This is a genomic window from Paenibacillus sp. PK3_47 (assembly GCF_023520895.1).
In the GTDB taxonomy this organism is placed as follows: domain Bacteria; phylum Bacillota; class Bacilli; order Paenibacillales; family Paenibacillaceae; genus Paenibacillus_AQ.
The window spans coordinates 3,170,297-3,631,669 of the sequence record NZ_CP026029.1; the positions used below are offsets into that span (position 1 = coordinate 3,170,297).

The 461,373-nt window shown below is 50.9% G+C and carries 400 protein-coding genes, 16 tRNA genes, 6 rRNA genes, 2 pseudogenes and 7 riboswitches (2 of these 431 only partly in view); of the genes and pseudogenes, 327 read left to right on the top strand and 97 right to left on the bottom strand.

Annotated elements, in window-relative coordinates; all coding sequences use genetic code 11:
• The 4 genes from C2I18_RS14080 to C2I18_RS14095 all read left to right on the top strand — a co-directional run.
• Positions 1–548 carry the 3' portion of a cache domain-containing sensor histidine kinase gene (locus C2I18_RS14080; RefSeq protein WP_249901762.1) on the top strand. The gene continues 1,351 nt to the left of window position 1, outside the view, so only the last 548 of its 1,899 coding nucleotides appear in the window; its start codon lies off the left edge, out of view; its stop codon occupies positions 546–548.
• Positions 545–2,128 carry a response regulator gene (locus C2I18_RS14085; RefSeq protein ID WP_249901763.1) on the top strand — a complete coding sequence of 528 codons (1,584 nt, stop codon included), beginning with the start codon at positions 545–547 and terminating at the stop codon, positions 2,126–2,128. The genes C2I18_RS14080 and C2I18_RS14085 overlap by 4 nt, the downstream gene beginning before the upstream one ends.
• A gap of 63 nt (positions 2,129–2,191) precedes the next feature.
• Positions 2,192–2,995 (top strand): AAC(3) family N-acetyltransferase, encoded by an 804-nt coding sequence (locus tag C2I18_RS14090; RefSeq protein ID WP_249901764.1) that lies wholly within the window; start codon positions 2,192–2,194, stop codon positions 2,993–2,995.
• Between the two features lie 45 nt (positions 2,996–3,040).
• Positions 3,041–3,676, top strand: a complete 636-nt coding sequence (locus C2I18_RS14095) for a histidine phosphatase family protein (RefSeq protein ID WP_249901765.1) — start codon at positions 3,041–3,043, stop codon at positions 3,674–3,676.
• Positions 3,677–3,772: 96 nt separating this feature from the next.
• Here the strand turns inward: C2I18_RS14095 and C2I18_RS14100 are convergent, their stop codons facing one another.
• The 4 genes from C2I18_RS14100 to serS form a co-directional block, all read right to left on the bottom strand.
• Positions 3,773–5,041 carry an MFS transporter gene (locus C2I18_RS14100; protein ID WP_249901766.1) on the bottom strand — a complete coding sequence of 423 codons (1,269 nt, stop codon included), beginning with the start codon at positions 5,039–5,041 and terminating at the stop codon, positions 3,773–3,775.
• 332 nt (positions 5,042–5,373) lie between these two features.
• Positions 5,374–6,279 carry an ArsR/SmtB family transcription factor gene (locus C2I18_RS14105; protein WP_249901767.1) on the bottom strand — a complete coding sequence of 302 codons (906 nt, stop codon included), beginning with the start codon at positions 6,277–6,279 and terminating at the stop codon, positions 5,374–5,376.
• 909 nt (positions 6,280–7,188) lie between these two features.
• The gene (locus tag C2I18_RS14110; protein WP_249901768.1) at positions 7,189–14,307 is read right to left on the bottom strand and encodes a 5'-nucleotidase C-terminal domain-containing protein; all 7,119 of its coding nucleotides are present in this window, start codon (positions 14,305–14,307) and stop codon (positions 7,189–7,191) included.
• Positions 14,308–14,653: 346 nt separating this feature from the next.
• Positions 14,654–15,931, bottom strand: coding sequence for a serine--tRNA ligase (gene serS, locus C2I18_RS14115; protein ID WP_249901769.1), 1,278 nt, complete (start codon positions 15,929–15,931; stop codon positions 14,654–14,656).
• 403 nt (positions 15,932–16,334) lie between these two features.
• Here serS and ssuE point away from each other — a divergent pair, with 403 nt between their 5' ends.
• Positions 16,335–16,889 (top strand): NADPH-dependent FMN reductase, encoded by a 555-nt coding sequence (gene ssuE, locus C2I18_RS14120; protein ID WP_249901770.1) that lies wholly within the window; start codon positions 16,335–16,337, stop codon positions 16,887–16,889.
• A 455-nt stretch (positions 16,890–17,344) separates the two neighbouring features.
• Here the strand turns inward: ssuE and C2I18_RS14125 are convergent, their stop codons facing one another.
• The 4 genes from C2I18_RS14125 to C2I18_RS14140 all read right to left on the bottom strand — a co-directional run bounded on the left by C2I18_RS14125 (position 17,345) and on the right by C2I18_RS14140 (position 23,633).
• Positions 17,345–18,376, bottom strand: a complete 1,032-nt coding sequence (locus tag C2I18_RS14125) for a ribonucleotide-diphosphate reductase subunit beta (RefSeq protein ID WP_249901771.1) — start codon at positions 18,374–18,376, stop codon at positions 17,345–17,347.
• A 236-nt stretch (positions 18,377–18,612) separates the two neighbouring features.
• On the bottom strand, positions 18,613–20,946 hold the full coding sequence (locus tag C2I18_RS14130; RefSeq protein ID WP_249901772.1) for a ribonucleoside-diphosphate reductase subunit alpha: 2,334 nt from the start codon (positions 20,944–20,946) through the stop codon (positions 18,613–18,615).
• A 189-nt stretch (positions 20,947–21,135) separates the two neighbouring features.
• Positions 21,136–21,651: an anaerobic ribonucleoside-triphosphate reductase activating protein gene (gene nrdG, locus C2I18_RS14135; RefSeq protein ID WP_249901773.1), complete on the bottom strand. Its 516-nt coding sequence runs from the start codon at positions 21,649–21,651 to the stop codon at positions 21,136–21,138.
• Positions 21,648–23,633: an anaerobic ribonucleoside triphosphate reductase gene (locus C2I18_RS14140; RefSeq protein ID WP_249901774.1), complete on the bottom strand. Its 1,986-nt coding sequence runs from the start codon at positions 23,631–23,633 to the stop codon at positions 21,648–21,650. The genes nrdG and C2I18_RS14140 overlap by 4 nt, the downstream gene beginning before the upstream one ends.
• Before the next feature lie 284 nt (positions 23,634–23,917).
• Positions 23,918–24,147, bottom strand: a riboswitch (cobalamin riboswitch).
• 337 nt (positions 24,148–24,484) lie between these two features.
• On the opposite strand from C2I18_RS14140, the gene C2I18_RS14145 reads away from it, so the two are divergent.
• Positions 24,485–24,793 carry an MTH1187 family thiamine-binding protein gene (locus tag C2I18_RS14145; protein WP_249902124.1) on the top strand — a complete coding sequence of 103 codons (309 nt, stop codon included), beginning with the start codon at positions 24,485–24,487 and terminating at the stop codon, positions 24,791–24,793.
• An 82-nt stretch (positions 24,794–24,875) separates the two neighbouring features.
• Positions 24,876–24,947: transfer RNA gene (locus C2I18_RS14150), tRNA-Thr, on the top strand.
• A gap of 93 nt (positions 24,948–25,040) precedes the next feature.
• On the opposite strand, the gene C2I18_RS14155 is transcribed toward C2I18_RS14150, so the two are convergent.
• The 3 genes from C2I18_RS14155 to C2I18_RS29625 all read right to left on the bottom strand — a co-directional run bounded on the left by C2I18_RS14155 (position 25,041) and on the right by C2I18_RS29625 (position 27,899).
• Complete coding sequence (locus tag C2I18_RS14155; RefSeq protein ID WP_249901775.1) at positions 25,041–26,225, bottom strand: tyrosine-type recombinase/integrase; 1,185 nt, start codon at positions 26,223–26,225, stop codon at positions 25,041–25,043.
• Positions 26,226–26,249: 24 nt separating this feature from the next.
• Positions 26,250–27,107, bottom strand: a complete 858-nt coding sequence (locus tag C2I18_RS14160) for an ImmA/IrrE family metallo-endopeptidase (RefSeq protein ID WP_249901776.1) — start codon at positions 27,105–27,107, stop codon at positions 26,250–26,252.
• Between the two features lie 444 nt (positions 27,108–27,551).
• Positions 27,552–27,899 carry a helix-turn-helix domain-containing protein gene (locus C2I18_RS29625; RefSeq protein ID WP_275100986.1) on the bottom strand — a complete coding sequence of 116 codons (348 nt, stop codon included), beginning with the start codon at positions 27,897–27,899 and terminating at the stop codon, positions 27,552–27,554.
• A gap of 162 nt (positions 27,900–28,061) precedes the next feature.
• Here C2I18_RS29625 and C2I18_RS14170 point away from each other — a divergent pair, with 162 nt between their 5' ends.
• From C2I18_RS14170 to C2I18_RS14310, 29 genes are all read left to right on the top strand, one after another.
• Positions 28,062–28,313, top strand: coding sequence for a helix-turn-helix domain-containing protein (locus tag C2I18_RS14170; protein ID WP_249901777.1), 252 nt, complete (start codon positions 28,062–28,064; stop codon positions 28,311–28,313).
• Between the two features lie 198 nt (positions 28,314–28,511).
• The gene (locus C2I18_RS14175; protein WP_249901778.1) at positions 28,512–28,727 is read left to right on the top strand and encodes an E2F family transcription factor; all 216 of its coding nucleotides are present in this window, start codon (positions 28,512–28,514) and stop codon (positions 28,725–28,727) included.
• A gap of 128 nt (positions 28,728–28,855) precedes the next feature.
• Entirely contained in the window at positions 28,856–29,371 is a 516-nt protein-coding gene (locus C2I18_RS14180; protein ID WP_249901779.1) for an XRE family transcriptional regulator, read from the top strand.
• 9 nt (positions 29,372–29,380) lie between these two features.
• Positions 29,381–29,653, top strand: a complete 273-nt coding sequence (locus tag C2I18_RS14185) for a hypothetical protein (RefSeq protein WP_249901780.1) — start codon at positions 29,381–29,383, stop codon at positions 29,651–29,653.
• Positions 29,650–29,919 (top strand): hypothetical protein, encoded by a 270-nt coding sequence (locus C2I18_RS14190; protein ID WP_249901781.1) that lies wholly within the window; start codon positions 29,650–29,652, stop codon positions 29,917–29,919. The genes C2I18_RS14185 and C2I18_RS14190 overlap by 4 nt, the downstream gene beginning before the upstream one ends.
• Positions 29,920–29,923: 4 nt before the next feature.
• On the top strand, positions 29,924–30,178 hold the full coding sequence (locus C2I18_RS14195) for an AbrB/MazE/SpoVT family DNA-binding domain-containing protein (RefSeq protein WP_249901782.1): 255 nt from the start codon (positions 29,924–29,926) through the stop codon (positions 30,176–30,178).
• Positions 30,179–30,296: 118 nt separating this feature from the next.
• Positions 30,297–30,548 carry a hypothetical protein gene (locus tag C2I18_RS14200; protein ID WP_249901783.1) on the top strand — a complete coding sequence of 84 codons (252 nt, stop codon included), beginning with the start codon at positions 30,297–30,299 and terminating at the stop codon, positions 30,546–30,548.
• Positions 30,549–30,653: 105 nt separating this feature from the next.
• Positions 30,654–30,884 (top strand): hypothetical protein, encoded by a 231-nt coding sequence (locus C2I18_RS14205; RefSeq protein ID WP_249901784.1) that lies wholly within the window; start codon positions 30,654–30,656, stop codon positions 30,882–30,884.
• Positions 30,881–32,866 carry a hypothetical protein gene (locus C2I18_RS14210; protein WP_249901785.1) on the top strand — a complete coding sequence of 662 codons (1,986 nt, stop codon included), beginning with the start codon at positions 30,881–30,883 and terminating at the stop codon, positions 32,864–32,866. Before C2I18_RS14205 ends, C2I18_RS14210 begins: the two co-directional genes overlap by 4 nt.
• Before the next feature lie 3 nt (positions 32,867–32,869).
• A complete protein-coding gene (locus C2I18_RS14215; protein ID WP_249901786.1) occupies positions 32,870–33,751 on the top strand; it encodes a recombinase RecT in 882 nt (293 codons plus the stop codon).
• Positions 33,751–34,458, top strand: a complete 708-nt coding sequence (locus C2I18_RS14220; protein WP_249901787.1) for an MBL fold metallo-hydrolase — start codon at positions 33,751–33,753, stop codon at positions 34,456–34,458. The genes C2I18_RS14215 and C2I18_RS14220 overlap by 1 nt, the downstream gene beginning before the upstream one ends.
• A gap of 26 nt (positions 34,459–34,484) precedes the next feature.
• Positions 34,485–34,649, top strand: coding sequence for a hypothetical protein (locus C2I18_RS14225; RefSeq protein ID WP_249901788.1), 165 nt, complete (start codon positions 34,485–34,487; stop codon positions 34,647–34,649).
• Between the two features lie 182 nt (positions 34,650–34,831).
• Positions 34,832–35,128, top strand: a complete 297-nt coding sequence (locus tag C2I18_RS14230; RefSeq protein ID WP_249901789.1) for a hypothetical protein — start codon at positions 34,832–34,834, stop codon at positions 35,126–35,128.
• Between the two features lie 31 nt (positions 35,129–35,159).
• A complete protein-coding gene (locus C2I18_RS14235; protein WP_249901790.1) occupies positions 35,160–36,116 on the top strand; it encodes a hypothetical protein in 957 nt (318 codons plus the stop codon).
• Positions 36,076–36,414 (top strand): hypothetical protein, encoded by a 339-nt coding sequence (locus tag C2I18_RS14240; protein WP_249901791.1) that lies wholly within the window; start codon positions 36,076–36,078, stop codon positions 36,412–36,414. The genes C2I18_RS14235 and C2I18_RS14240 overlap by 41 nt, the downstream gene beginning before the upstream one ends.
• Positions 36,389–37,795, top strand: coding sequence for a replicative DNA helicase (dnaB, locus tag C2I18_RS14245; RefSeq protein WP_249901792.1), 1,407 nt, complete (start codon positions 36,389–36,391; stop codon positions 37,793–37,795). The genes C2I18_RS14240 and dnaB overlap by 26 nt, the downstream gene beginning before the upstream one ends.
• A 14-nt stretch (positions 37,796–37,809) precedes the next feature.
• Positions 37,810–37,974, top strand: coding sequence for a DUF6906 family protein (locus C2I18_RS14250; protein WP_249901793.1), 165 nt, complete (start codon positions 37,810–37,812; stop codon positions 37,972–37,974).
• Positions 37,975–37,976: 2 nt separating this feature from the next.
• Positions 37,977–38,174: a hypothetical protein gene (locus tag C2I18_RS14255; protein ID WP_249901794.1), complete on the top strand. Its 198-nt coding sequence runs from the start codon at positions 37,977–37,979 to the stop codon at positions 38,172–38,174.
• A gap of 137 nt (positions 38,175–38,311) precedes the next feature.
• Complete coding sequence (locus tag C2I18_RS14260) at positions 38,312–38,725, top strand: RusA family crossover junction endodeoxyribonuclease (protein WP_249901795.1); 414 nt, start codon at positions 38,312–38,314, stop codon at positions 38,723–38,725.
• 22 nt (positions 38,726–38,747) lie between these two features.
• On the top strand, positions 38,748–39,587 hold the full coding sequence (locus tag C2I18_RS14265; RefSeq protein ID WP_249901796.1) for a hypothetical protein: 840 nt from the start codon (positions 38,748–38,750) through the stop codon (positions 39,585–39,587).
• Between the two features lie 29 nt (positions 39,588–39,616).
• Positions 39,617–40,048, top strand: a complete 432-nt coding sequence (locus tag C2I18_RS14270) for a DUF5348 domain-containing protein (protein WP_249901797.1) — start codon at positions 39,617–39,619, stop codon at positions 40,046–40,048.
• Positions 40,049–40,171: 123 nt separating this feature from the next.
• Complete coding sequence (locus tag C2I18_RS14275; protein ID WP_342760345.1) at positions 40,172–40,930, top strand: DNA adenine methylase; 759 nt, start codon at positions 40,172–40,174, stop codon at positions 40,928–40,930.
• A gap of 14 nt (positions 40,931–40,944) precedes the next feature.
• Positions 40,945–41,265, top strand: coding sequence for a LexA family protein (locus C2I18_RS14280; RefSeq protein ID WP_249901799.1), 321 nt, complete (start codon positions 40,945–40,947; stop codon positions 41,263–41,265).
• A gap of 84 nt (positions 41,266–41,349) precedes the next feature.
• Positions 41,350–41,823, top strand: coding sequence for an ArpU family phage packaging/lysis transcriptional regulator (locus C2I18_RS14285; RefSeq protein ID WP_249901800.1), 474 nt, complete (start codon positions 41,350–41,352; stop codon positions 41,821–41,823).
• A gap of 93 nt (positions 41,824–41,916) precedes the next feature.
• Positions 41,917–42,447, top strand: a complete 531-nt coding sequence (locus C2I18_RS14290) for an ATP-binding protein (RefSeq protein ID WP_249901801.1) — start codon at positions 41,917–41,919, stop codon at positions 42,445–42,447.
• Positions 42,448–42,488: 41 nt separating this feature from the next.
• Positions 42,489–43,535, top strand: a complete 1,047-nt coding sequence (locus tag C2I18_RS14295) for a GNAT family N-acetyltransferase (protein ID WP_249901802.1) — start codon at positions 42,489–42,491, stop codon at positions 43,533–43,535.
• Positions 43,513–43,935, top strand: coding sequence for an ASCH domain-containing protein (locus tag C2I18_RS14300; protein WP_249901803.1), 423 nt, complete (start codon positions 43,513–43,515; stop codon positions 43,933–43,935). Before C2I18_RS14295 ends, C2I18_RS14300 begins: the two co-directional genes overlap by 23 nt.
• 275 nt (positions 43,936–44,210) lie before the next feature.
• The gene (locus tag C2I18_RS14305) at positions 44,211–44,954 is read left to right on the top strand and encodes an NPCBM/NEW2 domain-containing protein (RefSeq protein WP_249901804.1); all 744 of its coding nucleotides are present in this window, start codon (positions 44,211–44,213) and stop codon (positions 44,952–44,954) included.
• Between the two features lie 12 nt (positions 44,955–44,966).
• Positions 44,967–45,578 carry a restriction endonuclease gene (locus tag C2I18_RS14310; RefSeq protein WP_249901805.1) on the top strand — a complete coding sequence of 204 codons (612 nt, stop codon included), beginning with the start codon at positions 44,967–44,969 and terminating at the stop codon, positions 45,576–45,578.
• An 88-nt stretch (positions 45,579–45,666) separates the two neighbouring features.
• Here C2I18_RS14310 and C2I18_RS14315 read toward each other — a convergent pair whose 3' ends face one another.
• The gene (locus C2I18_RS14315; RefSeq protein WP_249901806.1) at positions 45,667–45,897 is read right to left on the bottom strand and encodes a hypothetical protein; all 231 of its coding nucleotides are present in this window, start codon (positions 45,895–45,897) and stop codon (positions 45,667–45,669) included.
• A gap of 135 nt (positions 45,898–46,032) precedes the next feature.
• On the opposite strand from C2I18_RS14315, the gene C2I18_RS14320 reads away from it, so the two are divergent.
• The 4 genes from C2I18_RS14320 (at position 46,033) to C2I18_RS14335 (ending at position 48,800) form a co-directional block, all read left to right on the top strand.
• A complete protein-coding gene (locus tag C2I18_RS14320; RefSeq protein ID WP_249901807.1) occupies positions 46,033–46,383 on the top strand; it encodes a hypothetical protein in 351 nt (116 codons plus the stop codon).
• Between the two features lie 248 nt (positions 46,384–46,631).
• Positions 46,632–47,162, top strand: a complete 531-nt coding sequence (locus C2I18_RS14325; RefSeq protein ID WP_249901808.1) for a hypothetical protein — start codon at positions 46,632–46,634, stop codon at positions 47,160–47,162.
• A gap of 34 nt (positions 47,163–47,196) precedes the next feature.
• Positions 47,197–48,459 (top strand): site-specific DNA-methyltransferase, encoded by a 1,263-nt coding sequence (locus tag C2I18_RS14330; protein ID WP_249901809.1) that lies wholly within the window; start codon positions 47,197–47,199, stop codon positions 48,457–48,459.
• Between the two features lie 131 nt (positions 48,460–48,590).
• Positions 48,591–48,800 carry a hypothetical protein gene (locus C2I18_RS14335; protein WP_249901810.1) on the top strand — a complete coding sequence of 70 codons (210 nt, stop codon included), beginning with the start codon at positions 48,591–48,593 and terminating at the stop codon, positions 48,798–48,800.
• Here C2I18_RS14335 and C2I18_RS14340 read toward each other — a convergent pair.
• The gene (locus tag C2I18_RS14340) at positions 48,797–49,357 is read right to left on the bottom strand and encodes a hypothetical protein (RefSeq protein WP_249901811.1); all 561 of its coding nucleotides are present in this window, start codon (positions 49,355–49,357) and stop codon (positions 48,797–48,799) included. The genes C2I18_RS14335 and C2I18_RS14340 overlap by 4 nt on opposite strands.
• A gap of 93 nt (positions 49,358–49,450) precedes the next feature.
• Between C2I18_RS14340 and terS the strand changes: the two genes are divergently transcribed.
• Genes terS through C2I18_RS14360 form a run of 4 tightly spaced genes read left to right on the top strand, consistent with a single transcriptional unit; the run spans position 49,451 to position 53,964 of the window.
• Complete coding sequence (gene terS, locus C2I18_RS14345) at positions 49,451–50,356, top strand: phage terminase small subunit (RefSeq protein WP_249901812.1); 906 nt, start codon at positions 49,451–49,453, stop codon at positions 50,354–50,356.
• Positions 50,343–51,659, top strand: coding sequence for a PBSX family phage terminase large subunit (locus C2I18_RS14350; RefSeq protein ID WP_249901813.1), 1,317 nt, complete (start codon positions 50,343–50,345; stop codon positions 51,657–51,659). Before terS ends, C2I18_RS14350 begins: the two co-directional genes overlap by 14 nt.
• A 3-nt stretch (positions 51,660–51,662) precedes the next feature.
• Positions 51,663–53,141, top strand: a complete 1,479-nt coding sequence (locus tag C2I18_RS14355; RefSeq protein ID WP_249901814.1) for a phage portal protein — start codon at positions 51,663–51,665, stop codon at positions 53,139–53,141.
• Complete coding sequence (locus tag C2I18_RS14360) at positions 53,134–53,964, top strand: phage minor head protein (RefSeq protein WP_249901815.1); 831 nt, start codon at positions 53,134–53,136, stop codon at positions 53,962–53,964. The genes C2I18_RS14355 and C2I18_RS14360 overlap by 8 nt, the downstream gene beginning before the upstream one ends.
• Here C2I18_RS14360 and C2I18_RS14365 read toward each other — a convergent pair whose 3' ends face one another.
• Complete coding sequence (locus C2I18_RS14365) at positions 53,965–54,192, bottom strand: hypothetical protein (RefSeq protein ID WP_249901816.1); 228 nt, start codon at positions 54,190–54,192, stop codon at positions 53,965–53,967.
• An 87-nt stretch (positions 54,193–54,279) separates the two neighbouring features.
• Between C2I18_RS14365 and C2I18_RS14370 the strand changes: the two genes are divergently transcribed.
• From C2I18_RS14370 to C2I18_RS14505, 30 genes are all read left to right on the top strand, one after another.
• Complete coding sequence (locus C2I18_RS14370; protein ID WP_249901817.1) at positions 54,280–55,515, top strand: XkdF-like putative serine protease domain-containing protein; 1,236 nt, start codon at positions 54,280–54,282, stop codon at positions 55,513–55,515.
• A 20-nt stretch (positions 55,516–55,535) separates the two neighbouring features.
• Positions 55,536–56,483, top strand: coding sequence for a major capsid protein (locus tag C2I18_RS14375; RefSeq protein ID WP_249901818.1), 948 nt, complete (start codon positions 55,536–55,538; stop codon positions 56,481–56,483).
• 8 nt (positions 56,484–56,491) lie between these two features.
• Positions 56,492–56,788: a Rho termination factor N-terminal domain-containing protein gene (locus C2I18_RS14380; protein WP_249901819.1), complete on the top strand. Its 297-nt coding sequence runs from the start codon at positions 56,492–56,494 to the stop codon at positions 56,786–56,788.
• The gene (locus C2I18_RS14385) at positions 56,766–57,152 is read left to right on the top strand and encodes a hypothetical protein (protein WP_249901820.1); all 387 of its coding nucleotides are present in this window, start codon (positions 56,766–56,768) and stop codon (positions 57,150–57,152) included. Before C2I18_RS14380 ends, C2I18_RS14385 begins: the two co-directional genes overlap by 23 nt.
• The gene (locus C2I18_RS14390) at positions 57,149–57,475 is read left to right on the top strand and encodes a hypothetical protein (RefSeq protein WP_249901821.1); all 327 of its coding nucleotides are present in this window, start codon (positions 57,149–57,151) and stop codon (positions 57,473–57,475) included. The genes C2I18_RS14385 and C2I18_RS14390 overlap by 4 nt, the downstream gene beginning before the upstream one ends.
• On the top strand, positions 57,468–57,986 hold the full coding sequence (locus C2I18_RS14395; RefSeq protein ID WP_249902125.1) for an HK97 gp10 family phage protein: 519 nt from the start codon (positions 57,468–57,470) through the stop codon (positions 57,984–57,986). The genes C2I18_RS14390 and C2I18_RS14395 overlap by 8 nt, the downstream gene beginning before the upstream one ends.
• Positions 57,983–58,477 carry a hypothetical protein gene (locus tag C2I18_RS14400; RefSeq protein ID WP_249901822.1) on the top strand — a complete coding sequence of 165 codons (495 nt, stop codon included), beginning with the start codon at positions 57,983–57,985 and terminating at the stop codon, positions 58,475–58,477. The genes C2I18_RS14395 and C2I18_RS14400 overlap by 4 nt, the downstream gene beginning before the upstream one ends.
• Entirely contained in the window at positions 58,474–58,722 is a 249-nt protein-coding gene (locus tag C2I18_RS14405; RefSeq protein ID WP_249901823.1) for a hypothetical protein, read from the top strand. Before C2I18_RS14400 ends, C2I18_RS14405 begins: the two co-directional genes overlap by 4 nt.
• Complete coding sequence (locus tag C2I18_RS14410) at positions 58,703–60,055, top strand: phage tail sheath subtilisin-like domain-containing protein (protein ID WP_249901824.1); 1,353 nt, start codon at positions 58,703–58,705, stop codon at positions 60,053–60,055. Before C2I18_RS14405 ends, C2I18_RS14410 begins: the two co-directional genes overlap by 20 nt.
• A 3-nt stretch (positions 60,056–60,058) precedes the next feature.
• A complete protein-coding gene (locus tag C2I18_RS14415) occupies positions 60,059–60,502 on the top strand; it encodes a phage tail tube protein (RefSeq protein ID WP_249901825.1) in 444 nt (147 codons plus the stop codon).
• A gap of 62 nt (positions 60,503–60,564) precedes the next feature.
• Complete coding sequence (locus C2I18_RS14420) at positions 60,565–60,975, top strand: hypothetical protein (RefSeq protein ID WP_249901826.1); 411 nt, start codon at positions 60,565–60,567, stop codon at positions 60,973–60,975.
• Between the two features lie 11 nt (positions 60,976–60,986).
• Positions 60,987–61,115 carry a hypothetical protein gene (locus C2I18_RS29630; protein ID WP_275100987.1) on the top strand — a complete coding sequence of 43 codons (129 nt, stop codon included), beginning with the start codon at positions 60,987–60,989 and terminating at the stop codon, positions 61,113–61,115.
• A gap of 156 nt (positions 61,116–61,271) precedes the next feature.
• Positions 61,272–65,312 (top strand): lysozyme family protein, encoded by a 4,041-nt coding sequence (locus C2I18_RS14425; protein ID WP_249901827.1) that lies wholly within the window; start codon positions 61,272–61,274, stop codon positions 65,310–65,312.
• A gap of 12 nt (positions 65,313–65,324) precedes the next feature.
• Positions 65,325–65,939 (top strand): hypothetical protein, encoded by a 615-nt coding sequence (locus C2I18_RS14430; protein ID WP_249901828.1) that lies wholly within the window; start codon positions 65,325–65,327, stop codon positions 65,937–65,939.
• 12 nt (positions 65,940–65,951) lie between these two features.
• Entirely contained in the window at positions 65,952–66,932 is a 981-nt protein-coding gene (locus C2I18_RS14435; RefSeq protein WP_249901829.1) for an XkdQ/YqbQ family protein, read from the top strand.
• Between the two features lie 2 nt (positions 66,933–66,934).
• The gene (locus C2I18_RS14440) at positions 66,935–67,276 is read left to right on the top strand and encodes a hypothetical protein (protein WP_249901830.1); all 342 of its coding nucleotides are present in this window, start codon (positions 66,935–66,937) and stop codon (positions 67,274–67,276) included.
• On the top strand, positions 67,266–67,706 hold the full coding sequence (locus tag C2I18_RS14445; RefSeq protein WP_249901831.1) for a DUF2634 domain-containing protein: 441 nt from the start codon (positions 67,266–67,268) through the stop codon (positions 67,704–67,706). The genes C2I18_RS14440 and C2I18_RS14445 overlap by 11 nt, the downstream gene beginning before the upstream one ends.
• Entirely contained in the window at positions 67,703–68,533 is an 831-nt protein-coding gene (locus C2I18_RS14450; RefSeq protein ID WP_249901832.1) for a baseplate J/gp47 family protein, read from the top strand. The genes C2I18_RS14445 and C2I18_RS14450 overlap by 4 nt, the downstream gene beginning before the upstream one ends.
• On the top strand, positions 68,530–69,069 hold the full coding sequence (locus tag C2I18_RS14455; RefSeq protein WP_249901833.1) for a YmfQ family protein: 540 nt from the start codon (positions 68,530–68,532) through the stop codon (positions 69,067–69,069). Before C2I18_RS14450 ends, C2I18_RS14455 begins: the two co-directional genes overlap by 4 nt.
• A 4-nt stretch (positions 69,070–69,073) precedes the next feature.
• The gene (locus C2I18_RS14460; RefSeq protein ID WP_249901834.1) at positions 69,074–69,397 is read left to right on the top strand and encodes a hypothetical protein; all 324 of its coding nucleotides are present in this window, start codon (positions 69,074–69,076) and stop codon (positions 69,395–69,397) included.
• A complete protein-coding gene (locus tag C2I18_RS14465) occupies positions 69,387–73,973 on the top strand; it encodes a hypothetical protein (protein ID WP_249901835.1) in 4,587 nt (1,528 codons plus the stop codon). Before C2I18_RS14460 ends, C2I18_RS14465 begins: the two co-directional genes overlap by 11 nt.
• A 50-nt stretch (positions 73,974–74,023) precedes the next feature.
• Positions 74,024–74,584, top strand: a complete 561-nt coding sequence (locus C2I18_RS14470; protein WP_249901836.1) for a hypothetical protein — start codon at positions 74,024–74,026, stop codon at positions 74,582–74,584.
• Entirely contained in the window at positions 74,577–74,681 is a 105-nt protein-coding gene (locus C2I18_RS29720; RefSeq protein ID WP_342760346.1) for a CD1375 family protein, read from the top strand. Before C2I18_RS14470 ends, C2I18_RS29720 begins: the two co-directional genes overlap by 8 nt.
• Before the next feature lie 183 nt (positions 74,682–74,864).
• Positions 74,865–75,281 carry a phage holin family protein gene (locus tag C2I18_RS14475; RefSeq protein WP_249901837.1) on the top strand — a complete coding sequence of 139 codons (417 nt, stop codon included), beginning with the start codon at positions 74,865–74,867 and terminating at the stop codon, positions 75,279–75,281.
• Positions 75,282–75,293: 12 nt separating this feature from the next.
• Positions 75,294–76,214 carry a peptidoglycan recognition protein family protein gene (locus C2I18_RS14480; protein WP_249901838.1) on the top strand — a complete coding sequence of 307 codons (921 nt, stop codon included), beginning with the start codon at positions 75,294–75,296 and terminating at the stop codon, positions 76,212–76,214.
• An 813-nt stretch (positions 76,215–77,027) separates the two neighbouring features.
• Complete coding sequence (locus tag C2I18_RS14485; protein ID WP_249901839.1) at positions 77,028–77,549, top strand: NUDIX hydrolase; 522 nt, start codon at positions 77,028–77,030, stop codon at positions 77,547–77,549.
• 61 nt (positions 77,550–77,610) lie between these two features.
• Entirely contained in the window at positions 77,611–80,106 is a 2,496-nt protein-coding gene (locus tag C2I18_RS14490) for a type I restriction enzyme HsdR N-terminal domain-containing protein (protein ID WP_249901840.1), read from the top strand.
• Between the two features lie 358 nt (positions 80,107–80,464).
• On the top strand, positions 80,465–80,722 hold the full coding sequence (locus C2I18_RS14495; protein ID WP_249901841.1) for a hypothetical protein: 258 nt from the start codon (positions 80,465–80,467) through the stop codon (positions 80,720–80,722).
• Between the two features lie 13 nt (positions 80,723–80,735).
• A complete protein-coding gene (locus tag C2I18_RS14500) occupies positions 80,736–80,948 on the top strand; it encodes a hypothetical protein (RefSeq protein WP_249901842.1) in 213 nt (70 codons plus the stop codon).
• Positions 80,945–81,154, top strand: coding sequence for a hypothetical protein (locus C2I18_RS14505; RefSeq protein WP_249901843.1), 210 nt, complete (start codon positions 80,945–80,947; stop codon positions 81,152–81,154). Before C2I18_RS14500 ends, C2I18_RS14505 begins: the two co-directional genes overlap by 4 nt.
• A 61-nt stretch (positions 81,155–81,215) precedes the next feature.
• On the opposite strand, the gene C2I18_RS14510 is transcribed toward C2I18_RS14505, so the two are convergent.
• Positions 81,216–81,557, bottom strand: a complete 342-nt coding sequence (locus tag C2I18_RS14510) for an Imm8 family immunity protein (RefSeq protein ID WP_249901844.1) — start codon at positions 81,555–81,557, stop codon at positions 81,216–81,218.
• Positions 81,558–81,614: 57 nt separating this feature from the next.
• A complete protein-coding gene (locus tag C2I18_RS14515) occupies positions 81,615–82,067 on the bottom strand; it encodes a hypothetical protein (protein WP_249901845.1) in 453 nt (150 codons plus the stop codon).
• Between the two features lie 789 nt (positions 82,068–82,856).
• On the opposite strand from C2I18_RS14515, the gene C2I18_RS14525 reads away from it, so the two are divergent.
• Complete coding sequence (locus tag C2I18_RS14525; RefSeq protein ID WP_249901847.1) at positions 82,857–83,345, top strand: YhjD family protein; 489 nt, start codon at positions 82,857–82,859, stop codon at positions 83,343–83,345.
• Between the two features lie 59 nt (positions 83,346–83,404).
• Here the strand turns inward: C2I18_RS14525 and C2I18_RS14530 are convergent, their stop codons facing one another.
• Positions 83,405–83,689 (bottom strand): helix-turn-helix domain-containing protein, encoded by a 285-nt coding sequence (locus C2I18_RS14530; RefSeq protein ID WP_342760347.1) that lies wholly within the window; start codon positions 83,687–83,689, stop codon positions 83,405–83,407.
• A 69-nt stretch (positions 83,690–83,758) separates the two neighbouring features.
• On the opposite strand from C2I18_RS14530, the gene C2I18_RS29635 reads away from it, so the two are divergent.
• The 14 genes from C2I18_RS29635 to C2I18_RS14595 all read left to right on the top strand — a co-directional run bounded on the left by C2I18_RS29635 (position 83,759) and on the right by C2I18_RS14595 (position 99,101).
• Positions 83,759–83,890, top strand: a complete 132-nt coding sequence (locus tag C2I18_RS29635; RefSeq protein WP_275100988.1) for a hypothetical protein — start codon at positions 83,759–83,761, stop codon at positions 83,888–83,890.
• A 105-nt stretch (positions 83,891–83,995) separates the two neighbouring features.
• Positions 83,996–84,160 carry a hypothetical protein gene (locus C2I18_RS14535; protein WP_249901848.1) on the top strand — a complete coding sequence of 55 codons (165 nt, stop codon included), beginning with the start codon at positions 83,996–83,998 and terminating at the stop codon, positions 84,158–84,160.
• 513 nt (positions 84,161–84,673) lie between these two features.
• Positions 84,674–84,738, top strand: a tRNA-Thr gene (locus tag C2I18_RS14540).
• Between the two features lie 1,016 nt (positions 84,739–85,754).
• A riboswitch (cyclic di-GMP riboswitch) is annotated at positions 85,755–85,843 on the top strand.
• A 106-nt stretch (positions 85,844–85,949) separates the two neighbouring features.
• Complete coding sequence (locus C2I18_RS14545) at positions 85,950–87,755, top strand: choice-of-anchor A family protein (RefSeq protein WP_249901849.1); 1,806 nt, start codon at positions 85,950–85,952, stop codon at positions 87,753–87,755.
• 236 nt (positions 87,756–87,991) lie between these two features.
• The gene (locus tag C2I18_RS14550) at positions 87,992–88,966 is read left to right on the top strand and encodes an alpha/beta hydrolase (protein WP_249901850.1); all 975 of its coding nucleotides are present in this window, start codon (positions 87,992–87,994) and stop codon (positions 88,964–88,966) included.
• A 524-nt stretch (positions 88,967–89,490) separates the two neighbouring features.
• The gene (locus C2I18_RS14555) at positions 89,491–91,023 is read left to right on the top strand and encodes an HD-GYP domain-containing protein (protein ID WP_249901851.1); all 1,533 of its coding nucleotides are present in this window, start codon (positions 89,491–89,493) and stop codon (positions 91,021–91,023) included.
• 197 nt (positions 91,024–91,220) lie between these two features.
• Positions 91,221–91,604 carry a NusG domain II-containing protein gene (locus tag C2I18_RS14560; RefSeq protein WP_249901852.1) on the top strand — a complete coding sequence of 128 codons (384 nt, stop codon included), beginning with the start codon at positions 91,221–91,223 and terminating at the stop codon, positions 91,602–91,604.
• Positions 91,588–92,151 carry a Gx transporter family protein gene (locus tag C2I18_RS14565; RefSeq protein ID WP_249901853.1) on the top strand — a complete coding sequence of 188 codons (564 nt, stop codon included), beginning with the start codon at positions 91,588–91,590 and terminating at the stop codon, positions 92,149–92,151. Before C2I18_RS14560 ends, C2I18_RS14565 begins: the two co-directional genes overlap by 17 nt.
• Before the next feature lie 10 nt (positions 92,152–92,161).
• A complete protein-coding gene (locus C2I18_RS14570; protein ID WP_342760348.1) occupies positions 92,162–93,037 on the top strand; it encodes an ATP-binding cassette domain-containing protein in 876 nt (291 codons plus the stop codon).
• Positions 93,013–93,906, top strand: coding sequence for an energy-coupling factor transporter ATPase (locus C2I18_RS14575; protein ID WP_249901854.1), 894 nt, complete (start codon positions 93,013–93,015; stop codon positions 93,904–93,906). Before C2I18_RS14570 ends, C2I18_RS14575 begins: the two co-directional genes overlap by 25 nt.
• Complete coding sequence (locus C2I18_RS14580) at positions 93,899–94,690, top strand: energy-coupling factor transporter transmembrane component T family protein (RefSeq protein ID WP_249901855.1); 792 nt, start codon at positions 93,899–93,901, stop codon at positions 94,688–94,690. The genes C2I18_RS14575 and C2I18_RS14580 overlap by 8 nt, the downstream gene beginning before the upstream one ends.
• A gap of 83 nt (positions 94,691–94,773) precedes the next feature.
• Positions 94,774–96,699 carry a peptidase U32 family protein gene (locus C2I18_RS14585; protein WP_249901856.1) on the top strand — a complete coding sequence of 642 codons (1,926 nt, stop codon included), beginning with the start codon at positions 94,774–94,776 and terminating at the stop codon, positions 96,697–96,699.
• A gap of 143 nt (positions 96,700–96,842) precedes the next feature.
• Positions 96,843–98,120, top strand: a complete 1,278-nt coding sequence (locus tag C2I18_RS14590; RefSeq protein ID WP_249901857.1) for an aspartate aminotransferase family protein — start codon at positions 96,843–96,845, stop codon at positions 98,118–98,120.
• A 96-nt stretch (positions 98,121–98,216) separates the two neighbouring features.
• Positions 98,217–99,101: a UbiA-like polyprenyltransferase gene (locus C2I18_RS14595; protein WP_249901858.1), complete on the top strand. Its 885-nt coding sequence runs from the start codon at positions 98,217–98,219 to the stop codon at positions 99,099–99,101.
• A gap of 1,021 nt (positions 99,102–100,122) precedes the next feature.
• Here C2I18_RS14595 and C2I18_RS14600 read toward each other — a convergent pair.
• From C2I18_RS14600 to C2I18_RS14615, 4 genes are all read right to left on the bottom strand, one after another.
• On the bottom strand, positions 100,123–101,103 hold the full coding sequence (locus tag C2I18_RS14600) for a polyprenyl synthetase family protein (RefSeq protein ID WP_249901859.1): 981 nt from the start codon (positions 101,101–101,103) through the stop codon (positions 100,123–100,125).
• Between the two features lie 15 nt (positions 101,104–101,118).
• Positions 101,119–101,568 (bottom strand): hypothetical protein, encoded by a 450-nt coding sequence (locus tag C2I18_RS14605; protein WP_249901860.1) that lies wholly within the window; start codon positions 101,566–101,568, stop codon positions 101,119–101,121.
• 219 nt (positions 101,569–101,787) lie between these two features.
• Positions 101,788–103,668: an FAD-dependent oxidoreductase gene (locus C2I18_RS14610; protein ID WP_249901861.1), complete on the bottom strand. Its 1,881-nt coding sequence runs from the start codon at positions 103,666–103,668 to the stop codon at positions 101,788–101,790.
• A 49-nt stretch (positions 103,669–103,717) separates the two neighbouring features.
• Positions 103,718–104,629, bottom strand: a complete 912-nt coding sequence (locus tag C2I18_RS14615) for an FMN-binding protein (RefSeq protein WP_249901862.1) — start codon at positions 104,627–104,629, stop codon at positions 103,718–103,720.
• A 551-nt stretch (positions 104,630–105,180) separates the two neighbouring features.
• Between C2I18_RS14615 and C2I18_RS14620 the strand changes: the two genes are divergently transcribed.
• The 7 genes from C2I18_RS14620 to ltrA (C2I18_RS14650) all read left to right on the top strand — a co-directional run bounded on the left by C2I18_RS14620 (position 105,181) and on the right by ltrA (C2I18_RS14650) (position 111,782).
• Complete coding sequence (locus C2I18_RS14620) at positions 105,181–105,384, top strand: CsbD family protein (RefSeq protein WP_249901863.1); 204 nt, start codon at positions 105,181–105,183, stop codon at positions 105,382–105,384.
• Positions 105,385–105,451: 67 nt separating this feature from the next.
• Entirely contained in the window at positions 105,452–105,652 is a 201-nt protein-coding gene (locus C2I18_RS14625; protein WP_249901864.1) for a hypothetical protein, read from the top strand.
• Between the two features lie 188 nt (positions 105,653–105,840).
• A complete protein-coding gene (locus C2I18_RS14630) occupies positions 105,841–107,238 on the top strand; it encodes an ATP-binding protein (protein WP_249901865.1) in 1,398 nt (465 codons plus the stop codon).
• Between the two features lie 119 nt (positions 107,239–107,357).
• On the top strand, positions 107,358–108,629 hold the full coding sequence (locus C2I18_RS14635; protein ID WP_342760349.1) for an MFS transporter: 1,272 nt from the start codon (positions 107,358–107,360) through the stop codon (positions 108,627–108,629).
• A gap of 142 nt (positions 108,630–108,771) precedes the next feature.
• A complete protein-coding gene (locus C2I18_RS14640; protein WP_249901866.1) occupies positions 108,772–109,434 on the top strand; it encodes an NAD(P)H-binding protein in 663 nt (220 codons plus the stop codon).
• Positions 109,435–109,538: 104 nt separating this feature from the next.
• Positions 109,539–109,919: a RidA family protein gene (locus C2I18_RS14645; RefSeq protein WP_249901867.1), complete on the top strand. Its 381-nt coding sequence runs from the start codon at positions 109,539–109,541 to the stop codon at positions 109,917–109,919.
• 471 nt (positions 109,920–110,390) lie between these two features.
• Complete coding sequence (gene ltrA, locus C2I18_RS14650; protein WP_249901868.1) at positions 110,391–111,782, top strand: group II intron reverse transcriptase/maturase; 1,392 nt, start codon at positions 110,391–110,393, stop codon at positions 111,780–111,782.
• A gap of 93 nt (positions 111,783–111,875) precedes the next feature.
• Here ltrA (C2I18_RS14650) and C2I18_RS14655 read toward each other — a convergent pair whose 3' ends face one another.
• Positions 111,876–112,637 (bottom strand): tryptophan-rich sensory protein, encoded by a 762-nt coding sequence (locus C2I18_RS14655; RefSeq protein ID WP_249901869.1) that lies wholly within the window; start codon positions 112,635–112,637, stop codon positions 111,876–111,878.
• 189 nt (positions 112,638–112,826) lie between these two features.
• On the opposite strand from C2I18_RS14655, the gene C2I18_RS14660 reads away from it, so the two are divergent.
• The 3 genes from C2I18_RS14660 (at position 112,827) to C2I18_RS14670 (ending at position 119,482) form a co-directional block, all read left to right on the top strand.
• Complete coding sequence (locus C2I18_RS14660) at positions 112,827–115,274, top strand: glycoside hydrolase family 31 protein (protein ID WP_249901870.1); 2,448 nt, start codon at positions 112,827–112,829, stop codon at positions 115,272–115,274.
• Positions 115,275–115,619: 345 nt separating this feature from the next.
• Entirely contained in the window at positions 115,620–118,709 is a 3,090-nt protein-coding gene (locus tag C2I18_RS14665; protein ID WP_249901871.1) for a DEAD/DEAH box helicase, read from the top strand.
• Between the two features lie 32 nt (positions 118,710–118,741).
• Positions 118,742–119,482, top strand: coding sequence for a hypothetical protein (locus tag C2I18_RS14670; protein ID WP_249901872.1), 741 nt, complete (start codon positions 118,742–118,744; stop codon positions 119,480–119,482).
• Positions 119,483–119,537: 55 nt separating this feature from the next.
• Here C2I18_RS14670 and C2I18_RS14675 read toward each other — a convergent pair whose 3' ends face one another.
• A complete protein-coding gene (locus tag C2I18_RS14675) occupies positions 119,538–120,296 on the bottom strand; it encodes a GTP pyrophosphokinase (protein ID WP_249901873.1) in 759 nt (252 codons plus the stop codon).
• Between the two features lie 185 nt (positions 120,297–120,481).
• A complete protein-coding gene (locus C2I18_RS14680) occupies positions 120,482–120,856 on the bottom strand; it encodes a hypothetical protein (RefSeq protein ID WP_249901874.1) in 375 nt (124 codons plus the stop codon).
• Positions 120,857–121,030: 174 nt separating this feature from the next.
• Here C2I18_RS14680 and C2I18_RS14685 point away from each other — a divergent pair, with 174 nt between their 5' ends.
• From C2I18_RS14685 to C2I18_RS14700, 4 genes are read left to right on the top strand one after another with little or no spacing between them, the layout of a single operon-like run.
• Positions 121,031–121,813, top strand: a complete 783-nt coding sequence (locus C2I18_RS14685) for a zinc ribbon domain-containing protein (RefSeq protein WP_249901875.1) — start codon at positions 121,031–121,033, stop codon at positions 121,811–121,813.
• Between the two features lie 35 nt (positions 121,814–121,848).
• Positions 121,849–122,706 carry a TrmB family transcriptional regulator gene (locus C2I18_RS14690; protein WP_249901876.1) on the top strand — a complete coding sequence of 286 codons (858 nt, stop codon included), beginning with the start codon at positions 121,849–121,851 and terminating at the stop codon, positions 122,704–122,706.
• 39 nt (positions 122,707–122,745) lie between these two features.
• Positions 122,746–123,051, top strand: a complete 306-nt coding sequence (locus tag C2I18_RS14695) for a hypothetical protein (RefSeq protein WP_249901877.1) — start codon at positions 122,746–122,748, stop codon at positions 123,049–123,051.
• 49 nt (positions 123,052–123,100) lie between these two features.
• Positions 123,101–123,676 (top strand): xanthine phosphoribosyltransferase, encoded by a 576-nt coding sequence (locus C2I18_RS14700; protein WP_249901878.1) that lies wholly within the window; start codon positions 123,101–123,103, stop codon positions 123,674–123,676.
• 1,583 nt (positions 123,677–125,259) lie between these two features.
• Here C2I18_RS14700 and C2I18_RS14705 read toward each other — a convergent pair.
• The 3 genes from C2I18_RS14705 to C2I18_RS14715 all read right to left on the bottom strand — a co-directional run bounded on the left by C2I18_RS14705 (position 125,260) and on the right by C2I18_RS14715 (position 127,999).
• The gene (locus C2I18_RS14705; RefSeq protein ID WP_249901879.1) at positions 125,260–126,210 is read right to left on the bottom strand and encodes a diacylglycerol/lipid kinase family protein; all 951 of its coding nucleotides are present in this window, start codon (positions 126,208–126,210) and stop codon (positions 125,260–125,262) included.
• A 256-nt stretch (positions 126,211–126,466) separates the two neighbouring features.
• Positions 126,467–126,805, bottom strand: coding sequence for a DUF4870 domain-containing protein (locus tag C2I18_RS14710; protein WP_249901880.1), 339 nt, complete (start codon positions 126,803–126,805; stop codon positions 126,467–126,469).
• Positions 126,806–126,979: 174 nt separating this feature from the next.
• Complete coding sequence (locus C2I18_RS14715; RefSeq protein ID WP_249901881.1) at positions 126,980–127,999, bottom strand: serine hydrolase domain-containing protein; 1,020 nt, start codon at positions 127,997–127,999, stop codon at positions 126,980–126,982.
• A gap of 477 nt (positions 128,000–128,476) precedes the next feature.
• Between C2I18_RS14715 and C2I18_RS14720 the strand changes: the two genes are divergently transcribed.
• The 17 genes from C2I18_RS14720 (at position 128,477) to ltrA (C2I18_RS14800) (ending at position 142,921) form a co-directional block, all read left to right on the top strand.
• Positions 128,477–128,665 carry a hypothetical protein gene (locus C2I18_RS14720; RefSeq protein ID WP_019913840.1) on the top strand — a complete coding sequence of 63 codons (189 nt, stop codon included), beginning with the start codon at positions 128,477–128,479 and terminating at the stop codon, positions 128,663–128,665.
• A gap of 400 nt (positions 128,666–129,065) precedes the next feature.
• Positions 129,066–130,115, top strand: a complete 1,050-nt coding sequence (coxB, locus tag C2I18_RS14725; protein ID WP_249901882.1) for a cytochrome c oxidase subunit II — start codon at positions 129,066–129,068, stop codon at positions 130,113–130,115.
• Positions 130,116–130,242: 127 nt separating this feature from the next.
• Positions 130,243–132,081 (top strand): cytochrome c oxidase subunit I, encoded by a 1,839-nt coding sequence (gene ctaD / locus C2I18_RS14730; RefSeq protein ID WP_249902129.1) that lies wholly within the window; start codon positions 130,243–130,245, stop codon positions 132,079–132,081.
• A 5-nt stretch (positions 132,082–132,086) separates the two neighbouring features.
• A complete protein-coding gene (locus C2I18_RS14735; protein ID WP_249901883.1) occupies positions 132,087–132,713 on the top strand; it encodes a cytochrome (ubi)quinol oxidase subunit III in 627 nt (208 codons plus the stop codon).
• Between the two features lie 4 nt (positions 132,714–132,717).
• Positions 132,718–133,041, top strand: a complete 324-nt coding sequence (locus C2I18_RS14740) for a cytochrome C oxidase subunit IV family protein (protein WP_249901884.1) — start codon at positions 132,718–132,720, stop codon at positions 133,039–133,041.
• Between the two features lie 90 nt (positions 133,042–133,131).
• Positions 133,132–134,052, top strand: coding sequence for a cytochrome c oxidase assembly factor CtaG (gene ctaG, locus C2I18_RS14745; RefSeq protein ID WP_249901885.1), 921 nt, complete (start codon positions 133,132–133,134; stop codon positions 134,050–134,052).
• A 25-nt stretch (positions 134,053–134,077) separates the two neighbouring features.
• Positions 134,078–134,542, top strand: a complete 465-nt coding sequence (locus C2I18_RS14750) for a DUF420 domain-containing protein (protein ID WP_249901886.1) — start codon at positions 134,078–134,080, stop codon at positions 134,540–134,542.
• A 233-nt stretch (positions 134,543–134,775) separates the two neighbouring features.
• On the top strand, positions 134,776–135,507 hold the full coding sequence (locus tag C2I18_RS14755) for a hypothetical protein (protein ID WP_249901887.1): 732 nt from the start codon (positions 134,776–134,778) through the stop codon (positions 135,505–135,507).
• 17 nt (positions 135,508–135,524) lie between these two features.
• Positions 135,525–135,920: a GntR family transcriptional regulator gene (locus C2I18_RS14760; RefSeq protein ID WP_249901888.1), complete on the top strand. Its 396-nt coding sequence runs from the start codon at positions 135,525–135,527 to the stop codon at positions 135,918–135,920.
• Positions 135,921–135,936: 16 nt separating this feature from the next.
• Positions 135,937–136,866, top strand: a complete 930-nt coding sequence (locus C2I18_RS14765) for an ABC transporter ATP-binding protein (RefSeq protein ID WP_249901889.1) — start codon at positions 135,937–135,939, stop codon at positions 136,864–136,866.
• A gap of 3 nt (positions 136,867–136,869) precedes the next feature.
• On the top strand, positions 136,870–137,772 hold the full coding sequence (locus C2I18_RS14770) for an ABC transporter ATP-binding protein (RefSeq protein WP_249901890.1): 903 nt from the start codon (positions 136,870–136,872) through the stop codon (positions 137,770–137,772).
• On the top strand, positions 137,765–139,051 hold the full coding sequence (locus C2I18_RS14775) for an ABC transporter permease (RefSeq protein WP_249901891.1): 1,287 nt from the start codon (positions 137,765–137,767) through the stop codon (positions 139,049–139,051). The genes C2I18_RS14770 and C2I18_RS14775 overlap by 8 nt, the downstream gene beginning before the upstream one ends.
• Positions 139,052–139,083: 32 nt before the next feature.
• Entirely contained in the window at positions 139,084–139,278 is a 195-nt protein-coding gene (locus tag C2I18_RS14780; RefSeq protein WP_249901892.1) for a hypothetical protein, read from the top strand.
• A 63-nt stretch (positions 139,279–139,341) separates the two neighbouring features.
• A complete protein-coding gene (locus tag C2I18_RS14785; RefSeq protein WP_249901893.1) occupies positions 139,342–140,571 on the top strand; it encodes a TraB/GumN family protein in 1,230 nt (409 codons plus the stop codon).
• Positions 140,572–140,602: 31 nt separating this feature from the next.
• A complete protein-coding gene (locus C2I18_RS14790) occupies positions 140,603–140,770 on the top strand; it encodes a glycine zipper domain-containing protein (RefSeq protein WP_249901894.1) in 168 nt (55 codons plus the stop codon).
• A 24-nt stretch (positions 140,771–140,794) separates the two neighbouring features.
• Positions 140,795–141,067, top strand: a complete 273-nt coding sequence (locus tag C2I18_RS14795) for a hypothetical protein (RefSeq protein WP_249901895.1) — start codon at positions 140,795–140,797, stop codon at positions 141,065–141,067.
• Positions 141,068–141,529: 462 nt separating this feature from the next.
• A complete protein-coding gene (ltrA, locus tag C2I18_RS14800; RefSeq protein WP_249901896.1) occupies positions 141,530–142,921 on the top strand; it encodes a group II intron reverse transcriptase/maturase in 1,392 nt (463 codons plus the stop codon).
• A 103-nt stretch (positions 142,922–143,024) separates the two neighbouring features.
• On the opposite strand, the gene C2I18_RS14805 is transcribed toward ltrA (C2I18_RS14800), so the two are convergent.
• Positions 143,025–144,035 (bottom strand): bifunctional glycosyltransferase family 2/GtrA family protein, encoded by a 1,011-nt coding sequence (locus tag C2I18_RS14805; protein WP_249901897.1) that lies wholly within the window; start codon positions 144,033–144,035, stop codon positions 143,025–143,027.
• Between the two features lie 3 nt (positions 144,036–144,038).
• Entirely contained in the window at positions 144,039–145,019 is a 981-nt protein-coding gene (locus C2I18_RS14810) for a phosphodiester glycosidase family protein (protein WP_249901898.1), read from the bottom strand.
• A 181-nt stretch (positions 145,020–145,200) separates the two neighbouring features.
• On the opposite strand from C2I18_RS14810, the gene C2I18_RS14815 reads away from it, so the two are divergent.
• The gene (locus tag C2I18_RS14815) at positions 145,201–145,389 is read left to right on the top strand and encodes a hypothetical protein (protein WP_249901899.1); all 189 of its coding nucleotides are present in this window, start codon (positions 145,201–145,203) and stop codon (positions 145,387–145,389) included.
• Between the two features lie 104 nt (positions 145,390–145,493).
• Positions 145,494–145,684: riboswitch (cyclic di-AMP (ydaO/yuaA leader) on the top strand.
• A gap of 108 nt (positions 145,685–145,792) precedes the next feature.
• The gene (locus C2I18_RS14820; protein WP_249901900.1) at positions 145,793–146,209 is read left to right on the top strand and encodes a hypothetical protein; all 417 of its coding nucleotides are present in this window, start codon (positions 145,793–145,795) and stop codon (positions 146,207–146,209) included.
• Positions 146,210–146,330: 121 nt separating this feature from the next.
• On the opposite strand, the gene C2I18_RS14825 is transcribed toward C2I18_RS14820, so the two are convergent.
• Together C2I18_RS14825 and ytxJ are read right to left on the bottom strand one after the other, a co-directional pair.
• On the bottom strand, positions 146,331–146,573 hold the full coding sequence (locus C2I18_RS14825) for a glutaredoxin family protein (RefSeq protein ID WP_249901901.1): 243 nt from the start codon (positions 146,571–146,573) through the stop codon (positions 146,331–146,333).
• Positions 146,570–146,896, bottom strand: a complete 327-nt coding sequence (ytxJ, locus tag C2I18_RS14830) for a bacillithiol system redox-active protein YtxJ (RefSeq protein WP_249901902.1) — start codon at positions 146,894–146,896, stop codon at positions 146,570–146,572. The genes C2I18_RS14825 and ytxJ overlap by 4 nt, the downstream gene beginning before the upstream one ends.
• Positions 146,897–147,116: 220 nt before the next feature.
• On the opposite strand from ytxJ, the gene C2I18_RS14835 reads away from it, so the two are divergent.
• Positions 147,117–147,848 (top strand): SDR family NAD(P)-dependent oxidoreductase, encoded by a 732-nt coding sequence (locus tag C2I18_RS14835; RefSeq protein ID WP_249901903.1) that lies wholly within the window; start codon positions 147,117–147,119, stop codon positions 147,846–147,848.
• 33 nt (positions 147,849–147,881) lie between these two features.
• Positions 147,882–148,517, top strand: coding sequence for a ThuA domain-containing protein (locus tag C2I18_RS14840; protein ID WP_249901904.1), 636 nt, complete (start codon positions 147,882–147,884; stop codon positions 148,515–148,517).
• Between the two features lie 119 nt (positions 148,518–148,636).
• Here C2I18_RS14840 and C2I18_RS14845 read toward each other — a convergent pair whose 3' ends face one another.
• Positions 148,637–149,539 (bottom strand): CHAD domain-containing protein, encoded by a 903-nt coding sequence (locus C2I18_RS14845; protein ID WP_249901905.1) that lies wholly within the window; start codon positions 149,537–149,539, stop codon positions 148,637–148,639.
• Positions 149,540–149,725: 186 nt separating this feature from the next.
• Here C2I18_RS14845 and C2I18_RS14850 point away from each other — a divergent pair, with 186 nt between their 5' ends.
• Together C2I18_RS14850 and C2I18_RS14855 are read left to right on the top strand one after the other, a co-directional pair.
• Positions 149,726–150,790 (top strand): lipoate--protein ligase family protein, encoded by a 1,065-nt coding sequence (locus tag C2I18_RS14850; RefSeq protein ID WP_249901906.1) that lies wholly within the window; start codon positions 149,726–149,728, stop codon positions 150,788–150,790.
• 24 nt (positions 150,791–150,814) lie between these two features.
• Complete coding sequence (locus tag C2I18_RS14855) at positions 150,815–151,102, top strand: hypothetical protein (RefSeq protein ID WP_249901907.1); 288 nt, start codon at positions 150,815–150,817, stop codon at positions 151,100–151,102.
• A gap of 792 nt (positions 151,103–151,894) precedes the next feature.
• On the opposite strand, the gene C2I18_RS14860 is transcribed toward C2I18_RS14855, so the two are convergent.
• The gene (locus C2I18_RS14860) at positions 151,895–152,674 is read right to left on the bottom strand and encodes a carbon-nitrogen family hydrolase (protein ID WP_249901908.1); all 780 of its coding nucleotides are present in this window, start codon (positions 152,672–152,674) and stop codon (positions 151,895–151,897) included.
• 514 nt (positions 152,675–153,188) lie between these two features.
• On the opposite strand from C2I18_RS14860, the gene C2I18_RS14865 reads away from it, so the two are divergent.
• From C2I18_RS14865 to C2I18_RS14900, 8 genes are all read left to right on the top strand, one after another.
• Positions 153,189–153,617 (top strand): MarR family winged helix-turn-helix transcriptional regulator, encoded by a 429-nt coding sequence (locus C2I18_RS14865; protein WP_249901909.1) that lies wholly within the window; start codon positions 153,189–153,191, stop codon positions 153,615–153,617.
• Positions 153,618–153,654: 37 nt separating this feature from the next.
• Positions 153,655–154,290, top strand: coding sequence for a nitroreductase family protein (locus tag C2I18_RS14870; RefSeq protein WP_249901910.1), 636 nt, complete (start codon positions 153,655–153,657; stop codon positions 154,288–154,290).
• Positions 154,291–154,314: 24 nt separating this feature from the next.
• Positions 154,315–154,611: a putative quinol monooxygenase gene (locus C2I18_RS14875; RefSeq protein WP_249901911.1), complete on the top strand. Its 297-nt coding sequence runs from the start codon at positions 154,315–154,317 to the stop codon at positions 154,609–154,611.
• 207 nt (positions 154,612–154,818) lie between these two features.
• Positions 154,819–156,000 (top strand): pyridoxal phosphate-dependent aminotransferase, encoded by a 1,182-nt coding sequence (locus tag C2I18_RS14880; protein WP_249901912.1) that lies wholly within the window; start codon positions 154,819–154,821, stop codon positions 155,998–156,000.
• Positions 156,001–156,051: 51 nt separating this feature from the next.
• Positions 156,052–156,429 (top strand): hypothetical protein, encoded by a 378-nt coding sequence (locus tag C2I18_RS14885; RefSeq protein ID WP_249901913.1) that lies wholly within the window; start codon positions 156,052–156,054, stop codon positions 156,427–156,429.
• A gap of 123 nt (positions 156,430–156,552) precedes the next feature.
• On the top strand, positions 156,553–156,879 hold the full coding sequence (locus C2I18_RS14890; protein ID WP_249901914.1) for an ArsR/SmtB family transcription factor: 327 nt from the start codon (positions 156,553–156,555) through the stop codon (positions 156,877–156,879).
• A gap of 104 nt (positions 156,880–156,983) precedes the next feature.
• Positions 156,984–158,753 carry a SulP family inorganic anion transporter gene (locus tag C2I18_RS14895; protein ID WP_249902130.1) on the top strand — a complete coding sequence of 590 codons (1,770 nt, stop codon included), beginning with the start codon at positions 156,984–156,986 and terminating at the stop codon, positions 158,751–158,753.
• A 160-nt stretch (positions 158,754–158,913) separates the two neighbouring features.
• A complete protein-coding gene (locus C2I18_RS14900; protein ID WP_249901915.1) occupies positions 158,914–159,621 on the top strand; it encodes a DUF1361 domain-containing protein in 708 nt (235 codons plus the stop codon).
• On the opposite strand, the gene C2I18_RS14905 is transcribed toward C2I18_RS14900, so the two are convergent.
• The gene (locus C2I18_RS14905) at positions 159,597–159,935 is read right to left on the bottom strand and encodes an MGMT family protein (protein ID WP_249901916.1); all 339 of its coding nucleotides are present in this window, start codon (positions 159,933–159,935) and stop codon (positions 159,597–159,599) included. The genes C2I18_RS14900 and C2I18_RS14905 overlap by 25 nt on opposite strands.
• A gap of 99 nt (positions 159,936–160,034) precedes the next feature.
• Between C2I18_RS14905 and C2I18_RS14910 the strand changes: the two are divergent.
• The 11 genes and pseudogenes from C2I18_RS14910 to C2I18_RS14960 all read left to right on the top strand — a co-directional run bounded on the left by C2I18_RS14910 (position 160,035) and on the right by C2I18_RS14960 (position 170,820).
• A pseudogene (locus C2I18_RS14910) lies at positions 160,035–160,360 on the top strand (DUF2569 family protein).
• 191 nt (positions 160,361–160,551) lie between these two features.
• A complete protein-coding gene (locus tag C2I18_RS14915) occupies positions 160,552–162,102 on the top strand; it encodes a spore germination protein (protein ID WP_249901918.1) in 1,551 nt (516 codons plus the stop codon).
• On the top strand, positions 162,099–163,253 hold the full coding sequence (locus C2I18_RS14920; protein ID WP_249901919.1) for a Ger(x)C family spore germination protein: 1,155 nt from the start codon (positions 162,099–162,101) through the stop codon (positions 163,251–163,253). Before C2I18_RS14915 ends, C2I18_RS14920 begins: the two co-directional genes overlap by 4 nt.
• A gap of 1 nt (position 163,254) precedes the next feature.
• Positions 163,255–163,458: a hypothetical protein gene (locus C2I18_RS14925; protein ID WP_249901920.1), complete on the top strand. Its 204-nt coding sequence runs from the start codon at positions 163,255–163,257 to the stop codon at positions 163,456–163,458.
• Positions 163,459–163,486: 28 nt separating this feature from the next.
• Positions 163,487–164,599 (top strand): GerAB/ArcD/ProY family transporter, encoded by a 1,113-nt coding sequence (locus C2I18_RS14930; protein WP_249901921.1) that lies wholly within the window; start codon positions 163,487–163,489, stop codon positions 164,597–164,599.
• Positions 164,600–164,612: 13 nt separating this feature from the next.
• Complete coding sequence (locus C2I18_RS14935; RefSeq protein WP_249901922.1) at positions 164,613–165,155, top strand: DJ-1/PfpI family protein; 543 nt, start codon at positions 164,613–164,615, stop codon at positions 165,153–165,155.
• Between the two features lie 27 nt (positions 165,156–165,182).
• Positions 165,183–165,806 carry a hypothetical protein gene (locus C2I18_RS14940; protein WP_249901923.1) on the top strand — a complete coding sequence of 208 codons (624 nt, stop codon included), beginning with the start codon at positions 165,183–165,185 and terminating at the stop codon, positions 165,804–165,806.
• A 59-nt stretch (positions 165,807–165,865) separates the two neighbouring features.
• A complete protein-coding gene (locus tag C2I18_RS14945) occupies positions 165,866–166,162 on the top strand; it encodes an antibiotic biosynthesis monooxygenase family protein (RefSeq protein ID WP_249901924.1) in 297 nt (98 codons plus the stop codon).
• Between the two features lie 15 nt (positions 166,163–166,177).
• Positions 166,178–166,993 (top strand): phosphotransferase family protein, encoded by an 816-nt coding sequence (locus C2I18_RS14950; RefSeq protein ID WP_249901925.1) that lies wholly within the window; start codon positions 166,178–166,180, stop codon positions 166,991–166,993.
• Between the two features lie 590 nt (positions 166,994–167,583).
• On the top strand, positions 167,584–169,740 hold the full coding sequence (locus C2I18_RS14955) for a glycosyltransferase family 39 protein (protein WP_249901926.1): 2,157 nt from the start codon (positions 167,584–167,586) through the stop codon (positions 169,738–169,740).
• 96 nt (positions 169,741–169,836) lie between these two features.
• Positions 169,837–170,820, top strand: a complete 984-nt coding sequence (locus tag C2I18_RS14960; RefSeq protein ID WP_249901927.1) for a glycosyltransferase family 2 protein — start codon at positions 169,837–169,839, stop codon at positions 170,818–170,820.
• Positions 170,821–171,229: 409 nt separating this feature from the next.
• Here the strand turns inward: C2I18_RS14960 and C2I18_RS14965 are convergent, their stop codons facing one another.
• The 3 genes from C2I18_RS14965 to C2I18_RS14975 all read right to left on the bottom strand — a co-directional run bounded on the left by C2I18_RS14965 (position 171,230) and on the right by C2I18_RS14975 (position 174,160).
• Positions 171,230–171,796: an FAD-dependent oxidoreductase gene (locus C2I18_RS14965; protein WP_249901928.1), complete on the bottom strand. Its 567-nt coding sequence runs from the start codon at positions 171,794–171,796 to the stop codon at positions 171,230–171,232.
• A 121-nt stretch (positions 171,797–171,917) separates the two neighbouring features.
• Positions 171,918–173,477, bottom strand: coding sequence for a sensor histidine kinase (locus C2I18_RS14970; RefSeq protein WP_249901929.1), 1,560 nt, complete (start codon positions 173,475–173,477; stop codon positions 171,918–171,920).
• Positions 173,474–174,160 (bottom strand): response regulator transcription factor, encoded by a 687-nt coding sequence (locus tag C2I18_RS14975; RefSeq protein ID WP_249901930.1) that lies wholly within the window; start codon positions 174,158–174,160, stop codon positions 173,474–173,476. Before C2I18_RS14975 ends, C2I18_RS14970 begins: the two co-directional genes overlap by 4 nt.
• A gap of 477 nt (positions 174,161–174,637) precedes the next feature.
• On the opposite strand from C2I18_RS14975, the gene C2I18_RS14980 reads away from it, so the two are divergent.
• The 3 genes from C2I18_RS14980 (at position 174,638) to C2I18_RS14990 (ending at position 179,465) form a co-directional block, all read left to right on the top strand.
• Positions 174,638–175,801 (top strand): glucose-1-phosphate adenylyltransferase, encoded by a 1,164-nt coding sequence (locus C2I18_RS14980; RefSeq protein ID WP_249901931.1) that lies wholly within the window; start codon positions 174,638–174,640, stop codon positions 175,799–175,801.
• 20 nt (positions 175,802–175,821) lie between these two features.
• Entirely contained in the window at positions 175,822–176,925 is a 1,104-nt protein-coding gene (glgD, locus tag C2I18_RS14985; RefSeq protein WP_249901932.1) for a glucose-1-phosphate adenylyltransferase subunit GlgD, read from the top strand.
• 107 nt (positions 176,926–177,032) lie between these two features.
• Positions 177,033–179,465, top strand: coding sequence for a glycogen/starch/alpha-glucan phosphorylase (locus C2I18_RS14990; RefSeq protein WP_249901933.1), 2,433 nt, complete (start codon positions 177,033–177,035; stop codon positions 179,463–179,465).
• A gap of 118 nt (positions 179,466–179,583) precedes the next feature.
• On the opposite strand, the gene C2I18_RS14995 is transcribed toward C2I18_RS14990, so the two are convergent.
• Entirely contained in the window at positions 179,584–180,063 is a 480-nt protein-coding gene (locus tag C2I18_RS14995; RefSeq protein WP_249901934.1) for a GAF domain-containing protein, read from the bottom strand.
• A gap of 217 nt (positions 180,064–180,280) precedes the next feature.
• On the opposite strand from C2I18_RS14995, the gene C2I18_RS15000 reads away from it, so the two are divergent.
• The 3 genes from C2I18_RS15000 (at position 180,281) to C2I18_RS15010 (ending at position 182,865) form a co-directional block, all read left to right on the top strand.
• On the top strand, positions 180,281–180,574 hold the full coding sequence (locus C2I18_RS15000; RefSeq protein WP_249901935.1) for a hypothetical protein: 294 nt from the start codon (positions 180,281–180,283) through the stop codon (positions 180,572–180,574).
• A gap of 216 nt (positions 180,575–180,790) precedes the next feature.
• On the top strand, positions 180,791–181,339 hold the full coding sequence (locus tag C2I18_RS15005) for a GNAT family N-acetyltransferase (RefSeq protein WP_249901936.1): 549 nt from the start codon (positions 180,791–180,793) through the stop codon (positions 181,337–181,339).
• A 17-nt stretch (positions 181,340–181,356) separates the two neighbouring features.
• Positions 181,357–182,865 (top strand): MDR family MFS transporter, encoded by a 1,509-nt coding sequence (locus C2I18_RS15010; RefSeq protein ID WP_481857910.1) that lies wholly within the window; start codon positions 181,357–181,359, stop codon positions 182,863–182,865.
• Between the two features lie 150 nt (positions 182,866–183,015).
• On the opposite strand, the gene C2I18_RS15015 is transcribed toward C2I18_RS15010, so the two are convergent.
• Entirely contained in the window at positions 183,016–183,483 is a 468-nt protein-coding gene (locus C2I18_RS15015) for a MarR family winged helix-turn-helix transcriptional regulator (RefSeq protein ID WP_249901937.1), read from the bottom strand.
• 370 nt (positions 183,484–183,853) lie between these two features.
• On the opposite strand from C2I18_RS15015, the gene C2I18_RS15020 reads away from it, so the two are divergent.
• The 3 genes from C2I18_RS15020 to C2I18_RS15030 all read left to right on the top strand — a co-directional run bounded on the left by C2I18_RS15020 (position 183,854) and on the right by C2I18_RS15030 (position 187,243).
• Positions 183,854–185,167, top strand: a complete 1,314-nt coding sequence (locus C2I18_RS15020; RefSeq protein ID WP_249901938.1) for an MFS transporter — start codon at positions 183,854–183,856, stop codon at positions 185,165–185,167.
• 79 nt (positions 185,168–185,246) lie between these two features.
• Positions 185,247–185,954 carry an ABC transporter ATP-binding protein gene (locus C2I18_RS15025; RefSeq protein WP_249901939.1) on the top strand — a complete coding sequence of 236 codons (708 nt, stop codon included), beginning with the start codon at positions 185,247–185,249 and terminating at the stop codon, positions 185,952–185,954.
• The gene (locus tag C2I18_RS15030) at positions 185,933–187,243 is read left to right on the top strand and encodes an ABC transporter permease (protein WP_249901940.1); all 1,311 of its coding nucleotides are present in this window, start codon (positions 185,933–185,935) and stop codon (positions 187,241–187,243) included. The genes C2I18_RS15025 and C2I18_RS15030 overlap by 22 nt, the downstream gene beginning before the upstream one ends.
• A 493-nt stretch (positions 187,244–187,736) precedes the next feature.
• On the opposite strand, the gene C2I18_RS15035 is transcribed toward C2I18_RS15030, so the two are convergent.
• Positions 187,737–188,999, bottom strand: coding sequence for a BaiN/RdsA family NAD(P)/FAD-dependent oxidoreductase (locus C2I18_RS15035; RefSeq protein WP_249901941.1), 1,263 nt, complete (start codon positions 188,997–188,999; stop codon positions 187,737–187,739).
• Between the two features lie 260 nt (positions 189,000–189,259).
• Here C2I18_RS15035 and C2I18_RS15040 point away from each other — a divergent pair, with 260 nt between their 5' ends.
• The 3 genes from C2I18_RS15040 (at position 189,260) to nadE (ending at position 192,439) form a co-directional block, all read left to right on the top strand.
• A complete protein-coding gene (locus tag C2I18_RS15040; protein ID WP_249901942.1) occupies positions 189,260–190,918 on the top strand; it encodes a two-component system sensor histidine kinase NtrB in 1,659 nt (552 codons plus the stop codon).
• Positions 190,919–191,058: 140 nt separating this feature from the next.
• Positions 191,059–191,493 (top strand): BrxA/BrxB family bacilliredoxin, encoded by a 435-nt coding sequence (locus tag C2I18_RS15045; RefSeq protein ID WP_249901943.1) that lies wholly within the window; start codon positions 191,059–191,061, stop codon positions 191,491–191,493.
• A 136-nt stretch (positions 191,494–191,629) separates the two neighbouring features.
• Positions 191,630–192,439, top strand: a complete 810-nt coding sequence (nadE, locus tag C2I18_RS15050; protein ID WP_249901944.1) for an ammonia-dependent NAD(+) synthetase — start codon at positions 191,630–191,632, stop codon at positions 192,437–192,439.
• 97 nt (positions 192,440–192,536) lie between these two features.
• On the opposite strand, the gene C2I18_RS15055 is transcribed toward nadE, so the two are convergent.
• Positions 192,537–193,355: an alpha/beta hydrolase family protein gene (locus C2I18_RS15055; protein ID WP_249901945.1), complete on the bottom strand. Its 819-nt coding sequence runs from the start codon at positions 193,353–193,355 to the stop codon at positions 192,537–192,539.
• A 289-nt stretch (positions 193,356–193,644) separates the two neighbouring features.
• Here C2I18_RS15055 and acpS point away from each other — a divergent pair, with 289 nt between their 5' ends.
• The gene (gene acpS, locus C2I18_RS15060) at positions 193,645–194,040 is read left to right on the top strand and encodes a holo-ACP synthase (RefSeq protein WP_249902132.1); all 396 of its coding nucleotides are present in this window, start codon (positions 193,645–193,647) and stop codon (positions 194,038–194,040) included.
• Between the two features lie 22 nt (positions 194,041–194,062).
• A complete protein-coding gene (gene mutY, locus C2I18_RS15065; RefSeq protein ID WP_249901946.1) occupies positions 194,063–195,382 on the top strand; it encodes an A/G-specific adenine glycosylase in 1,320 nt (439 codons plus the stop codon).
• Positions 195,383–195,491: 109 nt separating this feature from the next.
• Here mutY and C2I18_RS15070 read toward each other — a convergent pair whose 3' ends face one another.
• A complete protein-coding gene (locus C2I18_RS15070) occupies positions 195,492–196,100 on the bottom strand; it encodes a superoxide dismutase (RefSeq protein WP_249901947.1) in 609 nt (202 codons plus the stop codon).
• 639 nt (positions 196,101–196,739) lie between these two features.
• On the opposite strand from C2I18_RS15070, the gene C2I18_RS15075 reads away from it, so the two are divergent.
• From C2I18_RS15075 to folE, 5 genes and pseudogenes are all read left to right on the top strand, one after another.
• Positions 196,740–197,159 carry a GNAT family N-acetyltransferase gene (locus tag C2I18_RS15075; protein ID WP_249901948.1) on the top strand — a complete coding sequence of 140 codons (420 nt, stop codon included), beginning with the start codon at positions 196,740–196,742 and terminating at the stop codon, positions 197,157–197,159.
• 183 nt (positions 197,160–197,342) lie between these two features.
• Positions 197,343–197,960: a signal peptidase I gene (lepB, locus tag C2I18_RS15080; RefSeq protein WP_249901949.1), complete on the top strand. Its 618-nt coding sequence runs from the start codon at positions 197,343–197,345 to the stop codon at positions 197,958–197,960.
• A 33-nt stretch (positions 197,961–197,993) separates the two neighbouring features.
• A pseudogene (gene queG / locus C2I18_RS15085) lies at positions 197,994–199,792 on the top strand (tRNA epoxyqueuosine(34) reductase QueG).
• A 101-nt stretch (positions 199,793–199,893) separates the two neighbouring features.
• Positions 199,894–200,148, top strand: coding sequence for a YneF family protein (locus C2I18_RS15095; protein WP_249901951.1), 255 nt, complete (start codon positions 199,894–199,896; stop codon positions 200,146–200,148).
• A 49-nt stretch (positions 200,149–200,197) separates the two neighbouring features.
• Positions 200,198–200,791, top strand: coding sequence for a GTP cyclohydrolase I FolE (gene folE, locus C2I18_RS15100; protein WP_249901952.1), 594 nt, complete (start codon positions 200,198–200,200; stop codon positions 200,789–200,791).
• Positions 200,792–201,776: 985 nt separating this feature from the next.
• On the opposite strand, the gene C2I18_RS15105 is transcribed toward folE, so the two are convergent.
• A complete protein-coding gene (locus C2I18_RS15105; protein WP_249901953.1) occupies positions 201,777–202,964 on the bottom strand; it encodes a Fe-Mn family superoxide dismutase in 1,188 nt (395 codons plus the stop codon).
• Between the two features lie 202 nt (positions 202,965–203,166).
• Complete coding sequence (locus tag C2I18_RS15110; protein ID WP_249901954.1) at positions 203,167–204,210, bottom strand: alpha/beta hydrolase; 1,044 nt, start codon at positions 204,208–204,210, stop codon at positions 203,167–203,169.
• A 298-nt stretch (positions 204,211–204,508) separates the two neighbouring features.
• On the opposite strand from C2I18_RS15110, the gene C2I18_RS15115 reads away from it, so the two are divergent.
• Together C2I18_RS15115 and C2I18_RS29640 are read left to right on the top strand one after the other, a co-directional pair.
• The gene (locus tag C2I18_RS15115) at positions 204,509–205,252 is read left to right on the top strand and encodes an IclR family transcriptional regulator (RefSeq protein WP_249901955.1); all 744 of its coding nucleotides are present in this window, start codon (positions 204,509–204,511) and stop codon (positions 205,250–205,252) included.
• A 177-nt stretch (positions 205,253–205,429) separates the two neighbouring features.
• Entirely contained in the window at positions 205,430–207,265 is a 1,836-nt protein-coding gene (locus C2I18_RS29640) for a response regulator transcription factor (protein ID WP_275100989.1), read from the top strand.
• Between the two features lie 105 nt (positions 207,266–207,370).
• Here the strand turns inward: C2I18_RS29640 and acnA are convergent, their stop codons facing one another.
• Positions 207,371–210,115, bottom strand: a complete 2,745-nt coding sequence (acnA, locus tag C2I18_RS15125) for an aconitate hydratase AcnA (protein WP_249901956.1) — start codon at positions 210,113–210,115, stop codon at positions 207,371–207,373.
• 243 nt (positions 210,116–210,358) lie between these two features.
• Between acnA and C2I18_RS15130 the strand changes: the two genes are divergently transcribed.
• The 8 genes from C2I18_RS15130 (at position 210,359) to def (ending at position 217,269) form a co-directional block, all read left to right on the top strand.
• The gene (locus C2I18_RS15130) at positions 210,359–211,387 is read left to right on the top strand and encodes an amidase domain-containing protein (protein ID WP_249901957.1); all 1,029 of its coding nucleotides are present in this window, start codon (positions 210,359–210,361) and stop codon (positions 211,385–211,387) included.
• A gap of 19 nt (positions 211,388–211,406) precedes the next feature.
• Positions 211,407–212,498 (top strand): D-alanine--D-alanine ligase, encoded by a 1,092-nt coding sequence (locus C2I18_RS15135; protein WP_249901958.1) that lies wholly within the window; start codon positions 211,407–211,409, stop codon positions 212,496–212,498.
• A 50-nt stretch (positions 212,499–212,548) separates the two neighbouring features.
• Complete coding sequence (locus tag C2I18_RS15140; protein ID WP_249901959.1) at positions 212,549–212,866, top strand: hypothetical protein; 318 nt, start codon at positions 212,549–212,551, stop codon at positions 212,864–212,866.
• Positions 212,863–213,870: a UV DNA damage repair endonuclease UvsE gene (gene uvsE / locus C2I18_RS15145; protein WP_249901960.1), complete on the top strand. Its 1,008-nt coding sequence runs from the start codon at positions 212,863–212,865 to the stop codon at positions 213,868–213,870. The genes C2I18_RS15140 and uvsE overlap by 4 nt, the downstream gene beginning before the upstream one ends.
• A 153-nt stretch (positions 213,871–214,023) precedes the next feature.
• The gene (locus C2I18_RS15150; RefSeq protein WP_249901961.1) at positions 214,024–214,902 is read left to right on the top strand and encodes an inositol monophosphatase family protein; all 879 of its coding nucleotides are present in this window, start codon (positions 214,024–214,026) and stop codon (positions 214,900–214,902) included.
• A gap of 27 nt (positions 214,903–214,929) precedes the next feature.
• Positions 214,930–215,211 (top strand): hypothetical protein, encoded by a 282-nt coding sequence (locus tag C2I18_RS15155; RefSeq protein ID WP_249901962.1) that lies wholly within the window; start codon positions 214,930–214,932, stop codon positions 215,209–215,211.
• Between the two features lie 108 nt (positions 215,212–215,319).
• The gene (locus tag C2I18_RS15160) at positions 215,320–216,606 is read left to right on the top strand and encodes an SGNH/GDSL hydrolase family protein (RefSeq protein ID WP_249901963.1); all 1,287 of its coding nucleotides are present in this window, start codon (positions 215,320–215,322) and stop codon (positions 216,604–216,606) included.
• A 51-nt stretch (positions 216,607–216,657) separates the two neighbouring features.
• The gene (gene def, locus C2I18_RS15165; protein ID WP_249901964.1) at positions 216,658–217,269 is read left to right on the top strand and encodes a peptide deformylase; all 612 of its coding nucleotides are present in this window, start codon (positions 216,658–216,660) and stop codon (positions 217,267–217,269) included.
• A 369-nt stretch (positions 217,270–217,638) separates the two neighbouring features.
• Here def and C2I18_RS15170 read toward each other — a convergent pair whose 3' ends face one another.
• Together C2I18_RS15170 and C2I18_RS15175 are read right to left on the bottom strand one after the other, a co-directional pair.
• On the bottom strand, positions 217,639–218,955 hold the full coding sequence (locus C2I18_RS15170) for a glutamate-1-semialdehyde 2,1-aminomutase (RefSeq protein ID WP_249901965.1): 1,317 nt from the start codon (positions 218,953–218,955) through the stop codon (positions 217,639–217,641).
• 134 nt (positions 218,956–219,089) lie between these two features.
• Positions 219,090–220,142: an LCP family protein gene (locus C2I18_RS15175; RefSeq protein WP_249901966.1), complete on the bottom strand. Its 1,053-nt coding sequence runs from the start codon at positions 220,140–220,142 to the stop codon at positions 219,090–219,092.
• Positions 220,143–220,266: 124 nt separating this feature from the next.
• Here C2I18_RS15175 and bcp point away from each other — a divergent pair, with 124 nt between their 5' ends.
• From bcp to C2I18_RS15195, 4 genes are all read left to right on the top strand, one after another.
• A complete protein-coding gene (bcp, locus tag C2I18_RS15180; RefSeq protein WP_249901967.1) occupies positions 220,267–220,731 on the top strand; it encodes a thioredoxin-dependent thiol peroxidase in 465 nt (154 codons plus the stop codon).
• A 119-nt stretch (positions 220,732–220,850) separates the two neighbouring features.
• The gene (locus C2I18_RS15185; protein WP_249901968.1) at positions 220,851–225,140 is read left to right on the top strand and encodes a 2-hydroxyacyl-CoA dehydratase; all 4,290 of its coding nucleotides are present in this window, start codon (positions 220,851–220,853) and stop codon (positions 225,138–225,140) included.
• A 189-nt stretch (positions 225,141–225,329) separates the two neighbouring features.
• On the top strand, positions 225,330–225,788 hold the full coding sequence (locus C2I18_RS15190) for a MarR family winged helix-turn-helix transcriptional regulator (RefSeq protein ID WP_249901969.1): 459 nt from the start codon (positions 225,330–225,332) through the stop codon (positions 225,786–225,788).
• The gene (locus tag C2I18_RS15195) at positions 225,785–227,314 is read left to right on the top strand and encodes a DHA2 family efflux MFS transporter permease subunit (protein ID WP_249901970.1); all 1,530 of its coding nucleotides are present in this window, start codon (positions 225,785–225,787) and stop codon (positions 227,312–227,314) included. Before C2I18_RS15190 ends, C2I18_RS15195 begins: the two co-directional genes overlap by 4 nt.
• 158 nt (positions 227,315–227,472) lie before the next feature.
• Here C2I18_RS15195 and C2I18_RS15200 read toward each other — a convergent pair whose 3' ends face one another.
• On the bottom strand, positions 227,473–228,405 hold the full coding sequence (locus tag C2I18_RS15200) for a helix-turn-helix transcriptional regulator (protein WP_249901971.1): 933 nt from the start codon (positions 228,403–228,405) through the stop codon (positions 227,473–227,475).
• A 155-nt stretch (positions 228,406–228,560) separates the two neighbouring features.
• Between C2I18_RS15200 and C2I18_RS15205 the strand changes: the two genes are divergently transcribed.
• Complete coding sequence (locus C2I18_RS15205; protein ID WP_249901972.1) at positions 228,561–229,841, top strand: MFS transporter; 1,281 nt, start codon at positions 228,561–228,563, stop codon at positions 229,839–229,841.
• A gap of 88 nt (positions 229,842–229,929) precedes the next feature.
• Here C2I18_RS15205 and C2I18_RS15210 read toward each other — a convergent pair whose 3' ends face one another.
• The gene (locus tag C2I18_RS15210) at positions 229,930–230,595 is read right to left on the bottom strand and encodes a DedA family protein (RefSeq protein WP_249901973.1); all 666 of its coding nucleotides are present in this window, start codon (positions 230,593–230,595) and stop codon (positions 229,930–229,932) included.
• A gap of 164 nt (positions 230,596–230,759) precedes the next feature.
• On the opposite strand from C2I18_RS15210, the gene C2I18_RS15215 reads away from it, so the two are divergent.
• The 15 genes from C2I18_RS15215 (at position 230,760) to C2I18_RS15285 (ending at position 255,988) form a co-directional block, all read left to right on the top strand.
• The gene (locus C2I18_RS15215; RefSeq protein WP_249901974.1) at positions 230,760–232,139 is read left to right on the top strand and encodes a polysaccharide deacetylase family protein; all 1,380 of its coding nucleotides are present in this window, start codon (positions 230,760–230,762) and stop codon (positions 232,137–232,139) included.
• Between the two features lie 161 nt (positions 232,140–232,300).
• Positions 232,301–233,689: a DUF58 domain-containing protein gene (locus C2I18_RS15220; protein ID WP_249901975.1), complete on the top strand. Its 1,389-nt coding sequence runs from the start codon at positions 232,301–232,303 to the stop codon at positions 233,687–233,689.
• Positions 233,658–236,006, top strand: a complete 2,349-nt coding sequence (locus C2I18_RS15225; RefSeq protein ID WP_249896628.1) for a DUF4129 domain-containing transglutaminase family protein — start codon at positions 233,658–233,660, stop codon at positions 236,004–236,006. The genes C2I18_RS15220 and C2I18_RS15225 overlap by 32 nt, the downstream gene beginning before the upstream one ends.
• Positions 236,007–236,124: 118 nt before the next feature.
• A complete protein-coding gene (guaA, locus tag C2I18_RS15230; protein ID WP_249896629.1) occupies positions 236,125–237,663 on the top strand; it encodes a glutamine-hydrolyzing GMP synthase in 1,539 nt (512 codons plus the stop codon).
• Positions 237,664–238,318: 655 nt separating this feature from the next.
• Positions 238,319–238,418, top strand: a riboswitch (purine riboswitch).
• 129 nt (positions 238,419–238,547) lie between these two features.
• Entirely contained in the window at positions 238,548–239,948 is a 1,401-nt protein-coding gene (locus C2I18_RS15235) for an NCS2 family permease (RefSeq protein WP_249896630.1), read from the top strand.
• Positions 239,949–240,179: 231 nt separating this feature from the next.
• Positions 240,180–242,099 carry a glycosyltransferase family 39 protein gene (locus C2I18_RS15240; RefSeq protein ID WP_249896631.1) on the top strand — a complete coding sequence of 640 codons (1,920 nt, stop codon included), beginning with the start codon at positions 240,180–240,182 and terminating at the stop codon, positions 242,097–242,099.
• A complete protein-coding gene (locus C2I18_RS15245) occupies positions 242,096–245,914 on the top strand; it encodes a glycosyltransferase family 39 protein (protein ID WP_249896632.1) in 3,819 nt (1,272 codons plus the stop codon). Before C2I18_RS15240 ends, C2I18_RS15245 begins: the two co-directional genes overlap by 4 nt.
• A 76-nt stretch (positions 245,915–245,990) precedes the next feature.
• A complete protein-coding gene (locus C2I18_RS15250; RefSeq protein WP_249902134.1) occupies positions 245,991–246,944 on the top strand; it encodes a glycosyltransferase family 2 protein in 954 nt (317 codons plus the stop codon).
• The gene (locus C2I18_RS15255) at positions 246,931–247,335 is read left to right on the top strand and encodes a GtrA family protein (RefSeq protein ID WP_249896633.1); all 405 of its coding nucleotides are present in this window, start codon (positions 246,931–246,933) and stop codon (positions 247,333–247,335) included. Before C2I18_RS15250 ends, C2I18_RS15255 begins: the two co-directional genes overlap by 14 nt.
• A 49-nt stretch (positions 247,336–247,384) precedes the next feature.
• A complete protein-coding gene (locus C2I18_RS15260) occupies positions 247,385–248,050 on the top strand; it encodes a class D sortase (protein ID WP_481857807.1) in 666 nt (221 codons plus the stop codon).
• Positions 248,051–248,172: 122 nt separating this feature from the next.
• Positions 248,173–248,253, top strand: a riboswitch (cyclic di-GMP riboswitch).
• A gap of 75 nt (positions 248,254–248,328) precedes the next feature.
• Positions 248,329–248,409, top strand: a riboswitch (cyclic di-GMP riboswitch).
• Between the two features lie 14 nt (positions 248,410–248,423).
• On the top strand, positions 248,424–249,233 hold the full coding sequence (locus tag C2I18_RS15265; protein ID WP_249896635.1) for a transglutaminase-like domain-containing protein: 810 nt from the start codon (positions 248,424–248,426) through the stop codon (positions 249,231–249,233).
• A gap of 364 nt (positions 249,234–249,597) precedes the next feature.
• Positions 249,598–251,155, top strand: a 16S ribosomal RNA gene (locus C2I18_RS15270).
• A gap of 400 nt (positions 251,156–251,555) precedes the next feature.
• A 23S ribosomal RNA gene (locus C2I18_RS15275) occupies positions 251,556–254,482 on the top strand.
• A 147-nt stretch (positions 254,483–254,629) separates the two neighbouring features.
• Positions 254,630–254,746, top strand: a 5S ribosomal RNA gene (rrf, locus tag C2I18_RS15280).
• The 16S, 23S and 5S rRNA genes sit together here, the layout of an rRNA operon.
• A gap of 489 nt (positions 254,747–255,235) precedes the next feature.
• Complete coding sequence (locus C2I18_RS15285; protein ID WP_249896636.1) at positions 255,236–255,988, top strand: acyl-[acyl-carrier-protein] thioesterase; 753 nt, start codon at positions 255,236–255,238, stop codon at positions 255,986–255,988.
• A 140-nt stretch (positions 255,989–256,128) separates the two neighbouring features.
• On the opposite strand, the gene C2I18_RS15290 is transcribed toward C2I18_RS15285, so the two are convergent.
• Complete coding sequence (locus tag C2I18_RS15290; RefSeq protein ID WP_249896637.1) at positions 256,129–256,995, bottom strand: AraC family transcriptional regulator; 867 nt, start codon at positions 256,993–256,995, stop codon at positions 256,129–256,131.
• Between the two features lie 24 nt (positions 256,996–257,019).
• A complete protein-coding gene (tsaA, locus tag C2I18_RS15295; RefSeq protein ID WP_249896638.1) occupies positions 257,020–257,463 on the bottom strand; it encodes a tRNA (N6-threonylcarbamoyladenosine(37)-N6)-methyltransferase TrmO in 444 nt (147 codons plus the stop codon).
• 126 nt (positions 257,464–257,589) lie between these two features.
• On the opposite strand from tsaA, the gene C2I18_RS15300 reads away from it, so the two are divergent.
• The 20 genes from C2I18_RS15300 to ilvA all read left to right on the top strand — a co-directional run bounded on the left by C2I18_RS15300 (position 257,590) and on the right by ilvA (position 283,862).
• Positions 257,590–259,728 (top strand): DNA topoisomerase III, encoded by a 2,139-nt coding sequence (locus C2I18_RS15300; RefSeq protein WP_249896639.1) that lies wholly within the window; start codon positions 257,590–257,592, stop codon positions 259,726–259,728.
• 262 nt (positions 259,729–259,990) lie between these two features.
• Positions 259,991–261,214 (top strand): MFS transporter, encoded by a 1,224-nt coding sequence (locus C2I18_RS15305; RefSeq protein WP_249896640.1) that lies wholly within the window; start codon positions 259,991–259,993, stop codon positions 261,212–261,214.
• Between the two features lie 102 nt (positions 261,215–261,316).
• Positions 261,317–261,580, top strand: a complete 264-nt coding sequence (locus C2I18_RS15310; protein ID WP_249896641.1) for a DUF1294 domain-containing protein — start codon at positions 261,317–261,319, stop codon at positions 261,578–261,580.
• Between the two features lie 60 nt (positions 261,581–261,640).
• The gene (locus tag C2I18_RS15315; protein ID WP_249896642.1) at positions 261,641–262,075 is read left to right on the top strand and encodes a universal stress protein; all 435 of its coding nucleotides are present in this window, start codon (positions 261,641–261,643) and stop codon (positions 262,073–262,075) included.
• A 212-nt stretch (positions 262,076–262,287) separates the two neighbouring features.
• Positions 262,288–262,389: riboswitch (purine riboswitch) on the top strand.
• A 248-nt stretch (positions 262,390–262,637) separates the two neighbouring features.
• Positions 262,638–263,123, top strand: a complete 486-nt coding sequence (gene purE / locus C2I18_RS15320) for a 5-(carboxyamino)imidazole ribonucleotide mutase (RefSeq protein ID WP_249896643.1) — start codon at positions 262,638–262,640, stop codon at positions 263,121–263,123.
• Entirely contained in the window at positions 263,120–264,472 is a 1,353-nt protein-coding gene (gene purK / locus C2I18_RS15325) for a 5-(carboxyamino)imidazole ribonucleotide synthase (protein WP_249896644.1), read from the top strand. Before purE ends, purK begins: the two co-directional genes overlap by 4 nt.
• A 6-nt stretch (positions 264,473–264,478) precedes the next feature.
• Positions 264,479–265,774 (top strand): adenylosuccinate lyase, encoded by a 1,296-nt coding sequence (purB, locus tag C2I18_RS15330; protein ID WP_249896645.1) that lies wholly within the window; start codon positions 264,479–264,481, stop codon positions 265,772–265,774.
• Between the two features lie 378 nt (positions 265,775–266,152).
• Positions 266,153–267,043: a phosphoribosylaminoimidazolesuccinocarboxamide synthase gene (locus C2I18_RS15335; protein WP_249896646.1), complete on the top strand. Its 891-nt coding sequence runs from the start codon at positions 266,153–266,155 to the stop codon at positions 267,041–267,043.
• 268 nt (positions 267,044–267,311) lie between these two features.
• The gene (gene purS / locus C2I18_RS15340) at positions 267,312–267,557 is read left to right on the top strand and encodes a phosphoribosylformylglycinamidine synthase subunit PurS (RefSeq protein ID WP_249896647.1); all 246 of its coding nucleotides are present in this window, start codon (positions 267,312–267,314) and stop codon (positions 267,555–267,557) included.
• 5 nt (positions 267,558–267,562) lie between these two features.
• Entirely contained in the window at positions 267,563–268,252 is a 690-nt protein-coding gene (gene purQ, locus C2I18_RS15345) for a phosphoribosylformylglycinamidine synthase subunit PurQ (protein WP_249896648.1), read from the top strand.
• Positions 268,230–270,476 carry a phosphoribosylformylglycinamidine synthase subunit PurL gene (gene purL / locus C2I18_RS15350; protein ID WP_249896649.1) on the top strand — a complete coding sequence of 749 codons (2,247 nt, stop codon included), beginning with the start codon at positions 268,230–268,232 and terminating at the stop codon, positions 270,474–270,476. The genes purQ and purL overlap by 23 nt, the downstream gene beginning before the upstream one ends.
• A complete protein-coding gene (gene purF / locus C2I18_RS15355; RefSeq protein ID WP_249896650.1) occupies positions 270,461–271,957 on the top strand; it encodes an amidophosphoribosyltransferase in 1,497 nt (498 codons plus the stop codon). Before purL ends, purF begins: the two co-directional genes overlap by 16 nt.
• 694 nt (positions 271,958–272,651) lie before the next feature.
• The gene (gene purM / locus C2I18_RS15360; protein ID WP_249896651.1) at positions 272,652–273,692 is read left to right on the top strand and encodes a phosphoribosylformylglycinamidine cyclo-ligase; all 1,041 of its coding nucleotides are present in this window, start codon (positions 272,652–272,654) and stop codon (positions 273,690–273,692) included.
• Complete coding sequence (gene purN, locus C2I18_RS15365; protein ID WP_249896652.1) at positions 273,692–274,306, top strand: phosphoribosylglycinamide formyltransferase; 615 nt, start codon at positions 273,692–273,694, stop codon at positions 274,304–274,306. The genes purM and purN overlap by 1 nt, the downstream gene beginning before the upstream one ends.
• Positions 274,307–275,219: 913 nt before the next feature.
• Positions 275,220–276,767, top strand: coding sequence for a bifunctional phosphoribosylaminoimidazolecarboxamide formyltransferase/IMP cyclohydrolase (purH, locus tag C2I18_RS15370; RefSeq protein WP_249896653.1), 1,548 nt, complete (start codon positions 275,220–275,222; stop codon positions 276,765–276,767).
• A gap of 21 nt (positions 276,768–276,788) precedes the next feature.
• Positions 276,789–278,054 carry a phosphoribosylamine--glycine ligase gene (purD, locus tag C2I18_RS15375; RefSeq protein ID WP_249896654.1) on the top strand — a complete coding sequence of 422 codons (1,266 nt, stop codon included), beginning with the start codon at positions 276,789–276,791 and terminating at the stop codon, positions 278,052–278,054.
• A 218-nt stretch (positions 278,055–278,272) separates the two neighbouring features.
• Positions 278,273–279,577: an SEC-C domain-containing protein gene (locus C2I18_RS15380; RefSeq protein ID WP_249896655.1), complete on the top strand. Its 1,305-nt coding sequence runs from the start codon at positions 278,273–278,275 to the stop codon at positions 279,575–279,577.
• Between the two features lie 123 nt (positions 279,578–279,700).
• A complete protein-coding gene (locus C2I18_RS15385) occupies positions 279,701–279,943 on the top strand; it encodes an aspartyl-phosphate phosphatase Spo0E family protein (protein ID WP_249896656.1) in 243 nt (80 codons plus the stop codon).
• A gap of 348 nt (positions 279,944–280,291) precedes the next feature.
• Entirely contained in the window at positions 280,292–282,448 is a 2,157-nt protein-coding gene (locus tag C2I18_RS15390; protein ID WP_249896657.1) for a methyl-accepting chemotaxis protein, read from the top strand.
• A gap of 151 nt (positions 282,449–282,599) precedes the next feature.
• Positions 282,600–283,862, top strand: coding sequence for a threonine ammonia-lyase IlvA (gene ilvA / locus C2I18_RS15395; protein ID WP_249896658.1), 1,263 nt, complete (start codon positions 282,600–282,602; stop codon positions 283,860–283,862).
• Positions 283,863–283,944: 82 nt separating this feature from the next.
• On the opposite strand, the gene C2I18_RS15400 is transcribed toward ilvA, so the two are convergent.
• Together C2I18_RS15400 and C2I18_RS15405 are read right to left on the bottom strand one after the other, a co-directional pair.
• Positions 283,945–284,856, bottom strand: coding sequence for a PI-PLC domain-containing protein (locus C2I18_RS15400; protein WP_249896659.1), 912 nt, complete (start codon positions 284,854–284,856; stop codon positions 283,945–283,947).
• Between the two features lie 45 nt (positions 284,857–284,901).
• Entirely contained in the window at positions 284,902–285,549 is a 648-nt protein-coding gene (locus C2I18_RS15405; protein ID WP_249896660.1) for a DUF1129 family protein, read from the bottom strand.
• 265 nt (positions 285,550–285,814) lie between these two features.
• Between C2I18_RS15405 and C2I18_RS15410 the strand changes: the two genes are divergently transcribed.
• The 14 genes from C2I18_RS15410 to corA all read left to right on the top strand — a co-directional run bounded on the left by C2I18_RS15410 (position 285,815) and on the right by corA (position 300,637).
• On the top strand, positions 285,815–286,012 hold the full coding sequence (locus C2I18_RS15410) for a hypothetical protein (RefSeq protein WP_249896661.1): 198 nt from the start codon (positions 285,815–285,817) through the stop codon (positions 286,010–286,012).
• Positions 286,013–286,332: 320 nt separating this feature from the next.
• The gene (locus C2I18_RS15415; RefSeq protein ID WP_249896662.1) at positions 286,333–287,163 is read left to right on the top strand and encodes an alpha/beta hydrolase family protein; all 831 of its coding nucleotides are present in this window, start codon (positions 286,333–286,335) and stop codon (positions 287,161–287,163) included.
• An 895-nt stretch (positions 287,164–288,058) separates the two neighbouring features.
• Positions 288,059–288,835, top strand: coding sequence for a DODA-type extradiol aromatic ring-opening family dioxygenase (locus C2I18_RS15420; protein ID WP_249896663.1), 777 nt, complete (start codon positions 288,059–288,061; stop codon positions 288,833–288,835).
• A 91-nt stretch (positions 288,836–288,926) separates the two neighbouring features.
• On the top strand, positions 288,927–289,289 hold the full coding sequence (locus C2I18_RS15425) for a hypothetical protein (RefSeq protein ID WP_249896664.1): 363 nt from the start codon (positions 288,927–288,929) through the stop codon (positions 289,287–289,289).
• 112 nt (positions 289,290–289,401) lie between these two features.
• Entirely contained in the window at positions 289,402–290,502 is a 1,101-nt protein-coding gene (locus C2I18_RS15430) for a DUF3048 domain-containing protein (RefSeq protein WP_249896665.1), read from the top strand.
• A gap of 203 nt (positions 290,503–290,705) precedes the next feature.
• On the top strand, positions 290,706–291,323 hold the full coding sequence (locus tag C2I18_RS15435; RefSeq protein WP_249896666.1) for a DUF47 domain-containing protein: 618 nt from the start codon (positions 290,706–290,708) through the stop codon (positions 291,321–291,323).
• Positions 291,324–291,337: 14 nt separating this feature from the next.
• On the top strand, positions 291,338–292,327 hold the full coding sequence (locus C2I18_RS15440; protein WP_249896667.1) for an inorganic phosphate transporter: 990 nt from the start codon (positions 291,338–291,340) through the stop codon (positions 292,325–292,327).
• 562 nt (positions 292,328–292,889) lie between these two features.
• A complete protein-coding gene (locus C2I18_RS15445; RefSeq protein WP_249896668.1) occupies positions 292,890–293,618 on the top strand; it encodes an amino acid ABC transporter ATP-binding protein in 729 nt (242 codons plus the stop codon).
• Positions 293,619–293,656: 38 nt separating this feature from the next.
• A complete protein-coding gene (locus C2I18_RS15450) occupies positions 293,657–294,520 on the top strand; it encodes a glutamate ABC transporter substrate-binding protein (protein WP_249902135.1) in 864 nt (287 codons plus the stop codon).
• A 722-nt stretch (positions 294,521–295,242) separates the two neighbouring features.
• A complete protein-coding gene (locus C2I18_RS15455; RefSeq protein ID WP_481857942.1) occupies positions 295,243–295,896 on the top strand; it encodes an amino acid ABC transporter permease in 654 nt (217 codons plus the stop codon).
• Between the two features lie 658 nt (positions 295,897–296,554).
• Positions 296,555–297,205, top strand: a complete 651-nt coding sequence (locus C2I18_RS15460; RefSeq protein ID WP_249896670.1) for an amino acid ABC transporter permease — start codon at positions 296,555–296,557, stop codon at positions 297,203–297,205.
• A gap of 84 nt (positions 297,206–297,289) precedes the next feature.
• Positions 297,290–298,579 carry an ATP-binding protein gene (locus tag C2I18_RS15465; protein WP_249896671.1) on the top strand — a complete coding sequence of 430 codons (1,290 nt, stop codon included), beginning with the start codon at positions 297,290–297,292 and terminating at the stop codon, positions 298,577–298,579.
• A gap of 3 nt (positions 298,580–298,582) precedes the next feature.
• On the top strand, positions 298,583–299,485 hold the full coding sequence (locus C2I18_RS15470) for a response regulator (RefSeq protein ID WP_249896672.1): 903 nt from the start codon (positions 298,583–298,585) through the stop codon (positions 299,483–299,485).
• A 192-nt stretch (positions 299,486–299,677) separates the two neighbouring features.
• Entirely contained in the window at positions 299,678–300,637 is a 960-nt protein-coding gene (corA, locus tag C2I18_RS15475) for a magnesium/cobalt transporter CorA (protein ID WP_249896673.1), read from the top strand.
• Positions 300,638–300,677: 40 nt separating this feature from the next.
• Here corA and C2I18_RS15480 read toward each other — a convergent pair whose 3' ends face one another.
• Positions 300,678–301,232: a tyrosine protein kinase gene (locus tag C2I18_RS15480; RefSeq protein WP_249896674.1), complete on the bottom strand. Its 555-nt coding sequence runs from the start codon at positions 301,230–301,232 to the stop codon at positions 300,678–300,680.
• Positions 301,233–301,658: 426 nt separating this feature from the next.
• Here C2I18_RS15480 and C2I18_RS15485 point away from each other — a divergent pair, with 426 nt between their 5' ends.
• The 6 genes from C2I18_RS15485 (at position 301,659) to C2I18_RS15510 (ending at position 306,629) form a co-directional block, all read left to right on the top strand.
• Positions 301,659–301,949, top strand: a complete 291-nt coding sequence (locus C2I18_RS15485; RefSeq protein WP_039869680.1) for a YerC/YecD family TrpR-related protein — start codon at positions 301,659–301,661, stop codon at positions 301,947–301,949.
• 3 nt (positions 301,950–301,952) lie between these two features.
• A complete protein-coding gene (locus C2I18_RS15490) occupies positions 301,953–302,723 on the top strand; it encodes a sirohydrochlorin chelatase (RefSeq protein WP_249896675.1) in 771 nt (256 codons plus the stop codon).
• Between the two features lie 280 nt (positions 302,724–303,003).
• Positions 303,004–303,894, top strand: coding sequence for a diacylglycerol kinase (locus tag C2I18_RS15495; protein ID WP_249896676.1), 891 nt, complete (start codon positions 303,004–303,006; stop codon positions 303,892–303,894).
• A gap of 143 nt (positions 303,895–304,037) precedes the next feature.
• Positions 304,038–305,546 (top strand): 23S rRNA (uracil(1939)-C(5))-methyltransferase RlmD, encoded by a 1,509-nt coding sequence (gene rlmD, locus C2I18_RS15500; RefSeq protein ID WP_249896677.1) that lies wholly within the window; start codon positions 304,038–304,040, stop codon positions 305,544–305,546.
• A 417-nt stretch (positions 305,547–305,963) separates the two neighbouring features.
• A complete protein-coding gene (locus C2I18_RS15505) occupies positions 305,964–306,251 on the top strand; it encodes a hypothetical protein (RefSeq protein ID WP_249896678.1) in 288 nt (95 codons plus the stop codon).
• Positions 306,252–306,323: 72 nt separating this feature from the next.
• Positions 306,324–306,629: a YtxH domain-containing protein gene (locus C2I18_RS15510; RefSeq protein ID WP_249896679.1), complete on the top strand. Its 306-nt coding sequence runs from the start codon at positions 306,324–306,326 to the stop codon at positions 306,627–306,629.
• Between the two features lie 299 nt (positions 306,630–306,928).
• Here C2I18_RS15510 and C2I18_RS15515 read toward each other — a convergent pair whose 3' ends face one another.
• Positions 306,929–313,771 (bottom strand): cadherin-like beta sandwich domain-containing protein, encoded by a 6,843-nt coding sequence (locus C2I18_RS15515; protein ID WP_249896680.1) that lies wholly within the window; start codon positions 313,769–313,771, stop codon positions 306,929–306,931.
• 701 nt (positions 313,772–314,472) lie between these two features.
• Between C2I18_RS15515 and C2I18_RS15520 the strand changes: the two genes are divergently transcribed.
• Entirely contained in the window at positions 314,473–314,871 is a 399-nt protein-coding gene (locus C2I18_RS15520; RefSeq protein WP_249896681.1) for a GyrI-like domain-containing protein, read from the top strand.
• A 147-nt stretch (positions 314,872–315,018) separates the two neighbouring features.
• Here the strand turns inward: C2I18_RS15520 and C2I18_RS15525 are convergent, their stop codons facing one another.
• Both C2I18_RS15525 and C2I18_RS15530 read right to left on the bottom strand, forming a co-directional pair.
• On the bottom strand, positions 315,019–316,077 hold the full coding sequence (locus tag C2I18_RS15525) for a hypothetical protein (protein WP_249896682.1): 1,059 nt from the start codon (positions 316,075–316,077) through the stop codon (positions 315,019–315,021).
• On the bottom strand, positions 316,078–317,916 hold the full coding sequence (locus tag C2I18_RS15530; protein WP_249896683.1) for an HSP90 family protein: 1,839 nt from the start codon (positions 317,914–317,916) through the stop codon (positions 316,078–316,080).
• A gap of 468 nt (positions 317,917–318,384) precedes the next feature.
• On the opposite strand from C2I18_RS15530, the gene C2I18_RS15535 reads away from it, so the two are divergent.
• Positions 318,385–320,208 (top strand): sensor histidine kinase, encoded by a 1,824-nt coding sequence (locus C2I18_RS15535; protein ID WP_249896684.1) that lies wholly within the window; start codon positions 318,385–318,387, stop codon positions 320,206–320,208.
• The gene (locus C2I18_RS15540) at positions 320,189–320,791 is read left to right on the top strand and encodes a response regulator transcription factor (protein WP_249896685.1); all 603 of its coding nucleotides are present in this window, start codon (positions 320,189–320,191) and stop codon (positions 320,789–320,791) included. Before C2I18_RS15535 ends, C2I18_RS15540 begins: the two co-directional genes overlap by 20 nt.
• Before the next feature lie 376 nt (positions 320,792–321,167).
• Here the strand turns inward: C2I18_RS15540 and C2I18_RS15545 are convergent, their stop codons facing one another.
• From C2I18_RS15545 to C2I18_RS15555, 3 genes are all read right to left on the bottom strand, one after another.
• Positions 321,168–321,944: an ABC transporter permease gene (locus tag C2I18_RS15545; protein ID WP_249896686.1), complete on the bottom strand. Its 777-nt coding sequence runs from the start codon at positions 321,942–321,944 to the stop codon at positions 321,168–321,170.
• On the bottom strand, positions 321,941–322,834 hold the full coding sequence (locus tag C2I18_RS15550; protein ID WP_249896687.1) for an ATP-binding cassette domain-containing protein: 894 nt from the start codon (positions 322,832–322,834) through the stop codon (positions 321,941–321,943). Before C2I18_RS15550 ends, C2I18_RS15545 begins: the two co-directional genes overlap by 4 nt.
• A gap of 93 nt (positions 322,835–322,927) precedes the next feature.
• Positions 322,928–323,461, bottom strand: coding sequence for an NAD(P)H-dependent oxidoreductase (locus C2I18_RS15555; RefSeq protein WP_249896688.1), 534 nt, complete (start codon positions 323,459–323,461; stop codon positions 322,928–322,930).
• A 180-nt stretch (positions 323,462–323,641) separates the two neighbouring features.
• On the opposite strand from C2I18_RS15555, the gene C2I18_RS15560 reads away from it, so the two are divergent.
• The 5 genes from C2I18_RS15560 (at position 323,642) to C2I18_RS15580 (ending at position 327,937) form a co-directional block, all read left to right on the top strand.
• Entirely contained in the window at positions 323,642–324,001 is a 360-nt protein-coding gene (locus C2I18_RS15560; RefSeq protein WP_249896689.1) for a winged helix-turn-helix transcriptional regulator, read from the top strand.
• 202 nt (positions 324,002–324,203) lie between these two features.
• Positions 324,204–325,127 (top strand): ABC transporter ATP-binding protein, encoded by a 924-nt coding sequence (locus C2I18_RS15565; protein ID WP_249896690.1) that lies wholly within the window; start codon positions 324,204–324,206, stop codon positions 325,125–325,127.
• Positions 325,124–326,059, top strand: a complete 936-nt coding sequence (locus tag C2I18_RS15570) for an ABC transporter permease (RefSeq protein ID WP_249896691.1) — start codon at positions 325,124–325,126, stop codon at positions 326,057–326,059. The genes C2I18_RS15565 and C2I18_RS15570 overlap by 4 nt, the downstream gene beginning before the upstream one ends.
• Before the next feature lie 70 nt (positions 326,060–326,129).
• Positions 326,130–326,846 carry a response regulator transcription factor gene (locus tag C2I18_RS15575; RefSeq protein WP_249896692.1) on the top strand — a complete coding sequence of 239 codons (717 nt, stop codon included), beginning with the start codon at positions 326,130–326,132 and terminating at the stop codon, positions 326,844–326,846.
• Entirely contained in the window at positions 326,843–327,937 is a 1,095-nt protein-coding gene (locus C2I18_RS15580; RefSeq protein WP_249896693.1) for a sensor histidine kinase, read from the top strand. Before C2I18_RS15575 ends, C2I18_RS15580 begins: the two co-directional genes overlap by 4 nt.
• A 49-nt stretch (positions 327,938–327,986) precedes the next feature.
• On the opposite strand, the gene C2I18_RS15585 is transcribed toward C2I18_RS15580, so the two are convergent.
• Positions 327,987–329,264: a C45 family autoproteolytic acyltransferase/hydrolase gene (locus C2I18_RS15585; protein WP_249896694.1), complete on the bottom strand. Its 1,278-nt coding sequence runs from the start codon at positions 329,262–329,264 to the stop codon at positions 327,987–327,989.
• A 144-nt stretch (positions 329,265–329,408) separates the two neighbouring features.
• Between C2I18_RS15585 and C2I18_RS15590 the strand changes: the two genes are divergently transcribed.
• Positions 329,409–330,404: a tRNA dihydrouridine synthase gene (locus tag C2I18_RS15590; RefSeq protein WP_249896695.1), complete on the top strand. Its 996-nt coding sequence runs from the start codon at positions 329,409–329,411 to the stop codon at positions 330,402–330,404.
• Here C2I18_RS15590 and arr read toward each other — a convergent pair.
• Positions 330,395–330,814: an NAD(+)--rifampin ADP-ribosyltransferase gene (gene arr / locus C2I18_RS15595; protein ID WP_249896696.1), complete on the bottom strand. Its 420-nt coding sequence runs from the start codon at positions 330,812–330,814 to the stop codon at positions 330,395–330,397. The genes C2I18_RS15590 and arr overlap by 10 nt on opposite strands.
• Positions 330,815–331,096: 282 nt before the next feature.
• On the opposite strand from arr, the gene C2I18_RS15600 reads away from it, so the two are divergent.
• The 8 genes from C2I18_RS15600 to C2I18_RS15635 all read left to right on the top strand — a co-directional run bounded on the left by C2I18_RS15600 (position 331,097) and on the right by C2I18_RS15635 (position 337,751).
• A complete protein-coding gene (locus tag C2I18_RS15600; RefSeq protein ID WP_249896697.1) occupies positions 331,097–332,410 on the top strand; it encodes a hypothetical protein in 1,314 nt (437 codons plus the stop codon).
• A 27-nt stretch (positions 332,411–332,437) separates the two neighbouring features.
• Entirely contained in the window at positions 332,438–333,007 is a 570-nt protein-coding gene (locus C2I18_RS15605) for an SF0329 family protein (protein WP_249896698.1), read from the top strand.
• A 191-nt stretch (positions 333,008–333,198) separates the two neighbouring features.
• Positions 333,199–334,221 carry a carbohydrate-binding protein gene (locus C2I18_RS15610; RefSeq protein WP_249896699.1) on the top strand — a complete coding sequence of 341 codons (1,023 nt, stop codon included), beginning with the start codon at positions 333,199–333,201 and terminating at the stop codon, positions 334,219–334,221.
• An 85-nt stretch (positions 334,222–334,306) separates the two neighbouring features.
• Positions 334,307–335,269 carry a helix-turn-helix transcriptional regulator gene (locus C2I18_RS15615; protein WP_249902136.1) on the top strand — a complete coding sequence of 321 codons (963 nt, stop codon included), beginning with the start codon at positions 334,307–334,309 and terminating at the stop codon, positions 335,267–335,269.
• Between the two features lie 81 nt (positions 335,270–335,350).
• Positions 335,351–335,968, top strand: coding sequence for a type 1 glutamine amidotransferase family protein (locus C2I18_RS15620; RefSeq protein WP_249896700.1), 618 nt, complete (start codon positions 335,351–335,353; stop codon positions 335,966–335,968).
• A 138-nt stretch (positions 335,969–336,106) separates the two neighbouring features.
• Positions 336,107–336,664 carry a PadR family transcriptional regulator gene (locus C2I18_RS15625; RefSeq protein WP_249896701.1) on the top strand — a complete coding sequence of 186 codons (558 nt, stop codon included), beginning with the start codon at positions 336,107–336,109 and terminating at the stop codon, positions 336,662–336,664.
• Positions 336,657–337,376 (top strand): CPBP family intramembrane glutamic endopeptidase, encoded by a 720-nt coding sequence (locus C2I18_RS15630; RefSeq protein WP_249896702.1) that lies wholly within the window; start codon positions 336,657–336,659, stop codon positions 337,374–337,376. The genes C2I18_RS15625 and C2I18_RS15630 overlap by 8 nt, the downstream gene beginning before the upstream one ends.
• Positions 337,377–337,442: 66 nt before the next feature.
• A complete protein-coding gene (locus C2I18_RS15635) occupies positions 337,443–337,751 on the top strand; it encodes a hypothetical protein (protein ID WP_249896703.1) in 309 nt (102 codons plus the stop codon).
• Between the two features lie 758 nt (positions 337,752–338,509).
• On the opposite strand, the gene C2I18_RS15640 is transcribed toward C2I18_RS15635, so the two are convergent.
• Complete coding sequence (locus C2I18_RS15640; protein WP_249896704.1) at positions 338,510–338,731, bottom strand: hypothetical protein; 222 nt, start codon at positions 338,729–338,731, stop codon at positions 338,510–338,512.
• Positions 338,683–339,033 carry a sigma factor-like helix-turn-helix DNA-binding protein gene (locus C2I18_RS15645; protein WP_342760303.1) on the bottom strand — a complete coding sequence of 117 codons (351 nt, stop codon included), beginning with the start codon at positions 339,031–339,033 and terminating at the stop codon, positions 338,683–338,685. Before C2I18_RS15645 ends, C2I18_RS15640 begins: the two co-directional genes overlap by 49 nt.
• 513 nt (positions 339,034–339,546) lie before the next feature.
• Here C2I18_RS15645 and C2I18_RS15650 point away from each other — a divergent pair.
• The 11 genes from C2I18_RS15650 (at position 339,547) to C2I18_RS15700 (ending at position 356,110) form a co-directional block, all read left to right on the top strand.
• A complete protein-coding gene (locus tag C2I18_RS15650) occupies positions 339,547–340,218 on the top strand; it encodes a phosphodiester glycosidase family protein (protein WP_249896706.1) in 672 nt (223 codons plus the stop codon).
• 194 nt (positions 340,219–340,412) lie between these two features.
• The gene (locus tag C2I18_RS15655) at positions 340,413–340,904 is read left to right on the top strand and encodes a hypothetical protein (protein WP_249896707.1); all 492 of its coding nucleotides are present in this window, start codon (positions 340,413–340,415) and stop codon (positions 340,902–340,904) included.
• 186 nt (positions 340,905–341,090) lie between these two features.
• Entirely contained in the window at positions 341,091–341,420 is a 330-nt protein-coding gene (locus tag C2I18_RS15660; RefSeq protein WP_249896708.1) for a nucleotide pyrophosphohydrolase, read from the top strand.
• A gap of 19 nt (positions 341,421–341,439) precedes the next feature.
• Positions 341,440–342,678 (top strand): DNA/RNA helicase domain-containing protein, encoded by a 1,239-nt coding sequence (locus tag C2I18_RS15665; protein ID WP_249896709.1) that lies wholly within the window; start codon positions 341,440–341,442, stop codon positions 342,676–342,678.
• A gap of 131 nt (positions 342,679–342,809) precedes the next feature.
• Positions 342,810–344,090 (top strand): hypothetical protein, encoded by a 1,281-nt coding sequence (locus C2I18_RS15670; RefSeq protein ID WP_249896710.1) that lies wholly within the window; start codon positions 342,810–342,812, stop codon positions 344,088–344,090.
• A gap of 1,284 nt (positions 344,091–345,374) precedes the next feature.
• Positions 345,375–347,612: an MrcB family domain-containing protein gene (locus tag C2I18_RS15675; protein ID WP_249896711.1), complete on the top strand. Its 2,238-nt coding sequence runs from the start codon at positions 345,375–345,377 to the stop codon at positions 347,610–347,612.
• Positions 347,584–349,998 (top strand): restriction endonuclease-like protein, encoded by a 2,415-nt coding sequence (locus C2I18_RS15680; RefSeq protein WP_249896712.1) that lies wholly within the window; start codon positions 347,584–347,586, stop codon positions 349,996–349,998. The genes C2I18_RS15675 and C2I18_RS15680 overlap by 29 nt, the downstream gene beginning before the upstream one ends.
• A gap of 398 nt (positions 349,999–350,396) precedes the next feature.
• Positions 350,397–351,317, top strand: coding sequence for a copper amine oxidase N-terminal domain-containing protein (locus C2I18_RS15685; RefSeq protein WP_249896713.1), 921 nt, complete (start codon positions 350,397–350,399; stop codon positions 351,315–351,317).
• Positions 351,318–351,329: 12 nt separating this feature from the next.
• Entirely contained in the window at positions 351,330–352,130 is an 801-nt protein-coding gene (locus C2I18_RS15690) for a hypothetical protein (protein WP_249896714.1), read from the top strand.
• 130 nt (positions 352,131–352,260) lie between these two features.
• The gene (locus C2I18_RS15695) at positions 352,261–355,341 is read left to right on the top strand and encodes an EAL domain-containing protein (protein ID WP_249896715.1); all 3,081 of its coding nucleotides are present in this window, start codon (positions 352,261–352,263) and stop codon (positions 355,339–355,341) included.
• Positions 355,342–355,366: 25 nt separating this feature from the next.
• Positions 355,367–356,110 (top strand): riboflavin biosynthesis intermediates N-glycosidase, encoded by a 744-nt coding sequence (locus tag C2I18_RS15700; RefSeq protein WP_249896716.1) that lies wholly within the window; start codon positions 355,367–355,369, stop codon positions 356,108–356,110.
• 218 nt (positions 356,111–356,328) lie between these two features.
• Here C2I18_RS15700 and C2I18_RS29725 read toward each other — a convergent pair whose 3' ends face one another.
• On the bottom strand, positions 356,329–356,412 hold the full coding sequence (locus C2I18_RS29725) for a putative holin-like toxin (RefSeq protein WP_219214875.1): 84 nt from the start codon (positions 356,410–356,412) through the stop codon (positions 356,329–356,331).
• 276 nt (positions 356,413–356,688) lie between these two features.
• Here C2I18_RS29725 and C2I18_RS15710 point away from each other — a divergent pair, with 276 nt between their 5' ends.
• Positions 356,689–357,846 carry a cobalamin-independent methionine synthase II family protein gene (locus C2I18_RS15710; RefSeq protein ID WP_249896717.1) on the top strand — a complete coding sequence of 386 codons (1,158 nt, stop codon included), beginning with the start codon at positions 356,689–356,691 and terminating at the stop codon, positions 357,844–357,846.
• A 483-nt stretch (positions 357,847–358,329) separates the two neighbouring features.
• Here C2I18_RS15710 and C2I18_RS15715 read toward each other — a convergent pair whose 3' ends face one another.
• Positions 358,330–358,659: an antibiotic biosynthesis monooxygenase family protein gene (locus C2I18_RS15715; RefSeq protein WP_249896718.1), complete on the bottom strand. Its 330-nt coding sequence runs from the start codon at positions 358,657–358,659 to the stop codon at positions 358,330–358,332.
• A gap of 170 nt (positions 358,660–358,829) precedes the next feature.
• Here C2I18_RS15715 and C2I18_RS15720 point away from each other — a divergent pair, with 170 nt between their 5' ends.
• A complete protein-coding gene (locus tag C2I18_RS15720) occupies positions 358,830–360,092 on the top strand; it encodes a carbohydrate-binding domain-containing protein (RefSeq protein WP_249896719.1) in 1,263 nt (420 codons plus the stop codon).
• Between the two features lie 65 nt (positions 360,093–360,157).
• Here C2I18_RS15720 and C2I18_RS15725 read toward each other — a convergent pair whose 3' ends face one another.
• Genes C2I18_RS15725 through C2I18_RS15735 form a run of 3 tightly spaced genes read right to left on the bottom strand, consistent with a single transcriptional unit; the run spans position 360,158 to position 363,616 of the window.
• The gene (locus tag C2I18_RS15725) at positions 360,158–361,417 is read right to left on the bottom strand and encodes a hypothetical protein (RefSeq protein ID WP_249896720.1); all 1,260 of its coding nucleotides are present in this window, start codon (positions 361,415–361,417) and stop codon (positions 360,158–360,160) included.
• The gene (locus tag C2I18_RS15730; protein ID WP_249896721.1) at positions 361,414–362,958 is read right to left on the bottom strand and encodes a hypothetical protein; all 1,545 of its coding nucleotides are present in this window, start codon (positions 362,956–362,958) and stop codon (positions 361,414–361,416) included. Before C2I18_RS15730 ends, C2I18_RS15725 begins: the two co-directional genes overlap by 4 nt.
• 58 nt (positions 362,959–363,016) lie before the next feature.
• Positions 363,017–363,616 (bottom strand): DUF4304 domain-containing protein, encoded by a 600-nt coding sequence (locus C2I18_RS15735; RefSeq protein ID WP_249896722.1) that lies wholly within the window; start codon positions 363,614–363,616, stop codon positions 363,017–363,019.
• Positions 363,617–363,726: 110 nt separating this feature from the next.
• Here C2I18_RS15735 and C2I18_RS15740 point away from each other — a divergent pair, with 110 nt between their 5' ends.
• The 6 genes from C2I18_RS15740 to C2I18_RS15765 all read left to right on the top strand — a co-directional run bounded on the left by C2I18_RS15740 (position 363,727) and on the right by C2I18_RS15765 (position 372,733).
• A complete protein-coding gene (locus C2I18_RS15740) occupies positions 363,727–364,461 on the top strand; it encodes a hypothetical protein (RefSeq protein WP_249896723.1) in 735 nt (244 codons plus the stop codon).
• A 239-nt stretch (positions 364,462–364,700) separates the two neighbouring features.
• Entirely contained in the window at positions 364,701–365,867 is a 1,167-nt protein-coding gene (locus C2I18_RS15745) for a DUF4317 domain-containing protein (RefSeq protein WP_249896724.1), read from the top strand.
• Positions 365,868–366,073: 206 nt separating this feature from the next.
• Positions 366,074–367,375 (top strand): DUF2399 domain-containing protein, encoded by a 1,302-nt coding sequence (locus C2I18_RS15750; RefSeq protein WP_249896725.1) that lies wholly within the window; start codon positions 366,074–366,076, stop codon positions 367,373–367,375.
• Entirely contained in the window at positions 367,351–368,820 is a 1,470-nt protein-coding gene (locus C2I18_RS15755) for a hypothetical protein (RefSeq protein WP_249896726.1), read from the top strand. The genes C2I18_RS15750 and C2I18_RS15755 overlap by 25 nt, the downstream gene beginning before the upstream one ends.
• Positions 368,813–369,490 carry a hypothetical protein gene (locus C2I18_RS15760; protein ID WP_249896727.1) on the top strand — a complete coding sequence of 226 codons (678 nt, stop codon included), beginning with the start codon at positions 368,813–368,815 and terminating at the stop codon, positions 369,488–369,490. Before C2I18_RS15755 ends, C2I18_RS15760 begins: the two co-directional genes overlap by 8 nt.
• 3 nt (positions 369,491–369,493) lie before the next feature.
• Positions 369,494–372,733 (top strand): AAA family ATPase, encoded by a 3,240-nt coding sequence (locus tag C2I18_RS15765; protein WP_249896728.1) that lies wholly within the window; start codon positions 369,494–369,496, stop codon positions 372,731–372,733.
• Positions 372,734–372,979: 246 nt separating this feature from the next.
• Here C2I18_RS15765 and C2I18_RS29825 read toward each other — a convergent pair whose 3' ends face one another.
• From C2I18_RS29825 to C2I18_RS15780, 5 genes are all read right to left on the bottom strand, one after another.
• A complete protein-coding gene (locus C2I18_RS29825) occupies positions 372,980–373,063 on the bottom strand; it encodes a putative holin-like toxin (RefSeq protein ID WP_367272796.1) in 84 nt (27 codons plus the stop codon).
• A 165-nt stretch (positions 373,064–373,228) separates the two neighbouring features.
• Positions 373,229–373,483 carry an IS3 family transposase gene (locus C2I18_RS29830; protein WP_481857808.1) on the bottom strand — a complete coding sequence of 85 codons (255 nt, stop codon included), beginning with the start codon at positions 373,481–373,483 and terminating at the stop codon, positions 373,229–373,231.
• A gap of 47 nt (positions 373,484–373,530) precedes the next feature.
• Positions 373,531–373,674: a hypothetical protein gene (locus C2I18_RS15770; RefSeq protein WP_249896729.1), complete on the bottom strand. Its 144-nt coding sequence runs from the start codon at positions 373,672–373,674 to the stop codon at positions 373,531–373,533.
• A gap of 304 nt (positions 373,675–373,978) precedes the next feature.
• On the bottom strand, positions 373,979–374,158 hold the full coding sequence (locus C2I18_RS15775; protein ID WP_249896730.1) for a hypothetical protein: 180 nt from the start codon (positions 374,156–374,158) through the stop codon (positions 373,979–373,981).
• A 35-nt stretch (positions 374,159–374,193) separates the two neighbouring features.
• Positions 374,194–375,135: a helix-turn-helix domain-containing protein gene (locus C2I18_RS15780; protein WP_249896731.1), complete on the bottom strand. Its 942-nt coding sequence runs from the start codon at positions 375,133–375,135 to the stop codon at positions 374,194–374,196.
• 180 nt (positions 375,136–375,315) lie between these two features.
• Between C2I18_RS15780 and C2I18_RS15785 the strand changes: the two genes are divergently transcribed.
• The 4 genes from C2I18_RS15785 to C2I18_RS15800 all read left to right on the top strand — a co-directional run bounded on the left by C2I18_RS15785 (position 375,316) and on the right by C2I18_RS15800 (position 382,861).
• Complete coding sequence (locus C2I18_RS15785; protein WP_249896732.1) at positions 375,316–376,335, top strand: glycoside hydrolase family 88/105 protein; 1,020 nt, start codon at positions 375,316–375,318, stop codon at positions 376,333–376,335.
• A 12-nt stretch (positions 376,336–376,347) separates the two neighbouring features.
• Positions 376,348–378,507, top strand: a complete 2,160-nt coding sequence (gene gnpA / locus C2I18_RS15790; RefSeq protein WP_249896733.1) for a 1,3-beta-galactosyl-N-acetylhexosamine phosphorylase — start codon at positions 376,348–376,350, stop codon at positions 378,505–378,507.
• Between the two features lie 180 nt (positions 378,508–378,687).
• Positions 378,688–379,455: a peroxide stress protein YaaA gene (gene yaaA, locus C2I18_RS15795; protein WP_249896734.1), complete on the top strand. Its 768-nt coding sequence runs from the start codon at positions 378,688–378,690 to the stop codon at positions 379,453–379,455.
• A 40-nt stretch (positions 379,456–379,495) separates the two neighbouring features.
• Entirely contained in the window at positions 379,496–382,861 is a 3,366-nt protein-coding gene (locus C2I18_RS15800) for a HEAT repeat domain-containing protein (RefSeq protein ID WP_249896735.1), read from the top strand.
• An 89-nt stretch (positions 382,862–382,950) separates the two neighbouring features.
• Here the strand turns inward: C2I18_RS15800 and C2I18_RS15805 are convergent, their stop codons facing one another.
• The gene (locus tag C2I18_RS15805) at positions 382,951–383,355 is read right to left on the bottom strand and encodes a hypothetical protein (protein ID WP_249896736.1); all 405 of its coding nucleotides are present in this window, start codon (positions 383,353–383,355) and stop codon (positions 382,951–382,953) included.
• Positions 383,356–383,547: 192 nt separating this feature from the next.
• Here C2I18_RS15805 and rarD point away from each other — a divergent pair, with 192 nt between their 5' ends.
• Positions 383,548–384,426, top strand: a complete 879-nt coding sequence (gene rarD, locus C2I18_RS15810) for an EamA family transporter RarD (protein ID WP_249896737.1) — start codon at positions 383,548–383,550, stop codon at positions 384,424–384,426.
• Positions 384,427–385,479: 1,053 nt separating this feature from the next.
• On the opposite strand, the gene C2I18_RS15815 is transcribed toward rarD, so the two are convergent.
• A complete protein-coding gene (locus tag C2I18_RS15815) occupies positions 385,480–386,544 on the bottom strand; it encodes an acyltransferase family protein (protein WP_249896738.1) in 1,065 nt (354 codons plus the stop codon).
• Between the two features lie 422 nt (positions 386,545–386,966).
• Here C2I18_RS15815 and C2I18_RS15820 point away from each other — a divergent pair, with 422 nt between their 5' ends.
• Together C2I18_RS15820 and C2I18_RS15825 are read left to right on the top strand one after the other, a co-directional pair.
• Positions 386,967–388,517 carry a glycosyltransferase family 39 protein gene (locus C2I18_RS15820; protein WP_249896739.1) on the top strand — a complete coding sequence of 517 codons (1,551 nt, stop codon included), beginning with the start codon at positions 386,967–386,969 and terminating at the stop codon, positions 388,515–388,517.
• A complete protein-coding gene (locus C2I18_RS15825) occupies positions 388,504–388,746 on the top strand; it encodes a hypothetical protein (RefSeq protein ID WP_249896740.1) in 243 nt (80 codons plus the stop codon). Before C2I18_RS15820 ends, C2I18_RS15825 begins: the two co-directional genes overlap by 14 nt.
• Here the strand turns inward: C2I18_RS15825 and C2I18_RS15830 are convergent.
• The 4 genes from C2I18_RS15830 to C2I18_RS15845 all read right to left on the bottom strand — a co-directional run bounded on the left by C2I18_RS15830 (position 388,743) and on the right by C2I18_RS15845 (position 394,828).
• Positions 388,743–389,726 (bottom strand): DUF4003 family protein, encoded by a 984-nt coding sequence (locus C2I18_RS15830; protein WP_249896741.1) that lies wholly within the window; start codon positions 389,724–389,726, stop codon positions 388,743–388,745. The two genes, C2I18_RS15825 and C2I18_RS15830, sit on opposite strands and share 4 nt — an antisense overlap.
• A 111-nt stretch (positions 389,727–389,837) precedes the next feature.
• Positions 389,838–391,613, bottom strand: a complete 1,776-nt coding sequence (locus tag C2I18_RS15835) for an ABC transporter ATP-binding protein (protein WP_249896742.1) — start codon at positions 391,611–391,613, stop codon at positions 389,838–389,840.
• A complete protein-coding gene (locus tag C2I18_RS15840) occupies positions 391,600–393,375 on the bottom strand; it encodes an ABC transporter ATP-binding protein (RefSeq protein WP_249896743.1) in 1,776 nt (591 codons plus the stop codon). The genes C2I18_RS15835 and C2I18_RS15840 overlap by 14 nt, the downstream gene beginning before the upstream one ends.
• A 928-nt stretch (positions 393,376–394,303) precedes the next feature.
• On the bottom strand, positions 394,304–394,828 hold the full coding sequence (locus C2I18_RS15845; RefSeq protein WP_249896744.1) for a ClbS/DfsB family four-helix bundle protein: 525 nt from the start codon (positions 394,826–394,828) through the stop codon (positions 394,304–394,306).
• 547 nt (positions 394,829–395,375) lie between these two features.
• Here C2I18_RS15845 and C2I18_RS15850 point away from each other — a divergent pair.
• Both C2I18_RS15850 and C2I18_RS15855 read left to right on the top strand, forming a co-directional pair.
• Positions 395,376–396,608, top strand: coding sequence for a nitrate/nitrite transporter (locus C2I18_RS15850; protein ID WP_249896745.1), 1,233 nt, complete (start codon positions 395,376–395,378; stop codon positions 396,606–396,608).
• Positions 396,609–396,646: 38 nt separating this feature from the next.
• Positions 396,647–400,855 (top strand): bifunctional nitrate reductase/sulfite reductase flavoprotein subunit alpha, encoded by a 4,209-nt coding sequence (locus tag C2I18_RS15855; protein WP_249896746.1) that lies wholly within the window; start codon positions 396,647–396,649, stop codon positions 400,853–400,855.
• A gap of 71 nt (positions 400,856–400,926) precedes the next feature.
• On the opposite strand, the gene C2I18_RS15860 is transcribed toward C2I18_RS15855, so the two are convergent.
• Entirely contained in the window at positions 400,927–401,547 is a 621-nt protein-coding gene (locus tag C2I18_RS15860) for a hypothetical protein (protein ID WP_249896747.1), read from the bottom strand.
• 199 nt (positions 401,548–401,746) lie between these two features.
• Here C2I18_RS15860 and C2I18_RS15865 point away from each other — a divergent pair, with 199 nt between their 5' ends.
• Both C2I18_RS15865 and C2I18_RS15870 read left to right on the top strand, forming a co-directional pair.
• Positions 401,747–402,448, top strand: coding sequence for an ABC transporter ATP-binding protein (locus C2I18_RS15865; RefSeq protein ID WP_249896748.1), 702 nt, complete (start codon positions 401,747–401,749; stop codon positions 402,446–402,448).
• A 13-nt stretch (positions 402,449–402,461) separates the two neighbouring features.
• Complete coding sequence (locus C2I18_RS15870) at positions 402,462–405,113, top strand: ABC transporter permease (RefSeq protein ID WP_249896749.1); 2,652 nt, start codon at positions 402,462–402,464, stop codon at positions 405,111–405,113.
• Positions 405,114–405,170: 57 nt separating this feature from the next.
• Here the strand turns inward: C2I18_RS15870 and C2I18_RS15875 are convergent, their stop codons facing one another.
• Positions 405,171–405,617 carry a GNAT family N-acetyltransferase gene (locus tag C2I18_RS15875; RefSeq protein WP_249896750.1) on the bottom strand — a complete coding sequence of 149 codons (447 nt, stop codon included), beginning with the start codon at positions 405,615–405,617 and terminating at the stop codon, positions 405,171–405,173.
• 237 nt (positions 405,618–405,854) lie between these two features.
• Here C2I18_RS15875 and C2I18_RS15880 point away from each other — a divergent pair, with 237 nt between their 5' ends.
• The 5 genes from C2I18_RS15880 (at position 405,855) to C2I18_RS15900 (ending at position 410,149) form a co-directional block, all read left to right on the top strand.
• Positions 405,855–406,751: an SDR family oxidoreductase gene (locus C2I18_RS15880; RefSeq protein WP_249896751.1), complete on the top strand. Its 897-nt coding sequence runs from the start codon at positions 405,855–405,857 to the stop codon at positions 406,749–406,751.
• Between the two features lie 449 nt (positions 406,752–407,200).
• Positions 407,201–407,785: a hypothetical protein gene (locus C2I18_RS15885; RefSeq protein WP_249896752.1), complete on the top strand. Its 585-nt coding sequence runs from the start codon at positions 407,201–407,203 to the stop codon at positions 407,783–407,785.
• A gap of 162 nt (positions 407,786–407,947) precedes the next feature.
• Positions 407,948–408,883, top strand: coding sequence for an AraC family transcriptional regulator (locus C2I18_RS15890; protein WP_249896753.1), 936 nt, complete (start codon positions 407,948–407,950; stop codon positions 408,881–408,883).
• Positions 408,880–409,449, top strand: a complete 570-nt coding sequence (locus tag C2I18_RS15895) for a GNAT family N-acetyltransferase (RefSeq protein ID WP_249896754.1) — start codon at positions 408,880–408,882, stop codon at positions 409,447–409,449. Before C2I18_RS15890 ends, C2I18_RS15895 begins: the two co-directional genes overlap by 4 nt.
• Positions 409,450–409,495: 46 nt before the next feature.
• Positions 409,496–410,149, top strand: coding sequence for a M48 family metallopeptidase (locus C2I18_RS15900; protein WP_249896755.1), 654 nt, complete (start codon positions 409,496–409,498; stop codon positions 410,147–410,149).
• On the opposite strand, the gene C2I18_RS15905 is transcribed toward C2I18_RS15900, so the two are convergent.
• Positions 410,146–410,715: a GNAT family N-acetyltransferase gene (locus tag C2I18_RS15905; protein ID WP_249896756.1), complete on the bottom strand. Its 570-nt coding sequence runs from the start codon at positions 410,713–410,715 to the stop codon at positions 410,146–410,148. The two genes, C2I18_RS15900 and C2I18_RS15905, sit on opposite strands and share 4 nt — an antisense overlap.
• Positions 410,716–411,018: 303 nt before the next feature.
• Here C2I18_RS15905 and C2I18_RS15910 point away from each other — a divergent pair, with 303 nt between their 5' ends.
• From C2I18_RS15910 to C2I18_RS15935, 6 genes are all read left to right on the top strand, one after another.
• Positions 411,019–412,947 carry an asparagine synthase-related protein gene (locus C2I18_RS15910; protein ID WP_249896757.1) on the top strand — a complete coding sequence of 643 codons (1,929 nt, stop codon included), beginning with the start codon at positions 411,019–411,021 and terminating at the stop codon, positions 412,945–412,947.
• Positions 412,948–412,977: 30 nt separating this feature from the next.
• Entirely contained in the window at positions 412,978–413,103 is a 126-nt protein-coding gene (locus tag C2I18_RS15915) for a paeninodin family lasso peptide (RefSeq protein WP_249896758.1), read from the top strand.
• A gap of 120 nt (positions 413,104–413,223) precedes the next feature.
• Positions 413,224–414,156, top strand: a complete 933-nt coding sequence (locus C2I18_RS15920) for a phosphoenolpyruvate carboxykinase (ATP) (RefSeq protein ID WP_249896759.1) — start codon at positions 413,224–413,226, stop codon at positions 414,154–414,156.
• Between the two features lie 3 nt (positions 414,157–414,159).
• Positions 414,160–414,456: a lasso peptide biosynthesis PqqD family chaperone gene (locus tag C2I18_RS15925; RefSeq protein WP_249896760.1), complete on the top strand. Its 297-nt coding sequence runs from the start codon at positions 414,160–414,162 to the stop codon at positions 414,454–414,456.
• A complete protein-coding gene (locus tag C2I18_RS15930; RefSeq protein ID WP_249896761.1) occupies positions 414,453–414,911 on the top strand; it encodes a lasso peptide biosynthesis B2 protein in 459 nt (152 codons plus the stop codon). Before C2I18_RS15925 ends, C2I18_RS15930 begins: the two co-directional genes overlap by 4 nt.
• 13 nt (positions 414,912–414,924) lie before the next feature.
• Entirely contained in the window at positions 414,925–416,724 is a 1,800-nt protein-coding gene (locus tag C2I18_RS15935) for an ABC transporter ATP-binding protein (protein ID WP_249896762.1), read from the top strand.
• A 425-nt stretch (positions 416,725–417,149) separates the two neighbouring features.
• On the opposite strand, the gene C2I18_RS15940 is transcribed toward C2I18_RS15935, so the two are convergent.
• Positions 417,150–418,337, bottom strand: coding sequence for a nucleotidyltransferase domain-containing protein (locus C2I18_RS15940; protein ID WP_249896763.1), 1,188 nt, complete (start codon positions 418,335–418,337; stop codon positions 417,150–417,152).
• A gap of 255 nt (positions 418,338–418,592) precedes the next feature.
• Here C2I18_RS15940 and C2I18_RS15945 point away from each other — a divergent pair, with 255 nt between their 5' ends.
• The 5 genes from C2I18_RS15945 to ltrA (C2I18_RS15965) all read left to right on the top strand — a co-directional run bounded on the left by C2I18_RS15945 (position 418,593) and on the right by ltrA (C2I18_RS15965) (position 423,815).
• Positions 418,593–419,825 (top strand): MFS transporter, encoded by a 1,233-nt coding sequence (locus C2I18_RS15945; RefSeq protein WP_249896764.1) that lies wholly within the window; start codon positions 418,593–418,595, stop codon positions 419,823–419,825.
• 29 nt (positions 419,826–419,854) lie between these two features.
• Positions 419,855–420,754 (top strand): aminoglycoside phosphotransferase family protein, encoded by a 900-nt coding sequence (locus C2I18_RS15950; protein ID WP_249896765.1) that lies wholly within the window; start codon positions 419,855–419,857, stop codon positions 420,752–420,754.
• A gap of 87 nt (positions 420,755–420,841) precedes the next feature.
• The gene (locus C2I18_RS15955) at positions 420,842–421,282 is read left to right on the top strand and encodes a HEAT repeat domain-containing protein (RefSeq protein WP_249896766.1); all 441 of its coding nucleotides are present in this window, start codon (positions 420,842–420,844) and stop codon (positions 421,280–421,282) included.
• Positions 421,283–421,360: 78 nt separating this feature from the next.
• Positions 421,361–421,954: a hypothetical protein gene (locus tag C2I18_RS15960; RefSeq protein ID WP_249896767.1), complete on the top strand. Its 594-nt coding sequence runs from the start codon at positions 421,361–421,363 to the stop codon at positions 421,952–421,954.
• 469 nt (positions 421,955–422,423) lie between these two features.
• Complete coding sequence (gene ltrA / locus C2I18_RS15965; RefSeq protein ID WP_249896768.1) at positions 422,424–423,815, top strand: group II intron reverse transcriptase/maturase; 1,392 nt, start codon at positions 422,424–422,426, stop codon at positions 423,813–423,815.
• Between the two features lie 92 nt (positions 423,816–423,907).
• On the opposite strand, the gene C2I18_RS15970 is transcribed toward ltrA (C2I18_RS15965), so the two are convergent.
• Complete coding sequence (locus C2I18_RS15970; protein WP_249902137.1) at positions 423,908–425,449, bottom strand: acetate--CoA ligase; 1,542 nt, start codon at positions 425,447–425,449, stop codon at positions 423,908–423,910.
• 372 nt (positions 425,450–425,821) lie between these two features.
• Here C2I18_RS15970 and C2I18_RS15975 point away from each other — a divergent pair, with 372 nt between their 5' ends.
• Positions 425,822–426,343 carry a GNAT family N-acetyltransferase gene (locus tag C2I18_RS15975; RefSeq protein ID WP_249896769.1) on the top strand — a complete coding sequence of 174 codons (522 nt, stop codon included), beginning with the start codon at positions 425,822–425,824 and terminating at the stop codon, positions 426,341–426,343.
• A gap of 155 nt (positions 426,344–426,498) precedes the next feature.
• The gene (locus tag C2I18_RS15980; protein ID WP_249896770.1) at positions 426,499–427,215 is read left to right on the top strand and encodes a copper amine oxidase N-terminal domain-containing protein; all 717 of its coding nucleotides are present in this window, start codon (positions 426,499–426,501) and stop codon (positions 427,213–427,215) included.
• Between the two features lie 116 nt (positions 427,216–427,331).
• On the opposite strand, the gene C2I18_RS15985 is transcribed toward C2I18_RS15980, so the two are convergent.
• Positions 427,332–427,457 carry a DUF4023 family protein gene (locus C2I18_RS15985; protein WP_249896771.1) on the bottom strand — a complete coding sequence of 42 codons (126 nt, stop codon included), beginning with the start codon at positions 427,455–427,457 and terminating at the stop codon, positions 427,332–427,334.
• A gap of 475 nt (positions 427,458–427,932) precedes the next feature.
• Between C2I18_RS15985 and C2I18_RS15990 the strand changes: the two genes are divergently transcribed.
• The 17 genes from C2I18_RS15990 (at position 427,933) to C2I18_RS16070 (ending at position 434,427) form a co-directional block, all read left to right on the top strand.
• Positions 427,933–429,490, top strand: a 16S ribosomal RNA gene (locus tag C2I18_RS15990).
• Positions 429,491–429,858: 368 nt separating this feature from the next.
• Positions 429,859–432,786: ribosomal RNA gene (locus C2I18_RS15995) — 23S ribosomal RNA — on the top strand.
• Positions 432,787–432,911: 125 nt separating this feature from the next.
• A 5S ribosomal RNA gene (rrf, locus tag C2I18_RS16000) occupies positions 432,912–433,028 on the top strand.
• Between the two features lie 62 nt (positions 433,029–433,090).
• Positions 433,091–433,167, top strand: a tRNA-Ile gene (locus C2I18_RS16005).
• A 3-nt stretch (positions 433,168–433,170) separates the two neighbouring features.
• A tRNA-Asn gene (locus C2I18_RS16010) sits at positions 433,171–433,246 on the top strand.
• A 3-nt stretch (positions 433,247–433,249) separates the two neighbouring features.
• Positions 433,250–433,339: transfer RNA gene (locus tag C2I18_RS16015), tRNA-Ser, on the top strand.
• A 92-nt stretch (positions 433,340–433,431) separates the two neighbouring features.
• Positions 433,432–433,503, top strand: a tRNA-Glu gene (locus C2I18_RS16020).
• Between the two features lie 6 nt (positions 433,504–433,509).
• Positions 433,510–433,585, top strand: a tRNA-Val gene (locus tag C2I18_RS16025).
• 32 nt (positions 433,586–433,617) lie between these two features.
• Positions 433,618–433,691: transfer RNA gene (locus tag C2I18_RS16030), tRNA-Met, on the top strand.
• 15 nt (positions 433,692–433,706) lie between these two features.
• Positions 433,707–433,784: transfer RNA gene (locus tag C2I18_RS16035), tRNA-Asp, on the top strand.
• A 20-nt stretch (positions 433,785–433,804) separates the two neighbouring features.
• A tRNA-Gln gene (locus C2I18_RS16040) sits at positions 433,805–433,879 on the top strand.
• Between the two features lie 9 nt (positions 433,880–433,888).
• Positions 433,889–433,964, top strand: a tRNA-Lys gene (locus tag C2I18_RS16045).
• An 18-nt stretch (positions 433,965–433,982) separates the two neighbouring features.
• A tRNA-Leu gene (locus tag C2I18_RS16050) sits at positions 433,983–434,066 on the top strand.
• Between the two features lie 7 nt (positions 434,067–434,073).
• Positions 434,074–434,148 (top strand) — tRNA-Gly (locus C2I18_RS16055).
• A gap of 10 nt (positions 434,149–434,158) precedes the next feature.
• Positions 434,159–434,235 (top strand) — tRNA-Arg (locus tag C2I18_RS16060).
• 35 nt (positions 434,236–434,270) lie between these two features.
• Positions 434,271–434,344: transfer RNA gene (locus C2I18_RS16065), tRNA-Pro, on the top strand.
• 12 nt (positions 434,345–434,356) lie between these two features.
• Positions 434,357–434,427, top strand: a tRNA-Gly gene (locus C2I18_RS16070).
• A 731-nt stretch (positions 434,428–435,158) separates the two neighbouring features.
• Here C2I18_RS16070 and katA read toward each other — a convergent pair.
• Both katA and glgP read right to left on the bottom strand, forming a co-directional pair.
• Entirely contained in the window at positions 435,159–436,616 is a 1,458-nt protein-coding gene (katA, locus tag C2I18_RS16075; RefSeq protein ID WP_249896772.1) for a catalase KatA, read from the bottom strand.
• 341 nt (positions 436,617–436,957) lie between these two features.
• The gene (gene glgP, locus C2I18_RS16080) at positions 436,958–438,574 is read right to left on the bottom strand and encodes an alpha-glucan family phosphorylase (protein WP_249896773.1); all 1,617 of its coding nucleotides are present in this window, start codon (positions 438,572–438,574) and stop codon (positions 436,958–436,960) included.
• A 346-nt stretch (positions 438,575–438,920) separates the two neighbouring features.
• On the opposite strand from glgP, the gene C2I18_RS16085 reads away from it, so the two are divergent.
• The 8 genes from C2I18_RS16085 (at position 438,921) to C2I18_RS16120 (ending at position 445,439) form a co-directional block, all read left to right on the top strand.
• On the top strand, positions 438,921–439,889 hold the full coding sequence (locus tag C2I18_RS16085) for a copper amine oxidase N-terminal domain-containing protein (RefSeq protein ID WP_249896774.1): 969 nt from the start codon (positions 438,921–438,923) through the stop codon (positions 439,887–439,889).
• Positions 439,890–440,061: 172 nt separating this feature from the next.
• A complete protein-coding gene (rbsK, locus tag C2I18_RS16090) occupies positions 440,062–440,955 on the top strand; it encodes a ribokinase (protein ID WP_249896775.1) in 894 nt (297 codons plus the stop codon).
• Between the two features lie 25 nt (positions 440,956–440,980).
• On the top strand, positions 440,981–441,745 hold the full coding sequence (gene aroD / locus C2I18_RS16095) for a type I 3-dehydroquinate dehydratase (RefSeq protein WP_249896776.1): 765 nt from the start codon (positions 440,981–440,983) through the stop codon (positions 441,743–441,745).
• A 39-nt stretch (positions 441,746–441,784) separates the two neighbouring features.
• The gene (locus C2I18_RS16100; RefSeq protein WP_481857943.1) at positions 441,785–441,895 is read left to right on the top strand and encodes a type I 3-dehydroquinate dehydratase; all 111 of its coding nucleotides are present in this window, start codon (positions 441,785–441,787) and stop codon (positions 441,893–441,895) included.
• Between the two features lie 162 nt (positions 441,896–442,057).
• On the top strand, positions 442,058–442,756 hold the full coding sequence (locus C2I18_RS16105) for a response regulator transcription factor (RefSeq protein ID WP_249896777.1): 699 nt from the start codon (positions 442,058–442,060) through the stop codon (positions 442,754–442,756).
• On the top strand, positions 442,753–444,111 hold the full coding sequence (locus C2I18_RS16110; RefSeq protein WP_249896778.1) for a sensor histidine kinase: 1,359 nt from the start codon (positions 442,753–442,755) through the stop codon (positions 444,109–444,111). The genes C2I18_RS16105 and C2I18_RS16110 overlap by 4 nt, the downstream gene beginning before the upstream one ends.
• A 2-nt stretch (positions 444,112–444,113) precedes the next feature.
• Positions 444,114–444,725, top strand: coding sequence for a PepSY domain-containing protein (locus tag C2I18_RS16115; protein ID WP_249896779.1), 612 nt, complete (start codon positions 444,114–444,116; stop codon positions 444,723–444,725).
• A gap of 111 nt (positions 444,726–444,836) precedes the next feature.
• Complete coding sequence (locus C2I18_RS16120; protein ID WP_249896780.1) at positions 444,837–445,439, top strand: PepSY domain-containing protein; 603 nt, start codon at positions 444,837–444,839, stop codon at positions 445,437–445,439.
• Positions 445,440–445,533: 94 nt separating this feature from the next.
• Here C2I18_RS16120 and C2I18_RS16125 read toward each other — a convergent pair whose 3' ends face one another.
• Complete coding sequence (locus tag C2I18_RS16125) at positions 445,534–446,298, bottom strand: MerR family transcriptional regulator (RefSeq protein WP_249896781.1); 765 nt, start codon at positions 446,296–446,298, stop codon at positions 445,534–445,536.
• A 243-nt stretch (positions 446,299–446,541) separates the two neighbouring features.
• On the bottom strand, positions 446,542–447,294 hold the full coding sequence (locus C2I18_RS16130; protein ID WP_249896782.1) for a 3'-5' exonuclease: 753 nt from the start codon (positions 447,292–447,294) through the stop codon (positions 446,542–446,544).
• A 237-nt stretch (positions 447,295–447,531) separates the two neighbouring features.
• On the opposite strand from C2I18_RS16130, the gene C2I18_RS16135 reads away from it, so the two are divergent.
• Complete coding sequence (locus C2I18_RS16135) at positions 447,532–447,951, top strand: hypothetical protein (RefSeq protein ID WP_249896783.1); 420 nt, start codon at positions 447,532–447,534, stop codon at positions 447,949–447,951.
• A gap of 723 nt (positions 447,952–448,674) precedes the next feature.
• Here C2I18_RS16135 and C2I18_RS16140 read toward each other — a convergent pair.
• The 6 genes from C2I18_RS16140 to C2I18_RS16165 form a co-directional block, all read right to left on the bottom strand.
• Entirely contained in the window at positions 448,675–449,427 is a 753-nt protein-coding gene (locus C2I18_RS16140; protein ID WP_249896784.1) for a spermidine synthase, read from the bottom strand.
• Positions 449,428–449,440: 13 nt separating this feature from the next.
• The gene (locus C2I18_RS16145; protein WP_249902138.1) at positions 449,441–450,928 is read right to left on the bottom strand and encodes a response regulator; all 1,488 of its coding nucleotides are present in this window, start codon (positions 450,926–450,928) and stop codon (positions 449,441–449,443) included.
• A gap of 36 nt (positions 450,929–450,964) precedes the next feature.
• The gene (locus C2I18_RS16150; protein WP_249896785.1) at positions 450,965–452,770 is read right to left on the bottom strand and encodes a cache domain-containing sensor histidine kinase; all 1,806 of its coding nucleotides are present in this window, start codon (positions 452,768–452,770) and stop codon (positions 450,965–450,967) included.
• A gap of 28 nt (positions 452,771–452,798) precedes the next feature.
• A complete protein-coding gene (locus tag C2I18_RS16155) occupies positions 452,799–453,632 on the bottom strand; it encodes a carbohydrate ABC transporter permease (RefSeq protein WP_249896786.1) in 834 nt (277 codons plus the stop codon).
• Positions 453,633–453,634: 2 nt separating this feature from the next.
• Positions 453,635–454,528, bottom strand: a complete 894-nt coding sequence (locus tag C2I18_RS16160; RefSeq protein ID WP_249896787.1) for a carbohydrate ABC transporter permease — start codon at positions 454,526–454,528, stop codon at positions 453,635–453,637.
• 122 nt (positions 454,529–454,650) lie between these two features.
• The gene (locus C2I18_RS16165; RefSeq protein WP_249896788.1) at positions 454,651–456,003 is read right to left on the bottom strand and encodes an ABC transporter substrate-binding protein; all 1,353 of its coding nucleotides are present in this window, start codon (positions 456,001–456,003) and stop codon (positions 454,651–454,653) included.
• Positions 456,004–456,335: 332 nt separating this feature from the next.
• On the opposite strand from C2I18_RS16165, the gene C2I18_RS16170 reads away from it, so the two are divergent.
• Complete coding sequence (locus C2I18_RS16170) at positions 456,336–458,876, top strand: glycoside hydrolase family 2 protein (protein WP_249896789.1); 2,541 nt, start codon at positions 456,336–456,338, stop codon at positions 458,874–458,876.
• A gap of 34 nt (positions 458,877–458,910) precedes the next feature.
• Here C2I18_RS16170 and C2I18_RS16175 read toward each other — a convergent pair whose 3' ends face one another.
• On the bottom strand, positions 458,911–459,534 hold the full coding sequence (locus tag C2I18_RS16175) for a hypothetical protein (protein ID WP_249896790.1): 624 nt from the start codon (positions 459,532–459,534) through the stop codon (positions 458,911–458,913).
• 111 nt (positions 459,535–459,645) lie between these two features.
• On the opposite strand from C2I18_RS16175, the gene C2I18_RS16180 reads away from it, so the two are divergent.
• Positions 459,646–461,373: the 5' portion of an alpha-galactosidase gene (locus C2I18_RS16180; RefSeq protein ID WP_249896791.1), read on the top strand. 429 nt of this gene lie beyond the right edge of the window; the window shows 1,728 of its 2,157 coding nt (coding positions 1–1,728); its start codon is at positions 459,646–459,648; its stop codon lies off the right edge, out of view.

Genomic DNA, 461,373 nt, shown 5'->3' on the forward strand with positions numbered 1-461,373 from the left:
ACAACTTCAAATGGTCAGGCGAATATGTGAAGCTGCGCGATGAAATCCGCCATATCCAGAACTATATTGAAGTCATGAACATCCGTTTCGATCATATCATTGGGCTGGAGCTGAATATCGAGAACGCCTACCTGGAACTGGAGGTGCTGAAAATGTCGCTGCAGCCCATCGTGGAGAACAGTGTAAAGCATGCCTGGAGCGCAGACCGTGAAGAACGGGCCGACCGGCTCATCCGGATCGATGTATATGAAGCAGAAGGGGACATCTTTATTGCGCTGCGCGACAATGGGTACGGGCTGACCCCGGAGCGTCTCAAGACACTGCATGAGGCCATCTATGCCAAAGAGGAGGAGTCTGCGGCAGAGGCTTCCGGGTCCGGTACCGGCGGCTTTAAGAGCGGCGGTATCGGCCTGAGGAATGTACATCAGCGTCTGCAGCTGTTTTACGGCGAGGCGTACGGGCTGGAAGTGCACAGTGAAGCAGGCCAATGGACAACTGTGCTGATCACGCTGCCGAAAGTTCTTTTGATGGGGGATAAACGGGCATGAAGAATCTGCTGATTGTAGACGATGAAAGAATGATCCGACAGGGGCTTAAGGCCATGATTGAGCGTGAATACCCGTCCCGGTACAATATTGCTCTGGCAAGCAACGGTGCGGAAGCCCTGGAGCTGTTCAGGCAGGAACGCAGGGATATTATTATTACGGACATCCGGATGCCGGTGATGGACGGTATGGCACTGCTGGAGAATCTTTCAAAGGAGTCGCTGCCCGGCGAGGGGCCTGCTGTGGTGATTCTGAGCGGCTTTGACGATTTTGAATATGCCAAAAATGCCATCCGCCACCGGGTGAAGGATTACCTGCTGAAGCCGATCCGCCGTGAGGAGCTGTTCGACATCCTGGAACGGATCAACGAAGAGTGGAAATCCAGAGAGAGCAGCGCCCGCAGGCTGGCTCAGGAGCAGGCCGGCTACCGCAGAGAATTGCGTGCAGCCCGGCTGGGCGGCCTGCTGATGCAGGAGGATGTCGAGCCGTCGCAGGAGCAGCTGGAAGAGCTGCACAAACTGGAACGGCCCTTTAGTGTAGGTGTACTCAATTATTATTATAACGACGGCACGCGCATGAAGCCTGGAGAGGTACAGGGTCTGATCGAAAGGCTGACCGGGCCCTTGGAACAGAAGTTTATGGAGATTTTGACGGATTGGGAAGGGAAGCTGGTGCTGGTTGCCGGCGGTAAGGAAAGCTTTCTGGAGCTTACGAAGCAGGCAGCCGCAAAGGATCTGAAGGGCCTGACCGCCGGGATCGGAAGAAGCACCGGGAATCCGGAGGATTTCCGCAGCAGCTATAAGGAAGCCTGCCGGGCGCTGCAGTATACCTTTCTGTCGCCCCAGGCAAATTTTGTGGACTATGAAAGTATCCGGGAAGGCAGGCTCAGCTTTGCTTCTCCCGAGAAGGAGCTGCATAAGCTGCTCAATATGCTGGGCACAGACCGCGAGAAGGAAATGAAGGCGCTGCTCGGCGTTATTTTTCAGACAGAGCATTTATCCGAGCTGGATTTGTCTTATCTGGAGAGTGTGGGCCGGAGCATTAATGAGCGGGTGCTTGATGAAATATTCCGTGTCCACGGGGAAGCTTCGGTAGAAGTGCTGAAATTGTACCGCACAGTCGGCAATCTGTATAATTTCCGCCATTTCCATGACTATTACCGGGCACTGGAGCATTTGCTCATCAGTGTGAACGATTATATTATAGGGTTAAGATCAGCCCATACCGAGCATGCGGACATGAGAAAAGCGCTGGACTATATCGAGGTAAATTATGCCCGTCCGCTGAATATGGCGATGGTAAGCAATCATGTCTCTCTTAACTATTCGTATTTCAGTGAGGCTTTTAAGGCATATACCGGCGAAAGCTTTGTCCTGTATCTCAAAAAGGTCCGCATCCGGCATGCCAAAACTCTGCTGGCAGAGAACCTTATCAAGCTGGGCGAAGTTTCCGAAGCCGTCGGCTTTGAGAACAGCAAACAGTTTACCCGCGTGTTCAAGGAGCTGGAGGGGATTTCTCCGGGCGAATACCGGGCGAAGCGCTTAATGGAGCAGGGATCCGGGCGGACCGGGGAGGACTCCTAGCAGCGGGGACGACGTATTTTGCTCAGGGAATGTGGTCTGTAACTATTGTGGAGGGTTTAGTATATGGAAGTATTGAAAGGGAATTTAATCACCATAGAGACGCTGGCAGCAGATTTCCTCAGGCTGGGTGTAAAGGAAGGGATGACTGTGCTGCTGCATTCCTCCTTCAAATCATTGGGGCAATTCGTAGTCGGCGGTCCCGCAGCGGTCATTCTGGCCCTGGAACAGGTGCTGGGAGAAGAGGGGACACTCGTGATGCCGACACAATCAGCGGATCTGTCCGATCCGGCGGGCTGGAGTAATCCTCCCGTGCCTGAGGAGTGGTGGCAGACGATCCGTGAGCAGACACCGGCTTATGATCCGGACATGACCCTGCTCCGGGGAATGGGCATCATTCCCGATACCTTCCGCAAGCAGAAGGGCGTCAAACGCAGCGGCCATCCGATCGACTCCTTTGCCGCCTGGGGCAGGCACCGGGATGAAATCATTGACGGCCACAGCCTGGACTATCCCTTTGGCGAAGCTTCACCGCTGGCCCGGATCTATGAACTGAACGGCAGTGTATTACTGCTGGGCGTAGATCATCTCAGCAACACATCCCTTCATCTCTCGGAGCACAGGGCGGATTATGCCGGAAAGCAGGAGATCACTTCCGGAGCGCCCATGATGGTGGACGGTGTCAGACAATGGGTGGAATTCAAAGATTACAACTGGAACTGTGATGATTTTGCCCAGCTTGCTGCGGATTTTCAGCAGAACACCGGACAAATTACATACGGCACTATAGCGGCAGCAGCTGCCCAGCTTATTCCGCAGCGGGAAATTGTCGATTATGGGACAGAGTGGCTGAAGCGGAACCGGAAGTAGTTAACGGATATTATGTTGGGGATCTATTAGGAAGGGGAGACGGGTGTGACAACAACGGTGTATCTTACACGGCACGGACAGACGGAATGGAATGTCCAGCACAGGATGCAGGGACATCAGGACTCGGCACTGACGCCTCTGGGTGTGCAGCAGGCACAGTGGCTGAACCGTGGATTGCAGGGGGAGGAGCTGGATGCCATCTACTCCAGCTCCAGTCCGCGGACGCTGAGGACGGCGGAGATTGTCCGCGGGGAACGGAACGTTCCCATAATTCCTTGCGATGAATTCAAAGAGATCTGCATGGGGGTCTGGGAAGGCTGCGATTCGGCGGAAATTGAGCAGAATGACGCGCAGCAGCATCATTATTTCTGGAAAGATCCCGGTAAGTTCCGCGTAGAGGGCAGCGAGTCCTTCGCAGAAGTCCAGGAACGGGCACTGGGCAGGCTCCGGGAAATAATAGAGCAGCACGAAGGGCAAACCGTACTCATTGTAACCCATACTGTGGTGATCAAAGTGCTTATGGCTTATTTTGAGCAGCGGGCCATGGATAAGCTGTGGGATCTGCCCTATATTTATCCGACCTGCCTGTGCAGGATTGATATTACAGACGGGGTGCCGGAGATTATACTGCATGGAGATACCAGTCATTATGAGGTCACTGAAGCCGGGATGGAGTCCTGAAAGTTTCGGTTTTTAACTTGCGGGCTAAAGAATACAATGCAGCAGACAGGCGGTGTCCGGTTAACGGGCATCGCCTGTCTGCATGATCGGAGGACGTTAAGGTCTGGATACAGAAGGCATAACCGGTCCGCTGCTCTGCAGCGTCCGGGCTTCGAGCACAGAGAGATCGCCGTCGAGCGCCTTCAGCCCGGGGAGGAGCAGTGCGAGTCCGGCGCATAACACCGGCAGCAGGCCTGCAGCCACGAACAGGGCCGGCACACCATAGAGCTCGGCCACGGCCCCGCCGGCAAATGCGCCAAAAGGCTGCAGGCTGCCGCCGATCAGAAAACGGATCGAGTTGACTCTCCCCTGCAGATTGCCGGGAACCAGCCGCCCGTGCAGGGAGGAGCTTAAGGAACCGAAGAAGGGGCCCAGCACTCCGGTTACAAACACAGCGAACAGGGCAAAGTGGAAGCTCGGGATCAGCCCCCACAGCGCTGTAGCCGTACCAATACCTGCAAGGCTGCCCAGCATAATCAGCCGCCGGCGCTTCATTTCACCGAGCAGAGAGATCACACCGAGTCCGCCTAAAGTGCCGAGTGCCGAGACAGTAGTCAGCGTGCCCATAGCCGCCGCGTCGCGGTGAAGTACCTCACGGACGTATGGCACCATCATGGTCCAGACTGCAATAGAGCTGAGGTTGCTGACCGCAGCCATGCCCATAATGGTAAGCATAGCCGGAAACTGCCTGTAGAAGGTAAAGCCTTCGGCAATTTCGCGCAAGTAAGCAGAGAGAGAGAAAGTGCCAGAGGCAGCCGCCGGCCGCGGCAGCTTAGGCAGATACAGCAGGGTCACAATGGCTGCCGTGTAGCAGATGGCATTTATGGCCAGCGCCGGCAGTGCACCGCTGGCGGCGGTCATGACGCCGGCGAGGGCCGGGCCGAGCAGGGCGGCTGCGCTCTTGCAGCCGTCGATGACGGCGAAGGCGCGCACCAGCTTGTGATTGCCGGTGATGCCGGGAATCACGGCCATTGCTGTGGGCAGGAACAGTGCCGCACAGGCTCCGCTGAGGCTGGCAGCAGCGAATAGATGCCACAGCTGCAGCTCTCCGGCGAGGCCCATGCCAAGCGGCAGGGCGATGGCGAGCAGGCGGATGGCCGCCAGGAAGGCCATGAAGCGCACACGCGGCAGCCGGTCTGACAGCGGTGAGCCGAGCAGCCGCAGCACCAGCTCCGGAATGCCGGCGCTTAGTGCCAGCGCGCCCATCGCCAGCTTGGAGCCGGTCAGCTCATAGACCAGCCACTCCATGGCCAGCAGTCCGAAGGCGTCCCCGAAAGCACTTAAAGAGATGGTGGACAGCAGTCCGTAATAACTGCGCTTTTGCATGATTTTCACTCCATTCATAGACATCTCTTCCCGGGTTGGCCCTGGATCAGGGTTAGGGAGAGAGGGGCACGGCGGATCATAAGGGACCGGAAGGGCTAAAACGAGATCAGGGACTAATGCGAGCATAGCTGGTGCAAATCAAGAGAGTTAGTGCGGCATCAGGAGGGGTGGCGTGAGATCAGGGCAGTTCATTTGAGGTCAGGCGAGCTGACCTACCCAACAGTAGAGTTACAACCAAATTGGGCAGCTCGCGCCATCACACCGTTTCACGCCATTACGCCAGCTCATGCTATCACGCTGGTTCACACCACCACACCAGCCTAAAGGTTTTCTTAGCTCTTTAGATAGGTTGCTATGCGTTCAGGCAGAACGGTCAGCGCCTCCGGGCGCAAACTGTACGAGCTGCTTTTGCCGTTGGTATGCACAATGACCAGACCTGCTGCCCGAAGCGCGATCAGATGATAATGGATGGTGCTTTTAGAAAGGCCCACGCCCTTGACGATTTCGGTGAAATTCAGCTGGCTTCCGGCAAGCAGGCGCAGAATGAACAGCCGCGTTTCATCCGACAGAGCCCGGGTAAGCCGCATCAGTGCGGGGGCAGGACGGCCCTCTTCTGGCGGAATAGCGTCGCAGGAGTAGGTAGTGAATACAAATTCCTCATACAGCGAGGAGGTCACTAAAGGACGGGAGTGATATTGCGGAATAAGAATGGCCTGCTTCAAGCCCTCCACAGGATATAACCGCATACCCTCTGTAGCCTGCTCATATACCTCCATGTCATTGCTTCCATCGAGTTGAGCCCGTCTGGAATCTGCCTCCTGCTGCAGCCCTGTCAAAATCCGGGGATCAATTCCGCTGAAATAACCGGCATTCCATTCACGGATAATTTCCGAGGCTGAGCTGCGCAGGTCGCTGAGATTTGAGGGGACAGACTGCCCGAAGCGTCCGGCAATCTCATACAGCTCCCCTGGAGACAGGGCGTCGAACCAGTTCAGGAATCCGTCCACAGAACGCTCTCCGGGACAGCTCCAGATATAAGGCGATAAGCTGAAGTCACCGGTCATCGTCATAATCTCCCGCATTTTCTGCAGCAGCCTGGGAGCGAACTGTTCCTGAACCTCCCGCACCCAGAGCTTTCCGGCGTCCATAGCGTTATGGTTTTGTTTCCACAGGAATGCGTTCAGACTGGTGATACATTCATACATTGGCGCAAAATCCACTTCAACCTTGTAACTCATCTGATTCCTCGATTCTGTTTTAGTTGGGTATCTCTAATTTGAAGTGATAGTCAAAACGGTTGTGTATTGTTATTTGTTCTATAAATGTAGAACTATTTATTGGTTTTATAATAAACGAATTAATTAGGATTGGCAATAGGAGGAAGAAAAATGTACAGGTGCCGTGGACGGATTAGGCTTGGACAGTACATAGAGTGAAGGCAGCGGTCTAAAGAACGTAAAGTGTAAAGCGTAAAGCGTGGACGGTGGGACATTTGAAGTTGGACAGTAACAGTAGAACGTAGAGTGTGGACCGAAGAATGTAGAGCGAAGACCGTGAAGTGCAAACCGTAGAATGTTGACTGTGAAGCATGGACTGCGGAACGTAGGACGTGGTGCGTGGATATAGAACGTCGAGTGCAAACTGTAGAATGTAGACCGCTGACCGTGAAGTACAAACCGTAGAATGTAGACTGTGAGTATGGATTATAGACGTGGAGCGTGGACTATAGAAACGTGGAACCTAGAGCGTAGAACATAGACCGCAGACCGCAGATCCAGCAGTGCATTTTTCTAACGGACCGAGGATCCCTTATTTACACCAAAATCGCCATGATGAACGGCTAACGGACTTCAGTTCCGTTATGTAGAGCAATTTTTCCTTAAAAGGCATGATCCTGCGGTAATAAGGGAACTACGGTCCGTTAGCTTGAAAAGAGGAGCAAACGCGAGGAAATAACGCCCCTACGGTCCGTTAGCGTATGAGCAGCAGGTTCAGGAAGTTTTTCAGCTATGTCTCCCGGGATACAGTTAGTCTCCACGGATACGGAATAATAAAAAAGCGGAGATCCCGCTGGACGCTGACCGCGTCCAGGGAATCTCCGCTATTTGGTGCTGCTGTGCAGCAGTTACAACGCTTGATGCTGATGGTTAGTTGATGAACTCCAGGAATTTCAGTGTCTTCTCCAGCATAGTTACAGCTTCCGCCCGTGTAGCATTATTCTGTGGTGCGAAGGAGCCGTCCGGTCTGCCTTGGATGATCAGTTCAGCGGCAATTTCCTGTACTGCTGCCTGTGACCAGGCCGGGATCTTCGCAGCATCGCTGAACTTGGCCAGCGCAGCCGGACCGGCAGTCAGGGTTGTGCCGGTATACTTGATGGCTTTGGACAGGATCACTGCCATCTCCTGGCGGGTGATTGGGCTGTTAGGTTTGAAGGTGCCGTCTGTATAACCTGTAATCAGGCCCGCAGCGGCTGCTGTCTGTACGGCATCAGCGTACCATGCGCTTGTGCTGACATCACTGAATGAGGTTCCGCCGCTTACTGTCGCAAGTCCCAGTGAACGTGTGATCAGTGCAGCGAACTCAGCACGGGAGACCATCTTCGATGGTGAGAACTCGGTGCTGCTCGTTCCTGTGATGATCAGTTTGGAGGCCAGAAGATCAATGGCTGCTTTTGCCCAATGTCCAGCGGTATCTCCGAATGTCTTGGAAGACTGGACAACCGTGTAATAGCTGTTGCTGTTTCTAGTGACGCTGACTTCGGTGGTTCCATCGGCCTTGGCCGTGAATACGGAAGGCACGAAGGAAATGGTGCCGGTAGCCGGATCAAAGGATACGGCTGTTGCATTCTGCGGATTCAGCACGGATGGAGCCGTGAGCGTACGCTTCACATAAGTGCTGCCGAAGTTATTCAGCGGCACACTGTTATTACCGGCTTGCGCTGTAATGCCAAATTCAATGACCGGAGCTGCCAATGTAACGGAACCGGCTTGTGCAGTCAGGGCCTGGTTCACGCTGTTGAGCGTATCCGGATCTGCCTTAAGGATTGAGACTGTAATTGTAAAATCACTTGTTCCAAGCTGTGCAGCCAGTGCAGTTCCATTTACGATACCGAGCGGAAGGGAATAAGACGCTCCATCCGTAGTGAACGTAAGAACTGTCGCAGGATTAGCTGCAGCCTGCTGGATCAGTACGCTGGCTGGAAGCACAGCCTGTGTTCCGCCTGCTGAGGAAACCAGCGGGATGACCAGTTCGCTGCTGCCCGCCGGCAGAGCGGCGAACTGTGCTGTCAGAGACTCAGCAGTAAGTGTTGTTACCTGCGGTGAAGCAGAAGGTGCAGGTGTTGCTGTTGCAGAAGGTGCAGGTGTTGATGGCGTTCCGCCATTTCCGCCTCCACCACCCGGAGGATTAGTTGGTGCCGGTGCTGCACCTTTCAGATCCGTAATCCGGCCTTCTGTACCTATATTCACCGTTCCGACTTGTCCCAGATAATCTGTAAACACTTCATAATCCGGCAGGTACAGCTCATAATAACGTCCGTCTGCCTTAGCTGCAGCCAGCGCGCGGTAGAAATCTCCGCCGCCTGCCATGAAGGAGTTCGTAGACAGGATATAGTAAGCATCCAGGTCAATCGGCACATAGCTGCCGTCAGCCTGCTTAATGTCTACTGAAACGATACGCTCTCCTTCCTCCTCCAGCAGATTCGAGGTAGGATTGATCTTTTCCGCCTGCTTCGTGGAGTCATAGGTGTATCTCATACCCGATACCTGGGCAAATCTGCCCTGATCGCCTTCCAATCCACTTACGCTGTTTTCAAGGGAAGAAATGATTTCTTTTCCCGTCACCTTCAGGGCTACCAGACTGTTGGAGAACGGCATAACCGTCAGCACTTCACCGAGTGTAATTTCGCCCTGATCGATGCCGGCGCGGATGCCGCCGCCGTTCTGGATGGAGACAAAGCCTTTAATGGCAGCCAGCTCGCCAGCAGGGAGAAGCTTGCTTACGAGTTCGGTTGCCTTGGTGTTAATACCATCGGCAATGAGATTACCCAGGTTAGTTTCTTCTTTGCGGACCACGCGGGTCATCTTGCCGTCAATCATCCGCTCATAGACCAGTGGAACCTCAGTATTGCCAACAACAGTCTGACGGATTTCCTTCAGCTGGTCGTCATATTTGACCAGCATTTGCTTCGCTGTAGCATCTTCTGCAAATTTGGTTGTATCGATCAGCTTTCCGTTGTACGTAGTGATGACACCTTCATCGTCGAAATTAACATCCAGTTCGCCGAGGTATGTGCCGTATTCACCGGTTTGTACAATCAGTGTCGGCTCGCTGTCCGCGTTAAGGATCACAGGAGCGTCCAGCTTGGTGTGGGAATGTCCGCCGACGATCACGTCAATGCCCGCAACCTCTACAGCCAGTTTTTGGTCAACGCTGTAGCCCAGATGGGACAGGGCAACAATTTTGTTAACGCCCAGTGCCTGCAGGGATTTCACAGTGTTTTCGGCACTGGTCTTGTAATTCTTAAAGCTGATGTTATCGCCAGGTGAAGAAAGGCCCACGGTATCTTCAGTGGTAAGAGCGAGAATGCCAATTTTCTCTCCGTACACTTCTTTAATGACGGATGGATAAATATGACCGTCCTCTACTGGAGTCTCCGAAGTGGAGCCGCCAACGCCGTTCACAAAAATCTCTTTCAGCTCATTATCCTTAGTCGTAAAGTCAATATTCGAGCTGATGAACGGGAAGTTCGCCTGATCGATGAAGGTTCTCAGCGCAGGCAGACCCCTATCAAACTCGTGATTACCAAAGGTCATGGCGTCATATCCGATGTAGTTCATGAATTCCAGATCGGCAAGGCCATTAAATTGGGTGAAATACAGGGTTCCGGAGAACACGTCCCCGGCATCCACCAGGATGGAATTCTCCGTACGCTCCTGCTTGATCGCAGTCATCCGTTTAACAACAGTTTCCAGATGGCTATGCGTGTCATTGGTATGCAAGATGCGCAGGGAGAAGTCCTCATCCGGTGCTGCACCTTTCAAATCCGTAATGCGGCCTTCGAGTCCAACCTTAACCGGCTTGTGTTTAGTCAGATAGGACAGAAGAACCTCAAAATCCGGAAGTCCCAGCTCGTAATAACGTCCGTCAGCCTTGGCTCCAGCAAGAGCACGGTAAAAGTCACCGCCACCAGCCATAAAGGAGTTCGTAGACAGGATGTAGTAAGCGTTCCGGTCAATTGGCGAATAAGACCCGTTTGCCTGCAGGATCTCAACAGATACGATGCGTTCGCCTGTTTGTGTTACCTTACCGGTTACGGAATCAACAATTTCCGGTTTTTTAGTAGAATCAAAGGTGTATTTCATCCCGGAAACCTGAGCAAACCGCCCTTGGTCGGAGCTTAGTCCACTAACGGCATTTTCCAGTGAGGAAATGATTTCTGCACCCGTTACTTTGAGTGCAACCAGGCTGTTGCCGAATGGAAGAGTAGTCAGAACTTCACCCATAGTGATGTCGCCCGTGTCGATGGCTGCGCGAATTCCGCCACCATTCTGAATGGCTACAACGCCTTTAATGGAAGCGAGGTCGCTTTCCGATACAAAGTTAGGCATTAACTCTCTAACCTTTTCTGCAATACTGTCGGCAATCAAGTTTCCGATCGGAGTTTCTTCCTGTCGTACAACGCGAACGGACTTACCGTCGATGATGCGGTTAGTGTAGAGATCAACTTCTGTTGAGCCTACAACTTCGCTGCGGACAGCAGCCAATTCAGCATCATATGGAGCAAGCAGCTTCTTAGCCTCAGCATCCTCTCCGAACAGGTTAACATCAAGCAGCTTACCGTTATAACTCAGAATTTCGCCGTCTTTGTCGAAGGTTACGTCGAGTTCACCCAGAAATTGGCTGTATTCGCCTGTCTGAACAATCAGAACGCTTTTACCGGTTCCTGCATTAACAACCGGAGCCGGAGGATTGTCTATTTTCGTATGCGAGTGTCCGCCGACAATAATATCAATCCCCGGAACAGCTTTGGCCAGCTCCTGGTCAACGGTGTAACCTAGGTGGGTAACCGCGATGATCTTATTGATACCTTGAGCTTCAAGCATTGCTACGGTATTCTTTGCACTTTCCACATGGTCTTTGAAGCTGATTTTGTCTCCGGGAGAAGCCAGTCCCACGGTATCCTCGGTTGTTAAGCCGAAAATGCCGATTTTCTCACCGTAGACGTCTTTGATGACAGCCGGATAAATGTTGCCGTCCTTGGCTGTACTCTTTGTGTCGTCCGTTTCAATGGTCCCGATAGAATTGTGGAACAGCTCAGCAAGCTCGCTTTTTTTCGTCGTAAAGTCAATATTCGAGCTGGCAAAAGGGAATTTTGCAGCCGTTACGAAGTTTTTCAGTACTTCCGGCTGGTCTTTGTTCAGGTCAAATTCGTGATTACCAAAGGTCATGGCGTCATAACCGATGTTATTCATGAATTCGATGTCAGCCTGCCCCTTGAATTGGGTGAAATACAGGGTTCCAGAGAAAACATCCCCGGCATCCAGCAGCACCGTGTTACCTGTCCGTTCACTGCTGATTGCGGACGTGCGCTTCGTTACATTTTCAAGATGGCTGTGTGTATCATTGGTGTGCAGTACACGCAGGTTGAAGTTGTCTGTTCCGAAGTCAATTTGCGTCAGCAGCGGATCATGGTCGCTTACGCGGCCTTCTTCCTCCTGGAAGTCGGCATTAATATGCACAATATCCAGCTTGGACCGGCTTGCCAGTCTGTTATTAACCAGCATGTGATCCAGGGTCTGAGAATTACCCTCGTAGATGTAAGAGTAACGTTCACCTAAAGGCAAAGTATCGATCAGGTTAGTCAATGCACTGCCTTTCAGGGTTTTCAGTGTGTTGGAGAACTGGAAGTCATTCAGGTCGCCAAGCACAACAATGTTAGCTTCAGGGTTTTTGGCCAGTACATCGGAAACAAAGCCGTTCACAACTGCAGCGATTTCCGCCCGCTGGGCTTCACTTCCTTTAACCGGAGGCTGCACGCTGCCGTATAGACCTGTATCTCCTGTCTTTGAATTGAAATGATTGGCAATCACCAGCACTTTCTCATTATTAAAAATAAATTCGGCCGCAAGCGGCTTACGGGAGTTGCTGAACGCAGGGTTAGCTGGATCGATCCGACCCGGGTTCATAGTGAGTCCACCAGCTTCGGTATAACCAGTAGCTGTTGTTGCATCACCTTTGGTCGCGGCCGGAGGCAGGGAGACCCGTGCGGTATTGTAAATAAATCCTGCACGGATATTGGCTCCCGGTGCGCCGCCGTCCATATTATTAACAGGTGCTATGTCGGTATAGGCGTAGGTCGGTCCGCCTTCCTGTTTGATCGCCTCAATGAGTGCGTTATAGCTCTCGCTGGCATCAACGACTCCAGTGTTGTCGGCGCCATCATTATCCTGAATTTCCAACAGGCCGACGATATCCGGAGTTTGCAGATTGCCTACAATCGCTTTGGCCACATTGGTGATTTTTGTGGAGGAGTTTTTCTTTGAGAAATTCTCCACATTAAAAGAGGCGACAGTCAATTTGTCTTCTCCTGCGATCAATGCAGTGGTTTCGCGTTCAATGGATGTTCCGGCACTTACTGCGGGCAAGTCTCCGTCCGGACGCACTTTGAAGTTGCCGTAATCATATCCTAGGATACCTGTGATATTGCCGCTGAATACTTGTCCTGTTTTGACAGGGTTGGCAGGTTTCTTGGCAATCAGAATACGCTGTGGATTATAATCAGCTCCAGTAAGAACCAGGCCGCCTGCCGGCGAGCTGACTTCTGTTGTGCTGGCGCCGTTGTTAACAGTAACCGGGATTTCGTAATCATAAGGCCCGATAATCTGCGGGTTATTAAGCTGGACACGCATACCTTCAAGACTCTCGTAGAAGTCTAGCGAATATTTTGAAGGGTCAAGCTCTTTCGTCAAACCGCCGGAAATGGCAGCCGTGGGGATTGTCCGCCCGCCTGTGCCGAGAATTGTAGCTGCCGGAAGTGCGTTTCCGGAAGAAATAATAGCAGCCTGAGATGCTGCAATTTCTGTGGTCAGGAGATCAGAAGCGTCTTCATAGCCGCTCTCTTTATATTCCTTAACAAGTCCGTCCACAAGCACGGAATCGCCAACCTTTACAGTATTACCGGGGAGATATACCATAATGGCTTCAGAAGTCCTTACATCGTTGTCGGGGGTAGCGGTTTGAATATAAAATGTGCTGCCGCTCTTATAAGTTACAATCCCCTTAACGCCTTGTACCAGCTGCCCCGCATAAGGCGAGGATTGGTATGTACCCTGGATTTGGGGAATTGAGAGTCCGCTAAGTGCTTCCTCGGTCGTATAGCTGAACTGGGAAATATCACTGTCAGCTTTTCCTTCTTCTTTGGACAAGGCTTTTATAAGAACACTGTCATCTTGTAAAAGAATCGGGGTGCTGTACAAGGTGTAATCAGCTATGGCTGTAGGGCTGCCGTTTGCATATACACTATAGTATACGCTTGCAGTTACACTGCTGGTGGACAGGGAAAGTGAAGTGCCCTTGCCTACAAGCTGCCCGCTTGCAATAGAAGCTGTAACAGCAGGAGCCTTGGCATTGTCTACAGCGGAAGTACGCGGGTCCGGTGCTTGTACAATAAAGTCAGCAGCGTTGGTATCGGTATCTAATCCGCGGTTTCCTTGTGGCAGTAGGAGAGATTCCTTACGTACGGCTGCACTGCTGTTAGTCAGAGCTTTGGTACCACCGCTTCCTGGTGGACCTTCATATTCGTTGGTTTCACCGTAGCCGACAAGATCGATCCGGTTTCCGTCTTTATCAAGCAGATCAACCTTGCCTTCCGCACCGCCCAATGTCAGTGTGCCAACCATATTCGGGGTAGGTAAATCATCGGTTCCGCCGGCTCCTGCAGATTGCTGAATCAGATAGTAGCCTTTTGCAGGAATGATCCCTGACAGTGTAGTCCCTGAATTGTTGAAAGTACTTGTCTTGGCTGCGTACCTGACCTTCCATCCAGTCAAATCGATAGCTGCATCAGTAGGATTGTAGAGCTCGATGAAATCATTTTTGTACTTGGCTCCGGAGTTTCCTCCGCCGCCATACACCTGGGAGATCACGGGAGCGCTGTTATCCTGGGCCGCAGAAGCGGTTTGCGGGGCGGGTAAGGCGATTCCGCTAACCAGCAAAAATGAGAGTGCTGCCGAGCCCCATTGCTTTCGCCTGGACGAAATGTTCATTTGTTCGAATCTTCTCCTCTCGGTTAAGAAAATATCAACCTACTGCCAGTCTAGCATTCATTTGTTAAATGATAGGTTGTCTATCATTAATATATATTAAACGGTGGTTGAATAACATAGATTTTTTGGTAGTTTTGTTTAAGTGCATAAAAATCAATGATTTATTTCTCAAAACATGCATGATAATACGTATATTCACTGAAAAACTTGATTTATATTTAATATTTATAAACTATTAAATGTTAAGTATATGTTATATCTATGTAAAAAGATCATTAAAAAATCCCCTGGCTTGCATAGGGCCAGGGGATTTAGTCTCCGAGTATCCGCACAAAATGATCTTTCGTCAACGATTAAGGTATTGCTTGCCGCCTAAATAAGGCCTTAGCGCAGCCGGTATATAAACCGACCCGTCCTCCTGCTGATGATTCTCCAGCAGCGGGATCAAAATCCGGGGAGTGGCTACCGCAGTGTTGTTCAGCGTATGGCAGTACTTCAGGCGGCCGTCTTCATCCCGGTAGCGGATGCCTGAACGCCGGGCCTGAAAGTCATGCAGATTCGAAGCCGAGTGTGTCTCGCCGTAGGCTCCTCTGCTGGGCATCCAGGTCTCAATGTCATACTGCTTATGCGTCTTCAGCGCCATATCTCCGCTGCATACGGCAACTACGCGGTAAGGCAGCTCCAGCAGCTGAAGGATGTGTTCCGCGTTGGCCAGAATCTCCTGGAGCATCCGCTCCGAGGTATCCGGGTCATTTTTACATAGTACCACCTGTTCAATCTTCGAAAATTGATGGACCCTGTACAGGCCGCGGACGTCGCGTCCTGCCGAGCCTACTTCACGGCGGAAGCAGGTCGACATTCCGGCAAGCCTCATAGGCTCACCAAGATCAACAATTTCATCACTGTATAATGATACAAGCGAAACTTCCGAGGTTCCGGCCAGCCAGCGGTTGTCTCCGCCCAGCTCATAAGTCTGATCCTTGCCGCCGGGGAAGAATCCGGTCCGTTCCAGTGCCTCCGGCCGGACAATGACCGGCACATCCATCGCGGTAAAGCCGCGCTCTGCCAGCACATCCAGTGCCAGGCGCTGCACGGCAAGGTGCAGCAGGAGGCCGTTCCCTTTAAGAACGTAACTGCGCGAACCGCCGGCTTTGACTCCGCGCGGAATGTCGATGATATCGTGGAGCTCGCCGAGTTCCACATGATCGCGCGGCGTAAAGCTGAATTCCGGCGGATTTCCATGCTGCCGCAGCTCCACGTTCTCACTGTCATCGGCGCCGATTGGCGTATCGGCCGACACCGGATTTGGCGCAAGCAGCAGCAGGTCGCTGCAGCGCTGTTCGGCTGCGGTTAGCGCAGCTTCCAACGTACCCAGCAGGCGGTTGATTTCCCGCACCTGTTCTTTCGCCCGCTCCCCCGCAGCAGTATCGCCCTGGCGCAGCCGCTGCTCTACCTCTTTGGTCAGCGCGTTCCGTTCCGCCCGGTGCTGCTCCGTCTCCCGCAGCAGGCTCCGGCGTTTGTCATCACACTCCAGCAGCTCATCCAGCGGAAAATCCACCTTTTTCCATATCACCGTATTTCTCACGAGCTCTTCATTTTCCCTGATCCAGTTCATGTCCAGCATGCCGCATTCGCTCCTTTTGTCTGAAAAAATACAAAAAACGCCCTCATCCATGGGACGAGGAGCGTCAGCTCGCGGTGCCACCCAGGTTGACCAAACTCCGGTAGGTCTTACTTGCACGGAATCTGATCCTCTTTGGTCTTCGCGGTAACGGGCGAAACCCGGTAAACTTAGGAAGCAACGGAATTGCTCCGGTCGCAGACGCCTCACGGTTGGATGCCGGTCATTGGCCTGATCGGGATGTGATATTGCCGTTTATTATAGCGCAGAGGACTGGGGTCTGCAAGGGCTTTTAGCGTTTGACAAAATTCCTTGCGCTCTGATAGGATTATTACTAATTTGAAGTAATGGGGCCGGGATAACCGGATATTTTATTATAAATTGAAGAGAAAGAAGAGGTGCGAGCATGGCGAAAATAGTTGTGATTAACGGAACACCCTCCCTGGTCTCACGGATCAATGCGGTGATTGAGTATGCAGAGGCTGATTTGCGCGGACGCGGATTTGAGGTGGAGCGGATCAATGTAGCCGAGCTCCCGGCAGAGGATCTGATTCATACCAAATTTGAAAGCGAACATATCGTCAAAGCCAATGGCCTGGTTGCTGAAGCGGATGCGGTTATCGTCGTCAGCCCGGTGTACAAAGCTTCCTATACAGGTGTGCTGAAAACCTTCCTGGATCTGATTCCGCAAAAAGGCCTGGCCGGCAAAATTGCCCTCCCGCTCTTTATGGGCGGCAGTCTGGCGCATCTGCTCTCCATCGATTATGCGCTGAAGCCGGTGCTGTCCGTGCTGGGCGCACGCCATATTCTCGGCGGTGTATATGCGGTCGATTCCCAGGCTGTGCGCAATGACCAGGGTGTCGTTGAACTGGCAGAGGAGCTCAAGCTGCGTCTGAACAGCGTGCTGGAGGAGCTGGCGGAAGAAACAGCGCATAAAGCCGGACGCAAGGCAGGAGAGTAACTGATGCCCCGGTAACTGCTTACGAGTCAAAAACAGACCCCGACCTCCACAGGCAGTGGAGATTGGGGTCTTTAGTTTGTTAACCATACCAGCCAGCTGAACCCGGGGTGAAGGTGCAGCTTGTGCCGATAACCCTAAGTGGAAATTTTCCAGCTTATTCTTAGGCAAATACGGATATTACAAATCTAGTTGGAAAAACTCCACTTCATTTTACTGAATAAGTCTCGAAAGGCCTTTATCCGCTCAAATAGCTGGAGAATTTCCAACTAAAGCTCATAAATCATGAAAAAGGATAGAAATAGGTTGAGGAAATCCAACTAGGGCCCCTGCAGCATTCGCAGCCGAAGCTAACTTTGCCACAACTCCCTAGAGTTTCCAGAGACACGATGTTAAACCGGACACTTCAATCCACATGCATGCAATAGTCCGTCACTCACCCGTCCAGTAAGGTCCCATCACAAATCGTCAAAACCGTTATCGTCGCCCACTTTACCGTAGTTCCGGGATTTTGCTTCAAAAAAGTCCGTTTTCGTCGCATTCAGCGCCTCGTCGGAGAAAGGCTTGATCCAAGGCATGCAGTTCACGTCTACGCCGCTGTAGGCTTTGTCCAGGCCCATCAGGGTCAGGCGTTTGTTGGCGATATATTTGATGTAGTCACCGAGTTCGTTCAGGTCAATGCCCCGTACATCCGTCAGCGTGTAGTGGGCCCAGTTCGTCTCCAGCTCGACAGCGCGGTCGATGGTACGGTACACATAATCCATATTTTCCGGCGTGTTCAGTTCAGGGAAGTCGATCAGCAGCTGCTTGAATACCTCGGCAAAAAAATAGCAGTGCTGATTCTCGTCACGCTGAATGTAGGAGATCATCTGGCTGGTCGCCATCATTTTCTGGTCACGGGCCAGATTGTAGAAGAAGGCAAAGGTACTGTAAAAGAAGATCCCCTCCAGAATCAGATCAGCCACCAGTGCGCGGAAAAAAGTATGCTTCGACGGCTCGTCACGGAATTCCTGATAAATGTCCGAGATGAACTGGTTGCGCTCCAGCAGCACCGGATCATGCTTCCAATATTCAAAGATCTCCTTCTGCTCACGGTCAGACACGATTGAAGAGAGGACGTAGGAATAGGACTGGTTGTGCACAACCTCCTGCTGCCCGATAATCGCCGAAATTGCCTCCAGGGAGGAGTCGGTAAAATAACGCTTCACGTCGCCGACGAACATCGTCTGCATGGAGTCCAGCACGGCCAGCAGGGCGATGTTAATCTTGAACACCCGCTGTTCCTCCGCTTCAAGCAGCGGAAACTGCTGGGCATCCTTGGACATTGGGATTTCATCGGCGATCCAGTGGTTCAGCAGCAGCACCTTGTACAGCTTGTACATATGCGGCATGCGGATGTCGTTCCAGTTCAGAATGCCCGAGCATTCCCCGTCAATGATGCGTGTCGATTTATTCGGCGCTTCCGTATTAAAAATCTTTTGCAGTTGCATTTTTGCTTCCCTCCTGATTTTGCTTGAGCTAACTGGTGAATGGCCACTTTAAAGGCCGGCGCTGAGGCACGGAAAGGAAGTTTGGAACTGGAGGAGCGTAGCGATCGCCTTTATACTCAGGTTTCAACCGTGAGAACGGTATAATTCAAGAAATCTGAGTATAACAGGCGACCGGAAGTCCAAACATTCCTTGCAGTGACGTTATAGCGCAGGTATTGAAAGTGAAAATGAAAGACTTAGCTCGCGCAAGATTCACACTCTTCTATGGTCAGCGCCCGGCTCCGCACATAATACGTCGATTTAAGCCCGCCTTTCCAGGCGTTCAGGTGCAGCTCGAGGAATTCAGTGGCTTTGATGTCGGGACGCACGTACAGGTTGAAGCTCTGGCCCTGGTCGACGTGGCGCTGGCGGGCGGAGGCCATGCGGATGGACCAGTTCTGATCAATCAGGAACGCCGTCTTGTAATACCAGATCGTCTTGTCCGACAGATCCGGTGCAGGGTTCGCGATCTTGTAGGTTGTTTTCTCCTCGTAAGAGAGCAACTCATACAGCGGATCAATGCTGGCAGTAGAGCCGGCGATGATCGATGTGGAGCCGTTCGGGGCAATCGCGAACATCCAGGCATTGCGCACGCCGTCCGCGGCCACTTCCTGCTGAAGCTGGCGCCACTGCTCTGCAGTCACGAATTTGCCCTCCTGCTCACCGCTGGTATAACCGCGTGAAGTAAAGTAAGCTCCGGACTCCCAGTCAGATCCGGCAAACTTCGGATAACGGCCCTTTTCACGGGCCAGCTCCAGGCTGGAGCGCACCAGCAGGTAGTTGATGTGCTCATACAGGTTATTGTTGTATTCTACAGCCTCCTCGGACTCCCAACGGATTCCCTCCAGTGCCAGCAGATGATGCAGGCCGAAGGTGCCGAGGCCCACTGCGCGGTATTGGCTGTTCGTGTACTGCGCCTGCAGCACTTCAATATTGTTAATGTCAATGACGTTGTCCAGCATCCGGACCTGAATCGGTATCAGTCTTTCCAGCACTCCCGCAGGAACCGCGCGGGCAAGGTGGATGGAATTCAGGTTGCAGACGACGAAATCACCGGGGATCTTGGAAATGACAATCCGGGTTTGTCCGTCTTTGGTTACCAGTTCTTCCTGCTCGACTACCGTAGCCGACTGGTTCTGCATAATTTCTGTGCACAGGTTGGAGGAGAAGACCATGCCTGCATGACGGTTCGGATTGGCCCGGTTCACGGTATCGCGGTAGAACATATACGGTGTGCCGGTCTCCAGCTGGGACTTCATAATCCGTTTCATAATGTCGATTGCCGCAACTGTGATACGGGACAGGTCCGGATTGGCGACGGCTTCAGCATATTTTTCCCGGAAGGTACCCTGGCCAAATTTTTCATCATAGAAATCCTCAAGCCCGAGCGGCCGGCCGTTCTCATCCTTCCAGCCCATCACCTTCTTAACTTCATGCGGACAGAACAGATTCCAGTGACCGCGCGCTTCAACAGCCTCCATGAACAGATCGGGCAGGCAGACGCCGTGGAAAACATCATGCGCACGCATCCGCTCGTCACCATTGTTCAGCTTCAGGTCAAGAAAGGCGAGGATGTCCTTATGGAATACGTCGAGATAGACGGCGACAGCGCCTTTGCGGGTGCCGAGCTGGTCCACGCTGACAGCGGTATTGTTCAGCTGGCGGATCCAGGGGATCACGCCGGAGCTCGTATTCTTGTGGCCGCGGATATCGGAGCCGCGGGCCCGGACCTTGCCGAGGTAGACGCCGATGCCGCCGCCCATTTTGCTGAGCCGGGCTACATCCGTGTTGGAGTCGAAAATCCCCTCCAGCGAGTCATCCACCGTATCGATGAAGCAGCTGGAGAGCTGTCCGGCCACTTTTTTACCGGCGTTGGACATGGTTGGTGTTGCGGCGGTCATGTAGATGTTGCTCATGGCCCAGTAGGCTTCCTTCACAAGCTCCATCCGTTTCTCTTCCGGCTCCTGGTGCATCAGGTACATGGCGATAACCATATAACGTTCCTGCGGCAGCTCCATGACACGGCCGTCAAAATCATGGGCCAGATAACGGTCAGACAGGGTAAGCAGGCCGATATAATCGAACAGCAGGTCACGCGTGTAATCAATGGTGCCCCCAAGCTCGGCAATTTGTTCTTTGGTGTAGTGGGTCAGCAGCTCTTCGCGGTAGATGCCTTTTTTGACAAGCTCGGCAATGAGCGGATAGAGCTCGCCGTAAGGCTCGTCCGGATAGGCCTTGTAGCGGCGGTTAACGGCAGCTTTTTTGTAGAGGGAGGTCAAAAGGGAACGTGCGGCAGCAAACTTCCAGTCCGGCTCTTCTTTGGATACGAGCTCAAGGGCGCTCATCGTGAACGCGCTGCTGATCTCTTCACCGCTGACCTCGCTGCGGCGCAGCTTGGAGTTCACACCGCGCAGGAGGCTGTCTTTGCTCAAGTGCTCCAGGCCATTCAGGATACGGTCGGCATAAACAGACAGGCGGATTTCATCAAAAGCTAACTGGCGGTTTTCGGGCTTCACTACAAGTTCTGGCATAATACATTCATCCTTTCGACTTTAGAGATAATTGTGAATATCAAAATTTGAAGTATATGGGCACAGAAAGCAGCTAAGAAAAGGGCTTAGCGTGCTTTTGTAATTACCGTTATTCAATTATGCAGAGGCTGCCCTTGCCTGTGAGGGGAGGTGCAGCCTACTTCAACTGTTCATAAGTTACAATTATCACTACAGCACCGCAGGCTGCCAATGGATGATCTCCGTACCTGCTAGACTGGCCGGAATATCAATGATACGCTGGTTGCTGCTGCCGCGGTAGGGGAGGGTGGTGTCTTTGAGCTCTTCCACAAAACGTCCGTCAATAACGACCTGGCACAAGTTCAGCAGATTCCACTCCGGCGAGCCCGGATGGGCTGTAAGCTCTTCATAGGTGTATCCCGTGTAGATCCAGACCGGGAAGTCCGGCAGTACACTTCGCAGCTCATGAATGAAGCCCGCCGCCTCTTCCGCTGAGAAAAAAGGGTCACCGCCAGCCAGCGTAAGCCCGTCCAGCAGCGGATTGGCTGCCAGCTCGGCTATAATCTCATGCTGCCGCTCCAGCGTGAAAACCTCACCGTAATTGAAATTCCAGGTTTTCGGATTAAAGCATCCCGGGCAGCGGTGGCGGCACCCGCTCAGGAAGAGGACGGCCCGCATGCCCTCGCCCTCATTGATCGATTCCGGATAGTAGCCGCATATATTCATAGATGCTTGACGCGGTCCCGTACTTCGGCCTGCTTGGCCGCGTTGAAGCGGGTCTGGTAATCGCCGGTCAAATACCCGGTCACCCGGCGCAGACGGCGGATATGGGTATCGTGCTCATGGGCGCCGCAGGAAGGGCAGTGGGTGCCGATGACCCCTTCGTAGCCGCAGCCGGAGCAGCGGTCAATCGGATGATTGATGCTGAAATAGCTGATTTGCTGTTCAAGCGCATATTTGATGATCTTAACAAAAGCCGCCGGGTTGCTGCGGGCGTTGCCGTTAAGCTCAACATAAGAGATGGCGCCGGCGTTGCAGTGCTCATGGAACGGCGCTTCAAGACTGATTTTTTTGGCTGCACCCAGCTCATAATAGACCGGAATGTGGAACGAGTTCGTATAGTACTCGCGGTCGGTTACGCCCGGGATGGAGCCCAGCACCTTGCGGTCTACTTTGGTGAATTTGCCTGACAGCCCTTCAGCAGGCGTGGCAAACAGCGTAATATTGAGATCCAGCTCTTCGCTCTTGCGGTCGCAGTACTCGCGCATGTGGCGGACAATGGCAAGCGCCTTGGCATGAACCTCTGCATCTTCGCCGTGATGTTTGCCGTACATGGCCTTCATGCATTCTGCGATGCCGATGAAGCCGATCGACAGGCTGCCGTGCTTCAGCAGATCGCCGACGCTCTCCTCAGGAGCCAGCATTTCGCCGCCTTCCCAGACCCCTTCACGCATCATGAAATCGGAAGCCTTGGCCTTCTGGGCGGCCTGGATGCGGAAGCGGTGCAGCAGTCCCTCCAGGGCGATATCCATATAGTGATTAAGGTCCTCATAGAAGCCTTTTTCGTCTGCAGTAAGGCGCCGGCCTGTAATGGTACCGTGAGCCAGACCCAGACGGACCAGATTCAGCGTGTTAAAAGAAAGGTTGCCTTTGCCGGAGCAGTGATTGCGTCCGAAGCGGTCGCCCAGCACCCGCGTGCGGCAGCCCATGGTTGCGAATTCCGTATCCGGATCAGCCGGATCGTAATACTGCAGGTTAAGCGGCGCATCCAGGTTGGCAAAGTTCGGGTACAGTCTGCGGGCGGAGCATTCGGCGGCTTTGAGGAACAGCTCATAGTTCGGATCGCCCTGCTGCTGGTTGATACCCTGCTTGCATTTGAAAATCTGGATCGGGAAGACCGGTGTTTCACCGCTGCCGAGCCCGTTCATGGTCGCCGTCAGCAGAGAGCTGATTACGAGCTGGCCTTCAGGTGAAGTACAGGTGCCGTAATTAATGCTGGTAAAAGGAATCTGTCCGCCGGAACGGCTGGACATCGTATTCAGATTATGTATCATGCTCTCAGCGGCCTGGAGCGTTTCGATCTCGGTCTCTTTTAACGCAAAACGGAAGGAACGCGGATACTGCTCCGCCAGATCGCTGCGGCTCATTGTGATTTCGCCCAGATGCTCACCGGCCTGGCCTTCTTCAAAGTACTCCAGACCTTTACGGAACAGCTTGGCAAAGGATTTGGTCACATATGGCGCCAGATCAAAATCGATCTTGTTGGCGGATACGCCGCCGTACTGCGCATTCTGCTGGGACTGGAAAATAATCGCCACCAGCGACATCGCCGTCATAATCGAGTTGGGAGGGCGGACGCTGCCGTTGCCCGTGTTGAAGCCTTCGCGGAGAAGACGTTCGAACGGAATGAAAATACAGTTCGTCGTTCCAATGGCGTATTGGTCCAAGTCATGGACGTATACTACATTGTCTTCGATCGCCTGTACCAGCTGCGGCGGCATGGTGAAGTTGCGTGCATACCATTTGGAATACTCGCTTCCGAATTTGCTCATCTTTCCGGAGAAGCTCTCCCCGTTCAAATTGGCGTTCTCGCGCAGCAGGTCAAGATCCCGGCTGTCGATAATGTCGCGTCCCAAATGTATAACTTCTTCCAAAAGAACCTCCTGTGCAGCTTGTCCACCGTTGTACCGTTTCTCCAGCAGCGTCATTATGTAGCTCTCTCCCCTCGGTATTATAATCAGGAAGTCCAACCTCCTGACATCAGTAAAAAAAGCATCTCCTGCCAAATAGGCGGGAAATGCCCGGATGCGGGTGCGGCAAGGATCCCTGTACGGATCTTGCCGGTGATGTGTAATGCAGAAGCCGATACCTGAAGGTGATAAGCTTTATTACCCTCAGGTATCGGCAGCCTCTATTCCCTGAAATAGGGCAGGCTGATCTGCTTGTGCAGGCCGCATGCGGACACCTCGCCTGTTTCCCGCAGGCACTAGATATGGTGTCGGTAAAACAGGCAGGCCTCCTGGCTTCCGCTGAATCTTCCGGCGCCTTCCCGGGGACTCTTAGGCCCCAGTGGCTGCTGCCGGAGGATGCTGCCGCGCAGGCTCCGGAAAGTCTGCGTACATCCGGTTACAGTGGCGGGACCGCAGCGGAATTTCACCGCGTTTCTCTATTAAGCTTCTGCACTCCTGTTGAGAGTGAAGCACCTGTTTTCACTATATTTTGTTGTCGTTAGTTAAAAATAACCCAATATATTGTGTTTGTAAACCACATTTTTCTAAACCCGCGCCGGGAGCGGAATCCGCCGCCTTACTCACAAGTGATCCACAGGTTAGTCCACAGGTAATCCACAATGTATCCGCAAAAATTCATATTTAAAGTCATAAATTGTCCGAAAATATGCCACAAAGACTTCATAAAAATAGTGCGCGTGACACTGTAAATGAGATAGGGGGAACAGCTATATATTGATGTGATTTGTAGGAGAGCTGATCAGTTGGTAAAATAAGAGGACAGTTAAACTGTGCAGAATGCAGTTACAAATGAACAGGAGGAATTAACGATGGCGATTGGCGAAGTTACGGTCATTCCGATTGGCACGGGCAGCACCAGCCTCAGCAGCTATGTGGCCGATATGCAGCGGGTGCTGCAGACCGTGGAGGGCATTACTTACGAGCTGACCTCTATGGGCACCATTATAGAAGGTCCGGTATCCAGAATTCTCGCTGCGGTAGAGGCGCTGCACGAGTCCCCTTTTACAGCCGGAGCGCAGCGGGTATCCACTTCACTTAAGATCGATGACCGCCGCGACAAGCCTTCCACCAGCCGCAGCAAGCTGGAAGCCGTGGAGCGCAGGCTGCAGGCGGACTAAGAGAAGGTCCGGATAAAGGGTCTTGCGTTTCCGGACGGAAGTTGTATAATGTTTTTTGTTTGACGTACAAGTCAGGCTTCAGGCTGGTGTAGCTCAGGGGTAGAGCAACGCACTCGTAATGCGTAGGCCGGGGGTTCAATTCCCTTCACCAGCATCTTTAAAAATACTATAAGGACGCGGTCTCCAGGGTTTTTAGGGACGCGTCTTTTTTCTGGATTTACCCCCATTTCTACCATTCTTCTACCCTTTATCTGAGTAAAGTGGGTATCTCGTCAATTTTCTCAACTTCTTTCCGGGTTCCTAGAATGGAATCCCCGATACCCCGGAGCACTGCTTCCTGCAAGTTGGGGAGAACATGTGAATAAGTATCCAAGGTGATATTTATTGATGAATGGCCTAATCTTTCCTGAACTATTTTCGGATGAACTCCCGCTTTAAGGAGCAAGGTTGCATGAGTGTGACGGAGATCATGGAAGCGAATTTTAGGGAATGTAGGGTATTCCTCACGTATTTTCTTGAGTATACGATAAAAGTGTCTCATCAGTAGTCGAGGACCGACTGGAGTTCCTACGCTTGTCTGAACGACGAGACCAGAATCCTTATAGAACTGGTTATTAGCAATTTCTTTAGCACGAATTTCTTTTTCTTTTATCAGTAGGCGCACCGTGTCCTCGAATAAGGCAATAGGACGTTCACTACCGTCACTTTTAGTGTCGTCCAGTGAATAACCATCCTCATCGAGCGTGTATGCTGTGCGAACGGATATTGTTTTAGTTTTCAAGTCCGTATCTTTCCAACTTGCACCGAGGATTTCGCTTTGACGCATGCCGGTTGATGTTGCAAGCTCAAACGCCAAGTAATATTGATCATTCAGGGCAGCATCCAGAAATATTCTAAGCTGGTGCTCATCCAACACTTCGAATTTCATCTTTTTTCCTTGTGGTAGCGATACCGTGGAGGCGACATTTATCGTTATTTCCCCCCAGGTAACAGCCCGATTTAGTGCATCCATGATAATGACATGTGCCTTTCTTATTGAACCAACAGCAAGTGTTTTAAAAAGCGTTTTGTGGTAAAAGTCATGAAAATCCTGTGGCTTGAGGCGCACTGTTTGTTTCTTCCCGAGAGCCGGGATAATATGTGTTCTTACGAGCCACTCATAAGACTTCCAAGTATTGTATTTTACTGAAGTGCGCTTGTCCTCCAGCCACTTCTCCATAATTTCTCCAAACGTTTTCTTAGTCGGCTCCACGTACGTTCCCTTCATAAACCCACTGAGAATATCCGGCATTGCTTTTTCAGCATCTTTCTTTTTATCGAATCCCCCATCCGGACCGGAAATCCACTTTCGTTTCCGCTTATTAGTAACTTCATCTTTGGTTTCAATAACGATATAATATTTTTTTCCTTTTTGCGCTATATGGCCACGCATGACATTCACCCCCAAGTATTCGAATTAAAAGTTAATCGCATCATCAATGGCCTCCATCGGTATGAAGAGCCGGTCTGCAGTGTGGCCGTGACGGGTCGCAATTCTTCCCATATCAATCATGACGCCACCACTATGTTCAAAGGAGACAGATATGTCGCTTGATTTCACAATGACTCCATCTCGGAGTGAATGGGGCCTGGAAGTAACACTTTTTATACCCGAGTTCATCCCAATATAAAGAGGCTTGTCCCAATCAAATCCGCCGCGCTGCTCGATAACCAGTGTATGAGGTGAGGAAAGATCATCTAGACCGTATATCCCGCGAACAATTGGTTCATTTCCCATAGGCAAGGGGGAAGTCATCTCCTCTCTGGCTGCCGCCGTATATGTAAAAGCTGCTAGGAATTCCGTCTCTTCAATTCGTCGCTGAATTTGCCTTAATCGCAGAAGAGTGAACTCAGGTGGAACCTTGAATAATTTTGAGACATACCCTGCGGCAGTTTCTTCTTCTGCAGGTAGTTTGATTCTTTCGAACATGAAGAAGGGCATGGCAGCATAAAGGCTGAAACGTTCAGCATCGGCTTCCTGTAGTTGCCGAAAAAGCTTAAGCATAAGACGTTGATCGCCGGCATGTCTTAGTACATGACCGAGTTCGTGATAGAAAGATTTTCGTTGCTCCGTCTGTTCTACTCCACTCTGAAGGAAAATGACCATTGATTGATTGTCTGAAAAAGTTATTACTTGCTCAAATACTACGTCTACTTGAAACATCTCCGAAACTCGTTCGATGGTAAGATCTTCAGGTGTCAGAATTCCATTCTCCAAATACACGTCTTGGATACTTTGTTCCAATGGAGTCTTGAAGTAATTACAAAGATTCATGTAAATCCCCTCCAACTTGCGTACATATGTTCTATTTTTGGATTAAAAGAAAAGCCATTGCTGGCTCGGTTAAATTTTTAATTGGTTTTCAACTCTTATTGTCGAATCTTCTGTCTGAATTGCACTCGTATCGTCAGTCACTATACCTATACAAACAATGAGAAAACAAAGAATTGAAATTGAAAGATATCTTACGGCTTTAATTTTTTCTTTGGTGAAAACTGCGACAATAGTCAAATACAGAGTTAATAAACACCCGAATATGCTAAGTATCAAAGCAATTAGCTTTATGTCATCCCAAAAATACATAACAACTATACCAAGGAACAGAAAGGAGATTATTGTCTTAATTTCTCTCTTAAACGCAATACCAATAAGTAAAAAAATGATAAGTATAAACAATCTGGTACCTCTCTTATAATCCCCATCGGCTGGGGGAGTGGCTTATTTATTCTGTTTGTTTGCTTCCTCAGCAGCCCTTTTTTTCATCTCGCGGTATCGTCTAACGGCTGCTTCTGCTTCTGCAATTTCGTCTTCCGTGTAGTGTTCAGGGCCTCCTAAAAAAGATAAATTAAACTCTTGTTTTGCTCTGGCCGTTGTTCTTCCTAAGAGATAATCTGTATCACATTCATACAAATCTGCAAGCTTGGAGAGTGTACCTGTGTCTGGATCGCGGTAGTCACGCTCGTAGTTCGACAGAACAGTATTAGCTATCCCTAACTTTTCAGCAACGAATAGTTGAGACCATCCTTTACGTTCTCGTTCTTGCTTCAAACGTTTCCCTAAACTCATAATTACACCGCCATAGTTTTCTTTGGCATTATAATACCAGTATTTCACTCTGCGTTAAACATATTACACGAAAAGTTGAAAAAGTTGTTGACTTTCACTTTACGTGAATATATAATTCGGATATAAAGTTTCACTTTACGTGGATTAAGGTGGTGAAAATAATTGGAGTTGTACAATAGAATTAGAGACATCAGAAAGTCTAAAGGAATCACTCAAACCCATGTTGCAAAAGAAACAGGAATGACTGTATCAAGCTACAATATGAAAGAAAATGGGAAGAGGCCGATTAGCACAACTGAATTAGAAATGATTGCAATAGCTTTGAAAGAGCCAGTTACAAATTTTTTTGATCAAAGTTTCCACGTAAAGTTGAATCATGAAGAGGGTGGTGTTCAAATTCCCCAAATTGATTAGAAATATCAGCTCCTAAATTCAACGTTAAGGAGGTGATTTAAATTGGATAATCAATTGAGCGACGCAAAGGGCGTCCGGGAAACTCACGATTGGAACGAAGCTAACACATTGTTGTGTGAAGGCTGGACGCTTCATAGCATGTGGCCAACTGAATCGAAGACGCGGTATGTACTTTTAAAATTCTAAGGAGGAGATGAGATGAACTCAGGAAACACACCCTTCTCTGAAACTGATGTAATCACTATATCCGAGCTGGCGAAACGTCTGAAAGTCAGAAGGGAGCGGGTTTACGATATTGTCGCAGAACCAGGTTGCCCCGTTTATGACATGGGTGGAGAACGTCAGAGAAGGATCATTTGGGGTGATTTCTTAGATTGGTATCGCCTTAAGTACCGAGTGGCTTCAGATAAATGAGGAAACCCGCCGAGCTGTACCGGCAACGGCGGGTGGGGGAATCGGCAAGGGGATTTGCTAACAACATCATACATCAGGCCTCTGTCCGATAGCATCCCATTAAATTGGACAAATGAGGTGAAACCAGATTGGCAATTGGACAATTCCCTGAAGCGCTTAAGGATGTCATGCAGCGCAGGGGGGACACATTAGCAAATGCTGGACGAGCCGCTCACGTTGATGGCTCTCAGATCGGGAAAATTGTTAAAGGAACCCGTAAAGCTTCCAAGCCCGTCATGAGAGCAGCGGTTGAGCATTACGATGATAGTCAACTTTTCCTAGCCGCGGCGGCAGAAGTCACCGGTGGTGCTTCTGCTCCTTGGCTGGATAATGTGGACCTACATCGAGCCAACGTACTATTCAAAACGCTGGAGGAGATGAAGGAAGTGCTGGACGCTTCCGGTCATGCCCCAATCAGCAAGACAAATGAACAGATTAATGATACCGAACGACAGCAGATCAAGCGTCTGCTCATGGAGACGGTAGAGGCAATCACAGCATTGACCCATTTGGCTGCCGTGCTATGTAGAGAATATTCCTTTAGTTGGTTGGGGACTTGGAAAGAGCACCGGGCAGAGCTGAAGGCTAAAAAATATTTGAAATGAGGGAGCGCATTGGAAAGAGAACAATTGGTTGCTGAGGCAAGGGAAGCGGGTCTGAATGCAGCTCATAACCTTCAAATGATTCGGAAAAATCCGGACATTATGCTGCCGGGAAAAATCGAGGATGCGGAGGCTCACCTTAATAACATGATCCGCTTTGCAGAAATGGAAATGAAAAATGACCGCCTGGCAGGGCAGTCACTTGGTTTCAAATCTCGGTTAGAGAATCTCTTGTTGTCTATTTTAACCCCGAAGCGTGAAAAGCGCAAGGAGGGGGCCGCTTGACAGAGCAACAGATTAGAAGTTTCGGTCAGGCCCTGGCTGAACGCTTTAAACAGATAGGGGATGAGCGGGCTACCGCAGAGAGAAGGTTCAGAGAGTCATTTTATTCCACAACATCAACTCGTTTTGAGGTTCTGGAGTTAGAGAGAAAGCGGGATACAACCAAGGCTGCTTTTGACTCCTGGAAGGAAGTCACTGATAATCTCCCATTTGAAATTCAAAGAGCTTTTACTGATCACTATCAAAAAATAAATCCTTCGGAGGCTTAATTATATGAAATCAACTGGAATTGTACGCAAAATTGACGAGCTTGGACGCATCGTGATCCCGATTGAACTGCGCAGAACGATGAATTTGGAGATTAAGGACCCTGTAGAGATCTTCGTGGACGATGACAAGGTCATCTTTCGCAAATATGCACCGGGATGTGCGATCACTGGCAATCAGGAAGACCTGGTCCCATTCGAAGGGAAGCTGTATAGCCGGGCAATTATTCAGCAAATGGCTGCAGCTGCGGGAATTAATTAGTAAAGATAAGGGCTTCGGCCCCTCTCTCCAAGCGTCGACCCTTAGAAATAACCTTTCCTCCTGGTTGGCGTTTGGAGATGCGGCTGACGCATCAAATACATATGAAAGGAGGCGGCATGTGCAAATCATTCAGAGATTGACGGTTGTGAGTAACCCGACGCGAATTTTTGAGGTCGGAACGGAAGTGGATGGCCGGGAGGTAATTGAGATCCGGCAGGTAGGCATCAATTTTGAAGAATCTGTCCATTCCGAATTTCATGTTGAAGATGAAAATGGCGAGCTGATCGCAAGCATCGAGAATGCTCCAGTTATTGTTGACTGGAAAAATATCGTTGAGCATGATCTTCCAACTGCTTTACTGCAGAAATAAAAAATGACCGCGGGCAGGCGGCCATCATTGTTCTTTGAAAACAAAATATTTTCTTGCCCTCATCTTAGCAGGTGAGGGCGCATTACACAAGAGGGAGTGGTTGGCATGGGAATGGCAACATCTTTTGACCCTAACGGGAAGCCCGTTGAAATCAGTATTTCTCCGAAAAACCCTTTTTGCCCGGCAGTAATTACTCTACGGACGGAAGGGTATTCTGTTCAGCTCCATTTACGAGATGAAATTATTGCAGAGCTGGCCTATCTGGTCAATACACACATCGATAATATTGAATACCCTCAGCCGGTACTGCCGGCAGAGAAGGAGGAGATTGCTTGAAGAGTATCGTTCTGGAGCGTTTGACGCTCCGTAATTTTAAAGGAATCAAGGAATTCAATGTTCCGGCTAATGGCCGGGACGTTGACATTTTTGGAGACAATGCCACAGGCAAGACCACGATATTCGACGGTTTCTTGTGGCTTCTGTTCGGTAAGGACAGCGAGAATCGCACAGAACAAAAATTCGAGATCAAAGAGCTGAATTTGGTCGGTATGGTTCAGCAGCACAAGCTGGAACACGAAATTGAAGGCTCGCTCCTGGTGGACGGCACCCGGCGGATATTCAGAAGGGTGTATTCCGAGAAGTGGACAAAAAAACGTGGCGCACCGGTTGAGAGCTTTGAGGGTCATACTACTACGTATTATGTCGACGGTGTCCCACTGAGCATGCGGGAATTCCAGGCTGCGGTTGATGGCATTATCAAGGAAGAATTGTTCCGGCTACTGACGAGTCCTTCATATTTCAATGAAGTATTGAAAAAGGAGGAACGGCGCAAGGTGCTGCTGGAGGTATCAGGCGATCTGACGGATGCCGAAGTCATTCATAGTAATGAGGAGCTGGCCGAGCTTCCTACAATCTTGGCGGGACGCGAATTGGATGCTCATAAGAAAATCATTGCTGCTAGAAGCACAGCCATAAACAAAGAGATTAAGGAGCTGCCGGTTCGAATTAGCGAGGTTCAGAGGCAAATGCCTGATGTAGCGAAATTGGATGAAGAGCTTCTAAAGGAGGATGTTGCGCTCTTGCGTAGCCGAATCGAGTCCCGGGAGGCAGAGGCATCTCGCATCCTCTCCGGCGGTGAGGTTGCTGTAAAGGAAAAACGGCTACGTGAGATTGAGGCAGAGCAGATCGATATCAAATCACGGCTGCAATCATCAGTGCTGAATAAGGTGGCTGAGAAGCGGAATGCGGTCAACTTGAAGCATTCGAAGCTCGACCAGTACCGCCGGAGCATTGAGGACAAGCAGCAGCGGATTAGACAGAATGAACGTCTGGCCGCTGGGCGCCGGCAGGAAGCAGACAGGCTCAGAGCAGATTTTGCTGCTCTGAAAGAAGAGATCTTTGAGCATCATCACGAAAATTGCCCGACTTGCGGACAGACTCTTCAGGAGGAGCAGATCAAGGCGGCTCATGAAAAGGCGGAGGCTGATTTTAACCTACGCTTGGCAGACCGGAAGGCGCGTATTAATGCCGATGGGAAGGCTGCCGTCGCCGAAGCTGAGAAGTTTGAGCAGGAAGCCAAGCGGCTTCAGGTAGATATTGACGAGCTTAACAACACCCTGGCTGCTCTGCAGACAGAGATCAGCGCAGCAGAAACCGAGCTTACTGAGCTGCGGGCGGGCGTCAAGGACCCAGCAGTAGATCCTGAGTATGCTGGCAAGGCTGCCGAGGCGACTCGGCTTCAGCAAGAGATTGTAGGGCTTCGACAATCGAGCCAATCGGCGGCTGCAGGCGTCCGTGAAGAGATCAGCAGGCTGCGTTTGGAAGTCGAGGATATGGAACGTGACCTGGCCAAGTTCGATGGTGTACGGCGGGCGCAACAACGTGTGGTGGAGCTGGAGCAGCAGGAGAGTAGCCTGGCCGCCGAATATGAGCGGCTGCAGCACGAGCTGTTCCTGTGCGAAGAGTTCACCCGCACCAAAGTCAATCTGCTGGATGCCAAGATCAACAGCAAGTTCAAACTGGCACGATTCCGACTCTTTGATGAACAGGTCAATGGCGGGCTGAAAGAAGTCTGCGACACGCTCTACAAGGGCGTTCCGTATGAAGGCGGGCTGAATAACGCCGCACGGATCAATGTTGGCCTGGACATCATCAATACCCTCAGCCAGCATTACGGCGTTACAGCTCCGATATTTGTTGATAACGCCGAGGCCGTGACAAAGCTGATCGACACGGAGGCTCAAGTCATCCGGCTGGTGGTCAGTGAGCAGGATAAGAAGCTGCGCATCGAGACGGCAGCTATAAAGGAGGAGATTTAAGAAATGAGTACAGGTAATCAGGTAGCGATTATTCAAAAGGACATCACTGATGATGTAAATCGAAGTCTTACACGGTTGCAAGATGACGGGTTGATCTTGCCTCCGAATTACAATGCGAGCAACGCGTTAAAAAGCGCCTTCTTCAAGCTCCAGGAGGTTCAGGATAAGAATGGCAAGCCTGCGCTGGAGGTATGCACGCGGGAATCTGTTGCAAATGCACTGCTGGATATGGTTGTGCAAGGTCTAAGCCCAGCCAAGACACAATGCTATTTCATTGTGTACGGCAGCAAGCTTCAGCTCAATCGCTCTTATTTTGGGACACAAGCTGTGCTTAAGCGTCTGTCCAACGTCAAGGATATCTGGGCAAATGTGATTTATAAGGGGGACGTTTTTGAGTATGAAGTGGCTGGCGGGCGCGAAAAATTGGTCAAGCATGAAACCAAATTTGAAAACAGGGACAATGAAATTCTAGGTGTGTATGCCGTCGTGAAGTCGGTCGATGATGAAGAAATCCTTACCGTCATGACAAAAAAGGAAGTTGACGCATCGTGGAGTCAGAGCAAAACAAGTCAATCTGTCCATAAAAAATTCCCGCAAGAAATGGCGAAGCGGACTGTCATCAACCGTGCGGCCAAGGCTTACATTAACACCAGCGACGACAGCGACCTGCTGGTCGATGCCATTAATCGCTCAACAGAAAACGAGTATGACGAGCGTATCGATGTGACGAATGAAGAAGTCAAAGCAGAAATTGCTGAGCATGCAAATAAAGAAGTGATTGATATCAAGCCGGCTGCTGCTCCACCACCTGTGAAACAACAGACGGCACCACACACAAAACAGCTTGTCGATGATCCTCCGATGGAACAAGAGCTAGATTTCTAATGATCGCCATTACCTGTCTCGGCTCCAGCAGTGCCGGCAACGCCTACCGGATTACGGACGGCCATACCGCACTCCTGTTGGAAGCCGGTTTTCCTTATAAATCGATTCAGCGAGCCTTGCAGTTCCGAATGTCGGAGATTGCCGGATGCCTTATCACACACGAGCACGGCGACCACAGCCGGGCGGCGGCGGACATCATGCGCGCCGGTATCCCCGTGTATACCAGTCGCGGGACGGCGCATGCACTTGGTTTGGCTGGACATCGCCTGCGCGCCGTGGTGGCGCTGGACCCGTTCACGCTTGGCACTTGGACAATCATGGGGTTCGGCGTAGAGCACGACGCAGCGGAGCCGCTGGGCTGGCTGCTGGCTAATCAGGAGGGCGATAAGCTTCTCTTCCTGACAGATAGCTATTACTGCCGGTACAAGTTCCAAGGACTGACCCACATTATGATTGAATGCAATTATTCCGTTGATATCGTGAATCGCAGGGTACTGGCGGGTGAGCTTCATCCAGCGCAGAAAAAGCGGCTGATCCGCTCTCATTTCAGCCTGGAGCATGTAAAGGAATTTCTGAAAGCCAATGATACCCGCCAGGTAGATGAAATTTGGTTGCTTCATTTGTCTGACGGCAATAGCGACGCCGAGCTGTTTAAACGTCAAATTCAGGAGTTGACTGGCGCTGTGGTACAGGTAGCCGACCGATGAACGGCCCGATGGGAGAACGAATCTGGATGAGCATGATCAGTGAGCGCCTGTGGGCCATGCGTCCGGTTGATGAAGAAGCCTTTAAAACAGCTGTCAGAGAGTATTACGCCATTGCGCATCCGGGGTTCAGGGTTATCCGGGCAGCTTATCCCTACATTTACATTCAAGATGAACGGGGGCTTTATCGGTGAGCGACATTCAACAGCTCGATTTGTTCAAAATAGCTAATTCAGAGCCAATTCTGAACGGCATGTACTATGAGAGATCAACCAATTGTTTCCTACGTCCAGGGGCGCCGGCATTTTGAAGTGACTTGGAGCCAGTGCTTGGGAGATAAGACGTGGAAAGAAAAAACAAAAAGGGAGCGTGCCATATGAGCAATACCACTGCAACAAACAATGGTCCAGAGATTCATTCGCAAACGGGAGAAATCACAGACTTTATGCTGGACAAGATGAAGGCCGCAACGGATCAAGGTGAAGAAGCAGTCCTACATTTCTTAGCCGCCTCAGCTTATGTAGCAGGTTTTTGCATTGCACTGGCAGCCTCCAATCCGGAAGCCGTAGGACCGTTGATGACCCGGAGCATCGATGCACTGACGAGCGGTATTCAATCGGGGCTGCAGTTTACTGCCATGCCGATTGAATTCGTCAAGATCGTACATGAGTAAATAAATGGGCTTCTGTGGGAGGGGGTAACACATGTCCGAGACAGCCAGAGAACCATCCCTTTCCGGCCTACTTAATCAGTTTGAAGCTATTGGAGGCCCGGAAGAGTTCGGCCCAGAAGGCTTCGCCATTACTGTTGCGTTATGGCGGAAATCCAGCAAATTAGGCTGGCTGCAGACCTTTCAAATGACTAATTCAGAGCTTCAGGTGCAGACGGGAATTGCTACCCGCAAAACACTGAATGTATATCGTTCCAAACTGGTAGAAGCCGGAATAATTGCATACGAACCACCTCCCCGGGGGTCTTCAAGAGGAAGCTATACCATTTATTTTCAGCTTGTTGGATCGCCGAAACCTGTAACCTCAGGTAACAGGTTGGAGGAAGTAAGGCAGGAAGTTGTAACCGTAGGGAACCACTTTGGGACCAACTTTTCAGAAGTAGAGCCTCAAGTTGTAACCTCAGGTTACCACTTACCGAAAGCTGTAACCGTAGGGAACCACTTTCGGACCACTGTATTAAAAGATACTACTACTGTTACTCCTACTACTGGCGATTCGGAATTTTCTGATGACCCTGCGATAGGGGGAATGATCGCTATTTTAAATGCTTATTGCGAATTGAATTCTAAACTTGATTTTCATGTCAGACCGCGAGAGCGCGAAGCTATGGGTAAGATGGTCGCCGGGGGGATGCCGGTACCCTTTACCATCCGAACTATGGAGAGCCTGCTTCAGGCAAAGCGCGAACGGGAAGGCGGAAATTTCAAATACCCGACCAGCTTTTTATACTACGTGGACGGGATTGAAGAAGCTTGGCAAAACTCCCAAACTACCAGCCCGCCGATGGATGGAGTCGCCCCGGGGGAAATGCCAAGTCATCAACCTAAGAAGACTAAGCAGCAGCGGGAGCTGGAAGAGCTCGATCGCATCATCGAGGAGGAGAAACGCCGTGAACAAAGCAGAGGTAGTTATGTTGGTCCGCACCATTAAAGCCAACTACCCTGGATACGACATCAGTCTTGAGAACATCGACCGGCTTTGTCGCTACTTGCATGATTTTCCTTTTGAGACTGCAGCTGAGAACATACGGCAGCATATTTTGACAGAGCGTTTCGCTCCTAATGTTGCGGAGATCCGCGGCCGGCTCGGAGAACAACTGGAGCGGGAACGGATGCGAGATCAGACAGCGGCATTATTTTTAGGGATGGACCAAGCCCAAGCGGCAGCAGTCCCACCGCCGCCAGGCTTGAAGGAGCGATTATATGCAAAACTCGGCATTCGGCGTTGAAATGCCCCACAGCCCGGAAGCAGAGGTTTCTGTTCTGGGTGCCATCTTAATTGACCAGGAAGGCGACGCATTAGAGTCAGCGTTGGAGCTGCCGGCAGAGGCCTTTTATAACCCAAGCAATCGATTTGTATTCGAAGCCGTGTTCGAACTGCATGAGGCTGGAGAACCGGTAGACGTAGTGACGATAGCTACAAGGCTGGACCTTCAGAAGCGACTCGCTGAGGTCGGAGGGGTACAGTACCTTTCCCGGATTGCTGGAGCCGTTCCTACAGCGGCTAATGTGGATCATTATGTTGGTGTCTTGAAGGATAAGCATATGCTGCGGGAGATTATTCGTTCTGGAGTCGAGCAGATACGCTTGGCTGTCGAGGGCGGTGAGGCAGCACCATCGATTGCAGCCATGCAGTTAGCAGCAGCAAAGCTTTCCGACCAGGCGGCTCCGAAACGGGAATTCAAGCGTGTTCGAGATGTGGCCATCGAGGTCTATGAGGACATGGAACATCGGGCAGTCACTAAAACGGATAGTGGCGTTACAGGTTTATCTTCCGGATTTACGGACCTGGACCGGTTAACCTCAGGATTTCAGCGGAGTGACCTGATTATAGTCGCAGCGCGGCCGTCCGTAGGGAAGACAGCTTTTGCTTTGAATATCGCTCAAAACGTAGCGGTGAGTTCAAAAGAGACTGTGGCCATCTTCAGTCTTGAGATGTCGGCTCCTCAGCTGGTGCAGCGAATGATCTGTGCTGAGGCGAATCTGGATGCCAATCATATGCGGACAGCTGATTTTGAAGAGGATGACTGGACGAAGGGAGCGGAGGCCATCGGACGTCTGGGTGAGAGTAATATCCTGATCGACGATTCTCCCACACTGACGGTCTACGAGATCCGGAATAAATGCCGCCGCCTGAAAAAGCAAGAAGGGCTTGGGTTGATCGTGATCGATTACCTGCAGCTGATTTCCGGAACAGGTAAGCGGAGCGAGAACCGGCAGCAGGAAGTCTCTGAGATCTCCCGGACCCTGAAGCAGATCGCCAGAGAGCTGGACGTTCCGGTAATTGCCCTGTCTCAGCTCAGCCGCGGTGTAGAGCAGCGGCAAGACAAGCGGCCGATGCTCAGTGATCTACGAGAATCGGGCTCCATCGAGCAGGACGCAGACATTGTTGCCTTTTTGTATCGGGATGATTATTACGACAAGGAAAGCGAAAAAAAGAACATCATCGAGATTATTATCGCCAAACAGCGGAACGGCCCACTCGGAATAGCAGAGTTGGTATTCCTGAAGCAATTTAATAAATTTGCCAACTACGAGCGTGCTCATGCGAATCCATCACCGCCGCCCGCGGGGAATGTGAAGGACATGAACAAGCGCAAATGGGCGTAAGGGAGAAGAGCTGAATGAAGCAGGGGAAGCGGCCAACCAGGAAGCAGAAAATGATGTTGGCAGGTCTTGAACGGGTAGACCCGAAAAGCTGGCTGATAGAGCGTGACACACCTGAAGAGCTGATCTTGGTTAGTCGTAAGACGGGGAAGCTCAAGAAGATCAAAAAAGGCGTTTCATGAACATGAGCGGACGCAATTACTGGCACGTATACAACTGGCTACGCCGGCATTATCTCGCAGCGGGTGCAGTGGTGGAGCGTGTGGACCTGCTGGCCGAGTTCGCGGATCTGGAGCCTGCGGAAGTTGACGAAGGCATTGCAGAATTTGAGCTTGCGATCGGCAAGCGGAAACGGGAGGCGGTACCGGATGGAACAGCCTAAGCGGAAAGTCATTGACCCTATTTACCAGCAGCGGCACTCCTTCACTGTTCGAGACGACAGTGGCCAGGTGGCCGGCATGGTATACGTGCTCGATCCCGGCATGCTACCACGCAAGCGGAAAAGGGGGCGGCGTAAGAGTGATAGAGTTTACGGTTCTAGGGGAGCCGGTCGCACAAGGTAGGCCGAAATTTAGTACTGCCGGCGGCTTTCCGCGGGCATACGACCCGGCCAAGTCCCGGGATTATAAAGACTATGTTAGGCTGGCTGCGCGTGAGTTTGCTCCGGCAGCTCTGTTGGAGGGCGCTCTGGGGATCGCGGTGATTGCATACCGATCGACTCCGAAGAGCTTTAGTAAGAAAAAGGCTGCTGCCGCAGAGCGCGGAGAGATATTGCCTGTATCCAAACCGGACGCTGACAACTACCTGAAGGGCGTCAAGGACGCACTTAAGGGAATCATCTGGAAGGACGACAGCCAGGTCGTAGATGCATTTGTTAAGAAGCGGTACAGCTCGAAGCCGCGGATTGAGATAAAAATTAAGGAACTTCAATAAACCCAGAGGGGACGGGATCGCAATGATTAGGGATTATGCGAAATTTAGCGCGACGGTAGCAAAGGGCATTAAGGTCGGAGATACGGAGGTTGAAATTAAGCTGCTGCTTCCTCTGAAGGTTATGCAGGAGAATTTCCTGTTCCTCAGCAGTAATCAAGGAGAGAAGATCAATGTCTTCATGGGAGATCCACAGGCCGCTTTTGACTTCGGCGAAGAGGATGGGGAGATCTACCGGGAAGTAACTGGCCGTCGTGTGACCACCGATGCCTCAGGGGTTGTTGTGGATGTTGAGAAGCGAGAGGGCGAAGATCCCAACCAAGGCACCTTGTTTGGTCAGGAGGGCGAAAGTAGCTCGGCTGGAGAGGGTGCAGAGACAGAAGGAAGGGCTGATACTGAACATGCTGATAGTCAGCCTGGGCAGCAGCAGGAGGGTGCAAACCCAGATACTGATCATGTGGATGGAGAACAGAACAATAGCCTGGAGCCGGAGTGGTTGAATGGCGAGGGTGCCGGCAGCGGGACGGACGGCGAAGGAGATAACCTTTCATCCGGAGACAACACTCTTACTGAAGTGTTGGGTGAAAACTCAGGTTCTGAAGGAGGCGGTGCTCCAGAAGAAGTGAGTAAGGAAGCTCTGGAAGCCTTTATTCTGACCAATCGGCCTGTTTACGATGATATCGAGATTAATGGCACGCCGATCTTGTTCCCAGAGCTGCTGCAGGAGCGGCTGGAGCTCAACAAGACCTGGAAGGAGATCGCCCAGGAGAAAGAAGTGAGCCCGTCTGTACTATCTGCTAAATGGGGCGCCTACAAAAAGCGGGTCGAAAGAAAAATGATAAAGGATGGCGGGGGAGCAGCGTAAGCTGCTCTTCTCCTTAAGGAGGAGTCCATATGAAGGAAAAGATTCAATCGGCACTGGCCAATCTGGAGCCGCAGCTGAAGCGGGCAACTAAATTAATAGAAGATGCGGAGAACGAGGGTATCTATGGTGAAACACCGGACGAGCAGTATCTCCGTTCAATGAACCACAAGATTGGAGACAAACTGGATGACGCCCGCCGGTTACTCCGTCAAGTCAATGCTCCGATTATTGAGGAAGGGGTGCTCTGGAAAAACGCTGCTGGCCGGTACGAATTGCCGAGTGGAGATTGTTTCACCTCAGGCTCTTCGATAGAGTTTCTTCACACCTATTCCGACGGCGAGAAAGTCTGGGTATATTCCAGTGTCGAGCATAATGGCAAAGATTATTACATTGTAGCCAATCCTAAACTTTCAATGGGAGGACTGCGGGTGAGGGTAAAACAACTACCAATGTGGGATTGAACGGTCAACTTAAAATATCAGGCTCCATTACGTGGCACCAATGGCATGTTGAAGGAACAATAGAACGGAGGCAGTGTATTGAAAGTCCCACGTATCTTGCATTATCCCGGAAGTAAGTGGAGCATGGCTGAATGGATTATTAATCATATGCCTCCACATACAACCTATCTGGAGCCGTACTTTGGTAGTGGTGCTGTACTGTTCAACAAACAGCCTGCTACCCTGGAGACAATTAATGATATCAGCGGTGACGTGGTGAACCTTTTCCGGATTATCCGTGAACAGCCAGATGATTTGATCCGAGTGATGCAATGGACCCCATACGCTCGGGACGAATACGTGTCGGCTCATGAGCAGAGTGAGCTCCCTCTTGAACAAGCACGGCGCTTCCTGGTTCGTTGTTGGCAAAGCATCCGAGTTAAGACCGGCAGCATATCTGGCTGGCGCTGCCGAGCAACGTCAGATGATGCTTACCGGGTTCAGCAGTGGAACGATCTTCCAGGGAACATCGCCTCGGTAGCAGGGCGGCTAAAGAACGTACAGATTGAAAACCGTCCAGCCCTGCAGGTGATTGGCCGCTATAACCACCCTGATGTCCTGATATACGCCGATCCTCCATATTTACAGACAGGGCGCAACGGAGCCATCTACGAGAATGAAATGAGTGTAGAAGATCATGCGGAGCTACTGGACGGGCTGTTGGCGCATACTGGCCCGGCCATCCTAAGCGGATATGATAGCCTTCTTTATAATACAAGGCTCGCTGATTGGCGACGAGAGGAACGTCAGCAGATTATTGAAGCAGGAAAGAGCAGGACGGAAGTCTTATGGATCAATCCTGTGGCAGCCGGGCAGGTTGGGCAGCTTGTTTGGAATTTATGAAGGGAGGTACAGTCATGACAAGCAGGATGTTGACGAATCGCCAGTCCGAGACACTTGAATTGATAAAAGGTTTCATAGATCAGAATGGTTATGCTCCGTCGGTTTCTGAATTAACCAACCTTTTGGGGATAAAGTCCCGCTCCACCGCTCACTCACTTGTTAGGCAGCTTATTAGGAAAGGGTATCTTACTAAGACAGATAAAGAGGTCCGGACGCTTCGAGTAGTGAGGGAAGATTCGTTAAAGTCATATGAGGCTTTGCGTGAAGAAAACGCGCGGTTGCTGCAGCAGAATGCGGAGTTGCGGAAAAAGCTTGAGGGCTTTGAGAACCGATAATATGTAAAGACCCCCATATCCTTGGCCGGGCGGGGGTCCAATCTTGTACCTTCATTCGAATTATACCACGAGTGAGGGATTATCATGGGGAAAAGCGATAAATTAACAATACAACTGGCTTTTGACATCCTCCCGATCGACGAAAAAGAGACCCGTCGCCGGGTAGAAGAATATTTGGAGACGGTTCGTGTGTATCGTCAGATCGGATTTGTGCGGCGTCAGGCTGCACTCACGGCCAGCCCAGAGCCTCGGTACCATGGATCAACGAATGTGATTAGCCGGACGACGGAGAATATAGCGATATGGAATACAGACAGGGAGGTAGAGCTGGAGAGGCGGTCTAAGCTGTTGGATCTTGCTATGGGAAGACTAAAGAAGGCTGAGCGAGAGATTATCCAGCTAAGGTACTTGGAATATGAGGAAGAATATGATTCAATTCTTTGCGGGCAACTGGGTATGAGCGAGCGGAAGTATCGACGGGTGAAGTCAAGGGCTATATACTTACTGGCATGTGCGTTAGGAATTGAAGTTCTTATTTATGAAGAAACACCAGTTTGAATAACTGGTGTTTTTTTGTTCTTGTAGAAAATAATTCCCAATAGTAAAATATTCCTATAGTTTATTTCGTGATCTTCAGAAAGGAAGGGAATTGTGAGGAATATTGTATTTTTAGGAGGTATTCATGGAGTCGGAAAGAGTTTTTTGACTGAGGAAATTTCCACTCAACTGGGTATCAGGAGCTATTCAGCAAGCAAGTTAATATCAATGTTAAATGAAAAAGGATTCACCACAAATAAATATATCGATTCGATTGATACTAACCAAAATCAACTTATAGATTCAATAAAAATAAATACAGATGACGCTGAATCATTTTTACTAGATGGCCACTTTTGCTTACTGAATACTAATGGAGAAGTCGAAAAAATTCCCAATACTACTTTTCTAGCCATGTGTCCGAGAGCAATTGTGGTCTTGTTCGATTCAATTGACAGTATAAAGAAAAAATTAGAAACAAGAGACGCTATTAAATATGAATACGATTTTCTTGAGAAATTTCAGAGTGCTGAAATAGCTTATGCCAAGGAAATTTCAAACTTGTTAGAAGTACCATTATTGTTGTTTAATTCCTCAACTGATGATGTGTCAAATTTAAATGTTTTTTTAGAGAAGTATCTGTAACCAAATGTATTCCCATGAACCATTCAAAGGAGATGAGTTTTATGAGTAGGAATAGAGAGTATGATTTTATTAAAGTCAAAAAATTTAAAGATATTAACCTTGATGATGTCTTTTTTGACAGTCTTAAATCAGATTATCCCGGTTTTGAAGATTGGTTTTATAGGAAAAGCGAGGAAAATGCGTTTATATTTGAAAATGACGATGAGACAATAATAGCTTTTATGTATTTGAAAATTGAAGACGAGGCAGTAGTTGATGTTGAGCCTAATTTAAGAGCTGAAAGAAGACTGAAAATTGGTACTATGAAGATTAATTCACATGGGACAAGAATGGGTGAGAGATTTATTAAGAAGGCTCTTGATTACGCGATGAAGTATGACTGTAACGAGTTGTATGTTACAATTTTCGAAAAACATGCTGGATTAATAAGGATTTTTGAAAAATATGGATTTAGCCATCATGGAAATAAAGTAGGTAGTGAAGAGCGGGTTTACAGAAAAAGTTTTGGCAGTATTACTGGAGACGTATTGATAGATTATCCTCAAATAAATAAGGAGAAAAATAAGTTCATATTGGGAATATATCCAGAATTTCATACGCGTCTTTTTCCAGATTCTATTCTTAATAATGAGAGCTTTGATGTCATTGAAGATGTATCTTATACCAATAGCATACATAAGGTGTATCTTTCGGGAAATCCTGTTACTATTATGAGACCTGGTGATATAGTAGTAATATACCGTACAACTGATAGACCTGGCCAAGCTAGATTTCGTTCAGTAGCAACTTCAATTTGTGTGGTAGAAGAAGTTCGTAGAATTAGGAACTTTGGGGACGTTGGCGAATTTTTATCTTACTGCAAACCTTATAGCGTATATACAGAGGAAGAATTGTTAACTCAGTTTGAAATAAAGAAATATGTGATTAAAATGACTTATAATTTGGCTTTGACAAGAAGACTTACTAATGGACTACTGAGAGATCTTGAAATTGATTCACATTACTGGGGATTTTTCAGACTTGAAGATGCAGGGTTTGATAAAATACTTGAATATGGTGGTGCCAATGAACGTTTTGTTATCAATTAAACCTGAGTTTGTTGAAAAAATATTTAGCAATGAAAAAAAGTATGAATATAGAAAATCTATATTCAAGCAAAAAGTTAATAAGGTAATTATCTATGCTACTAGACCAGAAGGGAAAATTGTTGGGGAATTCAGAATAGATACTATCCTTCATGATAATCCGGATAGCATTTGGAATCTAACCAATAATGATTCGGGTATTACCCATGGATTTTTCAAGGAATACTTTAATAATAAGGAAAATGCCTACGCTATAAAAATTGGTGATATCGAGCGTTATGAAAAGCCAATTGATCCTAAGGAGTTTGATTTTCCTTTTACAGCTCCTCAATCATTTTTTTATGTTGATGATGACTATCGACCAATATCACAAAGAATAGAATTAGAACCAACCCTTTTCTAAAATGTATGGCCGTTTTTTGACCGACATTTGACCGCACAATGGCCGTTCATTAGGCTTTGAGCATGATATATTTGTATTGTAGAAATTAGGCGAGAGTGACACGCAGGGCTGCAGCAACGCAGCATTAACCGGGGCGTGCCTCCTCTCGCTTTTTCATTTCTAAAAAGCAAATGCGAAAAATTGACAAAAATCACCGAAATATGAGAGAGGATAGAGAAGAGTATTGTCGAATCCTTAACTAGGAAAAATATACTAGTTTATAGGAGAGAGAGCAGATGAAGGATAAGCTTAAGGGACTGCTAGTGGGACTTACAATAGGTTCTTTAGTAGCAGGTTCTACTGTGTTTGCTGGAACAAATGTAAAATTAAATGCTGTACTGGAAAATGTAAAATACATGTTTAATGGTGTAGAAAAACAAATGTCACAATCAATTATCTATAACGGACAATTGTATGTCTCGGCAAGTTCTTTTTCTAAAAATTCTGGTCAAGATTTTACCTATGATGGAAAAAACAAAACAGCTTGGGTTGGAAAGAAAGAGGGAACTTATAAATATTTGTCGGACGTATCTTATGCCAGGACGGACATAGAGGGAGTGAAGTTCCACTTTAACAAGTGGGCAAATGCTGGTGACTACATCTTGGACCCGTATAGTGGGAAATTTAAAATTGCTGATAATGAATATTTACATGGTATAGGAATTGAGAATTTGTTTTATGCGTCGAATAACGGAAAGGGGTCAATCGAATACAATATTAATGGTAAGTATAAAAAGCTTACAGGTTTTATTGGTGTTGATGATCATTCGAAGGACAGTGCCAATGCAGGGCAAATAAAAATCATCGCAGATGGTCAAGAAATTTACTCGTCACCAGAGATGTTAGGTGGAGATTTACCTAGGGAAGTCAAATTAGATATATCTGGAGCACTCAAAATAAGAATTGAGTTTTCTACAATAGGCGAAGATTATCGTAGTAGCACCCTCATTAACTTTGTTGAAGCTAAGCTTATTCAATAGCGGAGGTTCCAGATGGCAAGAAGAAAGAGTAAGGCCAAGCAGGAAGAGGAGTTTTTTCAGGGGTTGGCTGGCTTAGCAGCAATGGGATTAGCAATTGGAGGATACTATTTAACCAAAACCGTACAAGGCGCTATAGTTGGAGCGGCTGTCGGCGTGGCTGTTGTAGTTGCATTAATGATTGCAATAGGAAAGAAGCGCGCTGAACGCTTAAAGAAATCCGGTATTGCTGAGATTGATAAAATGGAAGGTGTCCAGTTTGAACAATACCTCGGTCACTTGTTCAGATCTCAGGGATACAAGGCGGAAGTTACAAAAGCTGCAGGTGATTACGGCGCTGATCTGGTCCTATCTAAAGATGGTAAGCGAGTTGTTGTCCAGGCTAAGCGGTACAGTAAGAACGTCGGCCTGAAGGCAGTGCAAGAGGTTCATGGTGCTGTTTCTCATTATGGTGCTTCTGCTGCCTGGGTTGTTACAAACAGAGATTATACTGAGCAGGCTTACAAGCTTGCAAAGTCCAATAATGTTCGCCTCATCGGTCGTGAAGAACTTATCGAAATGCTCCTGCAAATGAGAGAGAAGACGGTAGCTGCTAAAAAAGTCAATAATGCTAAAACGAGCGCTTAATTGAAATAGTGAGCAATATAAAGCATGACGTATAAATTGATGTGCTCAAGCCTGTTATTCAATATTGGTGGCGTTGACTCTTATTTCGTTAGATCATTAAAATGGTCTTGTCCTCCTTTGTAACAAAGTCCGTAAAGATTTTAAGCAAAGAGCGCAGCGCATTTGCTGCAAATGCGGAGCTGACGCCACTGATCCGGCCTTGCTCAATGTATGGCGTAACAATATACATATCACGAAGTCGCTCATTATTGGGCGGCTTTTTATATTGGAGGAATTTGATTGAAGAAGAAGCAACAGCAGCGGCGGTTAAAAGATCCACCTCAGCAACCAGCTAAGTGTAGGGGCTGTATATGGGGCCGTTGGGAAGGAACAGCACAGTTTTGTGGCAGAGTGAAGTGCCAGAAGGGAAAAACTTCCTGAGCGTCGAAATATGATGTCGAAGGGAGGGATTTGAATGTCGAATCAACTATCAATTGACGAACAAGGTAAATCCCAAGAGGCGCTTTTACACTATAAAAGAAATGCTGGAGACATACCAATTTTTAGGTCTGATGTAAAAGTGTACGACAAAAAAGGAAATTTGATGTTTGATTTTTCTGATTTAGCTACAACTATCATGTTTGAAAGTAATAAGGTGACAATTAACATCATGTGGGAAGATGCAGGTTTGGAAAGAGATAGCTTTAGGAATCAAAAACTATATGGTGTTTATTACGCGAGTTATACAAAAATGCGTTACAAAAACGGGGTGCTCACAATTCAGGGAGATAGAAAGATAGTCATGAACTATTCTAAAGAATACTGATTTTATTAAGCACCTTAACGGGTGCTTTTTTCATGCCCATAAACAACCCTCTGTAAGCCGTTCTCAGGCCATGTTCTCAGGAACGTGTGTTTGTGTGGTGATGCGTAGAAAAGGGCAGGACGGGCAGGTTCTTTTCGTCTCCTGCTGGGTTTCTAACTACCCAAAGATGAAAAACCAACTTAACTCAAATACAGTGAAAAAAAGGGGAAATTATTCCTATAGTCGAAATGTATCTGTGAGGTGATTTTATGAATACACGACAAAATGCAGAGAAAGAAATAAGCGATTTTATAAATTCTGATGAATCTGTAATCCTAATTACAGGTACCCATCAGTATCAAAAGCATATTCTTGCTTTGGAAGTAATATCTGAAGTGAAACGTCCCTCTACATTATTATTTAGAGCCAACAGTATGAAGAATTTCGGAACAATCCTGCAGGATCACGCAACTACTTATAAGACAGGATATGGCTACAAATTTGGTCCTCATAGGGTATATGTTGATTCTATAAAATCAACTTCTTGGACGAAGACGCCTTATGCTATTGATTTCTCAATCATTTATCCTATTGATTCAGTGTGCAAAAATAATGGGAAGGAAGAAATTATTCAAGATATTGTACGCCGTACTAACAATAAAGTGTTTTTGATAAGCTGGACTGATAATTATGACTACAGTTGGTTAAATGAATTTGTAGATAGAAAAGTAATTTATGATGTCGAGGCAGAAGATCCAGAGTATCATGCAAGAATGCTAAAGAGTCTAAAAAAAATTTAGGGCCGATAGGCTCTTTTTTTATTGAGGAGGACCTATGGATATCAGAATCATACCGATTGACCAGCTCAATGCAGCAGCTTACAACCCGCGGGCCGACCTTCAGCCTGGAGATCCGGAGTATGAGAAGCTACGCCGCAGCTTGGACGATTTTGGGTACGTTGACCCGATTATATGGAATGAGCAGACCGGCAACATGATCGGTGGCCATCAGCGTTATAAGGTGCTGGTAAATGAGAAAGGCTGCACGGAACTGGCCGTATCTGTAGTCAACCTGGACCCGGAACGAGAGCGGCTGCTTAATCTTGCGCTTAACAAGGTGTCCGGTCGGTGGGATGATGAGGCACTGGCACAGCTGCTGAATGAGCTGCAGAAAGGTGGGGCGGATCTGGCACTCTCCGGCTTTAATCCGGAAGAGATCGAGGAGCTGCTTGCGGATTTAGAAGATATTCCGGATATTGAAGGTGATCAGTCAGTGATTGAAGATGACTTCGATGTCCAGAACGCTCTTGATGAGATCAAGGAGCCGGAGACTCGCCGTGGAGATGTGTGGCAGCTTGGCCGGCATATCCTCATGTGTGGTGATGCTACTAGTGCTGAGGATGTTTCCAGGCTGATGGACGGGGTTAAAGCTGATCTGGTAGTGACAGACCCTCCATATAATGTAGCGGTAGAGAGCGATTCAGCTCGACTGGCCGAAGCCGGCACCAGCTCAATAATGAATGACAACATGCCCGCTGAGGAGTTCGCGGGCTTTTTGAATGCAATTTTTCAGAACTATGTGTCAGTGATGCTACCTACAGCGGCGATATATATTTTCCACCCGGCATTCTATCAGAGAGCCTTCGAGAACGCGATGAATGCTGCTGGTATTGTGCGTAGATCGCAATGTATTTGGGTGAAGAATTCTGCGAGTTTTGGATGGTCGCAATATAGATTTCAGCACGAGCCAGTGTTTTACGCTCATATTAAGGGGAAGGCGCCTGCTTGGTATGGTGATCGCTCTCAAACTACAATTTGGGATGTTTCTCGAGGTGATGTATCGAAGTATGTTCATCCAACACAGAAACCTTTAGATCTGCTGGCTATTCCGATTCTGAACAGCAGTAAGAGTGGCGATGTTGTGGTCGATTTATTCGGAGGCAGCGGGTCGACCCTTATGACCTGTGAGCAGCTTGACCGCTCCTGCAGGACAATGGAGCTTGATCCAGTATTTTGTGAGGTGATCAAATTGCGGTACCAGACGGCGACCGGTACAGAGCCGTTACTGCTTCATCGTGCTGTTCCCGTGGAAAATTAAAAGGAGGACGCACGAACGTCCTCCCATTCACCCAGGGTATCCCCCGGCTGAGACAGCGGCGCGCCACGCGTGGCATTCACAGTCATCCGCTGTCTCGTTTCCAAATATACACGGAAGCCGAGGGGAACGCAATGGGAACAAAAAATGAACTTTTATTGCAACATGAGCTTGAAGTCATGGCCGGTATCCTTGAAAGCAAGGCGCAGTACCGCAAAATTGTTAAAGCCGGAATAGCCAAGTGGGTTAAGGACTTCCAGGACGGTCGGATTGAAATTAAAACGGTGGACGACCTGAAGAAGCTGATTGAGATAGATATTGAGCTACAGAAAGACGAGTTTTAGTTAAGATTTTTTATTTTATTTACGGCTTCTATTGCCAGGAAATGCTTTCGAAGAGAACTTTGTCTTTCGCCATATGCCATGTAATAAATTAATGTAAAACAAAAGATATAAACTGCCATAGTGAAGATGGTTCCGTATCCGTCTGTTAGATTTGAGAACAAGTCTATTGCTTTAATTATTTGATTTAAAAGAACTTCATTAGAAACATTATCTTTAATAAGACTAATTATTCCTGTACTTGTTGATGCCATAGCAGCGAAGAAAGTAATAGAAGTTCCTATAATTGTTTTAAAAGCTGCATCAGTAATCTTATCAAATGTAGTAGAATCTCCTTTCATTCCTTGAAGCTCTGCTTCAACCTTGATAAGGTCTTCCTTTGAATATGAGCTATAGAGGGTGAATAGCTCCGAAACCTTCGCTCTTTTGGCTTTAAGAAGAGAAGTGTTTCTTGGAAAGCTTTTTTTTAGATCTGAATGAAATCTAAATTGATCGATACTCATAAAAATGAAAGTCATTGCTACTGAGACATAAAAGAACCATACTACTATTTTTATCACCTAATATTCGACTCCTTTTTGTCAATATCTATAATTATATCGGAGGTTATTTAGATAATCTTTACAATTGATGTGGGGGTGGTGACATGTAACATGGCTAGAGAACGTAGTCCCGAGCGGGACAAGGCAAGACTGATGTGGCTGAAGAGCGGCGGGACGATGAAGCTTAAGGGCATCGCCGCCGCTCTTTCTATTCCGGACAGCAAAGTCCGAAAATGGAAGGCAATGGACAACTGGGAAGATGAGTTCAAAGGGAACGTTCCACCTGAAAGCAAAGGGAGCGTTCCAATTGAATCGAAAGGGAGCGCTCCACATCGTGGCGCTCCCAAAGGAAACAGAAATGCTGTCGGGAATCGCGGCGGCGCTCCCCCGGGCAATCAAAACGCGAAGGGAAACAGCGGAGGGGCCGGCGGGCCGCCTGGCAACAAGAAGGCGGTCACCACGGGTGAGCACGAAACGATCTGGCTGGATACTCTGACGGAGACCGAGCAGCAGCTCATTGATCAGGTGGACACTGATCCAATTATCCAAGCGAATGAATCAATTTACCTTCTGACTATCCGAGAGCGCCGCATGATGCAGCGGATTAAAGCTTTGATGGATGGCCTGACCGAAACAGAGCGCAATGTCTTTTATGAGCTGAAGTCTATCAAAGAAGTAGCAACGATTCACGACGAGAAGACCGGCATCACGAAGAAGATTCCGCATGCTCGAAATGAGATGATGGAGTCAAAGATCGAAGAGAAGGGATTCCGAAAGCTGGACGACATTGTGAAGCTTGAGGAAGCCCTGACCCGCATCCAGGACAAGAAGATCCGGGCCATTGAGCTTAAGAATCGTCTTACCGATGACGAGAAGCGCATCCGTATTGAAACCATGGAGTATGAGCTGCAGATGCTTCGCGGTGGTGGAGGTAAGGAAGACTTTGAGGATGACGGCTTTATGGATGCACTGAAGGGCATGGTGGCGGGAGTGTGGAGCAACGATGGCGAAGCTTAAACTCAAGCCGCCGGCGTTCAAATGGTCGCCTTTCTCGGATAAGCAGCTGAGAGTACTGACCTGGTGGATGCCGGATAGCCCTCACCGCGACAAGGACGCAATCATCTGTGATGGCTCTGTCCGTGCCGGCAAGACGGTCTGCATGTCGTTCTCTTTCATTGCCTGGGCGATGGACACCTTTCGAAGTGAGCAGTTCGGTATGTCAGGCAAGACTATCGGCGCGCTTCGACGTAACGTTATCGGGCCGTTGAAACGCATGTTGGCCAGCCGCGGGTATCACGTTCACGATAACCGTTCTGAAAATGTACTGACTGTTACCCGGGGGCTTGTCAGCAACCGGTTTTTCTTGTTTGGCGGTCGAGATGAGAGCTCTCAGGATCTGATCGCGGGGATTACGCTGGCGGGCATGTTTTTTGATGAAGTGGCTTTAATGCCGAAGTCCTTTGTTGACCAGGCGACCGCACGCTGTTCTATTGATGGTGCCAAGCTCTGGTTTAACTGCAACCCTGCAGGCCCTTATCACTGGTTCAAGAAAGAATGGCTGGATCAGCTGGTGAAGAAGCACGCACTGCATCTGCACTTCACGATGGAGGATAATCTATCTCTCTCCGAGCGGGTGCGTGAGCGGTACCGGCGCATGTACAGCGGAATCTTCTATCAGCGGTACATCCTAGGGCTTTGGGTTATGGCCGAGGGAGTCATATTTTCCAAGTTCGATGATGCAGTTCATAAGAAGTCGCGGGACTGGTTTCCGGCCAAATTTGACCGCAAATTCATTTGCATTGACTATGGAGCCAACAACCCGACGGCATTCCTGAAATACGGAGTTCGTGGCAATATCTATTATGAGCTGGATGAGTATTATCACAACATCCGGCATAAAGGCGAGAAAACAAACAGTGAATATGCGGATGACCTGGAAGCCTTTCTTGACGGCGATGAGTATGCAATCTTCATCGATCCGTCAGCAAAGGCTTTTATTATTGAGCTGAAAAAGCGCGGGGTTAAAAATATTCGGGCTGCCGTGAACACGGTGCTGGACGGGATTCAAACGGTATCCAACCGGTTCCAGAACAATGAATTGTATATCTGTGCTGACAACACCAATTCCCTTCAGGAGTTGGTTTCTTACGTATGGGACGAAAAAGCCGCCGAGCGCGGCGAGGACAAGCCTATCAAGCAAAATGACCATACCTGTGACGCGCGCAGGTACGGCATTCACACAGATTATCTGCTGCAGCGTGTGAAGCAGCGGAAACAAGAGAGAGAGGAGCGGTCTGATGATAATGTGGGGTGGGTGTAATGGATGAGCGGTGAGGCACAGTGGTTCCAGATAGCAAAAGCAGAAGATCGGCATATCCCCTCCAGCGCGCAGCTACCGGATAGCTTTGAAAACCTTTATGATCAGCACGGTCTGCTGCCATTCCCTCCTGGCAACGACCCTGCTTCCTGCAAGCTGTTGGTGAAGAACAGCAACATCATTCCGCAGTGCATTGAGTCATACAAGCGGAACATCGCTGGTTACGGGATTGCCTTGGAGTATATTCCGGGGGAGAGTGACCAGACTGCACTGGAGGAGTGGAATAAAGCCGACAAGTTTCTGGAGACCTGTAACCTGGAAGATACGCCGGATGAGATTATCAGCTCTCTGATTGAGGATATCGAAAGCAGCGGGAATGCAAATGTGGAGGTCGCCTGGCCTGCCGGTAGTGAATTCCCAACATTGTATCGAATCAATCCGAAATTCGTTCGTTGCACCCGGGAAACGGATAAGGTGACAATCAAGAGGAAACGGCTGATCCGGTCAACGAAGAAGATCGAGGAGTTTTCGCAAGACATTTACGCCCGGAAGTACGCCATGAAGCGCGGGCAATCGGTAGTATGGTTCCGGCCGTTTGGAACTGAGGGTAAGGGCAATCAGATCATTCCTCTGAAGCTTGGCAATGACGGTCCCTACGGTGAGCCTCGCTGGTTCGGGAATGCGCCTGGTGTGGTAGGCAGCCGGGAGGCAGAGGAGTTGAACGTTTCCTATTTCAGTAATGGCCGTATGCTCTCCATGCTGCTGACCGTAACCAATGGCCGGTTAACCAAGCAATCCATGGAGCTGCTGCGGAATGTTAAGGGGGCGCAGTCGCAGGGAGGTATTCTCTACCTGGAAGCGATCGGGGAGGAGACAGGCGGGCCGCTGGATGAGAAAGTGGAGAAGGTAGCTATCAAGCTGGATAAGCTTAATGATCTGCTCCAGCAGGACGCTTTATTCCTGGAATACGGGAAGGACAAGAAAGCCGATATCCTCTCTGCATTCCGGCTGCCGCCGATCTTGGTTGGCCAGAGCTCCGATTATAACCGTGCTACGGCGCAGGCTGCGCTGCGGTTTGCAGAGGAGCAGGTCTTCGAGCCTTACCGCAAGTGGATTATGGACGAGATCTTCAATAAACGGCTGTTTCCGGCTATGGGTATCTTCCGGGTGAAGGCAACCTTGCGTGGGCCGCGCATCATTGACCCAGAAGACCGAAAGGCGTTACTGGACTTTATCGCAGATAAAGGGATTATGCTGGTCCGGGATTTAATCCCAATTGCAGAGGAAGTGCTGGATACTACCATTGATGAATCAAAGTACAGTGCGGAATATCTCGATACACCAATCGCACAGCTTGTGAATAGCCAGCCGGCTATAGCCGTGCCTGAACCTGACTCCGATGTGAATGAATTGCAGGATCGTGTGGCGACCATAGCCAAGCGTCTGCTGCGGCAGAGTCATGATGAGGTAGTTGGCCATGTGTAAGGATTGCTGGGAGCTAATCGTAAAAGCAGATGACACCGAGTTCCTGGATAGCCTGGAGTTAACCCATGCGGAGCGGGTCGTTCTGGAGGAGCTCTACAAGCAGGGAGAAAACAGGATAGTTGAAATTCTTGAGCTGCAGGGGAAGGCCCTGCATGATGCCATTGACGAACTGAGCGAGGAGCTGCTGATTGATATCGGGGAGCTGGGCAAGGTCTTGCTGTCGGTTCAGAGCGGAGATCTCTTCACGATCCAGTTTGAGCAGGCGGTATATGATGCCTTCACTCCCCTCTATCACTTGGCTGGCGAGTCGGAGCTGATGGTACTGAACACCGACAAGACCTGGTCCACCAAGAACAAGGCGGCTTCACGTTTTGCGAAGAACCTGCAGAAACTTGTTCCGGATATGAATGGTACCAGTGCGGATGTTATGACCCGGGCTTTTCAGAAGGCCATCAAGGAGGGGAAGACGCCCTCCGAGCGGGCGCTGTTGGTGCGTGAAATCAGTGCAGCAGCTGCAAAAGGTGATGCTGGGCCATTCAACATGGAGCGTGCCATTACAGTCTCCCGAACTATGAGCACGGCTGCTGCAAACGGCGGCAAGCTTGAGGGCTGGAAGCAGTCCGAGGTGGTCACCGGCAAAAAGTGGAGGTCTTCCAAGGGAGACCGCACTCGGAAGACACACCGAAAAGCGAACGGTCAGATACAACCGCTGGATAAGCCTTTTGAAGTCGGTAATAGTAAACTGATGTTTCCAGGAGATCCATCCGGTCGCGCTGAGGAGATTATCCGCTGTCGCTGTACGATGCAGTCGGTGATGGATTAATTAGAGATTAAATTCGGTCTTTAGGATCTCGTAAAGTTCCTTGGCTATTGCTTCATCCAACACGATATTTTGAGACGTTACACCTTTAACGGCGCGATCTTTGGAGCCTACAGTAACTATTTTAAGCAACTTTTCCCCATTTTTGATTTGAACAGAGTATTCGGCGTCTGTTTCTGTTTGAGCACTAATTTTGCTATCAACACGTGAAAGGCTTTTTAATATGGCCACTTATACCAACCCCCATCGGAATTTTCTTTATTCTACCAAATGAAGGGTAGCTGTAACACATATTTTGAGAGGAGGTGAGAACAGAATATGACCTTTAAACTGAAAGATGCTAAGATCACGCATATCTCCCTGGTAGACAAAGGAGCCAACGGAGTACCTTTTGCTATCATCAAGGCTCAAAAAGCTAATCAAGCCGGCACCATCCAGAAGCAGGTCCAGATCGCCAAGATTGACGACGACAAACGGATCGTTAAAGGCGTGGTGTATCAGCCGGATGTGGCCGATGCTCATGATGACCAAATGGATGAAGTTGAGATCGAGAAGGCGGCTCATCTGTTTATGGAGAAACAGCACACATACAACATTGATAAGCAGCATGATCTCGAAGCAGACAAAGGATTTGTCATTGAGTCGTACATTGCTCCTTGCGACATGACGCTTGGTGAGCAGCAGATCGCGAAGGGCTCCTGGGTGGCAGCCGTTAAAGTGACGGACGACGACACCTGGAATGCCATCAAGAAAGGTGAGATTACCGGTTTCTCCATGTGGGGTGTTGGTAAGCGGGAAGAGATCGAGGAGGAAGAGGAGGTATCCAAGGGGATTTTGAGCCGGATAGCCAAAGCGCTGGGCCTGATTGAGAAAGGGGCCGTCGCAGACAAATATCATAAAAACCGGAAGAACCGAGAATTTTGGGCGGCGCAGGATGCCCTCAACTCGGTTCTTTTTAATTGGGACACTTGGCAAAGTGGTCTGGAAACCGATCCGGAGACCATCCGGGAGGCCCTGCAGGACTTTGTTGATATTGCTGAGGATGTGCTGACCAAGGAAGACATCATTAAAGCCATCGGCACGCCGCCGGCGAAGATTGCCAAGGCCGGGAAGAAGATTTCAGCCAGCAATCAAAAACATATCGATGATGCCATCACTGCACTGACTGAATTGAAAAATAAGACAGCTCATTCACAAGAGGAGCCCGAGGAGGAAGAAGATTTGAAAGCTGAAGATATCGCCAAGGCCGTAACGGCCGCAATTGCTCCGATCGCCAAGCAGGTAGAAGGCCTGACGGCAGAGATCGCGGAGCTGAAGAAAGAGGAAGGCGTCGAAGGTGAAAAGCCTGCAGGTTTTACTGCTCCGGCTACGACCGCAGAAGAGACTGCAATCACTGATGCCATTGCCAAAGCCCTGGCGCCGCTGAGTCAGCAGATGCAGACGCTGGCTGCTGATGTACAGCTGGTAAAGAATAGCCGCGGTGCTTCCGCGCAAGGTGATGAAGAAGAAATCATTAAATCAGAAGGCGCCGTTAGTTTTGGACGCTTCCTGTAATCGAAGGAGGAGTGCAGATAATGAGAACAAATGGAACTATTGCTACTACAAGCATTCGTAAATCAACCATTGTTACACCGATGGACCAGAACGCATTAACCTATGAGGAAGTCGAAGCCTTCACTGACATGGCGTATGAGGCGAATGGCTTTCTGAAGGGCATCCGTCATGAGAACCGTAAGAGTGCGAAGGGCACAATTGATAAAATTGGTGTGCGGGGCCGCAATATGCGCAGCAAAAAAGAGAACATCATGGCGACCAATACACCAGGGCTGACCTTTCCGCAGATTCCATATTCTGTGGAGCCAGTAATCCTTCCTTTCGACATCACCGAAGAGTTTATCCGTCAGACGCAGCGGGTCCGTGGCCAAAACGCTGAAGAAATTATCATGCGAGCTATGGCCAACAACTATGGGGAGAACATGCAGGACATTGCCTTTAATGGTGATACCGACACAGCAAATACAGATCCAGATTACGATTTTTTGAAAATCAATGACGGCTGGTTGAAGCTGGCCAGAACAACGGGGCATTATCTGGATTGGAATACTCTTTCTGCGAAAGAGAAAACCGGGGTTTTGTTTGAGGTAGAGCGGGCGATTCCAACCCGGTATAGAGCCGGCGGCGTGTTCAAATATTTCATGCACCCCAACACCTTCAGCGAACGTCTCCAGATGCTGGCCGAGAAAGACACCAGCGCGTCTATTCAGCTGCAGATCATGGGTGGTACGAAGAAAATCAATGCCTATGATGTTGAAGAGGTCTGGAGTATGCCGGAAGGTGCGATTCTCTTCACGTATCAGCCGAACTTCGCAATGGTCCACACCTACGATATGCAAATCCGGAAGACAACCGAGGGTAAAGAGGCAATTTGGACTGATAAGCGCTTCTACGCGATTCACTCTGACTTCGACGCCATTTTTGAAGAGCCGCAAGCTCTGGCCTATGTGGAAGGGGTGGAATTCTGATGCCATACGTGACCTACAGGGGAAACAATGCATCTCTGCGGCTGTATAGTATCCGCTTCGAACCGGCTAAACCGGTGTTAGTGGAAGATTCAGATGTGCTGGAAAAACTGCATGAGCATCCTGATTTTGAGGTGAAAGCAGAGAAGATTATCCCGCTGGAAGACTTGACGGTTGCCCAATTAAAAGACAAGGCGAAGAAGGCCGGAATTGATGGTTTTGCCGACCTGAAGAAGCCGGAGCTGATCGCCGCCCTGAAGGCGCTGGAAGGCGGCGGTGTGCCGGATGCTAACAACGACACTCCTTAAGACCCGCAGCCGTGTCAGCGCCGTGCAGGAGGCTAATGAAGCGCAACTTGAGCAGTATATTGATGATGCACAGACCCGGATCGAGCTGTATCTGCCCGTACCATTCCCAATTGTGGTAGACAAGCAGCTCATGCTGGCTTGGGTGAAGCTGGCGGAGTCACTGGCCCTGCAGGACAGCGAGGAGTACCTGTCTTCCGTCGCTCGTGGCTATTCAGCGGAGAGTGACGGCGCCTGGACATACACCCGGCAGGCTGTAGAAGGAAAGACCACGGGCAATGCTGATGTAGACTCTATCCTCTTCCTATGGGTTAAGAAACAGCAGTCCGGGCCGGATGATGGAAACATCACGGCCTATTTTCTATGAATCACCGCATGAATACCCCGCTGGTGGTGTACCGGGTCGGCCGCCAGCAGGATGCGGACAACCTGTTTAGTGACAGGAGGGCGGGAAAGGTAGCGGATTTGAAGTGTTTCGTTGTTAAGACGCAGACTGATGCCAAGACAGATTCCACCCCGGTCATATACATTATCAAAAAGACAATCGGTGTACCGAAGACAGTAGACGTCCGGATCAGTGACGAAGTATTGCTGCTCGGACGCAGGTATTTGGTAATCGACTCTAACCCACGCCGTTACTGGCGTGAGCTGTTGGTAACTTGCGAGGTGAAGGGTAGTGAACATGCATGATTTTGACGGCTTAGCGAAGAAATTCAAGAAGCTAAGTGATGAAGGTGTGAATCAGATCCTCCGGAACATCGCAGAGGCCGTGGGCGAGACGCTACTGAATCTCATCATAGATGAAATCGACAAGCAGGACCTCATCGACACTGGGACCATGTGGAATTCCTTTACCCGCGGCGAGGACGGTAACGTCTGGGAATGGGATATCGACCGGAACAGCATTACGCTGGAGGTCGGGTCGAATTTAGGGACAAGCAGCAGTGATCCCGGTAGGCGCGGGTATCCAAGGCTGCTGAATGACGGGTACACCATTCATAAGGCGTATTTTGTCCCGGGCTACTGGGCTACCAATGGGACATTTGTTTACGACCCTCATGCTAAATCCGGGTTTATGGCCAAGCCGCGCTCTTTTATCGGCAGACACTACTTCGATATTGCGATTCAGCAACTGGAAGGCGGTATGAATGCACTGATTATGAAACGGTTGGAGAAGGAATTGGGGAGGATGCTGTCATGATGGATGTTGGACTGAAAGCCTGGGCAGAACTCGTGCAGCGGGTCTACCCAGAGCTTCCGATCCTTCGGAACCGTTCCCTCTGGATGGCCGGGCAGTATGAGCGGCCAAGTGTTTTTATTGAGACTGACCTAGTTTCCGACAAGGCTCACACACCGCAAGCAGACCGAATCATTGAGGATGTAGGCTTGGTCTTTCACTACGACAGCGATCGTAGCAGGGCAGAGAGTGCAGGAGAGCCAGTCCCCTTAGACATATCCCCCTTCTTCCTATATCTCCGTCAGCAGCGGTTCTGCGTAGCCTCACAACGCTTCGGTATTATGATGGTGATCGAGGCTCCACGCACGCGGGCTATGAATGACCGGATGGAAGTCACATTCAGATATTCATACCTGCTACATGTTCCGAAGCTGCTTGTGAATGGCGATGGCAGTCCAGTCGCAAAAATTAAAGATTTCTATACGATTTACGAAGGAGAGGAGCACCAGGTATGAGCAGCATCAAAAGACAGCAGCGGTCGCTGGCATCTTCATCAGATGCAAGTAAGCGCAGCAAAAGAGAATGGATTGAGGGCGCAGTAGCCTTGAAGCGAGAACGCTTTGAGTTGGCTGGCGCTCTTTTTGATTGCTGTGATGACGATGAATTGACGTTGCAGGAAGTACAGGATAAGTTGACAGCCTACTTGGGACTGTCAGAACAAGTGAAGGAGGAAAGAGTAAATGTCGATACAGCGGAGTAGACCTGGTGCTTATGTGGAGCTGCAGGCGGTGGCTGAGTCCCGTATCCTGTCAGTATCCGGTCGGGTGTTGGTTCCGTACCAAGCGGAGTGGGGAGCTCCAAATAAAGCAGTGGATATGGCCGACCAATCGGAGCGCTTTAAGGAAACAGGCCTGCAGGTGGATGAGCTGGAGCTGGCTGCTGCGAATGGGGCGACCGTGGTCGGGTATCGCGTAACCAACGGGAACGAGGTGGCAGCGTCTGCTGCGGTGGCAAGCAGCTACACAATTGAGGCGCGTTATCCCGGGACGCGTGGGAATGATTTTGAATATATGATTCGGGCCAGTTTGGTGGACTCTGAAAAGAAAGAAATCCTTATTCGGGACTCGAAGGGGATTTATGACACCGAGACATTCCTGGTAGCAGATAAAGCTGAGGCTGAAGAAACACTGAAGAAATCCAACATGGTCCGGTTTAAAGATACTGGAGCAACGGCTTGGGCGGATGTGGCGTATACGAAGCTGGCCGGCGGAGTCACCGGTACCGCTGCTATCACGGCAGCGAACTGGAGTGGCGTTTTTAACCGAATCGACGGCCTGGTGTTTGATGTAGTCTATCTACCTTCCTCCGACGCTGCGGTACAGGCAGCTGCTAAGCAGTGGCTACTGGATCGACGCAGTAAGGCCCGTAAGCTGGCGCAGCTTGTTGTTGCTGGTGCATCATCCTCAGATGGTGATATCGAGGCTCACAACGCACGGAGCCGTGCGGCGAATGCCCGCTTTATCATTAACTGCTCTTTGGCTGGTGAGCACACCAACGGTAAGATATATAGCTCCCTTCAGTGGGCAGCGTGGGTGGCCGGCCTGGTGGCGGGAACGCCTGCAAATAAGTCCTTCACTGGAGTTAAAGTACCTATGACCGAAGCGAAGGTGGATTGGAGCCACAGCGAGGTGCTGAAAGGCTTGTCCGAGGGTACGCTTATGGCCACTCGTGATGGTTACGACTACATCATCGAGTCCGCCGTAAACACTCTGGCCACTATAGGAACCGGTGAGCGGGAGGACTTCGGTAAGATTCGTGTTTCCATGACGATCGACCAAATCTTGAATGATATTTACGCTGCCGGCAAAGCGAATAAGGCGAAGCTCGATAATGATGCGGACGGCCGGGGAATGTTTATCGCAGCTGTGATCAGCTATTTGAAGGTGCGGGCGCAGCAGAAGGCCATCGGCTCCGAGTTCACCTTTGTGGAGCATCCCGAAAAAACGAGTGCTGCTGATTATGCTTACTTCTTGTTGTCCGCTAAGCCTCTGGATGCTATTGAAATCTTTAATATTGATTGGGAGGTGGCATAGTAGATGGAACGCGAACTTATTGGCCGGAACCTCTCTGTTCAGGATGATAATGGCGATGCGCTTCAGACCATTAAAGAGGTTGAGGTTCTGCTGAAGCCGGAAACTTTGGATATTATCCGTGCGAGAAAGATGTCCAAGACAAAGCAAATTGTGGGATATGAGATTACCGTAAAACTAGTGATGTCGAAACTGGAGTCCAGACTTCGGTACCGGATGCTCGATGATTTCAAAGCGGGCAAGACAATGTACCTGGACCGGATTACTGGCTCCCTTGAGGACAAGCAGACCGGAAATGTGGAAAGAGTCCTCATCAGCGGAATTCACATCCATGATGAAATGGATCTCCTTGTGGCCAAAATTGACGAGAATAACGGAATTGACATTACATTGTCCGGTACCGCGAATGATTTTGACTTTGTCGAGAAATTTCCTGATTACATGGCATAGGGACGGGCAACCGTCTCTTTTTCTTTATCTCATATAAATTACAAATTGGAGGAAAAAACAGAATGAGCGATAAATTAGAAAAATATCTATCCAAGGGCAAAGCAGATCGGAACGATGATACCATTACTGTGCCGGCAGACGGGGAAGAATGGTCTGTTCGCCGTTTGACCACCATCGAAGTGCGTCGGTCTTACGAACTGGCCTATGAGGAGAATGGTGATCCGAAGGAGTCTTACAACGAGATCGATGTGATGATTGTCAAGGCGACAGAACACGATTTCGATTGGAACAACAAGGATTTGTTGCTGGCATATAGCTGCATCAGTAAATATGAGCTGCCGCCGCGTATTCTGGACAACCCCGCAGATTACGCTGAGCTCAGTAAGGCTGTACGTAATTTCCAGGAAACGAAGGATGAGTTGTTGAAAGAAGCAAAAAACTCATCAAGCAAGACGGAGAAGCAAGCTGGGTAGCATCTTTTTGGATGAACCAGAAGCGACTGCCGGCTGAGGTCTTGCCTTATCAGGTGGATAAGCAGCGGCAGTATTTTTTCTGTCTTGCAGCCGGCATGCTCGCCGAAGAAGAAGCCAAACGCCTAGCCAACAAGAAATAGGCAGGAACGAGGTGAACAACCATAGCAGCAGCGACAACAAAAGTGACGGTCCCGTTCGAAGCACAGGACCTTATTTCCGGTGCTGTCCGGAATATACGAACAGCACTCCGCGGAGCAACAGATGATTTACTCGACTTTCGGCGTGCGGCAGCACAGATGGGGGACAACCTGGTATCTGATCTTCGGCGTTCGCGGAGCGAAGCGGATGATTTAGGGAGCCGGTTCGGCAACGCGTCAGATGAGGTACGCAGATTGGGACGTGCGAACGTTGATGATATCTTTCGTCGCGCTCGATCCGGTGCGGATGAATTACGGCGCTCAGCATCTCGCGCGGACGACGAAATCCGCGGGATGAGCGATTCACGGGTGCATATACAAGCGGACGATGGAGTCAGTCCGGTTATAGACGGGATTTCCTCAAGATTAACGACTTTGGCAGCAACAGCTGGAGCTATTCTCATTGGTGGCGGAGTCAAGGACGCTCTATTCGGAAACGTGATGGACTACTATTCCGAAGCTTCCCGTAGTGCCGCCTTATTGCCTGCAGCTGCGCGTGATCAAGGTCTTCGGACTGTGAAGGATTTAAATGTGCAGGGGATTATTCCATCTCAGACGGAAGGGGCTAGGCAATTAGCTGACCTGGCTCCACTTGTCCGTGATAAATCACAAGCTAGTGAATTTCTGAGTTCGTCATCCAAAATACAATATATTCGACCAGATGCCGGAGCGGAGGAAGTTAACCGTGCATTGGCGCAGTCAGCTGACACTTTCCGAGAAACATATACCTCCGTAGCTGACAGTATGATGTATGCCTATAAAGAGGTAGGAGATCGGCAACAAGATCTCTTCGATACATTTTGGGAATACAGCGGATATTTTAAGAATACCGGCGCGAACTCCGGGCAGATGGCCAATTTCTTAACACAAAGCGTGAAAAAAGGGGCCTTCAATTTCGATAAACCTGCGGATTTTATCAAAGAGACTTTCGGTGTGAAGGCTCTTGATGCCGGGGATATGGAGAAGTATTTCACTCTTCGCGGAGCTGGGAAGAATGATGCAGAGAAGCAAGCAGTGGCATTCACTGGTGATATAAATTCGGGTGATGAGCAGCGTGCAAAGGGGGCTTTGATGGCCCTGGTTGCTGACCTTGCCAGTCAAACACAGAGTGAATTAAAAGCTTCGCTGGTTTCACTCGGTTCAGCTACTGCAGAAGATAATGGGCTGGCCGTGCTTAAGACTTTCCAGGTTCCGTTTCAGCCCGCACCTTCAGGGATAGCTGGAACAACAGAAAGAATGGTTCAAGCTCAACAGGCAGCCAATCCCATGCAGGACATTATTCAGACACGCGCACAGATTGATCAACAGATGCAGGACTTGGGAGCTAACCTTTCGACGGCAGTCCTACCTGCACTGGAAGAATTTAATACTCTAATTACAGAAAATAAGGATGAGATACAGGAACTGGGTTCAAAAATAGTCGGCTTTATAAGTAAAGCGACAAGTCTTTATAGCGATCACTTTTCAACGATTAATAATTCTTTGCTAATCCTTGGCGGCAGCATAGCTGCTATAAAAGGGGTGAAATTTGGCAAGGGAATATTAAATGATTTAAACAAGATGACTGGAAGATGGAGAGGCAACACGACTACTTCAAATCCCATTGAAGAAGTCGCTACCCCTACCCGTCGTAGATTTACACTCCGACGTGGTACAACAGGCGGATCAAGTGGAAGTCTGGGTGGCGGTCTGAGCTCATTATCAACCATGACTGTGAATGCCAGTGTTGTTTATCTGAATGAAGCAGGCGGTATGGGAGGCTCGCTCGGTGGTCAAAGGAGTCGCACGGGAGGTAGCCTAACTTGGCGTGGGCGCACCGGTGGTGCAGGTGCCAACACACGGACAACGACAGGTGGAAGTGGTGGAGGCGCGATCAGGGCGCGGCGTGGTACACGGACTACTAATATTCCTGATGCTGATTCTATTCCGGATGTGGCTGCAAGGCGGGGAAGAGTCACTTATCAAAATACGGCTCGACTTCGGGGGACATCAGCCATCCCAGAAGTTAGCTCGGATGTTCCGGCAAGAGGAGGACTTCTAAAGGGTGTATTTAAAGGCGGTAAAAAGGCTCTTAAGGCCGCGGGTATTGCTGGTACTGTTGCATCAATTGGTTTTACGGGATACGACCTATACCAGGCGTCCAAGGATGATGGATTGCAGACCGGTATATCAAATACGGGGGGGGCAATAGCTGGAAGCTTTGCAGGGGGGGCAATCGGTGGAATAGTCGGATCATTAGCTGGTCCACTCGGTACAGCTGCAGGTGCTGCTGCCGGCGGCTGGGTCGGTGAAAAGCTCGGATCAATGGCTGACAATGCAGGTTGGACGAAGAAAGCAGTCGACGGCATTTACTCTATTGGTGATTGGATAACAGGTAGAAGCAAAGAGAAGGACGAGCCCGCCGCAGCTGCTGTCAAGGCATCGCCTGAGTCAAAAGTGACCTTTGGAAGCATGACTTCCCAGCAAGAGGAGAAGCTGAAGGCTACATTCAGTCAATTCAGCACTGATATCGCAAAGAATGGACTATTACCTGCTTTTAGTGGAGTGATTGAGAAGAGCGGGGTCCTGCAGGGCGTAGGCAAGGTGAAGACAGAACTCTCTGGCATGTGGAAAAGCAGTGAATCCACAGCTGCGCAGAGTAGTCTTACTGCTGTAGGAACTGCCGCGAAAGGAACTTCAGTTCAACCCAAAATCCTGGGAAGCACAGCTCAGACAAGTACGGATGGTATTGTGAAGGGATCGGGTGCTGCAGGAATCAGCTTACTCGGTGTTGGGACATCTGCAAGAATAGCTGCAGATGAAACCAAGCAGCAGCTGCAATCGATCCAAACGGTTACAAACCAAAGTCAAACCTGGGGTAGCAGTATTATTACCGGTTTATCTCAGGGGATGAAGAGTAAGTTTCCGGAATTAAAATCCACAGCAATGGGTGCTATGGGCATTCTTAACACCTTGACTGGAGCAGGAGCAGCGAAATCTTTTTCGACGCCTGCATCAACAAGATCCAGTGGTGGTGCTGCTTATGCAAACGGGGATATTATCACTCGTCCTCATATCGGGTTGGTCGGTGAGGCTGGCCCGGAAGCTATTATTCCTCTGTCGGCAGGGCGCCGGCAGCGGGGAGTGGAACTATGGGAGAGAGCAGGGGCAATGCTGGGCGTCCGTGCTTATGCAAACGGCGGTATTGTTGGCGCTCAGCCCTTGCGGACTCGTGCTTACCAAGCCAAAGCCTACATTGATGACAATAACGACAGAATAGGTTATGGAGCCGGTTATGCTGAAGGTATCCACAATTCTTTAGAACAGGTTAAGCGGCAGGGAGTTAAACGCTACGCTAAAGCCATGAGTAAGGCGGGCAGCCTTACAGATGCTTACAAGATCCGGGCTACAGGTCATCAATTGCGTAGGCAGACAGCAAAGATGCGGACCTTTACAAAAAGCACAAAAATACTCGGGAAAGTAGTGCGTCCGGTTGGCTATGCCATGGACGCGTGGGACATTGCCTTTGCGGGGAAGGGGAATCGTGGAAGGCAGGCTGCTAAGGTAGCCGGCGGAATCGGAGGCGGTATGGCTGGCGGTGCAGCGACGGGAGCCCTGCTTGGAACATTCCTCATGCCTGGTGTCGGTACCGCAGTTGGCGGGGCGATCGGCGGCCTGTTGGGAACGATCGGCGGCGAGAAGTTGGCCACGAAAATGTATGATGGCATTTCTGGATTCTTTGGCCGTCGTAAAAAGCGAAAGAAGAAGTATGCTGATGGTGGCTTAATCAGTTCCCCGCACATGGGCCTGGTGGGAGAAGCAGGTCCGGAGATGATCATACCCTTGTCCCGGCAACGGAGCCAGCGGGGTAAGGCTCTTTGGGAACAAGCCGGGAGTCTGCTTGGTGTGCGGCCCTATGCGAATGGTGGCGTAGTAGGCATGAGATCCGCCAGTATCCCGGTGGCCAAAACGCAGGCGCAGGCGCCTTCAGCTATCCGAGATATTGTAATTGAGAACATAAACATCGACTTTGGTGAACTGGCCAAAGGAATCACCAATTTTGCCGAATTCGCGAAGATGCTGACCAGCCCGCAGGGGAGGGCACTGTTCCGGAAGATATTTGGTGAGGAGCTGTACAAGGCTCTGGAAAGCGGGGGATAAATCTTGCTCACTATGATTCGAGACAAGAACCGGTTTACCTTTCCCATTACGCCGGCGGAGATCCAGATCACCAGCAGTAATGAAATAGATTCCTTTACGGTAATTACCGGGGAGGAGAAGACCAGTAAGAGACTCACTTCAAAGCTGAAGCGGGTCTCTTTTTCTGTTATCTTCCCACGGGCCTGGGAGGAGCTTTGGGAAACCGGAAAAGAGACGGTGGCATACCAGTCTCCAGAGCAGGCTTGGAAGCTGATGGAGGAATGGAAGGCCAAGCCAGTTGTGATCAACTTTGAGTCATTGTTCTCGCAAACAATGTGGTTTGAGAGTTTTGAGGCAACGTACAAAGATGGCCAGGCGAATCTGCATATCACTTTCAACTTCGTTGAGTTTGATCCTGTAAAAATCGTTTCTTACTCCAATACGCAGCAGATGCTAAAGCCCGGTGTGATCATCACAAAATCATCTAAGAGCCGCCCAAACACCTCGGGGAAGAAAGACAAGAAAAATGATAAAAAGAAAAGTGATAAGCAGAAGAAGGCTGAGGAGAAGGCAGCAGCCGATAATGCCAAAGGTAAATTCGATTACTTGGCTCAGAAAGAAAGGATTTTAGATAAAACGGGCGGCTAGGGAGGGGGAGACTTGGATAATTTTGCAGTTGTCTATGGGAAGGAAAGCAGCCGTATCTTACTGACAGATGCAATTGTAGAGTTGGCCTGGACTTCTGCGAGAGACGAAATCGCCCGGAGTATGACTGTACGGGTGAGAGATGCTGCTGACGTTAAGATTGCCGGTCTGCTGATGTGTTTTTCACAGCATTTAACAGGGGTTGGGGTTCTGCATCATAAAAACCAGTTCTTTTATGGCCCAATTATCAAGTATGAGCAGAATGAATTTACTCAGGAATGGGAAATCGATGCTCGGGAGATTAGCTGGTATTTGGCGAAAAACAAGGGTGTCCGCCCTTATCTTAAAGGAGAGGCCGGCGCGGAGCTGCAGCGTTATATCAAGACCACTGGTATCGACTTCCGGTGTCCCGCGTTGGGCTTCAGCCTGGATGAACGCTATGGAACCATTGCTCATTCGGAGCTCATCCTGGATGTGTTGCAAAAAGCATATGAGCGCAGCGGCTATCGGTATCACCTCGATGTCGTCCGGACAGATACGAGTTTTTATCTGCAGGTTGTAAGAGAGGGGACCAATTCTCGTGTACCAGTCTTTATCCCGGAGCAAATGGAAGCCAGCACGGAGGGCTACACAATTGAGGAAACCTATACGGTGGTTACCGCTCAAAAGTACAAGGATGATAAATTATCATCTTCTGTCACTAAGACAGCCGCCGGCGCAGTGCAGGCGATGGGCCGGATGGAGGGAATCATTGAGGTGGAGGAAGATGAAAACCCATCTACGATCGCGACGCAGCGCCTGAAGGCTCTATCTCAAGCGAAGCAGATCAAGAAGATTACGGTAAAGCATGAAGATCACACACTGGCAGGGCTCCGAGCTGGTTGGATGGTTCTGATCAAAACGGACCATACGTCAAAATGGATTGTGGAGTCAGCCGAGAGCAGTTTTAAGAATGGGTTGTACACTGTGAAATTGGAACTGGAAAGGAGGGAGTAGCTGTGTTAAACGATGCCCTTAAGCTGTGGAAAGAAAAGACAGCCGGCCATATTGATGCCCGGGATACGGAAAGGGCCACGCTACTGAGTTGGCCAAATTCGCCGGCCATAGAAGTTGATGGTGATCAGGAACCCTACCCCGCGGATAAGCTGGTCTTTGCAGAGTACCTTCAGGAACGGCGCATCGATGCGGTTTTTGAGGTGAAGCAGCCGGAGGCTTCCACATATACAGGTGTCCTGTTCCTTCCCAGCCCTTTGAAGGCGGGTGACCGGCTTGTCGTCTCCCGGTTAACTGGACAGCGATATTACGTTCACGGAAAGGATGTGGGCGGCAGTGGCGGATGATGGTTTATTTCCTGTACTCGACCTGACAGAGCTTGATGGTATTGAGCTGATAGAGTCGGTTGTATCTGAGACCAAGTGGACATACGTCATTGATTATCGAAATCGTCGAGCCGTGTTTGATGATGCCGGGTATCCCAAAAAGACAAGTACCTATGAGGAGTACCTGATACAGACCGCGCTCAAAACTTTGAATACCGAACGATTTCGCTATGTAGTGTATGGAGAAGAAATTGGCGTTGAAAGATCTGAATGGTTCGGTTGGGAGGACGTAGAGATTAAGCGTGACATCGAAGAGGCGTTAATGGCCCATGCGGAGATCCAGAGGGCCGAAGTGAAAGCAATGCGGCGATTAGGACAGGAGATGCAACTCAACATATCTTTAACTGGCTTAGCCGGCAATGCTGAACTGGAGGAGGCGATGAGCATATGACTATTAAACTTTCGGATTTGCCTGTCCTACCGAACATGCCTATCCTTCAGGAGACACCAGAGGATATTTACCGGCGCTGGGTCAATCGAGCCATTGCATTGGCACAGGAGCGTGGGTTGGCTCCTCCGCCAATGGATGAGGGCGAGTACTTTTATGACCTGTGGTATCCCCTTGCCATCGAGATTGCAGAGCAGCAGGCATTGTGGACTTATGGTTTCCTTCAAGGCTTCCCGATTTGGGCGGATTCTGAGTATCTGGACGGTCACGGCTGGGCTGCTGGCTTAACAAGGAAAGAAGGCGAAAGCGACGATACTTTCCGGCTTCGGATGTTAGAGCGAGCCGCTACTGAAATCGGTAGCGGACGACGGAAAGATTATGAAACCTGGGCTTTGGAGATGGCCGGGGTCGGTGGGGCCATTGCCCGGGAGAAGGAAAGACACGAAAACTCTATCGATCTTTATCTTACCGACCTGGACAGGCAGCCGATCACTGAGGAATTTGCAGATTCAGTACAGTCATGGCTGTGGGAAGAGCGTCGGATTGCTGGCCATGACTTAGCTGTACATCCTGCCCCCGTCTTTATTGTTCGGCTGGAAGCGCAGCTGCAGCTGTTTGTAGGTGCTGATTTGGCTACGCTTGCGAAGACCATTCAGCAACGAGTACTGGATTATGCAAGTGGCCGTGTTAAGCTGATTTACAATTATGTAGCAGCGCTCCTCCTGCTGCCAGGCGTGGAAGACTACGACAATCTGACGCTTAATGGTGATACAGAGGATATTGAGCTGCCGCCATCGTCAGTATTACGTGTGGAGGTGATCTTATCATGATTCCACTAAAGTACCGAGAAATGTTGCCGCCATATTGGTATGAAATTGATATGGCTGACCGTCATTTTTCGGTTTTTGAGAAGGAAATGGACGACCGTCTGCAGACAATAGACGACTTGGGTAACCAGTTCATTCTCCGGAGATCAACTTGGGCGCTTTGGATATGGGAGTGGATGTACTTTTGGAAGACGCAAACCGGGACCGATGATGAGAGGCGGGAGGCGATTCGCCGGAAGCGTTGGGGTGACCGGCCGTTCCGGCTGCCAGTATTGCGGGATATAGGTAATCAGCACGGTAAGCTGCTGAACATCTCAGAGGATTTTTTGGCCAAGGAGATTCAATTTGAGTTCTCGCTTTCCCAGCCAGTTAATATGGTCGGTCTTCAGGCTGACTTTGAGTATATTCGTCCGGTACATATCCGCCGGGCAGTAATCAGTTCCTCCGTCCCTTCGCAAACGATCAATATTAAAGGTGCTGGATATTCTCATGGAATCGATTTCTCCATTTGTGGGTTTGAAGTGCCGATGGGAGGCTGAAGTTTTGGCAGATGTTATTAAGCAGTTATTACTTGAAAAATTAATCAATAATTTGAGTGGCCATATTAAAGGGGCTTGGGTGAATATCGGAGGGGTACAGACGGCCTACCCGATATACAATACGATTGTATCAGGTATGACAGTTCGGAAATACATTTATATAACAGAGACACAGGCAGTGGGGAAGCAACTTTTAGGGGCTGCTCTATTGGATGTGGACGGCAATATACTGGCAGATCAACCCCTTACCGTTATCAAAAACGATAAGGGGTTTTTGATTGCCTTTGAGTTTATATTGAGATTGGAGGCGAGTGCTGGTGGCGTATAGCAAGCAGCAATGGAAGGACGAAATCCCTGATCTGACCAAGCCAATCAAGGACGCATCCGGGAAACAGAAGGCGGACCCGCAGACCGGCCGCCCGCTTTATGAACTGGTTCAAGAGGGTACGAGAATAACTTCTGCACGTTTAAACCACATTGAAGATGGGATTGGAAGTGCTCATACTCAGCTGGCAGAGTTGGGGGAAGATATTGAGACGCATGAAGGCGATGCTATTAGACACCTTACTGCAGCAGAAAGGGCGACTTGGAATGCCAAGGAAACACCAGCAGCAGCACAGCAAAAAGCAGATGCTTCCCTTGCGTCTGCTAAGTCCTACACCGACACTCAACTGCTTACCAAGGCAGATAAGGGCAACACCTATAGTAAGACAGAGACAGATCAGCGTATTCAGGCTGTGGTCGGTGCTGCGCCGGCTGCCTTGGATACGCTGAAGGAAATCGGTGATGCGTTAAATAACGACCCGAATTTTGCAGCAACCGTAACTAATCAGCTCTCTGGTAAAGTAGACAAGGTTAATGGTAAGCAGTTATCGACAGAAGATTATACCTCTTCGGATAAAGCCAAGCTGGCTGGTCTTACAGCTGGAGCTGGCGGTTCTGGAACAGCAACAGATACGGTCATTGGTAACCGGACGATTGTGGATACAGAGGCACCGACAGGAGACGCAGGCCCCCCGACCAAACTGTGGAGCTGGCTTGCCAACATGATCAAAGCTGTAACAGGCAAATCCTCCTGGCGGACCGCTCCGGCTATCACCCTGGAGCAGACAAAGACGCACGTTGATGACAGCACCCGGCATATTACGGCCACAGAAAGAACAACTTGGAATGGTAAGTTGAATTCCAGTGCTGTAGGAAATGCTAACGGGTCGGTTCCAATTAACAATGGGACTGTAAATACCAACTTAAACGCCGATATGGTGGATGGATTTCACCTTGACCAGGACTTGCGGTCAGACAAAGATGTCCAATTTACTGGACTAAATTTAGGAGATAAATCTTTCAGCAAGTATATGGGGAAAGCGGTTTTCAACGCTACAGCAGTCAACCAGAAAATGGACCTTTATTTTACCGGAAATCTTCAGGGATATCTTGAAGTTTCCGTTACAGGATCTTGGTATAATGCGCAGCACAGTGGAATACTTACCAAGGCCTATGGAATACACCTCAGAGCCGGACAAACCGCACCAGATGGGACTCAGCACGTCAGATATTCAGAAGCTTTCGGGAATGTAGCTTCACAAATAGCCTTATCAGATGTCACCTGGGATGCTACGAATAGTCGTTGGAGAATTCAGATTGCGTTCCTTGCTCCTACGCCTAACACAGAAGAGTTCATCGTTCGTGTAAGTGGATTTACAACTAACTCTGCTAAGAGTCTTTTAGATACTATGGGACTATCATCCATCTATACAACGGACACTACCGTGCTTCCTACACCTGTTGTAATCTACCCATACGCTACAACATTTTCTAAGCAGATTGCTTCTACTGTCCCTGCAGGAACTGCTCCATTTTCCATTGTTAGTTCAACTAAAGTAGCCGGGCTGAATTCAGACCTACTGGACGGGATGGACGCGACTTCCAGTGGTATAGCATCTACAATTTCCTCTAGGGATACAAATGGGGATTCCGCATTTCGCAGGGTTGCTCTCACTGTGCCTACGGGATTATCGCCACTTACAGTATCTTCTAACACGTTAGTCTCTAACTTGAATGCTGATATGGTTGACGGTTTCCACGCTTCGGCGTCGAGCGCAGCCAATAGCATTGTAGTACAGGATACTAACCAAGCGATTAACGTCGATTCTGTTTTGATTGGTAGAAACGGACGGCTTGCATCGGCTGACGCGCTTTCTTCGATTGCTACGGGCGGAGTCCTTCAACAAACCACTGACACAAGTAACGGGTACGGGCTTTGGCAATGTGCCAACTGTTACTGGAATGGAACTAACTGGATTCAAATAAGAGGGGATAGCCCATCATACGCCCAGGGTGTAACGTTACAGAGAGGGCGTCGATTGTTCCAAGCGCCAGCCAGCGGCACAAATGGTTCTGTAATTACCATGACTGAGTACATTTTGGAAAATACAGGAGGAACAACAACACCTAGACTTATATCCACGGCAGCGCAAGGTACTTCACCTATAGCCGTTACATCAACGACGGTAGTAACAAACCTCAATTCTGACCTCTTGGACGGGCTACACGCATCTGCAAACCATGAAGGGGTAACTGTAGCTGCCAGGGATTCAGGGGGCGGGCTGAAAGCCACTTCATTCGCCGTAGTTCACGCAACTAGCACGAATGATAACGTCACCCTTGGATATCTTGAAGACCAAGCGCGCATAAGAGTGGGCGGCGTAACCCAAGCTGCAGGGAATGGTTTTGAGATTCAAGCGGTTTCCGACAAAAAGATATTCAGAGTATCGGACAATGGACAAGTGACCAATTACTCATCTTCTGTAGCTCCATTTGTAATAACTTCTACCGCATTAGTCTCTAATCTGAACGTTGATATGTTGGATGGTTTTCATTCTTCTGCCTTTGCCAGATCTCATTATGCAGACAACTTCAAAGGACCGGACGATTTACCACAAACCTACCCGGATAGAGCTACATCAACGTTCTTTGTCAATAATGTTTTGGGATGGCCTAGGGCGTATGGAACGGTGCAGACAATTAAGGGTTACACTTCCTCTGCAACTATCCAATACTTCTATCCTTACAATGCAGATGATCCAATTAAGTACCGCTACAGCTTCTATAACTCAAATAAATGGGAAGAATGGCGGGAAATTATTGACTCAAAAGCTGCTGCTAACTATGTTGTTAAAAGCGATAATGAGGTGTACAGACTCGGATCAGGACCAGCAGAAGCAAGTTATGTGAAAATCGCAGAAATGACTACTACCATAAATAGCTCTGGTAATGGACTGACGTTAACCGTGGAGGGCAATTCTTCGTTTGGAACAAACAGACCTGGATCTGATCTTTTGCAAATGAGCACAAGAGCTTCTGGGGGAAGTGCTCTTGAAATCATTCCTCTAACGATTGCACAGACTGATTCAAATAACATGGCAAACTACGGATTAGTAGTAAACGCCACAACCGGACTTACTGAATTGTGGATGGAGCGTAAAGGATATAACCATGCCACAAAGATCACCGTAGGGCAGAAGTGGAATAACATTGGTGTACTAAATGTTGGTATTTTAGCAACTCAATCCACAGCCCCTACAGGATTTACTAAAGTAAATAGAACCGTGTTTTTAAACCAGGATGTGCGAACTACAGCAAGTCCTACGTTCCAAAATATCACTTCAAGTGGACAAGCCTATTTCAACAGTAATGTGAACCTCATAAGTAACGCGCCTCTCATTTCCCTAAGCGAGCAAGACCAGGCGGCGAATGAAAAGAAATGGTGGATTGTTGCGGATGGAAAAGGGCTTGATATTCGCACGGTTACAGATGGGGACGGAACGGGATTTACTGCAATGAGCATCAAGAGAGGAACCGGGACAGCCATATCTCAGATTAATTTTCCTGCCAAACTTGTGGTTAATGCTATTGAATCGGTTGTTCCGCAAGGCACAGCGCCGTTTGCCGTGGCGAGTAACACGGTGGTAACGAACCTGAATGCCGACATGGTTGACGGTAAGCACCTTTCAGAAGTAGTGCAAGGGACTTTAGTTTATGCTGTCACCACTGGTACAGGAGCTGCGCTAGTCGCTGCGATTACGCCGGCACCGGCAGCATTAACTTCCGGCCTGCGGCTGTCTATCAAGACACATGCGGCCACAACAGGCCCGGTTACACTTAACCTTAACGGCCTGGGGGCCAAGAGCATAAAGAAGCCAAACGGCAATAACCCGACTTTGGCTCTTGGTGGTGTCTATACACTGGTATACGATGGAACGGCTTTTATCTTACAGGGTGAAGGGGGTGAGTACGGCACAGCCACAAATAATCAGGTGTTGCAGGGTTACACCATTGGGACAGAGGATGGCATTATTGCAGGCAGCATACCGTATTACTACATGAATTTTTCTCCTTCATTGATTGATCAAACAATACCAACTGGTTTCCACGAAAACTCAGTCCTGAAGGCAGCCCCGAGAACGCCAGAGAAGATTCTTGCCGGACAGACCTATATAGGATTAGCTGGAACAGCTACCAACGATGCTACCGCCACCGCTGCTGACATTTTGGTCAATAAAACAGCCTATTCCAAAGGGGTGAGGCTTACAGGAACGCTTGTGGCTACAAAGGTTGCCTCGAATGGATTCTACACTTCTGACGGTCAATGTACTGTAAGTGGATTGCCTTTCACGCCAGGGTGTGTGGTTATAAAAGTGACTGGTATAAATAACGGTAATTGGATGACCGCGATGGGATTTAGTAATGGTAGGTGGGTTTGGTCGCGGCGGGACGGTAATGGTAACATGTTTGATACGGGGCAGTTTAATGGATCGCCATTCTCGGCCGGCTTCTCAGTCACGGTGCCATTTGTAGACGGTTTTGAGACGTTGAGTTGGATAGCCTATCAGGATTCAGTGTAATTGATTATTACAATTTTAGAGAAAAGGAATGATTATAAATGCAAATCGGCATGAAAGTTTATTATGACAAAGCCACCGGTAATGTGGTCCAGCTCACCCCAGAGCAGATCGGCCGGGGAGTAGTTGAAACAACAGAGGACCAAGACTTCACGAGTTATAAGCAGCTGGCCGAACGGGTTCGGGAGACGGTCGGCGTGGTCAAGCTGGCTTTTGGTCAATACAGACGGGAGTTTGCAGAATGTGAGAGCTACCGGATTAACCCGGAGACGCAAGAGCTGGAGTTCACGTATCGGGATACTGAAACCAACATTCTGGCCGGGCGCGTGGACGCTGTAGAAGCAGGAAACGCCGAAACCGCGCAGCAGCTGGCTGATGCCTTAACACGGCTGAATGAGACAGACGCGCTGCTGATGGATACGCAGGCCGCCCTAACAGAGAGTTACGAAGAGCTGCAGGCTACAAAAGTAGAGTTGAAGGAAGCCAAGCAGGAGGCCATAGACGCTCAGCTCGGACTCGCTGAACTGTATGAGCTTGTAATGGCCGGTCAACAGCCCACAGATAAAGCACCCGTGGAGCAGCCCGCAGAGGGAGGTGAAGTAGACAATGGCTAAGGTATACGCAAACTTGGTCCGCAAGGGGCTTCTTACCTTGGATCAGGTCCACGAGACGAAACGCGCTGAAGTGGCTGAATTGTTGGAAACTAAATAGATAAACGGTAGCGCCCATCGAGGCGTTTTTATTTTGCCCCGGGTTAACTCCGGGGGCATCTTGATTTGAAAAAGGGAAGGGAGCAGGGGGATGCTCAATCATATTAAGCAATTATCAATCATCATATACACGGCTGCTATCGGCTCAGGGAGCCGCGAAGTTGCCACGGGGGGAGTCACAGCTATGGCGGGAGTTTTCGCAAGTATTGCTGGGCTGCTGGGAGGGTGGGACAAAGGGCTGCTCGTACTTATAGTCCTGATGTGCTTCGATTATGCGACTGGTGTTATGGGGGCCTTCAGGACCAAGACTGTAAGTAGTGATGTGATGTTTTGGGGCGGGGTTCGCAAGGCAGTTGTACTGTTTGTAGTAGGTCTGTGTTCTCTTATGGATGACTGGGTTCAACCCGGGGCGCCAATCTTCAGAACGGCAGCCATTTACTTTTATGCGGGGCGTGAAGGGCTTTCAGTGGTCGAGAATCTTGGAGTACTGGGCATTCCATTGCCACAGGCAATGAAAGACTTTCTTCTGCAGCTCAATGAGGATAAGAGCAAGAATAACCCGGCCAAGCCTGAGCATCCGGACAATAATAAATCTGCATGAGGAGGGAATAACTTGATTAAAAATAAATACACTATCGAACGGCGCTACATCAACAAGCGCCAAAACGTTCGGCCCGGCACCCGGTTAGCATCTGGGACGCCGGGCTTTTTAGTTGCGCATGATACAGGCAATCCCGGGGCCAGAGCGAATAATCACTTCGATTATTTTCAGACATTGGTTAACCGGTCAGCCTCAGCGCATGTCTTCATTGATGACACTAAGATTCTTGAGATCATCCCTACTGGTACTGGTCCTGATCCGGCCGAAAGGGCTTGGCATGTGCTCTACAACGTGACCACAGACAATAAAATCTATGGCGACGATGCCAATGACATTGCCCTGGGCGTTGAACTGTGTTACGGCGGCAAGATCGTATTTACTGAGGCGTACAAGCGGCTTGTGTGGTACCTGGCATTCTGCTGCGACAAATGGGGACTGAATCCGCTCACACGCATCCCGAGCCATAAACAGCTGGACCCTACCAGAAAGAGCGATATTGATCAGGCTCTGAAGACCGCTGGTAAGACATTAAAGGATCTGCTATACGATGTCGTCGCTGAGATCAAGGAGCAGCCGGAGATGATCTCGCCGCCTGCCGCCGTGCAACTGCCGGCGAATGTAGCCCAGACGCTTATTGATGACTATGTATCCCCGGCATGGTTTGCGGCTCGGAAGGTCGGAGATTCGGTGGGTACGTTGCATTTGCATAATCTGGCCAACAACCTGAGGCTGGCTGCACGCATCCCGTTACAGTCTGGAATCGTCGCCGCACCATTCACACAGCTGCCTAAGAGCAACGTTCAGGAGCTGGTCTTCAGATGGCTATCACCTGATTGGTTTGCGGCTAAACAGAAGCAAGATAAGACGGGAATGGCTTACTTCAATAACACGGCAAATCACCTGCGGTGCGCTGCGGGTATGCCATTAGAATAGGAGAGAATTTTTAAAAAAGTATTGTTATTGGGCGAAACCATATATTTCGGCTGTTTTCTGACTTGCTTGCAACTATTGGGGCGAGGAGTTAGCATTATTGCTGGTGAAATGTGAGTGGAGGTTGGACGGAAAAATAAGTTTACAACAGCGCGAGCTTTTGCCTTAGATGTCCACTGAGGGTTTCGCTTGTGCTCAGAATGTTGTATTAGGGGCTATGTTTGAGGGGAAGTTACAGCGATATACTTCAAACCAATTAATTACACAGGGAATTAAATCTTCTCCAGAAGAATAACAGCCGAAAAGAAGGCTCACCTTGCTTTCAAAAAAATTTTTTACCACTAGCCTTTGCTAGTGGTTTTTTTGCTTTTTGGTTGTGAAACTGATTTTAAGGTTACTTATAAAGGTACAAACATAATAAGTAAAGTACAAACATAATTAGGTACAAAGTAAATGAGAAAAGTAAGTGAAAAGAAATTAAAATCTTGAAATAGAACAAATGTTCGTATATAATTGAGTGAAGGATGAGATATATAATGCTTAACTCCAACATATTTTATTATTATGTTTGAATTATACATTTGAATAGAAATTTCTTCTCACATTTAAGGGAAAAATTACATATTATATAAAAAGCTTTATTTACTTTAGATATTTTATTGTGTAATATGATAAATATTGATTTGAAATGTTTCCTAACGATACGCAACTAAAATCCCCTCATAAATCACTCTAAATATTCCGAAAAAGTCTGTATAGATTATTCTTTAAGTGGAATAATTAAATTATTAGCTTTATAAAGGAGAATTATGTGTTATGTCAGCAACTAAAATTAACGATGGCAAGGTTGCTGTTGAATTGTTACTTCCTTTTCTAATTTACAAATTTATTATTGGTTCTGACCCTTCTACAGGGGAATATAATATGAGGCTGTTATGGCAAAAAGTTGGCTATCTTGCCAAGCAGGTTGGTATGCCCCTCAGTGAGTATCAATTTAAATGGTATTTAAGAGGTCCATATTCGTCTGCGTATACATCAGTTCTTTATGATATTGATCAGAACACTAATGAATTACATGAACAAGAAAAACAATTTAATTTGAATGATACTGCCCAAGCCGTTTTACTTCCTTTAAAGGAGATGGGAAATAATAAACCTTCCGACATGAGTTTGCCAATATGGTTTGAACTACTTGCTTCAATACAGTATTTAAATAAGGGTTCAAAACTTACTCCGGACGAATTGTTTATTAAACTTGAGAGATATAAACCTCAATTTAATAACAAATATCACTTCGATCTTGCGTATCAACAACTTAAGATTGGAAAATTATTGTGAAAAAAGAACTATATCCTTATAATGGGTGTAGTTCTTTTTTTTGTTGGAGAGGGGTTTGAATATGTCTACAATTTTAAGTGCAGATGAAGCATTAACAAGTTTTTTGGAATTTAAAGAAATGTTCTCAAAGCTGAAAGAAGAGAATATAAATGAGGCAACAACCCGTCTTAAAATGATTGATGAGTTCTTTATAAAGGTTTTAGGGTGGCCTAAAGAAATGATTGAGGTTGAGCTGGAAATAGGTGACACAGCTCAGGATAATAGCCATAAAAAAATTTATGCAGATTATATGGCATATAGTGATCATAATCAGTTTATTATTGAGGCTAAAAGAACCGGGAGATATTTTGAAATTCCGCAAGGAAGGACAAAAAATTACAAAAGTACAGCTAGCATTTATAACGATAAAAACAAAGAATTTATTGACCAGGCAAAAAGGTATATGTATAAATTAGGAACTCCGTATTGTGTATTAACAAATGGTTATCAATTCATAATAATTAGAAGATCATTTCCAAATATGGATAAAGATACAATCGTATTTAGAGATTTAGATGAGATTGAAAGAGATTTTGTTTTATTTTGGGCTATTTTAAATCCACATGGCGATGGACCAGGGGCTATTGATAATTACCTCAAAGCTCCACTCGAAATCAGACAGATTCCTTCTTTGAGTTTGAGACTGTACGACAAAATACGGCATGAAGATAAGTATATACTTAGACAACATCAATCTATAGTTGCGACAGAGACTTACCTAAATAGGTTTTTTGGAGATTTAACAGTAGATGCTCAGATTGATCTACTGGAGAAATGTTATTGTGATCCATTTGGAACATACAAAGATTTCGCCAGTCAATTAAAAAGGAAAATTGAGCCTCTACCTATAGCTGCAATAACGCCTATAAAAGGAAGAGACGAGCTTTTTAAAACAAAAAGTAATTTTGAAAAACAATACCTTGAAAATCTACAAAAAAATCCTGGTAGTGTTTATGTGCTTTTAGGGGAAGTTGGAGCTGGTAAGTCTACCTTTTTAAAACATTTTTATTGCTTTGAACTGCAGGATGAAGACAGAGATAATATAATTTGGATAAGATTAGACTTTTTAGATTTCAATAAACCTGTTGGTCAACTAAATAACTTCATAAGTGAACAGATTCTAAAAAGACTCGATAGTACTGAATATAATTATATGAAACTTGATGAATGGGAAACCATAAAAAGGATATATCAGAAAGAGTTCCATACATTCAAAGTAGGAATGCCTCCTTCTCTACAAAAAGACGAAGATTTTATAGAACAAAAAATTTGGGAACTATCAGTTGATTATCAAAGAGATTTGGAATTTAGATTGAAAAAAACAATAGATTATATAAGTACAGCCTTAAACAAAAGTGTATGTTTTGTATTTGATAATATTGACCAGAAAACAATTGACGAGCAAAAGGAAGTTCTGTTAATAGCACATGAAAGAGCTACCGCTTATGGAAGTACAGTTATAACTGCTATGAGGTTTCAAAGTTTTAATTTAATTAAAAATAAACCACCATACGATGCATTGCAAACTATTACTTATAGAATTCAACCTCCAAATGCAGGAAAGCTGTTGGAAAAGCGTTTAGAGGCATTAGAAGATTATCCTCAAGAACAATATGTTTATGAGTACGGTAATAAAACAGTGAAGATTCCTATCTCTAAATTTGTGAAGATATTAAAAAACACACTTGATAAAAGTCCAGAGCAGCAAGTGGAAAAGCTATTTGAAGAGCTCTCTGGTGGAAATATGCGAAGACTGCTTATTATGTTTAAAACGGCAATTCTATCAGAAAACACAAGACTTTATGAAGTTTTAGACTTCATTAACGAAATAAAAAATATTGATAATACAGCTCTTTCTTATGATCAGGTACTAGAAGGAATTGTGAGAGAAGACAATAGGTATTACTCCAGTGAGGAGTGTAATATTTTTAACTTATTTAATTATCAATCTGATGGTTTTTATTCACACTTGACTAATATATATATATTGAAATATTTAGAAGAGTGCTCTCATGCAGGAGAGCAGTATGTTGATTTAAATGACTTGTTAGAGAGGTTTTCATCAACAATTTTAGATAGACAAAAACTGGAAATTATATTAACCCCTTTACTTAACGAATACCTTATTAACTCAGATATTGGTGGAAGAGACTCATTAATAGGTACCAATGCAGTTCAAATAAGTTATACGGGACTATATTACATTAATGTTTTGCTTTCAAATTGGAAATATATATTTAATATGATGGTGGATACCTCTATTAGAGATAGAGAGCATTTCAAAAATTTAAATGAATATTTTAGAAGATTTCAAAGTTCCCGTAATAGAATCAGCAAAGATCGACTAGCCTACGGCTGTGTAACAATATTCTTAGAGTACTTAGCTCTTCAGGAAACAGAAGATCTAAAGTACTTTAAACCTAAAACAACTACGGGTAAGAGTGTGGTTGATATTATAATTAGAGAGGCAAATGCTTCCTTTCAAAATTATATGAATAATGTGAAAGTATCTAAATAAAGACCTTGAAAAAATAATGTTTAATAATTATCAACTTTAATGAATGATTTTTGAAAAAGTGCAGTGGAGCGAACATCAAATTTGGGTGTCTGTATGGTCTGGTCCTTCACGCCAGTGAATCCGTTAAACACGGATTATGGCGGCATCGTGCAGGGATATACCTAAGCCAATCGAGATCAATGATTACGAATTCAAATGCAACGCTTTGAATTCAGAGTAGGAAATAGACCGTCTACCTAAATGGTAGGCGGCTTTTTCGTCTATATCCTCAGTGTAAGATTGGCATTCACACAATGTTCTAGATAATCTAAAATAGATGTAATATTGGTGGAGGTTTTTATGGAAGGAGATGAGATACATGGCTGAGAGCCTTTCTGTTGAAGATTTTAGAATGGAAGTACAACGTCAAATAGATGAAGCTCGTAATATGGGAGTTGACTACGTGGAGATTGTTTCAGGTGAAGTGCATAGAATACTGGGTGGTTATCCCGGGCCAAATCACAGTATGCCATCATGTTGTAAGGCAATGTATGATTATAAAAAGTCTAATGATATGATTTTAGCGGCGCCATCTAAAGGTAAAGGGGCCAGCCTGAAGATTAGATATTATATCTAGGAGTGATTATATTATGGATGCATTTAAAGTTTTGAAAACAGATTCGGATTTTCTTGCTGCAGCACTAACACAATCGCGAGTCGCAATATTTGAGCTTCGCGGTGATCTGGCCGGCTGCATTGTAGACTATGGAGGTCATGTTGTTAAGTGGAGTCCAATAAGTGTTAAGGTTTCTGATGCTTACTACATAAGAGGTGAATTTGAGTTTAGAATGGTACTGGCGTGAATCATATACACAAGGTCTTAGAGAGCGATACAGACTTTCTAGCGGCAGTCTTATCTCAGGTGAAGGTATCTGTCTGGTACCGAGCAGATCCGGACCCGAACGGTCACCTGATGAATTACGGCGGCATCGTAGAGAAGTACACCCCAGAATCCGTTAAACTGTCCGGCTCCTATTTCGTCCGCAGCCGTTTTGAATTTAGAGCATAAAAAGAATACCCCGCCAAGCTTATGCTTGACGGGGTATTCTTTGTTTACATCAGCGCGCTACTTACTTCCATTTACTCTCGTCAAATTCCCAAGGGAAAAATCTGTTGATTGAAACAGCCGTTTCTTCCCAGGTGTCTTTAGAACATCTGTCTAATATTTTTTGGATTTCAGCTTTTATTAAAGAGATGTCAAAAGATTTGACAAGAAGTAAACCACGAATAGCTATTGCGGCTTCATCAGTAAAAAAGGCTTTGAGTCCATTAGCAGTTGCTAAAGTAGCATAGAACTGATCAGCACCATGCACCTTTTCTGATCCAACATCTAGAACGACTGATACGCAAAAATCTTTGTTTTCTTCAGGCATTTCATAAAAGTGAGTTTCTTTAAGGATCGGACGAATCATATCAATCTCCATTCATATCTGAATTTATTGAGAGACAAATGAAGAATCTCGCTGTGATTAGTCAGAAACAACATTAACATGATAATTCGATGTTCGATAATTATCATTGTAACCTGTCCGAGAAAACTTTTCAAAATTTGCTTGGTAATTGCCAAGCCATTTTGATCCAGTTCTCACTCTTCTCAAACCATCTTGACTATAATACCAAAAACCTCCCGACTCCATCTTTAATGTATAACCAGACCCAACAAAAATTTGTGCTGCTCCATTGACGATAGATGAAGGAACGGCACTTTCCGTGTATCCATAATTCCCGGAACTTGCTAAAGCTAGTTGGGCTAAATCATATGATGATATATAAGGGAAGGCTGCAGGATTAATATTACCTGAACTGTTCTCCTGTATGACACTGGAATTACTAGGGGCGGCAGAGACGAAGGTGCTAAACGAGCTGAATAATAAAATGAAACCAAACAACAAAGATGTAATTTTATTGACACTTCTCTTCAAAATAATCACTCCTACTTAAATTTTTCGATAAAGTTAAATATTTCCACTTGATCGATATTGACAATTTTACACAAGATGGAATGAAAAGTAAGGGGAAAAATGTAAAAAAATGAAGAAAAATAAAATTAGTACATAAGTAATGTGTTTATAGTAAAATAAGTAAAAATACCTAATTTTAATTTGAAATATATAAATTAGCAAATATTAGAGATGATACATAGTCTATTGCCTGATTTACCTTAACAAAGTTATAATGCAAACAAACGTTCTTGTTTTTGGGGCGATCACATGAGAATGAGCAAAGGCCAAATCATCGAAATCATATACGTGGACAACGCAGGCAAGATTACACAGCGAAAATTAGAAGTGAAAGGTGTTCGTGATGGACGCATCCGGGCGAACTGCCTGACCACAGATTCGCCCCGGGTATTCTTGGTAGCAAACATTCTTTCGTGGCAGCCCGTCAAGGAAGCGCGGTATGCTTGAGGATACACTTCGGAAGCTGCTGCGGATCATGGTGCAGTTCAGGTATCACTTTAAGAGAATGCCAGATATCAAAGAGTTAGGGCGATTGAGTGGGCGGCGGCCTGCAGAGATAATCAAGGGTTTTAAAGTGTTTGCCGCCGAAGAATACATAAATTGGGTCGCGGCTGAGCCCGTCGAGGCAGCCGTAATTCTAATGCAATGGGGAAGAGGACGCTTACCGATAAAACGCCGCAGCAGGGCTTACAACGGCCCGACATTGGGCATAACATAGATTATTGGCTGTATCATTAAGGAGGGTTCATTGTGACCAAACTGGACGGCAATGACCGATGGCAACAAAAGATGCTGTTGACCGAGCATGTGGAAGAGTATGGGCGGCAGCAGGGCAAAGAGGCCAAAAGTGTCGGCAGCCGGCAAATGCTTACCAATGAGGAACGTACTATGGTTCGGGACCTGATCTTACTGCCGCATATAGATACCATGGTCAGCAAGAGCATTGCAGAAATAGAGCATTCAGGCAATGTACTCAGTAGAGCTTACCTTATGACCGGCCGTTACATACAGAACAGAATCATGAAAGATACATACATGTTACAGAAGGAGCTCAGGCAGAGGAATGTGAAGATTGTCCCCGATGAGCAAGATGATTTTCTGATCTATCACAAGATATTTTTCCGGGGGTACCAGGAACGTTTCGGCCTTACCCGTGATGTAATGCGTACAGAGATCAGCCTGAGGCTGACAAATTATATAGCTGAGTTAGGTGGTATATTTAAAAACCTCTTAAAATAAAGGAAGCCCCGTCAAGTGATTATACTGGCGGGGCTTGGTTTGTTAATTACTGCTTCTTATTAGCTTTCTTCCAGCTCGAATACAACTACTTCGTGTAAAGGGACTTTGAAGTGTAGGCACGTCTTTTCTAATACTTCCATGGAAACATATTGATCCTTTCCAAGTTTCGCGAGCGTTGCAGTCGATAGTCCAAGCGCTTCACGATATTCAGTTTTGGACATTTCTCTGTCGATTAGTAATCTCCAGAGTGGCTTGTATGAGAACCCCATAAACATGTTCCTTTCTAATTGTTTATACATATAATAAAATATTATATTTAGAAATGCAAATAATTTATTTGACATTTTGTTTAATATAGTGTATATTATATTTAGGAAGTGAAACAAACCAGCTTCCGGAAAGGAGAGTGAAACATGAAGGATTGGGCAAACTTAGCAGTCTCCATTGTGAACTTGGCAACGGCGCTAGTCCTATTAAGGAAAGCGACGAAGGAGACAAAAGAAAAAGGAACCAAAAAACGCAGCCGCCACGGCAAACGTAAGTAAGGTTCCCGGAGAGTAGGGGTCGCACCCCCTGCTCTCCACCCAATCATAACATAAACGGTTTGGACGATACAATCAGCCGGCGGGCATACGCGGGAGGAATTAAGAATGGAAAATAATTTTGTTGCTAGTCCGTACGCATACAACGATAAAAACAAGCCGATATCGTGGGGAGTATGGAATAATGAACTGAAAATTTGGATACCGCATTTGCCTTCTAAGAAGAAAGAGGCCGAGGAGCTGGCGAAGTCACTTAATAGGTTGGCTAAATAACGCGGGGCTACGGCCCTCTTGGGGGATAGATATGAAACATACTGGATGGGTCTGGACGGTCATAGCGGAGCGTAGAGCCGTAGAGCGTGGTCTGGATGAACGAAAGGCTGGAACCATGGTAGGCACTGGTTATTTGATACCAGGACACGGTGGCAGTTATTTTGCCCGACATTCTTGGGTTAGCAAAGGGTATGTATAACAGGTAAAACACTAGGGGCTACGGCCCCTATAAAGGAGGAATCGACATGTTACACACAATTACTTGGATCATTATTGGTGCCGCGTTGGTTGTCTCAGTGGCCGCACTAATTAAAGCTCGAGGGCGGCGGTAAGTCGCCCTCACACAATCGTACGGCCAACCCAGTTGTGTATGAAACAGGGCCATGGTCGCCAGTTGTTTCTTCTACCGTATCTTCTACCAATTCTTCTACCAACATGCGGAACTTTACAAAACCTTATAGAACTTTATAATGAGTAGTGTAGAGCCTGCCATAACATAAGGTACTCAATGGAACCTTATGGAATGGGACAGGGTCGCACTCGTAATGCGTAGGCCGGGGGTTCAATTCCCTTCACCAGCATCTTAAGGCAACCATATCAGGCGCGGATTTCCGGGTGTCCGGGGACCGCGCTTTTCCTTTTGCACGGGAGAAAGGATGGATGGCTTAAGGGCATGCAGGCACATTGGACTTCAGTTTACAGTTTCAGTTATGATTGGGATACCGTTAGGGTATTTCTTAATATAGCTTCTGTGCACCTTGTGTGCGCAGGGTTAATCCAGAACGGCCAGGAAGGAGCGAATGCATAGGAAATGGGCAGTCTTCTTATTGCGTGGCTTTGCATGTTATGTCTGTTTCTTACCTTTAAGGATAAGGTGAGCAGAAGAATCCTATACCCGGTGGCGCTGATCGTAGTGTTCGGTACGCTGGGATATTACACAATTTTAATGTAACTTTCAGCTAACCATCATCTTATTTTCAGGTAGAGGGTTTATATTGAATATATCAACACCCCCCAGTGTTATGTGGTACCCTTCAGGTCTTGCCGACTCCCTTGGCGAGGCCTATTTTTTTTGTCCGGCTTAAGGGACCACTGCTGCAGAAGATGCAATAGAACAGGATAGGTTCCACCGTAAGGATTAAACATGTTGGCCGCTAGAAAATAATACTCAGCAAAACCGTTTATAATGTGATGTTTTTCACAAAAGAATAAAGCGGATTGTTATATATTAAAATTGAAATAATAAAAGTTGAAGTTAATGAAGAGAAAAGAGGAGATCAATGATGAATGTTGATGGAAGTCTCCGCCGCGGTCTGCTGTTCGGAATGATTCTGAGCATTCCTTTATGGGTGTCGATGATTGGCTGGATACAACTTTTAGTATGAATCTGAGTTTGACGTCATACATTGCATTAGGGGAGTTAAGGAGTAGTTCCATTTTCCTGAAAATTAAAATAAATGAAGCAATAAAGGACGTTCCAGTATTAAACAAGGAATAGATTGACAAAATATTAGTTTTGCAGATAAACTAGGGTAGTTCGAAAGTAACAAATGTCATTGACTACATATAACAACTCCCTAATTACATATTTTGTCATGTATAAACGCAAACCGTTCGAAAGAATGGGACGCAAAGTCAGGAATCTAAAGCCCGTATACGGGCTATGATCGTCCGGCCGCCGTGAAGCTAACCCTTCGTGGCGGTCTTTTTTGTGTTGCTGGCGGTTGGAGTCACTACTGTAAGTCTTAATTTTTGTGTTTAAGAGGTGAGCGGAATGAAACATAACTCTATGATTAAAAAGTATTTTGCAGCTGGCATGTCTGCTGTGTTATTGGCAGGAGGCTGGTTTGCCTCCTTTGGAGATGCGACCGTAAAAGCAGAAAGCTCTCCGTTACCGGGGATCGCCGGGACGTACAATGTATTTATTCTTGGCGATATAACAACATACCACAGTGATTCGGAAGGCAGGATGGCGGCAGGCGGAAATGTTGCTCTAAAGGAAGGGTATTCTGTAGGCGGCAGCTTGACTGAAGCCGAACGCGGACAAGGAGATACATTGATCGTTGGAGGCAATCTGGAGTATGACAGGGGGGAGGTCAACGGGAATGTGGTATACGGGGGAACTTACCAGGGAACCGGGGGCCCGAAAGGCGGAACAGGAACGCTGCGGCAGCAAACCGGTGTAGTCTCCTTTGCCGCTGAATTTGCGTTGCTTAAGGCCAAATCGCTGGAGCTTGCCGCATTGCCGGCGAACGGTAAAACAGAAAACAATTACGGGAATTTGCTTCTGAAGGGAAGCGATTCTGAGCTGAATGTATTCAAGGTGTCTGGAAGTGAATTATCCGTGGCCAATGAAATCGTTATTAACGCTCCGGCAGGCTCTACAGCCATCATTAATATTGACGGTTCGGCAGTAACAATGAGAAACGGCAACAGGCTGGGCGAAGGTTTAACCGAATTTAGAGTGCTGTATAACTTCAGTCAGGCTGCAAAGGTGAAAATGGAGAACATAGGGGTTATGGGGACAGTTCTGGCCCCTTTTGCCGAGCTCACTTTTAACAACGGACAAATTAATGGTTCTGTAATCGGAGCTGCTTTAAGCGGGACCGGAGAATTTCATCATCGTCTGTACACAGGCGATGTTCCCGGAGTGACACCGACGCCAACGCCAACGCCAGCGCCGACGGCGACACCAGCGCCGACGGCAACACCAACGCCGACGGCGACACCAACACCGACGGCGACAGCAACACCGACGGCGACACCAACGCCGTCACCAACGCCGTCACCAACACCGACGGCAACGCCAGCGCCGACGGCGACACCAACACCGACGGCGACGGCAACGCCAGCGCCGACGGCGACACCAACGCCGTCACCAACGCCAACGCCGACGGCGACACCAACGCCGACGGCAACACCAACGCCGACGGCGACACCAACGCCGTCACCAACGCCAACGCCGACGGCGACACCAACGCCGACGGCAACACCAACGCCGACGGCGACACCAACACCGACGGCGACGCCAACGCCGACGGCGACACCAACGCCGACGGCAACACCAGCACCGTCAAGCGAGGCAACACCATCACCGCCGGAGAGCCCGGCACCAACACCGGTGCCTCCAAGCGAAACTGTCAGTCCGGCTACTCCACCACCAGTGACATTTATACCGCCTACGCCGGCGCCACCTACGGTAATCGGGACGATTGTTGACAATGGTATCAATGTACCGGCGGAGCCTGTGGTTGATGTGGCAGTAGATGAGGAAACTTTAGATGAAGTAATTATAGATGACGATCCGCTGCCGCTTGGACCGTCGGATAACAAACCTTCTGGGCAGCCGGCAGATGAAGGAGGACCGGCTGCAGAAGACAGTGCTGAGGAGCAGCTGCAGCCTGAGCCGGAGCCTGCACAGGATGAAATAACTATCGCAGATGATGAGGTTCCGCTCGGCAGTATAGATGAAGCCGGACAACTGCCGCAGACCGGGGAGTCCAGCCCGGCGCCTTATTATCTGGGAGGTCTGGCTCTCTGCGGAGCCGGTTTGCTGATTAGCAGAACGGCAAGACAGAACAGGCATAAACGCTAAGCTTGACCGGGCAGCAGAATTCACCATGATCAGATTCAATCTAACCAATATGAATCAACTGCTATATGCCGAGACCGGGCTGCTGGGAGATCAAGAAACACGCAAGCAGCCCTTTACTTCGGGCGGTCCGCTTTAGGACTGCAATGACTGCTATTTTCCGCTGACGGCACCGCCGTGCTATACTATGCTGGCATTGTGGATACAGAAGCTCTTCAATGCATACTGCCAGCAGGTATATGAATCTATTCAAAGGAAAGGTGACTGCAGTCATGTGGAGTGTATTGGTTCTTGCGATCATTGTCGTCCTCGCCGCAGGGGTGACCTATGCCGGTTTTTTCTTTTACGGATTAGCGATCAGACGGGCGCCGAAGGAGTTTCTGGCCAAAACACCGGATCTGAAAGCAGATCCTCCGGTAGCCGGGGCATCATGGGGAGAAGGGGCACAGTGGGTCTCGCAGCAAAGCTTCCGGAATATTGAGATCACGTCAGGAGACGGGCTGAAGCTCAGAGGCTACTATCTGCCCAATGAGCGGGCGCAAGGCCGTACAGCTATTGTGGCCCACGGCTATTCGGGCAAAGCTAAGGATATGGGGGCTGTCGCCAAGATTTATTACGAACAGCTGGGATATAACGTCCTTATGCCTGATGCCAGAGGGCATGGCGAAAGCGGAGGGAATTACATCGGTTTCGGGTGGCCGGAACGCAAAGATTATCTGCAGTGGATACAGTATATAATTGACGAGAGCGGAACTGGAACGCAAATTGTGCTGCACGGGATATCGATGGGCAGCGCAACGGTTCTGATGACTGCCGGTGAAAAGCTGCCGCCAGAGGTAAAGGCCGTTGTCGCAGACTGCGGCTACAGCTCGGTAAAAGCGCAGCTATCCTATCAGCTGTGGAGAATGTATCATCTGCCGAGCTTTCCCTTTGTTCACAGTGCAAGCCTGATTACAAAAGTTAAAGCAGGTTACTTCTTTGGTGAAGCGTCGGCGTTAAGACAGGTGCGTAAAGCAGAGGTACCCATTCTGTTCATACATGGGGATGCTGACAAGTTCGTGCCGTTTGCCATGATGGATGAATTATATCAGGCCTGCAGCAGCCCCAAGGAAAAGCTTGTGGTGCATGGAGCCGGTCACGGGCTGGCCTATGATACGGATAAGGAAGGTTATATAAGTAAGGTAAGGGATTTTGTTACGCGGTATGTACGTTGAGGATTGAGGCTGGGGACGTTCAGGAAACACTCCCGAAACGTAGACGCGCCCGGTATCCGCAAGCTGCGGTTACCGGGCGCTAATATGTTCCACACATGGAGGAGCTTCCTGCAACGGGGAGCATCCCTTCCATGAAGTTCTGGTATAGTTAATCCCCCGCCGTCCGTGAGCGTGACGGGTGTCGTAATTCCTTGTTATTTCCAGCAGCCGTGTGGCGAGAATAATCCTTCCAAAACGACAAAAGCCCTACCTCTCTTTTGCCCTTGCGGCTCCAATGACCGCGCCAGTGTGAATCGGAATGCTATGTTCGAATTTTATCTCATAATAAGGAAGAGTCAGGCAAGAAAACGTAAGATTTTAAGTTCAAAATGCCGATAATAATTGGGAAGCAAGCAATCGGCTTGACATCTTCTTGTTGGGGAATACATATACACATAAACAAATATTACTCTATTATAGCATTAAATATATACAAAAGCAAATGTAATATAGACAGCAGGGTCAGGCTGGAAACGGGGGAACTAATGGATATCTACGGGGCATTTTTAAAGAAACAGATCGTGAATTATTTGTTCGGCTCCGTTGTTGCTGTGCTGGCAGTGGGCAGCTTAATCCTGCTGTCCTCGCTGCAGATCAGTATGGTGGAGTACTTCAGGCTGATGATCGTATTATGCATATCTTTTGTAATCATGGCGGTTCTGGAAATCAGGATGTTCTTCAGGCACATCGAACCGATCAGAGCGGCAATGAAGCAGCAGGAGCCTACGCTTGCAGTGATGGAAAAAGCTTATCTGCGCACTCACCGGCTGCCGAGGTATGCGATCCAGCGGATTCTCGGTCCCCATTTGCTCGGCCTCTCCCTTCCGGCGGTTCTCATGACTTACTGGATGATCCGTAACGGGCTGGTCAGCATCCCCTACTTTTATCTTCTGCTGGCGGTTGCCGGTGCTGTCCTGATTGCAGGCATGCATGCCCTGATCGAATTTTTTCTGACCTGCTCGGCGATAGTTCCCCTGATTAAAGAGTTCAGAAACCGCGCTTTGGATATGTATAATGTCGATTTCTCTCTGGAAGGCCATATTTTTGTACCGATACGGCCCAAGTTCCTGGTCAGCTGCATGCTGATCGGAACATTTCCGCTTTTTCTGTTTATTATGGCGACGCAGATCCGGCTGAACAATTATAAGTACGGATCAGAAGCAGGCCTGCAGAATTATTGGGCTTGGGCCGGCTTGGTGCTGCTGATCGGCACGATCTTCTCCTCCATAGCGGCCTGGCTGTTGACCCGGAGCGTTCAGCATCCGATTAACGAGCTGTACCAGGCGATGAATAACGTGAAAGACGGGCGGCTTACCCAAATCCAGGACGAATATTCGGATGAATTCTCGAAGCTCGTTGCCGGATTCAACATGATGGTCCGGGGGCTTCAGACCCGGGAGCAGCAGAACATACAACTGCTGGACAGTTACTTTACTACGCTTGCGGTTACCCTGGATGCCCGTGATTCATATACAGCCGGACATTCTCTGCGGGTGGCGGAATACTCGGTTATTATCGGCCGGCTGGCAGGCCTGAACGGACGGGAGCTCGATGATCTGCGCAAATCGGCACTCCTGCATGATATCGGCAAAATCGGCGTGCCTGACAGCGTGCTTTTCAAAGACGGCAATCTGACCGAAGAGGAGTTTGACCAGATCAAAAGCCATCCCGTGCTGGGTGAGAATATATTGCGGCAGATTGAGCCTGTGGAGAAAATGGCGCCTTACCTGAGCGGGGTCCGCTCCCACCATGAACGTTACGACGGCAAGGGATATCCGGATGGACTGGCCGGTACGGCAATTCCTCTTCATGGCAGAATTATTGCCGTTGCAGATGCCTATGATGCCATGACCTCGGACCGCCCGTACCGCAAAGGCATGGATCATGAACGTGCGCTGCTGATTCTGGAACAGGGCAGAGGGAGCCAGTGGGACCCTGAGTTTGCCGGACTGCTGCTGGCTTACTTTGGATTCAGCCCCGAGGAAAGCGATGGGGATCAGTCCGGCAAAGCCGGATAACTAAGAATAGGGATATCTATATATTTCCTGAGGAGCGGACTTCATCCATAATTGGGGCGGAACCGCTTCTGTCCGCGTGATTAATTTGTGAATTTTTTCTCAAAAAAGGTGATTACCGCTTACATTCGTTGAAGGATTGAAGGGAGACCGTTATAATTAATAAGTCGGATTTTAATTAAAAAATAAGGGAGATTTTTATGAAACGCGCAGATATACTGCTGGTTTCCATCGTGCTGATCGCCGCACTTGCCTTTCTGGTGCCGCGGTGGTTTTCAGAGGATAAGGGCGGTCCGGGCAAGGATCTCGTGGCCAATATAACGGTGGATGGCAAGCTGTTCAAGACAGTGCAGCTGACCAAAGAAGAACAGACTGTTGAAGTACGCACAGATCATGGATATAACATATTGAAGGTGCATGATTACGGAATTGAAATGTATGACGCCGATTGCCCGGATAAAGTATGTCTTGGCTTTGGATTTGTTACTCTGCCGAAGCAGACGATTGTATGCTTGCCGCACCGGGTACTGGTAGAGATTGCAGGCGCATCCGGAGGAGATGATATAGATGCCTATGTCCAGTAGTGAATCATCTACGGCTCTCAAGAGAACGGTTATTATAGCTCTTTTTGCAGCTGTAGCAGTTGTGCTTAGTATTGTGGAGGCTCAAATTCCGCTTGCGGGTATGGGGCTGATGCCGGGAGCGAAGCTGGGCTTCGCCAATATTATGATTTTGACCTGTATTTATTTTTTGCGCGGCCGTGATGCGCTGGTGCTTGTTCTGCTCAAAACTTTGCTTACCGCATTTTTATTAGGTACCTTTTCAAGCCTGCTGTTCAGCCTGTTCGGATCTTTGTTCAGCTTTGTCGTAATGTATGTGCTTGTCCGCTTTGGAGGGAAGAAGTTCAGTGTCATTGGTATCAGTATTGCCGGAGGATTGGCACATAACACCGGACAACTGTTAGCCGCGTCCATCGTGCTGAAATCATCCAGTACGTTCTACTATTTTCCGATGCTGCTTATTACCGGTGTGGTTACAGGGATTGCGGTCGGCTTTGCGGTAAGGTATGTAATAGACTCACTCTCCAGAATATCGCTGTTTGAAGAGTTTTTGAAGACGCCGGGTCACTAACTGCGGAAGGATGACTAACATGAATGGATCGTACAAAGCGTTAGAGGCTGAGCATGAACCTGCCGTAATTACATTTGAGGGGGTATCGTTCGGATACGTCCCGGAGCAGCCGATTCTGCAGGATATTACAGTGGCTATTCCAAGGGGGCAATGGGTTAGTGTGGTCGGCCCCAACGGCTGCGGCAAATCAACGCTGGTCAAGCTGCTCAATGCGCTCCTGCCCAAAAGTGACGGTGAGATTACCGTATGCGGCCATAGACTGGAAGAGGATACAATCGGAACAATCCGGCAGTGCATAGGCATGGTGTTCCAGAACCCGGATAACCAGTTTGTCGGGGGAACTGTCGAAGAGGATATCGTTTTTGGCCTGGAAGGGCTCTGTTTACCATACCCTGAGATGGAGGAACGTCTCCGGGTCTACAGCCGCAAGCTGGGCATTGACCATCTGCTCCAGAAGCATCCCGGCGAGCTGTCCGGAGGACAGAAGCAGCGTGTAGCCATTGCCTCCATTCTTGCCATGAAGCCAGGCATCGTCATATTTGACGAGGCCTCTTCCATGTTGGATGAAGGGAGCAGGGATGAGCTGCTCGGCATCCTGCAGGATATGCGCCGGGAAGGGAATTATACGATTCTGATGATCACCCATGATGCGGATGAGATTCTGGCCTCAGACCGTGTACTGGCTCTGCACGGCGGCAGCCTGGCGGCTGATGTAACGCCGCAGGAGCTGTTCAGGAATGAAGAGCTTCTTGCGAAATGCCACCTGCGGGAGCCCTACCCTTGGCGCCTGGCCCGTGAATTGGACAGCCTGGGAATCAAGGTGGATGTGCCCGCCAGCGAAAAGGAGCTTATAGACACATTATGGCCATACAACTACAGCAAGTAAGCTATACCTATGCGGACCGGAGTCTCTGGAGGCAGACAGCGCTGCATGATATTACACTGAATATTCCACGGGGTTCAATGCTGGGGATTGCCGGGGCTACGGGCTCCGGTAAGTCTACGCTTTTGCAGCTGTTCAACGGGATACTGAAGCCGACAGCGGGCTCCGTCACTGTGCTGGATGTGACCATCCGTGCCGGGGAGAAACCGCCGAAGCTGCTGCCGCTGCGCCGCAGGGTCGGACTGGTCTTTCAATTCCCGGAGCAGCAGATGTTTGAGGACACAGTGGAGAAGGATTTATGCTTCGGGCCGCTCAACTTCGGAATGAGCCCCGAGGAAGCCAGGGAACGCGCACGCAAGGCCATGACAGACATGGGACTCGACCTTGCCCTCCTGGAACGCAATCCGTTCCGCTTAAGCGGCGGACAAATGCGCAAGGCCGCCATCGCTTCGGTGCTGGCGATGGATCCGGATGTCGTGGTGCTGGATGAGCCGACAGCGACGCTCGATCCGGTCAGCCGGGCCGAGCTGATCGGGCTGCTTACACGCCTGTGCCGCGAGCAGGGCCGTACGGTTATTATCGTCACCCACCGGATGGACGAGCTGCTGCCGTATGCTGACAGCTGGGCCCTGCTGGGTGAAGGTCAGCTGGTATTTCAGGGCAGCAGGGAAGAGCTTGCAGCAGACCCGCAGGTTCTGGAACGCTGCGGTCTGGCGGTACCGCAATCGCTCCGCTATTGGCGGGCAGTAGCCGACCATTTTGGCTTAACAGGCGATCCTTGTCTGACCGCTGAGAGCCTGGCCGCATTGATAGCTTCCCTGCAGGCGGCAGAGGGCTCTGCGGAGACGGGAGAGGGGGATGGAAATGAATGACCGCCTGCTGCTAGGCCGCAGTATTGAGACAGGCTCCTGGGTTCATAAGCTGGATGCCCGTTCCAAAATCATCGGGATGCTGCTGTACTTCGCCGTTATTCTGCTGGCTTACTCCTGGACGTCCATGGCGGTTCTCGCCGTATTCTCGGTTGCAGTTATGGCTTCCACGCGGATACCGCTTAAATATTTTGTGAAGGCAGCCAAGCCTTTAAGGTACCTGATGTTATTTATTTTCATCGTTCAGGCTATTTCCGTTAAAGAAGGCGCGGTTTACCTGTCCCTAGGTTCGTTTTCAATGCATGAAGGCGGCCTGCGTGTGGCGGCCTTTTCTGTGATCCGGATGTTTCTGCTGATCACCTTTACTGCGCTGCTTACCTTCACGACACTGCCTGCCAAGCTGAACCAGGGGCTGGAGGGGATTCTGAAGCCGTTCAAGAAGCTGGGGCTTTCGCCGGACCGGATTACGCTGATGATCAGCATTGCCCTGCGGTTCATTCCGACCATTCTGGATGAATCCCAGATTATCATGAAGGCCCAGGCTTCGCGCGGGGCTGACCTGAAGGAGCTGCCCCTGAAGGAGAAGGGACGGATGCTCGTCTCCCTGCTGATTCCGGTAATCTCCAGCGCGTTCCGCCGCGCCCAGGATCTGGTCTACTCCATGGAGGCCCGCGGTTTCCGCATGGATGCGCCGCGTACCCGGTATCACCGCCCCAAATGGAGCGGTGCGGATACTGTATTTGTCATGATGTTCGTCGTTTTGGGAGTGGCTGTAGCGTTGTTATAGCATGCAGTTCAAGCTTTCATAGTGAATTTGTACGCCGCCGGCAGGGGGAGTACAGGCTCACCACATTTTAGGGGGAAACGCAAATGGCTCGTTATTTTAATGGCAAAGAAATTGAATTGTTGGCACCGGCAGGCACGTTTGAGATTTTTGAAGCGGTGATTCAGTCGGCCTGTGATGCGGTGTATTTTGGCGGACCGGTACTCAATATGAGAATGATGCGCAAAGGCTACAACCTGTCCCGTGGGGAGATTGTCAAAGCGCTAGAAACCGCTCATAAGCTGGATAAAAAAGTCTATGTGACGGTCAACAACCTCTTCAGCGAAGAAGATGTGGAAGAGGCCAGAGAATATTTGCGTTTTCTCGACAATGCCCGACCGGATGCGCTGATTGTACAGGACATGGCTGTGCTGGAGCTGATCCGCGAAATGGAGCTCACAGTTCCTGTGCATGCCTCGGTCATGATGAATGTACATAATCTGGAGATGATTTATGCGCTGCGTGATCTGGGGGTCAGCCGTGTGGTCACCTCGCGTGAAATGGACCTGCAGACAGCCAAGCTGCTTGGACAGCGGAGCGGAATGGAACTGGAATACTTCATTCACGGCGATATGTGTTCCGTTCACGGGGCCAACTGTTACTTCAGCTCCCAGGTATTCGGCATGAGCAGCAACCGGGGGAAATGTATGAAGCCCTGCCGCTGGGATTACCGGATCAAAAAAGACGGCTATGTGTTCCCGGCGGAATATCCGCTCGCAGTGAAGGATATGTTCATGTATGAGCACCTTCCGGAGCTGATTGAATCGGGCATTACTTCTTTTAAAATTGAAGGCCGGATGCGGGACAAAGAGTTTATGGTGAGCCTGGCGAACAGCTATGGTGAGGCAATTGACCGGTATATTGAGGATCCGCTCGGCTTTGACCGTACCGTGGATTCCAAAGAGCTGTACAAGAACCGCAAACGTGACTTTTCGACCGCATATGCTTTTGGCAGACCGGGATTGTCCAACATTAACCGCCGTTATGAAGGGACCGGGAAATTTTACAGCACAGGCAAAGTATTCAGTACCCCTACTGCAGAACGGGAGTTGTCCGGGAACAGGGTGATGCAGCTGCGGGAACGTCTCTCGGAAGCGGCGTGCGGGAAGCAGGTAAGGCCTGAGCTTGCAGTGCGTGTGAATAACATGGAGCAGGCCCGGCTGGTGCTGGAGATGGGGGTAGAGAATCTGTATCTGCCTGGTGAAGTGTTTGCGCCGGACCTTCCGTTTACGAAGCAGGATATTAAGGAACTGGGTGCGTTAAAAGGGCAAACCAGGCTGTATCTCGGCATGCCGCGGATGATGACAGAGCTGCATTTTGCCCAATTTGATCACCTGCTGGGCGGGGAACGCCTGCCAATTGACGGGCTCATGATTACCAATCTTGGAGCGATCCGCCGTTTCCGCAATACGGGCTATCCGATGATCGGAGACGTTAATCTCAATGTGTATAACCATCTTTCGGCCGGGCTCTATGCCGGACTGGGACTGGATAAACTTACGGTCTCACCGGAAATGACGATGGAGCATTTTGCAGACTTTACCTCCCGCTGCGGGCTGCCGCTTGAAGTGGTTGTACACGGCACACCGGCGCTGATGTATATGGAGCATGACTTGTTCGAGAACACGGAGGTTATGGAGCCGATCGGTGAGGAAGACAATCTGTATGTCAGCAATGACGTTCTTGTGCTCAAAACAGATAAAGGTGAAAACCCGGTCTACCGTGACCAGTACGGACGCAATCATCTGCTGTTTTCCAAAGAGCTCTGCTATCTGCCGGTGCTGGAAGAGATGAAGGGACTGGGGATTGCCAGCTTCCGGATTGAAGGCGCTACGTACAGTACCAGCCAGCTGCGTGTCATCATTGAGGCTTACCGGAATGCAATTAACGGTTCTGGTGTAAAAGATGAGCTGCTCGGCGGTTTACAGCCGGTTTATGCCGGATTTACCCTGGGCTCACTGCAGTTTAATTAATATCTAAAATTTTAATTGATACCCTGAGCAGTATGTTGTTAATATTAGCAGCTTGGTAAGTTATTTTTTTCACATGGTTTGGGATTTATTCATGCGGTTAGAACAGATTCGGAAGACCGGCAGAGGAAAGAGAGGGACAACTTATGGAACAGCATTTTATCGGGAGAGAGGAAGTCGCTGCGAAGCGGAAACAGTACTTTTATCCCTGCACCGCCCACTTCTATCGTAATGCACCGCAAATGGTACGCGGCAGCATGCAGTTTATGTATGATGAGAACGGTAAAAGGTATACGGATTTCTTCGCGGGAGTCTCGGTAGTGGCCTGCGGCCACTGCAACCCGGCGATTACGGCGCGGACGATAGAGCAGCTGCAACAGCTGCAGCATACCTCGACGGTCTATCTTACCCAGCCTAATGTAGATCTTGCCGAACGGCTGGAGGAAGTGCTGCCGGGACAACTGCGGCGCAGCTTTTTTGTGAACAGCGGCTCTGAGGCCAATGAGGGAGCACTGCTGCTGGCCAGAATGCATACCGGGCGCAAAGGGTTCATCGCACTGGAAGGCGGGCTCCACGGCCGGACCAATCTTACGATGAGTGTAACCGGGCTGCAGATGTGGAGAACGGACCCATACCTCGATGAGGATGTCACTTTTATAGAGCGTCCGTATGATCCGGAGATGAGCCTTGAAGATGCTGCTGCGCGGTCTCTGGAGAGCCTGGAGCGTGTACTGGCAGAGAAAGGCGGCACCATTGCCGCTATGATCGTTGAGCCAATCCAGGGGAATGGCGGGATGGTTATGCCGGTATTCTCTTATTTCCGTGAGGTCAAAGCCCTGCTTGAGCAATACGGCGTGCTTCTGATCGACGATGAGATTCAGACCGGCTACGGGCGTACCGGCGCTATGTTCGCAATTGAGCATTTTGGCGTCGTGCCGGATATTATCAGCATGGCCAAAGCGCTGGGGAATGGCGTTCCGGTTGCCGCTTTTGCGACCACGGATGAGATTGCAGCTTCGCTGAACAGGCCGTCTGCGTCAACCTTTGGCGGCAATCCTGTATCGGCCGCTACGGCGCTGGCAGTTCTGGACTACATCCGTGATGAGCGTCTGCCGGAGCGGGCAGCAGAGCTTGGCGGCCGGCTGAAGCAGGGGCTTCAGGCGCTGCAGGAACGTTATCCGGCGCTGATCTCCGATGTGCGGGGGACAGGGTTTATGCTCGGGGCGGAGCTGTCCGCACCTGACACCGCAGCCGCTGCCGGGCTGACAGACCATGTGCTGGAGGAAATGAAGGACCGGGGGTATCTGATCGGCAAAAATGGTGTGAACCGCAATGTACTCGCCTTTCAGCCGCCGCTGGTGGTTACTGCTGAAGACATTGACGGATTAGTTAACACCCTGGATCAAGTGCTGGCCCATGTCTGAAAACACATGACTAATGCTGCAAACTCCTTTAAAATATAAGGTATTAAACGAAGCAGTGGCATATTTGCGGCATACTGAAGAAAGAGGCATATCCTTATGGTTATCTTTAATGTTTTTAAGACGGCTGCGCTTAAGCTGAAAATGTTCAGCGAACTCGTCATGTTCTCCCATACGCTGTTTTCGCTGCCGTTTGCAATCATCTCTATGGTATGGGCGGCAGGCGGCTGGCCTTCGGGGCACATGATGCTGTGGGGGCTTATAGCGCTCATAGGGGCACGCAACGGCGCCAATGCTTTTAACCGGCTGGTGGACCGTACCTTTGACCGTCTGAATCCGCGTACGGCGCACCGGCATCTGCCGCAGCGTCTGCTCGCGGAAAAAGAAGTGATCCTGTTCATTGTTATCAACTACGCGGTGTTTATTGTGGCATCCGGCATGCTGAATCTGCTCTGTCTGATCTTGTCGCCGGTAGCGATTGTTCTTATTTCTTCTTACTCTTACACTAAAAGATTCACCTTTCTCAGCCATCTGTACCTGGGCTTTGTCATTGCCTCGGCACCGATCGGCGCATGGTTTGCCGTTACGGGGAATATCGCCTTTACGCCGTTCGTGATCGGCACGGTCGTGATGCTCTGGATTGCCGGATTTGATATTATCTACGGCACCCAGGATATCGATTTCGACCGGCGGCATGGCTTGTGGTCGATTCCCAGCTTCTTCGGCCTGGAGAACGCGCTGCGGATCTCCAAAGGGCTGCATTTTATTATGATTATGCTGCTGCTGTTCCTGTACCTCTGGCGCGATCTGGGCTGGATGTACCTGGTGGGCATTGGCATCGCTACACTGCTGCTGATGACAGAGCACAAAATCATCAAGCCTTCCAACCGGAAGCTGATGAAGGTGGCTTCTTATAATTTGAACCAGGTGATTAGTATGGTGATATTGCTGTGTACGATGGTTGATTATTTTTATGTTAGCTAGGTGGGGGTCGGTTAAGGTGCTGCGCTGCGAGGAATGTTTGGACTTCCGATCGCTGTTATGTCCAGATTCCCTGATTGGAACCGCTAATCGCGGTAGAAATCCGGACATAGCATATGCTTCCGAAGCGAGCTTTCCTGCGGAAAGCTTTCAGGCGGACGCTGCCGCTTCTCCAGTTCCAAAATTCCTCTCCGCTCGCCTAACCTCGCCTGGGCTAACAACAAAAGACAACATGCCTACCCAGCAGGGGGGCGGCAAAGAGGCGCAAAAGGTTGAGCGAGCGCCTTTTTCGGCTGCATAAAAACAGGTAACCCCAAACCCCCGAACCCCCAGACCCCCCAACCCCCGAACCCCCGAACCCCAAACCCCAAACCCCAAACCCCAAACCCCATACTACTAAACACACTCACGGGCGCTTCGCTGCGTTCGGCTTATTTAGCAACAACATGGAGTTGGATGCTGGCTAGTTGGAAATTCTCCATCTAATTACGGTGTTTTTAAAGAATTTTTAGTTTTAGATGGAAATACTCCCACTATTTACTCCTAAATGTCGCTTATGTGATGAAAGTAGGTGATATAGGTGGAGGTTTTCCAACTAATGCTGTGAGATGTGTGATTCCGGTGAAATTAAGTGGAGAATTTCCATTAAGCTAGTCGAAGACAGTCTGAGTTAGGTTAGCCCAAGGGATGACAATGCGAGCAGTATAATCCAAATGTTAAGGCAATCGTAAATGTGGCAACATTAGGCGAGTAATTCATACGTGAGACAATCCAAGGTATGATGACACGAGGGATGTGATCCACAGGTACGGCGAAACAAAGGAAGATCATCCGAGTAAGGAGATGTAGTCCGAGCAAGGAGAAATAGTCCGAGCAAGGAGAGATAGTCTGCACAAGGAAGGATAAATCGGGCAAGGCATGCTGAACCCAAACAAAAAAAGCCCGCGCAGGGCTTTTTTGTTTGAAGTTATATTGGTTTTGTTTAATGAATAGTTAGAGTGTTTAAATGTTAAAATTTTATCCATTAACGGTCCCTGCCGGCGAAATAGTTGAGCAGGGTATCCAGGTCCTTATGCGCAGGATAAGCGGCAAGCTGCTGCACGATGGCTGAAGCCTGATCGAGATAATCCTGGCTGACCTGTTCAGTACGGGCCAAGGCGTCGCTGCCGGAAATAAGCCCGAGTACATACTCTACCTCTTCAGTAGAAGAGGCGGAACCAATCTTACGGATGGCGGGAGACAGCGCCGGGTCCTGCAGGGCAAAGAGCACAGGCAGGGTCACCTGACCATGGCGCAGGTCACTGCCGGCAGGCTTGCCGAGCACGTCAGCGGACTGGGTGAAGTCAAGCAGGTCGTCCTGAATCTGAAAGGACATGCCGAGCGCTTCCCCGAAACGGTAGAGAAGATCTGCGGTCTCTTCAGTGCTCTCTGAGGACAGCGCGCCTACACGAAGACAGGTGGCCATGAGCATCGCTGTTTTGTTGCGCGACTTCTCCAGGTACTGCTCCATCGTCAGATCATAATCATAGGCGTGCTCCATCTGCTGGTATTCACCCAGACACAGCTGGGCGGTAGCCACAGAGGACAAATCATGGACGTAGCGGTTTCTGTCCCCGGTATATTTGCTTAACAGCTCAATGACCCGGGCGGACATATAGTTGCCGACATGCACAGCTGACCGGACCCCGGTCTTGATATGGAGGGCGGGCCCGCCGCGACGCAGCTCGGCATTATCAATAATATCGTCATGGATTAAAGAGGCCGCGTGAATAAATTCGGCAGCAGCGGACAGCTGCAGGGCTCTGCGGCCTGCGGGCTTGGGACCGAAACGGCTGCCGACAATAACCATCAGCGGCCGGAGCCGTTTGCCGCCGGAGCCGACAAGCTCGAGAATGCTCTGCGCAAGCGCCGACTTTTTGGGAACGTCTTTATCACGGGTCACTAAGCTTTCGATTTCACGGTTGATTTCATTCAGGTCTATGTGTAAGGCTTCATGCAGCTTCATTAGGATTCCCACCTGTCAAATGGCTTTGCTTGTGCGGTTCTGCTGCCTGCGTTCCTGGAGTAGGAAGTCTTCAATGCCTGCGGCAGGATTAAAATCCGCGAAGTCTCCATTTGAACGTCTGATCTGCAATTTTTTGATAGAAGGTGCCAAATAGGCCACCAGGTCAAGCTCACGGCATTGCACCGCAAACTGCAGGTAAAAGCTGTATAGATAATCTCCATCCAAAATGCGGCGCGTAAGCTCGGGATGATGAGGGACACAATCCATATGGCGCTGTGCCGCTGCGGTAAGAATAATATAAATGCCAAACAGATGGATTTTGCGGTCATATTCCAGATCATGGCGTTCCAGTACCGGGAGCAGCTGCTCACATTCTGCCGGAGAGAGATTGAGCTGTATTCCGGCAATGGGTGACATTTCAGCCTTAAGCAGCCGGAAAGTATCTTCAATGAGTTGTCTGTGCAAGATTCTCTCCTCCTTGTCGGTTTTGCCGGAAGCAACCATAGCCCTGATTATCCCTACAAAACCAATCTTTGAATCCTTGTTAAATAAGGAGAGTAATGTGTCCTATGGACACATTACTCTTAAGAATATCCTATTCAGTTACAGCAGTGCTCCATTACTCAAACTGCTGTCATCATTTAATTAAACTTTAGAGCGGGTACTAAACAGCCCGTTCTGACATCAGTCGGTGTACAGGTACCATCGCCGGACGAGCGGAAGTCTCTTCCACTGCTTCTTGAGCCAAGGCAGTACATAGTAATCGAGGCCAAACACGCTTCCGGATCCGCCGATAGTGGCAATAGCTGCAGCAACATACCAGAGCATTTCCGTTGAAGCCATTTTACTGGACCAGATCATAACCGCCATAGCTATAGTCGCTATAGAAGCGATAGCTGTGAACAGACCTACGATGAGCATAATACCGAAGACGATTTCGGCACAAACCATGCCGATTTGGAACCATTTAGCCAGGAATGTATAAGTTCCGTCATTGTTGTAGAACATCAGATCCATGAACCAGTTCGTAATATCGTATACCCATCCAGGAACCCACAGTGCTTCCACTGCTTCCTTTGCAGTCGAAACAGCGGAAGCTGCGGACTGTGCGTCAACCGTAGTTTTGACAGCATCTACAGCAACACTGGCCGAAGATGCGGCATCTGTAGCAAACGGAGCAGCAGGGATCAGGAATATCTTATCGGGATCTTCCCATATCTTCTTAAGCTTATCGATACCTTCATACAGCCACATGCCGCCGAGCAGTACGCGGAGCGGAACGAGCCAGAAGTTCGGTGAACGCTTGGAGAAGTGGCCGCCGACGAAGCTCTTGCGGTTCTCGACATGGAAGAACTCGTGCATCATGTAAGTCCATACCTTGTTAAAACCTACCACTTGAGACAGGTAGAACATATTGATAAAATGTTTGGACAGCATCGCCATGAATCCGGTGAGCATGAACAGTTTGCCAGGAAGACCGACGTTCGCTACACCATAGCGGCTGCCGATGGATACCATCGTACCGTGGAAGCCCGGTTTGTAAGCTTTTTTGGCTGTGCCCTTGATGTCGGCTGCAATGTTGCCGGCCACGAGCGGAGCTGCCTGCTCGGCATTTTCAACCATTTGCGGTACAGGACGTGTCTCGCCTTCAGGGATGAAGAAGATGTTATCCCCTACAACGTATACGTTCTTGTGATCAACGCTTTCCAGGTTTTCATTGGTAACAATCCGTTTGCGTCCTTCTTGCTTCACATCCAGATTGCCGACGATTTCGGAACCTTCAACGCCTGCTGTCCATACGATGGTATGGGCGTCAACGACGTTCTTCTCACCGAGGGCAACGTTTCCTTCGCCTACAGCGGTGATTTTGGCGCCGGTTACGATCTCCACGTTCAGCTTGCGCAGACGCGCTTCAGCTTTCTGGATCAGCTTATCCGGCAGGATCGGCAGAATCTTCGGAGCCATATCGGCAACAATCAGCCGTACTTCGGATGGGTCGATGAAGAATTCTCTGCAGAGTTCATCGCGCTGTTCTGCCATTTCCCCGATCAGCTCGACACCTGTGAAGCCGGCGCCGATAATGACGAAGGTCAGCATGGAACGGCGTACAGCCGGATTTTTCTCCTTGGCTGCTTGAGTGTACATATCGCGGATTTGGCGTTTCAGCGCAACCGCGTCGTCATAGGACCAGAAGGAGAAGGTATTCTCTTCAGCTCCAGGAATACCGAAGAATGTCGGTTTGCTTCCTGTGCCGATGACCAGGTAATCATAAGCATAGGTAGCTTTGTCGGATTTAAGCTTCTTGTTCTTGAAATCAATATTGCTGATCTCGTCAAGGACTACATCTACTTTAAGACCTGCAAAGATTTTCTTCAGATCGATCTTAATTGAATCCTCAGGCGCGCGATTCGCAGAAACCTCATGCAGCTCAGTCAAAAGAGTGTGATAGGGATTCCGGTCGATCAGTTTGATTTCTACATCTTTGTCGTTCTTAAATTTCTTTGCCAGTTTCTTAGCCGTGAGTACGCCGCCGTAGCCGCCGCCTAAAATAACTATCTTTTTCAAGAGAAACTCACCTCGTTCGTCTGATTAGCTGCAAAAGGCATGCGGATGATTATTTCGCGCCTTCGAGTGCTTTTTCTGCCAGTGTGAAGTATTCGCCAACATGGATGGAAACGCCGGAGATTGCATCGGTTTTGCCTTCAGCATCCAGGGTTGGTGCAGCGCCTTTATTATCAAGGAAATAAGCTTCAGCCAATTCGGCTTGCTCATGCCATTCGGAAGAAGCGCCGCCGGCTTTCATGCCGTATTTGCCATCGATTGAAAATTGTTTCTTGTCATCGCCTGCAGCATTCAGACCGCTGAATTTAACGGCTACTACGTTGCCGCCTGCAACTGTTACATCAACAGTGGACTTCCAGCCGGACTCTGCATCCATTTCGCCTTCAGCATGGTAACCGCCGTCTTTGTAAGGGCCGACTTCTGCAGGGCCTGCAGCCAGTGCAGCTTGTGCAGCAGCGATGAAGTCATTAACGTGTACAGATACGCCGGAGATTGCATCAGTGTGTCCTTCAGCATCCACAGTGATTGCTGCCGGATCCTGCTTCTCGATCAGGTAGGCTTCAGCTGCAGCGGCCTGTTCGTGCCATTCCGCTTGGGCGCCGCCTTTTTCAACCAGACCGTATTTGCCGTCCTCGGATACCTTCTTCTTCAGATCGCCTGCATTGTTGACATTAAAAGCATTCCAGTCAGCTTTGGTGATCTTTCCGCCCTCTACAGTAAGCAGCGCATAAGTTTGCCAGCCTGTTTCTGCATCAGCTTCGATGGTTCCGAAGTACGTTCCGTCTTGATACGCACCCGCCTCAGTTCCTGCGTCAGCCGCCGGAGCAGTTGTTGCTTCAGGAGCAGCCGTTGCAGCCGGAGCGTTGGTTGCCGCAGTGTTAGCTGCTTCATTGTTGTTGCCACAGCCTGCGAGCAAAGTACCAAGTACCAGAGCGCTCGACAAAATTACAGAAGCTTTTTTCATTTGTGATGACCTCCAAAAAATAGTTTAAAATATATATATTAAAATGTAAAACATTTTAATAGTCGTTGGAAGTGACAAAAATCACTTATTAAATGACATATATCACTATCATCGGCAGCTTGGGCCCCTAAATTTAGCTATATCCTGACATATAATAATAAACATTATTTCAAAATTTAAACAAATTGTTTCTGCTCCGGTGGCATTCTAACACAATTAGATGAATTATCATGTGAAAATAATCACTTAAAAACTGATAAAATAATTTACATATGGAGTATATCAAATTTTAAAAGAGTTGCATACCTATTTTAAAAGACTATTATGTGACAAAATGCGACGCTGATCCGCAAAGTGTCCAGATTCATCCCAAAGCCTGAGGGGTAATTCTTCACTAGGACATGGTCCTCTAAGATACCAAGAAGAGACGCTCCAGGCGTCCTGATTTCAGGATGGCGGAAGCGTGTTTCTGCAAAAGAAATAAGCAGGCTGCAGTGAGCGGCTTGGTTCTTATTCTTTTAAAAATTGGGAAACCAAGGAGATGACATGTGATGGATAACAACGTGATCAAAGGAAAATGGATGCAGCTGAAGGGTGAGGCCAAGAAGCAGTGGGGCCAGCTTACCGACGATGATCTGGATGTAATTGACGGCGAGAAAGACAAGCTGGTAGGCAAGCTCCAGGAGCGTTACGGCCATACCAAAGATGACGCCGAAGCGGAGTACAGCAAGTGGGAGAAAACCTTCCGCAGCTGACCCGGGCCTGACGAGAAAACAAGCCTCCCAACAGGTTAATCACATATAAGGAAAGAGGCGGTGTCTAATGTACAAATCCCGTATTGTAACCGGCAGGATCATCGAAATTCACGGTGACCGGGTTCTTACACAGCAAGGAGACATGATCTGTACCTATCATTCCCGGTATTATACCCTGCCGGATACGGAAGATTGGACACAAGCCGGATGTGACCTGGAGAGAGAACCGATAATAACTTTGCAGGAAAGAAGCGCAAATCAACTCTGATTTGCGCTTCTTTCTTGCCGTATCAGAACTTACATATTTATGGAAAGGTTCTGCCGTAATCCGCAGCTGCAGGAGTATTATATTGTATCAAGTACATAGTTAGAACCGGGGCTTCATGTATTGCATTCATTATTATGGTAGTATGGATAGGAAATCGCTGCGTTACATCTGCAAGTAGGAGTGAAGCTATGGAATATTTAAAAATATTTTTTGTAAACACGGCTATTCTGATAACACTGGCCTATTTGGCTAATTTGATATATAAACACACAATTACATATGCGCCTGACCGGATCAAAAAAATAAGCTGGGTCGTCCTGGCTATTTTTGCAGGCTGGATCAGCTCTATTTTCGGTTACCGGATCGAAGAGAACGTGATATTCGATCTGCGCTTCGTACCGCTGATTATTTCCGCGCTGGCTTATCCGCAGCCTTTTATACTTATTATCATCGGTGTCGGTACGGGGCTGACCAGATTAACCTTCGGCGTCAATGAAGCTGCCGTTGCGGGAGTCCTGAATTTATCGATTCTCGGCTTTGTCTGTGCGGCTCTTAGTTTGTGGATGCAGAAGTCAAATGCCTCTGCAGGATACAAAAGGATAATGACAATACTTGTTGTATGCGTGATTAATCAGATCAACATTCTTGTTTTCGGGGTAATCCCTGCCCGTGAATACATAACGGATATTATGCCGCTTACCTTTCCGGCCGGAATTATTCTCAGCATGCTGTTTGCGCTTATCATCCGCGACTTTCAGCTGGAGCTGCTGCGTACCGGACAGATTGTGAGAGCAAATGAGCTGCTGTCCGCCCAGACGGAGCAGCTGCACAAGAACAAAATTGTGCTTGAGGAGAGAGCCAAACTGCTGTCGCAGGCTTCCCAGTACAAATCTGAGTTTCTGGCTAATATGTCACATGAGCTGAGAACACCGCTGAACAGCATTATTAATTTGTCGCAGCTTATTGAAGAGCAGGACGACTCGCAGAGCAGGGAAGAAACCAGGGAATATGCGGCAATTATCCACCGGTCGGGGCAGGATTTGCTTACGCTGATCAATGATATTCTGGATATGTCGAAGGTTGAGGCGGGAAAACTCGAGATTGTGAAAGAAGAGCTGAACGTCAGCGAAATCCCGGAATTGCTGTCACAGCAGTTCAGGGTCGCAGCCCAGCAGAAAGGGCTGGAGTTCAAAATTTCAATGCATGCTGATGTGCCTCCTGTAATCTGCTCTGATCCCCAGCGGGTACAGCAGATTCTGCGGAACCTGCTTTCCAATGCGATCAAATTCACGATGACAGGGTATGTGTCGCTGAATGTCCGGGTGTCTGAAGAGCAGGAGGGGGAGCTCCGGCGCCGCTGGATTGTTTTTGAAGTCGAGGACACCGGGATCGGAATATCCGCCGAAAAGCATGAGCTGATTTTCGGGGCCTTTCAGCAGGCGGACCGGATGATTACCCGCCAATACGGGGGCACAGGCCTGGGCCTGTCCATCAGCAATGATTTGGCGGGACTGCTTGGGGGCTATATCACACTGCAGAGCGAGGAGAATCAGGGGAGCCGGTTTGCGCTGTATTTGCCGCTGTGAAGCAGCGGCTTACAGGCGTCTATCGGCTCCAACATATTTTGTAATATTGGTGTATTGACAGGAGAATGATGCGGAGTAGAATGAAGCCAATGCCGCATCGAAGGAGTGTTAACACCCCCATGAACATCATGAGAAACGGAGCAGCCGGTACCGGCTTCAAACGTACCCGCAAATCCTCAGTACACCGCAAGAACCTGCAGATCGCTACATTCGAGGGGATTCCTTCAACAATTTTTCAGGTTTTGCTGCAAGGACAGTTTCTTACAGGATTTCTATTGTATTTAGGAGCCAGCTCCAGTCAGATCGGATTTGTGCTAGCGCTTACTACCCTGGTCAATGTAGCGCAAATCGGGGTGGCCTTCCTGATCCAGAAGCTGCCCAGCCGCAAATGGGCAATGGTGACATTTATTGGCCTGCACAGGCTTTTGTGGGGCTCTACGGGACTGGTGCCGTTTATTTTTCCCAAAGAGCATTGGGTTACCGCTTTTATAGTGTTGTATACAATTGCTTTCATTGCCAATACGGCAGGCGGCGTATTATGGAACTCTGTAATCAGTGATCTGGTTCCTGCCAGGGTAAGAGGCCGTTACTTCGGCATCCGCAATACGCTTTTGAATGCTCTCGGAAGTCTCGTGATGTACGGCGGGGGGATTGTGCTGGACCGTTTTCCGGGCGGACAGGGTTTTCTGATTCTGTATATTGTTGTCTGGATTTTTTCGGTAAGCAATATCATCGTCTTTTTCTTCTATCCGGATGTGCCTTTTGAAAAGTCGGAGGAGAAGGATTTCCTGCCGATGTTCAGAAAGCCGCTTCAGGACAGGCTGTTTATGAAATCAACGCTGTTTCTTGCAGCCTGGCTGCTGCTGCAGAATCTTACAGTGCCTTTATATTCCTATGTTATGCTGCAACTGCTTCACATTAATTATGAAACGCTGTCTCTTTTGAATGTGTCACAGACTGTTTTTATGATGGCGAGCTTTTATGTCTGGGGCAATCTTAATGCAAGGTACAGCAACAAACGCCTGCTGCTCTGGACACTGCCGATCATTGCACTTTCTTCGCTGATCTGGGGGCTGCTGTCGGTACTGCCGATGCTGCCGGTGCTGTTCGCCGCCCACATTATATTCGGGATGGGAGTAGGCGGGTTCAACCAGCTGGCTTTTAATTTCATTATCGGTGATACACCCAAAAAGGAACGGCCGATGTACATGGCGATGTATGCGGCGCTTACGGGCCTGGCTGCCTTTTTTGGTCCGGTCATCGGCGGCAAAATTTACGAATGGATCGTAAACTGGCCTCACTGGACACAGGTATACGGCATGCAGCTGATTGTCGGAATGCTGATGATCACCCTGGCGCTGCTGCTGGGCCGGCGTATTCTCAAAGACTAGACGATCATGCCGCTTTTCGCAGCATGGACGGCGATGAAATTTCGAAGAAGATTCTCAATTTGGCTTGGCTAAATTGGAGGCTTCCATAACAATGTCCTTAGTCCGGACACTGTTATTTCAGGGTAGAATGGAGGAGGAAGTAATGACCAGAATAGCGGTAGTACTCGGGGCGACAGGCCTGGTAGGGAAGGCGGTTACAGAGGATCTGCTGGGCGGGGAATGGGATGAGGTCCGGGTTCTGGTCCGCCGCCCGCTTCCTTTCAAGGATTCGAGGCTGAAGCAGATCCTGGTTGACTGGGACAAGCTTGGACAATATAAAGAGCACTTTACAGGCGCTAATGCCGTCTTTTGCTGCCTGGGGACAACCATCAAAAAGGCGGGTTCCCGGGAGCAGTTTGAGCGTGTTGATCTGGAATATCCGCTTACTGCCGCCGTTATAGCCAAGGAGTGCGGTGTGAAGCAGTTTCTGGCTGTATCCTCAATGGGGGCCAGCGCCAAATCGCGTAATTTCTACAGCCGGACCAAAGGGCGGGCTGAAGACGGGCTTATTGCGGCGGGCTTTTATGGCCTTCATCTCTTCCGCCCGTCGCTGCTGCTGGGGGAACGCGAAGAATTCCGGCTGGGTGAGCGGGCGGCCGCGGTGGTTATGGAGGCACTGGATTTTGCCATGGTCGGCAAAGCTGCGCAGTACCGCGCCATTCCCGGTTCCAAGGTGGCCAGGGCAATGGTCAATATTGCGCTGGCCAATACTGGCGGCGTACATGTCTACACCAACGAAGTCATACATGTGATCGGTAAGCGCTAACCGTCCGGAAAGTTTGCATTAACAGGACTCCAGGACGTACAATGGGACATAAATCTGACGTACATAGTGACCGTAGTGTCGTGTACTCACAGGAGGAGCAGATCATGAGCAAAAAACAGGTAGCCACTACCCAGGCGCCCGGAGCCATCGGGCCATACAGCCAGGCGATTGTCACCGGAAGCTGGGTCTATACTTCAGGCCAGCTGGGAATGAACCCGGAGACAGGCAATTTGGCAGATGGTGTGCAGGAACAGGCCCGCCAGTCGCTGGGTAACGTTAAGGCCATTCTTGAGGAAGCAGGTCTGACAATGGACCATGTGGTGAAGACGACGGTATTCCTTAAAGATATGAACGATTTTGCTGCAGTAAATGAAGTATACAGCACATTCTTCACCGAGCCGTATCCGGCCCGCAGTGCGCTGGAGGTTGCCCGTCTGCCGAAGGACGGACTTGTCGAGATTGAAGCGGTAGCGCGCAAGAAATAACAGCACTTATCTACAGCAAAAGCTGCCCCGGCCATTATAATGGCCGGGGCAGCTTTTTTAGTACGCCCAGCATGGGCGTCATCTCTAGGGTGAAAGTCCCGAGCGGGGGCTGGCAAGCGCCTACCGTTAGCCAAGGGCAAGGGTGTCTACCGCGAGGTGGAATCTGAAGGAAGCCGGAGGCAAAAGCACGACCTGAGGTACACGAATCCAATTTGAGGCGGTTGCAGCCGGATGAGTCACCTAGACATGACGAAATCCTAAGCTGCCAAGGGCTGCAATCGTAAACTTGGGCAGGTGCGGGCGGAAAGATGACGTTCTTATCTGGGGAGGCCTGTCCGGTATGCAAGGAAAAAAAACTTGTAACCGTAACCGAGAGGTTGCGCTGAACGGGCAGGAGTCAGCAGAGGCCATAGTACGTAAACTGTTGCAACAGTTTACGGAAGGGCTGAACCGAAAGGAGAGAGGAAACCGATGCGTTCGCATGAAGAGCAACGACAGCCGAATATCTCGCAAGAGAGCTGCCAGCAAAGAGAAGCGGTGAAGCCGCCAGGGTATGCTGGAGCGCCGAGTTCTTCGTCGGCACAAACCGCCCCTCCCTCTCGCAAAGCAGCGAACAACTTGCTGGAGCGAATGCTCGAAGGAGACAACCTTCGGCTCGCGTATAAACGAGTGGTACAGAACGGAGGAGCCCCCGGTGTGGACCATGTAACGGCAGCGAATCTACAAGCTTACTTGAAAACACATTGGGAACCGGTGAAAGCCGAACTTCTGGCGGGAACTTACAGACCTGCGCCAGCCAAACGGGTGGAAATCCCCAAACCCGGAGGCGGCGTACGGCTGCTGGGCATCCCGACCGTGATGGACCGTTTTCTCCAGCAGGCTCTTCTACAAGTCATGAATCCGATCTTTGACGCAGAATTCTCGTGGTACAGCTACGGCTTTCGACCCGGGAAAAGTGCACATGACGCAGTAAAACAAGCGCAAAGATATATCCAAAAGGGTCTGAGGTGGGTCGTGGACCTCGATCTTGAGAAATTCTTTGACCGGGTAAATCACGACATGCTGATGGCGAGAGTGGCGCGGAAAGTGACAGACAAAAGAGTGCTGACACTGATTCGCGCGTATCTAAACGCCGGAGTCATGGTGAATGGAAAGCTGGAGCACAGCCAGGAAGGAACGCCGCAAGGCGGTCCGCTGAGCCCGCTTTTGGCAAACATTCTGCTGGATGATCTGGATAAGGAATTGACCGTACGTGGCCTGCACTTTGTACGCTATGCGGACGACTGTAATATCTTTGTGGCGAGCAAACGAGCTGGCGAACGGGTCATGGAATCGGTTAGCGGGTTTGTAGAAGGAAAGCTAAAACTGAAAGTGAACCGGGAAAAGAGTGCAGTCGCCAGACCTTGGCACCGGAAGTTTTTAGGATTCAGTTTCCTGAGCCAGAAACAGGCAACCATTCGATTAGCACCGAAGACCATTTCGCGATTCAAGGAGAGAATCCGTGAACTGACAAACCGAACGTGGTCCATTTCCATGGAAGAACGAATTTGCCGACTAAACCGTTATCTGATGGGGTGGCTTGGCTATTTCCATCTAGCGTCGGCGAAGAAACACCTCCAAACGCTGGACCAATGGATTCGGAGAAGGCTGCGAATGTGCCTGTGGAAACAATGGAAGCGAGTGCGCACACGAATCCGCGAACTCCGGGCGCTTGGGGTGCCTGAGTGGGCCTGTTTCACGATGGCCAACTCGCGGCGAGGCGCATGGGAAATGTCCCGGAATACAAATAATGCCCTCCCGACTTCCTATTGGGAAGCGAAAGGGCTGAAAAGCTTGCTTTCACGTTACTTAGAGCTTTGTTAACCTTTTGGAACCGCCGTATGCGGACCCGCATGTACGGTGGTGTGAGAGGACGGGGGCTTGCCGCCTCCTCCTACTCGATTCATATAACTCTGCTTAATACCTGCTCCGGCTCCGCGAGGCGAACATCAGCCAGATGCTGTAAAGCAGCAGCAGTCCGGCAGCGACCGAAGCGGTTACGAACACGCTGCCGGCATCCCTGTGCTCCAGGCCGATAGCGAGGAAAGCCCAGGAGAAGACAAGCGGATAAATAAAGTCGCGGTAAGGGTAGCTGACGGCAATGGCGAGCAATGCGCCTACACAGAGCATGATAACGGCCCAGGTGGTGTCGCTGAGGCCAAAGCCATTCCAGTCATTCTTCTCCAGCACGGTGCTCACGTTCACTATAGTGGCTACGGAAATCCAGCCCAGATAGATGCTGAAGGGCAGCTTGACCAGCAGTTTTTCACCCAAAGAAGGGTTATTAATGTTACGGGTTTTGCGGTAGATGACAATAAGTGATATCAGCAGCAGGCCCATGGCGGCCACTGACAGCTCGATGTACAGATAGTGCCAGAGAAACAGCCAGCTCATATTAAATACGCAGCTAAGCACAAACCAGATGCCGAGGGATCGTACAGAATCCCTGGACCCGGTATCAGAACGCAGCTGATATACTACGAACCCTGCGAGCAGCACATAAATCAGCGACCAGATGGAGAAGGCATAGCCCGCCGGTGTGAGATACGTATAGTATTTGTCTGAAATCTCTCCGGTAGTGTTGCCGCCCAGCGGCAGCGTTACAGAAAGAACATTTACAGCGATTACGCCCAGAAAAAACAGCAGGTTCAGCCACTTATACGGATTATTGCTTCTCAATCGTCTCCACTCCCTAACTTGTTAGTTTTGTGTAAGGTAATGTCTGAGTCTACATAGAATATACCCGCTTTACCTGCAGTTAAGACCATCCGGGACAAAAAAATGACCTTTGGGTCATAAAATTTGCGGATAGCTCTCCGTACAGGCGGGGTAATATCTATTCAAAAGCAGCCGAAGGGGGAAAGAGGAATGGAAAGCAGCGAGGCAATTCGTCCCGAAAAAATGGGGCCGTTAATTATGAAGGAAACATGGAACACGCCCGGCAGTGTTGTATCCTGGGAACGGTCAGAGAATGTGTATATCGTCCGTGGGGAACGTGCAGGGATTGTTTTTTTCTTTTTAAGTGATGAAATGTTCCGGATGAAGGTGTTCCGCAGCCAAGTGCCGGATCTGACCACATCACCGGCGGTGCTGGCGGATTGCTGCATCCCGCATCTTTTCCCTGTAGAAGAGACCGGGGAGCAGCTCATTTTCACTACAAGCGCCATCCGGCTGATCATTGAACGGACAACCTTTCAGATCCGTGTGGAGAATATGGCCGGCCAAGTGATTATGCAGCAGAATCTGGTCAGCTGGAATCCGCGCGGTGCGAGCCATGCCGAGTACGATATGCAGCCGGATTCACATTTTTACGGGCTGGGGGAGAAATCAAGCTTTCTGGATAAACGCGGGGAAAAATACACGAACTGGAACACCGATGTGTTTGCGCCCCATTTGCCGGAGATTGAAGCGCTCTACGAATCGATCCCGCTGCTGATCCACATGCATGGGGACCTCACTTACGGCTTATTCTTGGACAACACGGGCCGGAGCGAATTCGACATGCGTTCCCACGGGGTGGCTTTTACCATCGGCTGCTCGACAGGCGCTTATGACATTTATTTTATTAACGGGCCGGAAATGAAGGATGTCGTCAAAAGATACACTACGCTCACCGGAAGAATTTCGCTTCCTCCCAAATGGGCAATCGGTTACCACCAGTCGCGTTACAGTTATATGAACCAGCAGGAAGTGCTGACCCTGGCCAGAACCTTCCGGGAAAAGAACATCCCCTGCGATGTGATTTATCTGGATATTCATTATATGGATGAATACCGGGTATTCACCTTTGATCCTGTAAATTTCCCTGAGCCGGATAAAATGATCAAGGAGCTCGGGGAGCTTGGCGTGCGCATTGTACCGATCGTCGATCCCGGCGTCAAAAAAGACCCTAATTACCAGGTGTATAAGGAAGGTGTGCTTGAAAAGCATTTTTGCCGCAGGCTGGAGGGAGATATCTTCTTCGGTGAAGTGTGGCCCGGTATCAGCGCATTCCCGGATTTCAGTGATGTACGCACGGCTGAGTGGTGGGGGGAGCTGCATAAATTTTATACCGACCTCGGCATTCAGGGGATCTGGAATGATATGAATGAGCCGGCGGTGTTCAATGAGAGCAAGACGATGGATCTGGATGTCATGCATTTTAACAACGGGCGTCCGGTAACGCATGAGGAATACCATAACCTGTACGGGATGATGATGTCCAAGGCGACTTATGAAGGACTGGCAGAGCATATGGCGGGTGAACGCCCCTTTGTGCTGACGAGAGCGGGCTATGCCGGAATACAGCGTTATGCCGCTGTCTGGACAGGGGATAACCGCAGCTTCTGGGAGCATATGGCGATGGCGATGCCGATGGTGCTGAATATGGGACTGTCGGGGCTGGCGTTTGCGGGACCGGATATCGGCGGCTTTGCCCACCATACCTCGGCACAGCTGCTGGTGCGCTGGACACAGATGGGTGTCTTTTTTCCATACTGCCGCAATCACTCCTCCATCGGAACACTGCGCCAGGAGCCCTGGTCATTTGGTGAAGAAGTGGAAGGAATTCTGCGCGAATTCATCGGCCTGCGCTACCGCTGGATGCCGCATTTGTACAATCTTTTCCGGGAAGCGGAGCTATCCGGGCTGCCGGTCATCCGTCCGCTGATTCTGGAGTATCCGCGCGACCCGCATGTCGTTAATCTATGTGACCAGTTTCTGCTGGGCGACAACGTCCTGATCGCTCCGGTGTACCGTCCGGACACAGACCACCGTTCTGTCTATTTGCCGGAAGGCTGCTGGCTGGATTACTGGGATGGGGAGGTTCATGAAGGCGGACGGCATATTCTCGCTGCTGCACCGCTGCATATTATGCCGATGTATGTGAAGGCAGGCAGCTTTGTAGCCGAAGGCCCGTTAAAACAATACGCGCTGGAGGAGACGGATGAGCAGGTGATTTTTCATCTGTACGGTGCGGAGGCGAAGGAAGGATTTACGGCTGCATTCTCATTGTATGAGGACGACGGCCACAGCTTCGGGTACAGAACGGGCGGGTATTCGCAGCTTGGCGTGCAGGCTGAAGGAAGTGCCGGAATGCTGCGGCTGAACTGGTCCTATGCGGCCCGGGATTTTGCGCCGGAGAGAGAAACGCTGCGGTTTGCCCTGTGTTATCCATTCTTTAAGACTGCTGCCGTCGAGGGACTTGGCGAGATAAGTCTCGAGCAGCTTAAGGAAGGGAAGAGAGGCTGGGCGCGCAACGGTAAAAGCGGAGCGATTATTATCCAGGTGGACGATGATCCGGCTGGCGGAGAGCTGAGGATTCAAGCGGTCGAATAGTCTGGTGTTGTTGGGGGTCTCAGAAGCCGTGAAGCGGCTTGTGGGGACGCCCCTTTTTGTTCGTGGATTTGGGGAGGAGCAATTGGAAAATCATACAGTGGACAGCCCGGAAGTAATGCCGAGATACCGGAAACCCTCAAATTATATATAAAATCTGCAGAAATTATGCAGAAACGTTTTTAAATATTGGCTTTTTCGTATAAGATGAAGGGATGAAGAAAAAATCTTGCGGGACCGGCAACACCTGTGCCCGATTGACAATATATTTCTTGAGGAGAAGGATAAGGTCTCTGAAATTTAACCCGACCGGCTCTTTCTCCTTGCTCAAAAGACAGGAGATCATCAATGATTAAGCATCTGTATGCAATATGGTTAGGGGACGTATTATTCTGCTTCTCAGGCGAAACTTCAGAACCGAAGGTCGACGCGTGGACTCGTGTGGTCAAACGGCTGGAATTCCGCGGGGGGGGGCGTCCTTTTGCGGGTGCTGCGCTCAGGCTGGCAGAAGTGAAATATCCGGCAGCCGCCCCCGCCGAAGGCAGACCTGCAAGGCGCGGCCTGCCGGGGCGTACGCTTGAAGGGCTTGCGCTGGCGCCGAAGGATGCCTTTGAGCTTCTGTTGGCCTGGGACGAGCAGCAGTGCCGATCCCAGGGGCTGGAGCCGGGCGGCGAGCTGCGCTACTGGGCCGCAGCCGCCAGGTTCGCCCTTGAGCTGATGGGCACCGGAGGCATCGTGCCCGGAGCGCTTCCGCCGCGGCCTGTAGGCTCACGCCGCCGCGGCGGCGAGCAGGCGGCATTGACGGGCTGGTCTCCGGCTTTCCGGCGGGAGCCGGACAGGGAGTACTTTCTGAAGCTGGCAGCTTCAATGCCGGTGCTGGCGCTTGGGACACATGTAGCCGAAGAAGGCGATTTGTCGTCACGTGAAGAAGCGGGCGGATACGTGCTGTATTCCTTCCTGCAGGCCGTGATGACTGCCGAGATCAAAAGAATCGTCGCGGGTATCGAAAGCGAGCTGGGACCTTACAAGGCTAACTACCGCCGCGGATACTCGCCTTTGACCGATTTGTGGTGGAATAGCCTGCTGACCGGCAGCCGTGAGATCCCGGTTCAAGGCACTCCCGCTGAGGTAACGGAGCTGCTTGCGGTTGTGAACAGTACGGCAGCAAATGAAGTGCCGCATGCGGAAGCCGCAGAGGCGCGCACCGGCCAGCTTGGACTGGGCCTGCGCCTGGAGCCTCCTGAGGGTGAGAGTGAGGTGTGGAACCTGACTTTCTGGGCCGAGAGCCGGGATGAAGGGGAATTCTGGCTTCCGGCTGCAGCCATCTGGGGCAGCAGGGAGCGGGAGTTTACCCTGTGGGGGATCAAATACCGGAATATCCAGCAGCAGCTGCTGGCTGCACTGGGCAGAGCCGGCAGAATATCGCCGGACATTCAGCATGCGCTGAACATGCCGGCACCCACTGGTGCTGAACTTGCGCCGGAGCGTTTATATTACTTCCTGAAGGAAAGTGTACAGCGGCTGCGTGAACGGGGAATTACAGTACAGATGCCATCCCGCTGGAGCCGTGAAGGCCGGCGGAAGGTCGGGATGAAGATGAAGATGCAGCCGCCTCCCGGCCTTACGGAAAGTCCGGTACAGGCTGCACTTGGTCTGGAGGAGCTCATCTCTTTCCGGATTGAAGCGTCGCTCGGCGATCATTCGGTCAATGAAGAGGAATTGAATGCACTGGTGGAGGCGGGAGTGCCTTTTGTGCAGTTCAGGGGAGAATGGATAGAGGTTGACCCGAAGGAAATCCGCCAGGTGCTGAAGTATATGAAACGGCATGAAAGCGGAGAGATGACGGCGGCTGACTGGATGCGCCTTGAAGCCGAGGATGAGGAGGGCAGGCTCTGGAAGGGAATGTCCGTAACAGGCATGGAGACGTCCGGCCTGCTGTCGTCCCTGATGCGGGGCGATATTCTGCGCAATCTGCCCATGCGTACAGTTCCTCCCGGCTTGCATGGAACCTTAAGACCTTACCAGGAGCGGGGATTCCAATGGCTGGCTGCACTCAGCGGCCTCGGTTTTGGGGTCTGTCTCGCTGATGATATGGGCCTCGGTAAAACGGTACAGGTGATCACCTGCCTGCTGGACCGCGCTTTGAACGCGCCGCCGGAAGAAAAACACGATCCGGTGCTGATTCTGTGCCCTACCTCACTGCTTGGCAACTGGCAGCGGGAATTGCAGCGGTTTGCCCCTTCGCTCAGCCTGCATATTCATCATGGCGGCAGACGGGTCCGCGGCCAGGGCTTTCGTGAGCTTGCCGCAAGCCATGAAATTGTACTGACGACCTACCACCTGGCAGGCAGGGACAGCGAAGACCTGGCCGGTGTGCATTGGTCCACTGTCGTGCTGGATGAAGCGCAGTATATCAAGAATCACCGCACCAAGCAGGCGCAAAGTGTCATGAAGCTGTCTGCTCCGCACCGTATAGCAATGACCGGAACCCCGGTGGAGAACCGGCTGGGCGAGCTTTGGTCGATTTTTCATTTTTTGAATCCGGGATATCTGGGCAGCTATCATTCATTCCGCCAGCGTTATGTTTCGGGTGAGGGAGGCGACCGGCTGCGGGAGCTGCACCGTCTGGTGTCCCCGTTCCTGCTGCGGCGGCTCAAAAGCGACCCGGATATTTCCAAGGATCTGCCTGAGAAGCTGGAGCTGAAGTCCTACTGTCCGCTCACGGAGACACAGGCGGCACTCTACCAGGGTGTGGTTGATGAAATGCTCGGTGTAATCGGTGAACGTTCCGGTATTGCCCGCCGGGGGCTTGTGCTGTCATCCTTGACCAAGCTGAAGCAGATCTGCGATCATCCGCAGCTGTTCAGCAAAGAAGAAGGCCGGAGTACGCGCAGTGACCAGTCGGGCAAAATGGAAGTGATGTACGAGGTGCTGGACAGCATTTCCGAGCTTGGAGAATCCGCGCTGATCTTCACACAGTATGTGGCGATGGGCGAGCTGCTCGTGGCAAAGCTTGCCAAGCGTTACGGCAAAGCACCGTTGTTCCTGCACGGCGGAATCTCCAAGCGGGAGCGGGATGAGATGGTGCATGCATTTCAGGAAGGTGAGGGACCGGCATTCTTCGTGCTGTCTCTTAAGGCTGGCGGCGTAGGATTGAATCTCACCAAAGCCAATCATGTGATACATTATGACCGCTGGTGGAATCCGGCAGTAGAGAACCAGGCCACTGACCGGGCATTCCGGATCGGGCAGCATAAAAATGTACAGGTACACAAGCTGATCTGCCAGGGAACGCTGGAGGAGCGGATTGACGAATTGATTGAACGCAAAAAGAATCTGTCCGAGCAGGTTGTCGGTTCAGGAGAAAACTGGCTGACCGAAATGTCGAATCATGAGCTGAAGGAGCTTATTGAGCTTCAGGGACAGGACTGGATGTAGGGATAAAAGCAGGGGGACAGGGAGGATCAACAATGGACGGACAACTGAAGCTGAAACTGGAAATACTCCCTGGAGCGGTAAAAGTGACGGGAGAAGCAGGTAAGGCTGCCGCTGACCAAAAGCGGCCTGCAGGGCCTGTTCAGACACTGCAGGCTCCTTGCTGGACTGATGAGCAGAAACGTGAGGTGCTTCATTATATTGCAGAGCATCCCGGTGAGCTGTATGAGCTGCTGCAGGGCAGGTTAAGCGGCGGACTTGCCGGTTATAAGGTGCTGCCGGCGGATGAGGAATGGACGGTTTCCGGTGCTGACCATGAAGCGCCGGACTCTGGCAGGCTGCCGGAAAAGATCCGGCGGCAGCTGGCAGAGGAGCCCCTGCTTGGCTTTGCGCTCCGCGGGTTAGATAAAGAGGAGCTGCTGTCCGGTGTATTTGCGCTTTGGGCGGAAGAGGAGAACGATCCGGGTGAAGAAGTAAAACAGCCGCCGGCCGGCACTCTTGCGGCAGAGCTGGCCCGCCTGGAGCGCAAAGGTCCTGCCGTATCCACAGGGGAATGGCTGGCGGAGGCGGCTGCTGAAGGCTCGCTTCATCAGCCGGGACCCTTGTTTCATGAAATAGCCGCCAGGCCGTTTCCGGCCTCCCCGGTAATTGACACGCCGCCAGAGCGCTGGAGTGATTTGCTTCATGCCACTCCGCGTGCGGAAGAGGGGCTTGTGCTTATTATGCGCCGGGTAGCCGAAGCTGCCGCCCGGAAAGCAGCCAATCTGGATCAATAAAAGAAGGCGGTACTTACAGCTGAATGCCTGCTGTAAGTACCGCCTTTATTGATAATTATGACTCCTGAGGATTTCCGTCACCGGTGCTGCTCTCCTCGGACAGTTCCAGAATTTCCCTGCGCAGGCGGAGCATCTTCTGATCCAGCTCATCGGCAGCGCGCGCAGCTTCTCTGAGCTCTTCGGCAACATGGGCCGGAAGCTGCTTGTCGAATTTATAGTAAAGAATATGCTCCATGCTGGCCCAGAAATCCATAGCCAAGGTGCGCAGCTGAATTTCAGCCTTTACCCAGCGGGTGCCTTCCAGCAGTACCAGCGGGATGGCCACGATAACATGCAGACTCTGGTAGCCGTTCGGCTTAGGCTTGGCGATATAGTCCTTAATCTCCAGCACGCGGATATCTTCGCGGACACATAAATGATCGACAAGACGGTAAATATCCTTTACAAAAGCACACACAATCCGCATGCCTGCAACATCGTGAATGTGCTGCTCCATATTTTCCAGCGTAAACTTGTGTCCCTTGCGCTGCAGCTTCTGCAGAATGCTCTTCGGCTCTTTGATCCGGCATTTAATATGTTCAATCGGACTGAAGCCGTCGCGGACCTGCCATTCGGTTTTGATGATATCAATCTTATTCTCAAGCTCGTTGAGGGCATGGCGGTAAAGCGCCGGCAGTGCTTTGAAATCCTCTATCTGTTTGGCAAAATCCTCATTAACCTGCCACTTCTGCAGATCCTTGACATGCACCTGCAGCTGATTCAGCGTAACCTCTGTACTATCGTATTCTTCCACTGAGACTCTCCCGGGTTTCATTATTTGTACTCCCTTATTTTAACCGATGCAGCCTGTTTGAAGCAAAAAAAAGCACCCGGACTCCTGTGAAGGCTGGAGTGGCCGGGCAGCGGGACCATGCATTAAAGCGTTCCCACGAAATTTCAGGCGGAACATTCTCTCCGCAGCGGCGTATTAGCAAACATAAAGCTGGCTACAAAGGCGTACTATTTGTTGGTAGGCGAGCCTCCATCATACCCTGTATCCTGGTATCCGGTATTCTCCAGCTTTGGCAGAACGCCCAGCTCTTCAATGGTCCTGCGTGTATCGGGTGTCCCGTATTGGTGCAGATGCTGATAGAGCCTGATTGTACCGTCATCAAACTGGCGGACAGCGTCATCATGATCGGCGGATTTGTAGGGCACAAAGGCCCGGCGGAATGCGTATTCATCCTCCTGTGACAGTTCTTTCAGCAGGTCCTGAAGAACGGCAAGCTCTCCCTCGGTGAGGAGGACCTCAAATTCATTGGAGTCATTGCGCACTTCCTGAATCAGCCCGTGATTAACGGAGACGAAAAACGTTTGTTTCTGTTCTTCCGGCAAGATTGATCCCTCCATCTTTCGGTAAGGTTCGCCACGGTCATTTTTACTTATAAATACACAGTACGACAAATAATGAATCTGTCCGGGACATTTGGTATGATAGAAGCACGTTTCCGCTTTTGTACGGATCGTTATGGGGTTATTTGTTCTCACTTTGGAGAAGGAGGAACTACAATGAATTTTTTACAACGGATAAAAGACGGTGCTAACCGGGTGAGTGAAAAAGCGCAAAACTCAGTGGAGATCGGCAAGCTGAATGGGCATATTTCCGATATCGAACGTGAGATGGACATTGAATTTACGAAAATGGGAAAAATCTTTTATGAAGGGTACCGTTCAAAGGATCTTTCTCTGGCTGAAGGCCAAATGGTCGAGCTGTCGCGCAACTGCCTGAGGCTGCAGGAGCAGATCGACGAAATCCGCTTCCGGATTGCTGAACTTAAGAATGAGCGGCTCTGCGAATGCGGCAATGTGGTGGCGCTGGACGCCAACTTTTGCCCGAAATGCGGACGCAAGCTTGTTGATCCGGCACCGAGAAAAGAAGCCGCTCCAGTGGCAGTGCATCAGATCCATGAGGAAGAGGATGAAGAGGATCAATATTACGGCGAGGACGAGCTGACGGAAGAGGAGAAAGAGCTGGCCAAGAGACCTGAGCAGCGTGTGGTGTACAGCGAAGTGCTGTCGATCGATGATGAGCCGCTTGAAGGTTATACCGGAAGCCAGCAGGATACAGACCGCTCCCGGCGTGAAGCCGATCAGCTGGAACGGGAGCGGGAAAGGCAGCTTGAGCTGGACCGGCGCATCCGTGACTGGAGAGCCGGGGAGCCGGAGGAGGAAGCTGCAGCGGCGTCCGGGGAAACCGAAGGTGTCCGTGATCTGGTCAAATGCCAGATCTGCCGTGCCGACCTGCCGAAGGGCTCCATGTGGTGTCCGCGCTGCGGTTCGGAACAGATCTAATCAGGAGTTACAGTCAGCTTAGGGGGACAACATAGATGGAACAGTTGCTGCTGCATCTGCGCAATTTGGGTTTCACGGAGATGGAATCCAAAATTATGGTCGAGCTGGCCACCAAAGGCCAGGCTTCGGGCTATGAAGTGGCCAAACAGCTCGGAGTATCAAGATCCAACGTGTATGCGGCACTGCAGCGCCTGACTCAGCAAGGTTATGTAAGATGCGGCGAAGGGGACCCGGCACGCTACAGCGTGCTGGACCCGGAAGAGCTGGCGACAATGATCTCCGGCAGGGTGCAGGCTTCGCTTGCTTATATGGAGAGTGAAATGCCGCGCGGCGGTCACGTCAGCCCGTCCTTTTATAATGTGGAAGGTGAACGCAATGTTATGGAGGAGCTGGTCCGCCAGCTGAATCTTGCCGGGCAGGAAATTGTGGTGGATGTATGGCGTGAAGAGGCATCGCTGCTGCGCAGCGAGCTGGAGCAGGCCGAGCTGAGGGGCGTCAAGCTGCTGTGGGCTTTTAACGGCGGCAGTGAAGCATCGGCACCGTATCCGCTCTGGCCGCCGCTTGGCGGGCAGTCCCGCAGAGGCGGAGGGCGGAAGTTCTCTTTTGTGATCGACCGCAGCTGGTGCATGCTTGGCATGCGTTATGAAGACGGGAGTGCACAGGCTGTTGTAACCGAGCATCAGGTGATGATCGAGCTGCTCCTGAATCATTTTACACAGGAAATGGTGCTCTTCGAGCTGGAGGAGGACATGGGCTCCGAGCTTATGAGACGTTATGGGGAACGCTACAGCCGTATATTCAGTAAATATGTACCTCAAGAAATGGATGAGGGTAATGATGACCTGGAGCAGGAAGTGCAGAGGGAACCGGCAGATAAGCCGGAGGAAAACTGACTTTGCGCAGGTCGTAGGTCGGGTTGGGGAGGTGAAAGCATGGAATGTATAATTCATTTTGACGTACAGCATCCTGAAGGTCCCAAATCATTGCGCGGGCTGCTGTTTCTGGAACCCGGAAAGGTTCCGACTGAGAGTGAGCTGATCGGGATGTTCAAGGACATGAAATTCGACGTGCGCCTGGAAGACAGCGAGAAGCTGATTTTCAAGCCGGTGAATCCGGGAGCCAATTATTCGGAGATTCGTATTACCAGCTTTGACGGCGGTAAGCCGGGCAGTACCGAAGACCGTGAACTGAAGTCGATTGTCGGCAATCTGCTGCCGCAAAAACCAGCCGGTCTGTAGAATAAGGCATAGGACCAGGTTCATTTGAAGGCGGGAGGAGGAGCACAGGATGAAGCTGCTGAAACAAAAGGTGACCGATGAAGGTATTGTTCTCGGTAAAGGTGTGCTCAAGGTGGATTCTTTTCTGAATCACCAGATGGACCCGTTTCTGATGCGTGAAGTCGGACGGGAGTTTGCCTCGCGTTTTGCCGGAGAAGGCGTGACGAAGGTGCTGACCATCGAATCCTCGGGGATTGCCCCCGGTATTATGACGGCGCTTGAGCTTGAAGTTCCGCTGATTTTTGCCCGCAAACAGAAGTCGCTGACCCTGACAGAAGATATCTATGTGGAAAAGGTCTATTCTTTTACCAAGCAGGAAAGCAACGACATCACCGTCTCCAGAAAGTTCATCGCTCCGGGCGAACGTGTGCTGATTATCGATGATTTTCTGGCGAACGGGGAGGCGGCCTTCGGGCTGGCCCGGATCGTGGAGCAGGCGGGAGGCAGCGTGGCGGGCATTGGCATTGTAATCGAAAAATCCTTCCAGCCGGGCAACCGGCTGTTGAAGGAAGCGGGTTACCGTGTGGAGTCCCTTGTGCGGATCGCTTCCCTGGACGATGGTGTTGTTACCTTTGTGGAAGAGTAGGCCGGTTGAGGGCTGGATATATGGAATCCGGCTGTTGAAACTGGAGAGAGCTGGATAGCAGGTCCCCGTCTTTGTCGGGGGCCTGCTTTTTTTGGGTTAGGAGGTCCGAGGTTGAAAGGGCGTGCGCATGCTTGCAAACGAACTGCCTAATCTTATCGCCGATTGTCTAATGCACAAACTGCAGCAGAATGCCCGAACGTCAGAAATTTGGAGGTTGTGAGTGTATAAAGTGCAGCAGATGATCCGCGCTGAATAAAAAGTATCCGGAATGCGTGCGGCGTTTGCTGAGGAAACCTCAATATAGCGTAGACACACTGAGGGGCTTTAGGCGGAATAATAAGCGGCGGTATGGATGCGCGGGGAGCAAAGTTACTTTCTAGAGGCATAGTACGGCATAGAGCCATAGTGCGGCGCGTTGATCAAACTAAGTGGAATTTCTCCACCTTATTTCTGGATGGAGGCCTTTTTGAAGAGGCTAGTTGGAAAAACTCCACTTAAAATACCGGATTTCATCCTCCGGACGGTATATGAGCCATTTTAACTGGAGAAATTCCACCTAGCGTTGATAAAATACGAGAAATAGCCGAATTAAGCGGAGTTTTTCCAACTAATTATAGTTACTGGGATGATGGTGTACTCCCGGAAGTCTGTAAATTTCCCTACCTCACCAATAGACGGCTTTAGCTGCATAATCTACAACTAAGAACGCCTACAACGTGCGTTAAGGAAGCCTTAGTACAGCGGCGGCACACGGAGGGAGTTTACGCGAAATAATGAGCGGTGGTAAGATGCGCGGGAAGTAAAAGTTACTGTATAGAAACAAAGTACGGCATAGAGCCATAGTGCGGCGCGTTGATCAAACTAAGTGGAATTTCTCCACCTTATTTCTGGATGGAGACCTTTTTGAAGAGGCTAGTTGGAAAAACTCCACTTAAAATACCGGATTTCATCCTCCGGACGGTATATGAGCCATTTTAACTGGAGAAATTCCACCTAGCGTTGATAAAATACGAGAAATGGCCGAATTAAGCGGAGTTTTTCCAACTAATTATAGTTACTGGGATGATGGTGTACTCCCGGAAGTCTTTAAATTTCCCTACCTCACCAATAGACGGCTTTAGCTGCATGATCTACAGCTAGGAGCGCCTACAACATGCGTTAAGGAAGCCTCAGTACAGCGGCGGCACACGGAGGGAGTTTATGCGAAATAATGAGCGGTGGTAAGATGCGCGGGGAGTAAAAGTTACTGTATAGAAACAAAGTACGGCATAGAGCCATAGTGCGGCGCGTTGATCAAACTAAGTGGAATTTCTCCACCTTATTTCTGGATGGAGGCCTTTTTGAAGAGGCTGGTTGGAAAAACTCCACTTAAAATACCGGATTTCAACCTCCGGACGGTATATGAGCCATTTTAACTGGAGAAATTCCACCTAGCGTTGATAAAATACGAGAAATGGCCGAATTAAGCGGAGTTTTTCCAACTAATTATAGTTACTGGGATGATGGTGTACTCCCGGAAGTCTTTAAATTTCCCTACCTCACCAATAGACGGCTTTAGCTGCATGATCTACAGCTAGGAGCACCTAGCTGCTGGCGTGGCACGCCGCAGACACGCCGTCCTGCGTGCCGGCTGCCGCAAGCGGCGAGAGCACGCGCAGCGCGCCCGGCTCGCACCGCACGACCAGCGGCGCCGTGCCGAGCGCCTCGCCGTCGCCGATAGCGTGGCGCGGCGCGGCGAAGCGGACAGCCGCGCTGTGTCCGCGCAGCATCGTCACGAAGGGCAGCCCTACGTGCCTGCCCTTCAGCAGCGTCGGGAACAGCCGCAGCACCTGCGCGCGGCTGCACCCGTGGACGACGCAGACGTCGAGCAGGCCGTCACCGGCCTCCGCCTGCGGGCAGATCAGCAGTCCGCCGCCGTAGCTTGGCAGATTGCAGACCGAGACGAGCCAGGCTTGCTCAAAGGTCTGCTCCTTTCCGTCGCAGGTCACGCTCACCCGGCAGGGCTTGAAGGTCATCAGCGTATGCAGAATGCCGATGATATAGGCGAGCTGTCCGGCGCCGATGGCGTTGCACAGACGTTTGTACGGGCCGTTATTCACATTGACGGCCACCTGGGCATCAAAACCGCTGGCCACGGCGGTCAGCGTGTAGCCGCCTGAGCCGGAGAGCAGATCGGCATCCAGGCAGCGGTTTTGCAGCGCGGTGTCCAGCGCAGCCTCCGTGTTCAGCGGGATGCCGAAGCCGCGCGCCGTGTCGTTGCCGGAGCCGGCGGGGATTACCGCCAGCGGCACTCCCCTGCGCCGCAGCGCGCCCAGCACGCTGTGGATCGTGCCGTCGCCGCCGACGACGATGGCGGCGAGCCAATCCCCGCGGCGTGCGAGCGCCTGCTGGACCTGTGATTCCGCACTGCCGCTGCTGTGTGTGAACAGGGTCTCGTAGAGGACGCCCCGTGACTGAAGCATGCCCTCCACGCTCTCCCAAGTCCGCTGCCCTGCTCCGCCCCCTGACCGGGGATTTACGATCAATAAATACATTCACTTTCCTCCTGCTGATTCCTGCATGTCCTTCTTCCATTGTACGAACTGCAGCGGCAAAAGGGAATCCGAAAAAAGGCAACAGCGCCGGCGGGAGGGGGAAAGCATGAAGTATGAAGCGATCAGTTTGAACCTTGAACTACGAACCTTGATGCATAGGCCCCCACTCCTAAACTAGAATCTCTTCTTACAAAACACAGATGCCACTGGCAGGTTTAATGGCCTATCGCCTACAGGAGGTATACTGGCCTATCGCCTACAGCTGGCGCAGCTGGCTTTCGGCCAGATGGCCTGCCCAGGGCAGTTTATACCACCGGCCGCCCAGTGCATGATAGATCATCAGCAGCCAGACCGCGAAGGTGGCGAGGGAGACCAGGGCGCTGATAAAAGCGCCGATGAGCGGAAGGAAGCCGCAGAGCACATGGACGATCATAAGCGCGCCGAAAGTGATCAGGGATTGCAGGGCGTGAAACAGCACGAAGCGGCTGCGTTTTTCCAGGGCGAGGAAGACGATGCCGCCTATGAAGGGGAAGAAATAGCATATGGCAGCGGCGATATGCTCCGGAAGACCGGTGGATGATCTGAACGGGGACACAGGAAATCACACTCCTTGGTGGGGGAGCCAGCCCTTCCAAGAGCAGAAACAGGCTCATTGGAAGCGGGGCTGCACCCTCCTTCTTCCTTATGAGCCTATGTTTTGTCCGGGCAAAGTATGTGAAAGGAATAGATACTTCCCAGCAGGTTTCCCTCCTGAAGTCAATGCATCTGCCTAACTGTTCATCGCCGGAATAATATACTGCTCTACGAGCCTGCGCGGATGCTTCCACTGTCTTACCGCACTCTCAGCGGTGAAGATGACCGCCGCGTCAAGCTTCGGCAGGAGCAGGAGCTGCTGTCCGCCATGCCCGTGGGCAAGCCGGTAGGGCTGCCCGGACATCGTTCCGTTCCAGAACTGGTAGCCGTAGTCCCCGAAGGCGGGATAACCGGGCGTCTGGGCAGTGAAGGCCTCCTCCAGCCACTGCTGCGGAATAATCTGCTGTCGGCCGTATGACCCGCCCTCCAGCAGACAAATGCCGACTTTAGCTAAATCACGTGAGGTCAGGTACAGTCCGATATGGCCCATGCTGTGACCCTCGGCGTTGGGAAGCCAGGCCGCATTGCCGATCCCAAGCGGGCCGAAGAGATGCTCTCTGGCATAGGTGAAGGCATCAACGCCGGTGGTCTCGCTGAGCATGACGGAGATGAGGTGGGAATCGCTGCTGCGGTATTGAAACCGGCCGAGATGCTCGTCGTCGATCTGCAGGCTCAGCGCATAGGAAGCCCAGCGGCGGCTGCGCTGGAGATTCCGCACCAGCGGTTCTCCAAGCTTCTTGCCGGTAATCCACCGGAAGCCGGCGGTCATGGTCAGCAGATGGCGGAGTGTAATCTCTCCGAGCCGCGGGGAATGAAGGAAAGGGACATGCTTCTGCAGGACCTCTGTGACAGGAGTATGCACTTCCGGCATATGCCCTTTAACGACGGCGATTCCGGTGAGCATAGAGATAAAGCTTTTGGTGGCGGAACGGAGATCATTGAGCATTCCGGCATGAAAACCTCCATAATACCGTTCAAATATCAGTTTCCCGCGGCGGACGACAAGCATACTATGCATTTTAGAGTATCCCTTCAATACAGCCTGATGTGCCTGTTCCAGCTTTTGGCCGCAGACCCCTGCATCCTCAGGAGCAAGCAGTTCGATCACTGGTGCTGTATTGTAAGGCTTGTTGAGCAAAGACAGCTGCTGCTTCATAGCCGACCTCCTTCTTAGCGTATCAAAAGCATGTATTTGTGTGGACATCTTATACAAGTTTCTGCGGTTTACGGATATACTATTTTAACCAAAAGCCGGCTCTTTCACTTGTAGGACTTGTCATAAAATTTGAAAAAAACCATACGCATATTTTACAAGGAAAGGTGGAACTTGGACCGGAATATGATACAATATAACGATAAGGCCCGAAAGGAGTGATTCAGCAAGTGGCTCTTCGGGTAAGTAAAGTGTCAAGATGTCAGTGTGCATTGATATCTTACTCTCAGCCCAAATCACGACGAACCTGCTTCACCGGCAAGGCGGACTTTCAGAACACTGGAACCCAATATGGCGGATAATGCAAGCGACGTAGGTATAACGGTTTCTTGTCTTGCATTTCGAAGTTACGGCGGACTTTTCATCATGCATTCTCTACAACGGAGCATTCATTTTCAATGTTTTGGGAGGGAACTGATCATGGCAAGTAAAGGTCATAACGAAGTCAAGGAAAGTCTACGGGAAATGACACGCATTTTCCGGCCCAAAGATCCCAAGAAATTTGTAAAGGAGTACGTCCGGAAGTATCGGATCACAGGAGGCTATGAAGAAGAGCTGACTATGGTCGTGGAGCATGAGCTGGTAAGAATGAACTCATCGGTCTCCTGATAGAACAGCCAGGATTGTGCTGTGCTTTTGACAATGGCAATTTAATGATTATATCCATGAGGATTCTCATAAACCGTGTCCGGTCGGCGTCTGCCGCAGGAAACGGTTTTTTTTGCGCATTTTTACAGGATTGACAGGTGTTGATATATGAAAAAAGTCAAATGAATTAATAGACACAAATACTGTTGTATGCGCTTTACATGTTAGAGGGAGTAAATGTGTAATCTTTGAAAGCGTTCTTAAACCCTTTAACAACAAGCTTTTTGTTTGATAGAATAAAATTTGTGAACTTGTTGTGAACGATTGACAAAACACCCCCACCAACTTATATTAATAGTGATTGTTATAATTGACAGGAAAATCCTCTAATCTACGAAATCGGGAAAAGCGGGGTAGATCATTGATGAAAATGTGGCAGGCTGGTAAGCGGCTTCTCCCCATGACCGCAGCGCTCGGACTCATTCTCGCCGGATGCGGGCGGGAGGACTTGTCGGTACTTCGGCCGCAGGGCCCGGAAGCAGAGACTTCGTTCGGACTCATGAAGCTGGCGATCACCATCATGATCGTCGTACTGCTGATCGTCTTTGGCATTGCGGCCTATGTCCTTGTCCGTTACCGCAGAAAACCGGGGCAAAACGAAATTCCGGAGCAGGTGGAAGGCAGCTTCAAGCTGGAGGTGCTGTGGACGGTTATCCCGCTGATTCTTGTAGTAGTGTTAGCGGTGCCGACGGTAAAAGCCGTTTTTGCCGCTGGTGATGACCACTCTGGTGATGCCAACGCGGTGAAGGTCAAGGTAACCGGACATCAGTACTGGTGGGAATTCGAGTACACGGATTACGGCATAACTACAGCTCAGGATCTGGTGATTCCTGTAGGGAAAGACATCGCCTTTGAGCTGAGTACGAAGGATGTGCTGCATTCCTTCTGGGTCCCTTCCCTTTCCGGTAAAATCGATACCAATCCTGACGGGACAACGAACCGTTTCAGCTTCAGTGCGCCTAATGAAGGCGTTTACCGCGGCAAATGTGCGGAGCTGTGCGGCCCATCCCACGGGTTCATGGAATTCAAGGTGAAGTCGGTCAGTGAGGCTGCGTTTGAGGAGTGGATTGCCTCCATGAAGGCACCGGCGGTGCTTCCTGAAGATCCGGCGCTTGCCGAGAAGTTCAGATCGGCCTGCCTCACCTGCCATGCAGTGGGAGACCAGGGAATTGCCGGCGCAGGTCCCGATTTGACGGGCATCGGCTCCAGAGAGTCGGTAGCGGGAATTCTGCTGAATGATGATACACGTGAGGACGGGGCGCCTATAGAAGAGAATCTCAAAACCTGGCTTCATGATCCGGAAAGCGTCAAACCCGGGAATCTCATGCCTGATCCGAAAGAAGAGCTTGGCTTAACCGACGAGGAGATTGACGGAATAGCGGAATACCTGGCCGGTTATACCCTGAACTAAGATTTCTGCCATAAAGGGAAGCAGCATATTTGAAAAGGGGGTACGTACCTTGGCTCAAGCCGCGCAATCCTTCAATCCTGCACCGCCTCTAAGGCATGGCCATGCCGTCAAACGTCATACCGGCCTGATGGACTGGATCACCACCGTTGATCACAAAAAAATAGCGGTTCTGTATCTTTGGGCCGGCGGCTTCTTCTTTGGCATCGGCGGGCTGGAGGCTATTCTGATCCGCATCCAGCTGATCAAGCCGATGAATACCTTTCTGGATGCCCAGACCTTTAATGAACTCATTACCATGCACGGGACGACGATGATCTTCCTCGGTGTCATGCCGATCATCTTTGCGCTGATGAATGCGGTCATTCCGCTGCAGATCGGCGCGCGCGACGTTGCTTTTCCTTTTCTGAATGCGCTTGGTTTCTGGACCTTTTTGTTCGGCGGTCTTCTGCTTAACCTCAGCTGGATCATGGGCGGTGCGCCTGATGCCGGCTGGACCGCGTATACCCCGCTATCCTCTGCGGATTACAGCGCCACACACGGGGTGGACTTTTATACCATCGGCCTGCAGATTGCCGGCCTCGGTACCCTGATCGGGGGCATTAATTTTCTGGCAACCATTATCACCATGCGCGCACCGGGAATGTCCTTCATGCGGATGCCGATGTTCGCCTGGGCTACTTTTATTACCTCAGCAATCATTCTTTTCGCTTTTCCCGCAATTACTGTAGGGCTTGTACTGCTCACCTTTGACCGGATTCTGGGCGCCAACTTTTTTGATGTGGCCGGGGGCGGTAACCCTGTGCTCTGGCAGCATATTTTCTGGATCTTCGGCCATCCCGAAGTGTATATCCTGATTCTCCCGGCTTTCGGCATTATCTCTGAAGTTATTCCGACCTTCTCGCGCAAGCGCCTGTTCGGCTACAGCTCGATGGTGTTTGCCACGATTCTGATCGCCTTTCTCGGCTTCATGGTCTGGGCGCATCATATGTTCACAACCGGCCTCGGCCCGGTAGCGAACGCGCTGTTCTCGGTCTCCACCATGCTGATTGCTGTTCCGACAGGGATCAAAATCTTTAACTGGCTGTTCACGATGTGGGGCGGACAGGTACGGTTTACCTCTGCCAATCTGTTCGCGGTCGGTTTTATTCCAACCTTCACCATGGGCGGGGTAACGGGCGTTATGCTGGCTTCGGCGCCTGCCGATTTCCAGTTTCATGATACTTACTTTGTTGTCGCCCACTTCCATTACGTTATCGTCGGCGGTCTTGTGCTGGGGCTTTTCTCGGGGCTGCATTACTGGTGGCCGAAGATGTTCGGGCGGATGCTCAGCGAAACCTTGGGCAAATGGACGTTCTGGACCTTTATTATCGGCTTCCATATGACCTTCTTTGTACAGCATTTTCTCGGCCTGATGGGGATGCAGCGCCGCGTATTTACGTATCTGCCGAACCAGGATTTTGATCTCCTGAACCTGATCAGTACCATTGGGGCAGGACTCATGGGTGTAGGAATGATCATCTTCCTGCTCAATGTGTTTCTGACTTCACGTAAACCTGCGGATGCGGGGAATGATCCTTGGGAAGACGGCCGGACACTGGAGTGGACGATCCCTTCACCGCCGCCGGAGTACAATTTCAAGCAGACTCCGCTGGTACGCGGACTGGATGCCTTCTGGAAGGAAAAAACAGCCGGGCACAAGGCGATGACCCCGTCCGAGCCGGTGGGCTCGATCCATATGCCTTCGGCTACGCCGCTGCCGTTCGTGATGTCGGTCGGCATCTTCATCGCCGGTCTCGGCTTCATGTTCAGCCGTGATGAGTTTGGCAGCGCTGTGATGAGCTTTCTTTTTAACAATTATATTGTTACGGCGCTGGGGCTTCTCATTACCTTCGGATCGATGCTGCTCCGCTCGCTGTATGATGATCACGGCTGGCATATCGAGCCGGAAGAGCTGGAAGGGAGCTGAGGAACATGACAACTGCACATGCTGAGGCCGCAGACGCCAATCTTCCGCATGAGCCGGAAAAAGCGACACTGGAAGGACGCAACAAAGTTTTGGCCTTCTGGCTCTTTCTCGGCGGGGAAGCGGTGCTCTTCGGCACATTGTTCGCCACCTTCCTCGCTCTGCGCAACCAGACGAATGAAGGCCCGTCGGCCAATGAGCTGTTCCATCTGCCGCTGGTGGCGGCAGCCACCTTTCTGCTGCTTGCCAGCAGCCTGACAAGTGTGTTCGCCATCCAGGCCATGCACAGGAACCACCCGGCACAGCTGCGGAACTGGCTGGTGGTCACTGTAGTGCTCGGCGCGCTCTTCCTGGGGCTTGAAATTTACGAATTCAGCGAATATGTGCGGCATGAGGAATTCGGGATGACCACGAGTGCGTTCAGTTCGGCCTTCTATACGCTTGTCGGATTTCACGGGGCACATGTGGCGTTCGGATTTGTATGGATCGCGGTGCTGATCGGCCAGCTGTCCCGCAAGGGACTGACTGTCGTGACGGCGCCCAAGATTTATGTATCAGCCATGTACTGGCACTTTATCGACGTGGTATGGGTCTTTATCTTTACGGTAGTCTATCTGCTCGGAAAGGTGGGGTGAAGCCATGGCAGGTGAACAGCATTCCCGGGACGGTGCGGTGAAGCACCGCCACCGGCATGAAGGGCCGCAGCGGCATATTGTAGTGTTTGTTTTCTCGATTGTCCTGACGCTGATCGCTTTCGCTGTTGTAGCGGCCGGAGGCGTCAATGCTGCCTTTGCGGTCATTCTGCTGCTAGTGATGGCCGTACTGCAGGTGTTCCTGCAAATGAGCTTCTGGATGCACCTGAAGGATAAGGGGCATATGCTGCCGATTATATTTATGCTGGGCGGTTTTTTTATCGCCGGTACCTGCATCATCATGTCGTTGTATTGGGTATGGTGGGACTAAGCGGTCCGGCAAATGACCTGAATAGGCTCCGGAGTCAAGGCCTCACGTTGTGGGGCCATTTTTTGCATGAATAGAGGGGAGGTTAATGAAGTGCTGGGACTGCAATATTTCAGCTTTGCCGACAAGTGGAGTCCGCTCTTTCTGGCCGTGATGCTGCTGCTGACAGCCGGATACTTTGTGCTGATCGGTCCGCTTTCCGGCCGGTTCCCGGGTTCTGCTGAAGTACCGCTATGGCGCAGGGGGCTGTTCCTGTGCGGAATGCTGGCACTCTATCTGGCCCAGGGCGGTCCGGTCAGCCTGCTGGGGCATATCCTCTTTTCCTTCCATATGGTCAGCATGGCATTATCCTATCTCGTGGCGGTTCCGCTCATTATGCTGGGTATACCGGACTGGTGCTGGCGCGCTTTTATCAAAGTAAACCCCTTCCGCAGGCTGTCCTTCCTGGCACAGCCGGTGGTGGCAGCACTGCTGTTCAACGGTCTGTTCTCGCTCTACCATATCCCGGTGATCCATGATTATGTCATGCTTAATTTCGCGGTTCACCGGCTCTATTACGGTGTGCTGTTCCTGACCTCGGCCCTCATGTGGTGGAATCTGATCAATCCGCTTCCCGAGCAGCGCCGGCTGGGCGGGCTGGGCCAGGTAGGTTTTATTTTTCTGAACATGGTTCTCCTGACCCCGGCCTGCGGCCTGATTATTTTTGCCAGTGCTCCGCTGTATGCGACCTACAGTAACCCGGATGTCTGGGCCCGGGCGATGGGTTACTGTGTATCAGGTAATCCCGCTGCGCTGCTGCAGGCTTTTGGCGGCCCGTCGTTCTTCAGTTCGCTCTCTCCGAAGGTGGATCAGCAGGTCGGCGGAATCGCCATGAAGTTCATTCAGGAATTTATTTTTGCCTCTATGCTTGTCTTTGTGTTCTATCATTGGTATAAAAAAGAGAACGGTCAAGACCATGCGGAATCTTCCGCTTCATCCGGGGATCTGGAGGATGGGGTTTTGAACCGTGCATAACCGGTGAGCAGGTAGGAGGATAACCATGGATATTTTCACAGTGTTTCCAACGATCAGTACCTCTTTTATCGTAATCAGTGCAGTGCTGGTGGCGGTCGGCTGGGGACTCATCATCAAGGGCAAACGCGAGGCGCACAAGAAGACAATGATTGCTGCTGCGGTTGCGGCTATTCTGTTTTTTATTGTGTACGTGTCAAGAACGATCTTTGTAGGCAATACCTCCTGGGGCGGGCCGGAGCACCTGACGACTATTTACCACGTCTTTCTGATCTTCCATATTGTGCTCGCTACCGTGGCAGCTGTATTCGGCATTACGACGCTGGTTCTCGGCTTCAAAGCCAAGTATGCGAAGCACCGGAAATGGGGAAGGGTAACCTCCGTAATCTGGTTCATTACAGCGATTACAGGAGTGGCTGTCTATGTGCTGCTGTACATGCTTTACCCTGGCGGTCATACGAAGCCGGTCTGGGAAGTTATTATGGGCGGGTAGACAGGAACATCAACAGGTCTGTGCATTTGCACTCCATCAGGAGGGCGGGCGCAGGCCTGTTTTTTTGCGTGGACATGGGATTGTACCGGTACCGGTCTGAAAATTATGGAAAAAAAGTGCTTGACGATGGAAAATACAGGACATATACTGTGTATATAGATATATACAGTAAGCACAGAGATATGAACACCTCATCGTGTGCATGTGCTGTGAGATAAAGCGAGGTAGGATGAATGACAACGATCAAACATGCCTTGGTCATTGCACGCAGTGAATTACGCGGCGACAGACTGAATCTGGTATGGATACTGCTCTGGGCGATCATCTTCATGGGCGGTTATATGGGCATGATGACAGGTTCCATGCTGAACACTGTGCTGGAAGACGGTGAAGTGCGGTTAGCTGCCGACGTGATGCTCCTTACCTTCGTTCCGATGCTGGGCCTCACATTTTCCAAACGGACGATGAAGTATCTGAGCGAAGACACCTACACCCGGATACTGGCCTATATGCGCAGCCTGCCAGTTCCAATCGAAGTGGTGATGTGCAAAAGAAAGCTCCAGGCCGCCGGCTCTTTTATACTGAACGGCATTATGTTCTTCGGCCTGGTCTACGCTGTCAGTTCCAATATGCGGCAGGAGATGCCGTTCACGGATTACCTGGCGTTTACATTGACATGGGTCGGCTACGGGCTGACCGTTACGGGACTGTTTATCTTCTTCGAACTGCTGTTCAGCGGGAAGCTCTACTGCATATACATCTTCTCGATTATGGCGCTGGTTATCGGGCTGGCGGTGCTGATCACCTTTAACGGAGGCAACCTGTTCCTCTACAGTATCTCTGTATCGCAAGAGTTTGGGCTGCTGTCTCCGCTGATGTGGAGCACACTGCTGCTTGGTACGCTATCGGTACAGCTGTTCTCCAAATGGACGATTCACCGGCTGAAGAGCCGCGATCTCGTATGAGAGGGCGGGGATAAGCGATGTGGATACCGATTCAGATTAACGAGAACAGTGCCGAGCCGCTGTATCACCAGATTGAGACCCAACTGAAATCGCTGATCATCAGCGGAGTGATTACGGAAGGGACGCTGCTTCCCTCCATCCGCGAGTTTGCCGGAGAACTGAAGTGCAGCGTCATTACAGTCCGGAGGGTGTACCAGGATCTGGAGAATGAAGGGCTGCTCCGGACAAGGCAGGGCACAGGCACCTTCGTATCGCATGTAGCAGATGGAGCCATGGAGGAATACAAGCGGGATGCCGTCCGCAAGGCGCTGGAAAGCGCGGTCGATGTCGGATTGTCGGTGCAATGCAGCGAAGAGGAGTTGAATGAAATCTACCGGGAAATTGTGAAAGAGAAATATAACAAAAAGGAATGAAAGGTGGGGCCTTGGCATGGTACAGCAGGCAATTGAACTGCGGAATGTAAGCAAGAAGCGGCGCAACAAAACAATCGGGCCGCTAAATCTGAATCTTCCGCAAGGCTATATTACCGCACTGGTAGGACAGAACGGCTCCGGCAAAAGCACGCTCCTGAACATGCTGCTGCAGCTGACATTTCCGGATGAAGGCGAGATCCGCTGGTTTGAGGAGGCCCATAGAGGCGGCCTACCGCTTGAACTCCGCCAAGGCATCGCCTTCGTTCCGGAAACCTCGCAGACGGAGGAGAAGTACTGGACTGCCGGTGAAGCTGCGGCATTCCGCAGCCACTGGTACCCGGCATGGGACCACGGTTATTTTGAAGAGCTGATGGAGAAGTTCGAGGTGCCGCGGAACTCCAGGCTGGGCAAAATGTCCAAGGGCGAACGCCGCAAGTTTGAAATTGCCGCCGCGCTTGCCTCATGCCCGCGCCTGCTGCTGCTGGATGAGCCATCCTCAGGCCTCGATCCCTTTGCCTGGAAGGCGATGATCGAGACGCTGCGCACTTATATGGATAAGCATAATGCGACGGTCATCATCTCCACTCATATTGTCGAAGAGGTCCGGCGGCTGGCGGATTACATCGTTCTGATGCATCAGGGCCGGCTGCTCGGAATGGCCGAGAAGGACAGCCTGTTCGGTTCCTGGACTGAGGTATGGGTCAATTCGGCAGATGAAGAGGAGTTGAAGGAGTTGAAGGAGGAGCTGCCGTCAGCACTTCATTTTAACCTGGAAAGGCCGGGAGTAGGTTCTTTTATAGTAGAGCAATTCCATCTTCATGAGAAACGCATTCAGGATTTGGGCGTAAAGGTTATCAAGAGCCGCAGTCTGGAACTGGACGAAATCCTGGCTTTATGGTCACAAGGGCATGATCCGATACTGATTAACCAGAGGAGAGGGGACTAAAGAATGGAAGCTTTGAAGCTGGAACAGGTAGTGAAGCAGTATGGAGACAAAACAGCGGTAAACCAGATTAGCCTGAAGGTTGGAGCAGGAGAAATTTATGGTCTGCTGGGTGCCAACGGCGCCGGGAAAACGACAACAATGCGCATGGTGCTGGGCCTGATTTATCCTGATGGAGGGAAAATCCTGTATAACGGCAAGCCGTACAGCAATGAGCTGCAGCAGCTGATGGGTTATCTTCCGGAAGAACGCGGATTATACCCGAAGGTAAAGATCAGTGAACAGATTACATACTTGGGAAGGCTGCGCGGCATGTCGGCTTCTGATGCCGATAAGAGCCTGCGCTACTGGCTGGACCGCTTTGAGGTTCCGGAATATTACAACAAGAAGATTGAAGAGCTCTCCAAAGGGAACCAGCAAAAGATGGGCTTCATCGCCGCAGTCGTCCACAAGCCGCAAATTCTGATTCTCGATGAAGCGTTCAGCGGCCTGGATCCGGTAAATGTGGAGCTGCTGAAGGATACAGTCAAGGAATTACGCGACCAGGGCACGAGCATTCTGTTCTCTACCCACCGGATGGAGCATGTCGAGGAGCTATGCCGCAACATTACCATCCTGCAGAAGTCGAATACGGTCGTCCAGGGCGAGATCCGCGAGATCAAAAAAGGTTATCCGCGGGAAGAGGTGCTGCTGCGCACTGCCGGAGAAGTATCCGGCCTGGCAGGAATCCCGGGAGTCAGCGCTGTTCAGAAATCTGAACGCGGGTATCTGCTGTCGATCAGCGAGGTTGCAGCCGCGCAGCGGATTCTGCAGCATGCTGTTGTGCAGAGTGAGGTTGAGCATTTCGAAATCAAGGAACCGACGTTAAACCAAATCTTTATCAGAGCGGTGGGTGAATCCAATGAATAAGCTGGGACCAATTATCGGATTTACATTCAAGAATAAGGCGCGCACCAAGTCGTTTACAATCACAACACTGATCATTGTGCTGCTGATAACAATCGGAATGAACATCCCTTATTTTATCGACAAATTCAACGGGGATGACGGAGCGGCTGAAGCAACCCGCATCGGGGTGGTTACAGAAGCCGGAACACCGGCAACGGAGCTGCTGCTGGGCTACACTGCGCCGGAAGGCACCGAGAACAAGGTACAGCTGGAATCTTTCGCTTCTGCAGAGGATGCGGAGCTTGTCAAAGGACTGGATGAAGGTGATATTGAGGGCTATCTCACCTTCGGTACTTCATCAGGGGAAGGCGTTCCCCCGGTAACGTATCATAGCAATGACGGGGATCTGGACAGCGATGTCCAAACCTACCTGCAAACTGCACTGCAGCAGGTCAATACGCAGCTGATTGCGGAAGGCAAGCTGACGCCGGAGGAAGTATCGGCAATGTTCGCCCCGGTGATGATCGAAACGCAGCAGCTGGGCGCGGGCAGCGGAGCCGGCTCTGCCGGGGATGAATCCGCATCTCCAATCAATTATGTCATTGTCTATGTTCTGCTGATTCTCTTCTTCATGTCAATAATGCTGACCGGTAATATGATTGCCGCTGAGGTTACAGCCGAGAAGAGCTCACGAATTATGGAAATTCTGATTACCAGCGCTTCGCCGCTGAGCCAGATGTTCGGAAAAGTGCTCGGGGTATTCCTGGTCGGGCTGCTGCAGATTGCAATCATTGCCGCGAGCGTTGCAGCGAACCTGCTGCTGCCGCATAATGCGGGTATTCTGGCAGACTTCGATCTGGATCTGGGCCAGCTTAATGCAGGTATTCTTGTGTACGGCCTTATCCTTTACATTCTCGGCTTCTTCCTGTACGCCCTGATGTATGCTGCTGTAGGTTCGATTGTGAGCCGCACGGAAGAGCTTGGCCAGGCGACTATGCCTGTAATGATGCTTGGTTTTGTGAACTACTATATTCCTACATTCAGCGTTTCCGCACCTGACACCTTATTAGTTAAAATCGCCAGCTATGTTCCATTCACTTCACCGCTGAGCATGCTGCTGCGGATCGGAGTCGGCGATGTGGCGTTCTGGGAAATCGCAGTCTCGTTAATTATTCTGCTGGTTACCATCTTCGTGTTCGGCTGGCTGGCCGCCAAGATTTACCGTACCGGCGTACTCATGTACGGCAAGCGCCCGAGCATCAAGGAAATCCGCAAGGCAATGAAAGCTTACAAGTTTTAAAAAATAATCCCTAATCAGAGGAGTAGATAACAATGATGAACAAGAAAATGCAAAACAAACTGTTTCTTGCAGTCTGTGGCCTTAATATGATTACATTCAGTACTTTGATGGATACGAACGGCTCCCCTGTGCGCGATTTTATCCAGGGCATTGTGATTGGCTTGAGTGCTGCGGGGGCTGCTTATATTCTCTGGACTTCGGCAAAAGAGCGCAAGGGCAGAGCGTAGCAGTAAAATATTGGGTATAACACTTATGTAACGATAAAATATGGCTAAAGGAGACTACTTTACATGAAAAATTGGAAAAGAATGCTCTTATCCCTTACGATTTCTGCAGGACTGCTTACCTCGGCTGTTCCTGCAATGGCTGCTCCGCAGCAGCCTGGTGTTACAGTAAATAATCAGGCCATTAAGTATTCTGCAGGCGCACCAGTCCTTGATGAGGGCACAACGCTTGTCCCGCTCAAATCTACGCTGCAGGCGATGGATATCAAGCTGCAAAATGCTGCGGGTGATACGATCTACGCGGTTGTAGACGGCAAAACCATCACACTGAAAAGCAAGCTTAAAGTAATCAACGGCGTTACATATGCGCCGATCCGGGTCCTTGGAGATGCAACAGGCTATGAAGTCCGCTGGGATGCCAAAACCCGTACTGTCATTCTGCAATCCAAGACCGGAGACGGCGGCACCCAGACCTCCTCTGTAAATGCAGGCCGCGGCTTCATGTGGGAAGTCGAAGCCAACGGAAACACAGTGTACCTGGTCGGTTCGATGCATATTGCCGATGACAGCTTCTATCCGCTGCGCGATGAATATGAGGAGGCTTTCGCCGAGGCCGATTATCTGGGCGTAGAGATTGATATCAGCAAAGCTGCGGGCGAAGACCAGCAAAAGCTGATCATGGATCTGGGCATGTACCAGGACGGAACAACCCTGAAGGATCATGTGTCTGCCGAGACCTATGCGAAGCTGGGAGAGATTCTTAAAGAGGCCGGACTTGAGCCGAATGCGCTCGATGCCTTCAAGCCATGGGTGGCGGAATCCACACTCAGCAGCCTGAAAGCAGCAAAGGCCGGTTACGAGGCATCTGCCGGGATTGACCTGTATTTTATCCAGAAGGCTGTTGAACGTAAAATTCCGGTAGTAGAACTGGAGTCTTATGAATCGCAATTAAGCATGTTCAATGACTTCTCCCAGGAGCTGCAGGAGAAAAACCTAAGAGCGGCGCTGGACAACTTCGAGGTGCTGGATCAGAGCGTCGGCCTGATGGCTGAAATGTGGAAAACCGGCAATGAGGAGCAGCTGCTGGATCTGACGAACAACTTCTCCACTGACGCGGAATACGTCAAAGCAATGCTGATTGACCGCAACATCGGCATGGCAGATAAAATCGACGGCTATCTGAAAAACGGCAAAAAGGAAGAGTATTTTGTCGTGGTCGGCGCAGCCCACTATCTCGGTGAGCACGGCATCCTGAAGCTGCTGGAAGATAAGGGATACAAGGTAGTACGGAAGTAATATAGCTTAAGAAGAAGGCGGGATGCAGACCATGAATAATAAAAAGAAGCGGGATAACGCGATGACAAACGGATTGGCCATAGGCGTTGCATTGGGGATTGTGTTTGGCTCAATGTTTGACAATATAGGTCTGGGGCTGGCCATTGGTATTGCGCTGGGAGCCGGGATCGGCGCAGCTTACAAACCGGGAAAACACTAAACAACGCCAGAGGGGATTGGGATCATGCAGAGAATCAAGCTTGTGTATACACAGTTTTTGAGGGAACCTCTATGGTTTAAGATTTTTATTTCTTCCGCTCTGGCTGCTACAGTGATATTCAGCAGTTCATTTTTTCCGGAGGACAGCTACTACCAGGTCATTGCTAAACTCGCTGCAGCCGTATTTTTTATTACTTATGGTCTCAAATTCCGCAGAAATACACAAACATCCGTCATTTTTTTCGCTGTTGCTGCTCTATGTCTGTATCTGTCCTGGCATCATTTCAGCCTGATCTGAGCCGGAAATAATTTAAAGGCCGTCCTGGGAAACCAGGGCGGCCTTTTCTAGTACGCCCAGCATGGGCGTCATCTCTAGGGTGAAAGTCCCGAGCGGGGGCTGGCAAGCGCCTACCGTTAGCCAAGGGCAAGGGTGTCTACCGCGAGGTGGAATCTGAAGGAAGCCGGAGGCAAAAGCACGACCTGAGGTACACGAATCCAATTTGAGGCGGTTGCAGCCGGATGAGTCACCTAGACATGACGAAATCCTAAGCTGCCAAGGGCTGCAATCGTAAACTTGGGCAGGTGCGGGCGGAAAGATGACGTTCTTATCTGGGGAGGCCTGTCCGGTATGCAAGGAAAAAAAAACTTGTAACCGTAACCGAGAGGTTGCGCTGAACGGGCAGGAGTCAGCAGAGGCCATAGTACGTAAACTGTTGCAACAGTTTACGGAAGGGCTGAACCGAAAGGAGAGAGGAAACCGATGCGTTCGCATGAAGAGCAACGACAGCCGAATATCTCGCAAGAGAGCTGCCAGCAAAGAGAAGCGGTGAAGCCGCCAAGGCATGCTGGAGCGCCGAGTTCTTCGTCGGCACAAACCGCCCCTCCCTCTCGCAAAGCAGCGAACAACTTGCTGGAGCGAATGCTCGAAGGAGACAACCTTCGGCTCGCGTATAAACGAGTGGTACAGAACGGAGGAGCCCCCGGTGTGGACAATGTAACGGCAGCGAATCTACAAGCTTACTTGAAAACACATTGGGAACCGGTGAAAGCCGAACTTCTGGCGGGAACTTACAGACCTGCGCCAGTCAAACGGGTGGAAATCCCCAAACCCGGAGGCGGCGTACGGCTGCTGGGCATCCCGACCGTGATGGACCGTTTTCTCCAGCAGGCTCTTCTACAAGTCATGAATCCGATCTTTGACGCAGAATTCTCGTGGTACAGCTACGGCTTTCGACCCGGGAAAAGTGCACATGACGCAGTAAAACAAGCGCAAAGATATATCCAAAAGGGTCTGAGGTGGGTCGTGGACCTCGATCTTGAGAAATTCTTTGACCGGGTAAATCACGACATGCTGATGGCGAGAGTGGCGCGGAAAGTGACAGACAAAAGAGTGCTGACACTGATTCGCGCGTATCTAAACGCCGGAGTCATGGTGAATGGAAAGCTGGAGCACAGCCAGGAAGGAACGCCGCAAGGCGGTCCGCTGAGCCCGCTTTTGGCAAACATTCTGCTGGATGATCTGGATAAGGAATTGACCGTACGTGGCCTGCACTTTGTACGCTATGCGGACGACTGTAATATCTTTGTGGCGAGCAAACGAGCTGGCGAACGGGTCATGGAATCGGTTAGCGGGTTTGTAGAAGGAAAGCTAAAACTGAAAGTGAACCGGGAAAAGAGTGCAGTCGCCAGACCTTGGCACCGGAAGTTTTTAGGATTCAGTTTCCTGAGCCAGAAACAGGCAACCATTCGATTAGCACCGAAGACCATTTCGCGATTCAAGGAGAGAATCCGTGAACTGACAAACCGAACGTGGTCCATTTCCATGGAAGAACGAATTTGCCGACTAAACCGTTATCTGATGGGGTGGCTTGGCTATTTCCATCTAGCGTCGGCGAAGAAACACCTCCACACGTTGGACCAATGGATTCGGAGAAGGCTGCGAATGTGCCTGTGGAAACAATGGAAGCGAGTGCGCACACGAATCCGCGAACTCCGGGCGCTTGGGGTGCCTGAGTGGGCCTGTTTCACGATGGCCAACTCGCGGCGAGGCGCATGGGAAATGTCCCGGAATACAAATAATGCCCTCCCGACTTCCTATTGGGAAGCGAAAGGGCTGAAAAGCTTGCTTTCACGTTACTTAGAGCTTTGTTAACCTTTTGGAACCGCCGTATGCGGACCCGCATGTACGGTGGTGTGAGAGGACGGGGGCTTGCCGCCTCCTCCTACTCGATTGGAAGGCACAACATCCGCAAATCCTAATAGACATACCGGCGCTGTGCCCAGAAGCTGAACAGAAATAACAGGCATTCAGTAAGGAGTTTGGCCGGAATAAGCGGTACCCCCAGCAGTATATGCAGCAGCGAGAGGCACCCGTAATTGAGCCCAAGGACCAGAAGGACAAGGATATAATAGCGGGTCACGGATGTATGCACCGCTCCTTTGTTCTGCCGGCTGAAGACAAATCTCCGGTTCATGGCATAATTGGCGGCCGAGCTTCCGGCTCTGGCAGCTATGACAGACAGCAGCAGGCTTCCCGTTGCAGCTTGAAGCAGGAGCAGAAGAAGGAAATCGAGCACACCGGAGACGATAGAAGAGGCGCTGAATTTAACAATCGGCAAATAAATCTTGAGTGAATCGGCGACAGGACGGAAATGGGAGGATTCATTGCCATTCAGGTAAATGGTATCAATCGGCAGCTCTGTAATGCCGTAGCCGCTTGACGGTGCTTCCAGCAGCAGATTCATCTCGTATTCAAACCGCTCTCCCGGCACCTGGCACAGCCAGTCCAGCATGGTCCGCGGATACCCGCGAAGGCCTGTCTGCGTATCCCCGATGCCGATCCCGGTCGCCGCGCCGTACACCTTGCTGGTAAGCCGGTTGCCGAACCGGCTGCGCAGCGGAACTCTGCCGGTAAACTGGCGGCTGCCGAGCACCATCCGGCCTCCGGCCGATTCACTGGCCTCGGCGACGGCAACAATGTCCTTCGGAGAATGCTGTCCGTCACTGTCGGCACATACGACAGCTGCAGCCGGAAGATTATCGAGAATATATTGAAATCCGGTTTTAAGTGCCCGGCCTTTGCCGCGGTTAACGACATGTGTGAGCACGGTGCAGCCGGCCTCCTTAACAGCTTCAAAGATGCTCCTGAACCGCTCGCCGCTCCCGTCATCTACAACAACGATGGGGTCTTTGGTCATCGCACGCAGGTTTTGGATCAGCTCGACCAGACGCTGGTCCGGTTCATAGGCTGGTATAAGTACAGTCATGAGTTATCCCTCCCCGAGATAGAGAATGTCGCTTACGCCGCGTTCCTCTTGTCTGCCCTGCGGATTGTTGACAACGCGGCCCATAAAGTACATTGTGGAAGACCCGCCGCCGTCCAGGTTGTAGGCTTCTGTGGCACCAAGGCTTTTGAACAGCCCAGCGAACTCGTCCAGTGTCATGCCCCGGCTGTCGTCTGAACGTCCGTCTACAACAACGAATACGTAGTGGTTCGCCGAGATCATGCCGATGCCTGTGCGGGGATTGGCATTCGAGATGGAACGGTTACCGAAATTGGTGTCGATTTTAACATTGTTCAAGTCCTGGACGGTCTCGCCGTCCTTGATCAGCGCCGGCCCGAACGACAGGGTCTGCAGAACGCCGTCTGCCAGCAGGTTCTCGGCGGATACCTCCTTTTCGTCATAAGAGGCCATCGTGCCGTCCGCGTAGAGGGCGACCGCCTCCCTGGCAGGTTCGTTTCGGTAGAGCACCCCGTTCCGGATGATGACTCCATCGCTGCGGAAGCCGTAGTAATCGCCATTGATCGCAAAGACTGCATCATGGTCCTCAGCGATATCGGACGTGTCCCCGGTAATGTTGCGCCCGAAGGCATTGTCGGCAAAAGCCGATTGGATCAGAGAAGCATCAGACACCTGCACATCTGCGATGTAATAGGTGATCTGGTCGCTTCCGCGGCCGGTGGTGACCTGCTTAAGAGAGATGTCCATGTCATCGCTGCTGTAGTTCCAGTCATCGGATACGGCTTCCGGAGAATCCTGGCCGGCCTCATTTGAATCTGCCGCCGCCGCTGTACTGACCGCCTCTGTATTGGCTTCTGCACCGGAAACTGCCTGATCGGCAACAACGACTTCGACATGTTGAATCAGATAACGGTCGGCAAGCTGGTAGAGAATACCGCCTGTAAGCAGGGTGCTGAGCGTAATGGCAATGGTTATTTTTTTTCGTTTGGTTATATGTTGTTTTGGCATAAAGCGAATAACCGCCTTTCTTGTCCGGTAAGGATCTTGTTACACTGCCAAGCATAGGCGGCATACCTGAACACAGCCTGAGGATTCGTTGAGCGTTAGCTGAAAGTATGAATTGTGCATCCGGCTGCGCCTGGTGAAATGAAGAAGAATAGTGTACTTTAAGTAGTAAGGAGTGGTAACTGTGAAAAAAAGCATACAAACGCCCCTGCTGGTCGCGGCTTCGATCGTGCTGATCATTATCAGCAGTCTGGTCCGCCCGGATGGCTCTACGCTGCTCGGGGCGCTGCAGACGTTGATTCTCGGTTTAGGATTGCTCGGCTGCTGTACAGCGGCATGGAGATTTGTAAAAGGCGGCAAACGTAAGGGGTAACGGGGGCAAATGATTTTCAGGCGAAAAAGTTTATGCCTGTCATTCACGCGCAGAGTCTTGAAAACTACAACTAAAAGGCGTAACATCGGGGTAAGTACAACCGAATATGTAAACCGCTTAATTTCCGTTAAGGAAAGCGGGGGAACCAACAATCGGCAGCCTGGTCAAGGACCGGAGCCGGTTATGGGGTGAATCCTGGGGAAGTGCGAGAGAATGCTCGCATGGAAGACAGGTAGGGCGACTCTCACTGCCCGAATCCGGCAGCTAACCTCGTAAGCGTATGTAGAGAGGATGAGTGCTATGTGACCGCTAACCAGCCACAGAGGAGATCCTTTGTGGTTTTTTGCTGTGTTTTTATAGACCTGTATCAAATGCGGCCTAATCGAAAAGGAGATAGATAGAGATGGCGGATCAGGACGAATATGTACTCATTTGTGCACCGAACAAGGCTGGTGAGCATTTTATCAGGACACTGAAGTGTAAAGGTTACAAAATAGCGGGAATTGCGAATAATGCAGCGGAGAAAAAACGTCTGGAGGAGCTGGGCGTGGAGGTAAATCTTGTGGTGGACACCCGCCATGAGAATACATGGTTCCGGCCTGCCTTCCCGGTGGGCCAGGTCTATCTGTTCGAGAGCAGTGTGGCCTTATGCTGCCGTTATGTTCAAATGTGCCGGACCTGGACGACCAAATCCATATTCGTAATCACTTCTTCATTGAAGCCAAGACTGGTCTATAAGGGGCTCGGGGTAAGTCAGGTGATTTATTCCCACAGCGGCAATGTCGCGTATCTGGCGGAAAGCCCGGCTTCCCGGGGATAAATTGAAGACGGCACCTATTGACGGGCATAATAAAAATCCCGTATGCGAACGGCACGGAAGGCTGAGGCTTTCCGTGCCGTTCGCTATACGGGAGTGATATTGGACTATGGCAGTTTCCGGATTAACGGGCAGCCGCTTCAATGAGTTCCTTAAGTGCCGGAAGGTTGAAGCCTTTGACTGCACGGTCTTCGAATACGGTAACAGGCACGCCCATGAAGCCGAGCTTCTCGACTTCTTCCTGGTAATCGGTGCTTGTCATGACATCCCGGACTTCATACGCAATGCCCTGCTCTGACAAAAGCTGTTTTACCTGGTTGCAGTCGCTGCAGTTCGCGGTGGAGTAGACAATAACGGGCTGGCTCATTTACTCACGGCTTCCTTGATTGCATCCCGGGTAATTTTCCAGTGGGAGGTGTTCCAGCGGACTTCGCCGCCATCCAGAAGAAAAATTTGCGGGGACTCATGCTTGATGCCAAAATCCTCAGCGATTTGGTTGGACACCGGCCGGTCCTCAATGACATGAACGATGGCAGCCGGAGTGTCGGAGCCTTGTGCGTAAGCCTGGAATTCTTCATGCGCTTTGGCGCTGATCGGGCAGGTTGTGCTGTGTTTGAACAGCAGCTTTTTGCCTGGCTGACCTACATATTGGTTCAGTTCATCCAGCGTGTGGATTTGTTGAATAGACATAAGGAATCTCACCTTTCTGCGGTTGATTTTTGTTTGTTAACAATTAAGTTGTTAGCACCTGTAACTATGATTGTAACATAGTTCAAAATTAAATCAAAAAGAAGTCTTGGGCTGTTATCCAAAGGAAATTACCGTCCTGCTGTGGACATTGATAATGCTTCATAGCCATGCTAAGGTGAGAAAGAGATCGGGCATTCTATACTGGAAAAAAACTGAGGGGGTGTACTATATTAAAAAGGTCGCTTGTGTTACCGGCGCTGATCACGGTCTGGGAATGTGCCTGGCACGCTGGCTTCTGGAGAATCATTATACTGTGTTTGCCGGGCAGTACCTGCAGGATTCCCCTTCGCTTGCGGCGATGAAGACCCGGTACAGGGACAGGCTGTACCTGATTCCTCTGGACATCGGAGACCGGGAGAGCGTGAAGCAGGCTGCGCGGACCATAGCAGGGAGCACAGGACATGTCGATATTGTGATCAACAACGCGGGGATTATTCACAAAGCTGATGATGCCACGATGCTGGTGGATATGGACGATGAAGCCATGGCCCGGATATACAATGTGAATACGCTCGGCGCGCTGAGGGTCAGCAACGAACTGATGGGCCTGCTGCTGCAGGGCAAGCAGAAGCTGATTATTAACATCTCCTCCGAAGCCGGAAGTATTGGACGCAACAAACGGATTAATATGTACGGATACTGTATGTCCAAGGCGGCGCTGAATATGCAGTCCTCCCTGATGCACAATCATTTGAAGGTAATGGGGGGACAGGTCATGGTTTTTCACCCCGGCTGGATCCAGACTTACATGCATGGCGAAAAAGCCGTAGAAGCACCGATTACCCCGGAGGAGTCTGCCGGCAAAATTATGAGTCTTGTGCTGGACCATAAGAAATACATGGGTGAAGAGCCGGCTTATCTCGATCTTGACGGCAATCACTGGCCCTGGTAACAACAAATTCTGCAGGAAAAGAGGCGTTAAGGAATGTCTGACTTGAGAGCGCTTGCGATAGGGGATTATACAGAGGTGAAATATCATCCGTTTGCCGGTGTCGACCGCGAACTTGAAGCGATTTTGTCTCCTGATTTTCAGGTGGAATGCACCGAAGATTACGGGCTGCTGAATAAGGAGAAGCTTGCTGCCTGCAAGCTTATTGTTGCCTACACTGAATTCCTTGATGATCCGCTTCCGCCGGAACAGAGCGGGGCATTGCTCTCTTATGTAGCCGGAGGAGGAGGCCTGCTTGCCATACACAACGGTATCTCCCTTCAGCGGAACCAGGAGCTCGGCGGGATGCTGGGCGGTTACTTCACCCACCATCCGGCCTACACTGCGCTGCAGATGAAGATCCCGGCGCGTGAGCATCCGATTATGCAGGGCATGGAGGAGTTTGTCATTGAGGACGAGCCGTATTACTTTGATATGCAGCCGCATTTCAAGACGACAGTGCTGGCTGAATACCTTCACGACGGAGCCATGCGCCCGGCAGCCTGGTGCCATGAATTCGGACTGGGCCGGGTCGTCTATCTGATGCCGGGGCATCATCTGCCCTCCTTCTCGGTAGAGCCGTTCCGGCAAATGATCCGCAGAGGCGGTCTATGGGCTGCCGGGCTGCTGTAACAGCCATTTATTATATATATTATAAAAGAGCAGAAGACGGCATGATTACCATGCGCCTTCTGCTCTTTGTCTATCTGCTCGATCTGATGTCATATTGAAGTTTATGAATGAATTCAAAGTTAGTTATTTGGCTTTGGGGCAATATGCACCACTTCATTCCCATGCAGTGCCTCCTGCACCTCGGCCCTGAGGCTGTCAGTGAACTGGTTCCACACTTTTTTACCGACATCCAGCTTATCCCGCCCGATGGAATGCAGCGTTTCCAGCCATATGCGTTTGTCGTTGATATCGCCTAGCTCCTGCTGGATCTTTTTGTAGATTTCCTCGTGGGCATGGAATTTCTGGTTCAGGGCAAAAGAAGCGGCACTTGCGGTATACCGCAGTTCCTTGGCGGCAATCCGCAGATCATGCAGAGCTTCAAAGGATTCCTGGGATTCGCCTTCAGGGCCGTTAAACAAGGCTTTGCAGACCTTTTTCTTCTGGTCAAAGGCGACCTCGAGCTCCCGCATGACGACGTTGACGTCTCTTTTTGCGGCAAGACCTTCCAGCTCATTAACCAGAAAAGCCTCCCACTGCTCATCAAGCTCTTTGGTAAGCACTTTGGGCAGCTCGTCTGTCAGCCGCTTGCGGTACTTCTTCCGCTTCTCCTTCTGGTGATTGATGACGGCCTTCAGCAGTTCTGCGGTTTTGCTCTCGCCTGCTGATTTGGCCTGCTTGCGGCGCTCCTTGAAGGATTCAATAAGCACATCGGCATCACGGACCTTGCCCAGCCTTTTCTGTGACTGCTTAAAAGCACTGTAGATTGGCTCTGTCACCGAATGCTCGGGATCAAGAATGGACAGCAGGGTCAGCAGCTTCCGGCTGTTCACTCTGGCCTGATGGATATCCTCATCGCCAAAGCCTTTGAGTGAATCCTTGCTGTAATCGCGGAAATTAATGTACAGCTTGTTCAGCGCCTGTTCCCATTGCCTGGTCTTGCTTATTTGCTTTTCCTTTTCCTTGGCTACCTGTTCGACGGTCATGCGGCATCACTCCTAAAGGTTATGTCTGGCATGAACTGCAAGCCTTGAGTCTCATTGCTTGGGAAAATTGCTTATACCCTAAGAATAACGGTATGCGGGCGACAGAGCAAATCGGTTACAATAAGACTATTATGAGCTGGGACAGGGGGCGCTGATGACGTGATGGAAGAGGAGAACGCTGCACGGTTGAAAAATGAATCAGGGCTTATGCCATCAGCGGCGGAAGCGGGGCTTACAAGCGAAAGTATGCTTCCGCCTGTGATGGCTCTCTTTGAGCATTTGGTGGCGGGGGGAGAGGGCGCCGGGGCTGCGCGAAGTGCGGGAGATAAGGCGGATGAAGACGGCCTGGTAGAGCGTGAGGGTCGTGTGAATTGGAGTACAAGCAGCATTAAGAGTATGCCGAATGGAGATGGCGGACGGACAGCACGAGGCATGAAAGGTGAGACTGCGGGATTTGAGGATGCAGAGGATATGCTGCTTCCGTTTGCTTTTGAGGAGACGCTGTGCCGGGATGTCGGGGCCGGTCTTACTCCGCCGTCTCTGCATCTCTGGAGCCATCCCGGCGGTGTAGTGCTGGGACTGCGCGACAGCAAGCTGCCCCGTGCCGCCGAGGCCATGGCCGCCCTTGAGCGGCAGGGCATCCGCACAGCGGTACGCCATTCCGGGGGCGCTGCTGTGCCGCTGGATGCAGGGATCGTCAACGTGGCGCTGGTTCTTCCCAAGCCGCCGGGGAAGTTGGACTTTCACGATGACTTCCGGCTGCTGGCTTCGCTGATTGCCGAAGCCGTGGCGGTCAGTCATCCGCAGGCAGCTGCGCAGATCAGGGCGGGGGAAATTGCCGGTTCTTACTGCCCCGGCGATTTCGACCTCGCCATCGGCGGCCGCAAATTCTGCGGCATTGCCCAGCGGCGGCAGAACAGCGCGTACTTCGTGCACGCGTTCGTGGTGGTCTCCGGCTCGGGAGAGGAGCGCGGGGAGCTGATCCGCGGATTCTACGGGGCGGCAGCCGGAGGGGACGAATCTTTGACTTATCCGCGCGTCCGGCCGGAGAAGATCGCCGCGCTAAGCGAGCTCGGGGGGCCGGATTCGGCAGCCGTCTTCGCCGCCGGAATCCGCGAGGCGCTGATCCGGCGCGGCGTGGTGCTGAAGCCTGCAGCAGTGCTGCGGCAGGAGAGCGGTTATGATCTCCAGTACAGCAGCCCGCGTGTGCTGGATGCGGTGCAGGTGCTGCGTGAGCGCTACGCCCGGTGAACGGGCTGGCGCAGGAAAGATGCTGTGGAACAGCTGCTTGGTGCAGCTGCCGCAGCATCTTTTTTTAGCTTCGCGGAGCTTTTCCAAGCTGGGACGGACTGCACGGATGTCGGCAATTCCGGCCGGGCTACGCAACCGCCCGCAACCCGTAACCGCAACCCGCAAGCCGCAAACCGCAAACCGCAAACCGCAAACCGCAAACCGCAAACCGCAAACCGCAAACCGCAAACCGCAAACCGCAAACCGCAAACCGCAAACCGTAACCGTAACCGTAACGTAACCGTAACTGCAGACCGTAACCGCAAACCGTAACCCCAAACCGTAACCGCAAACCGTAATCGCAAACCGTAACCGCAAACCGTAACCGCAAACCGCAAGCCGCAAGCCGCAAGCCGCAAGCCGCAAGCCGCAAACCGCAAACCGAACCGTAACGTAACCGTAACCGCAAACCGTAACCGCAACCGCAAACCGTAACCGCAAACCGTAATCGCAAGCCGCGAACCGCAAACTGCAAACCGCAAACCGCAAACCGCAAACCGCAAACCGCAAACTGCTAACCTTATTACCACCAACCCAGTAACCGTCGTTAACTATTGTTATCGCTTTTCGTCTTCTACGCCCTCCTGTTCCCGCATATAGCTGCACTTCGTACAACTAAAACGTAACAATTGGCTACATGTGAGGAGATAGCTGCACTTTATACAGTTATAATGGCGGAATCTGGGCAAAACGTCGTTTTCAGCTAGTTTTAGCTGTAATAAGTGCATTTATTTCTCCATTTTTTAAGATTTGGCATGGAATAGCTGCACAAAATACACTTAACCGGGCTGGGCTGGGCTGGGCTGGGCTGGGCTGGGCTGGGCTGGGCTGGGCTGGGCTGGGCTGGGCTGGGCTGAACAATGAAAACCAGGTATAGCAGATTAGGCTGGATAAGTTTAATTGTCGTACTGGCGGTAGGCTAACCGATTGGATTGATTTAAGCTATGCTGCTCGACCATCATTCTTACAAGCCGTTTTGTGAGGATAGCGCTGACATATTGGGTTGTTGCGGCTGGAACAGCAAGTCTGTAACTACATTGGTTTATTGATTAAGGAACGACAAGATTATCTGTACAAATCAGGCCGGCGGTCCGAGAAGATGGGGATTTGCTCTCTGACGTCGCGGACCTTTTGCAGATCAATGGTTCCCGTAAGAATCTCCTCGCTTTCCCCGGCTTCACTGACGATGTCGCCCCAAGGATCAATAATCATGGAGTGGCCGGCAAAAGTGTTCGCAGGATCAGTTCCGGCACGGTTGCAGGCAACGACGTAACACTGGTTCTCGATGGCCCGGCTGATGAGCAGTGCGCGCCAGTGGGACAGGCGCGGCAGCGGCCATTCCGCAGTGACGAAAAGAACTTCGGCACCGAGTGAGGTGTGGGCGCGGACCCATTCCGGAAAACGGATATCGTAGCAAATCAGGCCGGAGCAGGGGGCACCGTCAAGCGTAAACAGCCCTTTGGATTGTCCCGGCTGTAAGTACAGATGCTCATCCATCAGCCGGAACAGGTGCAGCTTGCTGTATTCTCCGGTAAGCTCCCCGCTGCGGTTAAATACATACATGGAGTTCGTAACTCCGGCAGCCTGGCGGCTGGCCACTGACCCGGCCACAATGTTAACACCGTACTCCCGGGCCAGGCGGGAGATAAATGACTTTGTATCAGCACCCTGAGGATCAGCGATCTCTTCAAGACGGGTTAAGTCATAGCCGGTCGTCCACAGCTCAGGAAGAACGATACAATCAGGCCGTTCAGCGGCAGCTTCACGGATTTTGACCTCGGCAGATGCATAGTTCACTTCCGGTTGTCCAAATGCTATATCAAGCTGAATCAGGGATATGTTCACGATGCTAACCTCCTTCTTATTCTGAAATTATAAAGGGGATTCCCTGATAATGTAACGGAAATTTGCTATCGGCATAAAACTTGCTTAAAATAGTTGACGGGTCAACGATATGAGTGTAAACTAAGTTTTGTTAAATCATATTTTACACAATCTAATTCGGATTGGAAGTTCTCAGGGCATAAGAGAATGTTTCAAAATTCAGTTTTGCGGCGGGCAGTACAGGGCATTCTAAGGTGTAAAACTTAAGCCAATGCTTCCGAAGCGAGTTTTGTCCGAAGCAGATTCAGGGAGTAATGCTCACAAAACTTAAGCCAATGCTTCCGAAGCGAGTTTTGTCCGAAGCAGATTCGGGGAGTAATGCTCACAAAACTTAAGCCAATGCTTCCGAAGCGAGTTTTGTCCGAAGCAGATTCGGGGAGTAATGCTCACAAAACTTAAGCCAATGCTTCCGAAGCGAGTTTTGTCCGAAGCAAATTCAGGGAGTAATGCTCACAAAACTTTGAGGAGGTTAAAATTGACGGAATATCAGCCTGAGGATGAGAGCATATTTGAATTGCTCCAAGTACTGAATAAAGGGCTAAGCCCGAAGTTTGAACGCTGTGCAGGCATAAGCCCCACACGCCTCCGCCTTCTGAACGAGCTGTTCCAGGTCGAGGAGATCAGCCAGATCGCGCTGCAAAAGCAAATTGGCATCGATGCTGCAGCCGTCACCCGCCATCTGAAGGGACTGGAAGAGAGCGGCACAATTACACGGCGCAACAATCCGGCTGACAACAGAGTGACCCTGGTCTCTCTGACACCGCAGGGGCGGGACAAGATGCACTGTTACAAGGAAGAGAAGGACCGTTTCATCAGCAGTTTGTTTGCGGGATTTAGTGAACAGGAACGCAGGCTGCTAATAGATATGCTTACCCGGCTGCAGCACAATATCAAATCCCTGTAGCCTTAATTCATATAACAATAAAAGGAGACTGTTTTTCATGAGTGCAACTAAAACCAATGACTTCAACGCTATTATCACAGGCCGCCGTTCGGTGCGCCAATATGATCCGAATGTCAAAATCAGCAAAGAGGAAATGACCGAGATTCTGGCAGAAGCTACACTGGCTCCGTCTTCGGTTAACATGCAGCCTTGGCGCTTCCTCGTAATTGAGAGTCCGGAGGCGAAAGCCAAGCTTGCGACAATCGCCAAGTTCAACCAGGTACAGGTGGAGACCTCTGCGGCTATGATCGCTGTATTCGGTGATTTGAATAACTTTGATTATGCTGAAGAAATCTACAGTACGGCTGTAGAACGCGGTCTTATGCCGCAGGAAGTCAAAGAACGCCAGCTGGCCAGCTTTGCCGGACATTTTGCCAACCTGCCTAAGGAAGTAAACAGAGAAACCGTGATGATCGACGGCGGTCTGGTATCGATGCAGCTGATGCTGGTTGCCCGGGCCCACGGCTATGACACCAATGCAATCGGCGGTTTCGAGAAAGACCAGATCGCTGAATTGTTCGGAATGGACAAAGAGCGTTATATCCCGGTCATGCTGATCTCCATGGGTAAAGCGGCTGCCGAAGGCTACCAGTCCGTACGCCTGCCGGTCGACAAAATTGCAGAGTGGAAATAATATAACTAACTGGAGGGAATAACCATGTTCATTATTCATGCTGTAATGCAAGTAAATCCGGAACGCGAAGAGCTGTTCCTGGCTGAGGCTAGATCGCTGGTATCAGCGACCCATGAGGAAGAAGGCAACATCTCCTACGAGCTGTATAAGCAAGCTACCGGTGAGAATACCTATATCATGGTGGAGACTTGGCGTGATGCGGAAGCTATGGCTTTCCACAACACCAGCCCCCATTTCACAGGCTTTGCTGCCAAAGCGGGCGAATTCCTGACGGCTCCACTGGACGTTAAGGTCTACACAGCAGAACCAGTTACCAAATAATTAAGAATTCCGGAGCGCAGGGCAGCACACTGTCCGGAACGAAACATAATGCGGGGGGCGGAACTCAGGTTCTGCTCCTTTTTTGCGTACTGATTAAAGATTGGCACAGCTGCATTCTATCACTTAAAGGTTGCCGGGAATTTCCTGAACAGCTAGAATAAATGCAATATATGATCAGGAAAGCTTACAGAGAGGGTGAACCCGGCCATGAATCATTTTGAACCGTCGCACGTGCTGAATTCTTTGCCGAAGCAGTTTTTTGCAGAGCTCGTAGCCAGAGCCGGACAGGTTGCCAGGGAAGGGCATGATGTCATTAATCTGGGACAAGGCAATCCGGATATGCCCACGCCGCCCCATATTGTAGAGGCTTTGCTGAAGGGGGCGCAGAATGCTGACAATCATAGATACCCGCCATTCCGCGGTCACGGCTATTTTAAGGAAGCTGCGGCAGCTTTTTATAAAAGAGAGTATGGTGTAGAACTGGACCCCCAGCGGGAGATTGCTATTCTGTTCGGCGGAAAAACGGGGCTGGTCGAGGTGGTGCAGTGCCTGCTCAATCCGGGCGATACGGCGCTTGTCCCGGACCCGGGCTACCCGGATTACTGGTCCGGGATCGAGCTGGCACGGGCAGTCATGGAGATGATGCCGCTTACGGAGGAGCGGGGATATCTGCCGGACTACACAGCTATAAGTGCAGAAACGGCGGCCAAGGCCAAGCTGATGTTTCTAAATTATCCTAACAATCCCACAGGGGCGGTGGCAGACGGGGCGTTTTTTGCGGAGACGGTCAGGTTTGCTGCGGAGCATCATATTTGTGTAGTGCATGATTTTGCCTATGCAGCGATTGGTTATGAAGGCCGGAAGCCGGTCAGCTTCCTTCAGACTCCCGGAGCCAAGGATAACGGAATTGAAATTTATACACTCTCCAAAACCTATAACATGGCCGGGTGGCGGGTTGCTTTTGCTGCAGGGAATGCCAGTGTCATTGAGAGTCTCAACCTGCTGCAGGACCATATGTATGTCAGCCTGTTCGGTGCAGTTCAAGAAGCCGCTGCTGCCGCACTGTCCGGTCCCCAGGAATGCGTCCGGGAGAATGTCAACCGTTATGAGACCCGGCGCAACCTTCTGATTAACGGTCTGCAGGACTTGGGCTGGGAGGTCGAGGCTCCCGGAGGCTCCTTTTTTGCCTGGCTGCCTGTTCCTGACGGCTTTACTTCACAAAGCTTTGCCGATTTGCTGTTGAATCAGGCGCATGTTGTTGTCGCTCCCGGCATTGGCTTCGGGACTCACGGTGAAGGGTATGTGCGGGTAGGCCTGGTAAGCGATGAGGCCCGGCTGGCAGAAGCTGTGAAGCGGATTGCCGGTTTGCAGCTTTTTCAGCAAAAGTAGTGTAAATATGGATGAAATAGACCGATATTAAGAGAACGGCGGGGCACAACAATGAAAATAACGATACAAAAGCTCGGGCTCAGAACAGGCGAAGTGTATTTTACAGCAGAATGCGGTGAGGGCAGGGGAATCTGGGCCGGTGGTCCGGTGAAGCCCGGGGAAGAGCTTGAAGCGGAGTTTGAACTCCCGATGCTTTTTATGCGCTGGGTGGATCTGGTGCCGGTAAGCAGTAATGAATACGGCATGCGGCAGGAAGGAGCCGAAACCGTATTAACCGGTGTGCTGGAGAACATCGAGGAGGACGGTACAGGTTATCTCCGGCTGGGGCCGGAGCTGATCATGTTCGAATGTCTCGGAGAGCCGATGGCGCTGGGCGGTTATGTGGAGCTGAGAACGCCTGAGCTCGGGATTTATCCGGTACTGCTGTGATTTCAGTACAGATCCGGCTGTGAGGACTGGTAATTTATGGACCGCATAGCCACTCTGCAAGAAATGAGCTAATATAACAATAAATCATGATGTAAAGTAATTTCGTGAGGGAGCAGAAGTTCAATGAACAGCGATATTCAGCAATTCAAGACCGAATTTTTCAAGGCGCTGGCTCATCCGATGCGGATCCGCATCCTGGAGCTGCTGAGTGAAGGCGAGAAGAATGTAAACGAACTGCAGGCGATCCTCGGCTCGGAAGGCTCAGCCGTATCCCAGCAGCTTGCAGTACTCCGCGCCAAAAATGTAGTAGCCAGTGTAAAAGAAGGCACAACTGTGATCTATTCGCTGCGCGATCCCCTGATTAAGGATTTGCTGGCAGTAGCCAGACAGATCTTCGACAATCATCTTGTAAACGCGATCTCAGTTCTTGAAGGAATGCGCAGCGAGTAACCCCCGGGTAACCGGGGGATTTCCCGTTGACAAGAGCGGAAGTCAGGAGTAATGTTGCTAATATATTCAAATAATCAGATATTTAAAGAAAAGAAGGTTAGATGATGACAAGGTGGGGCCGGTTTCAAGGCTACAGCATTGCTTCTCTGCGCAAGGACATGATTTCAGGGACAATCGTCGGCGTTATTGCCATCCCGCTCGGGATGGCTTTTGCTATTGCTTCCGGCGTGAAGCCGGAATACGGGATTTATACGACCATTGTTGCCGGCATTCTGATCTCCCTGTTCGGGGGTTCCAAATTTCAGATTGGCGGACCGACAGGGGCGTTCATTCCGGTCTTATTCGCCATTGCGATGGAGTACGGGTATGAGAACCTGCTGATTGCAGGCATGATGGCCGGAGTGATTCTCGTCGTGATGGGTGCCTTGCGGCTGGGAGTGCTGATCAAATTTATTCCGAAGCCGGTAACGGTCGGTTTCACGGCGGGAATTGCCGTTATTATCTTCACCGGGCAAATTGCCAATTTTCTCGGGCTCGAGGGAATAAAGCGGCATGAGAGCTTCGTGGATAACATGAAGGAGATCGGGCTGCATATTTCGACAATGAATTTGTACAGCGTTCTGACAGCTCTAATCTGTCTGGCTGTAGTCATTCTGGGGCTCCGGTATGCACCCAAAATACCGGGATCACTGGTCGGGTTGCTCGCAGCAGCCCTGATCGCGGCGCTGTTCTTCAGCGGCAAGGTGACTACGATCGGCTCCGCTTACGGTGACATTCCGAACACGCTGCCGAGTTTTCATTTTCCTGTAATCACCTGGGAGGTGATCAGGGAGCTGATCCGTCCGGCTTTTATCATCGCTATGCTGGGAGCAATTGAGTCGCTGCTGTCTGCGGTGGTGGCAGACGGAATGTCCGGCAGCCGCCATGACAGCAACCGTGAGCTGATCGGCCAGGGCATTGCGAACATTGCCGCTCCACTGTTCGGCGGTATTCCGGCCACTGGCGCCATTGCCAGAACGGCAACCAACATCCGCAGCGGCGCTGCCTCACCGCTGTCCGGGGTCATACACGGCGTTGTAGTGTTTGTAATTCTTCTGCTGTTTGCGCCGTATGCCTCCAGCATTCCGCTGGCGGCCATGGCCCCGATCCTCATGGTGGTGGCCTGGAATATGAGTGAGCGGAGGGAGTTCCTTCACCTGCTGAAGCTGAAGACCGGGGATTCGCTGGTGCTCTTCATTACCTTTCTGCTGACCGTATTTGCCGATTTGACGCTTGCTGTAGAGGCGGGGCTGGTACTTGCCGTCATCCTGTTCGTCAAACGGATGGGGGAAGCGCACCGGGTGGCGAAGGTGCTGCCAGACCCTTTATCCGTGAAGGTCGGAGCACATATGGTCACGGAGAGCCGTGATTGTCCGCAGATCGGAATTTACAATGTGGAGGGTCCGCTGTTCTTCGGGGCAGCCTACAGATTTGAATCAACGATGCCGGAGCTGGGGCCGGACCGGGCGAAGATTATATTACTGCGCATGGGCAAGGTGCCGTTCATGGATACAACGGGCGAATCCAATCTCTCCGGGCTGGTAAAGCAGCTGCAGGAGGATGGAGGCAGGCTGCTGATTGCGGGAATTCAGCCGCAGCCGCTCGGGCTTCTGAAGAAGACCGGGCTGTATGAGTCAATAGGGGCTGCGCAGTTCTTCGACCATACCGGTGAAGCGATCACGGCAGCACTGGGGAGTATCAGCCGGGAACGGTGCAGCGGCTGCAGGCATGCCGCCTTCCGCGAATGCGGAGCGCTGGCGGGTCAGGAGGAGACGGCAGGACGCAGCGTGTTCACGGGTCTTCCAGCTGCAGCTGTGCGGAATTCTCCGTTATAATTTAAAAATTATTACATCAGCCCGGGTGCACACTGCCACCCGGGCTGTTATGTTATATTAGGTATGGACTAAGGAATACCATATTTGTACAATACCAGTAACCTGCTGCAAACTACATAACGGAATTAGCCAAGTCAAACGATAAGGAGATCCGACGTTCATGAAAGAACTGAATTACACCAAAGTGTTCCTGCTGCTGGCCGGACTGTCGCTGGCGACGCTGGCGGTCTACCGCGTGGTTTCCCAGCGGACCGATACGTTCTACGGTTTTTTGCTCTGGAATTTGTTCCTCGCCTGGGTTCCCCTGGTTTTCTCGATGGCCGCCTATTGGCTGGATCAGCGAAGAACTTCAGGGCTGCTCCTGCTTCCTCTGGGGATTGCCTGGCTGCTGTTCTTCCCGAACGCGCCGTATCTGATGACCGACCTGCTGCATCTGACCATCAGAAAAAACATTTACTTCGTGGACGGAGTGGTCCAGAGCCGGTACTGGTATGACCTGATTACCCTGCTGCTGTTCACCTGGAGCGGATGGCTGACCGGGTTCTTCTCACTTTACCAATTCCAGAGCGTCATCTTCCGTAAAAGCAATCTGCTGCTCTCCTGGGTGTTCGTGCTTGCGGCGTGTGCGCTGGGCGGTTACGGTGTTCTGCTCGGCAGGGTCTACCGGCTGAACAGCTGGGATGTGCTGACAGACCGGCACCAGCTGTACCAGCTGGTCATTGACAGCCTGAACCGGCAGTCGCTGTTCTTCAGCCTGTTTACCGCTGCGGTGCTGCTGGTCATATACGCGACCCTGTACTTCCTGATGAACGGGCTTGGCGCGGGCGGTACAGCCAGACGGAGCTACTCCAAAGGCGGGAAAAGATAATCCTCCTCTGCGGGCTGAAAGCCGAAGACCTCCAGATCGATGATTTCATTATCGTCAAAAAGCACGCCTTCGCCCAGCAGGTACAGCTTCTGCATGGCCCCGGATTCATCAATGCCCAGTGCTATTCTGCCTTGGGCATTGATAACCCTGTGCCAGGGCAGCTTGTACTTCCGGCTCATCGAGTGGAGAATCCGCACCACCTGACGTGCTGCCCGGGGACTGCCCGCAGCCCGGGCCACTCCCCCGTAGGTCATGACTTTGCCTTCGGGAATACTTCTTATAATGGCTATAACCTTTTCTGTGAATGGTGTCATTGAAAATACTCCTTCATAGGGCAGCTTGTCACACAAATTATAACAGAGGAAGTGCTCAACATGGGAACCCTGATTCCTGGAAACAACGGGCCGCAGCTTATGCTTAATGAGCCCAGAGGCCTTGGCGGCTGGCTTATTCTTACGCAGATCGGACTGTATTTTACCTTTATAAGCATGGCGGTATTGACTCTTAATTCCATCATTCCCTCTTTTCAGACGGATGTGTGGGAGGCACTTACTTCGCCAAGTTCTCCGGTTTACGATCCCATGTGGGGTCCGCTGCTGATTTTTGAAGCGGTAAGCAATATTGTGTTTATGCTGCTGTCGGCTCACTGCGCGATATCATCAGAACGGCCGGTACCTGCGCTATCTGGATTCCTTATTTCCTCCGGTCCCGGCGGGTCAGGAATACGTTCGTGAATTAGAAAACAGCTCTGACCAGGAAGCCGCAGCTGCGGCTTTTTTGCTGTTCCGGAAGTCTTGGTGATCCGGGAGTAACGGGGCTTAAATGCCAATGAATCTGCAGGAAGCAGATGAATGTAAGTAAAATTATGGCGCATAGGAGTTGCCGGCCCGGGGGATAATGGGTTCAAAAGCTGCGATGGGAGTGAGTGCTGTGCATAACACTGACGCTGCGGGGAACGGCAGTTCCAAGGTCTCCGGCCTATCTTTATCCAGGCCTCTGAATACCTCACTCGATGAGACGTTGGCTTTAGTCCGCGGGATATTCAGAAATGACGGTACGCTCAAAGTGCGTTTCATAGAGAATACCCATGATATGCGGATCCGCTGCGGGCTGATCTATGTGGAGGGAATGATTGACCAGGAGCTTGTCCAGAACGGGGTGATCGGGCCTGTAATGGCCTGGGAATTCAAGGAGGAAGAGAAGCTGGATTGTACCGTTCTGATGGAGAAAATCCGCAAGCAGATCATCACGGTCAGCGAGGTTACGCATACTTCCAGCCTGACCGAGCTTGTCACAGCAATCGTAGGAGGCCAGGCCGTATTTCTGCTGGACGGCTATGCCGGTGCACTTCAGGTAAGTGTCCAAGGCTGGGAGACCCGGGCGATAGAAGAGCCCACGACGGAAAAAACCGTACGCGGACCTCGGGAGGGCTTCAACGAATCTCTGCTGGTTAATCTGACGCTTATCCGGCGCAGAGTGCTGAACCCGGATTTGAAGTTTGTATTCAGCGAAATCGGCACCCGCTCCAAGACACAGACTTGTATCTGTTATATGGAAAGCCTCGCTTCCCCGGATATTCTTAAGGAGCTTCAGGAGCGGCTTGGCCGGGTGGACATTGACCATCTGCTTGATACAGGTTATCTGGCTGAACTGGTCCGGGATGAGCCATACTCCCCGTTCGATATGATCGGCAGTACAGAACGTCCGGATTCAGTGGTCAGCAAGTTGATGGAAGGCCGTATTGCCGTACTGATTGAAGGAACCCCGTTTGCCCTTACGCTGCCCTATGTTTTTGTAGAGAATTTTCAATCGGGTGAGGATTATTATATTAACTACTATTTCGCCTCATTTAACCGTCTTCTGCGGGTTCTCGGCGCATTGATGTCGATCAGTATCCCGGCACTCTATGTAGCGCTGGTTACCTACAGCCAGGAGATGGTTCCGACGCTGCTCCTGCTGAGCATTGCTACGGCCAGGATGTCTGTTCCGTTTCCGACAGTGGTAGAAGCGCTGCTGATGCTGACGATCTTTGAGATTCTGCGGGAGGCCGGAGCGAGAATTCCCGCTTCCATCGGGCAGGCTGTCAGCATCGTAGGTGCGCTTGTATTGGGACAGGCTGCGGTTGATGCCCGGATCGTGAGTGCGCCGATGGTCATTGTCGTAGGGCTCACCGGAATTACCACACTGCTGAATCCCCGGCTGACAGGCCCGCTGATTATAGTAAGGCTGCTGCTGCTTGTCATAACCTTCTTCCTCGGACTCTATGGCTATTTTTTTGGACTGCTGGGACTGGTTATTCATCTGATGAGCCTGCGTTCCTTTGGCGTTCCTTATATGCTTGGCGTAGGTTCCATCCGCCCGCAGGACATCAAGGATACTGCCATCCGTGCTCCCTGGTGGGATATGTATCTGCGGCCGGCAATTATTGGTGTACGCAATATGAGGCGGAAACCGGCCAGGAAGCCGGTTAAACGGCCATGAAGATATTTTCCCGAATGATGCTTCTGCTGTTCTGTGTCACGGGTCTGCCGGGCTTGTCCGGCTGCTGGAATTATACGGAGGTGGATGATATATCAATAGTATCAGGTGTAGCCATCGACAAAGATCCGGAAACCGGAAAGCCGCAGGTCACAGTAGAAATGATTGATACGAAAGGCGGATTGGAACAGAATCAGCCTAACTTCAAAATGCTGAGTCTCTCGGGGGATACCGAGTTTGAAATTGTCCGTGAAATGATTGCCATGACCGGCAAAAAGCTGTTCTGGAGCCATGCCAAAGCGATCATTTTCAGTGAAGAGGTGGCCCGTGACGGCCTGATAAGAGCAATGGACTGGTACAGCAGGGATACGGAGACGCGATCGGATGTATATATTTTTGTAGCCAGCGGGCAAACCGCACGCGGAGTGCTTAACATGAACAGTACAACCGAGGCCATTATGTCCTTTGAACTGGCGCAAATGATGCGGGATGAACAATATGTCGCAAGTGCACCTGTGGTGGAAATATGGGATTTTATCGACAAGCTGGAGACCACCGGCCATAATGCCGTGGCTCCGCTGGTCAGTATTCATGAAGAGAATGGCCAAAAAAATGAACGGGTGAGCGGCACCGCCATTTTTGTGAGGGACCGGATGGTCGGGAAATTAGACGGGGACGAAACGAAAAGCATGCTGTTCGTGAGTAATAAAGTCCGCGGTGGCGTGCTGAAGGTAGACAACAAGCAGGGTGTTCCAAGCTATTCGCTGGAGATATTATCGAACCGGACAAAGGTTCATCCCAAGCTGGCAGACGGCAAAATTGAAATTCAGATCGATACGGTAACAGAGACCGGGCTGGATGAGGTGATGACTCCCGAGGGCCTGAAGGGCAGCGAGAGCATAGAAGCTATAGAGAAACGGGCGGCAGAGGAACTGCAGGAGAATATGCTGTCTGTAATCCATAAGCTGCAGCGGGAATATCATGCGGATATTTTCGGCTTAGGCGAAGTTGTACATGAGAACCTGCCCGGAACCTGGGCCGGCATCAAGGATCATTGGGGCAGGGAATTCAGTACGCTGGATGTGAAGGTAAGCTCCAAGGTCGTGATTAAAAGTACCGCCAAAACTTCAAGAGCGATCAGGCTGGGGGACTGACATGGCGATCTATACTGTGCTTATCTATGCTTTTATTATAGTGGTCGATCCCTACGGTCTGCTGAAGCAGGGGCAAAAACGGGAATTTTACGTATGTTCCGCACTATGCCTGCTCTCCTTCGGCCTGGCCTTTTCGCTGGCGATGCATTGGGAGATCCCGAGTCCCTCCACACCTATTGTGGGCTTTATCAGAAAGCTATTTTAACCTGCAGACCAGAGAGGAGGGGCGCAGTATGGGCAAAGAGATTATTCCGGCAGGACAGTCCATCAGTATTACAGTTCTGTTTATTACCGGGACCTCACTGTTTATGGGGGTGGCCGGAGAATCCGGCAACAGTAATTGGATCGCGCTGATTTTTGCTGTTCTGCTGTCAGTCCCTCTTATGCTCATCTATGCGAGACTGCACCGGCTGTATCCCGGCAAGGATCTGTTCGATATGCTGCTTGCTGTATTTGGCGGAATTTTCGGCCGGGTGCTGTGCTGTCTGTACATCTGGTATGCTGTGCATATAGGAGCACTTGTACTGCGCAACTTCGGAGAGTTCAGCAGAACAGTGGCGCTTACCTCCACGCCGATGCTTGCCCCGATGCTGGTCATCGGCCTCCTGTGCGTCTGGGTAGTGAATGCGGGTATCGAGGTGCTTGGGCGCAGCGCCAAATTTTTGCTCCTGTTCACTCTGGCTATAACTGCAGTTATACAAATCCTTGCCGTTCCCAAATATGAATACCATCATTTGAAGCCGCTGCTGGAAAACGGATGGGGGCCTGTTCTGTCGGATACTGCCGGTATATTTACCTTTCCGTTTGCTGAAATTGTAATTTTCCTGGGGGCATTCGGCGCGCTTCCGCCAAAAGGCTCGGCCAAGCGTGTGCTCTTAAGCGGGCTTCTCATTTCCGGAGTGATCATGATTGCGATCTCCTTGCGGAATTTGCTTATGCTGGGGCCGGATATTTTATCCGGGCTGTATTTCCCCTCCTATGTTGCTGTCAGCAGAATCAATATTGGCGATTTTCTGACCAGAATAGAAGGCTCGTCAGCGATCATCTTTGTAACAGCACTGTTTGTAAAGGTAAGCGTATGTTTGTATGCAGCCAGCCGCGGAATAGCCACAGTGTTCAAGCTGAAGAGCTACCGCTCCGTCGTCCTGCAGACAGGCCTTATCATGGTTTATCTGGCGGAGTTCATCTACCAGGATATTATGCAGATGCAGTATTTTTCCTACCATATCTATAAAATCTATGCTCTTCCTTTTCAGGTAATAATCCCTGTATTGTTATGGATTGTGGCAGAGGTTATTCGCTATAATGATAGGCAGAGAGAAACGGGGAACGTCCCCGGGAGCTGAGGAGTGCTGCATATTGAATACCTATATTCTTATTTATGACGGGTTTGTACAGTTTGAGGTTGTGCTGGCGGCCTATTTCATGAAAACTAAAAGTGAAGTTTACACTCTAGGACTGGAAAAAAGGCCCTTCGATTCCTGCGAGGGATTCTCTACGAATCCTGCGAAAGTTATTGGGGAGCTGGATACGGGTGCTGTGGACGTGCTTGTTATTCCCGGAGGAGATACTGCGGAGTTGGCCAGGAATGAGAAACTGCTGGAACTGGTCCGCAGGCTGAACGCTGCCGGTACAACGATTGCCGCGATTTGCGGCGGGGTTGAGGTCTTGAAGGCTGCAGGTGTCCTGGAAGGTAAAAGATATGCTGGGAACCCCGCAGAAGCAGTATCTGCAGGCACTTCAGTACAGGATAATGCTGTCGTGGACGGGAACATTCTGACGGCTCTGCCGAACGGGTATGTCGATTTTGCGCTTGAGCTTGGCAGAATGATGAATATTTATAAAGACGGGGACGATCTGCAGGAGACCATAGATTTTTTCAAATACTTCAAGGCAGTCTAGAAACGTAGTGGGAAAAGGAGAAGCATCATGAGTGTATCAAGTATCGTAATGACCTCACACTGGGGCAGGGAAGTCAGACATAAGTACATCACCCAGGGGGCGAAGACACTGGCTGTTGTCTTTCCGGGCAAAAATTATTCCGCTGAGCGCTCGCTTCTGGATTATGCGGCCAAGCTGGCCAGGGAGTACGGCTGTGATCTTTTATTGCTGGAATACGGCTATCAGAGCGCACGCACGGATTTTAAACGGGAAGAGATCGACATTGTTGTCGGGGAATGCAAGGCGGCGATCGACTCGCTTCCTGAATATGACGGACTGCTGTTCATCAGCAAAAGTCTGGGTACAGTAATCGCCGGCAGGGTTGCCGCAGAAAATGATCTTCAGCAGAAGACCTCTCATCTGTATTTGACGCCTATAGCTGATACGCTTCCGTGGATCCGCCAGAGCCGGGGGACTATTATTTACGGAGGCAGCGATCCCTTGTTCACTGAACAGCACTCTGCCGGGATCAAAGGGTTGAAGAATCTCAGGGTCTACCGGATCGATGATGCCAATCATTTGCTTGAAGTAGGCAGCGTCAACGAGTCGCTGGCCGTGCTGCTGGTGATTATTAACTTTTACCATGAATTTTTCCGTGACGCGCTTGGCTGATTTTTATTAGAATTCTATAATCATAGTTTGCATTTCATAATTATCTGGGAGTGAACGCAATGATTCTGGAAGCTGCGATGCTGCACATAAAACCGGGCCTTACCGCCCAGTTCGAGGAGAGCTTCAGGCAGGCCTCCACGCTGATTTCATCCATAGACGGTTATCTGGGGCATGAGCTTCAGCACTGCCTTGAGGATGACCACAAATACCTGCTGCTGGTGAAATGGCGCAGCCTGGAGGATCACACCGTAGGATTCAGGGAATCCGCGCAATATCAGGAATGGAAAGCTCTTCTTCATAAGTACTACAGCCCGTTTCCGGTAGTCGAACATTTTACCAGCGTGAGTCTGGGCTAAACGGGAGGGTAAGACATGCAGGGAAAGCGGATTGGAGAAGGCCGGACTGCTGAGGTCTGGGAATATGGGGAAGGAGCCATATTAAAGCTGTACCGGGAGGACATCCCCGGGGAACATGTAGACAGGGAATATACGATTAGCAGTTATGCTTATGCACAGGGAGTACATACGCCGCGTCCGCTTGATCTAATTACAGTAGAGGGCCGGAAAGGCATAGTGTTTGAACATATTGCAGGTAAAACAATGCTGAGAATGATTGGCGAGCAGCCGTGGCAGACCGGAGATTTTGCCAGACAGCTGGCAGTTCAGCATTACAGTCTGCACAGACATGCGGGGCCGGATGGGGAAGGAAGGCAAAAGTCGCTGCTGAGACAGCAAATTATCGCTGCTCCTATGCTTACGATGGAAGAGAAGTCAGCTGTACTGGATCATCTGGTCAAGCTTCCGGAAGGGGACTGTCTATGCCATGGGGATTTTCACCCTGATAATGTGCTTGGAGATGGAGCGGGCTGGATTATTGACTGGATGACCGGGATCTCAGGCAGTCCGGCTGCAGATACGGCGCGGTCTGTTATTCTCCTCAGTATGGGAAGCATGCCTCCGGGGACACCATTTCTCACCAGACTGATTACAAGCTTTATACGGCAAAAGCTGTGCAAGGGCTACATCCGCGAGTATCTGAAGCTTTCAGGCCAATCGTATGCCGACATCACAGCCTGGGTCCTGCCCGTAGCCGCCGCCCGGCTGATCGAAGGGGTTCCGCTTGCCGAGAAGGAGCAGCTCGCCCGCGAAGTCCGCAGACGCCTGCGGTCTGCAGGGTTTCGTACATAACTGTATTTACGTTGAACCGGTAAAGGACGGTATTCAGGGCGTTTAAGCAGTAAGGCTTAAGCAGCCAGTTCATTAAGCAGCAGAGAGAGTTTATTCATTCGCCAGTAGTGTGCTTAGCGTGCTTAGCTGCTGTAGAACTTAGAGTGCTGCAGAGCTTAGTTGGATTTTCTCCATTTAAACCTGTCCTTTTTCATCACATATGATCTTTAGTTGGAAATGCTCCAGTTATTTCGGCGGATAAAGGCAATTGGAGACTAATCCAGCAGATTTAACAGGAGTTTTTCCAATAAAAACTGTAATAACGGTATTTATCAGAGAATTAGACGGAGAATTTCCACTTAGCTTGATCTGCTGCATGTTCCCTTAGACAATCTTCTCATGTAGACAACTGAATAGCTTATTCCTTAAGCCCCGTGAATCTGGGGGCTTTTTTTGTTGCTGCCGGGAGCTGCGGCCTGATTCATTCAGCAAACATTCAGCCAGGCTTCATTACCTGTTAAGGTACCGGTGCAATAATATTTTTACGGCAAGGGTTACTACCTGGGGGATGAGCACTGCCGAAATGAAAGATGGATGAGGGAGTGGGGAGAATGAGCTGGATGAAAAGGCTGGGCTCTGATGTTGTACTGTTATTGATTCTGCTGCTTGCGGCATTTCTGTACGGCTACGGAATCTGGAATGATCAATATGTGAATACGTACTATACAACCGCGGTAGGAAGCATGCTGGAGAATTTCCATAATTTCTTCTTCGCATCGCTGGATTCGGCCGGCTCGGTGACGGTAGACAAGCCGCCGGTAACGTTCTGGATTCAGAGCTTGAGCGCGTACCTGTTCGGCCTGCATGGCTGGAGCGTGATCCTGCCGCAGGTGCTTGCCGGAGCCGGCTCGGTGCTGCTCGTATATCTGCTGGTGAAGCCGGCCTTCGGCAGAACACCGGCACGGCTGGCTGCGCTAACGATGGCGCTTACTCCGGTAGCAGCAGCGGTCAGCCGTACGAACAATATCGATGCCATGCTGGTGTTCACGCTGCTGCTTGCCGCCTGGTTTCTGTTCAGGGGAACCAGAAACCATAAAACCGGCAGCCTTCTCGCCGCTTTCGGGCTGATTGGCGTAGCCTTTAACGAGAAGATGCTTCAGGCTTATATGGTTCTGCCGGCCTTTTATCTTTTCTATGTGATCGCTGCCAAAGTGAACTGGAAGAAAAAGACCGGTGTACTCGCAGCCGGCACCGCCGTAATGCTGGCAGTCTCGCTTTCCTGGGCCGTTATTGTCGACTCCATACCAGCCAGCCAACGTCCGTATATAGGCAGCAGCGGCACTAACTCTGTGCTTAACCTGGCCTTCGGCTATAACGGTGTATCCCGTTTGACCGGGGACCGCAGCACCGGCGGCGGCGGCGGAATGCCGGGCGGCGGAGCCGGAATGTTTGGCGGCGGGCAAGGGATGCCTTCATGGAATGGCGGCGGTGAAATGCCGGCCATGAACGGGACGGACGGCCGGGGCGCGACCGGTGCTGACGGCCGGGGGATGCCTCCGGGGCAGGACGGAGGATCGTCCTCCGGAACGCCCGCAGCTCCTGATGGCAGCATGCAGGAACAGCAGCCGCCAGGCAGAGCTGACGGCAGCAGCATGCAAGGCCAGGCGCCCGAAGGCAGAGCTGATGGCGGAGGCCGGCAGTTCGGCGGCTTCGGCGGCGAGGGCGGCCGCGGCATGGATGGAGGCGGAGGCGGCATGTTCAATACCGGCACGGCCGGTCCGCTGCGCCTGTTCCAGTCCGAGCTCTCCGGTCAAGCCAGCTGGCTGCTGCCGTTCGTATTGTTCGGCTGCATCGCGATTTTTGCCGGACTGCGCAGAAGGAACTTTACACAGCAGCATAAAGAAGCGTTATTCTGGCTGGCCTGGCTGGTGCCGGTTATGGGGTTCTTCAGCATCGCCGGGTTCTTCCACCAGTATTACCTGATTATGATGGCGCCGGCAGTGGCGGCATTGACCGGGGCAGGCTGGCTGAAGCTCTGGAATGAATACCGGGAGCGTTCAGGCTGGCTGTCCTGGCTGCTGCCGCCGGCAGTTCTGGCCACAGCCGCGTTTCAGTGGTACATCCTTCATCCGTATGACGATACGATTGGCAGCGGCTGGTCCACCGGTGTTCTGGCTGCGGGAGCCGCTGTGACACTGCTGCTGATTGCACTGCGGCTGCCGAAGGGACAGAAGCCGTTCACCCGCGCCGCGGCTGTTCTTGGACTGCTGGTGCTGCTGATCGGACCGCTCTACTGGTCCTTTACGCCGATTACCTACGGGCTCAACAGCATGACCCCGGCAGCGGGACCTGACAGCAATGATGGCCCCGGTGGCGGAGGCGGTAGAGACAATACCACAGGCGTTGATGAAAGTCTGCTCTCCTATCTGAAAGAGCATAATACCGGCGAAAAATACCTGTTCGCCGCTATGGATTACGGAACAGCCGGACCTTATATCATTGACGAACGCGAATCCGTCGTTATTCTAAACGGGTTCAACAGTTCAGATATGCCATATACCACAGACACGCTGCAGGCGCTTGTTGAGAGCGGGAAGGTGAAATATTTCCTCGTCACCAGCGGAGGTATGGGCGGCGGACGAGGCGGAGGCAGTTCAGAAATCGCGGAATGGATTACAGAGAACGGTACAGAGGTGCCCGCCGCAGAGTGGCAGGGAACAGAATCAGGCTTTAACGGCGGAACCTTATATGAGGTTATTCTGGACTGACAGTTACTAAGGCGGCATGACACGAAGCGCGCTCCGTAAGCCATAGGCTTTTGGCCTAAGCGCGCTTCATTATTACAATTCAAGGAGGAGCTGCTCATGAGTTCCAAAGTGCGCTATTCCATAATTATACCGATGTTCAACGAAGAGGCGGTTATCCAGGAGACCTACCGGCGGATCAAAAAAGTGATGGGGGTTACAGGCGAGGCATACGAGCTGCTCTTCGTCAATGACGGCAGCACCGACAACTGTGCACAGATGATTGAGGAGTACAGCTACTGGGATGAAAGTGTGAAGCTGATCGATCTCAGCCGTAATTTCGGGCACCAGATTGCAATTACCGCCGGCATGGATTATGCACTTGGCGATGCGGTGGTCATTATTGATGCTGATCTGCAGGACCCGCCGGAGCTGATTCTGGATATGATCACAGAGTGGAAAAAAGGCTACGAAGTCGTCTACGCCAAACGTATCAAGCGGCGCGGGGAATCCCTGTTCAAAAAATGGACAGCGAGCGCCTTCTACAGAATCCTGCGTTATTCGACAGATATCTCGATCCCGGTGGACACCGGTGATTTCCGGCTGGTGGACCGCAAGGTATGTGACGAGTTGAAGCGTCTGCCGGAAAAAAACCGTTTTGTCCGCGGACTGGTCAGCTGGGTCGGCTTCCGCCAGAAGGCGATCGAGTATGAGCGGGATGAACGGCTCGCCGGAGAGACCAAATACCCGCTGAAGCGCATGATCAAGCTGTCCCTGGACGGCATTACTTCATTTTCTTACAAGCCGCTGAAGCTGGCGGGATACCTCGGAGGTGTGCTGTCCGCATCCGGCTTTCTGTACCTTATGTATGTGCTCTACCTGGCGCTTTTTACGGACTCGGCGGTTAAAGGATGGGCGTCGATGATCGGCATTACTTTGGTATTTAACGGGTTTGTTCTCATTATGCTGGGCATTCTGGGCGAGTATGTCGGCCGGATTTATGACGAGACCAAAGGGCGTCCGCTGTATGTAGTTCAAGAGTTCTATGGCGGAAAAAAGCAGCAGGCCGTGCGTGAGCGGAAGTTAGCCCATCTGAATAAATAACAACGTGAGGGATGATCTCCCCTATCAGTGGAAGAAAAGCGGTGAAAAAGATCTGATCAGAAAAACATTGCAGAAGCTGCTCCGCAGGACCGTGGTTATGAGCCGCGTATCTGTTAAGGGGCAGCTTTTTTTGCGGGGAAGACGTCTGCGAAGATAGGAATTGCCTCGGCGATATGTTGGGCTGCTGCGGAGGTTAATGAAAGAGCCGATCGTCTGCGAAAAACCGGGTACAATGTGCTGCCACACGAGGGTGAAAGAGCCAAATATACACGAAAAACCGAGTACAATGTGCTGCCTCGAGGGCCAGCAGTTGGTCAATTTGATGCAGCTTTGGTCTACGGCCTGCGACCCGCAAAAAACTCCGGAGAACCGCCCGCCAGGCCGTTCTCCGGAGTATGTAAATTACAGATTAGGCTTTCAGCAGGTCATGATCCACATATCTTGCGCCGTTCAGTTCGCTGATAATATTAATGGCGACTTTCGCACCGTCTCCGGCTGTGATAATGGCGTGTACACTGACACCGGCAACCGTTCCTGCCGCCCAGATGCCTTCAACATTGGTTTTGCCTTCCGGAGTTACGGCTACTACGGTTTTGATTCTCGGCTCGGTGCCGTCCTTGGTTTCCACTCCGGCTTTGGCCGCCAGATCGGTCAGGACGCCTGTAGCGAGAATGACATGCTTGGCTTCATACGACGCGCCGCTTTCGGTTTCAATAACGAATCCTTCACTGCCGGAGGCCAGGTTAACCGCCTGATCGCTCACAAGCTCGGCTCCGAATTTAACAGCCTGCTTATGCCCGGTCTCCACGAGGTCAGGGCCTCCGATTTCAGAGATTCCGTAATAGTTCTCATACCAGCCTCTGCGGGTCATCCCTTTGTCGTTGTCGATCAGCAGTGTTTTTTTGCCTGCCTTGGCGGCGAACAGGGCTGCGCTTGCACCGGCCGGGCCGGCGCCGATTACGGCGATTTCATACATAGTGTTTAACCTCCTGAAAGTGAATTGGGCTCAGCCTTCTGCAATTGCTGCATACACAAAATAGCGGAGAAAGCATAGGCCTGCATATCTATTAATTATACCGCCCATTACAGTGAATTGGCTAATCCTGGAGGCAGGGGAGAACCACCATGAAGGACGTGCCTTCTCCCGGTGTACTCTCCACGCTGATATTCCCGCTATGAGCCTCGACAATGGATTTTGTTATCGAAAGGCCAAGGCCTGAGCCGCCGTATTTGCGGGTACGGGAGGAATCACTGCGGTAAAATCTGTCGAATACATGCGGCAGATGGTCTGCAGAGATTCCGGAACCGTTATCCCTTACCGTCAGCTGTGCCTCCGTTCCACTGGCATGCAAAGACAGGTGGACTGCTCCTTGCCCGGCATCCGTATGCTGTACGGCATTGCTGAACAGATTCAGAATAACCTGTTTGAGCTTGTCAGGATCATACATGCCGCTTATGCCGTAGGAAATGTCAAAGGTTACCTTCCGGTTTCCGGCCAGCATCTGCAGCTGCGGCTGCATCTCGTCAATTACTTCCCCCAGGAGCAGTGGCCTCAGCCTCAGCTGCGGCGCGCCGTCCATCCTGGCCAGCAGCAGCAGATCCTCCACCAGCTTGTTGATCCGTTTCGACTCTCCATGCATGCTGTTAAGCGCGCTGTAGAGCTGCTCTTTATTATCGGCTGCTCCGCGCAGCAGCACCTCCAGAAATCCGTGTATGGAAGTCAGCGGTGTCCGCAGCTCATGGGAAGCATCCGCGGCAAAGCGGCGCATCTGCTCTTTGGCTTCACGCTCATTATGAAAGGAGATCTCCAGCCGCTCCAGCATGCCGTTAAAAGAATGGGAGAGCATATCGATCTCCGTCTGCCCCTGGTTAACAGGAAACCGTACATCAAGCTTGCCGGCATCAATACGCTGGGCCGCTTCCCCCATATTGGAGAGCGGAACCAGCGTCTTGCGCAGCGCAGGCAGATACAGAAACAGGCCGGCCAGCAGCGCAGTGAGGGATAAGGCAGCAAATATAAGCAGCTGCCGCAGGATTACATCTTTCAGCGGCCCCGTCCCCACACTCATCTGCAGGAGCATCCGGGCTTCGCCCGGTCTTGCCAAATTCATGAATACAGCCAGATGCTGGCTGCCGTCCTCGGCATTGATAAGCTTGTAATCTCCGGTCACTTTGTCCGAGCTACGCTTCAGCAGCTCGTTATAGCTCCCGTTGTCCATTCTGGGAGCAGCGGAATCGGAGAGTGTATCCTCCTGCAAATCCTTGAAGGTACCGTCTGCGCTGTAGACGGCAATCGTTGTGTGGGCATCGAGCAGGAGCGGGCGTCTGCCTTCGCTAGTCCGCCAGTTTCCCGGACTGCCGCCCTGTGATCCCTTGCCGAAGCTGCCGGATCCCTGTTCCTCCAGCCCCAGTCCAGGGGTATCCGTACCCGGGGGCCCGGCATTGCCGGAATACAGGGCATAAAAAAACTCCCGCGGCACCGAACGCAGCTGGGTCTCCATGGACTCAGCCCGGTTGCTGTAGATAAAGTTGCGCATCAGCACATACTGCAGTACCCCGATTAACAGAAGCAGTACAGACAGGATAATCAGCGAAGTAGCGAGCAGCTGCTTGCGCAGCGAACGCGGTGCCGGAATTTTTTTGAAAAAGGAGATCATACCAGATCCACCCGGTACCCTGCCCCGCGCAGCGTGCGGATAATCCGGTGATCCTTATCGCCCAGTTTTTCGCGCAGGGAGCGGATGTAGACCTCTACAATATTCTCCTCACCGCCAAAATCATAGCCCCACACCTTGTCGAGGATCATCGGCTTGCTCAGTACCAGGCCATGATTGATCACCATGTATTGCAGCAGCTCGTACTCCGTAGGAGACAGCTCCAGCACCTCGTCCTTGTGGCGGATTTCCTTCCGTCTGCCGTCGATACGGAAAGGCCCGCAGCGCACCTCGCCGAGCAGTCCCGGAAACTGGTTGCGCAGCCGCGCCTGGATCCGGGCCAGCAGCTCTTCAAAGCTGAACGGCTTGACCATATAATCGTCAGCACCGATGGACAGCCCCTTCACCCGGTCATCAACCTCGTCCTTGGCCGTGAGCATAATAACCGCAATTTCAGTCTCCTCCGACCGGAGGTAACGGCAGAGCTCAAACCCGTCCATACCCGGCATCATTACATCCAGAATGGCGACATGGGGCTTGAAATCGGCAGCAACGGCAATAGCGCCGGCACCGTCGGGGGCAGTTCTTACTTCAAATCCTTCATTGATCAGGCCCAGTTCCAGGAACTGGAGTATATGAGGCTCGTCATCCACGAGCAGCAGGCGCACACCTTGGGCAGCTTTCATCTCTAATTTCCTCCATTTTAAATAAAGATAGCAGTATTATGACACACCAAATTGAAGATTTGCTGAAGATTACTGGTAAAGAACAAAAAACAGATTAAAAATCGCAGTTCATGGTTAATCATTAGGGTTAATTTAATTATACGGAATGTTAATGTCATTAATAAGGAATATAGTTAGAAATTAAAGTTTTTGGAACGCAATAAAGGGTTTTGACGGCGGATATAGAACATTCTACAATAAGGATATCTCCGGTTGCCGGGAGCCGTCTCGGCTGCTCCGGAAGCTTATCCCGTTTCTCGTGAATTCCCCGTTTATTACCCTTGTCTAATTTCCTATCAAGCTCATTTCTTTCATTTTTATTCTTTCTGGTTTACTTCTTTCCTGTATTTCTATTTTGGGTCCAAACCGCAATGTACATTATTCATTCAACCTAATTGATTACATGCTTTAACACCCATAAGTCAAGGAGGCTCTTCCATGAAGAAAAAAGAGATGGTAGCCATGCTATTGGCGGGAGGCCAAGGGAAAAGGTTGAAAGGATTGACCAAATCGCTCGCCAAGCCCGCAGTTTATTTTGGAGGGACGTACCGCATTATAGATTTCCCCCTGAGTAATTGCTCCAATTCAGGTATCGATACAGTTGGCGTGCTGACGCAATATGAGCCGCTTGTGCTGCATTCATACATCGGGGTAGGCAGTGACTGGGATTTGAACCGCAAGAACGGCGGAGTGTATGTGCTGCCGCCGCACGAACGGGAGAACGGAAGCAGCTGGTACCGGGGAACGGCCGATGCTATTTACCGCAATCTTAAATTTGTAGATCAATTTGATCCGGAGCATGTGCTGATCCTCTCCGGCGACCACATTTACAAGATGGACTATAACGCAATGCTCAAATACCATAAAGAAAGAAACGCCGACTGCACGATCTCGGTCATCGACGTTCCGCTCGAGGAAGCCAGCAGGTTCGGTATACTTAATACGGAAGAAGACCTGAAGATTTACGAATTTGACGAGAAACCTGCCAAACCGAAGAGTACACTGGCTTCCATGGGCGTCTATATTTTCAAGTGGGAAGTTCTGCGCAAGCATCTCCTGGAGGACGGGGAGAACGGAAAATCCACCCATGACTTCGGCAAGGACATTATTCCGATGATGCTGGAAGACGGCAACTCCCTTTATGCTTATCCGTTTGAAGGCTATTGGAGGGATGTGGGTACGGTAACCAGCCTCTGGGAGGCCAACATGGACCTGCTGAGCGATACCCCACCGCTGAACCTGAATGATCCGGACTGGCGCATCTTTACCCGCAACCCGAACCAGCCTGCGCAGTATGTGGCCCCTGAAGCGAAGGTCTCAAGCTGCATTATTAACGAAGGCTGCATCGTGAAGGGCGAAGTGAAGCATTCGGTGCTCTTTTACGGAGTAGAGGTTGGTGAAGGCAGTGTGATTACCGACTCTGTTATTATGCCCAAGGTGAAGATTGGCAAGAATGTAAGAATTCACAAAGCCATTATCAGTGAAAATACAGTCATCGAGGATTATATGGAGATCGGGGTCGAACGCGAGAATGAGGATGAAATTCTGCTCATCGACAACCGCAGCAAGAAACGTAAATCAGTTGCAGCCAAAACCATATAACCTAAAGGACGGTGACCGTGATGAAAGAGCTTCTGGGCGTAATTAACCTTGACCATGAACTGGACAAATTAAATGAATTGACATATTTCCGCTGCGGTGCAGCCGTGCCTTTTGCCAGCCGTTACCGGCTGATCGATTTCGTACTGTCGAATATGATGCGGGCGGAGCTGGAGAGCGTAGGGCTGTTCGTCCGCCGCAAATACCGTTCACTGATGGACCATCTCGGAGACGGCAAGTCCTGGGATATGAACCGCAAGCACGGGGGCCTGTTCATTTTGCCGCCTGACTGGAACGATCCGACGGATACGTCGCTTGGCGATCTGCAGCATTTTCACAACAATCTGGATTTCTTCAAGCGGGCCTCGGCCAAATACATCGTGTTCTCGGGCAGCCAGCATATCAACAGCGTTGATTTTCAGGAGGTCTTCAAGTACCATCTGAGCAAGGGAGCCGACGTAACGCTTGTCTACAAGAAGACGGATGAGCTTCAGCCGGAGCATGACCCTTGCCTGCGGGTTGAGGTGGACGAAGACAACAATGTGACGAATATCCATCATGAGAAGGATCATCCGAATGTGTACCTGGACATTTTCATTATGGAGAAAAAGCTCTTTCTGGAGCAGGTGGAGTTCTGCATTGCGCATGGCGAAAGCTATTTTTTCCGTGATGCGATCCAGAAGAACCGCCACAAGTTCAAAATTGCCGCTTATGAATATACTGGCTATCATGCTGTCATCAACTCGCTGGAGAGCTACTACAAGAACAGCCTTGCGCTGCTGAAGCAGGAGAATTATTTTGGCCTGTTCAAGGAGAACCCGGTTCAGACCAAGATCAAATATGAAGCTCCTACGCGTTATCTCGACAGTGCCGAGGTCAGCAACTCTCTGGTCGCCAACGGCTGCATCATTGCCGGAACGGTGGAGAACAGCGTGATTTTCCGGGGGGTACAGATTCGTAAAGGCGCGAAGATTGTGAACTCCGTCATCATGCAGAAGTGTATAATAGAAGAGAACGCTGTAATTGAAAATGTCATCATGGATAAAGATGTGCATCTAAGCAAAGACCGGATTCTCGTCGGGGACAGCAAACGTCCGTTTGTCATTGCCAAGAGCAGCAAAATATAAACCACTGGATCAGGTGGACTGCGCATTTTCCGGCAGCCTGTCTGGTCCAGCGCTGTTACTGAGACCCCGGCTTATCAAAAAATGCATTTGTCAGGAGGAACCCGCTGTTGTTCAACGATAAAGAAACCTTTAAACAAGTGTTCCGCGAAACACTCATCGGGAAATTGGGCAAACCGCTGGAAGAAGCTTCGAATGCTGATGTCTACAACATTTTAGGCAACATGATCCGCGAGAATGCGGGCAGGAATTGGGCTGATACCAATCAGAAGTATAAATCCGACAAGAACAAGCAGGTCTATTACTTCTCCATGGAGTTTCTGATCGGCCGGCTGCTTGGCAATAATCTGCTCAATATGGGCGTACTGGAGGTTGTGCGCCAGGGCCTGGAGGAGCTCGGATTCTGTCTGCTCGATATTGAAGAGGAGGAGGCGGATGCGGGACTCGGCAACGGCGGTCTCGGACGGCTGGCAGCCTGTTTCCTGGACTCTCTGGCTTCTCTGCAATATGCGGGCCATGGCTGCGGCATCCGTTACAAATACGGCTTGTTTGAGCAAAAGATCGTGGACGGGTATCAGGTTGAACTGCCGGATTACTGGCTGCAGAACGATAATGTATGGGAAGTACGGCGCGAAGACAAACAGGTAGAGGTACGGTTCTGGGGGCATGTGGAGACCCGCCAGGAGAACGGCGAGCTGGTCTTTGAACATAAGGACTATGAAGCGGTACGTGCGGTTCCGTACGATATTCCGGTTATTGGTGCGGACCGCAGGCATGTGAACACGCTGCGCAACTGGAGTGCCGAATCGATCACCCGGCCTTCGCGGATTTCCGGCTCTCTGGCCGGAACCGATTATCACAAGTTTCTGGATTACAAACGTTCGGTAGAATCCATCTCGGAATTCCTGTATCCGGATGATTCCCAGTATGAAGGCAAGCTGCTCCGGCTTAAACAGCAGTATTTCCTGTGCAGCGCCGGGCTGCAGAGCATTCTGCGCACCTACAGCAAGCTGGGGCTGCCGATTGAACAGCTGCCTGATAAGGTCGCGCTGCATATTAATGATACCCACCCGACACTGGTAATTCCTGAGCTGATGCGGCTGCTGATGGATGTTCACGGCCTCGGCTGGGATACGGCCTGGAGCATGACCACACGGATGGTGTCCTATACCAATCATACGATCCTTAGTGAAGCCCTGGAAAAATGGCCGCTCGGCATGGTCAGAGAGCTGCTGCCGCGCATTTTCCTGATCATCGAAGAGATCAATGCCCGCTTCTGCGGTGAACTGATGGGCAAATATCCGGGCGACCAGAACCGGATTAACCAGATGGCGATCATCCATGATGATCAGGTGCGTATGGCCCATCTGGCGATTGTGGCCAGCCATAGTGTCAACGGTGTAGCAGCACTGCACACGGAAATTCTGCAAAAGCGTGAAATGCGGCTGTTCAATGAGATGTATCCGCACCGGTTTAACAATAAGACTAACGGCATTACCCACCGCCGGTGGCTGCAGCATGCCAATCCGGAGCTTGCCGGGCTGATTAACGAATCGATCGGCACCCGCTGGGCTCATCATCCGCAGGAGATGATCGGTCTGATCAAATACTGTGAGGATTCTGCCTTCCAGGAGCAGGTGGCTGCGATCAAACGCCGCAACAAGCTGCGTCTCGCGGAATACATCAGTAAAAAGCATGGGGTTCAGGTCGATCCGGATTCCATCTTCGATGTGCAGGTCAAGCGGCTGCATGCCTACAAGCGCCAGCTGCTGAATATTCTGCATATCATGCATTTGTATAACCAGCTTAAGGATAATCCGTCTATGGATATGGTGCCGCGCACCTTTATATTTGGTGCCAAGGCGGCTCCAAGCTATCATCTGGCCAAACGGATCATCAAGCTGATCAACACGGTGGCTGACGTAGTCAACAAAGACCCGGATATCAAGGGCAAGATCCGCATCTTCTTCCTGGAGAATTACTCGGTATCCCTGGCCGAGAAGATCATTCCGGCAGCCGATGTGAGCGAACAGATCTCTACAGCAAGCAAGGAAGCCTCCGGTACGGGGAATATGAAATTTATGATGAACGGTGCGCTGACAATCGGCACCATGGACGGGGCCAATGTAGAGATGCATGAGATGGTCGGCGACAACAACATGTTCCTGTTCGGGCTGCGGGCAGAACAGGTCATGGATTATTACCAGTATGGCGGCTATCACGCCCGTGATATCTACAACGGCGACGGACGGGTGAAGGAGGTGCTGGATCAGCTGGTTACTCCGGGACCGCTCTGCTGCAACTCCCAGGAGTTCCATTCCCTTTACCAGTCACTGCTGGAGCATAATGATGAATTCTTCGTACTGAAGGATTTCGCGAGCTATGTCGAGACCCATGTGAAGATTGATCTCGCCTACCGCAATCCCAAGGAATGGCTGAAAAAGTCGATCATCAATATCGGCCACTCCGGCAAATTTTCAAGTGATAATACCATTGCCCGGTATGCTTCCGAGATCTGGAACATCCAGCCGGTGCACGTATAAGTCTATATTTAAGCCCGGGAGAGCTGTAAGGCTGCTCCGCCGCACGCCAAAAAAGCCGCCGGATCCGCAGAGTAACCTGCGGGTCCGGCGGCTTTTTGCTTACTGCCCGGCCAAGGGCTTAGATCACTTCGGCAACCATTGCGGCGAACCGTTCCAGGAACCGGCGCTCTTCATCATCGAAACGGTGCTTGAGCGGACTGTCGATATCCAGCACACCCAGCAGCCGGTCATCCTTGATCAGAGGAACGACGATTTCACTGTTGGAGGCGGCATCGCAGGCAATGTGTCCGGGGAAGGCATGGACATCATCCACAACGAGTGTACGGCGCTCAGCGGCAGACGTTCCGCATACACCGCGGCCCAGCGGAATGCGGATGCATGCCGGCAGCCCCTGGAAAGGACCAAGGACAAGTTCCTTGCCGTCAAATAAGTAGAATCCGGCCCAGTTTGTATCCGGAAGTGAGAATTTAAGCAGTGCCGAAGCATTAGCCAGATTGGCAATAGCGTTCGGTTCACCTTCCATAAGTGCCGCGAGCTGGGTTAGAACAGCCTCAAACCGCTCACTGCGTGTTCCATCGTACGGCATAGCCTGAAACATGTAACATCACCTTCCTGTACCCTAAATCGGTATGAAAATACTTCTGTAACTAACAACATAGTACAGCAAACCTCGCTGCGTCAAGCTTTACCGTTATTTTGCAGGAGCACCAATTCATATATGAACTGGAATGCCCCCATGTTTCCGGGAAGCCTCTGGAGGGTAATGCTTTTATAGCTTTTATATAACGAAGGCTATTGGCCGGAAGGAGTGGAGTATGCGCGCTGACGTACAGAACTTGTTCATAGGAATCCATATGCTTTATTTTGCACATGAGAGAGACCTGACGTTATCGGAAATGCAGCCGGAGCTTGAGAATTTGGGATACCGGGTAGCGGAACGTGAAGTGAAGCAGGAACTCGAACGGCTTGCACAGGAGAACTTCCTGTCAGCCCATGGAGATGCGTTCAGCATTACCGGCACGGGAATTGAAGAGTTCAAGGCGATTCAAGAGAAGCTCCAGGTGCTGTGCACCGAGGTGCTGAAGCCAGCCGCAGCAGCTAAGGCCTAGGGATGATGCCCGGCTTGTGCTGACGTCACTTTATGACAGCAGCTTTTGAAATAGAACAATAACCAGTGTCTGCATCCGGGAAGATCTAATCCGGTGCAGGCGTTTTTTTTATAGAGCAGAAAATGAATTGTCAGTTTTTAGTTAAGGAATAGATTACATATGATGTATACTTGTAAAGATGAAAGGGGACGAGCACGCTTGTATGTGAGCAATGGAGTGGCACCTGTATTGGGCGGACATAGAGTAGAGCTGCGCGGGATGCAGCCGCGGGATGCGGATGCGCTGTTCCCCGTTTGGACTCATCCGCGGGTTGCGCCGTGGCTGAATGCTCCGCCGCTGTCTTCTGCCGGAGATGCGCAGCAGCTCATTGGACTGCTGCTGCAAATGGCTCAGGAAGAGGAAAGCCTGCGCTGGAGCATCACCCTGCCGGGAGCCGGAGTTATCGGAAGCTGCGGCTATAACTATTGGCAGCTGGCCGGCGCCTACCGGGGGGAAATCGGCTGCGAGCTGGCGCCGGCTTACTGGGGGCAGGGATATATGACGGAAGCGCTTGAGCTTGCGCTTGGATTTGGTTTTGGGGTCATGGGGCTTAACCGGATCGAGGCATTATGCCATCCGGACAATATCCGGGCCGGGAAGCTGTTTCAGGGCCTGGGCTTCCGGCAGGAGGGGCTGCTGCGCCAGTACCGACATACCGCAGAGGGATTTCAGGATGTTGTTCTATATGCCCTGCTGCGCGGTGAGAGAGCCCAGGATAATACATAGAGAGAGGACTGGAATCATTGAAGTCACCAGGAGTAACAGAACGAAGGCTGATACTGACAGGGGTGCTGCTGGCGACCTTTCTGGCGGCTATTGAAGGGACAGTAACCGGACCTGCCGGCCCGGCAATTGTCGGAGATTTTCAGGGCATTCAATGGCTGAGCTGGATTTTTACCGCCTATCTGCTGGCTATGGCGGTGGCAACACCGATCTTCGGCAAGCTGAGTGACCTGATCGGACGCAAGCCTGTATTTATCGGCGGAGCCGTTGTCTTTCTGCTTGGTTCGCTGCTCTGCGGCGTTTCCGGGAGTATGGAACAGCTGATTATATTCCGCGGAATCCAGGGAATCGGGGCCGGGGCGCTTATTCCGATGACCTTTACCATTATCGGCGATATTTACAGCATTAAAGAACGTGCCAAGACACAGGGGCTTCTAAGCTCTGTATGGGGGATTTCCTCGCTGGTTGGCCCGCTTCTGGGCGGCTATGTTGTAGATTATTTAAGCTGGCGCTGGGTGTTTGTCTTTAATTTGCCCTTTGGCCTGCTGTCGATTTTCTTTATCATGCGTTATCTGAAAGAAGAGAAAGTAAGGCGCAAGGCCAAAATCGATGTTGCCGGAGTGCTGCTGTTCGCGGCGGGTATGGGGGCGCTGCTCTACGGGCTGACAACAGGCGGACAGAATCTGCCCTGGACTTCACCGCTGCTGCTCGGCATCCTCGGCGTATCCGTCATCCTGCTGACCGCATTTCTGTTTGTCGAGCGGCGTGCACCTGAACCCATGCTGCCGCTTACGCTGTTCTCGAACCGTAATATTGCCGTATCCACCGCAGCCAATCTGCTGGTCAGCACCTTGATCATCGGCCTGTCTACGTATGTGCCGCTGTGGGTTCAAGGTGTTTTTGGCAAAAGCGCGGCACTCTCAGGCCTGCTGCTTGCCCCAATGTCTGTAGGCTGGATGCTGGGCTCCATTGCCGGAGGCCGAATGATTCTGCGGTCCGGCTCCCGCCGTACAGGCATGCTGGGGCTGGCGCTGATTGTCGCCGGGTCCGCCGGCCTTGCCTTTATGACCGGAGATTCTTCACAGCTGCTGCTGCTGATCCTGATGCTCTTCTGCGGGGTCGGCTTCGGCTACGCTTCTACAGTGTTTACAATTATCGCCCAATCCTCTGTCCGGCATGAACAGCGGGGAGCTTCCACAGCCCTTAATACGTTTACCCGCTCGCTCGGGCAGACGGTTGGGGTCGCCGTCTTCGGCTCCTGGCTGAATCTGACCATCAGCAGACAGCTGGCTGATGAACCGGGTTCCCCGGCGGCAGGAGAGGACATCAACCAGCTGCTTAATCCCCATGGCGGCAGCACACTGTCCGGCGAAGCCTGGAACAGTCTACACAGTGCGCTTGAGGGCGGTCTTCATTCCCTTTTCGTCCTGATGGCAGTGTTCGCGGTGCTGTCACTGCTCATTTCCTGGGGGCTGCGCAAGGGTGTTCCCTCTCTGGCAGAAGAAGAACACGCGCTCAAAAAGGCCTGATATCCGGGCGGAAGGTGTACTATAACAAAATGAAAAGGCTGGCCATCCCCGAACAGGATGGCCAGCCTTTTGGCTTGAAAGTATAAAGCTTTAAGATCATACAACTCAAGTCAGGTAGTGAATAGATTCACAACAGTTAAGGGGCAGATGTTACTTCCGCGGGAGCGGTGAGAGCTTCTCGGCCTGCAGTCCCATTTTCTTCAGAAGAATAATCATCTGTTCCTTCTCTTCGTCGTTCAGACCGCTGAATGCGAGATGCAGGCGCTCTGAATACTTCGGATACATCTCACTCATCAGATTCTCGCCTTCCGCAGTCAGCTCGGCAAAAATGACACGCCGGTCATTCGCGCAAGGCTTGCGCTGCAGATAACCGCGTTCCTCCAGCTTGTCGATCACATAAGTGACATTGCCGCTCTGCAGCAGCAGCTTGGCTCCGATCTGCTGGATCGGCTGAGGACCTTTGTAGTAGAGGACCTCCATTACGGCGAAGGCTGTGGGATTAAAGCCTTCAATCTTGCTGCCGGTAACGGCATGCTCATTGATGCTCTTAAATGACTTGGCAAAAACCCGGTACAAATGAAGTGTCAGCTGAGTATCGCGTTCATAGGATTGTATCATGCTTTTCCACCCTCTATCGTTATGTGTTAATCGTACAGGTTGCCCTGTACGGTTGAGAATACAGCCGGTATCCGGTAACTTGTTTTGCTGGGAATTTCTAATATAGCTTTACAATACGTCAAACAATGATTCTGGAACATGTGATTTGTCACAATGAGCACACTTTTAATTATTAAAAATCAAACATTTTTTTGATAATTATAAAATTTGGCAGTATTCCAGCCTTTTTGGCCATCCGTCTGCAGGATGACACGGGTTTACGTCTCCGGCGCAGCTTACAGATACACCCCGGGTGCGATGATCTCAACAGCACATTCCCTTACTATAAATTACAAATAAATGTAATTACATAACGGGGAGTGGAGTGGATATGAAACAAGGGGCGGAACTGGAAGTGCAGAAAGGGAAACTGACTGCCAACAAGCCGTTTATGCTGCTCATTTCGGCCCAGCTGGTCTCGAATATCGGGGACTGGCTGTATTTTCTGGCGCTGCTGACCATGGTAGGGCTGAAATGGCAGGCGACGCCATGGGAGATTACGGCGCTGTCCTTATGCATGGCCGTGCCTATGCTGCTGGGCGGCCCGCTGGCCGGTTATTTAAGTGATGTGCTGGACCGCAAGGCCATTATGATCGGTTCGGATCTGATCCGTGCCGGCATTGTTGCCGGTCTCATCTTCGCTGGTTCATTATGGCAGGTGTACATCTTGCTGGTGGCTAAAGGCATTATGGATGTCCTGTTCTCTCCAGCCAAAAGCGGCAAGCTTAAGGAGCTGGTACCGCCTGCACAGATGGATCAGGCGATAGCGCTCAGCTCCTCAATCGAACAGATTACCAAAATCATCGGGCCGGCTCTGGGCGGACTTCTGGTGGCGGCAGTCGGGATATCGGCTTGTTATTGGATCGACTCCATCACCTATCTGATCTCCGCGCTGATCCTGCTGGCTGTCCCGCATGCCGGGAAGTACCGGACTGCCAGAGAAAGTAACGGGGAAGCCGCTAACCGCTCCAAAGGCTTTCAAACCTTCCGCAGGGAAGCGGGGGCCGGTCTGAAGTTGATCAGCGGAATGCCGGTCGTGCTCAGCGGCATGATTATGCTTGTGTCAGTGCTGATGGTACTGCAGATTGCTGATTCACAGACCGTTACGCTGTTCAGGGAGATTCCCGGGGTCAGCGAGGATCTGCTGGGCTGGTGCATGGCTGCCAGCGGCTTCGGTACGCTGCTGTCCGCCCTGTTCACAGCCCGTCTGCGCGGTGCTGTGCGTCCGCTGGTCCTGATGAGCACCGGGGCGATCCTGATGGGTGCTGTCTTCGCATCAGCAGCTGTGATAACCTCCTACGGCGATGCGGGAATCTGGATGAATATCATACTGTTCGGCACCTTTGCTCTTGCGGGAACGGGAGCGGGCCTGGTCTTTATCCCCTTCAATGCCATGCTCCAGCGCCGGACACCTGAAGCCTACACAGGACGGGTGTTCGGTACAGTGAACAGTCTCACGAGTGCTGCGGTTATTCTGGGGCCTGTCGCCGGAGGGGCAATGGTGACTTCGGCGGGGCCGGTGGCTGCTTTTATTGTCTCGGGAATGCTGGCCGCAATGCTCGGAGCGGCAATGCTGATGCTGCGCGGCAGAATCGAGGGCAGCGATGAGACGGCACTGCAGGCTGTGTCTGAACCGGTAGCCTGATCAGGTACTTCATGTATAATGGATAAAAAAGGATTGCATTGGTTGGATGTAACGCAATCCATGGGAGAGGGAATGTGGTATGGAAGAGAATGTTGTATTGGAGGTTGCCATTGAAGAAGCCGGATATGAAGCGGGGGATAAACGGATTGCCGGCATCACCTTTGAAGTGCGGCGGGGACAGCTTCTTGGATTAATCGGTCCTAACGGGGCAGGCAAAAGCACGACCATTAAAACACTGCTCGGTCTGCTGAAGCATGCGAAGGCCAAGGTAACCATCGGAGGGGAGAACAGCTCCTGCGCTTATGTTCCGGAGCAGCCTGTGTTTTATGAGGACCTGACACTGTGGGAACATCTCGACCTGGCGGCTGCAGCCTACGGGATGCCTTACGAGTCATTTCAGGCCACGGCTGAAAGACTGCTTGCACAGTTCGGCATGGCGCATGTGCGCGATGATCTGCCGGCAGGCTTCTCCAAAGGCATGAAGCAAAAAATGATGCTGATGCTCGGCTTTCTGGTTCAGCCGGACATATACATCGTGGATGAGCCGTTCATCGGGCTCGATCCGCGCGCTACGAAGGATTTCCTGCGGCTGCTGGAAGAGGAGCGCCTGCGCGGGGCAGGGGTGCTGATGTCCACGCATGTGCTGGATACCGCTGAGAAAATCTGCGACAGCTTCGTGCTGATCTCCGGCGGACGAATGTCAGCAGCAGGTTCACTTGCGGAAATCCGCACAGCTGCCGGATTGGCGGAGGGGGCGTTGTTTGATTGCTTCGACGTGCTGACATGAAGGGGCGGGACCAGACAGTTATGAAGCTGAGCTCCTCCAAGGACAGAACCGGATATATATTTCCTTCCGCCCCCGCTTTGTTCCGGCGCAGGCTTCTCTCACACCTGCGGGAACAGACGGCAATTATTCGTACGGCAGCGGACTGGACTGTCCTGCTGTACATTATTATCCCGGGAGGACTGCTGGGAGGCCGGTACTATTATGGTTTCTGGCAGGAAGAATTACCGGCCTGGAGCAGCTATCTGCCGTTTGCAGCCATCCCTCTGCTGCTTGCGCTGCTGCTGGCAAGCGGCGGGATGATGCTGTTCCAGCAGGAGGGAGATTCCCTGTTCCTCCTGCAGCGTTCCGGCTGGAACAGGAAGATCATGTTCAAAGGAGTGGTATACAGCCTTATAGTTACCGCGCTTAAAATTTCAGCGGCCTATGTCATTCTGCTGCCCTTCATGATCCGCAGCTTCGGGCTGTCTACGGCTGCGGCTGGAGCCTTACTCGCACTGACCGTTGCCTGCGGCTGCTGTGTCAAGCTGTTTGGACACCTCGTAAAGGTGCAGCACATGGGCTTCCGGCGCTGGCTGTGGCTCCTTCCGGCAGTAACGCTGCCCTGCGGAATCTATGTCTGGGCAGCTGTTTCCTGGAGCAGCCGTCCAGTGCTGATGCTGACGGCCGCCGTCCTCTTTGCCGCAGCAGCGGCAGGAGCCGCCCGTCACCGTCTGCAGCTGCGCGGGAGCTTTGCCGACGGTGTGCGGGAAGACTTACGGCAGCGGATGAAAATTGCCGGATTGCTGCTGAGCCGGGTTCTCGACAAGCCGCGTCCTACCCGGTACAAACCGCGGATCCTGCGTAAATCGCAGCCGCTGCTGTCTTCAAGAGCGCCGGAAAGCCGTTTTGCCGCAGCGGGGATCAAAGCCCTGATGCGTAATCCGGCGCATCTGAAGCTGTATCTGCAGTTTACAGGGGTGTCGCTGGCTGTAATCCTCATCCTGCCGCCGGTACTGAAATGGCTGCTGTTCCTGGTGCTTACCTGTATGATGGCGTATTGGCTGTCTTCCTTCTGGTCGGGATTCGCAGGGGATGACTACATCGGCATCCTGCCGTTCACCAAGCAGCAGAAGGCCATAGCGGGTTCGCAGGCGCTGCAGATTCTGCTGCTGCCGTATGCCTTGGTATGCGCGGCTGTGCTCTGCATCCCGGTATACGGCTGGTGGGGAGTCCTGCTCTTTATACCTGCCGGTGCTGCTGCCGGTGTGCTGATCGCCCGGATGTTTAGCGAAATCCGTTTTGCCAAATAGTACAGATTCAGCTGCCCGCTAAGCCTGGCTACGGGAGCCGTACAGCAAACAGCGTTACTTGTGCATGTTGCACAGGTAACGCTGTTTTTGGGTTGGCAGGACAGGCTTCAGGTGATGAAGCTGCCTCCCTGCATCTTATTATGGCGGGAAGCCCGGAACGTTCGGAAAGCCGAAAGCAAATCATGGACATCAAAACCTGGACACCAAAGCCCCGCCCATTTCATCAATGGGATTTTCTCCACTTAATTTTCCTTGAAATGCCTAAATGGAGGAGTTAGCCGGAAAATCTCCACCTAATATACCGGATTCCATCACAAGTACAGGATAGGGACTCATTTAGGTGGAGGAATTCCATCTAAAACGTATAAATCGTAATATACACCGAAATTAGCTGGAGAAATTCCAACTGCAATTTGTGATACCACTTACTGAAACGGAATTTGCCAAAAACACTCATCCATTTTGTTGGATCAATATCCTTAGAATAAACAGTCTACTGCTGCCCCGCCGCATGCTTGCCCGCCGTATAACCGGTGGAGAAAGCCGCGGTTATATTATATCCCCCGGTATATCCGTGAATATCAAGAATTTCGCCGCAGAAGTACAGCCCCTGCATCAGCTTTGATTCCATCGTTTTAGGCTCGATCTCTTTCAGGTTGACCCCGCCGCCGGTAACAAAGGCTTCAGCCAGGGAACGGGTGCCATGGGCCTGAACCGGCATACGCTTCAGGAGCGCAGCCAGGGATTGGAGGCTGCTCTTCGGCAGGTGATGGCCGGTAATGTCTCCGTCGAGGCCGGCTTTGGCCAGCAGAAGCGGAATCAGCCTTTCCGGCAGCAGCCCTTTAAGCGAATTGCGGATCGCCTTCTTGGGCTCCAAGGCAAGCTTGTCCGTCAGCCGGGTCTCCACCTCCTGCGGATGGTCATCCGGGAACAGGTCAATGGACAGCTCGACGTCTTCTGTTCCTGATTTGCGCTGGACCTGGCGCAAAAATTGGCTGCAGCGCAGGGCAATGGGGCCTGACAGCCCGAAATGGGTAAAGATCATATCCCCGCGGTGGGCGATAACCTTCTTGCCCTTGGCATTCCAGACCGTCAGCGTGACATCACGCAGTGACAGCCCCTGCAAATCCCCGGATTTGATCCACTCCTCACGTGAAACGATCGGTACTTCTGTAGGAAATAGCTCCGTGATCGTATGTCCCGCCGCTTCGGCCCACGGATAGCCGTCTCCGGTAGAGCCGGTCTGCGGTACCGATTTTCCCCCGGTAGCGATAACGACGGCGCCGGCAGAGAATGCCTGGCCTGATTGCAGGCGCACTCCCAGCACCGCCCCGTTGTCATACATTACCTCGCGTACCGGACTATCGGTCAGGATCTGCACCCCGAGGCTGCGGACTTTGCTGATCAGTGCCGATACGACGCTTGAAGCTTTGTCGGACACAGGGAACATCCGCCCGTTGTCTTCTTCCTTCAAGGCAATCCCCAGGTTCTCAAAGAAGCTGATAATATCCAGGTTATTAAAATGGTCAAACGCGCTGTACAGAAACCGTCCGTTGCCGGGAATGTGCGCGATCAGCTCAGCGGTTTCCTTGACATTGGTCACATTGCAGCGCCCGCCCCCGGAAATTCCCAGCTTCCGGCCAAGCTTGGCCCCTTTATCTATCAGCAGGACGGAGGCGCCGTGTTCCGCAGCGGCAACGCTGGCCATCAGTCCGGACGGTCCTCCGCCAATAACAATTACATCATATTTACTCATGTGAAAATCTGCTCCTTTATATGCTTAACCCAGTACGGATTTCAATTGCTGCTAACGGCATCATACCATTCCGGCTGCGGTGTAGCCAGTATCACGGAATCTGCAGTGATATTCGTTGTCATAACAGCCCGGCTGTGCTTTAATCAGTAGAAAGGGGATTTTGTCCAATTTGAGGAGTGATTGCAATTTTTTATGCGGTAAAGGATATTTTATTGCAAATATTGTCTGCTAGCTCCTTTCTGGTTTTGCTCATATGGTGGATGGATCAAGGGAATGTAACCCGCAGAAACCGGCATTTTCCCGAGGACCAGGGATTTCTGATCATTATCAGTGCCATGAGTATTACCTTCTGCACCATCCTGTCTACTACATTATTTGATGTAGTGTATTTGAATCTGGCAATTTTACCCGCCTGCATCGGCATATTGTACGGAAATTTACGTTCGGGACTGTGCCTGGCGGCCTTTTTTGTTCTCTGCACGGCATTGTATTCCTCACAGCTCGGAGTCAGCAGCCTGATAATTAACAGTGGGGTTCTGCTCTATCCGCTGCTGTTCGGCTTAGCCGGACCTTTTAAGAATGGCAAGATTATTGAAAAAATAGGCATGCTGTGGATCGTTCTGTTTCCGAGCATGCTGTTCATCGTGCTTGTCCCCAAAATGTACAGCAGGAACATTTATGATACTAACCCGGAGAATGCTGTTCTGGCCGCAGTATATTTGTTCGTTACTGTTATATTGGGGGCTCTTTTTGTGTACACCATCGAAACCGCTTGGGACCGGCTGCAGGTCAAGGAACAGATGAAGGGGATCTCGGAGAAGTTCAAATGGCAGTCGGAGAAGCTGCAGCAGATTACGGATGTGGTAGAGCTTAATATTATGTCGCTGAATGACAGCGGATATGTGACGGAGCTGAATGAGTTCATGCTGAAGCTGATCCGACGCCATCATCCGAATTTCTCCAGGGAAATTATTTTGTCCCAGCCTGCCTCCCAGATTTTCAAAAATAATATGGATGAGAAGACGCTCGGTAATCTGAAGGACATCATCCGCAACAGACAGCGCTCCAATGCCAAAATCAAAGTGGATGACAGCACCTATCAGATCTATATTGCTCCGCTGGAGCATGAAGCCGGAGCCCCTGGCGGAACCGTACTGATCGTTCAGGACCTGACGGAGGAGGAGAAACTCCGCAGCGAGCTGGATAATGTCGAGCGTCTCACGCTGGTAGGACAGATGGCTGCCGGCATTACCCATGAAATACGCAATCCCATGGCGGTTGTCCGCGGATTTCTGCAGCTGATGAGGGAGAAGAGCCCGGATGAGCTTAACTCCTATTATCAGATCGTAATGGATGAGCTGGACCGTGCCAACAGTATTATCAACGACTTTTTGTCGCTGGCGCAGAGCCGGATTTCTGAAACGGAACGGGTGCAGCTGCATCATGTGATAGAAGAGCTGAGCCCTTTGATCTGGGCGGATGCCAATCTCCGCGGCCAGAGCGTTGAGCTCAAGCTGAATCCGTCGCTGCCGCTGCTCCAGCTGAATGTACGGGAGATCAAGCAGCTTATACTTAATCTTGTCCGCAACGGGATGGAGGCCATGGAGCCCAAGGGAGTGCTGACGGTAGAGACCCGGATTAACGGCGACAAGGTTGATCTGCTGATCAGGGATACGGGCGGCGGAATTCCGCAGGACCAGATCGACAATCTTTTTGTGCCCTTTTTTACAACCAAAAATCAGGGTACCGGTCTTGGCCTGCCTCTGTGTCTAAGTATTGTGGAGCGGCACAAGGGCTTAATAACCGTGAATTCCGAGGAGGGCGCAGGTACAGTTTTCACCGTTTCTTTTCCGGTAGAGCTTGATGAGGCCATGCAGGACAGGCACCCAGAGGACGAGGCACAGAGAATGGAGGTATGAAGGCAGTGCTGTAAATACGGAAAAAGAGGCCTGAGCGCCTCCCTTGCTTTCGCAGAGTATGCATGTATAATAAAGTTAGTGAGTACTGCTGTAGTGTATTCTATCCAAATATTACAAAAGGCAAAGGAGAGTGCTAAGAAATGTCCATGTCATTTAGTCAATATATGAGAGATTCAATTCAGCCTATGCGTGATGATCTTACCAGCATCGGATTTAAGGAGCTGCTGACTCCGGAAGAGGTGGAAGCTGCGCTTCCTGCCGCCAAAGGCACCTCGCTGATCGTCGTAAACTCTGTTTGCGGTTGTGCTGCGGGCCAATGCCGTCCGGGTGTAGCCCAGGCGCTGCAGAACGAGATTCTGCCGGATCATCTGTTCACCGTCTTCGCCGGCCAGGAGAAGGAAGCCACTGCCAAAGCGCGTGAATATTTTGCTCCATATCCGCCGTCTTCGCCGTCGATCGCTCTGATGAAGGACGGGGAACTCGTTCATTTTATTGAACGCCACGGTGTTGAAGACCGCTCGGCTGCTGAAATCGCTGCTGAACTGAAGGAAGTATTCAACCGTCTGTGCCAGTAATAGCTGTTAGGCCCTTTGATCTCGCATCAGCCGGAAGTCCGGCTGCATGCGGGATTTTTTCGGCATTTCAGGGTATATAATTGTTGTGCAATCAATGATAAGGACCATTTTCGAGAAATGAAACGGGGTGTAGTTAATGAGCTTGCAACAGGAGATTATTGCTGATTTAGGTGTAAAGCCTTCCATCGATGTGGAAGCAGAGGTTCGCAAGCGTGTGGACTTCCTCAAGGCATATGTGCGCCAGGCGGGAGCCAAGGGACTGCTGATCGCGATCAGCGGCGGCGTCGACAGCGCGGTAGCGGCAGGCCTGTGCAAACAGGCGACCGACGAGCTGACCGCAGAACATGGTGAAGAGTATATGACACTGGGCGTATTCCAGCCCTATGGCGTGCAGGAGGACATTGAACACAGCTATGCGGTAGCGAAGGCGTTTGCGCTGACCCATACCGTCGAAACCAACATTGAAGAAGCGGTGAACGAAATTGCGCTTGAGGTTGAGCACGGCCTGAAAGCGCTGGGACAGCACCGCCATATGACTCACCAGGGCAAAGGGAATGTTAAAGCGAGAACGCGCATGGTGATGCAGTATGCACTTTCTTTTGAGAATAATCTGCTCGTGGTCGGTACGGATCATGCGTCCGAGGCCATCACCGGCTTCTACACGAAATGGGGCGACGGTGCGGTGGATATCACTCCGCTCAGCACACTTAACAAGCGCCAAGTGCGCCAGCTTGCCGCCTATATCGGCGTGCCGGCTGATATCGTCACCAAAGCGCCGACAGCAGGCCTGTGGCCGGGACAGACGGATGAAACAGAGCTTGGCATTACCTATGATGACAACAGTGATTATCTGGAAGGCAAAGAGATTAATCCGGAAGCTGCAGCCAAGCTGGAGGCTTACTACCGGAGAACTGCGCATAAGCGCAATGTAATACCGGGAATTTAACAGCAGGCAACTACATCAAACCGCCGGGAATATCTGTCTGATGGACAGGCCTCCCGGCGGTTTTGGCTGTGGGGATATATAGGGCTGCAGCAGCAGATTATTTTGCAAGAATGTGGTCAATGAACGTTCCGGTGGCGGCAATAGCCTGCTCCAGCTGGGGAGTGCTTCCGGCAAAAGGATGTACAGTACCAAAGGTATGATTGCCGCCGTCGATCTGGATCCATTCAATATCGGGACGCAGTGACGTCAATTGTGCCGATCCGCGCCGCAGGTGCTCACCGTCCTCGCTGCCCTGGATCAGAATGGCCGGGAAGCCGGCTGTCTTCATCCGTTCCAGGATATTATACCGTTCGGCTTGCCGTTTGAGATCTTCAATGATCACGGCATCGAGCGGCATCTGCTGGCCTGTCCGCCCGTTGAGCACGTAGCTGCGGCCTTGTGACCTCATCTCGTTTTTCTGGTTCTCTGTGAACAGATCCAGATCCGTTATGCCATTCCAGGAGATGACTCCGGCAATTTCGTCCGGGTGATCCAGAGCGTAGAGCAGGCAGTCCCCGCCTCCGCGGCTGTGTCCCAGCAGGAACACGGGCAGGCTGCCGAACCGGTGATGCTGGCTGAGATAAGAGAGCAGAATCTCCATATCTTTCATCTCGCGGTTATACGTGTTGCGGGCAAACTTCTCCAGCTCGGTAAAATTGTACAGATCCTGGCCGATTCCGGCATGGGAGAAATTGAAGGTGATGACTTCATACTTCCGGCTTAGCGCGTCTGCTGTGTAGGGGAACATGCCCCAGTCTTTGAACCCTTTGTATCCGTGTGCAATAATAACCAGGGCTGCGGCCTGTTCCTTGGCGGGATAATGCGAGCAGCGCAGCACAGCATCCTCGCCGGCAGGCAGTTCAAAATTACGGTTCATCGGGAGATTCCCCTCGCTTTCAGAGAATATAAGGTATATGTGAATTGTTATGGATGATCAGAGGCAAGGCTGGCAGAAAGTGTCCGGGACAGCTATAATTTATAATCATTACAATGAAAGACTGTGCCAAAGCACAAGAAGATTATACCATTAGTAAACCTATTCTGGAATAACGGTGTCTGTACGGAAGACATGGTTATGAAAGCCTCGAATTAAGCGGCATGAATGTCTAGTAAGCATAGTTTTGATGGAAGGTATAGAGCGGTCTGGCCATAAGGAGTGTGGGATGATGATTTACGGAATCGGGCATGATGTGCTGGAAATCGGGCGGATTAAGGCTCTTATGAACAGAGGTTCCGGCAAAAGCTTTCTGCGGCGCGTCCTCACTGAAGGTGAGCTTGAACTGGCAAGGCAGCGCACCGGCAATGCTGCGGAGTTCGCAGCAGGGAGATTTGCGGCAAAGGAAGCGGTCGTAAAGGCGCTCGGCTGCGGAATCGGCAGCAGGGTGGGTTTTCAGGATATAGAGATTTTGCCTGATGCTTACGGCAAGCCAGAAGCAGCCCTCTCGGAGAAAGCCTGGGAAAGGCTGGGGCTTGAGAGAAGCCGGTACATTATTCATATAACAATTACGCACAGCCGGGAGCTGGCCTCCACCTTTGCGGTAGTGGAGCAGGTAGCAGAATAATCCAGAATCAAGGAGACTAATCATGACAACGCATGAACAACAAGAGATAGGTCGTCAGGAGGCGGGGTTATTCTTCAGCCGCAATCTGCTGGAATGGTACCACAGGCAGAAACGGGATCTGCCCTGGCGGCGCCACCGGAATCCGTATTACATCTGGATTTCGGAAATTATGCTGCAGCAGACAAGAGTAGATACGGTGATCCCTTATTTCAACCGCTTCATTGAGCGCTTTCCCACGGTGGAGTCGCTGGCTGATGCACCGGAAGAGGATGTGCTTAAATGCTGGGAAGGACTGGGCTACTATTCGCGTGCCCGGAATCTGCAGCATGCGGCAAGGCAGGTAAAGGAGCTGTACGGCGGACAGGTCCCGGATGACCGGGATGCCGTCTTCGGGCTGAAGGGCGTCGGCCCCTACACGGCCGGGGCGATTCTCAGCATTGCCTTCAACCGGCCTGAGCCGGCGGTGGACGGCAATGTGATGCGGGTGCTGTCCCGCTTCTTCCTGCTGGAAGATGATATTGCCAAGGGACCCACCCGCGTGAAGATGGAGCGCCTGGCGGCAGCGCTGATCCCGGAGGGGGAAGCCTCGCATTTCAATCAGGCGCTGATGGAGCTCGGGGCGCTCGTCTGCACCCCGAAATCACCGCGCTGCCTCACCTGCCCGGTGATGGAGCACTGCGCCGCGCGCCTGGCGGGCTGCGAGACATCGCTGCCCGTCAAGACCAAGGCCAAGCCGCCGCGCCCGGAGGAGCGGCTGACGGCCCTGATTGCCGGCCGCGGGGAACACGCGGGCCGGGTGCTCATCCGGCAGCGGCCGGCCAGCGGGCTTTTGGCCCGCATGTGGGAGCTGCCGCACTGGCTGGCGCCGCCTGCGGAGGGCGGCGCACCCGGCGCGCAGCTGCCGGAGGCCGCTGCGCTGGACCGGCTGCGCCGGTCCCTGCGGCAGGCCGGGATCTTCGCCCGGCCTGAGGAGCACTGGATGGCTGCGGAGCATACATTCAGCCATATTGTGTGGACCCTGCAGGTGTACCGCTGCAGGGAGGAGGATGCTCCCGCGCTGCCGCTGGCGGCAGAAGCGCGGGCTGCCTACGCGGCCGCGGAGCAGGCCGGCGGCGCGGAATCTGCGGCGGGGGCTGCTCCCGCCGGTCTGTTCGCGTACGGCGGGGGGCCGTCCGGCAGCACACAGGCGCAGATTGAGCCGTTCGAAGACGGCGGCGCAAGTCCCGAGGATGCCGGGGCGATCCGCTGGATCAACCGCGGGGATATGGAGAACTATGCTTTTCCGAACGTGTTCCTTAAGCTGCTGAACGCTTATTTTGATGAACTGGATAATGAGAAGTAGTATATAACACACAACAAAACGGCTGTGCGTATCCCTTACAGGATGGCACAGCCGTTTCGGTTGTAGCTATGGAGATAAGATCAGTTAAGCGGCTGAGCCGCAGGAGATCTTATTTTGCGCTTTCGTAGCGTTTGCCGACTTCTTCCCAGTTCACAACATTCCAGAACGCTTTGATGTAATCAGGGCGTTTGTTCTGGTAGTTCAGGTAGTAAGCGTGCTCCCATACATCGATGCCGAGGATCGGAGTAGCGCCTTCGCTGATCGGGTTGTCCTGGTTAGGAGTGCTGGTTACAGCCAGCTTGCCGTCTTTAACAACGAGCCAAGCCCAGCCGCTGCCAAAACGGGTAGTTGCCGCAGCAGCAAAATCTTCTTTGAATTTGTCGAATCCGCCAAGCTCGCTGTCAATTGCAGCTGCCAGAGCGCCGGTTGGTGCGCCGCCGCCGTTCGGTCCGATCACTTCCCAGAACAAAGTGTGGTTAGCATGTCCGCCGCCGTTGTTGCGCACAGCAGTACGGATAGCTTCCGGTACAGCATTCAGGTCAGTAAGGAGCTCTTCAATGCTTTTGTCTTGCAGTTCGGGTGCCTTTTCCAGTGCGGCGTTCAGGTTCGTCACGTAGGTGTTGTGGTGCCTGTCATGGTGAATTTCCATCGTCAATGCGTCGATGTGCGGTTCAAGAGCGTTGTTTGGATAAGGAAGTGCCGGTAATTGAAATGCCATGGAAAAATCCCTCCTGAGTAATTTTAATATAGATAAAGAATTTTGGCGGTCTTTGCGTCAAAACCCCTTATTTCCGATGTATCTCATAGGTTATGTACCCGTTAAGATACTCTAATTAAACCGTATCTGGAACAATAATGCAACATTAAACAAACATAAGTGTTTGAAAAGTAACCCCGGCTTAAAAGCTGACGGGAAATGTAAATGGTGTGTTAAACTTATAAAAAGCTGCTGGGCGTATATATGAAAGTCTATTTTCTCCCTTTTAAAAGGAATTATACAAAGATATTCAATGTAAACGCTTCATATCAAGCGCTTTCAAAAGAAAAATGATGATATCACGAGAAAAGTATGCTTTAATAGACTTAAAAGCAGGTATTCCTCGGTTTTTGCAGATTGGAGATATTTACGGCTGGTTAACACCCGGTTAATAATCTTTGATCGGTAAGAAAAGCCCCGCATGGATGGATTCGTGATTTCTTCGATTAGCATTTACTTTTTTGATGATTCGATGATTTCCCCGAAAGACATCTGTTTTTGTGTTTTTTGCTTTTCTTATTGCTTTTTTCCTCGCCACACTGTTAAGGGAACTCCTTCTTTTTGTAAAATTCTAAGCCATAGAAAAGGGAGATTTAAAGAATGCACGTTCGTTCCTTTCAATTAAGCGACGTTACCCCTGTGACTGAACTGCTGCAAACCGCATTGTCGGAAGAATGTTTCGAGAGCACAATCGAGCCTTTCTCCAGGCAGCTTTCATGGGATTCCGATCTCATTGTAGTTGCTGAGGATGAAGGAGAGCTGGTTGGTGCGCTGATTGGTACGATCGAGAAGAATCATGGCTGTTATTTCCGCATTGCCATCCATCCGGATTACCGCCGCAGAGGAATCGGCAGAAGTCTTGTATCAGCGATGGAGAACAGGTTTCAGGCGCGCAAGGTCAGCGGCATTTATGTAGCTGTCGATGAGCATAATTCCTTCGCCCTGCCGCTCTATGAAGCAATGGGATATGACGAGAATCACATCTTCAAATCCGTACGCAAGCTCAGCATTGTCGGATAATTTACTTTCTTTCGGGTACTGCGTAAGCGGAAACATTTTCTAGATTAGAGAACTATAGCGACTTGCATAGTCTGTTCCATTATACTAAAGCATATCTTCCCGCAATCCATTGCAAATGGGCGGGAGATATGCTTTTCTATTGTTATAGTTATGTTTTACCAAATATAAGCAAGAAGGTGGCACATGGAACGGGAGCTTGAAGGAGAACTCATGCGGGGGCGCAAGCAAAGATACCGCTCCAGTACCCATAACCGCCGGGGACCCGGACTCAGAAACAAATGGGTGATGGAGCTGCGGGACTGGATTTTTACTGCCCTCATTGTTTTTGCGCTGATGTCGCTGCTTAACCTGTTTGTATTTAACGTATCAACCGTTGTCGGGAAGTCGATGCAGCCGACGCTGATTGAAGGCGAGAAGCTGATTGTCAATAAAATTGCGTTAAGCTTTGCAAACCCGGGGCGCGGGGATATTGTTGTCCTTCATGATCCGAGCACCGGTCCGGACCGCAAGGAATTTCTGGTGAAGCGGGTGATCGCCATCCCCGGAGATATTGTAGAGGTGCGGGACCACAAGCTGTATGTTAACGGCAAGTTAGCCGATGAACCGTATACGGATACAGAGATTGAAGATCCTGATTTTTCGGAGCTGACGGTGGAAGCCGGTTCCTATTTTGTGATGGGGGATAACCGCCATGCCGGGGCCAGCAAAGACAGCCGTTACTTCGGCGCTGTTCCGCAAGACCGCATCGTCGGCAAGGCTGCATATATATGGTGGCCGCTGTCCAAGCTTAATGCGTTGTGAATGATATATATATAGTGAAAAGGAGCAGGCGAAATGAACATGAACACTCAGTCACCCTACGCTCCCCCGCCTTCCAAGTGGGACAATCTCAAAGCTGAAATCAAGGCTGCGGCAGCAGAGCTGGGTATTGACGATATCGGCTTTACAACGGCAGATCCTTTTCTATATTTGAAGAACATCCTTCAGGAGCACAGGGATAACGGGTATGAATCCGGTTTTGAGGAGCCTGATCTGGAGAAAAGAACAGTTCCGGCCCTGAAGAACGGAGTGCCGCAGTCGATCATTTCCATTGCGGTAGCCTATCCGTCCAAAATGGAGAACCCGCCCAAATCCGAACCGGGTGCACGGCGCGGCATTCTGGCCAGGGCTTCGTGGGGCAGAGACTATCATCATGTGCTGCGAGAAGCACTGGCAAAGCTTGAGATTTTCATCCGTGAGCGGGTTCCGGATGCAGTGATGGAGAGTATGGTTGATACCGGCGTACTGGTGGACAGAGCGGTGGCAGAGCGTTCCGGAATCGGCTTCAGCGGCAAGAACTGCTCCATTATTTCGCCCAAATGGGGCTCCTGGATCTATCTCGGGGAGATGGTCACAAGTATCCCGTTTCCCCCGGATGCACCGGTAGAGGAGGGCTGCGGGGATTGCACCAAGTGTATTGATGCTTGTCCCACCGGAGCGCTTGTAGGTCCGGGGCAGCTTAATGCCCAGGCCTGTATCTCGTATCTGACGCAGACCAAGGGCTTTTTAAGCGATGAATATATGACCAAGATCGGCAACCGGCTGTACGGCTGTGATACGTGCCAGATTGTCTGCCCGAAGAACCGCGGGAAGAGCTGGAACCACCGTCCGGAGCTTCAGCCGGATCCGGAGGTTGTCAAACCGCTGCTGCTGCCCATCCTGGAGCTCAGCAACCGCGAGTTCAAGGAGAAATTCGGCACAAGCTCGGCAGCCTGGCGGGGCAAAAAGCCGATCCAGCGCAATGCAGTGATCGCGCTCGGCAATTTCAAGGAAGCTGCGGCAGTTCCGAAGCTGACAGAGATTGTGCTGCGGGAACCCCGTCCGGAAATGCGCGGCGCTGCAGCCTGGGCGCTCGGCCGGATCGGCGGCGCGGATGCGCTTGCGGCGCTTAAGCGTTCCTTGCAGGGAGAAGAGGATACTGAGGTAAGGGAGCTGGCACAGGCTGCGCTGGAGAAGCTGGAGAAGCTGGAGCAGCAGGGTGAGCAGGACAAGCAGAGCAAGCTGTTACAGGCGGAAGGAGACGGACAGGCGTGATGAAGAGGGCAAAGGAGTCTGACACAGCTCCCGGGACAGCTGTCTATTATACGGAGATGGAGTCTCCGATCGGTCCGCTGACACTGTGTGCAACAGAAGCCGGGCTCTGCCTGATTGAATTTGGCACCATGGTTAATACAAGAAAGCGGATCGAGAAGTGGCTGGCAGCACATATGGGACAAGCTGTGCTGATGGCGGATGACCTTAAGCTAAACATGGCGAAAACACAGCTTGAGGATTATTTTGCCGGACGGCTCAAGGACTTCGCACTGGCGCTGGACATGCGAGGGACGGCATTCCAGCTGCGGGTATGGGAGGCGCTGTGCAGTATTCCTTACGGAGCTTCGGTTTCCTACAAGGATATTGCGGTGCAAATAGGAAATCCCCAGGCCGTGCGGGCAGTGGGCGGGGCGAACAACCGTAATCCTGTGCCGGTTGTTGTCCCCTGCCACAGAGTTATTGGTGCCGGAGGGGCGATGGTGGGCTATGGCGGAGGACTGGACATCAAAACCTCCCTGCTTGAGCTCGAAGCGCTGCAGGCCGGAACTCTTCTATTTTGAACCGCGGGATTTACCAATTGCTGTCCAGTTCTTGAAATGCTATGATAGATTCGCGTGCCCCTGGCGGGCCGCAGACAACTGAGTACAGAGGTGGACATCGGATGAATATTGTATGGCCTATTATTACGCTTGTTGTAGGTCTGATCGGCGGATTCTTCATCGGGGTATATTATCTGCGCAGACAAATGACAACGATGCAGAATGATCCGGAAATGCTGCAAAAGGTTGCCAAGCAAATGGGCTACAACCTGAACAGCAAGCAAATGCAGCGTGCCCAGCAGATGATGAAGAACGGCAATCAGCAGCCTGGACGTGCACCTGCAGCGAACAGAGCCCAGGGCCGCAAAAGAAAATAACCGGGCCCGGATATAGTAAATATAAGCGGGTGCGGAAGGGGGAGGTTTCATGGGGGGCACCAAGGAATATGTAAACGGCAAGGTTTCGGCCAACAGAGAGCAGATTGAATACCATGTCCAGAAGATATTGGAGTTAATTGGTGAGGACGCGGGCCGTGAGGGGCTGCTGGAGACACCGGCACGGGTTACACGGATGTATGAAGAGATATTTGGCGGTTATTCAGTAGATCCCCGCGAGGCGCTTGGCGTAACCTTTGATGAGTCACATGAAGAGCTGGTGATTGTAAAGGATATCGTCTATTACAGCCAGTGTGAGCATCATATGGCTCCTTTCTTCGGCAAGGTTCATATCGGCTATGTCCCAAGCGGCCGCATTGCCGGACTTAGCAAGCTGGCCCGTCTTGTGGAAGCAGTCAGCCGGCGCCTGCAGGTACAGGAACGCATTACAGCGCAAATTGCCGACATTATGGCAGAGGTGCTGAGTCCGCACGGAGTGATGGTCGTCGTCGAGGGTGAACATCTGTGCATGTGCGCCCGCGGGGTGAAGAAGCCCGGCAGCAAGACTGTCACCATGGCAACCAGAGGCACCTTCCGTGAAGATGCCGCCGCACGCGCGGAGTTCCTGGCCTTGATCAAAGAATAGAAGACATGGGCTTGCCCCATTTCTGTATATGATGAAGAGCCCTTTCAGCACTGCAAAGTGACTGGAGGGGCTTTTTACTTCGTTCTTGTATATAAGTCTGATTAGAACATATCTTTTCATCCGTTAGTGTGTTCTTGCGGCGGCCGAAAGTGTTAGTTTTGTACTGGAATGCATGTCGTGCAGTAGAAGCCTTGCAAAACGGCTTCAAATTCCGTTCTTTTGCACTTCGTACAAACGATTAGATTTCATTTTTATCCAGAATTTGTGCTGAACAAGTGTAGAAAGTGTTATGGAACGGTGGCCACTCCCCCTCAGACCGCCCGGTTGCTCCTATTTCTCATGTGCCACCTGTAACTGCAACTTCTCTACCACACACACTACACACCACACTAAGTCACCTTTTAAAAGGCTGAGTTAAACTTTAGCAGGAATTCCTCCACTTAATTTACTCTAAACCCAAGAAATTGCGACGTTAGCGGGAAAATGTCCATTTAAAAATTCGAATTTCGGTATCTGAGCAGCGTTTGGGCTGAAATAGACGGAGGAATTCCATGTAAAGATCATAAATGATGAAGAATGATTAAATTAGCTGGAGAAAATCTAACTAATTGTTGGCGACCACGTCACTGTAACCTATGGATGCTATCCGTATGTCCGCTTTAGCCGAAATCAAAGATATTTCTACCTCCAGACCGTCCGTTTGCCAAAACTAGCTGGAATCAAAGGCATTATTACCTCTCAGTCCTGCCATAAGCAACATTGGAGCAAACATGAAGCGCCGTGGATATACGAAATATACTGAAATTAGACTGAACCGGCGCAGCAGAGATCAGCAGAGATCAGCACAGAGCAGCACAGATTCTGCCCCAGTTCATCCTCAATCTATCCTCGATCAATCCTCAATCTATCCTCAATCCATCCTCATCCCATCCGCATTCATCCCCAGTGCAATCCACATCCGGCGCAGAAGAACATTTTACTTTAGTTAAAAAGGCTGCCAGACCAGCCTCCGTGCCGCAGCATACCGCTCGGATACATACGGCCAGTTGACGACCTTCCACCAGTCTTTGATATAATCGGCCCGGTTATTCTGGTGCTTGAGGTAGTAGGCATGCTCCCACACATCCAGAGCCAGCAGCGGAACGACATCCCATTGCGACAGGTTCTGGTGCTTCTCAGCGGTCAGGATCTCCAGCCTGCGGCTGCGGGGGCTCCAGACCAGAATCGCCCATCCGCTGCCCTCGACTTTGTTAGCTGCCTCAGTGAACTGGGCCTTGAAGGCATCATAGCTGCCGAAGCTGTGCTCAATCCCGTCCAGCAGTGCTCCTGTAGGGCGCCCCCCGCCCTGAGGGGACATAATGTTCCAGAAGATCGTATGCAGGTAATGGCCCGCCCCGTTAAAAGCAAGCTCCCGCTCCCAATGCTTCACCAGATCAAAATCGTTGTTCTTCCGCGCCTCGGCCAGCTTAACCTCTGCTTTGTTCAGTCCGTCTACATAACTTTTGTGATGCTTATCGTGGTGGATAACCATTGTTTTCTCATCGATGTAAGGCTCAAGCGCATTATAGGCATATGGCAGCGGAGGCAGTGTATGCCCGCCGACCGGGACGGAGCCGGGCTCCCGCACTGTATCCAGCGCCTCTTCCCGGACGGTCCACTGCTCCTCAGCAGGTAAGCTGCTGTCTCTGATCGTGATGACCCGGGAATCGTTATGCTCGGTTTCAGCTTCCCGCATCAGCCCGGAAACCTGCCCGGGCGCACTGAGCGCTCCCAGCACTGCGAGGAAATATTCCGATTCCCGGATAATATGCAGCAGTACAACGCCGGCAAGCGGCTGTGAGGCTGCTTGCGCGCTGGATTCGCGGATTGCATACAGCTGGCGGATGAATTCCCGTGACTGGGCGCAGACAACCTGAAGCAGCTGTTCTGTCTCGGCGGCAAGTTCCATATGTCCGGCAAATCCCGGATCAAGTGAAGCCTCCAGCAGCCCCCTGGACGCCTGCTCTGTAGCGCCAAAGACGACTGCCCACTCATTCAGCAGCTTGACATAAGAGGGTTCAAGGTTCGGAATAATGGCCTTGATCACCTCGGTATGCTCCTTCTCCTGGGTCTTCCAGAATATGATTTCCTCCAAGATGCGCGCCGGCAGCAGCGGTCCGTATACATACAGCATAACTCGCAGTCCTCCCGTCCAATGTTTTTGACGGTTCAGTATATGAGGGGGGCCGCCGGGTTATGTAGCGTTTTAATGCTTTTCATAATGCAGCAGTGCGGGCAGATGGCCGGTGACCCGCATATACATTTGCGCAAAAAAAAAAGAGTGCAGATTATATTGAACAATCAGTCTGCACTCTTTGACACAACTCTTTCGGTTATTAGTCCGCATTTGCGGTCTGTGTATTCTCCGGGCTCTCGCTCATGGCCAGCTGTACATTGCCGAGAAAAGCGGACACCCGCCGTAAATATTCACGCGGATGTTCGCGGAACAGCAGCTCATGATGGCTGTCCTCTATGATCCATGAATCAGAATAGGGATTACTCTGGTTCGCCGCCAGCTCCTCGGCAATCGGATAAGGTGCTTTATCATCCTTCGTGCCGTGCATGAACAGGACCGGGAACGGATAATCCATAGCCTTGACCTTGGCATAAGGGATCTGGTTCAGCCCTGTGCCGTTCAGCACCGGGAAGAGCAGCTCCATGATTTCCAGGGTAGGCTGGCGGGGAAGATCTATATTTTGCTTGATATTATGATATAGGGTGTCCGGCTCCAGCAGAAAAGTGCTGTCCAGAATCATCGCATCGACATCCTTGGTCACAAGCCCTGCCTGAAGCGCGGTACCTGCGCCCATGGAGAAGCCCCAGACGACAATTTCCTTAGCGCCGCGTTCCTTGGCCAGCTGAATGGCCCCGAGAAGCTGCTGGGATTCCTTTTTGCCTCCGGTGGCGATGTCCTTGTTGCTCTGGGAGGCAAAGCCGTAGTCAAACATGACCACATTGAAATTCAGGCTGTGGGCATAATGCGCCAGATCGTACATCGGTACCCAGGCTTCTTCGCGGTTCGCGCCATATCCGTGACTGAAGACAATGGTCTTGGTGGAGCCTTCCGAAGGAATATACCAGCCCTGCATCATCCGGCTGCCGTCCGCTGCAGGAAAATTCACATCCTCATATTCCAGCCCCTTTGCCAGCGTGGGATTGGAGTAGAGCGGAGCTACCGTAGGGTTGGACAGCACCCAGGCAATATAGGCATGCAGCGCAATAAAACAGAAAACAAAAAAGAAAAAAACCGAGAGCAGCAGAGCAACGACAATATGTTTGAGGCCAATCATCCGCAGTGACAGCTTGGGGGCACTTTTCGGATGATGTTTGTCAGGCTCGTGTGAGACTGGCGGGCCAGTGCGTGTTGTAGCCAGATCCATAAGATCCACTCCCAAAATCTTGATTCATACCATTAAATACATAAATGCAAAACTGCTTCATGCTATGAACTATATCTGCCTGACGCAGCATAATACTTCATATATTTAATCGTATGGGCATGCCCTTACAAAGTCAATGAATTCGCCGCTTTTGTAATGTAACTGTAAAGTGCGGACCAGACATTTCCGGTGTATGAATGTGCTGGACATTCCTCAGGGCTTTGCACTAAGATAGAGTTGATTATGTACAATATTGTAACCGGGTTTCATTTGATGAAACAGGTGAGGGGAGATTGCAGTGGAAGATCGGAAGCTGACCGTACGTGCTGTAGAACGTGCGCTTGATATATTACTGTGCTTTACCAAGGAGGACGATCTGAGCCTGACAGAGATAGCCGCCAAGATCAGCCTGCATAAAAGTACGGTACACCGGCTGCTCACTACACTAGAGGAAAAGGGGTTCCTTGTGCGGAATGAAGCCACGGATAAATACCGGCTGGGTATCCGCATCTGGGAGCTGTCGGCGCATCTGCCGACTCTGGATGAGCCTGCAGCGCTGCTGCTTCCGGCTATGGAGCGGCTGAGAGACCGGCTCGGGGAGACGGTCAGCCTGTATCTCCGGGATGATCTGGAGCGTGTGCGCATCCAGGCTGTCCAGAGCCGGCAGGCCATCCGCCGGGTAGCGCAGATCGGCGCCAGGCTGCCGCTCTCTGTGGGCGCCTCCAGCAAGGTGCTGGCTGCCTATGCGCCGCAGGAGGTGCAGACACGGCTGCTGGCGGATCCATCCTGGCCGGAGTCCGTGGTCCGGAGCCAGTACCTGGAGCAGCTCAAGGAGGTTACGCGGCGCGGCTATGCCACCAGCTTTGAAGAACGTGAGCCGGGGGCTGCAGCCGTCGCTGTACCTATTGTCGGGCGCAGCGGCCAGGTGGTTGCTGCTCTGTCACTGTCCGGACCCGTCAGCCGTCTGTCACGGGAGACGCTGGAGGAGTATGCCGTGATTCTGGCGGAGAATGCCGCTGAAATGGGACTGATGATGGGTTAAGCAGATCCGCTTCGTTAGGTGACGGTATTATGGGTAAATAAGAATTAAAGGCTGAGTACGTCAGTTCTGGAAAAAAATGTGTAAAACTCGGCAGGTAGACGGATCAGATGATTTAAAACGCATTCTACTTCCAGCGCGTGGGGTGATTTTATGAAGGCTGCGGTACCCGATTCATGGATGGACGAAATTCAACAGCTGCAAGATACATTTGGATCTGTTACAGGATTGGCTATGGTGTTAACGGACCAGGAAGGTAACCTCATTACCTGCCCGACAATTCCCGAGATTCTATATCAGGAAATCCTGGATTCATTGCCGGATATGGAACGGAAGTTTAGGCATTGTATGTGGCAGCTGGGTACAGTATCTTACCCAGTTGTCATGGACAACTGGGTTCCCGGCTTAAAATATATAGTCAGCCCGCTGGTACCCGTATATGGAAGCATGTATTGCCTGTGGTCTGGCTTCTATATGGAGCAGGATACGAAGGATATGGTACTTGCCGCCTTAACTGCAAAAATGAAAAATCATCCGGAATTTGCTCGGCTGAAATCAGAGCTGGAGGCCATGCCTGAGCTAAGCGGGGAGCGGATCGCAGAAATCAGGGGAAAGCTGGATGCTCTCAGCGGTATAATGCGTAAGCTGCTGGCAGGCTGGACTTCCCAGCCCGTGCCGGATAGAGGCGGGATGATGGCCGGCCGGCTTCTTTCCGGTCTGGAAGGGGACTCCCTGAACGTTCATGAGGTGCTGCAGCAAATGGAGGGAACCTTGTCAGGAGCGGAGCTGTATGCCGTTGCCCGGGAGGAACGCCGTAAAGAAGGAATCCGCTGGCTGAAGGAAGCTGCCCGGCTTCTGCCGCAGACGTCCTCGGTGAAGGAGCTGGCGTCCCGGCTGCTGGATGTGGTCATGGGCCTGCCCTTCTATCCGCAGTCCGTATTTGTCTTTTTTCAGAGCAGTGAAGACGGAGAGAACCATTACTTCTCCAGGGGGTGGGCAGAGGAAAACGGCATCCATTACGTAAAAGATCTGAAATCACGCTACTCACCGCAAGCCTTTATGTCCTCGGCTATTGTCAATGAGACTGTTGAGCAGGTTTTGCTTGAGTGTCCCCTGTTGTTCAGGAACCGGTTCAAAGGTCTGCTCTCCGTCGGATTCAGGAGCAGAAATGAAGCGGAGGAGTGGCAGGATTACATTGAACCGTTCACAGGGCTGGGAGCTGCAGTGTTAAGCCTGCTTGAAAGAGATGAGCTCTACCGGGAGCAGTCGGATTTGTTCCTGGATAATCTCCGCCAGTATCTGCAGAATGTGAATGCAGAGCTGCACAGCCTGTCGCTGGAAGCTGCTCATATGGCATATGATTTTGCACGCTATGTTGGAATGACTGCGGAAGAGGCTGAACAGGTGAAGAGGACAGCCCTGCTGTCTCCTTTTGAGATGGGAATCCTGAAGGAATTCGGACTTTTCCCTGATGAAGCTTCACTGTTAGGGCAAATCGACCAGTTGTCTTCTTCTTATGTGGCAACAGACAGGCGCGTATTGGCCTTGCCTGCACAAGTGCTTGTACTGGTATTGCAGCATATCGGCGGGGAAGTACAGATAAAGGAGTTCAGAGGCGCTCCGCCCAAATGGGTCGATCCTTCCAGATATCGTCCGGATTCCGCAGTAAGGAGCTTCATTGAGGGGGAACGGCTTTCCGCCTTCCAGTCCTTTTTGCAGAACGGAGGACAATCCAAGTTGTTAAAGGAAGCGGTTACAACCGGGCGGCTGCTGGATAATGCTGCACTTAAGGCCCCCAAGGAGGAGTGGGGAATCTCGCCGCGGGAAGAAGAAGTGCTTGAGCTGATCGTCAACGGGAAGACCAACAAGGAGATTGCCAATATTCTGTTTATCAGTGAGCATACTGTGAAAAACCATTTGAGCCGGATTTTCGATAAAATGAATGTGACGGACCGCTCGCAGATTATAGCTCTTGTCTACAAAAAAATTCTGTACTCTGAACGTATTGAAATTTGAGCTGAAGCCTAGCCGGAGTGAGCTAAAAAGGCAAGGAAAGGGCATCCCCGCAGCCGTCAACGGCTGATGGGGATGCCCTTTATCAGATCTATTAATGTAAGTTCCTTATTCTACCGGCAGTGCATTCTCCGAAGAAGTGGCATCAGCCAGCATCTGGCGGAGCACAGTCTGCAGAATACCGCCGTTACGGTAGTAATCAATGTCGACGGTGCTGTCAAGCCGGGCAATAACCGGGAATTCGAACTGTGTACCGTCTTCGCGGGTAGCAGTGACAGTGAGCTCCTGGCCAGGCAGGACATAGTTATCGAGTCCCGTGATATTAAATACCTCGCGTCCAGTCAGTCCCAGGCTGCTCCAGCCATGGCCTTCCTGGAATTGCAGCGGCAGAACGCCCATGCCGACGAGATTGCTGCGGTGGATCCGTTCGAAGCTTTCGGCGATAACAGCCTTGACTCCGAGCAGCAGCGTGCCCTTGGCCGCCCAGTCACGCGAGCTGCCTGTACCGTACTCCTTACCGGCAATAACAACCAGGTTCTGTCCCGCCTGCTGGTACAGCATCGAAGCGTCATAGATAGACATGACCTCTTCGCTCGGCAGGAAGGTCGTTACCCCGCCTTCTGTCCCCGGAGCTACCGCGTTACGGATCCGGATGTTGGCGAATGTACCGCGCATCATGACTTCATGGTTACCGCGGCGTGAGCCGTAGGAGTTGAAGTCTGCGCGTTCCACACCGTGGCTGCGGAGATATTCCCCGGCAGGACCCGTGGTCGTAATGTTGCCTGCAGGCGAGATGTGGTCCGTAGTTACGGAATCGCCAAGCAGCGCGAGTACGCGTGCATCACTGATATCCTTGATATCACCGACACCATCAGCCAGATTCTCGAAGAACGGCGGATTCTGGATGTAAGTGGAGTTGTCATCCCACTCATACAGCTCGCCTTCCGGTACAGGAATTGAATTCCAGCGTTCATTGGCCGTAAATACATTCTCATATTTGCGGCGGAACATTTCCGGACTCAGGGAGAGGTTAATTGCGTCACGGATTTCAGCGGACGTCGGCCAGATATCCTTCAGGAATACAGGCTCCCCTTGCGGATCATATCCCAGCGGCTCCGTCTGCAGATCAATGTTAACTGTACCAGCCAGCGCATAGGCAACGACAAGCGGCGGGGAAGCCAGGTAGTTGGCTTTGACCTGGGCATGTACACGGCCCTCAAAGTTCCGGTTGCCTGAGATTACAGCAGCTACTGTCATATCATTGTCTGCGATCGCCTGGCTGACTTCATCCGGCAGCGGGCCGGAGTTACCGATACAGGTGGCGCATCCGTAACCAGCGATATAGAAGCCAAGGGATTCCAGCGGCTTCAGCAGGTCTGCCTTCTGCAGATATTCTGTAACAACCAGCGATCCTGGTGTCAGACTGCTCTTCACATAGCCCGGTTTGGTGAGGCCGCGTTCCACGGCTTTCTTGGCCAGCAGGCCGGCTCCAAGCATAACGCTCGGGTTGGAGGTGTTCGTACAGCTTGTAATAGCCGCGATTACAACCGCTCCCGTGCTGAGCTTGCTGGAAGTGCCGTTCTTATGCTGGATTTCTACAACTTCAGCAATCTTCTCATCGCTGAGGCCGTAGCCGCCCTTGTCTACAGGCGTACGGATAATGCCTTCAAAGTTTTCTTTCATATGCGTCAGTTCTACACGGTCCTGAGGACGCTTCGGTCCGGCAAGGCTCGGCACAACAGAAGCAAGATCAAGCTCGATCACATCGCTGAACTGCGGATCAGGTGTGTCCGCTGTACGGAACATTCCCTGAGCTTTGTAATAGTCGCCAACCAGCTCTACAAGCTCATCCGGACGGCCGGTGCTGCGCAGATAGGCCAGCGTTTCGTCGTCAACAGGGAAGAAGCCGATGGTTGCCCCGTATTCCGGTGCCATATTGGCTACAGTTGCACGGTCTGCCAGACTGATGTTGGCAAGGCCCGGTCCGTAGAATTCCACGAATTTTCCGACAACGCCTTTCTTGCGCAGCATCTCAGTTACGGTCAGTGCGAGGTCGGTAGCCGTTGCACCTTCAATCAGACTGCCGGTAAGCTTGAAGCCCACCACATCCGGGGTAACAAAATACAGCGGCTGGCCCAGCATTCCGGCTTCCGCTTCGATCCCGCCCACGCCCCAGCCGACAACGCCGAGACCGTTGATCATGGTGGTGTGGGAGTCGGTTCCGACGAGGGAATCCGGATACACCACGGTTTCGCCGTCCGTGGTCTTGGTTGCCGCAACAGAAGCCAGATACTCCAGGTTAACCTGGTGCACGATGCCTGTTGCAGGCGGAACTGCACGGAAGTTATTGAAGGCTGTCTGCGCCCAGCGCAGGAAGCGGTAGCGCTCTTCGTTACGTTCAAACTCAACGTTCATGTTATATTCAAGCGCATCGGCCGTACCGAACGCATCAACCATAACAGAGTGGTCGATAACCAGGTCCACCGGCACCAGCGGGTTAATCTTCTTCGGATCTCCTCCGGCTTTCTTTACAGTATCGCGCATTGCGGCAAGATCAACAACGACTGGAACGCCGGTGAAATCCTGCAGCACGATCCGGGCCGGGATAAAAGGAATTTCTTTATTACGGTCAATACCGCCTGCCCAACCGGCCAGCTGCTTGACATGGTCTTCAGTAATCGCCCGTCCGTCATACTGGCGGACAGCCGCCTCCAGCAGTACTTTGATAGAAAACGGCAGGGAGGAGATGTTGCCTACTCCTTGTTCTTCAAGAGAATTAAGATGATAGTAGCGATAGGTTTTGCCGCCTGACTCCAGGTTACGGGCCAGGGAAAAATGGTCCTTGCTTGGCATATATGCGCCTCCTTGTTTCATCTGATGAAACTCCATTTCAAATTGCTTCTATTTTAAGTATAACGGTTACATAGAGGGGAGTAAAGTTTTTTTTGCTGTATTTTCGGCCTATATTTAGCACTTATACAAGTCTTTATAATGGTTACTCCGCATGTCCTTAATCCATTCCGGCTGTATAGCTGCAAGTTTTCCTTCATATACATAGGACAGCAGCCAATCAGGGATGAAAGGGCGGGAGCCGCAATGGAGCAGGAGTGGAAAAAAAGTCTCTACGTGTATGTGGATCAATTGAACAGGGGGCGGGTTGCACCGGGATCGGAGCCGCGTCGTACGGCTGTCAGGGATCCGCATTTTCTGCTGGAGCAGGGGGAGCGTTCCCGCCGGATCGGGCAATGGTACAGCCGGAGGGGGATCACGCCGCTGCGCGGGGAGACGGGAGTGAGAACACTGCGTACGCTCAGGCAGAATCCCGGCGAGGTCATTGCAGACGTGGCCCTGCACAGCGCATTTTATTATGAAAAAGGCGGAATGACCCACCGTGAGGATCTGATTCAGTCCGAGCGTCTGACTTTTGTGCAGGAGGCGGACGGATGGGGAATTATTCATGTGGAGCGCAGTGTGCCCGAAAGAAACTCTCTGCGCAGGACCACAGAGGCGGAGCCTGCCCTCAGGCTGTCGAAATGGGGCGAGGCACTGCCTGTGCCGCAGCCTTCGCAGCCGCTGCTTAACCGCAGAATTATCCGCGGGGCGGCAGGCTCAAGAGAGGTGCGCTACCGCCGGGAGGAAGCTGCAGCCTATGCGGACCGGTGGTGGAAGGACGGGAATCCGGAGTTTGAGATTTTTGAGGTGGATTGTACAAATTATGTATCCCAATGTCTCTTTGCAGGGGGAGCACCGATCAACTATACTGGTAAAAGAGAAACGGGTTGGTGGTATAAGGGCTACAACGGGGCCCGGGAATGGTGGAGCTACAGCTGGGCTGTATCAGACAGCCTGCAGCGGTATTTAAGCGGCTACCACAGCAGCGGACTGCGTGCGGAAGCCGTGGAGCGGCCGGAGCAGCTGATGCTGGGGGACATCATTTTTTATGACTGGGACGGCAACGGGCATTACCAGCACAGCACGATTGTCACTGCTTTTGACGCCGGCGGCATGCCGCTGGTCAACGCGCGGACGGTCAGCAGCAAACACCGCTATTGGGATTACCGCGATTCCTATGCTTGGACCGACAGGACGGCCTACCGTTTTTTTCACATTAACGACTACTTATAATTCAGAAAGAGGTTACAGCATGGGGAATGCAAAATTAACCGTAGGACTGGTGTACGGCGGCAAGTCCGGAGAGCATGAGGTATCGCTGCAGACGGCTTTTGCGGTTATGAACGCTTTTGACTACGATAAATATGAGATAATTCCGTTTTATATTTCCAAACAGGGACTGTGGAAGACAGGCAGCAGACTGACGGCTCCTTACAGCGGCATTGAACAGCTTAGACTGGACGGGGCTTCCGGTGATACCGGTACTGCGCTAAGTACAATTTTCAGCGGCCTGTCCGGCGGAGAGAAAAGCATCGACGTCATGTTCCCGCTGCTGCACGGTACCTTCGGAGAGGATGGAACGATCCAGGGGCTTTTTGAAATGGCTAATATCCCGTATATCGGTGCCGGAGTGCTGGCTTCATCGGCAGGCATGGATAAGGTGATCATGAAGAAGCTGTTCGGAGCAGCCGGACTGGAGCAGTGCAAATATTGCTACTTCAGTGCAGGCGCCTGGAAACGCAAAAGCCATGAGCTGATTTTTGGTGTGGAAGACAGACTGGGATATCCCGTGTTCGTCAAGCCGGCCAATCTGGGCTCCAGTGTAGGCATTTCCAAAGCCAGCGACAAAGAAGGTCTTATCAGGGCTGTAGAGCTTGCCTTCCGTTTTGATACCAAGGTGATTATTGAAGAATTCGTGGATGCCCGTGAAGTGGAGGTTGCGGTGCTTGGAAATGAGGAGCCTGAAGCCTCCGTTCCGGGTGAAATTGTCTCTTCCGGTGAATATTATGACTATGCTGCAAAATACACGGACGGCAAATCGCAGATGATGATCCCGGCCGCGGTAGATCCCGAGGTGGCAGACCGCCTGCGCGAAGCAGCCATTACCGCTTTCCGGGCGATTGAGGGCAGCGGGATTACCCGGGCAGACTTTTTCCTGCGGAAATCCGACGGCAAAATTCTGATTAATGAAGTGAACACGATGCCCGGCTTCACGCCTTACAGCATGTATCCGCTGCTGTGGCGCGAGACAGGCGTATCTTATCAGGTGCTGCTGGACCGTATGATCGAACTGGCGCTGGAGCGTTATGCGTTCAAGCAGGGCCTTAAGTACGACAACGAATAAAATCAGGTTAGCGGCGGGAGCATTCCGGCCGGAAAGGAGAAGATTATCGTATGGGATTTCAAACTGAATTCAATTCCGTCTGCAAGTTCAAGAATGAGCAGGAGCTGTACGAACTGCTGGAGTACGGGCGCACCAAAATGGTGAAGCAGGGCTTCCGCGTATATCCGACCGGCCAGAAGGTGATTGCCTATAATCCGGAGAACGTGGCAGTAGCAATCGTCAAGATCTCTGCTTCTATTGCGGAAATTAATTTTCAGGGCCATGAGGTTACAGCGGTGGAGATGGATCTGGTCCGCAAGCTGAATGAGGAAGAGTCCCGGGTACAGACGGCGCTTGCCTACGAGATGTTCTTCGGGGAACAGGGATGATTGTCCGCTTCGGGTATGTTGCCATGTCCACCGTCATCAAAGACTGCTCGCCATCCAAGACCATGACGATGGCGAGCTTCACCAAGCTGAATGACCGCGAAGCCGGACTTCGGAAGCTGGAATCCATAGCGAAGATGAATCTGCATAATACGCTGCGCCTGCTGAAGCATAACGTCGGATCGGATATTGAAGTTTACCGTATGACCTCGAAGCTGGTCCCGCTCGGAACGCATCCTGACCTGCAGGACTGGGATCCTTTCGCGGCACTGGCCGGGGAGTTTGCCGAGGTAGGGGATTATGTGAAGAAGCATGGGCTGCGTGTGTCCTTTCATCCCGATCATTTTACAGTGCTGAGCACACCCCGTCCCGAGGTGCTGGCAAGCTCGGTCCGCGACTTGCAGCATCATACGGACATGCTGATGGCCATGGGGCTGCCGGCCACCGCCAAGAACAATATCCATATCGGCGGAGCCTATGGGGACAAGCCCGTCGCGGCAGCCCGGTTCAAGGAGCACTTCGCCGCACTGCCCGCAGAGCTTCAGGAGCGGATTACGCTGGAGAACGATGACAAGACGTTCAACGCACTGGAGACGCTGGAGGTCAGCCGCAGTCTGGGTCTGCCCATGGTTCTGGACATTCACCATCAGTGGGTGAACAATGAAGGCGAGCTGCCCTGGGAGATCTGGCCTGAGATTCAGCAGACCTGGAAAAGTCCGCTGGCTCTGAAGGATGTACAAGCAGGGGAGCATCTGCCTCCTAAGATTCATGTGTCCAGCCCGCGCAGCCCATCCGATCCGCGCAGCCATGCTGATGGTGTGGAGCCGGCGCCTTTGCTAGCTTTTCTGAAGCGGATCGCTGCTGACACTCCCGCTGTGGATGTCATGATTGAAGCGAAGCTGAAGGACGGGGCGCTGTTTGACCTGATGGCAGCGCTGAAGGAGCTGGCGGAGGCCGGCAACGGCATTACGATCCTGGACGGAGCCAGCATTAATGTAGAGCCGTAAGGCTGCAGGACAGGCTTGAGTTTTTGGCTTGATATGTCTTTGGAAATAGGGTACGTTGAATGAAACTTATGTCGCAAAGAGGCAGTAACTGTAAAGAACAAGGCAGTGTTTCATGGAAGAGAGCGATCATGTTCAAGAAAGCGGAGTGAAGAGATGAATCCTTTAAATCCAGAAAACCGGAACGCGCGTGAACCCTATGTGGTTACGAGCAAGGGCCATACTGCGGCTGCCATCAACGCCGCTGCCAAGGCGGGGGAATGGATCAAGAGCAGACAAGGCCAAGTGAAGGAGCTCGGCAGCAAGACATCGGCACAGGATCTGGTGACGGAAGTGGACAAAGGTGTGGAGCAGATGATCCGCCGGCTGATTCTCACCCATTACCCTGACCATGCGATCCTTGGTGAAGAAGGTGTCCAGCCCGGTGCAGATGCGGTTACTGCTGCACTGGAAGAAGGGCGCGGACACGAATATTTGTGGATCGTCGACCCGATAGACGGCACCACGAATTACGTGCACGGTTTTCCGTTCTACTGTGTATCTATAGCTTTGGCTGTTAAAGGGGAACTGACAGTAGGAGTGATATATGATCCTATGCGTGACGAGATGTTCGTTGCCGAGAAAGGCAAAGGGGCATATATGCACGGTATTCCTACATCGGTATCTGCTGAAAGTGATCCGCAGAGCAGCCTGATTGCCATGGGCTTTCCGCCGGACCGTGTATTCGCCCAGCCGGCGAATATGGCCGGTCTTCAGCACATTTTGCCGCAGATCCGCGGTATCCGGGCCGGAGGCTCGGCAGCGCTGCATCTGGCCTATGTTGCTGCAGGCCGTGTGGACGGCTACTGGGAAGTCGGCCTGAGTCCTTGGGATTGTGCAGCCGGCGTGCTGCTTGTATTGGAATCAGGCGGCAAGGTAACGGATACGCAGGGCAATCCTTATGATATCGGCACCCGCCATATCGTGGCGAGCAACGGCAAAATTCACGATTTCCTGGTGTCATCGCTGAAAGAAGCGGAAGCTACCGGGATATAAGCAGTTAGGAGTTAGGAGGAGCAGAGCATGAGCGGCAATGATGACCTGGAGCGCAAGCTGAGCGAGCTTCTGGAGGATGGAGAACTCCATCAGGAGGACCGGAAGGACAAGGAACTCCGCCAGATCTCGCCCAAATACGAAATCCGGATTCAGACGACTCTTGATCCTATTGTGGAAGAAACCTTGCGTTACCGCAAAATAGCCAGCGAGCTGGATGACCGTTATGACAAGTACCTTGAACGGGCAGGGAAGCTCTCCGCCCCGCATAATAAAGAGCATAAAGCCGGAACAGACAGCAGCCAGGAGTAGCCTGGCGTCAAAGGCACAGGGAGCGGTTTCCCGGATTTCGGGAAGCCGCTCTTTTGTGCAATACAGCGTGATGGTAGAATGGAATTATATTAAATTTGGGGGGATACAATGCTAAGCACATGGAAGAAGATCGTGGCTATAGGAACAAGCGGTATGCTGCTGTTCAGTATATTTGCCGGTGCAGGCGCAGAATCAGTCAAGGCTGCGGCAGTAACACAAGGAACAGAGCCTGACGTCTTCCGGATCGTAGCGCTGGGGGATTCGATCACCGCCGGATACGAGCCGGGGATCACAGATCCGGCTGCGAAGCCTTACGGGTATGCGGAAAGACTGCTGGAGCAGGGCTGGTATCACGGAAGAAGCGCGCTTACCAACTATGGCATTCTCGGATTAACCACAGCGGGTCTGCTTAATTACACCGGAGCAATCAAAGACGGGACGTCTATCACTCCGGACGCGATCCAACCGGCGCTGCCTGATCCGCGGATCGGCCAGTTTGCCGCGATGACTGCGGCAATTAACGCTGAACTTACGGAAGCGGATCTTATCGCCATTACGATCGGCGGGAACGATGTCAGCAGCCTGTTCCTGAATGCCAAGGAGATGACCGATACCGATTTCCAGACACAGCTTGAACAGCGTCTGTCAGCTTACAATACAAATGTGAAGGCAGCACTTGAGAATATCCGTGCCGTCAATCCGCAGGCAACGATTATACTGGCTGATCAATACCAGCCGGCACCCAAAATTGCCCTTGGTGCAGCTTACACCAAGCTGATGAGTGCTGCGGGGAGGTTCACAGAGGCTGCTGACAGTGTCGCGGCAAGTGTGAATACGGCGGCTGCACCTGTCCGGGTAGCGCATGTCGCGGAACGTTTTGCCGGTGTTGAGGGTTCCCTGACCCATATCATCGGGGCCGGAAAGGCGGACTTCCATCCGACCCAGCTGGGGTATGAGAAGATTGCCCAGGTATTTGCGGAACTGCAGTGGGGAGAGTACCGTACACCGTCTGTAGCCGCAATGACTTCAGCTGCAGCGCCGATGTCCATTGTGGTGAAGGGCGTGGAGCTGAATACGCCGAACAAGCCGATTTTGAAGAACGGACAGAACTTTTTGGCGCTGCGGGATATTCTGAATGCCGTGGGTGCGAGCGGAAAGTGGGATAACAAAACCTCCAGCGCAACCATTGAGTACGGAGGCCGGACCGTTGTAATTACCATAGGCTCCAAAACCATTAAGGTTAACGGAGCAAATGTAGCCATTGATACACCTGCGTTCCTGCAAAGGGTCGGAAAAGAAGATAAAACCTATCTGCCGCTGGCCGCACTGGCTACGGGTCTTGGCTTTGATGTGAATTACAGCAGCAAACTGCGGACTGCTTTCATTAATCCATAGATCTGCATAATATAAGTGAAATCATTGTTGAAATATGTATGGCAAAGGTGGATGAATCTGTTGTCTAGTGCAAAATATAAGGCCGGTTATATTATCAGGATGGATGATATTATCAGGGAAGGCGATCCCATCCTGCGCAAAGTAACCGAGCCGGTAAAGCTGCCGCTCCAGCAGGAAGACCGTGAGGCGCTTCAGTGCATGATGCAGTTTCTGAAGAACAGCCAGGATCCTGCAATGTCTGCCAAATACAAGCTTCGCTCCGGCATTGGTCTGTCAGCCAACCAGATCGGGCTGCCGCAGCGGATGTTCGTAATGTATCTGAAGGATGAGAAGGGCAGGGTTGTTGAGCATGCCTGGGTGAATCCCAAAATCATCAGCCACTCCGTATCAATGATTTACCTGCCGGAGAGCGAGGGCTGCCTGTCTGTGGACCGTCCGGTACAAGGGTTTGTCCCAAGGTATGAGTCGGTTAAGGTAAGAGGTTATGATATTAACGGCAAGGAAGCGGTTATGAAATTCAAAGGCTACCAGTCGATCCTGATCCAGCACGAGATGGACCATCTGGACGGGATTATGTTCTACGACCGGATCAACCAGGACAATCCGTTCAAGCTGCCGCAGGACGTGGAAATCCGCAGTCTGCATGATCTGAAGAACAAATAGGGGAATGTTGTGGAAGAAGGCCGTTGTCCCGGGGGATGACGGTCTTTTTGTGGGATATACCCAAATGGTAAGTGGCATTTCTCCCACTAATTCCAGAGAAACTGCCGATATTGCAGCACTAGTGGGAAAAAGTCCATCTAAATACATCGGATTCGCCTCCAAAAGCATGTATCCGTCAAAATAACGGGAGGTTTTCCAACTAGTCATCATAAAAGATAGTAAAGTGCAGGAATAGATGGAGAAAGTCCAACTACACTTTGAAGGATGGAGCGGTTCTCTGAGTTTCCTGATATAAAATAAGCTGCTGCGGACTTTCCGCAGCAGCTTATTGTCGTTCCAGTTGGCCTGCAAATGATCACAGCAGAGCTTTTACTTCTCAGCTGCCATAGCTTGGAAAGAGGCCTCTGCCGCTTCCAGTGTGGCATCAATATCAGCATCTGTATGCGCAGTAGTCAGGAACCATGCTTCATATTTGGAAGGCGCCAGGTTGATGCCGCGGTTCAGCATATGCCGGAAAAAGCTGGCGAACAGCTCGCCGTCGGTATCCTGTGCTTCGTCATAATTTGTAATCGGGTGCGAACAAAAATGGGTGGAGAACGCACCGCGGATCCGGTTAATCGTTAACGGAATGCCATGACGGTCTGCAGACTCCTGCAGCCCTTCGGTCAGGCGGATGGCCAGCCGCTCCATTTCGTCGTATACGCCTTCGCCGCGCAGAACTTCCAGGCAGGCAATGCCTGCAGAGATCGAAGCAGGGTTGCCTGCCATTGTGCCGGCCTGATAAGCGGGACCGAGCGGTGCCACCTGCTCCATGACATGCTTGCGTCCGCCATATGCACCGATCGGCAGGCCGCCGCCGATGATTTTACCGAGCGCGGTCAGGTCAGGCATGATCGCTTCGTGATTATCAAGCCCGGCATAGGTCTGTGCAGAGCCGTAGTGGAAACGGAATGCGGTGATAACTTCGTCATAGATAACAAGGGAGCCGTTATCGTGGGCCAGCTTGCACAGGCCTTCCAGGAATCCCGGCTGCGGCATGACCATGCCGAAGTTGCCGACAATCGGCTCCACCATAACTGCGGCCACATCCCCGCCCCATTTCTCCAGCGCTTCACGCAATCCGCTGAGATCGTTGAAGGGGACAGTAATCACTTCCTGTGCGATGCTTCCGGGAACACCGGCGCTGTCCGGAATGCCGAGCGTGGAAGGGCCGGAGCCTGCTGCGACCAGCACGAGGTCGGAGTGGCCATGATAGCAGCCGGCGAACTTGATGATCTTGCTGCGTTTGGTATAAGCGCGGGCTACCCGGATCGTTGTCATGACGGCTTCTGTGCCGGAGTTGACGAACCGGACCTTGTCCATCGACGGAATGGCCTCCTTGAGCATCTTGGCCAGCTTGATTTCGAGCTGTGTAGGTGTACCATACAGAATGCCGTTCTGTGCCGCTTCTGTAATGGCTGCAGTAATCTGCGGATGGGCATGTCCGGTGATGATAGGACCGTAGGCTGCAAGATAATCTATGTACTCATTGCCGTCCTCATCCCAGAAGCGGGAGCCTCCGGCGCGCTTCATGAATACCGGCGCTCCGCCGCCGACGGCTTTGAAGGAACGGGAAGGGCTGTTGACGCCGCCGACAATATGCTGCAGGGCTTCCTCATATAATTTCTCAGATGTGCTGCGGTTCATTCATAATCATCCTTTCGCCGGCCGCATGGGAAAGGGCGAACAGGCGGCTCTCCCCCGCTGTTCGCCCGTCCTTGGGCCAAGCCTGATATTTAGTGCACTGATGTTATACAATAACCCTCGTGAATCTCCGCTGCTTATTCAGTCCCGCTGGCAGGTGACGGGCTGCTCTCAGGGCTGGCCTCAGGTGAAGGCGTCGGCTCAGGGGCAGTCAAGGTCTCCTGGACGAACTCCTTCAATGCCTCCTCACTGCGGTAGCCAATAACGGCTGAACCGCCGCGGGTTGTTTCTTCGGTGAGCAGGCTCATCGGCGGGATCTGTTCACTGCCGCCCATGGAGCTGTCATAACCAACGGTAGCCAGCTTCCACATATCATCGACCGTCAGATTGGTATCGATATAAGGAGTGACCTGGGAAAGAATGCTCGGCAGCTTGATAATCGAGGTGGTGCTGATCACCTTATCCGCCACAGCCTTCAGGAATCCCCGCTGGCGTTCTGTTCTGGTGAAATCGGAGGTGGCATCATGACGGAAGCGCACATACTGCAGCGCCATATTGCCGTCGAGATGCTGGTATCCTTTTTTGAGGTCAATGTCATATTCCGGTCCGTCGGCTTTTGTCTTATAGACCATATCCTTCTCGACTTCATAATCCACACCGCCCACGGCATCCACCAGCTTGATGAAGCCCTGGAAATCCGTATAGACATAATATTGAATCGGGATGCCGAGCAGGTCGCTTACTGTCTGCATCGCCGTATTGGGACCGTGAGTAATCGCCGTATTAATGCGTTCTTTGCCGTACTCGGGAATGTCCACATAAGTATCGCGAAGAATGGAGAAAACGTAGAACTTCTTCTTCACGGGATCAAGGGACGCAACAAGCATCGTATCCGAACGGGGAACCTCCCCTTCCTTCACTCCGCGGGCATCCACACCCATAAGCAGTATATTTACCGGCTCCGTGCCTTCCCATTCAGGCGGCTCTACGGCTTCCGCCGAAGGAGACGGGATTGCTGCGAACGGGGAATCTTCACCGGTCTTGTGGAGGTTGTCCAGCTGGTTGTAGATAGAGGTGAAGTAATACACAAGCCCGCCGATAATTAGGAGGAGTACAATAGCAAGCGTCCAGAGCAGCGGTTTCTTTTTGGATGGTCCGGCTTTTGCATGCCGTTTCTTTCTTGGAGGCATTTCGTTCTTCCTTTCGCATTCACATTCTCTACATTATAATTTCTTTTAGGAATACAAGCAATTTCGGAATATTCCGCCAAAAACTTTAGCATATGCCGACATTAATTTTAGGAGTGATTTACAAGTGAGTGAGATTACCGTTGGACAACCCGTACCGGATTTCAGCCTTCCGTCATCAACAGGCGGAGAGGTCAGCTTAAGCCAGTATCGCGGCAAAAAGGTCCTGCTTTATTTTTATCCGAAAAATATGACACCCGCCTGTACGCAGGAAGCCTGCGAGTTCCGTGATGCCGATGATCTGATTGCTGCCAAGGGCGCCGTAGTGCTGGGCATCAGCCCAGACAGCCTGGCTTCACACGCCAAATTTACCGAGAAAAACAGTCTGCCGTTCCCTCTGTTATCCGACGGGGATCACCGTGTAAGTGAAATGTTCGGGGTATGGCAGCTCAAAAAACTCTACGGTAAGGAATTTATGGGCATCGTCCGTTCCACGTTTCTTATAGATGAAGAAGGTGTCCTTACGGCGCAGTGGCGGAAAGTCCGGGTCAAAAACCATGTTGAAGCCGTTCTGGAAGAACTGGCGAAATAACCTGGTATGGTATTAATGAATTGCAGATGTCTGTTACATATTTAACAGCTTTCATAATGCGCTCTCATGATATAGTTGCCACATATTACTTCAAATTTGGAGCAAGGCATGGTGATGGCATGAAGATGCTGCAGATTGGTCTTGACGTCGGCTCAACTACCGCCAAACTGGTTGTAATGGAGCGCGGTACAATTCTTTATCAGGATTACGTAAGACACTATAGCGATATTAAAAAAGCTGCCCTGTCCCTTCTGTCAGATGTACAAGACAGATTCCCGGACAGGGGAGCTTCTTTGGCTGTAAGCGGTTCCTCGGGGCTGTCCTTGTCAAAGCTGGGCGGAGTGCCCTTTGTACAAGAAGTTATCGCCTGTACGAGAGCAATCAGCGAGCTGATTCCGCAGTGCGATACCGCCATTGAGCTGGGCGGGGAAGATGCCAAAATTATATATCTGAGCGGCGGCATCGAGCAGCGGATGAACACCGCCTGTGCGGGGGGGACCGGAGCGTTCATAGACCAGATGGCTGCGCTGCTGCAGACGGATCCCGCCGGCCTGAACGGGCTTGCCATGAAGCATGAGCGGATCTACCCGATCGCTTCACGCTGTGGTGTGTTCGCCAAAAGCGATGTGCAGCCGCTGCTGAATGAAGGCGCCAGGCGGGAAGATGTGGCGGCTTCAATCTTCCAGAGCATCGTCAACCAGACGATCAGCGGCCTGGCCTGCGGCCGTCCGATCCGCGGACGGGTGGCTTTTCTGGGCGGACCGCTGACTTTTCTGCCTGCTCTGCGTGAACGGTTTGCAGAGACGCTGGGCCTGGCGGAAGGGGAGACGCTGTTCCCGGAACGCTCGCAGTACTTTGTGGCGATCGGCTCGGCCCTGTCGCAGAGCAGCCCGCAGACGCTGCCGCTCAGCGACTGGATCGCACGGATTAAAGCCGTTGATTTTAAAGCGGACCGCGCCGAAGATGCTGAACTGCCTCCGCTGTTCCAGACACAGGAGGAACTCATACAGTTCAGGCAGCGCCACGCAAAGGCGGTTGTTGCCCGCGCCGGACTGGAAGCTTACCGCGGACCTTGTTATCTGGGCATTGATGCCGGATCAACAACCACCAAGCTGGTGATTACCGGCAGCGCGGATGAAATCCTCTATACCTTTTACGGGAGTAACAAAGGCAATCCGCTGCAGTCTGTCACTGACGCATTGAAGGAAATTTACCGGATGCTGCCGCAGGGCTGTTATATCGCCGGCTCCTGTGCAACCGGTTATGGTGAAGGGCTGGTCAAGGCCGGACTGCGTACGGACGGCGGTGAAGTGGAGACGGTAGCGCATTATAAGGCAGCGTCCAAGTTTATGCCAGAGGTGGATTTTATTCTGGACATCGGCGGCCAGGATATGAAGTGCATCAAGATCCGCGGAGGCGCAATCGACAGCCTGATGCTGAACGAAGCCTGCTCTGCGGGCTGCGGGTCCTTTCTGGAGAGCTTCGCATCTGCGCTGGAGCTCGGTATTGAGGAGTTCGCTGCATCTGCGCTGGAATCCGAGAAGCCGGTTAACCTGGGTTCACGCTGCACAGTATTTATGAACTCCAAGGTGAAGCAGGTACAAAAGGAAGGGGCCGCGCTGTCCGACCTCTCGGCAGGATTGGCTTATTCGGTCATCAAAAATGCCCTGCAGAAGGTGATCAAGATCCGCAATCCCGAGGAACTGGGCCGCAATATCATTGTGCAGGGAGGCACCTTTTACAATGAGGCCGTGCTGCGCGCCTTTGAGCTTCTGACAGGCAGAACGGTGGTAAGGCCTGACATTGCCGGAGTTATGGGCGCTTACGGCTGCGCGCTGATTGCCAGGGAGCAGGCCGGAGCCGGCAGCTTCAGCACATTGCTGGGGCCGGAAGAACTTGATACGTTTGAATACAAGGTGTCCCCGGGCCGCTGCAGCCTCTGCGCCAACAATTGTGCGCTGACCATCAGCCGTTTCCCTGATAAAAGCTTCCACGTGACCGGCAACCGGTGCGAACGCGGGGCAGGCGGCAAAAAAGAGAAAAATAAGCTGCCGAATCTCATGCAGTATAAATATGAACGCTTCTTCGATTATGAAGGCCTGCCGGAAGAACGGGCGGACCGGGGAACGGTTGGTATCCCGCGGACCATGAACATGTTCGAGAACTATCCGTTTTGGCATACTTTTTTTACTGAGCTGCGCTTCCGGACTGTATTATCCCCGAAGTCGGGCAAGAAGCTGTACGAAAGCGGGATGGACACCATCCCTTCGGAATCGATCTGTTATCCTGCGAAGATGGCGCACGGGCATGTGCAGAGCCTGATCGGCAAAAAAGTCGATTTTATTTTCTATCCGGCAGTTGTGTATGAGAAGAAGGAGGATGATGCGGCACAGAACCATTTCAACTGCCCTGTGGTCGCCTCTTACCCGGAGGTTATCCGCAATAATATGGACGGCCTTAAGGAAGACGGGGTCCCGCTGGTCAGCCCGTTCCTGACCTTCGACGACATTCCGGCGCTGACCAGGGGCCTGCAGAGAAGCTTCCCCGGCCTTCCAAAGGAAGAGATAGCTGCGGCTGTCCAGGCAGGCTTCGCCGAAGCGGACCGCGCCAAAAATGATGTGCGTACCAAGGGCGCGGAAACACTGGAATATCTGACCGCAACCGGAACAAAGGGGATTCTGCTCTGCGGTCATCCGTATCATGCTGATCCTGAGATCAACCACGGCATTGCCGATATGATTACAGGTATGGGACTCGCCGTGTTGACCGAGGACTCGGTCTGCCATCTGGACCGGAGCGAAGGCGGTGTAGCGGTGGTCAATCAATGGACCTACCATGCCCGGATGTACCGTGCCGCCCGCCTCGCAGCCGGAAGAACAGATCTGGAGCTGGTGCAGCTGACCTCCTTCGGCTGCGGCATCGATGCCATCACCTGCGATGCGGTGCAGGAAATTATGGAGCGTCACAACAAGGTGTATACGCTGATTAAGATCGATGAGATCAGCAATCTCGGAGCCGCGCGTATCCGGCTGCGCTCTCTGCAGGCGGCCATGCGTGAGCGGGAGAAAAGCGATGTGCAGCCGCGGCAGCTCTATCAGACGCAGTCCGGGGTTCCTTTTACCAAGGAAATGAAAGAGAACTACACGATTCTGGCGCCGCAGATGTCCCCGGTCCACTTCGAACTGTTCGAACGTGTCTTCCGCGATGCCGGCTACAGATTGAAGGTGCTGGAGACAACCGGCCCGCAGGAAACCGAAGAAGGCCTCAGATTCGTCAACAACGATGCCTGCTATCCGGCGATTGTAACGATCGGGCAGATTCTGTCTGCGCTTAAGAGCGGTGATTACGATCCGGACCGGACCGCTGTCATTATGTCACAGACAGGCGGGGGCTGCCGGGCGACGAATTATATTTCGCTGCTCCGCAAGGCGCTTAAGGATTCCGGGCTGGGGCAAATCCCGGTCATTTCACTGAATGCTTCAGGCATGGAGAATCAGCCGGGCTTCCGCATCAGCCTCAAGCTGGCTAACCGGCTCGTTGCCGCCGCCTGTTATGGCGATCTGATGATGCGCCTCCTGTACCGGTTCAGGCCGTATGAGATCATTCCGGGCAGTGCGGAAGCGGCATTCCGCAAAGGGATGGAGCGCTGCAAAAGCAGCCTGACGACCTTCTCGTTCCGGGAATATAAACGGCTGATCCGTGAGATTGTGGCGGAGTTCTGCCGTCTCCCGGTGAACCGGGCCGCGAAGCCGAAAGTGGGCATTGTCGGAGAGATCCTGATTAAATTCCATCCGGACGCGAACAACCGGATCATTGAAAGGATTGAAGCTGAAGGCGGCGAGGCGGTCATGCCGGACTTCCTTGATTTTATCTTTTACTGTATATACAATCCGATCTACAAAGCGGAACAGTTCGGCAAGAGCAAAAAGCTGGGGTATATTAATCCTATGCTGATCTCTTACCTGGAAATCTACCGCAAGCCGGTGAAGGCAGCGCTGGAGGAAGCGGGGCTGGCCAAGAGCCGTGAAAATATATATGGTCTGGCCGAAAAGGCCAGCCGCCTGGTATCCGTGGGCAACCAGATGGGCGAAGGCTGGTTCCTGACTGCAGAAATGATGGATTTGCTCGACAACGGGGTGGATAACATTGTGTGCATCCAGCCGTTTGCCTGTCTGCCCAATCATATTACCGGACGCGGAATGATCAAGGGACTCAAGGAACTGTATCCGGGCGCCAACATCGCAGCTATCGATTATGATGCGGGAGTAAGTGTAGTAAACCAGGCGAACCGGATCAAGCTGATGATGTCCATTGCGTCCGGCCTTGCAGCCGGAGGGAAGGGATCACCGGCTGAAGCCGGCAGCTTAGCGAAGCCTGTAATGATGGGCAGCCTCGGGAACGGGATGTAGATGCGGGTAATTCCATATATTAAGCTGTAGCCCTCTGCTAAAGGGAGCTGCAGCTTTTTTTGTCTGTATATATGAATATGAAATTGCCGGCGGGATTTTCAGAAAATTTCAGTGATTCATTGACGATAAAATACGTAAATAGTAAAATAATTCGCGTGCGAAATATTTTAAATTTTAATGAAAGGGGTAATGATGTTGGAGGATAAAGAGCAGCAGATTGACGATATAATGACCTCTTTCCGGCGCATCAACCATACCTTTCATCAGCTGATGGCAAGGGATGCTGAACATTTGGAGATTACACCTACGCAATTAATGGTGCTGCGCAAGCTATCCATGCATCCCGATATCGGTATTACCGAGCTTGCGGAGCTGCTGCATCTGGGGAACAGCGCGGCAAGCGGGGTGGTGGACCGGATGGTAAAGGCCGGACTGATTACCAGACAACGCTCGGAGAGCGATAAACGTATCTTTAATCTGGCGATGACTGACAAAGGCAGGGAAATCAGGGAACGAAGCAGGCAGGCGCTCAAGGAGCGGCTTCAGCCGCTGAAGATGATGCCTGCGGAGGATGCTGCAGAGCTGCTGAGACTGCATGGGGAAATCATGAAAATTATGGAACAAGGGAGGGATCTGAAGAAGCTATGAGTACAATAACAGCTAATACGGGTGCAGAGACCCGGCCGGTTCGCAGGGGGCCAATTATCGCCGCTTTATTGATCGGCGCATTCGTGGCGCTGTTGAATCAGACCCTGATGAATGTGGCTCTGCCTAAAATGATGGAGGATCTGGATATTCTCGCCAACACGGCGCAATGGCTGACTACCGGCTTTATGCTGGTCAACGGTGTGCTGATTCCGGTCAGCGCTTTTCTGGTAGAGAAATTTACGACGCGTCAGCTGTTCACCACCGCCATGGTGCTGTTTTCGATAGGCACTCTTGTCTGTGCCGTCGGCGCCGGCTTTGAAATGATTATGGTCGGCCGTGTAATTCAGGCGGTTGGCGCCGGAATCCTGATGCCGCTGATGAATATTGTGTTCCTGCGCATCTTCCCGATTGAAGAGCGCGGTAAAGCTATGGGTCTTATGGCGGTAGCGATGATTTTTGCCCCTGCGGTCGGTCCTACCCTGTCCGGCTGGGTGGTGCAGAACTATTCCTGGCGGGTGCTGTTCTTTATAGTGCTGCCGCTGGCCGTCTTCGCTACACTGCTCGGAATGAAGACGATGCAGAATGTCGGGCAGGTCACTTCACCGAAGCTGGACAAGCCCGGAGTTATCCTTTCAACACTTGGTTTTGGCGGGCTTCTGTACGGCTTCAGTGATGCCGGAACGGATGGCTGGGACAGCCTGGTTGTCATTCTATGCCTTGCCTTGGGTGCGGCAGCTTTGGTTCTCTTCGTATGGCGGGAGCTGACTACAGCGAATCCGCTGCTTGAATTCAGAATTTTCCGTTACAACATGTATTCGCTCACGACTGTGATTAACATTATCGTAACTATGGCAATGTACGCCGGCATGATTCTGCTGCCGATCTATCTGCAGACGATCCGCGGCTTTACTCCGATGGAATCAGGACTGATGCTGCTCCCGGGTGCGATTCTCATGGGGATCATGTCGCCGATTACCGGCATTATTTTTGATAAAATCGGGGCAAGATGGCTGTCGGTTATCGGGCTTCTGATCACGGCCATTACAACCTGGGAATTCAGCCGGATCACGGACTCCACTACGTACACACACCTGATTCTTACGTACACCGCGCGGATGTTCGGGATGTCCATGCTGATGATGCCGATAGTAACGGCCGGTCTGAACCAGCTGCCGCAGCGCCTGAGCTCGCATGGTACAGCGATGTCGAACACACTGCGTACAGTAGGCGGCGCACTTGGCATGGCGCTGTTCGTCAGTCTGATGACCAACCGGACCAAAGCGGATATTACAGCTGCTGTAGCCAGCGGTGCGGTTTCACAGACAGATCAGGCGGCTATGGCCCAGCTTACAAAGGATGCGACCATCAGCGGAATTACACATGCATTCTTTGTTGCTACCTGGGTAACCGTTGCGGCTCTGGTGCTGGCGCTGTTTATCCAAAAAACATCGCCGCAGCCGGACTTTCTGAAAACAGATGCCGCCGGGCCGGAGCAGCCGCAGCCTGTTAAGCCACACAAGGCGTAAACTCTGACTACACTTACAAAAGGACTATCTGCCTTCCTTGGGGAAGCCGGATAGTCCTTTTTGCTGTGGACGGAATTGTATTTATTCAGCCGCAGCTGAAGTCCTCCGGCGTTTCAGAGCCGGCAGGCTGCCAGAAGCGGCTAACAATAAAATTAGCCTTAAAGATATTTTGCCGCGATTTGGGCGGCAATTTCCCCCATCCGGCGGCGGATATGCTCCGGCTCCAGCACCTCAACCGCATTGCCGAAGCCGAGCAGAAAACCGTAGAGCCAGCTGTCTTCAGGATAATGCACATTAACGGTATAACCGCCAAGGCCGTCGGGCTGCAGTTCTGCGGTATCAAAGCGGTCCTCGGCCAGGTGTTTGCCCTCGGCGGAAAAATGCAGGACGGCCGGCGGGTTGTTTGAGGGGAGAGACCAGCGGTCAGTCCAGGGCAAATCTTTGACAGGCAGGTCTTGTCTGACATAGCTCCGCTCCTCCTGCACCAGATCTTTCATCCGCAGCAGCTTGAACAAGCGGAAGTCCGCCCGCTCCGTACAGAAGCCGTATAAATACCAGGCCTGGCCTTTGAGGACCAGCGTATAAGGCTCAACGGAGCGCCGGCTAACCCGGCCTTCTGCATCTACATATTCGAAGGAAACAGCAGTGCATTCCATAAGCGCTGTCTTGAGCAGAGATATACGCTCCTCCAGCGGCCCCATAAGTCCCCAAGGGGAGAGGTCAACAACCAGCTGGGTGGTTTTGCTGCGGAAAGCTGCCGTCTGGGAGGGCGGGATGACACTGCTGATCTTTTCCATAAGCATAGTGTGTTCGCTCCCGCCGTAGGAAGAAATACTCTGCAGTGCGGTGAAGATATCAGCAAGCTCCCGTTCTGTCAGGAGATTCCGATCGAGGCGGTAGCCCTCCATAAGGCCGATCCCTCCATTGGCGCCCTGGTAGGTCACTACGGGAATGCCGGCGCCATTGATGCTCTCAATATCCCGGTAGATCGTCCGGACGGATACCTCGAACATATCAGCCAGCTCCTTGGCCTGGACCAGCGGCCGGTTGATCAGCAGGATGACAATGGAGAGCAGACGGTCTATTTTCACGTGTAATTCCTTCTTTCCCGGTTCTCCGGAGGATTTCAGCGAGTAAAGATTTATATTATTTTAGCAAATGAACAGAAATAAAGCATTGCTATATGTACTTAATTTTATTAATATCTAATTAGATAGTTATAAAAATAGAATGCGGGGAATGAACAATGAGTACGAATGCAGTCCGTTTGACGGATAGGCTGCCGAAGGGGTATCCCCGGCTGTTCGCAGCCGGATTAATTAATGGAATAGGGGACAGATTCAGCAGTGTGGCCATGCTGGCGCTTGTGCTGCAGATCACCGGGTCCGGAATGGCAGTCGGTATATCGCTCGGCGTCCGGGTGCTTCCTTTTCTGTTCATGGCACCTCTGGGAGGTCTGCTGGCAGGAAGACTGCCGCGCAGAAGCATAATGATTGCTGTGGATCTCATACGTGTGCCCGTGGCTGTGTCTTTTCTCTGGATCGACGGGGAGAGCATGCTGTGGCTGCTGTATGCCGGCAGTTTTATACCGGCTGCGGGAGAGGCGGTGTATAGTCCTGTACGCAAATCCTCCATTCCGCTGCTGGCTGATTCCGGCTCTTTGCACAGAATCAACAGTCTGGAGCAGCTGATGAACGGGTGTGTTCTGATCCTTGGGGCTTTTATCGGCGGTATCGTATCGCTGTGGCTGGGCCCGGAGGCAGCCTTTATGGTGAATGCAGCCTCCTTCCTGATTGCCGCCCTGCTGCTGTGGGGAATGGCAATACCGCAGACGGCGGTAAGTGCTGCCGGCAGGATAACGCAGGAGAAGGCTGCAAATGAACCCGCTATACGGACGGGGCACCGGAAAGGGCAGCTGCAGACGCTGAAATATGCTGCCGGAGGGAGCCTGATTCTGCAGATCATCATCGGCTATGAGCTGATCGTGCCGGTTCTTAACGGCTGGGACAACGTGCTGATCAGCGTATATGCCGTTCAGGTGTTTCATGCCGGTGATTTCGGGGTCGGGGCCTTTTATGCTGCGCTTGGAATTGGGCTTAGCCTCAGCTTTTTCGCCGGGCGCCTGCTGAAGAAGCGGTTGCTCACGGCTGCGCTTGCCGGACTGATGACCGAAGGGATTCTGCTGATGGTTCTCAGCGGCAGCAGCAGCTTTGCAGCGGCATGCCTGCTCTACGTTCTATTGTCCGTATCCGGAGGCATAAGCAGTGCCTGCCTGGATACGCTGGTGATGAGGGAAGCGCCGCCGGCTCTGCAGCCGCTGATCTTCGGGTTTCTCTCGGCGGCAGGCGGCCTGCTGCTTGGCGTATCCATGCTGAGCGCCGGCTGGCTCCTTGAATATATAGACCCGAGAACCCTCGGCTTTGCGGGAGGTGCGGGGTTTGCCGGCGTATCCCTGCTGCTTGGAAGCTACTATCTGCTGCGCAGAAGCGCAGTCCGCCGTACACCGGAGAAGCTGCCGCATCATTGATATGCAGCTGCAGACACGAAAAAAGGCATGAATGCCTTACGGGAAGTAACCCGGTCCAGCATTCATGCCTTCTTTTGTAAAGTACTGATCAGCGGCCTTTGGAGGGCTCTTTGATCTTGGCCCGCTGCTTCACCGCGGATTTGCGCATCAGGCGCGAGGCGATGCTGCGGCGGTACCGGTAAATCATGAATATTGCCGCTATCGCCAAAATACCGGATACAATCCATAGGGCGTACAGCTCGAACAGGTGGAAGATGCCCATCCACTGCGGGCCGAACACCTTTCCGATCCCGAGGAACATCAAAACCCAGAGCAGCGCACCGCCATAGGCGTACATTGCAAATTTACGGAACGGCAGGGCGATAATGCCTGCAAAATAGCCGGTAAAGTGGCGCACGCCGGGAATAAAGTACCCGATGGAGATCAGAAAGCTGCCGTAACGCTCGAACCAGTGCTGGGTCTTCTCCAGCTTGGCCGGCGAGAACAGAAACCACTTGCCGTAGCGCTGGATAAAGGGCATGCCTGCTTTTAACCCGATGAAATAAGTAATGGTCATCCCGGCAGTTGTGCCTGTAAAGGCCATCACGACCAGAGTCAGAAAATCTAGCCTACCGGTATAAGAGAGGAAACCGGCAAAAGCCATGGTTGTCTCCCCCGGGAAAGGCAGGGCGATGAACTCCAGCAGCAGTCCGAAGAACAGTACACTATATCCGTAAGAGGCGAATAACTCCTGAATCCATCTCAACATTTCCATAATGAAGCTCACTCCCCAAGGGTGCTTGTCTGATTCTATTTTCCCGGAAAATTATTCTCTTAAAATGCCCCGGAAGAGCGGCATGAATGTCTATTTTGAGCCTTGTCCTCATACAATCTACCAGAAGGCCATGGAAGTTCAATAGAATGCTGGAGGTAGAGAAAATGAAGGGCAGCAAAAGTGCCGGAATCCGCCGGATAATCATCCGCGGTTTGCTTGCTATGGTAATTATGATATTGGCATTGACCCCGTGGGAGACCAGAGCATCATCGGATACATGGAAGATGAGCCCTCCTGTCCAGACGGGAAGTATGTATCCGGCACTCTATAAGAATAATCTTCCGGCCGGCATCACGCAAGATTCTTCGGTACAGGCCGGTAATAGAGGCAGATCTGCCGCTGCGGATGCCTCAGATATAAATTCAGCTGCCGGTGTGCTTATTGCGGCCGCGGGTACTAAGCCCGCTGAAGCCCCGGACAAGAAACGGAAGACTGTCTATTTGACCTTTGACGACGGGCCGAGTGCCGTAACGCCAAAGGTGCTGGAGATTCTGCGGCAGCGGGGGGTCAAGGGGACCTTTTTCGTGCTCGGCGAACAGGCCGAAAGCCGTCCGGAGCTGATTAATGCCATATGGGAGCAGGGGCATGCCATCGGCAATCATACTTATAATCATAATTACCAGAATTTATATAGTAAATTCACGGAGTTCTGGAGCCAAATCAAACGTACAGAGGAAATTGTCAGGGAAATCACCGGAGAGCGTCCGCAGCTGGTGCGTGCTCCGGGCGGAACCTACGGGCATTTTGATGAGACTTATTTTGATTTATTACAAAAGGCGGGCTATGCCGTGGTGGACTGGAACGTGGACAGCGGAGATTCCAGACGGAAAGGGGTTCCGGCAGCAGAGATTCTGCAGGCATCCGTGGAGGATACAAGCTCCTCACAGGTGGTACTGCTGCTGCATGACGGAGCGGGGCATGAAGAAAGCGCCAAAGCGCTGCCGGAAATTATCGGACGTTTTAAGGCGGCGGGGTATGCCTTTGACGTGCTGCAGCCGGACCAGAAGCCGGTACAGTTCAGAGTATCCGCCGCGGCGGCCGGAAAGAACCGTACGAAGCCTTCAGCCAGCTGGATCTCGTCCAACATTACGCCGAATGCCGCATTATTCGGGAGCGGAAAGCCACTGTATGTGGAGGTGGGCAGACAGGAAGTGAAGCTTGCCCCCGGGGAATACAGGGTTATGAATGGACAATACCTTGTCCCTCTGCGTGCAGTTATAGAACGGCTGGGGGGACAGGTAGGCTGGGATGCGGCCAGCCGGAGCAGCCGCATCGTCTGGAACGGGCTGATCATAACGGCAGATGCAGACAGGAAGCAGTTAACGCTAAGCCAGCCGGCCGGTGGAGAGAAGACTGCGCAATCAGGGGTTCAGCTGCTCGGCTCCTCCCTGTGGATACCGCTGCGGGAGCTGCTCGAAGCCACCGGACATGCTCCGGTTGAAGCAAAGGTTACAGCCCTGGAACGCAGAGTCATAACATCTTGAACCGTTTTTTTGGAAGCTGCGGGTAAACGAAGGAAAAACTTCAGGTGTTTGGGCACCCTTTTTCATGGGAAGAATAGACAATAATAGGCTCCATAAAGCTTTGCCTTCCTTATAGTTAAGACGGCAAAGGGAGCTAGTCTGGATCGAAAGAAGGGATCCCATTGTCCTCTTCATCATCAGTAAAAACGGAGCAGATTGCACCTGCACAGAGCCGGAATTCCGGCCAGCAGGCCCTGCCGGTGCCGCGAAACCGCAGTACAGCCGTACAATGGCTGCGGATGCTGGTTATAACCGCAGTTATCGGTGCTTTATATATATGGCGCGGAGGGGCTTCACTGCTGGTGCTTCTGTCAGCCAGCGGCATTCTTATGGCCTGCGGATTGATCATACAGCTGTTCGGCCCCAAACAGGTGAGAATTGTCCGGAGGATTACTCCTGTCCGTCCGTCTGCAGGGGATACGCTTACGGTTGAGGCGGAGGTCAGCTTTAGCTCGCGCATTCCGCTCCCGTGGATGATCGTTGCCGATTATTGGGGGGGCGGCTGGCATCAGGAGCTGCTCTTTCCGGGGTTCCGGCGCAAATTAGCGTATTCATACAGTATAGAGAAGGTACCCCGCGGTGTTCACCGGATTCATGGCTGCAGCGTATCCTGGGGGGACCTTCCCGGCCTGTTCACCGGCAGTTGTCCCGCAGAGGGCACGGACAGTATCAAAGTACTCCCCAGACCGCTCTATATCGGCCGGGCGGTGCCGGAGTACAGCATGCTGCCGGGTGATGCTGTGAACTTCCGCCAGGGCGGGGGCGGTTCCGGAGAAAACGCAGATATCCGGAATTATATGCCGGGAGATCCGCTTAACCGGATTCACTGGAAGAACAGTGCGCGCAGGGGGACATTGCAGAGCCGGGTACCCGAACGCGAACAGGGCCGCATGTCCTGTATCGTTCTTGCCAACAGCCCGGAGAATTACGCGGTTCCCGTGTCTGCTCTCGCTCCCCGCGGACGGCGCGGTAGTTCCCCGCCGGCATTCGAGCAGGCCGTATCTGCAGCGATGGGGCTGATGCTGGCTGCCGAGCGCTCAGGCACTTATGTGCAGCTCTTCAGCGGGGGATGGCCGGAGGGCATAGCGAGACATGAGGGACTGGGCAAGCTTCCCGGCAGAGTACAGGATATGCTTGCAGAGATTGCGCCTGACGGAACCCGCAGCTTGAGCGAACTGCTGGAGGATGCCTCAAAGAACTGGATACCCGGCATGAGCGTGGCTGTAATCACCGGACGGCTGGAGGAAGAAGCAGCCAAAACTCTGGCACGGTTTCTGGTGCAGGGTGTGAAGGTAGAGCTCTATTATGCATGGGATAATCCTGTTCCCGCGGCGGGAGGTAACAGGGAAGGGCGCCGGAGTTCCGGCACAGAGGAAAGCGGAACGGGGACGGTCAGCGCAAGTCTGGAGCGGCTCGGGGCGAGAATTTACTGCCTGAACGGCAAAATCCCTGCATACGGATACCAGGAGGTGGAGCTCCATGAGTATCCGGGAAGCCCGGGACAGCGGTAGCATGCCCGGCCAGGAAGGCAGCCTGGTCAGCCTGGGCGAAACAGCGGTACATCCGGAACAGGCGGAGAACAGCCCCACCGATAACAGGGAGGACATTCCTCTGTATTATCGGGTGCTGTTCTCTTTAGCCATTCTGGGGATATTTGTGCAATGGCTGCTCCCCCTGCACAGATCTACAGGAGCGGCGGACACCGTGGAACTGCTGGAAATACTGATGACCTCTGCGGCAGTGCTGCTGCTGAGCGGGAGCCTGCAGCGCCCCGGGCCGCTCCAGCTCGGGGTCCAGTTCAGCTTAATGCTCCTTACGTGGGTTTATGCCTGTGCCGGTTATCAGTGGACAGAGTGGCTGAAGGCCTATATATCAGGGATTCCGGAGGCTGCTTCACAGATCTTCTCGGGACAGCTGTCGGCGCTGGGCGAGGATAACAGGCTGCTTATTTTAATACTGGGCTGGGGTTTGCTGGTTTGTTCTGTACAGCAGCTTGCGCTCTATAGAGGCAGCACCGCGCTATTCATTCTGGTATCCATTGGTTATTTATTGGCGCTGGATATAGGCTTTGGCGTTAATACTGCCGCCGATGTGCTTATAGTCTTGGGACTGATTGTCTGGATGCAGGGAATGAACGGCCTGCTGCGCCTTAAGGAGCGTACCGGCAGCATCAATCTTCCGTATATCCGCTGGGGCGGCTTAGCCCTTGCCGCGGCTGCGGTTCTGACCACAGCAGCCTGGCTGGGAGGACAGCTGCACGGTGCGAACCCTGCTGTGCCGGCCAGACTGCAGCCGGTGTTTGAACAGCTGCAGTCCTGGGCAGAAGGGCAGGCTATCAGGCAGGGAGCGGAGTTCAGGAACGGTACGGGGACAACGGGATACGGCTCCGGGAATGCTGAGCTCGGGGCACCGCTGACTCCGAGCGGCAAGCCTGCATTCACGGTGACGAGCAGCCGGCCGGCTTACTGGCGGGGAGAAAGTATGGCATTGTATGACGGGCGAAAATGGAAGCACGATTATTCAGCGCCGGAACGGCTCAGTCTGACCGGATTTCCGCTGCAGCAGGCTGAGGGGGAAGCCCCTCCGGCAGATCAGGCGCTACTGGTCCAGCGGATCAAGTTCGCGGTTCCCTCTTCAGGGAGACTGCCGGTGTTCAGTGCAGGAAAGCTCCATAATATCGGACAGGTGGAGCTTACAGACGGCAGCCGGCTGGGGTATGTGCTGGCTAACCGGGAGCGGGACAGCTTTCGCCTGCCGGAGGCCTCTGGCACCGCCAGGGTTGCAGAGTACACGGTGAGCTCGGTGCTGCCTGTCCATGACCCCGCAGTGCTCCGTAAGTTAACGGGGGAGGACCCTGGAGAAGTTGCAGCGGCTTATCTGCAGCTTCCGGAGGGGCTGCCGGGAAGGATTGCCGGGCTCTCCGCAGAGCTGACGGGTTCAGCAGAGAACCGTTACGATGCGGTCACGGCCGTGCGGGATTACCTGCAGCACGGCTACTCCTATACGCTGGATACCCGGATTCCCCCGGAGGGTGCCGATTTTGCCGATGATTTTCTCTTTGTGACGAAGGAAGGCTACTGCGTGCACTTCGCCACGGCCATGACCGTCCTGCTGCGCAGCAGCGGTATTCCGGCCCGTTATGTGCAGGGCTACGGACCGGGAACCCCCCTCGCGGACGCTGTGCCGCAGCAGTTCAAGGTCACCGAGGGCGATGCCCACGCCTGGGTGGAGGCCTATTTCCCGGGCGCGGGCTGGGTTCCCTTTGACCCCACGCCCGCTGCCCTGCTGGCCGCCGCAGACCCGGCGGCCTCCGCTGCGGCTGCCTCCGCGCCGCAGCAGCCCTCCGCGTCCGCGCGCAGCGCAGCGGACGCCCTGCCCGCCCTGCCGCAGGCGGGCGGGAACCCCGCGCCGCCCGCTGCCGCGGCGGCGCTGCTGCTCGCCGCCGCCGTGCGCTGGCGGCGCAGCCTGGCCCTGCTGCCGGCGGTGCGCGCCGGCAGCTTAAGCCGCGAGCGGCAGCTGCGCGCCGCCGCGCTGGCCTGGCACGGGCTGGCGGCGCGGTACGGTCCGCCGCCGCCCGGGGTAACGGCCAGGGAGTACGCAGCCTCCCTGCAGATCCCCGACGCGGCGCTGCATGCCGCCGTCGGGCAGTTCGTACGCCAGTGGGAGACCCTGGCGTACAGCGGGGCCGCGCCGCAGGCAGCGCGCGTGCCCGCGGGTTCCCCAGGGCAGCCGTCAATTCCGGCTGCCGGGCCATCCGCGCCACCGTCCGCCGCGGATGGCAGAGACTTTATCCGGCGGTGTCTGCTGATCACCTTCCGCCTGGCGTAACCGGTCCTGCGGCTCCGGTTCCGGGGGCAAAAAGCCGCAGTGCAGCGTCTCATGCCTTTCCTTGACGATGCGAATTAACCATGAGTATAATGAATCCAATAATCAAGGGAGGCACGTAATGATAAAGCCAAATGAAATTATCGTCGTTCTCGATTTTGGAGGACAATATAACCAGTTAATCGCGCGCAGAATTCGGGACCTGGGGGTATACAGCGAGCTTCTGCCGTACAATACGCCAATTGAGAAGATTAAAGAGCTCTCGCCAAAGGGGATCGTATTCTCCGGCGGACCGAGCAGCGTTTACGTAGAGAATGCCCCGCATGTGGACCCGGCCATTTATGATCTGGGCCTGCCAATTTTCGGCATTTGCTACGGCATGCAGCTGATGGCCCATCAGCAGGGCGGCCGGGTAGAACGTGCATTGAAGCGCGAATACGGCAAGGCTGACGTGAACTTCGCACCCGGCTCTGTGCTGGCTGCAGGACTCGAGAGCAGCCAGAGCGTATGGATGAGCCACGGAGACCATGTCGTTGAGCTTCCGGCCGGATTTAAGCTTGATGCCGGTACAGAGAGCGCTCCAATTGCCGCAATGAGTCATGACGAACGGAAGCTGTTTGCGGTGCAGTTCCATCCTGAGGTCCGCCACTCCCTCAAAGGGAATGAGATGATCTCCAACTTCCTGTACGAGGTGTGCGGCTGCGAAGGCAACTGGACCATGGAATCGTTCATCGAAGATGCGGTTAAGGATATTCAGGACAAAGTCGGCGACAAGAAGGTGCTGTGCGCACTGAGCGGCGGCGTGGATTCCTCTGTTGTAGCCATGCTGATCCACCGGGCCATCGGCGACCAGCTGACCTGTATGTTCATCGACCATGGCCTGCTCCGCAAAGGCGAAGCAGAGAGCGTCATGGAGACCTTTGTCGGCAAATTCGATATCAACGTCGTGAAGATCGATGCCAGCGAACGTTTCCTCGGCAAGCTGGCCGGTGTATCCGATCCGGAACAGAAACGCAAAATCATCGGCAACGAATTCATCTACTGCTTTGACGAAGAATCGGCCAAGCTGGGAGAATTCTCGTTCCTGGCCCAAGGCACGCTGTACACGGATATCGTGGAGAGCGGAACGGCAACGGCGCAGACCATCAAGTCGCACCACAATGTCGGCGGCCTGCCAGAGGACATGAAATTCAGCCTGATCGAGCCTTTGAACACACTGTTCAAGGATGAGGTCCGCAAGCTGGGCGAAGAGCTCGGTATGCCGCACGCCATCGTCTGGCGCCAGCCGTTCCCGGGTCCGGGACTGGCCATCCGTGTATTGGGCGAAGTGACAGAGGAGAAGCTGAAGATTGTCCGTGATTCCGACTATATTCTGCGCGAGGAAATCGCCAAAGCCGGTCTCGACCGCGAAATCTGGCAGTACTTCACTGCGCTTCCTAACATGAAGAGCGTAGGTGTAATGGGGGATGAACGTACGTATTCCTACACCGTAGGTATCCGTGCCGTTACTTCCATCGACGGTATGACTGCCGACTGGGCGCGGATTCCTTGGGATGTGCTCGAGAAAATTTCCGTCCGTATCGTCAACGAAGTCGACAACGTTAACCGCATTGTGTATGACGTAACTTCCAAGCCGCCAGCGACCATCGAGTGGGAATAGCAGCAAAGCCTTAGAGTATGAATTAACCTGAAGCCGGAACGCCGAACTGCGGCGTCTCCGGTTTTTTTGCGTACGTTTCAGTAATTCTCAAACAGTCAGGGGGTGGACAAACAGGGTGAGCAGCAAAAAAACAGAGTAGAAAGACCATTGGTCTGGAAAAGTTAACCTAAGTGGAATTTCTCCCTCTAATTCACTCCGAAACACCGGTATTATAAGATTAATGGGAAAAACTCCACTTAATTGTACGGGATTAGCCTCCAAAAGCCTTTATCCGCCCGAATAACTGGAGTATTTCCAGCTAAAGATCACAAATGGTGAAAAATCATAGGATTAGGAGGAGGAAATCCGACTAAATTTTTTCGCACTCTTGCCGCACACTTTAAGGAGCATACTTTGCCCGCCCACTGTTTATAACAACCTTTCTCTACCTTTTCAGGTTAATCGACAAGCTCCGCATAACTAACAACAATTAGGGCATTTATAGAGCATTAGGCAATTCAAGGCTGAAAAAGCTGCCGAAATCCGATCGGTTTCAGCATTTTCAATCATACGGCTCCCCCGGAAATGTCCGATTTACGAACATTATTAAAATGAAGTCGAATATTGTTCGTATTTGCCATTGACAATTCATGTCATGTACAACTAAAATAAAAAAGCGTTGAGCAACATACATATTCGTATAATTCCGGGAATCGGCCCGGAAGTTTCTACAAGGTCACCGTAATGACCTGGCTACGATTAAGAAGAGTATTTTCCCGGAATCCCCCGGTTTTTGCCGGAGGACGGAGGGAGGGCTTCTCTTTTTTATTGGGCCGGTGTCTGACAAAGATGCCGGCTTTTCTGTTGCTGTGATGGCACAACAAACACCTTAGGGGGAGAACCATTTGAACCGCTTTTTCAAGTTGAAAGAAAACGGCACCACAGTACGTACAGAGATCATGGCCGGATTAACCACGTTTATGGCAATGGCATACATTCTGTCCGTAAATCCCGGCACGCTGACTGCCTTTGGCCGTATCGACATGGGCTGGTATTCAGTATTTCTGGCTACGGCGCTGGCGGCAGGTATTTTTACAATTGCCATGGGGCTGTTCATCAATTTTCCGGTAGCTCTGGCCCCAGGTATGGGTCTTAATGCATATTTCGCTTCTGTAGTACTGGCGTCGCAGACGACAGATACTCCGTTCACCTGGCAAATGGGTCTCACCGCCGTATTCATTTCCGGTCTGATCTTCATTCTGCTTACAGTCACTAGGGTGCGGCAAACCCTGCTAACCGCGATTCCGGATAACCTGAAGCATGCGATCACGGTCGGTATCGGAATGTTCATCACCATTATCGGTCTTAAGAACAGCGGACTCATGACAATCGGCGTTGAGGCCGGCAGCGACATCCCTGCGAACACGTTCACTAATGTGCTTTCTTTTGAAACAGTTATTCATATGGGCAGCCTGACAGACACCAGCGTTCAGCTTGTCATTATCGGCCTGCTGCTGATCTCCATTCTGATGGTCCTTAATGTAAAAGGTGCGATTCTGCTGGGGATTCTCGGTACTACGGTTGCTGCCATCCTGATGGGTGCAGTTGATTTCAGTTCCCTGAACAATCCGCAAACCCCTTGGGTTCCTGACTTCACCCAGCTGAACTTTATGGAATTTGACTGGGACGGCATTATGCATACCGGTATCGTGTCTGCTATCGCGACATTTACTTTCGTAGAATTGTTTGATACTTTCGGCACGCTGGTAGGTACTGCGGAACGTGCAGGGATCATGAAGAATAAAGAAGAAGGCAAAAAACGCGTCGGAAATGCAATGTTTGTAGATGCAATTGCTGTTACAGGCGGAGCGATGCTCGGTACTTCCACTACTACCGCTTATGTTGAGAGTGCTGCCGGTGTTGCAGAAGGCGGACGCACAGGTCTGACTGCTGTAACTACAGGCGTCTGCTTCCTGCTTGCCCTGTTCCTTGCCCCTGTAGTCGCGCTTATTCCAGGTTCTGCTACTGCGGCGGCACTGATTATTGTCGGCGTGCTGATGGCGCAGTCGATCCGCGAAATTGATTTTCAGGATATGGTCTATGCGATTCCGGCATTCCTGACTTTTGCGATCATGCCTTTCACTTACAATATCGCCAACGGTATTTCGTTCGGGATTGTAACGTATGTCATTCTGGCTTGTGTAGCTAATCTGGCCGGCAAAAAGAAATACGATATCCACTGGATGATGTGGGTGCTTGCAGTTCTGATCGTTCTGCGTTACGTTGTGTTCGGCAGCGAAGGTTAATTGTATAATTCATCAGAATAAATTACGAAAAGGCTCCTTCAGCGATGAAGGGGCCTTTTTTAGCGCTTGAAGTGCGGCCTGACAGTGCCGTCAGACTTTTCATCATCCAGTATTTAGATTATATTGTTGAAGAGGTGATATACATTGTCGGGTATTGCAAAAAGAGCATACAGTTCATGCAAAGAAAACCCCTGGCCGTGGCTGTTATTCCTGCTGGGAGCAATCATCCGCTTGGCCTACATAGGCTCCATCCCCCCGGGACTGAACCAGGATGAGGCCTCCATCGGTTATGATGCCTACGCTATTCTGCATTACGGAATCGACCGCAATGGCATACATCTGCCTGTACACTTAATAGCCTGGGGGAGCGGACAGAATGCGCTTTATGCGTATCTGTCAATGCCGTTTATTCTGCTCTTTGGCCTGACACCGCTGTCCGTACGGGCATTAAGTGCCGTCATGGGACTGCTCGGCATGCTTTTCTTCTATTTAATAATGAGAAGGCTGTTCCCTTCAAAGGCAGCGGGTATCGCTGCAATGTTCTTTATCGCAATTAATCCCTGGCATATCATGATGTCGAGATGGGCGCTGGAATCGAATTTATTCCCTACACTGGTTTTGATCGCTGTCTATTTTCTGTTAAAATCCTTCCAGGAGCCAAAGTGGGTCTACGGCTTTACTGTGCTGTTGGCCCTGTCGCTGTATGCGTATGGAACTGCCTATTTTTTTGTGCCCGTGTTTGCCTTGGGGGTTGTAATTCTTCTACTGTATAGTAAAAAGCTGAAATGGAAGACGCTCCTCTGGAATTCCGGACTGCTTGTGCTGCTGGCTCTGCCGATCTTCTGGTTTGTGCTCATCAACCATTATGATCTGAAGGGGGTAAACACGCCGCTGTTCTCTATCCCTAAGCTGACCATGCCGCGGGTAGAGCAGATTTCCTCCGTATTCGGCGGGCAAATGCTGCAGACGGCTTCGGGCAACCTGAGCGCTTTTGGCAAAATCCTGCTTCACGGAGACGACGGCCTGCCGTGGAATTCCATTGCACCGTATGGCTATGCTTATCCGGTTGCGCTGCCTTTTGCCGCCGCCGGACTTGTCTTTATGATTCATTCGCTGTGGACACGCCGGGCGGGCGGCAGGCCTTATGCTGTAGTGCTGCTGTGGCTTGCTGCCGCAGTTCTTATGGCCTGCATCACAAATGTGAATATCAACCGGATCAACATTGTATTCTACCCGCTGATTATGCTGGTTGCTGCAGGCTGCATATGGCTGTACGGTAAATTGAAGGCCGCCGGCATCTTGTCGGCTGCAGCTTTTGCAGTTCTGTTCGGCTTCTTTATTACGGATTATTTCCGTGATTTTCCGGAGAAAATAGGCCCGGCTTTCTATGATTCTATCGGAGAGGCCATTCAATATGCTTCTGAACAGAGTACCGGAGACGTGTATGTCACGAACGATGTTAACATGCCTTATATCTATGTGCTGTTCTATGAAAGAATCAGTCCGCATGATTTTCTGGATTCTGTCGTTTATGCCAATCCGGGCGATGCGTTTCAGCAGGTGTCCTCCTTTGGACGGTATAAATTCGGTGCACCGGGTGCTCTAACCGCGAATTCGGCTTATATTTACCCGAACAACACACCTCTTCCCGCAGCAGTAACCGGCGGATATACCATCAGGCAGTTTGCCAATTACAGTGTGCTGCTGCAGCAAGAGAACGGGGAAGGCGGGCCTGTCCAAAAGCCTGCAGCTGCAGCGAACAGTGAGTTTATAAACGGCGGCTTTGAAATTGGCGCTTCCGGCTGGAGCTTCTCGGAAGGAACGGGAGTAGCATCTAACAATCCGGGTTCCGGAACCTACCTGGCATATCTTGATCCGGGAGCAGACAAAGTGATCACACAGCTGTTCAATGCACCGGCTGAGCCTGGAGAATACAGGCTGTCGGTCATGGTAAGTGCCGGCGGCGGAGGCGGCAGAGTGGGGCTGCGGGTGAACGGAACCGTACAGGCTGAGGCCGAGCTGTCAGCAGGAGAGCAGTACCATCCTGTTACCCTGCCGGCTGTAGCACTGCAGGAGGGAGATCAGGCGGAAATATATATTACCGGCGGAAACGGCTGGATTAACATTGACGAGGTGAGGTTGGAACGATGATCAAGAGTATACGCGCGGCCGCAATCCTTATTATGATGCTGTTGGTGTTCATGCTGCCTGTAAGCAGTATTTATGCGGAAGAAAATCTGCTGGTAAATCCGGGGTTTGAAGACGGGGAGGATGGAGCTCCCGCCGGCTGGACCAAGGATGCCTGGATACCGGGAGAGGACGCCGGCTCAATATCTGTACAGTCTGAGGAAGTCCGTTCCGGCAGTAAAGCAGCTGTAATTGAGAATATTGAGTCTAATCACCTGAAATGGATCCAGACGCTTTCTGTCGCACCTGAGACGTATTACAAAATTTCGGGTTACGTCAAAATTGTAAACGCAGCGGGAACGGGAACAGGTGCGAACATTTTTCCTGCAGGCATTGCCGGCGGTTATCCTTCGACGACAGACACGGCCGGAGACTGGCAGTACCTGGAGTTCATTGGCCAGACAGGAAAGGAGCAGACGGAGCTTAGTGTCGGCGCGGCACTTGGCGGCTATTCAAGCCTGATTCAGGGCAAGGCTTATTATGATGATTTAGCTGTGGAACAGCTGGCAGCGGCACCTGAAGGCGCGAATGTGATCTCGCTCGACAGCGGGGCGGCCGTCCAGAACGGAGCCGGTGAGACTGCGGAGACGCCGCATAAAGTATCCCCTGCAAGCCTGCTGCTGCTCTCGGCGCTGTTCAGCGTGTTTTTTGCCTGGATGTATCAAAGAGCATTCCGCAGCGAGAAGCTGCTGAAGCAGCCGGACGGTGTGTACAGCAAATGGTTGTATGGCATTTTTGCTGCTGCACTTATATTGCGGATTTGGATTGGCCTTACCGCCCAGGGATACCAGAATGATATGAACACCTTTATTGCCTGGGGGCAAAGGCTTACCGATCTGGGGCCGGGCAAGTTTTACGAGGAAGGTTATTTTGCCGATTATCCGCCTGGTTACCTGTACATATTGTATCTGCTCAGCTCTATAAAGGGGCTGTTCGGATTTGCACACGGCTCAGGTGCCGAAATGCTGCTGTTCAAGCTGCCGGCCATTTTGTCCGATCTGGTGCTTGGTTATCTGATCTACCGGATAGGGCGCAAGAAGCTTGGGGCGGGCCCGGCAATCGGCCTGATGCTGCTGTTCCTGTTCAATCCGGCGGTCCTGATGGATTCCGCAGCCTGGGGACAGGCGGATTCCTTCTTTGTGATGTTCCTGCTGCTCAGCATTGCCGGAGCAGTGGATAAAGCCTTTGTCCGTGCAGCCGTATTTTTTGCCTTGGCTACGCTGGTTAAGCCGCAGGCACTGATTTTCACGCCTGTGCTGCTGTTTGCCTTTTATCATCACCGGGCCTGGAAGCAGCTTGCGGTCGGCGCACTGTACGGACTAGGAATCTTCCTGCTGCTGGCAGCTCCGTATTTCTGGAATAACGGCGGGCTGATGGGACTTATCGATCTGTACAAAGCCACGCTGTCTTCTTATCCGTACTCTACGGTTAATGCCTTTAATCTGTATGCGCTGACTGATCCGATGTGGTCATCGCTTGATATGACCTGGCTTGGCATCCCGTACCGGATTTGGGGGTATATCGTTATCCTGGCTGCGGTTGCTGCAGCGGCCTACTATTCTTTCGGCAAAGACCGCAAGGACCTGTCCAAATCTTATTTTATCGGCATGGTGCTGATTGTCATTATGTTCGTGCTGGGGACCAAAATGCATGAACGGTACATGTTCCCTGTGCTGATTCTTGCTATCTTTGCTTATATTGAAAGCCGGGACCGCAGGTTCCTGACCCTGTTTCTCGGGTTTACGCTGACTCAGTACATCAATGTAGGATATACACTGGCCCATCTGAATGCCGGCGGCAATCCGCCTTCTGACGGGATCGTTCTGGTCACCTCGATTGCCAATCTTGCTTTGTTGTTCTATATGCTGTATACCGGATACGCTGTGTATATCCGTAGAGATAGAAAGCTGCTCCTCCCGCCGCCAACGCCGGCAGAGAAACTTCAAGCGGATATGCTGCTCGCTGAAGAGCTGCGTCCGCTTGAGACCAAGGAACCGAGATTCAGGCTGCAGCGTAAAGACTGGATCTGGATGCTCGCCATTACCGCCGTGTACGGAGCTTTGTCGCTCTTTAATCTCGGTTCGGGCAAAGCGCCTGAGACGTTATGGGAACCTGCAGCCGGCGGGGAAAGCTTTTATGTTGATCTTGGACAGAGCAGGCAGCTGGAGCGGGTGAATATATTCGGGGGTGTCGGCACCGGGAAATTTAAGCTGGAATTCAGCCAGACGCCGGATAATTGGAGCAGTGCGCTGGATGTGAATGAGGAAGTCGGCAATGTATTCATCTGGAAAAGCCAGCCGCTGAACGTAGCGGCAAGATATGTGAAGCTTACGGTGGATTCTCCGGGTTTTACCCTGAACGAGATGGCCTTCTATGAGCAGGGCGGCGGAAGAACGCCGCTTCCGGTTGCAGGTGTTACTCCGGATGCTGCGGCAGCCGCCAAAAGAGGGACCCCGGCCAACCTGTTTGACGAACAGTCCATTATTCCGGAATATTCGGGCTTTATGAACAGCACCTATTTTGATGAAATTTACCATGCACGGACAGCTTACGAATATACACATGGAATTGTGCCTTATGAGAATACCCATCCGCCGCTGGGCAAGCTGCTGATTGCTGTGGGAATGGAATTGTTCGGGGTGAACCCGTTCGGCTGGCGTATTATCGGCACTCTGTTCGGGATTGCAATGCTGCCGCTGATCTATATTATGGGACTGAGGCTCTTCAAAAAGACGGTGTACGCCGCGCTCGCAGCCGGACTGTTCGCTCTGGACTTTATGCACTTTACCCAGACGCGTATATCTACTATTGATGTGTACGGCGTATTCTTCATTATGTTAATGTTCTATTTCATGCAGCGGTATTTCACGATGAATTTCTACCGTGTTCCGCTGCGGAAGACACTGGTGCCGCTGTTCTGGTCCGGCCTGTTCTTCGGCATCGGCGTTGCCTCCAAATGGATCGTGCTGTATGGCGGAGCAGGGCTGGCTATCATGCTGGCATTGTCGCTGGTTGACCGGTACAGGGAATACAAAGCGGCAGGGCGTGTGCTTGAGGAAGGCAGGCTTGGCGACCAGGAGCTGAAAGCCGCCTGCAGGACGGCGGGAACTTCCTTCTGGAAGAACACTGTCATTACGCTTGCAAGCTGCGTCGGATTTTTTGTCATCATACCGGTTATTGTCTATGCCCTGTCCTTCATTCCTGTACTGAACGTTACGGCGGAAGGCTACACGGTTAAAGGGCTGATTGATGCCCAGAAGAACATGTACAACTATCACAGCCAGCTTGTGGCCACTCACCCGTTCGCCTCGTCATGGTGGGAATGGCCGTTCATGAAACGTCCGGTCTGGTTCTTCAGCGGCGGGGAAGGCCTGCCGGAAGGCAAAGTCAGCAGTATTGTCACCATCGGCAATCCGCTGATCTGGTGGACGGGAATCCTGGCCATGCTGGCAACGGTATGGATCACTTTGAAGCGTAAAGACAAGAGCCAGTACATGATCTGGATCGGCTTTTTCTCGCAGTATGTGCCCTGGATGCTTGTGCCGCGGGAAACGTTCCTTTACCATTACTTTGCGATGGTTCCGTTCATGATTCTTTCTATTGTCTATATCATGAAGCTCATTGACAGCAAGTTCCCTAGAGCTGCGTATATCCGTTATGCTTATGTTGGAATAGCGCTGCTGCTGTTTGTAATGTTCTATCCTGTGCTTTCCGGTATGGTGGTAGATAGAGAATATGTAAATGTAGTGCTGCGCTGGTTCCCTTCCTGGGTGTTCTAGGGGACCGGGCAGTCCATGCTAAACAAAACTTTTAGGGGGAACAAGGGTGAAAGCCAGATATAGTGTAGTTGTCCCGATGTTCAATGAGGAGGAAGTCATTCAGCATACGTATCAGCGTCTCAAGGAAGTGATGGACCGGTGCGGTGACGCCTACGAGCTGGTTTTTGTCAATGACGGAAGCCGGGACCGTACCGCGGAGATTATGCGTGATATCAGCAGCCGGGACGGGCAGGTCAAGCTGATTGATTTCTCCCGCAACTTCGGGCATCAGATCGCGATTACGGCCGGAATGGATTATGCTGAAGGCGATGCGGTCGTCGTGATTGATGCCGATCTTCAGGATCCTCCGGAAGTGATTCTGCAAATGATCGCCAAATGGAAAGAAGGCTACGACGTCGTTTACGGCAAACGGCTGAAGCGGCACGGGGAGACTATATTCAAAAAAGTTACCGCCAAGCTGTTTTACCGCCTGCTGAGCAGTATGACCAGTGTGGAAATTCCTACAGATACGGGAGACTTCCGGCTGATTGACCAGAAAGTCTGCGCGGTGCTGCGCGGGCTTAAAGAGAAGAACCGTTATGTCAGAGGTCTGGTGAGCTGGGTTGGCTTTAAGCAGACGATGGTGGAATATGTACGGGAGGAGCGTTTTGCCGGGGAGACCAAATATCCGCTAAAAAAAATGATCCGCTTTGCGCTCGACGGCATCACTTCCTTTTCGCATAAGCCATTGAAGATTGCCACTTATGTGGGCTTTTTCCTCTCCTTCTCCAGCTTCTTATATTTGTTCTTTGTAGTGTTCCAAAAGCTGTTCACCTCCTGGACCGTCCCAGGCTGGACTTCTATAGTAGGTGTCAATCTGCTGTTTAACGGAATCGTGCTGATGCTGCTCGGCGTCATCGGGGAGTATATCGGACGGATTTATGATGAATCGAAAGACAGACCGCTCTATATTGTCCGTGAAACCAGAGGGTACCGTGAAGGGGAGCCGGAGAGCATACAGCGGAGAGGCAGTGAATATGAAAGATCATAAGCTCCGCTCGGATGTTATCCAGTTTCTGAAATTCAATGCCGTAGGCCTGCTGAACACGCTTGTGGATTTTGCGGTATTCACACTATTGCATTCATTAGGTATGTTTAATACACCCGCACAGATCATTTCCTACAGCGCCGGGACAGCCAACAGCTTCATATGGAACAAGAAGGTGACGTTCCGGGATCGTAACAAGGGGAACACAGCAGGCTTTGACCGGATGCAGCTGATCAGGTTTATCATACTGAATCTTATTGTGCTGGGCATCTCGGTACTGCTTATTCATGTGCTTACGGACAGCTTTGGCATTCAGGTGCTCGCGGCAAAAGTGCTGGTTACGTTCGTCACTGTGATCATTAATTTTTTTGGCAGCCGTAAATGGGTATTCTAAAGGTATAGGTGAGAGCGGCAGGAGCTGCAGCTTCTATAACTGACAGGAGGTGATTGTCTTGCGCAAGTTTTCGTATTTGATCATTCTTGCGGGGATTCTGCTTATTCTTTATCCTACAGCAAATGAGTGGTATAACGACAGACAGCAGGAAAAACTGCTGAAAGAAGCGGAAATGGCCTACAGTGAACCCGCGCCTTCCACTACACCCGAGCCTGAGCTTACAAAAAGGTATGCGGAGGTCACTCAACTGCTTGCGGAAGAATCGGCCTCTGAAGAGGAAGTACAGCCGGTTAAGCAGGCCGAGCCAGAGGTTCAGGTCGGAGGGAAGGTCACTGCAATTATTGCAATTGATAAAATTGATCTGAAGCTGCCTGTGCTGGAAGGGGCCACGAAGGCCAATATGAAGCATGCTGCCGCGCATATGACAGAAACAGCGCCGCTCGGGGAGATTGGCAATGCGGCAATAGCCGCCCACAGATCACGAACCGCCGGAAGGCTGTTCAACAGGCTGGATGAGGTTGCGATTGGGGATATGATTTCGGTGAAGACGGCAGGTGCGGACTACCAGTACGAGGTATATGATATTTCTATTGTAGAGCCTACTGATATCTCTGTGCTGGACGGGAATAACCAAGACAAAATTCTTACCCTGATTACATGCGATCCGCTGGTGGATCCTACACACCGCCTGATCATCCATGCCAAATTATCATAAAAATTGAGCAAATATGACAAACCTATGAAAAACGTTAAAATTTTAATAAAAAAATGGTAAATCTATGGATTCGGGTATTGATAATAGAAATATATATGCTAGTATATAACTATAAAAGCTAAACACGATAACGGCAAACCTATCGAAAGGTAGGGACGCAAAGCTACAGGGCCTTCCCGTAAGGATGGCAGCCAGCTACCGAATGAAGAGGCTTTTTTTGTTTGTTCTAAGGCAGAATCTATTAATCTTTCAATAGATTTCCTGGACAGATAAAGCTTATACGATAACGGCAAACCTGTCGAAAGACAGGGACGCAAAGCTAAAGGGCCTTCCCGTAAGGATGGCAGCCAGCTACCGAAAGGAGTTTTATCAGTTGAAAAAGATTTATTTTATGCTGTTAACTTTATTTGTTGTGGTGACTTCCGTTCAGGTTAATACAGCTCAGGCAGCAAGTGTTGATTCCGGCTGGTTAAATACATCGAAATTAAATCAAGGCGTAGTGGCAGTTTCTTATGATGTTCCTAAGGACAAGCGTATCAAGGTCATGATCAGCAAGGGTGACAAGAGCTACACTTACAACCTGTATGCCTCCAAGCCTACCGAGACGTTCCCGCTTCAACAAGGTAATGGGACTTACAAGATCTCCGTACTTGAGAATACAACAGGCAACAAATACAAAGTGATCTCCAGCGAATCCGTGAATCTTAGTCTCAGCAATGCCAACTCCGTATACTTGAGTTCGGTACAGAATGTGAAATGGAACGCTTCCGATGCGGCAGTCCTCAAAGCAAAACAGCTTACACAAGGCAAGACAACTGATGAAGCTAAGGTAAAAGCAATCTATAACTATATCGTTTCTAATGTGAAATACGACTATAAACTGGCCGCTAATGTACCTGCCGACTATATTCCGAACAACAACAACACACTGACTACCCAAAAAGGAATTTGCTACGATTATGCATCCCTGTTTGCTACAATGCTGCGCAGCGAAGGAATTCCAACCAAGCTGGTCATGGGCAAGACAAGTTATGTTGCTGAGTACCATGCATGGAATGAAGTCTTTCTTAATGGCAAATGGATTACTGTAGACACTACTGTTGATGCTGGTCTGGGTAAGAACAATAAGGATGCTGGTCTTGTCAAAGTGGCAAGCAAATATGCAGCTGCTAAAGTATACTAAGGGTAGCCTTTTATATAGTTTGAATAGCGGGATGAACTGCTTAAATATTAAGCAGTTCATCTTTTTTTGATTTAGGGTTGCTTTTTTGTCGTAAGATGGGGTATTATAACTAAGCGTTGTTAAAGGCGTGCAGCTGAATACGAAATGAACTGAAAAATTCGTTTCAAAAAAAGCTTGCGTTTCTAAAACAAACGTGATATATTATAAGAGTTGCTGCTGACGATGTAATCGACAGTGACAACGAGCTTGATCTTTGAAAACTGAACAACGAGTGAGTACCTGGAAATCACTTCGGTGAGATCCAAAAATGAGAATGCAAATTCTCGTCAGATGTTTCAAAATGAGCTATCGCTCTTTTCAATACTAATTGGAGAGTTTGATCCTGGCTCAGGACGAACGCTGGCGGCGTGCCTAATACATGCAAGTCGAGCGGAGTTAATTTGAAAGCTTGCTTTCAAATTAATTTAGCGGCGGACGGGTGAGTAACACGTAGGCAACCTGCCCCATAGCCTGGGATAACTACCGGAAACGGTAGCTAATACCGGATAATTTCTTTTTTCTCCTGAAAGAAGAATGAAAGACGGAGCAATCTGTCACTACGGGATGGGCCTGCGGCGCATTAGCTAGTTGGTGAGGTAACGGCTCACCAAGGCGACGATGCGTAGCCGACCTGAGAGGGTGAACGGCCACACTGGGACTGAGACACGGCCCAGACTCCTACGGGAGGCAGCAGTAGGGAATCTTCCGCAATGGGCGAAAGCCTGACGGAGCAACGCCGCGTGAGTGATGAAGGTTTTCGGATCGTAAAGCTCTGTTGCCAGGGAAGAACGTCCGGTAGAGTAACTGCTATCGGAGTGACGGTACCTGAGAAGAAAGCCCCGGCTAACTACGTGCCAGCAGCCGCGGTAATACGTAGGGGGCAAGCGTTGTCCGGAATTATTGGGCGTAAAGCGCGCGCAGGCGGCGATTTAAGTCTGGTGTTTAAACCTTGGGCTCAACCTGGGGTCGCACTGGAAACTGGATCGCTTGAGTACAGAAGAGGAAAGTGGAATTCCACGTGTAGCGGTGAAATGCGTAGAGATGTGGAGGAACACCAGTGGCGAAGGCGACTTTCTGGGCTGTAACTGACGCTGAGGCGCGAAAGCGTGGGGAGCAAACAGGATTAGATACCCTGGTAGTCCACGCCGTAAACGATGAGTGCTAGGTGTTAGGGGTTTCGATACCCTTGGTGCCGAAGTTAACACAGTAAGCACTCCGCCTGGGGAGTACGGTCGCAAGACTGAAACTCAAAGGAATTGACGGGGACCCGCACAAGCAGTGGAGTATGTGGTTTAATTCGAAGCAACGCGAAGAACCTTACCAGGTCTTGACATCCCTCTGAATCCTCTAGAGATAGAGGCGGCCTTCGGGACAGAGGAGACAGGTGGTGCATGGTTGTCGTCAGCTCGTGTCGTGAGATGTTGGGTTAAGTCCCGCAACGAGCGCAACCCTTGACTTTAGTTGCCAGCAGGTCGTGCTGGGCACTCTAGAGTGACTGCCGGTGACAAACCGGAGGAAGGTGGGGATGACGTCAAATCATCATGCCCCTTATGACCTGGGCTACACACGTACTACAATGGCCGGTACAACGGGAAGCGAAGCCGCGAGGTGGAGCCAATCCCAGCAAAGCCGGTCTCAGTTCGGATTGCAGGCTGCAACTCGCCTGCATGAAGTCGGAATTGCTAGTAATCGCGGATCAGCATGCCGCGGTGAATACGTTCCCGGGTCTTGTACACACCGCCCGTCACACCACGAGAGTTTACAACACCCGAAGTCGGTGAGGTAACCCGCAAGGGGGCCAGCCGCCGAAGGTGGGGTAGATGATTGGGGTGAAGTCGTAACAAGGTAGCCGTATCGGAAGGTGCGGCTGGATCACCTCCTTTCTATGGAGAATCGTTTCCTGCAACGGAAACATTCAAATCTTAAATCTAACCGGTCGGTTAGTTGCTCACTCGTTGCTCAGTTTTGAGAGTTTAAGCTCTCAAAGGCATATCTTTTCCAAAACTTGCTTGTAGTCAAGAGGTTTTGAAATATGATATGATCTTCTTCCGGGGTTAAATCCGGAACACTTGATCCTTGAAAACTGGATACCGAAACGAATTTGCGTTTTAGAACATTCCTTTAAGCTGAACTTGTGTAAACAAGTGAAGATTTAATAGCGATGCTGAAAGCGAAGGTTTTCGATTGTGAAGCGACTTTTGGCTTTGAATATTCTAGCGTACGGAGTGATCCGGATGCGCTATTCAAAACAAGATGAGCGAACAAGCGAAACACCGTAGCGTTGGTTAAGCTAATAAGAGCACACGGAGGATGCCTAGGCGCCAGGAGCCGACGAAGGACGTGGCGAACAACGAAACTGCCTCGGGGAGCTGTAAGCAAGCTTTGATCCGGGGGTGTCCGAATGGGGAAACCCGGCTGTGGTAATTCGCAGTCACTCACATCTGAATACATAGGATGTGTAGAGGCAGACCAGGGGAACTGAAACATCTAAGTACCCTGAGGAAGAGAAAACAATAGTGATTCCGTCAGTAGCGGCGAGCGAACGCGGAACAGCCTAAACCAGGGGGCTTGCCTCCTGGGGTTGTGGGACGTCTCACATGGAGTTACAAAAGGTTAGGTTAGGCGAAGAGGTCTGGAAAGGCCCGCGATAGAGGTAAAAGCCCTGTAGCCAAAAGTTTAACCCCTCCGAGACGGATCCCGAGTAGTGCGGGGCACGTGAAACCCCGTATGAATCCAGCAGGACCATCTGCTAAGGCTAAATACTACCTGGCGACCGATAGTGAATCAGTACCGTGAGGGAAAGGTGAAAAGCACCCCGGAAGGGGAGTGAAATAGAACCTGAAACCGTGTGCTTACAAGAAGTCAGAGCCCTTTTTATGGGTGATGGCGTGCCTTTTGTAGAATGAACCGGCGAGTTACGTTTAACATGCAAGGTTAAGGTGAGAAGCCGGAGCCGCAGCGAAAGCGAGTCTGAATAGGGCGACTAAGTATGTGGACGTAGACCCGAAACCGTGTGATCTACCCCTGTCCAGGGTGAAGGTGCGGTAACACGCACTGGAGGCCCGAACCCACGTACGTTGAAAAGTGCGGGGATGAGGTGGGGGTAGCGGAGAAATTCCAATCGAACTCGGAGATAGCTGGTTCTCCCCGAAATAGCTTTAGGGCTAGCCTCGGTGAATGGAGTGGTGGAGGTAGAGCACTGATTGGGTGCGGGGCCCGCAAGGGTTACCAAGCTCAGTCAAACTCCGAATGCCATTTACTTCTTGCCGGGAGTCAGACAGTGAGTGCTAAGATCCATTGTCAAAAGGGAAACAGCCCAGACCATCAGCTAAGGTCCCCAAGTGTGTGTTAAGTGGGAAAGGATGTGGAGTTGCACAGACAACCAGGATGTTGGCTTAGAAGCAGCCACCATTGAAAGAGTGCGTAATAGCTCACTGGTCGAGTGACTCTGCGCCGAAAATGTAACGGGGCTAAACACACCACCGAAGCTATGGCTTGATGCGTATGCATCAGGGGTAGGGGAGCGTTGTGTATGCGTTGAAGGTGTACCGTAAGGAGCGCTGGAGAGTACACAAGTGAGAATGCCGGTATGAGTAACGAAAAGATCAGTGAGAATCTGATCCGCCGAAAGCCCAAGGTTTCCTGAGGAAGGCTCGTCCGCTCAGGGTAAGTCGGGACCTAAGGCGAGGCCGACAGGCGTAGTCGAAGGACAACAGTTTGAAATTACTGTACCACCGTAATCCGCTATGAGCGATGGGGTGACGCAGGAGGGTAGTGACGCGGACTGATGGATGTCCGTCTAAGCAGTGAGGCTGGTGTGCAGGCAAATCCGCACACCGTAAGGCTGGGCTGTGATGGGGAGCGAAAATTACAGTAGCGAAGGTCATGATCTCACACTGCCAAGAAAAGCCTCTAGCCAGGAGAAGGTGCCCGTACCGCAAACCGACACAGGTAGGCGAGAAGAGAATTCTAAGGCGCGCGGAAGAACTCTCGTTAAGGAACTCGGCAAAATGACCCCGTAACTTCGGGAGAAGGGGTGCCTCGGTAGGGTGAATAGCCCGAGGGGGCCGCAGTGAAAAGGCCCAAGCGACTGTTTAGCAAAAACACAGGTCTGTGCGAAGCCGCAAGGCGAAGTATACGGGCTGACGCCTGCCCGGTGCTGGAAGGTTAAGGGGAGTGGTTAGGGGTAACCCGAAGCTATGAACCGAAGCCCCAGTAAACGGCGGCCGTAACTATAACGGTCCTAAGGTAGCGAAATTCCTTGTCAGGTAAATTCTGACCCGCACGAATGGCGTAACGACTTGGGCGCTGTCTCAACGAGAGATCCGGTGAAATTTTAATACCTGTGAAGATGCAGGTTACCCGCGACAAGACGGAAAGACCCCATGGAGCTTTACTGCAGCTTGATATTGAATTTGGGTACGATCTGTACAGGATAGGTGGGAGCCGTAGAAGCAGGAGCGCAAGCTTCTGTGGAGGCGCCGTTGGGATACCACCCTGATCGTATCTAGGTTCTAACCTGGTACCCTAAGCGGGTACAGGGACCGTGTCAGGCGGGCAGTTTGACTGGGGCGGTCGCCTCCTAAAGAGTAACGGAGGCGTTCAAAGGTTCCCTCAGAATGGTTGGAAATCATTCGAAGAGTGCAAAGGCATAAGGGAGCTTGACTGCGAGACCTACAAGTCGAGCAGGGACGAAAGTCGGACTTAGTGATCCGGTGGTACCGCATGGAAGGGCCATCGCTCAACGGATAAAAGCTACCCTGGGGATAACAGGCTTATCTCCCCCAAGAGTCCACATCGACGGGGAGGTTTGGCACCTCGATGTCGGCTCATCGCATCCTGGGGCTGAAGTAGGTCCCAAGGGTTGGGCTGTTCGCCCATTAAAGCGGTACGCGAGCTGGGTTCAGAACGTCGTGAGACAGTTCGGTCCCTATCTGTCGTGGGCGTAGGAAATTTGAGAGGAGCTGTCCTTAGTACGAGAGGACCGGGATGGACGTACCGCTGGTGCACCAGTTGTTCCGCCAGGAGCATGGCTGGGTAGCTACGTACGGACGGGATAAGCGCTGAAAGCATCTAAGCGTGAAGCCCCCCTCAAGATGAGATTTCCCAATTAGTAAGACCCCTTGAAGACGACGAGGTAGATAGGTTGGAGGTGGAAGTGCAGTAATGCATGGAGCTGACCAATACTAATCGGTCGAGGGCTTATCCAAAAAATAATTCGCAGATTTGTTTCGGATTCAGTTTTCAGGCGATCAAGCTCTGATTCGGAAGGTTCAAGTAACCTGATGAAGAAGGTTTGGTATTTAGCATTTCGCGATGCTGAGACCTGAATTATGCATTTGCACCGCAAGTGCCCGTTTGGTGGCGATAGCGGAGGGGTTCCACGCGTACCCATCCCGAACACGACCGTTAAGCCCTCCAGCGCCGATGGTACTTGGACCGAAGGGTCCTGGGAGAGTAGGACGCCGCCAAGCACATGAAGCCATTGCTGAGTAATCAGTGGTGGCTTTTTTGTTGTTGTGTTTTTATCCAGTGTAGGATATGAAACGGACGAAACAAAAAACCACCTGCATAGCGAGTGGTGGCGACGAGAATTGTACTCGGTTTTCAAATGGCTCGTTCCGTTTTATAGTAGTCCAATGAACTCGGTTTTTCATGTTCAATGCGCTACTCGCCCCTCAGAGTGGCCTAATGAACTCGGTTTTTCGAGTACATGGGGCCCGTTACCGCTGTATGGGGGCAAAAGGGCGGGGCAGAGATAAAGATGGCACCTGAGGAACAAACGTTGTAAACTTTAGAAGCAGAAGCTGTGTATAAAAAAACGCGCAAACAGAATGAAAAACTTATGCACATGTGGATAGAAGAAATATTTTGAAATCCTCCCCAGTTTTTGTGGATAGGGGTTGGTATATGTGGATACATCAGCAGGTATGTGAATGAAAAGGCTCAGGAGGAAAAAAGTTATGGACATGCACAGTAATCTTTTGTGGATAGAGGAATTTAAGGTTCATGCCAGCGACACCGATTATCGTTCCAAAGGGAAGCTGTCATTCCTGCTCGATATTATGCAGCGAGCCGCTGACTCGGCGGTAAGCAGTCTTGGACTGGATATAGAAAAGATGCTGGAAGCAAGAATGGGCTGGATGGTCACTACGCTCAGCCTCGACGTTCACCGTCTGCCGCAGCCGAATGAGCTGCTCACCGTCCGCACATGGAGTAAAGGAAACAAAGGTGCACTCTGGCAGCGTGATTACAGAATCTTTGACAGGAGCGGAGCCGAGATTGCCTCGGCACGGTCGATTTGGGCCCTTGTGGATATCGATAAACGCAAAATATTGCGTCCCTCTGCCCTGCCGGTGGCCGTAGAGCCTTATCTCGAAGACTCTGTAGGCAGCCTGCCGGACAAAGTAAAGATACCTGATGATGCTCCAATGGCCGAAGCCTACCGTTACCAGGTGAAGTACAGCGGGTTAGACAACAACGGCCATCTTAATAACGCGCGTTATGTTGATCTCTGCTGTGATGCGCTGACACTGGAGGAGTGGGAGGAATCCGAACTTTCCGGTCTGCAGATTACTTATGCACAGGAAGCCAAGTATGGGGATGAAATCACGATTTACCGTTCTTCACGAACGGATACCGGGGTTTATGTACGGGGGCAGGATGGGGATAAAGTATTTTTTGAGGCTTGTCTTACGTTTGCAGATCCCGAATGAAAGTATAACCTTATAACATAATTTAGCGGCAGCTGCTCAGATTTAGGAGAAGCTGCCGTTTTTTATATCACTATGTCACAAACAAGGCGCCAGCGATCCGGAGTCCGTGCCTGCTTTGCAGATACGGGCTTATTTTGGCATTACAGCAGTGTTAGAGGAATGTAGATTTCACTAATGGAGTTCTCGTTATCAGGTCCCAGATACTCTGGCCCATAATACTCGAATTCATAAGGAAGAGAAAGCCGGTAATCGGTTCTGGGCAGTAATACACCGTAAATGTACTTGTATGTAGCGGAGACTTCCTGGGAACGCCCCCTATGGAGAAACTTGAGATACCTGGCTGGAGGCAATACATGCACCGGGAAAATAGAAGAGGCTTGAGAAGCCGGATTCAGCCCGCAGGCACAAATAAAAGTAGTACCGTTATCCCCATTATCTTTCGGCCAATAGCCTAACTGGTAATAATGTTCCGGAAGCCTGCGGTTAGGGATGGAGGATACATTGCTGAACAGCTTTTCCCAAGCCATTCCGATAACGGAGGTATCATTATGAACAATGGCAGACGGTCCCTGCAGGATGATCTCACCTAGTTCAACGGGCTGTGGCGGTACCTCTATGTGAACAACCCAATGATGCAAATCCTCCTCATTAAGACGATGAAGAAGGGGGAGGAGATCCATATGTTTGTTTTTGCGGATAGATGTGGGGGTGGTGAACAGCAACCTTCGAAAAGCCCGGGCAAAGGTTTCATAATCATTGAATCCAAAATCCAGCGAAATATCCTGCAATGAACGATTAGGATAGCGCAGGATGTCCAATGCTGCTTCAGTAATCTTACGCCTAGCGATATACTCTCCGGGTGTTAGTCCGGTTACCCCTTGAAACAGCCGGATAAAATGATACAGCGAATAACCGGCACTCTTGGAGAGGTGCTTGACGGATAATGGTGTGTGGAGTTTGGCTTCAATCAGATCCAGAACCTGTACAATAAGCTGCCGGTTATTCACTGTCACCCTCCTCAGGATAATCTGTTACAATTCTGTCCATTCTCCCCAGCCTGCGGCCCATGATGGAACAGTTACATGGCGCACGCGGTCTGTTGTGGGAAAATAGGCTTTGATATCAAGAACCGGTGTACCGGGATAAGCATCCAGTCCGCCAACTTCTACAATCCCCGATATTACGTCGACAGATAATATTTTTGCCACACTAAGGCCAATGGGGTTGGGACGAACGGGAGAACGGGTTGCAAATACACCTGTTTGTGGCGCATCATAAGGCGGTTCAATTTGGGTGGTCGTACGGAAATGGTTATCTGCAAAATCATGAATCCACCACAAAATCTGGCAGTGGCTGAATTCGGCCAGGCCTTTTAGAGCTGGAGCGAACTCCGGATGAATCATAACCCGCAGGTCCTGCTGATTACCGGCAACAACACCTACCGGATGAATAGTATAACTGTTTGACATAGACATTTGCTGTGACTCCTTTCGGCTAACGGATACATTTTATTGTATATTCGGGGGATGATTTCAGCCTGACGATATTTGCGGACTTTTGAATAATGGTATAATGGGTGTTGGTATGGAAAGGAGAGAATCATGAAGACACTGGTGCTTGCAGAAAAGCCCTCGGTTGCGCGTGAAATTGCACGGGTGCTGGGCTGCGGAAATAAACAAAAAAGCTATATTGAAGGTCCTAAATATGTCGTGACCTGGGCTTTGGGACATTTGGTCGGTCTGGCTGAGCCGGAGGACTATAACAATAAATATGCGTCATGGGCACTTGAGGATCTGCCGATCCTGCCCGAAAAAGCCAAGCTGAAGGTGCTGCGGGAGACTAGCGGGCAGTATAAAGCAGTACAGCACCTGATGAAACGCCAAGATATTGAGGAGCTGGTGGTGGCAACGGATGCGGCACGTGAAGGGGAGCTGCTGGCACGCTGGATTATGCATATGGCCGGCTGGAAAAAGCCGTTCCGGCGCCTGTGGATCTCCTCGCAGACGGATAAGGCGATCAAACAGGGCTTTGCTGCTCTGAAGCCTGGACGTGAATTCGACCGGCTGTATGAATCGGCCCGCTGCCGTGCCGAAGCCGATTGGATGATCGGGCTGAATGTGACCCGGGCGCTGACCTGCAAGTTCGGTGCGCCGCTGTCGGCAGGCCGTGTGCAGACACCGACGCTCGGGATGATTATGGACCGGGAGAATGAAATTACCGGCTTCCGTTCCCAGGAGTATGAGCTGCTGGCGGCAGACTTTGGCGATTTCCAGGCTGGCTGGCGCGCTCAGGGCGGGGATGGACGGATTTTTGACAAGGAGAAGACCTCAGCGCTCAAAGACAAGCTTACAGGACGTACCGGACGGATTACCAAGGTACAGAAAAGCGAAAAAAGCGAGCCGCATCCCCTGGCCTACGACCTGACAGAGCTGCAGCGGGATGCCAACCGCAAATTCGGCTTCTCGGCAAAGCAGACGTCAAGTGTGCTTCAGCGCCTGTATGAGCAGCACAAGCTGGTCACGTATCCGCGTACAGACAGCCGTTATCTGACTGCAGATATGACCGGTACGCTAAAAGAACGGCTGGACAGCGTAGCTGTCGGCCCATACGCTGCCTTGGCGCGTCCGCTGCTGCGTAAGCCTCTGCCTATCACGAAACGGATCGTGGATGACAGCAAGGTAAGCGATCACCACGCGATTATTCCGACAGAGCAGACCGTACTGCTGAACGCACTCAGTGCAGAGGAACGCAAACTGTACGATCTGATTGTGCGGCGGTTTATAAGTCTGTTCTATCCGCCTGCGCGTTATGATGCCGTGTCGGTAACCGTGAATGTGGAGGGCGAAACCTTCCAGGTAAAAGGAACTACGGTAAAAGACGCCGGCTGGCGTGAAGTATACGGCGGGGATATGAGCAGCGATGAGGATGAGGAAAACAGCACAGATGAGCCGGCAGCGGGCAGTGTGAAGCTGCCAGAGCTGCGGGAAGGTGCCGCGGTGAAGATTCAGCGCTGCATGATCCGTTCCGGACGGACACAGCCGCCGAAGCGCTATAATGAAGCTTCGCTGCTTACCCAGATGGAGAAGCACGGGCTCGGTACGCCGGCAACCCGGGCGGACATCATCGAGAAGCTGGTCAGCTCCGATACGATTGAACGCCAGGGCAATTCTCTGCATCCGACCGGCAAAGGCAAGCAGCTGATCGGGCTGGTATCGGCGCAGCTCCGCACGCCGGAACTGACGGCGCGCTGGGAATCGGAGCTGGAGAAAATTGCTCGCGGGCAGGGTAAGCCCGAGCCTTTTCTGCAGGGTATCCGCAGTATGGCGCAGGAGCTCGTATCCGGTGTGAAGAGCAGCAGCGTGGAATACAAACCGCATAACGTTTCGAACAGCCACTGTCCGGAATGCGGTACAAGACTGCTGGAGAAGAAGACCAAACGCGGCAAGCTCCTGGTCTGCCCGGCAGATGACTGCGGATACACCCGTTCAGGCGAGAAACGCCTGTCCAACCGCCGCTGTCCGCAGTGCCACAAGAAAATGGAGCTGAAAGAAGGTAAAGCCGGCCTCTATGTCCAGTGCCTGGGCTGCGGAATTACAGAGACGATGGACAAAGATCATAAGCATATCAACAAACGCGAACAGCAAAAGCTGGTTCAGCAGTACAGCAAAACTGAGAGCGTAGGCTCCAATCTGGGAGAGCTGCTCAAAGCGGCTATGGAAGCGAAGGAGAAGGGCAAGTAGGGCAGCCGGGTATTTAATTGGCTGAAGCAAAAACAAGATGTGGTTATGGCGGATCTGATATAAAAGCGAAGCATGACTGTTATTAAGGCTGCCGGATGCCCGGCAGTCTTGTTTGTAATTGTGCCGCATGCCCCGTTGGAAATGATGCCCTCCCTATTTAAGTCTGTCCAATCAAAGAAAGATATGTTTTACTAGTAGGGTCTAAGCGGCTAACGGCAGGTTAGCGGTAAAATATACGGATGGAGCGGATGATGACGTGGCTGTGATTCAGGAGCAAAAGACAGACGTTCAGGCGGCGGAAAGCGCGAGGAGCAGGGGAGACAGCCGTCTGTTTTTCCTCGTAATTGTATTTATGTTCTGGTTTTCTTCCTATATTTATGTTCCGGTGCTCTCGCCTTATGTAGAGCATCTCGGAGCTTCCTATGTAATGGTCGGTGCAGTGCTTGGCGTGTACGGGCTGATGCAGATTCTGTTCAGGCTGCCGATCGGCATCGGCTCTGATTATTTGAACCGGCGGCGGCCGTTCATTTATCTCGGGCTGATCGCGAGCGGTGCCAGCTGTCTGCTGTTCCTGGCCGGAGCCCATCCGGGCTGGGCGCTGGCCGCGCGGGCTGTATCAGGAATCGCGGCTTCCGCCTGGGTTGTGTACTCTGTGATGTTCGCAGGGTATTTTCCGAAAGAGGAAGCGGGAAAAGCGATGGGCATGCTGCAGTTCACCACTGTGATTGCCCAGTTAACCAGCATGATGATCAGCGGCTATATCGTTGAACATTTTGGCTGGAATACACCGTTTATCATCGGCGGGATTGTAGCTGCAGCGGCCATGCTGCTGGTTCTGCGGCTTCCCGAGCAAAAGCAGGAGAAACACGGAAGCTCAATCCAGCTTAAGGATCTGGCAGGCGTGATCAGGGAACCGCTGCTGGTCAAAGTGTCGCTTTTATCCGTACTGGCGCACTGCGTACTGTTCATTACAATGTTCGGATATACGCCCAATCAGGCACTGGCTATCGGAGCAAGCAAGGAAAGTCTCGGCTGGCTGACGCTGGCTTTTATGCTGCCACATGCCATCGCGACCCTCTACGGCTCACGTCTGTTCGGCAGGCTGCTGGGTGACCGGGGGACACTGCTGCTGGGTTTTGCCGGAAGCGCACTGTTCACACTGCTCATTCCTTCCATGCCGACACTTGGCGCACTATGCGCGACCCAGATCGGCAACGGCTTTATGCAGGGACTTATTTTTCCGCTGCTGCTGGGTAAATCGGTATCGGGTGTGGCTCCGTTCAAACGGGCGACGGCGATGGGATTTTATCAGGCGGTATATGCGGTCGGCATGTCCGGAGGACCTTTTATCGCGGGCTGGATGAGTAATGCTTATGGTCTGAAGGGCGGATTCTGGCTGGGCGGATTTGCGGCGCTGCTGGCTGCAGGGTTGTCCTGGATCTGGATCAGAGAAGCAAAGAGTCCGGGGAAAACAAGCAGGGCTTGAGCACCGGGGATATGGGGCCTGAAGCGGTGGTTTATTGGTTTTTTGCATAAAAGGGTAATATAATAGAAGCAGATAGTTTGCAAGGAGGAGGAGCCGGAAGGAATGGTCAAGGGTGTGTTGCTGTGGTTTGTGCTGATCAATATTATCGGTTATGTAGTGATGTCCGAGGATAAGAACAAAGCCCGCAAAAGGAAGGACCGGGTGCCGGAGAAGACGCTGTTTTTGCTGGCATTTATGGGCGGGGCGCTTGGTGTTCTGACCGCTATGTACCGCAAACGGCACAAGACGCGTCATACCTCCTTCAGACTGGGAATTCCGCTGCTGCTGCTGCTTAATATTCTGCTGTATGGTTACTTTTTAAGATAGCTTCTGCTTGTGTGATCCACATACTTGCAGCTGCAAAATACCAAAAAAGAGGTGGCGTACATGTTATTCTCTAAAATTTTGCTCGCCTATGACGGTTCCAAGGCTTCCAATAAGGCATTGGAGCGTGCCATTGAACTGGCGAAGGTAACTCCGGGATCATCCCTGCACGTCGTACACGCATTCGAATTCCCCCGTTTCTTCATTGGGGAAGCCCTCGCGCCTCTGCCGGCTTCAGTAAACAAGGATTATTACGATCTGGCAGTACAGACTACGGATGAGGTTAGAGGACGGCTTGAAGCAGAAGAACTTAATGCAACTGTAGAGCTGCTTCAGGGTTCTCCTGCGGAGGTTGTTTTGGAATATGCCAAGCAGAATGGCGCAGATGTTATTGTAATCGGCAGCCGTGGACTCGGCGGAATCCGCGAATTTGTCCTGGGCAGCGTCAGCCACAATGTGGTTCAGCACGCACGTGTTCCTGTACTTGTCATAAAATAATAGATTTGTCCCGGGAGGAGCGCTGAGGCGTTCCCCCTTTTGTTTTAGTAGGGCTCTGCCAGATTCACAGGCAGTGATGAAAGCGGATAAAGAAGTAATACAATCCGGTTAAAGCCATATTTAGGGATTAAGTCAGGCTCAAAAGCGAACATTTGAACCTGTCAATATAACAATGTTCGTGTTTAAGTTGACATGAGCTGTAGTAGATTGTTAAACTGAACCTATGAAGAGCTCGTATAAAACCGGGAATAGGGCCCGGAAGTTTCTACCCGGTAACCGTAAATTGCCGGACTACGAGGAAACAGGGAGACCATAAGCCGTCAGCTCTGCCTTTTGGCAGCAGGGGCGGCGGGCTGTGTGCTGGTCTTACGCAACTCCGCCGAGGCGGAATATGCCGGAGGGTTCAGCATCCTTCCTGATTCCTTCGTAGTCTGGGTCCACCCGCAGCACATTGCGTCTGGAATCCAGGCTTTTTTTTTCGGGATTACGGGAAACAAGAGGGTAACGGGACAAGCTTATAGTAGAAGGACAACACTTCGGAAACGGAAGGGTAGGTTGAATCATGTCTGTGCAGGTTGGGGTTATTATGGGCAGCAAGTCCGACTGGGAAACGATGGAGCATGCTTGTGCGGTGCTTGAAGAATTGGAGATTCCTTATGAGAAGAAGGTTGTCTCCGCGCACCGCACACCGGATCTGATGTTCAGCTACGCAGAGGAAGCGGCTGGCCGCGGCCTGCGTGTGATCATTGCCGGAGCAGGGGGAGCCGCGCACCTGCCGGGAATGGTGGCCGCGAAGACTCCTTTGCCGGTGATCGGCGTGCCGGTGCAGTCCAAGGCGCTGAACGGCCTGGATTCTCTGCTCTCGATCGTGCAGATGCCAGGCGGGATCCCGGTGGCAACTGTGGCCATTGGCCGCGCCGGGGCGACGAATGCGGGACTGCTGGCCGCACAGATGATCGGTGCGTTCGATCCTGAGGTGCAGAGCCGGGTGCAGCAGCGACGCGAGCGGGTGCAGCGCGAAGTGCTGGAAAGCAGCGACAGCTTATGAGGCATGAGGAGCTGAAGGCGGGGACGCAGGAGGTTCACGCGGACCTGCTGGAGCAAGAGGGAACGGGTGGCAAGGCTGGCCGGACACAGGAGCAAGAGGAAGCGGGTCGTGAGGCTGGCCGGTCACGGGAGCAAGTAGGAGCGGGTCGTGAGGCTGGCCGGGCAGAGGAGCAAGAATTGCGGGGAACAGCCGCGGCCCGGACGCTTCTGCCGGGTGCAACGATCGGCGTGCTCGGCGGCGGCCAGCTCGGCCGGATGATGGCGCTGGCCGGCAGCGCCATGGGGTACCGGTTTGTGGCGCTCGATCCGGCGGCCGACTCGCCCTGCGGGCAGGTAACGCCGCAGATCACCGCGGCGTACAACGACCGCGAAGCGGCGCGGGAGCTGGCGCGGCGCGCCGACGTCATCACGTACGAGTTCGAGAATGTGGACGCGGGCGTAGCCGCGCTGCTCTCGGAGGAGTCGTACGTGCCGCAGGGCAGCCGGCTGCTGTATACGACACAGCACCGGCTGCGTGAGAAGGCCGCCATCGAGGCAGCGGGCGTGCCTGTGGCGCCTTACCGCAAGGTCGGCAGCCTGGCAGATTTAACCGCAGCGGCTGCCGACCTGGGCCTGCCCTGTGTGCTGAAAACAGCCACAGGGGGGTATGACGGCAAGGGACAAGCCGTCATCCGTGGGCCGGAAGAGCTGGAAGCAGCCTTCCGGCAGGTATCACCAGGCGCTGCTGTGCCGGAGCTGGTGCTGGAGAAGTTCGTGAAGTTCAAGTGCGAAATCTCTGTTATCGCCGCACGCAGCGCCTCAGGGGAAGTCAAAAGCTTCCCGCCTGCCGAGAACATCCATGTAAACAACATCCTGCATTTATCGATTGTGCCTGCCCGTGTACCGGAAGAGCTTCAGCGGCGAGCATGCCAGCTGGCAGAACAGCTCGTAGCCGGCCTGGATGCAGTCGGGCTGCTGGCGGTAGAGATGTTCGTCACAGAAGACGGTGAACTGTATGTCAATGAGCTGGCGCCTCGCCCGCATAACTCGGGACATTACACGATGGATGCCTGTGTGACCTCGCAGTTCGAGCAGCATGTCCGGGCGATCTGCAATCTGCCGCTGGGCGATACTTCGCTTTTGACACCGGTGGTTATGGTGAACGTGCTCGGGCAGCATCTGGAAGGCGCCATTCAGCGGATTGGCAGAACGGACGAAGAAGCAGAACGGCTTGGCGTTGCCGCCAAGCTTCATATATACGGCAAGACAGAGAGCAAAACCGGCCGCAAAATGGGCCATATCAACCTGCTCTGCAAGGACACCGGAGATGCCTTGTCCTGGGTGGAGCAAACTAACCTTTGGAGGAACTGATTAGCTATGATCGAACGTTACAGCAGACCTGAAATGCGGGCCATTTGGACCGAAGAGAATAAATTCAATGCCTGGCTTGAAGTTGAAATCTGTGCCTGTGAGGCTTGGGCCGAGCTGGGAGTCATCCCGCACGAGGATGCAGCCAAGCTGCGTAAGGACGCCAAATTCGACATCGACCGGATTAACGAGATTGAACTGGAGACCCGTCATGACGTCATCGCCTTTACCCGTGCCGTGTCCGAGAGCCTGGGAGCAGAACGCAAATGGGTTCACTATGGATTAACCTCAACGGACGTTGTGGATACCGCGCTCGGCTACCTGCTCCGTCAGGCGAACGAAATTCTGGAGAAGGATATCATCAATTTCATTGAGATCCTCAAAGACAAGGCCATTGCCTACAAAGATACTCCGATGATGGGACGCACTCACGGCGTACATGCAGAGCCTACAACTTTCGGACTCAAAATGGCGCTGTGGTACGAGGAAATGAAACGTAATCTGGAGCGTTTCCGTCATGCGGCAAACGGCGTGCAATTCGGCAAAATTTCCGGGGCGGTCGGCACCTACGCCAACATCGACCCGTTCGTAGAAGAATTTGTCTGCAAAAAGCTGGGCACGAGCCCGGCGCCGATCTCGACCCAGACGCTGCAGCGTGACCGTCATGCCGAGTATATGGCTGCACTTGCACTGGTTGCAACATCACTCGACAAATTTGCCACCGAAATCCGCGCGCTGCAAAAGAGCGAAATCCGCGAGGTGGAAGAGGCTTTTGCCAAAGGCCAAAAAGGCTCTTCCGCGATGCCGCACAAACGCAATCCGATCGGCTGCGAGAACATTTCCGGCCTGTCCCGCGTCATCCGCGGCCACATGGTGACGGCTTACGAGAACGTGCCGCTCTGGCATGAACGCGATATTTCCCACTCCTCCGTGGAGCGGATTATCCTGCCGGATGCCACCATGCTGCTGAACTATATGCTGAACCGTTTCGGCAACATCGTGAAGAACCTGACCGTGTTCCCGGAGAATATGAAGCGCAACATGAACCGCACCTTTGGCGTTCCGTTCTCCGGCCGCATCCTGACAAAGCTGATCGACAAGGGCTTCAGCCGGGAGCAGGCGTACGACACCGTGCAGCCGCGTGCAATGCAGGCATGGGAAGAGCAAACCCAGTTCCGTGACATCGTTGAAGCAACACCTGAGATCACTGCCGTGCTCAGCCCGGAAGAGATCGAGGATGCGTTCAACCCTTCGTGGCATCTCAAGCATGTGGACACCATCTTCCGCAAACTGGAGCTAATCTAATCCCCAAAAAAAGGTAAGTTAGTGGTGAACTGAGGAGCTCGGAGAGAATACGGGTAGAAGCTCTGGATAGCTTTTTCCGAGAGGCGAAGCACAGGAAAAGTGGAATGGGCTGTTGGGTTAATTAGGAACGGAGAGAAATTTTGGAACTGTAGGAGCGGTAGCGTCCGCCTTTATGTTTGGATTTCAACCGTGCAAGGCGGCTTTAATCAGGAAATCCAAACATAACAGCGGCCGAAAGTCCAAACATTTCTTGCAGTGGTTCCGATTAATCCAGAAGCGTATTTCAATTTTGGACGATTCGAGTCGAAGGGAAAAAGCGTACCAGCGCTTCCAGCCCAAGTATATATGCAAGATCATTAGTTCAAGGGAGGAAAGGTCATGACATCACCTGCCGTATCAACGGCCGTAGAGCTCGTAAATGCACCGCTGCTCTACAAAGGAAAGGTCCGCGAATTGTACGATCTGGGGGAAGAGGTGCTGATCGTCGTCACGGACCGGATCTCCGCATTCGATTATGTGCTGGACCCGGCGGTGCCGGAGAAGGGCAATGTGCTGAACCGGCTCAGCGCCTTCTGGTTCGGTAAGACCAAGAACCTGATCGAGAACCATGTTGTCCATATCGACGTGGATAAGCTCGGAGACGTGGTCCGCGACAAAGAAGCGCTGAGAAACCGCGTCATGGTCGTCCGCAAAGCACAGCGGATTGATATCGAATGTGTCGTACGCGGCTGCATCACCGGCGGAGGCTGGCGGCAATATCAGGAGACCGGCAAAGTTAACGGGATTGAGCTTCCCGAAGGACTGCGGAAGAACGCAGTGCTGTCCCAGCCGATTTTTACACCTGCTGCTAAAAACGATGTCGGCCACGACGAGGATATCCCGTTCGAGCAGATGCAGGAGCTGATCGGTGCTGAACTTGCGCTGGAGCTGAAGGAGAAGAGCCTCAAGCTGTTTTCTTTTGCCAGAGCGTACTGTGAAGAACACGGTATCATCCTCGCGGATTGCAAGTTCGAGTTCGGTCTGCTGGACGGCAGGGTGATTTTGATTGACGAGATTTTTACACCGGATGCTTCCCGCTTCTGGGCTAAAGATAAATATGCACTTGATATTGAGATTGACAGCATGGATAAGGAGCCTGTCCGGGCATATCTGGCGGCTTCCTCCTGGGATAAGAACAGCACACCTGATCCGCTGCCGGCTGAAGTGGTAGAAGAAACTACCCGCCGTTATCTGGACATTTATCACCGGCTCACCGGTAAGGCCTTGTAACTTAATTATGCTTCAGTAAGACCGCAGCCGTGGCGTTAACTGCACTTTTTACAACTATTATGCTCTCCAGGCTTGCCGGCTGCGATTTACATGTATTTTGTACAGTTATTTCCGGTAAAAACTCCTTGAATGCGCCGATGTTCAGCATTTTAACTGCACCCAATGCAACTAAAGTGAATTTAATCCGCAAAAACAGGGTTTTAGCTGCACAGCATGCAATTATCCGAAATTCTTAAGCCCATTAAATTTTAGGAGGAACTACAAGCGTATGTTAAAAGCGACAGTCTATGTCACCATCAAGAAAAGCGTGCTCGATCCCCAAGGTGTAGCCGTACAAGGAGCTCTTCATTCCGTTGGTTTCCAGGAAGTTGAAAGTCTGCGCATCGGTAAATACATGGAGCTGACACTGGATACGGATAACCGCCAGGAGGCGGAAGGACGTCTGAAGGAAATGTGCGAAAAGCTGCTGGCCAATACGGTGATCGAGGATTACCGCTACGAATTGGAGGACTAAAAGCCATGAAATTTGCTGTACTTGTCTTTCCAGGCTCCAATTGCGACATTGACTGCTACAAGGCGGTAGAAGAAAGCTTAGGCGAACCAGTGGATTATGTATGGCATACGGCGACGGATCTGTCGGCTTATGACTGCATTCTGGTGCCGGGCGGCTTCTCGTATGGTGACTATCTGCGCTGCGGCGCGATTTCGCGGTTTGCTCCGGTTATGGCTGAGGTGGCCAAAGCGGCGGAGCAGGGTAAATTCGTGCTTGGCATCTGCAACGGGTTCCAGATCCTGACGGAAGCGGGGCTGCTGCCGGGCGCACTGCGCCGCAACATGTCGATGAAGTTCCGCTGTCATGACACGGTGCTTAAGGTCGTTAATAACACAACCCCGTTTACTATTGACTACGCGAAGGATGAGGAAATCGTCATTCCGATCGCTCACGGTGAAGGCAACTACTATTGTGATGAAGAGACTTTGGCACAGCTCAAAGCTAACAATCAGATCGTATTCACATATAAAGACAACCCTAACGGCTCGGTAGCCGATATTGCCGGGATCAGCAATGTACAGGGCAATGTCGTCGGCATGATGCCTCACCCGGAACGTGCGGTCAGCAGTCTGCTCGGTTCCGAGGACGGCAAACGGATGTTCACTTCTATTCTTACAACCTGGAGGGATCGTTATGACGCAGCAAGTATCCGCTAAGGAGCCGACCGCAGAACAGATTGCGGAGCAGAAAATCTACAGTCAATTCGGCGTGTCTGACAGCGAATATGAACTGATTACCTCCTTTATGGGCCGCAAGCCCAACTATACAGAAATCGGCGTATTCAGCGTAATGTGGTCCGAGCACTGTGCCTATAAGAATTCCAAGCCGCTGCTTGGAAGATTCCCGACAAGCGGACCGCGTGTCCTGATGGGACCGGGTGAAGGTGCAGGGATCGTAGATATCGGTGACAACCAGGCCGTTGTATTCAAAATCGAGAGTCACAACCATCCGTCAGCAGTAGAGCCTTATCAAGGTGCGGCTACAGGTGTGGGCGGGATTATCCGTGATATTTTCTCCATGGGTGCAAGACCGGTAGCGCTGCTGAACTCCCTGCGTTTCGGGAAGCTTGAGAGCGACCGGGTAAAATATTTGTTCGAGCATGTGGTGTCCGGTATTGCCGGATACGGCAACTGTATCGGGATTCCGACGGTCGGCGGCGAGATTATGTTCGACAACAGCTATGACGGCAATCCGCTGGTTAATGCGATGTGTGTCGGGCTGATCGATCATGACAAAATCCAGCGCGGTGTGGCCAAAGGCGTAGGTAATCCCGTGTTCTACGTAGGTCCTCCTACCGGACGTGACGGCATTCACGGTGCGACCTTTGCCTCTGTGGAGCTGAGTGAGGAATCGGAAGCTAAAAAGACCGCGGTACAGGTCGGTGATCCGTTCATGGAGAAGCTGGTTATGGAATCCTGCCTGGAGCTGATCGACAGCGGTATCGTGCTTGGTATTCAGGATATGGGCGCAGCGGGTCTTACCTGTTCCAGTGCCGAGATGGCCAGCAAAGCAGGTAACGGTCTGGAGCTGTATCTGGATCAGGTGCCGCAGCGTGAAGAAGGCATGACGCCTTATGAAATGATGCTGTCCGAATCCCAGGAACGGATGCTGTTCGTGGTTGAGCCTAAGGATGAGGCGCAGGCACAGGAGATTTTTGACCGTTGGGGCGTAATCTGCCGCAAAGTCGGCAAGGTAACGGATGACGGCCGCCTGAAGCTGTTCCATCACGGCGAAGTGGTCGGCGATATGCCGGTAACAGCGCTCGTCGATGAGTGCCCGATCTACAAGAAGCCGTCTACAGTTCCGGCTTATTATGAAGAGAATGCCAATGTAGATACGCTGCGTTATGAAGAAGTTACTGATCTGGGCGGTGCACTGCGTACGGTACTGGCTTCGCCTACAGTAGCAAGCAAAGCCTGGGTCTATAACCAGTATGATTATATGGTACGGACGAGCACTGCAGTGCGCCCGGGGTCAGATGCGGCAGTTGTTACCATTCAGGGCACCCGCAAGGGCCTGGCGATGACAACAGACTGCAACGGACGTTATGTCTATCTGGATCCTGAAGTCGGCGGACGGATTGCTGTCAGCGAAGCCGCCCGCAACATTGTCTGCTCCGGTGCGAAGCCGCTGGCGATTACAGACAACCTGAACTTTGGCAGCCCGGAAAAGCCGGAGATTTTCTGGCAGATGGAACGTGCTGTTGATGGTATGGCTGAAGCCTGCCGCGTACTGGATACGCCGGTTATTGGCGGAAATGTCAGCCTGTACAACGAAAACGCCGCCGGTGCCATCTATCCGACGCCTGTTGTCGGCATGGTAGGACTGGTTGAAGATACGGATCACATTACTACCCAGGCCTTCAAGCAGGAAGGCGATACTATACTGCTGCTGGGTGCAACCAAAGCAGAGCTGGGCGGAAGTGAATTCCAGTATGCTGTACACGGTGTGACGGAAGGCCGTCCGCCGGCGCTGGATCTTCCTACAGAGCAAAAGCTGCTGGATGCTGTGCTGTCTGCAATCCGCAGCGGTCTGGTCCGCTCGGCGCATGACCTCTCCGAAGGCGGCCTTGCAGCTGCGCTGGCGGAAAGCTGCATCAGCGGCGGCGTTGGTGCAAACGTGGAACTGAGTGCTAACGGACTGCGTCCGGATGTGGCGCTGTTCAGCGAGAGCCAGTCCCGTATTGTTTTGACTGCAGCCCCTGACCGTGCGGAAGAATTGAAAGCCGCGGTGGCCGCGTACGGCGTTCCGGTAGAAATCATCGGGACTGTCGGCGGAGACAGACTGCGGGTGAATTTGGACGGCCAAGCTGCCCTTGATGAATCTGTAACAGAACTCAAAACCGTTTGGGAGGATGCTATTCCATGTCTTATGAAATAAAGACCGGGAAAGAGCAGGCGGCCCCTATCCTGTGGACCGGCGACTTTTACAATGAGGGAACGGGCTCGGGAGATATTTTTGACACTTTAAAAGAAGAATGCGGCGTCTTCGGGGTCTTCGGACACCCGGAGGCGGCGTCCATGTCCTATTACGGTCTGCATGCCCTGCAGCACCGCGGGGAAGAGAGTGCGGGCATCTGTGTGGCGGACGGGCGCGACTTCAATTACCACCGCGGCATGGGTCTCGTCAAAGAAGTATTCGACAAAGATAAAATCGCCTCGCTGGTCGGCGACATGTCCATTGGGCATGTGCGCTACTCCACCAGCGGCGACAGCCGGCTGACCAATGCGCAGCCGCTGGTCTTTAAATACCGCGACGGTGATCTGGCGATCGCGACCAACGGTAACATCGTTAATGAACCGCTCATCCGCAAGCAGCTGGAAATGAGCGGCTCCATTTTCCAGACCACCAGCGACACCGAGGTATTGGCGCATCTGATTGCGCGTTCACCGAAGGATTTTGTCGAAGCGGCCAAGGATGCCCTGCGCCAGCTGGTCGGCGGATTCGCCTTCCTGCTGATGACGAACGACAAGCTGCTCGTAGCTTCTGACCCGCATGGCCTGCGTCCGCTGGTGATGGGCCGGGTAGGGGAAGCTTATGTTTTTGCTTCCGAATCCTGTGCGCTTGAAGTCATTGGTGCGACGCTGGTGCGGGATATCGAGCCGGGAGAGCTGCTGGTGCTGGATAAAGACGGTTATACCGAGGACCGGTTCACCGAGCCGAAACGGAAGGCGCTGTGCGCGATGGAGTATATTTATTTTGCCCGTCCCGACAGTGACCTGAACGGTTCGAACCTGCACTCCGCGCGCAAGCGGATGGGCAGCCGGATGGCGCTCGAATCCTTCGTGGATGCGGATATTGTGACCGGCGTGCCGGATTCCAGTATCTCTGCAGCGATCGGCTATGCCGAGCAGACCGGTATTCCTTATGAGCTTGGACTGATCAAGAACAAATACACCGGCAGGACCTTCATCCAGCCAAGCCAGGAGCTTCGCGAGCAAGGCGTTAAAATGAAGCTCAGCGCTGTGCGCCGCGTCGTTGAAGGCCAGCGTGTCGTGATGATCGACGATTCCATCGTCCGCGGCACGACATCGCGCCGGATCGTTAACCTGCTGCGCGAGGCAGGAGCGCTTGAAGTGCATGTGCGGATTACCTCGCCGCCCTTTAAGAACCCCTGCTTCTACGGCATCGATACGCCTGACCGCCGCGATCTGATCGCCTCTTACAAAACGATTGAAGAAATGTGCGAGGAGATCAACGCCGATTCCCTGGCGTTCCTGACGCCGGAGGGACTGATCCAGTCCATCGGCGGCTATAACAGCGACGATTACAAAGGCGGGCTGTGCCTGTCCTGTTTCGATAATGATTACCCTACCCAGGTGGATTTTGGCGGGGAGGAGAAGGAGGGGTGCAGCTGTTAAGCTGGACCATCCCCCCTAAGCTGCGGCTCCCATCCCCCTAAGTCCCCCTTGCAAAGGGGGATTCCGGAGGGCGCTGCCCTCCGGCCACCCGAAAGCTTGGCGGTAGGAGTTTGCTCTAAACTTGCTAAGAGGGCGTGGGTGCATGGCCCGCTTTGTCCTGGGGACACGCTTAACGGCGCTGCGCCCCCTGGCGGGCAGTATGCCGCCAGGCCTGTGTGCGCGGCTTCGCCCCGCGCCCAAAGGCAAGGGCCCGCGAATCAGTCCTGTTTGCTGCGCAAAATCGGTGATTCGCTGGCCTGGGGCGGTGCGCGGCTTCGCCCCGCGCCCAAGTGCAAGGGCCCGCGAATCAGTCCTGTTTGCTGCGCAAAATCGGAGGTTCGCTCGCACCGGCGAGGCGCTTGGCTCCGCCAAGAGCGCCGAGCTGCTGCTTCTGTGCAAGGCGCGATACTTCGGCTTGCGGCCGGGTTTGACCCGGTGGTCTGAGTCATGGAGGGGAAGTTTGGAACTGTAGGAGCGGCAGCGTTCGCCTTTATGTTTGGATTTCTACTGCGATTAGCAGTTTGAAATAGAGGAAATCCAAACATAACAGCGACCGGAAGTCCAAACATTCCCCGTAATGACGACTATGACCACCACCAAATCCCGGCCGCCCCGAACCGCGCGCTCTAAACTAATTTAAATGAGGTGTCCAAAAGTGTCGGAAGCTTATAAAAACGCCGGAGTGGATATTGCGGCTGGCAATGAAGCGGTTGAACGCATGAAGAAGCATGTAAAGCGCACTTACCGTCCAGAGGTTATGACGGAACTGGGCGGCTTCGGCGCGCTGTTTGGCCTGAATAAGGACAAATATGAAGAGCCGGTGCTGGTATCAGGGACCGACGGTGTGGGTACAAAGCTCAAAATCGCCTTTGCCGCTGACCGCCACGACACCATTGGGATTGATGCAGTAGCGATGTGTGTGAACGACATTGTGGTGCAGGGTGCTGAGCCGCTGTTCTTCCTGGACTACCTGGCCTGTGACAAAGTGGTGCCGGAGAAAATTGAAGCCATCGTAGCCGGAATCGCCGAAGGCTGTCATCAGGCAGGCTGCGCACTAATCGGCGGCGAAACGGCGGAGATGCCGGGCATGTATTCGGAAGGCGAATATGATATTGCCGGGTTCACTGTGGGCGTAGCCGACAAAGCCAAGCTCGTAACGGGTGCAAGCATTGCTCCCGGAGATGCAGTCATCGGTTTGGCCTCCAGCGGCGTGCACAGCAACGGGTTTTCACTGGTACGCAAGCTGCTGCTCGATGAGGGCGGCTACGGTCTGAACGATGTGGTTCCGGAGCTTGGGGCACCGCTGGCTGATGTACTGCTGGCACCGACGAAGATTTATGTAAAGCCGCTGCTTGCACTGCTGGAACAGCTGCCGGTTAAAGGCATGGCCCATATTACCGGGGGCGGCTTCATTGAGAATATTCCGCGCGTACTGCCGGATAACGTAGACGTTGAGATTCATTACGGCTCTTGGCCGATTCTGCCGGTCTTTGATTTGCTGCAGAAAAAAGGCAGCGTAAGCAACCGGGATATGTTCACCACTTTTAATATGGGCGTAGGCCTTGTATTGGTAGTGGCAGAAGCTGATGCTGAGCGGGCGCTTGAGCTGCTGAAAGCTGGCGGAGAAGAGGCTTATCTGATCGGGAAAGTAACGGAAGGGGAACGCAAGGTTACCTTTACGGGAGCTGAAGTGTAATGCAGAACAGCCGAATCGCTGTGTTCGCCTCCGGGCAGGGCAGCAATTTTGCGGCACTTGTGGCAGCGCAGCAGGCAGGAAAGCTTGGTGCAGGCCGGATTGAGCTGCTTGTCTCCGACAAGCCGGAAGCGCCCGTGGCGCAGCGTGCAGAGGAGGCGGGAGTGCCTGCCCTGCTGCTGCGGCCGAAGGACTTTGCCTCCCGAGAGCTGTATGAAGCGGAGATTGTAGCCGAACTGCAGCGCCGGGAGATTGGACTGGTTGTACTGGCTGGATATATGCGGCTAATCTCGCCGGTGCTGCTTGAGCCTTACACCGGGCGGATCATTAACATCCATCCGTCGCTGCTTCCTGCTTTTCCCGGGAAAGACGCAATCGGACAAGCACTGGAATACGGCGTGAAGCTTACGGGGGTCACGGTGCATTTTGTCGACGGCGGCATGGACACCGGACCGGTCATTGCCCAGCGCAGTGTTGCAGTAGAAGCCGTAGATACGGCGGAGACGCTGGCAGCGCGGATTCACCATGTGGAATACGGGCTCTACCCTGAGGTCGTTGCTGCTTTTGCCGCGGGAAAAGTGGAGCTGGATGGAAGACAAGTAAGGATCAGAGATTAGCAGCGGGATGACAACAGCGCAATGTCTAATATCTATGCAGTGAAGTGATGCTTAAACGCTACCGGGAGCAGCACGATTAATGTCTGCGCAGGACCGGAAACGCGGAAAATGCGTTTTTGCAATCATGTTGTTCGACATCCTCAGCAGCCCCGGCGGTGTTCTGATATTTTTCGGGAAATATTGCACAAGTGGGTAGGGCGGTGTCGTATGGAGGTTGAAGTGTCGAAGATACGCGGCCTCGGAGAGTTTCTGCTGAGAACTAATTCGATTTTCTCCACTTAATTTCGCCGGATTTCATGGAAAACGCGTTTTAGGTGGAAAAAGTCCAGCTATTTTAAGCATAAAGGCTAATTAACCGGCCGATCGTTGAATTTAAGTGGAGCTTTTCCACTTAATGACCACCGAACATAGAATTAACAATATTTAGTTGGAGTAATTCCACTTAACGGCGACCGAACGCAGAATGCGCAGCATCTGAGGGAAGTTTCACTACCTACCGGCGACCGAACGCAGAATGCGCAGCATCTGAGGGAAGTTTCACTACCTACCGGCGACCGAACGCAGAATGCGCAGCATCTGAGGGAAGTTTCACTACCTACCGGCGACCGATCGCAGAATACGCAGCATCTAAGGGAAGTTTCACTACCTACCGGCGACCGAACGCAGAATGCGCAGCATCTGAGGGAAGTTTCACTACCTACCGGCGACCGAACGCAGAATGCGCAGCATCTAAGGGAAGTTTCACCATCCAAAAGCAGCTTTTCCCAACCAATCATCGGTCATAGACGCTGCGGCGCCGAGGTCGAGTAAATCATCTCTATTCACCGTACAACACGCCATTTTCGCATCATTGCAGTAATATCTTAACAGTTAACAACACTAATCTAGTATCATCCGGAGGGGGACTTTTCAAGTGAGTATCAAAAGAGCGCTGGTCAGCGTATCGGATAAACAGGGCATCGTGGAGTTTTGCCGCGAGTTGTCTGCATTGGGCGTAGAAATCATCTCCACAGGAGGTACCAGCACACTTTTGGCTAAGGAAGGCGTACCGGTCATCGGCATTTCCGATGTTACCGGGTTCCCGGAAATTATGGACGGTCGTGTCAAAACGCTGCATCCGGCGGTGCACAGCGGATTGCTGGCGGTTCGTGACAATGAGGAGCACACACGCCAGATGAACGAGCTCGGCCTCGACTATATCGATCTGGTTGTGGTGAATCTGTATCCGTTCGCGGAGACGATTGCTAAGCCCGATGTATCGTATGAGGAAGCGATCGAGAACATCGATATCGGCGGGCCGACCATGCTGCGCTCAGCAGCCAAGAACCACGCGTTCGTCAGTGTGGTAGTGGATGCAGCCGACTATGCTAACGTGCTGGAAGAAGTGCGCGCAGGCGGAGATACGACGCTCGAAACCCGCAAACGTCTTGCGGCAAAAGTGTTCCGCCATACGGCGGCTTATGATGCCCTGATCTCCGATTATCTGGCGAATGTAACCGGTGAGCCATTGCCGGAGCGTTATACTGTAACTTACGAGAAAATCCAGGATCTGCGTTACGGGGAGAACCCGCACCAGAAGGCGGCATTCTACCGCAAGCCGCTGGCTGCGCAGGATACGTTGACCGCTGCTGAGCAGCTGCACGGCAAAGAGCTGTCCTACAACAACATCAATGATGCGAATGCCGCGCTGCAGATCGTCAAGGAGTTCGAAGAGCCGGCGGTCGTTGCCGTTAAGCACATGAATCCTTGCGGTGTAGGCGTTGGCGAAAGTGTATATGAGGCTTATCAAAAAGCCTATAATGCAGACCCGACCTCCATCTTCGGCGGTATTGTGGCCGCTAACCGGATCATCGACGCGGATACAGCGAATCTGCTGAAGGATATTTTCCTGGAAATCATTCTGGCTCCGGGCTTTACGGATGAAGCACTGGAAATCCTGACGAAGAAAAAGAATATCCGTCTGCTCAAAATCGGCCATCTCAGCGCTGCGGCAGCGCGTAAGAGCAGCTTTGTCGTTACCTCCATTGAAGGCGGAATGGTTGTGCAGGAGAGCGATGTGCACTCCGTAAATCCGGAGGAGCTGCAGGTTGTGACTGACCGCCAGCCTACCGAGGACGAATTGAAGCAGCTGCTGTTCGGCTGGAAGGTTGTTAAGCATGTGAAGTCAAATGCAATTGTACTGGCAGCCGATGATATGACTGTGGGCGTTGGCGCAGGCCAGATGAACCGTGTCGGTGCAGCCAAAATTGCCATTGAGCAGGCCGGAGATAAAGCGAAAGGCGCTATCCTCGCCTCCGACGCGTTCTTCCCGATGGGCGATACGCTGGAGCTCGCAGCGAAGGCGGGAATTACGGCAGTGATCCAGCCGGGAGGTTCCATCAAGGATGAGGAATCGATCAAGGTTGCCAACGAATACGGAATTGCGATGGTCTTCACCGGCGTACGCCATTTCAAACACTAGAATATTAGGAGGATTCACGTAATGGATATTTTAGTGGTCGGCGGCGGGGGCCGGGAGCATGCGATCATCTGGAAACTTTCCCAGAGCCCCAAGGCGGGTAAAATCTACTGTGCGCCCGGCAATGCCGGGATTGCACAGCTTGCCGAATGTGTGCCTATCGGCGTGTTCGAGTTCGACAAGCTGACGGCTTTTGCCAAAGAGAAAGAGGTTGGCCTTGTTGTTATCGGGCCGGATGACCCGCTGGCAGCAGGTATAGCCGATGCCTTTGAAGCGCACAATATTCCCGTGTTCGGCCCGCGCAAAAATGCCGCGGAGATCGAAGGCAGCAAAACGTTCATGAAAGACCTCCTGCATAAATACAATATTCCGACAGCCGCGTATGAGAAATTCAGCGAGTACGAAGCTGCGCTTGCCTACTTGCGTGCTCAAGGGCTGCCGATTGTGATCAAGGCCGACGGGCTGGCGGCAGGTAAAGGGGTAACGGTAGCTCATTCCCGTGAAGAAGCGGAGCAGGCACTGCGGGATATAATGGTCAATAAAGTGTTCGGGGAAGCGGGCGCTCAGGTGGTCATCGAGGAATTCCTGGCCGGCCAGGAAATGTCGATTCTCGCCTTTGTGGATGGAGAGACCGTGCGGCCGATGGCTGCTGCCCAGGATCACAAGCCGGTATTCGACGGCGACAAAGGGCCGAATACCGGCGGTATGGGCACTTATTCGCCTCTGCCGCATATCGATGAAGCTATAATCCGCGAAGCTGTGGAAAGCATCATTGAGCCGACAGCCAAAGCGATGGTGGCTGAAGGCCGTCCGTTCAGCGGGGTATTATTCGCAGGGCTGATGATCTCGCCGGACGGCAAGCCGAAGACGATTGAATTCAACGCCCGGTTCGGCGATCCGGAAACTCAAGTGGTGCTGCCGAGACTGAAGAGCGACCTGCTGGAGATTTTCCTTGCGGTAACCGAAGGCCGGCTGGCGGATGCCGAGATCGAGTGGAGCGATGAGGCGGCCGTCTGTGTGGTGCTGGCATCCGAGGGGTATCCGGGACCTTATCCTAAAGGCGTTCCTATTACAGGTCTTGAGGATAGTGCTGAGGGTTTGGTATTCCATGCGGGAACCGCGCGCGGAGCGGACGGCAGCTGGGTCACGAGCGGCGGCCGGGTGCTTGGCGTTGTAGGTCTGGGAGCCACAATTGCCGAAGCGCGTTCAGCGGCATATCATCGTGCGGAGCAGATCACTTTTCCGGGAAAACAATGCCGCAGTGATATAGCCATGAAGGCCTTGATCTGAGGATAAAGAACTGCTGCCTAGCAAATTTTTACGCTATTAGTCCTAAAAAAGGACTGACAACTGATAGAAGAAGTGCTATAATACAACACGTACGGGGGAAAATGTGCGGAAATATACAGATAAAGGGTCTTTCCTTTCATGGAAAGGCCTTTTTTAAATTAGAATTTGGCGATGCGTGTATACGGATGGCCAGCTACAGATTTAAGGAGGAATTAGTTTTGAGTAAGGTAGGAAGAAATGATCTGTGTCCATGCGGAAGCGGGAAAAAATATAAAAGATGCTGCCTTGGCAAAGAAACATCAGCGGTCGAATCCATACTCCGGCTTGTAACAACGGATGAGGCGGCGGCTGCCGCTGCTGATCTGGAGCCGGCCGTACAGGCAGTTGTGCCTGCAGTCCGTCCTGAAAGCAAGCTTACCCTTACCACACTGAAAAAAATGGTCACCCGCGAGATGAAATGGGAGCATCCGGCTCATGAGCAGCTGGCGCTGCAGCTGATTGAAAGCATGCGCAAGGAGTATGACCGCGAGCTGATTTATGAAGCGCTGGGGCTGTGGAACGGGTACTCCGGCCAGGCCAAGCCTGCAGTGAAGAAAGCGGGCTCGTTCTGCGCAGCCATTGAATATATTTTGTCCGAAGAATACGGCTTTGCCATTTCCCAGGCCGAATTGGCAACGAAATATGAAGTGACTGCTGCAACCATTTCACGCAAAGTGAAGGAAATTCTGAACTATATTGAGGAATACGGCATGAACGGGGAGTCCGATGGATTGCTGGATCTGAACGGATCAGGCAGCCCTAAGGATCAGGCCCAATCTCTTATTTTTAAAGCTATGGAAGCGACCTCCGCAAAACGCCGTGTTCAGCTTGCTGAAGCAGCGCTGGAGATTTATCCGGACAATGCCGATGCATATCTGGTTCTGGCCGAAGAATCGGAGAATGAGAATGAAGCAAGAGCCCTGCTGAAGGCGGGAATTGAAGCAGGAGCCCGTGAGCTTGGAGAACTCTTTTTCAAAGAGCACAAAGGGCATTTCTGGGGACTGCATGAGACCCGTCCGTACATCCGTGTATGTAAAGCCTATGCTGAATCCTGCTGGTTCGGCGGAAATGCCGCGGATGCCGCGCAGACACTGGAGCATATTCTGGAGCTGAATCCGGATGACAACACCGGTGCCCGCTACCTGCTCGCTGCAGTATACCTGTACAGCAATCAGCTGATTGAGGCCGATAAGCTTCTGAAGAAGTATGGCAATGATGATGCGGCTGCCGCATTTGCTTACGACCGGATTGTCCTGGAATACAAGAAGAACGGAATCACCTCGCAGCTCAAAATGCTGTACCGCGTAGCCCGCGGGGTGAACAAGCATGTGCCTGATTATCTGCTGGGCGTAAAGCGGCTGCCGAACAATCTGCCGGATTTTGTCGGCATGGGCGATTCCAATGAAGCCATCGAGTATGTAATTATGCATTCCCGTCTGTGGGCGAGCATGCCGGAGCTGCTCAAATGGATGCTGAAGCAATAGACATTATACCTGTACTGCCTGTCACAGCCGCTGAGGCTGTGATTTTTTTTGACATTTTTGAAAAAAGTTTTCACATGAAAAAGGACATAGTATTATAAAATAAGAGAGATGGGAGGGATAAAAGTGAGCGAAACAGACTGTTTGAAGAAACGGATGGAACAGGTCCGGCAGGAGCTTAATAATATGCAGTACAGATATGAATTGAGCCATCCCGCTGTGGTACATAAATCGATGCTGCTCGACGAGCTGATCAACGAATACAACAAATATTCAGGTACAGGTCCGGAAAGAGGGACGGTTCAGCGCAGCATGCCGGTTATAGAGGAACTGAGGCTTACCTATTCATTTCGTGTGCGTTTCAACTGAACCATATACGTGGTTGCGGCACAACATCCGCATCTCCTCAAGCTGCTCTCTGCCGCACCTGCTTTCTTTTTCCGACTCCGAATTTTTCTCCTGGTAATATACCTGACACTCAAAAGGCTTATAGCTTTAATTTTAACTAAAAATTGCAGGATAAACGGCATTTTCTATATGGAAATGTTTGTTTAGTCATGTCTTTTTCTGAAAATACCTGACATGGTCACAGTTCTTTCACAGCTCCAGGTAAAACGTTAAAGGGATGAAGTGTTTTTTTGCAGAAATAAGTCGAAAAAATAGAAGCTCTCCCCGTGAGAGCGCGTTGGCCAGTAATTTTTAAAAGGTGGGAAGCCTATGGCACTGAGAAAGATTAGGGAAGAGGAAAGCGGGAGCATGCAGCGGACGGAGCTTAGGGCAGTGGAGAACAGCAGGGAGCAGAAGCCATCCGGAGCAGCAGGGATAGGGAAAGTTCGGTTTAATATGGGAATCCGCGGCAAGCTGTATATGTCCGTGATTCTGTCTGTAGTTGCAATATTCGTCATCGTATCTGTAGTGATCTACAGCAATGCCAAAAGGATTATCACCGAAGACCTGAACAGCTCCCTGACTTATGAAAAAGAGAAAATAAGCGCAAAAGTTGAGCAGATGCTGCAGCCTGCTGCAGACAGTGTGGAACTGCTGAACGCCAACGCCTATGTACGGAATTTCATCTCACAGGCAGATTCAGCCGATACACTCAAAACAATGGACGGCTACAGTGAGCTTGTACGCACGCTGAACCTGATCAAGAACAACAACAAGGACCTGCTGAATGTGTATGTAGGACTGGACGGACTGAACAAGCTGATTACCCAGGATGAGTTCGAGCCGCCGGCTGATTTTAACCTCAAGGAACGCAGCTGGTATACGGTAACGGCACAGAATAAGCAGACAACGGTTACAGACCCGTATATCGATGCCGGCACAGGCAAAATGGTAGTTAGTGTTACCTCGCCAATACTTGATGATTCCGGGAAGCTGCTCGGAGTGGCAGGGGCAGATATTTCTACAGAGCAGATTACTGCGGCACTGGGTACCTTTAATTATAAGGGCAGCGGCTTTGCTGTATTGATAGACAAGAACGGAACCTTCATCTATCACCCGGAGAGCGACAATATTCTGCTGCAAAAAATGAGTGATCTCGGCGAGGACTGGAAGGCAGCCGGTGAGGTGATGCTGCAGTGGGGTTCGGATGTCATTCAGCATGATATAGGCGGGGAAGCCAGCTATGTCTCTTATGCGCCTGTAGCCGGCAATCAGTGGGCGGTAGCCCTGATCGTACCGGAAAAAGATGCCGGGAAGCAGCTTCGGACCTTTCAGCTGATTTTTGTACTCTCGACCGCCGCCTCCATACTGGTCATGGCCGTGCTGCTCTATTGGGTCTCCGGCAGTATTCTCAAGCAAATTCCTGGACTTACGGCTGCATTCCGGAGTGCAATGTCCGGCGATATGTCTGCACGTGCCGAGATCCAGGGTGCAGGCGAAATCGGACTGCTTGCGGACGGGTTCAACGCCATGATCGCTTCACAGCAGAGCCTGATCCGTGAGATTATGCAGAATTCCAAAAGCATATCAGGTGCGGTGGGGAATACGGAACGCAATATTTCCGCACTCGACGGCAGCATCTCCGAAATTTCTGCGATTACCGAGGAGCTGTCCGCCGGAATGCAGCAGACGGCCGCCTCTATGGAAGAGATGAATGCCAGCACGAATGAGATTGAGCATGCTGTCAGCGGAATTGCCCGCAAAGCCCAGGAAGGGGCGGAAGCAGCCAGGGCTATTAATGAACGTGCGAGCCGGCTCAGAGAAGGCGCGGTGACCTCACGCCAGCAGGCTGACATAGTGTACGGACAGAGTGAGGAGAAGCTGCGCAGTGCAATCGAGCAGTCGAAGTCCATTTCGCAGATCAGCGTACTGTCAGGAGCGATTCTGGACATCGCCGCCCAGACCAACCTGCTGGCGCTCAACGCATCGATAGAGGCGGCAAGAGCCGGTGAGGCGGGACGGGGCTTTGCTGTAGTGGCCGAGGAGATCCGCAAGCTGGCCGAGAGTTCGCGGGGAACGGTAACTGAAATCCAGGAGGTCACTGAAGGGATTGTCCTGGCGGTATCCGGACTGGCAGAAGGGGCAGAGCATATTCTGCAATTCATGAACCGGCAGGTGCTGAAGGATTATGATTCGATGCAGCAAACCGGATCGCAGTACAGCGAAGATGCCAGATACATTGATGAGCTGGTGACAGACTTCAGTGCGACTTCCGAGGAGCTCCTCGCCTCTATCCAGAGCATGCTTACGGCGATTGGGGAGACCAGTGCGGCAGCGAACGAAGCTGCCGAGGGAGCAGGAAGCATTGCGGCCCAGGCGGAAATGATCATCGGCAAGTCCGGAGGGATCGTGGCCGAGATGGAGGATATCAGGAACAGCTCGGCCGGACTGCTGAACAGTGTATCGAGATTTAAAGGGATAGCGTAAATAGTTATTAGCCGGCCGGTGTGCATACACCGGCCGGTTATTTATATTGTATTGCCCGGAGAGGACAATGCTTGATAAAATGTCCTTAGAAGAGTATGTTTACAAGAAGCACAAGCAAATGATCAGATAGAGACAGTGAGGCGAAGTAGTGATGAGAGAAGGCGAAACCCGGATCGTGGGAATGGAAGATATCGTGCGGGCACATCATGTGCTGCGGGAGGTTATCGTCCGTACACCGCTGCAGCTGGATGCAGTGCTGTCGGCCAGATACGGCTGTAATGTGTATTTGAAGCGTGAGGATTTGCAGATTGTCCGTTCTTTTAAAATTCGCGGCGCGTACAATATGATCCGCAGCCTGTCCGAGGAAGACAGAGCCAAGGGAATTGTCTGTGCAAGCGCGGGCAACCACGCACAGGGTGTAGCTTATTCCTGCAAGGCGCTGGGAATCAAGGGCAAGGTATATATGCCGAGCACAACCCCGAACCAGAAGATCAAGCAGGTGCGGAAGTTCGGCGGGGAATTCGTGGAGGTCATCCTGAAAGGGGATACCTTTGATGATGCTTACGAGGAAGCGCTGCAGGCTTGTATAGATCACGGCATGACGCTGATTCATCCGTTCGATGAGCCGCGCATCATCGCCGGCAACGGAACGATTGCGATGGAGGTTATGGAAAGCCTGGACAAGCCGGCGGATTTCGTATTCGTGACCATCGGCGGAGGCGGCCTGGCCGCAGGGGTGGCTACTTATGTGAAGACGGTCAGTCCGGCCACAAAGGTGATCGGCGTAGAGCCTACAGGAGCGGCTTCGATGAGCGAAGCACTGGAGCGCGGGGAAGTGGTAACCCTGCAGGAAATCAACAAGTTCGTAGACGGCGCAGCCGTGAAGCGTGTCGGCGGGTTAACCTATGATATTTGCTCCCGCCAGCTGGATGATGTCATTAAGGTGCCGGAAGGCAAGGCCTGTACAACCATCCTGGAACTTTATACCGAGAATGCGATTGTTGTGGAACCGGCAGGCTCATTGCCGATTGCGGCGCTCGAGCAGTACCGTGACCAGATCCGCGGCAAGACGGTAGTCTGCATTGTCAGCGGCGGCAACAATGATATTGACCGGATGCAGGAGATCAAGGAACGTTCTCTCATTTATGAAGGGCTCAAGCATTATTTCATGGTCAATTTTCCGCAGCGTGCCGGTGCATTGCGCGAGTTCCTGGCCGAGGTGCTGGGACCGGATGATGACATCACCCGTTTCGAATACACCAAGAAGAACGACAAAGAGAACGGACCGGCGCTTGTCGGCATCGAGCTCATGCACAAGGAGGATTATGCCCCGCTCATCGAACGGATGGAGCAGAAGGGTGTAGATTACACGGAAATCAATAAAGATGTTAACCTGTTCAATATGCTGATTTAATCTTATAAAACTGTCCTGTCTGTAATACAAAAGGCCCGTCCCATGTTAGTTGGGGCGGGCCTTTTTGGGCTGTTGCGCAGCGTCAGGAGAGGGGAACCTTCTTCTTCAGGTACTGCTCTACCTCACTGTCCAGCTTGTAGCCGTTCTGCTTCAAGATTTTCATCAGGCCTTCAAGGTTCTGCAGGAACGGGCTGTTGTCATTGTTTTTGGCGAGAATGCTGTTGTAAGCCTTCTGGGCCTCCAGATCCATCTCCAGTGTCTCGTAATGGAACAGCGGTGTGTTATTTTGCCCGTAGAAGGTATTGAGAACATAAGAGGCATACAGGCTTTTCACTGCCGTAATCCGGTTAGACTTGGGATGCTGCTGAATGAATTTTTCCTGTGACAGCGCACGGTCAGCGACATCCGTCCAGCCAATCACCAGTCCGTTATCCTTCGAGGGAGGAAGATCGGATTCGGCCGCCATAATCGTAATGTAATCCGCAATATCTTCTGTAACATACAGCTTATATTTGCGGTAGGCTGAATAGTCGATGACAGGGAAAAAGGAACCTTCAGCGGTCTCCAGCTTATATCCGTGTGCGCCGGCGCTCTGGATTAAGGCACGGAGCGCTTTGTCCCCGGTACTCTCGGCCAGCTTGGCCATGCTGACTTCCGCTTTGTATACGGCAGCGAGCTTGCGCTGAATCTGGCTGCTGTCAAATCTGCTCTCCCATGCCGGAAGCGCAGCCTTGTGCAAGTTCTCCAGCTTCAGCGTCAGCACTGTCGCCTGATAAGGAGTGAGTGCATAAATATTGCTGTTCAAATATTTAATGGCCTCCGGAAGCTTGGCTGAGGTAGCGAACAGCGGCAGGCCTGCTTTATAGACAGCGGCAGCATGGCTGGTTGCCGAAGAGGCGCCGGCGGCAGGTGCCGCTTGAACCGGTGTGCCAAGTATGCTCGTAAGTCCCAGTGCTGCCAGCAGCACACTTGTCAGCAGAGAATGTTTCTTCATGGTTGTGTTCCTCCTGTTTACTGGGAAGTAGAATGCCAGGCTGATTTATGATTTGAAATAAATAAATTTCAGGCTCAGCCCGCCGGCAATACTCAGGATCAGGCTGACCCAGGGCGACAGCGGAATGGCCGGTGAGAACGTGTCCAGGAGTGAACCGGCGAATATGGCAATGACGGCAATCCCGATATAGATGCCAAGGCTCTTGAGATTAAAGGCTTTGGGCCGGGGCGCATCATCCTCAGACAACGAAGACATCCATTTCATCAGCAGCTCTATGAAAACAATGGAGCCAATGCCTACCAGCAGCAGTGTGAACAGGCTGATTTGGCTGAACATGCCGGCCGAACCGCTGGCCCACTGCACAAGCAGCCCGCCGATTCCAAAGACGGCGAACAGGCAAGTCAGGGATGCCACAGAAATTAATGAGTAATAGTTCAGCTTGCTGCGTTCGGGACGGGCAGGCTTGCTGTTCATAATCCCGCCGAAATATTCTTCCGGGTTCTCCCCGAATACCTGCTTCGCATTTCTGCCTTTTTTCTGTTCCCTCAGCAGATGCTGTGCCGCTTCCAGCAGCAGTTCCTCCGCCCTCACCCGTTCCACTCTGCTTGCCCGCATGGCCAGAATCATATCTTCCATATAAGAGCGGTTGAACGGTGTCATCTGCTCGCGCAGGGCGTTATTTTCCTTAATCATAGCTTTGACTTTCATGGTATGGACGTAAACCTCCAGTATAGTTAATCGGGGCAGCCTTTAACCTAGAGTATACGGTTGTGCAGCGGTTATGTGCAAGGATAACCCTCTATGCCATCGGTAGGGCAGCCTCTAATTTGGCGGGCATAATTATGTGGATTCTGTGAATGGACGGCATGTACGGGTGCCGGGTGAATAATCCTTTTGGAAGAGTGAACACTGTTAATGGGCTTCACTGACATTACAAAAGGAAAGGCAGGTGGCGTTAATGGGACAGGAAAAAAGACAGGACCCGGGCAGATTTACCGGTGACGGCTTCGCGCCTGCAACGGCTTATGAAATGGGCGATTGGGGCGGTTCCGACGGATTTAGCCTGTGGGACGCTGCGGAGCAGGCAGAGAGCGGGTTTGAAGATTGGGAAGGCAGACAGGAAACCCATGACATGTTCTCTGAGAGCTACGATTGAGTGAGCTTCGGATTGCGGAGCAGACAGAGACCCCGTGGCTTGTGCGCTGACGCTGCGAAGGAGTGAACTTCGGACAGGGAAACGGACAGGGAAAACCCCTGCCTGGGTTCTCTGATAGCTAAGAGAGTGCTGCGGGTTGGCCCCTTTTGTTCCTGCGGGAGCGGAAGGGGCTTTTTCGTCACTTCACAGACTGGTCACCCGTTTCTTTGTGCCCGAGTTGACAATAATGGCGCAAGCCGTATAATAAAGATATAAATCATACTAAGTTAATCGGAATTATATAATATGGAAACAGATTTACTTTTAGAGGAGGAACGGCCATGAAACGGAATATTGTGATCCGGCATAATCAGGAGGAGCTTACAGCAAGCATTCATTACCCTGAAGGCGGCAAAGGAAGCACCGGGCGCTGCAAGGACCGGGTGCCTCTGGCAGTCATCTGCCACGGATTTGTAGGCAACCGCATCGGTGTCGACCGGATCTTCGTCAAGGCAGCCCGCGAGCTGGCCAAAGACGGATATATGGTGATCCGTTTTGATTATGCGGGATGCGGGGAGAGCAGCGGCAATTACGGCAGCGAAGACATGGAGTCCATGATTGCCCAGACCCGTACAGTGCTGGATTACGGAATCGGCTCAGCCGATGTGGATCCGCAGCGGGTGACGCTGATCGGACACAGCCTTGGCGGCGCCGTTGCGCTCCTGGCCGGAGTCCGTGACCGCAGGGTGAAGAATCTCGTGTTATGGGCCGCAGTCGGCTACCCGTTCAATGATATCGTTAAAATTGTCGGAAGGGAGTCCTACGACCGCTCCGTGAAGGACGGTTCCGCCGATCATGCCGGGTATGCGTTCACACCGGTATATTTCAATTCGCTGGCGGCTTTCCAGCCTTTTCAGGAAGCAGGCAAGTTCAGCGGAGATGTGCTGGTCATTCACGGTACATCCGATGATGTGATCCCGGTCGATTATGCCTTCCTCTATCAGAAGCTGTTCTGGACACGTCCCGAGGGGCGGTGCGACAAAGAGATTATTTTTCAGGGAGACCACACCTTCTCTTCAGGTCCTGCACAGGAGCAGGTGCTGAGCCGGACCCGGGAATGGATGAACCAGCAGGAGCATGTGCAGCAGGAGTGGCAGAACTGGATGATCTAACGGGAGGATGTAAGACATTGGGCTGTGCGGAAGGCACTGTGGTGGGTAAAGCTGTTTAGCTGGATTGTCCCCGTATGGAACCGTATGGAGTAACATTCGCTTGTACTGTCCGGTTGTAGAGTAACATTCTGCTTGGCTCTCTATTTATCGGCTAATTCCAAGGCTCAGGCTCACTATGCTCAAAGTACCGGGCAACCCTAAGTCTGAAGCGTACCGTACAGAAACCGCGCGTTGTAACGGACCCAGCATCCGTTATTGCCGCCAAAAGTCACAATTTGCTGAGCTAACAGACCCCAGGTCCGTTATTTGCGGGTTTTTGCCTCCGAGAAGCTCTACAGTGAGGAAATAAGGGACTTACGGTCCGTTAGCCTGGCTAATGTCAGATTTTCAGTGAGAATAACGGATCTACGGTCCGTTAGCAGTCGTGGCGGCGAGGTTAAAGTGTCCAAGGTGTTCAATGTGCTCAAGTGCTCAATCTGCTCAGAAAGCAAAGGTTGGCGTAGATGTTTAAAGTGATCAGCAGGTGGAGTGAATGACCTAAGTTGGCAGAGACAGGAACAGCAGGAGCCTTCAGTTCATGGGGACTCTTTTATCGGGTAACGTCCGTTTGGAGCACTCTGGACACGAGCCGCCGCCGTAAGATTGGACTCAGCAACGAACAGTAACAAACCGAAACACCGGAACACCTCGTATTCACAGTAAGCAGCTGCTCAACACACTGTCCCCTCACAAGTTATAACCCGCGTTCTAAGGCTTTTCCAAGTAACCGGCGTATGTAGATGCTGCAGATTTAAATTACTGCTCTGTCGGGGGTTGTCCTCTGCTCGCATTCACGGGGAAGAAGGGTTAAAATAAAGGGGCACACCATAAACTGGGTTATGGAGGTTGGCACCCTATGAAATTACCGGCATTTTTTATTGCACACGGCTCTCCGCTTCTGGCACTGGAGGACAACGAATATACCCGTTTCCTTGCACGTCTTGGTCAGGATCTGGGAAAGCCCCGCGGTATTGTAGTGTTCTCTGCGCACTGGGACAGCCCCGAGCAGCTGATTACCGTGGATGTCCAGCACGAGACACAGCATGATTTCTATGGATTTCCGGACGAAATGTACTCGCTAACCTATCCTGCCCCGGGCGATCCTGAGTTAAGTAACCGGGTTTCAGAGCTGTTCAAAGAGAGCAACCTGGCTCACCAGCCTGTTTTGGGGCGCGGCCTTGATCATGGAGTATGGGTTGTTCTGAAAAAAATGTTCCCGCAGGCCGATATCCCGGTAGTAGCATTATCTGTGGATTCTCTGCGTTCACCGGAGGAGCAGTATAGAATCGGACGCATGCTGGCCCCGCTGCGGGATGAAGGCGTGCTGCTGATCGGAAGCGGCGGTCTGGTTCACAACCTGCGGATGCTGAAGCAGGACGATCAACCTGAGCCGTGGGCACTTGAATTTGATGCCTGGGTATCTAAAGGAATGGAACAATGGGATCTGCCCTCCCTCTTTGCTTATGACAAACAGGCGCCGCATGTCCGCACCGCGGTACCTTCTTATGGAAGGGAGCATTTTGTGCCGCTCTTCTACATCATGGGTACCGCCGATGAAGGCCGGAGGGCGCAGCGGATGATTCAGGCGTACCAATATGGAACGCTAAGCCTGAACTGCTGGATGGTTGACTAATAACATACAAAGCAAAGGATGCAGCCTGAGGCTGTGTCTTTTTTTATTGTTTAGAGCCAAGCCGGGCGTTCGGGAAGGGCGGTGGGGCGAAATGAACGGGAAAAGTCCCGTTGAATTGGCGGAAATCCGGCGGTGGGGTGAAATGAACGGGAAAAGTCCCGTTGAATTGGCGGAAATCCGGCGGCTGGGCGAAATGAACGGGAAAAGTCCCGTTGAATTGGCGCAAATCCGGCGGTGGGGTGAAATGAACGGGAAAAGTCCCGTTGAATTGGCGGAAATCCGGCGGTGGGGCGAAATGAACGGGAAAAGTCCCGTTGAACTCGCGATACCAGGAAGCGAAAGAAGCGGAGCGGGCAGGCCCCCTTTTCCACAAAAAGACAAGCCCTCAAGACAAATTCTGCCTGCTGTGATTAAATGGAAGAAACGAGAAGCAAGCTGCGGCCGATATATATAGTATTGAAGCCGAAGGCCCACGCTGAGCTAAATCGGACTAGATGGTGCTTTTGGAGTATGGCTGAAGCAAGGTTTGAAGTGAAATTTTGTACTTTTAGGGGGATCCTAAGTTGATGATCAAGAACCGTTATACTTCCCGTCTGATATCCGGCATTATTCTGGCAGCTGTCCTGCTGAGCGCATGCGGAACGGAAAGTGCAGTGGAGGTGCCTGCTCCGACTGCAGCGCCGGCTCCTGCGCCCGAGCCCAGCCCTTCCATTCGACCGCTTGCCACTGAAGCACCCGTTGCCGGATTAACCTCCAAACTCACCGGCCTGCCTGTAGAGAGCAGTACGCTGCAGCGTCCTCTGGCCGTTATGATCAACAACGCACCAGCTGCCCGGCCGCAGTCCGGGATAAGTGAGGCGGACGTTCTGTATGAAGTGCTGGCCGAAGGAGGGATTACCCGGCTGATCGGGATTTTCCAGAGCCGTGAAGGTGTGGTCAAAATCGGCCCCATCCGCAGCATCCGGCCTTACCTGATCGACATCGGTGAAAGCTACGGGGCTGTGACTGTACATGCAGGAGGAAGCCCGGCGGCTTATGCAATTCTGCAGAGACAGAAGAAAGCGGATATGGATGAGATCGGCAATGCAGGACCCTATTTTTGGCGGGACAAAGAGCGCAAAGCGCCGCATAACCTCTACAGCAATACGGCCAAGCTAAGGGAAGGGGCCGGGAAACTGGGTTATGACGGGGAGGCGGAGACGCCGGGCTATCTTTTCAATGAACCGGATTATGTTCCGACCGAAGGTGAAGCGGCAGCGGAATTAAGCGTCAACTTTCTGCTGGATAGCTACTCGGTTGGCTATAAATACAGCCCTGAAGAGCGGACCTATCTGCGCTGGGTGAACGGCAAGCCCCATCTGGACCTCAATAATGCAAGCCCGGTGCAGGCCGCCAATATCATGGTGATCGGAGCAGATCATAAAGTGCTGGATGATGTCGGCAGGCTGCAGATTGATGTCGAATTGGGCGGACAAGCGCTGCTGTTCCAGCGGGGAGTTGTCATCAAAGGCAAATGGTCGCGCATGCCGGGCGATATGATCCGTTTTGTGAAGGAGGATGGTAAGGAAGCGCTAATGTATCCGGGGGTTTCCCATATTTTGATCGTTCCCAATGCACCTTCCTTCAGCAGTCACGTAGAGTACTCAGCCATACAAAGTTCGACGTAAAATGACGGCATTTTCCACGAAATCACAGAATTATTTTGAGAATTGTAGGGAATTGTTAATATAGTGTAAAAAAGTTCGGTTTTTTTCTTCTATCCCTATCACCAATATGATAAGATAACAAGGGTTGTCATTCATTTTCATGCTGCTTACATGATGGATGGCTTCATGTTTTCACGGCAATTTTATGTAAAGGGGTAAAACTAATGAAGTTGAAAAAAAAGGACATTTTCTTTGAGACCCTGGAAAATATGGCGGATACCATTGTCCAGGCTGCAGATTACTTCGCCCAGAACATCGCATCTCTCCAGAACAATGTCGAAAATTTCGCTGCAGTGATGAAGAAATACGAATCCCAATGCGATTCTTTCACCCACACTGTTATTAAGGAACTGAACAAAACGTTCATCACACCGCTGGAGCGCGACGACATTATGGATCTGATCACCAGCATGGATGATGTTATTGATGGTCTGGAAGCATCGGCCTCACGTTTTTATATGTATAACCTGCTCGAGCCGGATGAATATATCATACAATTCGCGGAAATTCTCCGCCAATCTGCGTACGAAATCCAGAAGGCTGTACATCTGCTGTCCCAGAAAAAATTGCTGGCCATCCGTGAATACACGATCCGCCTGAATGATCTGGAAAATCAGGGGGACGAAGTACTCCGCATCTGTACCAAGAATTTGTTCGAAACCGTTAAGGACCCGATTGAGCTGATTAAGCGCAAAGAGCTGTACGAGCGCCTTGAGACGACTACGGATAAATGTGAAGATGTAGCGAACATGCTGGAATCGATCATCATGCGCAACTCATAAGGGGCCCCAAGAATATGGATACATCATTATTAGTACTCGGTTTTGTTATATTTCTCGCACTTGCGTTCGATTTCATTAATGGTTTCCATGACACCGCCAACGCAATTGCCACTTCCGTCTCCACACGGGCATTGAAGCCGCGCACAGCTATTATTCTGGCGGCAACGATGAACTTTGTAGGGGCACTAATGTTTACAGGGGTTGCCAAAAAGATCGGCGGAAGCATTACAGATCCCACACTGCTCGATAACGGGATCGATGTGCTGATCGCTACTCTTCTGGCGGCAATTATCTGGAATCTGATCACCTGGTGGCTGGGGATTCCATCATCCTCTTCCCATGCGCTTATCGGGGCCTTGGCCGGAGCAGTGTATGTTGGAGCCGGTACAGAGCACATTAAATGGGATGGCTTCATCGAGATTGTGGAGGGGCTGATTTTCTCCCCGCTGATCGCTTTTGTTGTAGGTTATATTGTCATGCTGGTTCTCAAATGGATCTTTGCCAAACGCAGTCCGCATACAGTGAACAAAGGTTTCCGTTCCATGCAGGTCCTTACCGCTGCTTTGCAGTCCTTCACTCACGGTACCAACGATGCCCAGAAGGCGATGGGGATTATCACGTTTGCCCTCGTAACCTCAGGACGTCTCGATACCATGGAGGTTCCGCTGTGGGTTAAGATCGCTGCTGCTACCGCAATGGCGCTCGGAACATCCATCGGCGGCTGGAAGATCATCAAGACCATGGGTACGAAGATTTTCAAAATTGAGCCTATCAACGGCTTCGCAGCGGATATCTCTGCCGCATCTGTTATTTTCTCGGCCACGCTGATGCACCTGCCGGTAAGTTCTACGCATGCCATCACATCGGCCATTCTCGGTGTAGGCTCCGCCAAACGGTTCTCCGCAGTTAAATGGGGCGTTGCCGGACGGATTGTCATCACCTGGTTCATCACCATTCCGATCAGTGCAGTGCTGGCGGGACTTATCTTCAAGCTTTTCTTATAAAATGCACCGATCAAGATGTCACGGAGGCCAGGGATGGCTGCGGACATCTTTTTTTGTGTTTATATAAACTGTAGTTTCAAACCTCCCCTCCGTTACTTCCGCTTCAGTGTAGTTCTTTAATCCAGCTTATATATTTGTTTTAGGGCAGGAATGTTTAATGACAAGACTCCGGAAGGGGTCTTTTTTTGTTGATCCAATGTACTCGGTTTTCCACGTACAAATAGCTCGTTTCCGCTGTAAGCGGGCAAATAGGCAAGTGGAGAGTAATGGAGGGGCTTACCCACAGAGCAAACCGTTCATGTGAGGCTAGTAGTTTTGATTTTCCAAGTAGGGATGTCACAATAATTCACAAGATTCTGATAAAAGATATTAATCATAGAGAAAAGAAAAGGAAATATATCACTATCCGAAAAGAAAATGACATGAAGAAAATAATTTTTGCGTAGGATTATGTAGGATTTGGTAGTCTCTGCGGTAAGGTGTGTTCTAAGTGTTACGATAGCTGACAATGAGGGAGTCAGGGCGTGTTGTAACCCATAAGTCTGGCAAAGGAGGCCTGTCGTTGATCGACTTTATCCAAGTAGACAAACATTATGGACATTTTCATGTGCTGAAGAACATTGACCTGCATGTGCAAGAAGGGGAAGTGGTTGTTGTGGTCGGTCCTTCCGGCTCCGGTAAAAGCACAATGCTGCGCTGCATCAACCGGCTGGAGACGATTACGAGCGGCGGATTAACCGTTGATGGTATAACTGTAAATGAACGCAAGACAGATATCAACAAGCTGCGCAAGGAAATCGGGATGGTATTCCAGCATTTTAACCTGTATCCGCACAAAAAGGTAATCGACAACATCACGCTCGCCCCGATCAAGGTGCTTGGATTGTCCAAAGCCGAAGCAGAGCAGACAGCCATGTATTATCTCGAAAAAGTAGGGATTGCCGATAAAGCGCAGTCCTACCCTTCACAGCTCTCCGGCGGCCAGCAGCAGCGTGTAGCGATTGCCCGGGGACTCGCGATGAAGCCCAAAATCATGCTGTTCGACGAACCGACCTCGGCCCTGGACCCCGAAATGGTCGGCGAGGTGCTCGATGTAATGCGCACACTGGCTCAAGAAGGAATGACGATGGTGGTGGTGACGCATGAAATGGGTTTTGCCCGCGAGGTAGCCGACAGGGTCATCTTTATGGATCAGGGCCAGATTGTGGAGGAAGCAGCGCCGGAGCAGTTTTTTGCCAGTCCCCGTGAAGAGCGGACCCGTACTTTTCTAAGCCGTGTATTAAGTCATTAACCAAATAGACAGGAATAAGGGGAGGAAGAGAAATGAATATATCCAAACGCTTCAAACTGATGAGTGTGATGATGATTGCCGCAATGCTGGTGATTGCCGGGTGCGGTAACAACAATGCCGGAGGTAATAACACCGGAAACAGCAATGCAGGCGGTAATAACACTGCTGCCGCAGGTTCCACGGATTCCGAAGCGATCGCCAAAATCAAAGAACGCGGCAAGCTGCTCGTAGGCGTGAAATACGACACCAGACTGTTCGGGCTGAAGGATCCGGCGTCCGGTAATGTGGAGGGTTTTGACATCGATATTTCCAAAGCCATTGCCAAGCACATCCTCGGCGACGAAAATGCGATTGAGCTGAAGGAGGTTACCTCCAAAACACGGATTCCGATGCTGAACAACGGTGAGATCGATATGGTTGTGGCGACGATGACGATTACTGAAGAGCGCAAAAAGGAAGTTGACTTCTCCGATGTCTACTTCCAGGCCGGTCAATCGCTGCTGGTCAAAAAGGGCAGTCCGATCACCGGGCTTGAGGATGTAACCAAGGATACCAAAATCCTCGGCTCCAAAGGCGCCACCTCGATCAAGAACATCAAAGAAAAGGTGCCGGGTGTAACCGTCCTTGAATTCGATAACTACCAGGATGCCTTCAGCGCCCTGAAGGCTGGCCAAGGTGATGCGCTTACGACCGATGATGCCATCCTTTATGGTATGGCTTCGCAGGATGAAGGATATGAAGTAGTCGGCGAGCCTTTCACCGATGAACCTTACGGCATTGCTGTACAAAAAGGCAACACCGATGTCGTTCAGGCCATTAATGATACATTGACTGAACTAAAAGCAAACGGCGAATACGACGCCATCTACACCAAGTGGATTGGTAAAGCTCCGGCGAAGTAAGGGCAGGAGGATTGAAAGAGAGAAGAATGAAAGCCCGAAGGATAGCAGGCTTAGCGGGTTCGGGGGCTTGGCGGATTTGAAAGTGTAACGGGATTGTAGGTCCGATGGATTTGAAGACCCGGCAAGTCTCCGTACTTACAGGTATGGATGCTTTGCAGGTCTAAAGCTTGGCGGATTTGCAGGCTGTCAGGTTAAAGGTTCCAGGACCTTAAAAACAGCACATAAATCGGCCTGTAGACCAGCTGTCTATGAAGAAATGTTCATTCCAGACGTATGTTGATCGTCCTAAGTGGAATTTCTCCATCTAGGTCTTCATTCCATGCCGAAATTGCGAGGCTAGTGGGAAAAACTCCACTTAAATGCAGCACTTTTCACCCCAAACGCCAAAAAGCCGCGAAGTAACTGGAGATTTTCCAACTAACTAGCATAAAAGTGAAATACACTGGAATTAAGTGGAGGAAATCCAACTAGGACTGGGAGCAGCCAGCCGGGAAACTGGAATAACCGCGAAGCTCTTTGTTCCAGACAAATGTTGGACCTATTACCCGCCTAAGTACCATGCCATTATTCCACCTGTAGTTAAACTAATCAACAGCCTTACACAGAAACGGTACCCGTTCCGTACAGGACGGCTCTGCCGTTTCTTCTTATAAGTCCGTAAACCCTCAACTTTTTAGGCGTGCTTTTAGCAAACGTAATTATCTCTTAATAAGGTAGGTGACATCATGGATTTCTCAATCCTGACCGATTACTTCGGCATGTATATGGAAGGGTTCAAGGGAACCGTCCTGTCCAGTGTGCTGGCCCTGATCGGAAGCTTCCTGCTGGGAGCGGTAATCGCTGTTTTCCGGATCACTCCGGTTCGGGTACTCCGCTGGTTCGGGACCGGCTACGTCGAGTTCGTCCGTAATATTCCGCTTCTTCTCGTGGTCTATATCTTCTATTACGGCCCTTCCGTCATCGGCTTTACCCTTGATGGCTTCAAGGCCGGAACCATCGGCCTCGCCGTGTATACCTCCGCCTTCATCGCCGAGGCCATCCGCGCCGGAATCATGGCCGTCCCTAAGGGCCAGACCGAGGCCGCACGTTCTTCCGGACTCAGCTACATACAGACCATGCTGTACATCATCCTGCCGCAGGCGATCAAGCTGGTCATCCCGCCGCTCGGCAATCAGTTCATTAACCTGATTAAGAACTCTTCCGTGCTGACCATCGTCGCCGGTCTTGACCTGATGTATTTCGCGGATGGGATCTCAACCGAGACCTACCGCACCTTCGATACCTATATCTTCGTCGCGCTGTTCTACCTCGTACTCACCTTACCGCTCAGCTTCGGCGTGCGGATCTGGGAGCGCCGGCTGCAGCGGAAGTATTAGATAGTTACAGTTTTTTGTAGTTACAGTCTGCGAAGCAGCTGTCGGGAAGTAACTCAAGAAGTAGTCTGTTACAGTCTGCGCAGCAGCTGTCCGCTCCAGTCATAAAACAGCAGCCAGTAAAATGGCTGCTTCAGGTTCTGTCTGAGAGAGAAGGCCAAAGTATACAAGGCCTTCGATCCAAGCTGCTGTGCCGATCTTAGCTTTGCTGCTTGGCAAAGCTTTGAAAGGCTGTGGAGAGCAGCAGCAGCAAGCGCGGGCATGGTCCACAGGCGGCAGCGGTAAGCGTCCGCCTGGGAGCGCAGGCTGCCCCCGACAGCTAAGGGGGCAGCAGCATAAGGGCCAAGTGGAGGTGAACGTAACGGAGGGGAAGTTTGGAACTGTAGGAGCGTTAGCGTTCGCCTTTGTCTACGGATTTCCACCGCGGACAGCGGTATAAATCAAAGAAATCTGTAGACAACAGCGACCGGAAGTCCAAACATTCACCGCAGTTACCCTCACCGGACTTCACCCTCCATTGCCCCCAAATATAACAAAGGGGCAAAGCATCCGCTTCCCATAGCGCAAAACGCATACGCGCCCACAACCACGCCCAAGCGCGCCCCCCATCTCCATCATTTCAACACCTTTACAAGCCAAAGCCATCTAAGGAGGGACTACTATGGATTTCGCCGGAGCCTACTCGCCCGACAACCTCAAATTTCTGCTCGACGGCCTGTACATCACCCTGATCGTCGCGTTTGTCTCCATTATCCTCAGCTTCGTCATCGGCTGTATCATCGGAGTGATCCGTTACGCGGAGGTGCCGGTCCTGTCACCAGTTATGCTCGTCCTGGTCGAGCTGATCCGCAATCTGCCGCTGCTGCTGATCATCTTTTTCATCCGCTTCGCCCTGCCGGAAATCGGGATCCGGATGGGGCTGATCACCGCAGCCATCGCCGCGCTTACCATTTTCGAAGCCGCCATGATTGCAGAAATCGTACGCGGCGGATTGACCTCCATCGACAAAGGCCAGATCGAAGCCGCACGCTCCTCCGGCCTGAGCAGCTTTCAGACACTGTGGCATATCGTGCTGCCCCAAGGCCTGCGCCGCATGGTGCCGCCGCTGGTCAGCCAGTTCATTTCGCTGCTGAAGGATACCTCGCTCGCAGTCGTCATCTCCCTGCCGGAGCTGATGCATAATGCCGGCATCGTCATCGGGCACGGGTACAGCTATGCGATTCCTACACTGCTGCTCGTGGCACTGATCTATTTTGTCGTCAACTACATGTTATCAATCCTCTCGAGAAGACTGGAAAATAAGGTTGTTTAGCGAAAAAAGTGCACTTTAGCGTATCGAGGCGGCAGAGGTTATGGTAGTATAGTTGACAACATCTTGAGGCAGGAGTAGTAGCCGATGAGTCAATCTATGCTGAAAAGTAAAATGCTGCCGATAATGATCGTCGCGCTGGGCACAGCCGTGGCCGGAGAATTCAAAATCAATCCCTTCGACGGTGACATTTTCCGGATTGCGATGGGCAGCAGTGCGTTTCTGCTATTCTTGCTGTTAATGCGGCGTCTGCCTTACATCACTACGGGGGTGGCTATAGGCATTGTCGTACTGCTGTTCCGGACGGCAACGGATATGGCGTGGGGCAGCGGGCTGACCCTTGCGGAGAGCTTTGCGAGCCATTTTTCGGCAATGGTCTATTATATGGTGTTCGCAGTCCTAATGCATATTATCAAAAGCAGGATCGATACCTTCCCTCCGCTCGTTCTGGGCGGTGTTACCGCGCTGATTGATCTTCTCTCGAACGAAATGGAGCTGCTGACCCGGCTGATTGTGCTGGACTCGGCTTCTTTTCACCTGAACGACTGGGCCTATTTAATGGCAATTGCCGTGCTGCGGACTTATTTTACGACAGGGGTGTACAGCAGTATAGCCATCAGCCAGCTGCGGATTACCCAGAGAGAGCAGACCCGGCGGCTGGAGCAGATGCTGGGGTTCGGTTCAGGGCTGTACGGGGAAGTCTTTTATCTGAAGAAATCGATTGGCACGCTGGAAAATGTCACTCTGAGCAGCTATGAGCTCTACCGCACGCTGAAGGAGGATGAGGGTCAGCAGGCCCGCAGCCGTCAGGTGCTGGACATTACGCAGCAGATCCATGAAGTGAAGAAGGATTCCCAGCGGATTCTCGCGGGGCTTGTCAAGCTGGTTGACCGTGAGGTGACCGGGGATATTGAGCTGTCTGTCATTGTGCGTTTTACCGTCAAAAGCAACAGCCAGTACGCCGAGATGCTCGGCAAAAATATCAGCTTCAGCACCAGCCTCACCACCGACTACACCACGGCAAGCTACATTCCGCTGCTGACCCTGCTGGGCAATCTGACGGCCAATGCGGTCGAAGCGATTCAAGGGAAAGGCACGGTATCGATAGATGTGTATGAAAAAGAAGACCAAACCGTCTTCACCGTAACCGACAGCGGCGGCGGGATCAAGGAGCGTGACCGTGAGGTGCTGTTCGAGCCGGGGTTTACGACGAAATTTGACGACGAAGGCGTTGCTGCCACCGGTATCGGCCTGTCGCATGTGCGGGATATTGTCGGTTTGTTCGAAGGCGTAATTAACGTACATCAGGCTCCCCACACCGGAGGGGCGATGTTTCAGATCAGTTTGCCGACGGCAAAGCTGCGGAAGGGGGAATGAGGGATGCCGCTTTCTTTTTGTATCGTGGATGATGACGGGGTGGCGAGAAGGATGCTGCAGCACATCATTGAGGACAGCGGTCTGGGTACGGTTGCGGGAACCGCGGAGTGCGGGCGGGAGGGCATGCGGCTCATTTTGGAGGAGACTCCGGATATTGTGCTGATGGATCTTTTGATGCCGGACCAGGATGGGATTGAGACGATTCTCTCCCTGCAGGCCCAGGGCTGCCGCGCCAAATTCGTGATGATCTCGCAGATTGAAAACAGTGATATGGTGGGACGGGCCTACCGCAGCGGGATTGAGTTTTTTATCCGCAAGCCGATCAACAAAATCGAAGTCGAAGCCGTCCTGCACAAAGTCAATGAGCGTTACGCGATTAACCGTTATCTGGATGAGATCAAGTCGAGCCTCAGCAAGCTGGAGGGGCTGCAGTTCGGTCTGGCGCCGGTGCAGGCTCATAAACGTTCCGTCAAGGAGCTGATCCAGCCAATTCTGATGAATATGGGAATGATCTCGGAGAGCGGGAGCCGGGACATCATCACGATGATGGAGCTCGCCATGGCCCGGGAGGACAGCGCAAGTCTTCCGCCGCTCAAGGAGTTATATGAAAGGGCTGCCGCCACCTACAAAACAGATCCCGGGGACATCGCCAAAGAGGTCAAAGCCATCGAACAGCGTCTGCGCCGGGCGCTTGCTGCCGGTCTGTGCAACCTTGCTTCCATCGGCCTGACAGATTACGGGAATCCGAAGTTTGAGTATTATGCGCCGCTTTATTTTGACTTTGAGGAGGTGCGCCTGAAGATGAAGGAGATCGGACAGGGCCGGGAATCGGGCAAAGTAAAGGTTAACATCAAAAAGTTCCTGCAGGTGCTGCACCTGGAGCTGCTGGAAGGGATGGGCCGCTGAAGCAGGATAATAGAGTGACAGAATGACAACCTCCGGAGCCGCGGGATGCGGTCTGGCGGTTATTTTTTTGCGTATGTGGAGGATTTGCGGGAGATCAGACCGCCGGCTGTTTGGGTCACAGGAGTACATGCTGTACAATAGTAGCATATAGGATGGCTGGACTATGGAAGCAGGATGACGGAGGAGTCATATATGATACGTACGTTAGCAGTAACACATGAGGGTGAGGTACTGACAGGTCTGCCGCTGCAAAATATAGCGATTGACGAGTACGCCTGGATTTGGGCGGATTTTGCGGAGCCTTCGGCGGAGGAGACACTGCTGCTCGATACCTATTTTCACTTTCATCCCCTGGCGATTGAGGACTGTATGCACACGCTGCAGCGGCCGAAGCTGGATTATTATGAGGATGTGCAGTTTTTTGTGCTGCATGCGCTTAATGAGGTGACACTGGAAGCGGAGGAGGTCGACCTGTTTCTGAGCCCCCAATTCCTCGTCTCTTATCATCATCAGCAGAAGACAGAAATGGACGAAGCCTGGACAATCGTACAGTCGGAAATTGACAGCCACAAGGACTGGTCCGGGGGCCCGATGGCAGCTGCGTATACGGTGATGGACAAGCTGGTGGACAAGTATTTCCCATGTCTGTACAACCTGGAAGATGAGCTGGCGGATCTGGAAAGCCGGGGCGAAAATGAATCGGTCGAGGAGCTGATGAGCCAGGTGTTCAACGTGCGCGGACGGCTGCTAAAGCTGCGGCGGACGATCGTCCCGATGCGTGACCTGATGTACCGGATTGTGAACTCGCAGCATGTGCAGAGCAACGGGGAAGAGCGGATCTACTTCGGTGACATCCACGACCATCTGCTGAAGCTGACGGATATGATTGAAGCGGACCGGGAAATGACGGCGGATCTGCGCGACAGCTATATTTCCCTGAACTCCAACCGGATGAACTCCATTATGAAAACACTCACGGTCATCACCACCGTCTTCATGCCGCTGACCCTGATCGCCGGGATCTACGGGATGAATTTCCGGGTCATGCCGGAGCTGGACTGGACGTATGGCTATCCCATGGTGCTGCTGGTGATGCTGCTGCTTGGCGGGGGCATGTTCCTGTGGTTCCGGCGGAGCGGCTGGTTCAAGTAAATACATAGCCTGGTTAAAAAAACGCGCCAAACGCCGCCGCTTAAGTGCGGCGGCGTTTGGCAGGCGAGGAACCGGATTTCCGGCGGCCCTTCGGCGGAGACTTGCGGCGTTTGCCGCCGGTGCCGCCGCTTGGGCGTTTTTTGCGCCGGCGTGGCTTGTAAAGTGCGGCATCTTCTTCGGCGGCGGCTTTACCGCCACCCTTTTTCTTGCCGAAGGTACCCATCACGAGCTTTACCATCGGAGCCATCTCCGAGAAGCCCTGCACCACCTTCTGTACCTTGCCCACGGAATTCATGATTCCGTCGATGCCGCCCATCCGGTCGATGAAGCCCTGGATTTTCTCCATATTGGCCAGGCTGCCGAGGTTGCCCAGACTGCCGAGCAGTCCACCTGCCTTTGCGGCATCGGCGGCTTCAGCAGCGGGGAGGGCCAGCGCTGTTTCGGCAGCTTCGGCGCCAAGCGGAGGAAGCACTTCAACAGCCGGGGCCACAGGAGCCTGGTAGTAGGGATTGATCCCCGGATATGGCGAGGAAGGATAGACTCCGCCCAATGAGCGCGTGTTACGGCGGGAATGATTATAGTAATGATTAGGCATAACATCACATTCCTTCGTTATTGGTTTGCTATACTGTATGTCATAGGCGAACATAAGGTATAGACAAACGCCCGGGTAACCGGGATAGATGCGGAAAAGGGCGGATGCCTAAACACGAACGCGGAAGTGAAGAAACCGTGTCGAAACTTGCTTTTCGGCGCTTATGTAGTACTATAATTATGGCAGCAGACCGGGGGATGCTCGAAGATACGGCTTGCTGATTACATAATAATGTGTGCGCCTGTGGTGGACAGTTGTCCGTCATTTTCACTCTTTACAGCGTGAAACCGTTAATGCTTGAAAAAACTGCTTCAGTGCAATATAGTAAAGGCAGAAAGTCACAATATTTACTACTTGTGTTCATCATTTGTATGCAGCTTATTCATGGATAACAATGCTGACCAAACTTTTAGGGGATGAGAGATAATGCAGCTTAAGAAGCTAAATGATAAAAGTATCGACCAATTGTTCGAGGCAATTTTAACGCTCAAAAATATGGAAGAATGCTATGTATTCTTTGACGATCTGTGCACCGTGAACGAGATTCAGTCGCTGTCCCAGCGTCTGGAGGTTGCACGCATGCTCGGCAAAGGTTCAACCTATAACCAGATTGAAGCAGAGACCGGGGCCAGCACGGCAACAATTTCGCGTGTCAAACGCTGCCTGAATTACGGCAACGACGGCTACAAGATGACACTTGAGCGTCTGGGACGTTAATCCATGAAGCCGGGCGTACTTATTATCAGTCACGGTTCACGCGACAAGGTGTGGGTATCCATCGTAGACGAGGCAGTAGAACATCTTGCGCTCGAGGAAGAACTGCCGGTGGCGGTGTCTTTTCTGGAGCTGGTAGAAGGCCGCCTGATTCAGGACGGTATAAATGAACTGGAACATGCAGGGGTCACAGATATTATTGTGATCCCATTGTTCGTTTCCTCAGGAAGTACGCATGTTGATGAGATAGAGTATGCACTCGGCGCCAAGCCTGCGCCTGAACGTGAGACGGACCTTGAGCCTTTCCAGGTGAAGGCCAATATTCATTACGGCTATCCGGTGGATGACGATCCGGATATTGCCGTCATGATCTGGGACAAGCTCCGTGAGCTGTCGGAGAATCCGCAGCAGGAGACCATTCTGCTTGTAGGCCACGGAAGCATCCATGACGGCTTCCGCCAGCGCTGGATACAGGGCATCTCTTCGCTTGCTGAGCGTGTGCGCTCGGTGAGCGGCGTTGCTGCCGCCGACTACGGCCTGCTGAATCCGGACAGCGTGCGCAGCAGGGTGCAGTACTGGCAGGAGCAGGGCCATACGGTATTAGTGGCACCGCTCTTTTTAAGTGAAGGATATTTCACCAAGGTAGTCATTCCGGCGCGGCTTCAAGGGCTGGAGTATGCCTATTCGGGCCGGACACTGCTGCCGCATCCTTTGCTGCCGCACTGGATCGGGGAGCAGGTAAAGGCAAAGCTTGCGGCGCTGCGGAGCGGCGAGTGAACCCGGATGAAGCGTGTGAAGAGTGTGCTCAACTATTCAATTAAGGCCATCCAGAACAGGGCATAAGCTGCTGATTATTTAGCTGACCCGGGCGCTGGCGGTGTTGATTACGGCGGCTGCCGCATATATTATATTTATACCTTCTGCGGGCGCGGCTGTCTTAAGATGGTCTTAGAGGGCAAAGATATAATAGTATAAGCCGCCGAGCATTGCTTGAGGGGTGCAGAATTGGGTATAATCAGTAAGGTTATCTATTATAAAAACAGGTGGCGTTCCGGTAATGAAAACTGCGAGATTGATTTACAATCCCACCTCTGGACGGGAAGAGATGAGGAAGCGGCTCGCCGACATTTTGGACCGGCTGGATATTGGCGGCATTGAAGCCTCCTGCCATGCAACGACAGGCGAAGGCGATGCCACTGCAGCTGCAGCGGATGCGGTTGAGCGCGGATATGATCTGATCATAGCGGCCGGGGGCGACGGCACGCTTAACGAGGTTATTAACGGTATGGCCGAGAAGCCGAACCTGCCTCCGCTAGGCGTATTGCCGCTGGGGACTACCAATGATTTTGCCCGGGCTATGGGCATTCCGAAGAACTGGGAAGATTCATGCGACCTCATTATCAAGCAGGAGTCGCGGCTGATCGACCTGGGCAAAGCCAATGACCGTTACTTCATTAATATAGCCGGCGGGGGCAGGCTGACAGAGCTGACCTACGAGGTTCCGAGCAGACTCAAGACCATGATGGGCCAGCTGGCTTATTACCTTAAAGGGATCGAGAAGATGGCCAGCCTCTCGCCTCAGGAGCTGTACATCCGGGCGAACGGCCAGGAACTGATTCATGACGAATTCATGCTGTTCCTGATCGCCAACACCAATTCCGTCGGCGGCTTCGAGAAGCTGGCCCCGGATGCCCGTATTGACGACGGATTGTTCGACGTCATCGGGGTCAAGAAATGCAACCTTGCGGAGTTCATCCGCCTGGTTACCCTGGCAATCCGCGGGGAGCATTTGCAGGATAAGAAGGTCGTCTATTTCCGTACCGACGCCATGGAGGTTACCTCCCCGGGCTATGTCCAGCTTAATCTGGACGGCGAACTCGGCGGCACGCTGCCGGGACAGTTCCAGATCCTGCCGTCGCATTTGCGGATTTTTGCGCAGAATCATTAAGACAGGCAGAAATGAACGATAGATTAGCAAGGATATAGTGCGTAATAACTAAGGCAAGGAAGAAATAAAGTGCAGGTGGCTGCAAGGCTGGCCTGCGCTTTTATTGCAAAAGCGAAGATAATGAAAGAAGTGAACTTATAGATATGAGTAAACACCGCAGTGGACGCAGTGCAAGCCGCCGCGAAGCAACGGCGCCTGTCGCCGGACTGCCAGTGAACAAGAATGACGAGGTTATGCTCGATATTATCGGCATGACCCATGAAGGCGAAGGGGTGGGCCGCGTCGAGGGCTTTACCCTTTTTGTGCCTAACGCTCTGCCCGGTGAGAAAGTCCGGGCCAAAGTGCTGAAGACCAAGAAGCAGTACGGCTATGCGAAGCTGCAGGAGCTGGTGCAAGCCAGCCCGAACCGCATCGCGCCGCCCTGCGCCATCTATGACCAATGCGGCGGCTGCCAGCTGCAGCATATGGATTACACCGCCCAGCTGGCTTGGAAACGCCAGCTGGTGGTGGACAACCTGCAGCGGATCGGGAAGCTGGGGGTTATGGAGGCAGGTGCAGGCCGGGCTGCAGCTGGGGAACTGGGCGAAGATGCTGCTGCCGGATCGGCGGCACCGGAAGAAGGCATCATCGTCCGCCCTACTCTGGGCATGGACGAGCCTTGGCGTTACCGCAACAAGGCCCAGGTGCCAATCGGCGTTACCGATGGCGGGCTCGTCGGCGGCTTCTACGCCCGCGGCAGCCACCGGATCGTCGACATGGAGACCTGCCTAATTCAGCATGAGCATAACGATGCCGTCGTTGCCGCCGTGAAGCGCATCGGCAGAGAACTCGGCATCTCCGCCTACAACGAAGAAACCGGACGCGGCCTGCTGCGCCACGTCGTCGTGAAGAAAGCCTTCCGCACCGGCCAGATGATGCTTGTCCTCGTCACTAACGGACGCGACATCCCGCATCTGGACGCCTGGCTCGGCAGCATCCGCGAAGAGCTGCCCGACGTGGCCAGCATCTGCCAGAACATCAACACGCAGAAGACCAATGTGATCTTCGGCAATGAAACCAGCGTCCTATGGGGCAGCGATGTGATTTACGATTATATCGGCGATGTGCAGTTCGCCATCTCGGCCCGCTCGTTCTATCAGGTGAATCCGGATCAGACCGAAGTATTGTATGGGAAAACTGTAGAGTACGCCGGACTGACCGGCCATGAAACGGTCATCGATGCCTATTGCGGTATCGGGACGATCTCCCTGTTCCTGGCACAGCATGCGGCTAAGGTATACGGCGTGGAGATTGTGCCGGAGGCGATTGAAGATGCCCGCGCGAATGCACGCCTTAATAATATGAACAATGTTGTTTTCGAGGTGGGAGCCTCCGAGGACGTCATCCCGAACTGGAAAGAGCAGGGCGTGACGCCGGACGTAATCGTCGTCGATCCGCCGCGTAAAGGCTGTGACCCGCGCCTGCTGGATACCATCCTGGCGATGAAGCCGGAGCGTGTGGTGTATGTGTCGTGTAATCCGTCCACACTGGCAAGAGATTTGCGGGTGCTGGAGGATGGCGGGTACAAGACCGTGGAGGTTACTCCGGTGGACATGTTCCCGCATACGGTGCATGTGGAGGCTGTTTGTTCCTTGGTTTATAAGGGTTTGTAAGAAGTGTGAGGTTAGGATTGGGGACGGAATGGGGACATGGGCCTTATTAACGTCCCTTTTTGCTGTGAAAATTTAGGCGGATCGTCAGGTACAGATGTCTATTTTTACTTTAAGCGCAATGGGCTGATCTCAAACTCCTCGAATTTGTCATAACCTCCAACTTTTTAGAAGGGTCATTCATGTTAGCAATTTCCGTAATCCACCTTTATATTTCCAAAACAGACAGATAGCGAGCATTCTCCCCAGAGGCTTTGCATTCCTCGCGGGGGTAATATTCAATGATCCACCTTTATCGATAAGTAGTGCTTATTTATGAGGTTATTCGTCAATATTTTTACGACAATTTACACCTATTCCAATTTGAACCACCAGGTAGTAATATGTTAAAGCACACATACGATATAGGGGGTTAGATGAGTGACTTCAATGCAGCAAACTATGGATACGGAGAGACTTGAGGGTTTCTCGCAAGCAATACAGGCCATTAGCGACGAGGTGAATATGGTTTGCAAGGGGTTATTCTCGGTGCGTAAAGAGGCAGGGACGGATTATGAATGGGAAGTAACAGCCTACGGAAAAAAGGTGTTTATAAGCTCGGATGAGATTTCCAGGATATTGAATATAGGTAGTAATACAAATTTAAAAGAGAAATTTAAGGAACTGGTAGCCTGGAAATTAAGGGCGGTCAACAGAGCCATTCTATAAAAAGTTTTTTCTCTTATGAATATTTGGGTAAGTACTATAAGAACTACCCTATTCATGAGAGGAGTAATGAACATGGACACAGAAACCAAAAAATCAATAGCCGTAGGTGCCGTTGCAGGTGCAGTAGTAGGTGCGGGTGTAGCTGTTCTGGTCGCTCCGCAGCAAGGTCATAAGGCACGTGCCAAATTATCCGACATGGCTGATAAGGTTAAGGAAAAAGGCTCGTTACTTAACGAAACAGGTCTTGAGCTCGCTGGAAAAGGGCAGGAAGTCGCAGGGGTCATCAAAGAGTCCCTTGGCGTTGCCAAAGAAATAAAGAACGAAGCACAGACAGTTACTCAGGATATTAAATCCGAGATCCAAAAGTTCAAGCAGTAGAACAACATTACGTGTTCTAGCATTTTAAATACATTTGTAACGAATAGCATGGAATAGAAAACCGCCTTCTTCAAGGTGGTTTTTTATTTATGCCGTTCATTTGTAAGGGGGCTAAGGGCTGAGAATGCAGAGCCTCATTCAACTGCTCGACTTGCGGATTGGTTAATATCTCGAAATACAGACAGCACAACGACACCCCCTCCGCTAAGGAAGGGGGTGTCGTTGTGCTGTCAACCTCTTTGCGTCTAATCCATTTGCTTCAAGGCTGGGTTGAGCGGAGTATGAGTTAAATAATCTGTTTACTCCCTCTCGGTAATCAAATGAAGACTCGATAGGAGCCGCTGAATCAATGCCGCTGTTTCCGCACGAGTAATCTGTTTCTTGGGTTCAAGCTTCGATCCGGTTCCTTGAACAAGTCCGCTGGCAACGGTATTAGCAATATCCTGCGCTGCCCATGAACTAATGGCCGAATGGTCTTCGAACTTAGAAAGAGACGCAAGAGATACCGCTGGTTTTGTTTGAACAATATTCATAGCGCGCGAGATTAACACAAGGGCTTCTTCGCGTGTAATTGTTTTATGCGGACCAAAGGTTCCGTCTTCGTAACCCTCGATCAGTCTATACTCCACTGCTTTCTGTACAGCGCCCATATACCAATCGTCAGATGCTACATCCTTAAATTTATCCGTCCTGCTGTCCTCGGATAGTCCGAGTCCGCGAACGAGTAGAGCTGCAAATTCAGCACGGGTAATGGAAGCGTCCGGTTGGAATTCATTAGCGTTCATACCGGTTACGACAAGACGTGAAGCCATATCCTCTACGGCTTCTTTGGCCCAATGCTCCTGCACGTCGGCAAAAGATTTTTGATTCCAAATCAAGCTGTACGAGCTGTTGGTTAAGCTGTTAATCACAGCGGCATATTTTCCATCCCGCACAGTTACGGCAGTGGGAACATGATGCACGGAACCGTCTGCATTAAGGACAACAGCCGTTGTTATTTTTGTGGGGTCCACACCTTCAGGAATTGAAATTTCACGTTTTACGTAAGAGTCAAACTTTTCAATTCTCACACTTTTGCCACTGTGGGCCGCTGTAATTGAAAAATCAAATGACTCGCCTGTTAGTGTGAATCCTTGGCGCCGGCCTGCTTGTTCAAAGAGGTTTGCTTGTTCAGCGGTGCCGGCGGCAATGGAAACGTAAATGGTGATTTCCGGCAGCGGTGTACCGCTGCCCAACTGGGCGGAAACCTTACCGATTGCAATGAGATCGGCAGGTATCTCGTAAGCAGCATCCGGCGTTTCGATGCGAAGAATCCCATTTCTGTCTTCCAATGCCTTTACGGCATCACCCGTAAGCACGGCTGAAATTTCATCCGCTTTTGAAGCTACATTAATAACCACTGTCGGTGTTTCACTTAGTTTAGCCAGATGGTTTTTCAGTTTCAGTGCATCAATTGCTGCCACAACCGTAGTGGCGCCGCCTTTCTGCACAATGGAAGCCTCAGCGATTTGTTCCTGCTGTAGTCCATTTACGAATACTGCAAATCCTTGAATGGAGGGATCAGATTGCTGAGCCGTTCCTTCAGGGGTAGCAGTAGCCGGGGTGTCGGAGGATTCGTTTGAACCGGATTCTATCCTGCGTTGAACATGAATTGTGTATTTCTTTGTTGTAATGCCGTCCGCTGCTTTAACTATGATTTCGATATCATTCATCCCATAGTTAAGATTTACGGGAACAGCGGCCCCGCTAGATACAGCCTGTCCATTAATAGTAAGAGTCGAATCAGCGTCGTAAACAGACGCTATTACCGTCGTACTGTTATAACTGGAACCTACAGACGTCTGGTAACTAAGCACGTCTGGAGCAAAACCAGGCGAAAGGACGGCATTAGCTACCGTAAGATCCTTTAGGTCTGCATTAAAACTTGGCTGCCTATTTACGGTGATGGTATAAAGGAGCTGCCCGTTATTCTGCGAAGTTACTACAACAGGAATCACGTTGGCTCCGACATTCAGACTTACCGGAACAGGCACATTGTTGCTTACCGTAATCCCATTAACGGAAACGATAGAATGCTCGTCGTAAACAACAGCGGTAACGGATATGCTGTAGACGTTGTTTGCAACCGTAGTGCTGTAGCTGGTGACCGAGCTGTCGAAAGCCGGACTTAGGTTGGCTATATCCAGACTTAAGTTATTTAGCGCCGGTAAACTATTATCCAGAAGAATGGAAGCGCTGCTGTCTGAAATGTTGCCCGCTTCGTCCCGAAGCTGGAGATAAACCGTTTTAAGGCCGTACCCCGCTTCCAGCGTCCAATCGATAACGGTGCTAATGGGCTGCCAATCATCCCGCCAGGTGATACCGTCATTGGAAAGCCGCATGAAGCCCGGGCCGCTTACCTTTAACAGCTTGAGACGCACCGCGTTCGTATTCGTAGCAGGCGCTCCGTCGTTAATGCTTAGAACAGCAGTTGGTGCCGTCTTATCGATACTAAATCGCACCGTTACTTGATTGTTTGATGCGTCGGTAACCGTTAAATGATAAATTCCCTCTGTGCTTACTACCGTACCATTGACAAACGGTTGACCGTTTAGCTCAGCCGTGCCTTCGTTAAACGTAATCGTGATATCGTTCTTGGATATTTGACCATCAGTTACTCCGGTGATAATTGGTAGCTTTGCATCAAAATTAATTGTATCGGTAAAGGACTCCATGTTGCCAGCTGCGTCGCGAACTTCCATCGTTACACTCTTGGCTCCATCCGAATTCTCAAGCATCCATGACTTGGTTGAAGCCGCGGACTCCCATGCGCTCCAAACGCCGTCACCATTGGAGAAACGAACTTGGACAGGGCCGTTGAGATCATGCGCAGTTAGGCCAAGTGTAACCTCTTGTTGATTTGTAAAGCCACCCCCGCCGTTGATGATCAACGATCCCGTCGGCTTGATGGTGTCTACCACAATGGTATCACTAGACGAGTGGATATTCCCGGCTTTGTCACGTACTTCCATATAAACCGATTTAACACCGTCACCCGCGCTTACGTTCCATGTCTTAGGTGAAGTAACCGGCTCCCACTGGCTCCACTCCCTATCTTCGTTGGCAAGGCGCATTTCCTCACCGCTATTCACGTCGGTGATGGAGAGATTGACGCTGAACGACGCTGTGAACAACGCTCCGCTTTCAATGGCGACCTCTGAGGTAGGCTCTTTCTTATCCACCGTAAAAGTAACCGACGTTTTGTTGCCGGCCGCATCGGTCACCTCCAATGTGAAGGAGCCGTCTTCACCAACGGTTGCACCCGCCGTAAAAGGCTGTCCGTTAAGTGTGGCCACCCCTTCATTGAAAGAGATGGTCAAGTCCGAGCTGCTTAACTGTCCATCGGTTACGCCGGAGATGATTGGTTTAGTCATGTCCAAGGTAATATCGCGAGTCATCGCTTCCGTATTCCCCGCTGGGTCGCGAATTTCCATATAGACGGTTTTGATTCCCTCGCCGCCTGCCAGATTCCAGCTTTGAGTAAGGGCGGGTTCCTCCCACGCGCTCCAGTCTGACCCATTGTTGCTAAAACGCGTTTGTACCGCACCGTTATTGTCCGAAGCGGTGATCTCCAGAGTAACAGCATTCTTACCTGTATGGCTCGCTCCCCCGTTGATTGTGAAGTCGCCTGCCGGCTTTGTCTTATCGATGCTGAACCGGATTGTAGTGGTATTGTTCACTTCATCGATAACCGTTAGTTCATAAGATCCTTCTGCTATTACTTGTTCGCCGCTCTGGAACGGATCCCCATTTAGAGTCGCCGTGCCTTCATTGAACGTGATCGTAAAATCAGCGTTGCTTAATTGCCCGTCGCTTATTCCCGTAACGATTGGTTTGGTTTGATCCAATTCAATCGTGTCGTTGAAGGAAGCCGTGTTTCCGGCCTGATCGCGCATTTCAACGGTAACTTCCCGAATTCCTTCCCCGTCTCTCAGAGTCCATGATTTTGTGGAGGAGAAAGGCATCCAATCTGTCCAACTGCCACCGTCGTTCATCAGACGCATGTCAACCTGACCGTTCGGATCCGAACCGGTAAGGTGCAACGTTACATCGGTGCTGCCGGTCTTTGCGGCTCCGCTGTTAATCCCAACCGAGCCTGTCGGCGGTTCGCTATCCAGTATAATGGTACCGCTATAATCAGCCGTATTGCCGGCTTCATCGCGCAGCTTCATGTAAACGGTTTTCGTGCCGTCTCCCGCCTCTAACGTCCAAGCTTTACTCGCTTTGGCTGCTTCCCAGGCACTCCATGCTGAATTGTCATTGGAGAAGGCCATGTCGGCAGCGCCTTGAGGATTCGTCACAGTCAAATTAACGTTGGTTGAGCGGGTGAAGCCATCACCGTTCTGGATACTAAAGGTTGCCGAAGGATTGGTTTTGTCGATTGTAAATACAATGGTCGTCTCATTTCCGGCTTCGTCCGTTATGATTAAGGTATGCGGACCTTCGGCTGTCACTTTATCCCCGCTCTGAAAGGATTGTCCGTCTACCGTGGCCGTTCCTTCGTTAAAGCTGATAATGAGATCCTGATTGGTCAGCTGCCCATTTGTCACACCTACAGCCACCGGTTTCTGAGTATCAAGAACAATGGTATCGTTATAAGTCTGTGTATTGCCTGCTCCGTCGCGAAGCTCCATATGGACGGTCTTATTTCCATCCGAAGCTGACAGTACCCAGGTCTTGAACGGTATGACATTTTCCCAGGAGCTCCAAGTGCCCTCATCATTGGAAAAACGCATCTGCACGGCTCCGCTTGCATCCGTGCCCTCAATACTTAAGCTGACGGAGGCAGAATTGGCGTAAGCTGCTCCTTCGTTGATAGTAATGGTTCCCGCAGGTGCTGTTGTGTCTAAGGTAATCGTATCGCTGAATGGATATATGTTACCTGCGGCATCTCGCAGCTCAGCATAGACCGTTCGCAGCCCGTCAGCGCCGTTCTCCAGCGTCCAAGCTTTGGATGCGGCAAATGGCTCCCATGTGCTCCAATTCACTCCATTACTGCTGAACCGCATAACTGCAGCTCCACCCTGCATATTTGAGAGAGTGAGATTGACGCTCTCCGTTAGGGTCTCAGCTGCCCCGTTATTAATCGCTATTTCTGCAGTGGGCGGTGTCTTATCGACAGTAAAGACAACGGTGCTTGTATTACCCGCAGGATCCGTGACAATCAGTGTATAATCGCCTTCCGTACCCACATTTGAGCCATTGTTGAATGGATGTCCATTTAGTGTGGCTGTTCCTTCATTAAAAGTGATGGTGAGTTCTTGGTTCGTAACTTGTCCGTTTGTCACCCCTGTTACTATTGGCAATGTAGTATCAAGGGAAATCGATTTGCTCAGAGCGTTAACGTTGCCCAATGCGTCTCTGAGCTCCACGGTTACTGTTTTTGTTCCGTCGCCGGAAGTAAGTGTCCATACTTTTGAACCCGTTACAGGTTCCCACGCACTCCACATCCCGGTTTCATTGGAGAAACGCATCTCCACAGGTACGTTCGCATCTGAACCGGATATATCCAACACGACATTTTGCGAACTAGTAGTCACTGCATCATAATTAATGGATAACGAGCCGTCCGGTGCTGTGGTATCCAACATAATGTTGTCAGAGTAGACCGCCGATTCCAAAAAGTCGGAGTCCCGCAGCTTCATGTAGACTGTCTTCGTGCCATCCCCCGTTGCTAAAATCCATGATTTAGACGTCGTGTAAGGCTCCCAGCTGCTCCAAGTTACGTTATCATTTGAAAATTGCATATGTAACGGCTGGTTTTCGGGATCTGATGCCGTCAAGTATAGTGTAACGTCCGGTAACTGCGTAGCTGCAGCGGAACTATTAATGTGAATAGAGCCCGCCGGTGCTTCGTTCACATTAACAACAAGAATGGTGAACGTTCTGTCAAATGTATGATTGGCTTTGTCCTTGACACGAATGCCGGCAGAATAGCTGGCTTTAGTCTCATAGTCAAATTGTCTCTTAGTTATCAATTGATTGCCTGAGATTTCAAATGCATCCGTGTCTCCGGAAATCAGTTCGAATACGGCTGTTTCATCACTGTCCGGGTCAACAGCGGTTAGTGTTCCAACTACAGTTCCAGCTGCCATGTTTTCAGCAACCGAAGTGTTAGTTAGGTTTATTTGTGTAGGAGCCGAATTGGCAGGCGGAGCCGCTTCATTCACTGTGATGGTGTACGTGGAACTCGTAGTACCGTCTTGAGCTATTACTACAATTGGAATCTCGGTAGAACCATCCGCTTCCAGCGTAACAGGGACCTGCTGCCCGTTTGGCGTGGCCGCCCCCTTCACAGTCATCGTCGCTGTTGCTTCCTGAAGAGTCGGTGTGACGGTTACGGATGTCGTACCGTAAGGAACCGAAGTGGTATAGTTCCTCGTCGCCGGGTTAAACGTTAAGCTGCCCGGTGTCACTTGAAGATTGCCCAGTAAAGCGTTCGAGCCGGCCGGCAAAGAGGGAGCTGCCGTCTTTACGGCCCCCGATGACCCGACCGCAATTGCGCGGCCTTCGATTACTTTGATACTGCTAAGGATCTGCCCCCCGCTCGCCAGTCCATTTTCCTTCTCCCAAGTAATGCCGTCCTGAGAGGAGATGATCGTCTCATTTGCCCCTGCAGCATAGAACTTACCTGCACCATACGTAACACTCCAGAGGTCTTTGCTAATATTCGACGACCGGTTTTGCCAAGTCACTCCGTCGTCAGAAGTATAAATATAGCCGCTAAATCCAACCGTAACAAACTTCCCGTTGCCGTAGGCGATACTGTTTAGCGCTTGCTGTGGTGCAGCGGACATAATCCGGTTCCATTGCACACCATCCGTTGAGGAATAAAGCACCGGCGTGTAGTCTGTGCTATCCCCGACTGCGATAAACTTGCCCTCCCCATAGGTAACTCCATAGAATCCGGCGGCGTCACCCCGCGAATAATTTCTCCAATTATGGCCATCTGAGGAAGAAATGATGGCACCGTCTGTTTCCCCTACAGCAACGTAGGCAGCATTATTTCCGTCATTCTTAATTGCGATGGAAGTAAGCCTTGCCGAGACGCCCGAAGCACGTTGCGTCCAGTTATCCCCACCAGTCGGGGATGTGAGAATCACACCATTAGCACAGACTACTACCCACTGTCCCTCCGTGTATTCTGCTGCTACTGCTTGGCAGCCTTTGGATGACAATGGTGTGGCCGCCTTACTGAATGTTGTTCCATTGTCAGAGGTGGAATAATCACCAAAAGCGGAAAAGATAAGCCACTTCCCATTGCCATAAGCAACGCCATTGAGTGCTCCCGTTAACCCTCCTGAGTTGCCATTGCTCCAAGAGGCTGTTGCCGCTTGGGCTATAGGGGCCCATTGTCCTATACCACCCGGGAATAGCAGCAGTATGCACACAAGCAGTAAACACATACCCCTTTGAATTTTAGTAAAACGACTTTTTACCATAGAACCCCCCTATAATGATTGCCTTTGGATACACTCCCCGATGTATCGATTTCGATGAACGCTAGTTCACATTTCTATCATAATTTATACATATGACATCAGTAAACAAAATTCGACAAATATCAAAACCTTAATGTAGTTCCTGGCTTTCTTTTGATGATTGGGAGGGGACAGCCTGCCGGTTTAAGCATAGTGTGTACTCTTTGCGCATTATGTCATTTTGCATATAATAATCTGGAGTAACTAATCTTTTACAATTATCAGTAGCTCTTGTTTGAACGTCTGTATTAAGGTCATATAAGTCAAAGTGGTTTTCTGTGATGCAGTCAAATTAAATTATTGTATCGGAGGGCGAATTAATAATGAAATTATTTCTGGTCAACAGCATTAGAACAAATAATTTTAATGATGAACAAATCATGGGGAAAATCCAAAATATGTGGGAAGAAGCCTACGGTAATCTGGGATATCATCAGAATAGTATCTTTGGTATTTATTATGACTATGAGAGTGACTATAAAGGTGATTATTCATTAAGCGTTGGTATTGAAGAAAGTTATGGGGAAGCTTTTGTTGAAATACCCAAAAACGGGAAATACGAAATATTTAAAGTGGATACTACTGACGAAAAAGGTGTCATTAATACTTGGAGTAAGATATGGGAACAAGAGGAAGCGGGTTTACTGGAAAGGGCTTACTCATATGATTTTGAAAAATATTCAACTAACGGGGAGATTGAAATTTACATAGCAATAAAGTAAAAAGTATTCAACATTTGTGGAGAGGGTAGCTTTACTAGAGCTCCAAATAGCACAGGATGAAAGACAAATAGACCGCAACCCTTTGCCGGGAGGGCGGTCTATTTGTCTTTATTGGTCCTTTATTGAAGACAGCCACCGGAAGACAGCCTACAGCCGCTGCACGAGCGTGGTATAGTAGGCGTTACCGTTTCGCTTATCCAGCTTTTCCGCTGTAGTAAGAGCTAATTGCTGGAAGTGTCTCGCGAGCGAATCTACCTCCCCGGACTTGTGCTCACACGGGTGTCCGGCCGGTAGCTTGACCTGGAAGCGGATGGATTCTTCTGCCAGCCGGCGGAACAGCTTGGCCGAATAGGCATTGAAGATCATCTGATCAATCGGGTTCTCATGATCGAGAGAAGAGGCGATATACTCTTCAAAAACCTCCAGCGCCTTGATAGGATCGGTCAAGGTCAGGTAACCAATATGCTCTCCCTGGTGATACAGAAAGTCGCGGTTACCTTTTACCAATTTGTAGCCTTTCTTCTGAAGCTTATCCGCTTCCTTCTGGCGGCCCAGCCGCAGGAGGGGGAACAGCACCTTGGTGATGGTCACGTGAGGGACCTCGCCGCAGCTCATTTTACCCTTGAGAATCGGCTCGGCAGCCTTCACGGCCCCTTCATCGTCTTCCCGCTTCGCCAGAAACTCGACAAGATGGTGCTGCTCACAGGCCTGACAATCGCTCATCTCATCCCGGTCCATGGATTGTACGATGTCCCATTCTGCCTGAGAAGCGTCCAGCTCCCCAAATTCCGCGAAGATGTGCGCCCGGTAGTAGTGATAGGTACGGCTGCTGTAGCCTTCGGCCGCATAGCGGGTCTTCATGTCTTCCAGGAGGTTCTCAATCTGGACGCGGTTAATTTCTGCAAAAGCGGCAATGCGGTCCAGAACCCACTTATAGGACCACAGCAGGCTGAAATCATCGAACCGGCCCGGGTTTTTATCATACTGTCCCAGCTGCCAGGAAAAGGCGACCAGCGCCTTCATCGGATAGCCATGGAAGCTGCCGGTCTCTACGATTTCGCTGCGGGCCTCATAGCCCTGATCGAGATCTCCTGCGGCATCCGCTACCCGTACCGCCTGCTCCAGCAGCGCAAGCTTAGTTTTTCCTCCTGGCGTGTCATAGGCTTCTTCCATTAAATCTTCAAAACTCATCTCGGTCAAATTCATCTATTTATCTCCTCCTGTGGAGTGAATGGCCGTCATACCCCAATCAATAAATTGAATAATGCCTTTGTTCAACAGCGCCATCTCCTGGCGGTTCATCGGATAATGTCCCATCATCAGCGCATTGCAGTACAGCATTTCGACAATGGAAGGCAGCATCGCCCGATGTGCCGGACGAAATGCCCGCTCAATGACAGGGTTGTTCAGGTTAAAGTAGAGCGTTGCGTATGCCGTCTCCTGCAGCGCAGCACCCAGGCTGCCCAGCACGGAGGACAGGGCGTCAGTGCTCACTTCTTTGGTCGCCTCGAGTACACGCCACTGGGCCGACTCCTCGGACAGCGTATAGAGCACAGGAATCTCCTCTGGCTTGAAGCGGCGCAGCTGCACCTGGCAGCGGAATTTCTGCAGCACACTGTCTGCCAGTCTTACGGATTCATAGTAGTCCAGCCGCTCTTGAGGTGTGATATCGGTAAAGGATAACGACACCTCCTCCGGCAGCAGCCGTTCAGTCTGCACGTCCGGGTCAATGAGCGGCAGGCGGGACAGCAGCTCGGCATCATAAATATACCCGCCATTCACGACCAGCATGGATTGGGCCGAAGCCACATGGGTAATCTGGCGGTATTCGTCCAGCGTCGCAGTGAAGTAAAGGGGAGGCTGCTGCTTCAGCTCGCCCAGCGGCTTCCTTCCATATGTGCTCTCAAACGGCAGCCACTCGTGAATAATGGAATAGAACGATAAATCTTCTACCGCGAGGGCCTTCATGGATAAGGCATGCAGCGAAATGATGGATTGCAGGCGATCCGGATCATATTCCGCCATCCGCATCAATTCCTGACGAATAGTGTTTCCGAGCTCTTCACGTACCTGCTCCAACTGAGTGTTCTCATAAAAATGTTCCCGGGAAGCGGTCGGCTGCAGCTCATCGGTCCAGATCATGCATTTGACGAAGAACGCCCAGTCCGGCAGGATATTGCTGGCGGCTTCGGAGACCAGCATGTGCTTCAAGTACACCCGGTGATTGCGTTTGGCATTCAGGTTCACCGCCTGCGGCAGGATGAAGGCGATGCCGCCCGTCCGGCCTGAGGAGGTGTGCAGGGGAATGAAATCGCGGAACGTCTCTCCAAGCACATGCTTGCCAAAGGCCAGTACCTCTTCACGATGCTTCCTGGCCAGCTGCGGATCTTGTACCCAAGGAGGGGATAGCGGATTAATTAAACGGGTGGAATGATCGGACACCAGCTGGATGGGATAAGGCAGCAGAGCGCCGTAATGGAACAGCCATTCCTGCAGATTGTCTTCCTCGAAGTAAGATTCAGAGCCTTTTTTGCAGCGCAAAAAAACCTTGGTTCCCGGAGCGTGTGCCCCTTCGAGCTTACGAATTGTATAGGTTCCGTCCGGCTTCCCGCGCCATTCCAGTGCAGGCCCGCCCTTGGCGGATTGGGTAACCATGACGATATCATCACTCACCATGAAGCAAGACAAAAGCCCGATGCCAAACCGCCCGATAAAGGAGGTGTTGACCTGGAGAAAGTCCTCGCCCCGCTTAGAGGATTGTCCGATCATTGCCAGGAACTCATGGATTTCCTCCTCGTTCAATCCAATCCCGTTATCTTCTACTAATAAGGTGGCTCCGGTTGAGGTCCCGCTTACCTCAACATGAATCTTGCCTTCATATCCTCCCTGGGAATAAGCCTGCCGTGCAGTAATCGCGTCTATACCATTTTGCAGCAGCTCTCTGAGGAATACCTTCGGGCTGCTGTACAAATGGTTAGACAAAATGTTGATCATACCGCTCAAATTGACCTGAAAGCGGTAGGTATCCTGGTTGTGATTCTCCATCCTTGTTCTCCTGTTCTGTAATTTTTAGCTTGTGCTTCATACCAGCAAACCGTTATGTAGGCGGATACTGCTCTATGTATTACCCAAAAGCCACTTTATAAGAAACAGATATTTCCAATCCCTGCTCTTTTTAAAATTCGGGTAACAGCACGATAGGATGATACTTCTTGTTTGTTGCCATGCCTCAGGTTGTGATTTAATCAGGAACAAGCTATGATTTATTGAAAGAAAAGCTATATAGATTGAACCCATAAATGTGATATTAGGGGAAAGTGGCGGAGGAGAAGTTTGGAACTGCAGGAGCGCTAGCGTCCGCCTTTGTCACCGGATTTCAACCGATACAAGCGGTACAAATCAAGAAATCTGGGGACAACAGCGGCCGGAAGTCCAAACATTCTCTGGAGCCACCCTAATCCCAAAATAGAAAAATCTATCCTTCAATCTATATAGAAAACCAGGAGCCCACCAATGCCACATATGATATCCGGAACCCGTATTCCGGCCGGCACGAAAATGCTGTTTTTTATTTATTCAGCTGTATTAGCTTTGATTGGTTTATTTCAAAATAAGGTGATCGCTCTTCCGGCGCATTACCTTTTTGTATTTGTGATCGGGAATATACTGCTCTGCTTCTATTTATTTTTGGCCAAGGGTGCCAAGCCGGAATATTACGTGCCCATTCATCTTTTCTTGTGGATGTTTTTGTTGTATGCCAGCCATGCCTATTTATTCTATAGCTCAGCGCTTCTTTTTATCGCAGCTGCGATTTATTATATGAGGCAAAAGGCCATTCAGCCTTGGACCAAGAGGCTATATTATGCCGTTGCGTCAGCCAGTATAGTGATGGCAGTTACTCTGCATCCGGCGTTATTATTTACGGTCTGCACCTTGTACACCATCGTGATGGTGCTGCATGCCGAGCTGAATACGATGCAAAGATTAAATGTGATTATATTAGGGTTATTACATAGTTTGGCGATTATAGCTTGTGCCTCATCTTTTCTTTTGCCTTATCAGGAAAACACCATTTTTACATTGCCGACGAGCTTTTTAATCTACGTTCTCTATGTGGTGTCCACGTCAATGCGCCGGGTGTTATTCCGCTTTTTGTATTCAGAGTCTATTATTTTCGTAGGTATGATAGTTATGTTATTCGGCTACTCCATAGCCAGCTATAACAAGGTGTACTTGGGTAGCAGCAGTCCATTTGCATTGTATGTAACAGGCAGCCTGGTGTTGTTAGTGATGGCCTTTGCAGCATGCTTCAAGATACATAAGGTACTTCATGCGAAGTATGAGGTACTCCAGAGCGGGCTCAATGACTGGTTCGTGAAAAAATGGGAGGATGCACTAAGCCAGCAGGAAAAGGAGTTGTCCTGGTCCGGGTTTGACTCCAAGCTGGCCCTTGTTTTTCCGAATGACGGCATCAAAATCATCTATAAACACAAAGTCATGTATACCAGTGGAGTCTTTGTTGAACCTGGCTTTAAGCCGGGCAAGTCTCTTTATGCCGGAGAAGTCCTGCTGATGATTCATGAAACCCATACACACCAGTCCTTTACGCCCGGGCACTACTATACGGCATTTGCTCTGGCCCGTTATATGCAGAATAAGCTTAACCAATGGGAAGAGATGCGCAGGATGAAACTGCCGGATGCTGAACACAGCGGGGATTTCAGTAAGGAGTTGAGCTTCCGTAAAGAGGTGACGTATTATTTGCACGATAATATTCTCCAAAACATTATTGCGACTAAAAATATCGTTGCCACCTTACCCACGGAACAGTCTGCACTGAAGGAGCTGGCGGTTGAAACCTTGGCAGACCTGAATACATCGATACGCTCGCAAATGCATGAGATTTATCCGTCTACACTTGCGGATCTGTCTTTTGAGCGGAATATTCATATCCTGCTGGATGAAATGCGTAAGCGGTATGGTACCATTCCACATCCCCATATTCAATATGAAATCTTCGAGCAAATGGATGAGCAGTCTGCGTATTTATTTTACCGTACGTTACAGGAACTGCTGGCGAACACCTGTAAATATGCGGAGGCGGATCATATATGGATACATCTGTATTCCGCAGAGCATTGGATGATGGAAGTGAAAGAGGATGGCAAACCCATCAAGCAGGAGGACATGGAAGTCAAGATTAAGCATTTGGGGATTTCCAGCTTGAAGCATCAGGCGGGTTCACTTGGCGGAGCTTTTGAATGGGCACAGCATGAGGATTATAAATTGTTCACATTAAAACTTCCAAGGAGAACACATGAAGGTACTATTATTTGATGATCATAAACTTTTCGCCAAAAGCCTGGAAATTGTCATGGCCAATCATGTAGATGAATTCCTGTGCTTCCAGACACCAGACAACATCACTGACATTGTGCAGCAGGAACAGCCTGACCTGGTTTTATTGGATATTCATATGGGGACGTATAGCGGACTGGATGTATGCCGGGAGGTGTTATACCATTACCCTGAGCTGAAGGTCGCTTTTCTATCCGGATACAACCTGCATGAATACCATCTGGAAGCGAAACGCATGGGGGCTAAGGGCTTTTTGGATAAAAATATGTCCGTTGAAAATCTGATTGATAACATTAAGCATATCCATCAAGGGGGCACTATCTTCATGGAGAATGATGCTGAGGATGTTATTGAGGAGTTGACCCCGCGCGAGAAGGAAATTTTGCAGTATGCCAGTAACGGGGACACGCAGCAGGTGATCGCAGATAAGCTGTTTATCAGCAGACGCACAGTGAACAATCATCTAATGTCGATTAACGATAAGCTCATGGTGAACTCCACCGTGGCGGCTATTGTGAAAGGGATTGAGCTTGGCATCATTAAGCTGTCGGGCAATCGTTGAGAAAGTCCCGGCACGCGCACCAGAACCTATTAATGACTTGGGTAGGCTAATGCTAACGGACCTCAGATCCGTTATTTTGCGCTAGAGGTGGGTTTTGGTATCCTAACGGACCCCAGATCCGTTATTTCATCCGAAGGGGCGTATTTTACCCAACATTCGGCGGAATAAAGGAACTACGGTCTGTTAGCGATGGAAACGGGGCTATATAAGGCAAATAACGGACGCAGTGTCCGTTAGCGTACGAAAGAGGACGAGACAGATAACGGGTGCAGCGTCCGCAGACATGGAAATACAGCAAAGCAACCCAAGACCCTTAAGAGATCCGGGTTTCTCAACACGCTAAAGGCATCCGTTATGGATGCCCTTTTTATAGGTATTATTGAGCCAACACTGCAGATGTCTTTTGCGAAAAAATAAAGCGCTGAACGCAGATAGCCAGGATGACGAGTAGAGCAGAGATAGCGAGCAGAATCACATTGTCTTTAACCACATCGCCGATTGCAGGATTGTCAGTCCACGCCGCCAGCAGTGCATTTCGTCCGTAGATGACCGGGTTAATGTAATACACCAGCTTTTGCAAAAACTGCGGAAACATTTCGATCGGGAACGTTAAGCCGCCCAGGAACATCTGGTACATATAAAAAGCCAAGGAGACCGGATTATAAATCGAAGCTTTTCTTAAAATTGAAGTCAGAAAGAATGTAACTGCAAAATGAAAAATCTCAATGACGGCAAGGGTAACCAGAACCGGGATGATATTTTGCACCGGGAATACAGTTCCATTATAGAAGTAAGTAAATACAACAAAAGCAAAAATGACGGTCAGCTGAAAAGCAAAGGTAGCCATAAATAGAGTGAAGGAGAAGCGGAGCTCGTTAACACCCATGAACTTGAATTTTTGCAGATTCCCGCTTTCCCTCGCCTGCACATAAAACGAACCAAACACACTGATGACCGCATTGCCTATAATAATGATGATGTACAGCGGAACGAGCAGATCGGATAAGGCTGAGCCGCTGAACTCCACATTTTGCAGCATATATCCGAATAAAATATAGAAGCCGATCGGCATCAAAAAGGCCATGAGTACAGACGATTTATCTCTAAATAACAGTTTGAAATTATATTTAGTTAAGCTGATTACCGGTTTCATTTGGTGTCTCCTTTCTCATCCAGCTCATACCCGATGATCTGCAGAAAAGCATCCTCGAACGTCCTCTTCTGCAGCTGGATATCGTAGCCTCCGCATATTTTCAAGTTATCAAATACATCCTTCTCGTTTGCTTCGTCGTATTCAATCATTAATTTATTGCTGTGCTGCTTATACGCATATTTAAGAGAGGAGAATCGGAAGCTGGAATCCACAAGACAGGTCGCTATCTTTTGATTCGCAAAAGCATTACCAATGATATCAGGAACCGTCCCTTGCAGCTTGACCTTGCCCTGTTCAAGGACGATCACATAATCGGACAAGTATTCAACTTCATCGAGAAAGTGGCTGGTGAGCAGCATACTGACGCCTTTCTCCTTGCGGATTTTGTTCAGTAAATCCCAGATCATTCTGCGGGACATCACATCCAGCCCTGTCGTCAGCTCGTCCAGAATAATCAGCTTGGGATTGCCGATGGTCGCCAGCAGCACCGCGATTTTTTGCTTTTCCCCGCCTGAGAGTTTCTCCAGGTATGAATTTTTAAAAGGTAACATTTGTACACTCTGCAGAAGCTCATCCACCGTTTCCCGGCTGTCCAGCAGTTCAATGTAGAGCTGTACAATATCCTTCACCTTGGCGTTTTTTTCGAACGTAGACGTCTGCGTCTGCACCCGGATGTATTTATAGAGCTCCTTTTTGTTAAAACCATAGGTAATGGAGCCTTCATAGTTTAAGTTTTGCATAATGGCCTGAATCAGTGTGCTTTTTCCTGCTCCGTTATGGCCCACAATCGATACAATTCGGTTGTCCTCAATAGAGAAGGAGGCTTTGGTAACCGCATTGGTATGGGCTTTATGGTAGCGTACGGATACGTCCTGCAAGTTTAAGATCATAGTAGATGTGCTCCTTTCGTTGCTTACAAGAGCTATTTTATATGAATCAGGAGCCTGGGGCATGAGTAATTTGTGCAAAGTTGGACGGCTTGGTTATTGCTGATACTTAAAGATATAGTGGATATACTCCCTTGCACTTTGATTGATGTCCTCATCGCTGGCCTGAAATGAAGCCCCGAAGACAGCAAAATAGGGGAGTGCCGCTGCGCCCACGTGTCTGGTACTGGCTTTGAAGGGTGCGGTCACTTGATCCACGGTAAAAGAAACAGGGCCTTCCGGCAGATAACTTTCCTGTTTGTCGCCGATGGTCATGGCAAGTCCCAGCCTTTTCCCTTTAAGCTTGTCACCTGTTGATCCATAAGCCCAGCCGTAAGTAAAGACATCATCAAACCACTTTTTTAATAAAGGCGGATAACTGTACCAATAAAGCGGAAACTGAAAAATAATATGGTCATAGGCTTCTAATCGCTGCTGCTCTCCGGGAACATCAATACTCCAGTCAGGATACTCTTTGTAAAGCTCATGGATGGTAATATCGTTTGGATACTGCAGCAGTTCTTCTGTCCATCGCCGGTTTACCCTTGAAACCTCCAGATTGGGGTGTGCTATAATCACCAGTGTTTTCATTACGTAATCTCCTTTAACCAGTTGATATCAACATTATGTTGCAGGCCTCAGGAAAAGAAAATACACACAATAAAGTAAGGTGGTTACTTCAAAGTGTGTACTGGACTGGTACAAAAGAGAAATGCGATAATAATGATTTAGACTGGTTTATAAGCCAGCATAGACGAGGTGTTAATAATTATGAAGCAATATCATCTGGGCATAGAGGCAACGCTAGAAATTATCGGCGGGAAATGGAAAGCGTTGATCATATGTATACTAATGTCCGGCACAAAGAGAACAAGCGAATTACAGCACCATATTCCCGGGGTTTCCCAAAAGGTTCTGATCCAGCAGCTTCGTGAGCTTGAAAGGGACGGCCTCGTAATACGGTATGTCTATCAGCAGATGCCGCCAAAAGTCGAATACAGCCTTACGGAATATGGAGTTACTGCCAATAGAATCATTGATGTCATGTGTACTTGGGGCAAAGAGAATATTCAACTAAGGCAGCAGCAAGGGGAAGAGATTGTTTTGCTGGAGGATGAGCGTAATGGTTAGGGCCTGACTAAAAGTCAGGTCCTTTTTTTATGCTATCAAGCCGGATGAGATAAAGAGTTCGGACCAATGCAGAGGGGCTATCCGCTCTTTGTAATGTTTGTGGCATGTTGGTTCCCCGTTTACCGTCCGTTTACTTCCGATTTTTATAATTGGCTTGAAAAAGCCGGGAAGTATTTTAGCGAGATAGAAAGGAAATGAATTTATGAATCAGACACGGGTAGTACAGTTTCAACACGCAACAAAAAGAGCCGGGAAAAAGACGATCGTGAATGATCTTTCGTTCGATATTCCAGCCGGAGAAGTATTTGGTTTCTTGGGTCCCAACGGAGCAGGGAAAACGACCACGATCCGCATGATGGCAGGACTGATCAAGATCAGCCAGGGAGACATTCTCATTATGGGACACAGTATTACCAAAGACTTCAACAAAGCGATCCGGAATGTAGGAGCTATTGTAGAAAATCCGGATTTGTATAAATATTTGACAGGGTATCAAAATTTAAAGCATTATGCACGGATGGTTCCCGGCGTTACCAAAACCCGCATTGAAGAAATTGTGGAACTCGTTGGGCTGAAGGACAGCATTCATGACAAAGTAAGAACCTATTCTTTAGGCATGAGGCAGCGGCTCGGTATCGCTCAAGCGCTTCTGCACCGTCCATCTCTTCTTATTCTGGATGAGCCGACGAACGGGCTGGATCCCGCCGGGATTCACGAATTGCGCAACTATTTGAAAAGACTCGCTCATGAGGAAGGCGTTGCTGTTTTTGTTTCAAGCCATTTACTTTCCGAAATGGAACTGATGTGTGACCGGGTGGGTGTTCTGCAAAAGGGAAGGCTGGTCCGTATTCAAAGCATACGGGACTTTGTCCATAGCGGAAGTTCTTATGTGTGCGTCACTATTGAACCTTCCCAAATGGAACAGGCACAAAGGCTGATAGCCACTATAAATAAGTCAGCCCTGCCGGCAAGACAACCGGGGCAGTTATTGATTTCGCTGAACAAAGATGAAATACCAGCCGTCAATAAGCTCCTTATGCAAGCAGGCATCCAAGTGTACAGCATTCAAGTGCATGAGCAGTCTTTGGAGGAGAAATTTTTAGAGATCACGGAGGGGAAACAATGAGCGGACTGGTTGCCAACGAAACTATGAAAATATACAGCCGGAAATTGACATGGATTTTTCTGCTGCTGCTTTTTGCCATCACTATAGGTTCTTCGGTCTTAGGTGAAATCAGCAACACGAATTCCCAGGATTGGCGGGCAGAAACTACTCAAGCCATCCAGAAGTATGAAGAACGTTTGAAAATTACGGAGCTATCCCCTATGTTACGTGCCGATGCAGAAAATAAGCTGAAAATTGCAAATTACCGCCTTGAAAACAACTTGCCTGAACCCTCTAATAATCCGTGGACAGCTTTGCTCACGTTCTCCGGTTTAATCGAAATGGTTGTCGTTTTCGCAATCATCATTGCTGCAGATATGGTAGCCGGGGAATATACAAACGGAACGATGAAACTTTTGCTGATCCGCCCGCACAGCCGTGCCAAAATTTTGTTTTCCAAATATATCGCTGTGACTTTGTTTGCCATCGTTATGCTGATGCTGTTGGTTATATGCGGTTATGCCGCGAACGCTTTGTTGTATGGATGGGGCAGCATCCACACGACTGATTTATTCTTGAACCAGCATGGACAAGTGGTACAACGGAATGTTCTGGTACAGATCATAACAATGTACGGGTTAAGTATTTTTCCGGTTATGGGCTATGTCACCCTCGCTTTCGCAGTATCGGCGGTTTTACGCAGTAGTGTTTTGGCGCTCGGAATATCGTTATTCATTATGATTGTGGGCAATTCCATGATTGAAGCCACAGCAACAATGGAATGGTTAAAGTACCTTCCGTTTGCCAACAGCGATATCAGCCTGTACATTTACCATCTTCCAGCAAGACCCGAAATGACGCTGAACTTTTCCATCGCCGTAATGCTTGTATACATCGCTGCGCTGACACTTCTAAGCTGGTTCGTATTCAAGAAACGCGACGTATCGATTTAGTGGTCATGTAGTACATTTCGTTAGATAATAGAAAATAGAAACCACCCTGGCGAAAAAGGAGGAAGGCAGGTTGCGTTTACAAAAAATACTCATCATTGATGACGAACCCGGCATTGTCAAGATGCTGGAAACCATCCTTCGCAAGGAAGGTTATACGGCTATCAGCAGTGCCTTTACGGGTCAGGAAGCCTTGGCCAAAATAAGCCATCATCCGTATGACTTGATTGTATTGGATGTCATGCTGCCTGATACGGACGGATTCCAATTGTGTCAAAAAATCCGCCAGTATACCGCCGTCCCTATCCTGTTTCTCACTGCCCGCTCAAGTGATTTGGATAAACTGACCGGACTTGGGATTGGAGGGGACGATTATATTACGAAGCCGTTTAATCCGTTGGAAGTTGCCGCACGGATCCATGTCCAGTTCCGAAGGTTGGAACAATATCAAGCTGCTGCCCATAACACGGAGATTTATCGCTTCGGTTCTGTTGTGATTGATAAGAAAGCTGCCCAGTTATGGGTGAATGGAGAGGAAATCGCTTGCCCGGCTAAAGAGTTTGAGCTTCTCCTATTCATGGCTGACCACCCCAATCAGGTATTTACTGCAGGACAATTGTATGAGCATGTGTGGGGTTATGACAGCATCGGAGACGAGAAGACAGTTGCCATTCATATCATGCGCCTGCGTAAAAAAATCGAGCAGGATGCCAAACAGCCCTCTCTGATCGTTACGCTAAGAGGGATTGGCTACAAGTTTGTCCCTCCCCAAAAGGGTGACTTGATATGAGAGTGAATTTTACAAATGGCAAGTTGGTGGTCCGTTTTACATTGAGCTTTATCGTACATCAGATCCTGCTGTTCTTGACCGTCTCGCTGCCGGCGGTTTTTTATATTGTTGTGCTGAAGCAACCGGAAAAGCTCTTTTTCGTGAATCTGACAACAGTGATCATTATTGCGGCTTACCTTCTGTACTGTTTGTTTTATGGCTATTATGTTGCGCGGCCGATGGCTGATATTTTAGTGAAAATCAACAAGTTATCCTGCGGGGAGTTTCTGGTTCATGACAGGAAAAAACGTCATTTCTCCTTTTCCAGCCGTCTTTACAGGGAGGTCTACGCCAATCTTGAATCTCTGTCCCTGGCCTTGCAGGAAAATGAACGGAAACGGCAGGAGTTCGAACAGTTGAGACAGGATTGGGCGGCAGGCGTCACACATGATTTGAAGACCCCGTTGTCTTATATTTCGGGTTATACGGATATGCTTTTATCAGATGAACATGAATGGAACCAAGAGGAGAAAAATGAGTTTTTGCAATTGATCCGGGATAAATCAACCTATATGGAAGAACTTATTCATGACCTTGGAATGGCCTTCCAGATGGATCAGTCCGCTGGTTTTAAGGTTTCCTCACAAAAAATTGAGCTGGTGGAGTTCATTCGCAGAACGGTTGCAGAAGCAGCCAATATGCCTCTGAATAAAGCCAATCACTTTGAAATATTGGGTGGAGAAGAACCCCTGTATGTTATGGGGGATGCCGGTTTGCTGAAAAGAGCCTTCTCAAACCTTTTTGTAAATGCAATGGTTCATAATCCGGCAGGTACATCCATCACTGTGCATATCCAGGGTAATTCTCATGTCCAGGTACAGATCACAGATAACGGACAAGGCATGGATGAACAAAGTATCGCCTGTCTATTTGACAGGTATTATCGGGGAACTTCAACGGATACCCCCGCAGGAAGCACGGGATTAGGAATGGCGATTGTACAGCAGATCATCACCGCACATCAAGGAACCATCGAGGTCAAAAGTAAAGTAGGGCAGGGTACCTCGATTACCGTTCAATTGCCTCACAGTCAACATTCAGGAACTGACTGAACGTTATAAACGGCCTGCTTCTTTTTTATACCAGTCCATGTTTATCCGGTTATTCAAAATCCACAGTTATCGTTTCAAACCGGGGTACAGTCGGCAGCGCATTCGTTACCGGCCTGAAGAATACCTCCAGATTCAGCTTACCTGGCTCAAAAATAATGATTTGTTGGGTCCCGAGGGTGTACAGATCACCATCCGTCTGCTCCCGTGGTTCTTCCCCGCTGTAGTAGGCAGCAATGGATTTCAGTTCATCCAGCGAAACTTCTTCTCCTTTGGACTTGAGTTCCTGTTTCATACTTTCAAATCTTGCAGTGTTGCCCAGGAAATAGGAGTGATTATTGAAATTACCTTTTAGCAAAAATGAGTTTACGGTTCCTATGGAGTCAGGAATATCCCAGGCGATTTTCCCGTTAAATTTGGACTGTTCTGTCCGGAGGCCACGAATACTGTTGGTTCTCCCTGCTACATTGTTTTCCAGGACTTTGCTTACCGACGGATCACTCAGGAATATCAAATGGCTAAAAGCGTACGTCCGGTCAGGCGATTTCAGATAATCAGCAACCTCATCTATCGTCTGATAATGTTCAAGCGCATACCGCAAATCCATAGGGTAAGAATATTTCGATGAGGAAGAATACATAAGCCCCGTCCCTGCATCCAGAATCGATCCGAATACCTTATCATCATTAAATCCTGAGATCGTTCCCATATATCCCAAATACCCGATCGTAACCATTGATTTGTCAGAATTCTTGTACGTTACTACAGCCTGTAGACGGGAAAGCTGGTTCTGTGTTCCGCTATACCATTCCAGAATTCTCGCTGTCATGGTTTCTTGAGTCTCCGACCTTTGACCATATACGCTAAGTGCTGAACATTGAGTTCCTCTTGCAACATCCGGGAACAGGTTGATCAGAAAAAGCTCGTCGGCAGAAAGCTTCCCGTCTCCTCTGCTATTCTGGGTCATTCCTGATAAATTGGAGGCAATGCCTTCAATTTCATCGACATAATCCGGATTCAGCTGAGGTTTGATATCATTAACTCTTGCTAAAAGGTAGTCAAGGTCTTGGCTGCTCTTGGCCGTTTCCGCTAAATAGGAATCGAGAAGGGCTTCATATTGAGGCATAGCTTGCAGAATCGCCGCACCATAGGCCTTGCCCATATCATAATGTGATGTACCCGCAGTAAAATCAAGCACCACCTCAAAGTGGCTGCCTTTATTGACCACTGAAACAGGTTCTTTGGGTACTGCAGCTTCCTTACCGGCAGTACAGCCAGCTAGATGTACAATTAGAATGATGAATGTGCTTAACTTTAAATATTTCTTCATATTCATCTCCATTCCGCCGCCAAGAGGCGAACTATACGGGGGAAGTATGCTTCTCCCGGGATTATGATATACTGGTTTAGGTGCCTAGATCATAACAGGTACTGTGAAGGTTTAATATGATGTATGTATAGTGAGGTTTTAGAAATGACAAATAACTTTTGGCGTGATTTGCCGCGCCCGTTTTTTATATTGGCGCCGATGGAAGATGTGACGGATGTTGTGTTCCGCCATGTTGTAAGTGCAGCGGCCAGACCGGATGTGTTTTTTACGGAGTTTGCGAATACAGAGAGCTATTGCCACCCGGAGGGAAACCATGCGGTGCGCGGGCGTCTGACGTTTACAGAGGATGAACAGCCGATGGTAGCGCATATCTGGGGGGACAAGCCGGAATTTTTCCGAGAGATGAGCATCGGGATGGCCAAAGAAGGCTTCAAAGGCATCGACATTAACATGGGCTGCCCTGTAGCGAATGTAGCGGAGAACGGGAAGGGAAGCGGCCTGATCTGCCGTCCGGAACTTGCCGCGGAGATCATCCAGGCTGCCAAAGCCGGCGGACTGCCTGTCAGCGTCAAAACAAGACTTGGCTTCACGGAGGTCGACGAATGGCGCGGCTGGTTAACCCATATTTTGCAGCAGGACATTGTGAATCTGTCCATTCATCTGCGCACAAGAGAAGAAATGAGCAAAGTAGCTGCCCACTGGGAACTGATTCCGGAGATCAAAAAGCTGCGTGATGAGATAGCACCAAATACACTGCTGACCATTAATGGAGATATTCTGGACCGTCAGGCTGGCCTTAAACTCGCTGAAGAGTATGGTGTGGATGGGATAATGATCGGGCGCGGGATTTTTCAGAATCCGTTTGCGTTTGAGAAAGAGCCGCAGGAGCACAGCAGCGAAGAGCTGCTGGATCTGCTGCGGCTGCATCTGGATCTTTTTGATCAATATTCAGGACTGGAGGCACGTTCGTTCCGGCCTTTGCAGCGGTTCTTCAAAATCTATGTCCGCGGTTTCCGCGGAGCAGGTGAATTAAGAAATACCTTAATGAACACCAGGTCCACAAGTGAAGTGCGTGCGCTGCTCGATGAATTTGCAAGCAAGGCGCAGGATGAGGCGGAGGAACGTGAGGATCAATCGTAAATGACGAATTTCCCGTCTTCATGCAGCTTTTGGATGGATTCCACCATATGATGAATTTGGTCGTCGGAGTGTCTTTCCCATAAACCCAATTCGGCTATGATTTTGAGTGGTGATTTAGATCTGTAGGAGCGTGTCGGGTTACCGGGGAATCTTTTGTCCGTTACGTTCGGGTCATTTTCAAACTCGCCTAAGGGTTCTACCATATAAATTCTTTCTTTGGCATCAGAAGCTGCTAATTCGGCACCCCACTTGGCAGCTTCTAACGTAGCCGTGAAATAGATGTAGTTGGATTTTTTGTTCTGGTAATTGGATAAGTATTGAGGCTCCAACAAATCTCCAAGCTTCAGCTCGGCCTTCGTACCGTGAAAAAAAGGACCTCTATCCAGCACATCGTTTTGGTTACTACTCATATGGATCCACCTCTTCTTTGCGATTGGTATACCCTAGTATAGGGTGCGAACCCGCAAAAATGTAGTCTGTAAATTCATTATGAACCGAAGTATAATTAAAGTAGAGAAGAAGATCGGATGGCGGTGGAGGGTGTCCATCGCTTTTTTTGCATTCTGTGTGCTGTCTGCTGCTGAAGATAACGTCTATTTCAGACTTAGTCTAGATGATTAGGGGAGTGTAACATGACAGGAAGAAATGACCCTTGTACCTGTGGAAGCGGAAAAAAGTATAAGCAGTGCTGTTTGCGTAAGCAATCGGAGGATCAGAGTCAACAGGTGAAGGCGCGGCACTTTTTCGACCGGAAACAGAAATTGACTACAGACCTGTATACCTTTATGGCTCAAAAACAAGGCGGAGAATGGACATTCGACCATCAAAAAATCAAACCCTTCGACTCTTCTTTAGGTTTTTTCAGAGACGGTGCCGGGGACATGCATGTGTATTTCTTTCGTGTATATGACAACGGGTTGCGCGGAATAGACTGGTTCCTGCAAGAGAGAGGCCAGAGGTACTCCGGAGAAGACCGGGAGATGCTTGAAAGATGGCGGGAAATGAAGGTGTCCTGCTATCAGCTGGTGGATCAATATGAACAAGGCGGCGTGATTGAAGACATCTGGTCCAAAGAAAGGTATCGTATGCCTTACAGTGAAACGATGCCCAAGCTTCCTCCCTGGACGGTATCGGTAGGCATGCTTGAGCCATATTTTGACGATTGGTGTATTCATGGAGTGTTTATGTGGGGCTCTCCAGATGTAGCAGCCGAAGTAATGTCCCGGGTAGAGCGTCTGCAGGAAGAACAGGCCCAGGCTTCAGGACAGAAGCTGTCTCCTTCAGACATTCTGGCCCGCAGCTATCCGGAAATACTTGTATTATGCGACAGAATAAATAAAAGCCCCAAAAATCCGGTTAGTAACCTTGCGGACATGAGAGAGAAAATTTATGTAACACGGGAGTATACTTGTAAGTCGCCTGAACTGCTCGAAAAAATGCTGCTGGGCTTGGGGAATGAATATATTCTGATGCCGGCGGCCAATCCTGAAGAAGGTACAACTGTTATCAACCGGATAAACACGCAGGATGGAATATTGGACAGCCTTCCGGCAGACCGCAGGGAACAGCTTTGCCTGGATGAGATTCATATTTTGGATAGCTTAGTCAATTTTGAAATCGGTAGACAGAGGGTAACCGTCACGGGCTGGCATAGTGAGGAGCTGGAAGCTGTACTTACGCTGTTGGAATCGGAGTGGTCTGAAGCTGCCGGTCTGACTCAGGTCCATGAAGAAAGAGAAGCGAGTCATTTTCCCATGGGGATTATGCCTAAAGAATACAACATACTAACGGACAAGAAACTCTCCGGTCAAGAGCTCAAAGCTTACGAGAGTCTTCCGGGAATGCTGCAATGGTATCACGATACACGAGAGAAGCATCCCGAAGAGGCTGCCGAAATCTTTGTGAAGAGAAGAGAATATGAGCAATATCGAATGAATCCGGAGCTATACAAACTAAAGCTCTTGCGTGTAGCACTGGGATTGCTGAAAAGCCCGTTCACCGGGTAATCATAAGATTGAGGATCGGGGGATCACATGTCCTGGAGCAAATTGAAGCAGCAGCTGGAGAGCTTTCTGAGTCCTGCACTACATGGAAGGGTGGAATACCGCGCACCAGCGTACCGCTATCTGCCTGATAAGTCAGGTACTTGTTATATCTCGGTAGATAAGAAGAACATCCTCAACATGAGCGATAAAAGTAACCGTATCCGGTGGTATCAATCCGAGCTGGAGATCAAAAATGACCCGGATATCCAGATTCCGGTCACCCTTGACGACATTGAAGCCGTCCGAAAAGAGTCCAAGGGGCCAGTCCCGGAAGACCGCCTGATCGTCATGGCCAGAGGCAGAAAAAGTACAGAACATGCCAAAGAGCTAATGTCAGCGCAGGCAGCGCTCGTCAAATCGAATTTTATGGTAGTGGCTAACAAGTTCCTGACTACTCCTATCGAGGAAAGCCTGGAGAGCAATGATATGGTACTGAATATTCTGGCTCTGGTGGACAAAAGAGTGGGAAAGAAGCGGATCTTGAATATGTCCGAGAAGATGAGGCTGAAGCATCCGATTGTGCAGTATTTTTATGAGCTGCGGCGGTGGACGGTGTGAGGCGTATTCCAATATTGAAAAAAGCTTAATTAGCTCCACCGACAGCAGCTGTCGGTGGAGCTTGTTTGTTTAAGGCGATTTATTGACACCCATAACTTCTGGAATTAATTTCAAAATGGCCAATACAATATAGTACCCTGCGGACCGTCTTATGGCGGCACACAGTAAATTATTATAGGAGGTTTTAGCTATTGAATAAAACTCTTCCAACCAGAGCCTTATCTCTTTTGGTAGTTGCAGCGGTATTTCTATCCCTTTTCTTCACGGTTTTACCGCGGGCAGACGCGGCCGCCAGAGGAGCATGGGCTCCCAATACGGCCTATGCATTAAATGATACGGTAACCTATAGTGGAAGCACTTATACCTGTCTTCAGGCGCATACATCCCTAACAGGCTGGGAGCCATCGAATGTACCTGCTTTATGGAAGAGCGGAACAACAGCCACACCGGTGCCAACACCTCAACCCACAACACCCCCGGCAACAAACGGGGTTACATTCTATGCGGATATAGACTATGGCGGAAAGGCTGTCACCCTGGGAACGGGCAACTATGTACTCTCCCAGCTGAATGCTTCCGGAATTCCGAACGACTGGATGTCCTCGCTTAAGGTTCCTGGCGGCTGGACGGTTGACGTCTATGAGAATGATAATTTTGGCGGGACCAAGTGGACCTATACGGCAAATTCATCCTGGGTCGGCGACGGTGTCAATGACAAAATGACTTCGGTTAAAATCTACATTGGTTCGCCGCCTGCTTCTGTAACCAAACCTTCCGAGGTTCCAAGCCAAATATGGACCTATGTAATGAACGTGGACAATAAATTCGGTAAAGGCGGGGATTTTGCCTTATTGCTGAGTGCGGTGATCAAGAAGGAAAGCAGCTTTGGAGCAGGTCTGCCGGGCAGCCCATCCGCCGGTGACGGATTGATGCAGGTAGAGCCTAACACACGTAATGCCTATCTCTCCCAATTCAGCGCCAAATTCGGCCGCACGTATAATCACAGCAGTGAACAGGACCAGGTCGCCTTGGGCGGGCTGATTCTGGATGAGAAGATTGCCAGGTTCGGAAACATCTATAACGGATTGCTGCACTATAACGGAGGAGACAACTGGTATCCGGGCGCGACAGACTCCTATGGCCGTCCTATTCTGGCAGACCAATATGCCAATGCCGTTTATGCTACCTATAAGGGGTATGGGGGGAAGAACTAAGCGGAGAATAGAATGAATTTGCCGGCTTATGATATACTTGGGGATGAAATTCAAGCCGATGTCATACTAAATGAAGGTTACGGTTATGCCCAAAAACGATAATATGCTGGCCATCCTATGGATGCTGAACTCCGGGAGGAAAATAACAGCCAAACAAATATCCGAGAAGCTGGAAATCAATATCCGCACGGTATACCGCTATATGGATGCGCTGTGTGCCAGTGGGGTCCCAATCATTTCTGATCCGGGTCATAATGGCGGATACAGCCTGCTGAGCCAGTTCATCAGAGCCCCTCTGCTGTTTGATATGGACGAGAAGAAGGCACTCCTGCACGCAGCCACCTTTGCCAAAGAAGCCGGGTCCCCGATGAGTGAGGCGCTGGACAATGTTGCAGCAAAGCTGAGAATGTATTCCAATCAGGAGCAGGAACATACACTCAGCCGCCATCTAGCAGGCTTTGAAGTGATTAACCGTGTGGGCCCTGCTTCGGTTCAACCGGTGCTCGCGGAATTGGAGCAGGCAGTAGCGGGAGAATTCGCTGTAGAAATAGACTACCGCACAGGACGGGAAGAACAGCCCAAGACCAGGGTGATTGACCCGTATGGCATGGTCTACTGGAACAACAAATGGTATACGGTCGGCTTTTGCCATCTGAAGAAGGAGATCCGCTGCTTCCGGGCAGACCGGATTCTGGCGATCAGGCGGACGCAAATGGGATTTAAGCGTGCTGAAGCTTTCTCGGCCCGGGAATTCTTCATGCAGAATCTGCTGCCCGATCCGGCAGGCACAGAAAAGTTGATCTCTGTCATGATCACAGGCCGGGCCGAGGCGCTGGATGACCTCTGTCTGAATTGGTATTTGGGGCATTATCTGAAGGAGCGGACATCCGGCCAAGCCGTCTTCGTCCTTGAGGAGCAAGCCATGCTGAGCTATGTCCCCGGCGTCCTCCTATCCTACGGCAAATCGGTTCAAGTCCTTGGACCGCAGAGCCTAAAAGATAAGCTGACTGCTATCGCATCAGACTTACTGGAATATTATCAGCTTTAATAGCTTCACTGACAGCGGATGTCAGTGGAGCTATTTTATTATGGGGATAGAGCTGATCACAGAGGGAGAGAGGAATTACTAATGGACAATACAGTATATTTATATGTGTTCGATACGATGGCCGACTGGGAGATCGGCTACTTAACGGCTGAACTGAACTCGGGAAGATATTACAAGCAGGGGCAGCCCGCTTCAAAGATCATTACTGTAGGCATAGACAAGACTCCTGTCACCACCATGGGGGGACTTTCAATATTGCCGGATATCACACTGGATGAATGCAGCATTACAAGCACAGATGCATTAATTCTACCCGGCGGGAATACCTGGACAGAAGCCATTCACGAGCCCATCCTTGAGCTCGCCCGGAGATGTATGCAGGAAGATATCTTAGTTGCCGCCATTTGCGGCGCTACCATGGGGCTTGCCCAGGCAGGTCTGCTGAATTCACGCCCCCATACAAGCAATGATCTGGAGTACCTCAAAATGATCTGTCATCCCTACACAGGTGAAGAGTTCTACATGAAGCAGTCGGCTGTAACGGATGGCAAACTAATCACAGCCTCTGGGATAGCGCCGCTGGAGTTCACCGTACATGTCCTGAAAGCGCTGGATGTAGTGGATTCCGACCGATTGAAGGCCTGGTATAGCCTGTACAAGACCCAGGACGCTAAGTATTTTTATGAGCTGATGGGCTAAAAAATATCTAGAAAAGACTCAAGCAAAATAATGCTTGAGCTTTTTTATTTTCTCCAAATGGATTGTAATCCTTAGTGTGATGCTTTAATATGCTAATTAAATATATCTTAAAGATACATTAAACATGAGGAGGATCCTGTGAAAAGAATCAATACCACCCATTTTGCCATTCTCGGCTTGCTGCGGATTAAGCCCATGAGTGCCTATGAGCTTGTTAAGTTCTCGAAGGAAAGCATCGGCTTGTTCTGGAACGAATCTTATGGACACATACATAAAAGCATCAAACAGCTGGAGGCAGAGGGTTCAGTGTCGGTTGTGGAAGAAGCAGAGACGGGAAGACGTAAAATCGTCTACGGCATCACCGGGCAGGGCTGTGACCAGCTGGATGCTTGGTTAGCCCAGAAGCCGGAGGAATCGGTGATGCGAAACGAGCTGCTGATGAAAATCTTTGTCTCCGAGGAACGTCATATCCCGCAGCTGGTTGCTTTTCTCGAGGAAGAATTAGAAGCAAGTAGGCAATATGCTGCGATACTTGCAGGAATTAAAGGTAGCGTTCCCGGCGGAGAAAGCAAGCAAGCCCAGCTCTGGTTGTTGACGCTCGACTACGGTGAAAGATATCTGCGGATGACCATTGAATGGTGTCAACATGCACTGGAGACGTTAAACCAACCACACAGGGGGCGTACAAATGACTAAACAACGGCTTAACCTGTTTTCCATCCTTCTGATCACGATCGTGGTGATTGCTTGTGCCCCTCTTCTGCTCTGGTTCAGAAGCAGTCCGCCCCTCGCATTACAGGTATTCGACAACGCTGTGTACAATCTGGAGATTAGTTATCAAATTACGGCATTGGCATTGGCTGTACTCGTGATTGGCATTGTATATGGGATGACAGGTAGAAGGGGACTTGCATATTTAAACCTCAAAAGACTGGATGGTACCATCCGGCCTGAACCGTGGATCGGCATCAAGCCTAAAGTAACAGAGACGTGGAAGAACTTAGGCCTAAACTTTGCGGTCGTAATTACGCTGGTAACGGCGGTCGTCATCTACTTCCAGGTTGTGCATGGCGGAAGCGTGAGCCTGGAGCTATATCCCGGGGTTATACTGATCCTTGTTTTTGCGCTTATGAATGCTTTTACAGAAGAAATCATCTTCCGGTTCTCGTTTGTTGCTGTTGTCAGCAAATATGGATTCTCCCCGTACGTAGCGCAAGGATTGGCAGCTGCGACCTTTGGCACCGTTCATTATTTTGGGAATCCAGGCGGGATCCCGGGGGTATTGATGGCTGCGTTTATCGGATGGTTCCTGGCCAAATCAATGTTAGAAACCAAAGGATTCTTCTGGGCACTGGCGATTCATTTCTTGCAGGATGTTATTATTTTTAGTGCGTTGTTTATGAAATAGGTGTTCGGAGCACGGTGGTGTGGATGGCTGGGAGTGAGCTTATATAGGGAAGGGGAGAGTCGGTAAATGAGTAGAATAGACGTACATAATTGTAATCTGAATATATGGCCTGATCTGCCTGAGGAGGTATGGGATAAAGTTGCTGATATCTACAAGCGTATGCCTGGCTGGATAGGGTATACAGATGGGATTCCATATTGGTATGGACAGGAGGATAATGATGTCTTTATTGAGGCATCTGTTGAGCCGAGCGGTTTAGCCTTTTATGCGCAGATGGATAAGAGCGAGTGGGATTTCTGGATTGGGAGGTTTAAAGCGGAAGCGACGAAGGTGTTGGGGTTTGAGGTGGGGGAGCCTGAGGATGGGTTTGTGTGATAGAGCGTTGTAGTCGCATAAGGAGAATAAAGAGTATTCTTATAATACGAGGAGGGCTTAGAGGATGTATTAGACAAAGCTATTGAAGCAAACTGGCCTTTTCGTGCCTCTGTACGTCAGCAACATTGGACCTTAAATTAGGAAAAACATACTTTTGTACGATATATTGATAACAAGTTGTATGGAAATGGATTGTACCTTTTGCCGGATTTGTTCTATCTGGTAACTGACCGGTGGAATGCCATGCTACTGAGTACGAGTTCAGGGTTTTTCGGCTTCGAAAGATACCATCATCATGCGGCCATTCTACATTGTTCACAAAAAAAGAGAGAATACTAGGTTCTCTCTCACACGATATTTATTTAATCCATTCCTAGCCCTGAAACCTGTGTTGATTAGCGATATGAGAACTTATGCTATTGAATGCTGTCTAGAAGGTGACGGCATCATTGGTATAGCCAAGTCCTTTTATTTTCCATTTACTCCCAGGGGAGTTGTCCAAAAAAATCCTCTGAGCTTTATTTAGGGTGATCATGTCCTCGATCGTTTTCAATGATCATTTTTAAGTTGTCCAGGTGTTCTTTGATCTTATGAAGGATTTCTTCGACCACTTCGTTCAATCCGATCTTGCTATCCCCCAAAAATTTGGAGATTGCATCGGTGTAGGAATTGATCACCTTTTTCTTTTTCAGAGAATAAAAATGTCCGGTCGTTCGTAATTTTTATAGGGTGAGATTATAGCTTGAATTTGAGAAACATTACCCATTTTCCTGAGCTTGTATGAGTTCTAAAAATTCTAAAACTATCGTAGATACTGCGTCTTCTAAAGGCAATCGTATATATTTACTTACTCTAAGAATGTCTTCTTTGTATAATTCAATCAGTTTTAACATTGCTTCGGGGTCTTTGTGTTTAGCACCTTCTAACAATTCTATAAATTCATCATCTGAGATAATTGGTTGATCATCTTTCTTTTCCATTTGTTCACCGCCTGTTGACTAATATGAAGTTGCCGAGATACCTCAGCCTCAGTTAGATCTTGGTAATACAGCTTCTCAATAATTAACTTTCCTTGAGGAGGTAAAGTATCAAGCAACGCTCGGGTACAAAAATCATCTTCATGTGACGCATTACTTATTTTAAAGGAAGTTACATTATCCAAAAACGAGCATTCATGATTCGTAATTTTCTTAGACCGATACTGTACTCTCCAGCCAATACGATAAATCTCACTTTTATACTGTTCGTACACAGTTATCTGATTTTTCACAGTAATGTTCACCTCTCCCTTGATGAGTTGTTTTAAATGTAGGGAAAAAATGGCATTATTTTTACAACTTAAAGAACATATGTTCTTATTTACTATACTATTTTATTTTATATTTGTGAATATAAGCTAAATCTACTTTGAGCATATATAACAATAAGTTAGGAAGAAGATTATGGCCACGGCGGAAGTAGATTTGTTAAATATAAACGTTGGTTTTCCAGTAACACTGTGCCTTAAATTAACTAGTTGCGTATATAAACACTGAGGGAAATTAGATGAAGTAATTGCCTTTATTAATGAACTATTAAAACAGAATTCTATTAAGTAAAGGGGGAAATGCGAAAAGTAATTCTATCACTTTAAAATTAATAAAACTGGTATCATCTTCTAAGTACTGAAATGAAACAATAATTATGTTCATTGGTTGTAATAGCTTATTCAAAAACTCCCTTATATGTGAGAAGCAAATAAAGTGGCCAGCTTCTTAGTCTGATCAGATATAAAAAATTAAGGGAGAGAATAGATATGGCGTACACTTATGCAAGTTATACCGCTTCAAATGGAGTAGTATTATATACACTTAAGACTTCTCCAAACAATGTTTATATAAAAAATATTGGTAGTGTACCGGTCACAGGACAAAGTACGACTGGTGTTAATGGAGGCTATTTTGACCCCAATACAGGTAACTTGCTTCAAATTGCTGTAAATAATGACGTGGCTGTAAATGGAACCGGATATGGGGGAGGATCTGCAAATCTTGGTTCAGTTCCGAGAGGAACTTTAGTATGGGATAGTACTGAAAGTCAATTCTCAGTACAGGTTAAGCAGACAAAGGATCAATTAGCTGTGGTGAAACGAACTGCTTATTGGGCACAAGGAGGTATCAGTATGTCCCTGAATAGCGATAGTACATGGGCTGCTCAAGCGGACAGTGAAAATATGCAAAACAGAACTGGATCTGTAGAGAGAACCGGACTGGTTTATAATAGTACTAATAACATCTGGTTAGTTGTAACACCAACCAAATGCACCGCAGCGGCATTTAGAACTGCCATTAAAGAAAAAGTAGGATCAGGTACTCTTGTTAACGGGATTTTCTTGGACGGTGGTAGTTCTACTCAAATAACTTCTGCTGAAAAGACATATGGAGCCTCGACTCGGCCCGTTTACCAGATGGTAGCACTGAGAAGCTAAACTTTTATCTACGCATTCTTCCTCAGCAATAAAAAACCATTCCCCGTTGTGTTCTGACGGGGAATGCTTTTATTTTTTTTGATTTATGTAAAGATTAAAATTCATGGAATAATTAATTCATACAGAGCAAGTAACTTTTTTGATTAAGGTTCGTCTATAATAAGAGAATTGTATAAGAATGGAGGAATTATAAAATGAATACAATTTGCAAATGTATTGGTGGAGCTTTGGTTATAGGTATATTAGCCGGTTGTGCTGATAATTCCACAAATATTAGACAAGAACCTGCTAATCAGCAGGTGGAAAATTCTGCGACCCAACTACCGTCGAATCAAAGTGAATTTAGGTCAGGTGTATTCATTGATTTACAAGATGTTAATGATAACTTGTTTAATGAAGAAATTAAAAACAGTTTAAGTATATTGATGGATGCTCTAGTAAACAAGAATGAGCAAGACTTCAAGAAAGCCTTTGCCGATAATCAATCTGCCGAAGCACATAACTTCATGTTTGGAAAAGATTATTCATTTGACAAGATAAATACCATCGAACAAGACTCAGCTGGAAGAACTATTGTTTCTTTGGTAGTTAAGATTAAAGATGATTCAGATATTCAAGAACACAATCTTTTCTTTTATTTTGTAAAGGATGATCAGGGGAGTTGGGGATTGAGAACTATAGATTAATTTATAACGGCAAAGTTATTAAATTGATAATTAGCAGAAATATTTAATGAGGGCTTCTGATTAACAGGAGTCTTTTTCTGTTTGTTATGTAGGAATTTCATGGAATTATACGGAGGATTGGGCTATCATTATTTTGTGCAGAGCAAGTGTTAGAGATTGAATTTGAACAACATGACGGGGGTACATATGGACAAATTAATCGAGAAAATTATAGAGTTCCGCGACGAGAGGGACTGGAAGCAATTCCATGATCCCAAGGATCTGGCGCTCTCAATCACGCTGGAGTCTAGCGAACTGCTGGAGCTTTTTCAATGGAAGAACAGCCAGCAAGCCATAGAGCAACATTATTCCGACATGCAGGACGAGATCGCTGATATTCTCATCTACACGTTAACGCTCGCTCATGATTTGCAAATCGACGTAAAGGATGCCATCCTTCAGAAAATAAACAAAAACGCGGAGAAATATCCGGTATCTAGTTCTAAGGGAAGCTCGCAAAAAAGCACACGGCAGTGAACGAATAGGGGAGAACACCATGATTATCTACGAATCGACCAAGCAGCAATTTATGAATGATGTCACCGAAGATAGTATTGCGGTTAAGATTCATAACCAGTTCGTGCTAAAAGCCGGCAGGGTTTCCATGGGCGAAATCAATGCATGGAATAATTCGATGAACTACCTATATAAAGTACTGAACACACCGACCATTCCAGATGACGTAGGAATCGCGATTGAATATAAAATTCCAGCGTCCTCGAGAAGAATAGATTTCATGATTACGGGCTTGAACGAACAGGATCAATACTCCGTCGTCATTATTGAGCTTAAGCAATGGACAGAAGTTGAAGCGGTTGAGGATGCAGATGGCCTTGTTAAAACATACTTTAACCGAACAAAGACGAGAACGCAGCATCCTTCTTATCAGGCTTGGTCTTATGCCCAGCTGATTAGCGAATATAACGAGACCGTGCAGAATGAAGCAGTGCAGCTCTATCCGTGTGCCTATTTACATAATTATGTACAGACCGATAACGATCCTCTGGTGCATCCTGTCTATAATCAATACCTGGAGGGTGCTCCTATCTTCTCAAAGGGAGATGCTCTAAAGTTAAGAGGATTTATCTCAACTTACATTAAGAAAACGGATAGAACCAAATCGCTGTACCTCATTGAACATGGCAAAATTAAACCCTCAAAGTCGCTGCAGGATTCACTTCTCAGCATGCTGCAGGGAAATCAAGAATTCATCATGATTGACGATCAGAAGGTAGTATATGAGGAAGCGTTAAGATTGGCCCAGCAAGCCCAGGCGGGAAAGAAACAAGTCTTGATTGTCGAAGGAGGCCCGGGGACAGGGAAGTCTGTTCTCGGAATTAATCTTCTGGTAGAGCTTACGGCCCGGGAACTCGTCTGCCAATATGTACCCAAGAATAGTGCACCTCGTGCCGTATATATGAAAAAGCTGCAGAAAAACGTGAAGAAGTCGGTTATTGATAACCTATTCAAGGGATCAGGCGTTTACTATGAAGCTTTGCCCAATGAATTTGATTGCTTGATTGTTGATGAGGCGCATCGCTTAAATGATAAGTCGGGTCTGTTCAAAAATAAAGGAATGAATCAAACCATGGAGATTATCCGTGCTTCCCGGTTTTCAGTGTTTTTTATCGATGAATATCAGAAGATCGCGATGCACGATGTTGGCAGCAAAGAGCAGATTAGACAATATGCGGAGCAATGTAATATTACTGCGTCTCAGGCGTGTTTTTTTTAGTATACTACTTTGCATTAGTAAACAACGGGCAGCAACCCGAGAACCACTATTTCAAGAATGTCAAAGAATATTTAAAAGGTTTTTTTTATATAACTTTATGGACAATAAAATAATTAAAGGGGTGTGAATATGTGTTAGATGAAAGGATAAAACAAGGAATATATGGTCTTTCGAAAGGGACTAGTATAAATGATATTGTTACAACATGGTTAATGATGGGTGATACAACCGAAGATAAAGTATCTATTATATCCTTAGATAATTATCACCGAAGTGCATACCCCATGGATTTGAAGGATTTAATTAATACTACTGATAGTCATTTCATATCTTACTTTGAAACCGATAAACTTTATTTTATTGATAATGATTTACTACATGAGACATATATGAATGGTGAGAAGGACACCATATTTAGGCTTGATTATTCTATAATGCTTGATACTAACTATGCTAGCTATATTCACAAATTCATAAATTTTGATTGGTCTACGCTTAATAATGAAGTGTTTTCTTCTATTGATTTACTTATTAGAAATAATTTTAATTATGATCATATTTTTTACATGATAGAGAACTATAAGAATTCTTTTGTGAATATAGAAGGAGAAAGCGCAGAGGCAATTAAGGACAAAAAGACAAAGTTATATCAAAACTTGGTTAGTCTTGAGCTCTTTAAAAGTATTAATAGAGAAAAATATATAAGTACAGGAAGGTTACATTATGATATTACAGAAAATGAAGCACAATTATTAGCGGATCAAACATTTAACGGAATCTATAATTCTGCACATGCAACCGAAATGTTGGATTATTACTTTTCTATACAGAGACAAATGGTACTCTTAATAATTGGCATAATGCAAATAAAATTTGGTCCCAAAATAACAGTGCAAAAAAAACTACAAAGGCTGTTTGAATACTGCACCAATGTTGTCGGTACTTACTTCGATAGAGAGATGGTTATTGCTCACAAGTATTTCAGTTCGCAAAATGATGTTAAAATTCTCAATAAAATTAATAAGGGAATACGGGCCGAAAAAATATTGCACCTCATTGAAAATATAGCGTGGGATTTTTCTGTTCCAAGGATTATGGAACGACAGCTCATACTTGGTGGACAGGGAAGATACTTTATTCCTTTTTTTCTTAGTAATGATCAAAATTTAAGAGAACTGTTACGACTTTTCAAAGTTAAAGGAATTATATATAGTAAATCAAATTACTTTTTCATACCTTTCAATGGAACTAATAGTCAAATGTATTTTGAGGCCCATAAGTTTAAGATTGAACCATACTTTACTGAAGAAGCACTTCTACGTAGAGCAGAAATAAAAGCTTATAACCAAGATAATCTTCCACAGGTGATTAACAGGGAGTTTGAAAAATTATTAAGCATTTTATGTATATGAAAATTCCGTTTTCAACTTAGGAATTTTGAATGGAATTATTGAGTATCACTCTCCCTTGAAACAAAGTATATATATTTATTTATAATCCATATTTAAAATAATTCACTGATAATGCAATTTGTTTAATCTAAAGTTTTTGAGAACTTGATAATCGTATTAAAGCAAAATTCACCTTGTGTACAATAAATTTATCCACTACAGCTGATACCTCACTAACTGAATATGAGGAGATTGAATGCACTACAGCATCACATGCGTATCATGACGATGAAAAGCGCCTCAACTGATTGAATTCGGTTAGGAATCCAAGGATCAGGGAGTTCCATTTAGTCGCAATGAAGCGGTTCAGGCCCAGAACCGAAAAATGGAAGAATTCATCAATTGGCTATATCAGGACAAGAGTCGACATGCAGCACCATTACGTCATTAAGTATCCGTGATCACTGTCAAGAAGGTGATGGGGATGAGCTTCAACTCATATTCTATTTTTGGACTGTCCAACGACGGTCCTTTTCTTTGGTCTACACTCCGCTTAAAGGGGTATCTTCCTCTATTGTCGAATAACCATACATATTGTAAATCTGGATCAAACGAGGTTTTGTTAGGCTGAGTAAGTTATTGTCTCTCTTCAAAAATCCTACTATAAGCCGGCGTAGTGCGAAAGGCACAAGCTCCACAGTCAAAACCGATGTTGCTTCCACACGAATCGTAGAGATGGGCGAGTATAAAAAATATTTAATTAGACCAGCTGCTTTAGGTCTGTAAGTCGTTAAGCGATTTATTGCTTCCTAATCCCAGGTCCCGGACAGGTTACGTCCAGGGATCATATAGTAATCTCCCTGCTCTGATTGCTTGTTATTGAGACGAAGAACTAGAATGGAGAAATTAAAGGTGGCCGTTCCGATTAACAATGGACGATGAGCGATAATACAAGATGTATAATCGTACATATTAAGGCTGTTGAGAGTTTTCTTAAGGGCGTCTCTAAAGTGAAATTGATATCGATGGTTTCTTTTGCGATGAAATGTCGCTTTAACATGACCCGAAGCTTCGACAAATTCAATCTGACGAGCTTGTTGTTTGCGAAGTGGAGCTCAGCAAATCCATCTCCAATGAGGTGCTGCATTTGAGAACAGAATGTCCCGAACCATTATTTTCTCAAGTGAAAATTGAATCAATCTATGACCAGCTGAGCCAAGCTAACATTACAGATTCAGGGATCCGCAAGTTTCATGTGGAAAAGATTAAAACTACCAAAACCGTTAACTAGTCTTGGAGGACAACATGCCATTACCCGAATTAATCACACAGATTTTCAAGCGTAAGCAAAAATCATACAAGATGGTCCTGATCTTATCTTTAATTGAAGAACTGAGAGCAACCCATCAGGAGAGGGTCTCGTTCGATCGCGTTAAAGATCGGTTCCTTAACTATTTCATTGCTGAACAAGAAAGAGGTAACCGAGTCGACCAGCCACCAGGACGGGAACTATGGAAAGATGCATCCAAAAGTCAGCTTAAAGATATTATTAACAGCCCTGTTAATGCGCTCTCGCAGATTTTGTTTGTGAATTCAGAGGATAACACTATAGGTTTTCATAGCCAGATTCAAAGACAGCTAGGGGAACAGGAGCTCACACAACTGGAGAGGCATGCCAATGAAGAGCTAGAATCCTATAACTCGGCCTTGCAACATTTTTCTTTACGAGGTTATCTAGAAGGGATTATGTCGGAGTATACTTCTGCCAAAAGAGAGACGTTTGCGGGGCATTCCTTAGGAACTCTGTTTCGGCAGACTCTCCCTTCTGAGCTTAGAAAGCTACCCTTCTTAGACGATCAATACAAAATTCAAGGATCGGTTGGACAAGGGAATTGGGCCACTGTTCCTTGGCTTGCAATTATGGACAAACGCATCACGGAAACGACACAACGTGGGGAATATGTTGTATATCTGTTCGCTGAGGATATGAGTGAAGTCTATCTTACGTTTAACCAAGGCGTGACGTTGCCCATTCAGGAGAGGGGACGTAGAGAGGGCTATGCTTATCTGCGCAATCGTACACAAGAAATCCGGGAACTCCTGCCCCTTACCCATATGAATAAGGATGAGGATATCCATCTAGTTAGTAGTGGTTTAGGCCAAGACTATCAGGTATCAACCGTCGCTTATATTAAGTATGAAAGAGAAGCCGTTCCGAACGACGAACAACTTATTCAAGATCTCCAGAATGTGATAGAAGATTACCGTCTATATGTGAACAACATGACCTCTACAGGTAATGAAGTTAATGAAGAGGAAGTGGAACTATTGCCACAAACACCTGAGCCACTAGAGGACAACCAGATAACAACCCTCCTCCACCAAATCCAATCCCACATCCGCCGCAAAGGCTTCTTCTTCCCGGAGCACCTCATCGAGAACTTTTACTTGTCGCTGAAGACCAAGCCGTTTGTCATCTTGGCGGGCATATCGGGCACGGGGAAGACGCGGCTGGTGAAGCTGTTTGCAGAGGCACTTGGGTCCACGGGGGATAATGGTCAGTTTACCTTGATCCCGGTGCGGCCGGATTGGAGTGATCCTGCGGATCTGCTGGGGTATAAGGATCTATCGGGCAGGTTCAAGCCGGGTCCGCTCACAGAGGTGTTGGTAGAGGCGCGGCAGCCGGAGAATGGGCATAAGCCTTATTTTATCTGCCTGGATGAGATGAACTTGGCCCGGGTGGAGCATTACTTCAGTGATCTGTTAAGTGTGCTGGAGACACAGGATTGGCAGGAGGGGAAGATTACCACGCAGGATCTCATCTCTTCTACACTGCTGGATACGCCGGAGGATCAAGTGAAGTATGGCAGCCTGGGCATCCCGGAGAATGTGTTCCTGATCGGGACGGTGAATATGGACGAGACGACGCATCCTTTTAGCAAAAAGGTACTCGACCGCGCCAACACGCTGGAGTTCAATTACATCAATCTGCAGCAGTATCCGGACATACGTGAACAGGAAGACGCGGATATTTCTGCTGATCTTGCGGAGCTGAACCATCTGTTTCTGCGCGCTGATTATTTGCAGCTGGTGGACGCTTATGATGCCAATAAACAACTCGTGGTCCGGACCACGGAAAGATTGGTTAAGATTAATAGCTTGCTGGAGGACATCCACGCACATGTGGGCTTCCGGGTCCGTGATGCGATTTGCTTCTATATGATCTATAACGAACGGTACCAGCTGATGGATGAGGATCAGGCGTTTGACTGGCAGCTGCTGCAAAAGATTTTGCCGCGTATCCAAGGCAGCCACTCCTCGGTGCGACGGGTTTTGCTGAACTTGATGAAGGTGGCAATTGGTAATGGCGGGGCCGGGATAGTAAACCTTCAAGATCATATGGAGGATGCCTCTCCGCTCTATATGAAATGGGCTGCGGGCCAGACTCCGCCAACGGCTGTACATCCGCAAAGTGCGCGTAAATTGGCTTTTATGCTTAGGAGGCTGGAGGAAGATGGATTCACCTCATACTGGCTCTCTTAATCAGGCGGTAGAATTGCTCCGTGTGGACACGGAGCTTTTTACGCTATTCATTCAAGGACGGCCTTATCATCCTACGGTAGAGACGATGCAGCTTCACCGGTCATCTAGCCAGGAGTGGGTGAATGCGCAGCTTGGGTTGGTGTGCTCCGAAAGGCTGGGGGATGTGCAGATCCAAGTCTTTTCCCCTGAAGCCTACGGGATGGTGGAGTGGCGGCCGGGAGAGGCTGCGTTTCCTTTGTTCTATGAGACCCAGTCGTATGAGCTGGTGATTCAGAAGAAGGCCTCCGTGAACCTATCTTTCCATCATGACAATGTGCTGCTGCGGCAGGCAATCAAGCCTTTGGGGGATTCTATCCTTGCGGGTGCGCTGAATTTCGGGAATGAGGTCGGCCTGACGGAATGGGAAATCCGGGGGGAGGGGCAGAGTCTGCTGCGGGTGGAGATGGAGATTTTCCCCTCGAAGATGGATTACAAGCTGGATTACCAGAACCTTCTGCATGAAGTGAATGAGCAGATTTATAATCTGGCTTTTGACTTCTTGCGCCGGACCTATCAGCTAACAGGCTTGCGGGAGACGCAGCATCAGAGCTTTACGGAGTTTTACACCATACTACAGCATGTCTTTAGACAGCTCTTGGATGCGGTTGAGCGGATTAACAAGAATCCGAATTACGCGCTGCTCCAGGACCGCCGGCTGGTGGATGCGAACCGGGTCAAAAAGGCCGGAAGAGAGAACATCCGCGAGCTCACCAAACATCCCGAACGGCTGAGAGAAGCTAGGGACCATGGATTTTTAACCATCGATGGCCGCAGCTATACCGCTACACATTTGCTGGAGACGCGCAGACGTCTTGCCTATGATACGAATGAGAACCGGTTTATCCGCTGGATGCTGGAACGTATTCATAGGAAGCTGAAGGAGCTCAAAGGCCGCTGGAAGCAGAACAACCGGACCGCAGATCCAGTACTCCTCCGAAAAATCGATACGATGCTTACCCAGCTGGAACGTGTGCTTAAAATGGATTTCCTGCGTGAGGCCGGGAAGCTCAAGGGGATGACAGTTACGCTGGTGCTGCAGATGGCGCCTGGATACCGCGAGGTCTACCGCTTTTATCTCATGCTACTAAAAGGCTTGTCTATTCAGGGTGACCTGCTCCGCTTATCCATGAAGGATGTCGCTCAGCTCTATGAGTATTGGTGCTTTCTCAAGCTGAATCAGCTGCTGGGGCAGAAGTACCGGCTGGTGAAGCAGGATGTGATTAAGGTGAACCGGAACGGGATTTTTGTGACGCTGGACCGCTCGCAGAGTGCCAAGATGGTGTACGAGAATCCGGTCAATGGAGAGCAGTTCATTCTGTATTATAATGCGATACCCAGCACGGATAAGACCCCGACGCTGAGTCAGCGTCCGGATAATGTGCTCACACTGAAGAAGAAGGATGCCGGTACGATCAAGGAGTATAAGTATGTTTTTGATGCCAAATATCGCTTGAATCCTGCTTATGAAGGTACATCTTACGGGCAAAAGTATCGCCAGCCTGGGCCGGAAGAGGACGACATCAACACGATGCACCGTTATCGGGACGCGATTGTGTATCAGGAGCAAGGCACGGGGGAGTATGAACGAAGCATGTTCGGCGCGTATGTGTTATTTCCGTACCCTGACGAGGAGCGGTATAAGACCCATCATTTCTATAAAAGCATTGCGCTGCTGAACATTGGCGCCTTTCCGTTCCTGCCGAATTCCACAAGCCTGGTGGAGCAATTCTTGGATGAGATAATTCAGGACAGTCCGGAAAAAGCTTACGAACGCTCCACACGTCCACGCGGCACGAAAGAGTATTATGCCAACCAGCTGGCGGGCAAAAACGTGCTAGTCGGCTCTGTCCGGGGACCGGAGCAGGTGGGGGTGGCGAGAGAGCATTCTTTTTACCATATGCCATTAAAGAATCTGTCAGATGTCAAAATCCTCACTCAGATCGAATACGTAGCGATGTGCCAATCCCGCAAAAAGTTCATTGATCCAGCCAAGACAGGCATTCACTGGGTAGGAAAGGTTACGGACTGGAAGGTGATACGGCGTAAGGAAATTCAAGAGATCCTTTGCCGCCCGGGGACGGAGGAAGAGCTGTACGTACGATTTACGATTGAGGAATGGAAGGGGTTAGCTGCCCCTATTGCCCTAGGTGGACAAGGGATTCTCACAGTGCTCTATACGAGCAAATACATCCTGGACCGGGCCCATGAAATCGCGGAGCTTCGTTTGGAAACGGAGAATGCACTGCGGGAATGGCGGGAGAAGCGCCGTAAGGGCAGGGTGAAGGTGAAGCTGGATCATGCGGAGTATGTGGATTTGGGGAGGGTTGTGGAGGTTGAAAATTTATAGGATGAAGAAAGTAAATGGTGATTGTCTTTAAGTTGTAAAACATTGTCATCGTGGTATAATGAACTCAGAAACAGCGTACAATGGCAAAGAGAGCCGTGCGGCTAACACGACTCTCCGCGCAATAGCCGCTTTTAAGGGCGGAGGCTTAAAAGGTTATCCATTGAAATAGGACCGCTTACCTTTCACCGGGGCGGCCTATTTCTTTTTGTGGAATGATAGAATACTTGGCAATTTGCGATAAAATAACCTCAAAAGATGTTCAGTCTGATTCGACTGTACGTCTTTTTTTATTGTCATAGTGAACGCCCAAGAAAGCACTAATGAACGGTAACGTAACTTTTTGACTAATTATTCGTCTAATAAATGTAATAAACAACCATATTTTAGGAGGACGGAGAATGAAAAAGTATTTAGTGTGTCTAATGTTACCTGTTTTTGCACTAACGATTATGGCAAATACAGCAATGGCGAGAAGTTCGAATGATATATCTATCATGGTAAACAAAGAGATCGTGAATACGGATGTTTCTCCATACAGCGAACGGGGAACCACCATAGTACCTTTAAATGTTGTTCAACAAATTCCGGGTATCAAAGTGGCCTGGAATAATTCAAATAAAACGATTACTATTGAGCGTAATGAGGAGACAATCAAACTTGTTGCAGGACAGAAGTCAGCTACTATAGGTGAAAAGAAAGTGAACTTACCTGTCGTATCACAAATCAAGAATGGACGTGTTATGGTACCCTTGCGATTTATCGCAGAAGCGGCTGATGCATATGTTGGCTGGAATCCATACGATCGATCTATATATGTTGTAAAATCATCTCCGGAGATGATAGAAAAGACGAAATCAGAAAATTTAACTGAGGCTCGTCAGGCAGCGTTCGAGCTCCCAATCGTCCGAACGCTGAAATCAATGACACAAGGCGATGGTTCAAGTACTCTATTTTACTATTTTCCGGAAGGCCGGGCCGATCAAGTATTTATGTCTATGGGTAATGGAGTGGAGTATCTTGAGGTTATAGACGGAAGGTTGGAACAGAAATGGGTAGCACGATTTGGCGATAAAGGATCTAAAGGTCCATTTTTTCTTGAGAAACTAATTGAAGAAGAGGACGGTACACAGCCTCAGGTCTCCACTAACAGAGTAATTTACTTTAAGCAAATTCTGAAAATTGGAGCTGCTGAATATGGGATTATTGATATCAACGGAAAAGTTACAAATTTAGGCCATCATGAGATGCCGGGTTTGTACGACTTCTTTGATATTCCTGAAGAGGAGGTCCAGAATAACCGCAACATCACCCCATTTTAAGGAAGTGACCCAATGGACAAACAAGCCAAAAAAACACTAATGAACACCTTCTGGACCTCGGCCGGGTGGAAGAGCAGTCCGGATGCGTTTGCCGGGGAGCGGTTCGAGTATGCCAAGAGCAAAGGGCTGATGTTCGATCCGGTCACGATGACCCATGATGAGATTATGAAGCGGCTGCGTGAGCTGCATCAAGTGATTACCAAAGAACAGGTAGCTGCCGCGTTCCTGCACAGTCTGTCGACGAAGAAGGTCCATTTGCGGAGTGCTTTGTCGAGCTGGGCGCTGACTTCCCGGTTACCTCTGCATACTTATGAGGAGCGGAGTGTCGTCCGCCCTAGTTACAGCAGCTGCGGGGATTGTAATGATCACAGGCTAATGGCAGACCGGGAATATATAGAGGAAGACTTAAATGTGCTGAACTTCGAACGGGTCAAATGGGGCGGGATCCGGCTGAACTGGCTGCTGTACTGCTGGATGGATCTCGAATTGTTCAGTAAAGAGGAAGCCTGTGAGTATACCGCCGAGGATACGGCCATCCTCACGGGAATGCTCCAGGCGGTTAAGGATTGTGGGGACTATGATAGTGCACGGATGCTGGAGAAGCGGTGGAAAGCTGTGGTTCCTTCCAGCAAGAATGAACGGGATGTGATTATGGAAATCTGGGGCTATGCCGGATTGCTGGTACCGGGTGACACCCCCCGGAAACGCACAGGCGGGAACTCTGACTTTGACGCTGTAGCGGAGTGGCAGGGAGAGGACGGCTATTCCCAGACAGCAGTAGAATTTTATTTTGGTACACAGACTCTTCCTTAAACGGGGGAGTTTTTATTATGCGAAAATAGTATTAATAAAACCTCACATCTCTGCCGAAATATAGGTATATGTACTCATGAGGTTGCTCTCGGACGCAAATAATCTACTGGGAATTATGGAGGGGCCGGTCATGTCTTCAGCCTATATTTTTTCTCTCATGTTTTTTATCGCTTTTGCCGTCTATTTCATCTTGGGGATATATACCCTTTCAATTGACGCGCACAGCAAGCTGAACCGCCTCTTTTCTGTGGCCTGCCTGTCCCTGGCGGTGTGGGCGTTTTGTTTCTCGATTGCCAATTCGGCGCAGGATTATGAGACCGCTATTTTCTGGCGAAGGTGGTCTTCTCTCGGCTATGGGACGGTATACAGCCTGCTGCTGCATTTCTTTCTGCTTGTGACAGAGCGGACGCGCATTCTGAAGAGCAAATGGATATATGTGCTGTTGTACCTTCCGGCGCTGGTGAACGTGATTGCTTTTGGTTATAGTGATACTGCGAAGGATCAGTACAGACTGGTGAATACGGCAGGGGGCTGGGTGAATGTATCGGCGAACGGCTGGGGGGATGTGTATTTTAACCTCTATTATATTCTGTTCACATCTGCGGGTCTGCTGCTGCTCTGGAATTGGGGGAAGAAGTCGATTGACCCTTCCAAGAAGAAGCAGGCTGCCCTCTTTATGTTCGCCTATACTTTGGCCATGATCATAGGGACGATAACAGATGTGGTTGTAAATACATATACATCCTATACCATTCCGCAAATGGCGCCTGTAATCGTACTCTTACCTACAACAGCTATATTTTATGCGATTAAAAGATACGGCCTCATGGGCCAAGGGAAAAAGGGGCGGGCTGAACCCGGGAAAATCCTGAGTGAAGTCAACATGGAAAGATTCATCAAAATCATGTCCTTCGTGTATATCGTCGGGGGGATGCTGCATTTTGCCTCGCAGTATTTTTTCAATCTGAAGTCTCCGCATATCAACTATGTGGTAGGGTTCACCTTTTTCTTTTTTGCTATAGGTGCAGTGTTGGCAGTGCTTAAAAATCTCCCTATCAAGGCGGATGTTAAGGAATGCGTTTTCATTCTGATTATGCTGATCTCGATCCTGCTGATCGCGGTTAACTTTATAGAATCTGCGAGTATTACCATATGGGCAACCCCGTTCATTATTGTGATGCTTTCTGTGCTGTTCAACAACCGGCTGATCATCCTCTGGATAGGACTTTCGATTCTGGCTGTGCAGGTATATATTTGGGTGAGAATCCCGCAGGCTCTGGTTCAGGTGGACGGCTCGGATTATCTGGCCAGGATCGGCATCTTAAGTATTACCCTTTGGCTGGCTTACTTTGTGAACCGGGTATATCTCCAGCGGTTGAAGGAGAATGAAGAGCAAATCCGGTTTCAAAAGATGGTGTCGCAAATCTCCGGTGACTTCGTTAAGGTTACGGAATCGGACCTGGATGACAAAATTTATGAGCTGCTGGCGCTGTGCGGAGAGCATTTTCAGGTAGACCGGGCTTTCTTCGTCAATATCACTGAACCGCAGCAAGCATATGAATGGTGCAGCGAAGGCGTCACATCCGCGGAGGATATTATTCCTAAACTGACCGGCGATGCATTCCCATGGTGGATGAACGAGATTTCGCAGAGTGGCCTGATGAATGTAACGGACGTGGACACGCTGCCTCCGGAAGCCGAAGCCGAGAAGAAGCTGTTCAGGGCGCACCAGATGAAGTCACTGATCTCCATTACGGTTAGCAATAAAGGCAGAACGCTGGGCCATTTGTTCCTGGCGTCCGTGAAGGCAGCCAAAGCCCTAGGGGCAAATCATCTGGAGCTGCTGAGAATCCTGGCCAACCTGCTGTCCGATGCGCTGGTAAAAGTGGAAGCGGAGCGGGAAATCCGTTACATGGCATACTATGATGCGCTGACAGGAGTGCCCAATCATACTTTGTTTAAAAATCAGCTGGAGCATTCCATCCAATTCGCAGAGGGGTCCGGCAAGCATATTGGTGTTCTTTTTATCGATCTGGATGCCTTCAAAACCGTAAATGATACTATCGGACACCTGGGTGGAGATGAGATGCTGAAGCAGGTGGCAGACCGGATATCCGGATGTTTGTGCCGCGGGGATATGGTTTCGCGTTTTGGCGGGGATGAATTCCTGATCAAGCTTACAGAGATCGACCGGATCGAAGACATCCGGAAGATTGCCGGAACTATTATGAAGTCGATTGCCCAGCCGGTGATTGCCAAAGGCCAGGAGTTTATGATTACGGCCAGTGCAGGGATCGCGGTATATCCCGAGGATGGCGTAAGTACGGAAGAGCTGATCCGTAATGCCGACCTGGCGATGTATGCCTCCAAAGAAAAGGGGAAGAACCAGTACACCTTATGCTCACCAGCCATGAAACAAGCGGTCCTTACCAAAACGCAGCTCACCAACAGCCTGTTCCGGGCGCTGGAAAGAAAGGAGTTCGTACTCTCTTACCAGCCGCAGGTGAATGTTTTGACCAAAGAAATCGTAGGCCTGGAAGCGCTGATCCGCTGGAACAACCCGGAGCTCGGGATGGTATCTCCTGCTGTATTTATTCCTTTGGCTGAGCAAAACGGTCTGATCATTCCGATTGGCCAGTGGGTGCTGGAGACCGCATGCCGGCAGATGAGAGAGTGGCAGAGAATGGGGATAACCGGTGTCCGCATGGCTGTGAACCTGTCGGTCATCCAGTTCCAGGACCGCAATCTGCTGAGCATTGTGGACCAGACCCTTCACGAAACGGGCCTTACGCCGGAGTACCTGGAGCTGGAGATCACGGAAAGCACTGCGGCGGAAGGAGAGGACTATATTATCGGGGTGCTTCAGGAGCTGAAGGAGCTGGGAGTGAGCATCTCGATTGATGATTTTGGCTCCGGATACTCGTCCTTAAGCCGATTAAAAACAATGCCTGTAGACCGCATCAAAATTGACATGCAGTTTGTGCGCGGAATATCGACCGGCAACGATGATGAAGCGATAGCCAAAACGATCATTCAGCTGGCCAAAAACCTCAAGCTGAACGTGATCGCCGAAGGCGTGGAAACGGAAGAGCAGTTTGCGTTCTTTAACAAATATAAATGTGATGAGATTCAGGGGTATTATTTCTATAAGCCGATGCCTGCTGCAGAGATGGAGGCGGTTTTGCTGAATGCTGCAAGGACAGTCGGATAGTACCAAGAGATAAGGAGGAGAACTCATGATGGACAGCCCGGATGATCTCCAGCAACGGATCGAACTCAACAGGAAAAAGCTGCTGGCACTCAAGCCTGAGGAACGGTATATACGCTTCTATGAAACGGATAAGCAATACGGCTGTTTTTCTAATTTTGCCAAGTACAGGGTAGAGTTAAAAGGTAAAGTGTGGCCAACCACGGAGCATTATTTTCAGGCGCAAAAGTTTGCGGGCACAGACCATGAGGAAGAGATCCGGCTCGCCACAACGCCTATGCAGGCGGCAGAAATGGGGCGGGAACGGAGCCGGCCGCTTCGTGCGGATTGGGAAGAATGCAAGATTGAGATAATGAGGGAAGCATTGATAGCAAAGGTAGAACAGCATCCTGTGATCAAGTCGGTCCTGCTGTCGACAGGCGATTGTACGATCGTTGAACATACAGCCAATGATGCGTACTGGGGAGACGGCGGGAACGGCCAAGGCGGAAATATGCTGGGCAAGCTGCTGATGGAGATCCGTAACGGATTGGAGGAGTATGTGCCGGAGTTCTTTTTGCCGCAGTGGATCGTGTATCCCGAGATTGAGCCGTTCAGCATTGGCTGGAGAATGGGCTATGGTGAGGATTACTTGATTCACTTGTGGGAATGGAGAGAGCAGCAGTCGCCGGAGGCGCTGAGGGAGTATGATGCGTATTTCACGCCGCCGGAGGAGTGGGCTGAGGCTATGAAGTTAGTGGAGGAGTTGGAGGATGGGGCTGAAGGTGAGTAGTGACTGGATTGAATGTGGTTAGTATGATAGAAACTTGTTAAATAAGTTACAAATTATTACTTTATTAAATTATTTGTGGTATAGTAAAGGCAGAAAAAACGTACAATACAAAGAGAGCCGTGCTGCTAACACGACTCTCGGAGCAATAGCCGCTTTTAAGGGCGGCGGCTTTCGGATAAGCAGTCATGAGATAGACCGATTCCTTTGGCTAGGGCGGTCTATTTCTTTTTGAGGTAATTTAGCAGTGCAATAATGAACATGCCAAACATGAACATCAGTGACAACGCTTGATAAACCTCCATGGGCTTCACCTCCCTTCTGGGAGATTAGCCGACCGCCCTTGCAAGCCTTCCATTGCTGTTGCGATTATACCATGACGTAATACTTATGGAAAGATTATGCAGTGTTAATTTCAAAAATATTCCTTGAGGTTTCTGATAGATAATGATGTGTACTTTCCCCCATTATAACTTTTACCTTGAACCAGGTATTACTTTTAAGTGTTATGTAGATGATCCTCCTCCATGCTAGAATCAAAGCATTCCAGCAAGAACGGTTAATATAAGGAGGAAATAATCATGTGCAACAGATTTCAAATCGTAGGCAGCCTGCTCCGTCCGTCGGACTTATTAGAATATAAACACCAGATCGAACACCGGGATGATATCCAGTATCCTTTTTATCAGGAATTTCAGGGGTATGAGCAGTGTGAAGCAGACGCGATTCAGGCGGTAGTCGAGCAGGAAATTAACAACGGATTATCCGTTCTTACAGATGGGGAGTATTCTAAATCGATGTGGCATCTGGACTTTGTCTGGGGCTTCCAGGGGATTGAGCGTTATATCGCGGATCATGGATACTTCTTCAGAGATACAGACGGTACTTCGAAATACGAGACCCGGAAAGACATTGGCCTGCGCATTACAGGTGAACTGGGCGGGAAGAATCATCATTTTATCGATGTGTATAAAAAGCTTCAAGCCCATGCCGGCGAACGTGAAACGAAGCTGTGCGTACCTTCGCCATCGCATATTTTTGGAGAGCTGTCCTGGTCGGATAACATTGGTGGCACCGAAGCTGTGTATAAGGACAGACAGGAGCTGAAAGCCGGCCTGGTTAAGGCCTACAAGGATTTTGTAGCGGAATTCGCGGCTGCCGGAGGACAAATCCTGCAATTTGACGACTGCTTATGGGAGCTGTTTGCGGACGATAACCCGAACTCCCCATATACTGGCGAGAACATCAATCAAGAGGAAGTGCAGGCGCTGGCTGCAGAGTTTATTGATATTAACAATACCATTATTGATTACGGTCACAGCCTGGGCCTCAAAATGTGGACGCATAACTGCCGCGGTAACTATGACTCCCGTAATATGGGCGGCGGCTCTTATGCGAAAATTGCCAACCTGTTCCTGAAGCAGCTGAAATACGACCGTTTCTTCCTGGAATGGGATGATGAGCGTGCGGGCTCCCTTGAGGCACTGGCAGTATTCAAAGACAGACCGGAAACGGAAATCGTACTTGGCTTGCTGTCTTCCAAAACGAGTACGCTGGACGATGAAGCACGTGTAGTCAGAATGCTGGATGAAGCCTCGAAGATTATTGATAAGAACCGGTTGCTGCTGTCTCACCAATGCGGTTTTGCGTCCTGCGATGGCGGCAATGAACTGACGGAAGCTGAGCAGTGGGCGAAGATCAAACAAGGGCAGCAGATTGCCGAGCAGTATTGGGGTTAATAGTTAACTTAGTTAGAGAGGGGGAAGATCCCCCTCTAAGGCCGTTGAAAAAGTCTCGACAACCTCACGTACACCAGAACCTATTAATGACTTTGAAATGCTAATTCTAACGGACCCTAGGTCCGTTATTTTGCACTAGAGGTGTGTTTTTGAATCCTAACGGACTCTAGATCCGTTATTTCATCCGAAAGAGCTTAATTTCCTCATCATTTAGCCGAATAAAGGAACCACGGTCCGTTAGCGATTGAAACGAGGCGATTTACGGCAAATAACGGACGCAGTGTCCGTTAGCTCGCGAAAGAGGACGAGACAAATAACGGACGCAGTGTCCGTTAGTGTGCGAAAGAGGACGAGGCCTATAACGGATGCAGCGTCCGCAGACGTGGAAACACAGCAACGAAACCCAGACCATTAAAAGAGCCGGGTTTCTCAATATCTGAGAGGGGGCAGGTCCCCCTCTTTTTACTGTTCAAAAATGATTATCTATTCAGACTTCTCAAACTCATAATCCCGTTCAACCTTACAAATTCTTGTTTTATAAGTAAGATACCAGTCAGACTTCCCTTTGCTTTGCACGGCTAGATGCTGCTCGTTTTGTTTCCACTTTCGTATAGCTTCGAGAGAATCCCAGTAAGATACTGTAATCCCTAGGCCTTCTCTTGCGCTTTCTACTCCCAAAAATCCGGGCTGGAGTGAGGCGAGCTTCATCATTTGATCGGCCATCTCTGCATAGTGGTTATCCCCCTCGGTCCGTTCAGATGTGAAAATTACTGCATAATAAGGGGGTTCCGGTGTTCCGGCAATCTGACTCATGGCTTTACCTCCGTTTATGGGTTGTACTCTATCCATATTAGTATGATCGGCAGCTCTTGTCATATAAGAATTGTGCTTGTGTATTCCCCGTTTAAGTTTCATTTAAGTTCTCTGTATTATGATCAGAACAAGTCATCAAGCGATCATGAAATATAGAGGAGTGTTCATTTATGAAAAATAATAAGCTGAAAAGCATAAGCGCCATTGCATTGGCCGCATTACTTACCGTATCTGCAGCGGGATGTTCTAATACAGAGGCCGGCAGCGGAGAAACTGCTGTAGTTACTCAAACGGCCGATCAGACCATGGCTCAGACAGCCACACAGACTGCAGCTGCAAGCATGACGCCAAGTGAGACGCAAGCTGCAGAAAGCGCAGCGGCAACCACGGAAGCTTCCGCAGCTGACACGTCGGCATTGTTCAGCGACCGGGATCTGGAACAGTCAGCCGATCTGGCGGCTGCAACACCAATGAGCCTGGTAAGCAATCAGGATGTGACTCTGCGTGAAGAAGGCGTGTATGTCTTAAGCGGGGACGCAGACAATGTGACGGTAACGGTTGATGCTGCTGAGGATGCAAAGGTCCAAATCGTGCTCGACGGTGTCAGTATAACGAATGATAATGCACCTGCCATTTATGTAAAAGCAGCGGATAAAGTATTCGTGACTTCTACGGATAGTGAGAACTCTATGGAGGTGACCGGTAGCTATGTGGCAGACGGCGAGACCAATCTGGATGCGGTGATTTTCTCCAGAGCAGATCTGACCCTGAATGGAACCGGAAGCTTGGCCATCGTATCAAGTCAGGGAAACGGGATCTCTTCCAAGGATGATCTTAAAATTACCGGAGGCATATACTCTATACAATCCTCTGCGGATGCCCTGGAAGCCAACGACGCAATCCTGATCCATGATGGAACGATTACCATCGATACGGGTAAGGATGCCCTGCATAGCGAAAATGAAGAGGATACTACCCTTGGCAATATCTACATTAAAGGCGGCACATTAACGATCAACGCAGCCGATGATGCGATCACTGGCAATAACCTTGTGCAGATTGACGGCGGCACTATTAATATTGAGAGCTCGGTAGAAGGCATCGAGGCTAACAATGTTATCGTGAATGACGGCCAGATTACAGTGTATGCCAGTGATGACGGCATCAACGCCACGCCTAACGTTAATGCGAATGCAGCGATTGAAGTCAACGGCGGTACGATCAAAGTGACTATGGGCAGCGGGGATACGGATGCGTTCGATTCCAACGGTGATCTCTTTATTAATGGAGGAACTATTGATGTGGAAGCCACCTCGGCCTTTGATGCAGATGGTACTGCGGAATTGAATGGCGGCACGGTCACCGTTAATGGAGAACAAATCACCCAAATCACGCAATCGCGCGGAGGTGGAGGCGGAGGCCGCCGCTTCTAAAGACGAGGGCTAATAGAAACAGCAGTTATGAGATAGACCGCTTCCCGAAGGAGGCGGTCTATTATTTATAGTTTCTTATGCAGTTCCTTCATGCTTTGCTCAACACTCATCAGCTCCCGCTGAATGCTGTACACATGGATTCCCGATTTCATCAAGACGGCAATTAACCTCTCAAAGGCCCGGAGCGAATCCTTTGGGATTTCATGCGCAATAGAGGTTAACTCTTTATTCATATTGTTAAGGAAATGGATGCGTTCCTGATGAATATTTTCTAAACTTGAGACAGGTACTGGATTGGAGCTTTTGCGGAGAATACTCTGCCACTTTCCGGTTTTGATCTCTTCTTTAAGGTCCAATTGTCTTTGCATGACGTTAACTAAATTAAGTAAGCTTTGCTCTAACCGCTGATACTCTCTTTTGGCCAGAAGCTTCTTGAGTTTGTCGGTCACACGCGAGCTTTGTTTTAACCCGACATAAGCGCCCACCAGAGGCAGCACTACGACAAAAGCGCCTCCCGATACAAATATGGCATTCGCTGCAAACGTAAAAGCGGCTTGTCCCGCAGCGGCCAATGAGGCACGGCTCGTGGTGTCGATAACCACATTTCGCGCCGCCACCTGTAGAGGTAACTGCTCACGTACAACACGCCGCAAATTATAGAAAGAACTCACGCCTGCAGAAATCCAGGGTAACTCCAGATCCAAGAGATCCTCCGCATGGGATAACGTAGAATGAGTGGCTTCGACTACGGCTTCTCTGGTGACACCGGCACTAAAAACAGCAGGGTGATCCGGATAATGTACCGCGAGTTCATCATTTACATAGACAGGGATATCCGGGTAACGTTCCAGGTGTTCATCTACAATCGATTTGTTACCGCCGCATTTCACCTGGAACTCTTTCCCGTCTATAAGGATATCCCAACCGGCCTGATTCGAGGTTTCCGGGAACTGGACATCATACCCTGCAGCCTCCAGCTTTTGCGCGATCATCTGTTCAGCCACATATCCCTGCAGCTGGGCCATATCACCGGCAGCTGTCCCCATATCAACGGTTTCTGCAAACCGGGACAGGGAGAATAGCGAACTTAAATCCTCGCTGCGTGCAAAATCAATGCCGTCAACCACCGCAGGATTGATCATCAGAAAGTCATATAGAAAGTCTCCGGCACTGATCCCGGCGATAAGATCCGTTTGTTCCGAGGGATTCGGGTTGCCGAATAGTCCCGCGCCTTTCCTCTTTCTTTTATTGGATACTGTGCATTTCATGGCCTGCTCAAATTCACCGTTACGCCAGTGCGTCCAGAATTGTTCGTTTGGAATCATGCGATATCCCCTAAGCCATAGATTTCTTTTTGTAAACTCCGTAAGGCTTCCTGTTCCTGGCGCAGCTTGCTGTTAACGGCTGATAATTGCTGTTCGATGGTTCTTTTTTGTTCTCTTAATGCAGCTAATCTTTCAAGTATTTCTTTTTTCTCTTCCAAAAGAGTCCGTGCCTGATCACACTCATGCCTTAATGAAACAGGACGAAACGTGATCAATTCGACAGCTTGCTCCTTTCTTAGTTCCTGAAGCTGCTGCTTTATTTTCTTCATATCATTTTCAAGAGAGAGATTGGAGAACATTCCGCTAACCTTATCCATAAAGGAAAAAGCAGATTTATTTCTTGCAACAGATTCTCTCTTGATTTGCAGTTTGCCTACTAAGCTCTCTATGGTCATGTTCTTCTGCCTAAAGGAATCTGTCATCTCATAGTCACTCACCCGTTCCAGGGAACCGGCAAGCTGCTCAACAATGGTATTATAAGCACGGATATTCTCCATTAGCTGCTGGTTGTTTGCGGATATGTAATCTTCGGTTGTTTTTAAATTACGGGCTATACTTGTGTACTCTTCCTGGTGACTGGAGATCAGCTCCAGCATACCGGTCTGCTTATGATAATGCTCATTCCATTGATTAATTACCGCGTCATATCCATATACATTGGAATCGTCTAATAAGACCGGCAGCATGAGCTGAACAATCCCCATTTGCAGTAACGTCTTTTTCACCTTTTTACTTTGCGTCAGCATCATCACACCGCTTGCCCCGCCCATTAAAATCAACCCGATTGGACCTGTCAGAACGGATAGAACCGAGGTCGCTGTCATATACACTCCGAAGGGCAGAGTTAATCCGATCAGACCGGCTGTCCCGGCGATGAGAGAGGTTAAAGTGGTGTACGCTGCAAACCCGGCAATCTCAACAATAACGGTTAGCAGTACAGCGCTGCCTTGCGTCATGATGACCCGTTTGATAGTGGAATTCGTTACTGCATCGATGTTCAGCTTTTCTTTAATTTTTTGCTGCTGCTCCAAGGGAAGGGATTCAATAAACTTTTCAATCTGGTCCGTAAAATCATCCTGCTGATCCGCCGTGAGATTGTTGAGTTCCCCGCCGATGGATCCCAAAATACTCTGCATCTGGTAAAGTGCCAGCTGGCTGTCGACAGGCAAATGCGAATTACGGAGTACAAATGTGCTGTAGTTCTTATCCTTTTTGAGCTGATACGTATGCGCTTTGTGCAGAATCTCTCCGCATTTATGCTCTATTTCATAGGAAGTATTATAGTGGGAGCCGGCTAATTCAAACTCTTTGGTCATATGTAAAAATAACTGCAGCCGCAACGTATCGTCGTCAATGTGTCTTAGCTTGGCAATCTCCTGATCCAGCTGCTGCTGTGAATGATCCACCTCTTTATTAAAAAGATCTTTAGTCTTATTGGCGATCATATTAAAAATCCCGGTTTCCATAACCAGCACATAAATCAAACGCAATTGATCCCCACTTGATGCCATTAATCCTTGTGCCAGGGATTTACCTGCCATCTGAAGCCGCCCCCATGTCTATGTTGAATGATCTAATCTATGACTATTTTACTATATCTTAAACTTCCATCCCATACTCGGCAAAAATATCCCCATACTTCTTCTCAAATATCGACCACCGCCGTTCGGCCCCGTATTTTGAATACAGCTGACCCAGATAATACTGTGCGGTTTCCTTATCGCCTGAATGCAGCAAGTAACGGAAGGTCTCCTCACTGAGATGGAGGGCTGTTCTTTTCATATAATAATCTACTATTGCGCGTGCGCTGTTCATGGTTTGCATAACTGTGAGGGCCTCTTCCAAATGCAGCAGCAGCTCTGCCGTGATTTTGTCGGGATCGGTATCAGGGGTTAATGAATAGTGGTCGGGGGCGGACGGGACAATCTGCTCTATACGGACGGTGAAGTGAGCCTTGTTCTCCAAAGGCGCTGCCGTGGGCAGGGCGGATTGAAATTGTGCTAATTCGGTAGAATGAATGCTGCAGTTAATGTAGAACATGACGTGGTCCCAGGTGTTCGCTTTCAATTTTTGAAGATTGAATTTATTAATAAAATTACCTTGGGTTTTATAGAAGTTCAGATCCTTTTTGGAATAACCGTGCCCGGTAAAAAAGGGTTTGATGTCATTCTTTATGATCTGGTTGAATAAATCCTGCACAGGAATCCCTCCCCAATCAAGTTGTACACCACCCTACTATACCAATAAGTTCCTGTAGCGCCAATCTGGGTATAGATATAATAGACTTTAAGAAAGGATGCGTATGCTGTGTGAAGAAGAATGTGAAGATCCTGTTTTTTGTTTTTCTGTTTGCCGCCGTGATGGTAATGTTGTTCGGTTGGGTGATGCCCGTGGTTTTTCAAGCTTTTCTCCATAATGTATACATAAGAGGAATGGGTCTGCTGGTTATTTTCAGTATTGTGGTGCTTGCCAAACGTTTGACTTGGAATAATTACATGGTCTATGTCATTGCCGTGTTCACGCTGTTCAGTATGATGATTGATACGTCAGGCAACCCCATTTACAACAAGCCGCTGGAATGGATCGTTTCGCCTATAGGAGAACTGCAGGTGATGCGGGATATTAACAATTATGCGCCAGGCGAGTATGCCATTTCCGATAACATCGCAATTGTGAAGCCTAACGGGGAAGTTACAGGGCTCAGTACGGTATGGCTCTATCTGTACCGGTTCGTGCAATATCTGGCTCTATACTGTATGGTGGGGACCGTTCTTGGAGCGGTTATCCGCTTGCTGCCTCAGCGGGAAATACCGCCAATGCGGATGGTGGAGGAATCGCTGACACCCGAACAAGAGCAAAAGGCAGCTGCTGAAATAGAGCGTAGAGCGGCAGCCGGGAATGCCCGGCAGACCCCGCCGGAGGAGGTGCTGAACACTGTCCGCCAGATGAAAAAAGACGGCAAGCTCATTCCGGCCATCAAGCTCGTCCGCCAGCATTCGGATATGTCTCTGGGTGAGGCGAAGCATTATGTAGAGCATCTGTAAGGGGATACTGAGTACGGGCATCGGTTTTTCGAGTACAAATGGCTGCTTTCCCTCTGCAGCGTCCCAATGTACTCGGTTTTTCGAGTACAATAGCTCGTTAAGCCAGCGAAGAGGCGAGCAACCCAGCCTTTGGGCGGGCAGGTTTGATTATTTTTCCGGCCACAAGAAACTTACCAAATCCCGCCCCCATCCTTTATACTGGATAAAGCACATTTTATCTAAGGAGCCCCGATTCCATTATGAATAAAAAAGAAGTAGCGCACATACGCAAACAGTTTAAGCTGGACCATGATTTGCTAAATCTGTACGATATCCTGAACGTCTATATTATGAAGGAGACCAACGAAATCTATCATTGGGAACGCCTGCCGTTTGGTATGGTGGACAGAGAGAAGCAGGAGCTGTATATGGGGAATTTCAAAAAACTGCTGACCGGCGAGCTGGACCACAAGCTGTTCGAGCTGAAGTTCATGGAGGAAGCCGAGGAGCCGACGAAGGTAATGCTGCACCAGGGCCTGATCACCGGTGATCCGGAGGAATGGCAGGACCTGATGCTGATGCTGGTCGACAAGATGTTGGTTGATACCAAATATGAAAAAGATACGGTAGTTACCTTCGTCCGCGGACAGTATCACCGGCCGACCAAATCCCGCAATGATGAAGCGGAAGAGAGTGAGAAAAACGAGACGTTCGCCCATCCATTCATTCTGTGCAGCGTAAATTCCACGGAGCAGCAGCGGAAGAATCTCATGTTCGATTATGTGGAGCGGGAATTTAAGTATAATGTCATCGTTGATCCGATCGTGAAGCTCAGCTCGCCGGAGCAGGGATTCCTGTATCCGAGTGTGACGGACAACTATTCGGATGTGAACCGTGTGCTCTATTGTACGGGGAAATCCAATTTCCCGGACCCGCGCTTCATTGAGCAGGTCCTGAATGCGGAGACGTCTGTTACGGCGCTTGAGGAGCGGTCCTTTTTTGAGGAAATTGTAAAAGAAATCGCGGGTGAAGAGCTCGATACGTCCACGATTGCCCAGGTCTATGAGAACATTCAGCAGGTCATTGAAGGCGGCGAAGGGGAAGAAGAACCTCCTACACTGGACTATAAAGACGTAGAACGTGTCCTGATGGCAAGCGGCGTGGAGAATGTGACTGCGGAGAAGGTGGAGCGGGCGTTCGAGACGGTCATCGACGATAAATTTTATGAGATGAAGGCAAGCAGCGTAATCCCGAAATTTACGACCAAATCGATTAAGATCGAGACCAAGGTCGCCACCATCTCGATCAGTCCGCAGGATCTGAGATACGTGAAGCAGGTGAATTTCCAAGGCAAGCGCTGCATCATGATCGAGGTGGATGAGGAAGTGGCGATTGAGGGCTTTACGCTTAGTACGGAGAATTTGTAAGCCGGCCGTTCAATTAGAGAATTAATGTATCCCCCAATGCTGTCTGCGGATATTCGCAGGCAGCATTGGGGTTCTTTTTTTAGCAGCAGGTCAAATTCTCTCCAGATGGTATAAGATTCTAGCCGGAGACGGTCTGTTTTTTGCTAGAATGAATGTAACTGTGATAGGGTTTGGGAAAAGCGGGTGATGTGAGGGATTAAACTATTATGGATGATTATTTAATTGGTTTTCTGACTCAATATATTCTAAAAAGCGGTGAACAGCTGGATGCTGCTTACCTTGAAACAACAAAGGCAGATATTGCAGATGTTGTTATATATAGACGGACAGCACGCACCCTGCGCAAAGTGGGAATGATTACCTTGAAGCTGGATGGACATTTGCTGCAGGCTGAAGATGCTCCTGACCCTGTTTTGATGAAATGGAAGCCCGGTAAAAGGGCCATTCTTGAGGATGAAGTTCAGGCTTTTGAATGGATAGATGCGGGCTGGATTATGAAGGAGCTGCGCTTCCGTCAGGACGGAAAGACCGTAGAGAGCATCAGGTACCGGATGGGTTACCGTTTGTTCCAGTTTCTTCAGCAGCATGCAGATGCGGAGCAGCAGGAAGAGAGGCAGCAGTTGGAGAGGTTCCAGCTTCAAGCGCTGAATTTGCTGGATACGCCTGAATTTATAGATTACCGGGCTCAGGTTCACCTGCTTGTAGAGCGTATATCAGCGAGCAGCTTTTGGACGTTTGAAGAGCTTGAGCAGTCAGTCTGGTTCCCACGGACTTGGAGCATAACGAAGAGAATCAGTTTTTTGCATCTGAGCTTGGCATTAATACAGCTTGCAGGGCAGAAGGAGATGTTCGACTGGAAAGAGATTGGTGCCGGATATTATGGCATGATTGGCGGGTCTAAGGCTTTTGATAACCATAAGGATGAATTTATAGCTCTGCTGGAGGAATGGAGTGAGGTGCCGGCGCTGAGCCTGGGGCTCGTTAGTCTGGGGAAAATTACGCCACTCTACTTTGCCGGTAATCTGACAGGAGAATGGTCCAGTTACCGGGCGGGGCCCGTCCATGCGCTAACGGATCTTTCCATTGCCCGGGATCAGTACAGCACGGAGGCAACAACTTTGTGGCTGGTAGAGAACAGGGCAGTGTTGACGCGGATCAGTGCCGAACATCATTTTGTACAAGATACAGCTTCACTAATTGCTTGTGTGGACGGACATCTGAGAAGCTCTCATAAAAAGTTTATTCAGCAGGTGCTGAAAAGCGGCAGTATCAAGCAGGTGCTCCTGTGGAGTGACTATGATGAGGATGGTCTCCTTATAGCCGGAGAGCTGGCTGACGCTGTTATGGACTTCCCTGTTACGGTGAAATGGATTTGCCACAATCACAGCATGATCACAAGCTGGCAGGAATATCAGGAATATATGAAGGCTCTTCTGCTGACAACGAGGCTGGAACAAGAACAAATATTAGGAGGTGCCGGGGAGTGGAGAAGGTGGATCCATCTTTAATATCTATTTTTAACAGCAATGAATCTGCTCCGGAAATGCTTCAATCCATGAGGGATATCGCCTATTTGTCAGGAGTATTAAGCGATCTGGACTCCCAGAATGCATTTCAGACTCCGATCGAGATTCTGCGCTTCCTGCGGATAATTCAGATGATCAATGAAGAAGCTCTTGGGCTGGATGAGCCGATAGAGAATGCGGATACGCTTTATTACCGCTACAGGAACCGTTACAGTGACCCGGAGCCGCCAAGCCGGAAGAAGGTAGAGCAGATCATTAATGTGCTCGTAAAATATAACTGGATCTCCAAACAATCCAGGCAGCTTAAGATGCGTGATACCGGTAAAAGAATGATGGATGCGCTGATCCGCCTGGCTAATGATTCGTTGGCTTACTATATGCATGATGACATCGGACGCTCGCTGTTTCAGGCCAGAAGAGACGCAGAGCTGAGTGAAGCTTATGATGATCATGGAATATCGGGAGGTAATAAAATTGCCAGCATGATCCGTAATGTGGAAAATGCGATTCAGCTGATGAAAGAACGGGAGCTTGAGATGCTTGCTGACCGCAATGCTCTGCCGCAGCTGGAAATCATCCATCAGCTGATGCTGGAGCTTGAGCAGAAGCTGGGGGAGAGATTCCGCCAGTTCCGCACCCTGGAGGACAGCCTCGTCCTCAGCAGATTAATGCAGCAAGGAACGGGGGCGCTCGCAGAAGGGACTAACCTGAGTATCGGGATGATCCACAAATATTTGAAGTTTACAACGATGCAGCAGACGATGCTCTCCTCTGTCATCCATCCGGAGAAGGTGAGGGCATTCATTGTACAAATGTATGATCCGCCGCTTGAATCCGATGTTCCCAATGCCCATCAGCTGATGAGCTTCATGGAACAGGACCAGTATCCGGGAGAAGCGGCGGACGGGTTGTGGATGCCTGTCAAGTTCGCTGCTCCGGTATCCGCCGGAGACATCGGGGAGGCTCTGAATTATATAGAGCATTATGAGCCTGTGGTGGATGGAATCCGCGAGGAAGAGGAGGACATTCAATATACAGAAGATAAGGTGTCTATAGATCAGTTGGACGAATTGATGGGAGCTTCCCAGTGGCAGCTGACCAAAGCTATGATCCGCACTGATGCCATAGAATCTTATATGGAACAGATCGGACAGGCTCCGATTGAACAGGTCATGATTGAAGCCACCTCAGCGGAATGGGGCGATGCCGTGAATGCGTTAACTGCGCTGGCTGCATTAATTGGCAACAAGAAAATGGCTGTAGATGAGACAACGCAGGATAATAGGTCTATTCATCCTCATTATGATAAGAGCTGGGAATGGATGACGGAAGAACACCGGAATCAGATGATTCGTAAACGGGGCGAACAGCGCCCGGCAGAACCGTCCGGACCGGACGACGATGGAAGGAACGAAGACTATGACTGAATGGGGCCCGAACCCAAGTAATGTAAATCCCCTGCATGTCATGCAGTCCCTCAAAGGGATACTGAGTGAGCAGGAAGAGATAACCTTTATGAATATTTTATTCTCCTCCTCTGCGACAATCCGTGCCGGGAATTTTGGATTGTCCAGGAAAGAGATCGAGAAGCAGCTGCGCATTTCAGAGCAGGATGATAGATTCTACTCTTTTATAGAGCGGGTCAATCAGGCTGTAAGCCGCTATTTTCAAGTGATCTATGATGAACGGCGTGATCAGGTCGTGGTTATGATGCGTGTACCTGCCAGAACCGCACGCACAACGTTATCTAAAGAAAGCCTGGCTATTCTGTTATTCATGTTCTACCAGCAGGAAGTACTGCAGCATGAATTTACGCTCTTTGACCAGCTGCTGAGTGCATTCGGACACGAGACCACCAAGGCGAATCAGCGGCTGCTCCTTAATATAGATCAGTTACGGAAAATTGGTGCCCTTGAAGAGTATGAGACAAATTCACCCGAAAAGGCTTATCAGTTGACTGCTATTGGTACCCATATGTTCTCGGATTCCTTCCTGCGGCGTACTGCTGAATTCAGCCAATCGAACCAGCTCAACAAGGAAGAAGTGCTGAAGTTTTTCAGACGCTACAACCTCTACACAGAAGAGAGGGAGGAGTAAACGATGATACCCTGGAAAATGTGGTTTCACGGCATCCGGGACTATGCTCCGGCGTATATGGACCTGTCCGGCCGCGAAGAACATGTGCTTATTACAGGCCCCAATGGTGCGGGGAAATCTACCATCACTTATTGTATGGGCGCTGTGCTGTATTCTTCAAAGGTTGACCTCGACGGGCTCCGCTCCCGCAATCTGGCACCGGATGAACCTTGGATTGCACAGATCCGCTTTCTTTTCAAGAATGAGGGACGGCTGCGGATCGATGCTCCTGACTATATTGAATTCTCGCTGCACATCCTTCAGGAGCCGGGACAGCCGGTCAAAAGAGAGTATACGGTCGCTTCCGGTGACGACCCTGAACATTGGGAAACTGTAACCCGGTATACTTCCGGTGACCGCCAGTATAACTTCACTGCATATAAGAAGGATTTGCAGTACAAATACAAAATTGATCCTGACCTGTTCTACCTGATCTGGTATCAGCAGGAGGTGAATCAGTTTGCGGTAATGCATCCGGAGGAGCGGTTCAGGATCTTTGCAGAGATGCACGGTATTGATCAAATACAGCGGAACTGGGAAGAGAGCATGGAGAAGCTGAAGGATACGCAGGAAATGATGCAGAGTGCCGAAATCAATGTAGAGAACAAAAAACAGATGGTCAAAATCAAACGAAATGATCTGGAGCGGTACGAGGATAACTACAGGCGTCTGACAGAAGGCGGGAAACAATATGTCCATGCCCTTCTTCAGCTCGAAGTCTATTATAGACGGGAGCAGGAAACCTTATCAGGTCAAATTGGACAGCTGGAGCTTGAACTGGAGCAGCAGCAGGATCAGCTGAACGAATGGAAGGAGCGGGAGACAGGGCTTACGGGGCATTTGTCAAATCAGGAACAGGCAGTCACGTGGCGAAAGGAAGAACTGGAGAATTACGAACAGCAGTTACAAGATTTGAAATCAGGAATGACGCATACACAGGCGAAAATCACAGAGCTGGAGACAGAGCTGCAGCAGATCAGTAAGGACCGGGAACGTATTGCGCGTTCTGAAGCCGAGGTTACAGAGCAGCTGGCAGAAGCAATAACACAATTAGATGAGGTAAATGACGAAATAGCCAGGCTGCATGCTGAAAATAACCAGTGCGGCGTTCTCGCTGATCATCACAGAGGCATGATCTCCAGGCTGGAATTCGTAATTGAACAAGAACGGAAGCAGGAAAGTATCCATCAGGAACGTTTGCGCCAATACGTAAGCAGCCATCATGTACAGGAGGAGCTGAACCGGCTTGATCAACAGCTTCAGCGGTTCAGGGATCAGCGGCATGACTGCTTAATGCGTATTCAGGAGCGGAAAGAGGAGCTAAAGCGGCTTGAAGATAACCGCGACTGGTCCAAGAGGCAGATGGAGTCATTAGCCTTCTTTCATAACAAAGGCATTCAGGCTTATCCGCTGCGCGACCTTGTGGAATTGACAGCAGGTGCACAACTGAAAACGGAGGAGCAGTTCAATACGGTTAAATATACGGTTTTCTTCGATGGTCATCAGGCCATTCCGCCGAATGACCTCTACCATGTGCCGCTGCGTAAAGTCGTGCCCGACCGTTCTGTAACAGAGCTGCATGCCCTGCAGCTGCGGGTGAAAGAGGATCTGCCGGAAGAAGCTATCCCTCATGCGATAAAGGCGCTATGGTGGGTAGAACAGTTTTTCCAAGCCGGCAATTTGAGAATTGATCAGGGGGTACTCCATGATACGGCGGGGATTCGCGGGGGCCAGGAGCAGAGCCGTTATATTCTGAGCAGGCATGCGGTTCTTTTACACAAGGAAGAGGTACAGAAGGTGATTGGCAGTCTGACCGCAACCTTGGAAGAGCTGGATCATTCTATTCAGCAGAATACAAAGCGCCTGCAGGATCTGAGCAGTGTGATTCAGCTGGTCCGGGAAGCAGAGGCTTTCAGGACTGGAGGGCATGAACGGGCGGAGCGTGCCAGGAAGCTTGAAGAAGAGCGGAGCGGGCTAAGCAAGCAGCTTGCGAGGGCTGTTGAGCTTAGAGAAGCGGAAAGTGGTCTGATTAAGAGTCAGGTAGAACTGGAGAACCGGCAGCTTGTCCTTCAGGCAGAGGCTGAATTCTACCATAGACTTGGACAGCAGAAGGAAAAGTTCGAGATACTGGGGGCTGCGAAGCGTGAACTGCGCGGGCAGGAAATTCAGCAGGAAGAACTCCTGCAGCAGCAAGAAGCTTGCGAAGAACAGCTGGAGAAGCTTGAAAAGACGGTCCGCCAGCTGAAGCGCAATGTGCAGGAGCTTAAAGATAAGCAGGAGCATGAAGCACGCCAAATCATTCAGACTACGAATCAGCGGGATCACGCTAAAGACTCTTTTGAAACGGCTCAAGGGGAGCTGGTTGGAACAATTAGAGAGATTGAACATTTTAAGCAGACAGCTCCGGCTATATATAATGAAGTGACAACATCATGGGCTGAAACTCAGGCGGCGAGTGATGGATCTTCCGGCGGGTCCGGCGGGCGTATGTCTTTATCCAAGCTGCATACAGAGCTCGATAAGGGAAAAAGCCAATATAATAATGCACGGAGCGAATCAGGTATTGATCCGGCGGCACCGGAGAACTACAGGGTGATTGAAGAGGAGTTCCAGCGCCTTCAGGATGAGTACAAGCGGACGGAAATTTTGTTCGAACAGGACCTGGAGCGTACAGGACAACTGAAGGATCAATTGGAGACAACCATTAATATGCGGGTGCTTGAAATCCTGCAGCGCTTCAAAAGCTATATGAGCCACTTCCAGTTTGAAGGTGAAATTGACTGGGAGCATCATGAAGACCGCCGGGGACGCACCCATTTCAGTCTCTTTATCAAAGCCCGTAAAGAAGGGCACCGTGGAACGATGGAGGATGTCAGTGTCAAAGCGCGTGGGGGAAGAGTAGGCAAAGGCGTATCCGGAGGCGAGGAGTCATTAAGCTCTTTATTGTTTGCACTCGCCCTGCTGCAGAATTTACAGACTTCACCGGGCTTTATTGTGCTGGATGAGTTCGACAGTGCTCTGGATGAGCAGCGTAAGCTGAAAGTATTCGAATTATATGGACGGGAGCTGCAGCGCAAGTTAATCATCCTTACGCCAAAATCGCATGAGAACAGCTACCTGAACCGTTTTTCCAAATCATTTATCGTATATCATGATCCGACTATACCGCTTAGTAAAGTTGTAGGGTTGGTTCGTAAGGAGTGATGATATTCAGTGAACCTCTGGTGAATTAAAAGCTTCCCATTTGTTACTGACCAATTAGTATATTAATTAGTTAATATCTGTTTTTGTTTTAACAGTTTGTGGTATGCTCGACTCGGAAACAGCGTACACTGCAAAGAGAGCCGTGCGGCTAACACGACTCTCCGTTTGCAATAGCCGCTTTTAAGGGCGGCGGCTTGAAATTGGGTAACAGCAGAGAAATAGACCGTCACCTTGACCTAGGGCGGTCTATTTCTTTTTGTGGAAAGATAGAATCAACACAACCAGAGTCGCAAATGAGATCATAAGCGTCAACGCTTGATAGACCTCCATTGGCCTCACCTAAAGGCTTTCGTAGAAAGCCGCTTCGTAAACATCCGCTTTCCGGGAGATTAGCCGACCGCCCTTGTAAGCCTTCTATTGCTTCTGCGAATATAGTATGGCGGCGCTTTATTTGGAGGATTGTGTTAGTCCCGGTTATAAAAAGGCTGCACTATATTATTCCAAACGCTTATCTCTGGACGCTTGCAAACCAAGCTCCCTCATAAATTTCCCTACTGTCCGTTCGCTAATGACATAGCCCTCATCCCGTAAGAGAGAGGTGATTCTGGGGCTGCCGTAGCGGCCTTGATTGGCCTCGAAAAGATATGTGATCCGCTGAAGCAGTAACGCTTTACGCTTTGCTTGTGGGCTTGTCTCTGTACTCCTCCATTTATAAAATCCGCTCCGTGATACTCCCATAATGCTGCACATCTTCTCCACTGAAAACTTAGAGCTATGATCTTCAATGAACTGAAATCTCAGTCCTTTGGGTTGCTGAAGATGTGCACTGCTTTTTTTAGGATGGCAAGCTCCTCTTCTTTATCACGCACCTGCTTTTCCAGTTCGCGAATAAGCTTTGCGTTCTCAGACTTTTTAACATCGCGTTGCGTCTGACCGGTCATATGATGAACCTCCTATATTTGTATGGAAAAGTGTCTAGAGAGCGTGTACAGATTAAGCTAAGTGGAATTTCTCCATCTATTTCTCCGGAAAACGTCGGTATTACGATGCTAGTGGGAAAAACTCCACTTAAATACGCTGGATACGTCTCCAAAGGCAGGTATCCGTCAAAATAGCTGGAGGATTTCCATCTAAATTACATAATGAAAGAGAAATGACAGGATTAGCTGGAGGAAATCCCACTACATGGTTGTGGCGCTCCTGCTGAAGCAGCCTTTCCAACAAGCCTAACGGGTTCATTACAGGTTACTTTTGCTTGCCGAAAAACTCCGCTGCTTTTCTTAGGATAGCAAGCTCTTCCTCGGCAGCAGCAATCTGCTTGTTTTTCAGATCCAATTCTTGTTCAAGCTCCCGCTGCTGCTGTGCCAGTTGGCGTTCCTCCCCGGTAAGGTCTGCGCCGCCGGACTTCTGCTTTCTTTTACTCATATCAACAGCCTCCTCTTTATACTCATTATTCCTCATTACACCCAGCCCGTAAACTCCAAAATCGACGCCTTCGCCGACAGTGCTTCGGACTGCGCCCCTTTGCGCCATTCTTTGGGTGAGGAGCCCATCAGCTTGGAGAAGCAGCGGTTGAAGCTGGAGATGGAATGAAAACCGACCCGCTCCGAGATGGACAGAATCGAATCATCGGTGCTTTTCAGCTGCTTGCAGGCTTCTTCGATCCGGGTGCTGCTCAGGAAATCGAGGGGGGCGGTGCCCATAATTTCATGGAATTTTCTGCGGAAATGGGTGGTGCTCAGATGGCACAGCTCGGCCAGAAAGTCGATGGTAATCGGAGTCATATAGTTCTTGGTGATATATTCGAGCGCCGGGGAAATGACGAAATCGCCCCTCAGGCTCTGATCAGCCTCTTGCTCGGTCAGCGTTTCATTCGTAGAATGGATTCTAAGCAGCTCTATGTATAGAGACAGCAACAATCCGTAAGCGCTTTCCTGATAGTAAGGCTTTTGCTGCTTAAGCTCCTCTACGACTGAGGTGGCCAGAGAATAGACCTTGGGGAACTGCTCTTTGTTCAGCACACAGTTTTTGCCCTGCACTCTCCACAGGTTCGGTTCGAAGCTGCTGTAGGCGCTTTTGAAGGAATGCTGGAACAGCTCCTCCGGCGAAAAAAAGAGATAAGACCACAGACTCGCCTCATCCGGCGAACTGTACGTAGTGTGGGGGAGGTACCTGGGCAGAAAGGTCACATCGCCGGCCTGGAAACGGATGGTCTCTCCCTTAATCTCCATGCTGCCGCTGTCCGAATGACAGATGCCGATCTCCAGATGGTTGTGAAAATGCAGATGCTCCGATTTGATATCGGAAATCTTCCAGCGTTCCCCGCTTAACAGCAGGACAGGGAAATGAATCGGGAGACTGTAGTGGCGGTACTCGATGACGGGCTTCTTTTTTCTGGGCATCTTCCGCTGCTCTCCTTCCAAACCTGGATATATGATCGAAATTGCGCTGTTTAGCTGCGAATTTGCTTAGATATAGACTATTATACTGCTTACAATAGAAACTATAAAGCGTTTACAATAAAACAGACGGCTCTCAATCGCCTTTGAGGGGCGTGTGCACACAGGAGAGGGGAATTTTAGATGCTTCAACTGGATTATGACAAGGAACAGATTCTGAAAGTGATCGACAGCGTCACCAGAAAAACCTTGGCAATGGATTTAACATGGGACTGGCCGTGCGGCGTGGCTTATTACGGGGTATCGAGAGCTTACAAGGTTACAGGCAACAAGGAGTATCTCGATACGCTAATCCGCTGGGCAGATGAATATATTGAGCTGGGCCTGCCGACCTGGACGGTGAATACCTGTGCGATGGGGCACATGCTGATTACGCTCTATGAAGAGACAGGCAACCAGAAGTATTGGGATATTGTCATGAGCAAGGTGGATTATCTGCAAAATAGCGCGCTCCGCTTCGGAGACAATGTGCTGCAGCATACGGTATCTGCTAACAATGATTTTCCGGAGCAGGCATGGGCGGATACGCTGTTCATGGCAGCCTTTTTCCTGCTGCGCGTAGGCAGCAAACTGAAAGACCAGAATCTGATCAATGATGCCCTTAATAACTATTACTGGCATATCAAATATTTGCAGAACCCGAGTACCGGATTCTGGTACCACGGCTACAACAATGTGAAGCAGGATCACATGTCCGGATTCTACTGGGGCAGAGCCAATGCCTGGGGCGCGTACACCATGTCGCAGGTCAAACCGCTGCTGCATGACTGGTACCTGTATCCGCAGTGTATGGATGTGGAATGCTCGCTGCGTGACCAGCTGGCGGCACTGAAGCTGGTGCAGACGGAGAACGGCCTCTGGCGGACGGTGCTGGATGATGAGGAATCTTATGAGGAAGTATCCGCATCCGCAGGTATTGCCGCAGCCATGGTCAATAACGGCAATCCGCTGCACACCAAATATGCCCAAAAAGCGCTGAAAGGCATTCTGGATAATATCAGCGAAGACGGACGTGTACTCAATGTATCCGGGGGCACGGCTGTAATGAAGGACCGTGACGGCTACCGCAACATTCCAAAAGACTGGATTCAGGGCTGGGGACAAGGGCTGGCACTCGCCTTCCTGTCTGACATGCTTAATTAGGAGGGAACTACATTGTCCAAACAAACCAAGGGGTCCTTTACCCTTCCGGGCGAATCCGGATATGAGAAGCTGACACTGGAGCTGGCTGAACGCTGGGGCGCGGATGTCATCCGCGACAGTGACGGCACCAAGCTGTCGGACGAGATTATTAGCGCCGGGTACGGAATCTATTCTACGATCTGTATCATCAGAGATCATAATGAGTGGGCTTCACAGAACCAGGATAAGCTGCAGCAGTGCTTCCTGATTACTAACCCGAAGGTCGCTGTGCAGGACTATTTGTCCGTGTATCTGATGGAGGATTTTTTCGCTGAACAGTTCAAAGTCAATGATTCCAAAGAGGCGTTCAAATACTGGCAGGTGGTTGACCGCACGACTGGCGAGGAAGTGCCGAGAGAGCAGTGGAACTATGACCGCGAATCGGGAAATGTGGTCTTGACCGGAATTGTGCCTTGGCATAAGTACACTGTCAGCTTCATGGCTTACCGGATCTGGGAAGAGATCTCGATGTACAACCATACCACGAATAACTGGACCAAAGACCATCTGATGCAGATTGATCCGATGTATCCAGAGACCCAGGAGTACATGCTGAAATGGATGGAAGACTGGTGTACGGAGCACAAAGAAACGACCGTAGTCCGCTTTACGTCCCTGTTCTATAATTTTGCCTGGATCTGGGGCAGCAGTGAGCGCAACCGCCACCTGTTCTCGGACTGGGGTTCCTATGATTTCACGGTGAGTGCGAGAGGCCTCGATCTGTTCGCGGCGAAATACGGCTATTCACTGACAGCTGAGGATTTTGTAAAAGGCGGCAAATACCGGGTAAGCCACATTCCGGCTGAGCAGCGTAAGCTCGACTGGATGGAGTTTATCAATGATTTTGTCATCGGGTTTGGCAAACAGCTGATTGATATTGTGCATAACCACGGCAAGCTGGCGTATGTCTTCTATGATGACAGCTGGGTGGGCATGGAGCCTTACAATGACCGGTTCGAAGAGTTCGGCTTCGACGGGATGATTAAATGTGTATTCTCGGGTTACGAAGCGCGGATGTGTTCCGGTATAAAAGTGGATACGCATGAAATCCGCCTGCATCCGTATCTGTTCCCGGTTGGACTCGGCGGTGCGCCTACCTTCATGGAAGGCGGAGATCCTACGCTCGATGCCAAAAAATACTGGATCAATATCCGCCGCGCCCTCCTGCGCGAGCCGATTGACCGGATCGGTCTGGGCGGATACCTGCATCTGGTAGAAGATTATCCTGATTTCTGCGACTACATCGAGAAAATCGCGGATGAATTCAGAGAAATCAAAGAGCTGCACCATCAAGGCAAACCTTATCAGGTGAAGACCAAGGTTGCAGTTCTGCACAGCTGGGGCAAGCTGAGATCGTGGACACTGTCCGGCCATTTCCATGAGACATTCATGCATGATCTGATCCATATTAACGAAGCATTATCCGGTTCGCCGGTGGAAGTACAGTTCATCGGTTTTGAGGATATCCGTAATGGGGCTCTGAAGGATGTTGACGTTGTAATCAACGCCGGCACAGCCGGTTCCGCCTGGAGCGGCGGCAAGCACTGGAATGACAGCAAGGTTGTAGACCTGCTGACCAAATGGGTCTATGAAGGCGGTACGTTCATCGGGGTGAACCAGCCTTCCGCAATCGAAGGCTACGACAGCTTCTTCCGGATGGCCCATGTACTCGGGGTGGATGAGGATACCGGTGCGAGAGTGGTGCATGGCCGGTGGGCTTTTGAAGCCAAGGATGAGCTGGGACTGCTGCCTGAAGGGGCAAGCATTGAAGCCAAGGGCGGCATCTATCTGACCGACGGAGCGGCTGAGGTCGTGCAGCAATCGGGCGGCAGAATCACATTGTCCGTGAATGCTTTTGGCAAAGGTAAAGGGATTTACCTGCCTTCCTTCGAGTTCAACCTGGAGAATACCAGACTGCTGCTCAACCTGATCCGTTATGCGGGAGGCGAGCTGAATGACAACAAGTACATCACGGATAACCTCTATACAGAGTGTGCTTACTATCCGGAGAGCAAGATGCTGGTTGTTATCAACAACAGCTCCGAGCCGCAGAAGACTTCGGTGGAGACAGAGTACGGCCTGCAGACACTGGAGCTTGCTCCATTTGATACGGTGATTACTACGATTGGCTGATAATAATAAAAAGCTCAAGCCTGCGGCTATGCCCGGTGCTTGGGCTTTTTTATGTTGTGTATTGGGACCCCGCAATGCCCCGCTCTGTGGACATATTTTACTGCACTGCAGGCCGGGCGGGAAGTATGTTAGGATAAAGAGACATATATTTTCCCCGTCGGGATAAGAAAAGGGAGTTCTATGAGAATCATTATTTCACCTGCCAAAAAGATGAAGACAGACACAGATATTTTTACAGACCGCCAGCTGCCGCAGTTCCTGCATGAAACAGAAAGCCTGCTGGCTGCGCTAAAAAAGCTGGACTACGATGAGCTGAAATCCATCTGGAAATGCAATGATGCCATTACGGTGCAGAATATTGAACGAATCGAAAATATGGATTTAACCCGCAACTTGACGCCCGCGCTTTTCGCCTACGAAGGATTGCAGTACCAGTACATGGCGCCGGGAGTGCTGCAGGCAGAGGAGCTGGAATATCTTCAGGAGCATCTGCGGATTTTATCCGGATTCTACGGAATCCTGCGGCCGTTCGACGGAGTTGTACCCTATAGGCTGGAAATGCAGGCCAAGCTGGCCGGTCCGGACTTTAAATCGCTCTACGGATTCTGGAATAGAAGGCTGGCAGATCAGCTGTTTGCGGAGACCGATTGTATTGTGAATTTAGCTTCCAAGGAATACAGCAAGTGCATCTCTCCTTATCTGGGCGAAAATACGCGCATGGTGACTTGTGTATTCGGCCAGCTGATCGGCGGTAAAGTAGTCGAAAAAGCAACCTTCGCCAAAATGGCCCGGGGGGAAATGGTGCGCTACATGGCTGAGCATGGTATTGAAAAGGTAGAAGAGATCAAGGGATTTACCGGCTTTGATTTTGAGTATAATGAAGAGCTGTCAGATGAGGGTAATTATGTGTTTATACAGAAGATACAGGAGCGCGGAACCAGTAAGTAGAGTGATTAGTAGAGCCTGAAGAGCTGAAGGAGGAGAACTTATGATTTTCGGAAAAGATCTGATGAATAAAGAGACTCTGCTCAAAGAATTGGATGCCAAAGGATATTCGGGCAGAGCCCATACGATAGCCGTGTTGGGCCGTGATCACAAGGGATCGCCTGAATACTCCCGGCTGCTCTACTCACTGCTTGCGGGCGGCGTGTATGAAGCACAGCTTGCCTTAATCGGGGCTGCTGCCACGCAGGATGCACAGGTTATTCTATCCGCGTTACAGCACCCTAAGGCTTCTATCAAAAATCAGGCTGCCGGTCTTGCGGCCAAAGTGGCTGCGGATGAGGATATTGAACGTGAGCTTCCGAAGCTGTCACAGGATTGCCGCCGCAAATTGCTGCGTACAGTGTCTTTTATTAACCGTCAAGGGTTAGCGGAGCGAATATTGCCTGTGGTATATGCTTCATGGGGGGCGGAGGAAGCAGCCATTCTGCTTACTGCATGCTCTACAGAAACAGTCCGGATATGGCTTCAGGATATCGGCTATGCGGTAGGCAATTGGGGCAAATTAGCCAGCCGGCATCTGGATGCCGTTGCGGATTATTTCGGATCAGCGCTGGAAAGTGCGCCGCCCCGGGACAAGGGAAGGGTGTGGTGGAGGTTCTCTTCCGCTATGGAAATGCTGTGCCATCACAAGCCGGAGCTGGTTCTTGATTGTGCCGTAAACCATGGGCCTCTGGAAGGCCTGCCGCCTGCACTAAAAAAACATCTGGGCATCTTAGTCCGTCTTCAACCTGACGCAGTCTACAGCCTGCTGATCCGCAGCGAATCGCGGAACGATCTGCTGAGGTTTGGCGTACCGGATGCAATTTTGCGGAGAAATAAATATTTTACGATGGAACAATGGATTGGAATGACGAAGCTGCTTGCCGATTCCCCGGTACATGTAGCAAGAATCCTTGAGAATATAGCCCCTTCCAGACGTGCAGAGATCTTTGAGTCCGTATATGAGGAAAGTTCACGCGAAGAGCGTGTTTTTCCGGAGGTACTGCTGTACCAGCTGCCGCATGCCTTGCGTGACAGGGAGGCCGCACGGATGCTTAACCTCCGCAAAATTTATGAGTACAGGGATAAAAAGCTTAGAGTTACCGCCGGTCTTTCCATCGATAAGTCGAGGGAGCTGCTTGAACAGGCGGCAGCCGTTTCTAATGCAGATGACCGCGCCATGGCCTATGTGCAATTGATCAAGAGTACCGCGCTTTCCAGACGCGGAATGAAGGAGACGCTCCTATTCGCCGGCCGGATCAAAAACGATCAGGATCCTGTACGGGCTGCCGTCATGAGAGAGCTGTCCCACAGCCCGGCTTCCATGTATACAGATGAAGATGTGCCGGCGCTTACTGTGCTAGTTGACAGTGTAATTGAAGCGAGAGACACCTCCTATGCAACCCGGAATGCAGCGCAAGACCTGGCGTTTGTTATCCTTCGGTATCATGCGGCGAATCCCGGAAGTGAAGTCTTTAAGTTTGCGTTAGATACCATTGCCAAGCTGGCCAAGCAGTCAGGGCATCTTGCGCTGCCTTCGCTGGAGGGGAACCTTCCTTCCGGAGTTGAAGAGCATTTGTTCGAAAAGCTGTATACGCTGGCTGCGGACGCGAAGCGAAGAGAGGATTACAGCCTGGTGCTGAGTCTGGCGGGTTTTTTTGGCAAAAAAGGCGATCATATCGGGAAGCTCCAGCAGCTCCTGAGGGAAGCGGTCAAGGCCAAATCAGAATCTACCGCCATACGGGCGGCAAGATTATGGGTGACTCCGCATCAGACGCGGGATGAGAGAGTTAAGGAATTATTGGGTCTGGATAAATCTTTTATTACTATAGATAAGGTATTTGAGCATGTACACCGAAAGCGCCAGGAATGGCTGAATCCTTTCATTTCCGGGGCGGCTGTTAAAGGCAAATTTCTGTCGGGCAAGACGATTTACCTTGTGCCGGCTGCGGACGGATTTCACCGGTGGCTGCCGGGCCAGCAGGAGTCTTTCAGATCACTGCTGGACCGGGTAGCCTCGGATTCCAAGCGCAATTTGTATGAACGGATCACAGCGATCAAGACCATGGGAAGAATACCTGAACTGAGTCCGGACCTGCTGCTGAAGTATTTGGGAGATGCTGAAATTCCAGTAGTTGAGGCTGCACTTTATGCGCTGTCGTTATTAGAAGAGCCGGATAAAGCACTGCCTGTTCTGCTGGATTACCTGGACGGGGACAGAGCGCGTGTTGCGATGTATTCCATACCGAGATGCATACGCAGAGTCAATCCGGAGACATTGACGGCTATGCTGCAAGAGCTGCTGCACCGCGAGAAGCTGAAAATTACGGTCCGCAAAGAAGCCATCCGGCTGCAGGGAGCTTATAAAAGCAATGAGAGCGTTCCGCTGCTGCTGAATGAATTCAGCAAACCTAATGCGCATAAAGACGTCATTATTGCGGTTGGGCATGCAGCCAGGCAGCTTTTGGACGATGAGCGCAGCTGGGGAATTCTCAGCGCTATGGCTGCCTCGCCGCAAAGTGATATTGCGCAAAGTATTTTAATGCAGCAGTCTGCTGCGCTTCCGGAGGCATATAGATCCCGTTATCTGGACTTGATTATTGCCGTCTCCGGCCATTCCGATCCTGCTGTGGGCAGACTGGCTATAAGCAGTATGACCCGCTGGATCAACGGCAATGAAGAGACCATTGCTTCTGCCGCTGCGGAGATTATTGTGAATTTGGAAGACAGCTCCAGATGGAATAGCGCAGTAAATACACTGACCGAAACCTGCCGTGACGGCAAGGTCAACGAGACGGTTATTGGTGTATTTAGAGATTTGGTGAGTGCGGAAATAGCCGATGACTGGAATGCCGGGACCCGGAGAGACCTGCCGCACCGCCAGCGTCTGCTCAGATTTGCCGGCCAGCTCACCTTTTTGCCTAAGCCAACGCGTGTGAACCTTGTGTCTCTATATATGGGGATAACCGGCTGCCTGCAGGCGGATGAGACATTGGTGAAGACTGTAATAGATCTGTATATCGCAGCCATAGATTGGAACGATTTGGAGGGGGCCAGGGCTTACCTGGATCAAGTCGTCCAATGCACCTCCAGTCAGCCGCGGCTGCTAGAGTATGCTTATCAGCAGATTGCGCATAATCTCAGAGACAGTGAAGGGTATTGGAGTCCGGATGCAATTCTGAGAATTGTAGAACGACTAGGGTCTCAAGGCGGTAACCAATTCCAATACCTTGGGCTATCACTGCTTGAGGTGGCAGGAAGTGCTCTGTTATGGAACGGGGACAGCACCCGGCTTTTGAAGCTGTACAGAACTCATGCAAACGTTGAAATCCGGTCTGCTGCCTTAGATATTTGGACGGCGGTAGAGTAACTGAAATAGTATGCAGACCTTAGGCAGGTGTGCAGTATAAAGAGAGCCGTGCGTTAGCACGGCTCTTCGTGGCGGTGTTGGCAGCCTGGTTAATTAAAAGTAATAGTGTAAGGTATGGAAGGATGCGGTGTAGTGGACCCGGGTACACGTTCTACTACTGTGACCAGCGTGCCGGGCTCATAGTATCCCGATCCGCCAGTGTAATCAGTGCTGTTCACGAGAGCCGTACCGAGGTCAATGGTGGTATTGTTATAGCTCCAGTAGTAGTGCAGCCGAAGTGTATTGGCAACGGTTGTGGTAATCTTTACGCTTGTACCGGATGTCTTGGCATTGGGAAGAATGTAACTGTAGGAACTGTAGGCTTGTCCCGGACCGAGCGAATTGGTGTAGCTGCCCCCATAGCTTACGATAGCGGGATTAGCCGAGGCGGTCAGGCCAAACGTCAGTGACAGGCCCATGATGAAAACAAGAAATACGGTGGTCATTCTCTTCATACATTACTCATCCTCTCTTAATGAAATGTGTTCAAAGTTTATCCGAGGTAAACTAAAAACCTTCCAAAACAGGATGGATATTGCCTCAAATATATACCAGAAAATTACATATGTAAATAGAGTATTTACTTACCCTGGATCAAGGCGTATAATGCGTTCAGTTAACGGAGTAAGAAGAGGAGAATTGGAAAAATGAACAACGGTTTGGTCAACGCTATTATCGCGTATATCATGTGGGGGGTTCTCCCGCTGTATTGGAAGCTGTTCAATGATGTGCCGGCAGGCGAGATTCTGTCACACCGGGTGGTCTGGTCGTTCGTCTTCATGGGTATTCTTGTCACCGTTCAGCGCCGCTGGGGTGATATTAAACGGATTGCGGCCAATCGCTCACAGCTGCTGTCGCTGACGGCCAGCGGTCTGCTGATCGCCGTGAATTGGCTCATTTTTATCTGGGCGGTCAATAACGGGCATGTCGTCGAGACAAGCCTTGGTTATTACCTGAATCCACTGCTGAATGTGCTGCTGGCGGTTGTCTTCCTTCAGGAGAAGCCCAACCGCGGGCAATGGCTTGCGATTGCCATCGCCGGCGCAGCGGTGCTCATCATCGCGATCGACTACGGGCGTTTCCCGTGGATCGCGATCTCGCTGGCCGTATCGTTTGGCTTGTACGGCCTTGCCAAGAAGAAGACCAAGCAGGATGCCTCGGCAGGCCTGCTGTCGGAGACAGCTGTAGTTCTGCCGATCGCTCTTGGCTACTGGATCTATCTTGGGGCTGCGGGAGAGTCGACAGCTTGGGCGCTGTCTCCATCTATGTTTGTCGGGCTGCTTCTTTCCGGCGTCGTAACGGCCCTGCCGCTGCTGTTTTTTGCGCGGGCTGCAGCCCGGATGTCGCTATCCGCACTCGGATTCGTGCAGTATATCGGACCGACAATTATGCTGCTGCTGAGCATATTTGTGTTCAAGGAAACCGTCTCACCGGTCCTGCTCGCCGGCTTCGGGCTGATCTGGACAGCGCTTGTTGTATACGCTGTGTCATCGGTGCGCGGTGCGAAGCTGGCGAAGGTGAGTTAAAGGTAGAGGCATAGTGTATTGTCAAAACGGCCATTTCCAAAAGATAGGTGGGAATGGCCGTTTTTGTTCATTTTATATGGATAGTAATGTTTGAAGGAGAATTGCTTGAGTGCGTGGAGAAGAAAGGCATTGGAGCTGTTTTACGATATCAGATTTAGCTTCAATGGGAGCGGTAACACGGTATATGCGGTGATGTTTGAGCTGCGCGACAGGGTGAAGGAGGCTCACAGAAACAAGGATACTCCAGAGCTCGACAAGGTTTACGGATACGCGGTGTTTTAACCAGCAGAAGCGGAGCTTTGATTTGTGCAATGCAGCCGCAGTGGGGTTCTACGAGCATTTGGCGGAAGAGGAGGTTACGAGGAAGGCTATTCCGTACAGGGTGAGTATTTTTGAGCAGGTACAACCTTGGAGAATGGCTAGGAAGCGTGTACAGATAACCTAAGTGGAATTTCTCCATTTAATCCTCCGAAAATTGCTGTTAATAGAATGCTTGTTGGAAAAACTCCACTTAAATGTACTGAATGAGCCTTTAAATGTCTTTATCCGCCCGAATAACTGGAGAATTTCCAACTAAAGGTTATAAATGATGAAAAAGGACAGAATTAGGTGGAGAAAATCCCACTAAGCTCTGGAAGACTCACTAGAGGCGGCTTGCCGTCCGCTATATTTGCAGAAAGACATTATAATTCAGCCCATTTTTTATTATCTATTTCTAAGGAATCAAACGTCCTGCACTTTATACATCAGATTCATCCTAAATCAGCCGGAAAAAGGATTTCTGCTGCACTCTCTGCAGCAGAATTAGGTGAAAAGGACGTTTTTGGCCCATAATCAGAAAATCTGTTGTACAAAATACAGCAGAAGGCGATTTAGCCTTGATTTTCGGGTTTTCTAACTAAGCTCATTAGCTGTAACCAGCGAGTGGAACTTCGGGTGCCCACACGCCAAAAAAAGCGGACTCAGATCTAATCTGAGCCCGCTTTTTTCATACACCGCAGCTGCATTCGGCAACTGGTCATAATATACGTCATCCACCCGCTCCCGCGTGCACTAAGCAGTCTGCTTAGCCGGGACCACTGTAACCTTTTGTTTTTTAACAATGAACTTGGAGCTCAGGTATTTTGTAACAGGCTGTTCAATGAACATATGGACCAGCATGCCGCCGATGGCTGTGAGAACCCCGGTTAACAGGATCGCCGGAACGTACCCGATCGTACCATGCAGGTTCAGGACATCGAATATTTTGGTGATAAAAATGATCATCGGCAGATTGGTGATAATGATCGCATACGAAGAATCGCCCAGTTTATCCACCCATTTGTGAATAGTTACGGTACGTTTGGAATCCAGGGACAGCGCTCCGAGAATGATCAGTGCAGACGCTACAGAATACATGATGGTGGTGTTGACCGGTACATAACCGTTGATATTATTGATCCACGCCAGAGGGAACAAGCTGACGCCGGCGGCAATCATGAAGACTTCGTATTTCAGCTTAAGCTTTAGCGCAAAATGGGCGACTACACACCCTAACAGGAACTCCAGGTTAAACGGGCTGAACAGGAACTGGATTTCGTAGGGCAATGTGAGGCTTGGCGGCCAGATCCACAAATATGTAATAAGTATAGACCATCCCAGGGCGATGCGCCGGGTCAAACGCGGATTGTGCAGGAACAGGGCAAACAGGCCATAGAATAAAATAACATGGCTCAGCGACCAGGTTGCGCCTAACACAGGTTTGCTTTGCGGGTACAGTAACAGGGATTTGATAATGACACCCGGCTGTGTTTCATGTCCTCCTCCAAAGGAGGCGACAAAGAAATAGACAGGCAGACTGATCAAGGTGAAAATCCACAGGATCGGGTAGATTCTTACCGCCCTCTTTTTCAGGAACAGGCTTACCTTACCTTTGTTAATGTTCTTAAAGTAAAGAAAGTAGATCAGAAACCCGCTTAACACGAAAAAGAAATCAACGCCTCCGGTCCTCACGATCCCGCTTGGTAAAAAGGTATAATTCAGCTTTTCAGCAGCTACAGCGCCCAAATGGCCAACCAAAATCAGCACGGCAACAATGGCCTTCAAGGCCTGAATCAGTTGAAACTTGTTTGGCATCATTCATCCTCCTTGAACGGTTATCCGGGGGAGTCCCCGGTAATTTCCATACAATGTACATTATGATTTCCGGCTGTGCTCTGGTGGCCAGACTTCACTTAGTGAGAGATTTCATAGCAGCGGTACAGGAGGTGTAGGGGAAATGGTGGCGGAAGCATGATATCCATATCAATGATAACGAAAAGAGTGGAGTTTGGAACGGTACCTAAGAGGTACGCGCTGGTAGACTTAAGGATACTTCGGTATACTTTAGTGCCAACAGATGTAATCATAAATCCCTCCGCGGGCGCTCCTGTAAAATTCAGAGGCGTCTTTTATTTATGTAACCGGAAGGCTTTCAACTATTTTTCAGCTAAGGTCCTTATACTACCTCTATAACATTGCAGCAAGGGAGGTTTTCCATGGTTAGGGGAGTCCAAAGGATCTTGTATTTCATCTTAGCTTCTTTTCTGGGACTGTTCATCGCGTCTTCTTTCTTTATCAGGGCGAAATATAACTATTACGTATATGGCGATACGCCAGTGCTGGAACAGCAGCAGCCGGTTTTTTTTTTAATCATCATTGCCCTGGTGTTGTCCTTCAGCTTCATTCTGTACCGTCTCTGTCTCAAGCTTAATCCGTACAGCCGCAAAATCGTCATCCCCGTCGTGCTGCTGCTGTCCTTCGGGATGCAGATCGCCATTATATTTCTGTTCCCGCGCCTGCCGACGGATGACTCCCAGACGGTACTGTCGCTGGCGCTGGATATGCTGTATGAGCAGGATTATTCCTCTTTTGACACCGGCGGGTATCTGCATATGTTCCCGTTCAATTTCTCGGTTGTCCTGTACTTGAAGACATTATTAATGATCTTTCCGGACAACTATCTGGTGATCAAACTATTCAACATTCTGTTCACACTCGTAACTACATTAATGATTTACCTGCTGTATAAAGAGCTGGATGACAAGTCCCAAGTGAATGATTACGGGGTGCTGGTGTTTGCGGCAACATATGTCCCGTCGCTGTTCATGAGCAATTTTATATACAATGATGTGATTGCCACGTCTTTGTTGACGAGTGCCTTGTATTTTGCCGTAAGATTTATGAAAAGAAAGTCTATCAAGGATATCGTAATCGCAGCGGTTCTGCTGGCACTCGGTAACTACTTCCGCAGTATCGGGGTGATTGTCCTGATTGCTGTGGTGCTAAGTCTGCTGTTCAGCCTCCGCAATCTGGGGATCCGGAAAGCGCTGATAGCTTTGGGGATTACAGCGGTACTGTTCAATGTTCCAGGCTGGACGCAAAATGCGGTGCTGCAGGCTAAACAGATCGTGGACGAGCCGGTGAATGTAAGCTCTGCTCCTGTCTACATGTGGCTGAACATGGGTATTAACCTGGAGACGTTCGGGTTCTGGGACAACAGGGAGAGCTACAGCATCTATCAGAATGAGGCGGGGTATAACAAGGCGGGCAGCACCGTGCTGTTCAAGGAGGAAATTAGCCGCAAGCTTTCTGAGGCCGATGCCGGCGAACTGGTCAGTATGTATTACAAAAAGCTGATCTGGACCTGGACAGAAGGCACGTATCAGGTTGAACGTTATGGAATCGGTAATGACAGCTCCTCTGGCGGGAGAGGAAGAATGATAGGTGGGGTGATGGACCGCTACAGCTATACCAACGCCGCTACGGATTTGTTCCAAGGGGAATCCACCTTCAGAAGCGGACTGCTCTCTATGCTGCATGGCCTGAATATTCTGATGTATGGATGTATACTCATCCGCCTGATAAGCGGAATTAGAGGAAGAAGGGTTGAGGAGACGCCGTTAATCCTGATCATTCTGGGGTTTATCGGGTTCTATCTGCTGTGGGAAATCAAGGCAAGGTATATCTATCCGGTGTATCCGCTGCTGATCGTGTTAGCGTACATGGGCTTCAAGGATGCAGTTGATATTGTATTTAAAAAGAGGAGGGGACCCGGAAATGCGGATCGATAGGTACTCTTCTGCTCTGATCGCAGCCCTGCTTGGCTGTTCCCTGATGCTGGCCTCCTGTGATGCCATTACCGCCCAGAAGATCACCCACACAGACTCCGGTTCTTCCCGGGGAGGCGGAATGCCGGGCATGGGCGGCGGCCGCGGAATGGACGGCAGCACACCCGGCATGAATGGCGGCATGAGGAGGAACAGCATTCAGGGAACAGAAGATACAAGCAGCAGGCCTTAAGAGGAAGCGGCCGCCGCTGCGGCTGCAGCCGCTGCCGCAGCAATAGCCGTCTGCTGGGCAATGACAACATTGGTAATGCTGGTCGACAGCTTTGTAGATAATGCTCCGCTCTTGACATCCTCCACGTATTTGAAGGCAGTCAGCGAAGCGGAGAGCAGCAGCAGCTCCTGATCGAGAACCGTCCACTTTCCGAAGCCTTTTTTGCCGCGTAAAGTATCGTAAGTCGCGGAAACCGTATTGACGATTTCGTCCTTGTCTACCGGAAGCAGAGACAGTACGCCAAGGGAAGAGAGGGTGAACTGTTTATCAAGACGCATATTCCGCGCACGGAACGCCTCGCGCAGGGCAAGTACCCGTTCAGCGGAAGCCGGGGCTTCTTCTCCGAGAACCAGCACCTGTGTAAGAGACTGCACGCTGTTGCCGGAGAAAAACTCGGGTTTCAGCTCGGCATAGAGCTGTTCCATACGTTTCACACCGCTGTCTACAGCGATATCGGAAAGGCCAAGCATGGCGGCGTAGATATAATCATCGTAGCTTGTAAGAAAACGCCGTTCGGCTTTCATGCCGTTATAGAAGGCTTTGGCCCGTTCAACTGTATGCAGATATTGATCCGGTGCAGTATTCGCAGCAATTTGATAAGAGGCAACGACAGTATAATCCGAGGCCCGGAATTTAACATCCTTCATCATCTCAAAGACCGACAATGTGTTCTCAAGCAGGCTCTGCTGCCGGCCTGAAAGCGAGAGCAGGGCAGCAATACACATCCCCGAGGTTCCTCTGAACGAAGAGAACACGCCGGTGTTCTCCTTGATCAGATCAAGGGCTGAGCGGAGGGCGCCTTCATCAATTATTTTACCCTCGGCTGCATACAGGAGTGCGGCCAGACGGTTGGCCATAGCGTTCTTCCAGGGGAAGGCTTCTTTCATCTTCAGCGCATTGTCACTGAACAGGTCAATTGTTGCCGTATACGGATTATTCATCGGACACATCACCCACCTTTACAGACTATGATAGTTATATTCTACCATAAAAAACCACCCGGGGCTGCGGAGCACATCTTCCGCGGACCCGGGTGGTTTGCTGTTCTAGTTCTAGGCTTCCATCTTTTGCGCTGTATACAGACGGTAATACAGGCCGCGGCGTTCAATGAGTTCATCATGGGAGCCGCTTTCGGCAATGCCTTTGTTCGCGACATACATGATGCGGTCACAGTTTTTGACGGTGGACAGCCGGTGGGCAATAATGAACGACGTGCGTCCTTTTAGCAGTTCATTGAGTCCCTTCTGCAGCAGCCGCTCTGTCTTGGCATCAATGGAGGAGGTGGCTTCGTCCAGAATCAGAATGCGCGGATCGGCCAGCAGTGTTCTGGCGAACGAGATCAGCTGCCGCTGTCCCTGGGAGAGCTTGGAGCCGCGCTCGTTGACCTCTGTCATGTAGCCATGCTCGAATTCACGGATAAATTCATCGGCACAGACGGTTTTGGCCGCCGCAATAACTTCTTCTTCTGTAGCATCCAGCTTGCCGTAACGGATGTTATCCATAATCGTTCCGGAGAAGATAAAGCTGTCCTGCAGCATAATTCCCATCTGGCTGCGCAGTGATTTCAGCGTCACTTGAGAGATATCCTGGCCATCGATCAGAAGTTTACCGCCGGTAATGTTATAGAAGCGGGAGATCAGGTTGACGACGGTTGTTTTGCCTGCACCGGTTGGTCCAACCAGGGCGACACTTTCTCCGGCTTTGACATCGAAGGAGATATTCTCCAGAATGTTAAGGCCCGGATCATAGGCGAAGGTTACGTTGTCAAAGGTGACCCGCCCCTTGACGGGCGGAAGTGCCTTGGCATCCGGAACATCGCTGACGGTAACCGGTTCATCCAGCGTTTCAAAGATCCGCTCCAGATAAGCGACGGCATTAATGAAGCTGTTGTAAAGGTTCGATAGATTCAGAATCGGCTGCCAGAAGCGGGCTGCGTAGTTACTCATGGCGAGAATAACGCCAAAGGTTATATTCTCCGGGCTTAGCGTCAGCAGACCTACCAGGAAGATCATTGTCGTAACAATGGTATTCAGATTATCGACAGAGAACGGGATCAGCGTATTATAACGCAGCGCCTTCATCCATTCTGTACGGAAATTGCCGGCAAGGCGGGTAAAGGTTCCTGCATTATGCTGTTCCCGGGAGAACATTTGCGTAACGCCGATGCCGCTGATGCTCTCCTGCAGATAAGCGTTCAGGTTGGAGCTTTTGTTGGATACGGCCTGCCAGGCCCGGCGCTGCCGGGTTTTGATCAGCATCATGATTCCGAAGAACACAGGCAGTCCGGCAAGAATAACGAACGATAGCCTTACATCGACTGCGAACATGAAGATGGCGATAAAGATCAGATTCACTATTTCCAGGATAAAGTTGATAATACCGTTGGATAACACATCCGAGACGGAATTGACATAGTTTACGACCCGGATCAGGATCTTGCCCTGCGGGCGGTCGTCGTAATATTTGAACGGCAGATCCTGCAGATGCTTGAACAGATCGGTGCGGATATCAAGGATAATATCCTGGCCTACACTGGTCATGATCCGCGAGCGGATAGTCGCCAGATATACGCTGACCACAATGGTTGCAAGCATGAGCGCAGACCAGCCTACGAGTTCCATTTTGGCGCCTGCCGGAATGGTCACATCGACCACATGCTGCATAATCAGCGGAGCGGATAATGAGATTCCCGCCGAAAGTGCGCTCAGCGCGAATGCGAGAATCATCGGTTTTTTCTTGCGTCTGATGTAGACCATCGCCCGCCGGAAATGCTTAATATTAAACGGCGACTCCAGATTTTCATCGACGTCGAATCTATTCCTTGCCATGAGCGGCCACCTGCCTTCCAATACCCTCGTTCTGCAGCATAAATACATCGTAGTAGTAGCCCCGTTTGGCCAGGAGCTCGGCGTGGGTGCCTTCCTCGATCAGACGGCCGTTTTCCAGGATGAGAATCCGGTCGGCTTGTGCGGTTGTCGTTACCCGCTGCGCGATAATAATCTTCGTGCACGGATAGTCCAGCTCGCGCAGGCTTTTCTGGATATGCTCTTCGGTCTCAAGGTCCACGGCGGAGGTCGTATCATCCAGTATCAGAATCGGACGGCGGACCGCCATAGCCCGCGCCAGGGCAATCCGCTGCTTCTGGCCGCCTGACAATCCGACACCGCGTTCACCGACAACGGTATCGTAGCCTTCGGGCATTTTGCCAATAAAGTCATGGGCTGCAGCAAGAGCGGCATAGGATTTGACATCCTCCTCTGGCAGCTCGGGATCACCATAAGCGATGTTGCCGTCAATGGTATCTGAGAACAGCAGCACATCCTGGGTCGCCATCCCGATATTTCCGCGGAGTTCATCCAGCTCAAGCTCCCGGACATCGGTGCCGTCTACGAGGACACGTCCTTCCGATACATCATAGAAACGCGGGATCAGATTGATGATGGTTGTTTTGCCTGCGCCTGTGGAGCCCATAATGGCAACGGTTTCGCCAGGCTCGACTGTAAAGCTCACATCGTTCAGCACGGTCGCAGTATCATATTTGAAACTGACATGATCGAACTGGATGCGGCCTGCATAACGGCGTTTGTTGACCGGGTTATGCTTGTTTTCAATGGACGGGCTGGCATAGTAAATATCGACGATCTTGGACAAGCTGGCAAAAAAGCGCTGGATATCATTGATAATGATCCCGATGTTGCGCATAGGGTTCGAAATCGCCCAGATCAGGGATGAGAATGCAGCGAATTCACCAAAAGTAATCCGGCCATTGATCAGGAACAGCCCGCCGGCCAGCAGCAGAATAACGTTAAAGCCCTGGGCGAAGCTCTCCAGATACGGGAAGTAATCCAGCCAGACGAGTGCAGCCTTTTTGTTGGCCTTGGAATAGTTCACACTCTTGTCTGTAAATTTCTCAATCTCGAACTCTTCGCGGGCGAAGGCCTTGACTACACGGTTGCCTGAAATATTCTCCTGTGTTGTCGTGTTCAGCTGGGACAGACGTTCCCGCAGGTCGATATACATCGGGCGGACACGCTTGGCAAATATGTAGGCCACGATAAAAATCGGCGGAGAAAGAATCAGCATCCACAGCGTCAGCTCCACATCAATCGTAAAGAAATAAATGACGGCGGCTGCAAAAATTGTGAGCGATTCAATAATCGTCTTGAAAATCCACGCCATGGAGTGGCGCACCATATCCAGGTCACCTGTCATTTTGGTCATAAGGTCACCGGTACGGTTCTGGTCGTAATACTTTCTGTCCTGGCCCTGGATTTTGTTGTACAGATACACACGGATGTTGTACATCATGTTCTGCGAAGACCGTTCATACTGCATGGTCGTTACATAAGCAAGACCCGTGCGCAGCAGGGAAAAGCCGATCATACCCAGACAGAGCGCGATGAGCAGCCCCCGTTCATCTGTAAGATTCTGCACTGCATTGTCGCCGGCTATGAACGTATCGACAATGCGCTGGCTGATGTACGGATTCACAATCGTAAGCGCAGAGCCTACCACTGATAGGCAGAGGGCAAAAACATACCGCGTACGGTTTCCCTCCAGATTCTGCCACAGCCACTTCAGTTCAAACACATCTGATCACCTGTTTCTGTTTGTCTTTTTTGTCTGCCTAATGAATAAATCAACGTGATTATAACACAATAAACGGCTGGCATCGGCAACTGGAGAAACTTCTTTTTACAATCGCTTGAACACCCTTTTTAAGCCGCTGAAAGCCTTGCTGGCAGAGCCATGTTTTATAATAGAAGAGTTCATGGATGAACTCCATGGGAAGGATTTTTATAATTAAACTTTACCTTGCATTTTTGGGGAGAGCGCAATCAAGAATAATATGGAGAAATAATCAAGGTAATCAATAATACAGCAGACGGGAGCCGATACGGAACCGGCGGCTTTTGACGGGGGAGAAGGCTGTCACATCTGAAGCAGGAGGACAAAGAATCGCTACGCTGGGTACGCACAGGGGAACCGCAAGGTGATGATGCTGCACACGCAGCAGGGTTATGAGCTGGAGAGGTATCGCTAATTGTGCGCCGTGAGGATCGGCGGGCCAAATGTATGCGAAAAATCGAGTACAATGTGCTGCCGTGAGGATCGGCGGACCAAATGTACGCGAAAAATCGAGTATAATGTGCTGCCGTGGGGATCGGTGGGCCAAATATACGCGAAAAATCGAGTTCAATGAGCTGCCGCGAGGATCGGCGGACCAAATGTACGCGAAAAATCGAGTACAATGGGCTGCCGTGAGGATCGGCGGACCAAATGTACGCGAAAAATCGAGTACAATGAGCTGCCGTGAGGATCGGCGGACCAAATGTACGCGAAAAATCGAGTATAATGTGCTGCCGCGAGGATCGGCGGACCAAATGTACGCGAAAAATCGAGTACAATGGGCTGCCGCAACGTAAACAGTTGTTCATAGGCTACAGCCACTTTCTTTTCGGATAACGCCCCCGTTTCGGGGGCGTTGTTCAATATTACTCTCCGTAGGCATCATCCCTTAGAGATATTGCACCCTGAGCTTCTTCCACTTCCTGATCTTCGTCCGGAAGGAGGTGAAGGGGGCGACGGAGTTGATATGAATCCACCGGGCCATCGGCCAATTCTCTTTGGTGCCTGTCCATGTGTGCACGCCCTGGGTGAACAGCTCCTCATCAGTTAGTGTATCAATCCATTCCAGCCACTGCTGCTCCTGCAGCCGGAATAATTCCCGCAGCTCAGTAAGGGAATATTCAGCGTACTTCTTATAGAAGGAATCATACAGTCCGCCAAGCTGGTTCCATTTGTATTCTGGAGACGGCATATGCACGGCCCGGCCTTCCCGTTCATCTTTGTCCCAGCCCATCACGAGTGGAAGCCAGCCGAGCTGGTAGGCAAGGATTTCGGCGGGGGTTTTATCCACCTCCGGTAACCGTAAATCTTTATCGCTGTTCTCCACCCCGTCATACTCCGCATCCAGCAGTATGTACTTCGCATGGATAGTTTCTATTAAATCCGCCTTGGATACATAATCATAGCTTGCCATAAGCAGAACACCTCGCTTTTATCCTAGTTTTACCACAATAGAGTGACGGCAGTATGTCATGTTTAAAGATAAGGTACCATAAGGGGGGATATCCCTGGAAGATGGGCCAGTCATAGGCTGCAAGAACTTTTACCGTTAAACAGGTTTAATATCCGCTGGAGAAAAGAAAAAAATGTTATATAATCTTACATATAATCTAAATAAATGCGTTTAAATGCGTTGCTTTATCGCCTTTTAATAAAATATTTAAAATTTTATGTTATTTATATTGACATTGTTTTCGAAGCTCTTTATATTGGCAGTATAAGGTTTAAGCGGCCGGGCAATGTGCCCTGGCAAGTCTGACAGGTCATCCTCACAACGCTGTGGCCGGATGCACTGTTATGCTGATGTTACTGAACCTATCATAGTGTCAGTCACGATGATGTGACTGCAAATGGCAACGGGGCCGATGAACGAAATCCGCAGGTAATGCGGGTTCTGTTAGTCGGCTTCTTTTTGTCATACCCGCAGCATTGTCTGCCCATAATCAGGAGGAGGTTCCGAGATGGAAGCAAAAGGATTCCGTAAGGCCGGCCATGCCCCGAGTTTGTTGTCAGCGTTTTTGTATTTTGATGTCAGTTTTATGATTTGGGTGCTGTGCGGAGCTCTGTCGCTGTACATCACTAAGGATTTTGGCTTATCGGATACCCAGAAAGCCACGATGGTGGCGATTCCTATTCTTGGCGGCTCGGTGTTCCGGATTCCTATGGGAATATTGGCAGACCGTATCGGCTGCAAAAAGGCAGGACTGATCGGTATGTCCCTGACGCTGATTCCGCTTTTTTGGGGATGGCTTGGCGGCACCAGCCTGCTGCAGATTCATATGATCGGCTTTCTGCTGGGATTTGCGGGTGCGAGCTTTGCCGTATCCCTGTCCCTGGCCAGCCGCTGGTATCCTCCGCAATATCAGGGGCTGGCGATGGGCATTGCCGGAGCAGGGAACAGCGGGACGGCGCTGGCCACCTTTTTTGGACCGCAGATCGCTCAGGCTTACGGATGGCACAATGTGTTTGCTGTCGCGCTGATTCCCCTGATTATCGTCATGATTGTGTTTGCTGTCTTGGTCAAAGATGCCCCGAATGCCCCTGCACCCAAACCGCTGAAGGATTATCTCAGTGTCTTCAAGCATGCCGATACCTGGTGGTTCTCGATGTTCTATGCGATTACCTTTGGAGGATTCGTCGGTTTCGCTAACTATGCAAGTATTTTCTTCTATGATGTGTACGGTGACGGCACGGTAGCCGGCGGCTTGAGCAGGGTTCAAATCGGTTACCTTGTAACGATTACAGTCATTGCAGGCAGTCTTTTCCGGCCTGTAGGAGGCTGGATTGCAGATAAAATCGGCGGAATGCGCCTTCTGCTGATTTTGTACAGTGTGATTACCGTATGTGCCTTTGCCATTGCGTCTATGCCGGGTTCTTTCCTTGTTATGCTTCTGTATACCAGTGTAATGATGGCCAGTCTCGGTATGGGGAACGGTTCGGTATTTCAGATTATCCCCCAGCGGTTCTCCAGAGAAATTGGAGTGATTACCGGTATTGTCGGTGCTGCAGGAGGACTTGGGGGGTATTTGCTGCCCACCTACATTCTCGGTCCGTTAAAACAATCCACCGGCTCCCAAGCCACAGGCTTTCTGGTTGTAGGTTCCATCGTGCTGCTTACAACACTGGTTTTCTATGCAGTCACACGTTCATGGAGAAAAACCTGGGCCAAGGCGGAATCCGGGGTCAATTTCTAATCCATTAAAAAAGAAGACTTCCCTGGCGGTGAATCCACATGACTATTCAAAAAGTAAAAAGCGTCTGTCCCTACTGCGGCGTCGGCTGCGGCATGATTCTGGAGGTGTCCGGTAACCGTGTGGTCAAAATCACCGGAGATAAGGAGCATCCGGCCAATTTCGGCAGATTATGCACCAAAGGAAGCAATGCAGCCGCAGCTATCACCGGACCAGGACGCTTGGAGGCTGCTTACAGACGTCAAGACCGGAAAAGTGAACCCGCCAGAGTTCCTTTAGATGAGATGATTAGTGAAACGGCCCGGCGGCTCCGGGGTATCCTTGAGGAACACGGGCCGGATGCACTGTCTTTTTATGTCTCAGGACAAATGACGCTGGAAGCCCAATACCTGATCAACAAGCTGGCCAAAGGTTACATCCGCACGAACAATATCGAATCGAATTCACGCCTGTGCATGGCAAGCGCCGGCAGCGGATATAAACTGTCGCTTGGGGCGGACGGTCCTCCGGGATCTTACCAGGATATGGACTGCACGGATTTGTTCTTTGTGACTGGTGCCAATATGGCTGATTGCCATCCGATTCTCTTCCTCCGGATGATGGACCGGGTCAAAGCCGGAGCGAAGCTGATTGTGGTTGATCCCCGCCGGACAGCTACTGCGGATAAAGCGCATCTGTACCTGCAGATCCGGCCGGGGACCGATCTGGCTCTGCTTAACGGAATGCTGCATCTGCTGATGAAGAACGGCCATACCGACCCCGCCTTTATTGAGGAGTTCACTTCCGGGTTTGAGGTTATGCCGGATTTCCTGGAGGAGTATTCCCCGGACAGAGTAGCCGGGATCACAGGGATCCCTGAGGCGGACATCCGTCAGGCAGCAGAAATGATCGGCAGGGCGGCCAACTGGATGACGCTCTGGACCATGGGTCTTAATCAGAGCACGCACGGTACCTGGCACACGAATGCCATCTGCAATCTGCACCTGGCCACAGGCGCCATATGCCGTCCGGGCAGCGGGCCCTTCTCGCTCACCGGCCAGCCCAATGCCATGGGCGGCCGGGAGATGGGGTACATGGGTCCCGGCTTGCCGGGACAGCGCTCTGTACTGGCCGAAGCCGATCGCAGATTTATGGAACGGCTGTGGGAGGTGCCCGAAGGCACCCTCCGCAGTGATACAGGCAGCGGCACTGTATCCATGTTTGAGAGCATGAGGGCCGGAGAGATCAAAGCCTGCTGGATTATCTGCACCAATCCTGTGGCTACTGTACCTAACCGCAGCAATGTGATCGCGGGACTGGAAGCTGCCGAGCTGGTCATCACCCAGGACAGCTTTATGGAGACTGAAACTAACAAATACGCGGATATTCTGCTGCCGGGGGCTTTGTGGGCAGAAGGCGAGGGCGTGATGATTAATTCGGAACGCAACTTGACCCTGCTGCAAAAAGCGGTAGAACCTCCGGGTGAAGCAGTGCCCGACTGGCAGATCATTGCCCGGGTGGCCTGTGAAATGGGGTATGCTGCGGCGTTTTCCTATGCTTCCTCGGAAGAGGTATACAAGGAAATCCAACAGGCCTGGAACCCGAAGACCGGCTATGACATCCGGGGAGCAGATTATATGCGGCTGCGTAACACCCCGGTGCAGTGGCCTTGTCCCCCGGACAGTACGGATGACCGTAATCCGATACGATACTTGGCAGAAGCGGCTGGCAGCGGCGCGGCTCTGGAGGGGTGGAACAGCGGCGTAAGCCGGATTGTTTTCCCCACAGACAGCGGCAAAGGGGTATTCTGGGCGCGCCCGTATCTGCCGCCTGCCGAAATGCCGGATCAGGAATATCCGTTTGTGCTGAACTCCGGACGATTGCAGCATCAATGGCATACTCTTACCAAGACGGGAAAGAGCGGGAAGCTGAATAAGCTTAATCCGGGTCCTTTTGTAGAGATTCATCCGGAGGATGCGGAGGTACTCGGCATTGCAGAACGTGACCCGGTTGAGATTTGTTCCAGGCGCGGGAAGGCCGTTCTGCCGGCGGTCATTACAGACCGTGTGCTTCCCGGAAACTGCTTTGCTCCCTTTCACTGGAACGATCTATATGGCAGCCATTTGGCGATCAACGCGCTCACCAATGATGCAGTCGATCCCTTGTCCCTGCAGCCTGAATTGAAATATTGTTCCGTTACACTGGCTAAGGCAGCAGAGTACCTGGCGGAGAAGCAGGAAGTGCCCGGCAGGGACGGAGCTGAACCGGAATCACTAACCTGTAAGGTTAGCAATCATACGAAGGAGGCCGTGCATATGGCACAGTTGGATATGCTGGAAGCGGTTCTGGGGTTACCATCCCGGACAGCGATAACGCTGGATACCCGCGAACAGGATTATTTGTCGGGATTCATAACCAGCCTGCGCACCGGGGAGGCTCTCAGTGATACCGGTGTTCCGGTTCTTCCGCCTTCTGCGCCGTTTGGGCCGCAGACGCGTTATTGGGTAGACGGCCTGCTGGCCGGCATGTTCTCGCGGAGTGCTCTTCAGGAAGGCGAAAGTTTACGGGAGACGAAGCTTCCAGTCACTCTGCTCTGGGCTTCACAGACCGGAAATGCAGAAGGTGCCGCCATTCATTGCGCGCAAAAGCTGCAGGCTGCCGGGTATGACGTGCGGCTGATCAACATGAATCAGTATCCTGTGGAGGAACTGGCCCGGCAGCAGCATGTACTGTTCATTGCCAGCACATTCGGAGCCGGAGACCCGCCGGATAATGGAGCGGCCTTCTATCAGTCGCTGTCCGGGGGCCTTGCTCCCCGGTTAACGAACCTGAACTATGCCGTCCTGGCGCTGGGGGATTCAAATTATGATCTGTTCTGCGGCTTCGGCAGCAATCTGGATCACCGGTTGTCTGAGCTTGGTGCGCAGCGGCTCCTGGAGTGTACCCGTTGTGATACGGATTACGAAGAGCAGGTTGAAGCATGGAGCGCTGCAGTCTCCGGAGAGCTAAGCCGGTCGGTATGCGGCCCGGAGAATTCTTTGCCTGTGCCGGCAGAAGCAGTCCTGCCGCTGCAGGCAAGCGGAGCGGGCGCGGCAGCTGTACCGGTGCAGACTCATAGTGTAGCCGTAGCCCCGAAGGAGGAGCAACGGGGATATCACCGGAACACTCCCGTGAGTTCGCGGATTCTGTTTAACCGGCGGTTAAGCGCAGCGGATTCCCTGAAGGAAACCAGACACTATTCCTTTGATCTGTCCGGCACGGGCCTGCAGTATGAAGCGGGAGATGCACTGGGGATATGGCCGTCCAATTGTCCTGAACTCGCAGCCAGCCTGTTAAATGCGCTTGATTTGGAGCCGTCTGCTAAGGTGAATGTAAAAGGACACGGGGAACTCCCGCTTGCGGAGGCGCTGATCCGTCACTTCGAAATCACCCGGATAGCTCCGGATATGCTCAGGCTGTTCCGGGACCGGTCGCAGCACGGGGTATTGGCTGAGCTTCTGGAAAGTGAGAACCGGGATAATCTCAGATCATGGCTGTGGGGGCGTCAGCTGATTGACCTGGTGCAGGAGTTTCCTGTAACGGTGAGCGCAGCCGAACTGGTCAGCCTGCTCAAACCGATGCAGCCCCGTCTCTATTCCATTTCCTCAAGTCAGAAAGCCTATCCGCAAGAGGTACAGATTACAGTATCCACGGTCCGTTACGAGTACAGAGGAAGCGAGCGCAAAGGTGTATGCTCTACATTTCTGGCCGATCTTGCCGGTGCAGATACGGAAATACCGGTTTTTATTCAAAAAAATGGCCATTTCCGCCCTCCGTCCATCTCCGGTGTACCGGCTATAATGGTCGGACCGGGCACAGGTATTGCCCCTTTCCGCAGTTTTCTCCAGGAGCGCAAGGCGAGCGGCGCGACGGGCAAAAACTGGCTGCTGTTCGGGGAACAGCGTGAGCACAGCGACTTTTATTTCCGGGATGAGCTTGAGGCCTTCCTTAGTGAAGGGGTCCTGAACCGGCTGGATACTGCCTTTTCCCGTGACCAGGCTGACAAAATCTATGTGCAGCACCGGATGATCGAGCATGGCGCGGAGCTGTGGTCCTGGCTTCAGGAAGGTGCCTGCTTCTATGTTTGCGGAGATGCCGGCCAGATGGCGAAGGAGGTAGAAGCCGCGCTTTTAACCGTTGTGCAGCAGCATGGCGGTATGAGTGCGGAAGGAGCGCGGGCTTACGTGAAAGAAATGTCATTGAACAAACGCTACTGCCGCGATATCTATTAACTAATGTTAAGGGTACGCTCTATACAAAGAAAGAGGCCTTCCAGACCGCTGGGGGTCTCTTTGGCCTGCAATCAGTCTTCACACATAAAGAAATCCGGCTTCATTAAATAGTCCAGAGAGTAGATGTCTTCACGGGCGGACAGAACTCCTTTGAACAAAGCGATAGGTGTCCGCGGCGCCTTGTTATCCGGGTCGGCGTATCCCGCATTCTCTGCGCTGCTCAACTGCACAATTACAAAAGCATCCTCCGCATCACTCATTCTATAAAGGACATTTCCGGGATGCAGGACATTCGCCAGATGATCAAGCGTGAGCAGGTGGAACATCCGGCCTTTCCATGAGGTCTGAATAATTTTGAAGGCCTGCTTGTCTACAAGGTCCACGAAACGTTTACCTGGCAGCGTCAGCTCAACCCCCTTAAGATAGCCTTGTGCATCCATGTCATTGCCAAACTCTGTATCGTAGCCGTATCCATAATCGGACCTGAAGGTGTTCGCGGCAAGCTTCATCTGATTCAGAGCTGGTGCGGGGTCTATATCTGTCACCAAAGGGATGCGGAGGTTGTCCGCACTTACATAATGAAAAATTTCATTCCTCACTGCATGGGCTTCATCATTATATTCAAACTTCGGCGGGGTCAAATAAATATATCCCATCTCTGCATGCTTTCCGTAGTAGCAGGTAATTCTCATCGGTTCAGCTCCTTTGTATGACTTGGATAATGATTGTATGAAGTTAGCCCGGCCAATAACAAGTTTTGGATTATGGAGAATGTGTGCCTGCCGGGCCGCATTGGGCCTTAGGTTTGTAATTATGATACACTAAAATCATGTGGAAAAATTAAACTGATGAATGATTAGTTTGGCTTAGAAAAAGACAGGAGGATGGGCAATGAGCTTTGTTGCTGTAAAAGGCGAATACAAACGCTATAAAATGGGCGAAAGTGTGATCACTGCCAACGACGGAATTGATTTTGAGATTAATAAAGGTGAATTTGCCGTCATTGTCGGTCCCAGCGGGGCGGGCAAATCGACAGTGCTTAATATTCTGGGCGGGATGGATTCGGCCGACGAAGGCCAGGTCATTGTGGATGGTACCGATATCGCCAAATTCAGCAGTAAGGAGCTGACGGGCTACCGGCGCAATGACGTGGGTTTTGTGTTTCAGTTCTACAATCTGGTGCCTAACCTGACCACGCTGGAGAATGTCGAGCTGGCTTCCCAGATTTCCCCGCGTGCCCTGGATGCGCGCAAGGTACTGGAGGATGTGGGACTTGGCGAGCGGCTGAATAATTTCCCGGCCCAGCTGTCAGGGGGCGAGCAGCAGCGTGTGGCTATTGCCAGGGCGCTGGCCAAGCAGCCGAAGCTGCTGCTCTGCGACGAGCCGACGGGAGCGCTTGACTACAACACCGGGAAGCAGGTGCTGAAGCTGCTGCAGGATACCTGCCGCAATACCGGGACTACGGTGATCGTCATCACGCATAACCTGGCAATTGCACCGATGGCGGACCGGGTCATTGAAATCAACAATGCCAAGGTACGGAAGATGATCGTCAATCCTTCGCCGGTATCTGTGGACGATATCGAATGGTAAGGAGAAGGAACCGATGAAGAAACGAGCACTCTGGAAGGATATTTTTCGTGAGATCAGGCATACAAAGGCCCGCTTTATTTCGATTTTTGCCATCATTATGCTGGGCGTCTGTTTTTTTGCCGGTATCAAGGCTGCCGGTCCGGATATGCTGGATACCGCCGGGACTTTCTACCGGGAGAACCGGCTGATGGATCTGAAGGTGCAGAGCACCTACGGACTGAAGCAGGATGATATTGAACTGCTGGGGACAGTGCCTGGCGTTGATGTAGTGCAGCCGGGTTACAGCGCGGATGTATTTGCCGGGGATAATGCTGCCATTCTTAAAGTGTTTTCTTATAACACGGATAAGCCGCTTAACCAATACCGTCTGATGGAAGGGCGGCTGCCGGAGCAGTCCGGAGAAATCGTGCTGGATGATGTGCTGGCCGGGGAGTATTCTCTGGAAGATGAAGTAGTTTTCAGCGGAAACGGTACGGAGGAGGAACTGTCGGAGAATTTCAGTACGCTGGAGTATACAGTAGTAGGTTTTGTACGGAGTCCGCAGTTTATTGAGAAAAACAACCGCGGAACCAGCACGATTGGCAAAGGAACCGCCGACGCGTTTGCCGCCATTCCGGAGTCGGACTTTACAATGCCGGTCTATACGGAAGCGTACCTGTCCTTCAAGGATACTGCCGGTGCGGAGGCTTATACGCCTGAGTATGAGGAGCTGATCGCGAAGCATACTGAAGCCGTAGAGCAGGCGATGGCCGGGGTTCAGGAAGCGAGGTTTGAGGAACTGCGGGCCGAAGTGGAAGGAGAACTGGCCAAAGGCCGTGCCGAGCTGGCCGCTGCCGAGCAGCAGCTGGCGGAAGCGGCACGTCAGGCGGCGGAAGGGCAGGTGCAGGCGCCGGCCGGAGACGGCGGTGCTGAAGTTCCCGGGGAGCTGATGGCTGCAAGGGAAGAGCTGGCTGAAGGTGAACGGCAGTTAGCCGCACTGGAGCCGCCGAAGATTTACGTTACCGACCGGAATGCATACCCGGGGTATGCCGAGTACAAGGACAATGCTGACCGCTTGTCGGCCATTGCCAGCGTGTTTCCGGTATTCTTTTTCCTGATTGCGGCGCTGGTCAGCTTAACGACGATGACACGGATGGTGGAAGAACACCGTCTGCAGATCGGGACCCTGAAAGCGCTCGGCTACGGCAACCGTGACATCATGGCCAAATTCATGGTTTACGGCACACTTGCCAGTCTGGCGGCTTCGGCAGTCGGGCTTGCCGTCGGTTACAGCCTGCTGCCTGCTATTATTTTTAATGCATATAGTTCACTTTATAATCTGCCTGATCTGATCAAAAGCTTCTATCTGTCCTACTCCATCATCTCGGTGGTTGTGGCCCTGGTCTGCACCACGCTGACGGCCTGGCTTGCTGCAAGGGTAGAGCTGCGCGGCAACGCTTCTGTCCTGATGCGTCCGAAAGCGCCGAAGAGCGGCCAGCGGATTCTGCTTGAACGGGTCACTTTTATCTGGCGGCGGCTGAGCTTTGTCCAGAAGGTTACGGCGCGGAATTTGTTCCGCTACAAGCAGCGGATGTTCATGACGGTATTCGGGGTAGCCGGCTGTACGGCGCTGATTCTGACCGGCTTTGGCCTCAAGGATTCGATCGGCAGCATCGCCCCGCAGCAGTTCGGTGCCATTATGAGATACGATGCGCTTGTCGCGCTTCATACGGATGCAGCAGATACTGAACAAGCGGCGTATGAACGGCTGATCAGCAGCGAGTCCGCCATTACGGGAACACTGGATGTGGCGCAGGAGACGCTGACTGCACGTGCCGGCGGTGTAAATGACCAGGATGTGAATCTGTTTATTCCGGAGTCTACAGACTCTCTCTCTGATTATGTGCAGCTGCGGAACCGGGTCAGCGGCGAAGTGCTGCAGCTTACGGACGAGGGGGCTGTCATCTCTGAGAAGCTGGCCAAACTGTACGGGCTTGAGCCGGGTGACAGCCTGAATCTGGTAGACAACAGGAACGAAACATTCAAGGTTAAAGTTACAGGGATTACGGAGAATTATGTTATGCATTATGCATACATGACTCCGGCGTATTATGCTTCTCTTTTCGGCAAAGAACCGGTGTATAATACTTCGCTGGTGAACTATAACGCGCCGGACAGCGCATGGGAAGACGAATTCGGCGAAAAGCTTACAGCTAACGGGCGTGTTGCCGCCATCAGCTTCTCCAGCAGCGTCGGGACGGCTTTTGACGAAACGATGAAAAGTATGGATGTTGTCACACTGGTGCTTATTGTGTCAGCGGCTGCACTGGCTTTTGTCGTACTGTATAATCTGACCAATATCAATGTGTCCGAACGGATCCGCGAGCTGTCGACCATTAAGGTGCTGGGCTTCTATGACAAGGAAGTGACGATGTACATTTACCGGGAAAATATCCTGCTGACCTTACTCGGCATTGCGGCCGGTTCGGGTCTCGGGATTGTACTGCACCGCTTCGTCCTGCAGACGGCTGAGCTGGATGCGACGATGTTCGCGCCGGTCATTAACTGGCCCAGTTATGTGTACGCCGCTCTTTTAACCATGGTGTTCTCAGGCATCGTTATGGCGTTCATGCATATCAAGCTCAAACGGATTCATATGATTGAAGCGTTGAAGTCGGTGGAATAGAGCTTGTAGGAATAAGATACAGACCCTTCCGGATTTCCGGAGGGGTCTTTGTCCTGCTTACGGCATTTTCATATGGAGGATCGGGAAGGGATTGCCTTGGTCGTCTTGGTCGGAGCGGTCAAACACGCGGAATCCCATATGCTCATAGAACCCCAGAGCCCGGGGATTCTGTTCATTCACATCTACGCTGTGCACGCCAAGCTCTTGCAGGACGCGGGTTACGAGCTTTTTTCCAATACCTGTTCCTGTCGCGTCAGGGCTTACGAAGAGCATTTCAATCTTGTGGTCCTGAACACCTATAAAGCCGAGCGGTTGTCTATTGTCATCCATACAGGTCAGCAGATGGCCGATCTCTTTCATTCCCTGCAAAACAAGGGGACGCAAAGCAGCGATGTCCTGTTCGGACAGAAAATGATGCGTATGGCGTACGGAAGATTCCCAGATGTCCAGCAGGCTGAAGAGGAGCTCTTCGCTTCGGGAGGGATAGAATTCGTAACTTGTCATAACAACGCTCCTCACATTTTATATAATTATAATGGTAATTAAAGGAACGCGGAGATGCAATACTTCATACGGGATGAGCGCTGGCTCTTAATAGCTTTAATGTTTAAGCGGGTTGATAGTTAATGGTGCTGTTTAGCAGATGAATATATGGTTACATTAAAAGAGTCAAATCATTTTCTGAAATGTTAATTGTCCCATAGTCATCACCCGATCGAGATTATAGAGGAGGAATGCACGATGAGCGATCAATTTACAGTACAGGATCCAACAACCCAATTTCAAAAGGCCACGCCGGAGTTTCAGCAGCAGCAGCCGGAACCCGGTCTGGAGAAGAAAATGCAGCCGAAGCCGGATGACGGCTCGCAGACTTACCGCGGTACCGGGCGCCTGACCGGACGCAAGGCGGTGGTTACCGGAGCGGACAGCGGTATCGGCCGTGCGGTGGCGATTGCTTATGCCCGGGAAGGAGCCGACGTGGTCCTGTCTTATCTGCCGGAAGAAGAAGCCGACGCGCAGGAAGTAGTGAAGATCATAGAGGAAGCCGGACGCAAGGCGGTTGCTTTGCCAGGTGATCTCAAGGACGAGCAGTACTGCGAGCAGCTGATTAATACAGCTGTAGAGCAGCTTGGCGGCATCGATATTCTCGCCAATATTGCAGGCAAACAGCAGTTTGTTGAAAATATTGCCGACCTTACAACGGAGCAGTTCGATGCTACCTTTAAGACGAATGTGTATGCGATGTTCTGGCTGTGCAAAGCGGCGATCAAGCATATGAAGCCGGGCAGCACGATCATCAATACGTCTTCGATTCAGGCGTATTCGCCTTCGCCAATCCTGCTGGACTATGCTACTACTAAGGCTTCCATTAACACCTTTAGTAAATCGCTCGCCCAGCAGGTGGGAGAGAAAGGCATCCGCGTCAATGTGGTAGCACCAGGACCGGTATGGACTCCGCTTCAGGTAAGCGGCGGCCAGCCTGAGGATGCGCTGAAGGAATTCGGGAACAGCACTCCGCTTACCCGTCCCGGCCAGCCGGTCGAAATGGCCCCGGCCTACGTATTCCTCGCCAGCCCGGAATCCAGCTATGTCAGCGGCGAGACACTGAATGCGAACGGCGGCATGCCTTCGCCGTAACTCTAACTCTATCATTGAATAAGCAAGCTGCTTCCGGCTTTTGCCGGGGCAGCTTTTTTGTGCTTGTACTGCAGCAGCTTTTTTGTGCTTGTACTGCAGCAGCTTTTTTGTGCTTGTACTGCAGCGAAGCTAACGGACCGTAGATCCCTTATTTGCTGTAAATCGTGCATTTTACCGGGCTAACGGACCGTAGATCCTTTATTTACTAAGCGGCAGCCCGTTTCAGGATAAATTCGGCTAAATAACGGAACTGAGGTCCGTTAGCTTATAAATCGGGTGCATTTTGCTGAAATAAGGCCCTCTGGGTCCGTTAGAATTATAGTAGGCTGAATGCTCAACGTGAATAGTCTGCTGACGCGCAAAAGCATATGTAAGAAACTTGAAACCAGGCCGGATACTTGACGTAAATATGGAAACTAGATGTAAGTAATGTAAAAAGGAGTGAGGTTATGAGCAAAAAGCTGCTGCTAGTTGGATCTATTGCACTATCGCTGGTCTTCATTAATGGCTGCAGTCAAGAGACCCCGGCAAATGAACCACCGCACATTAACTCAGCTGCCGGGAACGCGGTTACCGCAAATCCAGACAGCAGTTCTACAAATCAGGAGGCTGTGAATAAGGCGATAGAAGCCGCGGAGGCATATAAAAATAAAGAATACACCGTCGAAGCTGCTGGGGATGTTCTATCAGACGAGGCTATTCAAACGCGAAACGAAGAATTAAAACCCTTCTTTACAGACGACTTTTATGCAAAGGCAGTCGATACGCGCTACACAGCTTTGCCTTTAACGGCCGTTCATGAACACAAACTTTCATTACAGCCGGACAACCTTGTATTTACTCTTGTAAACGACAAGAAAGAGATTATCGAATTAAGATATAATGCAGACCTGGTGTTAACGGACCAAGAGGACAAGGAGAGCAGCAGGGTTCCCGTAGAGGGCATTTTGACTTTAAAAGAAGTAAATGGTGCATGGCTCATACAGGGCGACAGATTTGACTCGGCGGCGTTTAATCAGCTTATTAACAAGTGAAATATTATAATAACCTGGAGACCCTCAGCGTGAATTTTGGCGTTGGTTTTTTGGTGTTAAACGGTTGGAACTAATGCGGAGGTCTGCAAAAGTGACGCCAACTCACTTCACGGTGTATAATTCTGGTAGTTCCTTACCCTTTACTGCGGAGACCAAAGAACCATGAACAATAACGACTATCAGTATAGAATAGACTGTGTGCTGCAATACATAAAGGAGCATAGCGGACAAAAGCTGAACCTTACTATTCTGGCCGGGGTGTCCCATTTCTCGAAATATCATTTTTCGCGGATCTTTACAGCTCAGACCGGTGTGACTCCGGCGGTGTACGTGAACCGGATACGGCTGCAAAATGCTGTAACTTTGCTGCTGGAGACACAAAAGTCTGTTCTGGAGATCTCCCAGCTGTGCGGATACGAATCGGTCTCTACATTTAATAGTCTGTTCAAAAAGTACTACGGCACAACGCCAAGCGTATTTAGGAAGAGCAGCGGAAGAGATAGCAAGATTCGCCCGTATTCCAGCAAGAAGCCGGAAGAGAAGCCCCGCCATGAGGATTACAATGGTTCCAGGACCAATAATCTTCTGAAAAGGGCGTGGGCCAGTATGATTACCTTCCGCGAGCTTCCGGAGTACAAAGTGGCATATGTGAGGCAAGCCGGCAGTTATCTGGATACACAGGAGACATGGAGCAGGATAGGACAGTGGGCGAAGCGGCAGGGGATAACCCCTGACAATGCTTATTTTATCGGCATCTCCCGGGACGACCCGGATCTGGTGGAGGATCAAGCCTGCCGTTATGATGCATGCGTCACCTTGCCGGACGGATTTGCGCAGCAGGACTATGAAGCTAGTATTGAGTTCGCAACACTGCCCGGGGGCCCCTGCGCCGTATATTCCTTTTATGATACAACCGATAAGTTAGTTCTGGCCTATCAGCAGGTATTCAGCAATTGGCTGCCGCACAGCGGGTACGAGGCCGATGACAGGCCCTGCCTGGAGTTCTGTCTGAATGATCCTGCACAGGACAAGGAAGGCAAGTGCCGGGCGGATCTGTATATCCCGGTTAAAAGCTTGAACGGAAGGGTGAACCCATGAATACTGAAGCGCTTTTTGGACAGTTTCCCGTACTCCGGTCGGAGAAGCTCATTCTCGCCAAGATTGAAGATAAGCACCTGGATGACGTATACGCGATTTACAGCAACAAGAAGGTGTTCCAGTACTGCGGCATTCTCCCCAAAACCAATATCGCTGCGGTCAAAAGCATGATCGGACACTTTGAACGGGATTATCTCAAACGGTCGCGGGTGAAGTGGGGAATCATATCCACGGCGGAACCGGACAAGCTGCTGGGAATCATCGAAGTAATGGACTGCAACCAGAAGGTGAATATGCTCACTGTGGGCTATTTTTTGGCGGAAGCGTATTGGGGACAGGGGATTGCTGCGGAAGCGCTAAGGGTGCTGCTGGAGTATCTGTTCTCAGAGGTACAGGTCAACAGAGTCCAGGCTGAAGTGATGCCGCCCAATGAAGCGTCCAAGCAGGTGCTGCTGAAGAACGGCTTCATTAAAGAAGGCGCGTTGCGCCAAGCTGCGCTCTGGACCGGGCAGGGGATTGTAGATTTGGAGCTGTACAGTGTCCTCAAGGAAGACTACGGCGCGTGAACCTGCTACACTTATAGCAACATAAAGTACAGAAACGATGGTGGCCATGCAGATTCAAATCGGAGATCAGATTATTCAATTTCATGTTCAATACAGCAAACGCTCCAAAATTTCGCTTCATATAGAAACCAACGGCCTTATCATCGTCAAGGCTCCCAAGGGCACAGGTGAAGATGTGATAAAGGACGCAGTGGAGCGGCACGGTGAGTGGATTTTGGAGAATCAGCAGAGGCTGGCTGCAGCAAGGCAGGCCCCGAAGGTCAAGGAATATCAAGGCGAAGAACGGTATCTTTATCTCGGAAAAGAGTACCTGCTGCACGAGCTCATTGAGCCCGGCGCCCGGAATGCAGAGGAGCTGAAGCTGGAGCTCAAAAAGTTCTATTTTGCCAGCCTGAAAAAAATTGTAGCCCGGCGGATGCCTCAGTATCAGGCCCAGCTGAAAGTTAAGCCCAAAACTGTGGATATCGTAGAATCGGCAACCAAATGGGGGAGCTGCAGCGCGGACAAGAAGCTGACCTTCAATTACCGGCTGGCTATGGCTCCGCCCGAGGTTATCGATTATGTAATCATTCATGAGCTGTGCCATTTGCTGCATATGAACCATGACCGTTCCTTCTGGCGCCGTCTGGGCAGTATTATGCCGGATTACAAGGAGAAGGAGGCGTATCTGGCCCGGTTCGGACAGTTTATGACCCTTTAGTATTCAACCCCGCGGACTTTGGAGAAAATCATGGTGTCCCGCAGGTTCCCCTCGGTGTCACAGGCTTCATTACGGAGTATGCCTTCCAGTGTGAAGCCTGAACGTTCAGCCACTCTTGCGCTTGAGGTATTGCGTGAATCACAGCGGATTTCAATCCGGTTCGCCTGCAGCTCATTTATAGCATAATTCGTAATAGCTTCGACTGCCTCCGTTATATACCCTTGCCTGCTGCAGGAGGTCCGTACCCAATACCCGATTTCGAACCTGCGGCTTTGCCAGTTGATCCGGTGCAGCCCGCTGCTGCCGACGAGCTGACCGGTTTCCTTATTATACAGAAGCAGCCTGAGGTCTGAGCGCTCCAGGAACTCCAGCCGGGACCTTCTGATGCTGACTTCAGATTCTTCAAGGGTAGGCTCGTGCTGTGCCCAGGGCATCCAGGGCTTCAGCTCAGCCAGGCTCTCCAGAACCGCCTCGTTCACACCGGCCCCATCTCCCCACCTTGCCGCACGGATCAGCAGCCGGCTGCTTTCAAAGCTCTCCGGAATGGACAGCATAATCGGTTTCATACCGTGATTCCCCACAACATCATCCCCCAAATCCCTGATTTCAAAAGAACATAACATGACTTTTGTTCCATTTTCAAGTGAAAAAGCGGGAGTGGGCCTGTCTCTATATCATACAAGTATATATAAGTCAATACGCTAAAGGATACCTAAAAGCATTCTTTTGTGTCATTCACAATTAAGGTAAGGGGAGTTAAATTATATAGTAAGAAAAATGTTCTTTATTAAGAACCAGTACACAGTGAAGGCTCCGCGGTAATCAGAAACAGATCCGGGGAAGACGTTCACGCAGGTGGAGGCATGAACATGAGCGCAATCGCCGGTATCTATCATTTGCAGCACCAGCAGCTGGATCCCGAACTGGGACCCAAACTTATGCAGCAGCTTAACCGTTATCCGGCCGATGATGCCAGGGGATGGCAGAACACAGATGTTTTTCTGGGCTGCCGTTCGCAGTGGATTACTCCGCAATCCGTGAATGCAACCATGCCTTTTTATGACCGGGAACGGGGGCTAGCGATTACAGCGGATGCGATTATCGATAACCGCAGCGAACTGTTTGAACAGCTTGACGTGCCCCGGGCAGACCGCGAAGCTATTCCGGACAGTCTGCTGATCCTGCTTGCCTATGAAAAGTGGGGGAACCAGGCACCGGTTCATCTCGTCGGTGACTTTGCTTTTATGATCTGGGATGAGAAGAAGCGCGCATTGTTCGGCGCACGGGATTTCTCCGGCAACCGGACCTTGTATTTCCACAGATCGTCCCATTTGTTCGTGTTCTGTACAGTAATGCACCCCCTGCTGGCTATGCCGGGGGTTAGCCATAGATTGAATGAAGAGTGGATTTCCGAGTTTCTGGCGATCCAGGTTCGAATCGATGTTGCAGACTGCTACTCCACGGTGTATGAATCCATTGAGCAGCTGCCGCCTTCCCACTCTATTTATGTTACCGGTGAGAAGATTGTCTTTTCCCGCTACTACACCATGCAACCTCCGCCCAAGCTGAGGCTTCGCTCCAACGGTGAATATGAAGAGGCTTTCCGGGACGTCTTTGGACGAGCGGTGAAAGACAGGCTTCGTACCCATCTGTCGGCCGGGGCCAACCTAAGCGGAGGACTGGATTCCGGCTCCGTGGTCAGCTTTGCAGCAGAAGAGCTGCGCCGCAGCGGCAAACCCTTGTATACGTTCAGCTCTTATCCTGTCGACAGCTTTGTGGACTTCAATCTGGGCAGACGGGTGGCTGATGAACGTCCTTATATTCAGGAGACGATCGACCATGTGGGCAATATTCAGCCAAGCTTTCTGAATTTCCCGCAGCTCAGCCCGTACAGTGAGGTCGATGAATGGCTGGATATTATGGAGATGCCCTATAAGTTCTTTGAGAACTCTTATTGGCTCAAAGGGATCTATGAAGAGGCGCAAAAAAAGGATATCGGCGTGCTGCTCAGCGGCCAGAGAGGGAACTGGAGTATTTCCTGGGGGCCTGCACTGGATTATCAGGCCAAGCTGATCCGTGAGTTCCGCCTGATCTCCTTCTATCGTGAGAACAGGCAGTATAACGAGTCGATGGAAGCAAACCCGAAGAAGGTGCTGCAGATTGTCGGCAGAAAGGCTTTTCCATCGATTACCGGGCTGCTGTCGAGGAAGCAGGATGCTCTGCCTGAGCTGATCAATCCCGAGTTTGCCAGACGTACGGCAGTGCATGAACGGCTGAGAGAGTTCAATGTGGACCAGCAGTCTTACCAGACGGTCTACGATATCCGGCGGAAGCATTTTGAACAGCCGCATATCTGGAATGTAAATGGAACCGCAGCGACCAAGCTGTCGCTCAGATACCGCGTCTGGGACCGGGACCCGACGAACGATCTGCGCGTGATCCGGTTCTGTCTCTCCGTGCCGGAAGACCAGTTTGTGCAGAACGGTGTGGACCGTTCCCTGATCCGCAGGGCGATGAAGGGACGGCTGCCGGACCAGGTGAGACTGAACCGCAAACGGCGCGGGGTGCAGGGTGCAGACGGCATTACCCGCATGATTCCGCAGTGGAACGCCTTCCTGGGGGAGCTGCGGGAGATGATTATGGATCCTCTAGCATCCTCTTACCTGAACAAAACGGTGCTTACAGGCTGTCTGGACCGGCTGGGCAGGGAGCCTGCACCGGAGATGATCTATAATACGGATTTCCGTCTCCTTACGCGGGGTCTTGTTTTCTACCGGTTTCTGAAAAGCATGTCTTGACCTATAACTGCCTGAAAGGGGGTGAAATACATGAAAAAGGAATACAGCAAGCCTGCTTTGGAAGTGCTCGACGTAAAAATGACTATGGCTGGACCGGGATTTGCCATCGCCGACTCCTTCCAAAATGATCCGGATGAGACGGTGCACTACTCCTAAGAATATTTTGGTTCGCGCGGCCCTCATCCCCCTGTGCTTGCTGGAGGGGGATAAGGGCTATATTTATAACAGGCATGATCCGCCTATGGCGGCACGATATTGATGATTGGAGTGAACCGTATGGCGAGTACCGTACAAGGCCTGGCCTACAAAGCGTTTGGCCTGCAAATCACCAGCGAATTCCCCCTGCCGGAGCTTCCGGTCTCGGATCAGCCGGGACTCATAGGCAGCGTATCTGTCATCAGAGGAGATCTGTCGGAACGCTGGCAAGCCATACCGAAGATCACTCCGAGCGTAGGAGTTCAAGGGAACGAAGTCATGTTCGAAGCAAAGGACACGGCTGTTTTTTCTATTCGGGACGGCAACACCATTACAGTATCGCCAGCGGCAAACGCTGACGAGGATTGTGTGCGGCTGTTCATTATGGGAAGCTGCATGGGGATTCTCCTGCTGCAGAAAAAGATTCTCCCGCTTCACGGCAGTGCACTTGTGCTGGACAATAAAGCTTATGCGCTGGTTGGCCGCTCAGGGGCAGGCAAATCGACACTGGCCTCGTATTTGATGGATCAGGGGCATCTCATGATCAGCGACGATGTTATTCCCGTTATAGTGCAAAATGGAGTTCCGCTTGCAGTTCCAGGATATCCGCAGCAGAAGCTGTGGCAGCAGAGCCTGGACTATTTGGGAATGAATTCGTCCTCATACCGTCCGCTTTTTGAGCGGGAGACCAAATTTGCCGTGCCGGTGCATGACCGCTTTTATGGCGAACCGCTGCCGCTTGCCGGTGTCTTTGAGCTGGGGGTAACGGAAGACGGTCCGGTGACGGTGCAGCAGGTAACCGGAATGGAACGGTTCCATACGTTGTTCAATCACACTTACCAGAAGGCGATGATTGACCGCACAGGAATCCGCCAGTGGCATTTTAGCACGCTGGCTTCCTTTGTGAACAGACTTCCGATGTACCGGCTGACCCGTCCGCAGGAAGGCTTCAGCGCCCCGGTGCAGACTTCTTATATCTTTGATACTATTCGTGCACTAAGAGAGGAGAGATGAAGGATGAGTACAGCTCAGGTATTATCCCTTGAATCCGTTCTTGCCCAGCGGGAAGGCAATATCGCAAGCGACATGGACGGCGAAAAAGTAATGCTGAACGTAAAAAACGGCAAGTACTACAATCTTGGTGAGGTCGGCGGAGAAATTTGGTCGGCACTGGAGACCCCTTCTACGGTAAGTGAGGTTGCCGCCAAAATTCAGGAGATTTTTGAGGTTCCGGCAGAGACAGCGCAGCAGGATGTCCTGGCTTTCCTGCAAAGCCTGCTGGATGAAGATCTCGTCGCCATCAGCGGATCATGACTGCCCTGGGCCGCATCCGGCAGCTGCTGACCCGGGACAGAGCTGCGGCAATGCTGCTTCCGGAAGCGCTATGGCGGCTTTTCCTGGCAAGAATCCAGCTGCTGTTTCCGTTCAAGCGGACAGCCCCGAAGCTGGGAATCCAGTCACAGGAGACAGGGATGGTGTCCCGGGACAGCGAGGCTCTAAGGATTCAGCAAATTACGAAGGCGATCCGGATTGCAAGCCGCGTTACACCCTGGAAAAGCACCTGTATGGTCAGGGCGGTTGCAGGGCTTAAAATGCTCGAAAAACGCGGCATAGAGAGCACCCTTTATATGGGCGTTGCCAGGGACAAAAAGGGACAGATGGCTGCCCATGCCTGGCTGCGGAGCGGAGCCTATTATGTTTCCGGCGACGATACGATGAAGGGCTTTGTCGTTGTAGAGAAGTTTGCCAAAGTGTTACAAGTTGAGTAATCGAGGTGGACCCATGCAGGCGATATTACACTACGTCCGGCAGCTTCAGCATTTATCCGGAGTCAAACTATACTTAAATATGCTCGGCATGGTCGTCAGCGGTCTGCTGGAGAGCTCCGCCATTCTGCTGCTGGTTCCCATGCTGGGCATGGCCGGTATTGAGCTTGGCGGATCAGGTTCCGCCTTAAATCTTCCCATGCTCAGTTTCATATCAGAGCTGCCGCAGACGACGGCGCTGCTGCTTGTGCTTGGCGCGTACGTCCTGATTGTCCTCTGCCAGAATATGATTTCGCGTTTTGTCGCGATCCGCAATGTGGACATTCAGCAGACCTACAGCCGGCAGCTGCGATATGAAATCTACAGTGCGCTTTTGCGGGCCGAGTGGTCATTCTTTCTCAAGAAGCGCACCTCTGACCTCATTAATTTCATGACTACAGAAATGGCGCGGGTGCTTGCAGGAATCAGCTGCTTCCTGCAGTTCATCACTTCGCTGCTGTTCACGCTTGTGCAGATCGCCTTTGCCTTCTGGCTGTCTCCGTCCATGACGCTGGCGGTACTGGTGTGTGCTGTGTTTTTATCCCTCTTTTCCCGCAGATTTATCCGCAAGGCCAAGAAGCTGGGCAGCCGCAGCTCTCTGCTGGGCCAGCAGTATCTTGCCGGAATCACGGATCAGCTGAACGGAATCAAGGACATCAAGAGCAACAATCTGGAAGACTCGCGGCTGGAGTGGCTGCACGGATTCACCGGTGAGGTCAAGAATGAGCAGCTTGCGTATACGCGTCTGCGTTCCAATTCCCAGCTGGTGTACAAAATGTCCTCCACACTTCTCATCGCGCTGTTCATCTTCTTTTCGTTCTCATTCCTGAATGCGGGAGGACCTAATCTGCTGCTCGTCATTCTCGTATTTGCCAGACTGTGGCCGACCTTTTCCACGCTGCAGTCGTTAATGGAGCAGCTGGCTTCTACACTGCCGTCCTTTAAGCTGATGCGGAAGCTGCAGGAGGAATGCCTGCAGGCTGCAGAACATGGCACCGCCGGGGATGGAGGGAAGGAAGTCATCCCGATGACCCTGAAGCACAGTCTGGAAGCCCGGAACGTGAACTTCCGTTATGACGCACAGGAATCGCAGTATTCGCTGCAGGGGGTCAATGTACAGATTCCGGCTAACGGGATGACGGCAATCGTCGGGCCTTCCGGTGCCGGTAAAAGCACGCTTGTCGATCTGCTCATGGGACTGATGCAGCCGGAGTCGGGAGAAATCCTGGCTGACGGCGAACCTGTATCGGGTGACAGATTACTGTCATACCGGCGCTCGATTGGATATGTCGCGCAGGATCCGTTCCTGTATAACGCGACGATCCGCGATAATCTGACCATGATCAAGCCGGATGCTACGGAGGAAGAGCTGTGGGAGGCGCTGGAGTTCGCCTCTTCCGCGGACTTTGTCCGCAAGCTGCCGGAAGGCCTGGATACGCTGATCGGAGACCGCGGCATCCGCTTGTCCGGTGGTGAACGGCAGCGGCTCGTACTGGCCCGGGCGATCATCCGCAAGCCGTCGATCCTCGTCCTGGATGAAGCGACCAGTGCGCTGGATACCGAGAACGAGAAGCGGATCCAGGAAGCGCTGGAGCGTCTTAAGTCTTCGGTGACCGTGATCGTTATTGCCCACCGCTTGTCCACCATCCGCGGAGCGGACCAGATTCTCGTCATCGACCAGGGACGCGTCATCCAGCAGGGTGTCTACAGCGGCCTGGCGCTCGATAAAGGCGGGATGTTCAGCCGTCTGCTCAGCAGCCAGGGCGAGGCGATGTAGATAAGCGGAGTGTGTTCTTACAGAGAGCGCCTCCGATTGGGACTCCTTCAGACAGCTCAATCAACAACGTCTCTCTGGAATCAAAAGCTAGTTGGAATTCCTCCACCTAATCGTATCTTTTTTCATCATTTATTAGCTTTAGTTGGAAATTCTCCATCTATTCGGGCCAATAAAGGCCTTTGGAGACTAATCTGGTACATTTAAGTGGAGTTTTTCCCACAAGCATTGTAATAAGGTTATTTATCAGAAGATTAGGTGGAGTAATTCCACCTAAGTGAATTCTTTAATTCAGGCTCTGAGCAGTCTGCACTCCAGACACTCCAAAAACCCCGGAATCTGTTGATTCCGGGGTTTTTTCAGGTTCTACTGCACGATATCACAACAGCAGAACCATTCACTATAAGCAGCAGTTCTTCCTGCCAACGTTATTTCTCGCTGCCCGTCAGTTTCCGGTAGGTCCAAAGAAACGGGCGCAGCGGGAAATAGAGGACATGCAGCGGCTTCGGAAGCGGCAGAGTCTTCGCATCAGCTGCATAAGGATACAGGAAGCTGGCGGCATGCAAAAACCGGTGCCATGGTGTAAGAATAGCCGGCTGGTAAGATTTATAATGCCGCTCCACCTCGGGTTCCAGAGGGGGATCATTCAAATTGACCATACGTGCCACATAGAAGAGGGCCTGCTCTGCCAGGCTCTTGGCCTTTGGTTTATTCATCAGGACGGACAGTGCGGGATCGACCGGCGCTTTCAGCAGAGCGGAAGCCAGAATGAGTGTCTGGCCGCCGATGATATCATAGTTGTACCGGTGCAGCAGCGCCGTCAGGGCCGTGCAATCGGGCTTTTGCGCAAGCAGCTGCTTAATATCGAGCAGCCATCTCAGCCTTGACCAGGCATGCCTTGCCCCGTGTGCAGCCAGGAAGAGGAATAAATCCTCCCTGCCCAGAAAATACACATGCTCGCCAAGGGGGCTGCGCCGCGCCCGGCTCCATAATTCCTCAAAGTCCGGTTCTGTGGAAGGACCCGGGCCCATTCTCCAGTGCAGTTCAATTTTTATATTTTTACCGGGGTGATTGTATGTATAATGATGCTCCCGCCACTTCCAGTCGCCTAGAATGCTCTCGAAATCCTCAACTTTAACATATCCTTCGGCAGCCATCAGCATATCAGCCTCAGCCAGGCGCTCCAGCGGAACCATGAAATCAAGGTCGCGCGAGGTGCGCTGTGAAATGTCGCCGTACAAATCCTGGGCAAGCACCGGGCCTTTCAGGAACAGGGAACGGATACCCAGTCCGGCCAGCTGACTGCTGATATGGGCCATTTCGCCGCTGAGATGGAGCATTTGCACCGTATTCCGGCGGTATTCCCACTTTAACCGTTCCAGAACTGCCGCGGGAACGGCTGTAAATTCTTTTGGCGTCCGGCTAAGCTTGGGATATAAAAAAGGGTACACCCGGTGATGCAGGGACAGCCGGATGAACAGCTCCCAGTCCAGATCCTTGAACAGCTCGGGATTCCGCTCTGCGGCTTTTTCGGTGCTTTCGGTGGTAAGCAGGGTAACAAGGAGCAGCAATTCCTTGGAAAAGCTCCCCGTATCCAGGGTATGCTGATCAGTCATAGAGATTCTCCTTTTGCAATAGTGAACTGGCATGGATTGGTTGTTCGGAATAGAGAACGGTAATCTACTGTGAGCGTAACACCAGTTAGAGAAAAATGTCAATTTGTTGCGCGGCGTGTTAGAGTATAAGGGGACTACTACTTATTAAACAATTATTACAGTTCATACGCTGCCGGTTTTATTTTTCAATTTCCTCTTTGTATGCTACGATATGTACTCCCCCATAGTACGAATAAGAGGAGTGATTCTCTGTCCATGACTGCCCATTGGAAAAGAAACATTATTCTCTTCATGACCAGCCAGACGATTTCCCTGTTTGGCTCCTCGCTTGTGCAGTATGCGATTCTCTGGTATATCACCCTGAACACCCAGTCCGGTATTATGATGACGATTTCGATTCTGTGCGGATTTTTGCCGACGTTTGTGCTGTCTCCTTTCGCCGGAGTATGGGCAGACCGTTACAGCCGCAAACTGCTGATTGTGCTCTCCGATTCGATTATTGCGCTCTCAACCCTGATTCTCGCCGTGCTGTTTCTGATGGGCTACGATGATATGTGGCTGCTGTTTGTGGTTTCTGCAGTGCGTGCGCTTGGTGCGGGTGTGCAGACTCCCGCTGTAGGCGCAATGCTGCCGCAGCTGGTGCCGGAAGATCAGCTTACGCGGATCAACGGGCTTAACGGCAGTATTCAGGCGATGGTCATGCTGCTCTCCCCGATGCTCAGCGGCGCGCTGCTCTCGATGGCCAGCATTGAAGCGATATTTTTTATTGATGTCATTACGGCGGCGGTTGCCGTCTCGACGATGCTGATTTTTGTACGTGTGCCGCTGCACACCAAAGCTGCCGCCAAGCAGGCGATAAGCTATCTGCAGGATCTGAGCCTCGGATTTAACTACATTAAAGGGCACCGCTATATCCAGAATTTTTTTATTTTTTGCGCCTTTTTCTTTGTGCTGGCTGCACCGGCTGCTTTTCTGACTCCGCTGCAGGTTACAAGAACCTTCGGGGATGACATCTGGCGGCTGACTGCCATTGAAATAGCCTTTTCCATCGGCATGATGCTGGGCGGTCTGATTATGTCGGTCTGGCCGGGCTTCCGCAACCGCGTGCATACGATGACCCTATCCTCTCTGGCATTTGGGGTGTGCACCTTTGCGCTTGGGGTGATTCCGGATTTCTGGATTTATCTTGGCGTTATGGGCGTGACCGGGCTTGCCATGCCTTTCTTCAATACACCGTCCACAGTACTGCTGCAGGAAAAGGTGGAGCCGGATTATCTGGGCAGGGTGTTTGGCGTGCTCGGGATGATCTCAAGCTCCATGATGCCGCTGGGCATGCTGGTGTTCGGACCGCTGGCTGACAGCGTGCGGGTGGAATGGCTGCTGATGATTTCCGGAGTGCTGTTGTTTATTCAGGGATTTTTCCTGCTGGGCAACAAAGTGCTGATCGAAGCAGGTAAGCCTGCAGCTGCTGTTAAAACTGATCCATAGATCACTGTAAAGGAGCGGACGTTCTGCTTATGGAGGCATTGCAGGATATACCGGGTTCGGAGGACTGGGTGACGGTGGAGCCTGTGCTCAAAGGCTGGTCCAGCGATCAAAAGTATTATATTGAAGACAAGGCCGGCCGCAAACTGCTGCTGAGGCTTTCTTCAGCCCGGGCATTAGAGGGAAAACGTGCTGAATTTGAAGTTGTTAAGCTGTTTAACCAGCTGGATTTTCCGATGTCACAGGCGATAGATTGTGGCGTATGCAGTAAAGGGAAATATACCTATATGCTGCTTACCTGGGTGGAAGGACGTCCGCTCGAAGGGAAACTGGCGGACCTTGATCCGGGAGAACAGTACCGTTTGGGTGAGGAAGCCGGAAGAATGCTGAAGCAGCTGCATTCACTTCCGTGTGCCGGTACACCGGATGAATGGGAGCAGGCGATGCAGGCCAAAATTCTGAGGCGGATCCAGGAATATGAAGAGTGCCCTTACCGGGTGGAAGGGGATGGGCAGGCGATAGCTTTTGTCAAAAAGCATGTCAGTCTTATTCATCAGGTTGCAAAGGTCTATCAGCACGGGGACTTTCACATTGGCAATCTGATTCATACCCCGGAGGGCGGGATAGGCGTCATCGACTTCAACCGCTGGGATATCGGAGATTATGCCGAGGAGTTCTGCAAGCTGCAAATCTTTGACCGTGAGCGCAGCATCCCTTTTGCCCTGGGGAGATTGAAGGGGTATTTCGGCGGGGAGCCTCCTGAAGAGTTCTGGAAAAGACAGGCACTTTACGTTGCTTACGTCTCCTTGTTTTCGATTCAATGGGCCGTTCCCTTCGGGGCTGAGGACATTGAGGGTATGCAGATCCGCTGCAGGCAGGCGCTGGAGGATTACAGGAATTTCACCACATGGATTCCGCGCTGGTATGCCTGATCAATTAATTTGCGTCAAACATTGAAATGGTGGGCCCCGGTACGGTAAAATTGCAATAGATTTAACCAAGAAGGGGACTGTATTGTTTTGAATAATGAAGAATTGAACCAGGAGCTGCCCGAAAATTACGAGGAACTGAAGAAGGCGGCTGGACGCTCTGCGGATTGGAGAGCACGTCTGGCAGCTGTCGAAGAACTCGGCGCTTATAAGCATAAACAGGTTATCGATATCCTTAACCGTCTGATGACCACTGACCCGGTATATACCGTCCAAGAAGCTGCATACCAGAAGCTTGCTGCCTTTGGCGAAGATGTGAAGGTGCCGTCGAAGAACAAAGCCGAGCTGTTCAGAGGCATTCCTAAGATTGTGCTGCGCATCAAGAAGAGCCTGCCGCGGGATCACTCTTATGAAGAGTTCAAGGAAAAGCTGAAGAAGATGAGAATCGACGTCTACGATGCCTATGAAGGTGAGAAGGGCGAAGATTTCGACAAATGGCTGGAGAAGCAGTGGCAATCGGCCACTAAATAGTGAAAAGGCGGATCGGCGGGGACAAGACAGGCCCTGCATGATCCGTTTTTTACAATTAACACATAAAGGATGACATATATGAAAGCCAATATTTCTAATACGCCGCTGGCCCGGCAGTTTGATGAATTCCTGAGACTCTCTGCGGAGCTGCGTCCCGATTATATAGCGAGTCTGGGAGAAGCTGAGGGAGGCGGTACGTCTATCGGTATTCTGGTGCCGGATGCACCGGAGCTTTTGCAGGTTATTTACAGCAGAGTTTCGGGCACCAGCAGTGATGAAGAGGAGCCCAGTCTGATTGAGTTTCTGCCGGGATACCGGTTAATTCATGTTAATGAGTACACGCAGGAGATTGAAGTACTAAATGGTATCCTGAAGGAGAAAGGGCAGCAGGTAGACGGAACGATTTTGCCTATTCTCACGAACTACGGCAGTGACTTTATTTGCTACCATCGTTCAGCGGACGGGACAGAGCGGGTGTGTGATCTGCTGCATGATTACGGTGATCTGGTGGTCATGTACGATTCCCCGGAGAAGTTTCTGGAGACCTTGTGCGAATTCTACAAACAGGAAGTCTATTTCCTGGACGAAGAAGGCTTTTTGGATTGCGATTTGGTAAAAGAGGGCGAGGTAGGCGCAGCTCTGAATCCTGAAGCTGTGTATTGGTCGGAGTAGAATACAGTACCATGCAAAGAGAGCAGCCCGGACCCGGGTCTGCTCTCTTTTTACTGGTACGCCCAGCATGGGCGTCATCTCTAGGGTGAAAGTCCCGAGCGGGGGCTAGCAAGCGCCTACCGTTAGCCAAGGGCAAGGGTGTCTACCGCGAGGTGGAATCTGAAGGAAGCCGGAGGCAAAAGCACGACCTGAGGTACACGAATCCAATTTGAGGCGGTTGCAGCCGGATGAGTCACCTAGACATGACGAAATCCTAAGCTGCCAAGGGCTGCAATCGTAAACTTGGGCAGGTGCGGGCGGAAAGATGACGTTCTTATCTGGGGAGGCCTGTCCGGTATGCAAGGAAAAAAAAAACTTGTAACCGTAACCGAGAGGTTGCGCTGAACGGGCAGGAGTCAGCAGAGGCCATAGTACGTAAACTGTTGCAACAGTTTACGGAAGGGCTGAACCGAAAGGAGAGAGGAAACCGATGCGTTCGCATGAAGAGCAACGACAGCCGAATATCTCGCAAGAGAGCTGCCAGCAAAGAGAAGCGGTGAAGCCGCCAGGGCATGCTGGAGCGCCGAGTTCTTCGTCGGCACAAACCGCCCCTCCCTCTCGCAAAGCAGCGAACAACTTGCTGGAGCGAATGCTCGAAGGAGACAACCTTCGGCTCGCGTATAAACGAGTGGTACAGAACGGAGGAGCCCCCGGTGTGGACTATGTAACGGTAGCGAATCTACAAGCTTACTTGAAAACACATTGGGAACCGGTGAAAGCCGAACTTCTGGCGGGAACTTACAGACCTGCGCCAGTCAAACGGGTGGAAATCCCCAAACCCGGAGGCGGCGTACGGCTGCTGGGCATCCCGACCGTGATGGACCGTTTTCTCCAGCAGGCTCTTCTACAAGTCATGAATCCGATCTTTGACGCAGAATTCTCGTGGTACAGCTACGGCTTTCGACCCGGGAAAAGTGCACATGACGCAGTAAAACAAGCGCAAAGATATATCCAAAAGGGTCTGAGGTGGGTCGTGGACCTCGATCTTGAGAAATTCTTTGACCGGGTAAATCACGACATGCTGATGGCGAGAGTGGCGCGGAAAGTGACAGACAAAAGAGTGCTGACACTGATTCGGGCGTATCTAAACGCCGGAGTCATGGTGAATGGAAAGCTGGAGCACAGCCAGGAAGGAACGCCGCAAGGCGGTCCGCTGAGCCCGCTTTTGGCAAACATTCTGCTGGATGATCTGGATAAGGAATTGACCGTACGTGGCCTGCACTTTGTACGCTATGCGGACGACTGTAATATCTTTGTGGCGAGCAAACGAGCTGGCGAACGGGTCATGGAATCGGTTAGCGGGTTTGTAGAAGGAAAGCTAAAACTGAAAGTGAACCGGGAAAAGAGTGCAGTCGCCAGACCTTGGCACCGGAAGTTTTTAGGATTCAGTTTCCTGAGCCAGAAACAGGCAACCATTCGATTAGCACCGAAGACCATTTCGCGATTCAAGGAGAGAATCCGTGAACTGACAAACCGAACGTGGTCCATTTCCATGGAAGAACGAATTTGCCGACTAAACCGTTATCTGATGGGGTGGCTTGGCTATTTCCATCTAGCGTCGGCGAAGAAACACCTCCAAACGCTGGACCAATGGATTCGGAGAAGGCTGCGAATGTGCCTGTGGAAACAATGGAAGCGAGTGCGCACACGAATCCGCGAACTCCGGGCGCTTGGGGTGCCTGAGTGGGCCTGTTTCACGATGGCCAACTCGCGGCGAGGCGCATGGGAAATGTCCCGGAATACAAATAATGCCCTCCCGACTTCCTATTGGGAAGCGAAAGGGCTGAAAAGCTTGCTTTCACGTTACTTAGAGCTTTGTTAACCTTTTGGAACCGCCGTATGCGGACCCGCATGTACGGTGGTGTGAGAGGACGGGGGCTTGCCGCCTCCTCCTACTCGATTCTTCCCTCTATGTTATTGCTCAGCGCCGCGTTTTTCCTGTTCCCGCAGTTCCACCCGGCGGATTTTGCCGGAGGTTGTTTTGGGCAGATCGGCGATAAATTCAATCTTGCGCGGATACTTGTAAGGTGCTGTCCATTCCTTGACATGGCTCTGCAGCTCCTTAACCAGCTCAGGGGAAGCCGCGCTTCCGTCTTTCAAGACTACAAAGGCTTTGACAATAGAACCCCGGATCTCGTCAGGACTGGCTACAACTGCGCATTCCTTGACCAAAGCGTGCTTCATCAGGGCTTCTTCTACCTCGAACGGGCCAATGGTATAACCAGAGCTGATGATAATATCATCACCCCGGCCTTCAAACCAGAAATAACCGTCCTCATCCTTGCGTGCCCGGTCTCCGGTAATAAAATATTCCCCTTGCGAGCTGTTCGCCTTGCGCTCAGGATCCTTGTAATAGCTCTTGAACAGGGCCGGCATACTTAGATGCACAGCAATATCCCCTACTACACCCGGAGGTACCGGGTTTCCTTTTTCATCAATAACCTCAGCAATGCCTGGTGCAATTGATTTCCCCATGGAGCCTGCGCGGATAGGGTCATCCTTGAGTGCCGCGATAATCAGTGTGCTTTCTGTTTGCCCGTAGCCGTCGCGGATCGTCAGACCGAAGTGCTCCTGGAAAGTTCGGATGACTTCCAAATTAAGCGGCTCGCCGGCGGATACTGCACAGCGCAGCTTGGACAGGCCGTATTGCGCAAGCCCTTCCGTTTTGGCCATCAGGCGGTACTCCGTCGGTGTGCAACATAATACCTGGATCTCCTGATCCTGCAGCAGCTGCAGATACCGGTCCGGATGGAACGGGCCATTATATACGAAGCCGGTTGCTCCATTGCCAAGCACAGTCAGGAAGGGACTCCAAATCCATTTCTGCCAGCCCGGTGCCGCCGTAGCCCAGACCGTATCCGATTCACGGATCTCCAGCCACTGGGGAGAGGTGATCCGCAAATGGGCGTAACCCCATCCATGGCTGTGCACTACGGCTTTTGGATTGCCGGTCGTACCGGAGGTGTAGGCCAGGATTGCGATATCATCGCGGTGAGTCACCACGGAAGTGAAAGAGTCCGGCTGGCCTGTCATGAGGCTTTCCAGATCAGTCCAACCTGTGCTCAGTTCCTCTGCATTACCGGATACTGACAGCCGGTAATCAAGCGCAGGCAGGTCTTCATCGATCTTGTTCACTTCACCTGTCACCTCGTTCCATACGATGACAGCCCGGGCTTCGGAATGACGCAGGCGGTAGGACAAGTCCTTGGCCCGGAGCATTTCGGAAGAGGGGATTACTGCCAGCCCCAGCTTCAGGCAGGCGAGATAAATTACGTAGGCAATAATCTGCCGCGGAACCATCACTAAGACCCGGTCCCCTTGTGTAAGACCAAGACCGGCAAGTCCGCCGGCCAGCCGGTTGGCCTGTGCCAGAAGTGCCCCGTAAGTAATCTCTTCATATGCTCCATTCTGGTGCAGCAATTTAAGGGCAAGCTTATCGGAAGGATGACGCTCCATTTCCGAAGTCAGATTATAAAATTCAGGTGCAACGTACCGCTGATTGTCCAAAAGAACCTCTCCTATAGTCAGAATGGTAAAGCTAAATCCAAAGCCAAAGCTTAAAACAATACCTATAGTATAGCACGTTATCCTAGTACCAGATGCTAAATGATACCGGGGATCTCTTAAGAAATGTGGCTATTTTGTTATAATAATGAAAAAGGCGCTAGTACAGACGGGAACGTGTCCTTCTAATGGAATTGATATTTGTATCATGATTTGCCCGGGGGCAGCAGATTATTCCCGGGGCTGCTATGGTAGAAGAGCGTAATGAATACAAACGGATGATCGCAAGGTTATTTTAAAATTCGCAGAAAGCGGGCGCTATTTATGAGTCATACTACCTTTAATGAAATATTCGCAATTATGGAGGCTTCTTTTCCGGTCAGTGAAATCAGAACCTTTCAAGAGCAGAAGGCGCTGCTGGAGAATCCGGATTACCGGCTTTATACGGAGTGTGACCCTAAGGGGAAGCTGATGGGGTTCCTGGCTGCCTGGGAGTTTGCGGAGTTCCGGTTTGTTGAACACATTGCGGTGAATCCGGAAACAAGGGGAGGCGGTATCGGTAAAAAGCTGATGAGTGAATATATCGCTGCGTCAGACAAGCCAGTTCTGCTGGAGGTCGAGCCGCCGGCAGGTGAACTGGAGCAGCGGAGGATCGGCTTTTATAACCGGCTGGGCTTTCAGCTTAACAATTTTGATTATGTTCAACCCCCGCTTCGTCCAGGCCAGGCTGACCTGCCGCTGTGCATCATGACCTATCCGCAGCTGCTCAGTTTAGAGGAGTTCAACCGGTTCAGAAAGCTTTTGTACACAAAAGTATATAAGGTACCCGCAGACTACCCGCATTAAAGCTACCCTGACATTCCGCCCGTGCTCTCTTACTGAGATACGCGGGCTTTTTGAATTACTTCTTTACAATCACGATACAAGTTGGAAACAAGTTATTGGTTTAATAAATGTACAGCAAGCAGCACAACAAATGAACTACAAGGAGACGAGATTCCATGAAAAGTAAAAAGATGATCATAGGAGCAATGGTGTTCGGGATGGCAGTTACAGGGTCGGCGGGGGTATATGCAGGAACCAATATGCAAAAGATCAGTGCGTATCTGAACCACAGCATCGGCTTTAAAATAAATGGAGCAGCATATACGCCAGTGGATAACAACGGTAAGACGCTTGCGCCAATCACTTATAATGATACAACGTATCTTCCGGTCCGGGCTATGGCGGATGCGCTGAAAATACCGGTTACCTTTGATGCCGCAGCCAATCAGGTGGTGCTTGGAATATCAGCAGGAACAACGGCACCGGATGCTGGTTCAGCGATAACCCTGGCAGCTGTAAGCTACAGTGCAGCACAGAAAGAGCAGATTACCAAAGCGTTTGCCAACTATCAGGGCTTTGAAACAGCTTATGCGCCTGCACAAATGATTAAGGGCGATGCCTTTAAAAATGTTGCCGGCGGAGATGACGGCGTGAGCTTTGTGTTCAATCATATGCACGTAAGTATATCGCCAAGGGACTATTCCTACTTGTATGATGGAACTACAGTGAAGCTTTCGAATGGAGTAAGTGCCAAATGGTATACCCCTTCGGATATCCCGATGCTGACCTTCCAGCTGGATGACCGCTATGTGACCATCAGCTCGCCGGATCAGTCGCTCGGTAAAGCGAAGCTGGAGAAGGTAGCTGTAGGTGTTGCGAAATTAAGCAAGTAAACCTGAATGCCTGATGCCGTAAAAAAATAAAAGCAGCAGCCCGCACTGTGACACAGAAGGGCTGCTGCTTTTTAATGGTGTGAATGTTTCACGTGGTAAATCATTAGCGGCAGCTCTTATTTGTTGGTGCTGTGCTGCTTATTCGCTAATCTGGCCTGCGGCGAACCGTGGCCCCGGCGTTTGTTCTTTTCTGCCTTGCGCTGATTCTCCTGAAACTTCGCTACAAATTGATGAGTGTCCATTCGCGTTGGCCTCCTAAAGAGTGGTGAGCATATCCTGGTCAGAACTGCATTAATTTGCCCGTTTAGGACCCTGATGATGCATAACAAAATAGCGAGAGGGATTCCGCGGCTGTTTCAGTTCAGTCACGGATGACTTCGGCAATCGGCAAGTGAAAGAATAGGTCTCTACTCCAGATGAAATAATAAAACAAAAAAAGCTTGCATAGTTTTCTTATACATGGTATATTCTAATTCCGGCCGAGAAACATCAACGCCGAGCTCGAAAGAAAGTCGAAAAAAAGAGCTTGCGTTGATCGGTTGGATGTGATATAGTATAAGAGTTGCTGCTGACGAGGTAATCGACAGTGACGACGAGCTTGATCTTTGAAAACTGAACAACGAGTGAGTATCTGGAAATCACTTCGGTGAGATCCAAAAATGAGAATGCAAATTCTCGTCAGATGTTTCAAAATGAGCGAATCGCTCTTTTCAATACTAATTGGAGAGTTTGATCCTGGCTCAGGACGAACGCTGGCGGCGTGCCTAATACATGCAAGTCGAGCGGAGTTAATTTGAAAGCTTGCTTTCAAATTAACTTAGCGGCGGACGGGTGAGTAACACGTAGGCAACCTGCCCCATAGTCTGGGATAACTACCGGAAACGGTAGCTAATACCGGATAATTTCTTTTTTCTCCTGAAAGAAGAATGAAAGACGGAGCAATCTGTCACTACGGGATGGGCCTGCGGCGCATTAGCTAGTTGGTGAGGTAACGGCTCACCAAGGCGACGATGCGTAGCCGACCTGAGAGGGTGAACGGCCACACTGGGACTGAGACACGGCCCAGACTCCTACGGGAGGCAGCAGTAGGGAATCTTCCGCAATGGGCGAAAGCCTGACGGAGCAACGCCGCGTGAGTGATGAAGGTTTTCGGATCGTAAAGCTCTGTTGCCAGGGAAGAACGTCCGGTAGAGTAACTGCTACCGGAGTGACGGTACCTGAGAAGAAAGCCCCGGCTAACTACGTGCCAGCAGCCGCGGTAATACGTAGGGGGCAAGCGTTGTCCGGAATTATTGGGCGTAAAGCGCGCGCAGGCGGCGATTTAAGTCTGGTGTTTAAACCTTGGGCTCAACCTGGGGTCGCACTGGAAACTGGATCGCTTGAGTACAGAAGAGGAAAGTGGAATTCCACGTGTAGCGGTGAAATGCGTAGAGATGTGGAGGAACACCAGTGGCGAAGGCGACTTTCTGGGCTGTAACTGACGCTGAGGCGCGAAAGCGTGGGGAGCAAACAGGATTAGATACCCTGGTAGTCCACGCCGTAAACGATGAGTGCTAGGTGTTAGGGGTTTCGATACCCTTGGTGCCGAAGTTAACACAGTAAGCACTCCGCCTGGGGAGTACGGTCGCAAGACTGAAACTCAAAGGAATTGACGGGGACCCGCACAAGCAGTGGAGTATGTGGTTTAATTCGAAGCAACGCGAAGAACCTTACCAGGTCTTGACATCCCTCTGAATCCTCTAGAGATAGAGGCGGCCTTCGGGACAGAGGAGACAGGTGGTGCATGGTTGTCGTCAGCTCGTGTCGTGAGATGTTGGGTTAAGTCCCGCAACGAGCGCAACCCTTGACTTTAGTTGCCAGCAGGTAAGGCTGGGCACTCTAGAGTGACTGCCGGTGACAAACCGGAGGAAGGTGGGGATGACGTCAAATCATCATGCCCCTTATGACCTGGGCTACACACGTACTACAATGGCCGGTACAACGGGAAGCGAAGCCGCGAGGTGGAGCCAATCCCAGCAAAGCCGGTCTCAGTTCGGATTGCAGGCTGCAACTCGCCTGCATGAAGTCGGAATTGCTAGTAATCGCGGATCAGCATGCCGCGGTGAATACGTTCCCGGGTCTTGTACACACCGCCCGTCACACCACGAGAGTTTACAACACCCGAAGTCGGTGGGGTAACCCGCAAGGGAGCCAGCCGCCGAAGGTGGGGTAGATGATTGGGGTGAAGTCGTAACAAGGTAGCCGTATCGGAAGGTGCGGCTGGATCACCTCCTTTCTATGGAGAATCGTCTTCTGCAATGAAGACATTCAAATCTTAAATCTAACCGGTCGGTTAGTGACTCACTCGTTGGTCAGTTTTGAGAGTTTAAGCTCTCAACATTCTGTAACTTCTATCGACACAGCTGTGATCGACCAGAACTTACAGAAACTTGATCCTTGAAAACTGGATACCGAAACGAATTTGCGTTTTAGAACATCTTTTAGCTGAAACTTGTGTAAGCAAGTTGAAATAGTTATTAGTTGATGAATAGCGAAGGTTTTCGATTGTGCAGCGACTTTTGGCTTTGAATGTGTTGGCGAATAGAGCAATCTATGAGCAGCATTCAAAACAAGATGAGCAAACAAGCGAAACACCGTAGCGTTGGTTAAGCTAATAAGAGCACACGGAGGATGCCTAGGCGCCAGGAGCCGACGAAGGACGTGGCGAACAACGAAACTGCCTCGGGGAGCTGTAAGCAAGCTTTGATCCGGGGGTGTCCGAATGGGGAAACCCGGCTGTGGTAATTCGCAGTCACTCACATCTGAATACATAGGATGTGTTGAGGCAGACCAGGGGAACTGAAACATCTAAGTACCCTGAGGAAGAGAAAACAATAGTGATTCCGTCAGTAGCGGCGAGCGAACGCGGAACAGCCTAAACCAGGAGGCTTGCCTCCTGGGGTTGTGGGACGTCTCACATGGAGTTACAAAAGGTTAAATTAGGCGAAGAGGTCTGGAAAGGCCCGCGATAGAGGTAAAAGCCCTGTAGCCAAAAGTTTAACCCCTCCGAGACGGATCCCGAGTAGTGCGGGGCACGTGAAACCCCGTATGAATCCAGCAGGACCATCTGCTAAGGCTAAATACTACCTGGCGACCGATAGTGAATCAGTACCGTGAGGGAAAGGTGAAAAGCACCCCGGAAGGGGAGTGAAATAGAACCTGAAACCGTGTGCTTACAAGAAGTCAGAGTCCTCTATATGGATGATGGCGTGCCTTTTGTAGAATGAACCGGCGAGTTACGTTTAACATGCAAGGTTAAGGTGAGAAGCCGGAGCCGCAGCGAAAGCGAGTCTGAATAGGGCGATTAAGTATGTGGACGTAGACCCGAAACCGTGTGATCTACCCCTGTCCAGGGTGAAGGTGCGGTAACACGCACTGGAGGCCCGAACCCACGTACGTTGAAAAGTGCGGGGATGAGGTGGGGGTAGCGGAGAAATTCCAATCGAACTCGGAGATAGCTGGTTCTCCCCGAAATAGCTTTAGGGCTAGCCTCGGTGAATGGAGTGGTGGAGGTAGAGCACTGATTGGGTGCGGGGCCCGCAAGGGTTACCAAGCTCAGTCAAACTCCGAATGCCATTTACTTCTTGCCGGGAGTCAGACAGTGAGTGCTAAGATCCATTGTCAAAAGGGAAACAGCCCAGACCATCAGCTAAGGTCCCCAAGTGTGTGTTAAGTGGGAAAGGATGTGGAGTTGCACAGACAACCAGGATGTTGGCTTAGAAGCAGCCACCATTGAAAGAGTGCGTAATAGCTCACTGGTCGAGTGACTCTGCGCCGAAAATGTAACGGGGCTAAACACACCACCGAAGCTATGGCTTGATGCGTATGCATCAGGGGTAGGGGAGCGTTGTATGTGGGTTGAAGGTGTACCGTAAGGAGCGCTGGACAGCATACAAGTGAGAATGCCGGTATGAGTAACGAAAAGATCAGTGAGAATCTGATCCGCCGAAAGCCCAAGGTTTCCTGAGGAAGGCTCGTCCGCTCAGGGTAAGTCGGGACCTAAGGCGAGGCCGACAGGCGTAGTCGAAGGACAACAGTTTGAAATTACTGTACCACCGTAATCCGCTATGAGCGATGGGGTGACGCAGGAGGGTAGTGACGCGGACTGATGGATGTCCGTCTAAGCAGTGAGGCTGGTGTGCAGGCAAATCCGCGCACCGTTAAGGCTGGGCTGTGATGGGGAGCGAAAATTATAGTAGCGAAGGTCATGATCTCACACTGCCAAGAAAAGCCTCTAGTCAGGAGAAGGTGCCCGTACCGCAAACCGACACAGGTAGGCGAGAAGAGAATTCTAAGGCGCGCGGAAGAACTCTCGTTAAGGAACTCGGCAAAATGACCCCGTAACTTCGGGAGAAGGGGTGCCTCGGTAGGGTGAATAGCCCGAGGGGGCCGCAGTGAAAAGGCCCAAGCGACTGTTTAGCAAAAACACAGGTCTGTGCGAAGCCGCAAGGCGAAGTATACGGGCTGACGCCTGCCCGGTGCTGGAAGGTTAAGGGGAGTGGTTAGGAGCAATCCGAAGCTATGAACCGAAGCCCCAGTAAACGGCGGCCGTAACTATAACGGTCCTAAGGTAGCGAAATTCCTTGTCAGGTAAATTCTGACCCGCACGAATGGCGTAACGACTTGGGCGCTGTCTCAACGAGAGATCCGGTGAAATTTTAATACCTGTGAAGATGCAGGTTACCCGCGACAAGACGGAAAGACCCCATGGAGCTTTACTGCAGCTTGATATTGAATTTGGGTACGATCTGTACAGGATAGGTGGGAGCCGTAGAAGCAGGAGCGCAAGCTTCTGTGGAGGCGCCGTTGGGATACCACCCTGATCGTATCTAGGTTCTAACCTGGTACCCTAAGCGGGTACAGGGACCGTGTCAGGCGGGCAGTTTGACTGGGGCGGTCGCCTCCTAAAGAGTAACGGAGGCGTTCAAAGGTTCCCTCAGAATGGTTGGAAATCATTCGAAGAGTGCAAAGGCATAAGGGAGCTTGACTGCGAGACCTACAAGTCGAGCAGGGACGAAAGTCGGACTTAGTGATCCGGTGGTACCGCATGGAAGGGCCATCGCTCAACGGATAAAAGCTACCCTGGGGATAACAGGCTTATCTCCCCCAAGAGTCCACATCGACGGGGAGGTTTGGCACCTCGATGTCGGCTCATCGCATCCTGGGGCTGAAGTAGGTCCCAAGGGTTGGGCTGTTCGCCCATTAAAGCGGTACGCGAGCTGGGTTCAGAACGTCGTGAGACAGTTCGGTCCCTATCTGTCGTGGGCGCAGGAAATTTGAGAGGAGCTGTCCTTAGTACGAGAGGACCGGGATGGACGTACCGCTGGTGCACCAGTTGTTCCGCCAGGAGCATGGCTGGGTAGCTACGTACGGACGGGATAAGCGCTGAAAGCATCTAAGCGTGAAGCCCCCCTCAAGATGAGATTTCCCAATTAGTAAGACCCCTTGAAGACGACGAGGTAGATAGGTTGGAGGTGGAAGTGCAGCAATGCATGGAGCTGACCAATACTAATCGGTCGAGGGCTTATCCAAAAAATAATTCGCAAATTCGTTTCGGATTCAGTTTTCAGGCGATCAAGCCTGTACGCAACGAAATTCATTCACACAACTGTGATGAACGTAATTTCTAGCGCCAGCGTTTGTTTCACAAACGCATGTTTGGTGGCGATAGCGGAGGGGTTCCACGCGTACCCATCCCGAACACGACCGTTAAGCCCTCCAGCGCCGATGGTACTTGGACCGAAGGGTCCTGGGAGAGTAGGACGCCGCCAAGCGCAGTTTTCTACAAACTTAGTATTTTTTTTTGCCCTTATTAGTTGAATAGGTGTATGAGAACGGGCCTTTAGCTCAGCTGGTTAGAGCGCACCTCTGATAAGGGTGAGGTCAGTGGTTCGAGTCCACTAAGGCCCACCATTTTCCCTGATAGCTCAGTTGGTAGAGCACTCGACTGTTAATCGAGTTGTCACAGGTTCGAGTCCTGTTCGGGGAGCCATCTGGAGAGGTGTCCGAGTTTGGCCGAAGGAGCACGATTGGAAATCGTGTAGGCGCCACAAGCGTCTCGAGGGTTCGAATCCCTCTCTCTCCGTTGTAATACCTTCCCTGTATAGGGATGAGAACCCTCAGTGGTTCGTTGGAGCATAAACTTCGTTGCAATACCTTTGAGAAGTACATAAGCGTGGCCCGTTGGTCAAGGGGTTAAGACACCTCCCTTTCACGGAGGTAACAGGGGTTCGAATCCCCTACGGGTCATATCATGGAGGCTTAGCTCAGCTGGGAGAGCATCTGCCTTACAAGCAGAGGGTCGGGGGTTCGATCCCCTCAGCCTCCACCATTTATTTTTAACTGAATAGAGCTTTATACTGACGCGGGGTGGAGCAGCCCGGTAGCTCGTCGGGCTCATAACCCGAAGGCCGCAGGTTCAAATCCTGCCCCCGCAATTAACCTTTTATCTTGGAACCGTGGTGTAGTTGGCCTAACATGCCTGCCTGTCACGCAGGAGATCGCGGGTTCGAATCCCGTCGGTTCCGCCATTACTTCTGCTAATTATTGTTGGGGATTAGCCAAGCGGTAAGGCAACGGACTTTGACTCCGTCATGCATAGGTTCAAATCCTATATCCCCAGCCATTTTTGTGAGAGCCATTAGCTCAGTTGGTAGAGCACCTGACTTTTAATCAGGGTGTCGAAGGTTCGAGTCCTTCATGGCTCACCATTTATTTCTCTAAAGTGTGCGCGTGTGGCGGAATGGCAGACGCACCAGACTTAGGATCTGGCGTTTCACGACGTGGGGGTTCAAGTCCCTTCACGCGCACCATGTTTTTGCGGACGTGGCTCAGCGGTAGAGCATCGCCTTGCCAAGGCGAGGGTCGCGGGTTCGATTCCCGTCGTCCGCTCCATATAAATTATGCGCCCTTAGCTCAGCTGGATAGAGCGTTTGACTACGAATCAAAAGGTCAGGAGTTCGAATCTCTTAGGGCGCGCCATTTATATTTTTTTGCAATAATGAATTTCTTTTTTACGGGATGTAGCTCAGCTTGGTAGAGCACCTGGTTTGGGACCAGGGGGTCGCATGTTCAAATCGTGTCATCCCGATTTTGTATTTTTGCGGGTGTAGTTCAATGGTAGAACTTCAGCCTTCCAAGCTGATAGCGTGGGTTCGATTCCCATCACCCGCTTACTGATTTACCTAGCTTCAAAGCATTACACAGCGCTGCGGATATCCGCAGTGCTTTTTTTGTGCTGCAAAGTCCGAATCCTGTGCCAGAGCAGTGTATCTGGTAAGGAGCCTGCATAAAGACTGACAAAGTAGCTCGCATCTTCAAAATTAACAATGTGATTCAATCCACGCCCGGTCGCGCACCAGAACCTATTAATGACTTGGAAAGCTAGGGCTAACGGACCCTGGTTCCGTTAATTTGCGCTAGAGGTGTGTTTTGGAATCCTAACGGACCCTGGATCCGTTATTTCATTCGAAAGGGCATAATTTACACATCATTTAGCCGAATAAAGGAACAACGGTCCGTTAGGCATGGAAACGGGCGATATTAGGCAAATAACGGACTCAGTGTCCGTTAGCGTGCGAAAGAGGACGAGGCATATAAACGGATGCAATGTCTGAAGACATAGAAACACAGCAAAGAAACCAAAGACCATTAAAAGAGCTGGGTTTCTGGGCACTCTGAGAATATTGCAGATATCAGATGGGAAGCCTGCTTTGGTCCGAAAAGGAATTCAGAAATTGTATTCTGCACTACGGTTATCATGCGGAAATACTTGAACCCCTCTCGGCAAGGGGAGCACTGAAGCACCAGCTGGAGCGATGGATTGAACTTTATCAAAAGTAAAACCATAAGAACGCAGAAACCCCGGACCAATGATGGTCCGGGGTTATATACTTAAATAAAACTTATAATCCCTCAGGTACTGTTAATCCAAGACCTTCGGCAATGCGTGTACCGAATTCGGGATCTGCTTTGTAGAAATGGCCAATCTGGCGGAGTTTGATTTCATCGAACTCTACCGGAGCCATGGCACCGACGATATTGCGGACAAGGCGTGTACGTTCATCTTCACTCAGCAGACGATAGAGATCGCCAGGCTGTGTATAGTGGTCATTGTGATCGTAAGCAGTGCTGTCAGCATGACCGGTTACCTGGAATGGAGCCGGTTTGTGCTCAGGGGACTCTTTGGCGCCTCCGAAGCTGTTCGGCTCATAATATACCGAGGCACCGCCGTTGTTCCCATAGGCCATGGCACCGTCACGCTGATTATTATTTACCTCGGCAACCGGCCGGTTGATCGGCAGCTGGTTGTGGTTGGCACCTACCCGGTAGCGGTGGGCATCGGCATAGGCGAACAGGCGGCCCTGCAGCATTTTATCAGGTGAAGCTTCAATTCCCGGTACGAATGATCCTGGGGAGAAGGTAGCCTGCTCCACTTCTGCAAAGTAATTCTCCGGATTACGGTCCAGCACCATACGGCCGACTTCGATCAGCGGGTAATCCTTTTGCGACCATGTCTTGGTTACATCGAACGGATCAAAGCGGTAGGTGTTGGCATCCTCCAAAGGCATGATCTGCACATACAGTCTCCACGCCGGGAAATCACCCTTATCAATCGCATTGAACAAATCTTCTGTATGATAATCCGGATTTTCGCCGGCAATTTGCGCTGCCAGGTTCACGTCGAGATTCTTGACGCCCTGTTCTGTTTTGAAGTGGTATTTCACCCATACAGCAGCGCCTTCGGCATTTACCCATTTGAACGTATGGCTTCCGAAACCGTGCATATGACGCAGTGTGGCCGGAATGCCGCGGTCTGACATCAGAATGGTAACCTGGTGCAGGGACTCAGGAGACAAAGACCAGAAATCCCATACTGCGTTCGGATTTTTGAGATGTGTCTGCGGATGACGCTTTTGTGTATGAATAAAGTCCGGGAACTTGATCGCATCTCTAATGAAAAAGACAGGGGTATTATTGCCGACCAGGTCGTAATTACCTTCTTCAGTGTAAAATTTCACGGCAAAACCGCGCGGATCGCGGACCGTATCCGCTGAGCCAAGCTCACCGGCTACAGTAGAGAAACGGATGAACATTGGTGTGCGTTTGCCGACTTCGGACAAGAAGGCAGCTTTAGTATATTGGGACAAATCCTGTGTCACTTCAAAATATCCATGAGCACCTGCACCTTTGGCGTGAACAACACGCTCCGGAACACGCTCCCGGTTAAAATGTGCCAATTTCTCAAGAAGATGCACATCCTGCAGCAAAGTAGGTCCACGGGAACCTGCAGTCATTGAATTTTGATTATCGCCAACGGGTGCGCCCCAGCTTGTTGTAAGTTTGTTATTTCCTTGACTCATGAATACCTTCACCTCGTAATAGGATTTGATTTTAGATTTAGTATAAGTTTTATATTAAACATAATGATTGAAAAAAGCAATTCTTTTTTATAATAATTTTAATTAACATTATGCACCACAAATGAGAGTCATGATCGTTAGGCCTGCTTGAGCCCGAGAAAAAATTACGCAGCAGAAAAATCCCGCCCGCAGCTGCGGGCAGGAGGAGGATCTCGCTAGAAAATGAGTACGGTAAGGCTGTCAGTGTGTTAACGGAAGGATAGCCGATATGAATACCGGGAGTGACACCAGCCATTAATCAAATGACTGCTGCTGACATTAATGACCTGGTGCTGGCGCGATCAATTTCTAATATACATCCGGTTATAGTACTCATCCAGCATCCGTTTGGTGGCAAACTCCGTGCGGGTTGTTTCGATGCTCTTATGCATCATCTGCACCCACTTGTCACGGTTGTCATAATACGCCGGGAGTACCCGGCTCATCAGTGTATCATACAGTGCGTCGCTGTCATGTTTATCGAGCAGGGAAAAATCTGCAGTCTCGAAACCGCCGCCGATCTGCCAGCCGTTCTCACCGTTAATGCAGGCTTCCGGCCACCAGCCGTCAAGGATGGAGCAGTTCAACACGCCGTTCATGGCGGCTTTCATTCCTGAGGTTCCGCTGGCTTCAAGCGGCCTGCGCGGATTGTTGAGCCAGATGTCAGAGCCGCGGGTCAGCTGTGCGCCGATTGTCATATCGTAATTTTCCAGGAAAACAACGCTTTTCGGATACTTTTTCATCATGGCTACGAGGTTGCTGACGATTTTTTTGCCGGTATCATCCAGCGGGTGGGCTTTGCCTGAGAAAACAATCTGAATTTTACCGCTTTCCAGATAAGGCTCAATGACTTCCGGCTGGGAGAAAATAAGGTCGCTGCGTTTATAGGGTGCAGCACGCCGCGAAAATCCGATCAGCAGATGCTCAGGATTAAGCAGAGTGCCGGAACGTTCTTCAATAAAGGTGATCAGTTCATTCTTGATCTCCTGATGTACTGCCCACAGATCACCGCCCTGCTCAAAAGCACGGGTAATCCGTTCATCCACCCAGGTAGGCGTATGAATGGCGTTGGTGATACCGATGATCTCCGATCTGCCGGCCACTTCCTTCCACATCTTATTCGCCGTGTCTGCATGCAGCTGGGCTACAGCATTGGAGATGCGTGAGAGGCGCAGACCGGCGACGGTCATGTTGAACGGCTCACCGCCAATCCGTTCCATCTGGGCGCGGGTGAGACCATTGAATGCCCCCATATATTCCAGCCGGTCCAGCGGATGGGTCTCATTGCCTTCCTTGATCGGTGTATGTGTAGTGAACACAACCTCCTGCCGTGTAGCTTTCCAGGCTTCCTCAAAGGTGCTGCCGCCGGACATTTTTTCACGGATCAGCTCGATCGCGGCAAGTGCGGCATGGCCCTCATTGAAATGGTAGACATCAACCGGAATCTGGAGCGCACGCATAGCCTTAACGCCGCCAATGCCGAGGACAATTTCCTGGGCGATCCGCTCTTCGCCGAACCAGCCGTACAGCTGGCCTGTAATCCAGGCATCACTGTTCTCAGGAATATCCGTATCAAGCAGATACAGCGGATTGTTGCCGAACTGCTCTGTTTTCCACACCTTGCATACGACATCGGTCTTCCGGACCCTTACAGTGACCTTGACCCCGGTGTCTTCAAGAAAATCATAGGCATAATTATGGTAAGAGTCGTAAGGATTGCCGTTGTCATCAATTTTCTGATCCGTGTATCCTTGCTTCCATTTCAGCCCGATCGGGATGATTGGAGCGCCGATGTCCTTGGCCCCCTTGATGTAGTCACCGGCAAGAATGCCGAGACCACCGGCGTACATTTTGAAGTCGGAATGCAGCCCGTACTCCATGCTGAAATAAGCTACTGACGGTAAGCGGTTCTGGTTCACTTGATAAGCCTCCTAATTACATTTTGGATGGAAAATAGGAACTGCTGCCGGCTTATTCTAAGATGCAAACGTTTGCTCAAAATGGTCTGCTGGAGCCTTCTGGAAGCGATTGCACCATCATTCTAGCACATCCTTTTGCAAAAAGCATTTAAAGATTTGGCACGGATATTCGGCCGCTGGATCGGAAGAGTAATTTGAATGATTATGGATAGGTCTGTTGTCTAGGGCTGTGGTATCTTGCAATCCAGGACCCATGCTTTATTTCCTGAATTACAAGACACCTATAACAAAACATTATCCATCGACCGACAACTAACTATACAAAACTTCTTAGGGGGAACACCGCATGAGAAAAAGCTCTATCATCCTTATTAGCAGTATACTCGCCGTAACCATGACTTCCGGAGCCGCACTTGCAAAGCCAGACAACAGCAATGGAAAAAGCAACAAAGAAGAAGCTCAAGCAGCAAAACCTGATAATGGACCTGCGACTAAGAAGGCTGAAGACAATGCAAATGAAAAGTCTAAGGGCAACGCAAACAGTAAAGCAGACAAAGCAAAAGAGGATACAAAAGAAAAAGAAATAGAAAAAGAAAAAGACAAGGACAAAGACAACGGCAAAAATACAGTTACTACTGCTACCTATGCTACATACGGAAACAATGGCCATAATGGATATAAGGGGCTTTTTCGTGCGATTGAGAACGTAAAGGACAAGCCGGCCGGTGCAGTGATTGCCGAGCTTTTGCTGACTAAATATAATACTGAGCTGTCAGCTGAAGCGAAAGCAGAGCTGGAGGCCATTGTTGAGAAAGATGCTGCCTTGACAGCACTTGCTGCTATTCTGAACCAAAAGGGCAGCGTGACCGATGCGGTGTATGTACAGAAAGAAGCGATCCTGGCCGATGTTAAAAATATCGAATCTTACAAAAAGCTGGGCAAGCTCTATGATCAGGTAAACAAAAAGGGAATTAAGCTCTACGTCAATGGTGAAGAAACGAACACTGGAGTACCCCCGATCCTGACTTCCGGAAGCACCCTGGTCCCTTTTAAGGCCATTGCTGAAGCTTTAGAGGCAGCAGTAGTCTGGAATGCGCAGGAGCGTTCGGTCACCGTAACCCGCGGGGACATTACTGTGAAGCTGTTCATTGATAAGAAAACCGCCTACGTCAACGGGAAAGCTACTACTCTTCAGGCAGCTCCGGCAATCGTCAAAGGCAGTACAGTTGTACCTGCCCGCTTTGTCAGTGAAGCCCTGAAAGCGACTGTGAAGTGGGAACCAGCGTCCCAATCGGTAATCATTTACAATGAATAGAGACAGCGGCGGTCTATAATTAATAACTTTAGGGTACGGCCCCAGGCCGTATCCTTTTTTTAACGGTATATGCAGCACTCCTTCTTGAGTTCAGTCCCAAAACCCAATAAGATAGAGAATAACAGTTAGGATGGTGACAACTTTGGGGATTGTAGTAATCGGAAGCTTGAACATGGATATGGTAGTTCGTACAGAGCGTGCTCCCGGGGCAGGGGAGACGTTATTTGGTGATAGCTTTGCGCTGTCTCCCGGCGGGAAGGGCGCGAATCAGGCAGTAGCGGCAGCAAGACTGGGCGGCAAGGTCAGTATGATCGGCAGTGTCGGCAAGGATGCGTTCGGGAATGAGCTGCTTGATATTATGCGGCAGGAGGGCATCTCTACAGAGCATATTGTGCAGAGCGCCACACAGGCTACAGGGGTCGCTTCTATCGTCGTGGACGGTGAGGGAGAGAACCGGATTATCGTGGTACCAGGGGCTAATATTGAACTTGGGCCGGAAGATATCAAGCTGCTGGAGAACGTAATCAGCAGTGCCGAGATCGTTGTTATGCAGCTGGAGACAGACCTGCAGATGTGTGAAGAAGCAGCGGCTATTGCGCACCGCTACAGCATCCCGGTTATTCTGAACCCGGCGCCGGCCAGAGCGCTGAGTGACGAGATGTTACGCCATGTTACTTACCTGACTCCAAATGAAAGTGAGACCGGAGTACTGACAGGGATGGAAGTGAACAGTGTGGAAGCGGCAGAGCAGGCGGCGCAAATTCTGCTCCAGCGGGGTGTGCAGAATGTCGTGATAACACTCGGGTCCAAAGGAGCGCTGATAGTCAATGCTTCCGGAAGCACGTATGTCGCCGGATTCCCGGTGCAGGCTGTAGATACAGTGGCAGCAGGGGATTCCTTCAACGGGGCGCTCGCTTACCAGCTGACCGAAGGCAGAACCCTTCAGGAAGCCGTGCGATTCGCCAATGCCGTCGGCGCACTGGCGGTCGGCAAGCGGGGAGCGATTCCGTCTTTGCCTGCACTGCCGGAGGTTGAAAGATTCCTTAAGGCAGTTGAAAAGAATTAAGTAAGGACATAAGGAGACTGAAATCATGAGCGGTACAGTAACGGTTAAGAATGTGACCCTCGGTGAGGGGATGCCCAAGATTTGTGTACCGCTGGTCGGAGCAACATTGCCGGAGCTCGAGAGTGAGGCTGAGGCACTGAAAACACTGGCTCCGGATATGGCGGAGTGGCGCTGTGATTTGTTTGCCGGCGTTGAAGACATGGAGGCAGTGAAGGAAACACTGCACCGGATCAACACCATTCTGCCGGAGATTCCGCTGATCTTCACCTTCCGCAGCACCAGAGAAGGCGGGGACAAGGAGATTTCCAAAGAGTATTACATCCAGCTGAACAAGACGGCTGCCGAAAGCGGCCATGTTGATATTATTGATGTGGAACTGTTCAACGAGGAAGCGGATGTCCGTGAGCTGATTGCTGCTGCACATGCCAGCGGGGTATTCGTGATTCTCTCCAATCATGATTTTACGGGAACGCCGGATGAAGAGGAGATCGTATCCCGGCTGCGCAGGGCACAGGAGCTCGGCGGGGATCTGCCGAAGATTGCCGTCATGCCTAACAGTCCCGGGGATGTGCTGACACTGCTGTCGGCAACGAACCGTATGCAGGAGCAGTACGCAGACCGTCCGATCATAACAATGTCCATGGCCGGGGAAGGAGTAATCAGCCGCCTGGCCGGTGAAATATTCGGCTCTGCGCTTACCTTTGGTGCAGCTTGCAAGCCTTCGGCTCCGGGCCAGGTAGCTGCTGCCGAGCTGAGGAAGGTACTGGAACTGCTGCACCGCAGTTTATAAGACAGGCATATATAGGATGCCAGCCGCCTGGCCGGTGAAATATTCGGCTCTGCGCTTACCTTTGGTGCAGCTTACAAGCCTTCGGCTCCGGGCCAGGTAGCTGCTGCCGAGCTGAGGAAGGTCCTGGAACTGCTGCACCGCAGTTTATAAGACAGGCATTTATAGGATGCCCAAGCCGCTTAAGGTGGCGGGGGTATCCTTTTTGTGTGTAACGGGGCCGTATTTGAATCAGCGGACACTTATGCCATACAATGTAGGCAGCGGATACACATATTTAAGCTTGTCAGGCCAATATATAGAGGGGGACGCTGGATGACAGAATCCATTCTGGTTGTCGAGGATGAAGTAAAAATCGCAAGACTGCTGCAGATTGAGCTGGAATGCGAAGGGTACCGCGTGGATATAGCGGGCAGCGGGCATGAGGGGCTGGAGAGCTATCAGAACCGGCAGCCGGATCTGATCCTGCTGGATGTCATGCTTCCGGGCTTCAGCGGTATTGAGCTGCTGCGGCGTATCCGGCTGAATGATGCCCATACTCCGGTTTTGATGCTGACCGCCAAAGGCTCTGTGGAAGATAAAGTCTCCGGGCTTGATCTCGGGGCGAATGACTATATCACCAAACCCTTTCAAATCGAGGAACTGCTGGCACGTGTACGCGCCGCCCTGCGGCTTGCGTCTGCCCGCACAGCAGCAGAGACAGTTACAGACCAATGGCTGAAGGCTGAGGATCTGCAATTAAATGAGACCACCCGTGAGGTGATCCGGGCAGGCCGCAGGATTGATCTCACTCCCAGAGAGTTTGACCTGCTGGTATACCTGCTGAAGAACAAACGCCAGGTGCTGAACCGCGAGCAAATTATGACAGCGGTCTGGGGCTATGACTATTACGGGGATACGAATGTGGTGGATGTCTACATCCGGTATGTCCGTAAAAAAATCGATCAGGGCGGACAGAACGAGCTGATCCATACCGTCCGGGGGATCGGATATGTGCTGAAGGAATCCCAATGAAGCTGAGGAGCAAGATCTACCTCTATTCCAGCGTGCTGTTTGCCGTGCTTCTAGTAATAATGAACCTGGCTATATACTACATTTTCAGCACGCTGTCGGTTGATAACCAGCTGGACCGGGCCGATGCAGAGGCCGCCAAGATCGCTGCCGATATGCGGAGGGCAGGCAGTGAGGTGTCTGCACCGGAGCTGCTCCGCGCCTATGTGCCGATTGAAGGCATGCTTAGGCTGTACGCCGGGGACGGCAGCGGACCGGCACCTGTTACATCGGCAGCTGAAGGAGAGCTCAGCACGCTTAAGCCGGTATTTTATAATGAAAAGCACAGTGAAATTATCCGGGTGGATGGCCGTTCCTATGCCTTCATATCCATTCCTGTCATCTGGGTGGACGGAAGCGTAATGAACGTGCAAATGACCCAGAGCCTGGAGAGTACAATGGATACGCTTGGTGTACTGAGGCTTGTGCTTGCCGGGACGACGGTATTTGCGCTGCTGCCGCTGCTGCTCTCCAGCCGGGTGCTGTCGGGTCTCATTATGCGGCCTATTGTGCAAATGACAGCTACGATGCGGGAGATCAAGCAGAGCGGCAAATTCCGCAGGCTCACCCTGGATGAGACCTCCAAAGATGAGCTGGTGGAGATGGGGCAGACCTTTAACGAAATGATCGCTCTGCTGGAGAGTAATTATGTGAAGCAGGAGAAATTTGTGTCCGATGCTTCCCATGAGCTGCGCACACCGTTAACGGTGATCGAGAGCTATGCCAGTCTGCTTAAGCGCCGCGGACTTGCACATCCCGAATTGTTCACTGAGTCTGTGGAAGCGATCCATTCGGAAGCCATCCGGATGAAGGAGCTGACAGAGCAGCTGCTGCTGCTGGCCAAGCATCATGAGCACTGGAATCTGTCGATGAAAGTGATTGACCTGGAAGAGCTTGTCCGCGATTCAGCCAAAGTGTTCCGGAATGCCTATGGCAGAGAAGTGACAGTTAAGGTAAAAGGTGAGGTCAAGGGATACAGCGATGAAGCCAAGCTCAGGCAGCTGCTGTTCATCTTCCTGGACAATGCCCGCAAATACAGTGATGATGATATTTACGTGTCACTGGAGGCTTCCGGACAGGAGCGGCTGATCACGGTGGTAGACCGGGGCATCGGCATTCCCCGCGATGAGCTGCCCAAAATATTCGACCGCTTCTACAGAGTGGACGAATCCAGGGGACGTAAACAGGGCGGCGCCGGACTGGGCCTGTCCCTGGCAGCAGAGATTGCCGCTGCTATCGGGGCCAGGCTGTCCATGGACAGTGTGGAAGGCGCAGGAACATCTGTATCGATTACGATTGCGGCCGGAAGCGGGGAATGAAGATGAAAATAAGCAAGATTCCTAAAAAAAATGTAATTAGAGCGGCTGCAGCTCTTCTAATTGTCCTGCTGCTGGCCTTTGCAGCGCAGCGGCTGCTGCAGGGCAAAGCAGGCCAGCCCATGCCGGTTGAGCAGGCCAGACAGGTCGTGCTGGCGGAGTATCCCGGAACTATCTCAAGCCTGGAACTGCAATCCGGGAGGTACGTCGCGGAGCTGGAGCGGGATCAGGGCCTGTATGAGCTGCAGCTGGATGCCTCTTCCGGCGAAATCCTGTCTATAGTCCTGCTGCAGCCTGCTGCTTCTTCAGCGGTTACTCCTGCGCCGCAGCCGTCTTCTACGCCTTCGGCAGGAAGTACCGATCCGCCTGCCGCTTCACCGTCTCCCTCTGCGGGCCGGGCATTTTCCGAGGAGGAGGCGGTACAGCTGGCGCTGCAGGAGGTGCCGGGAGAACCGGATGATGTCGACACCGGGATTAACGCATCGGGTGCTTTTTACCTGGTGGAAATCAAAACCTTCGACGACCGCGAAGCCATCGTCCAGGTGGATGCCATATCGGGAAACATCATGTCTGTATCCTGGGAAGATCAGGATGACGGCGATGATGATAAACATTAATCCGTATTCTCATCAAATTCTAATGTTGCTGCCGCTTTTCTCTCATGTTGCCACGGTATATTAAATACATGAGAAAGACAAAGACAACAGTGACATAAGGAGGATACAGTAATGAGAAAAGGAATGAAGGTATGGGGCAGTATGGCCGCAGCGGCCATTATACTCGGAGGAGCTTACGGCATCAATGAGGTTCAGGGCGCTTCCGCAGGGACAGGAACAGGGACAGTACAGAGTCAGAGCCAAAGTAAAACACTGATTGGTGTGGAGAAGGCTGAAGCACTTGCGTTAAAGTCAGCAGAGGGCCGGGTAGAGAGCATTGATTTTAAGGAAAGAATCACCGGAGACTATTACAAGGTCGAAATCCGCCAGGCCAATAAAGAAATTGATGTGAGGGTAGATGCGTATACCGGAAAAATCTTAAGCGTACGCACAGAAACGGACGACGACGATGACGATTACAGAGAGTATGCAGCGGCAGACAGCGCCCAGGGCAGCAAGATGATCACGGCGGCAAAGGCTGCTGCAGCGGCTACAGCTTCTGTTCAAGGAAAGGTAACGGAGATCGATCTGGATGAGGACGACGGAAGATTCATCTATGAGGTAGAGGTCCGGAACGGGCGCACGAAGACCGAAGTCGGGGTGGATGCTTACACCGCCAAGGTCCTGTATACCGATGTTGATTCCGACGATGATTCCGACGACGATGACGATTGAGAGTGAAGACTTTAGTTGTGAAAATAAAAGGAGGCAGCCGGATGAATCCGGCTGCCTCTTCTTTTGTCATATTGCTGCTAAAGTCTGCAGATAACTACTCCTTACTCCCCGTATACACATGTACGGCATCTCTCAGAAACGCGGCCATGCCGGGACGCCGTTTATCATAATAGGCGGTAAAACGTTCATCGTCCACATACATTTGTGCAACAAAGGCGTGGGCTTCCTTGGTATAGCTGTCCCAGTAGAAGCTGAGCCACTGGCGGTGCAGATCCGCAGCTTTTTGGGCAAGCCCGCTTGCTGAATCGCCTTCCTCCATCGCCTGCTCCAGGGATTCGAACATATCCGCCTCCAGCTGCTGAAGGGCATTAAACTGCTCTTCGGTCATATTTTTCAGCTTGCGGTTCGACTTCTCTACGGTCTCCTCGCCATACTTCTCCCGGATCTCCTGGCCGTACTTCTGCTCGTTATCATCAATCAGCTTTTGCTTAAAGCCTGCGAATTTCTCTTCATTGCTCATAGTTAATCTTCCTTCCTTGTGTGCAAGTGTCAACTCGACGTTCGCGATAAGCTGATCCAGCTGCTGTCTCCGCTGAAGCAGGGTATGATGGTGCTCCTTAAGCGCTTGGACGCCGTCAAAAGACGGTGCAGTCACGATGTCCTTAATTCCTTCCAGGCTTAAACCCAGCTCCCGGTAAAAAAGAATCTGCTGCAGCCGGTCAACCTCTGTCTGGCCGTAGATGCGGTATCCCGATGAGTTGATTCTCGCCGGCTTGAGAAGTCCGAGCTCATCGTAATAACGCAGTGTCCGGGTGCTGATTCCTGCCAATGCCCCCAGCTTCTGCACGGTGTATTCCATAGCCGCTTAACCCTCCATTCACCTGTTCCGTCGTAAGCTTTAACCGGATCGCTGCCGCGTCCCGTCAATGTAAGCTGCTGCTTACAAATTCACTCTACACCTTTACGTAACGGCAATGTCAAAGCTTTTTTGATGTAAAAGAAAGTATGATATTGTGACGTGAAAAAGCGGCAGTCCCCATAGTATGTCCCCAAGGAAAACTGCCGCATTCTTGTGCTTACGGAAGAAGAAGGTTATTGCTGATTATTTCTTGCCGACCTGTGCCGCAAAGTATTCCTGCAGCTCCGCGACCTTCCGGGGATCAGCGAGTGCACCTTCAGCGGAGAAATAGTGCTCGGCTACGAGCTCCCAGGTCGGGACGATTTTTTGAGCGGTCATTGCTTTGATGGCGATCTTGACCGTCTTGCGTTCTCTGGCGTTGGAGAAGGTATCCTTGTAATGCTGTGCCTTCTCAAAATCCAGCTCATTAAAGATGGCCCGGAAAATTTCCGCCGTCATCTTGGCATCATCAAGCGCACGGTGCGCAGAACCGGAAGGCTCAAGACCCAGCAGGGCCATGGCTCCCTCCACGCTGATGTCATTACTGAGGCCGCGGGCGCGGAGCACTCCTTTGAGTAAGTCAAAATAGGTTGCCGCCATCCAGTAGGAGTCGTCCATTTTGTGCATGCGTGTATCCTGAATAATCCGTTTCATATCCTCGCCGCCCCAGGTCAGAAGCAGGACGCCGTCAGGACTCTGGTCAAGCCAGGCGCGGAATGCTGTAATCACCTTGGGAAAACGGGCAGCAACGTCGATATCCTCCTGGGGGATACCGGTTTTTTTCTTAATGAAGGAATTCAGGGTGGAGAAGTATATGGGTTTGATTAAGGCTGAGAACTCATCCTTAACTTGCAGCGATGCGTCTAACCGGACAGCTCCGATCTCAATGACCTCCATGGGATGCTCGCTTGCAAATTTGCGGCCGTTGAATTCGATGTCCAGAACAATATAATCCACAGGTATTGCCTCCGTTTCAGTGACTGGCGCTCTAGCATACAGTCTGTTCATGCGCCGACCCTTCTATTTTAACAAAAAAAGCATGAAAAAGGGAAAAAGGCATGGATTTGCCCCTGAAGACGGAGTGTCGCATCATAAGACTACAAGATTTGCCGGGTAATGCCGGAACAGTCCGGGTAATTAATTTGGATGTACTTATTTGGCGTATCAGGCTATGAACAAAGGAGGGGAATGCGGATGCTGCTGTACGTTACAGTTAAAAGCATGGGCAAGCGCAGACCGGTGCTGGAGCGGCGTGAACTGGTACTTGAGCCGGCACCAGGGAATTTGGAAGAGCTGATCACGGCCATTGTAGCTAAGCAGGTGAAGGAGCTTGCAGATAAGCAGGGGCGCGGGGAGCTGATCCCTTTTTTGACGGCAAATGCGGTTAACAACCAGAGAGTCACCGGTAAAATCGGCTTCGGGACGGCCTATAATGACAAGCCGCCTGAGCTGGAGAAAGCGGCGGAAGCTGCGCTGCTGGCGTTTGAGGACGGGCTGTATAAAGTGTTTTTGCGTGAAGAGGCCTGTGAGCGGCTGCAAGAGCCCTTGCTGCTGAATGAGGGAGACGAATTAGTGTTTATCCGGTTCACGATGCTGGCCGGAAGTCTATGGTAGAAGGGGAGGCTGAGTTATGGGAATCATGAGTATTGAGGAAGAAATACAGTGGTACAAGTGCCTTTAAATTTGCGAAAGGTGGGCGGGACGGCGAAATCGGAGGTATAAGTACCCTTGAATTCGCGATAAGTGGGGAGTACGGGTTCAATGAACAACTGTACACGAAAAACCGAGTACAATAGCACGCCGCGAGGGTCAACGAACTAAATGTACACGAAAAACCGAGTACAATGTGCCGCTGCGAGGGTCAACGAACCAAATGTACACGAAAAACCGAGTACAATAGCACGCCGCGAGGGTCAACGAACCAAATGTACACGAAAAACCGAGTACAATGTGCCGCTGCGAGGGTCAACGAACCAAATGTACACGAAAAACCGAGTACAATGTGCCGCCGCGAGGGTCAACGAACCAAATGTACATGAAAAACCGAGTACAATGTGCCGCTGCGAGGGTCAACGAACCAAATGTACACGAAAAACCGAGTACATTAGCAAGCCGTGAGGGTCAACGAACCAAATGTACACGAAAAACCGAGTACAATAGGACGCCGCGAGTGTTAACGAACCAAATGTACATGAAAAACCGAGTACAATAGGACGCCCCGAGGGTCAACGAACCAAATGTACACGAAAAACCGAGTACAATGTGCCGCCGCGTAAGCAAGCGAAATCATCAGCGGCTGGCTCTTCTGAAGGCATCCCATGCCATCCCGCTCACCGCTCAGTCCCGGATAACATGTCCCTGGCCCAGGGTAATGCGGATGAAGCCGGCCATGTGGCGGGACTGGTAGCGGACCGGGCGGCTGCTGCCGACCATAATAATGTTGCGGATATCTGCCGCTCCTTCCGCCGGGAGGGCAAAGGCCTCGACATAGGGAAACTGCCCGCTAACCGTAGTGTGGATGGCGTTCAGCAGGCGGTCATTGTCGCTTTTGCCCATCAGATTCATGATTACAGCGCCGCGCGGATGAAGCTTGGAGCGGGTAAGGCTGAAGAACTCGTCCGAAATCAGATGTCCCGGCGTTCCGGCAGCGGTGAAGGCATCGAGAAGAATATAGTCAAACGTCCCGTCTTGCTCACCCTCCAGCAGGCTGCGGCCGTCGCCAATCATGACATTATCCTGAGTATAGCCAAAGTGGGTCCTGCTGTAGCTTACGACCTGCGGATTCACCTCTGCAATCTTAAAACGCCTCTCTGCAAAATATCCGGCAATCGTCCCCGTCCCGTGCCCGATCACAAAAACATCCTCAAAAAAAGGCTCATTAATCTCCATCAGATGAATCATCGCCCGGGGATATTCAAAGACAATGCGCCTCGGGTTATCCAGATCCAGTGCACCCTGGATGGCCTCGCCCGAGAACTGCAGCACGCGGAATCTGCCTTTTTCCCCGTAAAGCTCAGTCGTATCGTATACTTCAATGTTATCTGCATCATTATGATCATCGTTATCACCGGATGTCTGAAACTGTGGCAAGCTGTTCCTCTCCCTACACCATTGAAATTCGTTTGTACTCGTTCGGCGTCACACCGACAACCTTTTTGAAAAGCTTGTTAAAATACGCCGGATCGGGATAGCCGACCTCGGTGCCGATTTCATGGACCTTTAGGTCAGGCGCATTCTTCAGCAGCTGCTTGGCTTTGCGGATGCGGATCTCAATCATGTAATCCGTCAGAGTCATTCCGGTCTCCTGCTTGAACAGCTTACTTAGATAGCTTGGCGTCAAAAAGACCATGCCGGCCAGCGTGTTCAGATCCGCATGCTGATTGTAATGGGCGGATACCCAGCGTTTCACCGTTTCCACCGCCTTGCCGGACATCTCCAGCCGGTGGGTGCGGATTTTAATCAGAGCCTTCGTGAGCATGGAAGTAAACTGCTCTTCAATTTCGCCAAAGCTCATGCAGTCCCGGATCTGTTCTTCCAGCTTCGGGCGGTTCTCCTGCCGTTGGGCGGCTTCGTATTCCGGCAGCTCATTGCGGACGGCTTCCTCTGCCTGCTGCAGCGAGCGGAGGATAAGCCCGGGACTGGCCTGCTGTGCCTCCAGAGACCTGAACAGCTTGTGAATCCACTCCGTAGTCCCGGTGATGCTAAGAATCTGCAGATCATGGATCAGCGGCTCCCGGATGGGGGCAAAGTGATCGGCGGCGGCTTTATCCGCAAGCTCCAGCTCCTCAATAGCAGTATAATGCAGCAGCTGCGGATTATAAATCCCGGCATCACAGGCCAGCTTGGCTTCGAGATAAGCGGTCCGCAGTCTGGCCGGCTCACTGTAGGAGCGGCTGACTCCGAAATGCAGCCGCTTCTGCGGGCAGACTGTCTTGATAAACCCGGCAGGCTCCTGCCGCTCCGCAAGGGTAAGCGGTTCTTGGGAATAACGGACCCATGCCAGCAGCCCCTTATGAACCTCAAGCAGATCAGATGAAATTCCCTGCTCTTTCCGCAGAATATCCGAATAGGCGATGGCGCCTTTCATGCTCCCTCCCTTGAGTAAAGTAACTGTGAAATAGGGCAGGGGGAGATTCAGATTATCCATCAAGACGGCTGACGGTTCATCCAGCTGCAGCAGCGGGAGCAGCATTCCGGTGCGCTGGCGTTCTTCCTTCTCCCGCTGCAGTTCCCGTTCCTTTTCCAGAGTGTAGAGAACTTCAAACAGCTGTTCCTTGTTGATCGGCTTGAGCAGGTAATCTACGGCTGAGCTGCGGATTGCCTCCCGGGCATAATCGAATTCTACGAACCCGCTCATCAGCAGCGTGCGGATTTCCGGATGGCTTACTTTCAGCAGCCGGATCAGCTCCAGACCGCCGATCTGCGGCATCCGGATATCGGTAATGACCAGATCAAGCTGAAGGGAGGGCAGCTCATCAAGCAGCTGCCTGCCGTCGGCAAAGGTCCCAACAACACAGAAGGTGCTGCTCTCCTTACTGATCATCCGGGCCAGCCCTTCACGGATCAGCACTTCATCATCTACAATCACCATTCGCAGCAATCCGGAACCCCCCTTTGATACCAAACATTATTTACGATCATGAGCCTCCGGGGAAAGGCCGCCGAGCTGCAGAATGACCCGGGTGCCTGACCCGGGCTCACTATGCACGCGCAGGCCATAGGAGCTGCCGTAGTGCATCCGGATGCGCTCGTTCACATTCCGCAGGCCGATGCCGAACTTTTCGCCATCACTTCCGCTATGCAGGCTGCCGTTCAAGGCACGGAGTGTATCTCCGTCCATGCCGATCCCGTCATCCTCTACACAGAACACTGTAAGGCCGTCCTCTTTCCAGGCAGTGATGCTCAAGGTTCCCGGCCCTTCCTTGGGCTCCAGACCGTGGAAGACGGCATTCTCCACGATCGGCTGGAAGACCAGCTTGATGACAGGCAGCGGAAGAAATTCCTCCGGCACATCGATGTTCAGCCTGAACTTCTCCGGGAAGCGGATCTGCAGCATCCCCAGATAATTCTCTACATGATCCAGCTCATCGCGGATCGTAACCATTTCATCGCTGCGGACGATGCCGTAGCGCATCTGCACACCGAGCAGATAGGTCAGCTTTGCTACACGCGGCTCGTCGCTGCCCTCTGCAAGCATGCGGATAGACTCCAGTGTGTTGTAAATGAAATGCGGGTTGATCTGGTTCTGCAATGCCCGCATATCTGCCTTTTGCTTGCGTTGTTCGGTAAGCGATACCTCCTGGAGCAGATCCTTGACCCGGATAATCATCCGGTTAAAGTGGCTGCCGATCATGCCGATTTCATCATTATATTTGGGGGACAGCCAGACATCCAGGTTGCCGTGCTGCACCTGTTTCATTAAGCGGACCAGTGACTTCAGCGGTTTGGTCAGGGCATGGGAGATAAAGGTGGCCACGATCAAGGCAAAAGCCACAATCGCCAGTGTAGTCAATATCAGCGTGTTGCGGGTTTTTTGCACCGGAGTAAGGATGCGTTCCAGCGGGATTGTGACCATGGTCGTCCAGCCTGTCTTCGGAGATACTGTATAGACTGCCAGAAATTCCTGATCCTCCAGCCCAATCCGGAAATGCCCTTCACGCCCGGAAATCTTCTGCAGCAGCAGAGAAAGGGACTCCCCCTGAGATTCCGTGTCTTCACCGCCGTAGACAAGCTGTCCCTGATCATCCACAATCATCGTGCTGCCTTGGGTGACGGCGTTGACAGGATCAGTGATCCCTTTAAAAAGCCCGATGTCGATATCAAAAATAATCATACCGATCGGCTTCAGCATGCTGACGGAGGTCACCGTGCGCAGCACGCTGAATACCTCCCGTTCATCACCGGCGTTCAGCCGGATGGTGTGGCGGCCCTGCACCACGGGGGCAACCCCGGCTTTCTCCGTCAGCTGCCGCCACTGCGCCATCCGCTCCCCCGGGAAAAGCTCATAAATGCCTGGAGCCTTGTCATAGAACACGGAGCCGTATTTGTCCACTAAGTATACAGCAGTAATCTCTTCTTTCGTATGGTTCAGATAGCTTAGGAACATGGACATGCTGGTGTTCTTTTCCCAGTCGGTATTCTCCTGTTCGAGAAAGAACTGCACGTCGGTATTATACAGGGGAAGCGTCGTGTTTCTCTTCAGATCGGCCACGTACCTGTCAATGGTATCCGATGCATTGTCCGCCATCTGTCCCGCGCTTGCCGTGGAGCTCTGGAGAACCGAATTGAAGGTGGAGCGGGAGGATAAGTAGCTGACATAGGTAATCGGCAGAGAGAGCAGAAATATAAACACGACAATCAGCTTGCGCTCCATCGGCAGGTTAGCCAGGAACAGCCACAGGCTGCGGGGAATCCTCCGGATGTATGACACCACGATTGTTGTTCCTTTCCGTACGGTTCCCCTATTTGACCGCGCCGCTCGTTACGCCCTCAAAGATATAACGCTGCAGGAAAAAGTACAGAATGACTGTAGGCAGCAGGATGAGCAGAATCGCTGCACAGATCAGGTTCCAGTCGGCGGTATTGACCCCCTGAAAACGCATGAGCACCGTTGTCACTACACCAAGACTCTGTTTCGGCATATAGAGATAAGGGATGTACATGTCATTGTAAATGCTGATCGTCTTCAAAATGACCAGTGTCGCCGTAGCCGGCGTCAGCAGCGGGAAGATGATCGAACGGTAGATTTTGAACAGGGAGGCGCCTTCCACCATGGCATTCTCATCGAGATCGAACGGGATATTTCGGATGAATTGCAGATAAAGGATGATCTGGATTACATCCGCTCCGATATACAGCACGATGGGAGCGCCGAGTGTGTTGTAAAGGCCCAGGTTTTTGATGATCCCGAAGGTCGCCACCTGTGTGGTGATGCTCGGAATGATCGTAGCCACCAGGTAAGCACCGAACACGATGGGCTTCAGCTTGAAGGAGAAACGTCCCAGTACATATGCCACCATTGTGCCAAACAGGATGTTCAGGGTCAATGTAATTATGATGATGACCAGCACATTGCCGAAGCCGCTGAGCAGGCCGCCGCGTTCAAATACGGTAACAAAGTTGTCGAAGTTAAAAAAGCTTTTGGGCAGCGCCATAGAGCTGCTGGTATTGAATTCCTCTGTAGATTTGAAGGCGTTGACTATCACTACATAAGGCGGAAACAGCACAGCGAACACGCCGATAAGCAGCGTAAAGTACTTGAATATATTTTTAGGGCTAAGTGTGAATTTGTCCATGGCTACTTATCTCCTCCCCGGCTGAGAACCAGCTGCTGCAGCAGCAGCACGATGACGACAAAGAAGAGCAGGATGATGCTCATTGCCGAGGCCAGGCCGTAGTTGTTAAAAGCAAAAGCCGTATCGACCACACGCTGCACATAAGTCTGGCTGGCACCCGCAGGTCCGCCTTTGGTCAGCACGAACGGCAGGTCGAAGACTTCGAGCGCACCGGTGACGGTCAGGAACAGGTTCAGCTGGATGACAGGTTTCATATTCGGCAGCGTAATCCTCCACAGGGTCTGGAAGGAGCCGGCGCCGTCGATTTTGGCGGCTTCATACATATCCTTCGGGATGGCCTGCAGGGAGGCGATGTAGATAACCATGTTGTAGCCCATGAACCGCCAGAAGCCGGTGGAAGCAAGCGAATAGTTAACGAGTCCTTCGGTACCGAGCCAGCTGGTCTCTGCGAGGCTGGTCAGGCCGATGCTGTTCAGGAACAGGTTCAGTGAACCGTTGGTGGTGTCAAACACATAGCCGAACATAAAGGCCACAGCAACACCGTTCATAATATAAGGAAGGAAAAGCATGATGCGGAACGCGTTTTTGCCGCGCAGCCTGCTGTTCAGCACCACGGCGAAATATATGGCGACAATGTTCTGGAGAATCCCCATCACAAAATAGGCAAAGTTATGAGTAAATACCTTGAAAATATCGGGATTGCCGAACACCTCGCGGTAATTGTCCAGTCCGACCCAGGGCTTCTCGGGGCTGTAGCCGTCCCAGTTCGTAAAGCTGTAATAGACGAGCTTGAGCGCCGGATAATACGTGAAGGTTGCCAGCAGAATCAGCGGGATCAGCAGGAAGGAGACAATGATTATAGTCTTCTGTTTGTTATAGGATAGTGTTCCGAACATCGCATAACCTTCTTTCTTCAACAAGCATGGGATTAAAGCAAAATGGATTATCCATGAAGACGATAATCCATTTTGCCGGAGTGAATTGCTTAGTTCATATCGCTGTATTGCCGAGTCCGGGATTAGTAGCCGAGATCCTTTTTGGCTTTGGCCCAGGCTTTGTTCCATTTGTCGAAGACGGTCTGCGGATCTTTGGCCAGGACGAATTCCTGCGCCATAGCCGGGAGGTCGAGCTGTGCTTTGTTGGTGATTTCAGTAACCTGCGCGTTGTCGACAGTACCTTCCTGCAGCACAACACCGGTAGCCTGGAATTCCTTAAGCTGCGGCAGGCTGGATTCTTTGCCCTTCAGCGGGGAGATAAAGCCGGCGAAATCCTCATAACCGGAATCTTCGATCATCCATTTGACGAAGGCTTTGGCTGCGTCGACATTTTTGCTGTCCTTGGCTACCGCATAAAAGAAGTCAGGGCTCAGCGGAGCAGTGATGGTGCCTGAGTTGTCATAAGGAAGCGGGAAGAAGCCTACATTGTCGGAAGTGGTGCCTGCACCGATCACCTGATTGATGACCCAGTTGCCCAGGTAGTACATGGCGAATTTGCCGGATGCGATATCTTTTTTCGATTGTTCCCAGTTGGTGGAGTTGATGTCTTTTTCGAGATAACCCTTTTCGTTCAGCTCTCTGAGCAGACTAAGCGATTTGCCGTAGCCGTTGTCCATGGTAAAAGGAGTGTCGGTATTCAGCTTTTCATTCGGAAAATCAGGGTTGCCGGCAATGATCCGGGGAACGGAATATACCCAGTCGTTCAGCGGCCATTTGTCTTTAAAGTTGGAAGCGAGCGGAACGACACCGTTGGCCTTCAGTTTTTCGCAGGCAGCCAGGAACTCATCCCAGGTCTTCGGAATTTCAGTGATGCCGGCATCGGCGAAGGCTTTTTTGTTGTAGACAATACCTGTAGTCGAGTTACCGGTTGTGATTCCATACAGCTGGCCTTCATGGGATTTGAAATCCTTGAATGTAATCTGGTCTGTCAGGCCGAGATCGTCGAGTGGGGCAAAATATTTGGGCAGATCAGAGTTGGGAATGGTAGGCACGAACATAACGTCGGGAAGCTCGCCGCTGGCCATTCTGACTTTTGCCTGCTGGTTGTAGTCGGTTTGGGAGGCTTCGAATTCAACCTTGATGTTCGGGTATTTCTCATTAAAACGCTTTACATACTCGTCATACTCTTTGCCGATCATATCGGTTCTGTTAGTCAGGAAGGTGATTTTGCCGCTGATGTCGGAACCGTCTGCCGCTGCGGGCTCAGTAGTTGCATTGGCAGATTCGCCGCCTGAATTAGCAGCTGCTTCTGTAGCAGCAGGTTCATCTGTTGCTGTCGCTGCACTGTTGCCGGAATTGTTCGAACCGCAGCCTGTTAGTGATAAAGCAAAGATCATTACAATAACAAAACATAACGAAAATAACTTATTTTTCATCCCTTCGTCCCCTTTTCGTTTTGTTGATAGCGTTTACATGGATTATTATAGCGCTTTTACTCCATGCAAGAAATGTATTCAGTTATTATTTATTGTCTTTATTTGTTTTGTTTAAAGGATTATAATTACTGTGTTGCTAACAATAAAATAACAAAATAGAATGTACTCGATGGGTATGAATACAAAACTTAAGCGTATGCTTTCGAAGCAAGTTTTGTACGAAGCTGGTAGGAGAAGCATATGCTCACAAAACTTAGGCGTATGCTTTCGAAGCTAGTTTTGTACGAAGCTGGTAGGAGAAGCATATACTCACAAAACTTTTAGGAGGACTCATGACGAAACTACATCTTGAATTGACGAATTGGGAATTTAGAGCGTGCGGCGATGAAGCCTGGCTTCCGGCAGTGGTGCCGGGGACGGTACATACGGATCTGCTCCGTAACGGACTTATCAGTGATCCTTTTAATGGAACAAACGAGCATGATCTGCAGTGGATTGACAAGAAGGACTGGGAGTACAAAACCACACTGACCCTGGATGAGAGCTGGCAGGGGCTGGCGGTTACCGAACTGAACTTTGCGGGACTGGACACTTATGCGGATGTGTATGTGAATAATGTGCATGCGCTTTCTGCGGATAATATGTTCCGGGCATGGACGGCAGATGTTAAAGGGCTGCTGGTGGCTGGGGAGAATGAGATCCGGGTAAAGTTCCGTTCTGTAGTTAAGGAGGATCTGCCGAAGCTGGAGAAGCTTGGTTATGATCTGCCTGCTCCCAATGACCAGTCGGAGCTCGGCGGCCTGCAGGAGCAGCGGATCAGTGTGTTCGCGCGCAAAGCCCCTTACCATTACGGCTGGGATTGGGGTCCGAGATTTCTGACAAGCGGGATTTGGCGGGAAGCGGTGCTGGAAGGACGGGATTCCGCTGTAATTGCCGATCTGTACATCCGTCAGAATGCTGTGACAGCAGAGGAAGCGCGGCTGACAGCAATAATTGAAGCTGATGTCCCTGCAGCTTGGGAAGGAACGCTGCGGATCACTGCGGAAGGGCAGGAATGGACGCAGAACGTTTCTTTTACAGGTGGAAAACAAACGCTGGAGCTGGATATTACGCTGTCTAATCCGCGGCTGTGGTGGTGCAACGGGCTGGGCTCGCCGGAGCTGACTGTATTCCAGGCAGAACTGCTGGAGAACGGTGCTGTGGTTGCCGGCAAAGAGGTCACAACCGGACTGCGGGAGATCAAGCTGATCCGCAAGCCGGATGCCGAAGGCGCTTCGTTCCAGTTCGAACTGAACGGTGTTCCGGTATTCGCCAAGGGAGCAAACCATATTCCGAACGACAGTTTTATTACTGAGGTAACCGAAGACCGCTACCGGCATGAAATCGCTACAGCTGCGGAGTCGAACATGAACATGCTGCGGGTGTGGGGCGGCGGATTTTATGAGGAGGAAGCTTTTTACCGGCTGTGTGATGAATACGGTCTGCTGGTCTGGCAGGATTTCATGTTCGCGTGCAGTATGTACCCGGGAGATGAAGCATTCTTGAACAATGTCCGTGAGGAAGCGGCGTATAACGTGCGCAGATTGCGCAATCATCCGAGTATCGCGCTGTGGTGCGGCAACAATGAGATTGACTCTGCCTGGGCGAATTTCGAGGAGAATATGGGCTGGGGCTGGAAGGAAAAGATGAGTGCCGAGATCCGGGAGACGCTGTGGAGAGATTATAAGGAGATTTTCCACCGGATTCTGCCGGAGGCGGTTGCCGCCAATCATCCCGGTATGGACTACTGGGCTTCTTCACCGCTGCGCGAGCTGACGGATAATCAAGACCAGCACTCGACGCGGATTACGGGTGAAGGAGATATTCATTACTGGGGCGTGTGGCACGGGATTGAGCCTTTTGAGAACTACAATGTCAAGGTCGGCCGCTTCATGAGTGAATACGGCTTCCAGTCCTTCCCTGAGCTGAAATCGGTGCTGAGCTATGCTGTTGAAGAGGATATGGAGCTGGAGTCCAAAGTCATGCTGGCTCACCAAAAGAACGGACGCGGCAATCAGATCATTAAGGAATATATGGATATCTATCTGCCGCAGCCGAAGGATTTCAAGTCGTTCCTTTATATGAGCCAGGTGCTCCAGGCAGAGGCGATGAGAATGGCCATTGAAAGCCACAGAAGAAACAAGCCTTACTGCATGGGAACCCTGTACTGGCAGATGAATGACTGCTGGCCGGTGGCTTCCTGGGCGGGCATGGATTATTTCGGCCGCTGGAAGGCGCTGCAGTACACAGCGCGCAAGAGCTTCAAGGACATCCTGTTGTCCATTGTGCAGGATGAGGAAATATTGCAGGTGCATGCGGTGTCTGACCGCCAGACGGCTGTGGAGGCAGAGCTGGTTGTCCGGCTGCATGATTTCAGCGGCGCGGTGCTGAAAGAGTGGAAGCAGCCGGTGCAGCTGGCGGCGGATTCGGCGGCAGTGGTCTTTACCGTGCCGTCAGCGGAACTGCTTAAGGGCAGCGATCCGGCACAGGTCGTGCTGGTGGCTTCGCTGCGGGCAGACGGCTCCCTGCTGGAGAGCAAGGAGTACTACTTCGCCGCTGCGAAGGAGATCAAGCTGAGCCAGCCGGTGCTTACGGTAACTGAGGTTCCGGGAAGCGGCGGCGTAAGCTTTACGGTCAGCAGCGACGTGCTGGCCAGAGGCGTTTACCTGACGGCGGAGGAAGAGGGAATCTTCTCCGACAATTTCTTTGATCTGCTGCCGGGCGAGGCCAAGACCGTACAATTCTCGCTGCGGCGCAGCGGGGCCGGGGAGCAGGACTTCACTCCGGCAGCGCCGAAGGGGCTTGCGGTTCTGTCGATGGCTGACTTTATTTAAGTCTGGCCGGCGGATGTGAAACGGCCCGGGTGATTTAGCTGACCCGGGCTGGCTGATAGGCGAAATGAACGGGAAAAGTCCCGTTGAATTCGGCTGAGGCGGGCCAAAAGGTGGAATGAACGGGAAAAGTCCCGTTGAATTCGGCTGAGGCGGGCCAAACGGTGGAATGAACGGGAAAAGTCCCGTTGATATCAGCCGATGTGTGCGAAATGGCGGAATGAGAGGTAAAAGTACCTCTGATTTCAGCCAACGTGTGCGAAACGCTGGAATGAGAGGTAAAAGTACCTCTGAATTCGCCCAACGTGTGCGAAACGCCAGAATGAGAGGTAAAAGTACCTTTGAATTCGGCCAACGTGTGCGAAACGCCGGAATGAGAGGTAAAAGTACCTTTGATTTGAGCCAACGTGTGCGAAACCGCGGAATGAAAGGTAAAAGTACCTTTGAATTCGGCTGAGGCGGACCAAACGGTGGAATGAACGGGAAAAGTCCCGTTGATATCAGCCGATGTGTGCGAAACGCCAGAATGAAAGGTAAAAGTACCTTTGAATTCGCCTAACGTGTGCGAAACGCCGGAATGAAAGGTAAACGTACCTTTGAATTCGCCCAACGTGTGCGAAACGCCGGAATGAGAGGTAAAAGTACCTTTGAATTCGCCCAATGTGTGCGAAACGTCAAAATGAGAGGTAAAAGTACCTCTCATTTCAGCCGCCGCACGCTAAACGGCAGAATAGTAGAAAAACAGGCCCAGACTTTGGAGGAGGAGCGGACAATGGCGATTTGGATTAACGATGAAAAGGGAACCTTTCATTTGCAGAGTAAAGGTATGAGTTACATTATCGGCCTTTATAATAATTATCCTATCCATGTATATTGGGGCAAAAAGCTGCGCAATGACGGGAATCTGGAGGGTCTGCCGCATCTGGGGGCAGGCACAGGGCTGGACCGTTTGCCGCAGGAATATCCGCAGTACGGTACAGGAGATTTCCGTGTGCCGGCGTATCAGGTGAAGCTGGGGGACGGCACGCGGATTACCGAGCTGCGCTACAGCGGCTACCGGGTGCTGCCGGGCAAACCGAAGCTTGCCGGACTTCCTTCGGTATATGTGGAATCCGAGGAAGAAGCGGATACACTGGAGCTTGTGCTGCGCGACGATTATGCGTCGCTGAACGTAGTTCTGCGGTACACGGTGTACCGCGACACGGACGTCATCGCCCGTTCAGTAGAATTCACGAACGACGGCGAGGCGCCGCTGGATCTGCTGCGTGGACTGAGTGCCTCGGTCGATTTTCCGGAGGACGGGCAGTTTGATCTGCTGTATCTTTCCGGCGGATGGTCGCGGGAAGCGAATCTGACCCGCAGACGCCTGGAGCAGGGAACGACAGCGCTGCAGTCCCGCCGCGGGATGAGCAGCCATCAGCACAATCCGTTTGCCGCGCTGGTTAAGCCGGGTACGGATGAGCATCAGGGTGAAGTGTACGGCTTCTCGCTGGTTTACAGCGGAGGGTTTGCGGCTGAAGCAGAAGTGGATGCCTTTGGGCACACCCGTATCGGAATTGGCCTGAATCCGTTTGACTTCTCCTGGCGTCTGGCGGCCGGAGAGAGCTTCCAGACTCCTGAGGCTGTCATGGTCTATTCGGATGAAGGTCTCGGCGGAATGTCACGGATCTATCACCGGCTGTACCGTACACGGCTGGTGCGGGGAACCTTCCGTGATAAGGAACGTCCGATCCTCGTGAATAACTGGGAAGCGACCTATTTCAATTTTGATGCAGACAAGCTGGTGGATATTGCCGCTGAAGGCTCCAAGCTGGGGATCGAGCTGTTCGTGCTGGATGACGGCTGGTTCGGCAAACGCGATGCCGATAACTCATCACTCGGCGACTGGACCGAGGATCTGCGCAAGCTTCCGGGGGGGCTGGCTGACGTAGCCAAACGGGTCAACGACCTGGGCATGCAGTTCGGCCTGTGGGTAGAGCCGGAAATGATCTCGCCGGACAGCGATTTGTACCGTGCCCACCCGGACTGGTGTCTGCATGTACCGGGACGCCGCCGCACGGAAGCCCGCTGGCAGCTGGTGCTGGACCTTACACGCGCCGAGGTGCGGCAGTATGTCTATGATGCGCTGAGCAAAATTTTCTCCACGGTGCCGATCGCTTATGTTAAATGGGATATGAACCGTAATCTGACGGAGATCGGATCTGTTGATCTGCCGGCTGAACGCCAGGGGGAAACCGCCCACCGTTACGTGCTGGGACTCTATGAGCTGATTGAGCGTCTGACGGCAGATTTCCCGAACATCCTGTTCGAAAGCTGCTCCAGCGGCGGTGGCCGTTTCGATCCGGGTATGCTCTATTATATGCCGCAGACCTGGACCAGCGATGATACAGATGCGGCGGAGCGCCTGAAGATTCAATACGGCACCAGTCTCGTGTATCCGGTCAGCGCGATGGGAGCACATGTCTCTGCGGTACCGAATCACCAGGTTGGTCGTGTTACG

What these genes read in the sequence shown, in the direction of transcription:
- glgD (WP_249901932.1), top strand. Translation starts at nt 175,822, where the DNA reads ATGAAAGAGCTTCTGGGCGTAATTAACCTTGACCATGAACTGGACAAA.
- C2I18_RS15015 (WP_249901937.1), bottom strand. Translation starts at nt 183,483, where the DNA reads ATGATACAATCCTATGAACGCGATACTCAGCTGACACTTCATTTGTAC.
- C2I18_RS14425 (WP_249901827.1), top strand. Translation starts at nt 61,272, where the DNA reads ATGGGGGACAACCTGGTATCTGATCTTCGGCGTTCGCGGAGCGAAGCG.
- C2I18_RS14920 (WP_249901919.1), top strand. Translation starts at nt 162,099, where the DNA reads ATGAAGATATTTTCCCGAATGATGCTTCTGCTGTTCTGTGTCACGGGT.
- C2I18_RS14490 (WP_249901840.1), top strand. Translation starts at nt 77,611, where the DNA reads ATGTCTACAATTTTAAGTGCAGATGAAGCATTAACAAGTTTTTTGGAA.
- C2I18_RS15285 (WP_249896636.1), top strand. Translation starts at nt 255,236, where the DNA reads ATGGACATGCACAGTAATCTTTTGTGGATAGAGGAATTTAAGGTTCAT.
- C2I18_RS14695 (WP_249901877.1), top strand. Translation starts at nt 122,746, where the DNA reads ATGGAATGTATAATTCATTTTGACGTACAGCATCCTGAAGGTCCCAAA.
- serS (WP_249901769.1), bottom strand. Translation starts at nt 15,931, where the DNA reads ATGCTGGACATGAACTGGATCAGGGAAAATGAAGAGCTCGTGAGAAAT.
- C2I18_RS16170 (WP_249896789.1), top strand. Translation starts at nt 456,336, where the DNA reads ATGACGAAACTACATCTTGAATTGACGAATTGGGAATTTAGAGCGTGC.
- C2I18_RS14375 (WP_249901818.1), top strand. Translation starts at nt 55,536, where the DNA reads ATGAGAACAAATGGAACTATTGCTACTACAAGCATTCGTAAATCAACC.
- C2I18_RS14585 (WP_249901856.1), top strand. Translation starts at nt 94,774, where the DNA reads ATGGCTCGTTATTTTAATGGCAAAGAAATTGAATTGTTGGCACCGGCA.
- C2I18_RS15880 (WP_249896751.1), top strand. Translation starts at nt 405,855, where the DNA reads ATGAGCGATCAATTTACAGTACAGGATCCAACAACCCAATTTCAAAAG.
- C2I18_RS15210 (WP_249901973.1), bottom strand. Translation starts at nt 230,595, where the DNA reads ATGGAAATGTTGAGATGGATTCAGGAGTTATTCGCCTCTTACGGATAT.
- C2I18_RS14875 (WP_249901911.1), top strand. Translation starts at nt 154,315, where the DNA reads ATGTTCATTATTCATGCTGTAATGCAAGTAAATCCGGAACGCGAAGAG.
- C2I18_RS15530 (WP_249896683.1), bottom strand. Translation starts at nt 317,916, where the DNA reads ATGGAGAATCACAACCAGGATACCTACCGCTTTCAGGTCAATTTGAGC.
- C2I18_RS15920 (WP_249896759.1), top strand. Translation starts at nt 413,224, where the DNA reads ATGGCGAGTACCGTACAAGGCCTGGCCTACAAAGCGTTTGGCCTGCAA.
- C2I18_RS15860 (WP_249896747.1), bottom strand. Translation starts at nt 401,547, where the DNA reads ATGAGAATTACCTGCTACTACGGAAAGCATGCAGAGATGGGATATATT.
- C2I18_RS15900 (WP_249896755.1), top strand. Translation starts at nt 409,496, where the DNA reads ATGCAGATTCAAATCGGAGATCAGATTATTCAATTTCATGTTCAATAC.
- C2I18_RS15850 (WP_249896745.1), top strand. Translation starts at nt 395,376, where the DNA reads ATGGAAGCAAAAGGATTCCGTAAGGCCGGCCATGCCCCGAGTTTGTTG.
- katA (WP_249896772.1), bottom strand. Translation starts at nt 436,616, where the DNA reads ATGAGTCAAGGAAATAACAAACTTACAACAAGCTGGGGCGCACCCGTT.
- ctaD (WP_249902129.1), top strand. Translation starts at nt 130,243, where the DNA reads ATGGACTGGATCACCACCGTTGATCACAAAAAAATAGCGGTTCTGTAT.
- C2I18_RS14870 (WP_249901910.1), top strand. Translation starts at nt 153,655, where the DNA reads ATGAGTGCAACTAAAACCAATGACTTCAACGCTATTATCACAGGCCGC.
- C2I18_RS15470 (WP_249896672.1), top strand. Translation starts at nt 298,583, where the DNA reads ATGCCGCTTTCTTTTTGTATCGTGGATGATGACGGGGTGGCGAGAAGG.
- C2I18_RS29635 (WP_275100988.1), top strand. Translation starts at nt 83,759, where the DNA reads ATGAAGGATTGGGCAAACTTAGCAGTCTCCATTGTGAACTTGGCAACG.
- C2I18_RS15140 (WP_249901959.1), top strand. Translation starts at nt 212,549, where the DNA reads ATGGGATTTCAAACTGAATTCAATTCCGTCTGCAAGTTCAAGAATGAG.
- mutY (WP_249901946.1), top strand. Translation starts at nt 194,063, where the DNA reads ATGACAACGCATGAACAACAAGAGATAGGTCGTCAGGAGGCGGGGTTA.
- C2I18_RS14195 (WP_249901782.1), top strand. Translation starts at nt 29,924, where the DNA reads ATGAAATCAACTGGAATTGTACGCAAAATTGACGAGCTTGGACGCATC.
- C2I18_RS15550 (WP_249896687.1), bottom strand. Translation starts at nt 322,834, where the DNA reads ATGATCTTAAACTTGCAGGACGTATCCGTACGCTACCATAAAGCCCAT.
- C2I18_RS14955 (WP_249901926.1), top strand. Translation starts at nt 167,584, where the DNA reads ATGAGCTGGATGAAAAGGCTGGGCTCTGATGTTGTACTGTTATTGATT.
- C2I18_RS15250 (WP_249902134.1), top strand. Translation starts at nt 245,991, where the DNA reads ATGTTCAATGAGGAGGAAGTCATTCAGCATACGTATCAGCGTCTCAAG.
- C2I18_RS14485 (WP_249901839.1), top strand. Translation starts at nt 77,028, where the DNA reads ATGTCAGCAACTAAAATTAACGATGGCAAGGTTGCTGTTGAATTGTTA.
- C2I18_RS15570 (WP_249896691.1), top strand. Translation starts at nt 325,124, where the DNA reads ATGAGCGGACTGGTTGCCAACGAAACTATGAAAATATACAGCCGGAAA.
- C2I18_RS14280 (WP_249901799.1), top strand. Translation starts at nt 40,945, where the DNA reads ATGACAAGCAGGATGTTGACGAATCGCCAGTCCGAGACACTTGAATTG.
- ltrA (WP_249896768.1), top strand. Translation starts at nt 422,424, where the DNA reads ATGCGTTCGCATGAAGAGCAACGACAGCCGAATATCTCGCAAGAGAGC.
- C2I18_RS15655 (WP_249896707.1), top strand. Translation starts at nt 340,413, where the DNA reads ATGAATACAATTTGCAAATGTATTGGTGGAGCTTTGGTTATAGGTATA.
- C2I18_RS29825 (WP_367272796.1), bottom strand. Translation starts at nt 373,063, where the DNA reads ATGGAGGTCTATCAAGCGTTGACGCTTATGATCTCATTTGCGACTCTG.
- C2I18_RS29630 (WP_275100987.1), top strand. Translation starts at nt 60,987, where the DNA reads ATGAACCAGAAGCGACTGCCGGCTGAGGTCTTGCCTTATCAGGTGGAT.
- C2I18_RS14090 (WP_249901764.1), top strand. Translation starts at nt 2,192, where the DNA reads ATGGAAGTATTGAAAGGGAATTTAATCACCATAGAGACGCTGGCAGCA.
- C2I18_RS14750 (WP_249901886.1), top strand. Translation starts at nt 134,078, where the DNA reads ATGGATATTTTCACAGTGTTTCCAACGATCAGTACCTCTTTTATCGTA.
- C2I18_RS15590 (WP_249896695.1), top strand. Translation starts at nt 329,409, where the DNA reads ATGACAAATAACTTTTGGCGTGATTTGCCGCGCCCGTTTTTTATATTG.
- C2I18_RS14250 (WP_249901793.1), top strand. Translation starts at nt 37,810, where the DNA reads ATGAAGCAGGGGAAGCGGCCAACCAGGAAGCAGAAAATGATGTTGGCA.
- C2I18_RS14555 (WP_249901851.1), top strand. Translation starts at nt 89,491, where the DNA reads ATGGATATCTACGGGGCATTTTTAAAGAAACAGATCGTGAATTATTTG.
- C2I18_RS15780 (WP_249896731.1), bottom strand. Translation starts at nt 375,135, where the DNA reads ATGCCCAGAAAAAAGAAGCCCGTCATCGAGTACCGCCACTACAGTCTC.
- C2I18_RS14775 (WP_249901891.1), top strand. Translation starts at nt 137,765, where the DNA reads ATGAATAAGCTGGGACCAATTATCGGATTTACATTCAAGAATAAGGCG.
- nrdG (WP_249901773.1), bottom strand. Translation starts at nt 21,651, where the DNA reads ATGAATATATGCGGCTACTATCCGGAATCGATCAATGAGGGCGAGGGC.
- C2I18_RS14670 (WP_249901872.1), top strand. Translation starts at nt 118,742, where the DNA reads ATGGACGGACAACTGAAGCTGAAACTGGAAATACTCCCTGGAGCGGTA.
- C2I18_RS15970 (WP_249902137.1), bottom strand. Translation starts at nt 425,449, where the DNA reads ATGGAGCGTCATCCTTCCGATAAGCTTGCCCTTAAATTGCTGCACCAG.
- C2I18_RS15585 (WP_249896694.1), bottom strand. Translation starts at nt 329,264, where the DNA reads ATGAAGAAATATTTAAAGTTAAGCACATTCATCATTCTAATTGTACAT.
- C2I18_RS14580 (WP_249901855.1), top strand. Translation starts at nt 93,899, where the DNA reads ATGAATGACCGCCTGCTGCTAGGCCGCAGTATTGAGACAGGCTCCTGG.
- C2I18_RS14220 (WP_249901787.1), top strand. Translation starts at nt 33,751, where the DNA reads ATGATCGCCATTACCTGTCTCGGCTCCAGCAGTGCCGGCAACGCCTAC.
- C2I18_RS15760 (WP_249896727.1), top strand. Translation starts at nt 368,813, where the DNA reads ATGACTGAATGGGGCCCGAACCCAAGTAATGTAAATCCCCTGCATGTC.
- C2I18_RS14450 (WP_249901832.1), top strand. Translation starts at nt 67,703, where the DNA reads ATGACTATTAAACTTTCGGATTTGCCTGTCCTACCGAACATGCCTATC.
- C2I18_RS15660 (WP_249896708.1), top strand. Translation starts at nt 341,091, where the DNA reads ATGGACAAATTAATCGAGAAAATTATAGAGTTCCGCGACGAGAGGGAC.
- C2I18_RS15310 (WP_249896641.1), top strand. Translation starts at nt 261,317, where the DNA reads ATGGTCAAGGGTGTGTTGCTGTGGTTTGTGCTGATCAATATTATCGGT.
- C2I18_RS15615 (WP_249902136.1), top strand. Translation starts at nt 334,307, where the DNA reads ATGCCCAAAAACGATAATATGCTGGCCATCCTATGGATGCTGAACTCC.
- C2I18_RS14890 (WP_249901914.1), top strand. Translation starts at nt 156,553, where the DNA reads ATGAACAGCGATATTCAGCAATTCAAGACCGAATTTTTCAAGGCGCTG.
- ltrA (WP_249901896.1), top strand. Translation starts at nt 141,530, where the DNA reads ATGCGTTCGCATGAAGAGCAACGACAGCCGAATATCTCGCAAGAGAGC.
- C2I18_RS14390 (WP_249901821.1), top strand. Translation starts at nt 57,149, where the DNA reads ATGAATCACCGCATGAATACCCCGCTGGTGGTGTACCGGGTCGGCCGC.
- C2I18_RS14550 (WP_249901850.1), top strand. Translation starts at nt 87,992, where the DNA reads ATGAATCTATTCAAAGGAAAGGTGACTGCAGTCATGTGGAGTGTATTG.
- C2I18_RS15150 (WP_249901961.1), top strand. Translation starts at nt 214,024, where the DNA reads ATGAATCCTTTAAATCCAGAAAACCGGAACGCGCGTGAACCCTATGTG.
- purS (WP_249896647.1), top strand. Translation starts at nt 267,312, where the DNA reads ATGTTAAAAGCGACAGTCTATGTCACCATCAAGAAAAGCGTGCTCGAT.
- C2I18_RS14975 (WP_249901930.1), bottom strand. Translation starts at nt 174,160, where the DNA reads ATGAAAGCTGCCCAAGGTGTGCGCCTGCTGCTCGTGGATGACGAGCCT.
- C2I18_RS29640 (WP_275100989.1), top strand. Translation starts at nt 205,430, where the DNA reads ATGGACGAAATTCAACAGCTGCAAGATACATTTGGATCTGTTACAGGA.
- C2I18_RS14685 (WP_249901875.1), top strand. Translation starts at nt 121,031, where the DNA reads ATGAATTTTTTACAACGGATAAAAGACGGTGCTAACCGGGTGAGTGAA.
- C2I18_RS14295 (WP_249901802.1), top strand. Translation starts at nt 42,489, where the DNA reads ATGAGTAGGAATAGAGAGTATGATTTTATTAAAGTCAAAAAATTTAAA.
- C2I18_RS15695 (WP_249896715.1), top strand. Translation starts at nt 352,261, where the DNA reads ATGTCTTCAGCCTATATTTTTTCTCTCATGTTTTTTATCGCTTTTGCC.
- C2I18_RS14630 (WP_249901865.1), top strand. Translation starts at nt 105,841, where the DNA reads ATGGAATATTTAAAAATATTTTTTGTAAACACGGCTATTCTGATAACA.
- C2I18_RS14700 (WP_249901878.1), top strand. Translation starts at nt 123,101, where the DNA reads ATGAAGCTGCTGAAACAAAAGGTGACCGATGAAGGTATTGTTCTCGGT.
- C2I18_RS15520 (WP_249896681.1), top strand. Translation starts at nt 314,473, where the DNA reads ATGAAATTATTTCTGGTCAACAGCATTAGAACAAATAATTTTAATGAT.
- C2I18_RS14330 (WP_249901809.1), top strand. Translation starts at nt 47,197, where the DNA reads ATGGATATCAGAATCATACCGATTGACCAGCTCAATGCAGCAGCTTAC.
- C2I18_RS15605 (WP_249896698.1), top strand. Translation starts at nt 332,438, where the DNA reads ATGTCCTGGAGCAAATTGAAGCAGCAGCTGGAGAGCTTTCTGAGTCCT.
- corA (WP_249896673.1), top strand. Translation starts at nt 299,678, where the DNA reads ATGATACGTACGTTAGCAGTAACACATGAGGGTGAGGTACTGACAGGT.
- C2I18_RS16135 (WP_249896783.1), top strand. Translation starts at nt 447,532, where the DNA reads ATGCTGCTGTACGTTACAGTTAAAAGCATGGGCAAGCGCAGACCGGTG.
- C2I18_RS14410 (WP_249901824.1), top strand. Translation starts at nt 58,703, where the DNA reads ATGTCGATACAGCGGAGTAGACCTGGTGCTTATGTGGAGCTGCAGGCG.
- C2I18_RS14470 (WP_249901836.1), top strand. Translation starts at nt 74,024, where the DNA reads ATGAAAGTTTATTATGACAAAGCCACCGGTAATGTGGTCCAGCTCACC.
- C2I18_RS15580 (WP_249896693.1), top strand. Translation starts at nt 326,843, where the DNA reads ATGAGAGTGAATTTTACAAATGGCAAGTTGGTGGTCCGTTTTACATTG.
- ytxJ (WP_249901902.1), bottom strand. Translation starts at nt 146,896, where the DNA reads ATGTCTATTCAACAAATCCACACGCTGGATGAACTGAACCAATATGTA.
- C2I18_RS14790 (WP_249901894.1), top strand. Translation starts at nt 140,603, where the DNA reads ATGAATAATAAAAAGAAGCGGGATAACGCGATGACAAACGGATTGGCC.
- C2I18_RS14225 (WP_249901788.1), top strand. Translation starts at nt 34,485, where the DNA reads ATGAGCATGATCAGTGAGCGCCTGTGGGCCATGCGTCCGGTTGATGAA.
- C2I18_RS15195 (WP_249901970.1), top strand. Translation starts at nt 225,785, where the DNA reads ATGAGTACAATAACAGCTAATACGGGTGCAGAGACCCGGCCGGTTCGC.
- C2I18_RS14300 (WP_249901803.1), top strand. Translation starts at nt 43,513, where the DNA reads ATGAACGTTTTGTTATCAATTAAACCTGAGTTTGTTGAAAAAATATTT.
- C2I18_RS14965 (WP_249901928.1), bottom strand. Translation starts at nt 171,796, where the DNA reads ATGTATGAAATCGCCGTAATCGGCGCCGGCCCGGCCGGTGCAAGCGCA.
- C2I18_RS14405 (WP_249901823.1), top strand. Translation starts at nt 58,474, where the DNA reads ATGAGCAGCATCAAAAGACAGCAGCGGTCGCTGGCATCTTCATCAGAT.
- C2I18_RS15135 (WP_249901958.1), top strand. Translation starts at nt 211,407, where the DNA reads ATGGGGAATGCAAAATTAACCGTAGGACTGGTGTACGGCGGCAAGTCC.
- C2I18_RS15950 (WP_249896765.1), top strand. Translation starts at nt 419,855, where the DNA reads ATGGAGGCATTGCAGGATATACCGGGTTCGGAGGACTGGGTGACGGTG.
- C2I18_RS15745 (WP_249896724.1), top strand. Translation starts at nt 364,701, where the DNA reads ATGAATAAAAAAGAAGTAGCGCACATACGCAAACAGTTTAAGCTGGAC.
- C2I18_RS14845 (WP_249901905.1), bottom strand. Translation starts at nt 149,539, where the DNA reads ATGACCGTCGAACAGGTAGCCAAGGAAAAGGAAAAGCAAATAAGCAAG.
- C2I18_RS15020 (WP_249901938.1), top strand. Translation starts at nt 183,854, where the DNA reads ATGAAACAAGGGGCGGAACTGGAAGTGCAGAAAGGGAAACTGACTGCC.
- C2I18_RS15710 (WP_249896717.1), top strand. Translation starts at nt 356,689, where the DNA reads ATGTGCAACAGATTTCAAATCGTAGGCAGCCTGCTCCGTCCGTCGGAC.
- C2I18_RS14705 (WP_249901879.1), bottom strand. Translation starts at nt 126,210, where the DNA reads ATGTATTTATTGATCGTAAATCCCCGGTCAGGGGGCGGAGCAGGGCAG.
- C2I18_RS15830 (WP_249896741.1), bottom strand. Translation starts at nt 389,726, where the DNA reads ATGAATAATCCGTATACGGCAACAATTGACCTGTTCAGTGACAATGCG.
- C2I18_RS15190 (WP_249901969.1), top strand. Translation starts at nt 225,330, where the DNA reads ATGATGTTGGAGGATAAAGAGCAGCAGATTGACGATATAATGACCTCT.
- C2I18_RS15560 (WP_249896689.1), top strand. Translation starts at nt 323,642, where the DNA reads ATGAAGCAATATCATCTGGGCATAGAGGCAACGCTAGAAATTATCGGC.
- C2I18_RS14735 (WP_249901883.1), top strand. Translation starts at nt 132,087, where the DNA reads ATGACAACTGCACATGCTGAGGCCGCAGACGCCAATCTTCCGCATGAG.
- C2I18_RS14905 (WP_249901916.1), bottom strand. Translation starts at nt 159,935, where the DNA reads ATGACACCATTCACAGAAAAGGTTATAGCCATTATAAGAAGTATTCCC.
- C2I18_RS15770 (WP_249896729.1), bottom strand. Translation starts at nt 373,674, where the DNA reads ATGACCGGTCAGACGCAACGCGATGTTAAAAAGTCTGAGAACGCAAAG.
- C2I18_RS14810 (WP_249901898.1), bottom strand. Translation starts at nt 145,019, where the DNA reads ATGCCAAAACAACATATAACCAAACGAAAAAAAATAACCATTGCCATT.
- C2I18_RS14795 (WP_249901895.1), top strand. Translation starts at nt 140,795, where the DNA reads ATGCAGAGAATCAAGCTTGTGTATACACAGTTTTTGAGGGAACCTCTA.
- C2I18_RS15170 (WP_249901965.1), bottom strand. Translation starts at nt 218,955, where the DNA reads ATGAACCGCAGCACATCTGAGAAATTATATGAGGAAGCCCTGCAGCAT.
- C2I18_RS15510 (WP_249896679.1), top strand. Translation starts at nt 306,324, where the DNA reads ATGGACACAGAAACCAAAAAATCAATAGCCGTAGGTGCCGTTGCAGGT.
- C2I18_RS15425 (WP_249896664.1), top strand. Translation starts at nt 288,927, where the DNA reads ATGAACGGGAAAAGTCCCGTTGAATTGGCGGAAATCCGGCGGTGGGGT.
- C2I18_RS15895 (WP_249896754.1), top strand. Translation starts at nt 408,880, where the DNA reads ATGAATACTGAAGCGCTTTTTGGACAGTTTCCCGTACTCCGGTCGGAG.
- C2I18_RS15785 (WP_249896732.1), top strand. Translation starts at nt 375,316, where the DNA reads ATGCTTCAACTGGATTATGACAAGGAACAGATTCTGAAAGTGATCGAC.
- C2I18_RS14640 (WP_249901866.1), top strand. Translation starts at nt 108,772, where the DNA reads ATGACCAGAATAGCGGTAGTACTCGGGGCGACAGGCCTGGTAGGGAAG.
- C2I18_RS15440 (WP_249896667.1), top strand. Translation starts at nt 291,338, where the DNA reads ATGGATACATCATTATTAGTACTCGGTTTTGTTATATTTCTCGCACTT.
- C2I18_RS14235 (WP_249901790.1), top strand. Translation starts at nt 35,160, where the DNA reads ATGTCCGAGACAGCCAGAGAACCATCCCTTTCCGGCCTACTTAATCAG.
- C2I18_RS14370 (WP_249901817.1), top strand. Translation starts at nt 54,280, where the DNA reads ATGACCTTTAAACTGAAAGATGCTAAGATCACGCATATCTCCCTGGTA.
- C2I18_RS14590 (WP_249901857.1), top strand. Translation starts at nt 96,843, where the DNA reads ATGGAACAGCATTTTATCGGGAGAGAGGAAGTCGCTGCGAAGCGGAAA.
- C2I18_RS15405 (WP_249896660.1), bottom strand. Translation starts at nt 285,549, where the DNA reads ATGATTAAGGAAAATAACGCCCTGCGCGAGCAGATGACACCGTTCAAC.
- C2I18_RS14950 (WP_249901925.1), top strand. Translation starts at nt 166,178, where the DNA reads ATGCAGGGAAAGCGGATTGGAGAAGGCCGGACTGCTGAGGTCTGGGAA.
- C2I18_RS16125 (WP_249896781.1), bottom strand. Translation starts at nt 446,298, where the DNA reads ATGGAATACACCGTGCAGAAGCTGGGGGCATTGGCAGGAATCAGCACC.
- yaaA (WP_249896734.1), top strand. Translation starts at nt 378,688, where the DNA reads ATGAGAATCATTATTTCACCTGCCAAAAAGATGAAGACAGACACAGAT.
- C2I18_RS14780 (WP_249901892.1), top strand. Translation starts at nt 139,084, where the DNA reads ATGATGAACAAGAAAATGCAAAACAAACTGTTTCTTGCAGTCTGTGGC.
- C2I18_RS14715 (WP_249901881.1), bottom strand. Translation starts at nt 127,999, where the DNA reads ATGAAGCAGCAGCTGTCTTTGCTCAACAAGCCTTACAATACAGCACCA.
- C2I18_RS14230 (WP_249901789.1), top strand. Translation starts at nt 34,832, where the DNA reads ATGAGCAATACCACTGCAACAAACAATGGTCCAGAGATTCATTCGCAA.
- C2I18_RS14360 (WP_249901815.1), top strand. Translation starts at nt 53,134, where the DNA reads ATGTGTAAGGATTGCTGGGAGCTAATCGTAAAAGCAGATGACACCGAG.
- purF (WP_249896650.1), top strand. Translation starts at nt 270,461, where the DNA reads ATGTCTTATGAAATAAAGACCGGGAAAGAGCAGGCGGCCCCTATCCTG.
- C2I18_RS15130 (WP_249901957.1), top strand. Translation starts at nt 210,359, where the DNA reads ATGGAGCAGGAGTGGAAAAAAAGTCTCTACGTGTATGTGGATCAATTG.
- C2I18_RS14535 (WP_249901848.1), top strand. Translation starts at nt 83,996, where the DNA reads ATGGAAAATAATTTTGTTGCTAGTCCGTACGCATACAACGATAAAAAC.
- C2I18_RS15980 (WP_249896770.1), top strand. Translation starts at nt 426,499, where the DNA reads ATGAAAAGTAAAAAGATGATCATAGGAGCAATGGTGTTCGGGATGGCA.
- C2I18_RS15725 (WP_249896720.1), bottom strand. Translation starts at nt 361,417, where the DNA reads ATGATTCCAAACGAACAATTCTGGACGCACTGGCGTAACGGTGAATTT.
- C2I18_RS15925 (WP_249896760.1), top strand. Translation starts at nt 414,160, where the DNA reads ATGAGTACAGCTCAGGTATTATCCCTTGAATCCGTTCTTGCCCAGCGG.
- nadE (WP_249901944.1), top strand. Translation starts at nt 191,630, where the DNA reads ATGAGCTTGCAACAGGAGATTATTGCTGATTTAGGTGTAAAGCCTTCC.
- C2I18_RS15630 (WP_249896702.1), top strand. Translation starts at nt 336,657, where the DNA reads ATGACTAAACAACGGCTTAACCTGTTTTCCATCCTTCTGATCACGATC.
- C2I18_RS14825 (WP_249901901.1), bottom strand. Translation starts at nt 146,573, where the DNA reads ATGAGCCAGCCCGTTATTGTCTACTCCACCGCGAACTGCAGCGACTGC.
- C2I18_RS15945 (WP_249896764.1), top strand. Translation starts at nt 418,593, where the DNA reads ATGACTGCCCATTGGAAAAGAAACATTATTCTCTTCATGACCAGCCAG.
- C2I18_RS15215 (WP_249901974.1), top strand. Translation starts at nt 230,760, where the DNA reads ATGAAGGGCAGCAAAAGTGCCGGAATCCGCCGGATAATCATCCGCGGT.
- C2I18_RS14495 (WP_249901841.1), top strand. Translation starts at nt 80,465, where the DNA reads ATGGCTGAGAGCCTTTCTGTTGAAGATTTTAGAATGGAAGTACAACGT.
- C2I18_RS16120 (WP_249896780.1), top strand. Translation starts at nt 444,837, where the DNA reads ATGAGAAAAGGAATGAAGGTATGGGGCAGTATGGCCGCAGCGGCCATT.
- C2I18_RS15700 (WP_249896716.1), top strand. Translation starts at nt 355,367, where the DNA reads ATGATGGACAGCCCGGATGATCTCCAGCAACGGATCGAACTCAACAGG.
- C2I18_RS14970 (WP_249901929.1), bottom strand. Translation starts at nt 173,477, where the DNA reads ATGATCTCCTTTTTCAAAAAAATTCCGGCACCGCGTTCGCTGCGCAAG.
- C2I18_RS15075 (WP_249901948.1), top strand. Translation starts at nt 196,740, where the DNA reads ATGCACGTTCGTTCCTTTCAATTAAGCGACGTTACCCCTGTGACTGAA.
- C2I18_RS14395 (WP_249902125.1), top strand. Translation starts at nt 57,468, where the DNA reads ATGCATGATTTTGACGGCTTAGCGAAGAAATTCAAGAAGCTAAGTGAT.
- C2I18_RS15495 (WP_249896676.1), top strand. Translation starts at nt 303,004, where the DNA reads ATGAAAACTGCGAGATTGATTTACAATCCCACCTCTGGACGGGAAGAG.
- C2I18_RS15775 (WP_249896730.1), bottom strand. Translation starts at nt 374,158, where the DNA reads ATGAGTAAAAGAAAGCAGAAGTCCGGCGGCGCAGACCTTACCGGGGAG.
- C2I18_RS14130 (WP_249901772.1), bottom strand. Translation starts at nt 20,946, where the DNA reads ATGCCAGAACTTGTAGTGAAGCCCGAAAACCGCCAGTTAGCTTTTGAT.
- C2I18_RS15095 (WP_249901951.1), top strand. Translation starts at nt 199,894, where the DNA reads ATGAATATTGTATGGCCTATTATTACGCTTGTTGTAGGTCTGATCGGC.
- C2I18_RS15185 (WP_249901968.1), top strand. Translation starts at nt 220,851, where the DNA reads ATGAAGATGCTGCAGATTGGTCTTGACGTCGGCTCAACTACCGCCAAA.
- C2I18_RS15640 (WP_249896704.1), bottom strand. Translation starts at nt 338,731, where the DNA reads ATGGAAAAGAAAGATGATCAACCAATTATCTCAGATGATGAATTTATA.
- C2I18_RS14995 (WP_249901934.1), bottom strand. Translation starts at nt 180,063, where the DNA reads ATGTTTCAGGCTATGCCGTACGATGGAACACGCAGTGAGCGGTTTGAG.
- C2I18_RS14980 (WP_249901931.1), top strand. Translation starts at nt 174,638, where the DNA reads ATGAAGAAAAAAGAGATGGTAGCCATGCTATTGGCGGGAGGCCAAGGG.
- C2I18_RS16155 (WP_249896786.1), bottom strand. Translation starts at nt 453,632, where the DNA reads ATGGACAAATTCACACTTAGCCCTAAAAATATATTCAAGTACTTTACG.
- C2I18_RS16105 (WP_249896777.1), top strand. Translation starts at nt 442,058, where the DNA reads ATGACAGAATCCATTCTGGTTGTCGAGGATGAAGTAAAAATCGCAAGA.
- C2I18_RS14880 (WP_249901912.1), top strand. Translation starts at nt 154,819, where the DNA reads ATGAATCATTTTGAACCGTCGCACGTGCTGAATTCTTTGCCGAAGCAG.
- C2I18_RS15540 (WP_249896685.1), top strand. Translation starts at nt 320,189, where the DNA reads ATGAAGGTACTATTATTTGATGATCATAAACTTTTCGCCAAAAGCCTG.
- C2I18_RS14305 (WP_249901804.1), top strand. Translation starts at nt 44,211, where the DNA reads ATGAAGGATAAGCTTAAGGGACTGCTAGTGGGACTTACAATAGGTTCT.
- C2I18_RS15400 (WP_249896659.1), bottom strand. Translation starts at nt 284,856, where the DNA reads ATGAAGAAACATTCTCTGCTGACAAGTGTGCTGCTGGCAGCACTGGGA.
- C2I18_RS14215 (WP_249901786.1), top strand. Translation starts at nt 32,870, where the DNA reads ATGAGTACAGGTAATCAGGTAGCGATTATTCAAAAGGACATCACTGAT.
- C2I18_RS15765 (WP_249896728.1), top strand. Translation starts at nt 369,494, where the DNA reads ATGATACCCTGGAAAATGTGGTTTCACGGCATCCGGGACTATGCTCCG.
- guaA (WP_249896629.1), top strand. Translation starts at nt 236,125, where the DNA reads ATGATAAAGCCAAATGAAATTATCGTCGTTCTCGATTTTGGAGGACAA.
- C2I18_RS15870 (WP_249896749.1), top strand. Translation starts at nt 402,462, where the DNA reads ATGAAGAAACGAGCACTCTGGAAGGATATTTTTCGTGAGATCAGGCAT.
- C2I18_RS14925 (WP_249901920.1), top strand. Translation starts at nt 163,255, where the DNA reads ATGGCGATCTATACTGTGCTTATCTATGCTTTTATTATAGTGGTCGAT.
- C2I18_RS14565 (WP_249901853.1), top strand. Translation starts at nt 91,588, where the DNA reads ATGCCTATGTCCAGTAGTGAATCATCTACGGCTCTCAAGAGAACGGTT.
- purD (WP_249896654.1), top strand. Translation starts at nt 276,789, where the DNA reads ATGGATATTTTAGTGGTCGGCGGCGGGGGCCGGGAGCATGCGATCATC.
- C2I18_RS15035 (WP_249901941.1), bottom strand. Translation starts at nt 188,999, where the DNA reads ATGAGTAAATATGATGTAATTGTTATTGGCGGAGGACCGTCCGGACTG.
- C2I18_RS14265 (WP_249901796.1), top strand. Translation starts at nt 38,748, where the DNA reads ATGATTAGGGATTATGCGAAATTTAGCGCGACGGTAGCAAAGGGCATT.
- C2I18_RS29725 (WP_219214875.1), bottom strand. Translation starts at nt 356,412, where the DNA reads ATGGAGGTTTATCAAGCGTTGTCACTGATGTTCATGTTTGGCATGTTC.
- C2I18_RS15960 (WP_249896767.1), top strand. Translation starts at nt 421,361, where the DNA reads ATGAAAGCCAATATTTCTAATACGCCGCTGGCCCGGCAGTTTGATGAA.
- C2I18_RS15650 (WP_249896706.1), top strand. Translation starts at nt 339,547, where the DNA reads ATGGCGTACACTTATGCAAGTTATACCGCTTCAAATGGAGTAGTATTA.
- tsaA (WP_249896638.1), bottom strand. Translation starts at nt 257,463, where the DNA reads ATGTCTATGTCAAACAGTTATACTATTCATCCGGTAGGTGTTGTTGCC.
- purK (WP_249896644.1), top strand. Translation starts at nt 263,120, where the DNA reads ATGAGGCATGAGGAGCTGAAGGCGGGGACGCAGGAGGTTCACGCGGAC.
- C2I18_RS15410 (WP_249896661.1), top strand. Translation starts at nt 285,815, where the DNA reads ATGGGACAGGAAAAAAGACAGGACCCGGGCAGATTTACCGGTGACGGC.
- C2I18_RS15245 (WP_249896632.1), top strand. Translation starts at nt 242,096, where the DNA reads ATGATCAAGAGTATACGCGCGGCCGCAATCCTTATTATGATGCTGTTG.
- C2I18_RS15430 (WP_249896665.1), top strand. Translation starts at nt 289,402, where the DNA reads ATGATCAAGAACCGTTATACTTCCCGTCTGATATCCGGCATTATTCTG.
- C2I18_RS14175 (WP_249901778.1), top strand. Translation starts at nt 28,512, where the DNA reads ATGAACTCAGGAAACACACCCTTCTCTGAAACTGATGTAATCACTATA.
- C2I18_RS14600 (WP_249901859.1), bottom strand. Translation starts at nt 101,103, where the DNA reads ATGAAGCTGCATGAAGCCTTACACATAGACCTGAATGAAATCAACCGT.
- C2I18_RS15805 (WP_249896736.1), bottom strand. Translation starts at nt 383,355, where the DNA reads ATGAAGAGAATGACCACCGTATTTCTTGTTTTCATCATGGGCCTGTCA.
- C2I18_RS15480 (WP_249896674.1), bottom strand. Translation starts at nt 301,232, where the DNA reads ATGCCTAATCATTACTATAATCATTCCCGCCGTAACACGCGCTCATTG.
- acnA (WP_249901956.1), bottom strand. Translation starts at nt 210,115, where the DNA reads ATGCCAAGCAAGGACCATTTTTCCCTGGCCCGTAACCTGGAGTCAGGC.
- C2I18_RS14575 (WP_249901854.1), top strand. Translation starts at nt 93,013, where the DNA reads ATGGCCATACAACTACAGCAAGTAAGCTATACCTATGCGGACCGGAGT.
- C2I18_RS14205 (WP_249901784.1), top strand. Translation starts at nt 30,654, where the DNA reads ATGGGAATGGCAACATCTTTTGACCCTAACGGGAAGCCCGTTGAAATC.
- C2I18_RS14385 (WP_249901820.1), top strand. Translation starts at nt 56,766, where the DNA reads ATGCTAACAACGACACTCCTTAAGACCCGCAGCCGTGTCAGCGCCGTG.
- C2I18_RS15565 (WP_249896690.1), top strand. Translation starts at nt 324,204, where the DNA reads ATGAATCAGACACGGGTAGTACAGTTTCAACACGCAACAAAAAGAGCC.
- C2I18_RS15675 (WP_249896711.1), top strand. Translation starts at nt 345,375, where the DNA reads ATGCCATTACCCGAATTAATCACACAGATTTTCAAGCGTAAGCAAAAA.
- C2I18_RS14530 (WP_342760347.1), bottom strand. Translation starts at nt 83,689, where the DNA reads ATGTCAAATAAATTATTTGCATTTCTAAATATAATATTTTATTATATG.
- C2I18_RS15155 (WP_249901962.1), top strand. Translation starts at nt 214,930, where the DNA reads ATGAGCGGCAATGATGACCTGGAGCGCAAGCTGAGCGAGCTTCTGGAG.
- C2I18_RS15460 (WP_249896670.1), top strand. Translation starts at nt 296,555, where the DNA reads ATGGATTTCGCCGGAGCCTACTCGCCCGACAACCTCAAATTTCTGCTC.
- rbsK (WP_249896775.1), top strand. Translation starts at nt 440,062, where the DNA reads ATGGATATGGTAGTTCGTACAGAGCGTGCTCCCGGGGCAGGGGAGACG.
- C2I18_RS15685 (WP_249896713.1), top strand. Translation starts at nt 350,397, where the DNA reads ATGAAAAAGTATTTAGTGTGTCTAATGTTACCTGTTTTTGCACTAACG.
- C2I18_RS29720 (WP_342760346.1), top strand. Translation starts at nt 74,577, where the DNA reads ATGGCTAAGGTATACGCAAACTTGGTCCGCAAGGGGCTTCTTACCTTG.
- C2I18_RS15070 (WP_249901947.1), bottom strand. Translation starts at nt 196,100, where the DNA reads ATGGCATTTCAATTACCGGCACTTCCTTATCCAAACAACGCTCTTGAA.
- C2I18_RS16145 (WP_249902138.1), bottom strand. Translation starts at nt 450,928, where the DNA reads ATGGTGATTGTAGATGATGAAGTGCTGATCCGTGAAGGGCTGGCCCGG.
- C2I18_RS15815 (WP_249896738.1), bottom strand. Translation starts at nt 386,544, where the DNA reads ATGATGCCAAACAAGTTTCAACTGATTCAGGCCTTGAAGGCCATTGTT.
- C2I18_RS15045 (WP_249901943.1), top strand. Translation starts at nt 191,059, where the DNA reads ATGTCCATGTCATTTAGTCAATATATGAGAGATTCAATTCAGCCTATG.
- C2I18_RS14475 (WP_249901837.1), top strand. Translation starts at nt 74,865, where the DNA reads ATGGCGGGAGTTTTCGCAAGTATTGCTGGGCTGCTGGGAGGGTGGGAC.
- C2I18_RS14430 (WP_249901828.1), top strand. Translation starts at nt 65,325, where the DNA reads ATGATTCGAGACAAGAACCGGTTTACCTTTCCCATTACGCCGGCGGAG.
- C2I18_RS15390 (WP_249896657.1), top strand. Translation starts at nt 280,292, where the DNA reads ATGGCACTGAGAAAGATTAGGGAAGAGGAAAGCGGGAGCATGCAGCGG.
- C2I18_RS14660 (WP_249901870.1), top strand. Translation starts at nt 112,827, where the DNA reads ATGGAAAGCAGCGAGGCAATTCGTCCCGAAAAAATGGGGCCGTTAATT.
- def (WP_249901964.1), top strand. Translation starts at nt 216,658, where the DNA reads ATGAATCTGTTGTCTAGTGCAAAATATAAGGCCGGTTATATTATCAGG.
- C2I18_RS14840 (WP_249901904.1), top strand. Translation starts at nt 147,882, where the DNA reads ATGTCTGACTTGAGAGCGCTTGCGATAGGGGATTATACAGAGGTGAAA.
- C2I18_RS15555 (WP_249896688.1), bottom strand. Translation starts at nt 323,461, where the DNA reads ATGAAAACACTGGTGATTATAGCACACCCCAATCTGGAGGTTTCAAGG.
- C2I18_RS15730 (WP_249896721.1), bottom strand. Translation starts at nt 362,958, where the DNA reads ATGGCAGGTAAATCCCTGGCACAAGGATTAATGGCATCAAGTGGGGAT.
- C2I18_RS14545 (WP_249901849.1), top strand. Translation starts at nt 85,950, where the DNA reads ATGATTAAAAAGTATTTTGCAGCTGGCATGTCTGCTGTGTTATTGGCA.
- C2I18_RS15915 (WP_249896758.1), top strand. Translation starts at nt 412,978, where the DNA reads ATGAAAAAGGAATACAGCAAGCCTGCTTTGGAAGTGCTCGACGTAAAA.
- ltrA (WP_249901868.1), top strand. Translation starts at nt 110,391, where the DNA reads ATGCGTTCGCATGAAGAGCAACGACAGCCGAATATCTCGCAAGAGAGC.
- C2I18_RS15865 (WP_249896748.1), top strand. Translation starts at nt 401,747, where the DNA reads ATGAGCTTTGTTGCTGTAAAAGGCGAATACAAACGCTATAAAATGGGC.
- C2I18_RS14885 (WP_249901913.1), top strand. Translation starts at nt 156,052, where the DNA reads ATGAAAATAACGATACAAAAGCTCGGGCTCAGAACAGGCGAAGTGTAT.
- C2I18_RS14420 (WP_249901826.1), top strand. Translation starts at nt 60,565, where the DNA reads ATGAGCGATAAATTAGAAAAATATCTATCCAAGGGCAAAGCAGATCGG.
- C2I18_RS14320 (WP_249901807.1), top strand. Translation starts at nt 46,033, where the DNA reads ATGTCGAATCAACTATCAATTGACGAACAAGGTAAATCCCAAGAGGCG.
- C2I18_RS14960 (WP_249901927.1), top strand. Translation starts at nt 169,837, where the DNA reads ATGAGTTCCAAAGTGCGCTATTCCATAATTATACCGATGTTCAACGAA.
- C2I18_RS15875 (WP_249896750.1), bottom strand. Translation starts at nt 405,617, where the DNA reads ATGACAAGTTACGAATTCTATCCCTCCCGAAGCGAAGAGCTCCTCTTC.
- C2I18_RS14510 (WP_249901844.1), bottom strand. Translation starts at nt 81,557, where the DNA reads ATGATTCGTCCGATCCTTAAAGAAACTCACTTTTATGAAATGCCTGAA.
- C2I18_RS14155 (WP_249901775.1), bottom strand. Translation starts at nt 26,225, where the DNA reads ATGCGTGGCCATATAGCGCAAAAAGGAAAAAAATATTATATCGTTATT.
- C2I18_RS14335 (WP_249901810.1), top strand. Translation starts at nt 48,591, where the DNA reads ATGGGAACAAAAAATGAACTTTTATTGCAACATGAGCTTGAAGTCATG.
- arr (WP_249896696.1), bottom strand. Translation starts at nt 330,814, where the DNA reads ATGAGTAGTAACCAAAACGATGTGCTGGATAGAGGTCCTTTTTTTCAC.
- C2I18_RS14740 (WP_249901884.1), top strand. Translation starts at nt 132,718, where the DNA reads ATGGCAGGTGAACAGCATTCCCGGGACGGTGCGGTGAAGCACCGCCAC.
- C2I18_RS15665 (WP_249896709.1), top strand. Translation starts at nt 341,440, where the DNA reads ATGATTATCTACGAATCGACCAAGCAGCAATTTATGAATGATGTCACC.
- C2I18_RS15465 (WP_249896671.1), top strand. Translation starts at nt 297,290, where the DNA reads ATGAGTCAATCTATGCTGAAAAGTAAAATGCTGCCGATAATGATCGTC.
- purL (WP_249896649.1), top strand. Translation starts at nt 268,230, where the DNA reads ATGACGCAGCAAGTATCCGCTAAGGAGCCGACCGCAGAACAGATTGCG.
- C2I18_RS14355 (WP_249901814.1), top strand. Translation starts at nt 51,663, where the DNA reads ATGAGCGGTGAGGCACAGTGGTTCCAGATAGCAAAAGCAGAAGATCGG.
- C2I18_RS14770 (WP_249901890.1), top strand. Translation starts at nt 136,870, where the DNA reads ATGGAAGCTTTGAAGCTGGAACAGGTAGTGAAGCAGTATGGAGACAAA.
- C2I18_RS14765 (WP_249901889.1), top strand. Translation starts at nt 135,937, where the DNA reads ATGGTACAGCAGGCAATTGAACTGCGGAATGTAAGCAAGAAGCGGCGC.
- C2I18_RS14160 (WP_249901776.1), bottom strand. Translation starts at nt 27,107, where the DNA reads ATGAATCTTTGTAATTACTTCAAGACTCCATTGGAACAAAGTATCCAA.
- C2I18_RS14145 (WP_249902124.1), top strand. Translation starts at nt 24,485, where the DNA reads ATGGCGATTGGCGAAGTTACGGTCATTCCGATTGGCACGGGCAGCACC.
- C2I18_RS15940 (WP_249896763.1), bottom strand. Translation starts at nt 418,337, where the DNA reads ATGACTGATCAGCATACCCTGGATACGGGGAGCTTTTCCAAGGAATTG.
- dnaB (WP_249901792.1), top strand. Translation starts at nt 36,389, where the DNA reads ATGCAAAACTCGGCATTCGGCGTTGAAATGCCCCACAGCCCGGAAGCA.
- C2I18_RS14110 (WP_249901768.1), bottom strand. Translation starts at nt 14,307, where the DNA reads ATGAACATTTCGTCCAGGCGAAAGCAATGGGGCTCGGCAGCACTCTCA.
- C2I18_RS15435 (WP_249896666.1), top strand. Translation starts at nt 290,706, where the DNA reads ATGAAGTTGAAAAAAAAGGACATTTTCTTTGAGACCCTGGAAAATATG.
- C2I18_RS15890 (WP_249896753.1), top strand. Translation starts at nt 407,948, where the DNA reads ATGAACAATAACGACTATCAGTATAGAATAGACTGTGTGCTGCAATAC.
- C2I18_RS14895 (WP_249902130.1), top strand. Translation starts at nt 156,984, where the DNA reads ATGACAAGGTGGGGCCGGTTTCAAGGCTACAGCATTGCTTCTCTGCGC.
- C2I18_RS14930 (WP_249901921.1), top strand. Translation starts at nt 163,487, where the DNA reads ATGGGCAAAGAGATTATTCCGGCAGGACAGTCCATCAGTATTACAGTT.
- C2I18_RS15985 (WP_249896771.1), bottom strand. Translation starts at nt 427,457, where the DNA reads ATGGACACTCATCAATTTGTAGCGAAGTTTCAGGAGAATCAGCGCAAG.
- C2I18_RS14805 (WP_249901897.1), bottom strand. Translation starts at nt 144,035, where the DNA reads ATGACTGTACTTATACCAGCCTATGAACCGGACCAGCGTCTGGTCGAG.
- terS (WP_249901812.1), top strand. Translation starts at nt 49,451, where the DNA reads ATGGCTAGAGAACGTAGTCCCGAGCGGGACAAGGCAAGACTGATGTGG.
- aroD (WP_249896776.1), top strand. Translation starts at nt 440,981, where the DNA reads ATGAGCGGTACAGTAACGGTTAAGAATGTGACCCTCGGTGAGGGGATG.
- C2I18_RS15800 (WP_249896735.1), top strand. Translation starts at nt 379,496, where the DNA reads ATGATTTTCGGAAAAGATCTGATGAATAAAGAGACTCTGCTCAAAGAA.
- C2I18_RS14275 (WP_342760345.1), top strand. Translation starts at nt 40,172, where the DNA reads ATGGCTGAATGGATTATTAATCATATGCCTCCACATACAACCTATCTG.
- C2I18_RS16165 (WP_249896788.1), bottom strand. Translation starts at nt 456,003, where the DNA reads ATGAAAAATAAGTTATTTTCGTTATGTTTTGTTATTGTAATGATCTTT.
- C2I18_RS14900 (WP_249901915.1), top strand. Translation starts at nt 158,914, where the DNA reads ATGAAAGAACTGAATTACACCAAAGTGTTCCTGCTGCTGGCCGGACTG.
- C2I18_RS15680 (WP_249896712.1), top strand. Translation starts at nt 347,584, where the DNA reads ATGGATTCACCTCATACTGGCTCTCTTAATCAGGCGGTAGAATTGCTC.
- C2I18_RS15750 (WP_249896725.1), top strand. Translation starts at nt 366,074, where the DNA reads ATGGATGATTATTTAATTGGTTTTCTGACTCAATATATTCTAAAAAGC.
- acpS (WP_249902132.1), top strand. Translation starts at nt 193,645, where the DNA reads ATGATTTACGGAATCGGGCATGATGTGCTGGAAATCGGGCGGATTAAG.
- C2I18_RS16115 (WP_249896779.1), top strand. Translation starts at nt 444,114, where the DNA reads ATGAAAATAAGCAAGATTCCTAAAAAAAATGTAATTAGAGCGGCTGCA.
- C2I18_RS14400 (WP_249901822.1), top strand. Translation starts at nt 57,983, where the DNA reads ATGATGGATGTTGGACTGAAAGCCTGGGCAGAACTCGTGCAGCGGGTC.
- C2I18_RS14085 (WP_249901763.1), top strand. Translation starts at nt 545, where the DNA reads ATGAAGAATCTGCTGATTGTAGACGATGAAAGAATGATCCGACAGGGG.
- ilvA (WP_249896658.1), top strand. Translation starts at nt 282,600, where the DNA reads ATGAGAGAAGGCGAAACCCGGATCGTGGGAATGGAAGATATCGTGCGG.
- C2I18_RS14125 (WP_249901771.1), bottom strand. Translation starts at nt 18,376, where the DNA reads ATGCAACTGCAAAAGATTTTTAATACGGAAGCGCCGAATAAATCGACA.
- C2I18_RS14945 (WP_249901924.1), top strand. Translation starts at nt 165,866, where the DNA reads ATGATTCTGGAAGCTGCGATGCTGCACATAAAACCGGGCCTTACCGCC.
- C2I18_RS15935 (WP_249896762.1), top strand. Translation starts at nt 414,925, where the DNA reads ATGCAGGCGATATTACACTACGTCCGGCAGCTTCAGCATTTATCCGGA.
- C2I18_RS16160 (WP_249896787.1), bottom strand. Translation starts at nt 454,528, where the DNA reads ATGTTCGGAACACTATCCTATAACAAACAGAAGACTATAATCATTGTC.
- C2I18_RS14255 (WP_249901794.1), top strand. Translation starts at nt 37,977, where the DNA reads ATGAGCGGACGCAATTACTGGCACGTATACAACTGGCTACGCCGGCAT.
- C2I18_RS15825 (WP_249896740.1), top strand. Translation starts at nt 388,504, where the DNA reads ATGCGGATCGATAGGTACTCTTCTGCTCTGATCGCAGCCCTGCTTGGC.
- C2I18_RS14755 (WP_249901887.1), top strand. Translation starts at nt 134,776, where the DNA reads ATGACAACGATCAAACATGCCTTGGTCATTGCACGCAGTGAATTACGC.
- C2I18_RS15025 (WP_249901939.1), top strand. Translation starts at nt 185,247, where the DNA reads ATGGAAGAGAATGTTGTATTGGAGGTTGCCATTGAAGAAGCCGGATAT.
- C2I18_RS15490 (WP_249896675.1), top strand. Translation starts at nt 301,953, where the DNA reads ATGAAGCCGGGCGTACTTATTATCAGTCACGGTTCACGCGACAAGGTG.
- C2I18_RS14310 (WP_249901805.1), top strand. Translation starts at nt 44,967, where the DNA reads ATGGCAAGAAGAAAGAGTAAGGCCAAGCAGGAAGAGGAGTTTTTTCAG.
- lepB (WP_249901949.1), top strand. Translation starts at nt 197,343, where the DNA reads ATGGAACGGGAGCTTGAAGGAGAACTCATGCGGGGGCGCAAGCAAAGA.
- C2I18_RS14100 (WP_249901766.1), bottom strand. Translation starts at nt 5,041, where the DNA reads ATGCAAAAGCGCAGTTATTACGGACTGCTGTCCACCATCTCTTTAAGT.
- C2I18_RS14785 (WP_249901893.1), top strand. Translation starts at nt 139,342, where the DNA reads ATGAAAAATTGGAAAAGAATGCTCTTATCCCTTACGATTTCTGCAGGA.
- C2I18_RS14690 (WP_249901876.1), top strand. Translation starts at nt 121,849, where the DNA reads ATGGAACAGTTGCTGCTGCATCTGCGCAATTTGGGTTTCACGGAGATG.
- C2I18_RS16110 (WP_249896778.1), top strand. Translation starts at nt 442,753, where the DNA reads ATGAAGCTGAGGAGCAAGATCTACCTCTATTCCAGCGTGCTGTTTGCC.
- C2I18_RS14820 (WP_249901900.1), top strand. Translation starts at nt 145,793, where the DNA reads ATGGCGGATCAGGACGAATATGTACTCATTTGTGCACCGAACAAGGCT.
- C2I18_RS15885 (WP_249896752.1), top strand. Translation starts at nt 407,201, where the DNA reads ATGAGCAAAAAGCTGCTGCTAGTTGGATCTATTGCACTATCGCTGGTC.
- C2I18_RS14635 (WP_342760349.1), top strand. Translation starts at nt 107,358, where the DNA reads ATGAACATCATGAGAAACGGAGCAGCCGGTACCGGCTTCAAACGTACC.
- C2I18_RS14415 (WP_249901825.1), top strand. Translation starts at nt 60,059, where the DNA reads ATGGAACGCGAACTTATTGGCCGGAACCTCTCTGTTCAGGATGATAAT.
- C2I18_RS15225 (WP_249896628.1), top strand. Translation starts at nt 233,658, where the DNA reads ATGAGTATCCGGGAAGCCCGGGACAGCGGTAGCATGCCCGGCCAGGAA.
- C2I18_RS15000 (WP_249901935.1), top strand. Translation starts at nt 180,281, where the DNA reads ATGCGCGCTGACGTACAGAACTTGTTCATAGGAATCCATATGCTTTAT.
- C2I18_RS15620 (WP_249896700.1), top strand. Translation starts at nt 335,351, where the DNA reads ATGGACAATACAGTATATTTATATGTGTTCGATACGATGGCCGACTGG.
- C2I18_RS15255 (WP_249896633.1), top strand. Translation starts at nt 246,931, where the DNA reads ATGAAAGATCATAAGCTCCGCTCGGATGTTATCCAGTTTCTGAAATTC.
- C2I18_RS29625 (WP_275100986.1), bottom strand. Translation starts at nt 27,899, where the DNA reads ATGAGTTTAGGGAAACGTTTGAAGCAAGAACGAGAACGTAAAGGATGG.
- C2I18_RS14645 (WP_249901867.1), top strand. Translation starts at nt 109,539, where the DNA reads ATGAGCAAAAAACAGGTAGCCACTACCCAGGCGCCCGGAGCCATCGGG.
- C2I18_RS15910 (WP_249896757.1), top strand. Translation starts at nt 411,019, where the DNA reads ATGAGCGCAATCGCCGGTATCTATCATTTGCAGCACCAGCAGCTGGAT.
- uvsE (WP_249901960.1), top strand. Translation starts at nt 212,863, where the DNA reads ATGATTGTCCGCTTCGGGTATGTTGCCATGTCCACCGTCATCAAAGAC.
- purE (WP_249896643.1), top strand. Translation starts at nt 262,638, where the DNA reads ATGTCTGTGCAGGTTGGGGTTATTATGGGCAGCAAGTCCGACTGGGAA.
- C2I18_RS29830 (WP_481857808.1), bottom strand. Translation starts at nt 373,483, where the DNA reads ATGTGCAGCATTATGGGAGTATCACGGAGCGGATTTTATAAATGGAGG.
- C2I18_RS15300 (WP_249896639.1), top strand. Translation starts at nt 257,590, where the DNA reads ATGAAGACACTGGTGCTTGCAGAAAAGCCCTCGGTTGCGCGTGAAATT.
- C2I18_RS14625 (WP_249901864.1), top strand. Translation starts at nt 105,452, where the DNA reads ATGTACAAATCCCGTATTGTAACCGGCAGGATCATCGAAATTCACGGT.
- C2I18_RS15845 (WP_249896744.1), bottom strand. Translation starts at nt 394,828, where the DNA reads ATGGCAAGCTATGATTATGTATCCAAGGCGGATTTAATAGAAACTATC.
- C2I18_RS14620 (WP_249901863.1), top strand. Translation starts at nt 105,181, where the DNA reads ATGGATAACAACGTGATCAAAGGAAAATGGATGCAGCTGAAGGGTGAG.
- C2I18_RS15055 (WP_249901945.1), bottom strand. Translation starts at nt 193,355, where the DNA reads ATGAACCGTAATTTTGAACTGCCTGCCGGCGAGGATGCTGTGCTGCGC.
- C2I18_RS14500 (WP_249901842.1), top strand. Translation starts at nt 80,736, where the DNA reads ATGGATGCATTTAAAGTTTTGAAAACAGATTCGGATTTTCTTGCTGCA.
- C2I18_RS15335 (WP_249896646.1), top strand. Translation starts at nt 266,153, where the DNA reads ATGACATCACCTGCCGTATCAACGGCCGTAGAGCTCGTAAATGCACCG.
- C2I18_RS14665 (WP_249901871.1), top strand. Translation starts at nt 115,620, where the DNA reads ATGATTAAGCATCTGTATGCAATATGGTTAGGGGACGTATTATTCTGC.
- purN (WP_249896652.1), top strand. Translation starts at nt 273,692, where the DNA reads ATGCAGAACAGCCGAATCGCTGTGTTCGCCTCCGGGCAGGGCAGCAAT.
- C2I18_RS15545 (WP_249896686.1), bottom strand. Translation starts at nt 321,944, where the DNA reads ATGAAACCGGTAATCAGCTTAACTAAATATAATTTCAAACTGTTATTT.
- C2I18_RS15110 (WP_249901954.1), bottom strand. Translation starts at nt 204,210, where the DNA reads ATGGATCTGGCTACAACACGCACTGGCCCGCCAGTCTCACACGAGCCT.
- C2I18_RS15690 (WP_249896714.1), top strand. Translation starts at nt 351,330, where the DNA reads ATGGACAAACAAGCCAAAAAAACACTAATGAACACCTTCTGGACCTCG.
- C2I18_RS15835 (WP_249896742.1), bottom strand. Translation starts at nt 391,613, where the DNA reads ATGGCAAGGAATAGATTCGACGTCGATGAAAATCTGGAGTCGCCGTTT.
- C2I18_RS15040 (WP_249901942.1), top strand. Translation starts at nt 189,260, where the DNA reads ATGGATCAAGGGAATGTAACCCGCAGAAACCGGCATTTTCCCGAGGAC.
- C2I18_RS14105 (WP_249901767.1), bottom strand. Translation starts at nt 6,279, where the DNA reads ATGAGTTACAAGGTTGAAGTGGATTTTGCGCCAATGTATGAATGTATC.
- C2I18_RS15975 (WP_249896769.1), top strand. Translation starts at nt 425,822, where the DNA reads ATGAGTCATACTACCTTTAATGAAATATTCGCAATTATGGAGGCTTCT.
- C2I18_RS14560 (WP_249901852.1), top strand. Translation starts at nt 91,221, where the DNA reads ATGAAACGCGCAGATATACTGCTGGTTTCCATCGTGCTGATCGCCGCA.
- C2I18_RS15415 (WP_249896662.1), top strand. Translation starts at nt 286,333, where the DNA reads ATGAAACGGAATATTGTGATCCGGCATAATCAGGAGGAGCTTACAGCA.
- C2I18_RS14720 (WP_019913840.1), top strand. Translation starts at nt 128,477, where the DNA reads ATGGCAAGTAAAGGTCATAACGAAGTCAAGGAAAGTCTACGGGAAATG.
- C2I18_RS15175 (WP_249901966.1), bottom strand. Translation starts at nt 220,142, where the DNA reads ATGCCTCCAAGAAAGAAACGGCATGCAAAAGCCGGACCATCCAAAAAG.
- C2I18_RS15160 (WP_249901963.1), top strand. Translation starts at nt 215,320, where the DNA reads ATGCTAAGCACATGGAAGAAGATCGTGGCTATAGGAACAAGCGGTATG.
- C2I18_RS14140 (WP_249901774.1), bottom strand. Translation starts at nt 23,633, where the DNA reads ATGACGCTGCTGGAGAAACGGTACAACGGTGGACAAGCTGCACAGGAG.
- C2I18_RS14455 (WP_249901833.1), top strand. Translation starts at nt 68,530, where the DNA reads ATGATTCCACTAAAGTACCGAGAAATGTTGCCGCCATATTGGTATGAA.
- C2I18_RS14570 (WP_342760348.1), top strand. Translation starts at nt 92,162, where the DNA reads ATGACTAACATGAATGGATCGTACAAAGCGTTAGAGGCTGAGCATGAA.
- C2I18_RS14675 (WP_249901873.1), bottom strand. Translation starts at nt 120,296, where the DNA reads ATGAAACCCGGGAGAGTCTCAGTGGAAGAATACGATAGTACAGAGGTT.
- C2I18_RS15855 (WP_249896746.1), top strand. Translation starts at nt 396,647, where the DNA reads ATGACTATTCAAAAAGTAAAAAGCGTCTGTCCCTACTGCGGCGTCGGC.
- C2I18_RS14350 (WP_249901813.1), top strand. Translation starts at nt 50,343, where the DNA reads ATGGCGAAGCTTAAACTCAAGCCGCCGGCGTTCAAATGGTCGCCTTTC.
- C2I18_RS14285 (WP_249901800.1), top strand. Translation starts at nt 41,350, where the DNA reads ATGGGGAAAAGCGATAAATTAACAATACAACTGGCTTTTGACATCCTC.
- purB (WP_249896645.1), top strand. Translation starts at nt 264,479, where the DNA reads ATGATCGAACGTTACAGCAGACCTGAAATGCGGGCCATTTGGACCGAA.
- rlmD (WP_249896677.1), top strand. Translation starts at nt 304,038, where the DNA reads ATGAGTAAACACCGCAGTGGACGCAGTGCAAGCCGCCGCGAAGCAACG.
- C2I18_RS15420 (WP_249896663.1), top strand. Translation starts at nt 288,059, where the DNA reads ATGAAATTACCGGCATTTTTTATTGCACACGGCTCTCCGCTTCTGGCA.
- C2I18_RS14940 (WP_249901923.1), top strand. Translation starts at nt 165,183, where the DNA reads ATGAGTGTATCAAGTATCGTAATGACCTCACACTGGGGCAGGGAAGTC.
- folE (WP_249901952.1), top strand. Translation starts at nt 200,198, where the DNA reads ATGGGGGGCACCAAGGAATATGTAAACGGCAAGGTTTCGGCCAACAGA.
- C2I18_RS15720 (WP_249896719.1), top strand. Translation starts at nt 358,830, where the DNA reads ATGAAAAATAATAAGCTGAAAAGCATAAGCGCCATTGCATTGGCCGCA.
- rarD (WP_249896737.1), top strand. Translation starts at nt 383,548, where the DNA reads ATGAACAACGGTTTGGTCAACGCTATTATCGCGTATATCATGTGGGGG.
- C2I18_RS15715 (WP_249896718.1), bottom strand. Translation starts at nt 358,659, where the DNA reads ATGAGTCAGATTGCCGGAACACCGGAACCCCCTTATTATGCAGTAATT.
- purQ (WP_249896648.1), top strand. Translation starts at nt 267,563, where the DNA reads ATGAAATTTGCTGTACTTGTCTTTCCAGGCTCCAATTGCGACATTGAC.
- C2I18_RS15315 (WP_249896642.1), top strand. Translation starts at nt 261,641, where the DNA reads ATGTTATTCTCTAAAATTTTGCTCGCCTATGACGGTTCCAAGGCTTCC.
- C2I18_RS14615 (WP_249901862.1), bottom strand. Translation starts at nt 104,629, where the DNA reads ATGAAAAAAGCTTCTGTAATTTTGTCGAGCGCTCTGGTACTTGGTACT.
- C2I18_RS14270 (WP_249901797.1), top strand. Translation starts at nt 39,617, where the DNA reads ATGAAGGAAAAGATTCAATCGGCACTGGCCAATCTGGAGCCGCAGCTG.
- C2I18_RS14325 (WP_249901808.1), top strand. Translation starts at nt 46,632, where the DNA reads ATGAATACACGACAAAATGCAGAGAAAGAAATAAGCGATTTTATAAAT.
- C2I18_RS14760 (WP_249901888.1), top strand. Translation starts at nt 135,525, where the DNA reads ATGTGGATACCGATTCAGATTAACGAGAACAGTGCCGAGCCGCTGTAT.
- C2I18_RS15930 (WP_249896761.1), top strand. Translation starts at nt 414,453, where the DNA reads ATGACTGCCCTGGGCCGCATCCGGCAGCTGCTGACCCGGGACAGAGCT.
- C2I18_RS15635 (WP_249896703.1), top strand. Translation starts at nt 337,443, where the DNA reads ATGAGTAGAATAGACGTACATAATTGTAATCTGAATATATGGCCTGAT.
- C2I18_RS14595 (WP_249901858.1), top strand. Translation starts at nt 98,217, where the DNA reads ATGGTTATCTTTAATGTTTTTAAGACGGCTGCGCTTAAGCTGAAAATG.
- C2I18_RS15485 (WP_039869680.1), top strand. Translation starts at nt 301,659, where the DNA reads ATGCAGCTTAAGAAGCTAAATGATAAAAGTATCGACCAATTGTTCGAG.
- C2I18_RS15205 (WP_249901972.1), top strand. Translation starts at nt 228,561, where the DNA reads ATGAGTACGAATGCAGTCCGTTTGACGGATAGGCTGCCGAAGGGGTAT.
- C2I18_RS15905 (WP_249896756.1), bottom strand. Translation starts at nt 410,715, where the DNA reads ATGAAACCGATTATGCTGTCCATTCCGGAGAGCTTTGAAAGCAGCCGG.
- C2I18_RS15525 (WP_249896682.1), bottom strand. Translation starts at nt 316,077, where the DNA reads ATGAATTTGACCGAGATGAGTTTTGAAGATTTAATGGAAGAAGCCTAT.
- C2I18_RS15105 (WP_249901953.1), bottom strand. Translation starts at nt 202,964, where the DNA reads ATGCTGTATGTATACGGACCGCTGCTGCCGGCGCGCATCTTGGAGGAA.
- ssuE (WP_249901770.1), top strand. Translation starts at nt 16,335, where the DNA reads ATGGCGAAAATAGTTGTGATTAACGGAACACCCTCCCTGGTCTCACGG.
- C2I18_RS15535 (WP_249896684.1), top strand. Translation starts at nt 318,385, where the DNA reads ATGCCACATATGATATCCGGAACCCGTATTCCGGCCGGCACGAAAATG.
- C2I18_RS16085 (WP_249896774.1), top strand. Translation starts at nt 438,921, where the DNA reads ATGAGAAAAAGCTCTATCATCCTTATTAGCAGTATACTCGCCGTAACC.